The sequence below is a fragment of the Ruegeria sp. ANG-R genome, from assembly GCF_000813985.1.
In the GTDB taxonomy this organism is placed as follows: domain Bacteria; phylum Pseudomonadota; class Alphaproteobacteria; order Rhodobacterales; family Rhodobacteraceae; genus Ruegeria.
In genome coordinates this window covers 472,590-927,323 of sequence record NZ_JWLJ01000001.1, presented here as the reverse complement: position 1 = coordinate 927,323, position 454,734 = coordinate 472,590, and the positions used below count along the sequence as shown (strand labels likewise).

Below are 454,734 nucleotides of genomic sequence, written 5' to 3'. Positions count from 1 at the left end.
AACAGGCGGGCCAGATTGCCTTTGCGACCTGTGCGGCTCCAGAGGTCGACGATGGCTCCGAAGGTAATCCACGCGCCAAGAAAAAGTCCCACCGGCCCCAAAGCGCTGCGCCCGGTCTGCATAACCCAGACCAGAATCGCCAGCGCAACAGCCAGCACAAATGCATAGCGCAGCGACCACGCCGCGCGTCCCAACCTGCCCCGCTTCCAAGGCAGCATAGCGCCAACAGGCAGCACGATCCCCAAGGCAATCATGAATGGCGTGAAAGCAGCATTAAAGAATGGCGCTCCGACCGAGAGTTTCCGGTCAAATGCCATCTCGGCCACCATGGGCCACAGCGTGCCAAAAAACACGACGAAACAACTGACGGCCAGCAGGATATTGTTCAGAATCAGCGCGCTTTCCCGGCTGACCATTCCAAATACACCCTTTGCCTCCATCGCCTGAGCACGCGCAGCAAACAGCGTCAGCGCACCACCGATGAAGATCACCAGAATGAACAGGATAAACACCCCCCGCTCTGGATCATTTGCGAAGGCATGAACCGAGGTCAGCAGCCCCGAGCGCACAATAAACGTGCCAATCAGCGAGAAGCCAAAGGCGATGATCGCCAGCAGAATGGTCCAGCTTTTCAAAGCTTCGCGCTTTTCCACCACAATGGCCGAATGCAGCAGGGCTGCTGCCAATAGCCACGGCATGAACGAAGCGTTTTCAACCGGGTCCCAGAACCAGAAGCCTCCCCAGCCCAGTTCGTAATAGGCCCACCACGACCCCAGTGCGATACCGATGGTCAGGAATATCCACGCCGCAAGCGTCCAGGGACGCACCCAACGGCCCCATGCCGCATCCACCCGGCCTTCGATCAGGGCCGCCACGGCAAAGCTGAAAGCCATGCTCAGGCCGACATAGCCCAGATACAGAAACGGCGGGTGAAACGCCAAACCCGGGTCCTGCAACAAAGGGTTCAGGTCCCGACCGTCAAATGGCGGCACCGGCAGGCGGTCGAACGGGTTCGATGTGAACAGAATGAACGCAAAGAACGCCACAGCGATGGCCGCCTGCACCGACAGAACCCGTGCCTTCAACGTCGGGGGCAATCCGCCACCGAAAACTGCGGCCATAGCCCCGAAAATGGTGACGATGAGCACCCATAGCAGCATCGAGCCTTCGTGGTTGCCCCAAGTTCCGCTGATCTTGTAGAGCATCGGCTTGGCAGAGTGACTGTTTTCAACCACGATCCGCAACGAGAAGTCCGAAGCCATAAAAGCCCACACCAGCGCTCCGAAGGAAAATGCCGTCAGAATGAACTGAGTGATGGCTGCCGGTTCGGCAAAAACCATCCATCCGTTCCATCTGTTTGCAGCCCCAATCAGTGGCACCACGGTTTGTACGATGGCGACCAGGAAGGCTAGGATCAGTGCGAAATGGCCGAGCTCTGTAATCATGGCCCGCTTATACTGCGGCGGCACAGCATGTTCCATTGACATTCGTCAAACCGCGCGGACCATAGTGTCGCGCCTCAGGTTGCGCGCAGGCGCCGCCAGTCTTCGAGCGCGGGATTGGCATCAGCCTGAAAAGCGGACTCGCTCAGGGTCGCATCCGACCCGGTATCAGCGATGCCCGGGCGGTCATCCTGCAGGTCACGGATTGTCTCAAGATTGGCCAAAACTTCCGGTGCCCGCAGCACCGTTGCACTGATCTCGCGCTGAAAATCCTGCGCTTTGATCTGATGCCGCGCGCCAAAGTAAAATGACACGATCACACCAAGCAGCCACCACAGCGGCTCGGGTACAAGCGCGATGCCCTGCATCCGGGCAGCGAACCAAAGCGGATCAATCATCGCGGCAAGAAACAAGCCCAACGTGCCAAGCGCAAGCGCCGGACGCGGCAAACGATTCAGCCCGTCCATAAAGCGATCGAAACCTCCTTTGGCGGGGGTCTGAAACTCTGCCCCGAACTGCGCCATGGCTGCGCCGCGCAGGGTCAGGGCGCGCTCGGCCCCCTTCTCGGCATTCTCACGAAAGACCTCCGTGGTTTCACGAACCACATTACGACCGTTGCCAAACAGCAAGCTCAAGAACCCTGATATCAACCCCATGCCGAGATCCTTTTCTGAAAGTCTGCATCCGACAGGTGGTAGATCGGTGAAAGAAACTCCTCAGCGCGCTTGATCCACCCTCCCTTTCCGCCCACGCGCGTCCTTGCATACTTACGCAACGGCGCCCTGCTGTCCGCCAGGCGGAAATAATAGTTGCGCCTGGCGACGCCATACGCATCCCTCAGGGCCAACGGTTTGGGCTCGGCAGCAAGCTTGCTCGCACGCGCAGTCTGAGGGCCGATCACGCCATCTACATCAACCTCAAACCCCATCTGGCGCAGCAGGTTCTGCAAAATCTTCGCGGCTTGCGCCCCTGCATTCACGTACATATCGAAAACCGACGCCTGTAGAGCATCCGGCAACTGCCCGATACCCGGCTTTTCGAAATAATGCTCAAGAAAAATTTCGGCAGCTTGCACTTTGCTCAACGCTCGCACGTCGCGCCGCGTCACCAGGCCATCACGATCCAGATCGAGGCCCAACCGGCGCATCGTATGGATCGTCACCCCGTATTTGGTCGCCCCGCCCGGATCGTCCGGGTCATCCACAAAACCGCCTTCCCGGCCTATGATATCTTCTGCAATCTGCCGCACCGTCTGCATGTTCGCCACCTTCGCCTTGCTCAGGCAAACGGTCGGGGAATGGCGTTAATACCCAGACAAAACAAAGAGCGCTGCCCGCCTCTTGCGCGCAACGCCCCCTTCTTCTGTTCAAAATACCTCCGCCGGAGGCATGCAGCAAAGCTGCATTCAGCTATCGCTGCCGTCCTTGTAGACGCCTTGCTCTTTCAGCGCATCCACAACCTCTTTCGGCATATAGGTCTCGTCATGTTTCGCAAGGATTTCAGTGGCTTCAAAGACGCCATTCACATAACTTCCGGTGCCAACCATGCCTTGGTTCTCCGAGAACAGATCAGGCAGAACACCGGTAAAAGCGACCTTCACGCTCTCACCGCCATCAGTGACGACAAAATACACCGTCTCACCCTGACCGCGAATGATCGAGCCTTCTTCTACCAACCCTCCGATGCGGAACACCTCAGCCGGTTTCGGCGGTTCGGCAATCACCTGACTGGGTGAGCGAAAGTAGTTGATGCCATCTTTCAATGCCACACCGATAAATGCCGTCGACAACGCAAGGGCCACCGCAGCAAGCACGATGACCTGAACTCGACGACGTTTCTTGAGCGTTTTCATACCGTCCTCACGGGAACAGAGGGGCCATCATCAGCCCCTGGGTTTCATCCTCACCTAACATCAGGTTGGCGTTCTGCAAGGCTTGCCCACTGCTACCTTTTGTCAGATTATCCAGTGCTGCCACAACAATTGCGCGGCGTTCGATCCGGTCGCCCGCCACGCCGATATGGCAGAAATTCGATCCCCGCACATGGTGGGTGGAAGGCGTTTCTCCGAAGGGCAGCATCTCGATGAAGGGCTCTGCTTCATAGGCGGATTGCAGGGTCTCATAGACACTCTGCGGGTCTCCCTTCACGTAGGTGGTCGCCAGAATACCCCGGTTCGCGGGGATCAGATGTGGCGTGAACTGCACATGCACGGTCCGCCCGGCCAGTGCCGAGAATTCCTGATCGAACTCGCCCAGATGCCGGTGTGCCCCGCCGACGGCATATGCGTTCGACCCTTCGCTGAGTTCTGCATGCAGCAGGTTCTCTTTAAGCGCCCGACCTGCGCCCGAAACCGCGCATTTCAGATCGAGAATGATGTCATCCAGATCAATGACACCAGCAGTGATAAGCGGCCGCAGTACATACTGCCCGGTCGCTGCATTGCACCCGGTCCCGGCGACCAACCGAGCCGAGCGGATCTCATCACGGTAAAACTCCGACAGGCCATAAACGGCCTCTTCCTGATGCCCAAGAGCGGCATGTGGGTTACCGTACCATTTCTCGTATTCATCGCCGTCACGCAGCCGGAAATCCGCCGACAGGTCGACGATTTTCAGGGTATTTGGCAGATCGCGTATGACTTCCTGGCTGGTCTTGTGCGGCAAGGCGCAGAAGCACAGATCGATCTGCGAAAAGTCAATCTCGGATATCTTGCAGAGAACGGGCAAATCCAGATGACGCAGATGCGGGAACACCTGCGCCATGGTCTGCCCGGCCTTGCGCTCGGCGGCCAGAGCTTTGACTTCCATATTCGGATGCCCGGCGATCAGCCGTACGAGTTCGGCACCGGTATAGCCGGACGCACCCAGAATTGCGATTTTATGGGTCATGTCAGACCTCTTTCATTCATGTGTCACATGGGGTGACCGCCGATGCGACGGTCAACGAATTACGAAATCGGAAAAGCGCCGTCCTTGACCTAGGTCAGGCGGCTTCAAAGGTGATTTGTCGTCGGAGGAATTGTGTCGCGCGATCCGTCACCACACCCGGTTTGCCAGTCGTCAGGTGCCCGCCCGAGCCTTCGCCCAGCATAGTCGGGTGGCGTCGCAGATAATCTGCCAAGCTCTCCGCAACCAGATCGCCCTGACTATAGACTTTGACGTCCGGGCCAAGCGCCTGCTGGAACGTGTCGGCCATCAGCGGATAGTGCGTACAGCCCAATATGGCCGCCTGTGGCTCTGGCATCTTGCGAGTCAGGGCCTCCACATGGCTGCGCACCAGAGCCTCGGCCAGAATCATGTCGCCCTCTTCGATGGCGTCTACAACGCCGCCACAGGCCTGCGCCTCGACATCGACACCGATGGCACGAAACGCCAGTTCCCGTTGAAAGGCCCGGCTGGACACGGTCGCAGGTGTCGCGAACAACGCAACATGCTGCACCTCAACCTCACGCGGTGGAGAATTGTCGCCCCACTGCCGCTCGGTCAGCGCCTCAATCAACGGGACAAAGACGCCCAGAACCCGCTTGCCCTCGGGCACGCCGGCTTCCTGCATCCGGCGCAGGGCCGCAGCACTGGCGGTGTTGCAAGCCAGAATCACCAGATTGCACCCCCGCGCCCACAAATCCTGCACGGCGGCGCGGGTCAGATTATAAATATCCTCGGCATCACGGACGCCATAAGGCGCGTGTGCGCTGTCCGCATAGTACAGAAAATCCACGTCGGGCAGACGTTTCTGCGCGGCGTTCAGGACGGTCAGACCGCCCAATCCGGAATCAAAGATACCTACTGCCATTTGCCCCTTCAGGCGCGATGCCGTTCCTCGAATTCATAGCCATAGTCATAAGACTTCAGCGGAGTCGGAGACAGCTCATACGTGGCTTTGCGCAGGAAATCCATCATCTTGCGCGTATCCTTGCCAAGTGGGTCCAGAATGTCGCGCCCGATCGGTTCACCGACGACGACTCCGACAGACGTATCAACCCGTTTCCTGAACTCTTTGATCAGCAGTCCCATACGCAACGTGTTGTGCAGGTGGCTGGCGATCTGGAACAAGCGAGAGGTATGTCCATCGAAGAACACCGGCACCACGGTCGCATTCGATTTCGCAACCATCCGAGCGGTAAACCCGCGCCAACCGGGGTCCATCGGGTACGAGAATGGTTTCGCTGCCGTGCTTACTGTCCCACCCGGAAATATCCCGATCGCGCCGCCGTCGCTCAGATAGTTCAGAGCGGTCTTGCGGGTCTCAAGATTCAGCCTCATCGCCTCTTTGGTGGCATCGAACGAGATTGGCAGGACGATACGGTTAAGGTCGTCGGATTTGCGGAAGACATGATTGGCGAGAATACGAAAATCGCCGCGCGTCTGAGACAGGATATGACCCATCATCAGCCCATCCAGAATGCCGTAGGGGTGGTTCGCGATCAGAATCAGCGGTCCATCTTTCGGGATGTTCGACAGTGCACCACCAACCACGTCCAACGACAGGCCATAGCGATCCACCATCACGGACCAGAAATCACGACCCTGCGCCACTTCCTGCTCATACCCGTCCGCGCGGCGGATCAGACGCAGGCGACCAGTCGTATTTTCCATCAGCTTGATCACCATCCGCCCACTCCGCGTTTCGGCGGAATGGGCGTAGGAAATGTCACGGGCGACGTGATGGCGCGACGGCATTGGCTACTCCGGTTTGCTGCCTTCTAAATAAGGCCGGGTAACCATTTTGCATAGATTTCGTGACAGGCTTGTAAAGCTTCACTCTGCCGCAGCCTTCATCTCGGGCCCGCCATCGCGGATGACAGCCAGCAATTCCTCACGCCGTTTCGCGGCCTTGGCTTCATTGGCGACCAGAACCGGTCCAAATCCACGAATGCCCAAAGGCAAGGCCGCAAGAGCCGCGATCGCTTGGCTGGTTTCTGACGTCAGCTTGGGCAGGACCTCTTTCATGTCCTTTTCGTACTGGCGGATCAGGGCGCGTTCCATCTTGCGTTCCGCAGTATAGCCGAACACATCCAAAGGTGTGCCGCGCAGGACCTTCAGTTTCGCGAGCAATTTCAGCGGCCCCAGGAACCATTCACCAAAGGCCTTCTTGGTCGGGCGGCCATTCACGCCTTTCGAGCCCAGAGCCGGAGGCGCAAGGTGGAAGGTCATCCTGAAGTCACCGTCAAACTCGGCCGCAGCCTTCTGACGGCTGTCGAGCAACAGCCGGGCGACTTCGTATTCGTCCTTGTAAGACAAAAGCTTATGATAGCCTTTGGCAACCGCCTCGCGAACCTTGTTGTCTTCAACACCATCGACCAGCTTGCGATAGCGCTTCGCCAGGCGCTTGCCTTGGTAATCGGTTAGATGCGCGGCACGGAAGTCGATCACCTGATCAAGAGTCTTCGGTAATTCCGCGACGTTGAGGTGCAGAATCTTTGCAACTTCTTCGGGATGTGTCACCGCCCAGCGACCTACCTCAAAAGCGCGTTTGTTGCGTTCAACAGCCGCGCCGTTCAGTTCGATGGCCTCCATAATCGCCTGATGTCGAATTGGTAACAACCCACGTTGCCAGGTGGCACCGAAGACCATCATGTTGGAGTAGATCGAATCCCCCATCACCGCGCGTGCCAGATCGGTGGCGTCAAACAGATCAACCGCATCCTTCAGACGCGCCCGCAGCGCCAGTTCAAGGCGGTCGCTTGGAATCTGAAAATCGGTATCGCGGGTGAAATCGCCGGTGACGATCTCATGACTGTTCACAACGGCTCCGGTCTGACCCGCCCGTGTCAGACCCAGGGTCTTTGCCCCAGCCGACACAACCAGATCGCCCCCGATCAACGCATGTGCTTCCCCGGTGGCCACGCGAATGGCGCTTATATCCTCGGGTTTATTCGCGATGCGACAATTGATATGCACCGCGCCCCCCTTTTGCGCCAAACCCGCCATCTCCATCATTCCGGCACCCTTGCCGTCGATCTGAGCGGCCTGTGCAAGGACGGCTCCGATCGTGACAACACCGGTACCGCCGACACCCGTGATGACCACATTATGGGTGCCATCGATTTGTGGCAGATCCGGCTCGGGCAGGTCCGGCAGGTCGATATCGGTGGTCGCCTCTTTGCGAACCTGTGCACCTTCGACGGTAATGAACGACGGGCAAAACCCGTTCAGGCACGAGAAATCCTTGTTGCAGCTCGACTGATCAATCGCCCGTTTCCGTCCCAGTTCCGTTTCCTTCGGAACGATTGAGACACAGTTCGACTGGACACCGCAATCGCCGCACCCTTCGCAGATATCGGTATTGATAAACACACGTTTGTCCGGGTCCGGGAACGAGCCCCGCTTGCGCCGCCTGCGCTTTTCCGCTGCACAGGTCTGGATATAAACAATGACCGATACCCCCTCGATATCACGGAACTTTTCCTGAACGCGCATCAGGTCTGCCCGCTCAAAGGTCTCGATATCGGCGGGCATGGCACCGAAATTCACATCTTCTTTTTCGTCATAAACAACCGCGACATCCCTGACGCCCATCGCCTTGACTTCAGCCACGATCCGTTCGGCACTCAACCCGCCCTCATTCTCCTGTCCGCCAGTCATGGCGACCGCATCATTGAACAGAATCTTGAATGTGATGTTGGTACCCGCCGCCAGTGCGGCGCGGATGGCCTGAACGCCCGAGTGGTTATAGGTTCCGTCCCCGAGGTTCTGAAACACGTGCTTGGTGGTCGAGAATGGAGCCTCACCAACCCAGTTCGCACCCTCACCGCCCATCTGCGTGAATCCGGTGGTCTCGCGATCCATCCATTGCACCATGTAGTGACAGCCGATTCCGGCATAAGCACGGCTGCCATCTGGCAGTTTCGTCGAGCTGTTATGCGGGCAGCCCGAACAGAAATACGGCAATCGAGCCGCGATTTCCTGCGCGTTGTCGGCCCGTCGCGCCTCATCAAGTCTGGCAAGGCCCGCACGCACACCGTCCGTGTCATGGCCCTCCTCTATCAGGATCTGCCCCAGCTTCTCGGCGATCATGATCGGGTCGAGCGCCCCCCGGGTCGGGAACAATTCTTCGCGGTGCAGCGTCCCTGCCCCGCCCTTGTACCAGCCGTACACGCGACGCCCGCGCCGATCGTCAAAGATCGCCTCTTTGACCTGAACCTCGATCAGCTTTCGCTTTTCCTCGACAATCACGATCAGGTCCAGCCCTTCGGCCCAGTCGTGAAAGCCTTTCATATCCAAAGGAAATGTCTGGCCGATCTTATAGGTGGTAATTCCAAGCCGCTCGGCCTCGCCCGCATCGATGTTCAACAGCGACATCGCGTGCGCCAGATCAAGCCAGTTCTTACCCGCTGCAACAAACCCGATCTTTGCACCTGGCTTGCCCCAAATTCGCTTGTCCAGTTTGTTGGCGTGAGAAAAAGTTTCGGCCGCAAAGCGTTTATAATCAATCACACGCGCCTCTTGCAGATGCGGCGTGTCGCCTAGCCGAATATTCAAACCGCCCTTGGGCATGTCAAACATGGGGATCTTAACTGGCATTCGGTCCGGCCGGCCATCCACAACCGAGGTCACCTCGATTGTGTCTTTCATCGTCTTCAGGCCGACCCAGACCCCCGCAAAGCGGCTGAGCGCGAAACCATATATGCCGTAGTCCAAAATCTCCTGCACACCGGCAGGACTGACGACTGGCATGTACATATCGACCAGTGACCATTCTGATTGGTGCAGCACCGTCGAACTTTCGCCGGTGTGGTCATCGCCCATGGCCATCAGCACCCCGCCATGTTGCGCGGTGCCCGCCATATTGGCATGGCGCATGACATCTCCCGACCGGTCAACGCCAGGACCTTTCCCATACCAAAGACCAAACACGCCATCGAATTTGCCGTCGCCGCGCAATCCAGCTTGCTGGCTGCCCCAAAGCGCGGTGGCTGCAAGGTCTTCGTTCAGACCATACTGAAAGGTCACGTCGCTTGCAGCCAGTTGCTTTTCGGCGCGCGACATCTGAAGGTCTACGGCCCCAAGGGGTGAGCCGCGATACCCCGTGACCAGCCCCGCCGTATTCAGCCCGGCTGCACGATCGCGCTCTTTCTGCATCAGCATCAAGCGCACCAACGCCTGCGTCCCATTCAAAAGGACCGGGCTTTTGGAAAGATCGAACCGATCATTCAAAGTGATTTTCGGCTGACTCATCTGACGTCTCCCCTCGTCGGATTAGTGTGCTGCATTTGTGTTCATTTTAGGTCATAATTGCTGACCTGTATAGCAATTTTCTCCTTTATCGTAACGATTTCCCCGTTTGATTGTGGAATTTGTTACGTGTTTCATATAGGGCTGCCCAAGGATAACGAAAGTTGCGGCGATGGATTGGGATAAGCTCAGAATATTTCACGCGGTTGCGGATGCGGGCAGCCTCACACATGCAGGAGACAAGCTGAATCTGTCTCAATCCGCCGTGAGCCGCCAAATCCGCGCGCTCGAAGAATCATTGGATGCGACCCTGTTCCACCGTCACGCACGTGGTCTGATTCTGACCGAACAGGGTGAATTGCTGTTCGATGCCACCTCGGCCATGTCGAAACGTCTGGATGCGGCCGCCGCGCGCATCCGTGACAGTGAGGATGAGGTTTTCGGCGTTCTGCGCGTCACCACAACCTTCGGATTTGGTACATTGTGGCTGGCCCCGCGCCTGCCCAAACTGTACGAGCAATATCCCGACCTCAATATCGACCTGATGCTTGAGGAGCGGGTTCTTGACCTGCCCATGCGCGAAGCGGATGTCGCCATCCGCATGAAAGAGCCCAGCCAGGCCGATCTGGTGCGCAAACGCCTGATGACCGTGCAGATGTTGCTCTATGCGACGCGAAGCTATCTCGATACCAACGGCGGGGCGCCGGAAACACTGGAAGATATCGCAAAGCACAGGTTGATCTGCCAGACGCCCTCTGCCCCTCAGGTTGGGGCAAGTGCGTCAATGGTTCGGCATCTGATGACCTACAATCCCGGCTCATTGCTGACCGTAAACAACTATTTCGGAGTTCTTCAGGGCGTCCTTCACGATCTTGGGATCGGGGTTCTGCCAGACTATGTGACCGAGGACTTTCCCGATCTGGTTCCCATCATGTCCGATATCGAAAGCGCAGATGTTCCTGTGTACCTGGCCTATCCCGAAGAGTTGCGTCATTCCAAACGGATAGCGGCGTTCCGTGACTTTGTGCAGGATGAGATCATCGCCCATCGAAAGCAGCTAAGACAGTTGGGCAAACTATAGCCATGCGCCCAGAGCATAACGGGCATGACAACGGTATCTGCTGATAAACCTTGATCGTTAAGAAACTGCCCCCTAAATGAGCACTCGAAGGCGGTGATGCTGCAACGCTCATCATCTTCATACCTCCCTGTTGGACTACGGCCGAGCTTAGTGCTCGGCCTTTTTTTTGCGCTAAGCTGATGCAATTCAGTGGAAAGCACTGGGAAAATCGAACACCCGGGCCTATGATCCCGGAAAAACAATCAAATTTCGTGTTCGAGGGCAAATCCATGTTCCACTCATTCCGCCTGTTGTTGGCGATGGTCGCTGTCGTGTTCATGGCGGTACCGCTGTATGCGCAACACACAAGCGCAACTTCCACCGTCACGATCCCCGAAGATCTGACCCCTGAACAGGTCGATGGTCTGGTCGCGCGCATGTCCGATGATCAGGTTCGCTCGATCCTGCTGGAGCGACTTGATGCGGTTGCAAAAAAACAAGCCGCGCAAAAGGAAGGACATGAGGACCCGCTGACAGAAATCAACGAGATCTGGACGGAAATGGTAGCGTCCTGGACTGAGGTTCTAACGACGGTTCCCAATATCATCAGCGCACAGGTTACCGCCTTCGGCAATTTCGCGGATAAGTTTGCAGAACCAGGTGTTCTCACGCTGTTTGGGTTGGTGCTTTCGGTGCTGATCGTCGGCTACGTGGCGGAAAAACTGTTTGGCATTCTGACCCGCCGCTGGGTCAAGACCACCGAAGTCGGAGAAGAGGCCGACCTTTGGGGCGCCGTACAATTCCTGTTCCGACGCTTCTGCCGTGAGATTGCGGGACTTATCGTGTTCTACGTTGTCATAAGGGCGGTTGGCCGTGGACTACTGACACCGGAACAGATCACCTATGCAGCCCCGTTTGTATTCTACCTGATCTGGATTCCTCGTTTGGGCGCGGCTGCGTCACGCTTTGTTCTCGCGCCGCAAAAACCGCAATTCCGTCTGGTGAATATTGACGACCACTGGGCCAAATATCTCCATCGTAACTTGATTGGACTGCTGATCCTGATCGGTTTCACACTGTTCGTTATCCGCTTCAACAACCTGAATGGGGTTACCGGCAGCGAAACGCGCATCGGCTTTTGGTTAAACGCCGCAATCCATGTCTATATCGGTGTTATCGCGTGGACGGCGCGCGAAGGGCTTTCGCAGATGATGCTGGGCACCGACCCGGATCACACCAAATTCGATGAAGAAGTCGCACGTCTTTACCCCTATTTTGCCATTGGCGTGTCGGTCGTTATCTGGTTTTTGGTCGAGTTCCTGGTCGCACAGCGCAACCCGGCAATCCTACGCGTACTTGGAAGCGGGGCACATTTCACCACCATGTTCTGGCTGTTGATCGCGCCTGCGCTCGACACGTTAATTCGCGGTCTGGTGCGGCACCTGCAACCGCCGATGTCGGGTGAAGGGCCCCTGGCTGAACGCGCCTACCGATCAGCCAAGCGCAGCTATATTCGGATCGGCCGGGTGGTGGCAGGCGTCGTCGTCGTATTCATGATCTCCCGTGCCTGGCATCTCGACCTGCGCAATGTGGCATCTGCCGGAATAGGCACGGATGTGGGTGGCGCGGTTATCGAGTTCCTGCTGATCATCGCCGTCGGCTACATTCTGAATGAGATCGTCTCGCTTTGGATCAACCGCCGCCTCGCGAAAGAGCAAACCGCAGCCGAGGAACTGGATGAAGAGGCCGGGGGTGAAGGCGGCGGTGCCGGCGGTTCGCGCCTGGCGACCGTTCTGCCCCTGCTGCGGATCACCGCACAGATCACCATCTCGGTGATATTCGGACTGCTGGCGTTGAGCGCGCTCGGCATCAATATCACCCCGCTTCTGGCCGGCGCCGGTGTTCTGGGTCTGGCCATCGGCTTTGGCGCCCAGAAACTGGTGGCCGATATCGTCGGCGGCATCTTCTTCCTGATCGACGATGCCTTCCGCGTCGGCGAGTATGTCGATGTCGGCGGGACGATGGGTACGGTCGAGAAAATCTCGATCCGCTCAATGCAACTGCGCCACCACCGCGGTCCGGTGCACACAATTCCTTACGGCGAAATTCAAAAACTGACCAATTTCAGCCGCGACTGGGTGATCATGAAGCTGAAATTCACCGTGCCTTTCGATACCGATCCGAACAAGGTCAAGAAGATCTTCAAAAAGATCGGTGCCGAGATGATGCAGGACGAGACCCACAAGGATGGCTTCCTGCAGCCCTTCAAATCTCAGGGCGTGTTCGACTTTGATGACGTCGGCATGATCATCCGAGGCAAGTTTATGGCCAAGCCCGGCAAGCAATTCACGCTTCGCAAGGAAATCTTCAATCGCGTGAAGGCCGAGTTCAACGCCAACGGCATCGACTTTGCCCGCCGCGAGGTTCGTGTCGCCATCCCCGGACTGGAAGAAGCCGAGAACCTGACAGAAGAACAAAAAGCAGCTGTCGGAGCGGCCGCGGCAGACTCGATCAACAAGGGGGAAGCCCCGGCCTGACCTTTTGGTCAGCAACATGATTAACGGGTCCGGCACTCTCGCCGGGCCCGTTTTTTCTTTGGCAGTTTAAGCCTGCGCTGACTTGACCCTTCCCACGGGCGCGCCCTTGCCCTAAAAGGCGCGCAATCTCGGCCACCCTTGGACAAGGACAGACGATGCAAGAGCCCGCTATCACACCCGATCTGATCGCCGCACATGGGCTCAAGCCCGAAGAATACGACATGATCCTCGAGATCATCGGGCGCGAGCCGACTTTTACTGAACTTGGCATCTTCTCAGCGATGTGGAACGAGCATTGTTCCTATAAGTCGTCCAAGAAATGGCTGCGTACGCTGCCGACCTCCGGCCCTCAGGTCATTTGCGGCCCCGGCGAGAATGCGGGCGTGGTGGATATCGGCGACGGTCAGGCGGTCGTCTTCAAGATGGAAAGCCACAACCACCCCTCGTACATCGAACCCTACCAAGGCGCGGCGACGGGTGTTGGCGGCATTCTGCGCGACGTTTTCACAATGGGCGCGCGTCCAATTGCCTCGATGAATGCGCTGTCCTTCGGCGAACCCGGCCACCACAAGACGCGACAACTGGTGAATGGCGTCGTCGAAGGCATCGGTGGCTACGGCAACTGCTTCGGCGTACCCTGCGTAGGTGGCGAGGTTCGTTTTCACCCCGCCTACAATGGCAACTGCCTTGTGAACGCGTTTGCCGCGGGTCTGGCTGACAGTGACAAGATTTTCTACTCGGCCGCCTCTGGCGTTGGAATGCCCGTCGTTTATCTGGGCGCAAAAACTGGTCGTGACGGTGTGGGTGGCGCGACTATGGCATCGGCCGAATTCGATGACACCATCGAAGAAAAGCGCCCCACCGTTCAGGTTGGCGACCCCTTCACCGAAAAACGCCTGATGGAGGCGACGCTGGAGCTGATGCAGACCGGCGCGGTTATCTCCATTCAGGATATGGGCGCTGCGGGCCTGACTTGCTCGGCCGTTGAAATGGGCGACAAAGGTGGGCTTGGTGTTCGTCTCGATCTTGAAAACGTCCCCCAGCGCGAAGAGAACATGACCGCGTATGAGATGATGCTGTCAGAGTCCCAGGAGCGGATGCTGATGGTCCTCAAGCCCGAGCTTGAGGCTGAAGCCCGCGCGGTATTCGAGAAATGGGATCTGGATTTTGCCATCGTTGGCGAAACGATTGCCGAAGACCGCTTCCTGATCATGCACAATGGCGAAGTCAAAGCGGACCTCGTCCTCTCCAAACTGTCGTCGACGGCGCCGGAATACGACCGCCCATGGGAACCAACCCCGGACGCGGGAGAGTTGGCCGACATACCCCAGATCGACCCGATCGACGGTTTGCGCGCCCTGCTCTCATCCCCCAACTACGCGGGCAAGCAGTGGGTGTATGAACAATACGACACGATGGTGATGGCGGATTCGGCGCGCACTCCGGGACTGGGCGCAGGAATGGTCCGCGTTCACGATACCGACAAGGTGCTGGCCTTCACCAGCGACGTAACCCCTCGTTATGTCCGTGCCAATCCGGTCGAGGGCGGTAAACAGGCAGTCGCCGAAGCCTACCGCAACCTGACCGCTGTTGGGGCCAAGCCACTCGCCACAACCGACAACCTGAATTTCGGCAATCCCGAAAAGCCCGAGATCATGGGACAGTTCGTCGGCGCGATCCAGGGCATCGGCGCAGCAGTGGGGGCGTTGGATATGCCGATCGTTTCGGGCAACGTCTCGCTTTATAATGAGACGGATGGTCAGGCGATCCTGCCAACCCCGACCATCGGCGCGGTTGGTCTTCTCTCCCACAGCGACGAGATCATCGGAAACGAGGTTCGGGATGGCCATGTGGCGCTGGTCATCGGCGAAACCAAGGGTCATCTGGGACAGTCCGCCCTGCTGGTCGAAGTGTTCAATCGCGAAGACGGTGACGCGCCACATGTCGATCTGGACGCCGAGGCGCGCAATGGCGAATTCATCCGCGCCAATCGCGAGATGATCAAGGCCTGTACCGATCTCAGCGATGGTGGTCTCGCACTGGCGGCGTTTGAACTTGCCGAGGCGGCAGGCGTAGGCGTTTGTCTGGACGACGCCTCGACCGAGTTCCTGTTCGGCGAAGATCAGGCTCGCTATCTCGTGGCCTGCAATTTCGATCAGGCCGAGGCGCTGATGATCGCCGCAGGCCAGGCCGGTGTTCCATTGGTCTCGGTCGGTCGGTTCACCGGCGACACCGTCAAGATTGGAAACTCCGAAGCCCCGCTGGAAGAATTGACCGAAACCTACCGAGGCAGCTTTGCCGAAGCGGTCGCCTGATCACACAGCGTCTGGCATGTTCCAAGCCTGCGTCCCAACCGGGCGCAGGTTTCGTCGTTGTGGCGCCCCCTTGTGCCCTTGCACGCTTTGGTCAGGCGATCTACATCTTGGGAAAGACCTTTAGGAGTAACCTACATGCCGATGAGCGCCCACGAAATCGAACACCTGCTGCGCGAAGCCTTTCCCGACGCGGAAATTCAGGTCGGCGGTCAGGACGGCGTACATATGTCAGCCATGATCGTAGACGAGAGCTTTCGCGGCAAAAACCGGGTACAGCAGCAGCGCGCAGTCTATGCAGCCCTGAAAGGCAAGATGGACGGCCCGGATGGGGAGCTACACGCGCTGGCGTTGACGACGAAAGTGCCAGAGTAAATGTCGGCACTGATGGATATTCTGTCTGCGTTTGCTTGGTGCGATGATATCGTGGGGTTCGTCAAGCATGGTCCTCGATATTGGAGAGTCACAAGGCAGAAACGCCGCCGCGACTATCAATTTTATCGCTAAGAGGATTGGCATTGAACCTGACCTTCTGGATCATATGCGTGATCGCAGCTTTGATAGTTGCCGCAGCACTGATCGAAGCCTATGTCAAACGCCACAGAAAACGAAAACTGTCGGATATGCGCCCCGACCCTGATAAGCTGAGCAAGGTTGGGGGGATTGAACGCTACGGACTTGACCCGGTGACCTTGGCACAAGCAGAACACCGACGGCTTGAAAAAGAAGGATGGGCACCTGATCTGCCCAACGATAAAACGACCGCCACAGAGGCGGATGAAAAGGACAAGCAAGATGAGCGACGTTAAAACCCAGATCGACGAAACCGTCAAAGCCAACGATGTGGTGCTGTATATGAAGGGCACCAAAGAGATGCCCCAGTGCGGGTTTTCATCCCGCGTGGCCGGCGTTCTGAACTATATGGGTGTCGAATATACCGACGTGAACGTTCTGGCGGATGAAGCGGTTCGTCAGGGTATCAAGGACTATTCCGACTGGCCGACAGTTCCTCAGCTTTATGTCAAAGGTGAATTCGTCGGCGGCTGCGATATCATCACCGAGATGACTCTGTCGGGCGAGCTGGACACATTGTTTGATGAGAACGATGTCGGTTACAACAAAGACGCAGCCGATAAAATCCGCGAAGCGAACGCATAAGCTACTTGCCGACACAGTCCCTGAACAATACGCGTTCCGGGGCTGTGCTACCGTCGGCCTGATGGCTGATCGTGGCTTCCCATCCCTTGGAGCGCAGCATATACGTCCCTGCCCCGCCGACAGATTCATAGCGAATGCCCGAGCCGCTCTGGACCTGCTTCATGGCGATTAACTGATCCTCAAGCAGCATGGCCGCGGCCCCGGAACCATCGGAGGCGTTGAAATACGATACTGGTACCCGAGTGTTGTTCTCACAGCTGAACGTCACGGACAGGATATCGATTTCAGCCAGCGCCGCCGTGCCGCACATGGAAACGACGATCGCGTAAACAGCGGTGCGGGCGATTTGCATCAGCCTGTCCTCTCTTCGATCACCGCAGCCAGCGCTTCAGCCCGGGCCGCCATTTCTGCCAGCGTATCCGTGACCGAGGGCGGCACCACTGCAACCTCGATCCGTTCAGGCTCTGGCTGAGGTTGATTGCGCAACCGTTTCAACTCGGCCTCGGTTTCAATCAGTTTGGCTTCCGCCAGTTTCACGCGATCTTCGTGGGCTGCAGCTTTGTCCGCCAGCATCAGCCCCGCCATCAACAGCATCCGCGCTTCCGGCATCCGCCCGATCTGGTCGGACAAAACCTGTGCCTCGTCATCCAGTAATTTGGCAGCAGCCTGCAGAAACGGCTCTTCACCCTCCTGGCACGAGACATCAAAACCCCGTCCGCCGATATGAATGGTTACTTCGGGCATTATTCCACCTCTCCTTCAGCCAGGTTGGCATGGGTCAGCAAAGGCTCCAGCCGAGCCAGCACCGCATGTGCTTCGGCAGCGTCCGAGGCCCGCGCGGCGCGTGTCGCCTCCAATTCGGCAGCCGTTGCCCGGTTCAGCAAATCTGCGTCAGCAACACCGTCTTCCGCAGCTGCCCGCAATTCATCGACAGCGCTCCGAAGCTGCTCATTCGCATTGCGCAACCGCTGCAGATCATCATCCAGACGTGACATGGCAGCACCATGACTGGCGCGCTCGGCGCGCAACATCTCAAGCTCAGCACTGAGTTCAGTCAGCCGCTCACTGTCGGCCAGTTCCCCGCGCAGGCGAGAGAGTTCCGCCTCCATCTCTCCAACACGACCGGCAATCGGTGTCAGCTGCTCTACCTCAGCGCGCAACGCCTCGGCTTCACCCGCGGCATTTCGATAGGATTGCAGAGTTTCAATTTCGGCTTTGAGCGCAGCAACTTCGTCACTGTTTTCAAGCGCCGCCTTGGCATCCGCCAGTTCCGCGCGTGCGGCTTCAACCGTTGCCAGTTGCGAGGTCGCCTCTGCCAATTGCGCACGCAGCGTTTCCGCCTCACCATCCGGTGCCGATTGCGCCCGCAATGCGTCGATCTCTTGCGCGTGTCTCTCTTTGATCGTTTTCAGCCGTTCTTCCAGCTGGGCATTGGCCACCCGCTCTTCTTCAAGCGCCGAGCGTAACGCCGTATCACCGCCAGATGCAGGTCCAGAATCCCGCAGGGCGTCGACACCGCTGCCGATCCGCTCCATCGCTGTTATGATACGGCGTTGTAGTTCTTCGATCTGACTCATGCCTGTGTCACCTCTTTACCAAGGTTCATTCTGCTGTACGCCTGTCCGAATCAAAAGCGGCGGCTCTCGGCCCCAGTCTAACGGAATGTGACGGAAAATACCCACTGTTTGGTTTCAAACACTTGCACAACGCTGTTGAAGCAGCAAATCGGCGCAACACCCGGTTCTGCTTGCACTTTGGCAAGCGGATGGTATTCAGCGCCCATCTGCCCGTAACCCAAAGGAACTACGCCCGTGGACCTGACTGCGCTGCGCAATGCCAACCCCGAACACTGGGACAAGGCTGCGGCCATCCGCACCCTGACCCTCGACGCCGTCGCCGCTGCCAATTCCGGCCATTCCGGTATGCCGATGGGCATGGCCGATGTCGCGACCGTTTTGTTCGAGAAACACCTGAAATTTGATGCCACAGCCCCGAACTGGCCGGACCGCGATCGGTTCATCCTGTCGGCGGGCCATGGCTCGATGCTGGTGTATTCGCTGCTGTATCTCACCGGACACGCCGACGTGACTTTGGAGGAGATCAAGAATTTCCGCCAACTCGGCGCCAAAACCGCCGGCCATCCCGAGAACTTTCTGGTTGATGGTGTCGAAACGACCACCGGCCCTCTGGGTCAGGGCATTTCAAACGCTGTCGGCTTTGCCATGGCCGAAGAAATCCAGCGCGCGCATTACGGCAAGAAGGTCGTTGATCACTATACCTATGTGATCGCGGGCGACGGTTGCCTTATGGAAGGCGTCAGCCAAGAGGCGATCACTCTGGCCGGTCGTCACGAACTGAGCAAGCTGATCGTGTTCTGGGACAACAACAACATCACCATCGACGGCACTGTCGATATTGCCGATCGCACCGATCAGGTGCGCCGTTTCGCGGCCTCAGGCTGGCATGTGATCGAAATCGACGGCCACGATCCCAAAGCCATCGACGCTGCCATCGTGCAGGCGAAGAAATCCAACAAGCCGACCATGATCGCCTGTGAAAGCCATATCGCTCTCGGTCATGCGGCGCAGGACACATCCAAAGGCCACGGTGCGCTGACCGATCAGGATCAGCTCAAGGCCGCCAAGGAAGGTTATGGCTGGCCGCATGATGCGTTCGAAATTCCGGCCAACGTGAAATCCGCATGGCAGGCCATCGGCGCCCGTGGTGCAGCCGAGCGGGCAGCCTGGGAGGAACGCTTCGCCCAGCTGTCCGAGCGCAAGCAGGCCGAATTCAACCGCGCCTACGCGTTTGAAGCCCCCAAGAAACTGGCCGGAGCCATCCGGGCGTTCAAAAAACAGATATCGGAAGACCAACCCAAACTGGCCACCCGCGCCTCGTCCGAGAAGGTCCTGAATGTCGTGAACCCGATTATGACCGAGACCGTTGGCGGTTCCGCTGATCTGACGGGTTCGAATAATACGAAATCGGCTGATATGGGTGTGTTCCTTCCGGAGAACCGCAAGGGTCGTTACATCCACTACGGTATCCGCGAACACGGTATGGCCGCTGCCATGAATGGCATGGCGCTGCATGGTGGCATCCGCCCCTATGGCGGCACATTCATGGCCTTCACTGACTATGCTCGCCCCTCCATGCGTCTGGCGGCGCTGATGAAAGTGCCATCGGTCTTCGTGATGACACACGACTCGATCGGTTTGGGCGAAGACGGTCCGACCCACCAGCCGGTCGAGCATCTGGCGATTTCACGCGCGACACCTAACACGTATGTCTTCCGCCCCGCAGACTCGGTGGAAACGGCTGAAGCATGGGAACTGGCACTGACCTTCAAGCAAAGCCCATCTGTCTTGTCCCTGACTCGTCAGGGCGTTCCAACTGTGCGGACCCAGCACAAGGGTAAAAACCTGACCGCTCAGGGCGCCTATGTTCTGGCTGACGCCGAGGGGAAACGGCAGGCCATTCTGATCGCTACCGGCTCCGAAGTCTCGCTGGCGATGGAGGCCAAAGCAATGCTTGAGGCCGAAGGCATCGGCACCCGCGTCGTCTCCATGCCCTGCATGGAGTTGTTTGCGGAGCAAGATGAGGCCTATCGCAAGCGCGTGCTTCCTGCCGGTGCTGTTCGCGTCGGCATCGAAGCCGCCGTCCGCGCCGGAGGCTGGGACCGCTGGCTGCTGGGAGAGCGCGGCCGCGAAGCCAAAGCCGGCTTCATCGGCATGTCGAGCTTCGGGGCCTCGGCCCCGGCCGGTGAACTCTACAAGCACTTTGGTATTACTGCGGAAGCGACCGTCGCCAAGGTCAAGGAACTTCTGGGGCTGTAAACACTCGGCTCAACAATAAGAGATACAAAGGGCGGCTTTCTCGGCCGCCCTTTCCTATTTTGGCTGCTCCAATTTCGCCCTTAACGCCTTATATGCCAATTTCGCAAAGTCCAATCGCAGTTCGTACCGTTCCGCTGGCGCAATCCCTCCGGGTACCTTTTGCCCGGCCCAAGACAAAACTTGCCGCACATGCGTTCCATAAAGCGGAACGAAGTGCGCGGACTGCCCCGTGAGCAGATTGAACATTCGCCCGCCTGCCCATTTGGCACGTTCGGCAGCTTTGTCCGCCGTGTCGATCCGAAAATGCAGAACCCGATACAGTGCGTTCGGCTCAAACGGCATTTGTTCCGCGCCGATGTTCATAGCAGCCAATGCCGTTGCTTTGCGTTTGGCAGCGAGCCCCCTCAACTTAAACCGAGCTCGGAATTGAACCGGTCGAAAGGCCGGTAAATGACTTAGATCCGTCACTTCACACCTTCGATTCAGTGAGCTTTGGGTTTACTTGAAGACTTCCCGATCATCGGCGCAATCACTTTCGTCACCAACGGGATCAACACAAACCCCCAAGCCAAACCAAACACCCCATCCATCGTTGCTTTGGCGATCCACTCGGTAACTTTTTCCCATTGGGCAGGTACAGCATGTCCAACAGCGTAAGCCCAGTCATGAATATGATGACCCAGCCAGCCGAAGCCCAGAACCTCCAGCCCGTGGATGATGATCGATCCTCCGACCCAGAGCATTGCAGCGGTTCCGACAATCGAAAGAGTCTTCATCACGCCCGGCATGGCTTTGACCAGACCTCGCCCAAGTCCGCGTCCTATGGGAGTCGGGGCGTTCTGCGCCAGATACAAACCCACATCGTCCATCTTCACAATCAGCGCGACCGAGCCGTAAACGGCAAGAGTCACTCCAAGCCCGACCACGGCAAGCGTTGCCGCCTGCATCCAGAGGTTGGGGGCTTCGATCGCCGCCAACGCAATTGTCATGATCTCCGCGGACAGGATGAAATCGGTCTTGATCGCACCCCTGACCTTCTGTTCTTCCAGATGCCCCGGATCGCGGGTTTTCATATCCTCTTCGATGACATGGCTGCCATGCGGGAACAGGACATGAAAGATTTTCTCGGCCCCCTCAAAACAGAGATACGAGCCACCTATCATCAGCAAAGGCGTAATCAGCCACGGCGCAAAATTCGCCAATAGCAACGCCACCGGCAACAGCAGCACAATCTTGTTGAAAACCGACCCGCGCGCGATACGCCAGATGATCGGCAGTTCCCGCGCCGGAGCGAATCCCTGCACGTATTTGGGGGTCACTGCCGCGTCGTCGATGATTACTCCGGCAGTCTTGGCCCCGGCCTTACCAGCCGCCGCCACGACATCGTCCACCGATGACGCTGCAACCTTTGCAATGCCTGCCACATCATCCAACAGGGCCAACAGACCACTCATCGCGCAACCTCTTGTTTATCCGCTGTCGCCGACACTACCTGATCCAACCCTTAGCGCAAGCGTTAGCGCAACCGGCAAAGGTTTGCGCTAACACCTTAAAAATATGCTATTTTTGCCCTTTTGAGATTCAATATTCACGGCTATATGGCCTGCAACACAAGCGCAGTTTGGAGACGTCGGATGACCATCAAGGTCGGTATCAATGGTTTTGGCCGCATCGGCCGCTGTACTCTGTCGCACATCGCCGCATCGGCGCGCAACGACATCGAAGTGATCAAGGTCAATGCCACCGGCCCGCTGGAAACCTCGGCGCACCTGCTGAAATACGACAGCATACACGGTCGTTTCCCACGCGACGTATCCATCGAAGGCAACACCATGGATTTGGGTCGCGGCCCGATGGAGATGTTCTCGACCTACGACATGAACGAGCTGGACTGGGACGGCTGCGACGTCGTTCTGGAATGCACCGGAAAGTTCAATGACGGCCTGAAAGCCAAAACCCATCTTGAACGTGGCGCAGGCAAAGTACTGCTGTCGGCCCCTGGCAAGAATGTCGACAAAACCATCGTGTTCGGTGTGAACCACAACAGCCTGACCGCAAACGACAATATGGTGTCGAACGGCTCCTGCACCACCAACTGCCTTGCCCCGCTTGCCAAGGTGCTGGACGAAGGTATCGGTATCGAGCATGGCATCATGACTACGATCCACGCCTATACCGGCGACCAGCCGACGCTGGACCGTCGTCACAGCGATCTGTACCGCGCCCGTGCCGCAGCCATGTCGATGATCCCGACTTCGACCGGTGCAGCCGCGGCCTTGGGTGAGGTTCTACCGAACCTGAAGGGGCGCTTGGATGGTTCAGCTATCCGTGTGCCGACCCCGAACGTCTCGGCCGTTGACCTGTCGTTCCGTGCCTCGCGCGATGTCACGGTCGAAGAGGTGAACGCCATCGTGGAAGAGGCCGCCAAGGGCCCGATGCAGCGCGTTCTGGGCTATGAGCCTGCACCGCTGGTGTCGACCGATTTCAATCACACCGAAGAAAGCTCGATCTTCGCTCCGGATCAGACCCGTGTGGTCGATAGCCGTATGGTGCGCGTGCTGGCATGGTATGACAATGAGTGGGGTTTCTCGGTGCGTATGGCCGACGTGGCCGTTGCCATGGGCCGTCTTAACTGACCCTTCGGACATCGCTTGTACCTTAATGCCCGCTCAGGTTATCTGAGCGGGCATTTTCGTTCAGGGCGCAGCTAATGACAAATCAAATCGCCATCTGGCTTGGTATCCTGATCCTGGGCGGCTTGATGCTGGACGTTGCGCTGTTCGGTACCGAGGATCTGCTGTTCTTGGGAAAGAAACTCTACGAATTCCTGGATTGGCTCGCCTTCTGGCGCTGACTGAGGTTTTGCTTGACTTTCGCACCAATCTGGCTTTGTTAGCGCTAACCATCTAACGACCGAATTCTGACGGAGCGCATTATGACACTCAAGCTGGCAATCAACGGATTTGGACGGATCGGACGTGGCGTATTGCGGGCCGTCATGGAATCCGGACGCACCGATGTCGAAATCGTCGCGATCAACGATCTGGCAAAGCCGGAAATGAACGCGCACCTGTTCGAATTCGACAGCGTTCATGGCCGCTACCCCAACCCCGTTAAGCTGACCGATGCCGGTCTGGATGTGGGCGCTGGCCCCATCCGGTTAAGCAGCGAACGCGACCCCGAGGCGCTGAACTGGTCGGATGTGGATATCGTGCTCGAGTGCACCGGAGTCTTTCGCACGCGCGAAGCCGCCGAACGGCACCTTAAGAACGGATCAAAGAAAGTTCTGATCTCGGCCCCTGCCCGTGGCGATGGAGGTGTAAAGACCGTCGTGTTCGGCGTGAACGATCACGAGCTGACTGCCGATGACATCGTGGTCTCGAACGCGTCCTGCACCACCAACTGCCTGTCTCCTGTCGCTGCGGCTTTGGATGCTGGTCTGGGTATCAAACACGGCAACATGACAACCGTACACGCCTATACGGCCAGCCAACCGGTGCATGACACCGCTGGAAAGGACCCTTATCTGTCTCGCGCAGCGGCGCTGTCGATGATCCCGACGACAACCGGTGCGGCCTCAGCCGTCGGTCTGGTGTTGCCGCAACTGGCCGGAAAACTAACCGGCCAGGCCATCCGCGTGCCTACTCCGAACGTTTCGGTTGTCGATCTGGTCGCCGAGGTATCGCGCCCGACAACCGAGGATGAGGTGAATGCCCTTTTCGTCGAGGCAGCAGCAAAAATTCCCGGAGTATTGGCGGCAGAGAATCGTCCTCTGATTTCGATCGATTTCAACCACGACTCGCACAGCTCGACGGTCTCTCTGGCTGAAACCAAGGTAACCGACGGCACGCTGGTGCGTGTCCTTGCGTGGTACGACAACGAATGGGGTTTCTCGAACCGGATGCTGGATACGGCTGCTGCGATGGGCGCGCTATCCTAACCGCTCGCGCAGAGCTTCGTTGACGCGGGGCGTGACGAATTTCGACACGTCCCCGTTCAACCTGGCGATTTCTTTGACCAGTTTCGAGGCAATCGCCTGATGCCGGGCCTCTGCCATCAGGAAGACTGTCTCAATTGAGTCGTCCAGCGCGCGGTTCATCCCAACCATCTGGAATTCATACTCGAAATCCGCGACCGCACGCAGTCCGCGCACGATGATTTGCGCCCCAACATCGCGGGCGCAATCGATCAGCAGGTTTTCAAATGGGTGCGCTACGATTTCGGTTCCGGTCTGTTCGGTCAGATGAGCACACTCGGCCTCAATCATCGCGACACGCTCTTCCAAAGAAAACAGCGGGCCTTTGTCTCGGTTGATGGCAACACCAATTACCAGCTTATCCACCAGTGCGGCTGCACGGCGGATAATGTCGATATGACCCATCGTGATCGGGTCAAAGGTACCGGGATACAATCCAACCCGCATAGGGCTCTCCAGCGCAACAATATTTCTGCGCAAGCAAACATAACTTTGCCGCAGGTGCAAGAGGTTGAAACACCTCCCGCGTTCAGTGGCCCATGATCATGCCTTCTAGCGCGTCTTTTTCCATTGCAAGTTCAGCGAGTTGCGCCTTCACCGCATCGCCGAGCGTTACGATGCCGACCAGTTTGCCGTCTTCCAATACAGGCATGTGGCGAAACCGGCCTTCAGTCATTTGCGACAGGATAGATTCCACCGAATCCTGCTGGCTGGCTGTCACAAGCTGCTTGGTCATGTAGGTGCTGACCGGTTTGTCCAGACAGCCGCTGCCACTCGCAGCAAGCTCTCGCACAATATCTCGTTCGGACAGAATGCCCGAAGCCGTCTGCCCCCCGTCCTCGGAAATGACCACAGTACCAATCCGTTTCTCCGCCAGAATTGCAGCGGCCTGAGAGACAGACGCCGTTGGTTCGACCGTCACTACGCCGCTACCGGCTTTGGACTTGAGAATGGCCTGAACGAGCATATGCAAAAACCTCCGGAATAACGTACTGTTTTCCAAAGCGTTGCCGGAATGTGTGAATGTGTCAAGGTGAAGCTTCGGCTTCCAGCCGCGCTACTTCGTCTCGTATTCCGCGCGTCAACGCCTCGGCAAAGCGGTTCAACCGCTCATTGCGCTGATCGCCCTGATGGCGGACCAGATAGAACCCCCGGGTCAGACTGACCTGATCCGTCAGTATTTTCTGCAATCCTCGATGGAACGGCAGCGTGAAGTCATGCGCCACACAGACCCCTGTGCCCAGCGAAACTTGCCGCAGTTGAACGGAAACCGAGTTTGATGCAAGCGCGACACGCTCAACACCGATGTCGTTGAGATAGTCCAGCTCGCGGTCAAATATCATGTCCGGGATATAGCCGATCATCCGATGCCCTTTCAGGTCCTCGATGGATCGAATTTCGGCGTGACGATTCAAGTATTCTTTCGTGGCGACCATATGCAGCCGATAGTCGGATATCTTCTGCACCAGCAGTTTCCCTGCGGTGGGCGCACTGACTGTAACCGCCATGTCGGCCTCTCGCCGGGATAGGTTGATGATGCGCGGCAAAGCCAAGATCTGTATGTCGAGATCGGGATTCGCATCGCTGATCTTGGCGCAGACCTGTGGCAACAGGTAATTGGCACTTCCATCCGGGGCACCAATTCTGATCTGCCCACTCAGTGACTTGGCGGAACCCGACATGACACCTGTCGCCGCGCGCATAGCCTCTTCCGCCTGCAGCCCGTGCTCCATCAGGCGCTGTCCTGCAGTCGTCAACACATAGCCCTGCTGTGATTTCGTGAACAACACCGCGTCCAGAGCCGCTTCCAATCGCGCAATTCTGCGTCCGACAGTCGCCGGGTCAATCTTGAGAACCCGCCCAGCCCCCGAAAGGCTTTCGTCGCGCGCAACGGCCAGAAAAACCCGCAAATCATCCCAATTCGGCGTCATGATCTTTCCTTTGCATTTTTGCAAAACAGATTTGAAATATTGCCTCTGTTCAGGTAATTTTCGCAAGTCTATTCTGCGCGCAACCTAATCCGGAGGAATTTGCCATGCAGAACCTGACCCATTTCATCAACGGCGAACATGTCGCCGGTACATCTGGCCGCTTTGACGATGTATTCAACCCGGCAACGGGCGAAGTGCAGTATCAATGCCCGATGGCAAGTGTTGCCGAGACCACCGCAGCGATTGAGGACGCCGCAGCAGCTCAGGTCGCTTGGGGCGCAACCAACCCGCAGAAACGCGCGCGCGTCATGATGGCTATGGTTGGCCTGATGAACCGTGATATGGACAAACTTGCCGAAGCGCTCAGCCGCGAGCATGGCAAAACCATCCCCGATGCCAAAGGCGATCTGCAGCGCGGTCTGGAGGTGATCGAATACTGCATCGGCGCGCCCCAGATGCTGAAAGGTGAATTTACCGACAGCGCGGGCCCGGGCATCGATATGTATTCGATGCGTCAGCCGCTGGGTGTGGTCGCCTCGATCATGCCGTTCAACTTCCCGGCCATGATGCCGCTGTGGCATGTCGGCCCTGCTCTGGCGTGCGGCAACGCAGTTGTTCTGAAACCGTCCGAGCGTGACCCATCTGTTCCATTGATGCTGGCTGAACTGTTTGTCGAAGCTGGTCTGCCCAAAGGCGTGTTCCAGGTTGTAAACGGCGACAAAGAGGCCGTTGACACCCTGCTCGACAGTGAAATCATTCAGGGCGTGTCGTTCGTGGGCTCGACCCCGATCGCGCAGTACATCTATGCTCGTGCAACCGCCAACGGCAAACGCGCGCAGTGCTTCGGTGGCGCCAAGAACCACATGATCGTTATGCCTGACGCCGATCTGGATCAGGCCGCGGATGCGCTGGTCGGTGCAGGTTTCGGCGCAGCCGGCGAACGCTGTATGGCGATCTCGGTTGCTGTACCGGTTGGTGAAGAAACCGCAGACGCGCTGATCGAAAAACTGATCCCGCGTGTCGAAAAGCTGAAAGTCGGCCCCTACACAGCGGGCGACGATGTTGACATGGGGCCGGTGGTCACCGCCGCTGCAAAAGAACGTATCCTTGGCCTGATCAACTCGGGCGTTGAGCAAGGCGCGAAGCTGGTTGTCGACAACCGCGACTTCAGCCTGCAGGGTTATGAGGACGGTTTCTTTGTCGGCCCGCACCTGTTCGACAACGTCACGCCCGACATGGACATCTATAAGCAAGAGATCTTTGGCCCGGTCCTGTCGACCGTCCGCGCGGGTTCTTATGAAGAAGCGCTGAAACTGGCGATGGATCATGAATACGGCAACGGCACCGCGATCTTCACCCGCGACGGCGACACCGCACGTGATTTCGCCAGCCGGATCAATATCGGCATGGTCGGCATCAACGTGCCGATCCCGGTTCCGCTTGCGTATCACACCTTTGGCGGCTGGAAGAAATCCATGTTCGGCGACCTGAACCAGCACGGTCCGGACAGCTTCAAGTTCTACTCGCGCACCAAGACTGTCACATCGCGCTGGCCGTCGGGCATCAAGGAAGGCGGCGAGTTCAACTTCAAAGCGATGGACTGATCGCTCTGATCATGTCTCAGGAAACCCGGCCCCAGTAAGGCCGGGTTTTTTATGCGCCTAGGTCAGTTTCCGCCCGTTCACGCACCTCACAAGAAATTCAGACGCGACCCTCTGGAAAAATCAGGTCTTCACTAATATTTTATCGCCAAATCAAATAGACGAGCAGTTCACATCTTCCCGGAGGCAACCTTGTCCCAAAATCATTTGACCCGTCGCCATGCCCTGTTGGGCGCCGCATCGCTGATTGCAACGCCCGTAGTCGTACGCGCCCAAAGCACCGACGCTTTCCCGCAGGATGAAGAAGCGATCAGCACACAGTTGCCGGTACGCCGCAACGTTTCCTCGTTCTCGCAGCAGAACTGGCAGGATCACTTTGACGAGCTGGGTGTCGGCGCCCTGTTGGCAGATATTACCAGCCGTGCGGTGCACTACTGGGGGCCCGATGGGACCTATAAACTCTATCCCAGCTCGGTTCCGATGAGCGAAGAACTGACCAAGCGGGGCTATACCAAGGTTACACGCAAAGCCGAAAACCCAAGCTGGACGCCGACATCGTCCATGCGCGAACGCGATCCATCGCTGCCGGTTCGCATGGAGGGTGGCGACCCCGGTAACCCACTAGGCACCCGCGCAATGTATCTGGGCTGGCCCGCCTATCTGGTTCACGGCACGCATGATACACGCAAGATCGGTCGACAGAGTTCGTCCGGCTGTATTGGCCTGTACAATCAGCACGTGGAAGAGCTGTACCCGCTGGTTCAGGTGGGCACTCAGGTTCGCCTGCTGTAAACTGTCCGCATTGCGCATGGAAAAGCCCCGGCCATCAGGACCGAGGCTTTGCTGTTGGGGGGTCTGGAGTACTTATTCGGGCAGGATCACTTCATCCACAACGTGGATAACGCCGTTGCTGGCTTCGATATCAGCCTGAACGACGTTGGCACCGTTCACCTTGACGCCGTTCTTGGCGTTGACGCTCAGACGATCGCCCTGCACGGTCAGGACTTTGGCGCGTTTGCCAGCGATATCGCCAGACATCACCTTGGCGGGTACGACATGGTAGGTCAGGATCGACACCAGCTGATCCTTGTTTTCCGGCAGCAGCAGCGTTTCTACCGTCCCCTCGGGCAGCGCGGCAAACGCCTCATCGGTGGGCGCAAAAACCGTGAAAGTTCCGTCCCCTTTCAACGTATCGACTAACCCAGCAGCTTGAACCGCGGCGACCAGAGTATTGAACGACCCAGCGGATACCGCCGTGTCGACGATATCTGCGGCCTGCGCCTTGACAGGCAGTGCAAGAGCAAATGCGGCGGCGGCGCCCATGAATGTACGGCGGAACATGGCTGTTAACTCCTCTCCAGCTTGTTATGGAAAGGGGTACGGGCCGTTTGCCGCGCCGGATCACATAGAGATCATTTTTCTTTGAGTTGAACCCATATGCTCTGAGCACGCCCATCCCTGAGAAACGGCAGCGCCTCGACCGCATCGGGACGCTCCTGTTGCAGATAGTATCCCGGCCAAAGCATTGAATACGAACCGGATTGCAGCAACGCGTGTAACATATACTGCTCACCCCAGCCCGGGCAGTCATAGAAGAACCGTTTCGGATATTCGTAGGGCAGAAAAACATCGTGGACATGTATGACGACGCCCGGTTTCAGCGCCGGAATGATCCGGCAAAACAGGTGGGCCACGTCGTTGCTCATGCGGACAACATGACTGGAATCGATGAACAGGACGTCCCCGGATTCGAGTTGTTCGAACAGGGCCGGATCGACCTCTTCCAGTCGCTTCTGCTCGAACTGATCGACGACATGAGCGATATCGGCGCGCGGGTACGGATCAATTGCGGTAATGGTCGTATCCAGACCACCGTCGATGACCGCCTGCCGTGTTACTCGGGTCGAGTTGCCACACCCGACCTCGATCACGCGTTTCGGCTGAAAACGGCGGATCATCAGATATAACGCATCCGCATCGGGGCTGTCATAATAGCCGTTGTTGATATGATAACCGGTCTGATTGCGCGCAGGGTCTTTCAAAGCTTCCAACGCTTTTGCGTGTTGCCGGTACTCCTCGGACAACTGACTGATGTCGAACCCATCCATACCCGGAGACAGCGCATAGGCCGGACGGGTCAACCCCCCCGCCCGCTCGAACGCCTCAAGCCGCGTCCGCTCATCCTGTTCCGTGACTTTGTCGATCAACTTCACTCCCAACTCATCTAGGGCAGCGTTGATCTGCGGGAATTTTCTGGGTTTCACGAGTGCGGCTCCAATCTGCATTGCGCCTGTTCCTTACCTTTGCACGCGCGACTTCTGCAAGGACCGTTGCGTCAAACCCTTGGCAAAAGAGAAAATTCCGTATTCACTGACTGGAATTGAACGATGAGGACCGCCATGCAGCAGGAATTCACGTTAGGGATCGAGGAAGAGTACCTGCTGGTTGATCGCGACAGCCTGCAGCTTGCGCACGCCCCGGCCGCCTTGATCGAGGCGTGCCAGAACGATTTCGAAGGTCAGGTCAGCCCCGAATTCCTGCAATGCCAGATCGAGGTCGGCACCCGCCCGCACACTACGATCAAATCCGCGCGCGAAGACCTGAGGCGCCTGAGGTCCTGCGTGTCGGAACGCGCAGCCGAATACAATCTGGCACCAATCGCAGTGTCCTGCCATCCATTCGCCAACTGGAAAGACCAACATCACACCCGCAAGGAACGCTACGATGCCTTGCAGCACGCCCTGGGTGGCGTTGCGCGGCGCATGTTGATTTGCGGGATGCACGTTCATGTGGGGGTTGGGGACCAGGCCCTGCGCGCCGACCTGATGCCGCAGCTTTCGTACTTTCTGCCCCACCTGCTGGCGTTGTCGACCTCGTCCCCCTACTGGAACGGCGAGGATACCGGGCTGTCCTCTTACAGGCTGACCGTATTCGACAATCTGCCCCGCACCGGCCTGCCCCCGGTGTTTGGCAGTTGGGGCGAATACGAGCGCACGACTGGTGTATTGGTTGAACTCGGCGTGATCGAAGACACCTCGAAAATATGGTGGGATCTCCGTCCCTCTCACCGGTTTCCCACTCTGGAGACGCGCATCATGGATGTGCAGCCAAGGCTTGAACACACGCTGTCTCTGGCCGCTCTGGTACAGGCGCTGACGCGAATGCTGTGCCGCCTGAAGGACCGCAATCTTCGCTGGCGGCAATATGATAAGTTTCTGATCGGCGAAAACCGATGGCGTGCTCAGCGCTACGGCGTGGGCGAAGGTCTGATTGATTTCGGCGACCGCTCGATCAAGCCAATGGCCGAACTGATGGGAGAGCTTATGGGTATGCTCGCTGAAGACACCGAGGCGCTAGGCACCATGACCGAACTCGCGCGACTGCGGCAGATCGCAGAGACCGGAACGTCTGCCACCCGTCAACGTCGCATTCACGCCGAGGCGACAGCGCGCGGAGATGACCCCGGCCGGGCTGTTGTCACCCATCTGATCGAAGAGTTTCATGCGGACCTGTAAGCTCAGACCGCCGCCAGAATCTCCTTGATCCGGTCCGCCACGGGTTCATACAAATCACGGTCGGTCCAGTAACCGTTATGAGATAACGGATTCCACGAGGTAAAGATTTTTCCCGCATTTATCGGCTTGTCCCTAAGCGCCCCGCTTTGCGCCAGTTGTTCATAGCTCGGCGCGCTCTTGCCCAAAGGAAAACCCAAAACGTCGTGCTTGTCATAGTAGTTTCGCCACCAGGTCGAAAACTGCAACGCGGGCGGCAGTGCCCGGTTCGGGGCCATGATCGGGAATATCTCATTCTCGGGATATGCAAAAAGGAAGATCGGGATATTGCATCCGAACGTCACGATACCTGCAACCGTTTTCATGTTTTCGACATCTGTCGGATGCACGGGCGATCCGCCCTGCCTGAGATGTCTCTGCATGTCGTAGATGTAGTTCGACATGATGTGCCCGCCAAGCGAATGCGCCACGATCAGCACCGGGCCCTGATCCCCGACCTGATGTTTGACCACCCCCATCACATTTTCGACTTTCTGGTGGATCGCATCGTAGATCTTGTCACCATCATCGGGCGTTTGGCGATAGGATGCCGCATCTGACAAATTGCAAACAACAAACTCTCGCAGCTTGTCGTAGCCAAGGCTTCGGTTGACCTTCCGCAGATAGTCCTTTTGCCGTCCCTGCAGGATTTGTGCCCAGACGACCTCGTGCCAGATCACATCATCCATGTCTGCACCTACCCGGTTCGAGACACGCCGTTTCAGCCCTTTGGAAAATGTAGGTGTCGTGGACGCGGGCTGACCTTGCGGATTGTACTGGCTACCCATTCCGTGAATCGCGATAACGGCTAATTTGTGCGATGGCATCAGAAAGCTCCGTAACGATCAAAATCTAGAATTCCGGGAGTATACCCCACCCTCCCGATATCCCCCAAATCGCAGCGTTTGCCGTTGTTGAAAAATTTCTGTAAGGATTGAAGAATAAAACGCTCGTTCAATTCTACAGCCAACAGGAAATACACGTCATGGATTTCGCGCTGACCGAAGAACAAACGGCCATTTTCGATATGGCCTACGCCTTTGGCCAAGACCACATCGCCCCTTTTGCGCGTCAGTGGGAAGCGGACGGGACTATTCCAAAAGAGCTTTGGCCCAAAATCGGTGAACTCGGGTTTGGGGGTCTCTATGTCTCGGAAGAGGCAGGCGGGTCCGGCCTGACCCGGCTGGATGCAACCCTGGTGTTCGAAGCGCTGTCGATGGCCTGCCCCTCGGTCGCGGCGTTCCTTTCGATCCACAACATGTGCGCCAAAATGCTGGACAGTTTTGGCAGCGACGATCTGAAATCCCGCATCATGCCCGACATTCTGGGCCTCGAAACCGTCCTCAGCTACTGCCTGACAGAACCCGGCTCGGGCTCGGATGCGGCCGCACTGAAAACCCGAGCCGACCGTACCAATGAAGGCTACACGCTGAATGGAACAAAGGCTTTCATTTCGGGCGGAGGTTATTCGGATGCCTATGTCTGCATGGTCCGCACCGGCGCGGATGGCCCCAAAGGCATCTCAACGGTTTATGTCGAAGACGGCACTCCGGGCCTGAGCTTTGGCGCGTTGGAACAGAAAATGGGCTGGAAAAGCCAGCCCACCGCGCAGGTCCAGTTTGATGACTGCAAAATCCCGTCAGGCAATCTGGTCGGAACCGAGGGTAGCGGTTTCAAATACGCCATGATGGGGTTGGACGGCGGTCGCCTGAATATCGCGTCCTGCTCGCTGGGTGCGGCTCAGAACGGTCTCGACATGACATTGCAATACATGTCCGAACGCAAGGCTTTCGGGCAGTCGATCGATCAGTTTCAGGCGCTGCAATTCCGACTGGCAGACATGGAGATCGAGCTTCAGGCGGCACGCACTTTCCTGCGTCAAGCCGCGTGGAAACTGGATCAGGGTGCACCGGACGCCACCAAGTTCTGCGCAATGGCCAAGAAATTCGTGACAGAAACCGGATCGAAAGTCGTGGACCAATGCCTGCAACTGCATGGCGGGTATGGCTATCTCGCGGACTATGGAATCGAAAAGCTTGTGCGGGACTTGCGCGTGCATCAGATTCTCGAAGGCACGAACGAGATCATGCGCGTGATCGTTGCGCGTCAGATGCTCTCCAACCGCTGAGGTCATAGATGTCCGATATCGACATTCGCACAACGGGCCGTGCAGGGCGCATTACGCTGACCCGGCCAAATGCATTGAATGCACTCAGCTATGACATGTGCATGGCTATCGACACCGCCCTGCGCAATTGGCGTGAAGATGATGAGGTCGATCTGATCATCCTCGATGCAGAGGGTGAAAAAGCCTTCTGCGCGGGCGGGGACATCGCCGAACTTTACGCGAGCGGTACCACAGGCGACTATGCCTACGGCCAAAAATTCTGGCGCGACGAATACCGCCTGAACGCCCTGATATTCGAATATCCAAAGCCGGTGATCAGCTTCCTGCAGGGTTTCACCATGGGTGGTGGAGTTGGCGTCGGATGCCATGGCAGCCATCGCGTTGTGGGTGAAAGCTCAAAAATCGCAATGCCGGAATGCTCGATCGGCCTTGTCCCAGACGTGGGCGGATCACTGATGCTGGCGCTGGCGCCGGGCCGTTTAGGTGAGTATCTGGGCACGACCGGCTATCGCATGGGGCCTGGTGACGCAATCCATGCCGGATTTGCCGATCACTTCATTCCGCAAGACCGTTGGCCGGAACTGATCGACCTTCTGGAAGCATCCGGCCGGGCTGAGTTGGTAGAAGAACATGCACTGCCCGCCCCGGACAGCCCTCTGGCGAACATGCGGGAAGACATCGATAAGTTTTTCGGCGGCGAAAGCCTGAGTGATAATTTGAACAGTCTGCGCAGCGGTGATACCGAATTTTCGAAGAAAATTCTTGATACGCTGCACAACAACTCTCCGATCGCAATGGCCTCTGCAGTCGAGATGCTGCACCGTCTGCGGGGGGCCGGGCCGACGTTGCAAAAGGCACTGGATCTGGAGTACCGCTTCACCTATCGCGCGATGGAGCACGGGGATTTTCTGGAAGGTATTCGTGCCCTGATCATCGACAAGGACCGCAACCCAAGGTGGCAGTATGCCGATCTGGATGTACCCGCGGCCGCAGTTTCCGAAATGCTGCAACCGCTTGGTGCGGATGCATTGAGTTTGTCAGAGGAGTAACGGATGAAAATCGCATTCATAGGGCTGGGCAACATGGGGGCTCCGATGGCCGCCAATCTGGCGCGGGCAGGCCACGATGTAATCGGCTTCGATCAGGCAGACGTTGCGGTTGAAGGCGTAGAGATGGTCACCTCGGGTGCCGCCGCCGCCGCGAATGCTGAGGCTGTCATCACCATGCTGCCCAACGGTCAGATTCTTCGTGCCGTTGCCGGTGAAGTCATTCCCGCGATGCAAAACGGCGCTGTACTGATCGATTGCTCGACCGTGGATGTCGACAGTGCACGCGCTGTGGCACAGCAAGCTGCCGGCGCCGGTCTTCTGTCGGTTGACGCGCCTGTTTCAGGTGGAATTGGCGGCGCGGCCGCAGGCACGCTGACCTTCATGGCCGGCGGCTCTGACACTGCTTTTTCGAAAGCCGCGCCGCTGTTCGAAATCATGGGCCAGAAAGCTGTACACTGCGGAGAGGCTGGCGCGGGTCAGGCTGCCAAAATCTGCAACAACATGATCCTTGGCGTGACAATGATCGCGACATGCGAGGCGTTTGCGCTTGCGGACAAGCTGGGTTTGGATCGGCAAAAGATGTTCGATGTGGTCAGCACCTCGTCTGGCTACAGCTGGACGATGAATGCGTATTGCCCTGCCCCCGGCGTCGGACCGGAAAGCCCCTCTGATAATGACTACAATCCCGGATTTGCCGCCGAACTGATGCTGAAGGATTTGCGCCTGAGTCAACAGGCTGCTGAAAGTGCCGATGCCGATACGCCTATGGGACAGATCGCGGCAATACTCTACGAGCAGTTTGTCGAGCACGAAGACGGCTTGGGCCGCGACTTCAGCGCGATGCTACCTCGGTTCGAAAAACGCTCTCGCCCCTAGCCTCTTTTGGCGGAGAACCGCACAAGGCTAGAAAAGACCGGGGCGCGTCGCCGGCTGATTGGATATAGTGCAGCCAATGTTGCCACACCCACGCCGGAGCGCGCTTCCATGAAAACCTTGACCTGTATTTCGATGATTACGTTGCTCGCGCTACCTCCCGCTACGGCTTTAGCCGGAAACGGCAACAGCAAGGGTAAGAACAAATCCAAGCTGCAGGTCGAGCGTGTCACGCCGCAATCCGGCGCGGCATACGGGAACAAGGTCGGGCATTGCCCACCAGGTCTGGCGAAAAAGGCGATACCCTGTGTGCCGCCCGGTCAGGCCAAGAAACTCTATCGGGCTGGCGACCGGCTCGATGATTACATTTGGATCAACGATCCGTATCGCTATGGCCTGCGGCGCGGTGGCAACTATGTACGTGCAGGGGACTATGTTTATTCAATCGATCCCGAAACACACAAGGTGCTGAACCTTATCGGCGCGGTCGCTGATATCCTATATTGATCAGCGCTACTCCGCTGCTACGGCCCGACCGTCCAGCATCGGCTTCAGATATCGCCCGGTATGACTGCGCTCGCACTCTGCGACGTCCTCAGGCGTACCTTCTGCCACGACCTGACCACCGCCGTCACCACCTTCCGGCCCGATATCGATAATCCAGTCAGCGGTTTTGACCACGTCCAGATTGTGTTCGATCACGACGACGGTATTTCCCTGATCAACCAATTCGTGAAGCACCTCCAACAGCTTACGCACATCCTCGAAATGCAGGCCCGTAGTGGGCTCGTCCAGAATGTAAAGCGTTCGGCCCGTTGAACGCTTGCTCAGCTCCTTGGAAAGCTTCACCCGCTGCGCCTCACCACCGGACAGCGTGGTGGCCTGTTGACCGACCTTGATATAGCCAAGCCCGACACGCGCCAAAGCGTCCATCTTATCGCGGATCGACGGCACGGCTTTGAAAAACTCCTGCGCGTCTTCCACTGTCATATCAAGCACATCGGCGATCGATTTACCCTTGAACTTGATCTCCAGCGTCTCGCGGTTATAACGCGCGCCTTTGCAGGTTTCACAGGTGACATAGACATCGGGCAGAAAATGCATCTCGATCTTGATGACACCATCGCCCTGGCAGGCCTCGCACCGGCCGCCTTTGACGTTGAAGCTGAAACGCCCCGGTTTGTAGCCGCGCGCCTTGGCTTCCGGCAGGCCAGCAAACCAGTCGCGTATCGGCGTGAAGGCCCCGGTGTAAGTCGCTGGATTCGAACGCGGAGTCCGCCCGATCGGTCGCTGGTCAATGTCGATGACCTTATCCAGATGTTCGAGACCTTTGATTGTCTCGCAAGGCGCAGGAGTCTGGCGCGCCCCGTTCAGCCGCATCGAAGCCGTTTTAAACAATGTCTCGATGGTCAGAGTGGATTTCCCACCTCCGGACACACCGGTTACGCAGACGAACTTGCCCAAAGGAAAATCAGCCGTGACATTCTTGAGGTTGTTGCCTGTGGCCTTGACCACACTCACCTTCTGCTTCCTGCCCTTTCGCCGCTCGGCTGGCACAGCGATTTCGCGGGTTCCAGACAGATACTGCCCCGTGATCGACGCCGTGTCGCCCGCAATATGTTCCGGTGTGCCATGGCTGACCACCTGTCCCCCGTGCACCCCTGCACCAGGGCCGATATCGAAAACGTAGTCTGCTTCGCGGATGGCCTCCTCATCATGTTCGACGACGATGACCGTATTGCCCTGATCGCGCAGGTTCTTGAGTGTCCCCAGCAGCCGGTCGTTGTCGCGCTGATGCAAACCGATTGAGGGTTCGTCCAATACATACAGAACGCCCGTGAGCCCCGAGCCGATCTGGCTGGCCAGACGAATACGCTGGCTTTCGCCACCGGACAGGGTTCCACTTGAACGCGACAACGTAAGGTATTCCAAACCAACATTATTCAGGAATCCGAGCCGTTCACGGATTTCCTTGAGGATAGCACGCGCGATCTCGTTCTTCTGCGCGCTCAGATGGTTTGGCGCGTCTTCGACCCATGCCAGGGCCTCTCGGATCGACATCTCGACCACCTGTCCAACATGCAGACCGGCAATCTTGACCGCCAGAGCCTCAGGGCGCAGTCGGTACCCCTCACAGGTGCCGCAGGGTCGATTGTTCTGATAGCGCTCGAACTCTTCGCGAATCCACGCGCTGTCCGTCTCACGATACCGGCGCTCCATGTTGGGAATGACGCCTTCGAAGCTTCGGGTAACTTGGTAGACGCGACCGCCCTCGTCGTACCGAAACTGGATTTCTTCGTCACCTGAGCCGCGTAGAAAGACCTGTTGGACCTTTTTCGGTAGATCCTTCCAGGGCGTGTTCTTGTCGAATTCGTAGTGGCGCGCGATGGCTTCGATGGTTTGCAGGAAGTATGGCGATTTGCCCTTCCGCCACGGAGCCAGCGCCCCATCATATAGCTTCAATGTCTGGTCCGGCACGACCAGACGCTCATCAAAGAACAGCTCAACGCCCAACCCGTCACAATCCGGGCAGGCCCCGAATGGTGCGTTGAACGAGAACAAACGCGGTTCAATCTCAGGGATTGTGAAGCCACTGACCGGACAGGCAAAATTCTCGCTGAACGTAATCCGCTCGGCCTCGCCCTCTTTCGGTGCGGTTTCGAGAACTGCGATTCCATCTGCCAAATCAAGCGCCGTACGCAGGCTGTCGGCCAGTCGGGTTTCCATGCCTTCGCGTACCACCAGACGATCAACCACCACGTCGATATCATGTCGAAATTTCTTGTCCAGCGTCGGCGGTTCGTCCAGCTCGTAAAACTCGCCATCCACTTTGACGCGCTGAAAGCCCTGCTTGCGAAGTTCAAGGAATTCTTTCTTATATTCACCCTTCCGGTCCCGCACGATGGGGGCCAGCAGGTAGCCGCGCGTGCCCTCTTCCATCGTCATGATGCGGTCGACCATATCCTGCACCTGTTGCGCCTCGATCGGCAGGCCGGTGGCCGGACTGAAGGGCGTCCCTGCGCGGGCAAAGAGCAGGCGCAGGTAGTCGTAGATCTCGGTCACGGTGCCGACGGTCGAGCGCGGATTCTTCGAAGTCGTCTTTTGCTCAATCGAAATCGCCGGGGAAAGGCCGCTGATGTGATCCACATCGGGCTTTTCCATCATGTCGAGGAATTGGCGCGCATAAGCTGACAGGCTTTCGACATAGCGACGCTGCCCCTCGGCGTAAATCGTATCGAACGCCAGCGATGACTTGCCCGAGCCCGACAAGCCGGTGATCACCACCAGCTGGTCCCGCGGAATGTCGACATCAATGCTTTTGAGGTTATGCTCACGCGCGCCGCGCACCTCGATATTCTTCAGCTCAGCCATTCTGGCCCCCAACAACCAACGCCCCTCAGAGATAGGCGAGCAGCGCTGAGTCTCCAACCAAAAAATTAGAACAAAGTATGAACAAGCGGATTTTCGACACCTTCCGCCTAGTCGTCGGATTTCCGCGCCAGTGCCCATGCGCAGATCGGAAAATCGGGATCGTTGTCCAGATTATCCGTCTCCGGGTCATATTCAGGTGGCCACTCAGGTTCGAGATTGCGCAGGGCCGCTTGTCGGTTGCCCCATTGTTCGGCCCGGATGTGCGCAGGGTCGAATCCGCACTCGGTCAACAGATTTTTTAATCCGCGCGCAGACCAGCGAGAGCAATCAGTCGGGGCAGCGTGAAACGGAATAAAGAAAGGAACCGCCAGCCAGAAATACCCGCCGGGTCGCAGCATTTCCTGCACATTCAGCGTCGCCTCTACAGGGCGGTCCAGATGCTCCCACACTTGGTTAGCCAAAATCAGATCGAACTTTCGCACCTGCTGCTGCGCATCCAACAGAGGACCGGTGCAGATGTCATGCTGACGATGCCACGCCTGTTCGTAACTGCGAAACCCGAATTGCCTGCCCCACGAGCCAGATATCTCAAATGCGTCGAGCGTATCCGGCTTGAGGCCGCGTACCCATTGTCGGCTGCGCCGGGCCATGATGACTCGATTTAGACTGGTCACTGCTTGCCTCTGGTGTTTTGCGGGCAATAAACCACAGGACCGGCGCGTTGTCGGCATAAAAACGCCCCGAAAGGCGCCTGAATTTCGCATCTGAAGGAAAATGGCGCGGTTGACGGGGCTCGAACCCGCGACCCCCGGCGTGACAGGCCGGTACTCTAACCAACTGAGCTACAACCGCGCATTTAGGGTCTATGGCTGATCCATTAACCCGGATCAAAGGCTGACAGTGATGGCGCGGTTGACGGGGCTCGAACCCGCGACCCCCGGCGTGACAGGCCGGTACTCTAACCAACTGAGCTACAACCGCCCACTGCCCGTTCATCTCTGAACGTTGGGGTGTATTATGGCCACGGCTGAGCAGCGTCAAGCGGCGTTTTCAAGTTTTTTGCCTAATCGGGAATTTTTCCAACGCCACCAACTTTGCTCGGGCCAAAAGCGTCATGATAATCTCTCAACGGCCTCAACAGACAGCGATTTAAGCTTGCGAATAAATCTCGGGTTCTATATCTGAGCCGGCCATGGGTGATTAGCTCAGTGGTAGAGCGCTTCGTTCACATCGAAGATGTCAGGAGTTCAAATCTCTTATCACCCACCATATTTTCCAATCACTTACGCGCTTGTACTGAAGTATTCCAGAACCACTCGGGCTGGCTCCACCCGCGCGCTGCGTCCCTATCCACCGACATACACGCCAGTTTTAGGTCGATAGAAAATCTTTTGATCGTGAAGCCGCCCCAACAGATCATGTGCCTTTCGCACAAAGTCTTCGCGGGCCTCCCGAACCTCGCCGGTCTCATCGGCCTGCGCCTGTGATCTGGCGGCGATGACATGACGCATCGCCTCTTCAATCAAATCCATATCTTCGACCGAAAGCTCAAACAGATCGTTGTACTGAGGCATCCTGGGTTCTCCTACCTTGGCGCAGATATCCAGCGTGCCCGAAGTTCCGAGTCGTTTCCACCTCAATTGCTCAATGAACTCTGCCACGCCTCGCGGGCAGCGTTCAGGCGAGTCAGAAAATCGATCTAACCAGAGCGCAATAGCACTGAAATTTCATTATGTTTTGAGGACTTGCCACATTTCATTCTGACTGCGTATCCTGATCTCGGTTGCCGTCGATCAGGCGGAATTCCTTAGAGGGATACAGCATGGCGGATCTGAAGCGGGAAATTGGCCTGGTTGGACTAACCTTCATTTCGGTCGGAGGCATCATCGGGTCCGGCTGGCTGTTCGGACCTCTTCTTGCCGTGCAGCACGCTGGCCCCGCGGCAATCCTCTCCTGGATCATCGGCGCTGTGGCCATGTTCATTCTGGCCATTACATTCGCCGAAATCTCGGCCATGCTGCCAATCCCCGGTGGGATCGCACGGGTTCCGCAGTTTTCGCATGGCAATATCGTATCGATGGCGATGGGCTGGACCGCCTGGATTGGCTACAACACCACAGCGCCAATCGAGGTTGAGGCGATGCTGAAATACCTCGCCCCTTATGCATCATGGCTCCATGCGCAAGATACCGGCGATCTTACCGGGGCCGGGATCTCGGTGGCGTTGCTGTTCATGTTGCTGTTTGTTGCGGTGAACGCACTGGGGGTCAAATTCTTCGCTCAGGTGAACGCAACCCTGACCTGGGCCAAGATCGCTATCCCGATCGTGCTTTCTGTTCTTTTGATTACCACCCGCTTTGATGTGCAGAACTTCACGGCACCCGACGGGTTCGCACCTTATGGCCTCAAGGGAATCATGGCGGCCGTATCCACCGGCGGAGTTATCTTTTCCTTTATAGGATTCCGGCATGTGGTTGATATGGCTGGGGAAGTTCGCAATCCAAAATTCGCCATCCCCGCCGCTCTGGTTCTTTCAATTGTACTTTGCGCTTTGATCTACCTTGGATTGCAGGTCGCCTTTATCGGCGCGCTTGATCCGGCAATGATCAGCAAAGGCTGGGCAAGTCTGAGCTTCGGAGGACAAGGACCGCTGGATGGCGTCATCATGTCGGTCGGGCTGTTGTGGTTTATCAGCTTGCTTAACGTGGGCTCGGTGGTCGGCCCATTCGGCAATGGGCTGGTCGCGACCGGGTCGAATGCCCGAATTGCATTGGCTCTGTCGCAGAATGGCTTTCTTCCGAAGCGTTTGCAGATGCTGTCATCCTTCGGCGTACCTTTGTGGGCGCTCGCGCTGAATTTCCTTATCGGAACGATATTCCTTCTAACGGTCCCGTTCACCACAGTTATCGCACTGAATGGCGCCGCAATCGTACTGTCCTTCGCGGTCGGGCCCATCGCGGTTGTATGCCTGCGTGATTTGCTGCCAGATCGCCCTCGCTCAATCCGTATTCCTGCGGTCAAACTTGTTGGCCTCACAGCCTTCGCCATCTCAACACTGATCGTTTACTGGAGCGGTTGGGATACCGTCTGGAGGCTGGGAATCGCGCTGCTTGTCGGCATGGGGCTGCTCTTGATACGGTTCCACAATCGACTGGATGAGATGGACGCGACCGAGGCACTCTGGTTGATGCCCTATTTTTGCGGGTTGGGGTTGATTTCCTTCATGGGTCAGTTCGGGGAAGGCTCCCAGAAGCAAATCCCATTCGGCTGGGACATTCTGCTTTGCGTCGCATTTTCGGCTATAATTTTCGCACTCGCCGTGCGGTCAGCCTTGTCGGACAAAAAGTTTCAGGCCTACATTGCTGACGAAGAAGTGCTTGACCCTGCCAAACCTGTCATCGGCCTTTGAAAAAAGGCGGGGCAAACCCCGCCTTTCTGATTTATTTCAACAATTTCAATGTGCGGTTGCTGATTGCCCGGCACTTTCAGCTGCCTTGGCAGCTGCGGCGGCAGCCTCTTCGGCGGCCTCATCCCATTCGACAGACTCGGGCTTACGCACCAGAGCTTTCTCAAGGACTTCCGAGACGTGTTTGACCGGAATGATCTCCAGACCATCTTTCACGTTATCCGGGATATCTGCCAGATCCTTCTCGTTTTCTTCCGGGATCAGAACGGTCTTGATCCCACCGCGAAGGGCGGCCAGCAGCTTTTCCTTGAGCCCGCCAATCGGCATCGCGTTCCCACGCAACGAGACCTCGCCCGTCATGGCGATGTCCTTGCGCACGGGAATGCCGGTCAGAACCGAGACGATTGAGGTCACCATCGCCAAGCCCGCAGACGGTCCATCCTTGGGCGTCGCACCATCAGGCACGTGCACATGGATGTCGATCTTGTCGAACTTCGGTGGCTTCACCCCGATCTGAGGCGAAATGGAACGCACGTAAGACGACGCCGCATCGATGGATTCCTTCATCACATCGCCGAGTTTACCTGTGGTCTTCATCCGCCCCTTACCGGGCAGTTTCAGAGCTTCGATATGCAGCAGGTCGCCTCCGACCGAAGTCCAGGCCAGACCGGTGACAACACCAACCTGATCGCCCTGTTCAGCGAGGCCGTAGCGGAACTTGGGCACCCCAAGGAAATCATCCAGATTATCCGGCGTCACCGTTACGGTTTCAGCCTCTTTCTTGATGATCTTGGTCAGCGATTTCCGCGCCACCTTGGCGATTTCGCGTTCGAGGTTCCGAACCCCCGCCTCGCGGGTATAGGTGCGAATGATCGATTGCAGCGCCTCATCGGTCAGTTCGAACTCTTTGTCTTTCAGACCGTGGTTCTTGACCTGTTTGCTGATCAGGTGCTGCTTTGCGATCTCGCTTTTCTCGTCCTCGGTGTAGCCGGCCAGCGGAATGATTTCCATCCGATCCAGCAGAGGCCCGGGCATGTTGTAGCTGTTGGATGTCGTCAGGAACATCACGTTCGAAAGGTCATATTCGACCTCAAGGTAGTGATCCATGAACGTGCTGTTCTGTTCCGGGTCCAACACCTCCAGCATCGCCGAGGCCGGGTCGCCACGGAAGTCCTGCCCCATCTTGTCGATTTCATCGAGCAGGATGAGCGGGTTCGTGGTTTTCGCCTTTTTCAACGCCTGAATGATCTTACCGGGCATCGAGCCGATATAGGTCCGACGGTGGCCCCTGATCTCGGATTCGTCGCGCACGCCACCCAGCGAGATGCGAATGAACTCGCGCCCCGTGGCTTTGGCAACCGACTTACCCAGCGAGGTCTTACCAACACCCGGAGGGCCAACGAGGCACAGGATCGGGCCTTTCAGCTTTTTCGAACGCTGCTGGACAGCGAGGTATTCGACGATCCGCTCTTTGACCTTCTCAAGCCCATAGTGATCGGCATCCAGAATATCCTGCGCCCGGCCCAAATCCTTTTTGACGCGGGATTTGGTGCCCCAAGGCAGCGCCAGAATCCAATCCAGATAGTTGCGCACAACAGTGGCCTCGGCCGACATGGGCGACATGTTCTTGAGCTTTTTCAGCTCACCTTCGGCCTTCTCGCGCGCCTCTTTCGATAGCTTGGTCTCGTTGATCTTGGCTTCCAGCTCGGCAACTTCGTTGCTGCCATCCTCACCATCGCCAAGTTCCTTCTGAATGGCCTTCATCTGCTCATTCAGATAGTACTCGCGCTGGGTCTTCTCCATCTGGGATTTGACGCGGGTTTTGATCTTTTTCTCGACCTGCAAGACGGACATTTCGCCTTGCATCAGGCCATAGACCTTTTCAAGCCGCTCGCTAACGCTGAGGGTTTCCAGAAGTTCCTGCTTTTGTTCGACCTCAATGCCCAGATGACCCGATACCAGGTCAGCCAGCTTGGCGGGCTCGGTAGTCTCACCCACTGCGGCCAGCGCCTCTTCGGGGATGTTCTTGCGCACTTTGGCATAGCGCTCGAATTCATCCGCGACGGTGCGTTGCAACGCCTCGGTCGTGGTCACATCGCCCGGAATCTCAGTCAGATACTCGGCGCGGGCTTCGAAAAACTGATCGTTTTCAAGAAATTCTGTGATCTGTACGCGCGCCTGCCCCTCGACCAGCACCTTGACGGTGCCATCGGGAAGCTTCAGCAGTTGCAGTACGTTGGCCAGAACGCCCGAGCGGTAGATACCGTCGATTTCCGGATCGTCCTCACCAGGATCGATCTGGCTGGACAAAAGAATTTGCTTGTCATCCTGCATCACCTCTTCCAGAGCGCGGACCGATTTGTCTCGGCCCACGAACAGCGGCACGATCATATGCGGAAATACCACGATATCGCGCAGCGGCAGGACGGGGTATGAGGAATTCAGAGGCTCTTGCATGCTCTATCCTTATCATTGGCAAGACGGCGCAGGTCCCTGTGTCAGGCAACCATTGGCTGTCTCCTGTCTTGGACGATAAAGGTGGGGCACCTGTTCCCCCATTTCAACCTCATCGCCGTTTGTCGTGATGCAGCATGACCGGATGATTTGGGGACTTCAAGGCATCCGGCAGACATATCCACCGATTTTAGCAAAACCCAACATTGAGGCGGGTAATAAGTCACCCAGTGAGGATCAAAATATCCTTTGCTTGGCTCGGGACAAAAAGAAGCCATGACCCACTTCGTTTCTACACTCCAAGCCCTTTTTCGAGGAATGGCAAATGAACCCGCCAAACTCTCCGGTTATGCCATAGTCTGCACGGTCGAAACCGTCCCGATTATGGTTGACCGGTTGGCACAACATGCGCACGGCGCCAGTATTGGTCATGAAAAAATCATGCCCCCAATCCGACTGACAATCCGCTGGGCGCGGCAGTGCAGGCGCGCCGCTGCGTTCGATTATGGTGCATGACAGGTCCGAAACACTGGCCCCCTGCCCGACCACACACTGAATGTTCTCAGACGGGGTTTCGAAGGTCCAGACATCCGCGTGGGATGTCGATGCACAAAGAGCAAATACGATAGAGACAATAAAGCGAGGCATTTCATCCTCCTAAACAAAACAAATGAAATTCGTTAAAATAAACTGAGGACAATATATCAAATAATGCGGCATTTGTCACCGCATCAGACACAATCTAGAGCGGTTCAATATCGCCCTGTTCCCGTTGAGCGTGGAACTGCGATTGCCACTCTGCAAATGTGCCCTCGCCAATCGCATTCCGCATTCCCTGCATAATATCCTGAAAATAATGCAGGTTATGCCAGGTCAGCAACATGCCCGAGATCATCTCGTTCGAGCGAAACACATGATGCAGATAAGCACGCGAATAGTTTGAGCAGGCCGGACATGTGCAATGTTCATCCAGCGGCCGCGGGTCATCGGCGTGGCGGGCATTCTTGATGTTAACCACGCCATAACGCGTGAAAACCTGCCCCGTACGACCGGATCGCGACGGAAGCACGCAATCCATCATGTCGATGCCGCGCGCGACCGCGCCGACGATGTCATCGGGCTTACCAACGCCCATCAGATAGCGCGGCTTGTCCGCGGGCAGATAGTCGGGCGCGTAGTCGAGGCAATCGAACATGGCTTCCTGCCCCTCTCCTACGGCAAGACCACCGACCGCGTAGCCTTCAAACCCGATCTGTTTCAGTGCCTCTGCGCTTTCTTCACGCAGGTCCTGTTCCAAGCCACCCTGCATGATGCCGAACAATGCGTACCCCGGACGATCTCCGAACGCATCCCGCGACCGTTCGGCCCAACGCATCGACAAACGCATCGACTCGGCAATCCGGTCGCGATCCGCAGGCAGTGCCGGACATTCGTCGAAACACATCACGATATCCGATCCCAGCAAGCGCTGAATCTCCATCGATCGTTCAGGGGTCAGTTCATGCTTTGAGCCGTCGATATGTGATTTGAAGGTCACGCCCTTTTCGGTCAGCTTGCGCAACCCGGCAAGCGACATCACCTGAAACCCGCCCGAGTCGGTCAGAATCGGACGTTCCCAGTTCATGAACTTGTGCAGGCCACCCAAACGATCGATCCGTTCGGCGGTTGGGCGCAACATCAGGTGGTAGGTGTTACCCAGCAGTATATCTGCCCCGGTTGCCCGTACACTTTCGGGCATCATCGCCTTCACCGTCGCCGCTGTGCCAACCGGCATAAACGCGGGTGTCCGCACTTCGCCACGTGGCGTGTTGATCACGCCGGTGCGGGCCTTGCCATCTGTGGCTTTCAGGTCAAACGAGAAACGATCGGTCATTTTAGGGCCTCGGGTCGCGGAACCGGGCAGGCTTTGCCCGATCTGCAGGTGCAATGCAACCCATCAGGGCAGCGCGCTTACCCGCTCGGTAAACAGACGTACGACCCCTGCCCCGTCCACATCCCGGCACACGCGCACCGAAGGGCGCGTTGGATCACTTCGCGTGGCACCTGTTTCAGGTCCATCGAGCACCACATGCAAACCCATTTCAACCATCTCGAACATCGGTTCATTCGTGCAGGCAATGACGGCGGTCGAATCGTGCAGGCCGCATCCTTCCAGCCCGCCGACCTCTTGGTAGAACTTCAGGTAGAACCGGGAAATGTCCCGTAAGAAACCACCCATGTCAGGAGAACGCTGCGCCAGACCCTCGAAATCTGCGACTTCGTAGAGGGTTTTCAAGGTAACATCCAAACCGACCAGAACCGTTTGTGGCGGCGCTGCGAAAACCTCATCCGCTGCCTTGGCATCATGATAGATATTCGCCTCGGCATGTCGGGTGATATTACCAGGGCAGAATACCGCACCTCCCATGATAACCAGTTTCGCCAGATTGCCCGCGAATTGCGGGTCCAGCCGCATCGCATCTGCGATATTGGTCAGTGGTCCGACGGCGCAGACAACAAGCTCACCGCGATGTTTGCGCGCCATTTCGACAAGAAACTCAGCGGCTGGCAGCCTGTGGTTTTCACCAATCTGAGGGATTTCGGTAACATCTCCAAACCCTTCCGGTCCGTGCACATGCTCGGACGGCGCGTGGCTGTCTTCGTCGCGCGCAAAGGGCGCGCCCTCGGCGACGGGAATACTCAACCCCAACTTATCGACCAGAAATCGCGCATTGCGGCTGGATTGATGGACATGGGTGTTGCCGAAGACAGTCGTCAGGCCAATGAGCTCAATATCGGGTGCGGCGGCGGCATAGGCGATGGCCATCGCATCATCAATGCCGGGGTCAGTATCAACTATAAGTTTCATCCCCGCCCGATACCCTAAACAACACTGGATGCAAAGCAGCCACAGCGCGGAAGTTCCGCACTTCACCAGGTGTTTCAGAGATTTGCATTCCGGCCCGCTCAATCCATACCAGAGTTGAAATCGGGCGACTCAATCCCCAAATGTATACTATAGTACACAAAAATGAGGACAGATATGACAGAAGACCAGATTATCGGACTGCTTACATCGAACATCATCTATTTATTGGCGGCGGCCTTTATCGTCATCGTCATCCTGAAAGGCATTAAAATCGTACCACAATCTGAGAAATACGTTGTGGAACGATTTGGCCGCCTGCACTCGGTTCTCGGGCCGGGCATCAATTTTATCGTTCCCTTTCTGGATGTTGCGCGCCACAAGATATCCATTCTCGAACGTCAGTTGCCTAATGCGACTCAGGATGCGATCACGAAAGACAATGTTCTGGTGCAGATCGATACCTCGGTTTTCTATCGCATTCTTGAACCTGAAAAGACGGTATACCGCATCCGCGACGTAGACGGCGCGATTGCCACAACCGTCGCAGGTATCGTCCGGGCCGAGATTGGTAAGATGGACCTCGACGAGGTCCAGTCAAACCGAGCGCAGCTCATCGAACGCATCCAGGAAAGCGTCGAAACGGCCGTGGACGACTGGGGCATAGAAGTGACCCGCGCCGAGATTCTGGACGTAAATCTGGATCAGGCCACCCGTGATGCGATGCTGCAGCAATTGAACGCCGAACGTGCACGCCGTGCACAGGTGACCGAAGCAGAAGGCCAGAAGCGCGCCGTCGAACTTCAGGCTGACGCTGAACTGTACGCCGCCGAGCAGACCGCCAAAGCCCGCCGCATTCAGGCCGAAGCCGAAGCCTATGCGACCGAAGTTGTCGCCAAAGCCATTCAGGATAATGGCATCGAAGCGGCGCAATATCAGGTGGCTCTGAAACAGGTTGAGGCCCTGAACGCGCTGGGCAACGGAAGCGGCTCGCAAACGATTGTGGTACCCGCCAACGCACTTGAGGCGTTCGGTAACGCCTTCAACATGCTGAAAGGAGGCAAATAATGGCCGATCCGTTCTGGCTGACCTGGTGGATTTGGCTGGCCGGAGCCCTCGTGCTGGCCATCCTCGAGGTTATTCTACCCGGGTTCATCTTTCTTGGCTTTGCAATCGGGGCCGGTATTACCGGATTGCTACTTCTGGTCCCCGGTCTGACCCCGGGCTTGCCCATTCTGTTGCTGATCTTCGCAGTTCTGTCGCTGATCTCCTGGCTGATACTGCGGCGGATGTTTGCACTGCCTCATGGGCAGGTGAAAACCTTCAACCACGACATCAATGACTGATCTTCGTTGGCGCCCGCCATGGGCGCCACGGTACCTCTGGACGCTGCACGACGGTTTCCCTATATAATTTCTCAGGTAACAGACCCGAGGCATCAATGACTCACCCCAGCGAACAGTTTGAAGGCAGCCCGCTGATTGCACCTTCAACCATCGAGCACCCGTTGTACGAACCCGTGGTGGACGCGTGCCGGACGGTTTTTGACCCTGAGATTCCAGTCAATATCTATGATCTGGGCCTGATCTATACCGTCGACATCAACAGCGAAAATGCTGTCAAAATCATCATGACCCTGACGGCGCCCGGCTGCCCGGTCGCGGGTGAGATGCCAGGTTGGATCGTGGAAGCGATCGAACCCGTCGCGGGGGTCAAAGAAGTAGATGTCGAACTGACTTGGGAACCCCCTTGGGGCATGGAAATGATGTCGGACGAAGCCCGCCTTGAGCTCGGGTTTATGTAAGACGCACCTGTTCGCCGGCTCTTACCGTTTGTCATGAAACGGTCATGTGCCTGTTACCATTCCGTATATTTTTCGACACAAAGTGCTGGCATGTTTGCCGCGCAGGCACCGGCTGTCCCGCTGCGCTTGCTCCCGGGCCACGATACCAGCCTGAGTCCCCTTAAAGACCTGTCCCGGTCCCTGACCGCCCTTGCCCGAGGGCGGTCTTTTCCCGTCGACTGGCTCTAGCTGATTCCGCAAGTCGATTTGATTTCAGCCGCTCTTGCATCCAACTGCTTGATGTAGTCGCCCGAAAGCATCTTCAGATGCTTGTCTTCCGTCCCGGTAACCAACCCCAACAAGGCACCCGCCGGCAGAATCGATACAACACTTTCGACCTGCTGATCCTCGGCGTGCTTCTTTTCTGCAGCGATTGCTCGCAAGTCTCCCGGAGCGGTGGCGCAGTTCACCGGATGCCGTTTGTCGCTGTCTGCGGCGTTTGCCGGGTAGCTCAACGCAACACAAACCAACCCAATCGATATGCTTCGACCAAACATCTGCTTTGCCTTTATTGCCATGTCTCTAAGCCTCTTTCAGAACTATTGCCAAGCACTCCGACCATGTCCTGCACGCTAATGCCATCCCACCTCGCCGATCAACCCGTCACATCCGCTGGATTTGTATCGCCCCTCCCTTGAGCACGGCACGCGTCGGCCTTAGATTAGGCATAACGCGCGAAAACGGAGCCCACTATGTTTGGCATTCCCGGCAAACAAGCCGTAACCATGACACCAAAAGCTGCCGAACAGATTGTTCGGCTTATGAAATCCGGCGGTCATGCCGGACTGCGTATAGGCGTCAAAAAAGGCGGCTGTGCAGGTATGGAATATACCATGGACTATGTCGATGACGCCGACCCGAACGATGAGGTTGTCGAACAGGACGGTGCACGGGTGATGATCGCCCCTATGGCGCAGATGTTCCTGTTCGGGACCGAGATCGACTATGAGATCTCGCTGCTGGAATCCGGCTTCAAGTTCCGCAACCCCAATGTAGTCGATGCCTGCGGCTGCGGTGAATCGATCAAGTTTGACGAAACCTTGGCGACCGAACGCTAAGACGCAGCCTGCAAGTGCACGTAAGTCTCGTTGAACCGCCGCGTCAGATGTTCTCCGGCGCGGATCGTCGTGCCTGACTCCGGAGGTGCGACATTGGTATCGTACGAGGGATTGAAGAACAGCGGCACCGAAATCCGCTCTGATGAGCTGCCCTTGACCCTGTGCTCTGTCGCCTTGACTTCTCCGGCGGTCCAGAATTCCAGCATCTCGCCGAAATTGATGATGAACTGCCCCGGCGCGGCCTCTACCGCCTCCCAATCACCGCCGGGCATACGGACCTCAAGGCCCGGCGTGCCATCGGTGGCCAGCAAGGTCAGACACCCATAGTCGGTGTGCGCGCCGATGCCGAAATCGTTTTCCCCTGCCCAATCAGGGCGTTGTGGATAGAAGTTTCCACGCAGCAACGCCATGGGCGTGTCGAAGGCGGCATCAAAACTGTTCGCCTCCCGACCTATCGCAACGGCAATGGCGCGCAAAACCCGCATCGCAACACCACATGCATCCGAATAGTAGCTTTGGATGGTTGTCCGAAACGCAACATCGTTGTCCGGCCAGAGATTTGGCGCGTACACACTCAGCCCGCGATTGGCATAGGGATTATCGGGCCGCAGTTCGAAACCGCAATCAAAGACTTCCTTGTAATCCGGGTTCGCCTTGGGATCGACTTGCTCTGAACGCGAAGCGCCCCAGCCCCGATTGGCTCCGGTCGCGGCCATGTCGACACTCTGTTTGATCTCGTCGGGCTGGCGAAAAAACGAGCGATAAGAAGCGATCACCCGTCGCACGCGATCAGCACCGAGCCCAGTATTGGAAACCGTCAGAAACCCGACCTGGCCAACGGCGTTTCTCAGCTTTTCCATCTCTGCCGGATCGCGTTGATCCAGCTTGGCGAGGTCTAGATTTTCTATCATGCCGTCCTCAGAATTTTCGTGCGCAATGTGTCTGCACATTTCGTTGTCTGCAACCGGAATTGTCAGCCCTGCCTGCGGGTGATATCCGGGATGCACAACGCACAAAACCGGAGGGATGGCAATGCGGCGCAAGTTAGCGGCAGGCAACTGGAAAATGAACGGAACCGGCGCCGCGCTGAGCGAGCTTGAAGCGCTGAGCGCGTCATACCCGACATCCCCCGTTGAAATTCTCATCTGCCCCCCGGCAACACTGCTGCATCGCGCATCCGCCACGGTCAAAGATTCGGGCCTCACGGTTGGCGGGCAGGATTGCCATGCGGCGGTTTCAGGCGCCCATACCGGAGACCTGAGCGCCCAGATGCTTCTGGACGCAGGTGCGAACGCGGTGATCCTGGGACATTCGGAGCGCCGGGAAGACCACGGCGAACAGAACGATGACATTCGCGCCAAAGCCCGCACCGCCATGGATGCAGGCCTGAAGGCGATCATCTGCGTTGGCGAAAGCCTTGAACAGCGTGAGGCCGCCAACACCCTGGACATCATTGGCGGCCAGATGTCGGGTTCTATCCCGGATCAGGCGACCGGCGAAAACCTGATTGTAGCCTATGAACCGATCTGGGCGATCGGGACTGGCAAAGTTCCCACGCTGGAGGAAATTGGCGAGGTCCACGATTTCATCCGCGCCCGGCTTGAGCGGCGGTTTGGTGAAGGCGTCGGGCGCTCGGTCCGTCTGCTTTACGGCGGGTCGGTGAAGCCCGGAAATGCGGCCGAGATTTTCGCCGTTTCAAATGTTGATGGCGCACTCGTGGGTGGCGCCAGCCTGAAAGCCGAAGATTTCTCGGGCATTATCCGCGCGCTTGAGAACGCCTGAGGGGAATAAAGCTACTCGGCAATATCCTCTGCCCAAAGCGCGGGCTTTTCCTCGATAAAACGTTTCATAAGCGCGATGCAGTCGGCGTCATTGGCGATCACGACGTCGACCCCACGCTTGCGCAGAAACTCTTCGTTGCCGCCAAAGTTCTGCACATCCCCGATCACGACTCGGGGAATTCCGAACTGAACGATCGTGCCCGCGCACATCATACAAGGTGACAAAGAGGTGTAGAGCACCGTGTCGCGATAGGTTTTCTGCCGCCCTGCTTTGCGCAGCGCATCCATTTCGCCATGCGCAATCGGATCGCCGCGCTGCACGCGTTGGTTGCGCCCCTGCGCAACGATCTCACCATGTCTTGCGAGAACCGAACCGATCGGGCAGCCGCCTTCATCAAACCCCGCCTTCGCCTCATCATAGGCAACGCGCAACAGGCGAGTATCAGTGTCAGAAAGCATGAGCAGGTATCCTCTGATCAGTCATATTTCGCCAAGCTGCCCGATGCCGATTGGTGCGTCAACGATCAGGCCAACTTCATCACAACAAGACCGGATACGATCAGAATTGCTGCGAAGATCCGCATCGGCGTCAGCGCTTCACCCAGAAACAGGATGCCCACGGTAAACGCTCCGACGGCGCCGATCCCGGTCCAGATGGTATAGGCCGTGCCAAGCGGCAGGTCCCGCATGGCCATTGCAAGCAAGCCGAAGGACCCGATCATCGCAACGCCCATGATCGCAGTGGGCCACAACCGCGTGAAGCCTGCGGTTTGCTTCATCGCAACGGCCCATACAATTTCAAGCAGGCCAGCCGACAACAGTAATATCCAGGGCATAAGAACACCTCACGATCTGAGTTCGGGTCGTCCCGAACGTTCATCCATGATGGTGAGGTCGTCCTCTGTAAGGCAGATATGCACTCAAACCCCGGTTTCAAGTCACAAAAAACCGGGCGGATTTCGCCGCCCGGTTCGACCGCTCGGTATATTCGGTCTAATTGGTAATGATTTCCGGTCCCATGAACGTATTTGGCAGGAACGTCGATATCCAGGGGATATACGTCACCATGATCAGAAACACGAAGAGCACTGCAAGAAACGGCAGCGCCGCCCGTACAACACCCATCATCGGCATCCCCGCCACGCCCGAGGTCACGAACAGGTTCAGACCAACCGGAGGTGTAATCATGCCGATCTCCATATTCACCACCATGATGATGCCCAGATGAATCGGGTCAATGCCCAGCTCAATCGCGATTGGAAACACCAGAGGCGCGACGATGACCAGCAGGCCTGAGGGCTCCATGAACTGGCCGCCAATCAGTAGGATCACGTTCACGACGATCAGGAATGTCACCGGACCCAGACCTGCCGACAACATCGCGCTCGCGATATGCTGCGGAACTTGCTCATCCGTCAAAACATGCTTCAAAATCAACGCATTAGCGATGACAAACAGCAGAGTTACGGTGAGCTTTCCAGCCTCGAACAAAGTGTGCTTGGTATCGGGGTGAACAAATGCCGTGATCAGTGCATAGGGCTTTTTCAGCAAAGAGATGTTCTTCGCTTCCCCTTCCGTGCTGAGCGGTCCCATATCCTTGTAAACAAAGCTGGCGATGAAGAACGCATAGACAGCTGCAACGGCTGCGGCTTCGGTCGGGGTAAAGATACCGCCGTAGATACCGCCCAGAATGATGACAATCAGGAACAGGCCCCAGCCGGCTTCTCGCGCCGAGGTGAATACCTCACCCCAGCCTTTCCAGTCTCCTTTGGGCAGGTTCTTGACCTTGGCCATGACGTAGATCGTGACCATAAGCATAAGCCCCGCCAGCAGACCTGGAATGACGCCTGCAAGGAACATGCGTCCGACCGAAACCTCAACGGCTGCCGCATAGACGACCATCACGATAGACGGCGGAATCAGGATGCCCAGAGTACCCGCGTTACAGATCACACCGGCGGCGAATTCCTTGGAATACCCGACCTGACGCATCCCTGCGATGACGATAGATCCGATGGCCACCACCGTCGCCGGAGACGATCCCGACAACGCGGCGAACAGCATACACGCAAACACGCCAGCAATTGCCAGACCACCGGGCAAATGCCCTACGCAGGCAATCGAGAACCGGATGATGCGCCGCGCCACCCCGCCCGTCGTCATGAAGGACGAAGCCAGGATGAAGAACGGGATCGCAAGCAGAGTAAAATGCCCTTCAAACGCCTCGAACAAGGTACCCGCAACCGAAGCCAGCGAGCTGTCAGAATAGATTAGCAGGAACAAGGTCGAGCTGAGGCCCAGAGCCACGGCAATCGGTACGCCGATCAGCAGAAGACCAACCACCATCGAAAAGAGAAGTACAACATCCATCAGTCATGCTCTCCCTGCTGCGCGCGGACTTCTTCGATTTCGTCCTCAACTTCGTGGCTGGCTACGATGCGGTCGGCCTCGCCGCGCCATATCTGAAGCCCGGCCTGCACGAACCGGATCACCAACAGCAGCATTGAAACGGGCAAAACCAGATAAGGCACAACTTTGGGCAGCTTTTCATACCCCTCGCCATAATTGATCAGGTCTTCCAGAAACCGCAGCGGCGCGATCATGGGGATGTCGTCGACTTCATAGAAGCTCTGGCTGCGGGCGCCGGTATCGAAGCCGGTCGGGAACCACCGGCCCGAGGTCGGCGGCAAGTCGGCAAACACCGCCCAATAGTCATATGACCCCTTGAGCAACAGCAACGAGAACACCAGACAACAGGCCACCGCCACCAATGCCAGTATCCGGCGCGGCGCTGGGGCCAGCATGTTCAGGATCGCATCAACACCCAGATGCGCGTGCTTCTTTACGGCATAAGATGCACCCAGAAGTACCAACCAACCAAAGGTGAATACCGTCAGTTCCAGCGCCCAAAGAATGTTGGAGTTAAACACGAACCGCGCAATCACATTGGCGAAGGTGACAATCGTCATCAGACCCAAAAGGCACGCAATCATGGTTTCTTCGATATGGTCGACCAGCCCGCCTTGGCCGGGTTTCGCACCAGACATCTCTCTGTCCCCGCATTTTTGTGATGAGAGTGGAGGGAGTGTGGCGGGCCATCAAGGCCCGCCCAGCCTGCGCGTCCATAACTCCCCAGTCCCCGGACGCGCGGCCTGAACCGGGATCAGAACCCGGCGTTGATCGCCTGTGCGGCGTCGATCTTGTCCTGACCGACGTCACCGGCGAACTTGTCCCAAACGGGCTTCATCGCATCGACCCAGGCCTGGCGCTGCTCGGGGTTCAGTTCCCGAATGATACCGCCTGCATCTGTAATCGATGCTTTCGCGGCTTCATTCACGGTGAAGGCTTCCTTGTTACGGGTCTCGGTCACTTCGGCGAGAATCGTCAGGAACTGATCGCGCACTTCGGGATCAAGGCTGTCGAGCCAGTCAACCGAGGTCACGACCAGATAATCGATGATGCCGTGGTTGGTCTCTGTGATCCCGTCCTGTACCTCGAAGAACTTCTTGCCGTAAATGTTCGACCAGGTGTTTTCCTGCCCGTCCACAACGCCCTGTTGCAGCGCGCCGTACACTTCCGAGAACGCCATTTTCTGTGGGCTGCCACCGATGGCTTCCATCTGAGCGACCAGAACGTCCGACGACTGAACGCGGAACTTCAGGCCATTCGCATCCGAAGGATCTTCCAACGGCTTATTCGCGGACATCTGCTTCATGCCGTTATGCCAAAACGCCAGCCCCTGCAGGCCACGGCGCTGCATACTGTCCTTCATCGCCTGACCGTCCGCCGAAGCCTGGAACGCATCCACTGCATCGATGTTCTTGAACATGAAGGGCAAGTCGAACAGACGGAACTGCTTGGTGAACTTTTCGAACTTCGACAGCGACGGCGCGGCCAGCTGCACGTCGCCCTGCAGCATCGCCTCCAGCACTTTGTCATCATTATAGAGGGTCGAGTTCGGATAAACCTCCATGCACATCACACCGTTCATCTCATCGTTGACGCGCTGCTCCAACAGCGAGGCGGCGATGCCTTTGGGGTGCTTGTCAGTGTTCGTCACATGCGCGAACTTGACGACAATCTCGCCATCATCACAGGCGGCCATGCCGGCCGTGGCGGTGACAGTAAGCGCAAGCGCAGTCGCGGCTGTTGCCAGGAATTTCATCAGTCATTTCCTCCCAGACTTCACTAAAACTTCCATCGGGCGCGGGATCAGCGCCGTATGATGCGGAGTGAACCGAATCGGCACTTCACTCTCAACATTTTGTTCACTCGCTGAGTGAAATTGAAATTTCCTATTTTTTTCAAAATATTAAATGATTCAAGGCGCAAGCCGCCACGCAGGCTGACGATCTGTTGTGCGAATATCCGCACAGACAAACATCGCCATGTGCGGGTTTCCGCACAAAATTCGAATCGCCTCGGACGAATCGCTCCTGTCAGACAACACATAACCGCAGCCTGCCTGGGCAGGCTGCCCAGCCCAACGGTTCTGACGGTATGCAAATACCGGCAAAACGGGCGGGAGCAATTCGTTAGCGCCGATAGTCTTCGGGTCGAATGTGATAGCGGGCCAGCTTATCGTAGAACGTCTTGCGCGGCAGCTTCAACGCCTTTGCCGCCTCAGCGGCTTTGCCATTGTGGCGTCCCAGCGCTGCGATCAGAAGAGACCGCTCAACCCGCGCCAGTTGTTCGCTCAGGCCCTGATCCGATGCCTGCGCCACCTCTTCCGGCATTCCCAGTACGAACCTCATGGCTGCAGACATCAAAGATCGGGCATTTCCGGGCCAATCCTGAGCCATCAGCGCGGCGAGGTGATCCGGTGTAACCTCAGGCTCGGCGATACCGGCTTGTTCCGCCGCTTGCGCCACGTAGCGTCGGAAAATGACGGGAATGTCTTCGGGGCGTTCTGAAAGCGCAGGAATGCGCACCCGCATGACATCCAGACGATAGAAAAGATCCGCATTGAACTGCCCCTGCGCGGAAAGCGCCGACAGATCGGCGGTAGTTCCCGCGATAATGCGTGCCTCTGTCCCCTGTTCGATCAGTTCCAGCGCGGCGTACTGCGTGGTGTCCGCCATCGCCGAAACCTCATCCAGAAACAAAGATCCGCCCGCCGCATCCTCACAAACGCGCAGCAAATCCTCTGGCTGGAGGCTGGATGCCGGACGTTTGACAAACGGCCCCTGCCCGACCGGAGACATCAGATGAACAACTTCGGCCACTTTGGAAATCCCGCTGCCGGCCGGTCCGGTCACCAAAACTTCTGCGCGCGTTGGCGCCACATTACGGACACGCTCCCGCAGGGTTTCTGCCTGCTCTGACAGTCCGAACAGCATCCGTGCCGCCGGATCACCCCGTTCAAGCTCGCGTCTTTGCTCCCGATCATGCAGAACCTCTACCCGTGCGGCAAAGGCGCGTTCCAGAACCGCCAGAAGATCAGCCGCAGCACAGGGTTTTTCGAGAAAATCAAAAGCCCCTTGCCCCATGGCCTGTACGGCCATCGGTATGTCTCCTTCACCGGTCAGCAAGATGACTGGCAACTCGGGATCGATCTCGCGCGCATAGGCCAACAGATGAAACCCGTCCCGCCCCGGCATCCGGATATCCGAGATGATCACTCCGTCAAACTCACGCCGGATATGATCCTTCGCCGCAACAAATGATCCAGCCGACACAGGTTCATATTCAGCCAGTTCGAGGGTCTGTGCCAACGCCTCGCGCACAGCGGCATCGTCATCGACCAAAAGCACTTTTCGGATCATGCCGCCTCGCCCTCCCGATATGGTTCCAGTTCAACCGTGAATTCTGCCCCGTCATCCGTATTCGCGCCGCGAATATCACCCCCAAAGCTCTGAACCAGACCGTAGGATATCGACAGCCCCAAGCCCATTCCTTCAGACGAACCAACCGTTTTCGTAGTGTAGAAAGGTTCAAACACACGATCAGGATCTTCGATGCCTGGGCCAGTGTCCCGGACCGAAACACGGATACGCTGCCCCTCTGTAAGGCTGATCGCGATCTTACGCATTGGCCGGTTGGTCATGGCATCCGCGGCATTGTTGATCAGGTTGACGAAAACCTGCACCAGTCGCACCTCTCCACCCCATGCATAAACCGCCTCCTGCGGCGGCCTCCACTCCAATTCGATACTCTCATCCCGCAGCCGCGCCTCGGCAAGCTCAGTGGCGGTATTCAAAACCTGCGCCAGATCGACCCGCCCCATCGGTTCGCTTTCATTTCTGGCAAATGCGCGCAGGTTCTTGATAATCCGCGCCATACGGGCGGCCATGTCCGAAATGCGCCCCAGGTTTTCCCCGGCCCTTTCATCTTTGCCGCGCTCCAGAAATGCAGCGCCATTATCGGCGAACTGCCGAATTGCCATCAGCGGTTGGTTCAACTCATGGCTGATACCCGCCGACATCTTGCCCAACGCGCTCAGCTTACCGGCCTGAACCAGATCGGCCTGAGCCTGCTTGAGCGCTGCCTCGGCCTCCTGCCGCTCGGCTACCTCGCGGCGCAACGCAGTGTTTGCCGCCGTCAGTGCGCGGGTTCGTTGCGCTACCCGGCTTTCGAGCACGGTGTTGGCGTCGGCCAGCGTCCGCCGCCGTTCCGAGGCCAGAAACAGTAATGCGCCGAACGCGAAGCAAATGGCCGCCACCGCCGCCGCCTGCAACCACGCCAAACGCCGTGCAGGGGCCACATCAACCAGCATTTCTGCCGTCATCGCAATCACCGGAAGATCGAGCGTCAGATGCAAGGCCCGGCGGGGGAGATAGCGACCCCAGTTAAGCTCCCAAACCTCAAACCCCGCAACCCGCGTCGCGGCGAAATCGACATTCTCACCTTCCGGCGACATCAGCCCCTGCTGCCCGCTTGCGCGGCGCCAGAGTAGCAGATCCGAACGGTTCGAAATAAAGACGACCCCATCTGCATCAATGAAAAACACCGTGTCTGTGCTGCCACGCCAAGTTTGCTCCACATCCTGCACGTCGGCGATGACCATCAAAGCACCCTGAATCTGCCCCGATTCACCAAAGGCCGGAGCGGCATAAGAATAGATGCGATCATTACCCGCATCCCGGACACCATGCGCGCTCCCCAAGGCGCCTTGCATGGCGCGCTCAAAGGCGGGATGCCCGGACATGTTATGCTGCGCGACCGGTTGTGCCGCAGCCAGAACCTGACCGTCCACATCCAGATACATCACGTTAACCGCCGCCGTCTTGTCGGTCACGTCCAGCAGCACCCTCCGGGCCGCCTGCCGCTGCGCCCGCGTCTCAAGCGCCCGCAGCGCGGGATGGTCCGCCATCAGAGCAGCCACTTCCTGATAGACCTGCATCTGAGTGCTCAGACGGTCGGCTGCAAGTTCCAGATCCGCCTCAGCCTTTTCGCTCAGCTGCGACAAGGCCTGACGATAGCCATAAGTCCAGACAGCCGCCGACAGCAGACCGACTGCACACAGGAAACCGATAATGATCCAAACCCGTTGCATCCCCTAGGGTCTTGCATTCAGCGCCGCCCATGGCAAGTCTGCACAGCATGAAGACGCTGTCCCAATCTCCGACCGAACCGTCATTTGTGCAGAACCCTTACCCGTTTTACGACGGCGCTCGCCAAGATGGCGATCTGTTTTACTGGCAAGATTACGGGCTGGTTGCAGCCGTTTCATACAATGCGGTGCACGCGATGCTCCGCGATCGGCGCTTCGGGCGCGAAATGCCAGCGGAACTCGCCGAACCCGGCCCCCGTCATCTTGCACCCTGGCTTGCGGTCGAGGCACATTCGATGCTGGAACTTGAACCACCCCGACACACGCGGCTGCGGTCTCTGGTCCTGCGGGCGTTCACATCCCGCGCCATCGCCGCTCTGGCCTCGTCTACCGAACAACTCTGCAACGAGTTGATCGATAAATTCCCCAATCGCCCGTTCGATCTGCTGCAGGCATATTGCACGCAGGTTCCTGTTGTCACGATCTGCCGCCTGCTGGGTGTCCCTGAACAAATGGCGCCGCAGCTGCTGCACTGGTCGCACGCGATGGTGGCAATGTATCAGGCAAACCGGACCCGACAGATCGAAGACGCCGCCGTCCGCGCCACGCAAGACTTCACGACCTATCTCGAAGACTACATCGCGATACGCCGAAGGGACCCGCGCGACGATCTGATAACCCGATTGATCGCTGCCGAAGAAGACGGCGAGAAACTCTCGCGGGATGAATTGATCACAACCTGCATCCTGTTGCTCAACGCCGGGCACGAAGCGACGGTGCACGCCATCGGCAACGGCGTGAAGACAGTGCTCGCCACGGGAATGAAACAGCAATTACTGAACCCCGGGAGTGTCGACAAGGTTGTCGAAGAAATCCTGCGTTTTGATCCGCCACTACACATGTTCAGGCGTTACGCCTATGAGGAGGTCGAAATCTGCGGGCACCGCTTCGCGCGCGGCGACGAAGTCGCGCTGCTTCTGGGGGCCGCCAACCGTGACCCCGCTGTCTGGCGCCACCCCAATATCTTCGAGCCGATGCGGGACATGCAGGCCAACACCAGCTTCGGTGGTGGCCTGCATTTCTGCGTCGGTGCCCCGCTGGCGCGCCTCGAAATGCGGATTGCGCTTCCAACCCTGTTCAAGCGATGCCCAAACCTGATACTTACCGAAGAACCGCAGTATTCGGACAGCTATCACTTTCATGGCCTGAGCAAACTCATGATTGAAACCTGACCCCGCTCTTCATCTGGCCTCAAATATCCCGGGGGAGTCGCCCTTGGGCGGCGGGGGCAGAGCCCCCGAACCTGCGTCACCCAACTTCGGCTGATCTTAAAGGCAGCATCGTGGTCGATTTGATCTCTTCCATCGAGAGTAATGCGGTTACGTTGTGCACCCGCACCTCCGAGATCAACGCCTGATAAAATGCATCATAGGCACGCGCGTTCTTAACCCTGACTTTCAGAATGTAATCAATGTCACCGGCAAGCCGATGGGCTTCCTGCACCTCTGGTCGATCCCGCAAGGCTTTCAGGAATTTCTGCTGCCACTCCGCCTCGTGTTCGGACGTGCGGATCAGAACAAAGAACGTGGCCTCGAACCCCAGCGCCTCGGCGTCCAGCAATACGGTCTGCTGACCGATGACCCCCGCCCCTTTCAGCTTGCGGATGCGATTCCAAACCGGGGTCTTCGAGCTCCCGACACGGGCTGCAATCTCGTCAAGCGACTGGCTCGCATCCCGTTGCAGCTCGGCTAGAATTTTCCGATCCGTGTCATCTATCCGCACCGACATTCCAATTTTCCTTCCAATTCAGGACGCAGGTTCCACCAGCCGCCATCCTTAGAACATATATCCTTATTTGCTGGCGCATATGGCGATTTGGCGGGAATATTTCCTATATTGGCATTCAAGTCAATTCAGCCACGAGATGATCCGATGCAGGTCAAACAATCAAGAACACGCACTTATCAGGCCCGGCTTCGCCCAGGCTGTGCACTGCCTGCACGAGCCTCGGTTTTCAATAAGGAGTTTGCCTGATGGCCCGCGCTTTTACCCCCAAAGTCGTCACCGCCAACGACCTGCTTGAAGGCGACGTGATTTACCAAACCGAAGATGACCGCTGGTCGCGCGAACTGTCTGAGGCCGAGCTGATCACGGACGAGGCCCACGCACAGGTGCGCCTGCTGGATGCCGCGCGTCAGGCGAACAAGATCGTCGGTGCCTATCTGGCCGATGCCGTAGCCGGAGATAACGGCCCCGAACCCACCCACTTCCGGGAGGATTTCCGCCGGACTGGTCCGTCCAACTATGCCCACGGCAAACAGGAATCCTCCCCGCAGCCCCGGGCCTGATCTCTGGCCCATCTCTCTCCCCTTTCAAGGCCCCGGGTCCGGGGCTGCAACTAAGGACAGCTAGATATGTATCGCTACTCCGAGTTCGACACAGCATTTTTGGCAGAGCGCAACGCACAGTTCCGCGCACAGGTTGAGCGCCGCATCGACGGTTCGCTGACCGAGGATGAATTCAAACCCCTGCGCCTGATGAACGGCCTGTATCTGCAATTGCACGCCTACATGCTGCGCGTCGCCATTCCTTACGGCACGCTGAACAGCGCGCAGATGCGCCAACTGGCTCTGCTGGCCGAGAAGTGGGACAAGGGCTATGGCCATTTCACCACCCGTCAGAACATCCAGTACAACTGGCCCAAACTGAACGACGTGCCGGATATGCTAGACGCGCTGGCTGAGGTTGGAATGCACGCCATTCAGACCTCTGGCAACACCATCCGCAACGTGACCGCCGACCACTTTGCCGGTGCCGCCGCGGATGAGGTCGCTGATCCCCGCCCCTATGCCGAACTGCTGCGCCAGTGGTCGACCGACCACCCGGAATTCCAGTTCATGCCGCGCAAGTTCAAGATTGCCATCACCGGCAGCGAGAATGACCGCGCCGTGATCAAGGCGCATGACATCGGCCTGCAATTGGTCGAGCGCGACGGCGTTCTGGGTGCCCGCGTTATCGTGGGTGGCGGTCTGGGCCGTACGCCGATGATCGGCAAAGAGCTGTCCGAGTTCGTCGCCTTTGACGATCTGCTCGCCTATCTTGAGGCCACCGTTTCCGTGTGGAACCAGATCGGTCGCCGCGACAACAAGTACAAAGCCCGCATCAAGATCACCGTGCATGAACATGGCATCGACGCCATCCGCGCCAAGGTGAACGAGCGCTTCCTGCAGGTCCGCCCGCAGTTCAAAGGCGCGGATATGAACCTGCTGGAAGAGATCAAGGGCCACTTTGCGGCGCCCGATTTCCGTCAGGGTTCGGTCGCGTCGTTCGAAAGCGCATACACCAACGATCCGGTCTTCCGGTCGTGGGTCGACACCAACATCGCGCCGCACAAGAACGCAGACCACGCGATCGTCACAATCTCGATCAAAAAGCATGGGGCAACGCCGGGCGATGCGACCGCCGAGCAGATGCGCGTGATGGCCGATCTGGCCGAAGAGTTCGCCTATGACGAGTTGCGCATCAGCCATGAGCAGAACGTGATCCTGCCGCATGTCCACAAGTCGGACCTACCCGCGATCCACGCGAAACTGAAGGAATACGAACTGGCGACCGCCAATATCGGCCTGATCAGCGACATCATCGCCTGCCCCGGCATGGATTACTGCGCGCTGGCCACGGCGCGTTCGATCCCGGTTGCGCAGGAAATCGCGACCCGGTTTGAAGATCTTAAGCTCGAGCATGATATCGGCCACCTGAAGATCAAGATCTCAGGCTGCATCAACGCCTGCGGCCACCACCATGTGGGCCATATCGGCATTCTGGGGTTGGATCGCGCAGGTGTTGAAAACTACCAGATCACGCTGGGTGGTGACGCGACCGAAACGGCGGCTATTGGCGACCGCACCGGGCCGGGTTTTGCCTATGACGAGATCGTTCCAGCGGTCGAGCGTATTGTTGAAACCTATCTGGAACAGCGCGACAGCGCCGAAGAAACGTTCCTGGAAACCTATCGCCGCGTAGGCATGGCACCGTTCAAGGCGGCGCTCTACCCCGAGGCACGGGCCAATGCCGCTTGACCTGATCCAGACGGAACTGGGTGTTGACCGCGCTGAATTGACCGAAAAGGTCAACGCGCTGAACGACCAGTTCCGCCACCACAGCGCCCATGATGTGATGCATGGCGCGCTGGAAGAGATCGAAAGGCTGGCGCTGGTCTCCAGTTTCGGGGCCGAATCCGTGGTGCTGCTGCACATGGCAGCGGTGGTCGACAAGATGACGCCGGTGCTGTTTGTGGATACGCAGATGCTGTTTGCTGAGACGCTGGAATACCAGCATGAGGTCAGCGAGCGGCTCGGCCTGAAGAACGTCCAGATCATCCGTGCGGATGACGAGGATATTCAGCGTGGCGATCCATACGGGTCCTTGCGCCTGCGCGACACCGATGCGTGCTGTAACTTGCGCAAGACATTCCCGCTGCAAAAGGCCCTGTCGGGCTATTGCGGCTGGATCACCGGGCGCAAACGGTTTCAGTCGGGCACGCGCGCGGCGTTGGAGTTCTTTGAGGTCGAAGACGGCACAGGCCGGATCAAGGTCAACCCGCTGGCCCATTGGGCACCCGAGGACGTGCGCGCCTATATGGAAGAAAACAACCTGCCCCGGCATCCGCTGGTGGCCAAAGGATACCCTTCGATCGGCTGTGCGCCCTGCACATCCCCGGTCAAAGAGGGCGAAGACCCCCGCGCCGGACGCTGGCGTAACAAAGATAAGGAAGAATGCGGCATTCATTTTGTCGATGGCAAGATGGTGCGCGTTGGAGAACAGACATGAATGTAATCGTTACCGATCAGGGTTTTGCCCCCGACGACTGGACCGATGGCTTTGTCACATTGGAAGATGCCGCAAATGACGTGGTGGCCTTGGATGTGGCTTCGGACACCGATCCGGATGAACTAATCGACAGATTGGGCAGTGCCCAGATGGTCCGGGTGGATTTCCCCTCCTCCGCGGATGGGCGCGGATTTACCATTGCCCGGACGCTACGCCTGAAGGGATACACCGGCAGACTTCGCGCCAAGGGTCATGTGTTGGCAGATCAGTACGCAATGGCGCGGCGATGCGGCTTTGACGAGGTTGAGATCGACGATGCGCTGGCCAATCGCCAGTCTGAGGATCAGTGGCTGGCCCGTGCCAACTGGCAAGAGAACAATTACCAGGCCCGCCTGCGCGGCTAAGACCGACATCGCCAGCTTGTGACATCAAAGGGGCACTAAGCCCCTTTTCCTGACTTGGATCAAAGATTAAACGGAGATGTCGGTTTAGCAGACCGACAGAGAAAACGATGACAGAGATGAAACCCGTGAGTGAAGCCACCGCCGTAAAGGCCCCCGTTCTGCCGGATGCCCAGACCGTAACTGATGTGAAGCATTGGACCGACAGCCTGTTTTCTTTCAAAGTGTCGCGCCCCGCCTCACTGCGTTTTCGTTCGGGCGAGTTCGTGATGATCGGCCTGCTGGGAGACAACGGCAAGCCGCTGCTGCGCGCCTATTCGATTGCCTCGCCTTCGTGGGACGAGGAACTGGAGTTCTACTCGATCAAGGTGCAGGACGGCCCGCTGACCTCGAAACTGCAGCACATCAAACCCGGCGATCAGATTATCCTGCGGCCCAAACCTGTTGGCACTCTGGTTCACGACGCCCTGCTGCCCGGCAAGCGTCTGTGGTTCTTCGCCACCGGCACGGGCTTTGCGCCCTTCGCCTCGCTGCTGCGTGAACCGCAGACCTACGAGGATTATGACGAGGTCATCATCACTCATACCTGCCGCGAAGTCGCCGAGCTGGAATATGGCCGTCAGCTGATCGAAAGCATCCGTCAGGACGAAATGCTGGCCGAACTGATGGGCGAAGGGTTTGCTGACAAGATCCGCTATTACCCGACCACCACTCGGGAAGAGAGTCCCAAGATGGGTCGTATTACCGATCTGCTGAAAGACGGCACCGTTTTCGCCGATCTGGGTATCGAAGGTGGCATCAAGCCAGACACCGACCGCGCCATGGTCTGTGGTTCGCTGGCCTTTAACCTGGATATCAAAGAGATTCTTGAAGAATTCGGCCTGCGCGAGGGTGCAAACTCGGACCCCAAAGAATTCGTGATCGAAAAAGCCTTTGTCGGCTGATCTTTCCGGCCGGTCAGGTTTTCGTCGGCCTGACCGGCCAGTTCACACCGTAAAAGACGGGTTTTTCGCGATTTTCGCCCCTTATGCCGCTTGAAACGCCGTTCGCACCGGTCTAAATTCCGGGCTCGAAATTCTGCAATCATCAAAGGAATGAACCCATAGCTCGCAGACCTCACAACGCGCCGCCACAACGTGATACCGGCCCGCGCGTCAATGATAAGATCCGTGCTCCCGAAATTCGCCTGATTGGCGCCGAAGGTGAAAATGTCGGGGTGGTTCATCCCGCGAAAGCCATGCAGATGGCTGCCGATGCCGGCCTCGACCTGGTTGAGATTTCACCCAACGCGAACCCGCCGGTCTGCAAAATCATGGATTTCGGCAAGTTCAAGTACGAACAGCAGAAACGCGAAAGCGAAGCCCGCAAGAAGCAAAAGATCATCGAGGTGAAAGAGGTCAAGTTCCGGCCCAACACCGATACGCATGACTATGACGTCAAGATGCGCAACGTGTTCAAGTTTCTTGAAAACGGCGACAAGGTCAAAGTCACCCTGCGTTTCCGCGGCCGCGAAATGGCACACCAGAATCTGGGGCGTGAGCTGCTGGAGCGTGTGGCCGAAGACGTCAAGGATCTGGGCAAGATTGAGAACATGCCCAAGATGGAAGGCCGTCAAATGATCATGATGATCGGCCCGCTTCCACAGAAGTAAGCGCTCTTGTGATAGAATGACAAAAGCCCCTCCGTCATCGAAGGGGCTTTTTTGTTGCCTGGCTCTCGGGCAGGATCAGATGACAGCGGCAATCGCCCGATCCAGTTTGTCGACAAGCTCGATCAGTTGCTCATCTTCAATGATAAAGGGCGGCGCGAGCAGGATATGATCGCCGTTGCGGCCATCGCGGGTGCCGGACATCGGATAGCAGACCAACCCCTCTGCCAGAGCCGCCTTTTTGATCTTGGGCGCCACGCCAAGCGATGGATCGAATGGTGTTTTCGTGTCGCGATCCGCGACAAGCTCAATCCCTCGGAACAGGCCGCGGCCGCGAATATCCCCGACATTCGGGTGCTGTCCAAATTTGCTTTCCAGCATGGTCTGCAATTTGCCCCCCATCACACCAGCCCGTGCTGGCAACTCACGGTAGGTCAGTTCCCGTACAACGGCCAGAGCAGCCGCTGTCGCGACCGGATGCCCGATGTAAGTATGCCCATGCTGGAAAAAGCCAGACCCATCCCGGATCGCATCGTAGATCTGGCCCGAACACAGCATTGCTCCGATCGGTTGATACCCTGCCCCAAGCCCTTTGGCGATACAGAGGATATCCGGCGCCACCCCGTCATGGTCGCAGGCAAACAAGTGCCCCGTGCGCCCCATGCCACACATCACCTCATCGAGGATCAGCAGAACACCGTATTGATCGCAAATCTCCCGGATGCGCTTGAAATACCCGTCGACCGCCGGTACGGCCCCTAGGGTCGCGCCGACTACAGGCTCTGCCATGAAGGCCATCACCGTCTCGGGACCAAGGCGCAGGATTTCCGTCTCCAACTCGTTCGCAACGCGCTGACCGTAGTCAAAGCTGCTCTCGCCCTCCGGTTTTTCCGCGTATTCATAACAGGGCGCGATATGAGTCATCTCGATCAGCATCGGGGCAAACTGCGCCCGCCGCCATTCGTTGCCGCCCGCAGACAGAGCCCCCAATGTGTTGCCGTGATAGCTTTGCCGGCGGGCAATGACATGGCGACGTTCAGGCTGACCCGTTTCCAGATAGTATTGCCGTGCCAGTTTGATCGCAGCCTCGGTCGCCTCTGACCCGCCCGAGACAAAATACACCCGATCCAGCTCACCGGGTGCATGTTCGATCAGCAGGTCAGCCAGTGCTTCAGCCGGTTCCGAGGTCATGAAACCAGTATGGGCAAACGCAATCTGCTGCACTTGCTCCTGCACTGCTTTGACAACGGCAGCATTGGAATGACCAAGGCACGAGACTGCGGCGTCCCCGCAATCCAGATAGCGACGACCCGTCGAATCGATCAGATAACAACCGTCTCCTCCGGCTGCGATCGGCAACTCGGATTTTGTGTGGCGCGGAAATACGTGACTCATTTCGCAGTCCTTTTCAGAAGATCAACCAGCGCCGCGACGGATGCGGCATTGTCAGCCCAGGTCTGGCCATCCGAACCTGCAAGGCTGTTTTCAAAACCAACGCGAACATCCCCGCCAAGCTGCGCGGCTTTTTGCAGGCACTTGTGTTCCAGCGCCCCAAAAGCGCAGATCATCCACGGGTCGGTACTTTCCGGAAATGCATCCAGATCTTCAGGTTTCGATTCCTGCGCAGTGGAATAGCGGCCGAGAACCAATAGACGTTCGGTCTGATCGGATTTCACCAGCCCATCTTTTCGCCAGCGGGTCAGCAACTCGGCATCATCGGCATCATAGAGGATATGCTGAACACGGGTCCCTTGGTCGGCACATAAGCTGTAGACCCTTGGCGCAAGCTCAGGTGAGCGCGCGATCTCTCGCACGGATATCGAAGCCCAGTCCGGACGAGCTTGTTTCAGACAATCGAATTGAGCTTGGACGTCAAAGATACCCGCAGCTTCGGTGGTAATCTGAATATCCACCTGCGGCGCTGCACGGTGTAGCTCGGTAATTGTCTCGCGATACAAGCCCGCATCCAAGGAATGCTGGCCAGACTGATCGCGAACATGCAGATGAAGGCCATTCGCACCCGCCATGCCACACGCTTTCGCGGTTTCGACCGTCTCAGCCATTGTTATCGGAAGGGCGGGATGATCCTTATGCCCCCTTCGCGCTCCATTTGGCGCCACCAATATATATGGCAGGGTTTCGCCCCCCGCTATCCCGGAACCAGCTTCTGACATCGTGCAACCTGTTTAGTCTGATCTCGAATTATACACTGCGATTGCGTTTTCAATTTGCATTCTTCATAACATTTGTTTTTCTTACCTCATGCAACACACACCAACCCAACTGACAGAGCAACTGCGCCAAAATATCGATGCCCTGCCCCGACAGATGCAGGTTGCCGCAAAATACATCATTGACCATCCCGGTGACTTTGGGCTCGACCCGGTTCGGGTTACGGCCCAAAAAACCGGCATAAGTTCCAATGTACTCGTGCGCCTCGCGTATCGTCTGGGTTTCGACAGTTTCGAGGCGTTCCGAAAGCCGTTTCGCCAGACCCTTGTCACCGACCGTGAGGACCGGCTTGGCCAGGACTGGCTCAGTCGCATGAGATCGGGTGACGATTTCAGCGCGACACAGGCCGGGCTTGCGCAAAATGAGTTGAACGTGGTGACCCGCTCCCTTCGCCTTGCAGACCCGGCACTGATACAACAGATCACGGATCACATGATTTCAGCAAAACGCTGTTTTATCACGGCGACCCGGGCCAGCTATGCATTGGCCTACTATTTTCACTATGCGGGCCGGATGGCGCATCCCGGGTTTCAGCTGATCCCTCGACATATGGGTTCAGCCGTTGACGACTTGCTCGAGGCCGACACAGCAGACTGCCTGTTTGCGATTACTGTTCATCCCTACTCTTCGGACACCATCCAATCCATGCGCTTTGCGCGCAAACGCGGTATGCGCATCGTGCTGTTGTCGGATAGCGAAATCATTGCCCCCGGCGTGGACCCGGACGTCGTGCTGCCCGTCAGCATCCGGACACAGCATCACTTCTCCAGCTTCTCCGGGGCTATGGCTGTACTCGAATGCCTGCTTGGCCACCTCTTTGTCGCAGGTGGCTCGGCTGCGCGCGACCGCGTAGACCGCTATCAGACTGCCCGAGAAGATACCGGGGCATATTGGCGGCCCGCAAAACCGCCCAGAGTAAGAAAACGTTAGAAGCCCCGGGCATCCGCCGGGGCTCCTAAAACGCCGGGAGACCAGCTTAGGCGCAGGATTCGACGGCGCGTTTCGTCATTACGCTGACCAGATGTGCACGGTACTCTTTGCTCCCATGCAAATCTCCGATCATGTTCATCGGATTAATCCGCAACCCCATCAGGGCATCAGTGCGAAAGTCCTTGTTCAGAGCTTCCTCGGCTTCAGACCACCGGAATACGCCGTCTTCGCTCGCACCGGTCACAGCAACCCGCACGCCGCCGGCGAACCGGGCAAGGTATACCCCAACCAGCGCGAAACGGGACGCCGGCTGCAAAAACTTCTGATAACTCGCGGCCTGCGGCACCGGGAAGCGGATCGAAGTGATAATCTCTCCTTCATCCAGAGCCGTGGTGAACATGCCCTGAAAGAAGTCATCCGCCGCCATCTGGCGCGTATTGGTCACGATCGTCGCCCCCGAGCCCAGGACGCCTGCCGGATAGCAGGCCGCCGGGTCATTATTGGCAACCGAACCGCCGATGGTGCCACGATTGCGCACTGCCGGATCACCGATCTGACCAGCCAACGCAGCCAACGCCGGATAGCTGCGCGCCGCGTCTGCTGCGACACGCGCGTGGGTCGTGGCCCCACCAACGGCCACCGAACCATCATCCTCAACGCAGACACCCTGCATCTCGGCAATCCCACTGACCGAAACCAGCTTTGAGGGTGCTGCCAACCGTTGCTTCAACGTGGGGATCAGAGTCTGCCCACCCCCCAACGCCTGCGCATCCTCACCCCCCAACGCGGCGACCGCGTCAGCGATGGTCGAGGGCTTTTCAAACTCGAAATTGTACATTTCGCTTTTCCTTTCCGAAGAACGCAAACCCGCTCTTCATCTGGCTATAAATATCCCGGGGAGCGCGAGGGGCTGACCCCTCGCACCCCAACCTCTCAACCGTGCATCGCCGTCCAGACACGCGATGGACTCATCGGCATATCGATATGATCGACCGCCCTGCCACCCGAATTCAGCGCATCCAGGACCGCGTTGACAACGGCAGGCGGCGAACCGATGGCTCCGGCCTCACCGCAGCCCTTCACACCCAGCGGGTTGTGCGTACAAGGCGTCTGACTGGAATGATCGACCGCATAGAACGGCAGATCATCAGCGCGCGGCATGGCGTAGTCCATGAAGGACGCGCTCAGCAGTTGGCCGTTCTCGTCATAGGCGCAGTTCTCCAGCAGCGCCTGACCGATACCCTGACCAATTCCGCCATGCACCTGACCGTCCACGATCATCGGATTGACGATGTTGCCAAAGTCATCCGCGGCGGTGAACTTCTCGATGCTGACCTGACCGGTCTCGGGGTCTACTTCGACCTCGCAGGCATAGGCACCAGCCGGAAAGGTAAAGTTGGCCGGGTCGTAGAACGCGGTTTCCTCCAGCCCCGGCTCAACCTCCAATGGGAAGTTGTGCGGTACATAGGCCGTCAGTGTCACATCACCCCAGGCCACAGACTTGTCGGTACCCGCGACGCTGAACTGACCATCCTTCAGTTCGATATCGGTCTCGGAAGCCTCGAGCAGATGAGCCGCGATCTTCTTGGCCTTGTCGATTACCTTTTCAGTCGCCTTGACCATGGCCGAACCACAAACCGCCAGCGAGCGTGAGCCATAGGTGCCCATGCCGAACGGGATCTTCGAGGTGTCGCCATGTACAATCTCGACCATCGACTCATCGATGCCGATCATGTCCGCCACAACCTGCGGAAAGGCGGTCTCATGCCCCTGCCCGTGGCTGTGAGCGCCAACCATGACGCTGATCGAACCGGTGGCGTTTACCCGCACCGTCGCCGCATCATAGAGACCCGCACGGGCCCCCAGCATACCAACGATGTTCGATGGCGCGATGCCGCAGGCCTCGATATAGCAATTGACGCCGAGACCGCGCAGCTTGCCATTGGCCTCACTCTGTGCACGTCGTGCGGCAAAGCCAGCCAGATCGGCTGCGGCCTCAAGCTTGTCCATCGTCCCGTTGTAATCCCCGGTGTCATAGGTCAGCGCGACCGGCGTGTCATAGGGGAATTGGGTGATGAAATTCTGGCGACGCAGAGCAATCGGATCAACGCCCAACTCACGAGCTGCTTTGTCGATGACGCGCTCCAACTGATAGGTCGCCTCTGGCCGACCCGCACCGCGATAGGCATCGACTGGCACCGTGTTGGTGAACATTGCCTTCACATTCACCTGAATGACCGGCGTCTTGTAGTTGCCCGCCATCAAAGTGCCATGCAGCCAGGTAGGAACCGAGCTCGAGAAGGTCGACAAATACGCTCCCAGATTCGCATAGGTATTGGTGCGCAGACCTGTGAAATTGTTATCCGCATCCAACGCGAGCTCAATTGTACTGACGTGATCACGACCTTGCGCATCCGACATAAACGCCTCGGACCGGCTGGCGGTCCATTTTACCGGGCGGTTGCAGGCCTTGGCGGCGAAGGTACAGAATGCCTCTTCCGCATAGTGGAAAATCTTGGTGCCAAAGCCACCGCCCACGTCCGGAGCGACCACCCGCACCTTGTGCTCAGGCAAGCCCAGAACAAAGGCGCACATCAGCAGCCGGATCACATGCGGGTTCTGCGAGGTGGTGTAGAGCGTGTACTCATCTGTACCCCGGCTGTACTCGGCCACGGCCACGCGCGGCTCCATCGGGTTTGCGACCAGGCGGTTGTTGATCAGATCCAGAGTGGTGACATGGGCCGCGTTGGCAAAGACCTCGTTGACCTTGTTGTTGTCTTCTTCGCCCAGATGCCAGTCATAGCAGATGTTGTTCTTCAGATCCTCATGGATAAGCGTCGCGCCCTCCTGCGCTGCGGCTTTCATATCCAGAACGGCCGACAGTTCTTCGATATCCACCTCAATCGCTTCGGCGGCATCGCGGGCTTGTTCAAGACTGTCTGCCACAACAGCGGCAATGGGATCGCCTACATGGCGGACCTTGCCTTGCGCCAGAATGGGATGCGGTGGTTCCTGCATTGGAGCACCGTGTCGGTCGGTGACTTCCCAGCCGCAGGGCATTCCGCCCACGCCCTCAAAGTCCTTGCCGGTGAACACCTTCACCACCCCCGGCATACCCTCGGCCGCGGAGGTGTCGATATTGGTGATCCGGCCATGTGCGATGTCGGACCGCAGAAAATGCACATAGGCCTGGCCATGTACGTTGATGTCGTCGGTGTAATTGCCTGCTCCGGTCAGAAAGCGTACGTCCTCGCGCCGCTTGGAACTGGCTCCGATGCCACTGTCTTTGGGCATTGCTTGTTCTCCTCCCTGGAAAAGAATTTTCGTCGAAAATTCTTACCCGCCTCACTCGGCGGCGATGCTGGAAACGTCCTGGCCAGATGCAGCCATGATCGCCTTGACGATGTTGTGATAGCCCGTGCACCGGCACAGATTGCCCTCAAGGTATTTGCGAATTTCGCCTTCGGTCGGGCGCGGATTTTCCTTGAGCAGTGCAGCAGCGCTCATCACCATGCCCGGCGTACAGAATCCGCATTGCAACCCGTGATGATCCTGGAAGGCCTGCTGAATGACATTCAGCGCGCCATCTTCTGCAGCCTGCCCCTCAATCGTGCCCACATCCGCACCGTCAGCTTCGAGCGCCAGCATGTTGCAGGATTTGATCGCCTCGCCATTCACATGCACCACGCAGGCGCCGCATTGCGCCGTATCGCATCCGACATGCGTCCCGGTCAGTGACAGATGATCACGCAAAAAGCTGGACAATAGCGTCCGGCCTTCAACGTCACCGCTAACGGCTTTACCGTTCACGGTCATCGAGACCTGTGTCATGAAATCCTCCCAATTTAGTGTTTTTCCCTTGGCCCCGAGTTAAACACGGGAAATTTTGTTTGAGAACAAAAATATTTGCCCGTTTTTTCCACAACTTCTCTACTCAGCCTTCTGATGATGGCATAAGCGAAGGGAAGGGCAAAAATGCCCTTACGTCACTTTTCTCTGGCGGCGCGTGGCTGTGGCCGGGTCGGAATTTCCTTCAACAGCCCGCCGACCCCCATCGCGGCTATGTCAGCGCCCGTCGTCTCGACCCCGCAAGCGACGCGAGACAACACCCAATCCGCCCCGTTCAACGCGGGTGAGCGGGCGCATCCGGGCAAACCGATAACCGGGCGGTCGCGCAAAAAACCCAGAAACAGAAGGTTCCCGGGATCTACGGGCATCCCGAACCGGTCAATGGCACCACCTGCGGCCCGTACAGAGGCTGGCGCCACATCGTTTTCATCCGATGTTGCCGACCCAGTTAAAATCATGACAATCTCGCCGCGGATGCAAGAAAGCGACGCTGCGAGATCGCCCATCCGATGCGGCACGACCTGAACGTCGGACAGGTCCATGCCCAATGCCTCAACCCGACCACGGATGGCGGCGATACCTTTTTCATTGGACGGCCCGCCAGCAATTTCTGTCACGATCAGGCCAGCACTCTTGTGCTTGGGAGTTTCTAGTCGGATAGTATCCTGCGCTTGTTGTACCGCGCTTTGCACGTCGGATTCAGGCACGGCATAGGAAATCACCTTGATCGTCGCCACCATGCCACCTGTTGTCATCTGCTGATATTGCGGCACCGTCGCGACTGTGATCATCGGATTGACCTGATTGAAACGTTGCAAGGCATCGGTATCCAGGACCGCCACGCCCGGCCCGTCGGCCAACAGGTTGACCCGTCCGGTAAACGCTTCGGTGACGCGTAGATTGGCCCCGACCGGATTCGGGACAAGGGCCGCCGCCAGCATTGCCGCCGCCTCATCCTCGTGGCAATCGCCGGGTTCCATCCGGGCGACAGTTACCTCTGCCAGACCGGCTTGCTGAAGATCGGCAATATGTCCGGGCGACAGCGTCACACCTTTTCGCAACTTGCGATCACCCACTTTGACCGAATGGGCCAGAATGGCGCCATAAGCGTCGGACAAAGGAACTGACCCAAACTTCACGCTTTGCCCCGCAGAACCGCAGTCATTTGCGCAAGAACGGCCACTGCGATCTCGGACGGGCTGGCCGCGCCGATACCCAGACCGACCGGCCCGTGAATCCGCGCAATCTGTTCGTCCGTGAAACCCGCCTGTTTCATCCGGTCGATACGTTTGGAATGTGTGCGTTTGGAGCCAAGAGCGCCGATATAAAACACGTTGGCCGACAAAGCGGCCTGAAGCGCGGGGTCGTCCAATTTGGGATCATGGGTTAACAGAACGAGCGCTGTTCGCGCGTCGAGACCCAGCTTGGACACAGCCTCATCCGGCCAATCCGTCAGGACGGTTTCTCCGGGGAAGCGTGTATCCGAGGCAAATGCCTCGCGCGGGTCGACAATCGCCGGGTCATATCCTGCGATCCGTGCCATCGGCACCAGCGCCTGCGCGATGTGCACAGCTCCGACCACGATCAACCGAAGCGGAGGATTGTGGACTGCGACAAAGGTTTGGCCATCCTCCTCGAACCCGGACCTGTCCATGCGCAAGCGCTCGGCATAGGCGTTGCGGCGAAGTGCGCGATGGCCGGTTTCAACATTGACTTCATAAGCCAGAGGGTCCCGCCGCGCCCGCGCCGCTACCAGTTCGGCCAACATCGGTTCGGGCATGACGCTGCCGATCGGCTCAACGAGGACGCGGATCGTCCCTCCGCAGGCCAATCCAACCGCAAATGCATCTTCATCGCTTACCCCAAATTCCAGCAGCCGCGCCTCACCTTCCTCGATGGCTTCCAATGCCTCGACAATCACAGCCCCCTCGACGCATCCGCCCGAGACCGATCCCTCAATCCGACCGTCACCGGCGATAACCAGCTGCGCGCCAACTCGACGCGGCGCGCTGCCCCAGGTTTCGACCACGGTGGCCAAAGCCGCCCCTTTGTCGGCGCGATACCATTTCAATGCGGTTTCCGGGCTGTTGTCGAATCGTTCCATTGAGACCTCCGACCGTGCTTCGGTTCAACATAGTTAGGTTTATCGCAATGAAAAGCGGTCATAGGGCGGGATTTCCGGCGCTAACAAGCCGATTTTGATTTCACATTCACAAAGCATTGATTGTTGTGGGGCCGCATCCTAGCCTTCGGACAATTCCGGGCCATGCTTGGAATCACCCCTACATATTTCAAAGCGGAGACAAACAGTTGAAACGCATTCTTACACTGGGAACGGCGATTGGCATGATGGCTGCCAGCGCCGGTTGGGCTGACACATTTCTGAAGTACGGTGAAGTTGAGGGCTGGAAGGTCTTCATCGATCAGGACAAGAAATCCTGCCTGATCGAAGCGGTCGATGACGCGGAAAACGTTGTACAGATGGGCCTGACTGAAGATCGCGGCGTTGGCTATGTGGGCGTTTTCACCAAAGCCAAAACCAACATCAAGAAAGGCGAGAAAGAGGCTGTCGCCATCCTTCTGGGTGACGACCTCTATGTCGGTGAGGCCACCGGCATGAAAGGAAACATCACCAAGGGCTATTCAGGCGGATACGTTCTGTCCGATGATCCGCAATTCGCCGAAGATCTGGCCAAGAAAGAGGTGATGATCGTATTCCCGGAAAAAGAGTTCGCCTTCACCGTCGATCTGACCGGCACCTACAAAGCCATGGAAATGGCCCGTAAATGCAATGAAGAACAGCTGTCGTAACGGCTAATCGGAGAGCGCGGCCATCAGCCGCGCTTTCTGCCCCTGATCATCGGGCTGCGAGATCACGGAGGCCAAATCTTCCAGCGACGCAATCGAATGCCCGGCGCGGAAGCTATCGACATGCGGGAGCATCGTCACCACCCCTTGCGCTTTCGGTGCGAACCCGTCCCAACGCAGCAGCGGGTTCAGCCAGATCAAACGCCGCGACGACAGATGCAGGCGTTCAATTTCTTTTTTCAGCAAATCCGGGTCGCCCCGCTCGAGCCCATCGGTGATCAGCAACACCACCGCCCCCTGTCCCATAACACGCCGCGACCAGTCGCGGTTAAACTGGTGCAGGCACTCTCCGATCCGGGTTCCGCCCTCCCAATCCTGTGCCTCGGCCCCGGCAGCGGCCAGCGCCGCGTCAACGTCGCGCTGGTGCAGGTGACGGGTGATGTTGGTGAGCCGGGTCCCGAATGTAAACGCGTGCACCTTGGCCCAGCCTGCGCCCTTTGCGTTCGAAACCGAGTGCAGGAAATGCAGGATGATGCGGCTGTACTGGCTCATCGAACCGGAGATATCGCACAGCGCCACCAAATTGGGCCAGCGCGGTTTGGGGTGCAGGCGCGCGATGTCGTGTAGTTCGCCGCCCTGCCGCATGGCGGATCTGAGGGTTCGGGCGCGGTCGATGCGGTTACCGAGATGATTGGCTTGCCCACGTCGCGACTCGATGGGTTTGACCGGCAAGGTCAGCCGCGAAAGGAGGCGTTTGGCCTGCGCAATCTCGGATGTACTCATCTGCTCGAAATCGAGGTTGCGCAAGCGTTCTTCGGATGACGCGGTCTGGGTCGCGTCAATTTCAATCTCGCTTTCCGCTTCCTGTTCGGTCGTTTCGGGCGAGTCGCGTTCGACGCCATCCAAGAGCGCCTCAGCCGCGCGTTTTTCCGCCGCATCCGCTTTGCGTTCCTCTTGCACGCCCCGAATGGCAGGCAGCATCATCGACATCATGTGTTCAAGATAGCGCGGGTCGCGCCAGTACAATCGAAAGACCTGTGCGAAGACGGTCCGGTGTTCTGGCCGGTTCACGAAACACGCGTGTAGCGTCCAGTAGAAATCTCGTTTCTCGGTGAACCCCGCAGCCTGCACCGCACGGATCGCATCGATCACCCGCCCGGTTCCGATCGGCAAGCCTGCTTTACGCAAGGCGCGAGCGAAATGCGTGATGTTTTGTGCCAGCTTGGGGTTGTCTGGAATATCAAGCGTGAGTTGTTCGGCCATCAAACCCTCGAAATATCTACAACCGGATGACGCATCAGGCCGGTTCGAGATCAGCTTTCGCCTGATCGAGAATACGCTTGGCTTCGGACCCTTGCAGCTTTTGGATGTCGTCCTGGTATTTCAGGATGGCCCCCAACGTGTCGCCGATGACTTCGGGGCTGAGGTTGATGACATCAAGCGCCAGCAGGCATTTGGCCCAGTCGATGGTTTCGGCGACGCCGGGTTTCTTGAACAGGTCCTCGGTGCGCAGACGCTGAACAAAGGCCACAACCTCGCGGCTCAGCGCTTCTGCCGCTTCGGGCGCGCGGGCGTGCAGGATTTCGATTTCGCGGGCAAAGTCCGGGTAGTCGACCCAGTGATAAAGGCAGCGGCGTTTCAACGCATCATGGACCTCGCGCGTGCGGTTCGAGGTGACGATCACGATGGGCGGTTCGGGCGCTTTAATGGTGCCAAGTTCGGGGATCGTGACCTGAAAGTCGCTGAGCGCTTCCAGCAGAAAAGCCTCAAAGGGCTCATCGGTTCGATCCAACTCATCTATCAGTAAAACGGGCGCACCACCCGACTCGGGGCGCATCGCCTGCAGCAAAGGGCGCTCAATCAGGTAGTCATCCGAGAACAGTTCGGACTGCAATACGCCCCGATCCGCGCCGCCCGAGGCTTCGGCGGTTCGAATGGCGACCATCTGCGCGGGAAAGTTCCACTCGTAAACTGCCGAGGACGCATCAAGCCCTTCGTAACACTGCAAACGGATCAAGCGGCGCCCAAGCCCCGCGGCCAGCGCCTTGGCAATTTCGGTCTTACCAACGCCCGCCTCGCCCTCCAGAAACAGCGGCCGACCAAGTTTCAGCGAAAGAAACACAACCGTCGCCAAAGCCCGGCCACAGACGTAACCCTCCGAGCCCAAAAGGTCCTGCACGGCATCGATGGAGTTTGGTTGTGTCATGAGGTTCCCTTTTTTCTCCGCCCCAACAGGTCATGACCACCACCAGAGGTCAAGACCGCCGTCCGTCAGTGACTTACGACGATCCGTCTCATCGGCAAGGGTCAGAGGGTCTTTCACCACCCAAGCGGCTGTGCTAGCCCGGGGCCATGACCCATTCCCTGACGATCCGCCGCCCCGATGACTGGCACCTGCATCTGCGCGATGGCGCGATGCTGAAAGCCGTCCTGCCTGAAACCGCTCGCCATTTTGGCCGTGCCATCATAATGCCGAATCTGGTTCCGCCTGTCGTGACGGGCGATCACGCCGCAGCTTATCGCGAGCGTATTCTGGCTGCCCTGCCGGAAGATATGGCGTTCGAGCCGCTGATGACGCTTTACCTGACCGAGGACACGGACCCCGGTGATGTGGCCGCAGCACATGCCAGCGGGTTGGTCAAAGCGGTTAAGCTGTACCCAGCCGGTGCAACGACCAATTCCTCTTCGGGTGTTCGCGATTTCGACAAGGTGCGCCCGGTGCTGGAGAAGATGGCCGAGATCGGTCTGCCGCTGTGCGTGCACGGCGAAGTCACGGATGCCGAGATCGATATCTTTGATCGTGAGGCCGTGTTCATCGACCGCGTTCTCGATCCGATCCGCAGGACAACGCCCGGGCTGCGCGTGGTGATGGAGCACATCACGACGTCAAACGGTGTGGACTACGTAAAGTCGAATGAGACGGATCTGGGCGCGACCATTACGACGCATCACCTGATCATCAACCGCAACCACATTCTTGTGGGTGGCATCAAGCCGCATTACTACTGCCTGCCGGTCGCGAAGCGCGAAGAGCATCGCCTTGCCTTGCTGACCGCAGCGACTTCGGGTGATGCGCGCTTCTTCCTTGGCACAGACAGCGCGCCGCACACGGACGCCAACAAGGAAATGGCCTGTGGCTGTGCAGGCTGCTTCACCGCGACGAACACGATGTCACTGCTTGCCGAAATGTTCGAGCGCGCGGAGGCGCTGGACAAACTCGAGGCGTTTGCTTCGCTCAACGGCCCCGCCTTCTATCGCCTGCCGGTGAACGACGACACCATAACGCTGACCAAAGGCGATGAGGTTGTCTATCCCGCCAAAATCGAAAGCGCAGACGGTCCAGTCACAGTGTTCGCCCCCGGCTTCCCGCTGCATTGGCGGGTGGATTAATCGGTCAGCCTGTTCGCCAGATCTGCTGCGCGCCCACCCGTGCGCAGCATCAACCAGATGGCGTCCGCCTCATCGCCGCCGATCAGCTTCGACGCTTTATCCCTGACCCGATCTTCGCGATCAGGCAGCGACATCGGGGCCAGCAGATCATGGCTGGCCTCACGACGCACGCCATCGCGGCGTAACAGGGACAGGTGGGCCTGAGTTTCCGACTGGCTTTCATCTGCCTCGACCGTGATCCGATCTCGCAGCGATTGCAGCCTTGGATCAGCGCAAATTTTGTCGGAATAGCTGCCCGGTAACGCCGTATCATAACCCATCGCTTGCATCGCGATCACTGTGCGGTACGAAAACTTTGCTCCCAAACCGCTGGTTGGCTGGGGCTGATTGCAAACGCTCATCCAGCGGGGATGAGTTCTCACCTTGATTTCAGCCACCTCGGGTTCGGCGATATCAAGATCACGTGCAGCCTCAAGCGCCGCGTGCAGACCGTGGCAACAGGCATGAAACTTGTGACTGACGCTTTCGAACAGCCACTCATCCCCAAGCCCATTAAGCGCGGCGGACGTATCGTCCGCCCCCAAATGAGTCGCCCCAAAACCGAACGGTCCCTCCAAAGCATGGGAACCGGGTTGGAATCCGTTGCGGATCAGCTGGGCCGCCTCGACACCGTTTGAAGCGGCCAGCCCCGCGTTGTAGGGCTTGCCCATGGTCCCGAACTGCGACTTCTGTCCGGATGCTCTTGTTGCGGTCAGCCCCAACAGATCACGCATCTGCTTGGCATCGAAGGACATAATGCGCCCAGCAGCTACGGCAGCCCCAAACGCGCCCGCCGTGGCGGTCTGGTGGAAGCCCCCCTGATAGTGATCGCGGCCTAGCCACAATCCGACGCGGATCGAAAGTTCCATCCCGACAAGCGCTGCTTCAAGCAAATCGACCAGCGGCCGATCCTCCCACGCGGCAAGCGCGAGGGCGGCAGGGAACACGGCAACCGATGGATGACCGATATGGGCAAAATGGGTATCGTCATAGTCAAGCGCGTGGGAAACGGTACCGTTTACCAAAGCCGCAGCGCGTAGCGGTGCATCACCACCTCCAAAAAGACGCGCCTGCGCTGCACCGCTCTCGGCCAGAATCATCTGGCGGATGATGCGGGAAACCGGCTCATCTGCCCCGGCACGCCCCACGGCGAGCCAATCCAGCGCGGAAAGAGAGGTCACGATACGGGCCTGCGACGTTGTCGACACAGGACCCGAGGCGAACGCGGCAAGGGCGGAGGTCAAATCGGTCATGGGGCGCAGTCTAGCGTGCGCCGCCCGGGCGTAAAGCCTCAGCCGTAAAGGGCCTCGGCGCGCTGTTCGAACGCGCGGACAATACGATGCATGGCTTCGTTGAACACCACACCAATGATTCCCTGCAGAACTGCATTCTTGAACTCGAAATCGACGTGAAACGAGACGTTGCAGCCATCATCCGTATCCTCGAACTCCCAATCCGAGCGCATGTATTTGAATGGTCCGTCCAGATATTCGGTATCGATCCGTTTATGCGCATCAAACAAGGTCACGCGACTGCCAAACCGTTCCCGAAAGACTTTGAACGAAATCACCAGATCAGCCTCCATCACCTGTCCTTCGCCTGCAGCATAGCTGCGGCGAATACGGGCAGCGGCACACCAGGGCAGAAATTCTGGGTATTTCGCCACATCCGCGACCAGATCATACATCTGCTGAGCGGTGTAAGGCAGCGGGCGGGTCTCGGAATGGGTTGGCATGATATCCGGGATTAACTGGTGACAATGGCGCGTGATTTCGTATGTTGCGCGCCAAAGATCAAGGGGGCAGCGATGAGCCAGCGCGCATATGTGATAGATGAGATGATCTCGGCCAAGGCAATTGCCGCACGGATCGAGGAACTTTGCCGCGAAATCACGACCGAGTTCGGCGGCACCGACAAGCTGGTCGTCGTCGGCCTGCTGCGGGGCAGCTTCGTCTTCATCGCCGATCTGGTGCGCGAGCTTGATCTACCTATCGAGGTCGATTTTCTTGAAGCCTCATCCTATGGCGACGCGATGGAAAGCAGCCGCGAAGTGCGTATTCTCAAAGACTTGCGCGGCGCAATTGAAGGGCGCGACGTGCTGGTGGTCGAAGATATCGTGGACACCGGTCATACCCTGAACCATGTCACCAAGCTGCTGCAGAGCCGCAAGCCACACCGGTTGAAATCCATCGCGCTTCTGGACAAGCCCAGCCGGCGCGAGGTCAACTTTCGCTCGGACTGGATCGGATTTGAAATTCCCGATGAATTTGTCGTGGGGTATGGCATCGACTATGCGCAACGCAACCGCAACCTGCCATTTATTGGCAATGTCCGATTTGTCGAAGAACAGGACGGATGAATCTGCGCCACTTTCTCCGCATGTCTCAATGGGGGCGAAACCCGCCCTCGGAACGGCGGGTGAAGCTGGTTTTCGGCGCAATCCTTATCTGTCTGGCGATAGCCGGAGTTGAATATATGGGTTGGTGGCCCGACTGGGCGCAAAGCCAGCCCAGAAAGCTCAGGCCGTAAGCGTCTGCTCGATGGCTGCCAGAAATATATCGGTCCCGATCGGGATCAGGGCATCGGGAAAATCATAGTCGGGGTTGTGCAGTTGCGGGTGATCACGCCCGGCGCCCAGCCAGAACATAGCGGTCTTTGCACCTTTGCCGAACTGCCCGAAATCTTCCGAGAACCTCTGTGGAGTTGGCACCAACCTGCACGGCACGTCGCGGGTACGACAGGCATCACTAAGAATCTGCACGGCTTCGTCGGAATTGCTGCAGGCCTCGAATATGTCGGCATAGGTGATTTCAGCAGTCAATCCCTGCGCTTGCGCACGTGCATTGACGAGATGCTCAGCCTCGCGGACCAAATCGGCCATGCGCGAATCCGAGACAGTGCGTAATGTCACCCAAAGCTCGGCCATGCCTGGCGCGACGCCGAACGTGGCCTCGCCCAGACGTGCGTGGGTTACAGTTGTCAGCGCGTAATCTGCGTCCAGCGCACCACCCTGCCCTAAACCGGCCAAAGCAGGCATCAGCTCTGCCAGCGCTCCGGCCGGTGACAGCCCATCCTGCGGGGCCGCCGCGTGCGAGGTTTTGCCCGTCAGTACGACGCGCATCCCGCGTGAGGCGCAGTTGGCCGGACCCGAGCATAGTTCAACCGCCCCCAGTTCCAGCCCTGGCAGGTTGTGCAGAGAAAACACATAGTCAGGCGCTATATCCGCGAATTTGGGATCAGCCCGATAGGCCGTCGCACCCTGCCCTGTTTCTTCTGCGGGCTGAAAGATCAAAACGACCCGCCCCTTTGTCGGGCGTTTATCTCCAAGCACGAAGGCCACGCCCAACACCATCGCCATATGCCCATCGTGCCCGCACAGATGCCCCCTACCAGGGTATTGCGAAGCATATCTGGCACTTGAGATTTCCTGAATCGGCAAACCGTCCAGCTCGCATCGGATTCCGATGGTTGGTCCGGGATGTCCGCTGTCGTAGATCGCGGCAACGCCATGGCCGCCGATACCGGTCAGAACGGCGTCGGGTCCACAGACTTGCAAAAGGTTGGATATGCTTGCTGCCGTGCCGCGTTCCTCGCCCGAGAGCTCAGGCACCTGATGCAACTCGTGGCGCTTTTCGGTCAGCCAGGATTGAAGCTCGGGTTTCACCCCTGACCCAATTTCTTCTGCCGGGCCTCGCGCAGGCGGGCAAAGTCATCACCTGCGTGATACGATGACCGGGTCAGAGGCGTCGCCGAGACCATGAGGAAGCCCTTGCCGAAAGCGGCTTTTTCATAGGCGGCGAACTCTTCAGGCGTGACGAAACGGTCGATGCCGTGATGCTTGGGCGTTGGCTGAAGATACTGGCCGATGGTCAGAAAATCGATATCAGCTGCGCGCATGTCGTCCATCACCTGGCGAACCTGCTGCTCGTCCTCTCCCAACCCGACCATGATGCCCGATTTGGTGAAGATGGACGGGTCCATCTCTTTCACCCGCTGCAGCAGACGCAACGAATGGAAATATCGCGCACCGGGACGAACCTGAGGGTAAAGGCCAGGCACCGTTTCCAGATTGTGATTGAACACATCCGGCTTGGCTTCGACGACGACTTCAAGCACCGACGGATCGCATTTCAGGAAATCCGGCGTCAGAATCTCGATCGTTGTCTTGGGCGACCGGTGCCGCACCGCGCGAATGGTCTGCGCGAAATGCTCGGCCCCACCGTCCAGCAAATCGTCCCGGTCAACCGATGTGATGACCACATGGTTCAACCCCAGCTTCTGTACCGCATGAGCCACGCGCCCCGGTTCAAACGTGTCCAACGTATCGGGTTTGCCTGTCGCGATGTTGCAGAAGGTACAGCCGCGCGTGCAGATTTCCCCCATGATCATCATGGTTGCGTGACCCTGGCTCCAGCACTCACCCACGTTCGGGCATCCGGCCTCTTCGCAGACAGTGACCAGATTGTTGTCGCGCATGATCTTGTGGGTCTCGGCATATCCCTCGCCACCGGGCGCTTTGACGCGAATCCACTTAGGCTTGCGCGGGGCAGCATTGTCAGGTCGATGCGCCTTTTCGGGGTGTCTTTGCTCGGGTATTTTCAGATCACGCACGGCTGGCTTTCCTGACTTTGGGTCAATTCGCTTTGGCCATAACATAAACCGACTTCATTGGTTACGCCAGCGGCGCATAGCCGCTATGCGATGCATCTGCGCACATGCAGAATAACTTTCCACGGAATTTATTTACATAATATTTTCAATATAGTTACCTCCCTTCTAGTTATTATGCGCCCGCAGCGTATATGATGTTGAAGCAGACTTAGAATCATTTTAACCCTCGCATCAAACACATGTGAATCACAGGAGTTTGATGATGAAAACCGGTGCAAAACTGCCTGACGTAACCTTCCACACCCGCGTCCGCGACGAAGCAATCGAAGGCCCCAACCCGTTCCGTTGGGAAGACAAGACAACCGCCGATTACTTTGCAGGCAAACGGGTCATTTTGTTCTCGCTGCCCGGTGCGTTCACCCCGACCTGTTCGACCTATCAATTGCCCGGTTTTGAGAACGGCCACGCCGATTTCGCCGCCAAGGGCATCGACGCAATTTACTGCATGTCCGTCAACGACAGCTTTGTCATGAACAAGTGGGCCGCAGATCAGGGGCTGGAAAACGTCAAGGTCATCCCCGACGGTTCAGGTGAGTTCACCCGCAAGATGGGAATGCTGGTCGACAAGGACAATCTGGGTTTCGGTATGCGGTCCTGGCGCTATGCGGCCATCGTCAAAGACGGCGTGGTTGAAGCGTGGTTCGAAGAACCCGGCCTGATGGATAATTGCCCGGATGATCCTTATGGCGTCTCGTCGCCGGAAAGCCTGATGAAGCATCTGGACGAGGCCCGCGAACCTGCGCTGGCTTAAGCCAATCCTCATAACCACTGCAGGGCTCGCCAGATCGGCGGGCCTTTTTCGTCAGGTGCGCGTTTTCGCCACTACTTCTTCCCCGACCTGCCGGATCACTTGCCCCAGCCGGTCAAACCATTCTTCGCCTACCGTCGAGGCACGGCGCACCAAACCAATGGTCCGCGCCGGTTGAGGAGCGCCGAAGCGCACCAATTGCAGCCCGGGCACCGCATCAATCTCGGCCTGCGCCGCCAATTCGGGCATTAAGGTCAAACCAAATCCTTCTGCGACCAAACGCGACAGCGTCGCCAAGGAAGATGCGCCCATGTTGATCTGCCCGCTGGTGCGATCCTGTCCGCATACCTCAAGCGCCTGATCTGTCAGGCAGTGCCCATCTTCCAGCAGCATCAGCTGCGCGGTCTTCAGGTCCACAGGCCGCAGTGCATCGGGGCTGATGGTCAGTCGGCTCAGGCGGCTCTGACTACCAGCCAGCAGAAAGCGGTCTTCGAATAACGGTTCTTCATGAAATGTACCGCCGCCGGAAGGCAGCGCCAGTACCGCGGCATCAATCTCGCCCGAGCGCAACATGGACAGCAGCCGCTCGGTCCGGGCTTCACGGATTTGAACCCGCAGCGAGACATCCGCTGCGCGCAGCCCGGCCAGCACCCCGGGCAGTAGGTAGGGTGCGACGGTTGGAATGATGCCGATCGACAGGGATCTGTGTCCGCCGGAATGATCGCGTGCAAATCTGTCCAACCGTTCCGCCGCATTCAGAACCTGATGAGCGTACTCCAGCACATCTCGTCCAAGCGGGGTCAGCAGGATGTCGCGGGCCTGCCGTTCGAACAGCGGCCCGCCGATGGAATCTTCCAGTGCCTTGATCTGAACTGAAAGCGCGGGCTGTGAGATATGACAAACCTGCGCCGCGCGGCCAAAGTTCCGCTGCTCGGCGACCGCCCGGAAATACTGCAATTGTCGGAAGGTGAAATTCATAGCCTCTGACTATCACCTGCCGCCAAATCCGCAAGACCAGCCTATGACGCCATCGGTTAGTCAGCCGATCATTCTATCCCGCTCAGTCTGATCATCGTAATGTCGTTTCAATCTTTGCAATGCGATCCGGAGAACGATCTTGCCTGATCGCGCGGACCACCCCATGCGCTTCTCGGCCAGTTCCAGCCCCTCGAGATAGCAACAACAGCGCAGTGCGACATCGCTCAACCCCGGCCCCAGATCAGACAATGCTCGTGCCACACGATCCCGTGCGCCAGATGACCCCTGCCCGGCATAGGCGTCCGAAACAAAGTCCCCACGGCCACCTCCGGTCAAAAAACGATCCCAGTTCTGTGCCACCTGAGGCCCGATCTGGGCCAGCTCAAAATCCTCGCGCAAGCGCTCCCCTGCGCCAACCAGCGTCTCGTCCAGAAACGGTTTACCGTCACGGTCGCGACGACGCGCCAACGCGACCAAAGGGCTTTCTACGGCGCTGTAGCGAACCCGAGGTTGGTTAGGTATGCCCGAGCCAACCGTCGCAGGCTTGAATGAAGCCTGAGATTCCGCCATGCCGAACTCATTGTGCGTGCGCGCCCGGTTTTCCGCTTCGGCAATCAAATGGCTCAGAGCCGTCCGGCCCGACGTCGAAATCCGATATCGGGAAATCCGCCCGGGATTGTCGCATGTGATCCAGTCATTAAGCGCCAGAGCCTGCGCGATCCCGCTTTCAACAACCGCCGTTTTGGTGGTACCGCCTTCTCCGTTGTCCCGGACGACCACCGCCTTGTCCATATCCTCGGCCACCGCAAGGACTGCCCCGGATTCGCACAACCGCCGCAGGACGCGCAGCGCCTCGGCCTCGAATTTATCAGCATGAGTTCCGGGCTGGTCTGTATTCGACGTGCCAGATGCAAAGCTCGGAGCCTGATGCGTCCCGGTCGCGAAATGTGACCGGGCAAGCGATTGCAGCGCCGCATCAACCAACGGATCATCGCGGCGCATCTCTACCCGGCGGATCTGCCGTAAAATTGTCGAAGCATGGCACCCGGCCGACCGTGCGATATCCCGTATGGACCGCCCCGACTCTGTGTGGTCCAGATATCGTTGGGCTCCTTCGGGAACCCATGTCGGAACTGTGTATGCCACGCTGTTTTCCATATTTCTTCGCCCTCGTCGACAAAACAAACTGACAGTTTTAGCCGTCGGATTCTTAGTTAACCAAATCTAACTAGAGTTGCTTTCGTTACTCGTTCGTTAACCACAGACAGCTCAGAGCAGAATTGATTCAAAAAGATAAACAGTGGTGAAACCATCGTTCGGGGTGAGCATCAACAAGGCAACACCCGCTTAAGTTGTGCAAGCTTCCTGACGTCGGAACTGAAACAGAAGGATAGCTGCCGTGCAGGACCTGATGACCATGATCACCACTCTCCGCCGTCCGCGACTGCTGGCCCGAGCCGCCAAGATCGGGGCACAGGATTATAACCGAGACCGCCACCTGCAACGCCTTCTGGGATATGGGGCAATCCCAGGGTCCGGCGCCGCGCTGGTCCGTTTGATGGAGCTGGAACGGGAAATTAACGCGCAACGCATAGAAGAGGACGCAGCCTATTCTCTGGTGCGCCATCTGGATCTGCTGATCGCGTTGAATGGCGAGGCGCAGCTGTATCAGGCCAGCCGCGCCGCGCACTATCAGTGATCAGGTAAAGGCATCCGGCATGGATGCTTTCTTGTCGGCGACATACGCGTCCAATGCCGCCTTCACATCCGGGTCAAGCTGCGGCTGCTGATAATTGGCCAACAGATGCTCGACCCGCGCCGAGGCCAGCGTCCGTGTATCGCGGGCGCCCTCTTCTTCCCAGGTTTCAAACGGCTTGTAATCCAGCAGTTCAGACTTCCAGAACGCATCCTTGAAGTTCGCCTGCGTATGGGCGCAGCCCAGATAGTGACCACCGGGGCCGACCTCGCGGATGGCGTCCATCGCCTGAGCGTTCTCGTCGTAGGCGACACCTTTCGCCAGACCGTGCAATACACCCAACTGGTCGGCATCCATGACGAATTTCTCGAAGTCCGCGACCAGACCACCTTCGAGCCAGCCGCACGAGTGCAGCATGAAGTTCACGCCCGACATAAGACCCATGTTCAGCGAGTTCGCGGTTTCGTAGGCCGCCTGCGCGTCGGGCAGCTTCGAGCCGCAGAAAGACCCGGCCGAGCGGAACGGCAGCCCCAGACGACGCGCCAACTGGCCCGCGCCATAGGTTACATTCGATGCCTCCGGGGTGCCAAAGGTAGGCGCACCAGAGTTCATGTCGATGGACGATACGAAAGCACCAAAGATCGCCGGAGCACCCGGGCGGATGATCTGGCTATACGCCACGCCCGCCATGACCTCGGCCAGAACCTGCGTCAGCGTACCGGCAACCGAAACCGGGGCCATCGCTCCGCCCACGATAAAGGGCGAAATGATGCAAGCCTGATTGTTGCGTGCATAAACCTCAAGCGCGCCCATCATTACGTCGTCGAATGTCATCGGCGAGTTGATGTTGGTCAGCGAGGTCATGACGGTATTGTTCTGAACGAACTCCTTGCCGAACAGAATCTCGCACATTTCAACCGAATCCTGCGCCCGGCTGGGGTCTGTCACCGATCCCATGAACGGCTTGTCCGACAATGTCATATGCGCCATCAGCATATCCAGGTGACGCTTGTTCACCGGGATATCCGTGGGCTCGCAAACTGTTCCCCCCGAGTGGTGCAACCACTTGGACATATAGGCCAGCTTCACGAATTTGTTGAAATCATCCATCGTGGCGTAGCGGCGGCCACCGTGTGCATCCCGCACGAACGGAGGCCCATAGACCGGAGCCAGAACCATGTTGCGTCCGCCGATCACCACCGATTTCTCGGGATTGCGGGCGTGCTGGGTAAATTCGCTTGGAGCGGTCTTGATCAGTTCTCGCGCAAGACCGCGCGGCAGACGCACACGTTCGCCATCGACATCAGCACCAGCATCGCGCCAGCGTTCCAGCGCGGCGGGGTTGTCAACGAAATTGACCCCCACTTCTGCCAGTACGGTTTCCGCGTTGGTTTCGATGATTTCCAACGCTTCGTCGTTGAGAACTTCGAAATTGGGAATGTTGCGTTCGATATATTTTGCGGTTTCGATCTTGACCGCCGTGCGCTCGGCCCGGCGGGCGGCGCCACCGCCACCTCGTGCTCTGCGCCGGGTGTTTGCCTCTGCCATGAGAAAATCCCGTTGATTGGTTGGTTCGACAAGTGTGTTACATCAACGACCAACGACGCCAGAGATAGTTTACGGCGCTATAGGGGTAAAAGCGACATGAACCCCGGATTGCGCCGCGATTGTCATATTCATGCGCAGGTCACCTGCTTCTCCATCACAACAGCATTGCCGCCAGTCTCGACTTCTTGCCAGCCCAAATGGCGGTACATCGCGCGGGTGCCCGACATCAACCGGTGAGTGCGCAGGCGCAGCGTATGCAGGCCGCCTGACTTTGCAAAAGTTTCAGCGGCATCCAAAAGCTGACGGGCAATACCACAACCCTGTGCGTCAGGCGATACGCCGAGGTTGAAGATCATCATCGCACCCGATTTTTCACCGAATATAATAACGCCCAATGCATGTCAGGCGTCTTCGGCAATGAGGACCTGCCGTTCTTTAATGTCATCAGAAATCCCACCAGCCACATCCGGCAAATCATCAATATCGCGTTTTGCATCTGCGTAGGCAGCGACGAGACACTCCTGTATTGCACCGACGTCATCGGATGTGGCCGACCTGAGGCTGATTCTCTCCATCCAATGCGTCCTTTCAGGGAAACCAACACTGAGGGCTCAATTGACGTCATTATGCTTGCACAAGCAAGGCTTGCGACCTAATAGCCAGTCATGACACAAGACACCCATGACCGCCTTCTGATCATCGACTTCGGCAGCCAGGTGACGCAGCTTATCGCCCGCCGCCTGCGTGAACTGAACGTCTATTGCGAAATTCACCCCTACCAGAATGTCACGATGGAATTCGTGCGCGATATGGCGCCCCGCGCCGTGATCTTCTCGGGCGGGCCAGACAGTGTCACGCGCGAAGGCTCGCCTCGCGTTCCTCAGGAAATCTTCAGCTGCGGCATTCCGATATTGGGCATCTGTTACGGCCAGCAGGTGATGATGCATCAACTGGGCGGCAAAGTCGAAAGCGGCCACGGCACCGCCGAGTTCGGACGTGCTTTCGTCACCCCCAAGGCCAAGCTCGACATTCTGGACGGCTGGTTTACGGATGGGGATGAGCAGGTCTGGATGAGCCACGGCGACCACGTCAGCCAGATTGCCCCCGGGTTCGAAGTCTTCGGCACGTCGCCCAACGCCCCGTTCGCGATTACAGCCGATCCTTCGCGCCATTTCTATGCCGTGCAGTTCCACCCCGAGGTGCATCACACGCCCAAAGGCGCAAAACTTTATGAGAATTTCGTCAAGCTGGCCGGTTTCTCGGGCGACTGGACCATGGGGGCCTATCGCGAACAAATGATCGCGAAGATCCGTGAACAGGTCGGGGACAAGAAGGTCATTTGCGGCCTGTCGGGCGGTGTCGACAGCTCGGTCGCGGCCATCCTGATCCACGAAGCGATCGGCGATCAATTGACCTGTGTATTCGTCGACCACGGCTTGTTGCGCAAAAACGAGGCGGCCGAAGTCGTCGGCATGTTCCGCGACAACTACAACATTCAACTGATCCACGCGGATGAGAGCGAACTGTTTCTGGGCGAGCTGGACGGGCAAAGCGACCCGGAAACCAAACGCAAGATCATCGGCAAACTGTTCATCGACGTGTTCCAGAAAAACGCGGATACCATCGACGGCGCCGAGTTTCTGGCACAGGGCACCCTGTATCCCGATGTGATCGAGTCCGTCTCGTTCTCGGGCGGTCCGTCGGTTACCATCAAGTCTCACCATAATGTGGGCGGTCTGCCCGAAAAGATGGGCCTCAAGCTGGTCGAACCCCTGCGCGAGTTGTTCAAGGACGAGGTTCGCGCCCTGGGCCGAGAACTTGGTCTGCCTGCCAACTTCATCGGCCGTCACCCCTTCCCCGGCCCTGGCCTTGCCATCCGCTGCCCCGGCGAAATCACCCGCGAGAAGCTGGAGATCCTGCGCGAAGCCGATGCGATCTACATCGATCAGATTCGCAAACATGGCCTTTACGACGATATCTGGCAGGCTTTCGTGGCCATTCTCCCCGTCCGTACGGTGGGCGTGATGGGTGATGGCCGGACGTATGACTATGCATGTGCATTGCGTGCCGTGACCTCCGTCGACGGAATGACCGCGGATTACTACCCGTTCAGTCATGAATTCCTGGGCGAAACCGCAACGCGCATCATCAACGAAGTCAAAGGCATCAACCGCTGCACCTATGACATCACCTCAAAACCGCCCGGAACGATTGAGTGGGAATAATCGCTCGTATTTTGGGCGTTGTGTTTGGCGGACGAAGGACAAATCGATGAGCAACTATTCGGTGCACGAAACCGCAATTATCGATAAAGGCGCACAGATCGGGGATGGCTGCAGAATATGGCACTGGGTGCATGTTTGCGGCGGCGCCAGAATAGGATCGAATGTCTCGCTTGGGCAGAATGTATTTGTCGGGAATAAGGTCGTTGTAGGTGACAACTGCAAGGTGCAGAACAACGTCTCGATCTATGACAACATCACGTTAGAGGAAGGCGTATTCTGTGGCCCGAGCATGGTGTTCACAAACGTTTACAACCCCCGCTCATTGATCGAAAGAAAGGCCGAATACCGCAACACTCTGGTCAGGAAAGGCGCAACTCTGGGGGCCAATTCAACCATCGTTTGCGGCGTCACTATCGGTGAATACGCGTTTATCGGAGCCGGAGCGGTAGTGAACGCAGACATAAAGCCATACGCGTTGATGGTGGGTGTCCCCGCGAAGCAGATTGGTTGGATGAGTGAATTTGGCGAACAGCTTGATCTCCCCCTCACAGGGAACTGTGAGGTAATCTGCCCTCATACAAGTGATCGGTACGTGCTTAGCGGAGATTCACTAAGTAAAGATCGGTCCGGCACCTAACCCTGTCATATCAAAAAGCCGCGCAATTCAAGTGTAATACGTACGATATCCAGTTGCGTTAACAACAAGTTAAGACGCGAATCACGTGTGGTGTTCTAGCCTGTCGGCCTTGGCATCAGGAGGCATGGCTGTTCACTTTTGATCTTGCCTCATCCGATAAAACACAATCTATTCAGTCCGTTGCCCCCTGCACATGTAAGAGATCTCATGGACAGCAGTAAAATGCAGATCGGCAAGGCCGCGCTTTGGATGACCGGGGCCATAGCCTCGTTCTCTTCGATGGCCGTTGCCGGGCGAGAGCTGAGCGTGACGCATGACACCTTCGAGATCATGTTCTATCGCAGCCTTGTTGGCATCTGCATCGTTGCCCTGATCCTGACAGCCTCGCGTAAATGGCATCAGGTCACCACGAGGCGATTGGACCTGCACGGTATCCGAAATGTGATGCACTTCACCGGGCAAAACCTGTGGTTCTATGCGGTGACCGTCATCCCGCTGGCTCAGGTTTTCGCCCTCGAGTTCACTCAACCCATCTGGGTAATCCTGCTGTCCCCGCTGCTCTTGCACGAGCGGTTGACCGCGTTGCGCCTGACCTCGGCCCTGATCGGGTTCGCTGGCATTCTCATCGTGGCACGTCCGGGCGCCGCCACGCTGGGCCCCGGAGTCGCCGCGGCCGCAGCCTCTGCGATTTTCTTTGCGTTAACAACAGTTTCAACAAAGTCTTTGACCCGTATCGCCAGTATCGGATGCATTATGTTCTGGCTGACTTTGATGCAGGCCGCGTTGGGGCTGGCTGCGTCGGGCGTGGATGGGCAGATCACCCTGCCCACAATAGACACCGCCCCGTTCCTGTTGCTTGTTGGAATGGCGGGCCTTCTGGCCCATTACTGCATCACCAACGCGCTGGCCATTGCGCCGGCCACGGTCGTCGTCCCCTTTGATTTCGCTCGCCTCCCGACCATCGCCATCGTAGGGATGATCCTTTATCACGAACCGCTGGATCACTGGACGCTGTTGGGCGCAGTCGTGATCTTTTCCGGGATTTTCCTGAACGTATGGTCCGAAAATCGTAACAATTCCGCAACACCCACACAAAGTGCTGGTACCGAGTAACGCTCCGTCACCAGTTGACCATATTTTAAAGTTTAAGAGAGTAACAACCGGTAACAAAGCCGGGTGCGTATGATGAGGATGCGTATTACAGGCAATTGGACAGTGTAGGGAGGAATGAATGAAACGAACGCTGTTTCACGCGTGCGCGTTGTGCATCGGGGCAACCACGGTGCACGCAGGCGGTCTCGACCGAAGTGGTCAGGGTGTCAACATCCTGTTCGAAGAAGGATCTGTCGTGCAGTTTCGGCTGGGGTATACCAAGCCGGATGTCAGCGGATCAATGGAGGACCAGATCCCGTTGAGCCCCACTTTCGGGGAGACGATTGAATCGGGCAATGTAACCAACAGTTTTTTCACGCCGCATCTGGCATATAAAACTTCGTTGACTGAGAAGCTTGATTTCGCCCTTGTCTATGACCAACCATTTGGCGCGGACATCGACTATTCTTCGGACTACCCGTTATCGCAGAATGTGTTAGGTTTTTCCCCGCCGTTTCCTGAAGGCGCAAATCAGGATGTCCTGAGGGCCAAAGCAGACACTGACGCAATTACGGCGCTGCTTCGTTACAAACTGGACAACGGTTTTAGCGTAATTGGCGGCGTCCGGGCGCAACGGTTGAAAGCAAGCGTATCGGTTCCAATCGCTGGTGGCAGCTTAACTCCATTTCCGTCAGGTGGATACCGCGTTGAAACAGACGCTGAGATCGACTTTGGCTATGTTGTTGGCGTCGCATGGGAGCGGCCTGATATCGCGGCTCGCGTCGCGTTGACATATAACTCGAAGATCAAACACGAGTTGTCGCAAACAGAGGCGAATGACTCGTTGGCCTTCACACCATTCCCGGAGATAGCACGGTCCAGCGCGGACTCAACGACCGAGGTTGTAACACCGCAATCCGTGAACCTCGATTTCCAAACGGGCGTGGCGCCGAAGACGCTTTTGTTCGGATCGGTCCGCTGGGTTGACTGGCCGCAAACCGTATACGCTCCGCCAGTTTACACCGGTCTGACCGGCATCAATCTCGTCGACTATGAGAAGGCTACGTGGACCTACTCTCTTGGTCTGGGGTACCAGTTCTCAGAGGAATTCTCGGGTGCTGTAACATTGGGCTATGAAAGCTCTCAGGGCAATTCCGTTTCGAACCTCGGCCCAACGGACGGGTTCTGGAGCATCGGCCTGGGCGGTACATATTCGCTGGAAAAAGCGAAGATTTCCGGCGGTGTGCGCTATACCGATATCGGTGATGCCACCGCAAACGGGACCGGCCCGGACAACCGCGCCACCTTTACCGGAAACAGCGCGTGGAGCGTTGGCATCCAGATTACCTACGCGCTGGATTGATCCAGGCATCATTACTTATGCGAAGCCCCGCCATTTCGGCGGGGCTTTTTCGCATGTTCCGGGTCGATCTGCCTTGGCTGAGATGCCAGAACAAGCCATGACCTCTCAAAAAAATCTCACCCCGCGCACCTGGTCCGAGTTGATACTGCTTGGTGTCATCTGGGGCATGTCATTCCTGGCTATCCGCATCGCACTTGATACAGTGCCCGTGATAACATCGGTGTTTCACAGAGTTTTCTGGGCTGCGCTTGCGTTGTGGCTAGTCATCGGCTTTCAACGCCTGCCGATCCCGCGCGATCTGCACATCTGGGGCGTTTTTCTGGTTATGGGACTTTTGAACAATGTCCTGCCCTTCTCGCTTATGGCCTGGGGGCAGCTTTATGTCGAAACGGGACTGACATCGATCCTGAATGCGGCCACCGCAATTTTCGGCGTTCTTCTGGCGGCTCTGTTTTTTCGGGACGAGAGGCTGACCAAAACGCGCGCCCTGGGTGTCGGGTTGGGCTTTCTCGGTGTCTCCATCACCATTGGCCTCAAACAGTTCGGCAGTCTCAATCCAAGTAATCTGGGTCAGGTCGCGATTCTGACTGGCACGCTATCCTATGCATTTGCCGCAATCTGGGCTCGGGCTTACATGAGCGCCCTGCCCCCGCAAATCGCTGCGGCGGGGATGTTGACAGGATCGGCAATACTGATGGCACCGATCATGTTGGTCGTGGACGGGGTGCCAACCTTCGCCCTGCCTTTGGAGACATGGTCGGCCATCGCCTATTACGCTCTGCTGGCAACCGCCGGAGCCTATCTGCTGTATTACCGCGTGCTTCAACGGGCTGGCAGCGGCAATGTTCTTCTCGTCACGCTGATCATCCCACCAATCGCGATCCTTCTGGGCGCCGTCGTACGTGATGAAGCGTTGCCGCCACGGGCTTTTGTTGGCTTTGCCGTACTTGCATTGGGGTTGCTCATCCTCAGCCGGTCCCGCAACCGCGATTGACGCCGCCAACCGCCCGTTTTAGCTAGGGCAAAACAAGGAATGGCGGAACATGATCTACAACTCGGCAACGGACTGGCGTGAGGCTGCGCGAAAGAAGGTGTTGTTCTTCGGCATGTCCGGACTGGGTAAATCCTATGTCTCGAACACGCTGCGAGATGCCGGAGATTGGTTCCACTACTCAATCGATTACCGGATCGGGACCCGCTACATGGGAGAGTACATCACCGACAATGCCAAGGCCGAGGCTATGAAAGTACCCTTTCTGCGCGAGCTTCTGCTGTCGGATTCGATCTACATCGGGTCGAACATCACGTTCGAAAACCTGACCCCGGTCTCGGCGTATCTCGGCAAGCCCGGCAACCCCGAACTGGGCGGTCTCGAAATCTCGGAATATCAGCAGCGGCAGGAACAGTTCCGGCTCGCTGAAATACATGCTCTGCTGGATACCAAGTATTTCATAGATCGCGCCAAGCGCCTCTACAGCTATCCGCATTTTATCTGCGATACGGGCGGCTCGATCTGCGAATGGCTCGAGCCGGAAGACCGAAACGACCAAATTCTGACCGAGCTGTCCCGCCAGACACTGATGATCTGGATCAAGGGCGACGAGGCGCATACCGAAGAACTGATCAAGCGCTTTGACAAGGCGCCAAAGCCGATGTCCTATCAGGCTGACTTTCTGCAACGGGTCTGGGCCGAATACCTTACCCTCAACGACTGTTCCGGGGCCGAGGTTGACCCGGATGCCTTCATCCGCTGGACATATGCGCAAGCGCTGGCGCACCGCCAGCCAAGGTACGAGGCGATGGCCAGAAACTGGGGTGTTACAATCGCGGCTGATGATATCGCCAAAGTGCGGGATAGTGGCGATTTCGATGAGTTGATCGAACGCACCCTTGAGACCCGCCCCAACCCCGCCTAAGTTCCAGACTTCTTCCGCAGTTTCAACAGCGTGACCAAATGCCGATCAAAATCCCCTCCGACCTGCCCGCCTTTGACGTTCTGACCAATGAGGGCGTCATGGTCATGGCCGAAGATCAGGCCGCGCGGCAGGATATCCGACCCCTCCGGATCGGATTGTTGAATCTGATGCCCAAGAAGATTCAGACCGAAAACCAATTCGCACGTCTGATCGGCGCAACGCCCTTGCAGATCGAACTGTCGCTGATCCGCATGACCGAACACCAGACCAAGAATACTGCCGCCGAGCATATGGCCGAGTTCTACCATCCTTTTCAGGAGGTGAAGGACCAGAAATTCGACGGGCTGATCATTACCGGTGCACCAATCGAACATCTGGAATTCACCGATGTCACCTATTGGGACGAGATCCGTGAGGTGTTCGAATGGACCCAGACCAATGTGCATTCCACCTTTGGCGTCTGCTGGGGTGGAATGGCGATGATCAACCATTTCCACGATGTCAAAAAGCACATGCTCGAGGCTAAAGCATTCGGTTGCTTCCGACACAGAAACCTTGCGCCTGCGTCGCCATTTTTACGTGGTTTTTCAGACGATTGCGTTATCCCGGTCAGCCGCTGGACGGAGATGCGGCAATACGAGATCGACTCGGTTCCCGATCTGATTACGCTGCTTGGCAGCGATGATGTGGGTCCCTGCCTGATCGAAGACCCGGCGCATCGGGCGCTCTATATCTTTAATCACTTCGAGTATGACAGCGACACGCTCAAGCAGGAATACGACCGGGATGTCGCGAACGACACGCCGATTAATGTACCGATAAACTACTACCCGGACGATGATCCAAGCCAGATTCCCCAGAATCGCTGGCGCAGTCACGCTCATCTTCTCTATGGCAACTGGATCAACGCCATTTATCAGACAACCCCGTTCGATATGAGCAAAATTGGCCAGTAAACTCTTGATATCACTCGCTATAGCATTTGCGGTCATCGCCATCGCCGCCGCATGGCGAAGCGCACAGCGCGAAAGCCGTGCCGAGGCTTCCTTTCCCCCGGAGGGGCAGATTGTGGACGTCGACGGTATTGCGGTACATGCTGTTGTTATGGGAGAAGGCCCGGATGTGGTGCTGATCCACGGATCAAGCGGGAATACGCGCGACATGACCTTTGCGCTGGCGCCGATCCTGGCAGAGAATTTTCGCGTCATCGTATTCGACCGCCCGGGCCTTGGCTATTCAGATAGCTTTAACCCCGACGGCGAAACTATTGTAGAACAGGCAGAAATCCTGCAATCGGCAGCATCAAAGCTTGGCGCCGACAAACCCATCGTTGCCGGGCAAAGCTATGGCGGATCGGTTTCGCTGGCATGGGCGGTGACGCGGCCCGAGAATATCTCGGCCCTCGTTCTTATCGCTCCTGCAGCAATACCGTGGGAGACACCTCTGGACGCGTTCAACACGATTGGCGCGACAACCGCCGGCAACGCGCTTGCCTTGCCACTGGTCAGCGCTTTTGTTCCGGACTGGTATGTCTCACAGGCACTGGATCAGGTATTTGCTCCTCAGAAAGCGCCGGAAGGATATGCCGAGCATTTCGGGCCGGGGCTGACCATGCGTCGGTCTTCGATGCACGCAAATGCCAAACAGCGCGCAAATCTGCTGGATGAAGTGATCCAGCTTCAGCCCCGTTATGGTGAGATTTCCGTGCCGACCGAGATCGTTCACGGTACAGCAGATACCACTGTCGGGCTGGGCTGGCATTCCGAACGACTGATTGAGCAGATACCCGGCGCCGAGCTGATCGAGCTTGATGGAATCGGGCACATGCCACAGGTTGTTGCAGCACCGGAAGTTGCCGCCGCTATCGACCGCGCAGCCGTGCGCGCGGGTTTGCGTTAAACCCATCCGTAATCCATAGTAAGATATGGATTTTATGGCGAGGCCGCACATGACCCGACCGGAACAGGACACTATCGAGAGCTATTTTCGCAATCACGCGCCAACACCGGTTCGAACAGCGATTGAAGAGGCCAAGAAGGGCGAAATCCTTAACCCGTCATATCCTTATACCGAGAAGATGAAGGGCAAGGACTATGATCGGCAGATGGACGCGCTGCAGATCGAATTGGTCAAGATGCAGTCGTGGGTCAAAAAAACAGGTCAACGTGTCGCCATTCTGTTCGAAGGCCGCGATGCAGCTGGCAAAGGCGGGACAATCAAACGATTCCGCGAGAATCTGAACCCTCGGGGGGCGCGCAACGTGGCGCTCAGCAAACCATCGGACGCGGAACGCAGCCAATGGTATTTTCAACGCTATATCGCTCATCTGCCCTCGGCTGGCGAGATCGTGTTTTTTGATCGCAGCTGGTACAATCGCGGCGTCGTCGAAAATGTCTTTGGCTTCTGCACTACCGAAGAACGTGAGCGGTTTTTCAGGCAGGTTCTCCCATTGGAAACCGGCTTTCAGAATGATGGCATTCACATTGTGAAGTTTTGGCTGAATGTCGGACGCGCCGAGCAGTTGAACCGCTTTCTCGCCCGGGAAACCGACCCGCTGAAACATTGGAAGCTGAGCTCGATCGACATCGCGGGGCTGCGCAAATGGGATGAGTACAGCCAGTCAATCACCGAGACGCTGACACGAGCCCATTCCGCGACTTGCCCGTGGACGATCATCCGTTCAGACGATAAGAAACGCGCTCGGTTGGCGGCTATTCGTACCGTCTTAAGTCAACTGGACTATGAAGGAAAAAATGCCGACGTGGTCGGAACGCCAGATAAAAAGATCAGTGGCGGACCGGAAATCTGGGATGCTTGAGTTCATTGCAGGGCAACGCCCCGCCCGCGCTGGATTGGGCCCCGGCGGTTGCATATATACAATCAAACACGCTTGAGGCCGGGATGACGAAACGCGGATATCACCACGGAAACCTGAAGCAAGCGCTGATGGACGCTGCCCTGTCCCTGATTGAAGCGAAGGGACCGACTGGTTTTACCTTGTCCGAAGCTGCGAAAACAGCCGGCGTCACTCCGGCCGCCGTCTATCGCCATTTCGAAGGGCGAGAAGACCTGATTGCCGAGGCCGCACGGCAGGGTTTCGAGATGTTCGCCGACCTGATGCAGTTCGCCTACGACAAAGGGCAGCCATCTGCGCTCGCGGCATTTGAGGCCACAGGCCGTGCCTATCTCGCGTTTGCGCGCAAACACCCCGGATACTATATTGCGATGTTCGAAAGCGGGATCTCGATCAACCGTACGCCCGAGCTTGCACTGGCGGCAAACCGTGCGAAGAACGTGCTTGAAAAGGCTGCCAGCGATCTTTCGCAGCATATTCCGCCGGAGAAACGCCCACCCGCGTCGATGTTCAGTGCCCACATCTGGGCGATGAGTCACGGGGTTGTCGAACTTTACGCACGAAATACCGGTGCAAGCTCCCCCTTCCCGCCCGAAGACCTTCTGGAGAGCGGTATAGGTATCTATCTGCGCGGCCTGGGTCTGGTCGCTCAGGACGAGTAGTACAAAGTCACCCCCCGGATATCTTGAGCCGCCGAGTTGCGCGGACCGACTTGGATCAATCGGTCGCTTCAGCAGCGACACGCCCAGTTCGATAAGTTCAGGCATGGACACATCATTCACCACTCAATATCTCAGTGGTTCTGTCGGTTATCGGGTGTACGAGAACCAAACTGCGTATGTGGATTTAATTGGCGGGTTCAGTTGGCACTGCACAGAAACCGAATTCAAGCGACAACCCGGCATTGCCCCAGTACGCAAACAACCGTCGACGAAAACCGGACCGATCCGATCATAGGTAACTGAACGCGCGTCGCTTACTGGGATAAATGGTCAGGAACTGAATTCTCTGATTGCGGCAGCTTCCGCAGCGGTAGTGAGACGTAACACCTATTGCCGACTATGCAGTCAACGAACTCGGGCTGATCCATGGCGGCTACCACTACATCTCATTTGACCAAGTTACCGACAGCAACGATTTCAAATTCGGTCGATCCGGTTCACTTTTAGGGGCAACTTAACGGTCTTGGGTGGCACTCAGTGACCGCCAAAGTAGGCCTCAAGCAATCGTTTATCATTCCTCAATTCATCGGCGGTTCCCGATGTTTGCATTCGGCCGGACTCGAGTACATAAATCCGGCTCGCGAGCGACAAGGCGAAATTAGCGTTCTGTTCGGTGATCACAACGGTCAGGCCATAGTCCTTGTTGAGTTTCCGTACGACCTCGGCGATTTCGTGGCAGATTTTTGGGGCCAGACCAATCGTGGGTTCGTCGACCAGCAGCAATTCGGGGCTGGTCATCAGTGCGCGACCGAAAGACACCATCTGCCTCTCGCCTCCCGACTGGGTCGAGGTCTCCTGCCCTTCCCGCTCTTCGAGGCGCGGGAACAGTTTGTGCACCATTTCCAGATTACTTTGGATATCCTCGCGGGCCGTGAACGCGCCGACCATGAGGTTGTCGCGTACCGACATGTAGGGGAACAGGTTGAAGCGCTCGGGTGCGTAACCCACACCATGGCGTACAATTTCCGACGGCGCCCGACCGGCAAGGCTGTGGCCCCGTAGCTTGATGTCGCCCTCGATTTTGACAAGGCCCATGATGCTGTCCAACAAGGTGGATTTACCGGCCCCGTTGGGTCCGACCACAGCAACAATCTCACCGGGCTGGACCGTGATGGAGATATCGGTCAGCGCTTGCGCCTTGCCATAAAATGCGGACAGGTTTTCGATTTCCAGATACGACATCACGCGCCCCCCAGGTACGAGGCCTGAACAGCCTTGTCGTTCATCACGTCGCTGAACGAACCCTCGGCAATCATGGTGCCCCGTTCAATGGCGATCGCACGGTCAATCAGCGGCTCAAGTGCCGGCAAGTCGTGGCTGACGATCAGGAAGGTCATTCCGTCCTTGCGCATCGACTGAATGAGATCGGAAATTTGGGCGATCTCCCCGGTGGTGAGCCCGGCAAACACCTCGTCTAGCAACATCACCTTCGGCGCAGTCGCCATCGTGCGCGCCATCTCAAGCTTGCGCAGATCGCCCATGGCCAGTTCAGTCGGCGTGCGGTCAAGGTCCTCTTCTGAGAACCCGACGCTTAGTGCAAGTTCTCTCTCGCGTTCTGTGTCCGGGGGCGAGAAGATCATGCGCCGGATATCGTCAGGCATCAGACCCACCCGGATGTTCTCGGCGACACTCATGTCACCGAATGGTCGCGGAATTTGATAGGTTCGGCTGACGCCCGCCCGGATGCGTTGAGGCGTGGACAGGGCCGAGATTTCCTTTCCAAACAACTCAATTGTCCCGCTATTCTGCCGCAGCTCGCCCATGATCTGGCTGAATACGGTTGTCTTGCCCGCGCCGTTGGGACCGATCAAACCCAACGACTCGCCCTCGTTAAGCGAAAAAGACAGATCATTCGTTGCGACCAAACCGCCGAAACGTTTGACCAGACCCGAAACCTGCAACGCTGCGCTCATGCCGTCCGCCCCTTGCTCAGGTTTTTGAAACCGCGCTTCACAAGCTCAACAATGCCTTTGGGCTGATACATGTAGAGAAGCAACGCAATGGCACCATAGACAAAGTAGCGTTCAGCCCCGGGAAGGACCGGCCGCAGATACTCCAACAGGAAGGTCATGAAGAAAGCGCCGATCATGGGCCCGATGATGGTCGAGGTTCCGCCCAGAAGCGCGGCGACAATGATCGTGAACAGGAAATTGATATCAAACAGGGCACGGGGTGCGAGCGATCCCAGATAGTGAACGTAAAACGCACCACCCAATCCGGCGATCATCGCGCTTGTCAGGAAGGCAAATGCCTTGAGGCGCGTGGTGCTGAGGCCCGAACCGCGAACACTCTCCTCGTTCATGCCGATGGCCGACAAGGCAGTGCCCAGGCGTGTCTTCATCAGCAACCACATGCTGACAGCGATGGCCAGCATCAGTGCCGTGGACAGGTAGTAGCCGTTCGCGGCACCGCGTGTCAGCGTTTGAATACCAGACATCCCGCGCGTTCCTCCGGTCAGATCCGGGCGGATGACCTGAACCAGCTGATACAGCAACTCCATGAAGGCCAGCGTGACCAGAGCGAAATAGCTACCCCGGATGCGTAGGGCCGGCAGCAAGACCAGCAGACCGGCAATCATGGTGAAAACAACGGCCACCGGTATCGAGATTTCGACCGGGATATCAAAGCGCTTAGTCAGGATCGCGGTGGTGTAGGCCCCGATACCGATCAGGAACGGGTGGCCAAAGCTGACATATCCGGTTCGGCCCGACAGCACATCCCAACTGATGGCAAAGATTGCCAGATAGTTGGCGAAGATCATCGTTCGCAATGTTCCGTTCGAGACGACTTGCGGCAACAGGAACATTCCGGCGATCAAGCCACCCCAGAGTGCAAAGTGAAACCAACGCAGGCCCATCGTCAAAGCTCCTCACGGCCGAACAGCCCCTGTGGCCGCGTAATCAGCACACCAATGATCAACAGCATCGTGAAGACGCCACGCAGTTCCGGAGCAAGCGTTGCCACCACGATAACTTCGAGGAACCCGACGATATGGGCTACCACCAACGTGCCGAGGATCGAACCGATTCCACCCACGATGACCACAGCGACCGAGATGATAAGAGGAGCGACCCACATGGATGGCGACAATTGAGTATAGCTGGCGAAGAAGACACCGCCGATTGCGCCCAACGCGCCGGAGATACCCCATGTGATCAGATTGATGCGATCGGGGTCTATGCCGGAAATCGCAGCGCCTTTGGCATCCATCGAAACCGCCTGCATCGCCCGCCCGGTATGCGTCAGCCGCACAAAGGCGTAGAGCCCCAACAGAATAGCCCAACTGATGAGGGTCGCGATCAGAATGTTAAAGGTGACGGACGCCCCGGCCACGTTGATCACGCCGGGAACAATCGGCAACAGAATCTTGCTGCTGTCGCCAAAGACCAACACGATCCCCGCCTGTATGACCACCGCCAGGATCAGCGTCGAGATCTCAACCGCCACATGATCCCCTTTGAGCGTCTTGACGATCAGGCGGTATTTCAGGACCCCCATCAGCACACCTAACGCTGCGGCCACGGCGACCCCGATCAGCTTGGGCATTCCTAGCGATTGGGATACCCAGAAGTAGATGTAGCCGCCGACCATCAGGTAGGCGCCGTAGGCGAGATTCAGAACGCGGCCAATACTGAAGATCAGCGTGAAACCCATCGCGATGAGCGCGTAAAGACCACTGAGCAAAAGCCCCTGAATCAGTATCTGCAACATGTATGGATCCTTGGCTGCAGGCGCGCGCCACCGCGCGCCCGTTTCAAGCTACGTTTAAGGCCAGGTTACTCGCTGACCCAGCTTGGCAAGGTGAATTCACCGGTCGCGTATTTGTCGGGGTAAACCACCGCTGCGGTGCCATCTTCATACCATTGCACCACAACCATAGAGGGCTGGGCATCATCGAACGGTTCCGAGAGATCAAAGCGGGCATTGTGCGGATAGGTTCGGTCGGTCACCGGCTCTACCTCGTCATCACCCCAGAATGCGTAGCGCAGCCATAGCTCGCCATCCATGTCCAGCACAAGGTCTTGCTTTTTCATCGCCTCGGCCCAGGCTTCTACATTGTCAAATCCCCCCGCCTCTTCCGCGGCGGCCATCGCCTGTTTCAGACCGTGATAGGCATTGAACCCGTTAAAGTGAGGCAGCAGCGGGCGGCTGTCATACTTGGCCTGATAGGTGTCGACAAACTCCTGGCTGGCCGGGTCCAGCTTGAACCCCACAGATGGGACAGGCGACAGGGTCGAGATGCCGCCACCGGCACCGCCTGTGTCCTCCCAATATTCCATTCCCAGAGCCGAGACATTCACGCCCGTCATCGCCATCGGGACCTGAAGTTTCACATATTGCGACGAAACAACCTGCGAGTTCACGGATGACACCTGATAGATAAAGTCCGCCCCGGTGTCCTGCGCCCGGCTGAAGATTGGCGCGAAGTCGACCGTAGCCACATCATAGGTGATGATGTCCTTGACCTCGATCCCGGCAACCGGAGCAAGCGCTTCGGTTACCAGGCCGGTGATGGCTTCTCCGAATGCTGTGTCCTCGGCCAGGATGACGACGGATTCCCAGCCCATCTTATCCTTCAGAACGTCCGCGCCGAAATTGATGTAGAGCGTCGCCAGTGCCTCGTCCGAGGCGATATTCATGAAATACGGCGTCATACTCTCGGGGTCTTCGACCACCATGTCGATGATCCCGATATAGGACGTCCAGGTGTCCAGTGTTGGTATCCGGTATTCCTGCATTCGCGGCAGCCAGCCCAAAGACACATCGTCAATCGAGCCCGAAATGATGAAATCGACCTCTTCGGTTTCCGCCAGATACTCATAGGCCCGCACGCCTTCGGTCGGGTCCTGCCCGGTATCGGCGGAAACCAGGGTGATCTGTTCCCCCATCACCCCGCCCTTCGCATTGAGTTCCTCAATCGCGATCTCGGCACCGCGCAGCGTCGACAGACCGGTGTCCGACGAAAGAGATCCGATAAACCCTACCTTGATTTCCGCTCCGGCCGCCGAGGCCATGAGCGCGATGCATGTTCCGCTGAGTAGCGCTGTTTTGATCATCACATTAGCTCCCTGTGTCTCATTATGCCTTTCTTGTATTCTGTATACAGTACACAAGACGGTTGTTCGATCAAATCCTTTCTTATTGAGTCATGTTCAGATTCCGACGATTTGGCCGTTTTCGTCGTGAATTACCGCGTCAACATCGATTTCCACCATCAAACCGGGCTGGGTCAGCCCAGCCTGTACGGCGGTCAGAACCGGATCGACCCGATGAAAAAACTTGCCGTGAACCCGTGCAAACTCACCGGCCTGTGACAGATCGGTCAGATATGCGCGAACGCGGCCAACATGGTGCAGCTCGGCCCCGACCGCTTTGAGTGCCTCTTCGATGCGCGACAGAATATAGCTTGTCTGCGCGCCGACATCGCCGGGCGCGTGAATGCGCCCGCTGGGTTCGATGGCGGTTGTCCCCGCAACCCAGACAAAAGGCCCGATGCGCTTGGCCCGTGAATAAGACGCGATCTCTTCGAAACGTCCGCCTGATTTCCAGGTGCGGAGGGTCACAGACCCAACCTCGAACGAATGGCGTCCGCTGCCTTTTGCAACGCCGTTTGTTCTTGCCCGGTCAGCCTCAGTTCCTCGACCTCAACCAAACCGCCCGCGCCAAGATGGGCAGGAACGCCAAGCACCACGCCATCAATGCTATATTCCCCCTGCAACATAACGGACACCGGAACCGGCCCGGTGCGTGCACCCCGAATATGGTCAATCAATTCGATCGACGCATGTGCCGGCGCGATGGTTGCCGAGCCGGATTTTTTGAGGGCAACGACCTGCCCTCCGCCGGTCACTGCGTCCTGCACACAGGCCGCAATCTGATCAGGCGACAGAAATGTATCCAATGCCCTGCCTTTGATCCTCGCACGGCTGGGGATGGGCGCCATTTCGTCTCCGTGACTTCCAAGCGTGAACGCCTCGACATCGGCGGGTGTGACGCCAGCCGCCATGGCAAGCGCATTTCGAAACCGGCTGCTGTCCAGCGTTCCCGCCATTCCCAGAACCCTCTCGCGGGGGAACCCGGAGGCCCGCAACATTTCAACCGTCATTTCGTCCAGCGGATTGGTCACGACAATCACGATGGCATCCGGCGCGGCAGACCGGATCGCCTCGGCGGCCTGACGGATCACGCGCGCGTTCACGTCGATCAGGTCTGCGCGGCTCATGCCGGGACGACGGGCGCGGCCTGCGGTTACCACGACCACCTCGGCCCCTGCCACGAGATCCAGAGACTCGCCGCCGACACATCGCACCTTGGCTCCGGTGATGCCGGATGTGTGGTTCAGATCCAACGCAGTTGCAGCGGCCATTCCCGGAGCAATATCGATCAGAGCGATCTCATCCGCGATATCCTGCATCGCCGCCAGATGTGCCACGTTGCCTCCGACCCCCCCGGCTCCGATCAAGGCGAGCTTGCCCAGCCTGCGGGCTTTGCGTTTCAGCCGCACGGGCGCGACCCATTTGGGCGAACGGCGATATAGCACCCGCTGCATCGAGACCGCCGCATCCGTGCGTGGCGGCTGCGGTTTTTCCAGCGGTCCGTCGACAAGCTTAATGCCAACGCGCTCAGCCGTTTCGCGGGCCAGTGCTGTCACGATATCGCCGGGCAGAACCTCAAACACGATCCGGCCCCGGCGGCGAGCATCTTCGACCGCATCCGAACCTATGACACGCGGTGCTGCCATCAACCGGCTTGCCCGTCCACCGCCTCGATGGCGCGGGTTGCGGCGTCGACGGCGGTCTTGACCGAGTTTTCCGATCCCGAAATGAACAGGCGACCGAACCGCCCCACGGCACGCACTTCGACAATGTCTATTTCAGCGGCTTTCTCCGCCTCATTCGCGGCGATTGATATATAGGCGGCCGGGGCACATTCCACGATCCCCAGGGTTTGGCCCGGAACGATCAAGGCGCCCTTGCGCCATTTGTTCAGCAATTGCGCCTGATAGGGTTCGACACTGGTGATGATCTGCGTGGAACTGATCGCAGGCTTCAACCGGTCGGACATCGTGGCGCCCAGTTCGGCCAGCATCGCATCGCGCGCGGCTGACACTTCGGCATTTGATGGGGATCGCAGGATGAAGAACCCAAACTCGCGTTCCACCATCTGTGTCGTCGCCTCGACCGAGGACGCCTTGAGCGCCCGGTCGATCAGCGAAAACACCCCGTTGCCCGGTGCAAATTCACCGATCAGTACTGTGTCGCCGGACAAAGGTACCGAACCCTGCACCGTCGCGCCGTTATAGGCGGCGAATTTCGGCTGAAGGTTGTCGATCTGCATCAGCGCCCGGATCGTAATCTCGCTCATGCGCCATACTCCTCGTAAATGTCGCGCCAGGGTCTGCTTTCATAGGCGACCCGTTTGATGTTGATGAGATGCAGGGCCGTCACATTGTCCGATGTAATCGAACCCGACCAGGTGCCGGTGCCCAGCATGAAGGATGGTTCAAGATCGGTCGAATATCCCATGCCCCCCATGATGCCCGGCGTATTCACCAGAACCCGCCCTGTGGGCACGGTCGCGAACCGGGCGACAACCTCGGGGTCGTCCGAATGAATAACCGAGGAATGGCCCCAGCCCTCGAATTTTGCGATGGACTGCGCCAGCTGAATCCCATGGTCGGTGGACTTCGCCTCATAAAACGCCAGAACGGGGTTCAGTTTTTCGGCAGACAGCGGACGTTGCCACCCGACTTCGGTCTCTTCTGACACAAGACACCGGGTGCGGGGTGGAATCGAAAACCCGGCAGCATCTGCCAGCGCCTGAGGGCTTTGCCCCACCCTTTCGGGGTCCATTGCCTGAACGCCTTTGAAGATCACTCTGGCCAGACGGTCCGCCTCGGCCGGAGTGCAGAAATAAGCGCCTTTCAGCTTCAGTTCGTGACGCAGGTCGCGCGCGATCTCGGGGTCAGCGACGACCGCCTGCTCACTGACGCACGCCGTTCCATAATCGAAGCTTTTCGAGGTCACGATCATCTCGGCGACTTCCGCCAGATCGCGCGCTTTCGATTTATGCACATAACACGGCACGTTACCGGCACCGACCGCGAGCGTGGGTTTGCCGCTGGAATACGCCGCTTTGACCATGGCCGGACCACCGGTTGCCATCACAACCGAGGTACGGCGGTGTTTCATCAACTCGGCCGTTCCTTGAATCGTCACTGAATCCAAGCACTGGATAAGACCCTTGGGCGCTCCCATCTGCTCGGCCACACGGGCCATGATGCGAACTGTTTCGATCCCGCACACCACACCGCGGGGGTGCGGCGCACAAACGATGGCATTGCCTGCTTTCACCGCTGAAAGCACCTTGTAGATGATGGTCGAGGTCGGGTTCGTCACCGGGATCAGAGCCGCCACGACGCCCATCGGTTCCCCAAAAGCGGCGATCTTTGTCGCGTCGTCACGCCAAAGCAGGCCCAGTGTCGTCACATCCCTTAGGTAGTCGGCGACTGAAAGGGCATTGAACAGGTTCTTGACCCGCTTGTCCGGAACATTTCCATAGCCGGTTTCCTCAACCGCCATCTGCCCCAGCCGCTCGGCTTCCGGTTCAATTGCACGGGCCATGGCATCGACGATCGCATCCACCTGCGCCGGGTCTGTACCCAGAAAGGAACGATAGGCCTCGAAAGCGCTGTCTGCAGCGCGTCTGGCGGCGGCAATCGATTTCAGATCTGCGTCCATCACGAAGCTCCGGTGGCGATGGTGTCAAAGATACGGCGCGCCTGATCGACATCGCCGGCCGAAACTCCAATGGTTTCCAGTCGTCGTCCGGCAGCAGCTACGTCCGCGCCCAGAATTCGATCGGACATCGCAATCAGGCTGGTCGTCAGCGGGCTGGGAATCCCCGCGAGCTCAGCGGCTGACACCAGAGGCACAAGCGAGCCCAACACCCCGTCACGCATCAACCCGCGCGACGATTGCTGATCCGGGATCGGACGCGCGCCCGATCCGCGTTCAGCGCCCGCGAAAGTGCTTATCCATTCTTCGGCCTCAGGCAGGTTGCGAACACCAAAGGCAGCAGCAACGCGCCGTCGCTCATCTGCCAGCCCGTGGATCACTTCGTTCTGGTCGGCTCCGATCAGAGATGCAAAGGTCTGGTTGGCCTCCAACGGAACTCCGCCCATCGGTACATCAGGTCCGCCCGCGCCCATTGCGGCGCCGCCGAGGATCAAGGCCGGTATCTCGACCGCAGCCGAAAGATCGTTGAACCCGGAGGCCAGCACAGACTCAACCGGCTGCACATTCGGCAGGTAGGCAGACAGTGCTCCGAGAACCTCGTCCCGACCGCGCGGCAACGTCGCCGCGGCCATCGGAGCGGCCTGCGAAAGGGATAAACCTGCGCCCTCGGCCCGGAACCAATAGGGAAGGCCCTGAACCTCGACCAACGTGACGTCTGCGGTACAGCCCCCGATCCGCAAGAGCCATGCCGTTTCGACGGCCCCCATCGACCGGCCCGGCGCGAGAACCAAAATCTGCCCGTCGCGAAGGTGTTCAGCCAGAACCATGGCATATGTGCGTTGCTTGTGAATCGGACCGGTCAGAAAAATCACCTGGGCATCGCGCACCGCCGCATCCAGCTCTGCGGTGGTACGTACCGATGGCCCATCCCGATCGACCTGATAGGTGCCCACCGGACCATCACCCTGCAGCGAGATGCCCGAGGATTGGGTCAGCAGCGAAAGCTCGACCCCATAGGCCGAAAACAGGGTGACCTCTGCCCCCTCGGCAAGACCAAGCGCGGCCAACAGGCGTGCATCCGGTCCGCCACCAAGAACAGATATTCGGTCGAGCCTGGGTCGTTCAGGCACTCCCCCGGTTGAACCGCGTGTCGCGGCACGCGTGAATTCCTCGAATCCGGCTGACATGGTTTCTCCTCAGAACAGGCGGATCACGCCGTTGAGCCGGCACCAAGCCCGTCGATGATGGCCTCAAGCTCATCATGCGGGCGGGCGATCACGTGTACGGACACGACTTCGCCCACCTTATTTGCAGCCGTTGCGCCCGCGTCGGTCGCAGCTTTCACAGCACCGACTTCACCGCGCACAAGCGTGGTGACCAGACCGCCGCCCGCCTTGGTCTGGCCCACAATCGAAACGCTGGCCGCCTTGACCATCGCATCTGCTGCTTCGATCGCGCCGACAAGCCCGCGTGTTTCAATCATGCCAAGGGCCATCTGCCCCGCCACTGGTTTCGCCATTTTCCATTCCTCCAAATAAAGTAGATGTTTGCTGTTCGTGGTTCAGGCCGTGGACACGCGGTCGACCACTGCGATGATCGCAAGGTCAACCGGTACGGTGGACAGTCCCCCCGCCATACGCGCCGCAGAGCCGCCGACCACCAGAACCGTGTCCCCGACCCCGGCACCGCAGGTGTCGACAGCAACCCGTGCCGGATCGATCACTTTGCCTTTGCTGTCGACCAGATCCGTCACCAGCAGCTTTGCACCGACCAGCTTGGCGTCCTTGGCGGTTGCGGTGACGGTTCCGGCGACCTTGCCCAGATGCATCAGAACGTCCTCAGGTAACGGTCCAGCTCAACCTGAGTGACCTGCTGGTTGAAGAACTCGAGCTCGCGCTCGGCCTGTTGCAACACCAGTTCCCACAGCATTTCGCCCAGAACATCGCGCAACCACTCTGATCCCCGCGCCAGTTCGATAGCCGTTGGCAAATCGGTAGGAATGGGGTCGCCGATCCCGTCTTCGTAAGCGTTGCCGGTTGTCGGCTCTGACGGGGACAAACCCTGTTCGATCCCGTCGAGCCCCGCCGCAATCTCGGCAGCAAGCAGGAGGTAGGGATTCGCATCTGCACCGGCATCGCGTTTTTCAACACGAACTGCACTGTCGGACCCTTCGATGACCCGAATACCGACGGTGCGATTGTCATAGCCCCAGCTCGCGTTGATCGGGCAGAACGTATAGGGCTGGCGCCGCCGGTAGCCATTGACCGTGCCGCTGCCGCAGATCGCCGTTTCACACATGCGTTGCTGCAACCCGGCGATGAAGGACTTTCCGGTCTCGTTGATCTTGCCGTTGTCGGCGAAGACATTCCTGCCGTCTTTCCAGAGTGAATAATGTGTGTGGAACCCGTTGCCCGACTGATCGAAGAAGGGCTTTGGCATAAAGGTCGCCAGATATCCGTGTGCAATCCCCAGCTGGCGGATAAGAGATTTGAACAGGACGACACGGTCAGCCGCAGCCAGCGCCTCGCCGTAGCGGATGTTCACCTCGATCTGGCCTGCGGCGTATTCCGGGTTCGATTGTTCGATGGGGATGCCACATTCGTTGATCTGTTGACGGATCGGACCAACAATGTGCTCCATCCGTGCGGCACGCCCCAAACCATAGACCTGAATGCCGTTGTCGCGCGGCTGGCCTGTTTCCGGGTCCAGAAGATAGAATTCCAGCTCGGTGCCGACATTGACCTCGAACCCCATCTCACGGGCACGCTCAACCTGACGCAGCAGCGCCTGACGCGGATCGATCGGGACTGGCTTGTGATCCATCCCCTCTGCGCGGCCAAAACATACGGCCACACCCGGCTCCCACGGTACAGAGACGGGTTTGGTCATCGGAAAAACGTGCATATCCGGGTAGCCGTTGTCGAAATTGACATAAGGCGTGTCCCAGACATCGCATGTCATGTCGATGGCCATCAACGCAATCGACAGCGCATTGCCGCTTTTGCAGACGTGGTCCCAGTGGCTGGCCGGAATGCGCTTGCCGCGCATGATGCCATTCAGGTCACCCACCCCCAGTATGACGGTGTGCGTGCCTTCGGGCAGATCAAATCCCGAACTCATTGGTGCGCTCTCCCTGTTTTTTGGCTTTATAAATGCTGTATTCTGTATACAGTATTCACAAAGCCAATCGATAAACAAGGAAAATCTGCACCATGTCCAAGAGCTCGGTCATCGTTGTCGGAGGTGGCATCGTCGGCGTCATGACGGCGCTTACACTGCAAAGGCGTGGCGAATCCGTGACCCTGATTGATCGCTGGGAACCGGGACATTCTCGTGCATCTTCAACGGATTACAACCGGGTTATCCGCGCCATTTCCGGGCGCGACGAGTTCTATACACGTTGGGCGCGGGAGAGCCGCCTGCGCTGGCTGGAACTTCAGGCGGAAAGTGGTCAGAACCTGATGTACGAATGCGGCGCACTGATTCTGGCAACGGGCGGTCATTGTGATTGGGAGAACGCCACAGCAGAAACTTTCGACCGTGTTGGCGTGCCCTACTACAAGTTCGGGCGGCAGGACATCGAATCACGGTTTCCCCAGTTCCGTGTCCCTGACATCGAATACGCTCTGTTCGAACCCGAAGCCGGAATGCTGATGGCGCATCGTTGTGTCCTGACCGGGCTGGACCTGTTTCGTCGCGCGGGCGGCACGGTAGAACGCGGTCGCGTGACCACCGATGGATCAGAGCGCCCAATGCTAGATGGCAAACCGCTCGAGGCGGATTTGATCGTTGTATCGACCGGCCCATGGATGGCGGACATGTTCCCCAGAACAATCAAACCTATATCAACGGTGGTTGGCGTTAACGTCCTTTATACATCGACGCCTGACGGGTCCGAGGAGTTCGACATGAGCCGGATGCCCTGCTGGATCGATCACGGTCAGGGCTCTTTTGGCTTGCCTTCATCCGAAGGTTCTGGCGTCAAAGCTGCGGTCGTCATTCCGGACAAGATCGATCTGGACAATGACGAAAGGCTGATCCGGCAGGAAACGCTGGGCCGAACGCGCAGCTACATCCGGCATCGCTTGCCAGGCCTTGAGGGCGAGAGGGTCGTGGATTCCAAATTCAATCAAATCATCCTGACACCCGACACGCACTTTATTGTCGACTGGCACCCCGAGCACGAAAACGTGCTGTTCGCCGGAGGTTGCTCGGGACATCTGTTCAAACACGCGCCGGTTTTCGCAGAGTTTGCCGCAGGTGTTGGGATGAAGGATTTCGGAACGGCTGATCGTTTCAAGATTACCGGCCGCAGAAAACTAAGCCCGAAGGAAAGCCCCAGCGGGCGTTAACCCTCGGACAGAGCCTGATACAATCCGGAGTTCGGGCATTTCTCTTGCGGCAGGCGATCCCCTGACCGAATGGCATCGCGGCATGTTTTTGCCTGACGGCAATGCCCGCATTTTTCCGCCAACTCCAGACTAAGCTCAGGATGCGCGTTCAGATCGTTTTCGCTCAGACCAAACTGACTGGCCATCGAGAGGATGCGCGCTCGGGCGTCGGGCGCACCGGATCGCAACATGGCCAGATCCGCCCGGGAAAGTCCGAGATCAGACAATTCAAGATCGCTGATGCTTTCATCGCGCGGAGCATTGACGATCCGCGCTATTCGCTGAAAAAAATCCTTGTATCCTGACATTCCGAAACCCTTTATATCGCCATGTATACAGTATACACTGCGGAACCTGACCAAACTTGATCAGGATCAAGAACTTCAGCTCTTACGGATTTGTCATCGCGGACTGTAAGTGCCCCGAAACAGTTCCACGGCCTGCAAGGCAGCAAGATCATCCGGAACCTCTGCGGCGTTCACCGAGGTCATGCCCGTATCCGCTTCACCCGGTGACAGAAGAACTTCGCGCCCTCTTGTGAACAGTTCCTGCAGGTGATGCGCCTTGTATTCGGGATGAAATTGCACGGACCGCGCGGGGAAGTCGTAGTCCAGCGCCCCAACCGGACAGTGACGTGCCGATCCCGTCACCCGTGCGGAATCCGGAACCTGCGTCACCTGATCCTGATGCCAGACAAAAGCGTCAACCTCGTCATCGTCATAGTTAAAACTACGCGCACCAACGACGTTACCAACCTCGGCTTTCTCGGCGCGTCCGCCATAGACGTCAGCCATGATCTGGTGCCCGAAACAGATTCCAAAGACCGGTGTGCGAAACTCACGACAGCGGTCGAGGAACGCGCGCAGCGGCTGCATCCATTCCGTATCATCGTAAACACCGAATTCCGATCCGCCGACGATGACCCCATCGAGGTCTCTGTGTTCGGGAAGCGGCGCGCCGTCGACCACCCCTGCCACCACAAACTCGGCCTCAGGCAGGTGCGGCGCGATCCACTCCTGAATCTGTTGCGCGGTTCGCGGCATCCCCTCCAATAGTGGCAAGGGGTGGGTTGTCAGCTCGAGAACCGCGATCCTCACCAATCGTAAGCCCTGTCAATTCCAGCCATTTTTACCCCTGTAAAGGCTGATGCTTCGAAGCTGAGGGCGCGCAGGTCTTCGGTTTCCAGATTGTGGACCGAGGATTTTCCACACGCCTTTGCCAATGCAGTGATCTCCATGGTCATCGCGGTCAGATAGCGCGCAATGCGTTCAGCGCCAGCGTTGGGGTTCATGCGCGCCTCCAGCTTTTCATCCTGTGTCGCAATGCCGACGGGGCAACGGCCCGTATGGCAATGATGGCAAGCACCGGGGGACGTTCCCAAAGCTGCGTAATCGTCCAGATATCTTGGGCTGTTGCATCCCAGCGCGACCATAGCCGCGTTACCGATCATCACCGCATCAGCGCCCAGTGCCAGACATTTGGCGGCATCCACACCAGACCGGATACCACCTGCCGCAACGAGTGACACTTTGCCGGTCATTCCGCATTCGTCCAGCGCCTCTCGTGCAGCGCGAATAGCGCTCATGGTTGGAATGCCGGTATGGTTCAGCAACAGTTCCGGCGAGGCTCCGGTGCCGCCCTCGGCGCCATCAACAACCACAACATCCGCGCCCGCCTTGGCGGCAACTGCCACGTCAAACCGAGGGCGCGTCGCGCCCATCTTGATGAAGATCGGCACCTGATAGTTGGTGGCAATGCGCAGCTCTTCGATCTTCACTGACAGATCGTCTGCCCCCAAGAAATCGGGGTGACGGATGGTCGATCGTTGGTCCACTCCCTCGGGCAACGTTCGCATCTGGCTGACGCGCGGGCTAACTTTCATACCCAGCAGCAGACCGCCTGTTCCCGGTTTCGCCCCTTGCCCGACGACAAGTTCCAGAGCATCGGCGCGGCGCAAATGATCCAGATCCACACCATACCGGGCGGGTGACATCTGATAGAGCAGGCGCTGGGAGGCTTCGCGCTCCTCTTCCAACATGCCACCCTCGCCCGTGCAGGTCATGGTTCCCACTTTAGAGGCCCCATACCCCAGCGATGCCTTCGCCGATGCCGACAAGGCACCAAAGGACATTGAGGCGATGTAAATCGGAATCTTCAATTCAAGCGGACGCTCTACAAGACCACGACCTGCGCCCAGAACAGTCGTCGTATCGCAACTCTCGCGATAGCCTTCGAGCGGCAGGCGGGTCATCGTCGCAGGAACGAATGTCAGATCGTCGAATGTCGGCAATTGCTTGTTGAACGTGTTGTACCCACGCACCTGATACCGCCCAAGCTGCGCCAGCGCGTGAACCTCTGAGATCGCCTCGGGCGTCCAGCGTGTCGATCCGCCCTCATCGTAAGAGGAGGGAACACCGGCCGGGCGGCCTTCGATGGCGCCGGCGTCGCGAAATCTGATTTCCTCTTCCGAGGCGACGTCGAACGGATATTCGTAAGGTTTACTCAGATCATGAGCCATGCGCTTGCGTCCCTGCTTTCAAAATACCAAAGACGCTGGCCCGAAACCATTTTGCGCCAATTTCGCGAACTGTCGACAAGCCCGAGCGGGTCGAGGATTGCGTCGACCTCGGCCACTTCTTCGGCTGTCGGTTCGATCACGTCGACATCGACGCCCAAGCTGTCAACCTCGCCAGCCACCCAGACCTCGCCTTCCCAAAGCGCATCGGCACAGGATTCCCCTGCCCCGCCAAGCGCGATGATCCGCCCGGAATGTGCCATGAAACCAGATTGATACCCGATCTTGCCCTCGACAACGATGTTTCCACCTTTCATCGCAACACCAACCCGAGGTCCGGCATCGCCTTTGACATGGATCGTTCCGCCAATCATTGCGGCGCCACAGGACATACCGGCATACCCACCCACGGTGATGTGCCCTTTGGCCATGCCTTCACCCACGGCCCAGCCGCAATTACGTTCAATCGAGATGTTCGCACCGATATTGAGGCCACCGCAGTAGTACCCAACCGATCCCTCGAAAGTGATGTCCACATTGTCCGGCAGACCCACACCCAGATTATGGCGAGACAGAGTATCGACCACACGGATCGGCCGACCTGTCGCGCAGGCCTCCATGATCTCGCGGTTCACTTCTCGGATATGCCGCTTGCCGACTTCAATGACGATCTCATCCATTGTTGCTGCCACCTCGCTCATGCCGCCAGGCTCCGGTTTCCGACGCCCCAGATGCCGGTAAGCGACGGGCCATCATAGTTGATCACATCGCATTCCTCGGTCATCACGCGGCGAACCGCTTGTTCCTCGGTCGCGGCTGCAAGATCACCATTGCGGTTGACGACGACCAGCGGCTTCATCGCAAAGCGATCTTTGGCAAAACCGATCCCTCCGGGTGTGGCGATCATGTAGGTGAACACGCCGTCGATCGAGGTGATCGACTTTTTCAAAGCCTGTTCCATCGTCAGGCCGGCCTTCATCTGATCGCTGACCCAAACTGCGATCAGCTCGCTGTCATTTTCGGTCAGGAACCGATAGCCAATCCGGGTCAGCTTATCGCGCCATGTAAAATAGTCGGTGATCTGCCCGTTATGAACAATAGCGACGTCCGAAAACGGGCGCGCCCAGAACGGATGCGATGCATTGGGCAGAACCGAGCTTTCCGTGGCCAACCGCGCGTGTCCCAGCCCATGCGTTCCGACCATATCGCGCACACCGTGCTTTTCAGCCACGGCCTCGGCACCACCGATGTCCTTGATGATCTCAAGGCTGCGACCACAGGACTGCACCTCAATGCGATCCGTCAGCTCGTCGGCATCCGCGACCCAGGCCTGCAAATTGGAAGGGTCCGAGATTTCCATCCGAAAGCAGTAGTGGCGGCTGTGGTCGGTGACTATTTTGGGGTCGGACAGCAAACTGCTTCCGTGTTCACGCAAAATGGCCTCGAATTCAGACAGATCGGCGTCCTGCCGGGCCTTGTCAAACCCCATCCCGCGCAAGACGTATCCCGTTCCCCGCGGCAAGCCGTAAACGGCAAATCCGGTACTGTCTGCCCCCCGATGTTCCTGCGCGTCCATCAGGTCGACCAGATCCGCCCCAACCTTCCCGGGCGCGGCCAGAATTCTACCAGCAATTCCACACATGAAGCGCTCCCTGTTCATTTACTGCTGTATACTGTATACAGTACACGGATAATAGCAACCCCATTCGCCTTGGCACCCGCTGCATTTTTGAATACAGAATTCAGAAAGAACAGAAAGAGAGGCTCCGAGTGGCTCTGAAACAGATCAAAACACAACGTAGGCGTCTGGCGGACGAGGTCTATGACCAACTGGTCGAAGCCATCATGAGTCGCGATATCACCGACGAGGATCGGCTAGTGCAGGAAAAGCTGGCCGCCGAGTTGAACATAAGCCGGACCCCTGTGCGCGAAGCGCTCATGCGGCTGGAAACCGAGGGCGTGCTGGAAGTTGCCGCCAGCGGCGGGTTTCGGCTGGCCCGTATGGATCAAAGTGAGGTACGGCAATTATACCAGGCCCGCGCTGCGATCGAAGGTCAAGCCGCACGAATACTCGCGGTCCACGCGGAACAAGAAGTGCTTGATCGTTTGCGCGAGTTAATTCGCCGCGAAGAAGACCTGACCCAACCTACGACCCGAGACTATTTCATTGCTAATCGACGCATTCACCGGGCATTCATGATCGAAGCGGGTAACAAATTCCTTCTGGACATGTTCGATATGATCTGGGGAAAAGCGATGGCGTTCCACTTGTTTTCCGCAATCGAAAATGTCGATATCTCCAAATCTCTGGGGAACCATCTTTCTCTCGTGGACGCCATTGCAACCGGCGACGTAACCGTAGCGCTGGAAACCTTCACCAGCCATATCCAAGAGGGGTTTGACCTGCAAATCGAGGGATTGAAGGAAGTAGGCAGTGGATGAAGCGCCAGGAAAGATTATCAGATCAGCTGAAGTAGGATGTTTTTTCTCGCCATCTTCTCAGCACAAATGTCGCTAAAATTCTCCGGGGCTGATGTGCGACTTCAAACCAGCCCCGATTAACCCAATGATACTGCGCCGGCTTTTGCAGGTAGAACAGTCAACAAGTATCTATGGCCCAACTGGACACTTTATGTTCAATTCACGTAATGCAGCCCGTTGAACTCACCGCGCCACGCAGAGACTTCTGATAGAACAGGTTCGTCATCCAGGCCACGCTTTATCAGATCGGCCAAACGCTCGGCGTCGTCAGAAGTCATCCCCCAGCGAACCAACTCTGGTGTACCGATCCGAAGGCCATTCAAGTCACCCACGACCAGTTCGATGGGCAAACCGATCCCACAGGCGAGGAACCCGCATTTACGTAGCTGTTTGGATGCTGTCTGTCCGCCGCCATACGGCGCTGCCAGAATTGCGAATTGGTGGGATTCAGTGAAACCAGCCGAGCCGGCAAAGACGGGAATTCCTTTCGCATCCAATGCGTTGGCCAGAGCTTTCGACATTGCGATCATCTCGGTCGCGTAGGCCGAGCCAAAATCTTTCCAATCCAGCATTGTAACCGCGAGCGCCGCAGTCTTGGCGGCATCGAAGTTGGCTGTCATGCCCGGAAAGGCAATAGCATCCAGAGCTTTCGCAATCTCGTCATCATTCGATACGATCAGACCTCCGGCCGGGCCACCGAGGCTTTTGTATGTGCTCATTGTCATGAAATGCGCACCCTCTTTCAAAGGGTTGGACCACGCACGTCCAGCGATGATACCGCATTGGTGGGCGGCGTCGAACATGACCTTCGCACCGACCTCATCCGCAATGGCCCGCACCTCTGCCACGGGATGCTCAAACAGGTTCAGACTACCGCCAATGGTGATCAGCTTGGGCTGTTCGATCTTTGCCAGCTGCCTCAACTGATCCAGATCAACGGTGTAACCGTCAACATCTACGGGCGCTTCTATAGTGCGCAGCCCAAATAATCCCGCACACCCCGCCAAATGGTGTGTCACATGCCCGCCAATCGACGCAGGCGGCGCGATGATTGTGTCGCCTGGCTTGCAGGTCGCCATGAAACCGTAGAGGTTGGCAATTGCGCCGGATGGTACCCGAACCTCGGCAAAGCGGGCATCAAAAACCTCGGCACAAAGTTCTGCGGCCATGATTTCGATCTCTTCAATCGCCTCCAGCCCCATTTCATATTTATCGCCGGGATAACCCAGCGAGGGACGGGACCCGATGCCGGAAGACAAAAGCGCCTCGGCCTTCGGGTTCATAACGTTGGTTGCCGGATTGAGGTTGAAGCACTCATTCTCGTGAATCCGGCGGTTCTCCTCTGCCAGACGCGCAAGCCGAGCCAGGAGATCGCCCGACGATGCTGATGCAGTCTTGGTTGCAATATCCTGAACCAAGGTTTCGCTGGCAGCGGGTACCCAATCTCTTTGAGCAAGTGTCATCTGACGTCCTCCTGTTTTTTTTACACTCTGACCGCACCCGCGTGACATCGCAAAGCAGAATTGCTATTTCTTGGGGTAGAAAAACTAAGGCTAAGATAATGAGCGTCGCGCCCAAACGTCCCAAGGGTCCCCCCCTAAATGCCATGCGGGCATTTGAGGCGGCGGCCCGACACATCAGCTTTGTTGCCGCCGCTGAAGAATTGAACGTCTCGCCGGGGGCGATCTCACAGCATATAAAGACACTGGAGGGTTGGGCGGGCACACCGCTTTTTCGTCGCAACGCACAAGGGGTTGAGCTTACGCCTGAGGGGCAGACACTTGTTGCAGACTTCACCACAGCTTTTGATTACATGGCCGATGCGGCCCGTGCGCTGCGCAACATCAAACCCAACGCCGATTTTCACATCGCCGCCCTACCCGCCGTCGCCCAGCTCTGGCTGCCCAAACGGTTGCGTCGGATCAGAGAGCAGCTTCCGGAGATCAGTTTCTCCGTCACTGCGATGGAAACGGCACCGTCTCTCTCACGTGAGATGTTCGACCTTTCAATTTTCTTTGCCAAACCCGACAGTTCGCCAAACCAAATTTCCGTTTGCCGCGATGTAATCGTACCGGTGTGTGCGCCCACTCTTCTGGATCAGACGCAGAGAGCCGGCGGGTTCCAGGGCATTCCAACGCTGCACGATCAGATTTGGAAGGACGATTGGGCAACCTGGTCCCGGAACGCTAGTTATGACCTGCGCAATAACAAGAGCGGCCCGCAGTTCTCGCTTTATAGCCTTGCCGTTGAAGAGGCCAAAGCTGGCGCTGGCGTGCTGATGGGGCACCTGTGTCTGATCGAAGAGGCCCTGAAATCCGGGGCACTAGCGACTGCGCATCCGCAAAGCTGTTCAACAGGTCTTTCTCTTGTGATCCAATTGCCTGCGCAATCAAGACGAAGATCCGAGACGGATCAGGTTGTCGCGTTGCTTTCCGCATGAGTGAAAGCGCGAAACCGTTTCTCGTTGCCAATGTCAGAAAACCGAGTAATCAAACCGGTTCTTCAATTCAGAGATTGAGGGCAACGGTAGCATCATCCAGAATACTGCGGAAACGCGTGCTTGAAGCCGGCACAAGTGCCAAAACGTGCGCTTTGCTGAGCTCTGGATTTCTGCGTCGCGCTTCAGTGATCCACCAGTCTGCTTTTTTGTTGTCACCCTTCAACCAGTTGCTCATCGCAGCAAAAAAGGCCATTCCCGCATGAGACCAGGGCGTTCGCGCCGCCGTTTCGGCCCAATAGACGGCGGAATTCAGGTCACCATGTGCAATGTGAACCCACATCTTGTTTCCGGTCATGCCTGGTTTGAAGGGGTCGATCGGACTTAGGTCAATTGCACGGTTCGCCTGATCAAGAGCCGTTTCAAAATCATCCGTGAATACATTTGCCCAACTGGAGCCGTAGTACCCCCATGTATAATTAGGGCACGACGCAACGGATTGCGCAAACCACTGCTTGCTGCCTTCAGGGTCATGGTCCAGCCAATGACAACGCCCCATGATAAAGCTTGCAAACGGATCTCTGGGTTGCAATGTCAGACTTTGTTCAGCGTATCTGCGAGCTGTTTCAGCTTCGGCCGCGAAATCCGAACGGTAGCGCATAAACGCATTCTGGAAGTGAACGAACGCCATCCCTGCACAGGCGCGGGCTAGTCGAGGGTCAAGCGAAAGCGCCCGGCTCAGCATCTTCTCCGCAATCGCGTTTCCGCTTTGGCTGAATTGGCTCATGTAGTGAAACCCCAGATGCATCGAGGACCAGGCGTCCAGATTCTCAGCCGAGACGGGACCAATAGATAATGTCTCGTGTTGAGGGATCTCCAGTTCAGCAACCATAATCACATTGGCCGCTATTTCGGCGCGTAAGGCGTGTATATCGTCCATACTGGCACTTTTGCGGAGCGCCCAAATGACTTCTGAACTGCGCGTATCGGAAAGCTCTGTATCAATCGTGATCCGGTTGCCATTCATATCGATCACACCGGTCAGACAGTACCGAGCCCCGAGGATGCGATTGACTTCGGTCAGGTCAATCTGCCTGCCACGAAACCTGAAGGCCGAACCGTGCGAAACCACTTTGATCCACCGCAGGCTTGCGAGGGTCATGATCAATTCACGCGGGATCGCCTCCTCTATAGCTTCAAATCTGTCCATGTCGCCGTTTCGCTGAAACGGCAGCACAGCGATTGACGGCGGCGGCTCCTTAACGGGTAGATCGAACGGAGCTTGCTCAACACCAGATTTTTTCTCCTGCTCGACGCGCTCTGACTGAGCCGACGCGCGCAACCTGACCTCTCCCATGAACCGGAAGCCATGACCGCGTATTGTACGAATGAGGTTCGGATCTTGACTGGTATCCACCAGCACACGTCGGAGGTCTCGGATTCGGCTGGAAATAGCATCTTCGGAAACGATGCGCCCTCTCCAGACTTTCTCGACGATTTCGTCCCGACTGACCACACGGTGGGCATTTTCCACCAGCAGACACAGAAGATCGAAGACCTGCGGCTGCAGGTGAACCGGCCGCCCGTCACACAGCAGTTCTCGGCGCGCACCATCCAGAAGAAAGGGTTCGAACGCATATTTCACAACGGCAAACCACGTTTCAAAATTGGTCCCTCAAGCATACCGTGATTGAGAATCCCTGCAATATCCCGGAAATCTCCACCTTGTCTCCCAGCGACGCGCCACAATCCGGCCTAATGCTGACGGATCAGAAACTGACCCAGGGAGGCACAATTGTCCGATTTTGCGACGAACCCAAACCTGCCATTGGCCGGAGATGAATATTTCCTGTCAGACGGCGGCATTGAAACAACGCTGATATTTCAGGACGGAATCGACCTGCCCTTGTTCGCGGCTTTCGTTTTGCTTGAAACCGAGCATGGGCGGCGTGCGCTGACCAGCTACTACGAGCGCCACATCGCCGTCGCCCGCGCGCATCGGCTTGGCTTCATTCTGGAAAGCCCAACTTGGCGATCAAGTCGGGACTGGGGGCAAAAGCTCGGTTACAGCCCCGGCGATCTCGACCGGATCAATGCCGAAGCAATTTATCTCATGCGCACGCTACGCAATCTCCACGCAGATACGGTTGCGCCGCTTGTCATAAGCGGCTGCGTCGGACCTCGGGGCGATGGATATGTACCGGGAGAATTGATGACCGCAACCGAAGCCCGCGACTATCACGCGCCCCAGATCGGCGCCATGTGCAAGGCCGGGGCAGATATGGTCACTGCAATCACGATGAATAATACATCAGAAGCTACAGGGATTGCGCTGGCCGCGAAAGCACAGGCTGCGCCTGTAGTGATAGCCTTTACGGTCGAGACGGACGGTGCTTTACCGACAGGGCAGACTCTGGCCGATGCAATTCACGAAGTCGATGGAGCTACCGGAGCGTCCCCGATCTACTACATGGTCAATTGTGCCCATCCGGACCACTTCGACCACGTACTGCGCGCAGGAGGGGATTGGATGTATCGTATCGGTGGCGTGAGAGCCAATGCATCGCGCATGTCTCATGCCGAACTGGACGAAAGCGAAGTGCTGGATGACGGCAACCCCGCAGAGTTGGGCGAAGACTACCGCAGACTGATGGGGCTTTTGCCCAACCTGCGCGTCATGGGCGGTTGTTGCGGCACCGATCATCGGCATGTGGATGCGATGGGCCGGGCCTGCAAACATGCTCATCCCGTTGCCGCACAGTAAATGCGCCGGCAAAGCGGCGAACCGGGCGCGCCCGGTTCGCATTGAATATTGGGAAACTATAAAATGGAAATCACAATTCGCCCCGCCTCTTCCAAGGACACAAAGGCTGCGGGTACATTGTCCCATCCGGCAGTGATGCTGGGAACGATGCAGCTGACCTGCGTACACGACGCTTTTGTCGCCCAATGGACCGCTGCGCAGCCTGATTGTACCGTTTGGTCGCTGAATACAAAGACGAGATTTCGCCTACGGCCAGATGGGTAGCTACCGTAACATACCGCCTAATAATCATGTTCGGGAAATCGACCTGATCGCGGTCCGCAGTAGGTTTCAAGAGCAAGACACGGGTAAGGCTTCGATCAACGCTTTGTTGAATTTGACCAACAATGGCTGCAATTGGAACGGACGAGGTTGCTTGCTTGGTCCGACAAAACACGCACCATTTCCCTTTTTTCAGGCTTATAGGTTCGAGGTTGAAGGAGCGCTCCGTCGTTATTCAAGGCTCCCTCGTAGGTTTACCGACGCGCATACGATGAGGCGCCAAGTTAATCAAAGTCAGCGTCCGATAACAAAGTCGTTTGTGAAGCGGGAATGCGCCCTTTAGCGCCGCAACAATCCTGAGCAACGTCATTTGAACAAAGGTCCACTTGAAATTGGACCCATCTTCTTCTCAAACGAAACACAGGGACCGATGAGATGATAATTCCCGCAAGGTTTCTTCGCCAAAGCTAGGCAATTTGCCACCGGGATGAATCACTATCGAAGCAACAAGGCACGAGTTCATTCTTTGAGCCGTATGAATTCACGGTTCGAAAGAATAAGTGAGGGATAAATTAAAAGATGTGTAGGGTTTATCGGGGCAACTCTACTATTCAAAAGGAGTAGTGGCGGAGAGACAGGGATTCGAACCCTGGAGACGGTTTCCCGCCTACACACTTTCCAGGCGTGCGCCTTCGACCACTCGGCCACCTCTCCGTGCCGGCGTTATTTGGACCATAGCATCCGGATTTGCAAGGCCCGATTACAGCGGAATTACAACTCATCTCCGTCGCCCGAATCCAGATCTGCTTCGGTCAGGTCAACAGGGCCCGAGCGTTGCTCGGAAGCGGTATCCGGTACTGACGGTTTTGCCGCTGGGGCGGGTACGGCTGCGCTTTCGTCGCGCAGAACCTCGGCATTCCGAAGCCAGACGTCGCGTTGAGCGAAAGGTATTTCGATTCCCTCATCGACAAAACGACGGTTGATCTCGTGGTTCATGTCGGATTTGACCGACAGGACCCAGTTGACATCCCGCAGGATCGCGCGGATTTCAAAATCCAGCGAATCCGCACCGAACCCCTGGAACACAACACTGGGCGCCGGGTTGGCCAGAACCATCGGATGTCCGTTTGCGATCTCGCCCAAAATGGTTTCGACCTTGCGAGTGTCCGTTCCGTACGCCACGCCCACGGGTACGATTACCCGGCCAATCGTATTGCCACGCGTGTAGTTTGTAACCACGCCGCTTATCAGGTCCGAGTTCGGAACGATTACATCTGTCCTGTCGAAGGTTTCGATCCGCGTGGAGCGGACCGAGATATCCCGGACATATCCCATCATTCCGTTCACATCGATCCAATCACCCTTGGAAATCGGGCGCTCTACCAAAAGGATGATCCCCGAAACAAAGTTCGACACGATGGTTTGCAGTCCGAATCCGATACCGACCGACAAGGCACCTGCCACAATCGCCAGCGACGACAGATCAAACCCGGCAACCATGATGGCAACCAGTGCTGCCAGAAAAATACCAACGTACCCGGTGCCCGATACGATGGCATTCTGGCCGCCGGGATCAATGCTTGTCTTTGGCAGCAGCGAGTTGCGTAGCCCGCTTTGCAGAAGACGGGTCAGCGTATAGCCGATGGCAAAGACAGCTACGAACGTCAGGAAATTGCTGGGCGAAATCGTGACGCCGCCAATATCGAACCCCAACAGCAGCCGCGACCATGCCTCAAGCAAGTCCGTTTCGCGCGCGCCCCAGTAAAGCGCCAGAACTGGCAGCGCCAGAATCGCAAGCGCGAATCCGACCAGAACCGAGAACAATGAGTCGCGCGCCGCCTCGCCCTGCCCGGACAGCCAGCCATAAACCGTGCTGATAAAGCGCTGCACGATTACGAGGGCGGCGATGAGGACCAGAGTTTTCACGGCTGGGAAAACGATTGCCTCGGCGGCATTTATATAACCAAAGGCCGCCAGAATCGGCGTCGCTATCCCGAGCATGAACAAAGCCCGTCTCAGGAACTCTACCAGCTGGCTAAACCCTGCAGCGCGCCGATTGGCTTCCTGACTTGCCTGCTCCTGCTGCGGTTCTGTTTGCCGAACCTGACGCACACGCAGCAGCAAAAGCGCTGTTACCAGAACGATCGGAAAGCCAACGACTGCGCGTGTCGCGTCCGAGATGTTCTCGATCTGCTCAAACAAAATCGCCAGTTCATGCAGGATAAGCATGACGGCGAGCAGATCGATATAGACCCGCAGCTCTCTGATTTTGCCGCGCGACAATCTCGTGAAATTCTGGGCTGCGCCGATCAGGTAAATCTGCCGACCAATCCAATCAAAGTAGAATATGATCGCAGCCCAATAGGGGATGTGCTGGAACAACAAAGTGCCGCGCAGGCCCAGCACACCAGTCAGCATAACGGCTGAGACCAGGGCCAAAACGCCCAACCACGGAAGTAAAATTCGTAGCAGTGAGATTACAAAGGTCCAGACGCCACTGCCCTGCCCCCCAAAAGACCGCAGATACGCACCGCCCTTCTCAGACCACCTGCGCCCGTACAGCAACAGCACCGCCGCGATTGTCAGCAGGGCGAATATGCCGAGGCCACGCGCGCGAATCTGTTCGCGCACCACATCGGTTTGCAGATTCTCGATCGTCTCATTTATCAGGCTTCGCGTCGCTTCTTTGACATCTACCCACGCCGGGGCCCAATAGGTGGGATTGAACGGCGAAGGCCCGCGTTCCAGCATCTCTTTTGTTTGCCGATCGCGGATTATCCGGTCAATTTCGCTGATCAGCCCATTCGCGCGGCTGAATGCTTCTTCCGAGATGATACGCGGAACGCGCAAACTGTTAAGCTGATTTTCCAGATGCGCACGCAGCTTTGCGATGTCCTCAGGCTCTGTTTCGCCTTCCGCCGGCTTTGCCCCCAACGCCTTGAGCTGACTTTCCAACGTCTGAATACGATCCGTATTGGCGCCACGTGCCTTGTTAAAGTCCTCGCGGTAGGTATTGATTTCCGAGCGTAAATTCTCCAACGCGGCATTCGAAGCACGGTTGGTCCGGATCACGCTTTCCGCCCGATCAGCCGTGCTGACCCAGCCCTGATAGTATTCACTCTGACGGTCGGTAAGCTGGGCAGACGCGATCCCAGCCAGCCCGATCAGGCAGCATACCGTCAGAACCAGAAACAGGCGGACCTGTCGCAGCATCACACGTCCTCAAATACACCGGGTATGCTGCGCGGTGCCTCGGTCATCCAGTCCGGAACGGGCAGCTCTTTTTCCCTCAGGAAATCGGGATTGAACAGCTTGGATTGGTAGCGGGTGCCATAGTCGCACAAAATGGTTACGATCGTGTGCCCCGGCCCCATCTCTTTTGCCAGGCGAACCGCACCGGCAATGTTGATCGCGGTCGATCCGCCCATCACCAAACCCTCTTCGCGCAGCAGGTCGAAGATATAGGGCAACGCCTCGTTGTCGGTGATCTGCCACGAATGATCTGGCGTGAACCCTTCAAGGTTCTTCGTAATCCTCACCTGCCCGATACCTTCTGCGATCGAGCCACCCTCCATCGCGATCTCACCCGTGGTATAGTAGGAATACAATCCGGCTCCCATCGGATCAGCCAGACCGATCTTGACGCCCTTGGGCTGCAAGGCCTCTGCCACCCCAGCCAAAGTTCCACCAGAGCCAACGGCACAGATGAAGCCGTCGACCTTGCCGCCGGTTTGCGTCCAGATTTCCGGGCCGGTGGTTTCCACGTGGGCCTGACGGTTTGCGACATTGTCGAACTGGTTCGCCCAGATCGCACCATTCGGCTCGGTTTGAGCCAACTGTTCGGCCAAACGGCGGGAATAATGGACAAAGTTATTTGGGTTGCGGTAGGGCGCTGCGGGCACCTGCACCAGTTGCGCCCCGGCAAGGCGCAACATGTCCTTCTTTTCTTCGGATTGCGTTTCGGGAATGACGATTACCGTCTTGAACCCCATGGACGCCCCGACCAGTGCCAGACCGATCCCGGTGTTACCGGCCGTGCCTTCAACGATCGTGCCACCGGGCTTCAGATCACCGCGGGCAATCGCGTCGCGGATGATAAACAGCGCGGCACGGTCCTTGACGGATTGACCCGGGTTCATGAATTCGGCCTTGCCGAGAATTTCACAGCCTGTTTCTTCGCTGACGCGACGCAGCCGGATCAAAGGTGTTTTACCGACCGCGTCGGCAAGGTCTCGAGCAATGCGCATGGCGTCCTCTTGTCATATGGTATCGCAGAAGATTTACAGGTGCCCCGTCTTGATCACAAGGCGCGATAGCTAGGCGCGCAGGCGCTCACGGTTGCGTGCCAGCCAATGGGCTAACGACAACAGCGGCAGATCCTTGAAAACATGAGCGTCTACCTTGGCCATAAAGTCGTCAAACGGCAGAATTTTACTACGGATATCTTCGCCTTCCGAATCCAGGCCGCCACTTTCGACGGTATCGGTCAAATCACCCAGCCCGACATAAAGGTAGATGTATTCGGTTGACGATCCGCTGGACGAATACGCACCACCGGCATACTCAAGACTGGTGAGCGATAGCTGCGCCTCTTCCATGGCTTCGCGGTGGGCTGCCTGCTCGGGCTTTTCGCCGGGGTCGATCATGCCTGCCACCGGTTCCCACATCCACGGCTCGGGATCGTCGATCAAAAACACAGGCGCCCGGAATTGCTCCACCAGCAGAACGGTGTCGCGCACCGGATCATAAGGCAGGACGATCACGGCGGCCCCCTGCATCAACCCGCTGCGATGTAAAACCGGGCCCATCGAGCCATCGTGCTGACGATGCTGCAATTCGATCTCATCCATCCCGAAATAGTTGACATAGGCACGTGTTCGATGATGCACGACCACGTCTTCCTCAGTGCTCCGGATATCTCCGGTCGTGCGCTGTCTTGCCGCCAACCTTGCCCACGCGCGCGTTCGTATGGCCGGAAAACTGCGGGAAATTGCAGTAGCGTCGACCCTTCCATAGTGGGCCATCACCTCTTCTGCGGCGAGCATTGAAACCGCACCCCAATCGTTGTTCCACGCCTTAAGATCCCACCGGGCATCGGTCTTCCACGCGTTTGAAACAGGAAAGAACACCAGCGCTTGATGCTTCTTGCCGTCATCTGTTGTGACGGTTTGCAAGCGCAGGTCATATTCGAACCCGCCTTCGTAAAAGGCCAACCGGGCGCGCTCTGGATCACCCAGACCCTGTACCAGTACGCCCTCTGCACTTGCGCCCTGTTCGGCGACAATCATCGGAAACGGTTGATCCTGAACCGAATATACAGCGTGATCGGGCAACACCGCCTGCGTTGCCGACAAATCGTCCGCATTGCGACCCATGACAAGTTCCAGCAAAGGCAAATGGCGCAAAGTGCCATAGAAAAACAGATCAGACAAATTAGGAGCCCCGAATTGGCAGGTCAGATTTAGCGCCAGCGGCGAAAGGCAATCTCGGTCAGTATGCCGCTGAGGACCGCACCGATACCCAGTGTGAACAGGATTTCTGATGCCAGTAGTTGCTCGCCATACTCAACCCCGATCTCGAAAATGGCGAGCAACGCCTCGAACGGGCCGCCAAATCTGTGACGCATCGCCTGGCTGAACATCTCGTAGGTGCCCTGCACGAACAGCCCCCAGAAGACCAATGCCGCCACGCCGGTCAGGCCGTTGTTAATCGCAGCCGTCCAGCCACGCCCGGCGCGTTTACCCATGATGACCCATCCGCAGACCCACCCCAGTATCATATTCACATAGGTGAAGTAGCCATAGTTCTTACCCTCTTCCCCGTTGTCGATGATCATGCCCGAAACAAGGAACGCTATCACCAACAGACACAACGCGGCGACAAGACGTGAGGCTGTAGGCATCAGATTTTTCCGTTCTTCAACTGGGTTTAGCTATTGTGATCTGTGTCACATCACAATTACCGGTGTCAAAGGCTGCGCCACATGCGGTCAAATAATAATTCCACATGCGGCGAAAACGCTCATCGAAACCCAGTTCGGATATCTGATCCCACTTGGCATTGAAGGTCTCGTACCAGCGGCGCAATGTCAGATCGTAGCTTTTGCCGAACTCCTTTGATCGCACGACTGTCAATCCCGCCTGAGCAATCTGATCTTTCAGGATTGTCGGAGCGGGCAGCATACCGCCGGGAAATATATATTTCTGAATGAAATCAACGCCGTTCTTATAAATATCCCAACGATGATCCGCCACCGTTATGATCTGCAACGTCGCATGAGCGCCAGGCTTCAACCGATCACGTACGGTATTGAAATACGCGGGCCAGTATTTCTGACCCACCGCCTCGAACATCTCGATCGAGGCAATTCCATCATATTGCCCCCGCTCGTCGCGGTAGTCCTGCAGCTTGAACTCTACAAGATCAGAAAGTCCTGCTTTTTCAATACGCTCTTTGGCAAAATTCAACTGCTCCTGACTGATCGTCAAACCTGTCACGCGCAGCCCGCGCTCTTTGGCGGCATATTCGGCAAACCCGCCCCAGCCACACCCGATCTCAAGGATATGGTCCCCCGGTTTGGCCCCCATTTCATCCACCAGACTGGCATATTTTGCCGTCTGCGCATTCTCGAGGCTTTCCTGACCGGTTTCGAAAATGGCGCTGGAGTAAGTCATCGTGTCATCCAGCCACAGACCATAGAAATCATTACCAAGATCATAGTGATACGAGATGTTCTTCTTGGCTTGAGTGCGATTGTTGCGGTGCAGCCAGAACCTCAGCCTTTCATAGGCGCGGACAAGAAACTGTCCCGTGAAATCATCGTAGACCGTTTCAGTCCCCAAATGCACGAGGTCCATGAAACTGCGCAAATCGGGGGTACTCCAATCACCCTCCAGATACCCGTCCGAAAATCCAAGCTCGCCTTCCCGCACCAGCCGGGAAAAGACGTCGGGGTCATGGATGTCCACATGCGCCACTGGTCCCGGCTTGGGCGCGTCGGCGCGGAAAACGCGGCCATCCGGCAGCGCGATGTCAAGTCGGCCGCGCTCCATCCGATTCAACATCTTGAAGACTTGTGCAAAATATCTCGGCAGGTTTTCCTGCCCATCGGTGCTCGTCAGGAACATCCGCTCTCCCCTCTGCGGTTGCGCGATAAAGCTAGGCCGGGATTCGGTTTATGGCAAGTTTTCAGTTCCTTACCGGCTCTTTTCTGCTTTCATAAAGGTGCAGTGCGCGTGCGCGACCTTCTTTCAATCCCACCACGGGCTGGGGGTACGCGTCTTTATGGGACAGCGTCCATGATCGCGGAACGGCATCAAAATAGCTTAGTGCAGTGGCCGAAGGGGCAGCCTGACCTTCGGCAACCCAGCGGTGGAGATAGTCCGAATTCGGATCAAACCGCTCACGTTGGGTCTGTGGATTGAAGATGCGGAAATAAGGGGCGGCGTCAGGTCCCGATCCCGCCACCCATTGCCAGCCCATGGCATTTGCGGCCGGGTCCCAATCGATGAGGCACTCGGCAAACCAGTCAGCGCCGACTTTCCAATGCGTCATCAGGTGTTTCGTCAGGTAGCTCGCGACAATCATCCGTGCCCGGTTGTGCATTCGTCCGGTCACGTACATTTGCCTCAATCCGGCATCAACGACCGGAATACCGGTTCTCGCTTGCCGCCAGGCCCGTGCGTCTGGCGCGTCGGGATCGGTGTTCCAGGGGAACGTATCCCATTCGGGCTTCCAGTTATCCGTCAGAAGATGCGGCCAGTGGTACATCAGGTGATAGGCGAACTCGCGCCATACAAGCTGACGCAAAAAAGCCTCTCCGCCGGACACGCCCGTCCGATCCGCGTTTTGCACCCTGTGCCAGATCGCCCGCGGTCCGATCTCGCCCAGCGACAGGTATTCCGAAAGATCCGAGGTTCCGGCATCGTCAAGCCTGTCCCGTTGCGCGGGATATCGGTCGATGCGCTGCAGAAATGTGTCCAGCTGATCCAGCGCTGCGGCTTCTCCGGGGCGAACAAACGGGCGAACCACGCAGGCCCCGCACCCCATCCCCCGATCCAGGCCCCAGTCGGTCAGACGATCGGATACGGGCCAGGTTTCCGGCGGTACAAGACGCGTATGGGCTGGCTCGGGCGGCGGAACCTCGCGCCCTTGTACCGATCGCCACATCGGAGTGAACACACGAAACGGTTGCCCCGCTTTGGTGGCGATCATCCATGGCTCGAACAGAAGGTGACCTGCAAATGACCGGGCATTGATACCCTGGCCCTGTAATGTCGCCTTGATCTTCTTGTCCCTGCCGATCGCTTCGGGATCGTAAGCCCGCGACCAGAACACGGCAACGGCGCCGGTTTCCTTCACCAAGTCACCAAGCACGTCCAGTGCTGCGCCCTTACGCAGGATCAACCTGCTGCCAATCTGTTCAAGCCTTTGAGCGAACGCCTCAAGACCCAAGCCAAGGCGCCATTTCGGCGCCGCGCCCAGTGCCTGAACCTGATCATCCAGTATGAACACGGGCACTATGGGACGGCCCGTCCGCGAAGCCGCGCCGAGAGCCGGGTGATCGCTCAGCCGCAAATCGCGCCTGAACCACAAAATGATCGGAGATCGATTGGGTTCCATATCCGCCTCTTGTTTTCTTCGAACTACGAAGCGACGCGGAAACCGGATCACAAAACGCGGTCAAGCGCCTCCAAAAGCTGATCAATTTCCTGTCGGCTTGTGTAGTGCGTAAAGCTGAGACGCAGAACGCCCTGATCTGGATCGACCCCCATCGCCTGCAACGGGCGATGCGCGTAGAAATCGCCCCCTCCGGCCATGATACCGTATTTGGAGAGCTCAGCCGCAACGGGCTCGGCCTTTGCGTTCAGGGCCAGTGCAACAGTCGGAGCACGCCGGCTGGCGTCAGACGGACCGATCAGACGCAGCGCGTTCCGGTCTTTGACCGCGTCCAGCAGGGGTTGCAGCAACGCAATCTCGTGTTTGCGCATCAGATCATGGACAAATGCGCCACGCTCGGGAGCGCCTGTTTCAGGCCCGTCATGATGGTCGCAAAGCAGTTCCAAATAATCTGCCATACCCGCACTGGCTGCGATCTGCGCATGATCAGGTCCGGCGGGAGTGAACCGCTTGTAAAGCGTTCCCCCGTTGAAATAGTGGGCCTGGTTGGGAAGCAACTCACCCAATGCGCGCCTGATGACCATACACCCCTGGTGTGGACCATAGGTCTTGTAGGCCGAAAACAGATAGATGTCCGGCCCCAGATCGCCGACATTGGGAAGCCCGTGCGGCGCGTATGATACCCCGTCGACACAGACAAAAGCGCCCGCGGCGTGCGCGATTGCGGTGATTTCAGTGACCGGGTTGATTTCGCCGACGACATTTGAGCAATGCGGGAAGCAGACCAGCCGCACATTCTCGTCCAGCAGGTTTTCCAGATCCTGCGGGTTCAGGGACCCGCTCTCCGGATCAATCTGCCATTCCCGAATTTCGATCCCGTCATCGGCCAATCGCCGCCATGGCCCGGAATTGGCCTCGTGATCCTGATTGGTGACGATGATTGCATCACCCGGCTGCATCCACTGACGGAAGGCCTGCGCGAGAACATAGGTATTCTGCGTCGTCGAGGGGCCAAAGCTCAGTTCATCCGTATCAACCCCCATAAGCGCGGCCAGACGCGCGCGGGCCTCATCCATTTCTTCGCCACCCAAACGACTGGCGTCGTAAGGCGCATAGGGCTGAACCTTCCGCTGCGTATAAAACCGGTTCAACCGATCGAGCACAGGCTTGCAGGTATAGGACCCGCCTGCGTTCTCGAAAAAGGCCCGCCCCTGAAGGCTGGGTTCAGCAAAAGCCGGGAACTGCGCCCGAACGAAATCGATATCAAGGGTGCTCATCGCACGTCTCTCCCTATTCATGCGCCACGCTCCGGAGGTTTCCCCTCGCATGATCCGGACAACACCAAAAACAAGGCAGGTCTTCCAGCCCAGCCGCAGGTCCCTGAATCGGATATGGGTCGACGGCAGTCCCTCGGAAGGCGCTCTGCCACCGACGGACAGGGTCAGATAGCCAGATGAAGATCGCTGGGTCAAGTCACTGCGTTGATGGCGCTTTTTGAAACCCGGCCAAGAAAAAAGCCGGGCTGTTACACCCGGCCTCGCATCACAAATTCAGGTCCTACCCCTGCACCTTGGTATAGGTGCCTTCACCTGCCAGAATACCCCGGAACCCGCCCGGCTCATCCAGACCGAATACGATCAGCGGCAGATTGTTGTCGCGCGCCAACGCAATGGCGGACGCGTCCATCACCCGCAGACGTTTGGTCAGCACATCGTCATACGAGACGTTGTCATAGCGAACTGCGTCAGCGTGCGCTTTGGGATCTTTGTCGTAAATGCCATCCACCCCGTTCTTGCCCATGAAGATAGCCTGACACGCCATTTCATTCGCCCGCAGCGTGGCAGCGGTGTCGGTGGTAAAATAAGGGTTTCCGGTTCCGGCCGCAAAAATGCAGACCCGCTTTTTCTCGAGGTGACGCACGGCGCGGCGGCGGATGTATGGCTCGCACACCTCATCCATCCGAATAGCCGAGATCACACGCGTGAAGACCCCGACCGCTTCGAGCGCAGATTGCATCGCCAGCGCATTCATGACGGTCGCAAGCATACCCATGTAGTCGGCTGTCGTCCGCTCCATCCCCTGAGCAGAACCTGACAGCCCGCGGAAGATATTGCCGCCACCGATGACCATACAAATCTCGACACCCAGATCATGGACCGATTTCACCTCTTGCGCGATGCGCTGAACGGTGGGCGGATGCAGGCCGAATCCCTGATCCCCCATCAGCGCCTCGCCCGAAATCTTCAGCATGACACGGTTATACGTTGTTTTTGGGGTTTCTGTGGTCTCGTCGGATGGGGAAAGGCTCATATTGCGCTCCGGGCTGGCACGGGGTTATTTTCCGGCGCAAAATGAAGCAAAACCTCCGCAGGTTCAATGCGGATAGTCAGGAATAAGGCAACCAGCGATGGCCGATAACTCAGCGAACCGGCTTTGGGAGCAACTGCCGCCGATTCCAGACGACAAACCTGTCCTCATCGCGGGGCCGACGGCCTCGGGAAAATCGGCGCTTGCGCTTTTGATTGCCGAGCGCTGCGGAGGCGTGATCGTCAACGCTGACGCAAGTCAGGTTTATGACTGCTGGCGCATCATCTCGGCCCGCCCGTCGCGCGAAGAGGAAGCCCGCACGCCGCACCGCCTGTATGGCCACATAGCATATGATCAGACCTATTCGACCGGTCACTGGCTGCGCGATATCACGCCCCTTCTGTCGCAAAACCAGCGCCCCATTATCGTAGGGGGAACGGGGCTATATTTCACCTCGTTGACCGAAGGGATGGCGGATATTCCGCCGACACCTCCGGACATCCGGGCGAAAGCGGACATGCTGCCGTTGCAGGAATTGATCGAGGGTTTAGACGCCCAGACCCTGCACAGGATCGACACCCAGAATCGTGCCCGGGTACAGCGCGCCTGGGAGGTTCTGAGCGCGACCGGGCGCACGCTGGCGGATTGGCAGGCCGAAACACCCGCCCCTATTCTGGATATTCGGAACACGGTTCCGATTGTATTCGACGCCGGAAAAGACTGGCTGCTGGATCGTATCAATCGCAGGTTCGATCAGATGCTGCGCCAGGGGGCAATGGACGAGGTTGCAGCCATGCGCGACCTATACGACCCGTCTTTGCCGGCCTTTAAGGCAATCGGAGTGCCAGAACTGATGACATGCCTTGAAGGTCGAATGACACTGGATGAGGCGCGCGAACGGGCGACAATAGCGACACGTCAGTTTGCCAAGCGCCAGCGGACATGGTTTCGCGCTCGCATGAAGTCCTGGCACCATATAGACGCTGCATCCTGAGCGCCGCAGACAGATGACCCACTAAAACATTTAAAAAAACAAACTGTTATATAAAACCACGAAGAGGAAACACTGTTCTCGGGGCATTGCCCATTGCTGCGGTCCATATTGTTTCAGAATGAAACCCGACGACACTCACTTTCCTGCAGGATGTCGTTTTTGTGCTATCTATGACGATTTCCAACATTGACGCAGGGAAAAAACTGGTGCGGAATGCGACCATGGGGATGTTCATAAGCTCTAACACCAAGCCCTCGGCCCTACCGACCGACATGAAACGGTCGCTGTAGTGCCCCGTCTTATCAACCAGAAACACGAACTCTAAAAATTTAGTGTCACAGGGAGACATCTATGGAAAACCAGACAATCAATGGAAAGTCGATGCATTGGGCGGCAGAGATGCATGCTCAGGAATATCGCGAAGGCAATCTGAACCGCCGCGAATTTCTGGCACGCGTTACTGCGCTCGGCGTCGCCGTTCCTGCGGCCTACGGCATGATCGGGCTGCAATCACCGGCGGCCGCGCAAGAACCACAGCAAGGCGGCACCATTCGTTATCAGATGGAAGTGCGTGCCCTGAAAGATCCGCGTACCTATGACTGGACGCAGATCGCCACCTTCACCGCAGGCTGGCTGGAATATCTCGTCGAGTACAACAACGACGGGTCATTCAACCCGATGCTGTTGGAAAGCTGGGAAACCAACGACGACGCGACCGAATACACTCTGAACGTCCGCAAGGGCGTCAAGTGGAACAATGGTGACGACTTCACCGCCGATGATGTTGCACGCAATATCGCGGGCTGGTGCGATTCGACGCTCGAGGGCAACTCGATGGCATCGCGCATGGCATCGCTGATCGACGCAGACACGCAACAGGCTGCGGACGGCGCGATCACGGTCGTCGACAGCCATACCGTCAAGCTGAAATGTAACGCACCGGACATCACCATCATTCCGGGCATGGCGGACTATCCCGCCGCGATCGTACACAGCAGCTTTGATGCAAATGATATGCTCTCGAACCCGGTTGGCACCGGCTTTATGATCCCGGAGAGCCACGAAGTCGGCGTAAAAGGCGTTCTTGTGCGCAATGACGGCTTCGACTGGTGGGGATACGATGCCGGCAAAGGCGGCTACATCGACCGCATCGAGTTCATCGACTATGGCACCGACCCCGCCGCCGTTCTGGCCGCCTATGAGGCCGAAGAGATCGACATGAACTGGGAATCGGTTGGCGAATTTATCGACATTTTCGACAGCATTGGCCTGATCCGGTCCGAGCTGCCATCGGGTTTCACCATCGTCATCCGCCCCAATCAGCTGGCCGAAGACGCCAACGGCAACAAGATCTATGGCGACAAGCGGGTCCGTCAGGCTCTGGCCATGGCGGTCGACAACGAGGTTTGCCTGGAATTGGGCATGTCCGGTTACGGCACCCCTGCCGAAAACTGCCACGTTGGACCTATGCATCCGGCCTACGATCCGAATGTGAAGCGTATTCCATATGATCCGGCCAAAGCCAAAGCACTTATGGAAGAAGCGGGCATGGCCGACTTCGAGCATGAAGTGCAGTCGATCGACGACGACTGGCGCCGCAATACCACGGCCGCCGTGGTCGCGCAGCTCAATGACGCTGGCATCAAGGCAAAGCATACCGTCCTTCCCGGCTCGACCTTCTGGAATGACTGGACCAAGTATCCCTATTCCTCGACCAACTGGAACCACCGCCCGCTTGGCACACAGGTTCTGGCGCTGGCCTATAAATCGGGCGTTCCGTGGAACGAATCCGGCTTTGCGAATGAAGAGTTCGACACGCTTCTTGCTCAGGCAAACTCGATTGCCGATGTCGACAAGCGTCGCGAAGTTATGGCGAAGCTTCAGGCGATCATGATCGACGAAGGTGTTATCATCCAACCTTACTGGCGGACAGCGATGCGCCATCACCGCGACAATCTGGTTGGTGTTGGAAAGCATATCGCGGACCTGCCGCAGCTTTATAAATTTGGCATCATCTCCTGAGCCAAAGATACCAGGGCCGCGCCGCTACGGCGCGGCCTTTTCGTCCTGAATGCGGCGACCATAATAACAGCGAAGCGTGAAGCCATAATAAATTCGCGCTGGCCGACCAACAGGGGCTAATATGGGACTTTTCATTTTAAAGCGCGTTGGCATCATGCTTTTGACTGCATTATGTCTGACCTTTCTGGTTTTCTTTCTGACCAACCTCTACCCGAACCTCGAGAAGCTTGCGAAAACGCAGGGCAATTTCCGGATGTCGGATGAGCAGGTCGAGAGCTATCTGGAGAAAAACGGCTATCTCCAATCCACGCCCATAAAATATGGTGAATGGCTGGGTGTTCTGCCGTCTTACCGACATACGAATGAGGATGGAACCGTTCAGGGCAGATGTATTCTACCCGGCGCAACCGCCGAAGAATCTCCCAGGTTCTGCGGCATCCTGCAAGGCTATTGGGGATATTCGACCGTCTTCAAAGAAGAAGTGTCCACCGTCGTAGGAACCCGCCTGCACCTGACCGGTCGGCTGATGCTGTGGGTCATGCTGCTTATGATCCCGTCGGCACTGATCCTCGGCGTTCTGGCTGGCATGAAAGAAGGCTCGGCCACCGACCGGACACTGTCGACCTTTGCGATCACCACAACCGCAACACCCGAATATGTCTCGGGCGTTATCTTCATCGCGATCTTCACATCGTCCGCTGTCGGTTTGAAGTGGTTCAAAGGGACCGCTACGCAAGCGATGGAGAACCCGACCTTCGAGAATTTCTTCTTACCGGTCCTGACGATCGCTTTGTATGGCATGGGGTATATCGCCCGGATGACCCGTGCCTCGATGACCGAGGTGATGACGGCACAATACATCCGCACCGCGCGCCTTAAAGGCGTGTCCTTTCCGAACATTGTCATGAAACACGCGCTACGCAACGCGTTGATCGCGCCGTTCACCGTCATCATGCTGCAGTTTCCGTGGCTGCTGAATGGCGTCGTGATCGTTGAGACCCTGTTCAATTACAAAGGCTTTGGCTGGGCGCTGGTTCAGGCGGCAGGCAACAATGACATCCAGCTGTTGCTGGCGATTTCGGTCGTGTCGGTCTTTGTGGTGCTGGTGACGCAGCTGATATCGGATATCGGCTATGTTTACCTCAACCCGCGCATTCGCATTTCATAAGGGAGGGTTAGCTCATGGAACCACTTACCTGGACCGGCTCTATCGCCTTCCTGAATCCACTGCTCGCACTGGCGCTTGGGCTGGTGGTCTTGTCCATCATTGTCTGGATGCTGGCCAGTGTCGTGCTGCCCGAGGATCAGATGACAGTGAATCCGGACGGCACGCTCACCTCAAGCTCGGGCCTGCGAAACCTGATACAAGCCGCGTTGCGCTACAGCTTTCTGGCAAGCGTGGCCATCTCAGTTGCCTACATCGTCCTCGGCGTCCTGATGGGCACCAGTGCCGGCATCGTCGGGGCCATTTCCCAGCAGTTCCTGCCGGTATGGCTTTCGCTGATCATCCTCTATGCGATGTCGATCGCGTTCAAACGCAAGCTTGGCCTGTATGGCAAGCTGTTCGACAGCCCCATCGGCATGATCGGCTTTGGCCTTGTCATGTTCTGGGTGTTCACGGGGATCTTCGGTGCGATGGACCTGATCGTCACTCAGGACCCGCTCGCACAGATCTCAGGGATGAAGAACAAGGTGCCGGGCACGCCCGTTGCCAACCTCGAAGAGGGTCAATACGCATGGTATCTTCTGGGGGGTGACAACCTGGCGCGCGACGTCTTTAGCCGCATGGTCAAAGGCGCCTGGATCGTGGTGCAAATTGCTCCGCTGGCCACGATGTTCGCCTTCATGGTCGGCATCACACTGGGTCTGCCCGCCGGATACTATGGCGGTCGTCTGGATACGCTCCTGTCGTTCCTGGCAAACCTGATCCTGGCCTTCCCCGTTATCCTGCTGTTCTACCTGCTGGTGACGCCCGAGATCGTTGCAACCGGTGTTCCGAACTACATGGCGGCGATCCTGTTCGTGTTCCCGATCATCTTCCTCGGCGTTTTGCTGAACTCGCGGTACTATACGCGGCCGAATTTCCGCACACCGCTGCTGATCGGGGTTCTGGGCGTGGCGCTGTGGCTCTATCTGTCGCTGATTTCGACCGGAGGCTACATCATCAACACCGACAGTTACAGAATCTGGGGGCTGCCAACCTATCTCGACCTGTTCGATATCCCGGGCGGAATACTGGTGGTCTTCGTATCGGTGGTCTTCGTGAACTCGCCCACGGTGTTCCGCATCGTTCGCGGGTTGGCATTGGACATCAAAACCCGCGACTACGTGGCTGCAGCACAGACCCGTGGCGAGGGCCCCTGGTATATCATGCTGTGGGAAATTCTGCCCAACGCGCGTGGCCCGCTGATCGTCGATTTCTGTCTGCGCATCGGATACACCACCATCCTGCTGGGGACCTTGGGTTTCTTCGGGCTGGGTCTGCCGCCGGAGAGCCCGGACTGGGGTTCGACGATCAACGAAGGGCGCAAGCTGCTGTCGATCTATCTGCACCCCGCCCTGCCGCCCGCGCTGGCCCTGTTGTCGCTGGTTCTAGGGTTGAACCTGCTGGCGGACGGTCTGCGCGAAGAAAGTCTGAAGGACTGATTGTGATCGAGGCCGGGGGCTTTGCCCCCGGACCCCCAGAGTATTTTTAGCCAGATGAAGGGGATACCCCGGACTCTCGCGAGGAGTAAACAAGATGAATAAACTGGCGGATTATGACGGGCCCATTCTGGAGATCGACAAGCTTTCGATTTCGTTTTTTACCCGGCTGCGGGAGATTCCGGCCGTCATGGATTTCTCGGTCAGCGTTCAGCCGGGAGAGGCTGTAGGGCTGGTAGGTGAATCCGGTTGCGGCAAATCGACCGTGGCTTTGGGTGTGATGCAGGACCTTGGCAAGAACGGGCGCATTGTCGGCGGTTCGATCAAGTTCAAAGGTCGTGATCTGGGCGAGATGACCACCGAAGAACTGCGCGATATTCGTGGCAACGAGATCGCGATGATTTATCAGGAGCCGATGGCGTCTCTGAACCCGGCAATGAAGATCGGCAAACAGTTGATGGAAGTGCCGATGATCCATGAGGGCGTTGGTGCTGAAGAAGCCTATGCCCGAGCTTTGGAAGTGGTCACGGATGTGCGCCTGCCTGACCCCGAGCGGATGCTGAATTCGTTCCCGCATCAGCTGTCCGGTGGTCAGCAGCAGCGGATCGTGATCGCGATGGCGCTGATGTCGAAGCCCGCCCTGCTGATTTTGGATGAGCCGACGACCGCTCTGGACGTGACCGTTGAGGCGGCCGTTGTGGAACTGGTCAAGGATCTGGGCAAGAAATACGGCACCTCAATGCTGTTCATCTCGCATAACCTTGGTCTGGTATTGGAAACCTGCGACCGACTTTGCGTGATGTATTCGGGCGAAGCGGTCGAGCGCGGCTCGATTCATGACGTGTTCGACGAAATGCAGCACCCGTATACCCAGGCGCTGTTTCGTTCGATCCCGTTGCCGGGGGCCGATAAGAACTCGCGCCCGCTGGTGGCCATTCCGGGAAACTTTCCACTGCCTCATGAACGCCCGCCGGGATGCAACTTTGGCCCGCGTTGCGACTATTTCGAGGAAGGTCGCTGCGACGCCAAGGAAATCCTGATGGAGGCGGTGCCGGGAAATGACCGGCATCATACACGCTGTCTGAAATTCCAGGAGATCGACTGGAACGTACCGATCACGGTCGGTGAACAGAAAGAGAAGGCCGAGATTGGCCGGACCGTCCTGAAGATGGACAACCTCAAGAAGTACTATGAGGTTGCGGCGAATGCCCTCTTCGGCGGCGGCGAGACGAAGGTTGTGAAAGCTAACGAAACACTGAGTTTTGAGGCTCATGAATCAGAAACCCTTGCCATTGTGGGTGAATCCGGCTGCGGCAAATCAACCTTCGCCAAAGTGCTGATGGGCCTGGAAACTGCAACCGACGGGCAAATTTTGCTGGACAATCGCAACATCGAACAGGTGCCTATCGAAGAGCGGGATGCGAAGACCGTGGGTGAGGTTCAGATGGTGTTCCAGAATCCATTCGACACGCTGAATCCGTCGATGACCGTCGGTCGGCAGATCATTCGGGCGCTGGAAATCTTTGGTGTCGGCAATTCGGAAGCCGAGCGTAAGAAACGTATGCTGGAACTGCTGGATCTGGTGAAACTGCCCCGCGCATTCGCTGATCGAATGCCGCGGCAACTGTCGGGTGGCCAGAAACAGCGTGTCGGGATCGCGCGTGCCTTTGCCGGGGATGCGCGGATCGTGGTCGCGGATGAGCCTGTCTCGGCGCTGGACGTCTCGGTTCAGGCTGCGGTGACCGACCTGCTGATGGAAATCCAGCGCGAGCAGAAAACCACGCTGCTGTTCATCAGTCACGATTTGTCCATTGTGCGCTATCTCAGCGACCGGGTCATGGTGATGTACTTGGGTCATGTGGTCGAATTGGGCACCACCGATCAAGTCTTTGCGCCACCGTATCACCCTTATACAGAAGCGCTGTTGAGTGCGGTTCCGATCGCAGACACCTCAATCGAAAAGCAGCACATCGTACTTGAAGGCGATATCCCCTCGGCCATGAACCCGCCGCCCGGCTGCCCGTTCCAGACGCGATGCCGTTGGAAATCCGAAGTGCCGGATGGCAGATGCGAATCTCATGTACCTCCGGTGCAGACACTTGCGGACGGCCATCAGGTCAAATGCCACCTCGCCGAAGATATTCTGGCCCGGATGGAGCCCGTTATCAAAATCGCAGCCGAGTGAACGTATGGTTCATTCATAGAAAAGAAAGGGCCGGTCCATGACCGGCCCTTCGCTATTTGCGCCGCAGTGCTGGGGGGAGGGCTAGAGTTGCGGCGCTTGCCAAAGGTGAGTGGCAATCTTGTGCGTTCGTCGATTAGCCGGTCATAACGTTGTTGCCAAAGTGCATGAACTCCTGATTCATACCGGCAACGTCTCCGGCCTCCAGCTTTAGGCTAGCGCTGTCGAGCATCTTGTAACTTTTCTGACCTTTGACCCAATCGTCTGCGGCCTGCAACGTCGTCAAAGTGTATGAAGTCACTTCATTGAGGTAATGTGTCGGAATGACGATCTTGGGCTTCAGCTTGGCGACAATATCATTGGCCTGATCGAAGCTCAGGATGTGTTCCGACCCATCGACGGGCAGAGTCAGCACGTCCACCTGCCCGATGGCATCCCAGAACTCCTGAGGCGGGTTGTGGCGGTTGTCGCCCCAGATCAATGTACGAATACCCCCTGTTTCCACGAGGTAAACCACCATATCCATGTGTCCGACATTGTTCGGCGGGCAGGCTTCTACGCCGAACTCAGCCAGCGCATTGGTCCAATCGTACCATCCCGGCGCGACACAGGCGTGTTTATCCGCAAAGCCTGTAATCCGGAGATCAGCAAACTCGAAATTGCCCGCCATTCTGTCCAGAACCATTGTTGAACTGGGGCGCTCGATAGCATCATGATCGAAATGCGCATGGGTGGACATCGTGATGTCAACCGGGATCTGGGGGAACTCGTTGCGGAACCACAATCCCCAGGCCCCCGAGGGATCATCCCTCCACGGGTCGAACAGGACCGTCGCGCCGCTGGGTGAGGTGATCTTGATGGCGCAATGTCCGTAGTAGTCGATCCCGACCGGTCCCGTACTGGCCTGGCCGGTCGTACCCTGCAAATCGATCACGTGGTTGTTGTTACCGGGCTGCAGCCACGCTTGCGATTGCGCTGCGGCGGGTTTGCTACCCAATAACGAGGCCCCTGCCCCAACACCCGCGGCGCCGGCTGCCATAAAGAACGACCGGCGCGATAGACCTTTTGCCAATGCGTCACGTTCCCCGTTCAAAATTGTCGGCTTCAGATCTTTGCGATCCATTCTAATCCTCCCGATTGGACGGGCGTCGGTTGATCCGCGCCCTTCCGTACAGCTTAGCAAGGCCGATACAGGCCGCTGAGATCAGAAAAATCGGGGGAAAATATGGGGGAAAACCCCATATTCAATAGTCACGAAATTGATAAAAGATGACTGCGCAGGTTCTGATCCCGGCCTTCGAGGCCAAGTTTCCGGCGAATATTGTTGCGATGAAAATCGATTGTAGAGGTTTCACGTGACATAGCCCGGGCGATATCTTTGGTGGTCTTTCCCGACATGACCAACTGCGCGATTTCGATTTCCGTCGGCGTCATGACCGAGAACGCATCCGACAATTTATCGGAAATCATCGAGGTAATGTCTCGCAGATTGCTCTCTGCCAGATCCAGATAAACTTGCGAGGCCTCACCTTCGGTCAACTGGCTGCGCAATTTATCCAGATACGGCAAAACCATCGTGCGGACCCGTTCGACGATGTCCTGATCGCGATCCTTTCGGTCATCGTCCAGACTGGTCAGCAACACGCGTAGCGCTGTATTCGTTTCCCGCAACTCGCGCGTCCGCGCCTCGACTCGGTGTTCCAGTTGAGCCAGCGTTTCGTTCAGTTTCTCTTCCAGCGCGCGGCGCAGGTAAACCTCTTGTATCAAAGCCAAATCCGACTCGACCATACGCGCAAACTGCGCCAGCCCTTCACGGAACAAAAGGGCGCGGCGATTGCGGTGGCGATCCAGAACGCAGATTGTTCCGAATATGGAGCCATCGGGCCATTTCAGCGGAAACCCGATGTAAAAAGACATGCCATGTTCCATGTCCTCATTATCGTTCCAGACCGGATCGCAGGTTGCATCCTCGACCACGAATTCGCCATCACGTTCCAGGACACCCTGACAATAGAGCTTGGGATTCAGCCGAAAGTTCATCCCGACAGGATAAGGATTTTCCGGATGGTCCGAGGTGATCAGCACTGCATGGTCGGGCGCTTCGGTTTTCATGATCAACGTAGCAGGCACGTCAGCGAGTTGAGAAACGAGATCCACCAGACGTTGCCAGTTGGCCATTGTGTCAGGTGGGATAACCGGTCGATCCTTAATCATCGCAAAGCTTGCCTGTCTGGAGATTACCTTCCCAGACTAAGGCAGTGTTCGACACTTGATCAAGAAACAGCCTCTCTGCGACGCAGCACACGATATGCTAACCGCCCCAGATCACCTTCACATAGTTTTGGGTTTCCTTGTAGGGCGGGATGCCGCCGTGTTTCTCAACCGCTTTGGGACCTGCATTGTAAGCCGCCAGGGCAAGACGCCAGGATTTGAACTTACGATATTGCCACGACAGGTAGCGTGCGCCACCTTCCAGATTCTGGATGGGATCATGCGGATTGACGCCCAGCAATCTGGCCGTCTGCGGCATCAACTGTGCCAGCCCCAATGCCCCTTTGTGCGATTTGGCATGTGGATTCCAGCCGCTTTCCTGCTGTACGAGACGCAGAAACAGCTCTTCCGGCACGTTGTGTTTTCGAGCGGCTTGTCTGGCGTGATCAAGATACTGACCCCGATAATTCCCGGTATAGCGTTTTACGAACTTACCGCGCTCGGTCTTGGGCTTAAGCCGCTCTGAATCCCGATACTGCTTGGCAGCGCGGTTATCCAGCACCTTGGATTGTTTTAGAAAAATCGCCTTGCGGTTCTTGGTGGACAGCGTTTCGGCCTGCGTCGCAAACGACGACAGGCAAAGCCCCAATACGGAAATACTACCGACCAGAAAACGCATTGAAGCCAATCCTGCACCCTCAACAACCAGACGGATTATAGTTCAACCAGCCGCAAATGAAAGCTTGGTAAAAGCAATCTTAAAATTTTCTGCGCAAGCGTTGCCCCATCAATCATGTTTTAACCAAGTCGCAGCCCGTATAGGGTCGGCAACAGAACACAGCGTCAGATTCGGGCGCAATCCAGTCAGAGAAGAACGAGGAAATATATGGCGGGTTCAGTCAACAAGGTCATTCTGGTCGGCAATCTGGGCCGCGATCCTGAGGTGCGGACTTTTCAGAACGGGGGCAAGGTGTGCAACCTGCGCATTGCCACCTCGGAAACCTGGAAAGACCGCAATACAGGCGAGCGCCGCGAACGGACGGAATGGCACTCGGTCGCCATCTTCAACGAAGGTCTCGTACGCGTAGCCGAGCAATACCTGCGCAAAGGATCGAAAATCTACGTCGAGGGGCAACTGCAGACCCGCAAATGGCAGGATCAGTCGGGTCAGGATCGCTATTCGACCGAGGTGGTCCTGCAGGGATTCGGCTCGACTCTGGTGATGCTCGATGCCCGCGGCGAAGGCGGCGGTGGTGGAGGTGGTGGCTATGGTGGCGGTCAGGCCGGGGGCGGCTACGGCGACCCGTATGGCGGACCGTCCAGCGCACCTGCACCGGCTTCGGGCGGAATCGATGACGACGAGATTCCTTTCTGACGTTGACCATGTCGATAATGTAAACTCTTATCGTTTTTGCAAATCAAAACAGAGGGCTGGCGCTTGCCAGCCCTTTTTATTGCCCTAAGCTTGCCAAATTATGACTGACCATTTGAAAACGTAAATTATGAGGCTGAGAATCCAGACCATCAAGCTCGGATCCGGCTTGCCTTTACCAATGCTCCTGGACTCCAACGGCGTGCCTCTCGTCGCACCGTTGGTTTACAATTTGACGATGGTTCGTGGAGCTGGCCGTAGGTTCAACACTCAACAGAACATTCTCAGAACCATTCGCAAGGTCGAAAAATGGTCAATGAGCGAATTTGGCAGACGAATTGAATTTGCGTTCAGAGCCACGAAGACTTCGATCACATCCGCATTACCAGCCTCCGTCGCTATCTGGAGATTCCAGAAAATACCCGAACAACCAAAGAAACGAACGTCACGGGTTTTCGGAACTCGGAGTTGCTGAGGAAAAGCTCTCTGCCGCCCAAGTGTGTGAACGCCGGGCAAACGACAAGACAGTATCTCCTGGATGCATTTGGTTACATCCAATGGCTGATGAATGAGCACAAGCACCTCAAGGCGGGAGAAATCACAGGGTTAATCAAGGCACAGGTTTCGGAAATCGACGATGATCAGTCACCCCCACGGCTCGGCCCGATTGAAGCGAACCGTTCACGGCTCCTTGGGGTGATCGATCCAAAGCATCCGGAGAATCCGTATCGAGACCGAGCGGCGCGACTTCACAACTTCATCGTAATCCGCATCGCCTACGATGGCGGATATGGTATCGGAGAAATCCTCGCAGCCTAGACCGGAGATATTTCCTGGAGCGCACGGAATCTTCACATCACACCCAGGAATCCTGCCCCAAGCGATCGCCGCAAGCGCCCACCAAGCGCCAAGACGAACGGGCGCGCATTGCCGGTAAGGCCGGACGTTCTTGATGCGTAGTACTCGCGTCAAATTCGGCCCAAAGGGGACATCCTTCAATCGAGTTTCCGCTGCGATGCAGCGTCCAGAAAGTTGCCGTTCGCTGCAATCGCAAAGCTGGAAAGTAGACGATGATCAGGAGCACGGCCCTGAGCAGAAATGTAACAGTAACGATCGTTGTTGTAGCTCAACTCACTAAAACAGCCATAGCGGGATTGTGGATTCGTTAGGACCCAAGAGCGGCTGGTGATTTGAATGGCTTCACTGTAATTCGAAAGTCTCGCGTTCAGACCATCACTAAAGCTCGAACACTTGATCAATCGGATTTTGTGATCTCCTGTGCTCGTGCTCTCAACCAATTGACCGCTGGATTGAAGCGGCTACGCTCGTGGCGAACCAAGTAATAAGGGAAACCGCAACTCGGCTGAAACGGAGCTGAACAAAGAGAGGTCAATTTCCGGACTTGCTTTGCCAGCCGCTTGGGGACAGCTGCAACCGCATCTGTCTGCCCTACCAGGATTGGCAGTGTGGTGAAGTAGGGCTGCTGGAATACGGCATTCGAACCGTCTCCGTCTTGCCGCATGATCGTATCCGGTTTCAAACCCGTGGTGCCCGGAAAATTGAACTCGATTGACCGGTACGGCGACACGTCCTGCGGAGTAAGGGCCCGATTTGATGCTGCGTGTTCCTCAAGCGGATGGCCTTGTCGGAAAAGGACTTCGTAGGTTTCATCAAATAGCTTCTGAATGAGCAAATCGTCCTTGGTGTCCAAATCCGCGTATAGCAACAGATCAATTGCTCCCTTTTCCAGTTCGCTAAAGCTTTGGGGTACCAGTGGCGAGACATCGAACCGTAAGGCTGGTGCGGTAACGGCGAAGACTTCCATCATGGGTCCCAGGACAGCCGCGACGCCGTAGTCTGTCGAGGCGATGCGATAGCAATGGCTGGACTGTAACGGATCGAAGGTGGATGGCCTGAAGACGTCAGCTATCGCCAACAGCGCGGCATCGACCGGTTCCTTCAGGCCCAGAGCATGATCCGTTAACTTGTATCCCGACTGCGTTCGGATCAGCACCGGGTCTCCAATAAGGTCGCGTATCCGGGCGAGGATGCGACTGGCGGCGGGCTGGCTGATCCCCAGATGTAGCGCCGAGCGTGTCACGCTGCTTGTTCGAAGCAGGAACTGCAGGAACCGTAGGGTCCGCATATCCAGCGAAGCTAGACCATCATTCATTTTCTGCATGTCCACCATACTATTTTCGTTATCCCAATTATGCTGAATGCGAGCTAACTGACAAGCGAAGCCCAACCGGGCGCCCCCGATCAGGCGTTCTGTCCATGATCTTTTGGGTGCGGAGCCCATCAAACTGAATACAAAAGGACGGTAGCAATGATTTCACGACGCCAATTCAACTCAATCGCGATTGTTTCATCCATGAGCGGAGTTTTTGCTGCCCGGCCCAGCGTCGCAGCGTCATCCGCAGACGCAAATCAATCGGCACTTGGCTCCTACGTTGTCCAGACGGTGTCATTTGACAGCTCTGGGGAAACTCTTGTCGGAAGGCTGTTGAGACCTGCTTCGGAAGGACCTCACCCGGCAGTTGTGATCATAGGGCCTGTCGCGTTCGTCAAGGAACAATCGCCGGTGCAATATGCAACCCGCCTGGCATCGCGCGGGCTGGCCGTTCTGATATTCGACCCGCGCTATCACGGAGAAAGCTCAGGCACCCCCCGACGCTACGAGTCTGGCGAAGCCAAGGTTGAGGACTGCCAAGCCGCCCTCGGATTTCTCGCCGCTCAGGAAGGCATCGATGCAAATCGGCTTCATCTTCTCGGGATTTGCCAGGGCGTCAACTGGGCGATTGAAACAGCAGTGACAGATGATCGCGTGGCGTCTCTTGGGGTTGTCGCGGGTCATTATCTGACCGCGGAAACCGCCAGAATGTATCTCGGCAGTGACGCCGAGGTTGAAGCGCGCACGGAGCGCGCGACGGCAGCAGCCGCCGATTTCAAAAAAACGGGGGAAGCAAGCTATATCCCAATCGTCGGCTCTGAGGATGCCCTTCTGACAGCAACGGCCATCGCAGACTGGTACCTGCCCTGGGACAACAGGGCCCCTTGGCTAACTTTCAAAGGCGGGTGGGAAAACCGCATTACCGCCATGAGCGAAGCTGGCATTTGGGGCTGGCGGATCGACGAAACGGCCCCACAACTGAGCCTGCCTGTATTGATGATCCATGGCGATAAAGCTGCAAGCGGTCAGGACATTCCCCGCCGCATTTTTGAAGCAATCGCGTCAGAGCAGAAGACATTGCATTGGATCGACGGCGCCAACCAGCTTCAGTTTTATGAAGACCCGCTGATCATTGACGCCGCCGTCAACGCGCTGGCTCCACATTTTCTGGCCTTCGGTCGAAGCATCTGATGCAGACCGATTGGTTCGTTGCGGCTGCCCCGGCGCTATCATCGCCGGAAAAATGGGCGGCATCATCAATGCGTAATAAAACAGGAGAGTTATTTGAGATGAAAGTTCTTTCGTTATTGGTCGCTTGCACCGCGGCCTTCCCTGCTGTCGCCGAACAGGAGCTGCCGCCCTTTACCGAAGCGGTTTTGCCGATGGGAAACGATGTTTATGCCGTATCGATTGGACCGGGTGGGCCAGATGAAGAGTTCGGCTCGGACGCCACTAATGGCGGGCTATACAAGCTCACTCCTGACGGCGCGACCGAAGAAATCAAACTCTCGGATGAGCAAGGCCTGCGTAACCCGACAGGAATAGTGCGTTCTGGCAACCAGATTGTGATTGTGGACGGCAATGAGATCATCTCTACCGCATCGGATGGCACAGTAAACTGGCGGCAGGCTCTCGATGAGGACGGCGTTTTTCTCTACGATATCGAAGCTCTCGACGAGAACACCCTTCTCGTGAGTGATTTTGGGCGAGGCGCATTCCTCTCGATCGCACCCCAAACAGGACAAATCCAACATTACCTTGACGATTTGCGTATCAGTGGGCTCGCCCGCTTTGCAATTGCAGAGACAGGAATTTACGCGGTGTCGTGGGGCAGTGACGACGCCTGGGATAGCGCTTTGTATTGGGTTCCGCATTCTCACAGCGGGGATACTGCAGTGATTGTCTCAAACGGTTTCGGCAACTTGGAATCCGTTGAAATCATCAACGGTACGGTTGTTGTCGGAGGTTATCGGGGTCACGAAGAGTATCCGAATGCGAGGCTTTTGCGCGTTGAAACTGATGGGGCCATTCATCCGCTGAGCGCCGGGTCTCATTCGCAGGGGGTTTCCGATATACTCTTCGATGGATCGTCAATATGGCTGACTTATTTCTATGACGCATCTTATGCGGAATTGCCCTCTCAGGCAGCACAGAATCTCAACTGAAAGGCGCACGTACTCTGGTTTCCATGGCACAAGGCTTTCGCCTGTAGCACACGGAACGTATTGACCTCGCTCGCCGAGTTCTCCTCAGAAGATCTCGCCCTCGATCCGCAAAGGTTCGAGGACTACAAGAGGAAATACCTCGACATCCATGATCGTGTGAAAGCCAATGATGGTATCGACCAGAAGGCGTCAATCATTGACGAAGTCGATTTCGAGTTCGAATCGATCCGGCGCGACAACATTAATGTTGCGTACAACCACCATTTCACGAAGCATGGGATCGGGCAGAAGGCCATTGTTGCTGTCGCCCGCAAGCTCGCGATCAAACTCTGGCGCATGTCGGTGGAAACACCACCATCGTCAGCCTAAGGTATCGCGCAGGTCTTGGCCGGGATAACCGACAGCACAAAAGGCTAAACCCTCACCACCGGCGCGTACCGAAACGGCTCTTGGCGATCCTGCATCCAGACAGGCGCGGACAAGAAAAGGCTTGCGCGAGGTCGGTAAACAGCATTGGTATGGCCCACACCTGGCGACTTAACACGCACGGGGATGGGTTGCTCTGACACCAATTTAAGACCGGCTGGATGCAACAAGCAAAGCTTCACGCCTTTCAAACTGCAAACGATTTGAGAGCGTTTGGTCTCTGTAGGGCAGGCATTAAAGACTACCACAGAATTTCTGTAGATCAGCGCTGTACAGCGAATTTAGAGGCCTAAAATGAAGTCATTATCCGCGCTGGGGCAACGCATTGTCATCGTTGGCCCATCGAATTCCGGCAAATCGACGCTTGCCGTTTCGATTGCCAAAAAGCTTTCGCTACGAGCGGTGCATCTGGACCAATTGCGACATATGCCAAACACCAATTGGCTTGAGCGTCCTGACGAGGAATTCGCAAGGCTGCATAATACTGCAATCATGAACGAAGGCTGGGTTATGGAGGGAAATTACTCTGGTCTTTTGCCTCAACGCCTTGATCGCGCATCCGGTATCATCCTGCTCAACTCGAACGTGTGGCTGCGTTACGTTAGATATCTGAAACGTACTTTGAAAAACAACGGCGTGCGCGCCGGTCATCTCGAAGGTAGCCAAGACAAACTCTCTTGGAAGATGACCAATTGGATAATCAAGACTCGCAACAAAGCCGCCAGGTACGAGAAGATCGTCCGCAAAACGGGCAAACCCATGGTGATGTGTTATACCTCAAAGGACTTGCATCATCTCTACCGAGAATGGGATTTGTCGCTGCGGTGACGTTTGCGTTCGGATCAGTTGCTGTGTCAACAGAGCGCCCACTTCAAGCAACTGAAGCCATCGCGGCAAACCTTTTGTTGACAGTCGCCCACATAAGAAACTGATCCGCGCTTTGGCGGACCAATTGACGACAAATCCGTCTTTGTTGACTACGGCTCCGCCTGCCCGGCCCTCGCGACCGCATTGTCGTTACGATGGTGCAAACATCGTCACGGAAGACGAGTTGATGTCTTATTGGATGTGATCGGAGCCTGGTTTGTCGACCGATAATTCGATTTTGCGACGTGTTTTCGCAATGGATAGGCTCAGGCGACATTCCTGAACGTCGCGAGCGGTGCGATATCGATAAACGCAGTTTGGTTCAGGAAGACATGTATAACAATCACCAGCCGCTGATAATCTTCGAACTCGACAGCGGACCCAAAATGACCGCGAAAGATGTCGATTGTTATACTTTCGGCCTGCGCATCGTCAGAGATTACTCGCAACGGTCTCGCCAGTGATGCAATATCACACGAAACCCAAGCCAACTCCTGGTCTGACAAAGATAAATCACCTCGATTCTTTCCCTGACGGGTGGGCGTGCTACATTGATAGTATGCAGCGTTCGTGAGATGCTGAGCTTGAACCAACAGGGCCGCGCATGAGCCGAACTTTATAATGTAAATCAGCATTTTGACTGAAACGTGCTGACTTAGGACGACAAGAAAACACAGCACTCCCTCATATTCAAAAGCAGCCCGACATTCGCTCACACGGTTGTGGAAACATTTCGTTAACCTAACCCCGTCAAATCAAACGGAGGCGCAACATGGCATGGTCCTTCTCACTTGGCCGATTACTCGGCTCGGAACTGAGGGTTCATGTCACCTTCTTTTTGCTGTTGGCATGGGTCGGGTTCGCGGCATATTCCAATGGTGGCTGGCCTGTTGCCATCGACAATATCATGTTCGTGCTGGCGCTGTTTGCTTGCGTCGTGGCGCATGAGTTCGGCCACGCGCTGATGGCCAGGCGATATGGCATCCGCACCCCTGATATCACCTTGTTGCCGATTGGCGGGCTGGCGCGCCTTGAGCGAATGCCCGAAAAACCGATGCAAGAGGTTTGGGTGGCGTTGGCTGGCCCTGCCGTTAACCTAGCCATCTGGGCAATCCTTGTGGTTCTCGGGGCCGGGATGCAGCTTGGATCGATAGCCCAGATTGACTCGGCGGGGACAGGCCTGCTCAACCGGCTGGCCTATGTGAATCTGCTGCTGGCGGCTTTCAACATGATCCCCGCTTTTCCGATGGACGGTGGCCGCGTGTTCCGCGCTTTGCTGTGCCTGAGAATGGATCGTGCCAAGGCCACACGGATCGCTGCCGTCAGTGGCCAGGTTGTTGCCGTCGGTCTTGGCTTTCTGGGGCTCACCTCGGGCAACCCGATACTGGTGCTGATCGCTGTTTTTGTATTCATTGCCGCCAATGCCGAGAACCAGGACGTTGCGCTGAAATCGGTGACGCGACGGGTCAAGGCACGGGATGCAATGATCACGGAATTCACCGCTTTGTCGCCGGAAGACACGCTTGCGACTGCAGCGCAGGCCGTCATTCACACGACCCAACACGAGTTTCCGGTATTGGAGCGGGATGGCAACCTGATGGGATTTGTCACCCGCGACCGCCTCTTTGCAGCCTTGGCGAGCGATCATCCCCGATCAGAATCTGCTGCATCGGTCATGGAACCGGACATTCCGCAAGTCGCACTCGCCAGCGGCTTGGACGAGGTCCTTGATGGCCTGCACAAAGGCGCGCCTGCGATTGCCGTCTGCACGAAATCTGGCCATCTGGCCGGGTATATCACCCGTGAAAACATCGGTGAACTGATGGTTATTCAGGGGCGTTGAGCCCCTGCCTCAACACACAGCCAGCGCATCCTCAAGTACCGAGACAACCGTGTCGCGCGGTACATCCGATGTGACAAAGGCCCGCCCGATACCGCGCGCCAGTACAAACCGCAATTGACCGTCCACGACCTTTTTGTCCTGCGCCATCAAGGCGACCAGTGTCTCCGCATCCGGTAATTCTCCGGGGATATCTGCGAGATCGGTCTTCATACCCATCGCACGCAGATGCGCCCTGACGCGGCTTGGGTCTTCCTGAGAACAAAGGCCCAAGCGCGATGACGTTTCAAACGCCAGAGCGCACCCGATGGCGACACCTTCACCATGCAACAGGCGATCAGAGTATCCTGTCGCAGCCTCGAGCGCGTGACAGAAGGTATGGCCAAGATTCAGCAGCGCGCGGTCGCCCTGTTCAGTTTCGTCGCGTGCGACGATATCCGCCTTCATCTGCACCGAACGTGTGACGGCCTGTACCCGTGCCGCCATATCACCGGATGACAACAGCGGACCGTTGGTCTCAAGCCATTCAAAGAACGCGGCGTCCCCCAACAGACCGTATTTTACCACCTCCCCATATCCGGCCAGAAAGTCCCGCGCTGTCAGCGTTCCCAGCACCTCAGTATCGGCCAGCACCAGAGACGGCTGGTGAAACGCACCGATGAGATTCTTGCCCTGCGGCGCGTTGATTCCGGTCTTGCCGCCGACCGAACTGTCCACCTGCGCCAGCAGCGAGGTCGGTATCTGCACAAAGCGCACTCCGCGCCGCATCACGGCGGCGGCGAAACCCGCGAGATCACCAATCACGCCGCCACCGAGCGCGACCACGATGTCGTTTCGCTCGACCTGTTCGGCCAGCAACCATTCCACCGCACGCTCAAAGTGAGGCCAGCTTTTGGTCGCCTCACCTGCCGGCAAAGCCAGAGCGTTCATCTCGATACCGGACGAGGCCAGACCATCGCGCAGGGCGTCCAGATGCATGTCCGCAACCGTTTCATCGGTCAGAACCGCGACGCGGGGACGCTGCAGTAACGGGGCGATCCGCGCGCCTGCCTGCGCCAAAAGGCCCGGGCCGATCTCGACATCGTAAGAACGCTCGGCCAGGTCAACATGTACAGTCTGATGCATTAAATCCGTTCCAAAATATCCGGGCGTGTCACCAATGCGGTGATGACCCGATCCACCATATCTTCAATTGCGGTTTCACCGTCCGAATTGGCCACCAGATCGGCCTGCTCATAGATCGGCACCCGGGCCTCGTACAAACCGCTCAATGTCGCATAGGGGTCCGCTGTGCGCAGCAGCGGTCGCGTGTCCTTGTGCTTCACGCGATTCCATAACACGCCCAGATCGGCCCGCAACCAAACGGAAGCCCCCCGATCCGAGATCATTCTGCGATTATCTTCCGCCAGAAACGCGCCGCCTCCGGTCGAGAGGATTCCTTTTTCCTCGTCCAGAAGCCGCCCGATGATCTGACTTTCCTTGCTGCGAAAGAAAGCCTCTCCATCGCGGGCGAAGATCTCGGGGATGGTCATATTGGCTGCCGATTCGATCTCGGCATCGCTGTCGAGAAAAGGAACACCAAGCCGCGCCGCCAGCGCGCGGCCAACGGCAGTCTTGCCAGCCCCCATCATTCCGACCAAAACGACGGTTTTGTGCAGTTGAAACCGCTCTGCCTGACCCGAATGTGCCGTGTTATGCTTAAATTCGCTCATTTCGTCGTGAATGACGTGATCTTAAGAAAAATGCTAGGTATAACTTGGCCAAAAGCAAAATTTGAGGCAGCGTTCACCCATGGGTCGTTTGATCAAGTTCCTGATTTACCTCATCTGCCTGTGTTTCATCGGGCTGGTCGGGTATGCCTATATCGGGCCATATTTCGGCGCGGATTTTTCCGCCCCGCAAAGTGAAGTCCGTGAACCGGTCATCCTGAATGCCGACTAGAAGCACCCTGCTGGCGCTTCTTCTGGCCGGAACCGCACAGGCGCAAACCCAAGAGCCATTGTCGGCCATCGACTGGCTGACTGACCCGCCAGAGAATCTGCCGGGCACAGTGTTAATGGAGCCTCCTGTCACCCAGACGGGGATGCAGCCGGATGTACAGGTCACCCCGCTTGAAGCGTTGTCGCCCCCACTGGGGTTGGTGGCGTCTTCGGTCACAGGGCTGCCCGTGGATTTGTGGCAAAGCAGCGATGCCGATCGGCTGGCAGATCTGATTTCACAGGTGAGGGTCAAATCCAACCCCGCAATGCAACGGCTGTTGTTTACGCTGCTGCTCTCCGAAGCCCGCCCTCCGGCGGGGGGGCAATCGCCAGACACGCTGCTGATGGCGCGGCTTGATCGTCTGATGCAGTTGGGTGCCTCCGATCCGGTACAGTCTTTGGTTCAGCTGGCTGGTCCGACCGATACCCAGGACCGTTTCAGGCGCTGGTTCGATGCCACTTTGCTGACCGGTGATGAGGATCGAAGCTGCACTGCTCTGATCGCGCAGCCGAATTTATCGCGAGACTACGCCGCACAGATTTTCTGCAAGGCGCGCCGGGGGGATTGGACATCCGCCGCCCTGACCCTCGAGGCCGTCCATGCGCTGCAACTTCTGCCCGAAGACGAACTCGCCCTGCTCGACCGCTTTCTCAGCCCGGAACTGTTCGAAGGGGCCGAGTACCTGCCGCAACCCGAAGATCCCGATCCGCTTACGTTCCGCCTGTTCGAAGCGATCGGCGAGCGCTTGCCGACGGCCTCTCTACCGCGGGCCTTCGCCAATGCCGATCTGCGGGATGTGGCGGGATGGAAAGCTCAGATCGAAGCCGCCGAACGCCTGACGCGTATCGGTGCTTTGACCCCCAATCAACTGCTCGGCCTTTATACGGAACGCGCACCCGCAGCTTCCGGCGCGGTGTGGGATCGCGTGGCCGCTGTTCAACGATTCGAATCCGCGTTGGAAACGGATGACCCCAACACAATTTCGAAAGCGCTGACAACTGTTTGGAAACAGATGAAGATCGCAGGGCTGGAAGTACCGTTCGCCGAACTGTTCGCCCCGCGTCTGGCGGCCTTGACGCTACCCGATCAGGCAGCCGAAAATCTGCGCTGGCGTATTTTGCTGTTGTCCGAGCTTTACGAAGATGCAGCGCGAACCACGCCCGACGGATCAGAGGCCAACATGTTTCTGGCCGCTCTGGCGCAGGGCGATCCGGTGCGTGCGCCCTCGCCTACTCCTTTAGCAGATGCCATTTCTCAGGGCTTTGCCTGGTCCGCACCCATCCCTTCGGACATCGACGCGCTTCTGAACAACGACCAATTGGGCGAAGCGATTCTTGAAACGATGCAACTGTTCGCCCATGGCTCACGGGGCAATCTGGTGGATCTGACAGCCTCGGTTGCGGCCTTTCGCCGTGTCGGGCTTGAGGATACCGCCCGCCGCGCCGCGTTGCAGTTGATGATCCTGAACGGGGCCTGAGGATGGCAGCACCCGCGACCCAGGAATTGTGGATCTCCACCTTCCTTGAAGCACAGGCCGCCGAGTTGGGCGCGGCGACCAACACTCTTCTTGCATATGGGCGCGACCTCAAGGACTTCTCCGATTGGCTGACGCGCCATAAATCGGGTTTTACCCAGGCCGACCGTGACCGGATCGAAAGCTACCTGATTGACTGTGATGCGCAGGGACTTTCGCGCGCAACCCGTGCGCGGCGGCTTTCAGCGATCAAGCAGCTCTATCGCTTTGCCTTCGAGGAAGGCTGGCGCGAGAGCAATCCGGCGATCCAGATCAAAGGACCGGGACGTCCGAAGCAGTTGCCAAAAACGCTGGACGTGCCCGAGGTCGACCGCTTGCTTGAAGCAGCGCGCCGAACAGGGCGGTCCAAAGCCGACAAGATACGCAACACGTGCCTGATGGAATTGCTCTACGCGACCGGTATGCGCGTGACAGAGCTGGTTTCACTGCCGGTCAGTTCGGCCCGGGGTGACCCACGTATGTTGCTGGTTCTCGGCAAGGGCGGTAAAGAGCGGATGGTTCCGCTCTCCCCGCCCGCCCGCGTGGCATTAGGCGAATGGCTAAAAGCCCGCGATGCGGCTGAGGACAAAGCGGCATCCAAAGGCGGGCAAGAGTCGCGTTTCCTGTTCCCGTCGCGCGGGAAATCCGGACACCTGACGCGGCATCGCTTCTTTCTGCTGGTCAAGGAACTGGCAGTGGAAGGCGGCGTTTCGCCCGGAAAAGTCACGCCGCACACGTTACGCCATGCGTTTGCGACGCACCTGCTCGCCAACGGTGCCGACCTGCGCGCAATCCAGACCCTGCTGGGCCATGCAGACGTGGCCACAACAGAGATCTACACGCATGTTCTGGATGAAAGACTTTCGGAACTGGTGCTGGAACATCACCCGCTGGCCAAAGATGACAGCTCGGATCAGGGCTAACCCCTTGATCGGTCGGGGCCGCAGCCCCATAACGGATGCAGAAACAAGAATAATCTAGGACCAATGGAACCCACCTCGACCCTGCTTGACAGCGCTTTCTGGATCACGTCAGGAGCCATTCTTCTTCTGCTCGTGCTATCGGGCTTTTTCTCGGGCTCTGAAACAGCGCTGACGGCGTCATCGCGCGGCAAGCTGAGGGCGCAGGCCGACAAAGGCTCGCGCGGGGCGCAAAAAGCGCTGGATATCACCGACGACAACGAACGTCTGATCGGCTCGGTCCTGTTGGGCAACAATCTGGTGAACATCCTTGCGGCATCGTTGGCGACGGCCTTGTTTACGCGGCTGTTCGGTGAAAGCGGCGTGGCGCTGGCGACGCTGGTGATGACTCTGCTGGTGCTGATCTTTGCCGAGGTGCTGCCAAAAACCTACGCCATCACCAATGCTGAAAAAGCCGCCGCCCTGGTTGCCCCGGTTATCAGCGTCGTCGTAACCGTATTCTCGCCGGTTGTGGCCGCCGTCCGGCTTCTTGTACGCGGAGTGCTGCGTCTGTTTGGCGTACAGATTGACCCTGACAGTAACATTCTTGCAGTTCGCGAAGAAATCGCAGGCGCGTTGCAGCTGGGCCATTCCGAAGGCGTGGTCGAGAAGGAGGACCGCGACCGTATTTTGGGCGCGCTTGATCTGGGTGATCGCGCAGTGGAAGAAATTATGCTGCACCGGTCCAACATTGAGATGATCGATGCCGATGACGAGCCGGAAGCGATCCTGAAACAATGTCTGGAAAGTCCTCATACCCGCCTGCCAGTCTTTCGCGACGAACAAGAGAACATTGTGGGTGTCGTTCACGCAAAAGACCTGTTCCGCGCCATGTACGCTCAGGCTGGCGGCGCTGATGGTGATTCCGAACGGCTCAAGGATTTTGACATCTCTAAGGTCGCGAATGATCCCTATTTCGTGCCCGAAACCACCACACTGGATGACCAGATGCGTGAATTTCTTCGGATGCACAGCCATTTTGCGCTTGTCGTAGACGAATACGGATCATTGCGCGGGCTGATCACGCTGGAAGATATTCTAGAAGAAATCGTGGGTGAGATCGCCGACGAGTTCGATATCGACGAAGAGGTGCCTGTCACCCGCACCGACGATGGCCAGTACCTTGTCGAAGGCGCCATGACCATCCGTGACGCCAACCGCGCGCTTGACTGGTCGCTGCCGGATGAAGAGGCCAACACATTGGCCGGTCTTGTCATTCACGAGGCTCAGATGATCCCTATCGTCGGCCAGGTGTTCTCGTTCCACGGCTTCCGGTTCGAGGTCACCGCGCGCGAAGGCAACAGGATCACGGCCCTCAAGGTGCGCCCTCTTTAAGCCAGACAACGCACGCAATCGACAAGCGACGCGCGGTGTCGCGAACGGAACAGTATTGCGCCGGAGCCCTCGGCAGGCTCTGCCAAAAGCCGAGGGAGAGACATCGTGAAAACCACCACCCGTGTAGCAGTGATCGGCGGCGGCGTCGTCGGATGTTCCGTTCTTTACCATCTGACCAAATTGGGCTGGTCAGATGTAATGCTACTGGAACGCTCGGAGCTGACCAGTGGATCAACGTGGCACGCGGCCGGAGGGTTTCACACCCTGAACGGCGACACCAACATGGCCGCCCTGCAGGGCTATACCATCCGGCTTTATAAAGAGCTGGAAGAAATCACGGGCATGTCCTGCGGCCTGCACCATGTCGGCGGCGTGACGCTGGCCGACAATCAGGATCGGTTCGACATGCTGCTGGCCGAACGCGCCAAGCATCGGTTCATGGGCCTTGAAACCGAGATTGTCGGGCCGGAAGAGATCAAAAAGATCGCTCCGATTACCAACACCGATGGCATCCTTGGCGCGCTTTACGATCCGCTGGACGGTCACCTCGATCCGTCGGGCACAACTCATGCCTACGCCAAAGCCGCGCGCATGGGCGGCGCCACGATCGAGACACACTGCATGGTGCGCGAAACCAACCAACGCCCTGACGGCACATGGGATGTGGTGACCGACAAAGGTACCATCCATGCCGAACATATCGTCAATGCAGGCGGCCTGTGGGCGCGCGAGGTCGGCGCGATGGCAGGTATCTACTTCCCGCTTCATCCGATGGAGCACCAATATCTGGTCACCGACACAATCCCCGAGATCGAAGCGATCATCGATGCAGGTGGCGAGCATCCGCATGTGATGGACCCCGCCGGAGAAAGCTACCTGCGGCAGGAAGGTCGCGGACTGTGCATCGGTTTCTACGAACAACCGTGTAAGCCTTGGGCGGTTGATGGCACCCCATGGGAGTTTGGCCACGAACTGCTGCCCGACGATTTCGACAAGATCACCGATAGTATCGAATTCGCCTATGAACGCTTCCCCGTGCTGGCCGAGGCGGGAGTCAAATCTGTCATCCATGGGCCGTTTACCTTTGCCCCGGACGGCAACCCTCTGGTCGGGCCGGTGCCGGGCGTACGCAACTATTGGTCGGCCTGCGGGGTCATGGCGGGATTCAGCCAGGGCGGCGGGGTCGGTCTGACCCTCGCACAATGGATGATAGAAGGCGAACCTGAACGCGATGTGTTCGCCATGGATGTGGCACGCTTCGGAGACTGGATCAGCCCCGGCTATACGCGCCCAAAGGTGATCGAGAACTATCAGAAACGGTTCAGCGTCGCCTATCCGAACGAGGAACTGCCAGCCGCCCGCCCCAATCGAACCACTCCGATGTACGATATCTTCAGCGATCTCGGTGCGGTCTGGGGGCAGCAATATGGCCTCGAAGTCCCGAACTATTTTGCTAAGGGTGATGAACCGGACTACGAGATCCCCTCGTTCCGCCGCTCCAACGCTTTTGACGCCACCGGGCGCGAGGTTCGCGCGGTGCGCGAAAGCGTCGGAATCAACGAGGTTCACAATTTCGGTAAATACCGCATAACCGGCCCTGGCGCCCGCGCGTGGCTTGATCGCATCATGGCAGGCCGCATCCCGAAACCGGGTCGCGTCTCGCTGACGCCCATGCTGTCGCCCAAGGGCAAGTTGATCGGTGATTTCACGGTATCCTGCCTGACCGAAGGGCTTTTCCATCTCACCGCCTCATACGGCAGTCAGGCGTTTCACATGCGCTGGTTCCTGCAAAACCGGGACGAAGGCGTGGGCATCGAAAACATCAGCGACCGGCTGAACGGGTTTCAGATTGCCGGACCAAAAGCGACCGAGGTCCTTTCGGCCTGCACCCGTGAGGACGCCAGCGCGCTGAAGTTTCTGGACGTGCGCGAGATGACCATCGGTATGACCGACTGCATCGTTCAGCGCGTCAGCTATACCGGCGATCTGGGCTATGAGATCTATTGCGATCCGATGGCGCAACGGCAGCTTTGGTGGACCATATGGGAGGCCGGTCAACCCCATGGGATCACTCCATTTGGAATGCGCGCAATGATGAGCTTGCGCCTCGACAAGTTCTTCGGCTCGTGGATGCGTGAGTTCTCACCCGATTATACAGCGTGCGAAACCGGGTTGGATCGCTTCATTTCTTTCTCGAAGAACAGCGATTTCGTGGGCCGGGCTGCGGCCGAGGCCGAGCGCGCAACAAGCGCTGGTCGCCGTCTGGTCGCATTCGAGGTCAACGCGAAAGACGCAGATGTGAACGCGTATGAGCCGATCTGGCTTGATGGTGCTGTTGTGGGCTTCTGTACTTCGGGCGGGTATTCCCACTATGCGTGCAAGTCCATTGCAATGGGTTTCCTGCCAACCGAATACGCCTGTGAAGGCCGCGAGGTCGAGATCGAGATACTTGGCGAGATGTGCAAGGCACGCGTGATCACGACCCCGCTCTTCGATGCGGACGGTGCGAGGATGCGGGGATGACTTAACCGTCCCTTAGCGGCATTCTGCCCAGATGACCGAGATTCCCATCATCCTGCTGGCCGCCGGCCAATCCAGCCGCATGGGCGGCACAGACAAGCTGATGCAGCCTGTGGACGGAATGCCGCTGCTACGTCGGATGGCGCAGCGGGCGCTTGCCGTCGGTCCCGTAATCGTTGCCCTGCCCCCGGCGCCTCATCCGCGCTATGGCGCGCTGGAGGGTCTGGAGGTGCAGCCCGTCGAAATCCCTGATGCACGGGAAGGCATGAATGCCAGCTTACGGGGAGCGATGGCCTCGGTCCCGGCCAGCGCGCCTGCAGCAATGATCCTGTTGTCGGACCTGCCGGACCTCACATCTGACGATTTGCGCAGCGTTCTTGGAGCAGTCAAGACGTATCCCGATAATCTGGTTTGGCGCGGTGCGACCGATAACGGAACTCCCGGTCATCCTGTTGTCTTTGACCAATCTCTTTTTGCAGAGCTTTCAGAATTAACCGGAGACAGCGGTGCGCAATCCATCGTGCGACATTGTGTGGGCAAGGTCCATCTACATCGCCTGCCCGCCCGGAATGCACTGTTGGATTTGGATACACCTGCCGATTGGGCGGCTTGGAAAGCAAACCGATCCCGTAGCCGGTCTCCAATCTGACCGGTCCCCAAAATGAACGCGGCCCGGTCGTTGACGACCGGGCCGGTTGCCCAAAAACAGGACTACCACTTTCACCAATCTCTTAAGCGCGGTCAGATCACCAAACTGGTTATCTGACGATGTGCTGCTGAACCTAAACAAGACCCCCTCGTTAACATGCCGCTCAGCGCTTTGGAGACTGAGATGTGCCTTCGACACCCCCTAGTGCCTCAGGCCCCCCTCACTTGGGCAACTCCAATGTCGCTGATCAGATGCGTTCAAACAACGTAAAATTGGATGAATTGGTAAATTTCCGCGAAACCGGACTGACTTTTGCGCAACAATGCAACACCCTCAAAACTACCACTGGTTGCATTCGCTTGGGCATCCACGGAGCGACCACTACATCTATGCGGTTATGAATTGCCTTTTATACCTATTTCGCAGGCACCTAAAGCTGCATTCAAAATTCTAGATTAGCGATCTCTACAACCTTAAGGAGAAGTTTTTTGATAGCCGCCTTCGTGCGGTTTCTTTGTTAACAAAAATGAATCAATTCAATGCTTTTTCGAAATTATTGACTTTTTCGGCAACAATCCACCGATTCGCCCTGCGCTACCCAAGCTGATTCTTGCTGCCTGACCACGCCAGATGGCGATATCTAAACGGCGAAACATGGCGAAATTAAGGTTTCTTAATGTTTCTCTCAGGATATCCCAAGGTTGCTGTGGCATCTCCTGTCTCAATGCGCGGGATCAACCGCCGGACACAGACAGGAGTCAAAATGAGCATCCGTAAATCCTCACTGCTTTTTCCACGCACGTCCAACTGGATGGGAGCGACCGCATTGGGCGCGGCCTTGCTGGCCACGACCGCCCTGCCCGCAATGGCAGACGAGGCCCTAGCCGATCTGGTCGAAACTGTCTCGCCCTCGGTTGTAACGATCATCGCCAAGCAGGATGCCCCGCCAAATCCGGCGCAAGGCCAAGAGTTCAATTTCGAAGGCCATCCCTTTGGTGAGTTTTTCAAGCGTTTCGGCGGCCCTGAAGGTTTCGAAATGCCGCAACGCGGACCCAGCCAGGGTCTGGGATCGGGTTTCGTACTGGATGAGGCGGGATATATCGTCACCAATCACCACGTTGTCGACAACGCCAATGAGGTAACCGTACGTCTGAGCGATGACCGTACATTCGAAGCTGAAATCGTCGGCACCGATCCGCTGACGGACATCGCCGTGCTTAAGATCGATGCCGGGGACGACCTGCAAGCCGTTCAAATGGGTGACAGCGATATCATTCGCGTGGGCGAAGACGTGGTCGCCATCGGCAACCCGTTTGGCCTGAACTCGACCGTCACGACCGGTATTGTGTCCGCGAAAGGGCGTAACATATCGGAAGGCCCCTATGCGGAATTCATCCAGACCGATGCTGCGATCAACAAGGGCAACTCAGGTGGGCCACTGTTCAACATGAATGGCGAGGTAATCGGTGTGAACTCGGCGATCTATTCGCCCAGTGGCGGCTCTGTCGGGCTGGGTTTTGCGGTCACGTCGAATATCGTCGATCACATCACCGCCGATCTGCTTGATGATGGTGAGGTCAGCCGCGGCTGGTTGGGTGTGTCGATCCAGAATGTCAGCCCTGAGCTGGCGGCCGCTATGGGCATCGATACGGCAACGGGCGCGTTGGTCTCGGACGTTGTGCCTGATAGTCCGGCCGACGGTGTACTGCAGCAAGGTGACGTGATCCTGAGCTTCAACGACGAAGCCGTTGAGTCCAGCAGCGATCTTCCGATCCTCGTTGGGACCACAAAAGTGGGCACAGACAGCACTCTGACGGTTCTGCGCAATGGCAAGGAAGAGCAGATCGACCTGACCATCGGGCAGCATCAAGCGGCATCGGCGGCGGCCGACAGCGTGGCTGAGGACAAGTTCGAAGGCAGTTCGCTGGGCGTGACCGTGGCACCGCTGACCGAGACCGCGCGCGCCGAGATTGGAGTGGCCGAGAATGTCGACGGGGTTGTTGTCACCGATCTGAAACCCGAGAGCCCTGCGGCCAAAGCCGGTTTGCAGCGCGGAGATGTGATCGTACGACTGGGCAATCTGGATACCGCGACGCCGGATGCGCTGAAAGAAGCGCTGAAAAGCGAAAAGACGGACCCGGCTCTGGTTCTGATCAATCGCGGCGGCAACCAGATCTTTGTCGCGGTCGAGATCGCCTGACCACACACCTAAGCGCGCCACATGATGGGGAAATCTGGCGCGCTTATTCTGGCAGGTGCGACATGTCCACGTACCGCCGGAACGGCCGGGTGCACCTTCGCACCCGGCATGTTTTTTTCAAACAGTATCTGTGTTTATATCCCAATGGGAAGGAGCCCTGACATGAGCAGACGCTTGTTGATCGTTGAAGATGACCAAGACACGCGGGACTTCATTGCCAAAGGGTTTGGCGAAGAAGGATACGTTGTCGAAGTTGCCTCAGACGGCCGCGAAGGCCTGTACCACGCGACAGACGGTGGGTTCGATGCCGTCGTGCTGGACCGGATGCTGCCCGGATTGGACGGGTTGTCACTGATCAAATCGATGCGTGCGGCTGGGGTAAAAACGCCCGTTCTGATGCTCACCGCCATGAGCGCGGTAGACGAGCGGGTTAAGGGTCTTCGTGCAGGCGCGGATGACTATCTGGTCAAGCCCTTCTCGTTCCAGGAACTTCATGCCCGGATCGAGGCATTGCTGCGTCGTCCACAAGAGGCAGAAGAGACGCCGACCCTCGCCTGCCGCGATCTCGAAATGGATCTGCTGACCCGCAAGGTCACCCGCAATGGCCGTGAAATCACACTTACGCCGCGTGAATTTCAGATTCTGGAGTTCTTTCTGCGCCGCAAAAACCGCGTCGTCTCACGTACCATGTTGCTTGAAGGGGTGTGGGATTACCACTTTGACCCAAACACCAATGTGGTCGACGTCCATATATCGAAACTGCGCCGGCAGCTTGACGAAGACGGGGCCGACCCGGTGATTGAAACAGTCCGGGGCGCCGGATACATGGTTTCGGATGGATAACCTGCGCCTGTCGCTGAAAAACTCCCGTACACGGCTGGTCCTTGCCAGCATGGTGCTCAGCACGTTGCTGACAGCTGCGGTGCTGGCAATGGTCTACGTCACCGCCAATCGTACGATTTCAGAGGAGACACGCTCGGTCGTATCGGCGGAACTGACCGGACTGGCAGATGAATACGAACGGCGGGGCATGATCGGACTGATCACCGCGATCGAGAGGCGGTTGCCGACGGCGGCCGAGCGCGATGCCTTATATCTTCTGACCGGCCGCCAGGGTGGCAAGCTGGCGGGCAATCTGGCGCGCTGGCCCGAGGGGATCACACCGGGCAGTGGCTGGGTCGACCTGCAATTGCGCAAGGGGAACACGGACCAATACGTTCCGATATCTGCCGCATCTGTGAGATTACCGGGTGGCGAGCGGTTGCTTGTCGGACGCGATTCACTCGCTCGGCAACAATTCGATCGTATCCTGCTCCGCTCGGTCGCGTTGGCGCTGGCAACGGCGCTGGCACTGAGTTTACTGACCGGGTGGCTACTGACCCGGCTGGTATTCTCGCGTCTGAGGGATATCGCCGATACAGCCGACAATATCGTATCGGGCGATCTGGCGCTTCGAATGCCGTTGCGTGGCTCGGGCGACGAATTCGATCAGGTCGCGGGCACATTGAACAACATGCTGGATCGCATTGAAGAGTTGATCAGCAATCTGCGCACAACCTCCAACTCGATCGCGCATGACCTGCGTTCGCCCCTCTCACGGCTGCGCCAGCGGGTCGAATCATTGGCGGAACCCGGGAAAAGCGATCAGGATCGCGAAATTGACATGGCACGCGCGACCGGTGAGATCGACCATCTGTTGCGCGTTCTCAGCCAGTTGACTGAAATATCGCGGGCCGAGGCGGGTTTGGGGCGTGAGCAGTTTGAGCCGGTAAATCTGCCGCAGCTTGTCGGTGATGTGGTTGAGTTATACGACCCCGTCGCTGCCGATCAGAACATCCGGCTTGAAGTTGTCGGCAATGCCAAGCCAATTCAGGGCCACCGCCCGCTTCTTTCTCAGGCGCTGTCGAACCTGCTTGAAAACGCCATGCGCTATGCTCCCTCGGGCACCGCGATTACCATCGAAATTCGGGAGGATGGCGACTATGCGTTGCTGAGCGTCCGCGATCGCGGTCCCGGCGTTCCCGAAAGCGATCTGCCCCGATTGCAGATGCCCTTCATCACGCTTGATCCCGCCCGGACGGAACGCAACGCGGGACTTGGGCTCGCGCTTGTCGCTGCCATTTCACATATGCACGGTGGCACGTTTCTGGCACGCAATCGAAAACCGGGACTGGAAATAACTCTGAAGCTGTCGCGCAAGTCCTGAAAGAATTAAGATCAGCGCGCAAAGCATTGAATATAAATCAGAGAGCGGCAGGTAGCGCAGCATACCCATGAAAGCGGATACGACCGCCCTGTACTCTCGGCCCGAGAATTCGGTAGTCGGGGAAACGGTCAAGTAACCGACCTATTGCAACACGACCTTCGAGGCGCGCCAATGTCAAACCAACGCAGACATGCGGCCCGCCCGCAAAGGCCAGATGCCTGTTCGGTTTGCGCGTGATATCAAAGCAGGTTGGATCGGCAAACATCTCTGGATCGCGGTTTGCCGCTCCGATACACAGATGCAGGTTCGTTCCCTTGGCGATCTGCAGCCCTCCGATTTCCACCTGTGCCGTGGTTTCCCGGTTGCCAAATTGGTTGGGGGAACGAAAGCGCAAGACCTCTTCGACTGCCGGAGCGATCAGCTCCCTATCGTCCAAAAGGCGCTGGCGCTGCTCAGGATGGTCGTGAAGCAGCGCCAGCCCGTTGCCGATCAGATTTGTGGTCGTTTCGTGGCCGGCGTTCAGAATGAAGATGCAGTTCTGCAAAAGCTCTGTTTCACTCAACATCTCATCCGCGCCCTCGCCGCGGATCAGCCGTGTCAGAACATCTGTTTCCGGATCGCCCGGCTCGGCGCGACGACGGGCGACGAGGTCCTGAAGGTAGACTTTAAATTCGCGAACCGCTCTGTGGCCCTTCTCTAGCTGCGTTTCCGTCAACGCGGGTTCCAGAGCACCCAGAATGGCCAGAGACCAATCGCGCAGCGGCCCGCGCTCGTCCATCGGCACGTCCAGCAGGTTGCCAATGATCTGGATCGGAATGGTCGAAGCAAAATCCGCAATCAGATCGACCTTCCCCCTACCCGCCATACCGTCAAGCAGCGCATCGACGGTTTCGATCAGACCCGGCTCCATCCGGGCGATTGCGCGTGGCGTCAGGGCCGAGGTCATGATCTTGCGTACCCGCGTGTGCAAGGGAGGATCGGAAAACACCAGCGAGGTCGTATGATGTTCAAATAACGGCGAACCAACACCGAACTTAGGACCAAACGCAGCCTCTTTATCCGACGAGTAGAGTGCCGTGTCGCGGTATATGGCATCCAAGTCACCGTGGCGCGACAACAGCACCGATCCATCTGGCTGTCGCAAAACCGGCGCATACTCAAGCAAGGCATCGTAGAAGGGGAACGGGTCGTCAACAAACCCCTCTGGCGGGTGCATCAGGTCCAGATTTTGCGCAATATTCTTATGGCTTACAACATTCATGCTTGCCTCCCCTGGAGTTTGGGTAGCGTAATGGGCATCAGCAAACAACCTTGGGCTGGTGACAGGCCGGATTGCGCGGGATAAGACAGGGCATGTCCGATCCGATCTCTTCAATCCGCAACCTTGGCCCTGCGTTCGAGCAAGCCTGCGCCAAGGCTGGTATCATGACCGCTCAGGAGTTGCGCAATCTAGGCGCTGATGAGGCTTACGCGCGCCTTTTGCAGGCTGGAACACGACCGCATTTCATCGGCTACTATGTTCTGGTCATGGGCTTGCAGGGACGACCATGGAACGACTGCAAGGGCGAGGAAAAGAAAGCCTTGCGCGCACGGTTTGACGCGATCAAGGCAAGCGCAAGCATTGCGCCAAAGCATCAGATGATCGCGGATCTTGATGCTTTGGGTGTGCGTATATCGGCCAAGGATCTGGCAGCAGACTAGGCTTCGAGCGCCCCGATCATGTCGACCCGCGTTGCGTGGCGACCGCCTTCGAATTCGGATGTCAGGAAAGCAGCCACAATTTCCAGCGCCAGTTTTTCATCAATGACACGTGCACCTAGCGAAAGCATGTTTGCGTCATTGTGCTGACGGATCATCTGGGCCGAAAAGACATCACTGCAAACACCACATCTGACGCCGTTGATTTTGTTCGCCGCCATCATAATGCCCTGCCCGGTGCCACACAGGATAATACCAAAGCGACAATCGCCCGACGCCACCAGGCGTGCAGCAGCGGCCCCGTGTTCGGGGTAATGCGTGCTTTCCGAAGTCATCGGGCCGATATCTACTGGCTCCCAGCCTTGGGCCTCAACGTAAGCGGCAATGGCCTGCCTGAGGTCGATTGCAGCGTGATCGCTGGAAAGAACAATGCGTTTGTTTGTGCTCATGACGGCACTTCGCTCCTGTCAACTAAAGCAATTCGGACAAACACTCTTGAGCCCTGCCCTCATAAGAAAGGCCGCACCCGATATGGGGTACGGCCCAAAGCTAGGATCTGCCGACCGATTAGCCGACCAGTTCGATGCCCGAGAAGAAATAGGCAATCTCAACCGCGGCAGTCTCCGGTGCGTCCGAACCGTGGACCGAGTTTTCACCAACCGACTCAGCGAACTCAGCGCGGATGGTGCCGGGGGCTGCGTCTGCGGGGTTGGTCGCACCCATGACTTCGCGGTTTTTGGCAATGGCGCCTTCGCCTTCCAGAACCTGGACAACAACCGGTGCCGACGACATGAATTCGCACAGTTCGTCATAGAACGGACGCTCGGCGTGCACGTCATAGAACTTGCCAGCTTGGGCTTTGGTCATGTGGATGCGCTTTTGCGCAACGATGCGCAGGCCAGCTTCTTCAAACTTGGCATTGATCTTGCCAGTCAGGTTGCGGCGGGTTGCATCGGGTTTAATGATCGAGAATGTGCGTTCCAGTGCCATATTGGCCTCTCCTTGACTTAAGGGCGCAAAACCTGCGCCGAAATCCATCGCGCGCCGCCTAACATGGTATTTGCCTCATGAAAAGCGTTATGATCGTTTATCGCTCAGATCGCCTCAGGCAGCGGGTCGATACGATCCAACCGGCGGACATAGAGCACTGCCAAAAGACCTGCAAAGCTGCTGCCGCACATCATGCTCAGCACCAGATAAGGCCCGTTTTCGGGGCTTACGAACGTCCCGGTCATCATGGTCAAGACTGCACCCAGTGCCACGATCAGTGCGCCTGACAGGCCGGCAGCACTGCCTGCCAGTTTCGGACGCACCGACATCACCCCGGCCGAGGCATTTGCGTTGGTCAGTCCGTTCCCGAAACCAACGCAGATGGCGGAGCCGAAAAACACCCAGACCGAGCCCATGTTGCCGATGAACAGCAACAGCCCGCAGAACGGTCCGACCGACGCCACGATCCGACCGAATAGGATCATTGTGGTGAGTTGAGTGCGCTTTGCGATGCGCCCGGTGACAAAGTTGCCGACCATAAAACCGCCCGTGATGATCCCGATCCCAAGGCCCAGCATGGCGGGGCTGAGATCAAACCAGGCCGCAGCGACCAGCGGTGCGCCGGTGATGAAACTGAAAAAACCGCCGATAGAGAACGCAGCGCATAAGGCGTAGCCCCAGAACCTGCGTGCGCGAAACAGATGAGGGTATTCGCGCAGTTGCGCGGCGAAGGTTGAGGATCGGTTGGTGTTGGTTTCACCCATGTCGCCCCACAACAGCAGCAATACCCCTGCCCCAAGCAACGAATACATTACGAACCCGGCGCGCCAACCGAACAGCATGTCCAGCGCACCGCCCAGCATCGGTCCAAGCATCGGTGCCAGCGCCATCGCCATCGCGACATAGCCCAGTTTGCTGGCTGCTTCATTTGGGGGATATCGGTCGCGGATCGAAGCGCTCGACAGAACCGGCCCGGCCACCACCGCTGCCTGAATCATCCGAAACGCAAGGAAGGCCCAGATCGACTCGGCTGAAACGCATCCAATTGATGCGACAACGAAAATACCCATCGCGATCAGCAGAACCGGCCTGCGCCCGTAACGATCGGACAGCGGCCCGACGATCAACTGCAAGACTGCCGAGACACATAGATACCCCGCCACAGATACGTTCATCAGGCCATAATCCACGCCGAAATCTTCGCTCATATGCGCCAGCGACGGCAAGAACATGTTCAATGTCAAAACCGAGAGTGCCGTTGCAAAGATCAGCGTTATCAGGGTCGGAGGTGATTGAGCCGGACGCATATCGAAACCGTTTGGAAGACGAACCGGAACAGCGCTAACACATTGCTTCTGGCTTGAACATGGTGACCTCTGGCGGCGTCTTGGATGCTCTGATAAGAGCGCGTCATGCTACGGATCGAGAACATAAATTATGCCGTTGAGGGCCGTCCCCTGTTTGATGGGGCCAGCGCAACCATTCCGGATGGTCACAAGGTGGGTCTGGTTGGACGCAATGGCACCGGAAAAACGACGCTCTTCCGATTGATCCGGAGCGAGTTGTCGCTGGAATCAGGGAATATCTCACTTCCGAAACGCGCTCGGATTGGGGGCGTGGCGCAGGAAGTGCCATCCTCGGATGTCTCGCTGATCAACACCGTTCTGGCCGCGGATGTAGAACGCAGCACATTGATGGCCGAAGCAGACAGCGCGACAGATCCGGACCGGATTGCTGAAATCCAGACCCGGCTGGCTGATATCGATGCTTGGTCGGCTGAAGCGCGCGCGGCCTCGATCCTCAAAGGATTGGGCTTTGACGACGAGGATCAGCTGAAGCCCTGTTCTGATTTCTCGGGCGGCTGGCGGATGCGCGTGGCGCTGGCGGCAGTGCTGTTTTCGCAGCCCGATCTGCTGCTGCTGGACGAACCGACCAACTATCTGGACCTTGAAGGTGCCCTGTGGCTGGAAAGCTATCTGGCGAAATACCCGCATACGGTCATCATCATCAGCCACGACCGTGGGCTACTAAATCGTGCGGTGGGATCAATTCTGCATCTCGAAGACCGCAAGCTGACCTATTACGCGGTTCCCTACGACAAGTTTGCCGAACGGCGCGCAGAACGTCTGGCACAAGCGGAGTCGGAAAACGCCAAGGCCAAGGCCCGCATCGCGCATTTGCAAAGTTTCGTGGATCGGTTCCGATATAAGGCGTCCAAAGCCGTGCAGGCCCAGTCTCGCCTCAAGATGATCGAGCGCATCCAACTGGTCTCAACCCCGCAAGAGGCGGCCCTGCGCGCCTTTTCTTTCCCCGAGCCAGAAGAGCTGTCGCCCCCGATCATCCAGCTTGAAGGCGGTGTGACTGGCTATGGCGAGACCGAGGTTCTGCGCCGCTTGAACTTGCGCATTGATCAGGATGATCGCATCGCTCTGCTTGGCAAGAACGGTCAGGGTAAATCAACACTTTCGAAACTGCTGTCCGATCGCCTGCCCCTGATGGCGGGTAAGATGACCCGCAGCTCGAAACTGCGCATCGGCTATTTTGCACAACATCAAGTGGATGAGCTGCATGTGGACGAAACGCCCTTGGATCATCTGCGCCGCCTGCGCCCTGACGAGGCTCCCGGAAAATGGCGCTCGCGCCTGGCTGGGTTCGGGCTGAATTCGGATCAGGCCGAAACACTGGTGGGTCGCCTGTCGGGCGGGCAGAAAGCGCGGCTTTCTCTATTGATCGCCACCATCGACGCGCCGCACATGTTGATCCTCGACGAACCGACGAACCACCTGGACATTGAAAGCCGCGAAGCGCTGGTCGAAGCGCTGACCGCTTATTCAGGCGCTGTGGTTCTGGTCAGCCATGACATGCACCTGCTGTCACTGGTTGCAGACCGGCTCTGGTTGGTGGCAGACAAGACTGTCAAGCCGTTCGAAGGTGATCTTGAAGCCTATCGGACCATGCTCTTGGCCCGGGACAAACCCGTCAGGGAAAAATCGCCGACCGCTAAACCCAAACGCCCTTCTCGCGATACCATGCTGGCCTTGCGCGCCGATCTGCGCAAATGTGAGGATCGGGTCGAAAAACTGACGGATATGCACGACAAGCTCTCGGCCAAACTGGCCGATCCTGCCCTGTACGAAGATGACCGGATAAACGATCTGGAAACCTGGAATCGCAAATTTGCCGAGCTGGTCGAAGCCATGCAAAAAGCCGAGGCATTGTGGGTTGCCGCCGCCGAGCGACTGGAACAGGCGGAGGACGTCGCATGATTGACATGGCCTTTTTCATAACGGCGTTCACCACAATGTTCGTGGTGATCGACCCGTTCGGCACCACGCCGGTCTTTGTTGCGTTGACACAGGACATAGATGCCGCCACACGCCGTAAGATCGCCATTCGCAGTTGCCTGACCGCTGTTTTCATCCTGATCGCCTTCGCCGCTTTTGGCGAGGCTGTTCTGGGCTTTGTCGGCATCTCGATGCCAGCGTTCAAAGTGGCCGGGGGCGCTTTGCTGTTCCTGACCGCGCTCGATATGCTGTTCGAGCGGCGCAACAAGCGGCGTGAGAACCGTGCGGAAGAAGAAGAGCATCCAGACCCTTCAGTATTCCCCCTGGCGATTCCTCTGATCGCAGGCCCCGGCTCAATCGCAACTATCATTCTATTGGCCGGACAGAACCCCGGCATTCAAGGGATCGCGGCTGCCTGCGCCGTCATGCTGGCCGTCATGCTGGTCGTTTTTGTGTTCTTTCTGGCCGGCGGGCTGATCGCCCGTATCCTGGGCAAAACCGGGCTGAACGTGCTGACACGGCTGCTGGGTATGCTGCTGGCCGCACTATCGGTTCAGTTCATTCTAGATGGCCTCAAAGCCTTTGGTTTCGCCTCGTGAGGCACCATATTGGTACGGCACAACGGATTTCGGGTGATTAAATGGACGGCGAAGATTTTGGGCGATTGACCTATCTGGTTCTGCTGGGGGCCGCCCTGCTGATGTGGTTTATCACTCAGAACCGTCAGTCTTTGGGCAAAACCATGCAGCAGGTCGCGGCCTGGGTGTTTATCTTTATCGGGGTAATCGCCGTCGTCGGCCTGTGGGATGATATCCGCTCGACCGTCAGCCCTACCCCACAACTCACCGTGACCGATCAGAGGATCGAGGTACCGCGCGCATTTGACGGACATTATTATTTGCCGATGCTGGTGAATGGCAAAGCGGTGACCTTTCTGGTCGATACCGGAGCCAGCAACATCGTCATCAGCCCGAAAGATGCTGAAAGAATCGGGATCGACACGGAGCAGTTGAACTATCTGGGGCGGGCCTCGACAGCCAATGGCGTGGTGCGCACCGCTCCGGTTCGGCTGGAGAGCCTCTCGCTGGGCCCTATCACCGATCGCGATATCCCGGCCTCGGTCAATGGGGGCGATCTGGACCAATCCCTGCTGGGGATGGAGTATCTGCATCGGTTTTCAAATATCCAGTTTGCAGATGGACGCCTGATCCTGTCGCGGTGACGGCAATCCTCGATTGAGAACAAAATAAGAACATGCTAGTTTGAGCAGCATGTCGACCCATCTTCTTGGCCGAAAACCCGCGCGCACCTCGCCCGGGGTCGCCCTGCACCCACAGATCAGCCTGCAACTGGCTCGTGTACACGAGGCCTGCGGCCCAGCCCGGCGCAGCTTTGCCCTGTGGGTGGCGGGGCAGATGCAGGACCCGGTGATGTGGATTGCCCCGGCGTGGGAGGTGGCCCAGCTGAATCCCGAGGGCATGTTGCCTTTCGCCGACCCGTCCCGGTTTCTGCTGGTTCGCCCCGATAAGCCCGAAGACCTGTTGTGGTGCATGGAAGAAGCCTTGCGCAGCGGAGCCGCCCCGCTGGTTATCGGCGATCTGCCCGGCCCGCCGGGTCTGACCCCGGTCCGGCGGATGCATCTGGCCGCCGAACAGGGTGGCACATCGGGGCGAGCCCCGCTGGGACTGCTGTTGACACCTGACGATGGCGGCGCACAGGGGATCGAGACGCGCTGGCATATGGCGCCGGCCTATCGGGATGCGGCCTGCAGTTGGCGCCTGACCCGACGCCGTGCCCGCGCCCTGCCCCCGGCCAGTTGGCACGTGACGCGGACCGCCCACCAGCCCGGCCTGCAGTTGCAGCAGATCAAAACCGAAGACATACCCACGGTCACATAACTTGTGACTGGTCAAAACCGAACTTGCCCCCTAGCGTGCCGGCATGACACATCCGATCCATGACAGCAGATACTCGTGGCTTCGCTTGCTGATCACACTGGCCATCGCAACCGTGGTCAATGTCGGCATGTGGGCCGTGATCGTGGTGATGCCCGCCATCGAGACCGAGTTCGGCGCCGGAAGGGCTGCGGCGTCGATGCCCTATACGCTCACCATGATCGGGTTTGCCTTTGGCAACATGTGGCTTGGCAAGCTGGTGGATCGTCTGGGCGTGACAAAAGCGTTAATCGGGGCTGCCCTGTTAAGCGCGTTAAGCTATTTGCTGGCGACCCTTGCTCCGAACATCGGCCTCCTCTCGGTTGCACATCTGTTACTGGGCTTGGGCACGTCGATCGGGTTTGGCCCACTGATTGCCGACATCTCGCATTGGTTCATGCGCAGGCGCGGGATCGCCGTGGCGCTGGTCGCCAGTGGTAACTACCTGTCAGGCGCTATCTGGCCCACCCTGTTATCGGGGATTTTACAGCGTGAAGGATGGCAGCAGGTCTATCTGAGCCTCGCCGTCATAACGCTGATCACCGTCATTCCCCTGTCCCTGCTCCTGCGTCGTCAGCTTCCGGACGAGGCACATGGTACCGCCGCCGCTGCGGCACAGATCAAGGCGCAAAGCGTGGGGTTTTCGCCCCGCGCCCTGCAATACATCCTCGGGCTGGCAGGCATTGGATGTTGCGTGGCCATGTCGATGCCGCAGGTCCATATCGTGTCCTATTGCGTCGGTCTTGGCTACGGGCCGGCCGTCGGGGCCGAAATGCTGTCACTGATGCTGCTCGGGGGCGTGGTCAGCCGCGTGATTTCGGGGCTGGTCGCGGACCAGCTGGGAGGGCTGTCGACCCTGCTGATCGGTTCGGTCCTGCAATGTATCGCGCTGTTTCTGTTTCTGCCTTACGACGGCATGGTTTCCCTATACGTTGTCAGTATGCTGTTTGGTCTGGCGCAAGGGGGTATTGTACCCAGCTATGCCCTGGTCGTGCGCGAATACATGCCCCCGCAAGAGGCCGGAGCGCGCGTGGGCTTCGTCATGATGATGACCATTCTGGGCATGGCCTTGGGGGGATGGATGTCAGGTTGGATCTACGACGTGACCGGTAGCTATCAATTGGCCTTCATCAACGGCATAGTCTGGAACGGGCTGAACATCGCTATCCTGCTGATGCTCATGAAACGTTCGAGGTCGCGCGGCAACGCGGCCCTGGCATGACTTACCTGACACGACGCGCGCTGATTACCGGCCTTTCAGTTTTACCGCTGGCCCATACCGCACAGGCTGCGCTAACTCCATATGTTCTCGCACCCGCGCGCAGTACCGTAGGTTTTACATTTAATTTGTCCGGCACAGCCCAGACAGGTACAATGCCGATCAAATCGGCCAATATTCTGATCGACACCAAACGCCTGCAAAACAGCCGGGTCGATGTGGTGCTGGATGTGACCGGGGCACGTACAAAACTGCCCTTTGCACGCGGTCCGATGCTAAGCAAAAGTGTACTGAATGCCGCCCAATATCCCACCATCCGGTTCATGACGACCAAAATACAGCTGGGGTCCGCTGGCCGCATCTCGGAAGGCGCAACCGTGACCGGAGACTTGTCCGTGCGAGGCGTCACCCGCCCGGTTACCCTGACGGCCAATCTCTATCGGAAAAGGGGAAGCACCGCAGATGACTTGGACGCGCTTTCAGTCAGACTCACCGGCGCACTGAATCGGCACGAATTCGGAGCGTCGGGATACTCTGATCTCGTGCAGCAAATGGTCGGCCTGAACATCCGTGCTGAGATCATCCGCCAAGTTTAATTGCAGAAAGACAAAAAACGACGTAAGGGCGTCGAATAGGCACGCGCAATCTGCACCGACAAAGCCAAGCTGAAAACATCATGCGTACGATCATTTCATTTGCCGCCCTATTTCTTTCCGTCATTCTGCTGCAACTCTCGACGGGAGGCGTAGGCCCGCTGGATGCGATCTCGGGCCTGACGCTCGAGTTTTCAACGGAACAAATCGGCCTGCTTGGGTCGTCGCATTTCCTTGGATTCTTCATTGGTTGCTGGTGGGCACCGCGTCTGATGGGCAGCGTCGGTCACTCTCGTGCCTTTGCGGTTTGTACCGCTCTGGGGGCAATGGGTTTGCTGGGGCATACGCTGACCGAGAACCCTTATATCTGGGCGGCCCTTCGGATCGCTTCGGGCACGTGCGTCGCCGGGTGTTACACGGTGATCGAGGCGTGGCTGAACGCCAAAGTCACCAACGAAACCCGCGGGCGCGCCATGGGCACGTATCGCATCGCGGATATGGGCGCATCGCTCTGCGCCCAACTGATCATCGCCGTTCTGCCGCCTGCCTCCTATGTTTCATACAACCTGCTCGCGATCCTGTGCTGTGCGTCGATTTTGCCGCTGGCGCTGACACGAGCCAGCCAGCCAAAGACACCAGACGCGCCGCGCTTGCGTCCCAAACTGGCCTGGCAGAGCTCGCCGTTGGCCGTGGCGGGCGTCATCGTGGCAGCGCTCAGTTCGGCATCGTTTCGAATGGTGGGCCCGGTTTACGGGCAAGAGGTCGGATTGGGCGTGGATCAGATCGCGTTCTTTCTGGCCTCGTTCGTACTGGGTGGTGCACTGGCGCAATATCCATTGGGATGGCTCGCAGACAAATACGACCGCCGATGGGTGCTGATCTGGCTGTCGGCGGCGGCGATTCTGAGTTGTGGCATCACCATGGTGGCAAGCGGTGCCGGAACGCTGGGCGTTATGCTGGCCGCCGGGTTCTTCGGCCTGACCACCTTCCCGATCTTCTCGGTCTCTTCAGCGCACGCCAATGACTTTGCCACCACCGAGCAGCGAGTCGAGCTTTCAGCTGCACTGATGTTCTGGTACGCGCTCGGGGCCATCGCCTCGCCCTATATCTCATCGACGCTGATTCAACAGTTCGGACCAGGCGCCCTGTTTGCCTTTGTGGCAGTCGGTCATTTGGGGCTGATGGTGTTCGGCCTCGCCCGGATGCGGTCTCGACCGGTTCCCCAGGAACGCACAAGCTACGTTTACGCCCCCCGTACATCCTTCACAATCGGACGCCTGTTGAAGCGGTCGCGGGAAGAGTAGAACCGTTATTCCAGAGGAGGAGAGGACCGGATCATTTCGTCCAGGACAGAGCCCGCTTCGTATCCAAGCAGATCGACCTCCATCCGCCGGGGATCGCCGAAGGCCCATACGCCAACATGCCGCTGCATGAGCTCATATCCGACGTAATCGGCCATCGCTTTGTTCCCATGCGCGTTTTCAGCAAACATAACCTGACCTGCTACAACTTTCTGCGGCATCACCCGCTCAAGATACAGCTCGACAACATTAACCCCGGTCACGTTCGAGCCACCATGATGAACGACATACATCTTGTCCCAATCATCTTTGCTCATTGCAGCACGGGCATCTGAAACCGCCTTGTGCAATGCGGCAAGCTCCGCACGCGCGGCATCTCGCATATTTGCGGCCCAAACCGGTCGCATATCGTTTATCGCCTTCGATACCTCCTCTGGCGTGAGGGTCCCGCGACTGATCGCATCGCGGATGAAAGAGCGCGCCGTATCAAGCATCTGCCTTTGTCTGGCAATTGCGTCTTCCGGCAGATTCAGGTGATCGACGGATGCCAGCAACGTATCTATCGCCGTTGAGATGGCCTCAAAATCCTCCTTCCAGCGCGCGTTTTCTGCAGCATCTTCCGGCCACGGAGTAACCGCACCTATAATACCCAAGAGAACGTGCGAGGTGGATTTGAAGATCAGGTAACTTGGCGCGTCTCTCGGATAGGACGCATCTCCGGTCTTGGTCATGACGGTCACATCACGGGCGATCACCATTACGGGGCGGGTCTGCGCAGTCAACGCATCTTGACCCTGCCGGAAAATCGACAGCATCGCCTTGTCAAATTCAGTGATCGCACTCAAAGCATCGTTCTGATCGGCCTGCGCGTCACAGGGCGACAGAAATATGGTCATGGAAACGAGGGCGCATACCTGACCTAGACGCCTGAAATACGAATGCTCCATGTATTCCCCCCTGAAATTGCTTACAGGATCATAATACACGGCGCAGGGGTCCCGCGCAGGTGGCCTGCGTCTGCATTTATGCGACCTCGAAAAAGAAACCGGGGTTTTGCTGGTCGTCTACATCATGTAGACGGGCGCGCAGTTAGATACGTGGAAACGCAAAATGGCTCGGATTCTCATTACCTCGGCGATCCCTTATATCAACGGGATCAAACACCTCGGCAACCTGATCGGCTCACAACTGCCCGCCGATCTTTACGCACGCTATCTGCGGGGCCGTGGCAACGAGGTCATGTTTCTCTGCGCGACCGACGAACATGGCACGCCAGCGGAACTGGCAGCGGCCAAAGCCGGAAAACCCGTCGCGGAATACTGCGCAGATATGTATGCGGTTCAGGCCGATATCGCCAAACGCTTCGGTTTGAGCTTCGATCACTTCGGTCGTTCGTCCAGCGCGCAGAACCGCAAGCTGACCCAGCATTTCGCGGGCAAGCTGGATGAGGCCGGCCTGATCCGCGAGGTCAGCGAGAAACAAGTCTATTCCAACGCCGATGGTCGCTTCCTGCCCGACCGCTATATCGAAGGCACCTGCCCCAATTGCGGCTATGACCGCGCGCGTGGCGATCAGTGCGAGAACTGCACCAAGCAGCTGGACCCGACCGACCTGATCGAGCCGCGCTCAGCCATTTCCGGCTCAACCGATCTGGAGGTGCGCGAGACCAAGCACCTGTATCTGCGCCAGTCTGCGATGAAGGATCAGCTGGATGCGTGGATCGACAGCAAAACCGACTGGCCGATCCTGACCACGTCGATTGCCAAGAAGTGGTTGCATGACGGCGACGGCTTGCAGGATCGCGGCATCACCCGCGATCTGGATTGGGGTGTCCCGGTCAAGAAAGGCGATCAGGATTGGTCGGGCATGGAAGGCAAAGTCTTCTATGTCTGGTTCGATGCCCCCATTGAATATATTGCCTGCGCCAAGGAATGGGCCGATGCCAACGGCAAACCCGATGCTGAGTGGGAGCGTTGGTGGCGCACCGACAAAGGTGCCGATGACGTGCGATACGTTCAGTTCATGGGCAAGGACAACGTGCCTTTCCATACGCTCAGCTTCCCGGCGACCATTCTGGGATCGGGCGAGCCGTGGAAGATGGTCGACCACCTCAAGTCGTTCAACTATCTGAACTATGACGGCGGTCAGTTCTCGACCAGCCAAGGCCGAGGCGTCTTCATGGATCAGGCGCTGGACATCCTGCCCGCCGATTACTGGCGCTGGTGGCTGCTCAGCCATGCGCCCGAAAGCAGCGACAGCGAGTTCACGTGGGAGAACTTCCAGCAATCGGTGAACAAAGATCTGGCAGATGTGCTAGGCAACTTTGTCAGCCGCATCACCAAATTCTGCCGCTCCAAGTTCGGCGAGGCCGTGCCTGGTGACGGAGAATATGGTGATCGGGAACAGGCGCTGATCGCGGAACTGACCCGCCGCATCCGCGCCTACGAAGGCTTTATGGAGACGATGGAGGTGCGCAAATCCGCGCAGGAGTTGCGTGCAATCTGGGTTGCCGGCAACGAATATCTGCAGGCCGCTGCACCGTGGTCGACCTTCAAGGAAGACCCGGCTCAGGCTGCTGCACAGGTGCGGCTTGGTCTGAACCTGATCCGTCTCTACGCGGTCCTGAGCGCGCCGTTCATTCCCGACACCTCGGCGAAGATGCTAAGCGCAATGAACACTCTGGACACCAGCTGGCCCGATGATGTTGAGGCCGCGCTGCAGGCCTTGCCTGCTGGCCAGGACTTTGCCGTTCCCGACGTATTGTTCGCCAAGGTCACGGATGAACAGCGCGAAGACTGGCAGAATCGGTTTGCCGGAACGCGCGAATAACAACAAATCTCCATCTTTGAATGCCGCAGCGGAGACCGCTCAGGTCGCCGCTGCTCATTTTTTTTGACGGGCGTGTTGCGCCGAACTGAAAACCTGCAGACGGTCAAAAGCCCATGGTTGCAGGCTAAGTCTGCCGTCCCGAAAGAAATTCCTGAAGGCCCTATCCGAGTTTGAGGCCGCAACACGCTTGAGAAAAAGCGTCAAACCCGCCATCCTGTTTCAAAAATCAATCGACTCGTCCGGGCATGTCCGTTGCCCCGATGTGCAATCTTTACTTTGAACGAGGCGCCATCATGTCCCTTGCATTTAAGAATCCAACGAACCGCCACAGCGGCTATTTCAGGACAGCAGGCATATATCTCGCTCTATTTGCATGTACCGGCCTGCCTCAGGCAACGATGGCGCAGGATCAGGCAGACGCACCCGCGCCCAAAGTCTCAATCGCGGCGGCTTATTCCGAAGAGATCACGGATGAGGCCAGCTTCATCGGACGCGCCGAGGCCATCGACAAGGTCGACATTGTTGCCCGGGTCAGTGGGTTTTTGGACAGTCAGAACGTGGAAGACGGCGCGCCCGTCCAGAAAGATGACCTGCTGTTCACGATCGAACCGGACCTCTATGAAGCCACGCTTGAAGCCCGCAAAGCCGATCTGGACCGGGCTGAGGCGAACCTTGAGCTCGCCAAGGTCGATCTGGCCCGGAAGGAAGAGTTGTACAAACGTGACGCCACGCCGGAATCCGAACGCGACATAGCCCGCGCAAACGAACTGGTCGCCGAGGCCGAGGTGAAAGCGGCCAACGCCGCGATCCAACAGGCGGAACTGGATCTTAGCTACACTCAGATCCAGGCTCCGTTTTCGGGGCGGATCGGCCGCGTGGCCATCAGCGTTGGCGATGTTGTCGGCCCCACTAATCCTCCGCTCGTCACATTGGTCAGCGAAGCACCTATTTACGTGAATTTCTCGTTGAATGAGAAACAGTTCACCTCGGTTCTTGAACAATTCGGTGAAGATCCGGCCTCTCTGGCTGAAAGCAACAAAAGCCCGAATGTTCATGTGACCTTGCCGAACGGTACCGAGCTTGATGAGACCGGTGAGATCATCTTTGTCGACAACCGCATCGATCCGCTGACCGGCGCGATCACGATCACGGCTCAATTCGAAAACACCAGACGGCTGCTTGTCGATGGCGCCTTTGTGAACGTTCAGATCGAAGCGCTTGAACCGACGCTGCAGGTGTTGATCCCTCAGGCCGCATTGCAACGTGACCAGCGTGGAGAGTTCGTTCTGGTCGTCAATGACCAGCAGATGGTGGAACAGCGCTATATCACAACCGGCGATACCGTGGATTCGGCCATTATCGTGACCGATGGCCTGCGTGAAGGCGAAAGCGTCATCGTCGAAGGTCTGCAACGTGTTCGCCCCGGCGTCGCTGTTGACGCAGTCGTTGCCTCAGAGCAGCCGGAGAATAACTGATGTTCTCAGCCCTGTTCATCAGCCGGCCCAAGCTGGCGCTTGTCATTTCGCTGGTCCTGACCATTCTGGGCGGGATCGGATATCTCGTTCTGCCGGTCGCGCAGTTCCCCGATATCACGCCGCCTGTCGTCAGCGTCACGGCCACTTATACCGGCGCGAATGCCGAAACCGTCGAGAACACCGTCGCCGCCCCTATCGAGGCACAGGTCAACGGTGTGGACGACATGATCTACATGACGTCAACCTCATCGGATAACGGTTCGTACTCGCTGAACGTGACGTTCGAGGTGGGCACCGATCCCGATATCGCCTCGGTCAACGTTCAGAATCGCGTCGCGCAGGCCATGGCTTCACTGCCGGCCGAGGTGACCGCGTCGGGTGTGGTCACCCAAAAGGCATCGACCAACATGCTGTTGCTGGTCACGCTGACATCTCCCAACGGCACCTATGACAGCGTGTTTCTTTCGAACTACGCCTCGATCAACCTGAAAGACGCGCTGGCGCGTGTTCAAGGCGTGGGTAAGGCGGATGTTCTGACCAATCTGGAATACGCAATGCGTATCTGGATGGACCCGGACAAGATGGCCGCATTGTCGATCTCACCGGGTGATGTGATCGATGCGATCCGCGAGCAGAATATCGAAGTGTCCGCAGGCTCAATCGGGTCGCCCCCCGTACCGGAAGGGCAAACCTTTCAGTATACGATCAAGACCAAGGGCCGCCTGACATCCGCCAAAGAGTTCGGGGACATCGTGATCCGCACAGGCGACGCTGGCGCCATTGTGCGCGTGAAAGACATCGCACGAGTCGAACTGGGTGCTGAATTCTATTCGGCATCGGGATATTTCCAGAGCGTTCCCGCGACGGTTATCGGCATCTACCAGGCCCCCGGCGCGAACGCTCTTGCGGTCTCGGAACGTGTTGAGGCCGAGCTTGAACGTCTGTCCCGGGCTTTTCCGACAGATGTCGAATATGCGGTCCCTTTCAACACGACGGACTTCGTCGAACAATCGCTCAACGACGTGGTATCGACGCTCATCCTGACATTCATACTGGTGATCACGGTTGTATTCGTCTTCCTTGGAAGCTGGCGGGCCACAATCATTCCGGCGGTGGCAATTCCGGTCTCATTGATCGGGACCTTTGCTTTCCTGCTGGCTTTCGGCATGTCGCTGAACACGATCTCGCTGTTTGCGCTGGTGCTGGCCATCGGTATCGTTGTGGATGACGCCATCGTTGTGGTGGAAAACGTCGAGCGTATCATTGCGGATGAGGGCCTGCCCCCCGCCGAAGCAACCCGCAAGGCGATGGGCCAGATCACCGGCCCCGTGATCGCGACAACCTTGGTGCTGTTGGCCGTGTTCGTACCTGTCACCTTCATGCCCGGTATTTCCGGGCGATTGTATTCGCAGTTCGCGGTGACCATCTCAACCGCTGTTGTGATCTCGTCGATCAACGCGCTGACCTTGTCTCCGGCCTTGTGCGGGCTGGTGTTGCAGGCGCGCTCGGGGCCGCCCAAAGGGCTACTGGCCGTGTTCGAGAGGTTTATCGGTGGCGTGCGTAGTGGCTACGTTGCCATCGTACGAAAACTGCTGATCCTGCCAGTCGTTTCGCTTGGGGTTATCGCTGCTTTCGCCGTCGGCACCAGCACCATTATGGGCAACACGTCCAAAGGCTTTATCCCGCTTGAGGATAACGGGTACCTGTTTGTCGACGTCCAGCTTCCTGACGCCGCAACGCTCGAGCGCACGGAATCCGTGACCGCGCGGATCGATGAACAGATTCAGCAGATACCCGGTGTCGCCAGTACCGTTCTGGTGAACGGTTACTCGCTTCTGAACGGGACCACCACAAATGGCGCGGCGATCTTCGTAAACCTCGACAACTGGGACGAGCGGCAGGAACCTGACCTGAGCGCGGACGCCATCCTGAACAAAGTTCTGGCAATTGCCTATGGTGAATCTGCCGCGTCAATCGTCGCGTTCAACCCGCCCCCCATCCAGGGCCTCGGCATGTCGGCCGGTGTTGAGATGGAGGTGCAGCAGACCGGTGGTGGCTCGCCACAGGATCTGGCTTCTGCGGTGGGGTCCTATGTCTATGCTGCGAACCAGCGGCCCGAGATTGCGCAAGCCTACACTACCTTCCGCGCAAACGTACCGCAGTTGTTTGTCGATCTGGACCGGGAAAAGGCCAAGACGTTGCAGGTCTCGGTTGCCGAGATTTTCCAGACCATGCAGGCGCAGCTTGGCTCGTATTACGTGAATGACTTCAACCTGTTCGGGCGTGTCTATCGTGTGATGATTCAGGCCGAAGGCTCGTACCGGAACAAGGTCGAGGATATCTCGGACCTCTATGTGCGCTCCACCAAAGGCGAGATGGTGCCCCTGGGTACGCTGATCGACGTCGAGAACGTGTTGGGTCCGGTCCTGTTGAAACGACACAACCTGTTCCGCTCGGCCACCGTGACAGCGGTTCCCGCGCCAGGGCTCTCAACCGGTGACGCCATCACTGCCATGACCGAAGAGTCGGCCACCGCCCTGCCCCCCGGCTATGCCTTTGAATGGACGGGCACGGCACAGCAGCAATTGGCCTCGGGTGGGCTTGTGATCGTGATCCTCGGGCTGGCGATTTTGTTTGGGTACCTATTCCTTGTCGGGCAATACGAAAGCTGGACGATGCCCGTTTCAATCCTGATGTCCGTGACTGTAGCGCTGTTCGGTGCCGTTGCGGCCGTAGCGATCGTGGGCAGCGACATCAACCTCTACACGCAGATCGGGATGATCATGCTGGTCGGGCTTGCGTCAAAGAACGGGATTCTGATTGTCGAGTTCGCGATGGAACAACGGGCCAAGGGGCTTTCAATCAAAGAGGCCGCAGCCGAAGCCGCATATCAGCGTTTCCGTGCCGTTATGATGACCGCGCTGTCCTTCCTGCTCGGCGTGGTTCCGTTGCTGGCGGCGAATGGCGCCGGGGCGGCCAGCCAGAAAGCGATCGGTGTGGCAGTCTTTGGCGGTATGCTTGCCGCCACCTTGTTCGGGGTTATTCTGGTTCCGGTCCTCTACGCTGTCATGCAGGGCCTGCGTGAGTGGGTGAAGGGCAGCAAAAACGATCCCGGCCCATCAGAAGAAACCGCGTAGGGCCTGTGCTGAAACAAAAAAACGCCCCGCAAGTTTTGCGGGGCGTTTCGTTTTGTCAGGCCGTCCGACGCGCGCCGTTGTCGCTCAACCGTTTGGACATCCAGTCATCGATACGGGTAATTTGCTCGGAGCTTAATCGTAAACCCAGCTTATTGCGCCGCCACACGACGTCCTGAGCCGTGCGCGCAAATTCCTTGTCCATCAGCCAGACCAGTTCGGCCTCAGTCAATGTCGCGCCAAAATCCTCACCCAAATCGGTCTGATCTTTTGCCGACCCCAGCAGGTCCCACACTTCGGTACCGTATGCACGGACCAGCCGCCGCGCCCAAAACTGCGTAAGAAACGGATAATCCGACGACAATTGAGCGATTAAACCCGGCGTGCCCTCCACAGGGAAATCTCCACCGGGCAGCGGCACACCGGCGGTCCACGGTCCGCCAAGATCTGGAAAATGCTCACCGACCTTCTCCAGCGCGCTTTCTGCGAGACGCCTGTAGGTCGTGATTTTGCCGCCAAAGACATTCAGGACCGGCGCGCCACCTGCCGCATCGACTTTCAGCGTATAATCCCGCGTGGCCGCCGTGGCGCTGCTTGCGCCATCGTCATACAGCGGGCGGACCCCGGAATAGGTCCAGACGATATCGGCGCGGGTCACCGGTTTTGCGAAATATTTCGAGGCGAAGGTGCACAGATAATCCTGCTCGGCCTCAGTGCAAACCGGCAGTTCGGAGGCATCCGGATGATCCTGATCCGTGGTTCCGATCAGGGTGAAATCCTGCTCGTACGGGATCGCGAAGATGATGCGCCCATCTTCCCCCTGAAAGAAATAGCACTTGTCATGATCATAGAGCTTGGGTGTCACGATATGACTGCCCCGCACCAACCGAACCCCTTCGCGCGAGTTTACACGAATCTTGGTCTGAATGATGTCACCGACCCAGGGACCACCCGCATTGATAAGCATCTTTGCCCGGATGGTCTCGGTTTTGCCACTCTCCCGGTCCCGGATCGTCACCTGCCACAGATCGTCGACCCGTTCGGCTGAAAGAACTTCGCTCCGGACCATGATCTTCGCACCCCGCGCCTCGGCATCGCGGGCGTTCAAAACCACCAGCCGGGAATCCTCGACCCAGCAATCGGAGTACTCATAGGCCGTTTCAAACTTGTCCTGCAGCGGGGCACCCTCGGGCGCCGAGCGCAGATCCAGCGAACTGGTTCCGGGCAGTATTTTGCGGCCGCCAAGATTGTCATACAGAAACAAACCCAGCCGGATCAGCCACGCCGGGCGGCGCCCGCGCATCCACGGCATCACTGTGCGTAACAAGCGCGAGGTCGGCGTTTCAGAATCAAAACGCATATCGGTGTGATAAGGCAGCACGAAGCGCATCGGCCAACTGATATGCGGCATGGCCCGCAGCAACGTCTCTCGTTCAATCAAAGCTTCGCGCACAAGTCGGAATTCGAAGAACTCCAGATATCTTAGCCCACCGTGGAACAGTTTTGTCGATGCCGAAGACGTGGCCGAAGCCAGATCGTTCATTTCCGCCAACGTGACCGACAGGCCCCGCCCTGCGGCATCCCGCGCGATACCGCATCCATTGATGCCCCCACCGATCACAAAAAGATCGGTTACCCGACTGCTGTCCGACGACATATCCAAATGATTCCCCAATGCGGCTAGTTTCGATCGCATTAGCCGCACGCTCCTTCGCATCGTCAACACTATTTTTCTATTTTGTTCGCTTTTTGCTAAATCGGCAGAAATAATGTGAAGCAATCCGTAAATACACTTGCTCATCCACCCGAAAAGAACAAAATCGAACCATCGAACCATCGAACCATCGAAGCACGGAGCCCATCAATGTCCCTGTCATTTCGCCAATCGGATATTCTTGAAGTGGCCAAGGAGGAAGGTCGCGTCACTGTCGAGGGGCTGGCCGACCGGTTTCAGGTGACGGTCCAGACCATACGCCGCGACCTGACCGAGCTTTCCGACGCCGGCAAGCTGGATCGGGTTCATGGGGGGGCAGTCCTGCGTTCAGGCGTATCCAATATCGGCTATGAAGACCGGCGCGCCCTGAACCATGACGCCAAAACCCGCATAGCGGAACGATGTGCAACAGACATACCCGAAGGCAGTTCGGTATTCATGAACATCGGCACCTCGACCGAGGCGGTTGCGCGACAGATGCTCCATCATAAGAACCTCATGGTCGTGACCAACAATATGAACGTGGCCCATATTCTGGCCGAAAACCCGGACTGTCAGATCGTCGTCGCGGGCGGAGTTCTGCGCCGGTCGGATAGCGGGCTGGTCGGTAACCTGACGGTCTCGACCATCCAGCACTTCAAATTCGATCACGCGATTATCGGTTGCTCCGCATTGGATGAAGACGGCGACCTGATGGATTTCGATCTGCAGGAAGTATTGGTCAGTCAGACCATCATCGCGCAGGCCCGGCAGATCAGCCTTGTCGCCGACAGCTCGAAATTTCAGCGAACCGCCCCGGCCCGCATCGCCTCACTGGCGGATATCGACAGGATCTATACCGATACATCACTGCCGGGCGATTTGCCTTTGAAATGCGTCGAGTGGCAAACGCGCATCGTCGAATGCCCGTAGGCTCCACCTCGGATCACCACGCGTTATAGTTGTCGCCGCTTGCCAGAATCCGATCCACCTGACACAGTTGTGATCATACGTATCCGGCCTGGAAGAGAGGCAACTTCGGACCATGATCGCGCTTTTGTTCTCGTTACTTACCATCACTATGGGATTGAATTATTTCGGCCGCACCCGCGCCGGAACCACCTTGTTCCTGATCACGCTGGCGTTGAGCGTCTATTGGCTGAAGTTTCATGCCACCAGCGTTCTTACCATTCAGCTATGAGGGCTTGCTGTAATGACACCTGATCTGTCCCGCACCCTGAACGCCCTCGGCGCATTCGCCGTCAGCCTCGTGCTCGTACTGGCTTATGCCTACCAGTTCTCGCTTGATGAACTGCCCTGCCCGCTTTGCCTGCTGCAGCGCGTCGGATTTGTCGCCGTTGGCGTCGGGCTTGGGCTGAATCTGCTATACGGCGCCCGCGCACAGCACTACGCCCTGATGCTGCTTGCCGCGCTGTACGGAGGCAGCGTTTCGATACGCCAGATTCTGCTGCATATTGTTCCGGGTACAGGTCACTATGGCTCACCCGTTATGGGCCTGCACTATTACACATGGGCGGCGATTTGCTTTTTTCTGGTACTACTGGGCACGGCAATCATGCTGATGTTCGACCGGCAATATGCCGAAGACACAAACACACAGCATCGTTTCGGGGGCAGCCACTTGGCCAAGGTCGCATTCTTCGTGCTGTTGGCACTGGCCGCACTGAATGCAGTCTCGACGCTGATCGAATGCGGCCCCGGGATTTGCGCTGACCCTCCGACCAGCTACAAATTGATTGACGAACTGGGCAACAACGACTGAGGATGGATCAACCTTCCCAACAGGAGGCACGGGCATGGGACTTTTGGGGCAGCCACTTGGCTACTATGATTATCTGACATTTGTCGCGCTGATCCTGCTGCTGGCAGCTGTGATGGCATTGTTTCTGTTTATCATGGGCTTGCCCGGTCGAATTGCGATCAAGCGCAACCATCCACATGCCGAGGCCGTCAAAATCATGGGTTGGATGGGGTTTCTCGCTATCGTCCCCTGGGTTCATGCCTTCATCTGGGCCTTCCACGATGGCGTGACCGTCGATATGCGCCGAGGTCCCGACGACGAACGCAAAGCCATCCGGGATGAGATCAAGCGTTTGGGCGGTACCGTCAAACCGGAATATCAGGACCCGTTGGATACTGACGAGACAAAGCAAAGTTAAGGTCGAAGGAATTCAGCACTCATGTTCGTCGCCCTTGGCATCACACTCTTCTACATCATTTTTGTCTGGTTCATCTTCTTCAAGGTGCAATGGCTGAAATTCAACATCATGTGGGGGATCGTCTCCTTCTGGGTCGGCGCGCATCTGCTGCTGATCTTTTTAGTCGCCTTGCGGTTTTTTCAGCCCTTCTCGGTCGACAGCCACGTCGTGCGGTCCACCATCCAGATCGTCCCACGCCTGACACAGCCCACAATCCTGTCCGAGGTTCTGGTCGAGCCGAACACCTGGGTCACGAAGGGGGAACCGCTGTACCAGTTCGACGACACGGTATTTTCGCTGGCCGTGGACAAGGCGAATGCTCAGCTGGTGGCGGCGCAACAAAACGCGAAGATTCTTGAACAGGACGTCATCGCCGCTGGCGAAGCAGTCGAACGCGCAAACGCGCAACTGGCTTATGCGCTGACCGAGCAAGCGCGATACGAGAACCTTGTTCCTGCCGGGGGTGCCCGTCAGGATGAGCTTGACCGCTGGAACGAACAGGTCGCGGAAGATCAGGCGAAGATCAAAGAAGCTCAGGCCAATCTGGAAAAGGCCAACCTTGCGCTGGATTCGCAGATCGACGGCGTGAACACCGGCGTTATCGAGGCTGAGGCGCAGCTGGCCGAGGCCGAGTATTTTCTGGACAACACAACGATCTATGCCCCTGAAAATGGCATGATCGTCTCGCAACAGGCCCGCCCAGGGATGGTCGTGGGGGAAATTCGTCTGGGTGCCATTGCCAGTTTTGTTACCGAGGAAAGCCCCTATATTCTGGCCACATTCCGCCAGCAGAACCTGAAATTTGTCGAAGTCGGCCAACCGGTTGAAGTTGCGCTGGACCTCTATCCCGGAGAAATTCTGACCGGCAAGGTCGAAGCCGTCTGGTGGGCCACACGTCAGGGCCAATACCTGCCCTCAGGCCGCCTGCCCGGATTTGAACTGCCAAAGCTGCCGGGTCGCATCGCGGTTCAAATCTCGGTCGAAGTGCCCGAGGGGCACACCTTCCCCGCGGGCGGCCATGCTGCGGTGGCGATCTACACGGGCATGGGCAAAAGCTTTGAGTTTCTGAGGCGCATCAATATCCGCCTCTATTCCTTCGCCAACTTCATCCGGCCACTGGATATCTGAGGATGCGCAAAATGACACTCCGCCGGTTGTTGGGCTCTGCCCTTTGCGCCGCCACCCTCGCCGCCTGTACGCCGGTGGGACCGGATTTCGTGCGCCCGAACTCTCCGGTCGTGAAGCAATGGATCGAGGTCAACAGCCCCAGCGTGGGCCAAAGCGGCCTGACCTCGCGAAGTGCCCCCGTTGTGCGCTGGTGGGAGACATTCAACGATCCGACGCTGAACAAACTAATCGCCGAGGCCTATGCGCAAAACCTGACCTTGCAGGTCGCAGGCGCACGCGTGCTGCAGGCCCGTGCGCAACTTGGCATCGCATTTGGAGAGCTCTACCCGCAATCGCAGGCCGTGGGCGGGTCACTGCAACGCCGACAGATCAGCGACAACCTCGGGCCGATTTCGGATATCCGGCGGATCATTCCTTTGGATACCGAATTCTCGACCTCTCAAGTGGGATTTGATGCGCAATGGGAACTGGACATTTGGGGCCAGCAACGGCGCGGCGTGCAGGCCGCGCGGTCGAACCTTGCACTACAGGTTGCCAATTATGACGACGCTCTGGTCACGCTGACCGGCGACGTCGCGGCGCTGTATATCAACATCCGTTCGTTGCAAGAGGCTCTGCGCATTGCGCGGGAAAACATTACGATCCAACAGGAGTCGGCAGACCTGACTCAGTTGCGCTTCAACAACGGTGTGACGACCGAGCTGGATGTGCAGGAATCGACCGCTCTGCTCAACAACACCAAGGCGCTGGTGCCAGAGCTTGAAAGCGATATCCAACAGGCCAAGAACGCGCTGGCGGTTCTATTGGGGAAAACCCCGTCTCAGATGGCGGGCTTGATCGGCAATTCGGGCCGTATTCCATCGGCGCGCTCCAATGTGGCTGTAGGGGTTCCGGCCGAATTGCTGCGGCGGCGGCCGGACGTGCGGGCCGCCGAACTGGCGGCGGCCACGCAATCTGCCCAAGTGGGAATCGCTTTGGCCGATCTCTATCCGCAGTTCATCCTATCCGGGTCAATCGGCTTGCAGGCTTCGGGCGGGCGCGACCTGTTCAGCACCAACAGCGCGACGGGACTGGCGAATGCAGGTGTCGTCTGGAACGTCCTGAACTATGGCCGCATCAAGAACAATGTGCGCGCACAGGACGCCGCCTATCAGGCGCTGATCGCCAATTACCAGAACACCGTGCTGACCGCGTATTCCGAAGTCGAAAGCGCGATGGTGGCCTATGCGCAGGCACGCAAACAGGTCACTTTCTACCAACGCAGCGTCGAGGCATCGCGCAAGGCGGCTGAAATCGCGGTCGACCAATACCGCGACGGCATTGCCAGCTATTCCCGAATTCTGAACACGCAGACGGCGCTGCTGCGATCGCAGGCCAATCTGATCGAAGCGCGGCAGGAGGTCTCGTCCAATCTGGTCGCAATCTACAAGGGCCTCGGTGGCGGCTGGCAAATCCGGCAGAATCAGGAATTCCTGCCCGAAACGGTTCTGGCCGAAATGGCCTATCGCACCGACTGGGGTGACCTGCTTGAGAAAACACCAACGCATGCCAGCTTGAACTGATCGCTATTTGGTCAGCCCGCGCAGGCCTCCTGAAATCAGAATATTCACCTCGTAGAGAATACGGGGCGCAGCCAACCCGCCGGGACTTGCCAGATAGTTTGGGCTCCATTCCGGATCGAATTTCTGCTTGAAGGCGCGCAAGCCTTCGAAATGATAAAACTGCTCGCCATGTTCATAAACGAACCCACCAATCCGGTTCCAGAGCGAGGCCAATTGCCGGTTTTCGATCCCCGAGAACGGAGCCGCCCCCAACGAGAACCAGCGGAACCCCTGCTCGGACCCCCACACCATCATTTCAGCGAACAACGCATCCATGACAAAACTGGGGCAGTCGGGTTCATATCGCATCAAATCCAACGAAAGCTCGGATTTGTTGCCCCCCTGAAACAGGTTGGCGAAGGCCACGATCTTGCCTGTCTCGTCCCGCAGAACGGCGTGGTCGAAATAGGACAGATAGCCCTCATCGAAGCCACCCAAGGCAAAGCCCTTCTCCTCACCCGCCTTCTGCGCCAACCAGCGGTCAGAGATTTTACGAAGCTCCGGCAGCACTGGCGCGAGCTTTTCCTTGGGGATGATTTCGAACCTGTACCCTTCGCGCTCGGCCCTGTTTTTGGCTTGCCGAAAGCGTTTGCGCGACTTTCCGTCCAGCGAGAAATCCTTCAACGCAACGCGCGCGACCTCACCGATTTTCAGGATCGACAGGCCGAGGTCAAGAAATGTCGGCAGATACCTGGTCGACACGCTGTAGAAGGCACAGAGTTTGCCCTCCCGATCTGCCATTTCACGTAATTGCCAGATCAGCTGCTGACCCGCTTTTTCGTCTCCGACCGGCTCTCCTTTCGTGATCAGCGCATTGCCGGTATCGGCATAGGCAAGAAAGGCGGTTTCATCGGGTGAGATCAGGAATTGTTTGTCTCCGGTCAGCGATATCTGAGACTCGGTGTCCTCGCTCTCCATCACAAGCCGTTCGACGACCTCGGGAATCTCTGTACGTACGGGTACCGGAATTTCCCGCCCGAACAGCGAATTCACGGCAACGATGCCAAGGATCACCGCAACCACGAGGCTGGATCGCAGGAATCGCGAGGCGTCACCGCTCCACGCGAAATTCCACCACAGCGCGTTCTCGTATTGGACATGAGAATAGGCGAACAATCCTATCCAAAAGATAACAGCCAACAGCGCAACGACACTGACCAGCCAGGGGATGTTCAGCCGAAAGATCGAAGCGCCGCTAACCCGGTAAAACGCGCCCCGAAACATCGCCAGAAGGCCGATCGTAACCAACAGGGACAGCGCTTCGTGCGTATCCAGACCCTTCGCGAGCGAGGCGAAGAACCCCGCCACCATCAAAAAGATCGCAACGACCCACGCACGGTAGAGCTTGCGGAACAGGCCGCGGGATACCAGCAACAGCAAAACGCCCACTGCGCTGCCCGCAAGATGGGACGCCTCGACAAACGACAGGGGCAGTACTTCGCGCAACATCCCCAGGTTCTGAGAGCTGGAGGGCAAAGCACCCGAGACCAACAGGATCACTCCGGCCACAGCGGCGACACCCGCAGCGACCATCGGGACAATGGGACGGATTGCGCGATAGACCCAGGTGACCGCCCCCCCGATGCGCTGGCGCTGGGTCAGAGCTGACGCAACCGCGATCGACAGGCTGGCAATGGCAAACGGCAAGAAAGTGTAGACAACCCGGTACAGCAGCAACGAGGCAATCACATCAGACCTGCCCGAAGCCCCGAGGCCCGCAATCAGGGTTGCCTCGAACACGCCAATACCGCCTGGTGCATGGCTTAGGATACCGACGGCGATTGCTGCCATATAGATCGTGAAAAAGTAGGGGTAGCCAACCCCCAGATCGTCCGGCATCAGCACATACAGCGCCATCGAGGCACCGAACAGATCGCCGACCGCAGCAATCGTCAGCAGACCGGCGAGTTTGCCGCCGGGAAGATTAAACCCGATCCCGCCATACGCCAATCGCCGACCGCCGCTTGAAAGCCAGATAAACAGGGCCACAAGCGCCCCCAAAAGGCACAGGCCAATTACGGTTTCTGTCGTTTCCCCAATCGGCAGAGCTGCGGAAATTCCATCCGGGTGCAAGGTCAGCAACAGGCCGAGAAGCAGAACGAACCCCATCCAGAACGCCACCCAGGAGGTCGCGATCACCCCGGCGACACGGCCCAGATCCAGCCCGAGCGACGCATAGATACGATACCGGACCGCAGTGCCGGTGATATAGGAAAACCCAAGGCAGTTCGAGACCGCGTATCCACTCGCCCCGGCCATACCTGCAACGGGCAGAGGAACCTTGCCGTTAGCGACGCTCCGAACAGCAAGGACATCGTAAAATGAGAGAGACAGAAAACTGAACCCCGTCCAGCACAGCGCAAAGAACATGAGTTTCCATGAGACCGCTGCAATATCTGTCTGAATATCCGCCCACTTCACATGCGCAGAAAGGTCGTGCAGTACAGCGAGCGCAATCGCGGTTATCAACAGCGGAACGGTTACCCGGACCAGCGGCTTCTCCAACAGCCCCGTTACACGCTCGGCCAGACGCTCAACACGCGTTTCTTCGCTGGTCGGCTGTGTGCTCATACCGTTTGCCCCTGCCCCGTGATCCTCAGATCAGTGTCAATTCAGAGCTTTGCACGAATTTCACATCCGTCAAAGTGCGTTGGGCAACCTGTCACGACCGACCCTTGCGCGTTGAAAGCAAAAGGTTGGTTTCGGACCGCGTGATGCCCTCCATCCGCCTGATCTGGAACAGAACCTCGTCGAGCTCGTCAAGCGTATCGGTCCCGATCTCAGCGATAAGATCCCAACTGCCATTGGTCGAGTGTACGGCCCGAACCTGCCGCATCGCCGCGATACGTGACCTGATCCGCTCGGCGCCCCGGCCTTCGATCTCCAGCATCATCAATCCACGGACAGCGCTTTCCGATACACCTTGCCGGGTCACGACCGTGAAACCCACAATTTCGCCGGATTGCTTGAGCCGCTGCAGTCGGCTGCGCACGGTCGTTCGGGTCACACCAAGCAGTTCTGCCAGCTCCGACAAGGATGCGCGGGCATCTCTGTGCAAAGCGTTCAGCAAGCGATTATCCAGTTCGTCCATACGAGATCACCAAATCGGAAGTAGCTGATCCAGTTTGACCAAATTGCCCTCTTCTCTCAACTCATATCGTATCGGTAGACAGACTTATGAGCAAAAAGAACATCATTCTTGTCGGAGCCCCGATGGATACCGGCAAACGGCGTCAGGGCTGCCGTATGGGCCCCGACGCCTACAGAGTCGCGGGTCTGGCGCAAGCGCTGTCAGACCTTGCTTGTACCATGACCGATATCGGCGATACGCAACCGGATCAGGTGGATATTCCCGAGGATTCGCATCTGTTCGCCCTGCCGGAATGCGTGGGCTGGACACAGGCGCTGAGCAGAACGGCGCAAGAGGCTGCCCGGCAGGGCCTGCCGATCTTCATGGGAGGCGACCACGCGCTGTCGATGGGAACGGTGACCGGAATGGCAGCACATGCAGACAGCATCGGGCGCCCTCTGTTCGTTCTCTGGCTGGACGCCCACAGCGATTTTCACACCCCCAACAGCACTGGCAGCGGCAACCTGCATGGAACACCCGTAGCCTATTTCACGGGTCAGTCCGGCTTTGAGGCCTTCCCGCCGCTGGTTGCCCCGATCCCCACCGATCGCGTTGGAATGATCGGGCTACGGTCCGTTGATCCTGCCGAACGTGCGGCGCTGGAAAAAGATCATGCAATGCTGGCCGATATGCGCAGCATCGACGAACACGGCATAAAAGCTCCGCTTCTGGCGTTCCTCGACAAAGTGCGCGCAGCAAACGGAATCCTGCATGTCTCACTGGATGTGGATTTCCTTGATCCCTCGATTGCGCCTGCCGTCGGCACCACCGTCCCAGGAGGCGCGACCGAACGCGAGGCGCATCTGGTCATGGAACTACTGCATGAAAGCGGGCTTGTCTGCTCACTGGATCTGGTCGAACTGAACCCGTTTCTGGACGAGAGGGGCCGCACCGCCAAACTGATGGTCGACCTGGCTGCATCGCTGATGGGGCGCCGGATCTTTGATCGTCCGACCCGGAGCTTCTGATGATTTCCCTTCAATCACCTTCGGCCGTTGTAATGGTCCGCCCCCACGCTTTCGCGTCGAACCCCGAGACCCGTGACGACAACGCGTTCCAGACGCTGGCGAACAGCTCAGATGTTGCAACATCTGCCGCTGCCCGGGACGAACATGATAAGGCGGTAGAGCAGCTGCGTGCTGCGGGTGTCACCGTGCATGTGTTTGATGACGAGGGCGAGCGTGACACTCCCGACAGTGTTTTTCCGAACAACTGGTTCTCGACACATCCCGGCGGCCATGTCGCCATCTATCCGATGTTCGTTCCCTCACGCCGGCGCGAACGACGCTCGGATGTGATTGAAATGCTGAAACAGGAATATCGGGTCCAGGACGTCATCGATTATTCCGGCCTTGAACAAGACGACCTCGCACTTGAAGGGACCGGGGCAATGGTTCTGGATCACGTCGGCCGCATCGCCTACACGGTACGATCCAACCGCGCCGACCCGGTTTTGCTCGAACGGTTCTGCACCCATTTCAACTATGAACCAATCGCCTTCGATGCGAAGGATGCGGAAGGGCGCGACGTCTATCACACCAATGTCCTGATGGGGATCGGTACGCATTATGCGTTGATCTGCCTTGATATGATTTCCGACCTCGAGCGCCGCGCAACGGTCCGGGGACGGCTGGAAGAATCCGGCCGTATTGTCATTGACCTTTCTCACGAGCAGATCGCAGATTTTGCCGGAAACGCCATCGAACTCAGTGGCACGGATGGCCTTGTGCTGGCGTTGTCCAGCCGCGCGCTGAAAGCGCTTTCGCCCGCACAAGTCTCGGTCATCGAAGCCAGCGCCACGCCGCTGCCGCTTTCGGTTCCAACAATTGAAACAGCCGGTGGATCGGTGCGCTGCATGATCGCTGGCATCCATCTATCCCGCCGATAGGAGATACTGATGCAACCCTCTGACAAGGCCCTCGTGCCTTTTGTATCCGTCGACAACATGATGCGTCTGATCCACCACATCGGGGTCGAACAGATGATTACGCAGATTGCAGCCCAGATCGAGACCGATTTCAAACGCTGGGAAAGCTTCGATAAGACACCCCGTATTCCGGCCCATTCACCACATGGTGTCATTGAACTCATGCCGACTTCGGATGGCGAGGCGTATGGGTTCAAATATGTCAACGGACATCCCAAGAACACGTCCGAAGGTCTGCAAACCGTCACCGCTTTCGGGCTTCTGGCCGACGTCTATACCGGCTATCCCACGCTTTTGACTGAGATGACAATACTGACCGCCTTGCGCACCGCTGCGACGTCGGCATTGGTGGGCAGCTACCTCGCCCCAAAATCAGCGACAACAATGGCAATGATCGGGAATGGGGCCCAGTCCGAATTCCAATGTCTGGCGTTCAAAGCCATGTGCGGCATCGACACCGTACGCCTGTATGACACCGACGCAAATGCGACCGCAAAATGCGCAGCCAATCTGCAAGGTAAGGGACTGAAAGTTGTTCCCTGCAAAACCCCTGAAGACGCGATTGAGGGTGCGCAGATCATCACAACCTGTACTGCCGACAAAAAGTACGCGACGATTCTGACCGACAACATGGTCGGACCCGGCGTGCATATCAACGCCATCGGCGGCGACTGCCCCGGCAAGACCGAATTGCACCGTGATATTCTTCTGCGTTCGGAGATATTCGTCGAGTACCCCGAGCAAACCCGAATTGAAGGCGAAATCCAGGCATTGGACGCGGATCATCCCGTCACCGAAATGTGGGAGGTTATGACCGGACAGGCCACGGGACGTACCGACGATCGACAGATCACCCTGTTCGATAGTGTCGGCTTTGCAATTGAGGATTTCTCGGCATTGCGTTACATCAAACGCGCAATAGAAGACACTGATTTCTTTGAACCTCTGGATATGCTCGCAGACCCGGATGATCCCCGGGACCTGTTTGGCATGTTGATGCGGGCCGAATAACTCCGCGCGGTGACCCAACCTTTGCTGACAAACATCTAGGCTAGAGGGGGCGCTGCCCCCGTCGCCTTAGGCGACTCCCCCGGAGTATTTTTTGGCCAGATGAAGCAGGAATCCGCTCTTCGGCACGGTACCGGAGAACTTCACCTGGCGCGGTCATCGGCACTCCTGCCTGTACCGCGTGATCAATTTCGCGCGCTTTGGTTAAGAATCCGTTACTTCATCTGGCCGAAAATACTCCGGAGCGCGAGGCAGAGCCTCGCAAAAACCCTCTATCCCGCAAGCGATGGCAGATAGAGAACTATCCCCGGAAAGGCGACGAGCAATGCTATGGTCAGAGCATCCGCGATAAAGAACGGTGTGACACCCTTGAAGACATCCTGAACACTCAGATCGGGCCGCACCCCGGCGACAACGAAACAATTCAGGCCGATAGGCGGCGTGATCAGACAAAACTCGGCCATCTTCACAACCAGAATGCCAAACCAGATCGCACACATTGGCCCGGACATGCCAAATGCGCTGTCTGCTGCGCTGACGGCCTCGCCACCGTTCAGGGCCATCACGGCGGGATAGACGACGGGAAGTGTCAGAAGCAGCATACCGATGGCGTCCATGAACATACCCAGCACCGCATAGGCCAACAGGATGCAGATCAGGATCAACATGGGCGACATCTCGAGCGAGGTGATCCAGTCCGAGAAAGCCCCCGGAAGATCGGCAAACCCTAAAAACCGCACATAGATCAGAACGCCCCAGATGATCGCGAATATCATGGCTGTAAGCTTGGCCGTTTCAAGCAAGGCCGATTTGAACTCGGGCCAGCGCATACCGTGGACCAGGGCAAAACAGAACACAATGAAGGCGCCTATCGCACCACCTTCGGTCGGGGTACCCCAGGCTTTGTCGCCGAACGGGTTGTAGACGAAGCATATGATGATGAGGATCACGGCCACGATTGGCAACGCGCCGGGCAGCGCTGCAAAACGTTGTTTCCAGCTAAAACCTGTCACCGGAGGCCCGACGGATTTGAACACGACCGCGATCCCGACGATCAGCAGACCATAGATCACTGCCGAGAACGCGCCGGGTATAAATCCCGCGAGCAGCAGTTTGCCCACGTCCTGTTCCACAATGATGGCATAGATCACAAGGATCGCCGAAGGCGGGATGAGCGAGGCCAACGTTCCGCCAGCAGCAACCACACCAGCCGCGAAACGTTTGTTGTATCCGACCGCAAGCATCTCGGGGATTGCAATGCGGGCAAAGACAGCCGATGTCGCGACCGACGCACCTGAGACCGCAGCAAATCCCGCAGTCGCAAAGATCGTCGAGACGGCCAGCCCACCGGGAACCCAGGCAATCCAGCGTTTTGCGGCTTCGAACAAGGCGCGGGTCAGACCGGCGTAATAGGCCAGATAGCCGATCAAAATGAACGTCGGGATCAGGCTGAGCGTATGGGACGCCACCTTGGAATGCGGCACCTGCCCGGCCGTTTTCACCGCGATCGTCAGCGCCTTGCCGAACCGGTCGGGATCGTAGCCAAACTTGGCCCAGAATATCCAGATCAGCCCGACCAACCCAGCCAGCCCGGCTGCGAAAGCCACGCGCATTCCCGTGACCACAAGCAGCAGCAGCCCGGCTGTGACCCAAAGGCCGATTTCTATCGTATCCATGGATCAGGTACGCCTTTCGAACTGGTCGGCCTCGGCCGCCGCCTGGGCCGCGGCATCCTGGATCAGCGGAACCGCTACCGGGTGATCAAGCCCCAAAACGACAGCGCGCCCGTACCCCCAGACCTGCAGGACAAGCCGCGCGCAAAGCACCGAAAAAGCAACGGGCGCCAACAGTTTCGCGGGCCAGATCGGGATGCCGATATCGATCGAGCTATCACGGCTCCAAAGCGGCGCGCCAAAGTCGAAAGATCGATCGAAGTGGGACCAACTGCCCCAGACAAGTGCCACCATCAGCAGCAGGATCAACAGGACCGAGATCAACTCAAACAGCCACAACGCCCGCCCTTTCAGACGTGAGATGACGATGTCCATTCGTATATGCCCACCATCGCGCTGGACATATGAAATGCCCAAAAACGCGATCAGGGGCATCGCCTGCTCGATCCAATCCACATAACCGGGCAAAGGCGCGTTCAAGGCATTGCGACCGCTGACAGACACAACCGCCAGCACCATCAGCCCGAACACCGCCAGACCGCTGATCAGCGCCATAAAACGCTCTAACCGCAGCAAACGATGATCCAGTCGGCTTAGAAGACTGCTATCCTCTAGCACCGTGGCATGTCCTGCCATCTCAGCATTCCTTTGTTTTCAGGAAAAGCCGGGCGCCTCGCGGCACCCGGCTGTGGCGATCAGTTACCGCCGCGCTGCTGCTGAAGCGTCGATTGCACCAGATCATAGAGATCCTGTGCCGGCAGGCCCTGAGCCGTCATATCCTCGATCCATTGTGCGCGGATCGGATCGGCAGCCTTGGCGCGGAACTCTTCAAGCACGGCGTCGTCGATCTCGACCTTTTCGACGCCCTTCTCTTCCAGAACGCCATCCCACTTTTCAAGCAGACCACCGTAATTGGCCAGATAATGTGCAATGGCCTCATCAATCGAGCTGTCAAGTGCTTCGCGGTGTTCCGCTGGCAGAGCCTCGTAAGCGTCGATATTCACCACCACAGGGCAGTTCACGGTTCCCGGATTCAGGTTGGCCGTCCACCAGTCGGCTTCGTTGATGGTTCCAAATGACAGGTGCGCGTGCTGTGCGAAGGCCACGGTGTCGACCACGCCGGATTCCATCGCGTTATAAGCTTCGGTCGCGGGCACGGATGTCGGTACGCCTCCAACCGCCTCGAAAGCCTGCCCCAGACCGCCAGTGGCGCGAACGCGCATCCCGTCGAATTCCGCAAGCTCGTCACGAGGGTCACCTGTGCCCACAAGGTTATACTGGGGCATCGGCGAAGTCATGATGATGCGTGCATTCCATTGCGCCATCTCATCCTTGACCGCCGGGTGATCATATACCGCGTGGCTGACCGCCACTTCTTCATCCAATGTGTTCACGCCCAGGAAGGGCAGTTCCAGCACGGTGATCGCCCGGTTCTTGTCACGGTGGTAGCCCGCGCAGAACTGCGCCATCTCGAACGCGCCGATCTCGATCCCGTCCAGATTTTCCTTGGGCTTCGACAAGCCGCCGTAGCTGACATTGATGGTGAACTCGCCATCGGTTTTCTCGCTGACCAGTTCGGCCAGTTTCTCGACATGCTCGGTAAAGGCCCGGCGCTTGCCCCAGACAGAGGCATTCCATTCCGTCGCGGCCGCCTCGGTCACAAACGCCACGCTCAGGGCGGCAAAGGCCGCACCGCTCAACATCTTGTTCATAGTGATCTCTCCCATTGATGCGCCCCCTATCGAAGCGCTTGAATGTGAAGCTAGCGCCAAGTCCGGAACCTGCCAACCCCCGCGAAGGAGAGCGATCCGACCTCAACCAATGGCGGTTCGGGATATGTGGCACGAGAATGCGGAACGGGACACGTCTTGAAAGGCCCCAGAGCAGTTACATCTACCAATTTGATTACATGTAATATTTCCCACTCATATGAAATTTTTTTACAAAAACCGCAACCGATCAGAAATTTATTTACAAACAAATCCAAGGATTATGGCAATTTATTTATTTCTTTTCTGAACCCCGTATTATCCAAGTTGGGGAGGAACCGGATCGACATTGGCTGACCGGCGGGCAATATCGTTCCCATGCAATCCAGTCCAGAGGGAGGAGCCTCAAAAATGACCACCGCTGCCCAGGCAGATGCCAAGACCTATCCGCCATCCGCAGAAACCGTTGCCCGTGCTCATGTCGATGCCGGCAAGTACGCGGACATGTACGCCGCCTCAGTCGACAACCCCGAGGCGTTTTGGGGCGAACAGGGCAAGCGAGTCGACTGGATCAAGCCCTATACTCAGGTCAAAGACGTCAACTACGATTTTGGTTCGGTTGGCATCAACTGGTACGCCGATGGCACGCTGAACGTCTCGGCCAATTGCCTGGACCGTCATCTCGCCACTCGCGGCGATCAGACTGCCATCATCTGGGAGCCGGACGATCCAAACGACGCAGCGCAGCATATTACCTATGCGGAACTGCACCGCCGCACCTGCCGGATGGCCAATATTCTTGAATCGATGGGCGTACGCAAAGGCGACCGCGTTGTCATTTACCTGCCCATGATCCCCGAGGCCGCCTATGCGATGCTGGCCTGTGCACGTATCGGTGCGATACATTCGATCGTTTTCGCCGGGTTTTCACCTGATGCACTGGCGGCGCGCGTCAATGGCTGCGATGCCAAAGTTCTCATTACCGCCGATGAAGCCCCGCGCGGTGGTCGCAAAACGCCGCTAAAATCCAATGCCGACGCTGCCCTGCTGCACTGTAAAGACACGGTCAAGTGCCTGGTGGTCAAGCGCACCGGTGGTCAGACCACATGGATTGACGGTCGCGACTTTGACTACAACGAAATGGCGCTGGAGGCGGATGATTATTGCGCCCCCGCCGAAATGAGCGCCGAAGACCCGTTGTTCATCCTCTACACCTCGGGTTCGACCGGACAACCCAAAGGCGTTGTCCACACGACCGGCGGTTATCTGGTCTACGCCTCGCTGACCCATGAGATCACGTTCGATTATCACGACGGTGACATCTATTGGTGTACCGCAGATGTGGGCTGGGTCACCGGCCACAGCTATATCGTCTATGGCCCGCTGGCCAACGGGGCGACCACGCTGATGTTCGAAGGCGTTCCGACCTTCCCCGACGCAGGCCGCTTCTGGGAGGTTTGCGCCAAGCACAAGGTCAACCAGTTCTATACTGCTCCGACAGCCATCCGGGCCCTGATGGGTCAGGGCAACGACTGGGTTGAAAAGCATGACCTGAGCGACCTCAAGGTTCTCGGAACCGTAGGTGAGCCCATCAACCCCGAGGCATGGAACTGGTATAACGAGGTCGTCGGTAAAGGGAACTGCCCGATTGTCGACACCTGGTGGCAGACCGAAACCGGCGGCCACATGATGACTCCCCTGCCCGGCGCACATGCGATGAAACCCGGATCGGCCATGAAGCCATTCTTTGGCGTGGAACCGGTGGTTCTGGACCCTCAGTCCGGCGTTGAAATTTCGGGCAATGGCGTCGAAGGCGTTCTATGCATCAAGGACAGCTGGCCCGGTCAGATGCGCACTGTCTGGGGCGATCATGAGCGGTTCGAGAAAACCTATTTTTCGGATTACAAAGGCTATTATTTCACCGGAGACGGGTGCCGCCGGGATGAAGATGGCGACTATTGGATCACAGGTCGTGTCGATGACGTGATCAACGTCTCGGGCCACCGTATGGGCACGGCCGAAGTGGAAAGCGCGCTGGTTGCTCACGCCGCCGTGGCCGAGGCTGCTGTTGTTGGCTACCCCCATGAAATCAAAGGGCAAGGCATCTATTGCTACGTCACGTTGATGAATGACCGGGAACCCTCGGATGACCTGCTGAAAGAGCTGCGTTCCTGGGTCCGGACCGAGATTGGTCCGATTGCCAGCCCGGACGTGATCCAGTGGGCCCCCGGCCTGCCAAAGACCCGTTCGGGCAAGATCATGCGTCGTATTCTGCGCAAGATTGCCGAGAACGACTTTGGATCACTGGGCGACACCTCGACCCTTGCCGATCCGTCGGTGGTCGAGGACCTGATCGAAAACCGTGCGAACAAGTGAGGATGTGATGGACGCTGCCACGATCACCGCACCCACTGTTCTGATCCTTCTCGGCCCTCCGGGCGCCGGGAAGGGCACGCAGGCGCGTATGCTTGAGGATAAATTCGGGCTGGTCCAGCTCAGCACCGGCGATCTGCTGCGCGAAGCGGTTGCCGCAGGGACCGAGGCCGGCAAAGCGGCGAAAGCCGTCATGGAAGCAGGCGATCTTGTCAGCGACGGGATTGTCATCGCCATCCTGCGCGACCGCATGGCCGAAACCGACTGTGCGAGGGGCGTCATTCTGGACGGGTTCCCGCGCACCACCGTGCAGGCGGAGGCGCTTGATGGCCTGTTGGCCGCGACCAACCAGAAGATCGACGCAGCGATCAGCCTCGAGGTGGAAGATGCCGAGATGGTGACGCGGATTTCGGGCCGTTACACCTGTGCCGGTTGCGGTGAGGGGTTTCACGACACGTTCAAGCAACCTGCGGAAGACGGCAAATGCGACAATTGCGGGCACACCGAATTTAAACGCCGCGCCGACGATAACGCGGAAACCGTGGCCTCGCGCCTGACCGCGTATCACGCGCAGACTGCACCGCTGATTGACTATTATCAGGCCCAGGGCGTGCTGAAAGGAATCGATGCCATGGGACAGATCGACGACATCGCACAAGACCTTCACGGGCTTGTAAGCGGCGTGATGAACTAAGGGGGAGGAGAGAGGCCCAGGGGCCTACCCCTACAACCGAATACTTCAATGGACCCGCCCTGGCGGACCAGAGGAGTTATGCCTGACACCACCCGGCGTCCGGCACAACCGAGAAGCGGCCCACCGCACTGGAGGAATTGAGCAACGGGCCGCCAATGAGGGAAGCGAAGGAGGAACCCGCGATGGCGGATCAATCAACAAACTCCGCGCAGACTGCCGAAGCCGACAAGGGCTATTGGCAGGCCAATCTGCGCCTCATCTACATCAGTCTCGCCATCTGGGCGCTGGTGTCTTTTGGATTCGGCATTCTGCTGCGCCCGTTGTTGGACAGCATTGAGGTGGGCGGCACTGATCTGGGCTTTTGGTTTGCACAGCAGGGATCGATCCTGGTCTTTCTAGTGCTGATCTTCAATTACGCCTGGCGCATGAACAAGCTGGACGCCGAATACGGTGTTGAGGAGTAGACAACATGGATCAGTTTACCATCAACCTGCTGTTTGTTGGCGCGAGTTTTGCGCTGTACATCGGCATCGCGATCTGGGCCCGCGCGGGAACCACGTCTGAATTCTACGCCGCCGGTCGCGGTATTCACCCCGTCACCAACGGTATGGCCACAGCGGCGGACTGGATGTCGGCGGCCTCGTTCATCTCGATGGCGGGTCTGATCGCCTTTACCGGCTATGACAACTCGACCTTCCTGATGGGTTGGACCGGTGGCTATGTGCTGCTGGCGCTGCTGCTTGCCCCCTACCTGCGCAAGTTCGGCAAGTTCACGGTGTCCGAGTTCATCGGCGACCGTTTCTACAGCCAGACCGCACGGATCGTTGCGGTGATCTGCCTGATCGTTGCCTCGGTGACATACGTGATCGGTCAGATGACCGGCGTGGGTGTGGCCTTTGGCCGGTTCCTTGAGGTCAGCAACACCGCAGGTCTGCTGATCGGCGCGGGCGTTGTGTTTGCCTATGCGGTGTTTGGCGGGATGAAGGGCGTGACCTACACACAGGTCGCTCAGTACTGCGTGCTGATCACCGCCTACACCATCCCGGCGATCTTCATCTCGCTGCAGCTGACCGGTACGCCGATCCCTGCGCTGGGTCTGTTCGGTGATACCGCCAGCGGTGAGCCCCTGCTGACCAAGCTGGATTCGATCGTGACCGAACTGGGCTTCAACGCCTATACGACACACCACGCGGATACGCTGAACATGGTTCTGTTCACCCTGTCGCTGATGATCGGCACCGCCGGTCTGCCGCACGTGATCATGCGCTTCTTCACCGTTCCCAAAGTGTCTGACGCACGCTGGTCAGCGGGCTGGGCGCTGGTGTTCATCGCGCTGCTGTATCTGACCGCTCCGGCTGTTGGTGCCATGGCACGCCTGAACATCACCGAGATGATGTGGCCCAACGGGGGCATCGAAGGGGGTGCTGTCACCACCGAGCAGATCGAGAACGATCCGAAATATGACTGGATGGCCACGTGGCAGAAAACCGGTCTGCTGGATTGGGAAGACAAGAACGGCGACGGCAAGATCCAGTACTATAACGACAAGAACGAGACCATGCTGGCGATGGCCGAACAAAACGGCTGGGAAGGCAACGAGTTGACCAACTTCAACCGGGACATCCTGGTTCTGGCCAACCCGGAAATCGCCAACCTGCCGGGCTGGGTCATCGGTCTGGTGGCGGCGGGCGGCCTTGCTGCGGCTCTGTCCACTGCGGCGGGTCTGCTGCTGGCGATTTCGACAGCGGTTAGCCACGACCTGATCAAGGGTGCAATCAACCCGTCGATCTCCGAAAAGAGCGAGTTGTTGTCGGCCCGGATCGCCATGGCTGTTGCCATTGTTGTGGCGGCCTATCTTGGGCTTAACCCGCCCGGATTTGCGGCACAGACAGTGGCTTTGGCCTTTGGTCTGGCGGCGGCCTCGATCTTCCCGGCGCTGATGATGGGGATCTTCTCGACCCGCATCAACAACACCGGTGCGGTCGCAGGTATGCTGGCCGGTCTGACTGTCACGCTTGTCTACATCTTCCTGCACAAGGGCTGGCTGTTCATTCCGGGCACCAACTCGTTCACCGACGCGGACCCGTTCATCGGTACGATCAAATCGACCTCGTTCGGTGCGATCGGTGCTGCGGTCAACTTTACGGTGGCCTACGTCGTCGCGGGGATGACCAAGGAACCCCCGCAGGAGATCAAGGATATGGTCGAAAGCATTCGCATTCCCCGTGGTGCGGGCGCAGCTCAGGATCACTGAGTGTGATGTGGCCGGTGCCTTCCGTATCCGGCCCCATCTTTCGATCCACTGTTCCCGCCCGGCATTCCACCGGGCGGGACTTTTCATTCAGACACCCAAGGCTTACCGATGCCCCTGTCCCATGATCAGATCACCCGGTTTCTGAAATCCGTACACCCCTATGATGCCCTGCCAGCAGACATATTGGACGAATTGGCAACGTCTATCGAAGTCTGGGAGGTCGATGCGGACCATCCGGTCTACGAACTGGATCACGCCATGCCCGGCGTGTTTGTGATCTATGAAGGACAGGTAGAAATTACGGATGAGAACGGTGCTGTCGTCTCGCATCTCGGGCTGCGCAACTCGTTTGGTGAGCGGGGCTTGCTCAAGGACGGCAAGGCAGCCACTTCCGCGCGCACCCATACCCCTTCGGTTCTGATCGTCCTACCGCCGGCTCTGGTGCGGGAACTGATCGAGACACACGACGTCGTATCGAGGTTCTTCAACCGCGTTCGTGCTCCGCGCGCAGCTCAGCCGTCGCTGGCGACCAGTCGCATCGATACGCTGATGACGCGCAACCCGACCACCTGCGCCCCGGACACGACGGTGCAGCAAGCTGCCCAACTGATGCGGGATCGTGGAATATCCTCAATTTGCATTACCGAAGGGGACAGCCTGCGCGGTATCGCAACGGTACGTGACCTGTCGGGCAAGGTGGTTGCCGACGCCCTGCCCCCAACCACCGAAATCAATCGGATCATGACGCGCGACCCGATCACGCTGTCACCTGCGGATATCGGCTCGGATGTTCTGCACGCGATGATGGAACGGAATATCGGCCATATCCCCATTGTCGAAGGTGGGCGGCTGGTCGGAATGGTCACCCAGACCGACCTGACCCATTATCAGGCCGTCAGTTCAGCCGAACTGGTCCGCCGGATCGCACGCGCGAATACCGCCGACGATATGGCGCTTGTCACCGCAGAGATTCCACAGCTTCTGGTTCAACTCGTCGCAGGCGGCAACCGGCACGAGATCGTGACCCGGCTGATCACGGATATTGCAGACACGGCCACACGCCGCCTTTTGACACTGGGCGAAGCCAAGCTCGGCCCGCCCCCGGCGCCTTACCTGTGGCTGGCCTGCGGTTCGCAGGGGCGACAGGAACAGACAGGGGTATCCGATCAGGATAACTGCTTGATGCTGGATGACAGTGTGACCGATCCGGATATGGCCTATTTTGCCGAGTTGGCAACATTTGTATCGGACGGGCTGGACGCCTGCGGCTATTTCTATTGCCCCGGCGATATGATGGCGACAAACCCGCGCTGGTGTCAGCCGCTCCGGGTCTGGCGTGACTACTTCGACGGTTGGATCGCCAAGCCCAATCCCGAAGCCCAGATGCTGGCCTCGGTCATGTTCGATCTGCGCCCTATCGGAGGCAGTTTCGATCTCTTCGCTGATTTGCAGTCCGAGACCCTGGCCAAGGCCAGCACCAACTCGATCTTCGTGGCCCACATGATTTCGAATTCATTGAAACACACGCCGCCATTGGGCTTGTTGCGTGGCTTTGCCACAATCCGGTCGGGCGAACATCGCGATACGCTGGACCTCAAGCATAACGGGGTTGTACCGGTGGTTGACCTTGCCCGCATCTACAGCCTTCAGGGTGAGCTGCCCGAGGCCAACACCCGCGCCCGGCTAAGCGCTGCCGAGGCCGCAGGGGTGCTCAGCGCCTCTGGTGCGCGTGATCTGCTGGACGCCTATGATCTGATTGCCGAAACGCGGCTGGAACATCAGGTCAGGATGGTAAAATCGGGCGGCATACCGGACAATTACATGCCCCCGACCGCCCTTTCGGATTTTGAGCGCAGTCACCTCCGCGATGCCTTTGTCGTGGTAAAAACGATGCAATCGGCAGTTGGACATGGCAAAGGAATGCTGGGCTAAGATGAAAAGAATGAACGGAGAGACCGAATGTTTCTGGAACTGATCGGAACGATATTTGCGGGCTTCGCGTTTGCGGGTGTCGTGATGGTCGTCAACAAACTGACCGGAGGCCGACTGCCCAAATGGGCCGCGCCGATCGCGGCAGGTGTCGGGATGATCGCAATGACAATTACCAGTGAATACTCGTGGTACGACCGTACCCGAGACCAACTGCCCGACAGCCTGACGGTAGTGCAAGAGGTTGAAAGCCGCGCCTTCTATCGTCCCTGGACCTACGCGGTGCCGTTTGTTGACCGATTTGCGGCCATCGACGCCGCATCTGTACGCACCAATGCGAGTGTGCCGGACGAGCGACTGGTTGATCTCTATTTCTTCGGTCGTTGGGCTCCGGTCTCGAAGATGCCCGTCGCCGTCAACTGCGCCGAGTACAGCCGGGCCAATCTGGCGGACGGTGCTGAATTCGCAGATGACGGGCGTGTGCTGAACGCCAGCTGGATCAAGATCAACGCTGATGATCCTGTGATCAAGGCGACCTGCGGGGTCTGACAATGCTGAACCATCTGAGCCTGCGTCTGCGAGTCTTCCTTTTCTTTCTGTTGCTTGCGGCAGGTGGGCTGGCCATCAGCACTCTGGCTTTGTGGATCAGCTATAGGCGGGCCGGTGATCCCGCCCTGATCGATGCCTTCATCTTTGCCGAAATAATAATAGCCTTTGGGCTGCTTGCCCTGATCGCCGGAATCTGGCTGTTGTTCGATGACAACGTGGCCAAACCGATCGAACGGCTTTCGTCGCAACTCCGGGCACGGGCCCACGCCGGGGTCAGCACGGATATGGACCTTCAGGCCGCCCGATATCTAGGCGATCTGGCCCCCGCTGCCGCCGGATTGGCGGAACAACTGGCGGAAAACGCCATGACCACCGCCGAAGCGGTCGCCGCCGAGACCGCTCATCTCGCCGCCGAGAAACAGCGGCTTACCGCCTTGTTGACCGAGATACCCGTCGCCATGCTGCTGGCTGGCCCAAAACACCAGATCGTTCTTTATGATGCGCAGGCGGCAGGGGTTCTGGCTCAGATCGCCCATCCTCGGCTGAATGCCTCACTGTTCGATTACCTCGAAAGCACCGGCCTGACCGATGCCTATAAAGAGATGATTGCGACTGGCATGGATGTCTATTGCACCTTATCCAGCGTCGATGGACGGCAAACCTATTCCGCGCGGATGAAACCGCTGGGCGATGCGCCGGGATACATGCTGGTGTTCGAAGGCAGCGTGGCGCGCATTCCCCCCGAAGACGCCCGTCCGCTGGTCTATGATTTCGATCTGCTCGAAACATCCGGGGATGAGGCCTTTGAGGACCGCCCCCTGTCGGATCTGTGTTTCGTGGTCTTCGACACTGAAACAACGGGCCTTTTGCCTCACAAGGATGAGATCGTACAGATCGGTGCTGTTCGGGTGGTGAAAGGCAAGATTGTCGAAGGCGAACAGTTCGATACGCTCGTCAATCCGGGTATACCGATCCCTCCCGCCTCGACCAAGGTTCACAAGGTCAGTGACATGATGGTTCAGGGTGCACCGGATATCGCTCAGGCCGGCAGGAGCTTTCATCAATTCGCCCAAGATGCGGTTATTGTTGCCCACAACGCTCCATTCGACATGGCGTTTCTACGACGCAATGCCCAACGGATGGAGGTGGAATGGACCCATCCCATTCTCGATACCGTATTGCTGTCGGCCGTTCTGTTTGGAGCAAGCGAAACCCACACACTGGACGCTGTCTGTGAACGGCTCGGCGTTACCATCCCGGACACCCTGCGCCATACGGCTTTGGGCGATGCAGTCGCCACTGCCGAGGCATTGGTCCGGATGCTGCCGATGCTGACCGCACGCGGCATGGTGACCTTTGGCGATGTCATCGCGGAAACCCGCAAACACGGGCGCCTGCTGGAAGATCTAAACTGATCAAAAATTGCAGATTTCACGTAAGCTTTTCGTGGACAATCCCCGCGCCACATGGCACCTGAGACAGGCCCATTGAACGAGCGCGCGATGACCGAAAAGACTTTCATCCCCGGCCCTGAGCAGCGCCTTGCCTTTCGCGAGGCATTGGGGTGTTTTGGAACCGGCGTCACTGTCGTGACCACAAATACCGCAAACGGCCCTGCCGCGATCACGGTCAATTCGTTTGCTTCGGTATCGCTGGACCCGCCGCTTGTCTTGTGGTGTCTGGATCGGGACTCAAACAGGTATGATGCGTTCCATGACTGCGAGCACTACGCCATTCACGTGATGGCGCAGGAGCAGCACGATCAGGCGCTGCGCTTTGCGCGTAACGGTTTCGATTTTTCACATGCCGACTGGCAACCGGATCAGAGCGGAAGACCCCGCTTGACGGAATGTCTCGCCCGTTTCGATTGCCGTTTGGCGGCCCGCCACGAGGCCGGAGATCATCTGATTCTGGTAGGCCAGGTCGAAAAGGTGATGCACCGCCCAGGTCAGGGATTGATCTTCAAACGCGGTCAGTTCGGCGGCTTCGCCGATCTGATCTAATCATCCAGCGAGCCATGGACGGCCAGCGCTTCAAGCTGCGTTTCCTGCGGAGTGATGACACGAAATGCCTCGTGTACGCCTGCGCCGGTTAATTCCCGTGCGACAGTTAGCAGGGTGTTGGGGGCATGTTCGTCGCAAAGCTCGGACATATGCGCAATCTCCGTCTGTGCCACGTCCAGCGCCGCATCAACCGAGGGGGCGCCGTACAAACGAACGAAATGTTCGGCGAGATTCTGCGCGATCTGGTCCATCTCGGACTGTTCCACTTGGGTGACTGCCACAAAAGTCACGCGACCAAAGGTCTCGAGCCCCAGCCAACCGTTGGCAAAGGCCTGACGTGCCTTCCCTTCAAGATCCGCCTCACCCCAGTTCGAAAACTCAAACCCGCCCGAGATGCACCATTCACCGGTTCTCGCAGGTGAATGAAACACGTTCATATCACTTTCATCGAAATGGATAGCACGAGCCAGCTTCATCTTGCGGTCTCCAACAAATCGGTGAGTGGGCGCAGATGTGTCTCGGCACCATCGCGGATCAACATACCGAACCGTTCATCGGTACCAAGGAAAACTCCTTCCTCCCCGATTGGCTCGCCTACGCCGCGCAGCAATCCCATCCACTCACTATGCAGCGGTGCATTGCTATCCTCTTCCCATCGATTGAGCCATGTCAGCATGTGGCGCGACCAGCTTTCTACCAACTGTGTCGCCGAAACATCAGCACAGCCTTCGTCGTAAAGCGCGGTCACGTCCGGTGTCTCACCGGGTGCATCGCTGGTTTGTAGCAACGCCAATTCCCATCCGATGATCAACCAATCCGGAAGCTCGGCTGGATCAGTCGTGGAAGCAGCCGTATGGAAGGCACCACAGCGGGCGCCGTTTACGCAAATCAATCCGTCCCAGCCAAGATGCACCGCAACCTCGGGCGGGGCCAGAGCACCCAGCGCGTTCTGGAACCCCACGGCGCAGAGCGGCAGCATTGCCATTGCATCCCGCAAAGGCACCTCAGGCGCAAAGACGATGGCTACCCGCAGATGATCCGCTTGAATGTTGTAGACTACCGTACCTGAGTCGCAGCCCAGCGCCGCCATGGCCTGAGCCCGGTCGAACGGGTCTTCCCCACCCTGAACCGGATGGCCTGTCAGCAGAGGGGGAAAAACCGGCTCGCTCATGCATCGCCCTTGGCGATCATATCTCGTGCAATCTTGCGGAAAGATTCGGCCTGCGGGCTGTCCGGCTTGCTGACCACAATCGGCGCACCTCCGTCGGCAGCGACCCGAATATCCAGATGCAACGGAATCTCTCCCAACAGTGGGACGCCCAGCGCCTCAGCCTCGGACGCAACGCCGCCATGTCCAAAAACATGTTCCTCATGTCCGCAATTCGAGCAGATATGGGTCGACATGTTTTCGATCATCCCAACGATCGGTGTCTTGAGCTGATTGAACATGTCGATCCCCTTACGGGCGTCGATCAATGCCACGTCCTGTGGGGTCGAGACCACAATGGCCCCGTCCACTTTGAACTTCTGGCTCAAGGTCAACTGCACGTCACCGGTACCGGGCGGCAAATCGACGATCAGCACATCCAGCGCGCCCCACTGCACCTGGCTCATCATCTGCTGCAACGCACCCATAAGCATCGGACCACGCCAGACAACCGCCTGGCCCTCATTGGTCATCAGCCCCATCGACATCATCGTGACGCCGTGGTTGCGTAACGGCAGGATTGTCTTGCCATCCGGGCTGGCCGGACGACCTGAAACACCCAGCATTCGCGGCTGCGACGGGCCATATACATCGGCATCCAGCAGCCCCACCCGGCGCCCTTCCGCAGCCAATGCGCAAGCAAGGTTCGCTGAGACAGTCGACTTGCCAACCCCACCTTTACCCGAGGCCACCGCTATGATCCGGTCGACACCGGGAACGGCTTGAGGACCTGTCTGCGAGGGTTTTGGCTTAGGTTTCAGATCGGGTGGCGCTTTGTCGGAATGTGCGGTCAGCATGGCCGAGACCTTGGTAACGCCATCTACCATTTGCGCAGCTTTCTCTGCGGTCTCACGCACAGGCTCCATCTTCTCAGCCTGTTTGGGGTCGATCTCAAGCACAAAACGAACAGTATCACCCTCAACATTTAACGCGCGGACAATACCTGCGCTGACGATATCCTGCCCCGATACCGGATCGGTGATCTTCTTAAGGTTCGCCAGAACTGCATCACGGATGCTCATGCGATTGCCCCCTTTGTCCGCCCTGCATTTGGGGCCTTGCGTATCGACAATTTTTGGTCGCCGCTCATTGCATGATACTCCGTCTATTTTCGTTCATTTGACGCAGTTGGCCCGTCGCCGTTAGGTTTGGCCATGCGCTTTGCCCTGTTGTGCCTGAGCTTGACGCTCTCTGCCACCCCCTCTTGGTCACAAGAGGCGATTGGCCTTGCGGCACCCGATGCAGTCTCAGACACGGGTCTTTTGCAACATATTCTTCCGCGCTTCTCACTCAAGACCGGGATACGCGTTGTCGCAGATGAAAACGGCGTCATGTCACTGGCCATCGCGCCTCCGGGTGATCCGGTTTTTGCGCGTGATGGTGTCATTTATCATCTTCGCACGATGGACGCTCCTCAACAGACGCGTTTCCGCGATTGGCTGCTGTCCGATATTGGCAAGCGAACGGTCGAAAGCTTTGCTCCCACCGAGGGAGCACCCTTCAGCGCGAGTTTCGATGTTGCAGTCGTTGACGAGGAACAGGAAATCGAAGGCGATGCGGCGTTGGGGCAAGATCTGTCGTTTACGCATTGCGGCCGTTGCCACGTCATTGGACCGCAGAACCGCATGAATGGGCTTGGCTCTACGCCGTCTTTCGCCGTCCTGCGCGCGATGCCCGACTGGTCCGAGCGTTTTCAGGCATTCTTTGCCCTGAACCCGCATCCCTCGTTCACCCAAATCGAGGGCGTGACCGAACCATTCTCGCCCGAGCGCCCATCGCCCATCCATCCGGTTGAAATGAGCCTGGATGATCTTGAAGCGATTCTCGCCTTCGTCGCCGCCATCAGCGCCGCCGATCTGGGCGCACCGCTGCAACTTCAGTGATCCTTGCGTTTCGAGAGATAGTCATCCGTCGTTACAACGCGAGGGCGCGGCGCCGATTGAAAGGGATTGTCGGCGCTGTGGAACTGGGCATTCACCCTGCAATCATCGCACATCTGGATCAGTCTTGCCTGATCCGAGGTCGCAAACATCGGATGCGTGCCTGAAAGCTTTTCCATGATCCGCTCGACTGTTGATCTGACGCCAAAGAGCGCACCGCATTCGACGCATTCGAACGGCTCTTCTTCATTCAGCACCTGCTGCGACAATGCCTTGTCGCTCAGATCAAGCTGAGGCACCAGCGCGATCGCCTGTTCGGGACAGATCGTACGGCAGAGTCCACACTGCAGGCAGGCGTCCTGCTGGAAATTCAGTTGCGGTTTGTCCGGGTTGTCGATCAGCGCACCAGAGGGACACAGTGATACACAGCTTAGACACAAGGTGCAGGAATCCGCGTTCACCGCGACGGCTCCGTATGGTGCGCCCTCCGGTAGCGGCAAAGGTGCTTCGGCTTTGGGATTCAAAGCCTGCGCAGCCAATCGCGCAATCTGCCGTCGATTGCCGAGCGGCAACACGGGATCGATCAAGGACCGCGGGACTTGCTGTGTATAGAGCAGATCTGACAGGGCATCCGGATCGGTTTCATCGATCACGCCAATTCCGGCATCACCGGCAATAGCCTGCGCCAGAGCCAGTTCCAGGTGCAGTGCGTCCCGCTCGGTTCTTGGGGCCAGAAGGACATCGACACGCGCAAATCCGTGCGCCAGCGCAGCCAGCATCTCGGCATGACCAAAGCCTGAGATCACACTCAGTTCCAACGGGATGACATCCGCAGGAAGGCCCCGGCCAAACCGGGCAGAAAGACGGATCATTTCAGCCCCGTGCTCATCATGGATCAACAAGCGCGGCGCCGTCCCACCGGCGCGTCGGTAGGTACGCGCCAGGATGTGCATACGCGCCAGAAGTGCCGAAACCGGCGGGGCCTCGTAAGTGATCGCGGTCGAGGGACACAAAGCAGAGCACGCCCCGCATCCCGCACAGATCATGGGATCGATCGCAACATGATCTCCTGCAGGCGCGATCGCACCGGTTGGGCAGATATCCAGACAGTTCGAACACCCAATTTGCTCTGCCCGCGAATGGGCGCAAAGTGACTCGTCGAGGCGCACGTAAAGCGGCTTCTCGAACGTCCCCACAAGCTGCACAGCTTCGAAGGCAACACGGGCAGCGGCGACGGCATCGCGAGGATCGGCGCGCAAATAGCCTTCGCGTTTCTCGTCCGCAGGAACCAATGGCGTTCCGCCGGTCAGATCAACAACGATATCACAGCGTGAAGTCGCCCCATCCCGAGGTGCGCCCCATGTAAAGCGACCGCGCCCGCCAAGCTTTAGCTGCTGTACTTGATCCAACTGCCACGTAAAACCACCCAGGGCACCGCTCAGGCTGCGCACCTTTGCGCGGACCACATCGAAAGCACGGCTCAGCGGCTCGACATCATCGGTGACCAGCACCGTCACCGCCAGAGCGTCTGACAGTTGCGCCGCGAGCTCATAGGCGATGTTCCCAGGGCCGATGATACAGCAGGTACCTTCACTAATAACATCTACGCTGGACGCAATTGGTTGAGGCAGAAGTGCTTCGGCTGTCAGCGCAGCCATCTTCGGGGTCTCGTCGTTACCCTGTGCGGACCATCCGGCGCGGTCTCTCAGATCAACAAAACCAGGCTGATCCGCTCCGAGATCATCCGCGAGATCGGAAAACACCTCCTTCTCTTGCCCACAAGCAATGACCACCTGATCGTCTGTCTTGAGCAGTTCGACCGCCAAGCCAAGTTCACGCGTGCACAAAGCTGTGTGTACCTTGGAGCAACTCACCTCGCAGGTCGACGATATGCGATCTGCATCCAGTGACTGCGTCCTCTCGCAGTCACATAACAAAAGCTTGCTGGCCATATCCTCCCCCGGACTGCTTGCTGCCCCCAAGCACCTTAGACCTAATCCGGGCGGGGGCAATGCAACGTCGGGACGAAAACCCGATTTATGCATTATTTTTCATCACACCACAGGCCATCACCATAATCAGAGACTGTTAACGAATAAATTAATGGTGAATACGACCAAATCGCGTGATGTGGACTTGGCACAACGTCAAATTATGTATCATAGTACATCTTAGCGAAGGCAGGGGAGAGCCTTCCGGGGAGGAGCCAGTGGCCAAGGCCGCAAGCCAGATTGAAATGTCGGTTGGCGTCGTCGTGCGCAAAACACCCGGAGTGACCCGCTGGGCGCGATGGAACTGGCGCGCTGTCGCGGTACTGCCCGGTGCAGGCCCCGCCAATTGGCACGAGCTGCGCCGGGAAGGCGACGCCGTCGAGTATCATGCTGCCACCCTGCCCCTGACATTATGGCGCGACGAAACCGAAGCTTATATGGTAAACCTCGCCGACGGCCAGCCGTCGATCTATCTGGTGCTGCGGGATGAACTGAGGGGCGATCAGCCGCTGAATGCCGTCTTGGTCACGGCCTCTCCGTTCGAAGGTCAGGACTACGCGGATACCGGGGAAGAGATCGTCGAGAAAATTCCGATGACCGAAGGGCTGATTGCCTGGGTGCGGGATTTCACGCTCCTGCATCACAAGGATGAGGTCTTCGTCAAACGCCGCCGTGACAAGAAACGCATCGATCTGGTCGAAGACGGCCGCGGTGACGGTCGCATCCGTCAGGACTCCGATGTTTACCGCGCGCCGCGCAGGGTTCTGCAATGAGCGAAGCGCGCGATTTCTGGTCCCGCCGCAAGGCCGCCGTTCAGGCCGAAGCCGAGGCCGAGCGCGCGACGGTCGAAGAGAAGGCGCTGGCTGCGCAGCACGCCGAGTTGGATGAAAAGACCGATGCCGAGCTTCTGGCCGAGTTCAACCTGCCCGACCCCGACCAACTGCAGGAGGGTGACGATATCTCGGGCTTTATGGCCAAGGCCGTACCCGACCGCCTGCGCCGTCGGGCGCTTCGGCGTTTGTGGCGGCTGAACCCGGTTCTGGCGAACGTCGACGGTCTGGTCGACTATGGCGAAGACTACACAGACGCCGCCTGCGTGATCGAGAACATCCAGACGGCCTATCAGGTTGGCAAGGGTATGCTGGCTCATGTCGAAGCTCTTGCCGCCCCAGAGGAAGTTGCGGAAACCGAGCCAGAGATCGATGCCTCCGAGCTTGCCGAAGCAGAAGCTGATGAGTCCTACGCCGCCGAACCTTCACCAGAACCCATGTTGATGGCAGCCGAGGAAGACTCAGAGGACGCTGAGCTTACCCCTGCCCCACGCCGTATGAAATTTGAATTCGAAGGATAGCTGAATGACCGCAAATAACGCGCAACCCCTGGACGTCTCGGCCGAGGATCGCCTGCGCGCTGATTTCTACAATTTCCTGGGCCTGCTTCTTGCCGGTCCGCCCGATCATGTGCTGCTGGACCAGATGGCTGGCCTGAGCGGAGATGACTCGGATCTAGGTCAGGCCATTCAGGCCATGGCGCGGGTGGCAAAGGTCACCAAACCCGCCGCTGCCGAACGGGAATTTAACGCGCTGTTCATCGGATTGGGGCGGGGCGAACTGCTGCCTTATGCCTCTTTCTATCTGACAGGGTTCCTGAACGAGAAACCTCTGGCCCAATTGCGCAATGACATGGCAGCGCGGGGCATCACCCGAGCGCAGAATGTTTATGAGCCTGAAGACAACATCGCGTCGCTGATGGAAATGATGGCGGGCATGATCGTCGGTCGGTTTGGCACCCCTGCCTCGGTCGAAGATCAAAAAGCGTTCTGGAGTAAACATATCGGCCCCTGGGCCGCGCATTTCTATTCGGATTTGGAAGGCGCTGAGAACTCGGTGCTCTATGCCTCGGTCGGTACCGCCGGTCGGGTGTTCATGGAGATTGAACGCGAAGCCTTCCGAATGACGGCGGCCTAACCCGCCATTCGCCGGTGCCGCACGGCACCAAACTGCAATTGGGACAGGAGGAACCCATGAGCAAGACCAAGGAAGAAGGCGCAACCCGCCGCGACTTCCTGAAACTGGCCGGAACCGCAGCGCCCGCTGCCGTCGCCGCTGCCAGCCTGACCGGGAAAGCCGAAGCAGCCGAGCTGCCGACGGACGAAACCCGGATGCAGGACACCGCGCACACGCGCGCATACATCGAAAGCACCCGGTTCTAAGACCGGACGTTTTCACACCTGACAGACGGTTGCGATTGGCCCTGACGTCGGGAGCAGCAGTACCAAGCCAGCCGTGGCTTACACGGCGCGCAAGGGAGGAAAGAAATGCTTAGGAAAAAGACCAACGGGGTTGCGAGACGCCCCCAGCGGACAAGTATCCTGTCCCAAGTCGGCGAGAAAACCGTCGATCGCCGCGCATTCCTGCGTGGCTCGGGCCTGACGATCGGCGGCCTTGCCGCGATCAGCGCCACGGGTGGAACCGTGACGCCTGCCAGTGCCCAGACAGCGGCAAACACCGCCGTTGAGAATATCAAATCCGTATGCACTCACTGCTCGGTGGGCTGCACGGTCGTAGCCGAGGTACAGAACGGCGTCTGGATCGGGCAGGAACCCGGCTGGGACAGTCCGTTCAATTTGGGTGCACACTGCGCCAAGGGGGCCTCGGTCCGCGAGCACGCCCATGGCGAGCGCCGCCTCAAGTATCCGATGAAAAAGGAAGGCGGCGAGTGGAAGCGCATCAGCTGGGAAGAGGCGATCAACGAGATCGGCGACGGCATGATGAGCATCCGCGAGGAATCCGGGCCAGACAGCGTGTATTGGCTGGGTTCTGCCAAGCATAATAACGAACAGGCTTATCTGTTCCGCAAGTTCGCCGCCTACTGGGGCACGAACAATGTAGATCACCAGGCTCGTATCTGCCACTCAACCACTGTTGCGGGTGTTGCGAATACATGGGGCTACGGCGCCATGACCAATTCGTACAATGACATGCACAATAGCAAGGCTATCTTCATCATCGGTGGCAACCCGGCCGAGGCGCACCCCGTCTCGCTGCTGCATATTCTGCGCGCGAAAGAGCAGAACAACGCACCGCTGATCGTCTGTGATCCGCGCTTTACGCGCACTGCGGCTCATGCAGATGAATATGTCCGCTTCCGCCCTGGTACAGACGTGGCGCTGATCTGGGGTATCCTGTGGCACATCTTCGACAACGGCTGGGAGGACAAAGAGTTCATCCGCACCCGTGTCTGGGGTATGGATCAGATCCGCGAAGAGGTTGCTAAGTGGAACCCGGATGAGGTCGAACGTGTAACCGGAACTCCGGGATCACAGTTGAAGCGCGTTGCCCGCACGATGGCGAACAACCGTCCCGGTACGGTCGTCTGGTGCATGGGTGGTACGCAGCACACCAACGGCAATAACAACACCCGCGCCTATTGCGTGCTCCAGTTAGCTCTAGGCAACATGGGCACTTCGGGTGGCGGCACCAATATCTTCCGTGGCCATGACAACGTGCAGGGCGCAACCGACCTTGGTGTTCTGTCCCACACTCTGCCGGGCTACTATGGCCTGTCGAAAGGCGCATGGGGTCACTGGGCTCGTGTCTGGGGTGAAGAGCCCGAATGGCTCGCAGGCCAATTCGCCACGATCAAGGACAAGGAAGGCAAGGACAAACCGCTGCAGAACGAGCGCGGAATCCCGGTCTCTCGCTGGATCGACGGTGTTCTGGAAGACCCGGCCAACATGGACCAAGACAACAATGTTCGCGCCATGGTTCTGTGGGGCCACGCGCCCAACTCGCAGACCCGAATGACGGAAATGAAAACGGCGATGGAAAAGCTGGACATGCTAGTCGTGATCGACCCGTATCCCACCGTTTCCGCCGTACTGCATGACCGCACCGATGGCGTCTACCTGTTGCCCGCCTGTACGCAGTTTGAAACCCGTGGCTCGGTCACGGCCTCGAACCGGTCGCTGCAGTGGCGGGACAAGATCGTCGAACCCCTGTTCGAAAGCCTGCCCGACGAGGTCATCATGGCCAAGTTCGCCAACAAGTTCGGCTGGGCGGATCGGTTCTTCCGCAATATCGAGATGGAAGATCCCGAAACCCCGAATGTTGAAAGCATCACGCGTGAGTTCAACTCGGGCCTCTGGACAATCGGGTATACCGGACAATCGCCAGAACGTCTGAAAAGCCACATGGCCAACCAGCACACGTTCGACAGAACTACGCTGCAGGCTGTGGGCGGTCCGAATGATGGCGAGTACTACGGTCTGCCCTGGCCCTGCTGGGGAACACCGGAAATGGGTCATACGGGGACACCAAACCTCTATGACATGTCCAAACCGGTGGCCGAAGGCGGCCTGACCTTCCGCGCTCGCTTTGGCGTGGAACGCGATGGCGACAACCTGCTGGCCGAAGGGGTCTATAGCGTTGGGTCGGAAATTCAGGATGGCTATCCCGAATTCACGATGCAGATGCTGATGGATCTAGGCTGGGACGGCGATCTGACCGCAGAAGAACGCGCGGCCATTGATGCCGTTGCAGCCGAGAAGACCAACTGGAAGACTGACCTTTCGGGCGGCATCCAGCGGGTTGCGATCGAGCACGGCTGTGCGCCCTTCGGGAACGCCAAAGCCCGTGCGGTCGTCTGGACCTTCCCGGACCCCGTCCCGCTGCATCGCGAGCCGCTCTATACGAACCGACGCGATCTGGTGGCGGATTATCCGACCTACGAGGACCGTCAGGCCTATCGCCTACCTACCCTTTATGCCTCGATCCAAAAGAACGACTTTTCAAAGGATTACCCGATAATCCTGACGTCAGGTCGTCTGGTCGAATATGAGGGCGGTGGCGAGGAAACCCGGTCGAACCCGTGGCTGGCCGAGCTTCAGCAAGACATGTTCGTCGAGATCAATCCACGCGATGCCAACAACCTTGGTATTCGCGATGGATCGCAGGTCTGGGTCGAAGGTCCTGAGGGTGGAAAGGTCAAAGTGATGGCGATGCTGACCAACAGGGTCGGTGCCGGTGTCGCCTTTATGCCGTTCCACTTTGGCGGCCATTTCCAGGGACAGGATTTGCGGGACAAATATCCCGCAGGCGCTGATCCCTATGTCTTGGGTGAAAGCTCCAACACCGCCCAAACCTATGGCTACGATTCAGTGACCCAGATGCAGGAGACCAAAGCGACTCTCTGCAAGATCTCGGCAGCGTAAGGAGGACGACGAATGGCTAGAGCAAAGTTTCTCTGCGACGCTGAACGCTGCATCGAGTGCAACGCCTGCGTAACCGCGTGTAAAAACGAACACGAGGTGCCGTGGGGCATCAACCGCCGCAGGGTGGTGACAATCAATGACGGCAACCCGGGCGAACGCTCGATCTCGGTGGCTTGTATGCATTGTTCGGATGCGCCTTGCATGGCGGTGTGCCCGGTCGACTGCTTCTATCAGAACGAAGAAGGCGTCGTCCTGCACTCAAAGGACCTGTGCATTGGCTGCGGCTATTGCTTCTATGCGTGCCCCTTCGGTGCGCCGCAATACCCGCAGGCGGGCAACTTCGGATCGCGCGGCAAGATGGACAAATGTACCTTCTGCGCCGGTGGCCCCGAGGAAACGCACTCGACCGCAGAGTTCGCCAAATACGGTCGCAACCGGATCGCCGAGGGCAAATTGCCGATCTGCGCCGAGATGTGCTCCACCAAAGCCCTGCTTGCCGGTGACGGCGACGTGGTGTCTGCCGTTTACCGCGAACGCGTCGTGGCGCGCGGCTTCGGCTCGGGCGCTTGGGGTTGGGGCACGGCCTACGACCAGAAAGACGGATAACTCCGCCAACGGATGTACCGGCGCGCGCAGGTCGCGCCGGGGCACCATAAGATTTTTCGACGAAAAATCTCTGCCGCGTTTTGTGGCGGAGGTCCGATTGCAACACCGCGACAGAGGCTGACATGGCATTTCTGCGACTTATCTTCTGCATTTTTGTCTTCACGGTGCCCGCTCTGGCACAGGAAGCTCCTGATCGCTCGACCACTGGAGGCGCCTCGACACTTGAAGACATTCTTGCACGCCAGCGCGGAGAACAGGTCGACAATTCTTATCGGTCCGAGAATACCGGGCAAGGAAATGCAGAGGGGCTGCTGGGTCAGCTAGGAACACGCGGAGTCGCGTCAGACAGCGACGTATATCGCGCTTTGCGATACGGATCAGCCGATGTCACAGTTTCATCCCGAGGACCGGCCGCCAGCGTCTTGATCCAGGATGGTGGGATGTGGTGGCTGAACTTTCGCACCGGCCCGCTTCGCGAATACGGCACCTATATTCTGGTTGGAATGGTGGCGATCATTCTTTTGTTCTTCCTGCTGCGTGGCAAAATCCGCATCGACGGAGAGAAAACAGGCCGCACCGTGACGCGGTTTTCCGGTTTCGAACGATTCGGCCACTGGCTTTTTGCCGGATCATTCCTGATCCTTGGCCTCACCGGTCTGCTGACGCTCTATGGTCGGGATTTCCTGATCCCGATTTTCGGGAAAGAGGGTTTTGCCGCCATCGCTCAGGGGTGCAAGTGGCTGCATAATAACCTCGCATGGGCCTTTATGCTGGGGCTGATCATCGTGACCTTGAACTGGATCGCGCATAACATCCCCAACCGGACCGACCTGAAATGGCTGGCCGCCGGAGGGGGGCTGTTCACCAAAGGCAGTCACCCGCCTGCCAAGAAGTTCAACGCTGGGCAAAAGATCATCTTCTGGGCGTGCATTCTTTTGGGCGTTTCTATCAGCCTATCGGGCCTGTCCCTGCTGTTCCCGTTCGAGATGCCTTTGTTTGCCAAAACCTTCTCGATTGCGAATTCAACCGGTATTCCTCAGATGCTTGGGCTGAACCTGCCTTTACAGATGTCTCCGCAGGAAGAGATGCAATACGCGCAAGTCTGGCACGTCATGGTGGCTTATGTGTTCATCGCCATCATCATTGCTCATATCTATCTGGGTTCCGTCGGAATGGAGGGCGCGTTTGACGCCATGGGCACTGGCGAGGTTGAGGAACAGTGGGCGCGCGAGCACCACTCGCTGTGGCTGGACGAGGTGCAGGAAAAAGAGGCGAGCAAAGGTGTGGCCTCGCCTGCGGAATAGATGCGCTGGCTATTTTTAGCACTGGCCTTGGCCCCTGTGTCCGCGTCAGCTGAGTTCTTCACACTCAAGGGCCACGGCGGGCCGATCATGGGCATCGCAACCGCACCGGATGGTCGTATCGCTACTGCTAGTTTCGACAACTCGGTTGGTATCTGGACCGGACAGAACCCGGAATGGCTGGAAGGGCACGAAGCTGCCGTCAACACTGTCGCGTTCAACGGTACCGCAATCTACTCCGCCGGGGATGACTTCACTCTACGCCGCTGGCCCGGTGGAGACGTCGTTGGCCAACACAAAGGAAAAATTGTCGGTCTGGCCGCATCAAAAACCCATGTTGCAACGGCAAGCTGGGACGGAACGATCGGTCTTTGGCCAGTTGATGGATCAGAACCCAAGCTGCTCGGGCCAACGGGAAGCGGGGTAAACGCGGTGGTGTTCACAGCTGACGGATCACAGCTTTGGTCGGCCGGCGTCGATGGTTCGATCCGTGTCTGGGACGTCGCAAGCGGTCACGAGGTGGATCGTCTTGTCGAACATGGGTTTGGCATAAACGAGTTGGTCCTGAATTCTGCAGACAACTGGATCGCCTACGGTGCCGTCGATGGCGTGACCCGCATCCTCGACCTGAAGACCGGTCAGGAACACGACTTTACACTCGATCGCCGCCCGATCCTGGCGCTTGCCCTCAGCCCTGATCGAAGTCTTCTCGCAGTCGGCGATGGTGAGGGTTACATCATGGTCATCGACACCCTGAACTGGCGCATCGCACAGGATTTCAGGGCCACGCTGCGCGGGCCCGTTTGGGCGCTGGCCTTTTCGACCGATGGACAGAACATCCACGCTGGCGGCATCGATGAAGCGATGTACAGCTGGCCGATCTCTGCCCCGGAAGATCGCGAACAAATGGCGGCAACCGAACCCAGCTTTCTAAAAAACCCGGACGAAATGGGAAACGGGGAACGCCAGTTCGCCCGCAAATGCTCAATCTGCCACAGCCTGACACCGGATGGCCGACGGCGTGCGGGGCCGACCCTGTATGGCGTGTTTGGGCGCTCAGCAGGTACTTTACCCGAGTATCTCTACTCAGACACACTGCAAAACTCTGATATCATTTGGGATGAAGACACGATAAACGCTCTTTTCGACGAGGGCCCGGACCACTACATTCCGGGATCAAAGATGCCGATGCAGCGGATCACCGGATCGCAAGACCGTATTGATCTGATCGCCTTCCTGCGACGCGCGACGGCACCTGAAAACTGAGCCGGAGGAGACCATGAAAGCCTTCCTGTCCGCCGTCGTTGTGATGGTTGTCATAACCGCGACCGCGCCAACCGTGCTGGACCAGATCGGTTTCAGCGCCGCTGATGCGGGTTCCGGCTCCTCGGTACGTCTCGACTGAATGCCGCAATACCTGACCACCCGAGAACTGGCGGATCTGCTGCGCATCGGCGAGCGGAAAGCCTACGATCTGGCCTCGTCCGGCGAAATCCCCTGCGTGCGCGCCATGGGCAAGCTACTGTTTCCCAAGGCCGAGATCATCGCATGGCTCAATGCCTCGCGCTCAGGCCCGCAAGTGGCCGAGCCGCCCCTGCCCCCCATTGTTGCCGGTAGCCACGATCCCTTGTTGGACTGGGCGCTGCGGGAAAGCGGATCGGGACTGGCCACCTACTATGACGGATCATTCGATGGCCTGAACCGGCTTTCGGATCGCACCGCGCAGGCGGCAGCGATGCACATACACGAACCGGGTGGCTTCAACACCCAATCACTGCAGGACGCCGTGGGTAACGCACCGGTCATCCTGTACCAGATCGCCCACCGCCAGCGCGGCCTGCTGCTTGCGCCTGGCACCTCCGGCATTTCCGGATTTCAGGACCTGAGGGACCGTCGCGTCATTTTGCGTCAGAACAGCGCCGCAAGTCAGCACCTGTTCGACGCAGAGCTCGACAAACACGGGCTCAGCCGTGATGATCTGAATGCCCTGCCAATCTGCGCCCGCACCGAAGAAGAACTGGCGATCGCCCTGCGCGACGGCAAGGCCGAAGCCGGGTTCGGGTTGGGTGCTCTGGCCGGGTTCTACGACCTGAGATTCGTGCCCACCCATTCCGAACGCCTGGATCTCGCAATATGGCGCCGCGCCTTTTTCGATGCTCCGATGCAAAACCTGACGGACTTTCTGCATTCCGACCGGTTCACCGAACGCGCCGCCCAGCTTGGCGGCTACGACCTGTCGGCCCTGGGCCATATCCATTACAACGGCGCAAGCGGCTAGCTCTTCATCTTTTCCGCAATACTCTCGCCGAAGGCGAAATCTACTTCGCGTTTGAGAAAAACAACTGCTGACCATCCAGCATATATGAATCGATCGCAGCTTGACCATCCGGTCCGATCAGCCAGTCAATGAACCTTTGACCTGCAGTTGCGCGCACTCCGGGGTGCTTTTCCGGGTTCACGAGGGTCACGCCATATTGGTTGAACAACCGCGGGTCGCCCTCGACCAAAACCTCAAGATCGCCCCGATTGCCGAAGGACAGCCATGTCGCACGGTCCGTCAGAACATAGGCTCCCATTCCGCTGGCCACGTTCAACGTTGCCCCCATGCCCGCACCGGCTTCGCGATACCAGGTTCCCGACGCTCCTGTCGGGTCGATGCCTGCCGCACCCCAATGGCGCATCTCGGCCTTATGCGTCCCGCTGTCGTCCCCGCGCGAAACGAAAGGGGCTTCTCCACCAGCCACGGTTGCCAGCGCCTCGACAATATCCGAGCCGCCTTTCACATTTGCCGGGTCAGACTTTGGGCCGACAAGCACAAAGTCGTTGTACATGACGTCGAACCGTTCCACGCCCCAGCCATCAGCCACGAACTGTTCTTCGGCGGGTTTGGCGTGAACCAGCAGAACATCGCCATCGCCGTTGACCGCATTCCGGATCGCCTGCCCGGTTCCAACAGCAACGACACGAACGTCGATACCGGTTTCCGCCTCAAATCCCGGCAGGATGTAATCCAGCAAGCCCGAGTTCTGCGTCGATGTCGTGGATTGCACGATGATGAAGGGCTCGTCTGCCCAACCAATGCCCGTCGTCAGGCCAAGCGCCACTACCGATACACGAATGAAATCTGGAATCACTCGTTTTCTCCATCTATTCATCAGGTTACCAATCCGCCAGCCAGATACCGGCGCGAGTCGTCGCTTTCCGGGGTTTCCAGAACGCGCCGCGCCGCCCCGTGTTCAACCACATATCCCGCCTGCATCATCACGATGTCCGATGCCAGACGTCGCGCCTGCCCGATGTCATGCGTCACCATCACGATGCGCACACCACGGGTCGAGGCGCGCAGCACCATCCGCTCGATCATCTGCGTGGCGCTGGGGTCTAATGCGCTGGTGGGCTCGTCCAGAAACAACGTCTCGGGGTCCAACGCCAGCGCCCGTAAAATCGCCAGCCGCTGCGCCTCGCCGCCGGAGAGCGAGCGCGCGGGTTGACGTGCCTTACCATCCAGCCCACCTTCGGCCAGCAGGGCCTCGATACGTCTCTTGCGCAGCGCGCGTGGCATGGATTGCCGCTTCAACACAAAGTCCAGATTGGCCGCAACCGAGCGGCGCAACAATACAGGGCTTTGAAACACCATCGCCTGCCGCGCTTTGTGACCCGCATTCAAAACAACCCCGTTCTGGCAGACTCGTCCCCGGTCCGGCTGAATCAAACCGTGCAGGCAGCGCAGCAACAGGCTTTTGCCCGCCCCGTTGGGACCAAGAATCAGTGTTGGGCCGGGGCCATCGAGACACAGATGCGGGACATCCAGCAGCACCTTGCCATCGCGGGCAATGGACAACCCGCTTACCTCCAATACACCCGGCGTCCCGGTCACGACATCACGCATGGCGCAGCCCTTCCCGCTCGGCGCGCAGGGTCAGCGTACTGACCATCGCATTTACCACCACGGCGAGGCCGATAAGGATGACCCCCAAGGCCAACGCCAACGCCAGATTTCCTTTCGACGTTTCAAGGGCAATCGTGGTGGTCATCACCCGGGTGACGTGATTGATATTGCCGCCCACAATAATCACCGCGCCAACCTCGGCGATCGCCCGGCCAAACCCGGCCAGCAAAGCGGTGACCAGCGCCAAGCGCGCGTCCCACAGCAGCACCGGAACCGAGGCCAGACGGGATACGCCAAGCGAGCGGAGCTGTTCGGAATACTCCTCGGCCAGCATTTCGACCACCTGCCGGGTGAGTGCTGCCATGATCGGCGTCACCAGCACCACCTGAGCAATGATCATGGCGGTCGGGGTATAGAGCAGTTCCAACACCCCCAAAGGGCCCGATCGGGACAGCATCAGATAAACCAGCAAACCGACCACAACCGGCGGAAACCCCATCAGAGCATTCACCAGGATAATCATCACGCGGCGCCCGGGAAATCGCGCAACGGCTAACGCCGCTCCGATAGGCATTCCGATGACCGCCGAAATCAGAACAGCAAAGATCGAGACCCGCAGAGACAAAAGCACAATCGCCCACAGCTCTGCATCCCCATTGAGGATAAGTGAGAGCGCTTGATTGAATTCTGCTGCAAATCCCTGCACTATATACCACCATATCAGCATTTCCTAATGAAATGCATATAATTACATAAGATCATTAAACCTTTCAGCCCGCAAGTACAGACACAAAACCGGCATTCAAAACAAGAAACGCGGCCCCGTTGGGGGCCGCGTTCGATTGGTTCGTTATAGGTTGTGTTTAGTTCAGTGCAGCGTCCGTGATCTGGTGTGTCCAGGCGCCCTCTGGCTGCTTGGTGATAACCGGATCAGATCCGCCCGCCAGCAGGGTTCCAACCGTACGCTCGAAATCTGCCGGGTCCAGAGCACCGTTCGACCCTGCGGTCAACTTGGCAATCTCACCCATCATGCGCTTCTGATGTTCTTCGGTCTGGGCGCCGGTCGCATCGTTCTCCAGCACGATCTCGGCTGCTTCATCCGGGTGCTCCTCAGCGTATTTCCAGCCTTTCATCGAGGCACGGACGAACCGCTCCATCTTGTCGGCGAAAGCCGCATCGCTCAGGTTTTCCTCAAGCACATACAGACCATCCTCAAGCGTGGCGACGCCCTGATCCTCGTATTTGAAGGTCACGAGTTCCTCGGGCGCGACGCCCGAGTCGATCACCTGCCAATACTCATTGTAGGTCATGGTGCTGATGCAATCTGCCTGACGTTGCAGCAAAGGATCGACGTTAAAGCCCTGTTTGAGAACCTCGACACCGCTCTCGCTTTTACCATCGGTGCTGATGCCCAACTGGCTCATCCAGCTCATGAATGGAAACTCGTTGCCGAAAAACCAGACACCCAGCGTGCGGTTCTTCAAATCCTCGGGTGAAGCGATCCCCGCATCCTTCCAGCAGGTCAGCATCATGCCCGAGCTTTTGAAGGGCTGCGCGATGTTCACCAAAGGCAGTCCTTTTTCACGCGCAGCCAGAGCTGCCGGCATCCATTCGACGGTGACATCTGCACCGCCACCCGCGATCACCTGCGTCGGCGCAATGTCGGGGCCTCCGGGCAGGATGGTGACGTCCAGCCCCTCTTCCTCATAGAATCCCTTGTCTTTCGCCACATAGTAGCCCGCAAACTGCGCCTGAGTGACCCACTTCAATTGCAGCGTCACCTCGTCCGCAGCAAGTGCCGCGCCGGCTGCCAGGCTAAAGGCGGCAACCGCCCCGCTGAGTAGCTTCTTCATCATCATATCTCCTAGTTGCTTATGTTTGCCCCGTTTTTGGGGTCTGTTGAATTATTCCTTCTATCCTCGCTGCGACGGATGCCAGAAGGTCACCGCCTTTTCGATCATCGCTACAAGGCCATAAAAGGCCGTCCCCGCCAGCGCGGCCACCACGATTTCAGCCCAGACCATATCCAGCGACAACTGACCGACGCTGGTTGAAATCCGAAAGCCCATACCCAGGGTGGGTGAGCCAAAGAACTCGGCCACGATAGCGCCGATCAGGGCCAGGGTGGTAGAAATCTTTAACCCGTTGAAAATGAATGGCATCGCCGCTGGCAAACGCAGTTTCAGAAAACTTTGCCAATATGTGGCCGCGTAAGTCTCCATTAGGTCCCGCTGCATCGCAGTGGCTTCGCGTAGACCGGCCACGGTATTCACCAGCATGGGGAAGAACACCATCACAACGACAACGGCCGCTTTGGAGTGCCAGTCGAAGCCGAACCACATCACCAGAATTGGCGCTGTGCCCACGATCGGCAGCGCTGCGACGAAGTTTCCGACAGGCAGCAGCCCGAGGCGCAGGAAATCCCAACGATCCACAGCAATCGCCATCAGGAAGGCCGAGCCACATCCGATGAGATATCCACTCAAAGCACCCTTGATGATCGTTTGTACAAAGTCCGCCCAAAGCGTCGGCAGGCTATCCCAGAAGCGATCCCAGATGACAGATGGTGCCGGCAGGATGACCAATGGCACCTCAAGGCCGTGCACGACCAGCTCCCAGATGCCAATGACGGTCAGACCGAAGATCATGGGCGCAAGAAACCGCACCATCCGTGAGTCGGAGTAGGGTCCGCTGGCCAGACGGCTGTTCAACCACCAGCCCAATAACCAGACAGCGATTGCACCAAGAATAGGTATCATTGTGCCATCCCCATTCGTTTCAGTACCGCCCGTTCAATCAGCCCCAGCAACCCTACCAGACAGGCTGCAAGAATGGCCGCCGCGAACAGCGCTGACCATATTTGCACGGTCTGGCCGTAATAGCTGCCAGCCAGCAATCGCGCGCCCAGCCCCGCTACGGCACCGGTAGGCAGTTCACCGACGATGGCCCCCACTAGAGACGCGGCGACGCCAATTTTCAGCGATGTGAACAGATAGGGCATCGAGGCCGGCAGGCGCAGCTTCCAGAACCCCTGCGAGCGGCTAGCATTATAGGTCCTCAGCAGATCAAGCTGCATGGCATCCGGGCTGCGCAGTCCTTTCACCATGCCAACGACCACAGGGAAGAAACTCAGATACGCCGAAATGATCGCCTTGGGAATGATCCCCTGAATGCCGACCGAATACAGGACAACAATGATCATCGGCGCCAGCGCGATGATCGGAATGGTCTGGCTGACAATCGCCCAGGGCATCACCGACAAATCCATCACCCGACTGTGCACGATCCCGACGGCCAGCAGGATACCCAAACCGGTACCGATCGCAAAACCCAGCATCGTCGCGCTCAGCGTCACCCAACCATGATAGATCAGTGAGCGCTTTGAAGTGATTTTCTTCTGAACCGTGGTCTCCCACAATTCGATTGCAACCTGATGAGGCGCCGGCAAGCGCGGACGATCCTGTTCCCACGTGGCAGGTATGGCGAAACTGTTGTTCAACGCCAGCCCGATCTCACTCAGGTCGCGTCGATCCTTGGCCGAGGGGGGCTGAACTTCGGCGCCCGCGCGCTCCTGTTCAGTCAGAACCCCTTTGATATTCATCGGGATACAGGCCGCGTACCAGACCACAACAAGTGCGGCGATGACGGTCAGCACAGCAATGATCTGCTTCATGCGCGCCACTCCATCCGAATAACCGGAACGGTATCGGGCGGTGTCGGCGGTTCGGTTCCCGTCTCGACAAACCCTTCACGACGGTAAAACCGCTGCGCCCGCACGTTGGGCACATGCGTCGTCAGCCGTAGATAATCGCGCCCGTCTTTGGCCTTATCCAACAGTTGCTTGCCGACACCCTGCCCCGTTCGCAGACAGTAAAGGGCACCCACCTTGCAGCCGACCGGATCGACCGACATGTAGCAATCAACCGGCTCGCCAGCGATCCAGATGTCGCGATCCGGGAAAGCTTCTCGGATGAGATCTGCCAGCTTCTCCTCTGGCAGTTCCTCGGGCATCCAATCGGTCTGCTTAGCCCAAGTCGCGATGATGCGTGCGCAGTCCGACACATCGTCAAGAGAGGCCCGCCTGATGTCCTTCCCCATCATCACACGTCATCCCCGTGACCGGCCCTCAGCCCCTCACGCACACGGTGAGCAACCTCGATAAACTCGGGCGTATCGCGTATATCCAGGGGTCGTTCCTTCGGCAGAGGGCTGTCAATCACATCCGTAATCCGACCGGGCCGCGGGCTCATCACAACGATCTTGGTACTCAGATATACCGCTTCGGGGATCGAGTGCGTCACGAACCCTATGGTCTTCTCGGTCCGTGCCCACAATGCCAACAGCTGCTCGTTCAAATGGTCGCGCACGATTTCATCGAGCGCGCCAAACGGTTCGTCCATCAGCAGGATGTCTGCATCAAACGCCAAGGCCCGCGCGATGCTGGCCCGCTGCTGCATCCCACCCGAAAGCTGCCACGGAAACTTGCCGCCAAATCCTGCAAGATCAACAAGTTCCAAGACCTTATTAACCCGCTCATCCTGCTCAGCAGAGGAATAGCCCATGATCTCAAGCGGCAGCTTGATGTTCTTGGCAATCGTTCGCCATGGATACAGCCCCGCCGCCTGAAACACATATCCGTAAGCCCGGCTTCTCCGCGCCTCATCCGGGGTCATTCCATTCACGGTCAGAGCGCCACCCGTCGGCGTTTCAAGCGCCGCAATACAGCGCAGAAACGTGGTCTTGCCGCAGCCTGAGGGACCGATGAAACTGACGAAATCACCCTTGTTGATGGCCAGGTTCACGTCTTTCAGAGCATGTATTGGCCCGTCATTGGTTTGGAAGGTGAGGTCCAAGTTTCTGGCTTCGATAACAGTTGTGCCCGCTTCGTTCATGTCTCTTTATCCGTTGTCTTCCAGCGGGCAACCATTTGCTCGGTTGCAGCGAAAAGGTTTCCATTTTTTGCCCTCAGGCGCTCGCCACTGACGAAGTTCTCCAGCCTGTCCCAATCGCGATAGAGTGCCGTACGCCAGTAATCACGCAGAATTTCTTCATCAATTGCACCGTGTCTGATCATCCGCGCCATCAACCCATAAACGCTGAGTATATAACGCGCTAACCCGCGCTCCTCGCTTTCCAGGTTACTGTAGTCACTCAGATGCGGGCCAGCAAAGAAACGCTGCCTTGCCTCACGGAACTGAATGGCTTGCAGCGTTTCGTGAATCACATGGATCGATTCACGCAAAAACCGCCGCTCATCCTTGTCCTGACCGCGCGCCTGCAGGCGCATCTGCCTCCAAACAAACGCAGTTGTTACGATCACAGCCAGCGCAGCAAGGATCGCCGCCACATCCGCCGAGATATCCAGCCAGAATTCCAAACCCATTTTGCCGTGATCAAACCCCAGTTGCCGGAATACCTGTCCGCTCGACCGGTCGCGGTGCTGTCAGTTCCTTCCAGGTGCTCAGCGCCTTATTCACATGGGTATTGGCCTCACGCGCCACGAATTTCCCGTGTCCTTCCTGCGTCCTGATCTCGCCGTCATGAACAGCCACTGCACCACGGGTCAGCGTGAACCGAGGCAGCCCGCGCACCTCTTTGCCCTCGAAAACGTTGTAGTCGATGGACGATTGCTGAGTCTCAGCCGAGATCACCTTGGCCTTGTCCGGGTCCCAAACAACCAGATCCGCATCCGCGCCCACAAGAACTGCACCTTTTTTCGGATAACAATTCAATATCTTGGCGATGTTCGTTGAAGTGACAGCCACGAACTCGTTCGGCGTCAGGCGCCCGGTATTCACCCCATGAGTCCAAAGCATCGGCATCCGATCCTCCAGCCCTCCGGTCCCGTTCGGGATCTTGGTGAAATCCCCCACGCCATAGCGTTTCTGCTCGGTCGTAAAGGCACAGTGATCCGTGGCCACAACGCTCAGTGTCCCGGACTGCAGACCGTTCCATAAGCTGTCCTGATGCTGCTTGTTCCGGAACGGAGGGCTCATGACCCGACGCGCCGCGTGCTCCCAATCGTGGTGGAAGTATTCGCTTTCATCCAATGTCAGGTGTTGGATCAATGGCTCGCCCCACACCCGCTTGCCCTGCATCTTCGCGCGTCGGATGGCCTCATGCGCCTCCTCACAGGACGTATGCACCACGTAAAGCGGCACACCGGCCATATCGGCAATCATGATTGCGCGGTTGGTTGCCTCACCTTCAACCTGCGGTGGGCGGGAATAAGCATGTGCCTCCGGCCCGGTATTGCCCTCGGCGAGCAATTTCGCACTCAGCTCAGCAACCACATCGCCATTCTCTGCATGAACCATCGCGGTGCCGCCCAGCTCGGCCAGACGTTTGAACGAGGCAAACAGCTCATCGTCGTTCACCATCAGAGCGCCTTTGTAGGCCATGAAATGCTTGAACGTGTTGATGCCGCGTGTCTCGATCACTGTCTTGATGTCATCAAACACCTGCTCACCCCACCAGGTCACCGCCATATGGAACGAGTAGTCACAATTCGCCCGCGTTGACTTGTTGTCCCAGCGTTTCAGCGCATCCAACAGGCTTTCACCCGGATTGGGCAGCGCAAAATCCACCACCATCGTGGTCCCGCCAGCCAGCGCCGCCCGCGTCCCGCTTTCAAAATCATCACTGGAATAGGTGCCCATAAACGGCATTTCCAGATGCGTATGCGGATCGATCCCGCCCGGCATGACATAACAGCCCGACGCATCCAATTCCTTGTCACCACGCAGGTCCGGCCCAATTTCGGTAATCACGCCACCCTCAACCTTCACATCTGCCTTATAGGTCAGATCAGCGGTCACAACGGTTCCGTTCTTGATCACAGTGCTCATCTTAAACTCCCTGATGCGGTCTGCGCCGCTTGCTTCATCTGGCTAAAAATATCCCGGGGGAGTCGCCCATCGGGCGACGGGGGCAGAGCCCCCTATTCCACGATCTCAGCCGTCTCAACGACTGCATGAAACAGAACATCGGCCCCGGCTGCCGCCCAATCCTTGCTGATCTCCTCAGCCTCATTATGGCTCAACCCGTCCACGCAAGGGCACATCACCATTGCCGTCGGTGCCACCCGGTTGATCCAGCAGGCATCATGTCCGGCCCCCGAGATGATGTCCGTATGCGAATATCCCAGACGTTCCGCAGCATTCCGCACTGCAGCCACGCAGTCGTCATCGAACTTCACCGGGTCAAATCCACCAACCTTCTCGAATTCGATCTGCAAACCCATCTCTTCGACGATATCCTCGGCTGCCACACGCAACCGGTTTTCCATATCGGCAATTACGTCCAAGTCCGGCGATCGAAAATCAACAGTAAACACAACCTTGCCCGGAATCACATTGCGAGAGTTCGGATACACATCGATATGACCCGCCGCACCAACCGCGTGCGGGGCATGAGACCAGGCGATTTCGTCCACCTTCTCCAATATCCGCGCCATCGCCAGTCCGGCATTCTTGCGCATCGGCATCGGGGTCGATCCGGTATGTGCGTCCTTGCCGGTCACCGTCACTTGCGTCCAACTCAGCCCCTGACCGTGGGTGACAACACCGATATCCTTCTCTTCGGCTTCCAGTATCGGTCCTTGTTCAATGTGCAGTTCAAAAAAGGCGTGCATCTTGCGCGCACCAACCTCTTCATCTCCACGCCAGCCGATGCGGTTCAGCTCATCCCCAAATTTCTTACCTTCGGCGTCCTCGCGATCGTAAGCCCAATCCTGGGTGTGCATTCCCGCGAATACGCCCGATGACAGCATTGCAGGCGCATATCGCGTCCCCTCTTCATTGGTCCAGTTGGTCGCCACGATGGGATGTTTGGTCTTGATGCCAAGATCGTTCAGGGTTCGGATGATCTCCAACCCGCCAAGCACGCCTAAAACACCATCATATTTGCCGCCCGTGGGCTGTGTATCCAGATGTGAGCCCACGTAGACCGGCAGGGCCTCCGGGTCCGTTCCCTCGCGATGGGCGAACATGTTACCCATTTGGTCCAGACCCATCGCGCAACCCGCATCCTCACACCATTTCTGGAATAATGCGCGCCCCTCAGCGTCTTCGTCGGTCAACGTCTGGCGATTGTTCCCGCCCGCAACACCAGGACCGATCTTAGCCATCTCCATCAGGCTGTCCCACAACCTGTCGCCATTGATCCTTAGGTTCTGCGCCGGAGCTGCCATCTGTCTTCCCCTGTTGCTTGCGATTTGGCTCGCTTTTGGTGTCTTGATTTGACCATCTGGTCAAACTCACGCTATCACGGGTTCAACATCAGTCAAGAAATTGCATGACATCGACGGAACTTTCGACATGTCTGCCAAACAACCGATCAAAAAAGAGCTCGGATAAGCATGCCCAAAGACCGCGCCGCGACACGGATTCAGCAAAAAAACCGGGCAGCGATTCTTGAAGCCGCTCTGAATGTCTTTTCAGCCCACGGGTTTCGCGGAGCCACCGTGGACCAAATCGCCACCGAAGCGGGGCTGAGCAAACCGAACCTGCTGTATTATTTCCCATCGAAAGAGGCGATTCACACAGCGCTTCTATCCGGTCTGCTTGAGGTTTGGCTGGCCCCTCTACATGCGCTGGACGAAAACGGCGATCCGCTGGAAGAAATACTCTCCTACATTCAACGCAAACTTGAGATGAGCCGCGATCTGCCGCGCGAAAGCCGCTTGTTCGCCAATGAACTTGTTCAGGGCGCGCCGCGTATTCACGAGGCTTTATCCAGCGATCTTAAAAAGCTGGTTGATGACAAAACCGCGATCCTCACCCGTTGGATGGAGCACGGTAAAATTGCGCGGGTCCATCCCTATCATTTGATTTTCTCAATCTGGGCGCTGACGCAGCACTATGCGGATTTTGATGTTCAGGTCCGGGCGATCCTGGGGGATGAGGACCCTTTCGAAGGCGCCGGTCAGTTTGTGGAAACGCTCTACCGAAAACTGCTGACACCTTAAGGGACGATTAACCCTATTGAGAAAAGCTCCAGGCATGATGACATATCAGCCAAATCCCGAGCCATGGATCACTCAGCTTTTCTCGTCCCGGTCTGCACGAACGGGCGCCGTCGTGCGTCGCTCAGTCGCCTGGGTTGAACGCGAGGTTGGCCACGCGGCTTTCCAGGCAGAAATAAAACGGCGCGGATACCATCTGATCCGCACCGCCAATCAATATGTCATCATCTGTCACAACGGACCGATTGATATCCTGTTCTGAGAAAATTCGTCGAATTTTCTCCACCAAGATTTTTCGACGAAAAATCTCAGCCTACTCCGCCGCTTTTGCCATCGGGTTGTTCGGATGCGTGGTCCAGTTGGCGTATTCCGGCTCAACGACCTTACCGGTACGTGGGTCAACCTCACCGGCAGCCATCGGCACCATCGAGACACAGCCTTCAACCGGGCAAACATCCACGCAGAGGTTACAGGCGACGCATTCTTCATCGACCACCTCAAACACCCGATCTGCCGACATCGAAATCGCTTGATGGCTCGTATCTTCGCAGGCGGCATAGCACCGGCCACATTTGATACACTGGTCCTGATCGATCTTGGCCTTGGCGATGTAGTTCAGGTTGAGGTACTGCCAGTCTGTCACATTGGGCACCGCGCGGCCAATGACCTCATCGATGCTGGTATAACCTTTCTGATCCATCCACTCCGACAAGCCAGCCGTCAATTCATCAATGATCTTGAATCCATAGGTCATCGCGGCAGTGCAGACCTGAACTGTGCCACAGCCCAACGAGATAAACTCGGCTGCATCACGCCATGTGCTCACTCCGCCAATGCCCGAGATTGGCATACCATGCGTGGCCTCAGCCCGCGCGATTTCAGAGACCATCGACAGCGCAATCGGCTTGACTGCCGGGCCGCAATAGCCGCCGTGGCTGCCTTTGCCGTCGATGGATGGCTCGGGGCTGAACGTATCCAGGTTGACGCTGGTGATCGAGTTGATCGTGTTGATCAGAGACACGGCGTCCGCCCCGCCATTTCTGGCGGCCGCAGCGGGTTTACGGATATCGGTGATGTTCGGCGTCAACTTTACGATCACTGGACGGTCGTAATACTGTTTGCACCACCGGGTCACCATCTCGATGTACTCCGGCACCTGCCCCACAGCGGACCCCATACCACGCTCGCTCATCCCATGCGGGCAGCCAAAGTTCAGTTCAATACCGTCGGCCCCAGTCTCCGCCACACGGGGCAGGATGGCTTTCCATGCCTCCTCTTCGCACGGCACCATGATCGAAGCGATTAGCGCACGGTCAGGATAGTCGGCTTTGACCCGTGCCATCTCCTCAAGGTTCACCTCAAGCGGACGGTCGGTGATCAATTCGATATTGTTCAACCCCAACAAGCGCCGATCCGCGCCGTAAATCGCCCCATATCTCGGCCCGTTCACATTCACGACCGGAGGTCCTTCGGACCCCAGCGTTTTCCAGACGACGCCGCCCCAGCCAGCCTCAAACGCCCGGCGCACGTTGTATTCCTTATCCGTTGGCGGCGCCGAAGCCAGCCAATAGGGGTTCGGACTTGAAATTCCCAGAAAGTTTGTCGTCAAATCAGCCATTTATCCGGCCTCCCTGATGCAGATCCGCATCTTCATCTTTTCATAAATACTCAGTGCCCACGCTGTTCGGTCACGAAGACAGAGCCGCGTGGATATCCATCGCCGCATCGCGCCCCTCGGCTACAGCCGTCACGGTCAGATCATCGCCACCCGTGGCACAATCCCCGCCTGCCCAGACACCGTCCATCGACGTACGTCCTGCGTCGCTTACTGCGATCTTGTTGCCATCCAGCGATAGCCCTTCGGGCGCGCCCTCCAGCGTCTGGCCAATGGCTTTCAACACCTGATCAGCAGGGACGCGAACGGTGTCACCCGTACCGGTCAGTCGGCCCTCTTGGCTGGTAGTATACTCCAGTTCGATCTCTGCCGCCGCCCCATTTCCGTGAACGGCGACCGGCTGGACGTTGCACATGATCCGAACCCCGTGCGAGGCGGCCAGATCCTGCTCATATCGGCTGGCACCCATCGCATCGCGGGCCCGGCGATAGGCGATGGTGACATGTTCGGCACCCAGCAGTCTGGATTTCACAGCCGCATCCACGGCGGTCATACCGCCGCCAATCACCACGACGTTGCGCCCGACCGGCAGATGCGCAAGGTCATCCGCCTGCCGCACATCCGATATGAAATCGACTGCGTGACGCACACCGTCCTTGTCGGCCCCTTGCGCCCGCAGCGCGTTCACACCAGCCAGACCGATCGAAAGAAACACCGCATCATAATTGCCCAGCAATCCATCCAGCGAGATTGTCTCACCCAGAACCGACCCTGTTTCTATGGTGATGCCGCCGATCTTGAGCAGCCAGTCAACCTCAGCCTGCGCAAAGTCATTGGTCGATTTGTAGGCGGCGATTCCGTACTCGTTGAGGCCACCCGGCTTGGGCCTGGATTCATGTATGACCACATCATGACCCAACACCGCCAACCGGTGCGCACAAGCCAGCCCTGCTGGCCCTGCCCCGACAACAGCAATTGTCCTGCCCGTCGGCGCCGCGCGTTCGAACGGTTGCGCGCCGGTCGCCATCACATCGTCGGTGGCAAAACGCTGCAACCTGCCGATCTCAACGGGTTTACCCTCGGCAGTCTCACGCACGCAGGCTTCCTCGCACAGCGTCTCGGTCGGGCACACGCGGGCGCACATGCCTCCAAGGATATTCTGTTCAAGTATGGTTTGCCCCGCCGCCCGAGGCTGCCCAGCCTGAATCTGACGGATGAACAACGGAATATCGATATCCGTCGGACAGGCCGTCACACACGGCGCGTCATAGCAGAAATAGCAGCGATCTGCGGCCACGGCAGCCTCGTGCGGGGCCAGAGGCGGATGCAGATCGGTGAAATTCGAGGTCAGCTCATCGCTGGAAAGCCGCCCGGAGACGATCCCGGGTGCCATCTGGCCCTGTGCCATCACTCTACTCCCTGTAGATATGTTTGTTATGGGCTACAGCTTGCCACATTCTGATTTTTTATCAAATGGTAAAATTTGCCAAATGGTCAAAAAATGAAAAATCCGGGCGGAATGGCCCGGATTTCGTTGGAAACTGCCTATTTTGTCGGCAGAGGCGATCTCAAACCATGTCGCTGAGGTGCCCGGATTTGATCCAAACACGGGCTCCGCCCTCTCCTGCAATGGCAGCCGAGCGCGATCCGGGCGGTAAGCGCAACCAGTCCCAAGTGCCAAAGTCTTCACCTGCCTCGACAAAGCCGCCTTCGATTACAAAGACCTCAAACCCCTTGTCGGCGTCCAATTCGATATGTTCACCTGCGGCCCAAGTTTGCACCTGAACATCCTCATGTGCATCCCGAAACAACTCGATATCCCCGCCCCCGTTGATCGAGCGGCGCACCTCGGTGCGATCATCAGGATCGAATTGATGCAGCTTGACCAGAATGGTCGCGCCTTCGCTGGCCGAAGGCGTGTGGGAGGACGTCGGAGGGTTGCGCACATAACTACCCACGGGGAAATCTCCGGTTTCATCCTGAAACACCCCATCGAGCACTAGGTACTCCTCGCCTCCGTCATGGGTATGCGCCGAAAAGGCGCTGCCGGGTGCAAAGCGCACAATCGTGGTTGCCCGCGCCACTTCTTCACCGATGCGGTCGAGCATCTTGCGTTCGACCCCGGCGGCGGGCGACGCAACCCAATCGGTCTTGTCAAAGTGAACGGCGACCCGTTGACTGAAATCCGCGTTGATCCGCATCTGTTTTCTCCTGAGTTGCTGCTATAACAGATGGAGCTTGGGTGCTGAAATTCAAACCGCTCGCGTTTGGGGTTTTGACGCCCTTCACAGCTTGTTGTACTTCCGGTTGAGGCAGATGCCGAATTCCGGCCCGATCAGAAAGCGCGACAAGATGCAGGCAAGCCCGGCGACATTCAACATCCTCATCATCGGGCAAAACAATCGTCTGCAATATGAGGCCCTTTTGTTCGCCGCCTCGCTGCGCCACAGCGCTCCGGGGTTCGGCGGACGCCTGTTTGTTGGCGTGCCGCAAAAAGGCCCGCTGTGGCCGCAAGACCCAAGCATTCAGGACGCTGATGTATTGCAGGCGCTGAATCAGCTGGGTGCCGAAATACTGCCGTTTGACTGTCACGCCTTTGGCGCAAGCTACCCGATCGGCAACAAAATCGAGGCCCTGCTGGCGATGCCCGAGGGTGAGCCCTTTGTGTTCTTCGATACCGACACGCTGATCACCGGCGAACTGGGCGATGTGCCGTTCGATTTTGAACGGCCCGGGGCCTCACTCAGGGTCGAAGGCACTTGGCCCAAACCCACGCTCTACGGCCCCGGATATGACGGCATCTGGCGTGCGCTGTACGACCGTTTCGGGCTGGATTTCGAAAGCTCGCTCGATCCCGGTCAACCTCCGGGTTACTGGCGGCGCTACCTTTATTTCAATGCCGGTTACTTCTTCTACAAATGCCCTCGCCTGTTTGGTCAGCGGTATCTCGACTACGCCCGTACAATCCGGGACGAGGGAATCCCCGAACTGACGGGGCAGGTTCTGGACCCCTGGCTGGATCAGGTGGCCCTGCCACTGGTCATCCACTCTTTCGGCGGAGGACGCGATGCCTTGCCGCCGGGCCTGTTGGACGGGTCGGTCAGCTGTCACTATCACCTGTTCCCGATGCTCTATGCCCGCGAAAGCGACCATGTGATTGAGGTGCTGGAAACCGTCGTTGCACCAAACAAGCTCAAGAAGGTTCTAAAGGGATACGATCCGCTGAAGAAGCTGGTGATCCAGCGCAAGGGTGCGAAAATCCGGGCCCTGTTTGATCAGGATAACCTGCCTGCGCGTGAACAGGTCATTCGAAAGACCATCAAGTCCAAAGGGCTGTGGTTACGGTGACGCGGACGTTGTGCGCGGCGGGGCAATGCCCTAGAGATTCTAGCAACGCCAATACCAACAGGAGATTTCAAAGATGTCTGACGGCCCGACCTACGGTTTCGACACGCTGCAAATTCACGCCGGAGCCCGCCCCGACCCTGCCACCGGTGCGCGCCAGACGCCGATTTACCAGACCACCGCCTATGTGTTTCGCGATGCCGACCACGCTGCTGCGCTGTTCAATCTGCAGGAAGTGGGCTTCATCTACTCACGCCTGACCAACCCGACCGTTGCGGTGCTGCAGGAACGCGTGGCGACCCTTGAGGGTGGCGTTGGAGCCGTCTGCTGTTCCTCGGGTCACGCGGCGCAAATCATGGCGCTGTTCCCATTGATGGGGCCTGGCTGCAATGTGGTGGCATCGACGCGCCTTTACGGCGGCACAGTCACGCAGTTCAGCCAGACGATCAAACGTTTTGGCTGGTCGGCCAAATTCGTGGACACCGACGATCTGGACGCCGTGAAGGCTGCCGTCGACGAAAACACCCGCGCCGTGTTCTGCGAATCCATCGCCAACCCAGGTGGGTATGTCACCGACATCCGCGCGCTGGCGGATATCGCGGACGCGGCGGGCATTCCGCTGATCGTCGACAACACCTCGGCCACCCCCTACCTGTGCCGCCCGATCGAACACGGCGCCACCCTGGTCGTGCATTCGACCACCAAATATCTCACCGGCAACGGCACCGTCACCGGCGGCTGCATCGTGGATTCGGGCAAGTTCGACTGGTCGGCGAATGACAAGTTCCCCTCGCTCAGCGAACCCGAAACTGCGTATCACGGCCTGAAATTCCACGAAACTTTCGGCCCGCTGGCCTTCACCTTCCACGGCATTGCCATCGGTCTACGCGATCTGGGCATGACGATGAACCCGCAGGCGGCGCATTACACGCTGATGGGGATCGAGACACTCTCACTGCGGATGGAACGCCATGTCGAAAACGCGCAGAAGATCGCCGCATGGCTGGAGGCCGATGATCGCGTTGACTACGTCACCTATGCCGGGCTGCCTTCGTCACCCTATAGCGACAGGGTGAAAAAGCACTACCCGCGCGGTGCGGGTGCGCTGTTCACATTTGCGGTCAAGGGCGGCTATGACGCCTGCATCAAGCTGGTCAACGCGTTGGAAATCTTCAGCCATGTGGCCAATCTGGGCGATGCGCGCTCGCTGATCATCCACTCGGCCTCGACGACGCACCGCCAATTGACGCCTGAGCAGCAGGAAGCCGCAGGTGCAGGCCCCGGCGTCGTTCGCGTGTCCATCGGGATCGAGGATGCAGACGATCTGATCGCGGATCTCGATCAGGCGCTCGCCAAAGCCAGTGCCTGATCCGATGGCAGGGCACGATACAAATGAACTGGGTCAGCCTATTGGTCTTCCGGTAGAGGGCGAGTTTCCTCGCCCCACCCCGCCTTACACACCGATGCAAGGCCGGTTCTGCTCTGTTGTGCCGTTGGATGTAAACCGACATGCGCCCGGCTTGTTCCGGGCGTTTGCAAGTGACACGGATGGCCATAACTGGACATACCTGCCGTATGGGCCTTTCAGCTCCGAGGCTGATTTCACCGCATGGGCACAGAATAACTGCATGGATGCCGACCCGATGTTCCATACGGTGCTCGACGCGGATGAGGTGCCCGTGGGGATGGCCTCGTACCTGCGGGTCGAACCAGCGGCGGGTGCAATTGAAGTGGGCCACATCCATTTCTCACCCCTGCTGCAGCGTAAACCGCAATCAACCGAAGTGATGTATCTGATGATGCGCCGGGTGTTCGATGAGCTTGGATATCGCCGCTACGAATGGAAATGCGACGCCCTGAACGCGCCATCGCGTCAGGCAGCAGAACGGCTGGGGTTCACGTTCGAGGGCATATTCCGGCAAGCGACTCATTACAAAGGGCGCAACCGGGATACCGCTTGGTTCTCAATTATCGACAGCGAATGGCCGCGCATTCGGGCTGCTTTCGAGAACTGGCTTGCTCCGGGAAATTTCGATGCGGCGGGCCGGCAGCGCCAATCGCTGCAAGCCCGCGCGGAATCATAGATCAGTCCGAAATTTCGAACTCCATCGCGATATTGACCGAGACGGAGATCTCTCCGCCCGCGACCGGAACACCACCGGCATCCGACATCGCCATTTCGCGCATCTGAGCCATCGGACGGACGCCGCCACCGTGATCATTGATCGATATCACAGGGCCCAGAGTAATCCCGGCCGCCTGCGCCAGTTGCTGCGCCTTCTCCGTTGCATCGGCCACGGCCTTTGCACGCGCTTCAGCCTCTAGCGGTTTGGGCTCTTGCACACCAAAGCTCAGGCCGCCGAAATCATTGGCCCCGTCCCTGATGACCGCATCCATGATCTGGCCCAGTTTATCCAGATCCCGAACCCGCACCGAAACACGGTTGGACGCTGTAAAACCGGTGATCTTCGGCGCCTCGTTGCTGGAGTTGCTGCGCCCCGACCAGACCGGAGAAAGAGACAGATCGCGTGTCTGCACATCCCGCGATTCCAGCCCCATCTCATCCAACCGTGCAAGAATCTGCGTTACCGCATCAGAGGTGGCCTGCATCGCGACGGATGCCTGCACGTCCTGATTGGTCACACCAAGCGTTATCGTCGCCATATCGGGTGCTGCCAGGGCCGTTCCGGTCCCGCTGACGGTGATGCGACGTTCTTCCGCATGGGCGGGCAGCGCCGCGACTGCTGCGGTCATCGCAGCCAGAAAAGCAAGTGTCTTCAAGGTGATCCCTCCTGTTTGCTTGCGTTCAAGATGGGTTTTCACATCGGCACACGGCAAGGGGGAAACGTGCCTTTTTCTTTCCCTCGGCGAGTTCCTGCTATAAATTCGGTAGGCAGGCGTCAGAGCGTTTGCATCAAAGCTGACAATTATGGTTCATCCGGATTATGAAACCCGCCTTTGCGCTGTCATTTTCTGAAAACGGCATTTCCTTGCATCACCAGTCGGATGGAGACTGGTACTGCATTGGCACTGTCCCGCTGGATGCGCCGGACTTCGCGGACCAGATGCAGGCGCTGCGGGATCAGGGATTCGCACTGGAAAATGATCTGAGTTGCAAGCTTGTCATCCCATCAGATCAAGCGCGCCTTTTAACGGTCGATACCGATGGGCTGGATTCGGATGCGGCGGAACAGGAAGTTCGATCCGTACTGGAAACGGCCACACCTTACGACCTGTCCGAACTGGCCTATGTCGCCATTCCCGATGGTGCGAACACTCGTGTCGCCGCCGTGGCACAGCAGACATTGGATGAGGCCCGCTCGTTCGCCATCGAACATGGCTTCATTCCCGAGGCGTTTTGGGTCAGCGCGACAGGCCAAGACGCCTTGACGGGTCCGGTCCACGAATTGCCCGTAAGCGAGCCGGTCATCGCCAGCCCTGCAGTGGTGACCGAACCCTCCGAAACTGCGTCCGACGACACGCCGGATATGCCGGTCCACGCCATTGCGGATGCGGCAGATCCATCAACCTTCCGTCCAGCTCAGAGCGCGCTGCCATCGACGTCTTCGCCGCCTGCGGGCGTGAAAAGATATGTCATTCCGGCCGTTGCCGCATCTGTTCTGCTGGGCATAGTGCTGGGCCTCTGGTCCCTGGGCCCGGACGAGCCAACGGTCGAAACGCCGGAACCACAAGTGGCTGAGACGCCCGCATCTGAACCACAGACCGAGGTCGCGACGACACTTGAGCCCGGCGAACCAGATGTTGCGGAGATACCGACAGAAGCGGAAGCTGCCCCGGCTGTCTCTGAGGGCGAAACAGAGCTGTCGGCGACGGATGCTGCCATTCTCGAAGCCTTGAAGATCGCGCCGGAACCCGTAGAAGAGATTGCCAAACTGCCCGATACTACGGCAGAATTTCGGGACTTCACCGGGACTGCACCAGTTGAGCCAGCCGCTTTGGCCGAACCGTCGCGGGACCAGAGCACCGATACCTATCTGACCTCGGTCGATCGCGCTGATCTTGCAACCGACACGATCGCGCTGCCCTCGGCCGGCAGCCTCGACACCGATGAACCTTTCGAACCGACCGCGCTGCCGGGTGCGGCTGGTCAACGGTTCGAACTGGATGCGCGCGGGTTGGTGACCCCCACCCCCGAGGGCACACTGAACCCGGCTGGCGTCACGGTTTATCTGGGACGCCCGGCATCGGTACCTCCTGAACCGCCAACACGGTTCGAAACCGAACCCGTAATCGAAGAGGTCGATGACCGGCTTGCCGGCCTCCGGCCCCGTCCGCGCCCGGAAAATCTTGTCGATCAGTTCGAGCGGCAGCAGCTCGGCGGCCGGTCTCGCGAGGAGCTGGCGGCCGTGCGGCCCAAATTGCGGCCTGAAAGCCTGCAATCCAGACCGCAGGTTGACGAGACGCCCACCGCCCTGGCCGTTGTTCGTGTTCCCCGGCCCAAAACACGCCCTGCGAATATCGCCGCATTGGTCGCGAAGAAACCGGGCGCGGGCAGCGCTCCGCTTGGGTCAACTGCGAACGTGGCGGCCACGGATGACGAGGCCGGGTCCTTCCAGCCGAGGTCGGTGAAGCCGAAGATACCGACAACCGCCTCGGTCGCGCGACAGGCGACCATCGACAACGCGATCAACCTGCGCAAACTCAACCTGATCGGTGTCTACGGCACTCCGGCCAATCGCCGAGCATTGGTGCGCCTGCCGAGCGGGCGGTACAAGAAATTGAAAGTGGGTGACCGCATCGACGGCGGCAACGTCGTCGCCATCGGTGACAGCGAACTGCGCTATCAGAAACGCGGGAAGAACATCACGCTAAAAATGCCACGCGGATAGCGGCAATACGAGACGGAGCGCCGATATCATGAAGACACGGCGCTCCGACGTTCGGTTTTGCAGGTCTGCGATCAGGCGGCCGAGATTTCACCCGATTCAATCTGTTCGCGTTCGATAGATTCAAACAGGGCTTTGAAGTTGCCCTCACCGAATCCGTCATCCCCCTTGCGCTGTATGAACTCAAAGAAGATCGGGCCGATCACAGTCTTCGAGAAAATCTGCAGCAGAATCCTGGTCTCGCCCCCATCCACGACACCTTCGCCGTCGATCAGGATTCCATGTTGCATCATCCGGTGCTTGGGTTCGTCATGACCGGTCACGCGGTCATAGGACATGTCATAGTAGGCCTCGTTCGGACCAGGCATGAACTTCAAGCCCTTCTCGGCAATCGCATCGGTCGAGCTGTAGATATCGTCGCTGCCAACGGCGATGTGCTGAATGCCTTCACCTTTGTACTTCTTCAGATATGAAACAATCTGCCCGGTTTCACCCCGGTCTTCGTTGATCGGAATTCGAATTCGACCGCAGGGAGACGTCAGCGCCCGGCTGTAAAGACCGGTGAACTTTCCCTGGATATCAAAGAATCGGATTTCGCGGAAATTGAACAGGTCGCCGTAGAACCTGAACCACTTGTCCATGTTGCCCTTGAACACATTATGGGTCAGGTGATCGAGATAGTAGAACCCGTCACCACCCGGCTTGGACTGTTTCAGCCACTCGAATTCCTCGTTATAGGGCGATGTGTCGTAATATTGGTCGATAAAATAGATCAGTGAGCCACCAATGCCTTTGATGGCCGGGACATTCATCGTCTTGTCGGCCTCATCGTAAGGCTCGGCGCCTTTGGCAATTGCATGTTCATAGGCTTTTTGCGCATCCACCACGCGCCAGCCCATCGACGGGGCGCAGGGGCCGTGCTCGGCCGCGAATTTGGCTGCAAAACTGTCGGCGTCCGCATTCAGAATATAGGTGACATCGCCCTGCTGCCACAGCTCGACCTTGGGCGTGTCCCGGTGATAACCGACATATTCAAACCCCATCCGCGCAAACAGATCGCGCAGTTCCTGCGGCTCGGGGTGGGCGAACTCCACGAATTCGAACCCGTCGGTGCCGGCAGGGTTTTCATCGCTGATGACAGATTTCGGGGCGTTATGCGGGAAAGGACCCATGGCGCGTCTCCTTGGAAAACAGGAATTTCTTTGCTGATTCAAAAATACGCCTTAATCAGCGCTGTTTCTGCGCGTTGTTTTCGTGTAAACTAAGTCTAAGCGCGTAAATTCCGCATGTATCGAATAAAAAATGGAGAATATCCGCACGTGCTCGATGCAACAGATACACGGCTATTGTCCGCTTTACAGAAAAACGCGCACCTGACGGCGCATCAGCTGGGCGAGATGTTGAACCTGTCCGCCAGCCAGGCGGGCCGCCGCCGCCAGCGACTGGAAGCCGAAGGCTATATCACCGGATACACCGCCCGGCTGGACCCGCTGAAGCTGGGGCTGCAGGTACAGGGGTTCATTCAGGTGCATTTGGGGACGCACGGCCCGGAGCAATCCGCCAGTTTCGCCCGTATGGTCAACACCCGCCCCGAAATCAGCAGCGCCTGGACGATGACCGGAGAGGCTGATTACCTGCTTCATGTCTATTGTGACGATCTGCCAGCGCTCAACAGCTTGCTTCACGAGGTGATCCTGCCCCATCCTGCAGTGGCACGGGTCCAAAGCCAGATCGTGATGGACCAATTGAAACGCGACGCTCCGCTCCCGACCTGAGCGCACAGGAAAGAACGATAATGAATGAGTTCCTTTATCAGGCATCAATCTATCTGGCAGCGGCGGTGATTGCCGTACCTTTATCGGCGCGCCTGGGGTTGGGGTCAGTTCTGGGGTATCTGGCGGCGGGCATTGCCATCGGACCCATTCTGGGTCTTGTCGGGGCCGAAACCGAAAGCCTGCAACATGTCGCCGAATTCGGCGTTGTCATGATGCTGTTCCTTATCGGGCTCGAGTTGGAGCCGCGCGCCCTCTGGGATATGCGAGACAAGCTGCTGGGCCTCGGAGGGCTGCAGGTCGCCCTGTCGACCGCCGCCATCGCCGCAGTGGCATTTTATGCCGGGCACGCATGGTCGGTGGCGCTGGCGGTAGGGCTTACCCTATCTCTGTCCTCGACGGCGATCGTGCTGCAGACCCTGTCCGAAAAGGGGCTGATGCAAACAAACGGCGGGAGGGCAACCTTCTCGGTCCTGCTGACGCAAGACATTGCCGTGATCCCGATTCTTGCCTTCCTGCCGCTCCTGGCACTACCTGCAAGCATCCAAATTGAAGACGATGGCTCGATCAATCGGGGCGTTGGTGCGGCCCACGGTGCGGATCATCACGCCACGCTGTCATTGGTCGAAGGGTTGCCCGGCTGGGCGGTCACGCTTGTAACCATCGGAGCGGTCGCCTTCGTCGTACTGGCGGGCATTTACCTGACCCGTCCCCTGTTCCGGTTCATCCACGCCACACGCCTGCGCGAGATGTACACGGCGCTGGCGCTGATGATCGTGGTCGGCATCTCGTTCCTGATGACGCTGGTGGGCCTTTCCCCTGCCCTGGGCGCGTTTCTGGCGGGCGTCGTTCTGGCCAGCTCGGAATTCCGGCATGAGATGGAGAGCGACCTTGAGCCCTTCAAGGGGCTTTTGCTGGGTTTGTTCTTCATCACTGTCGGCGCCGGAATTGATGTGGGGTATTTCTTCGCTGATCCGTTTGATCTGATCGGTCTGGCCCTGCTGGTCATTCTGGCCAAAGGCATCATCCTGTTCATCGTCGGGCGTGCCTTCAAGCTGCGCGGCCGCGATCACTGGCTTTTCACGCTGGGGCTGGCCCAAGCCGGTGAGTTCGGTTTTGTCCTGCTGGCGTTCTCAACGCAGCAGAACGTGATTCCGCCGGGCCTGTCCCAAAAACTTCTGATGATTATCGCCCTGACGATGCTGATCACACCACTTCTGTTCATCCTCTACGACTTGCTTACCCGCTACGCCAGAGACAGCAAACCGCAGGTCGAACCGGACGAGATCGACGAAAGAGGTCCGGTCATCATCGCGGGAATTGGACGCTTTGGTCAGATCGTCAACCGCCTGGTGCAGGCCAGCGGCTTCAAGACCGTGGTTCTGGATCATGACATTGAAACCATCCAGCTTATGCGGCGGTTCGGCGTGAAAGGTTTCCTGGGCGATCCGACACGCCCCGAGCTGCTGCGCGCCGCCGGGATCGAAAAAGCTGCCGTTCTGGTCGCGGCTATGGATGATTATAAGCAAGTCACCCGTCTGGTCGGATATGCCCGCCGCCAGCGGCCCGACCTGCACATCATCGCCCGCGCCCGAGACCGCAACCACGTGTACGAGCTCTATCAGGCGGGTGCGAATGACATCGTGCGAGAGATGTTCGACGGATCGCTGCGCGCCGGACGTTATGTTCTGGAGAATATCGGCCTCAGCGAATATGAGGCCGCGCAGGCCGAACAGACCTTTTACCATCATGACCGGGGGTCGGTACGCGAACTGGCCGAGCTTTGGATACCCGGAATGCCGACGGCCGAGAACAAGAAATACATCGAGCGGGCGCGGCAACTGGAAAAAGATCTGGAAACCGCGCTACTGGAGCTGGCAGAGGAACACGCCAAGAAGTCGGCGTGACCCTCCTGACACCCGGCTTAGCCGTCCGAGACACCGGCTTCGGCAAAGGTCGCCATGCCTGAATGGCAGGCCACCGCGCTTTTCAGGATGTTGATCGCCAGCGCCCCGCCAGAACCCTCGCCCAATCGCAAGCCGAGGCTGAGCAACGGTTCCTTGCCCAGCTTGCTCAGCATCGCCGCATGAGCGCCCTCAGCGCTTTGGTGGCCCGCAATGGTATGATCGAGTGCGGCGCCTGATAGTTGCGCCAGACAAGCTGCCGCAGCGGTGCAAATGAAACCGTCTAGGATGACCGGAATGCGCAATACGCGGGCCGCAGCAATGGCCCCCGCCATGGCCGCAATCTCGCGCCCGCCCAGACAGCGCAGGATATGAAGGCCATCGCCCTGACCGTGCAGGGCAACACCTTCCGCAACGACACGGGTTTTATTGGCTAATCCGGCATCATCCACTCCGGTTCCGCGCCCGGTCCAGTCGGCGGCTTCGCCACCGAACAGTGCGCAAGCGATGGCCGCGGCCGGGGTTGTGTTGCCGATCCCCATCTCTCCGACAACCAGCAGATCAGCGCTCGGATCAACCGCCTGCCAGCCGGTGCGAAGGGCCTGTAGCAACTCGTCCTCGCTCATCGCCGGGCCTTGTGTGAAATCCGCTGTCGGGCGCTCCAGATCAAGCGCGTGTACGTCCATCTTCGCGCCTGCGGCTTTGGCAAGCTGGTTGATCGCGGCGCCGCCATGTTCGAAATTCATGACCATCTGCACCGTTACCTCTGGCGGGAAAGCTGAAACGCCCTGAGCCGTCACCCCGTGATTACCAGCGAACACGATGACCTGAGGTGCAGTGATCTGAGGCCGCGCATCCCCGCGCCAGCCAGCGTACCAGATCGCCAGATCTTCAAGCCGCCCCAGCGCTCCGGGCGGTTTGGTCAACTGGCCATTTCGCTCTTCAGCACCATTTACCGCTGACGGGTCTGGTCCGGGCGCATCGGCCAGCGCATTGCGGAAACTGTTCAGGTCGGTGAGTTCGGGCAGCATTGAAAGCCTCGTTGCATCAGAGTGGTCCTGTGTGTTTAACCAATGCTGGCACATCAACAAGACCCGGAAAGGCCTGGGAGTGAACAAAAACGACACCGCCCTGTTTTCCCGCTGGGATATCCCCGTGGCTTTGGTCCTGCTGACCCGTCTGCCGCTGCCAAAACTGCCCGAAGCCAGTTTCGCCCGGCAAGCACGCGCCGCTTGGGCCTTTCCCCTCGCCGGTCTTATCGTTGGCGCTCTTGCGTGTGGAGTCGCATGGATTGCGATCTGGGTGCAGTTACCCACCTTTGCGGCTGCAAGCCTGCTGGTTGCAACGCTGATCATTGTCACGGGCGCCATGCATGAAGACGGACTGGCCGACACCGTCGATGGGTTATGGGGTGGTTTCTCGGCTGAGCGGCGACTGGAGATCATGAAAGACAGCCATATTGGCACCTACGGCGTGCTGGCACTGCTGCTGTCGCAACTCCTGCGCATCGCCGCCATTGCCACCCTTCTTGGTGCGGGGATGCTGACGGGTGTGTTGGCAGCTTGTGTGTTCTCACGCGCTCTGATGCCCGCCCTCATGACGTTACTTCCGAATGCCCGGCAAACCGGGCTGAGCCATTCGGTCGGTGCTCCACCTTTGCCTACAGTTCTGGCCGGTCTTGTGCTGGCGGCACTGCTTTCTCTGGTTTTGCTCGGTAGCCTCGCTTTCGCCCCTATGCTTTTTGCGATGATTGCCGGCGGGATCGTAGCCCGGATCGCCAAAGCCAAGATTGGCGGCCAGACCGGAGACATTCTGGGAGCAACGCAACAGGTGGGTGAAATCACCTTTCTCCTGGCGCTTGCGGCCCTGATCTAACCAGCCCCTCCGGTCTCGATCCTCAGTGTCGCACCACAATGTTTGCAATGCACGGCGTCAGGGTCGTGACGGAACAGCCCGCAACTTGGGCATTTGTAACGCACTTTCTGAGGCATGAAAATCGCCTGTGCCAGTCGCACGAACAGCGCCACGCCCACCACCATGATGAATACCGAGAACAGCTTTCCCGCCGGTGTCGTCAAAGTGATATCGCCAAACCCCGTGGTCGTCAGAGTGGCCATCGTGAAATACAGCGCATCTATATAGGGCGTCTGTGAATCCTCAGGCACAAAAAAGACCAGCACTGCAGTCGAGGTCGCGAAGACAAAGACCAGCAGATTGATCGCCGCAATCACCGCGTCCTCATGGGTGCGGAAAAACCTGCTGTCTCGTCGCAAGTCCCGCAGCAGATGATAGGAGTGAATAAGGCGCAGGGCGCGCAATATTCGCAGAAACGCCAGATTTCCGGTCAGGAACGGATCTAGAAAAAGCGAAGCAATAACAACGATATCAGCCAGTGTGTATATCTTGCATAGCAGCTTCCAACGATCCTTCGCGATCCACAACCGGGCCGAAAAATCCATCAGAATTAGCACGCCAACGCCGATACTCGCCACCGTGAGGCCGGGACCATGCGGGATATGCGCAGTGGCGACAAAGAACACGATGGTCGCGATATCGAACAGGATCAGACCATACCGAAACCAGACGGAAATCGGGTCGTGGCTGATGTATAGGAACTTTACAGCCTGCTTCATCCTGGTCCCGCATCCTCTTATTTATGAATAAGAAATACCCTCAAGCCATCACGGTACCAAACGTTGGCTCACGAAAAAAGCCGCCCCGATGACGGAGCGGCTTTGAACCTGGTTGTGCCCGTGATCAGGCAGCGGCGGCGCGTGAGGTCAGTACCTCGTCAACCTGCTTGGCTGCCGAGATTTCATCCGCACCGGATACGGCAGCGACCTCGCGGGTCAGACGCTCAAGCGCGGCCTCATAGAGCTGACGTTCCGAATAGCTCTGCTCGCGCTGGTCATCTGTGCGGTGCAGGTCGCGGACCACTTCGGCGATCGAGATCAGATCACCCGAGTTGATCTTTTGCTCATATTCCTGCGCCCGGCGCGACCACATGGCGCGTTTAACCTTGGCCTTGCCCTTCAGCGTTTTCATCGCCTGGCTGATCACATCAGGTGAGCTGAGCGAACGCAGGCCGGATTCGGTGACCTTGTTGGTCGGCACGCGCAGGGTCATCTTGTCTTTTTCAAAAGAGATCACGAACAGCTCAAGCGAGAAGCCTGCGACTTCCTGCTCTTCGATCGATACGATCTGACCTACGCCATGAGCCGGGTAGACGACATAATCGTTCGGGCGGAACTCAAGCTTTTTCGACTTCGACATTCAGATTCATCCTTGGTTGCGAGACCGGGATACGAGACGACAAAACGCCCCATCCGTGGCCTTGGTCGGCCCCGTCAGGCGGCTGCGTTGTCATAAAATTAGAACTCCAAAGCGAGCATACTTACGGAGCGTATCCCAATCTCAGTCATCATTCAGGGGTTAGTATATCACAAAAATGCGACACTCAAAAGAGCGCTCGTCACAAACTGCCCGAAAGCACTTTGTTATCTGACACTTGTAGTCGATCTTCACCCTTTGCGGGGAAGACTGACCAAGCGAATCGCTTAGCCACCTTCACCGGGTGCTTCAGAGAAATACTTCTCCATCTTGCCTTCTTCACCGTCCCGCTCTTCGGCCTCGGGCAGCGGATCTTTCTTGGTGACGATCACTGGCCATTGCTCCGAGAATTTACGGTTGAACTCCACCCATTGCTCCATTCCCGGCTCAGTATCAGGGCGGATCGCGTCAGCGGGGCATTCAGGCTCGCACACACCGCAATCGATGCATTCGTCGGGGTGGATGACCAGCGTGTTCTCACCTTCGTAGAAACAGTCCACCGGGCATACCTCAACACAGTCGGTATATTTGCAGGCAATGCAGTTTTCGGTGACAACATAGGTCATGGCTGGACTTTCCGTTTGCGTTTGAGCGTCTAGCTAATTCAGACTGCCCGCCTCTTCAAGAGAAGATCACCCCTTCGGAGTGCGAGAAAGATCAAGCGCGCGGCGATCCTTCTTGGTTGGACGACCCTTTCCCTCGAAACCCGGATTTCTGGGCGGTGCGTCCTTCTTTTCGGTCATATCGAAGTACAATGTTTGCGCCTCGGGTGCCGGACCGCGGCGCTCACCCAGTTTTTCGATACGAACAACCCGGATGATCCGCCCCTGTGGAAAGGTCAGAACATCTCCGGGTGCCACGGCCTGCGCTGGTTTCAGCACCCGGTTTCCGTTTAGTCTGACATGGCCGCCGCTGACCTGTTTGGCGGCCAGGCTGCGGGTCTTGAAGAACCGCGCCTGCCACAACCATTTGTCAATCCGCAGCTTGGCCTGATCCATGACGGATCAGTTGCCGTCCTTCAAACCCATCAGCGCGGCGGCGAAGGGGTTGTCGGGATCGATGGCCTTTTCCTTTTTCGGAGGCCGTGACGAGAATGACTTGGCGCCCTGAGGCTTACCGCCCTTCTTGCCTTGCGGCTTGCGACCGTCCTGAGGTTTCCCTCGCGGCTTGCCTTTGCCCTGCCCCTGCTCGCGGCGCGGGCCACGGTTTTGCTGGCGCTGGCGACCCCAAGTGAAGGTATAGAACACCTCAACCTCTGGCTCATCCGCAGCGGGTGCCTCGTCTGCCGCCTCGGTGCTTTCGGTGGCCTCGGCTGGCGCCTCGGCGGGTGTCGCGACGTCTTCGGTCGGTGCCTCTGGCGCAGGAGTATCTTCGGCGACAGGTTGCTCAGGCGCGTCTGTCGTAGTTTCGGGTACGGTTTCGACCGGTGCTGGCTTCACCTTCTCACGCTCGCCACGTTCGGCCTTGTAGCCCAGCCCCTGCATCAGGTCAGCGAACTGATCCAACGTCATACCGGTGATCGACAACATATCAGGCTTGGCTTCGAATCCGCCCCGGCTGTCCTCGGACCGCAACATGTCGGCCAGACGTTCCAGCATGTCGATCCGGATCGAACGTTCACCCGCGTCGCGGTAGCCGCACATGGTGTCATAACCCTGCGGCGCGTCCTTGGCGACGGGCACGGTAACCAGGCCCGGAGGTGGCGCTTCGGGAAACTCCTGCAAGCCGCTTGACAGTGCCCAGAGAACCAGACGCAGGCGCGTTGGTGCAGGTTTCAACAGCAGTGGCATGAAGATGGTGAATTGACCAAAGCGAATGCCGTGCTTGCGCAACGCGCCACGGGCGTCCTGATCCAGATCCTTGACCTCTTGCGCGACAGCTGCGCGAGGCAGCACGCCCAGCGCCTCGACCATGCGGAAGGCAAAGCCTTTGGCCAGACCGCTCAGCTCTTCATCCCGCGACAGGTTCAGCAGCGGCTCGAACAGAGCAGCCACCTTGCGGTCGATGAAATGCTGCAGGCGGCGCTGAACCTTTTGCTCCACGTCCGGCCCGGCGGCCTCATCAACAAAAACCTCGACCACGGGCTTGAGAGGTTCGGCCCCGGCAACCAGTTTGCCGACAGCGTACTCGCCCCACATCAGGCCACCCTGATCGGTGAAATCAATTTCGGTATCGGGCGCGTTGTAGAAGCGATCGGCACGCAGATGGAATTGCGGCGCGAGTGCTTGCAGAGACGCCGATTTCAAAGCTTTCGCCTCGGTTCCCTGCGCGCTTTTGTCCGGAGTAAACCGGAACCCTTCCAGACGACCGACGAATTCGCCTTCGACGGTCACTTCACCCTTGTCATTTACTTCGGCCAAAAGGGCCTCCTTCTGTTTGAGCCGGCGCAGCAATACAGATGTACGCCGGTCCACAAATCGTTGGGTCAAACGATCGTGAAGAGCGTCTGACAGCCTGTCTTCTACAGTGCGCGTTTCCTCACGCCAATGGGATTCGTCACGTACCCATCCGTTTCGTTGCGCAACATATGTCCAGGTGCGAATATATGCCAACCTTTTGGACAGTGCATCAATATCCCCATCCGTCCGGTCGATCCGGCGGATTTGCCGCGCCATGAAATCGTCGGGGATTGACCCCTTCTCGTGAAGGTGGCCGTAAATCACTTCAAGAAGGCTGGCGTGTTCGGCGTGGCTGATGCCCCGAAAATCAGGGATTCGGCAGACATCCCACAGCAATCGGACCGACGGGCCATCGCTGGCGCGCGCTATGACCTCGGTGACCTGCGACAGAGATTTCAGCGCGTGCAGATCGTCTGCTGGTCGCGCCTTTATGAGGTGCTCGTTGTTAGGGCCGACCTCAAGCGAGTCGATGAGCGCCTCGATCGAGCCAAACCTGAGGGCAGCATTCCGCCAGTTCAGCTTTTTCATCGGCGTGAACCGGCTGTCCATGATCGCTTGCGCCACGCCTTCGTCCAGCGGCGGTGCTTCTCCGGTCACGCCAAACGTGCCATCCGACATGCCACGCCCTGCCCGACCTGCGATCTGGGCCAGTTCGTTGGGCGCCAAAGGACGCATACGGCGACCGTCGAATTTGGTAAGGGATGAGAACGCCACATGGTTCACATCCAGATTCAGACCCATGCCGATGGCATCGGTAGCCACGAGATAATCGACCTCACCATTCTGGTAGAGATCGACCTGCGCATTCCTTGTGCGCGGGCTAAGGGCACCCATGACGACTGCCGCTCCGCCCTTCTGCCGACGAAGCAATTCGGCAATGGCATAAACATTCTCGACCGAAAACCCGACGATGGCGCTGCGGGCAGGCATCCGGCTAATCTTCTTCGACCCGGAATAGACCAGTTGAGACATCCGCTCGCGCCGGACAAACTGCGCCTCGGGGACAAGCGCGGCAATTGCACCCCGCATGGTATCAGAGCCCAGAAACAGCGTTTCGTTCGTTCCGCGTGCGCGCAGAAGACGGTCGGTAAATACATGGCCACGTTCGGGATCGGCACAAAGCTGGATTTCGTCGATGGCAACGAAATCCGCGCCCATATCTTCGGGCATCGCCTCGACGGTGCAGACCCAATACTGCGTTCGAGGTGGTACGATCCGCTCTTCGCCCGTAACCAAAGCCACAACCGAGGCACCTCGGATGGCCACGATCTTGTCATAGACCTCACGCGCAAGCAGACGAAGCGGCAAGCCGATCACGCCGGTGCGATAGCCCAGCATACGTTCGATTGCGTAATGGGTTTTGCCTGTATTCGTCGGGCCAAGTACGGCCACGATTCGGGATGACCCGCTCACCTTCGCCCCCTGTGCGTTAAAACCTACAGCGCCTTGCCTTCAACCTGAGGCGTCAGCCGATTCACGGCATTGGTTACGTCTTCGTGATGGGGATGTATAGCCAGCGCGCGGGAATACGCCTGCAGCGCCTGTTCGGGCTTGCCCACGATCTCGAAGATCAGACCGAGGCCATAGATAGCCTCATAGTTGTTCGGGTTCAGGGTCAGGGCATGTTCCAGATCGGCCGCCGCCATCCCGAACCGGTCAATCCCAAAGAAGGCCGAGGCGCGTACATGCCAGCCTTCGGCAAACTCGGGCGCGTGGTCGATCAGTGCGGTCAGGTGATCCAGCGCGGCTTCGATATCCCCGTCGTCCAATGCCTCTCGGCCCCGCTCCAGCAGCAGATCGGCCGACGCCGACCCCGATTGCGACCACAACGCCTGCAATTGCCGATCCAATCCGATGGCCTGCTCAGGCGTCGACTGCGCCAGCTGTTGCAACAGCACGGCCTCGTCACGCGAATCCGCCTGTTGCGCGGCGCAACTGGTGGAAAACGTGACTATCGCGGCAAATGCCGCAACGGTACCTTTGAGATTGGTGATTGCAATGCCCATAACAATGGTCAGTGTAGCGTTGCGACCGGGGATGTCCATTCACGGCGCACTAACAAAATGAGGAAGACCATGAGCGATACTTTGGAAAAAGCCGCAGCGGCATTGAATGAGAAACTGTCGGGTGGCGATTTCGACGCATCGGCCAAATTTGCCATCGCCGATCTGGGCGCTATCGTTCTGGATGCAAGCGGTGCGCGCGTCAGCGACGAAGATGCCGACGTGACCCTCAGCGCCGATGCGGACACGTTCGAGCAGATTCTCAGCGGTGACCTGAACCCGACCGGCGCATTCATGTCCGGCAAGCTGAGCGTCGACGGAGATATGGGTGTCGCCATGAAACTCGCCTCGGTGCTGGCCTGATGGAGTTCTCGCCGGCCCCCTTTTTCGAAGACGTGGCCGGCGGCCCTGCCGGTGGTGCAGCGCATTGGCTGACCACCGAAGACGGCAAGCGCATCCGCGTTGGGTTTTGGCGCCCCGAAGGCGAAGCGCGCGGCACCGTGATGCTTTTCCCCGGCCGCACGGAATACATTGAGAAATACGGCAACGCGGCGAAAGAGTTCGCAGACCGTGGCTTTGCCAGCCTCTCGGTTGACTGGCGCGGACAGGGTCTTGCGGATCGCCTGTTGCCGAACCCGCGCATCGGTCATGTCGAACAGTTCACTGACTACCAGCGCGATGTACGCGCCGTGCTTGAGCTGGCCCGACAGCAGGACCTGCCGAAACCATGGCACGTCATCGGTCATTCAATGGGCGGAGCCATCGGGCTGCGTGCTGTGTTGGAGGGGGCCGATTTTGCATCCTGCGCCTTTACCGGCCCGATGTGGGGCATCTTCTTTACCCCGATAATGAAACCGCTCAGCCAGTTGACCGCCTATTGGGGGCCGCGTCTTGGGCTGGGAGAGAAAATTCCACCGACTACATCTCTGGAAAGCTATGTCGCCTCGCAACCCTTCGAAGGGAACGTCCTGACCCGCGACCCCGATATGTACAGGATGATGCAAGACCAGCTGGTCGCGCATCCGGAACTGGCCTTGGGCGCGCCGTCCACGATTTGGCTGCGCGAGGCACTGGATGAATGTATCTGGCTGATGGAGCAGACAGCGCCTGACATTCCTGCCCTGACCTTCCTCGGCAGCCACGAACAGATCGTGGATCGCAAGGCAATACGCACGCGCATGGCGAACTGGCCCAGTGGCACTCTGGTCGAGATACCCGACGGCGAGCACGAAGTGCTGATGGAGGCGCCCGAGGTGCGCGGACCGGTCTTTGACCAGTTGGCTGATCATTTCCTCGGCGCTCGGCCCAAAGCGGTGAGGGAACCCGCCCTGTCTCAGTGATTGCCACAGCTTGCTTGTGATCCGGACACGTCGCGCCTAAATGTTTGCCAACGCAGTTTATTCGAGGTGACCCATGCGCGACCTTCCCTTTCCCGTCCATGATGCAAATGCTGGTGGCGGCACCGATGATCTGGGCAATCTGCCGGAATGGGATCTGACGGACCTCTATGCATCGGAAGAAGCGCCGGAACTGGCCCGCGATCTGGACTGGCTGGAGGGCGAATGCGCTGCCTTCGCCGCCGATTATGAAGGCAAGCTGGCCGGGTTGGACGCCGCCGGTCTGCTGGCCTGCGTGCAGCGCAACGAAAAGATCAACGCCATCGCAGGGCGCATCATGTCCTTCGCCGGTCTGCGCTACTATCAACTGACCACCGATGCGGACCGCGCCAAGTTCCTGTCGGACATGCAGGAAAAGATCACTGTTTTCACGACGCCGCTGGTCTTTTTCACGCTCGAAATCAACCGCATTGACGATGACGTGCTGAAGGCGCATTTCAACGACAACACCGATCTGGCGCGGTACGAGCCCGTGTTCCGCCGCATTCGCGCGATGAAACCCTATCAGCTGTCCGACGAGTTGGAGAAGTTTCTGCACGATCTGGGTGTCGTCGGTGACGCCTGGGAGCGTCTGTTCGACGAGACCATCGCGGGTTTGACCTTCACCGTTGACGGCGAAGAACTGAATATCGAAGGCGCTCTGAACCTGCTGACCGAGCAGGACCGCAGCAAGCGCGAAGCCGCTGCGCGTGAGCTGGCGACCGTTTTCCAAAGCAACATCAAAACCTTCGCCCGCGTTCATAACACGCAAGCAAAGGAAAAAGAGATCGTTGATCGCTGGCGCAACATGCCGACCGCCCAGACAGGTCGTCATCTGTCAAACGACGTTGAGCCCGAAGTGGTCGAAGCCCTGCGCGAGGCCGTTGTGGCCGCCTACCCCAAGCTGAGCCATCGCTACTACGAACTGAAACGCAAATGGCTGGGTCTGGACGTCATGCAGGTCTGGGACCGCAATGCCCCCCTGCCGATGGAGGACACCCGCATCGTTGATTGGGCCGAGGCCGAGAAGACGGTGATGGACGCCTATAACGCTTTCGATCCCCGCATGGGAGAGATCGCATCGCCTTTCTTCTCGAAAGGGTGGATCGATGCGGCGGTGAAGCCCGGTAAAGCGCCCGGCGCCTTCGCGCATCCCACGGTAACCGAAGTGCATCCTTACGTGATGCTCAACTATTTGGGCAAACCGCGCGACGTGATGACGCTGGCGCATGAGCTTGGCCACGGTGTGCATCAGGTATTGGCCGCCGATCAGGGTGAGATGCTTTCGTCCACCCCCCTGACGCTGGCTGAAACCGCCAGCGTGTTTGGCGAAATGCTCACCTTCCGCAAAATGCTGGACAAAGCCGAAACGCCCGAGCAGCGCAAAGTTCTGCTGGCTGGCAAGGTCGAGGACATGATCAACACGGTCGTCCGCCAGATTGCGTTCTATGACTTTGAATGCAAGCTCCACGCCGCCCGCCGCGAGGGCGAATTGACCCCGGACGACATCAACGCCCTGTGGATGAGCGTTCAGGCCGAAAGCCTTGGCCCCGCGTTCGAATTCATGGACGGGTATGAGACCTTCTGGGCCTATATCCCTCATTTCGTCCACTCTCCGTTCTACGTCTACGCCTATGCGTTCGGCGACGGTCTCGTGAACGCGCTATACTCGGTTTACGAAAGCGGTGCGGACGGATTCGAGGACAAGTACTTTGAATTGCTGCGCGCCGGTGGCTCCAAGCACCACAAGGAACTGCTGGAACCGTTCGGACTGGACGCCAGCGACCCGGAGTTCTGGGACAAAGGCCTATCGATGATCTCCAGCTTTATTGACGAGTTGGAAGCTATGGAAAGCTAACAAAATAAGGGCAGCCTTTAGCGGGCTGTCCTTATTTGTTTTCAGCCTTCTTCATAGTGGTCATGAAAATCGCCGCCACAATCAAAACCGCTCCGACAACTGCAAGCGGCGTTATGGTCGCGCCCAGAAAAAGCGCTGAGTTGATGAACGTAAAAACCACCGATGCGGCGAACATCAGCGTCGCCGTCAACGTCGAGACCCGCGCCGCAGCCTCATACCAGAGGTAGTAGGCCATTGCGGTTGGCAGCACACCCAGCAGGATCAGGAAGGCCACGTCATTTGCGGTAGGGACCTGCAGCGAGAACGCTGCCAAAGGCACCAAAAGAATGCCGGAACAAAGAAAGATACCGAACAGGAAATTCAACCGTTCGGCGGTTGTTTCCGACGACTGCATGGCCCGACTGCTCGAAATCAGAAACACGGCCCAACTTAGCCCCGCCCCAATCTCCATGAGATCGCCGAACAAGGGTTCCCCGCCGCCCTGAAAATCCTGATAGACGGTCAGGAATACGCCGAAAATGGCTAGCGTCGTCGCAAGCACTTCGGTGCGCCCAACCGCCGCGTCTGCGAAGAAGTACAAAAATATCAGCACAAAGAACGGCGCCGTGTTCTCCAGCACCATTGCGTTGGCGGCGCCGGTATGTTCAAGCCCGACATGGAATAGGATATAGTTCACAACCGTCGACAAGACCGCCAGGCAGAAGTTCCAATCCCGATACCGGACAGAGACCCGCGCGCCCATCAGACGCAACATGCAGAAGATCGCAAGCGCCGCGATGAACAAGCGGGATACCGCAATCTGCAACCCACCCGGATCGCTGGTCAGATAGCGCACGATGACACTGTGTGTCCCCCACAGAAACGCGGCAAGAAAGCCAAGGACCAGGCCGTTATGCAGCAATGACGATTTCTGCGGCTGGTCCTGCACCGGATGCCCCACGCGTTATTTCAACTGACTGTCTTTCGATCCGCGCCTATTGATCCCGCCGCGGGCCTTGAAGCTGCCGTCGCGATCTTGCTGGCAGTCAAGGCACAGCTTCACCCCAGGCAGAGCGCGGCGGCGCTTTTCCGGGATCGGTTCTTCGCATTCGGCGCAATGGGTCAGGCTTTCACCCACTGGTCGCTTTTGCGCCTGCATCCGCGCCAATTCATCCGAAATCGACGCTTCGATCTGTTCACTCACCGCGCCGTCGCGCGCCCAGCCGCCCGCCATTGTGTCCTCCTGATCCGGTCGGACCAGAGTAATCGAGGCACCCTGCTCGTGGCAAGTTACAGCGAAACGGCGGTATCAAAGACCTGATCGATAACCTCTTGCGTGCCGCGTGCGAACTCGAGTGGACAAGGATACGCGACCCCCTCCCGAACGGACCGGCCAAACGCCTCAACCTGCAGCCTGTAGTGATCATCCCCCGGGAACCGCGTCACCTGAACCTCAAGCCCCGGGCGATGCAGTTCAACCCGCGCCTCGCCGAAGACACGCGCGTTAAAAGGAGCGGTCAGACGGATAACACCACCTTCACCATGAAACACCATTTCCTGATGCGGATGCATTCGGGTCGAGACATAAGCGGAATAGGTAAAGCCCGGAAACCGCGCGCGAATTTCCGTGAAAACGTCCACGTCATTCTCCCATCGAATCGCGCCGCTGACTGAAACCGGCTCCTGCGCCGTTGCGAAACGCGCACCTCCGATCACGTATACACCGATGTCACGCAGCCCACCCCCGCCGGTCTCGGCGCGGTTGCGAATGTTGCCGGTATCCGCGCGGTTGTCATAGCTGAACGCTCCGGACACGTGGACTAGCTCACCAATCGCCCCATCGGCGATCAGCCTGCGGGTCAGATGCCACTGCGGATGATGCACGATCATATAAGCCTCGGCCGCCAGCAAGCCGGTCTGGTCACGTTTGGTAATCAGAGTATCAAACTCCCCGGCCCGCATGGCCATCGGCTTTTCGCAAAGTACATGCTTGCCTGCGTCCAGTGCCTTCAGGCTCCATTCGACATGCAGGTGGTTGGGTAACGGGATATAGACCGCCTCGATATCCGGGTCGGCCAGCAGCGCATCATAGCTGTAATAGACCTTCAGATCCGGGCAAAACCCGGTAAACGCCTCGGCCTTGGTGGGGTCTGACGTCGCCAGCCCCGCCAGACGGGCACTTTCAGCGGCATGGATCGCGGGTCCCATGTATTGTCGGGCGAATTTAGCTGCGCCCAGAACGCCCCAATTAACCGGTTTCTGCATACTCTTTCCTCAAGACAATTGTCCTAACCGCCAGCGGCGAGACGTTCGGGTTTTCGTTACCAAATGTCTATCAACCACAGTCAACTAAGTCAGGTCTTTCTCGATCAGCGATATATTCACGCCTTTCTTGTGATTTTCGACAAGATTAGAAAAACTGAATAACCCACCAAAATTAAAGCAGAACAAGTTTCCGATCTGTCATCAATACTTTTTCCACGGCGAATTTGTTGATCCATTCTGATGTTGTCGCCGTAGCCAAAACATCAACGGACAAACGTGGCCGAGACGTGCTCGGGCTGTCCGAAACTTGAGCATACAGGGTGGGAGGCTTTCTGAAATGCCAGGAACACACACGATTACCGGGACCGTTCTCAAAAGCGGTGATCCCGGAACCTTTGACGGCGACAATCAGGATTTTGACATATTGCGAGAAGCCGTAATTGCAGCTGGGCTGGCAGGGACGCTGGATGATCCAAATGCCGGGCTGACTGTCTTTGCGCCGAACGACGCCGCGTTTATCACTTTGGCACAGACACTGGGCTATCAGGAGTCCGACGAAGCCGGTGCACTTGGCCATATCGTCAAAGCCCTTACCCTTCTGGGCGGAGGCGACCCGATCCCATTGTTAACCAACATCCTGAAATACCATGTTGTCGACGGTGAATTCGATAGCACCGCCGTAATCGGGTTGGGCAACGGTACCGAAATCCCAACGCTGCTTGGCCCTTCGGTGAAGCTGGACCTTGAAAGCGACCCCAAAAGTCTGGGCGACGCTGATCCTGGGATAGACGATCCCGGCCTGATCGCGTTCGACGTGGACGCATCCAACGGGATCATTCATGTGCTGGATGGTGTTTTGTTACCGGTTTCGGTGACGGGTATTCTGGGCCAGAAGAATACCGACTTCATCCTGGGCGATGACAGTGACGAGTTCATCTTTACCGGGCGCGGAAAGGATTTCGTTCACGGCGGCGGGGGTAACGATGTCATCAATACCGGCTCGGGCAGTGACATCGCGCTTGGTGGCGCCGGGAATGACATCATCTTTGGAGGACGCGGCAAAGACATTCTGCGTGGCGACGAAGGTCATGACAAAATCTTCGGCGGGCGCGGACAGGATATCATCGACGGCGGTGCGGGTAACGACAAGCTGGTTGGCGGCCGTGGGAGTGACATTTTTGAGTTTGAAAAAGGAGACGGCGACGATTGGATTGTCGATTTCCGCGTCGGCAAGGACAAGATAGACTTGTCGGGGTACGACGGGATTACCGGCTTTGACGATATCGAAGACGATATCAGTGGTGGTTTCTTCGGCACGACAATCGACCTGGAAGACGGCGACAGCGTCTTCTTGTCAGCTGTCTGGGCAAGCCACCTGACCGAATCCGACTTCATATTTGCCTAAAAGACATCAGCCCGCTCATCTGGCGGGCTGATCTCAATCTGGGGTCAGTTCGATCCCAGCATTCCTTTTTCGCGCGCAAGCTCACGCATCTTCTTTTGCAGCTTCTCAAACGCGCGCACTTCGATCTGGCGAATGCGTTCGCGGCTGACATTGTACTGCGTACTCAGTTCCTCGAGCGTGACAGCCTGATCCATCAAACGGCGCTGCGTCAGGATATCTTTCTCTCGGTCGTTCAGAACATCCAATGCGGCGGCAAGCAACTCGCGCCGGGCTTCCAGCTCGTCACGCGCTTCGTAGTCGCCCGCCTGATCGGCGTCTTCGTCTTCAAGCCAGTCCTGCCATTGCATGGTGCCTTCGCCTTCGGACCCTACGGTCGCGTTCAGCGAGGCGTCCCCACCGGACATCCGGCGGTTCATGCTGATGACTTCTTCTTCGGTCACGCCCAGGTCTTCGGCGATCTGCTTGACATTTTCAGGGCGCAGGTCGCCCTCTTCCAGAGCGCCGATCCGGGCCTTGGCCTTGCGCAGGTTGAAGAACAGCTTCTTCTGCGCCGAAGTTGTTCCCAACTTTACCATCGACCACGACCGCAGCACATATTCCTGGATCGATGCACGAATCCACCACATGGCATAGGTCGCCAGCCGGAAGCCTTTCTCGGGGTCGAATTTCTTGACCGCCTGCATCAGGCCCACATTGGCCTCGGAAATCACCTCGGCCTGCGGCAGGCCATAGCCGCGATATCCCATCGCGATCTTGGCGGCCAATCGCAGGTGGGACGTCACCATCTTATGGGCGGCCTCGGTATCCTGTTCTTCGACCCAGCGTTTTGCCAGCATATATTCTTCTTCCGGCTCCAGCAGGGGAAACTTGCGAATCTCCTGCATATAGCGGTTCAACCCACCTTCTGGTGTGGGCGCTGGAAGATTTGAGTAATTTGCCATTTATTTCTGCCCCTTGGACAAATGTTTAAGCCCTTAACATGGGATATGGGTGCCAGACCCGGTATATTCAAGAGGATCTGTTATCAGTCTGAAATTAACCCTATGTAAAGGAAAGCTGAAATTGCCTTTTTCACAAGCCTTTGCAGATTATTTCAGTGGTTTTCTGAGATTTTCCAACAGCGCTGCCATGTCCTGCGGAAGCGGAGCCTCAAATCGCAGCGTCTCGCCGGAAACCGGGTGCACGAACCCGAGCACCGCCGCGTGCAAAGCCTGACGCGGGAAGGCACGCACGGCCTCTGCAGCTTCGGGTGTAAAGGCACGCGCAGAAAGTTTGCGCTTGCCGCCATAGACCGGATCTCCGACAAGCCCGTGGCCGGCATGAGCCATGTGAACACGAATCTGATGGGTTCGGCCCGTCTCAAGCCAGCATTCGATCAATGAGAGACCGCCGGGTGAGCCAAAGACCTCAACAATTCGCGCACGCGTCACCGCATGGCGGCCACCGTGAAACAGAACAGCCTGCTTTTGCCGATCCGTCTTGTGCCGCGCCAACTGAGTCGTCAGACGCATGATGTTGCCGGGCTCAAAACTAACACCTTTGATCCCACGCAACCGGGGCTCATTTGCATCGGGCACGCCATAGCAAACAGCGCGATAGTATCGTTCGACACTATGCGCCTCGAACTGGGCCGCCAGCCCGTGATGCGCCGCATCCGACTTGGCCACCACCAGCAGGCCGCTGGTTTCCTTGTCGATCCGATGCACGATGCCCGGACGTTTGACGCCCCCCACCCCCGAGAGATCATCGCCACAGTGATGCAGCAGCGCATTGACCAGCGTCCCGTTCGGAGAACCCGGCGCCGGATGCACCACCATCCCTGCGGGTTTGTTGATCACGATCAGATCGTCATCCTCAAAGACAACCTCCAGCGGGATGTCTTCGGGGCCGATATGGCTGTCTTCGGCTTCGGCCACCGTGATCCCGACTTGCGCACCCTCGACAATCCGCGCCTTTGGGTCGTCGACGACCGCGCCATCGACCTTCACTGCCCCTTCGCCGATCAAACGCGCCAACCGGGTGCGCGACAGGTTCTCTTCCGCTGGCACATCCCGCGCAAGCGCCTTATCAAGACGGGGCGGCGGCGTGGCCGCGATATGAAACTCTATCAGGCGGGTGCCCATGACTGTCCCTTCCGAACCTCAGGAACCGCAGGAAACACCGCAGCTTCGGCTGCTGCGGCGCATGGTCATGCTGTTGACCGCGGTTATGATTGGCGGGGTTCTAGTGACATTCGCCCTGATTGTCATCCGCCTATCGGACCGCACTCCGACGTTGCCGGATCAGATCGAGCTGCCTGATGGTGCGCACGCGCAGGCGCTGACCATCGGCAACAACTGGTATGCTGTCGTGACCGACGACAATCGCATTCTGATATTCGACAAGACAACAGGAAAACTGCGGCAAGAGATTGCGCTGGACTAGAGATCACGTCTGCCCCGAAAGCCTGTTCAACTGATTGGTAAACCGCTTATAGGGCGGATAAAGGTCGCGCGCCTTCTCAAGATAGGGGCGCGCCTTGTTCTTTTTCCCGCGTCGCATTTGAATCTGACCCGCCATGCCCTGAATGGCGACGGTGATGTCATCCTGATCAGCGGCTTGCAGGATCAGGTCCTCGCCGCGCTCGGCCTCGCCCGTCCGCTCGAGCAAGCGGCCCAATGCGAACAGAAGAAACGGGCTTTCCGGATCGCAGGCTAGCGCCTCGGCCATAGTTCGGTGTGCGGCCTCGATATCCCCTTCCGCCTCATAAAGCTCGGCGAGGCGTTTCTGGTACAGTGTGCTCTCCGGTACCTCGGTTACGATCCGGCGGGTTTTGTCGATGGCCTTCGCGCTCGATATCTGCCCAAGATGCCTTTGCAGAACCACCCTAGCACTCACCAAGCGCGGATCGTCTGCCGATATATCAGGCAGATCCGCCAATGCCGCATTCAGTGCGTCCAGCCGTTTGCGCTGATCAAACAGACGTCTCGCGCGTTGATCCAGCGCAAGCTCAGCCCAGTCCAGCAGGACAAAATCGAAATTGCAGGGACGCCACGCAACCACCTTGTGCTGAACCAGATACAGGTTGTTGAAGGGCGGAAAGCGGCGTTGCCGGACAATGCGCTGTAACGACCAGTCAACTGGGGGCAGCAGTCTGTTAGCCAGATGCGACCGATACAGCATTCTTGACCCCAGAACCACAACATCCGGCCGTAACGGCTTGGCCCAGAACGCTTTTGCAAAATGACGCGTCGCCGCCCAGCGCTTGCCCTGCACACCCAGAATGGCCCCACGCAAGGCACACATGACGGCGTAATCTTCGGGCCAAAGATGCGGGTTCTCCAACCCTTCCTTGGCAAGCGCTTCGCTTTCCTGCCACTTGTCCAGATAGAAACAGTTCAGGGATTGAAGCAGCGGCATAAAGGCGTTGTCGGCTCCGGCATCCAGAATGGGTTTCGCACTCTCATAGGCCTCTTCACAGCGATCCTGAGCCGACAGATATTGCGCCGCCTTCGAGTAGATATGTGCGGCCTCCGAAGGATTCAGAAACGCGGACGGCCCCTGAGCAACCCGTTCGACGACCCGGGTATTGGCATCCTGCAGTTCCGCCTCGGACAGGACATCACGAAACACCTTGCGCTGCTGTCCCGATATCCGGGCCGCAGCCATCGAAAAGGCAGAAATGTAAGGTGCAATCACCTGATCCGCCCGAGACATCGCGTAAAGCTCCAGGAAATCCCTTTGCGCTCGGGTCAAGCCCGACAGGTCCGCAATATCCGACATTTGCATGAGTTGCGGAAACCGAGTTTTGAAGCGGGCAATCAGTTCAGGCTGATCCGAGAACATGATCGCCGTCTGAGCCCTGGATTTCTCCAGGTGGGCCTCGTAAAACTCCTCCGGCTCGATCTTGGCGGGCCAGGTCGAGTGTTTCCACGGCAAACCGTTCAGAATATCGCCACGGCGGATGTGATAGGCCGAAACGCCCTGCCCCGAAAGCTTCTCATCCGCCCGATCCATGATGTGACGTACGTCGTCGATAAACCCGACACTGCGAATGAACTCGCGGTAACGCGGGCGGATGGCTTCAATATCCTCCCATGGAAAGGCGAGAACCTCGAACCCTTCTTCGACCAGAACCGAGCGGCCAGACGCCAAATGGGCAACAAGCCGATCGGGCGAAGGGTCGTTTTGGAAGGCCCAAATCGGCAGCGCGGATTGATTCAGCTTGTCGAACTCTTTCTGGTCGAGAAAATGCGCATCCATCCAGTCAGAAGTGAATAGTTCCTGCGGCTGATCCAATTCCGGCGCATCCGCACCTTGCGGGAACCAGTTTACCCGGTAGTCGGTCTCAAAATCCTCAGCCAGACGGATACAGGTCAGGATCATCAGCAAGCGCGCACCCATCCGATCCTTGCGCTGACCGATGAAGACGCCACGCGTCCCGGTCATAGCAAAATCCGGGCGGTCGCCCTCAAACCGACTATGCCAATCATCTGAAACATTAGGGTATTCCCAAAAACGCGTTTGTCTAACGTCTTACACAACCGTACCACCGGCGGCGAGACACGAAATACGCGGCGTATCGCGTTTCGTCACAAACCGAGGTCAGGTCTTCACCACCGGGCGGGCCTGCGACAAGTCCGGCGATATTCGAATGGCCTGCGAGACCGTGTTCAGCCGCGAGATCGTGTTTTGCGCAATAAGATCAGCGGGAATGCGCGTGGCTGCTGCCAACGCCTCAGGCAATGAAACACCCACTTTCGTCGTCAGCACGCGCAATGCCGTGGCCAGGTCGAGATCAGCCCCGGCCAGCGTTCCATCCTGCAAGGTCAGCCTGCCGTTTTCACGTTGGATGATCCGCCCTTCCAACTGGAATTCGGTCAGTTCCGTTCCGGCGACGGCCATCGCGTCACTGACCAGAAACAGCCGCCCCGGCCCCTGTTTGGCAGCAAGGGCCGCGCGCATTGTTTCGGGGTGAACATGGATCGCATCGGCGATCAACCCGGCAGACATCGCGCCGCTGGCAAGCACCGCGCCGACAAGGCCCGGCTCTCGATTGCCAAGCTGGCTCATCGCGTTGAACAAATGGGTGGCACAATGCGCGCCCGCCTGCATATAGGCCATGCAGGTCTCAAACGAAGCATCGCTGTGCCCCAGCGAAACGATCACCCCTGCTTTTGCGAGCGTTTCAACCTGAGCAGGCGTGACGCTCTCGGGTGCAAGCGTGACCATCAACGCAGGCAGAGCCTTTGCCGCAGCCAACAGTTGCTTTAGATCGGCATCTTCCATCGGCCGGATCAACGCACCGTCATGGGCCCCCTTGCGCCGCCCGGACAGATGCGGCCCCTCAAGGTGCAGGCCGGCAATCCCCTGCACTCCGTTCTGAATGGCTTGCGTTGCGGCTGAGATGGCAGCGGTCGTCTTTTCCGGCGTGTCCGTAATCAAGGTCGGAAGTATGGACGTTGCCCCAAGCTGGCGATGCGCCATGGCGATACACCGCAACGTCTCGACCGAAGGATCGTCATTGAACATGACGCCCCCACCGCCATTGACCTGCAGATCCACGTAGCCGGGGCTGAGGATATCGCCCGACAGATCCTCAACCGCTTCACCCGAGGACAGCTCGGTCTCGGCCACGATAGCGATCAGCCCCCCGTCAACGAACCGGGCGGCGTGGCCGTCCCGCAGCGTCTCACCGTCAAAGATCGGTCCGCCTGCGAAGGTGATGGTCGGATTGGTCATACCGTTTCCGTCACTTTCCGCAGGTGGCGCGGCGCATCCGGGTTGATGCCGCGACGCGTGGCGACGGATTCGACCATGCCGTAAAATGACGCAATCGAGGCCACCGGATCGGTCATCCAGTGCGAGGTGCGGACATGAGGAAGCGGCACGGCGCTTGCCACCCGGTCGGTCGTGGCAAAGACCCTTGCTCCTTTTTCGGCGAGCGTATCGGCAACCTCGGCTATGTTTGCCTCAGCCGCATCGCCGGAGGAGAAGGCGATCACCGGAAACCCCTGATCGATGATTGAAACCGGGCCATGCAACACCTCGGCCGAGGAATAGCTTTCAGCATGGATCTGGCAGGTCTCTTTGAATTTCAATGCCGCCTCGTTTGAGATCGCCCAGGATGTCCCCCGCCCCAGCGTGAACAGAGACTGGCCATCGACAGCTTCAACCACAGCCCCCCAATCGCAGGTGATTGCCTGCGACAGGGCCTCGGGTAGGTTTCGGATTGCCGTCAGCAACGCGTGATCCCCCTTGACCTCTGCCAACAACCAAAGCCCAGCAACAAGCGAGGTCACAAAGGTCTTGGTCGCCGCCACGCTCAATTCGGGTCCGGCATGGATAGGTAGCGCCGATGAGGCAACCCCGGCCAAAGCTGAACCGGTGTCGTTCGTGACAGCAACCGAATAGGCGCCCCCTTCCGTCAGGGATTGGGTCAATCGAACGATGTCGGGGCTCTGGCCTGATTGCGAAACCGAGATACACAGCGCCCCGGGGCACCGCATATCTACCCCGTAAATGGACTTCACGCTCGGCCCCACCGAGGCCATCGGCAAGCCCAGCAACAACTCGGATGCGTATTTCAGATAGCTGCAGGCATGATCTGAAGAACCGCGCGCCACCGATATCAAGAAATCCGGATCATGTTCGCGGATCGCGGATGCGGTCTTTGCAATGGCATCGCCGCCAGCGGTCAAAAGTCGGTCAACTGCAAAGGGTATCTCGTTGATTTCCCGGCGCATTTTAGTAACTTCGATGGACATGAGCCCGGCCTTTCAGGTTGACAGACGCAGCTCTGCCACGAAATCGTAGGCATCGCCGTGATAGATGGATCGGGTCAGTTCAGCGACACGCCCACTTTCGAGATACGAGGTGCGCTGAATACGCAACCCCGCCGTGCCTTCGGCAACATCCAGCAAACCGGCTTCGGTCGCCTCAAGATTGATGGCCGAGATCTTCTGGATCGCACGCACCGGGCGGTTCCCGGATCGTTCGAGGAACGCGTACAAAGACCCGGTGACTTCCGTTGGGTTGGGCAGGATATCCAGCGGCAATGCTGCGCGTTCCAGCGCCATCGGCCGCCCTCCGGCGGCACGCAGACGGTGAATGCGCGCAACCTGATCATTGGCCGAAAGGCCCAACGCCAGCATCTCATCGGGCGACGGCAGAAAAACGCCGCGTTCCAACCACGTCGAGGTCGTTTCAAACCCGCGCCGCTCCATATCCTCGGTGAACGAGGTCAGATGCGACAGCGACTGCTCGACCCGGGCAACGGGCTGACGCACGAAAGACCCCGAGCCCTGCCGCTGTTCGATCGTGCCCTTGCGCACCAGTTCTTGAATAGCCTTGCGGACCGTGACCCGCGACAAATCAGTGAGTTCTGCAATCTCACGCTCGGGCGGAAGTGAACTGTTGGGGGGCAGAATGCCCTCTTCGATCCCCTTTTCAAGCCGTTGACGCAATTGCACGTAACGCGGCCCGGCGGTCTGACCCAGCCACCCCTCGGGGCGCAGGAAATCAGCAACGCTCATGTTCGATCTCCTCTTGAAACGCGCGGGCCAGCGCGATTGCACCGGTCAACGGATCACCCAATGGCTTGGTCAGTTCCTGTTGCATGGCTTCTGGCAGATATGGCGCATATTGCGGACCGATGCCCCCGGTCAGGCAAACTGAAAGGCCCGGCACCCAGCCCATCGCTTTCATCTGATCCACCAGATACCGCGCACCGGCCTCCATGATCGAAACTGCAAGCGCATCGCCCCGCCCCGCATAGCGCGTCACGACAGGAGCCAGCGCGCCGAACTCGGTCGGCGACATCCCGGATGCAGCCTTAACGACACCGGCAGCGCCATCGAAACGTGACAGCAGACTGTCCGCCAGTTCTGACGCTGGCTGCACTCCGTCGACACAATCGAGCGTGCGGGTCAAAGCGCACCGCCCGACCCATTGCGCCGAAGCCTGATCGCCAAGAACCGGACCCCAGCCTCCTGCAAATGAACGCTGCCCCCCCGTCTGCACAGCCAGAAAGGACCCAGTACCGCAATGGGCCACAAAACCGTCTTTTACCCCCAATGCACCGCGCAAGGCGGCCGGTCTGTCATCTTCGATGCGAACACGATCAAACGGCAGCACTGCTGCCAGCCGCTTGGACATCGCTTTGCCGGTGATCCCTGCCAGCCCCAGATAGGCTGAGGCCCGGTCAATCTGACCCGCATCCAAACCAGTATGCCCTGCCAACATGGCAAATCCACGCTTCAGTTCGGCACATGCCGCATCAAAATCGGTCGACACATTTGCCGCCCCGACCTCAACCTGCTGAACAAGAGAACCGCAAACGACAGCAATACGGCAACGTGTACCGCCGCCATCAACGGCCAGAGCGATGTTATCAAAAGGACGACTCATACAAATACCTTTATAATACCTATTTCCACTTTTAAAGACCCAATTATGACCAAATATGATATATTAGGACGATTAGAGTGAAGTATGCTGTCATAAAAATATAATGGTAGACTAATGGTATCTAAAAGGTATGATACGCAGAACTCAAGGGGGAGAATCACGTGGCCACGCCAGTAACAGAACAGCTGCATCAGGATGCGATCGGGCTTGACGCCCGCCCGCTGAACGAAGTCGCCGAACTTCTGGCCCGATCGCAATCCGATGCTGCCGCCGCCCCTCTCGCCTCACTCACCCCAATATGCACCGGAGCGAAGGCGATGGCGCAAACAATTCGCTCCGACGGTATTCTGCGCTATCTCGCGGCGGGCTCATCCGGCCTGATGGCTGCCTCGGACGCATTGGAACTGGGTGGCACCTATTCGATACCTGCCAGCCAGATTCGTATTCATATGGCGGGCGGATTGCCGTCCGGAGTCGAAATGCCCGGAGACGTTGAGGATGCCACCGACAATCTCGGTCACGAACTTGCCGACCTGTCGACCAAAGATACGCTGATCACGGTCTCGGCCAGCGGAACCACACCCTACACCGTCGCGGCAGCGCGGATTGCCCGAGCCAAAGGCGTCACGGTTATCGGTATAGCAAACAATGGCGGCACCGAACTTTTGCAACTGGCCGACCACCCCATTCTGCTATCCACGCCGCCCGAACTGATCTCGGGCTCGACCCGTATGGGTGCGGGCACGGCGCAAAAAATTGCATTGAATATGCTGTCCACGCTCATGGCGATAGATCTGGGGCATATTCAGGACGGTATGATGATCAACCTGCGCGCCGACAACTATAAATTGCGCACCCGGGCAAAGGGAATCGTTTGCCAGCTGACGGGTGTCACACCCGAACTGGCCGCATCAGCGCTGAATGCGGCGGATGGCAACCTCAAATGCGCAGCCCTTATGGCTGCAGGTGCCAGGACGCAGAACGATGCGCTGGCATTGCTGCGCGCAACCAATGATCATCTCCGCCCCGCGCTGGAAAAGATCAGGAATAAAGAAACCACCAACCTGGGAGACACGAAATGAAACGCAAAATACTTAGCATGGCCTTGATGAGCACCGCGCTTGTCGCAAGCAGTGCCTATGCCCAAGACGCCACACTGACCATCGAAAGCTGGCGCAACGACGATCTGTCTCTCTGGCAGGATAAAATCATCCCCGCCTTCGAAGCCGAGCATCCGGGCATCAAGGTTGTCTTTTCTCCGTCCGCGCCGGCTGAATATAACGCTGTCCTGAATTCCAAGCTGGAAGCGGGTTCTGCGGGCGATCTGATCACGTGCCGTCCGTTTGATGCGTCGCTGGCACTATATGAAGGCGGGCACCTGACCGACCTTTCCGATCTGGATGCGATGGGCAATTTCTCGGACGTGGCGAAATCTGCATGGCAGACCGATGACGGGTCGGCCAGCTTCTGCGTTCCGATGGCCTCGGTGATCCACGGCTTCATCTACAACAAGGATGCGTTCAACGAGTTGGGCATCGAAGTTCCAACCACCGAAGCTGAGTTCTTTGCGGCCCTCGACAAGATCAAGGAAGACGGCACCTATATCCCAATGGCGATGGGCACCAACGATCAGTGGGAAGCCGCCACAATGGGCTATAACAATATTGGCCCGAACTACTGGAAGGGTGAAGAGGGTCGTCAGGCGCTGATCAAGGGCGAGCAGAAGCTGACCGATCCTCAATGGGTTGCCCCTTATGCGACGCTGGCCAAATGGGCGGATTATCTGGGCGACGGATATGAGGCACAGACCTATCCCGATAGCCAGAACCTGTTCACACTGGGCCGCGCTGCGATCTACCCCGCAGGCAGCTGGGAAATCGCAGGGTTCAACACGCAAGCCGATTTTGAAATGGGCGCTTTCAAGCCGCCGGTCCAGAACGCAGGCGATACCTGCTATATTTCGGATCACACCGATATTGGCATCGGTCTGAATGCAGCCAGCGAAAATCAGGAAGCCGCGCGCACTTTCCTTGCCTGGGTCGCAAGCCCAGAATTCGCCAGCATCTTTGGCAACGCGGTTCCCGGGTTCTTCCCGCTTTCAAATACTCCGGTTGAGTTGGAAGACCCGCTGGCCAAGGAAATCGTCGGTTGGCGGGATGAGTGCGAAAGCACGATCCGCTCGACCTACCAAATCCTGTCGCGCGGCACGCCGAACCTCGAAAACGAGACTTGGGGGGCATCCGTTGCAGCCATCAAGGGTGCAGAGACACCCGAAGCGCTGGGTCAGCAGCTGCAAGACGGTCTGGCCAGCTGGTACGCACCGCATCAGTAACACCTAGGCCACTCACACCGGACGCGGCCACCGCGTCGCGTCCGGGCACTATTTTCCCCGGAGATTCCCATGCAGACCCGCCGCATACGCTGGCACATTGCCGTTTTCCTCGCCCCTGCGGTGCTGGTCTACACGGCGGTGATGATCTTCCCCTTGTTCAACACACTGCGCCTCGCACTGTTCACCGAGGTCGATCAGACACGTATCTACGTGGGCCTGCAGAATTTCCGCACCCTGTTCTTCGATCCGATCTGGTCCGAGCAGTTCTGGAACGCTTTGGGCAACAACTTCTGGTTCTTCCTGATCCACATGCTGGTGCAGAACCCAATCGGTATCGCTCTGGCGGCACTACTTTCGCATCCCCGCCTGCGGTTTGCGGCGCTCTACCGGTCCGCGATTTTCATTCCGACCATTCTGAGCTTTGTCATTGTCGGATTCGCGTGGAAATTAATCTTGTCCCCGCTTTGGGGCATTGCACCTTCGATGCTGGACGCCGTTGGTCTTAAGTCTCTGTTTGCACCATGGCTGGGCAAGGAAGAGTACGCGCTGACGACACTGGCACTTGTCTCGGTCTGGCAATTCGTCGGCATCCCGATGATGCTGATCTATGCCGCACTGCTGTCGATCCCCGAAGAAATCCTTGAGGCCGGAGAAATAGACGGCATCACCGGAGCCTCGGCTTTCTGGAAGATCAAACTGCCGTTGATCATTCCTTCAATCGGGATCATCTCAATCCTGACTTTTGTAGGCAATTTCAACGCATTCGACCTGATCTATGTCTCGCAAGGCGCGCTGGCTGGGCCGGATTTCTCGACCGATATCCTGGGCACCTTCATGTACCGCACCTTCTTTGGCTTCCAGCTGCAACTGGGCGACCCGCATATGGGCTCCGCCATCGCTGGCGCGATGTTCGCGATCATCCTCGTGGGTGTCTGTATCTACCTCTTCGGCATCCAGACCCGGATGCGCCGGTATCAACTGTGAGGGTGAACGCATGAACAAAGCACGCCAAAACCCGCTGAACACAGCCGCCATGCACGGGGCCCTGATCCTCTACACGTTGATCGCCCTCTTCCCGGTCTTTGTGATCATCATCAACAGCTTCAAAACCCGACGCTCGATTTTCCGCGAGCCACTCGCCCTGCCTGATGCCGAGAGCTTTTCGCTTATCGGTTACCAGACGGTGATGAAACAAGGGGATTTCTTCCTTTATTTTCAGAACTCGCTGATCGTGACCGTGGTATCGCTGGCTTTTGTTCTGTTGTTCGGCGCAATGGCTGCTTTTGCGCTGAGCGAGTACAAGTTCAAGGGCAACACCCTGATGGGCCTCTATCTGGCACTTGGGATCATGATCCCGATCCGCATCGGCACCGTAGCGATACTTGAGATGATGGTGGCAACCGGTTTGGTGAACACCCTTTGGGCCCTGATCCTTGTCTATACCGCGCAAGGTCTGCCGCTGGCGGTGTTCATCCTGTCTGAATTCATGCGGCAAGTCTCGGACGATCTGAAGAACGCAGGCCGCGTCGATGGGCTGTCCGAATACACCATATTCTTCCGATTGGTCCTACCGCTGGTCCGCCCCGCCATGGCGACCGTGGCCGTGTTCAACATGATCCCCATCTGGAACGACCTCTGGTTCCCGCTGATCCTTGCCCCGGCCGAGGAAACCAAAACACTGACGCTGGGCAGCCAGGTCTTTATCGGCCAGTTCGTCACCGACTGGAACGCGGTTCTGTCGGCGCTCAGCATGGCGATCCTGCCGGTGCTGGTGCTCTACGTCATCTTCTCACGCCAACTGATCCGCGGCATCACTTCAGGAGCTGTCAAATGACCAAAGTTCTGATCGCTGGCCTCGGCAATATGGGGTTGAGCCACGCTTTGGCCCACCACACCCATCCGGACGCGCAGATTGTTGGGTTGGTGAACCGATCCGGTCGCGTCGACCATCCTGACCTGTCAGGCTATCCGGCTTATTCAGATTTTCAGGCAGCTCTGACTGAGACCAACCCTGATCTGGTGGTCGTCGCCACCTATTCTGACAGCCATGCTGATTACGCCTGCACTGCGATGGAGGCCGGAGCGCATGTCTTCGTTGAAAAACCACTAGCGACCACTGTGGCTGATGCCAAGCGCGTCGTCGCGAAAGCAATTGAGACCAACCGCAAACTGGTGATCGGTTACATCCTACGCCACCACCCCTCATGGATGCGCCTGATTTCCGAGGCGCGCGACCTGGGCGGGCCATACGTGTTCCGGCTGAACCTCAACCAGCAAAGCAGCGGGGCCGAGTGGGAGACGCACAAGGCCCTGATGCAGACCACCTCACCCATCGTCGATTGCGGTGTGCATTATGTCGACGTGATGTGCCAGATCACGGACTCAGCCCCCGTGCGCGTCCACGGCATGGGCCTGCGGCTGAGCGATGAAATCGCCGAAGATATGTACAACTACGGTCAGTTTCAGGTGGTCTTCGAGGATGGCTCCGTCGGCTGGTACGAGGCCGGTTGGGGCCCGATGATGTCTGAAACCGCGTTCTTCGTGAAAGACATCGTCTCGCCCAACGGCTCGGTCTCAATTACCGACGGCTACAAGGGTGCTTCAGCCGATATCGACGGCCACACAAAAGTCGGCGGGCTTTTGATCCATCGTCCTGACGGCGACAAGACAATCGACATGCCCGATGAGCCAGGCCATCAGGAACTCTGCAACGCCGAGCAGGCATACATGCTGCAAGCGATCGCCGAGGACATCGACTTGACCCGCCACATGAACGATGCCGTGCAATCTCTGGCCATCTGTCTAGCCGCGGACGAAAGCATTCGTACCGGCCAACCCATTTCGCTGAACGAGGCACCCAAATGACCGCCCTGACGCTAACGAACGTGAACAAGTCCTTCGGTACAGTCGAAGTCCTCAAAGATATCAGCATCGAAGTGGAAGATGGTGAGTTCGTCGTCTTTGTCGGCCCCTCGGGCTGCGGCAAGTCCACCCTACTGCGCGTGATTGCGGGGCTAGAGGATGTGACCTCGGGTGAAGTGCGTATCGGGGGAGAACTTATGAACCTTACCCCACCCTCCAAACGCGGTATCGCCATGGTGTTCCAGAGCTACGCGCTCTATCCCCACCTGAATGTGCGCAAGAACATGTCGTTGGCACTGAAACAGGAAGGTCAGAGCAAGCAGGTCATCGAAGAGCGCGTCGCCAAGGCCAGCAAGATGCTGAATCTTGAGCCATATATCGACCGCTACCCCTCTGAATTGTCCGGTGGCCAACGCCAACGGGTCGCCATCGGTCGCGCCATCGTGCGTGAACCCAAACTGTTTTTATTCGACGAGCCGCTTTCCAATCTGGACGCCGCCCTGCGCATGAACACGCGGCTTGAGATCGCCAACCTGCATCAGCAGCTCGATGCGTCGATGATCTACGTCACCCATGACCAGACCGAGGCGATGACGCTCGCCGACAAGATCGTCGTCCTGCGCGACGGGCGCGTTGAACAGGTGGGCAGCCCGATGGAGCTATATAACAATCCCGCCAACCAGTTCGTCGCAGGCTTCCTCGGCGCTCCGTCGATGAATTTCTTCCCCGCCAGCGTAATCGGCGACAGCGCGGACACAACGTTGGGCATCCGCCCCGAGGACCTGTACCTGACCGACGACGGCCCCCTGACTGCGAACGTGACCCATGTCGAGCATCTGGGCGGAGACACCAACGTAATCGCGATGATGCAGGGCCATCAGATCACCGCGCGCCTGTTCGGTCAACATGATGTAAATACCGGCGAAGCGGTTCGTCTGGCTTACGTACAAGACCGAACCTATAGCTTCGACCGGAAAGGCACTCGCCTAAGCTGATCACCCTCAGGATGATAGTGCGGTCGTACGGCACGGAGAACTTAACAAGCGCGATCCACGTGGCATATTCCGTAAGCAGTGTGCCAATCGTAACGACGGTCAGAACCGGGTGAGCGAGGCGTTGGCATCGACATCGTTCAATTGTCAGGTTTCGGTGATCGACGCGAGTATGGCCTGGCTCTGATCACAGACCTCATGTCCTGAAACGAGGATGTCCTCGTGGTCAAACCTCAGGGCGATCACCGAGATCAGGTAAGGAATAGGGAAGGCAGATCAACCTCGTCCTGAGCAGTTTTCATGCCAGTATAGCAAGGCCGATCCCCTTTCTTATCCCCCAACGATCACGACGACATTTCGCGCCTGCGTGTCACCAAAACCAATTCGAAGCCCTGACGGACACCCTGAAATTGAGACTAAAACCCAGCCCGCAAATGTCATCCAAAGAGACTCTTCACGCAGCACGCGAAGAACTTCTAGAACAGTTGCAAATCCTTCTCTCCGCTTTGGATTTCGGCAAGGTTCGGCATGTTCTGAACCGCCACTGGCGCCGGCGCCCCGCCTGGCAGAGCCACCGTCGGTTTCATGGCCGCCGCCATACCAAAGGCTGGTTGCTCAAGTTCGCCTCGGATATCGCGCAGCAGCGTTTTGTGATCCGGCATCGATTTGATTATCCGCGCAAGATCCGCCTTTGCGGTCTTCATACCCTGAAACCAGATCGGTTTTTTCAACGGCCGCAGACGGTCGCGGATACCAGTCCCGTAACCCGTATCGTAAACCTGCTTACCCAGAAGAACCGTCTGATAAACACGATGGTCGAATAGCGTAGTAAACTCGGTATCGTGGTTCAATGGCAGACGATGCTGCCACAATTCCAGATTCTCGGCCAACCGATCCGGCAACTTCATCTCGGTTCGTGCGTCGATCCAATACTGATCATCCGTACGGTTGCCCAATCGATAGTGCAGACAGATGAACTCCAGAACCTCGTTATAGAGCTTGTCCATCTGCCGATTGTATCTGGCTCGGAGCGGTGGCTCGATGTCTCGCGTAGGCAAATGCTCGGCAAACCAGCGTACCGCATGATCAATCATATGGATCGCTGTACTCTCTAACGGCTCAATAAATCCACCCGACAGACCGATCGCCACACAGTTCTTGACCCAGGCATTGCGCACACGCCCGACGCGCATCGGAATTATGCGCGGCGTCGCACCCTTGCCACTGTCACCAAGCCATTCGAGGTATTCATCTGCCGCCTGATCATCCGTACGGTGCGCGGATGAGAACACATAGCCCGTGCCCACACGATTGTAGAGCGGCACTCGCCATGTCCAACCCGCGCCAAGTGCGGTCGACCGCGTGAGGCTTTCGATCTTGTCTGGATTGGGATGCTCGATCTGCAACGCCATGGCGCGGTCATTGGGCAGATAGTCCGAGTAGTCCATGAACGGCTCGCCAAGCGCCTGGTTGATGATCAACCCGCGGAAGCCGGTGCAATCCACGACCATTTCGATGTCGTGGCGACCTTTGCGTTCCAGCATCAGATGGCTGACGTTGCCCTGCTCGTCCAGCTCAACCGATTGTACCTCGTCCTGAATATGCTCGACGCCGCGCTTGGTGCAGACCTTGGTGAGCATCCCTGCAAACTTCACAGCATCCAGATGATAGGCATAGCCAAACCGCTGTTCAAATTCGGGCTGACCCAATTGCCGTGCGCCTTTGCACAGGCGACCCAGGTGATCGTGCGGAGAAATGGACTGTGTGAAATCCCGATCCCCATTCCCAAAGCGCAGGAAATACTCGGCCGCGTCCAACCCCTGCAACATCTGGCCATGCGCAAAAGGGTTCACATAGTCGATGCGATTACCCTTGGCGTCTTTGTTCCAATTGCAGAACTTCACACCCAGTTTGAACGATGCGTTGGTTTCGCGAAAAAAATCCCGCTCTGAAATACCCGCCTGACGGATCGTGACCGGCATACGCGGTACAGTGGCCTCGCCCACACCCACGGTGGCGATATTCGGGCTCTCGATCAGGCAGATCTGCGGGCGATCTTTGGTTGCCGAAGTGCGTGAGAACACCATGTCCAAGATCAGCGCGGTCATCCAACCGGCTGTACCACCACCCACAATGGTGATTTTACGCAAACGATTGCTCATATTTTTCTGTCCCTGTTGGCTTTGGGAATTATGTGGCTGCCGCCCCTTTTCTATTTTGGGGTTTTTGTAGCAACCTTCCCTTTGGCATGAGGGAAACTATAGCAGCTTTCCGGTGCCTAGCCAGACTCTGGCCCCACTAATTATGAGTATGGCGGCATTTTCTACTCTAGACTGTTTCAAGCCTTGAACATCGTGTGATGTGATGCGCAACTTGTTTCTGGTTGTCGAACATATGCAGGCCTCGGTTGCCGAGCGGCAGCGTGCCAAAAATGCGGAGCAAACCTCCAACCGCATGAAGAGCCGTTTCACGGAAGCCCAGATCGTTGGGATGATCAAAGAACACGACGCCGGGATGCCTGCTGCGGAGGTGTGCCGCAAGCATGACCTGAGGCAGGGCACATTCTACAAATACAAATCGAGGTATGGCGGCATGGAGGTGTCCGATGTCGCGAAGCTGAGAGCGATGGAAGACGAGAATGCCAAGCTCAAGCGGCTGCTGGCTGACGCCATGCTGGACAATGTCGTCCTGAAGGATTTTCTGGGAAAGAACTGACGACGCCAAGCGAACGGCGGGATGTAGCGTTCAGCGAGATGCGGGATCACGACGTCTCGCAACGCCGGGTCTGCAAGCTCGTTGGTGTCGAACCCAAAACTGTCCGGCACGAACGCCCGCCCGACAATCCTGCTGATCCGGTGTGGCCCACATCAACATGACCCTGCACCGCATGAACACTCGCGTTCTGGTGCAACGGTTCATGAATGACGCCAATGGCAAACGTGGCATCAGTTGCGAAGCAAGAAGCAACTTATTGAACGTTTCATCTCGCAGAACTTCCCTGGTCTCCTCGTTACCGCACACGTAGGAGCAGAATTCAATTCCCACTGGAACGAGCAGAGGTGAATGGTTATTCACGATAAAGTTGCATTTATATCAGTATTTACGACATAATATTCAGATGCACATTTTGAATACTGATTTCTTACCGGATGGAGCTTGAACTCCCAGACATGTAAAAAACGCATTTGGCTTAGACGAGGCGATCAGGCTTCCCGGCACACACTGGAAACACTTTGATTAGCTGGCTTCGAATGGCACCGACATGGACCCGTTCACCATGGAATGTGATATTAATCGGCATATTGGCCAACCCTACCAGATCAGCCTCTCCGGATTTGTTTGCAAGAAACTGGTCAAGGATGAGGTACGTCGTCACCGATCTGATGAAGATGTGCCTTTATTCATCAATTCATACCGTGTCGTCGAATAGTCGGTGCTGTTGTTAGGAGCGTCTCGAAAATGCCGAGCAAATTTATTCCTTCTACACGCCGGACTAATAACTACCACTTCACCAGAGAGCGATACAGAATCGATTATGCAAGCAACGTTTATTGCCATGTCTATTTAGAAGCAGAGGTAGAGCAAAAGAGATCCAGATTACTCTGTGTGACTACCTCGACAAGAAGTTGAGCATCAAAATCAACCTGGACCTCTGACGAAATAATCTGCGTGCAAACTCCCAATAGTTCTGGTGCAGCGCGGGCTACGGGCCGCACACTTCCAGCAGGAGTGCATAGAGCCTTCCTTAACTGAGCTTCCACTGCTCGCAGGAACAAAATAGCTTTCAGCTTCAGTCGTTCGACCCGGCTTTCTTCTCTCCCGTCGTTCAGCAAATCCAACATGCCACCTTCGGGTTGCCATTTAACGTCCTCAAGGGCTTGACCCAAAGCAACTAAAGAGCTTTCTATTTCCAAGGTCTTCTCCAATCGAATATCACAGAAATTACAACAAAAATGCCAACATTGTCAGTGTTTTCAAGTGGAAATTTAAAACTAAAAGCTCATGTTGAATGCTACAAAAACAACAAAAAACTGCGTTTTCTGACAACTGAGAACAACGGACAAGCAGAATTAAAACCGGATGTAGACACGATTGTTGTCCATCCTCTTGGAAGCTGTTGGTCTATGCTGAAACCAGTAAATGACAAAGATTTAGACTGCATCTGTCCGGAGATACGTCCGGAACACATGAATTGGTGGCATCAAACCATGGGTGTAAGTTCTCCAAGTATCTGTGAGAACATTGCAATTGGCGTGATCGACACTGGCTTTCTAGGTCACAAAAACATCCCCAGTTTAGTGTATCACTCGAAGCATTCTGACACTCCGTTAAAAGAAGATAGTCATGGCTCACAAATCGTCAGACTGATCACCAATGGAGCCAACGGTTTTGAGAACGGCCTTTTATCAGACGTTAAGATTCATTTCTTCGACGCAAAATTAAACGCATCTAGTTCCTTGGCTCGTGGCGTTACATTTCCAACGGAGAAGTTAGACGAAAATCTTGTGATCGAAGGCATCGACTATCTGTCTGGCGTAGTCGGTGTAGACCTGATCAACCTATCTGCAGGCTGCAAAGAGGCGGTAGAACCAGAGGTTTTGACCGAGGCAATCAAAACCGCCGAGCTAAGAGGATGCTTGGTCATTGCTGCTACCGGCAACGAAGGGCACTACGAAGCCTCACTTCCCGCCAGACTTCCAGAAGTGGTTGGTGTGGGTGGCGTTGGTGTTAGCAACATCGCACCACGTGGGACTTATGTTGACTTGATGCAAGGCAATGCAGAAGCAGACAACCAAGTCGGCAGTGTTTCCGGAGTTGGGGAATTTTTCGTTCACGCGCGGTCTTGCAGATCCAAAGGTCTTGATGTCATAGCCCCAAGCATCGGAGTTACATTGACCATGAGCACTGGTTATGTTACTGATATTGAAGGAACATCGTTTGGATGCCCAATGGTTACAAGTGTCCTAGCAAAAAAACTGGACCAAGACCAAGTATACCTTGAAGCCAGCGCTGAAAGGCGGGCACAAAGAGCGCGTGCTGTTTTGCAGGGCATGTGCCGCGATGTTGGATTTAACAAAAATGATCAAGGCATGGGCATACCCATGCTAGAAGGCAGAGCAAAATGATACAGGCGACAGTAGCTTACACGGCAGACTTCATAGTTAGAAAGCGAGACAGTAAACTCAGTCCAGCTATTGAATTCGAGCTTAAAAAGAAACCATTTGTAACAGTAGAAGAGACGTTTCCTTCAGGGAATCGTGCATATGTAACAGCGGACGTAAAAAACATAGGTGAACTGAGAAAACGGCTTGGCGAAAACTATGTTGCGAGCAGTCTTCCCAAAATGGAACCTTACTGACAAGTTTGCCACCAACAGAAACGAACGGTCATAGCCTCATTCATGATCACAGTTCTTTGCGCACGGAATAAACCAAAATTGAAGTTAGCGGCTTGGCCGTCCCACGTGCCCCCCTCTTTGGCAGCTTTCATGCCTGCCTTGGTGCATTCGCTAATTAGGCTGCGTTCATATTCGGCGAAAACGGCCAATTGACCAAAGATCATCCGCCCCACGGCTGTTGATGTGTCGATCCCTTGCGTGATGGCGTGGAAATGGATGTCTTGGTTTTGCAGGTCTTCTCAGAATAGAAAGCAAATGGATAGTAGACTGTCCCAACCTGTCGAGCTTCCAAACGGTGAGCGTGTCACCTTAGCCAATGCTGCGCTTTACATGAATGGCGGCTTAACAAGCAAATTGACCCTCACAGAATATGCTCATGCCATGCAGGGTTCTTCCCGATGCGATCGAGAAGAAAGTCGATAAACACCCGCACCTTTACTGAGAGAACGTTCGTTTGCGGATAGATCAGCCAAAGTGCGGTGTCGGCAACGCAGGTGTAGTCAGGGAGGACGCGGACGAGACAACCCGATGCAAGTTCTTGATGAACGCTCCAGAGGGAATGTGGTGCGATGCCAGCACCGGCGAGCGTTGCCACCTTGTGGCTGTATCCATCGTCAATGATCAAATTACAGCGGCCTCGGTTTGGGTCAAAGTCTGTATGCGTACCGTCATCTTTGATCATGCGATGTGGCAGATCATTTCCGAATGCCACCAGGTGATGGTCCTGCAGGTCATCAGGCGTCTCTGGCCGCCCGTTCTTTTGGAGGTATTCCGGTGAAGCACACAGGATGCGGGTATCATCGGCGAGTTTGCGACCACGTAGGCTTGAATCCTCAAGAACGGCATTCCTGAGCGCCAAATCGAAACTGCCATCGATCAGGTCGAACTGTTTGTCCGACAGCCGCATATCCAAACGCAAGTCTGGGTGATCCCTCATGAAGTCTGGCAGAATGGGCGCGATGTAGAGTTGGGCAAAGGTGCTTGGCGCGGTGAAGCGCAACGTGCCCGATACCCGCGCCTTGCCCTGGCCTAACGCGGCTCTGGCGGCGTCCTCGCGCGCCACGATGTCTCTGGCATAGGGCAAAAACTCTAGCCCTTCCGTCGAGAGTGCGACCTTCCGGGTGGACCGGTGAAGTAGGTCGGCCCCCACACTTTTCTCCAGTTTGCTCATCCATGCACTTGCGACCGACGGGGCAATCCCGAGTTCCCTCCCTGCTGCGCTGATGTTCAACTTGTCGGCGGCCAGCACGAAGAGGCGCAGAGTATCCGTTTCCATCATTATATCCAAAATCAGAATTATTATTTCCGATCTGACCCAGTTTATTCCGATTTTGCAATGGCACATATCAGTCGCGAACAAACGACCCAACCGGAGACACCCTATGGCCTACTATTCCGTTCTCGCCGTCACGCCATCCAGCGAAGATTGGATTCCCGCCTATCTGCCAGCAGCGAACAAGCTGGTTGCAAAGCACGGCGGCAAGTATTTGGCCCGCACCGCATCGCACGAACAGGTGGAGGGCAGCGAACAAGCTGCTGCACTCCGCATCATTCTTGAATGGCCATCGAAAGAGGCTGCGATGAACTTCATGAATGATCCGGAATACAAGCCGCATCTCGATTCCCGGACCGCAGGATCGGACAGCTACCACTTCGTGATCGAAGGCAAAGACGATCTCGCCTGACTTCCTAACGTCGGCCCGGTGTGACGCATCGGGCCAATTGCAACGAGGACATTCAAGATGCCACGCACTGCTAAGGTGAACTACCACGTTCACGCATCTGAGCGGCAAGCCTACCATATTGATGCCGGTGGCGTTGTAGGGCAGATCATCTCGCCTGAGCACGCCGTGACCGAAGTCCAACTCACGGATGTCCGCACAAATGGCAGCGTGAGTTTTGACAACGATAGTGTTGGGTTTCTGACCGTCCCCTCGACTGTAAGCACATTCGATCAAGTTCACGCTTGGCAGGACACTTATGATCAGGAGCTAACGACCCTGCTCAGACGTGAAGTGGGTGCAACTGAGGCCATCATCTTTGACCACACCGTGCGTATTGACGACCCTAACGCGACCCGCAAACCCGCCCGCAACGTTCACAGCGACTATAGCCCCGAAGGCGCACATCAAAGGCTGATCGACATATTAGGTGCGGCCAAGGCCGCTGAATGGTCAGAAGGTCACTACGGCTTCATCAATGTGTGGCGTCCGATCGAAGACCCGATCAACTCGGCACCTTTGGGCTTTGTTCGGCCTTCCAGCGTAGCCGATGAAGACTGGCTCTTGCTGGACCTGATTTACCCCGACCGGAAGGGGCATATTATGGGGCTGGTTGCGAACCCAAACCACGAATGGGTGTATCAATCTCGTATGACTCCGGACGAAGTGGCAATATTCAATATCTATGACAATCGAGGCAAGCCTTCGGTTGCTCATTCGGCGCTGGACATGGTCGAGGACCCGGCGATCAACACAGTCCGGCAAAGCATCGAGAGCCGCACACTGGTGCGCTTTGGTGAGTGAGATGTTAGATAGGCAGATGACGCCGGACACAGCGGCACCTATGACGTTCCCCTCCTTAAACCGGGCCTACAATACCGTGTTCCGACCGGGCGAACTGACCATTGGCCTGGTCATCCCACTGGACGCCCATCACGGTAGCCCGGTGCCAGATATGACCCGTCACGTAGAACGGGTGCGGATGGCTGACGAGCTGGGGTTTGCCGCTTTGTGGCTACGTGACGTGCCGCTTAACGTGCCCAGTTTCGGAGATGCCGGGCAGATATTTGACCCGTTTGTCTATCTTGGTCTGTTGTCCGGTGTGACAAACGATATCGCACTGGGCGTCGCCAGCATCATCTTGCCCCTGCGCCATCCCGCCCATGTAGCCAAGGCAGCGGCCTCTGCTGACCAGCTATCAGGTGGTCGTCTGTTACTAGGTGTTGCATCAGGTGACCGCCCCGAAGAATATCCAGCGCTGGGCATGAGCTTTCCCGACAGAGGGGCTAGGTTCCGCGAAAGCCTGGACTACATCCGGGCCATGGCCGCCGAGTACCCGTCATATACCGGCGATCATGGAACCCTGAATGGTTCGATAGATATGCTGCCCAAACCTACAAGTGGGCGGGTACCAATCCTCATCACAGGCGGCTCACAGCAAAACCCGGACTGGGTCGCGACTCATGGTGATGGTTGGATGACGTACCCGCGGGATATCGCGTCACAGGCTCAAGTGGTGAAAGACTATCGTTCGCGTGGTGCAAATGCCGGTGCAGATACAAAGCCTGTCATGCAGTCCCTCTACGTCGATCTCGTCGCAGAAGTTGATGCTGAGCCGACACCAATCCATCTCGGGTTCCGCTCAGGTGTCGCGTTCCTCAAGACCTATCTCTGGTCTCTGCGTGACCACGGGATCAACCACGTCGCGCTGAACCTGCGGTTCAATCATGCCGATATCGAAGAGACAATGAAGTGCCTGGCCGATGAGGTGCTTCCCGAATTTCCAACAGAAAAGAGTATGCGATGACCAAAACCATTCTTATCACCGGATCCACTGACGGCATCGGCCTGCTGACGGCCAAGACCCTCGCAGACAAAGGTCATACCGTCATTCTGCATGGCCGGAGTGCTGACAAGCTGGCTTTGGCAGCACAACAGCTTGGGGGTGGTGTTGCTACCTATCAGGCGGACCTGTCGTCACTGGAAGAGACCGCCAAACTCGCTGAGGCGGTCACAACCAACCACGACCGCATTGATGTTCTGATTAACAATGCTGGTGTGTACAAGACACCTAATCCTATCCTGCCGGACGGTCAGGATGTGCGGTTCGTGGTGAACACACTGGCGCCTCATGTTTTGACTACAGCTCTATTGCCAATAATGCCCAGCGATGGTCGCATCATCAACCTGTCATCTGCTGCCCAGGCCCCGGTCGATCTGGCTGCACTGGCCGGAGACAAGCACCTGGACGACATGGGGGCCTATGCACAAAGCAAACGCGGCATCACTTTATGGTCTGCGCAGATGGCGGCGGCACATCCTGAAGGCCCGGCCTTCATCGCCGCCAATCCGGGCTCTCTGCTGGCGTCAAAAATGGTCAAGGAGGGCTTCGGGGTCGCTGGAAACGACCTGCAGATCGGGGCAGGCATCCTTTGCCGGCTGTCGCTGGATGCCGACTTTGCCGATGCATCTGGCCGGTATTGGGACAATGATGCAGGTGGCTTTGGTCATATCGACTTGGGTCAAGCCAAGAGCGTGATGGAAGCTATCGCGTCACTGGCACATTGAGTGTCTTGTTTGCGGGCCGAACTCGCCTAGTGCAGGGCAGCTCAAAGGTGGGCAAAAAGATGGGCGCAACGAAAAACCGTCATCACTTTGTTTTTAAATTACTTTTTTAAATCTTATGATGCGGTCGAGAAGACTCGAACTTCCACGGGTGTTACCCCACTGCGACCTCAAGTAAACCGCGTGTAAACATTCCGTCTAACGCACTGTAAACTTGGTGTCTTTGACCGCGTGACCTTCTTTGGTTCTTCGCACAGTAGGTACTGCGAGTACGACTGTTACTGTAGGTTCAGGCGTTGAGCCCTCACCAATCGAAGCCAGAATCTCTGGCAAGACCTCTTTTCGCCTGACCAAAGCCTTAGCTAAGTCCTGCGTTCCGAGACCCCGCACGATCTCTTTCTTACCGATGATAGCTTGGTATTCGTTGGGTACTGCGACTCTTACCGCGTATCCCTTGCCTCTCTTAAAGAGGCCCTTTGGCACCCGTACATCCATCTCAAAAGGCTCCATTTACCGTTACATTCGGCGAAGAAACCTGTTGAAAATCAATCACTTGGTGCGGTCGAGAAGACTCGAACTTCCACGGGTGTTACCCCACAGCGACCTCAACGCTGCGCGTCTACCAATTCCGCCACGACCGCACTGCCAGTGACTTGGTAGAGGGGCGTATAGACGCTGAACTGCGCGATGTGAAGAGGCAAAAACACGTCGGTTTGATTTTGAGTCGCGCGCCCATATTTACAAAACGATGCAACGTTTCAGGAAAAACATATGACAACCTCCGATCCTCGTCCGGTTCTGCAGATCGATATCGTCTCAGATGTTGTGTGCCCTTGGTGTATTGTTGGTTTCCTCCAACTCGATGACGCGTTGAAACGCGAGAACATTCTCGCACGCCTGAGATGGCACCCGTTCGAACTGAACCCCGCCATGAGACCCGAAGGGCAGAACCTTCGTGAACATATCGTTGAGAAATACGGCTCGACGCCGGAGCAAAGCGAACAGGCGCGGGAAAGACTGATAGCCCTGGGGGCCGAGCTTGGGTTTACCTTCAATTTCGACGATGACAGTCGAATCGTGAACACTTTTACCGCGCATCAACTGCTGGATTGGGCGGAAACACAGGGGCGCCAACATCCACTCAAGCTCGCGCTGTTTGATGCATATTTTACGCAGCAGCGTGATGTCTCGAATATCGAGGTGCTGATGGCCTCTGTCGAAGCAGCGGGTTTGGACACCGTCAAAGCGCATGAGGCGCTTGAGTCGGGTGCACATACCGACAAAGTGCGTGAGAAACAGAACTTCTGGACCAGCCGCGGAATTTCGGGCGTACCCTCGATGGTATTCGGAGGCAAATACCTGCTGACCGGTGCTCAGGGGACGGAAACCTACACTCAGGTGCTGCGGCGCTGTCTGGCCGAGGCAGCATGACCCCTTTCCCCTATCGGACAGACGGTCTAAGGGAATGACATGGAATGGAAGACAACCGACGGGCTGACGGATTACGAAGAGGCCACCGCGTTTATGGAGGCGCGCGTTGCTGCGATTGCGGCAGGACAGGCGGATGAATGCATCTGGCTGCTTGAACACCCTCCCCTGTACACCGCCGGCACATCGGCAAAACGCGAGGATTTGACCGATCCCGACCGCTTTCCGGTGCATGAAAGCAAACGCGGTGGTCAGTATACCTATCATGGGCCGGGGCAGCGGGTGGTCTATGTCATGCTGGACGTGGGCAAGCGCGGGCATGACGTGCGCCGTTTCGTTCAGCAGCTAGAGGCGTGGGTGATCGCAGCACTCGCCGAATTCAACATCACCGGCGAGATTCGCGAGGGCCGCGTCGGCGTCTGGGTGCAGCGCAATGACAAGCCTTTGACGGCTACCGGGCAAATCGCCGAGGACAAGATTGCGGCCATTGGAATTCGGCTGCGAAAATGGGTCAGCTTCCATGGCATCTCGATCAATGTCGAACCTGATCTGTCTCATTTCACCGGCATTGTGCCCTGCGGAATTCAGGATCACGGGGTGACGTCTCTGGTCGATCTCGGCCTGCCGGTGACAATGGCTGATGTGGATGTTGCGTTGAAAAAAACTTTTGATGACGTCTTTGCCGGCCAGCTCACAAACCCGCTTGTTTAGGGCGATCCTCCGAATCGGTTAGCGCCTCAAGCGACACAACAATCCTCGAATCTGATGCGTTCTGTTTCGCGAACAGCCCCCGCGTTTCCGAAAAACCGCGCAAATTCTCGGCAAATTCAGGGAATCTTCACCTCCACCCGATACAAACGCCCTGCAACCACGTAGTATGTAATTACCGTTCAAGAGTGAGTGGTATGTTAACCGGTGATCGCAGGGCTGCCCCGCGAAATCCGAGAAAGTGTTTGGTTACGAGTCTGCCGTTCCGACCCCATATCGGAACGGCAATTCACGTCTAAGGCACCCTTATAAGACCTCCCTAGTCCTGCTGATGCCCAAAACGGGCGGCTTCGGCGCAAACACGCCCGCTGCCTTCGACTTCCAGCGTGACGTGACCAAGACCAAACCGCCCCTGCAGCGCCTGCTTGACCGAAACGCGGATATCTTCGGCCTGGTTCCACGCATCTGCCGAAATGACCAGATGCGCCGTAAGCGCGGGCTCACGCTCCTGCATACTCCACAAATGTATGTGGTGCACCTCGACGACGCCCGTGACACCCTCGATGGCCGAGGCAACCTCTTCCGGGTCCAACTCCGGCGGCGCGCCCAGCATCAACACGCGAATGGTTTCTCCAATCTCGGATTTGACATGCCAGAGGATGTAAAACGAGATCATAATGGTGACTGCCGGGTCTACCCAGGTCCAGTTGAACAAGATGACCGCCGTCCCTGCGACAATCACCGCGACCGAACCCATCGCATCGGCCACGTTGTGCAGAAACGCAGCCCGGATATTCATGCTGTCCTTGGCCATGGAATAGGTCAGCGCGGCGGTAATCAGATCGACCACAAGCGCGATCGCGGCAATCCAGACAACGATCCAGCCATTGACGGGCTCCGGCTCGAAGAACCGCATTATGCCTTCATACATCAGATAAACCGACAGCAGGACCAACGTGGTGTAGTTGATCAGCGCTGCGACGACTTCGGCCCGGCCATAACCGAAACTCATGCGTGGATCAGCGGGCCGTCGAGCGATCTTGCGGGCAAAGAAAGCAATAACAAGCGCAACCGCATCAGAAAGGTTGTGCAGCGCGTCCGCAATCAGGGCGAGCGACCCAGAAAAGATGCCGCCCACAATCTGCGCCAGTGTCAGGAACATGTTAACCGCGATGGCCCATGCTACGCGGACATCTCCGGCCTCAGGGTCAATATGTCCGTGGTGGTGGTCGTGCCCTGAATGTGAATGCTGATGTGCCATGTAAAATGCATCCCTTGGTTTGGTTCAGCATGTTATGTAATTCCTCTAGTCACTAGAGGTTCAAGAGGAAGCTGCGGAAAATGTACTCGATCGGAGAACTCTCCCGCCAAACCGGGGTTAAAATACCCACCATCCGGTTCTACGAGGACAAAGGGTTGCTGCCTGAACCCGAACGTACCGCCGGAAACCAGCGCCGCTATGACGATGCTTCATTGCGATGCCTGCGGTTCATTCGCCATACGCGCGATCTGGGTTTGCCCCTCGCAGATATCGAAGCGCTGCTCACTCTGGAAGGTGCGCACGGGGACGATCTGAACAGGGCCCACGACATTGCAGAACGGCAGTTATCGGATCTGAGAGATCGGATCGCGCGGCTCCGGAGGTTGGAAAAGGAACTGGTTCGCATCACCAGAGCCTGCGACGGGCAGCACGATCACGTTTGCGCCGTGCTGCACGCATTTGGGGATCATGGCATTTGCGAGAGTTCACATTAGCGTCACGCCAGAGCAGCCCGGATTTTCTCTCCATGCTCAGCAATCAGATCGAAATCTCCCATCTTGCCCGGCGGCCGCATCGAAGCGCCCTCGTGGCGCGGCAGGACGTGGACATGCAGGTGGAATACTTCCTGCCCGCCTGCGGCTTCGTTGAACTGCTGAACCGTTACCCCATCCGCGTCAAAGGCGACCTTCACGGCCCGCGCCATTTTCTGCACTGTCGCCATCACCGCCGCCAGCTGTTCCGGCGACGCGTCCAGCATGTTGCGGCACGGCGTCTTCGGGATGACCAACAGATGCCCATCCGACCGAGGCATGATATCCATCAGGGCGACGGTATCTTCATCTTCGTAGACGCGGTTCGACGGAATCTCTCCGCGCAGAATCTTGGCGAAGATGTTTTCGGGATCATAGGCGGTCATCTCGGGCCTCCGGGTTTGGAACGTCCCTTCTGTTCTGATCCGGCCCCCAGGGCGGGTCAAGCGGGTTTCCCCCGTCCCCCTTGAAATCACGGGTGCAGTCCCCAGATACGCCGCATCCAAGGTCAAATTCCCGCGCGCAGCCCCCTGCCCGCGACAATTATTCTTGATCCAGATCAAACTCGGCCATTGAAGGTCGCCCCCTCGCATTCTAAAACCAGCAGGAATCCCGCGCGTTGGAGAGGTCCGGCTGCGCGGTGCAGTTGCAACAGGAGGCACCTAATGGCAGACGCAGCCATTCATGGTCACGATCATGAAGACCAGCGCGGGTTCTTTACCCGCTGGTTCATGTCGACCAACCACAAGGATATCGGGATTCTCTACCTGATCTTCTCGGCACTGGCCGGGTTTATTTCGGTACTGATGACCATCTATATGCGGCTCGAGCTGATGCACCCCGGTGTTCAGTACATGTGCCTCGAAGGCTTCATGGCCGACCCGTGTACACCGAATGGACACCTGTGGAACGTGATGATCACCTATCACGGTGTTCTGATGATGTTCTTCGTGGTCATTCCTGCCCTGTTCGGTGGATTTGGCAACTATTTCATGCCGTTACAGATCGGCGCGCCGGATATGGCGTTCCCGCGGATGAACAACCTGTCCTTCTGGCTGTACGTCGCAGGCACGTCTCTGGGTGTGGCCTCGCTGCTCAGCCCCGGTGGTAACGACCAGCTCGGCTCGGGCGTTGGTTGGGTGCTCTATCCGCCGCTGTCCACGACCGAGGGCGGCATGTCCATGGACCTCGCAATCTTTGCCGTGCACGTATCGGGCGCCTCCTCGATCCTCGGCGCGATCAACATGATCACCACCTTCCTGAACATGCGTGCCCCGGGCATGACCCTGTTCAAGGTGCCGCTGTTCAGCTGGTCGATCTTCGTCACCTCGTGGCTGATTCTGCTGTCGCTGCCTGTTCTGGCGGGCGCAATCACCATGTTGCTGATGGATCGCAACTTTGGCTTCACCTTCTTTGATCCGGCCGGTGGCGGCGATCCGATCCTGTATCAGCACATCCTGTGGTTCTTCGGCCACCCGGAAGTGTACATCGTGATCCTGCCCGGCTTTGGCATCATCAGCCACGTGATTGCGACCTTCGCACGCAAACCGATCTTCGGTTACCTGCCGATGGTTTGGGCGATCATCGCGATTGGCGTTCTGGGCTTCGTCGTTTGGGCGCACCACATGTACACCGTTGGCATGTCACTGCGTCAGCAGGCCTACTTCATGCTGGCCACCATGGTCATCGCGGTTCCGACGGGCGTTAAGGTCTTCTCGTGGATCGCAACCATGTGGGGCGGTTCCATCGAGTTCAAGACGCCGATGCTGTTTGCCTTCGGCTTCCTGTTCCTGTTCACCGTTGGTGGTGTGACCGGCGTTGTGTTGAGCCAGGCGGGTATCGACCGCGCCTATCACGACACATACTACGTGGTGGCGCACTTCCACTATGTGATGAGCTTGGGTGCCGTCTTTGCAATCTTTGCCGGTGTCTACTTCTACTTTGGCAAGATGACCGGTCGTCAGTACTCGGAATTCTGGGGCAAGGTTCACTTCTGGCTGTTCTTCATCGGCGCCAACCTGACCTTCTTCCCGCAGCACTTCCTGGGCCGTCAGGGTATGCCACGTCGCTACATCGACTACCCCGAGGCATTTGCGCAGTGGAACTTTGTCTCGTCGATCGGTGCGTTCATTTCCTTCGCCTCGTTCCTGCTGTTCTTCGGAATCGTGATCTACGCCCTGCTGCGTGGCGCGCGTATCACCCAGAACAACTACTGGAACGAATACGCGGACACGCTGGAATGGACCCTGCCCTCGCCGCCGCCCGAACACACGTTCGAGCAACTGCCTAAGCAGGAGGACTGGGATAAGGGCCACGCCCACTGATCCTGCAAGTAAATCAAAGAAAACCCCGCCTCTGACGGCGGGGTTTTTTCTTTGTCGAGACGCTCCTTTGGTAAAGCAAAACACTGACTAAGTCGCCAGAACGACAAAAATAGGCTATTCTGCTTCGAGCAACTCATCCGGCAAACCGGAGGTTCCAGATGCCCGAAATCGATTTTTGGTTCTCTATTGGCAGCACATACAGCTTTCTGACGATCATGCGTCTGGAAGAGTGGTGCGATAAAAACGATGCGACGGTGACATGGCGCCCGTTCAATGTGCGCACGGTGATGTCAGAACAGCAGAACATCCCCTTTGCGGGCAAACCGGTAAAGTCGGCCTATATGTGGCGTGACATCGAACGGCGCGCCGCCAAGTACCATATCCACGCCAAACTGCCGGCACCCTATCCAATCTCGGATCTTGCGCTCGCCAATCAGGTGGCGCTGCTGGGGATGCAGGATGGCTGGGGTAAGTCATTCACGGAAAACCTCTACCGGATCTGGTTCGAAGACGGCATCGAGGCCGGTAGCGAGAACGCCGTGTCCGAAGCCTTGCACCGATGCCAGCAGGACCCGCGCCTGACCCTGTCCCGCGCCCGTAGCCCGGACATCACCGCAGCGCTTGAGGCCGAGACCGACGTCGCAATCCAGCTGGGCGTTTTCGGCGCACCAAGCTTTGTTGTCCGGGGTGAGGTATTTTGGGGGGATGACAGGTTGGATGATGCCCTGTCCTGGGTCCGTGTGGGCCATGTGGTCTGAGATTTAGCGCTTCGATTTCAGCAGCCGCTGCGCTAGTTTTCAGCTATGCCCTATCGTTGGAAGCAAACCTCGGAGTCCGAACAGGAGTTGCGCCTTTGGCCGCATAATTCGCTGCCGCCTCGCGGCGCGATGGGCGTTATTCTGGCCTTGTTCCTGTTTGGCCTCATGCCCCTGATCGCAGTCCTTGGGTCCGCTTTGCTGTGGGCTTTGTTGCCGTTCCTGCTGATCACCGTCCTGGGCCTGTGGCTGGCGTTCGAAATGAACTATCGCGCCCGCAGCGTTTCCGAAGTGCTGACCCTGAACAAAACACAGGCCCGCCTCGTGCATCACGATCCGCGCAACGGTGATCGGGAATGGTCCTGCAATCGATATTGGGCCCGCCCCGAAATGCGCACGCGCGGCGGCCCGGTGCCGCATTACGTCACCCTGATCGGCGACGGGCGAGAAGTCGAGATCGGATCGTTTCTCTCTGAGGAAGAGCGGATCACTCTTTTTGACGATCTGACCCGCAAACTGCGCGAGTCCTGATAATCAGCCGCCGTTCGAAGCCCCGCAGAGGTGGTCTTTTACCATCGGGCCAACCTTGCCGAAATCCATCTGGCCGGTATAGCGGGTCTTCAGTTCACCCATCACCTTGCCCATATCGCGGATCGACCCCGCGCCCGTGGCAGTAATGGCGGTCTGAATGGCCTTGCTGACCTCATCGTCATCCAGCTGCTTGGGCAGGAATTCCTCAATCACCGCGACCTCGCGCAGTTCGCGCTCGGCCAGATCCAGCCGTCCGCCCTCTTCATAGGCACGCGCGCTTTCCTTACGCTGTTTGGTCATTTTTCCAAGAATTTCAAGAACCTCAGCATCGCCGCACCCTTTGGCCTCTTCGTTGCCAGAGCCGCGCGTCGCGATATCCCGGTCTTTGATCGCTGCATTGATCAGGCGCAATGTCGACAGGCGCTCGGCCTCTTTGTCTTTCATTGCTTGCTTCAGGGCAGAGTTCACCCGTGATCGCATATCCATATGGTCTGTCCATCCCCATGGCAAAGGAACCCTGACCATATCGAAACAAAAAGGCAGGCACAACAGGCAGTGAATACAGCTAACGCATTGATTTATAACAATAGCCCAAAATTTGAACAGGCTTGACCACAGCGTTCAACCCCCTTAGGTATGCGCCGGTTTACCTTGCAGGAGAGTCGCGCCATGGCCCCGAACGCCCCGTCCAAGCCCACCGCATGTCTGGCATTGGCCGATGGAACGCTGTTCTACGGCAACGGCTTTGGCGCAACCGGTCAGACGGTTGCGGAACTCTGCTTCAACACCGCCATGACCGGCTATCAGGAGATCATGACCGACCCCTCTTATGCGGGCCAGATTGTGACCTTCACCTTCCCGCATGTGGGCAATGTCGGCGTGAACCCGGAAGATGATGAAACCAGTGATCCGGTGGCGGCTGGCATGGTCGTCAAATGGGACCCGACCGAGCCCTCGAACTGGCGGTCCGCCGAAGAGTTGAAAATCTGGCTGGCGCGGCGCGGGCGTATTGCGATCGGTGGTATCGATACCCGCCGTCTGACCCGCGCAATCCGCCAGCAGGGCGCACCGCATGTTGCGCTCGCCCACGATCCCGAGGGCAACTTTGACATTGAAGCCCTGATTGCCGCCGCGCGCGGTTTTGCAGGGCTTGAAGGTATGGACCTCGCCAAGGACGTGACCTGCGCCCAAAGCTATCGCTGGGACGAAATGCGCTGGGCCTGGCCTGACGGTTACCAGCGGCAGGAAGCCCCGGTGCACAAGGTCGTCGCGCTGGACTTCGGCGCCAAGCGTAACATTCTCCGCTGTCTCGCCTCGGCCGGCTGCGATGTGACCGTACTGCCCGCAACAGCAACCGCTGCTGAGGTGCTGGCACATGAACCGGATGGCGTGTTCCTGTCGAACGGACCCGGTGATCCGGCGGCAACCGGTGAATACGCGGTGCCAATGATCAAAGAAGTGCTTGAAACCACCGATCTGCCCGTCTTTGGCATTTGCCTTGGGCACCAGATGCTGGCGCTGGCACTTGGCGGGAAAACGGTCAAGATGAACCACGGTCACCACGGCGCCAACCACCCGGTCAAGGATCTGGACACTGGTAAGGTCGAGATCACTTCGATGAACCACGGCTTCGCGGTCGACGCGCAATCACTGCCCGAAGGCGTGATCGAAACGCACCGGTCGCTATTTGACGGATCAAATTGCGGCATCCGCATGACAGATCGGCCGGTCTATTCTGTGCAATACCACCCCGAAGCCTCGCCCGGCCCGCAAGACAGTTTCTACCTGTTCGAACGCTTTGCGACCGCTATGGCTGAGCAAAAAGCACAGGCCTAAGTGCGATTTGACTGAGTTAACCGCGCGTTAACCCTGTTTGAGCAACCCTGCCGTTTGTGACTTGCGGCAGGGTTTTTTCATGGTTGAATTGAATCTCCAGCGTCAGATACCGGCGAAACCGGTGCCTGGGCCCCACTCTCGCAAACCTCTAGGTGCCTGCCTGCGGGATCGGGGGGTGATCTCCGAACCACAATTGCAACGCGCCCTGCGAATGCAGGCGCGCCAGAATGCTCCTCTGGGTGAAATACTGATCGGTGAAGGTTGGGCCAGCCGAGGCGACGTTCTATCGGCACTATCCGATCAGACGGGCCTGCAAATTGCCGATCTGGAGCAAACCCCGCCAACTGCCGAGCTCTGCGCCCTCAAACCGGTGGAGTTCTGGCTGAAACATAACGTTCTGCCGTGGATGCGGGTTGGGCCGATCCTGCTGATCGCAACGGCGAGACCGGACAGGTTTGATACGGTCTCGGACGCGCTGAGCGACACAGGCTATACCATCCTGCCGGTTCTGGCCGGAACCGAACAGATTGATGCCGCCATTGCCAGCCACTTTGCCGCTGAACTGGCGCAGGCAGCCGAAACGCGGGTCGAGGCACAGCAGAGCTGCCGCAACTGGACGGCAATCGCGCGGGTCAGGCCCATCGCAGCGGCCCTGCTGCTGATGACCCTGTTCGCGAGCTTTCCGATGCAGGGACTGACCGTCTTGCTGTGGACAACACTTGCAACGCTTGCACTGTTCCTGCTTCTCCGCCTCTCGGGCCTTGTTGCTTATCTGGCCCCGCGCAAGTCCCGCTCTGTTGCGGCAGAACCAATCCGCCTGCCCTGCGTGTCTGTTCTGGTGCCGCTTTATAAAGAAAAAGAGATCGCCGAAGTTCTGATCGCGCGTCTGCAGCGGCTGACCTACCCAAAGGCACTCCTGGATGTCATTCTGGTGCTAGAGGAACAGGATGATGTTACCAAAGCGGCTTTGCGTGACGTCGAACTTCCCAGTTGGATACGCGCGCTTGAGGTGCCGAAACTCGGCAAGTTGACCACCAAGCCCCGCGCCATGAACTATGCGCTGGATTTCTGCCGGGGCGAGATTCTGGGTGTCTGGGATGCCGAAGACGCCCCCCTGCCCGACCAGATCGAAACCGTAGCCCGTCACTTTGCGGCCGCCCCCGAGGATGTCGTTTGTCTGCAAGGCGTTCTGGACTACTACAACCCGCGAACCAACTGGCGCTCACGCTGTTTCACCATCGAATACAGTGGCTGGTTCCGGGTCATCCTCAAGGGTATCGCCCGGCTGGGCCTCGTGGTGCCGTTGGGTGGCACAACGTTTTTCTTCCGCCGCGATAAACTGGTCGAGCTGGGCGGATGGGATGCCCATAACGTCACCGAGGACGCCGATCTGGGCGTGCGCCTTTGCCGGGCCGGGTACCGGACCGAAATCGTGAACACCGCCACCTATGAAGAAGCCAATTTTCGTGCGTGGCCCTGGGTCAAGCAACGCTCGCGCTGGCTGAAGGGGTTCATGGTCACTTATCTGGTGCATATGCGCGCCCCGCTGCGGCTGCTGCATGATCTTGGGCCGCTCCGATTTCTCGGACTTCAGGCTTTTTTTCTCGGGACGCTCGGGCAGTTCCTTTTCGCCCCGGTGCTATGGGTCTTCTGGCTGATCTTTCTGGACCTGCCACACCCGTTTCAACACATTATGACGCCAGAGTTTCTTAGGGGTTGTGTCTATCTGTTTCTCACCGCAGAAGTCGCCAATCTTCTGGTCGGCCTGCTTGGGGTCATAGCGGGCAACAGACGGTTCCTGATGCCGTGGGTGCCGACGATGTTACTTTATTATCCACTGGGCGTTCTCGCAGCCTATAAAGGGCTGTGGGAACTGGCGGTAAAGCCCTTCTTCTGGGACAAAACCCAGCACGGCCATGCGGCCGAGGAGGTTTAAGCCCGGTTATTTCTCGCGCCGTATCGCATCCTGCTTCAATCGGGTCATGAACGCGACCGAGATATGGTCCTGCAAGGCCCGCGCCGCGCCCTCCTCGTCGCGCGCGGCGATGGCTTCGACAATGCCCTTGTGTTCACCCTGCGCAATCTCACCCCGGCCCTCGGCCGCAAGAGATGTGGTCGCCATCAACGCCATGGTTCGATGCACCAGATCCAGTTGCTGCACCAGATAACGGTTGTGCGAGGCCAGATGAATCTGCTCGTGAAACCGCCGGTTGGCGCGTGACAAAGCCGGAGGATCACCCACCAGCGCGTCATCGGCGGCAACCATTTCCTGCAGCACACGGACTTCCTCTTCCGTCGCGTGCCTGGCCGCCAGCCGCGCCGCCAGCCCCTCCAGTTCGCGCCGCACAACATAAAGCTCTGCCATCTGGTTATGGTCCAGCGACGCCACAATCAACGACCGCCCGTCGCGTTCCAGCAGAGATTGAGTTTCAAGCCGCTGCAACGCCTCGCGGATCGGGGTGCGCGAGACTCCAAACCGCTCGGCCAGTTCGCTTTCCACCAGCCGGTCGCCGGGCTTGTAAACGCCGACGTCGATCGCTTCGAGTATCAGGCTATAGGCATCCGTATTGGATTGTTTGGATTGGGGCATCGGCTGTCAGGTCTCCTCGTTCGGACATGTCTAGCCGTCTCACGCCCCCGCGATCAAGAGCGGCATTGAAAACACGGAACTATCGCCCTAAACCCAAGGCATGGTGAAACCTGCCTTCTCGCACGTCACCCAATGGGTGTTCGACCTCGACAACACGCTCTACCCGCCGCAGATGCGCCTATTCGATCAGATCGAGGTGCTGATGACAGATTACGTGGTGCAAGCCATTGGCGTGGATCGGACCGAGGCGGACCGGCTGCGCTCGCATTACTGGCGGGAATACGGCACCACGCTTGCGGGCCTGATGGCCGAACACGATCTGGACCCCGATCCGTATCTGCACGCAGTGCATCAGGTTGACATGAGCCATATGGAACCGGATGCAGAGCTTGCCGACTATATCCGGGCCCTGCCCGGCCGGCGCATCGTCTATACCAATGGCAGCGCGCCTTATGCCGAGCGGGTTCTGGCCGCGCGCGGGCTCTCCGGTCTGTTCGATGCGATTTATGGCGTTGAACATGCGGGCTATCGCCCCAAGCCCGAAAAAGCCGCGTTCGAGGCGATCTTCGCCCAAGACGGTATCCGGACACGACAGGCCGCCATGTTCGAGGATGATCCCCGCAATCTGGCCGCCCCGCATGAGATGGGAATGCGCACCGTTCACGTTGCGCCGGACCCGCACGAGGCCGATCACATTCACCACCACACCGACGATCTGACCGCCTTTCTTTCGCGCCTGGTCTGAATGTCGCACTGCGACGATCTGCATCTGCCAGCGCTGCAACGACTCACCTATATGCGCCGCAGTGACGAACGGAACGGAGACCCCCATGAGCGCGATCGAGATGCCCCGCCGCCTGCCCATCTGGCAGCGCCTGTTGTTTGCAGTACCCTTGTTTGGCTGGATGGCCCGAGACGCGGCCAATGGTACGGCCGACGACTGGTATTATACCGCAGCCGCCATTGCCAGCATGTGGGGCTGTTCAGTAATGCTGTTCGGCCTTCCGGGGCTCTATATTCCCGCTGTCATGATGGTCCCGGTGATGTTCCTGATCCTCATCCTGATCTCTCGCGGTTAAGAAACGAGACAGGATGTCACTTGGCGCTTGCCATGCATCGGCACTAGGTTCTGCGCAAGATTGGAAAGGCGCGTACCATGGCTGACAAGTGTGACATCCTGATTTCCGGCGGCGGCATCGCCGGACTGACCGCCGCCGCAGCCTTCGGAGCCGCCGGGTTCGACGTGATCTGCGTAGACCCCACCCCACCGATAACCGAACGGGATGCGGCCGGATCAGACCTTCGCACCACGGCGTTTCTGCAGCCAGCGCACAGCTTGCTGGAACAATGCGGTCTGTGGCACCGGCTGGATGCCCATGCCGCCCCCCTGCAGGTCATGCGCATCGTGGATGCGGGCGGCGATGTGCCCGAGCCGCGTGTGGTGCGCGATTTCAACGCCGCCGATATTTCGGACCGCCCCTTTGGCTGGAACCTGCCCAACTGGCTGCTACGGCGTGAAATGGTGGCTCGGCTGGCCGAATTGCCCAATGTCGATTTTCGCCCCGGCACCGGCACCGTCAGCCTTTTCACCCGAACGGCCGAGGCGCGCGTCGGCCTGAGCGATGGCAGCCGCGTCCACTGTAAACTGGTGGTTGCCGCCGACGGGCGTAGCTCTCCGATGCGCGAGGCTGCCAGGATCAACATCCATACCACACGCTATGGCCAGAAAGCGTTGGCTTTTGCGGTCACGCATCCGATTCCGCATGACAATGTATCGACCGAAATCCACCGTTCGGGCGGGCCTTTCACTCTGGTTCCCCTGCCGGATTGGCAGGGTCAGCCCTCTTCAGCCATCGTCTGGATGGAGCGTGGCCCGCGTGCGGTTGAGTTGCTCACCCTTGAGGATGAAGCTTTCGAGGCCGCAATGACCGAACGTTCGTGCGGGTTGTTTGGACCGTTGAAACTGGCCTCGCGCCGGACGATCTGGCCGATCATCAGCCAATCGGCGGAACGCCTTTCGGGCGAGCGCATCGCGCTGATGGCCGAGGCCGCGCATGTCGTGCCGCCAATCGGGGCGCAAGGGCTAAACATGTCGCTGGGCGACCTGCGCACCCTGTTGGAACTGGCACAAGCGCGTCCTGACGGGCTGGGCGATGCACAGATGCTCGACGCTTATCACAGGGCCCGTCATACCGAAATCGAACTACGCGTCAAAGGCATCGACCTGCTGAACCGCGCCTCGATGATCGAGGCGCGACCCTTGCGCGATGCCCGCGCGATGGGGCTGAACGCGCTCTATTCTCTGCCGCCGGTGCGCAAGACGCTGATGCAGATGGGCCTCGGCGTTCGATAAACGCAGGGCGGGCTTCGTCCCGCCACCCGGTCAAAGCACCTGATCCAGAACCCGCTTCAAACGCGCGATGGTGCCATCAACATCATACAGCTTATCGAGGCCGAACAGGCCCAGGCGGAAGGTGCTGAACCCTTCGGGCTCATCACATTGCAAGGGCACACCCGCTGCAATCTGCATTCCAAGCGCCGCGAACTTCTTACCGTTCTGAATCTCGGGGTCTGCTGTGTAGCTGACCACGACGCCCGGCGCGCCGAAACCATCTGCCGCAACGGACATGACGCCCTTATCCTTCAAGTATGCCCGCACACCATCGCCCAAAGCCCACTGTGCCGCGCGCAGCTTTTCGAAACCATAATCCCGGGTTTCGGCCATCGTATCGCGGAAAGCACGCAGGGAATCCGTAGGCATGGTGGCGTGGTAGGCATGGCCCCCATTCTCATAGGCCTGCATGATCTGACGCCACTTCTTGAGATCGATGGCGAAACTGTCCGATGTGGTCTCGGCCAGCCGCGCCTCGGCCCGTTCGGACAGCATCACAAGACCAGCGCAGGGTGTCGCGCTCCAGCCCTTTTGCGGGGCCGAAATCAGCACGTCGACGCCGGTCGCCTTCATATCGACCCACGCACAGCCTGAGGCGATACAATCCAGCACCATCAACGCACCCACCTCATGCGCCGCGGCGGCCATCGCCGTCACGTACTCCTCCGGCAGAATCACTCCGGCCGCAGTCTCAACATGCGGTGCAAAGACAATATCCGGGCGGTTCTCTTTGATTGTCGCCACAACCTCATCAATTGGTGCAGGCGCGAACGGCGAGGGGCTGGCATTTCCTGTCTCACGCGCTTTGAGTACCGTGGTCGAGGATGTCAGAGCACCAGATTCGATAATCTGGCTCCACCGGTAAGAAAACCAGCCGTTGCGCACCACCAGAACATCGGCACCGCGCGCAAATTGCCGGGCTACGGCCTCCATCCCATAGGTGCCGCCACCGGGAATAACCGCAACGCCATCAGCGTTGTATACCTCACGCAGCATCCCTGAAATGTCTCGCATTACCTGTTGAAAGCTCGCAGACATGTGATTCAGCGACCGGTCTGTGAAGACAACCGAGAATTCTTCCAGACCGTCTGGATCGATGGTTTCTAGCAATGCGGGCATCTTTGATCCTTTCCTGTGACTCCACCGTTTCTGCACCTTCGTCAGGATCGGGTAAAGTATCAAACCGATCTCATCAATTGACCCGAGGTAAACCGCAACCGCCGGTTTTGTTTTGAATTTCCCCATGCAACAAATGGATGAAATGACGCCAAACAGTGTCACCTAATCTTTACACTCTGACGTGTTTCTGACCAGATACGCTCACTTAGAACATGAATGGATATTTCAACTCGTGACAACGCAAAAGCGGATTAACTTTCAAATCGTCCGGGACGAAGTTAAACGGCGGATTGAAGCCCGCATCTGGCCGCAGGGCTCGCTTCTGCCGACCGAAACCCAACTGGCGGAAGAGTTCAATTGCGCCCGCGCCACCGTCAATCGGGCGTTGCGTGAACTGGCCGAGCAAGGCTTTGTCGAGCGCAAGCGTAAAAGCGGAACGCGGGTCAAGAAAGAGCCGCGCAAACAAGCCAAGCTTGAAATCTCGCTGGCGCGTCAGGCGGTCGAAAACCAGAACTCGGCTTATCGCTATGCTCTGGTCGAACGGAAAGTGGTCCACAGCCCCGGCTGGTTGACCTCGCAACTGGATGTCGAACCCGATGCCCGCGTGCTGCACGTGATATGTATGCATTACGCAGATAACCGCCCCTTCCAACTTGAAGAACGCTGGATCAACATCGACACCGTTCCCGAAGTCGAACATGCCGATCTCAACAAAAGCGGCCCGCATGAGTGGTTGCTGAACGCCGCACCGTTTACCGAGGCAGAAATCGCGTTTTGCGCCATTTCCGCCGATAGCCGTCTGGCCGAGTTCATGGGTACCACAACCGGCACGTCAATGATTCAACTTGAACGAACCACGTGGAAAAACGGCCAACCGATGACCTTTGCCCGCATGACGCATCACCCCGGATTCCGCATTCGCACCAGATACTGACACGGATCAGCCGATCGGTCCCGGCAGACGTTCCTCGCTCAGCAGCACGTTGGCTTCGACATCACCTGCGCCTGGTAAGGTCATGATACGGCGTCGTAAAACCCGTTCGAAATCGGACAGATCGCGCGCGACGACGCGCAGGCGATAATCGTATAGGCCCAGAACATGCTCGACTGTTTGCACCTCGGGGATGGCACTCACCGCGCGTTCGAAATCCTCTAGACTGACCTGCCCTTTGCGCGCCAGCTTCACCCCCAGAAAAACGGTTACTCCAAAGCCAAGAGCCTCGGCATTCAGCCGCAACCGCCGCCCCTTGATCACTCCTGCATCTTCCATCCGCCGGATACGGCGCCATGTGGCCGGCTGAGACAATCCGAATTTGCGGCCCAAAGCCCCGGCACTTTGGGTCGCGTCCTGTGTCAGAGCACGTAGAATTTTCCGGTCGATCTCATCCAGTTCGATCATATCGGCAACACCTCATCCCTCTTGACCCGCGCTATATGCATCAGAGCCTCAATGTCCGCGATATGAGGCAGTGTCAGAATGCGGTCACGATACACCTGCTGGTAGTGCCCCATATCTCGCGCCAGAACGGAAAGACGCACGTCCACGCGACCCAGAAAGGTCTGGATCTCGATCACCTCGGCGACTTCACGGGCGGCGGCGGTAAAGTCGTCAAAGGCCCGCGCCTGCGTCTTGTCCAGCGTCACCCGCAGCGATACCTCGACCGCATAACCAAGCGCCGCCCAATCGACCACGGCCTCCTGCCCTTCGATAATCCCTGCGGCCTGCATCTTCTCGATCCGGCGCCAGCACACGCCTTGACCGATCCTGCAGCGCTCGGCCAATTCCGCCGTTGTCAGGCTTGGTTCGGCCTGGAAATGGCGCAGAATACGTCGATCGATGTCATCAAGCATGATTTTTTCGTCTTTTATTGTTTTGAAGAATTATTCTTCACCATTTTTTCAAATACTCAATCCCAACCCTATCGCCAATAGCGAAAGCTCGAGATAGAACCACCGCAATCGAAACAGAAAGGACCGGCGAAATGCGCGTCTATTATGATCGCGATTGCGACATCAACCTGATCAAAGACAAAAAAGTTGCCATTCTGGGCTACGGCTCGCAGGGCCACGCCCACGCGCTGAACCTACGCGATTCGGGTGCCAAGAACCTTGTTATCGCTCTGCGCGAAGGCTCGCCTTCGGCGAAGAAAGCCGAAGCGGAAGGTTTGGAAGTGATGGGCATCGCTGAAGCCGCCGCTTGGTGCGACGTCATCATGTTCACCATGCCCGACGAGCTGCAGGCCGAGACCTACAAGAAATACGTCCACGACAACATCAAGCCCGGCGCGGCCATCGCATTTGCCCACGGCCTGAACGTGCATTTCGGCCTGATCGAGCCGAAAGAAGGCGTCGACGTCATCATGATGGCCCCCAAAGGCCCCGGCCACACCGTGCGCGGCGAATACACCAAAGGCGGCGGCGTGCCCTGCCTTGTTGCTGTCGACAATGACGCAACCGGCAAAGCGCTGGAAATCGGCCTGTCCTACTGCTCGGCCATCGGTGGCGGCCGCTCGGGCATCATTGAAACCAACTTCCGCGAAGAATGCGAAACCGACCTGTTCGGTGAGCAGGCCGTGCTGTGCGGCGGTCTGGTCGAGCTGATCCGTTGCGGCTTTGAAACTCTGGTCGAAGCTGGCTACGCGCCCGAAATGGCTTACTTCGAGTGTCTGCACGAAGTTAAGCTGATCGTTGACCTGATCTATGAAGGCGGCATCGCCAACATGGATTACTCGATCTCGAACACCGCCGAGTACGGCCAGTACGTCACCGGCCCGCGTATCCTGAAATACGACGAGACCAAAGCGCGTATGAAAGAGGTTCTGAACGACATCCAGCAGGGTAAATTCGTTCGCGACTTCATGCTGGAAAATGCCGTCGGCCAACCGACAATCAAAGCGTCGCGCCGTGCCAATGACGAGCATATGATCGAGGAAACCGGTGCGAAACTGCGTGGCATGATGCCTTGGATTTCGGCCGGCAAAATGGTCGACAAAGAAAAGAACTAAACCTGATTTCTGTCAGCGAAAGGGCGGCCCTCGTGGTCGCCCTTTTCAGTAGGCAACAGCCCTCCGGTAGCATTCGGCCAGAACGTGGTCCCAGCCGCTATCGTATCCGGTGCGCTTATCTGTCGCCTCAGCCGCCCAGATCTCCCAGCCTCTATGAGTCAGTGTCACTTTGGTTTGATCGGCGCCAAGGGCCTGGAACTCCACCTCGACCCGGGTAGAACGGTCCTTGTTCGCACCGGGGTGCCAGCTGAATGCCAGAGACCTGCCCTCTTCGAAGGCCAACACCTCACCCCAATCCGTGCGTGCGCCATCAAACATTGTCTCATACACTGCGCCGCCAACCCGGGGTTCGATCACGACCGCCAGCGCGGGCTGACCTTGCGAGGCAGAAACGGCGTGCCCATCCAAAGGCCACCAATCGGCGATCCGATGGACGAAAACGTCAAAAGCCCGGTCCGGTCGGGCATTCACGACAACTGACTTGATGATTGGATCGCTCATAGGCTTTATCCTTCGGCCACCTCAACGGCGAAGCTCTCCAGAATATTCGACCAATAACGCTCGACCCATGCGCGCATCTCGATCAATCCTTCGGGTCGGGCGGCATAGATCCGGCGCGTGCCCTCGGACCGGCAAACCACGAGCCCGGCATCGGACAGAACTTTCAGATGTTGCGAGACCGCCGGTCGGCTCACGGGCAGGCTGGCAGCCAGATCACCAACGGCCCTGGGGCGATCGGCCAAGGCTTCAAAGACCTGTCGGCGGGTGGAATCACCCAAGGCGGAAAACACATCTTGGTAAGTCATTACTTACGGTAAGTGACAACTAACAATAAGTCAAGATCAGCGCGTGACACTTCCGGATTCGCGGGATAAGGGGATGGAATGGTTCAACAACCCGATTACCGCGACTGGAGCGGCGTCATTGCTCTTGGCCTGATCTGGGGCGCTACGTTTATGGTCGTTGCCATAGCGCTTGAAGGCTATGGCCCGGTGACAGTCGCAACCGCACGCACGACGCTTGGCGCGGTTACACTGCTGCTGTTGATGCGCGCCACGGGCCGAAAACTGCCCGGCGGAAATATCGCTCTTTGGATTGCGATCATCATTATCGGCGTTCTTTCGACCGCGCTGCCTTTCGTTCTGCTCAGTTGGGGTCAGCAATATGTGCCCTCAGCTTTTGCGGGGCTGTCGATGGCGTCGATTCCGCTGATGGTGCTGCCTCTGGCGCATTTCTTCTCGGACGAACCGATGAATCTGCGCCGTCTGGTCGGTGTGTCGTTGGGCTTTTCGGGTGCGCTCGTACTGATCGGACCTGGTCTTGCGCAATTGGGTCAGGGGGCCGAACCGCTGGCGCAGTTGGCCTGTATCGGGGCTGCATTCTGCTATTCCAGCGCCTCGATTTTTACCCGCCGCTGCCCGCCAATCGACCCGGTCACGCTATCGGCGCTGACTCTTGTCGTCGGAGCCGTCATCCTGTTGCCCATCATGCTGATGACCGAAGGAGTACCCGTCTGGGAAGGCACCCGCCCCGGCCTCGCGATCATCACATTGGGCCTGATCCCGACCGCGTTCGCCACGTTGCTGCGGGTTTCCATCATCCGCAGCGCCGGGTCGGTGTTCATGACGCTGGTGAACTATCAGGTGCCCATCTGGTCAATGGTCTTCGGAGCCTGGATTCTGTCCGAGGCCCTGCCAGTGCGCTTTTACATTGCGCTGGTAATGATCCTGGCCGGTCTGGCGATCAGCCAGTGGTTCAGCCTGCGCAAGATGCTGATCGGGCGTTAACCGGTTACCGCCTCGACCTCAGCCACGATCCCGTCGACCACCTGATTCAGCAGCGCGGCGTCCTCGCATTCGGCCATGACACGGATCAGTGGCTCGGTTCCCGACTTACGGATCAACAACCGCCCCTGCCCGTTCAACCGCGCCTCAGCCTCGGAAATAGCGGACTTGACGGAGGCGGCCTCCAGCGGAACCTGCCCGGCTGTGAACCTCACATTTTTCAGCAATTGCGGTACGGTGTCGAACTGGCGCGATAGCTCAGAGGCTTTCCTTTCGGATTGCACCATCTCGGCCAGGAAATGCAGACCGGCCATCAAACCGTCACCTGTGGTGGCATAATCGCTCATCACGATATGACCCGACTGCTCGCCACCCAGATTAAAACCGCCTTCGCGCATCCGTTCGACGACATAGCGGTCGCCAACGGCGGTGCGCTCCAACCGCAGCCCTTGCCCGGTCAGATGCCGTTCCAGCCCCAGATTCGACATCACAGTCGCCACCAGCGCGCCGCCTTTGAGCCGATCCGCCTTGGACCACGCACTCGCCAGCAAGGCCATCAGCTGATCCCCATCAGCAACCTTTCCGGTTTCGTCAATCACCACCACACGGTCCGCGTCGCCATCCAGACAAATTCCCACATCCGCGCCATGCGCCACAACCGTTTCCGCAGCAACCATGGGCTGCGTGGAGCCGCAGCCAAGGTTGATATTCTTGCCGTCAGGTGCGATCCCGATTGGGATCACATCTGCGCCCAACTCCCAAAGAACCTCGGGCGCGGTCCGGTGTGCCGCACCATTGGCGCAATCGACCACAACCTTCAGTCCGTCCAGCCGCAGATTGCGCGGCAGCGAGGATTTCACCCGCTCGCCATAACGAAACCGCGCATCGTCCACCCGGCGCGCACGGCCGATATTCTGCGCCTGCGCGGGGCTCACACCCTCTTCGATCAGCTGTTCGATTTCTATTTCGGCCTGATCGGACAGCTTGAATCCATCCGGCCCAAAGAACTTGATCCCGTTGTCGATCGCAGGATTGTGGCTGGCTGAAATCATCACGCCCAGATCCGCCCGCATCGACCGGGTCATCAACCCGACCGCAGGGGTCGGCACCGGCCCCAGAAGCAGCACGTTCATACCGGTCGAGGTCAACCCCGCCGTCAGCGCATTTTCCAGCATATAACCCGAGAGCCTCGTATCCTTGCCAATCACAACCCGGTGCACGCCGGACGCATCGCGGCGGAAATACCGGCCGACCGCCGCTCCGATCCGCAAAGCCATTTCCGCCGTCATCGGGTGCGTGTTGGCGGTGCCCCGCACCCCGTCGGTTCCAAACAGCTTGCGCATAAGTCATTCTCCTGAAAATTTCTTGTGCCCGGATTAACGGACGGCGGCCCACAGACGCAAGGCCTGAGCCGTCTCGGCCACGTCATGTACCCGTACAATCTGCGCGCCCTGTGATATTCCCGCCAGAGCGACAGCGATCGAACCCGGCGCACGGGCATCTTTGCGCGGCTCTTTGCCGATCTGTCCGATAAACCCCTTACGCGAGACACCCAACAGGATCGGGCAACCCAGACCATGAAACAGGCTGAGATTGCGCAGCAAGATCAGGTTGTGATCCAGATTCTTGCCAAACCCGATGCCCGGATCGACGATGATCAGATCGCGGCTCAACCCCAGCGCCTCGAGATGCGCAATTTGCCCGTCGAGAAAATCATAAACGTCCAGCAGGACATGATCGTAGTACGGATCATCCTGCATCGTAGCCGGGTCGCCCTGCATATGCATCACACAGATCGGAGCCCCAATCTGCGCGCAAAACGGTGCAAGCTGCGGATCGAACGTGAAGCCCGAGACATCATTGATCAGCCCCGCCCCTGCCTGATGCGCCGCTTTGGCAACGCTGGCCTTGCGGGTGTCGATCGAGATCAGCGCTTCCGTCTCGGCACGGATCGCTTCGATCAGTGGACGCGTGCGGGCAATCTCTTCGTCTTCCGGCACGAAATCAGCGCCGGGGCGCGTGGATTCTCCGCCAATGTCCAGAATGCTTGCGCCATGCGCCACCATATCGGCGGCGGCAGCCCGCGCAGCCGCGACCGAGTTGTGCAGCCCGCCATCCGAAAAACTGTCCGGCGTTGCATTCAGAATGCCCATGATCTGCGGCTGCGCCGTATCCAGCCCTGCGATTGCAGCCCGTGGGAGGGTCAGCCGGTCCAGTTGTTCTTCGGGGATTTCAACCGCATCGACGATCTGTGTGCTCCGACCGCGCTCGATCTTCTCGGCTTGCGTAAACCACAAACTCTGACCCGCCAGAGACATTGCGCCTTCAGGTCGAAAGCTACCGTGCTGCACCAATGGGCGGTAATAGACGGTCACAGTTGCGCCTGCTCCACGGGAACCGCACGCAATGGCGTTTTCGGGGCCTCGGGCAAATCTCCACCGATCACCAGCATCTCGCTGGCCTCAAAGGTTGCCGCGAACCACGCCGCCAGTGCCACCGCATCCGAAGGCGCCGCCGACGGACCATCCACCGCATCCAGCACGATCTTGGACGGGGCCCAGACGCAAATCTGGCCGTTCTTCATCGCCCAATCCAGCTCGGTCCGCGTCGAAACAACCACACAACGATGGTCTCTTGCGGCCAGAACCCAAGCGTTTTGTTCTATTGCCAGCAGATCGATCCGACGCTGCGTCATCGCGTGACCGGTCTGCGGGACCACCATATCCGAGGCACCGACACACAGGATTAACGGACGCTGGCGGTTCTCAAGCTGATCAATCCAGCCGGTCAGATTGTCCGAAGCAATCGCATTGTTCGACAGGAACACAAGCCGTGGATGAGGCCGCTCTTCTTCGGCCACATCATGATGTGCGCCATCCTTTCCGCGAACGATTTCAACGCCCAACGCACCCGGACCACGATCCAATTTTTCTATTCTTACAAAGGCTCTTACAGCCTGAGGCTCAAGCAAAATCCGCTCTGCCACGCGATCTGCCAATGTCTCCAGCAGGTTCAGACGTTCAGCGGCCAATTCAAACGCGATGGCCTCGGTCACCCGGTCATAAGACAGGATGCGATCCACATCATCGTCGATGGGGTCGCTCAGCGGGCGCACCTCGACCACGATGTTGAAACAGATCCGTTGCGTCGTGCCGCGCTCGGCCTGAAACGCGCCGATCTCGACCTCAACGATGTGATCCCGCAACGAGATGCGATCCAGCGGACCGCAAGGCGCAGTGGCCTCGGACCGTTCGGACGGATGCGCAAAGGCGAGGCGAATTTCAGAGCTCATGCGTCGGACCTTCTCGGACTCGGTGGACTGATCGGCCCACTTTAGGCGTTTCGCGGGCGTATAGCACCGTAACAAACGCCTTTCCAGCTATCGAATGCGGCGTTAAGTGACCCGAAACCAGCTCATCATACCCGATGCCGCATGACCCAGCATGTGACAATGCAACAGCCAGTCACCCGGATTGTCGGCGACAAGCGCCACCTGCCGAACCTGCCCCCGCTCGACCAGCACGGTATCGCGCCACGGCCCCAGCGTACCGTCCTGAAGGATCAGTCGGAAATGGTGACCGTGCAGATGCATCGCGTGCGCGAACGCGGTTTCATTGGCGAATTCAATCCGATGAACCGATCCCAATCGCGCATCCAAAAACGGGTCCTCTGGTCGTTCCGCATATCCGTTCAATGCCCAGAAACGCCCAAGCTGCGCCAACTCGCGGCCCGAAAGCTCGGCACCCCCCAAGCTGGCGCTTTCCAGCCAGCGCATGGCCCCGCCCTGCATGATCATCCGATGCAGCGGCGTGTTCTGTGCTGCAACTTCGGGCATCAGATTTGCCGGTAACGGATCAATCCCAGCCCCGGCAACCCGAGCCGATATCCCGGACACGTCAAACTTGACCAGCCCGTAGGCTCCATCCCGTTCCACGCTGACGATGCTTGCCGTCTGGCCAGACCCCGCCAAAACATCAACGATCACGTCGGCCCGCTGCGCAGGTGCCAATGGGAAACTGTTCTCAACCCGCAAGGGTGCGTCAAGCGGCATACCGTCAAGCGCCACGATCCAGCCTGCAAGCCCATCGAGCGCGACGTCGAATATCCGGGCATTCGCCGCGTTGATCAACCGCAGTCGCAGCCGTTCCGATGCCTGAACCGGATAAGAAGGGTCGAACTTTCCGTTCGCCGTAACAAGGTTGCCCAGTCGGCCCGCATGGCTGAGATCATGACCATTGTCGAAGTCGCCTGATATCTCTGCGCTTTCGGGGTCAAGGCGCCAATCGTCCAGCATCAAGGTCAGGTCCTGATCGACATCCGGACCGCTGGCTTCTTCGACGATCAAAGGGCCATAAAGCCCGCGTGCGACCTGTTCTACCGACTGGTTGTGCGCGTGATACCAATAGGTTCCCGCATCCGGCACCACGAAATCATAGTCAAAGCTGGCGTTTGGCTGCACGACCTCCTGTGTCAGCCCGGGCACTCCATCCATCGCATTGTCGATGCGGATGCCATGCCAGTGAACAGTCGTTGGTTGGGGCAGCATGTTAACAAGCTTGCGACGCAACCGGGCGCCCTGTGGAACACGGATTTCGCTACCCGGAACACCGCCGCTGTAACTCCAGACCGGAGTTTCCGGATACCCTTGGGGCGCGATCTGCTGGATGGAAGTCTGTGCCACAAGTTCGGCGGCAGATGCCATCGCCACGCGTGGAATCATCGACAAGGCCAGGGTCGATTGCAGAAATTGTCGGCGTGATATGGTCATTGCGAGCCTCCTGGCTCGCAACATAGATGGTAAAACGCTTGGTGCCAGCACCCTTCCAGCGCTGGTGCGTCAATCAGTTGCTGGCAGTGCGATAGTTGTGCTTGTAGAAAATATGCACACCAATCCGCGCAGTTTCCTTGTAAACCCGCGACCATGACGGGCGGACCGCCTTGGTATGATAATGCGTGGCACCCGCCGTCATCTCTTCGGCTACACCGTCTATCGCCGCACGGGCGACCTTGGCGACACGCTCGTACGCGCGCTTCTCATTGATGACCTCTTTGTGACCGTCGCAGGTATAGGTGAACTGACACTGGTACCGCTTGCCGGTCCCTTGCTTGATCACACCACACAGCGAATCCGGGAAGCGGTCGCTTTCAACGCGGTTCTTGATGACCTCGGCTACGGCAAACTGTCCACGCACGCTTTCACCGCGCGCTTCGAAATACAGCGCTTCCGCCAGGCAGCGGAAATCTTCATCTCCGGTCGCCTTTGGCTGCTGATCCAGCCACCCCTTGGTATAAGAAACTTCGAGTTTCTCCGGCGTTTTACGTGGCTTGAACAGCTTCAGGTAATCGCGGAAATTCTGTGTTGGCAACTCGTTACGTGTAACCAACTCAACAGATCTGTCTTCGCCCCGCCTTTCGGCATAGGACAAACTCGGCAGCACGGTTGCTGCCAAAATGGCAACAGCCACTATGTAGCGTCTCATCAGATAACCTCGCACAGGCACATACGCGCCAAACCCTCCCCCGGCGGGCGCGACGAGGCTAATACCCCAGACGAAGCGAAACGTCCAGTTCTGAAAAAAATGCAAGTGGAATCTTGCCTGTTCGGCCAAATTTTTTCAGCCGCAAGCCCATCCCTGACCCACTATTCTTAGGGCTTTGGGGGCAAGTCAACCCCCAAGTTTGGACGAAATCGCCAATTGAGCGGCAGACAGCCGAGCGACCGGAACCCGGAAGGGGGAACAGGACACATAGTCGAACCCAAGGGCCCTGCAGATGGCGATTGATTCGGGGTTACCACCGTGTTCACCACAAACAGAAAGTGTAACGTCTGGTTGCGCTTTACGTCCGCGTTCAGCCCCCAGTTTCAACAACTCACCCACCCCGTCGCCATCCAACACGTGGAACGGGTCTTCGTTGAAGACCCCCAAATGCACGTACGCCGACATGAACCGCCCCGCGTCGTCGCGCGACAAGCCATAGGTCATCTGGGTCAGGTCGTTGGTCCCAAAACTCAGAAAGGCGGAATGCGGAGCGATCTCATCGGCGCGCAAACAGGCCCGGGGTGTTTCCACCATCACGCCCAATCGATAATCGAACTCCTGCCCCTGCTCCGAGGCGACCTCGGCCGCGACCGTATCGATACGGGTTTTGACCAGCTCGACCTCGCGCTTGGCCGACACCAGCGGGATCATCACCTCGGGCACCACAGGCGCGCCTTCCTTGCTGGCCTCCAGCGTCGCTTCAAAAATTGCACGCGCCTGCATGTCGTAGATTTCCGGAACGGTCACGCCCAGACGCACCCCGCGCAGACCCAGCATCGGGTTGTATTCACTCATTGCCTCGACCCGGCGCTCCACATCCGACACAGGCAAATCCAGCGCTTCGGCCAGTTCGCGCTGTCCGGTGCGGGTGGTGGGCAGGAACTCGTGCAGGGGAGGATCGAACAGGCGAATGCAGACCGGCTGCCCCTCCATGATCCGGAACAGTTGTACGAAATCCTGCCGCTGCATCGGCAGAAGGCGTTCCAGCACCGCAGCTCGGCCCGAGGGCGTCTGCGCAAAGATCATCTCGCGCATCACGGTCAGGCGACCGGGGTCAAAGAACATGTGTTCTGTCCGGCACAGGCCAATACCCTGCGCCTGAAAGTTCCGCGCAGTCTGCGCATCTGCGGGGGTATCGGCATTGGCGCGGATGGCGATGTCCCGCTCGGCATCCGCCCATCCCATCAGGGTCTGGAAACAATCGTCCAGCGCTGCCTCAAGCATCTCGGGTTGCCCAGCCAGAACCTGGCCGGACGTCCCGTCGATGGTCAGAATATCGCCCGTTTTGAACACGCGCCCATCCGGCGCGTTCAGCAGTTTTTTCTTGGTCTGGAACCGCATCTCGGACGCGCCGACGATACAAGGCAGACCCAACCCCCGTCCAATCACCGCCGCATGGCTGGTGATGCCGCCCTTTTCCGTCAGAACTGCCACAGCGGCGTGCATCCCGCGCACATCCTCGGGCGAGGTTTCGCGGCGTACCAGAATACAGGGCTCGCCCCGTGCAGCGCTAGCTTGCGCCTCGGCCGCGGTAAACACGATCCGCCCGGTGGCGGCGCCGGGGCTGGCGGCGATGGCCGTGGTCAGCACATCTCGCTCAGCCTCGGGGTGGACTTGCCGGTGCAGCAATTCGTTCAGCGAATGCGGGTCGATCCGCATAACGGCCTCTTGCGGCGGGATGATCCCGTCTTCGGCCAAGCGCACAGCGATCCGCATCCCGGCCCGCGATCCACGCGGAACCCGCACGCCGTCCAGGATGTGCACTTGGCCGTTCTGCACCACGAACTCGACCTGCATCTCTTCGCGCAGCTTCTCACGCATCAGCGCGGCGTGGGCCTTGAGATCGGCGAACGCCTCGGGCGCCACGTCCTCCAGCGATTGGCCCCGTTCATCCTTCTCCAGATACAGCGCGGCCACGCCCTCACCCAGCGCATCGCGCCCCTGACTCTGGCTCAGATACCGCCCCGTGATCTGAGGCATCCCCGTCGCCGGATCGATCAGTTGCAACACGCCCGAGCCGCATTCGCCCTGCCCGACACCGGGAATCATCTCCTGAATCACCAACCCTAAACCGGCATCCGCAGGCGCGCCCTTGGCCTGCCGCAAAAGCCGGGCCGAGGTGCCGTCCCACGCCCGCGCCATCGAGCGCAGCACACCGATCAGCTGCTCTCCCCGATCCTGCGGAAACGCCTCGTCGGTTTCATCTTCATAAGCACGCAGCGACAGGCTGAGCCCTTCGCGCCCATCCGTCTCGATATCGTCGAACACATCCGGGTCCAAACGCGCCACATGCAACGCATAGCTCTGCACGAACCGCAGATACAACGCCGCCGCCGCTTCTGCGCCCATATCCGCCGACAGGTCCAGATAGCGCGCATCATTCATGCCGATATTCAGCACCGCACCTGGCCCGCCCCAATCCGGGTCTTCCGAACTTGGCCGCACACATAGCAACGCCTCAGCATCAAACTGATCCAGAATGGCGGCGATGTCAGGCACCTGCCCTTCGGCAATTTGCTGCACCGCGTCAAAGGACAGAGCCACCGTACGTGGCACCGGCATCTCCAGCCGGACCAGACGTTGCAGGCATTTCGCCCGGCCGCCATGGGTATTGGCGTTCACGGGCGCTATGGGGGTGATAAGCGTGGTATGCGGATTATTCTGCACTGCGGCACCTTTTGGTTTCACCGCAGCATAAGCCCCTGCGCCCTTGGCGCAAGGGCGTTATCCCTCGATACGGGTCAGATCGGCCACGCTTGAGCAGACCTTGCGGATCTGGCTGAGCAGGTTCAGGCGGTTGCGGCGCAGGATGTCATTGTCGGTGTTGACCTGCACGTCCTCAAAGAACGCATCCACCGGCCCGCGCAGTTCGGCCATTGCCGCCATGGCTGTCGGAAAATCCTCGGCCTTCAGCGCCGGATCGATCTTGGCATCTGCCGCGTCAAGCGCTGCAAACAGCGCCTTTTCGCTGTCGGTCTCGGCAAATTTCACATCCGCGCCATAGGAGTATTCAACCCCATCCTTCTCTTCCGCCTGAGACAGAATGTTGTTGGCTCGCTTGAACCCCTGCACGAGGTTTTCCCCATCCTCGGTCGCAATAACCGCGTTTAGAGCACGGGCGCGCTTGACCAACAGGTTGAGGTCGTCATTCCCCTCCATCGCGATACAGGCGTCGATGATGTCGTGGCGGATGCCCTCTTCACGGAGGAAGACCTTGAGGCGGTCGTGGAAGAAGGACATAAGATTTTCAATCAACCCTGCTTCGTCTGCTTGCGCGCCAGCTCCGAGGCGCAAACGGTTTCCAATCTCCGTCGCCTCAATTGCAAGTTCTGTGAAACGCCTTGAATTAACTTCGTTTTCGCTAACGCTGCCGCTCGCGTTCAAATGTCGTTGCTCCGCCATATTGGCGTGTACGCGAGCAAATCGAAGAGGATTCAGCAACCGTTCCCCTAACCTGAGCACGACTCCATTTTCGAGAGTCAGCCGAATAACCCCCAACGCCGCACGGCGCAGCGCAAAGGGGTCTTTCGACCCGGTGGGCTTCTCATCAATCGCCCAGAACCCGGTCAATGTATCCAGCTTGTCGGCCAGCGCCACGGTAACGGACAGCGGCGCGGTCGGCACGTCATCCGACGGCCCAAGCGGCGAGTAATGCTCTTGTGCCACGGCGGCCACGGCAGCGTCTTCGCCTGCCGCTTCAATGTAATAACGCCCCATAAGCCCCTGAAGTTCGGGGAATTCATAGACCATCTCGGAACTCAGATCAGCCTTGGCCAGACGCGCGGCTTTCTCGGCCTGATCTGCATCCGCACCGACCACCGGGGCCAGTTCGCGGGCCAGTGCGGCGATGCGGTCGATGCGCTCGGCCTGCGTGCCCAGCTTGTTGTGGAAGGTCACATTCTCCAACGCGCGGGTCCATTGGGCGATGTCCGATTTGGCGACGCGCAGGTCATTCTCCCAGAAGAATTTCGCATCGGCCAGACGCGCCGACAGAACTTTCTGGTTCCCCGCCAGTATGGTCGCGCCATTGTCGGCGGTTTCGCGGTTGGCGACTGTGATGAAGCGTTCGATCCGGCCGGTTCTGGGGTTCCTCACGGAAAAGAACTTCTGGTGTTCTTTCATCGACGTTTGCAGAACCTCGGGCGGCAGTTCGAGGAATTCTTCGTCGATCTGCCCCATCAGCACAACGGGCCATTCGACCAGACCGGCAACCTCAGCCAGCAGACTCTTGTCGTCGACAACTTCCAGACCTGCGGCAAAAGCCATGTTCTGGGCATCGTTCCAGATATGCTCGGCACGCTCTTCGGGCGAGAGCACCACAAAGGCGCGTTTCAGCTTGGCGGCGTAATCCTCGAACGAGGTCACGGCAAACCGGTCTGGAGCCATGAAACGATGGCCCGCAGTCGTATCACCGGATGTGATCCCCTCGACCTCAAGCGGCACCACCTGCGCGCCCGCCTCATCGCTCAGGATGCACAGGATCGAATGCAGCGGGCGGACCCAGCGCATCTGGCCCGCGCCCCAACGCATCGACTTGGGCCACGGGAAGTTGCGGATCGTCGCCTCAAGCACTTCGGCCACGATCTTGGCTGCCGGACGACCGGGTTTTTCGATGGTGGCGAAATAGACCGCGCCTTTGGGCGTGTCGCGCTCTTCCAACTGATCTCGGGTTAGGCCCGCGCCGCGTAAAAAACCTTCGATGGCTTTGTCCGGCGCGCCGACCTTGGGGCCCTTGCGTTCTTCGCGGATGGTGGGGCTTTCGGCCAACAGCCCCTCAACCGCCAGCGTCAGACGGCGGGGCGTGGTGAGCGCAGCGGCCCCGGCATAGGTCAGACCGGCCTCGACCAGACCATCGGTGATCCGCTTTTTCAGATCCTCACCGGCGCGGGCTTGCATCCGCGCGGGGATCTCTTCGGAGAACAGTTCGATCAGCAGGTCGGGCATGGTCGGTCCTTAGAAATTCACAATCGTCTGAATGACGATGGCGTTGGCGATATCCACAAAGAAGGCGGATACAAGGGGGAGCACGATAAAGGCAATAGGCGACGGGCCATATCGCTTGGTCACAGCGGTCATATTTGCGATGGCGGTCGGGGTCGCGCCCAGCGCAAAGCCCCCGAACCCGGCGGACAGAACGGCGGCGCGATAGTTCGAGCCCATCATCGGGAACAGAACCCAGAGAACGAAGGCGACCGCAAACAGGGTTTGCGCTGTCATGATCACCGCGATTGCGAGGCCCAGTTCGGCGATTGTCCAAAGTTGAAGGCTCATCAGTGACATCGCCAGAAAGGCGCCAAGAGCGAATTCCGAGATCAGCGCCAGCGAGGGCGTGCGCGACACGGGTGGCGCATTCGGGGCAATCATTGCGCGCAGGTTGGCGATCACGATCCCCATGATCAGGCAGGGTACAAACAGCGGCAGCTTGAGCCCGGCGGCACTGATCGCCTCACTCAACACGTAGCCCGAGATGATCGCCAGATTCAGATGCAAAAGCACGCGCATGACCGTCAGATGATCGATACCGGATTTCTGGTCGGCCTCATTGGGCAAGCCCACCGTGTGTTCTTCTTCAGGCCGGTCGGGGCCAAGCTTGCGCCCCTCGATCAGCAGCCGCGCGATGGGTCCCCCGACCAGAGCGGCCAGCACAAGGCCCAATGTGGCCACAGCAACGCCAAGTTCGGTCGCACCACCCAGCCCCGTGGCCTGCGCAACCTCGGGTGCCCAGGCAATCGCGGTCCCGTGCCCGCCGATCAGCGCAGCCGAGCCGAACAGGACCCCGGCCTGAGCGGGATAACCGAACAGCGTCGCCCCGGCAGCTCCGATGACATTCTGCGCGACAATGGTCAGGAGCGTTAAAATCAAAAGCAACAGCAATGGCTTGCCGCCCGCAATTAAATCAGACAGGCGGGCGTTCAGACCGATACCCGCAAAGAACAGCACCAACAGGAAATCGCGCGCGGTCAGGCCAAAAGACAACTCAACCCCGAACACCAGATACAGAGCCAGTACCACCAGCGACGCCAGAAGCCCTCCGGTTACCGGCTCGGGGATGTTAAAGCTGCGCAGGGGCGCGACACGGGCGTTGATCTCGGCCCCCAGCAGATAGACCGCAAAGCCCAGCGTCGCAGTCAGGAAATCCGGGATCTCGACAACCGTGCCCATTTGCGTCAGTTCTCGGGTCGGGGCGGGCATTCCTCGCCCACGACCGTCCCGTCATAGGCCTTTTCGCCGCAATTGTTCAGCGCGTGCCAGACATAGCCCTTGCCGTCCTGAGTCACCGCCACAATACGGTCGACGCCATAGTGGATGTTCTTGGCGCCCATGAACGCCTGCGCCTGCCCCGATTTCAGCGCTCCGGCCAGAGCGACCGCATCGTAACAGTCGAACCACCCCGGCGCGGTCAGCGGCTCCGGGTTTTCGACCGCGACGAACCCGGTCATCTGATCGGGCGTCAGATCGGTTTCGAAACAGGCCCTGTAGCGGATCGGAGAGCTGTCGGCGTCAATCGCCTGAAACGCCGTATAGGCGATGGGTTCGGGGGTCGCACCCCCCTGCCTCAGCAGGGCCACATCCCGATCAGGGATTGGCTCGACCTCATAGTAAAACCCATAAATCTGCAGGTAATACATGCCGACACCCGCCGCGACGGCGCAGACAACCAGCAGAATAGCCAGCAATTTTCCGGTCATGCGTCACGCCTCCGTCTCATAACAGCGCTTACGGCGATCACGCGACGTGGCCCGCCGCCTCGGTCAGCACGAACGCGTCGGCGCATTGCTTGGCCAGCGCCCGAACCCGTCCGATATAGGCCTGCCGTTCGGTCACCGAGATCACCCCCCGCGCATCCAACAGGTTGAAGATATGCGATGCCTTGATGCACTGATCATAAGCCGGGTGCGCCATGATAATGCGTTTGCCGGTTTTTGGATCGTCATGTTCCTGCGCCAGAATGGCGGCGCATTCAGCCTCGGCCTCTTGGAAGTGGCGCAGCAGAACCTCGGTATTGGCTACGTCAAAGTTCCAGCGGGCGTATTCCTCTTCGGTTTGCTTGAAGATATCGCCATAGGTTAGCGGGCTGGGTGACTGAGGGTCATTGAACGGCATGTCCATCACGTGATCGACGCCCAGCACATACATCGCCAACCGCTCCAGACCATAGGTCAACTCGCCCGAGACAGGCGCGCAGTCATGCCCGCCGACCTGCTGGAAGTAGGTGAACTGGCTGACTTCCATACCGTCACACCAGACCTCCCAGCCCAGCCCCCAGGCACCAAGCGTCGGGCTCTCCCAGTCATCCTCGACAAAGCGGATGTCGTGCAGCTCCATATCGATGCCGATGGCCTGCAACGAACCCAGATAAAGCTCCTGCAGATCCGGCGGGCTGGGTTTGATCAGCACCTGATACTGATAGTAATGCTGCAACCGGTTCGGGTTTTCACCATAGCGCCCGTCGGTCGGACGGCGCGACGGCTGCACATAGGCCGCTGCCCAAGCCTTGGACCCCAAAGCGCGCAGAGTGGTCGCGGGGTGGAAAGTCCCAGCCCCAACTTCCATGTCGTAGGGCTGCAATATCGCGCAACCCTTTGAGGCCCAATAGGTCTGAAGCCGCAGGATGATCTCCTGAAACGAACGTGGTGCGCTGGACGGTTCGGTCATGACATTCCCTCTGGGCGCCCATGCGCCCGGTTCCGGTGGGTTCGGTCCTTCCTATGCAAGGGGCCGTTGGGCGTCAACGGGCCATTGGGCCACTCTGTCACTGCGCAGCCACACCCAGAATTCCCCGTATTCCGGGCATGGCAATCACAGGTCGATTCCGCGTAATCTGCGCCAAAGTGAAAACACTGCATAACACGGGCAGACAATGACACGCGTATTTACGGTTACTCTATTCTTTTTCCTCTTCGGCCTGCGCGCCGCCTTCGCCCAGCAAGACCTTGGCGTCTGGGTTCAGATCGAGGCACAGCCCTCACTGCGCGAGGCGCAGGAACGGGCACAAGCCTACGCGAACGCTTTGCCGGACGTGAACGGATTTCGTCTGGACAGTGGCTGGTATGCCATTGTTATCGGGCCATATTTGCGTGACGATGCCGAACAGGTTTTGCGCGTCTACCGCGCCGAACGTCAGATACCAACGGACAGTTTTATCGCCTTCTCCAGCGCTCTGGGGCAGCAGTTCTGGCCGGTCGGCGTCAATATCCTCGACCGGGGTCTGATCAACGCGCCTGTCCAACCGGAACCGCAACCACAACAACCACAGGCCGGATTGACCCCGCAAGCCTCCGACGAAACCCGCTCGCAGGCGCTGCAGGGTGAACGCCTGCTGACGGCGCAGGAACGCAAGGACTTGCAAACCGCACTGCAGGCCGCAGGCTTCTACAACTCGACCATTGACGGTGCGTTCGGTCAGGGCACCCGCCGGTCGATGAGCGACTGGCAGAGGTTCAACGGGTTCGAAGCAACTGGCGTATTGACGACGTTACAGCGGAAAGCCCTGCTGGATGACTACAACGCACCGCTGATCAGCGTCGGGATGGAGCGGTACTCTGACCCGCAAGCCGGGATCGAACTGGACATGCCGCAGGGCGTCCTGGGTTTTGACCGCTACGAGGCGCCTTTCGCCCATTTCAAACCGACATCCGATCTGGGTGCCAAAGCGCTGCTGATCTCACAGGAAGGTTCACCCGCCACGCTGCGCGCGTTGTATCAGGTGATGCAATCGCTTGAGATCATCCCGCTCGAAGGCGAGCGCGCACTGCGCGGCAACAGCTTCACCATCGAAGGGCGCGGTGACGGGATTGTTTCGTTCACGCAGGCTGCGCTGAAGGAAGGCAAGATCAAAGGCTTCACGCTGGTCTGGCCCCAGGGCGACGAGGCGCGCCGCGCCCGGGTTCTCGCGGCGATGCGCGCCAGTTTCACCACCACCGACGCCGTGCTGGATGCCGGTGCCGGGGCGGATGCGGAACAGCGCATCGATCTGATCTCGGGCCTGCAAATCCGCAAACCGCGCCTGTCGCGATCCGGCTTCTTCGCTGATGCCAGCGGGGCGGTCCTGACCGTAGCCGAGGCTGCAGACGGCTGTACCCGCATCACGCTGGATGGCGATCAGGAGGTACAGGTTGCGTGGCAGGATGCCGATCTCGGCGTCGCTGTCCTGCGCCCCAGCCAAACGCTGGCGCCAATCAGCGTCGCCGAATTCCGTGCGGACCAGCCGCGCATCCAGTCTCAGGTCGCCGTGTCGGGCTTTTCCTACCAAGGCGCGCTGGGTGCCCCAACCCTGACCTTCGGCGAGATTGCCGACATTCGCGGCCTGAACGGTGAGGATGGCGTCAAACGCCTTGCCCTTGCGGCCCAGCCGGGTGATGCGGGCGGGCCCGTGTTTGATGACAGCGGCAGCGTCGTTGGCATGTTGCTGCCTACGCCTTCGGACGGGCGCACCCTGCCCGACGCAGTCAGTCTGGCAGCCAATGTCGGGCGCCTGACCGAGGTGCTGAGCAAAGCGGGCATCTCGGGCCAACCTGCGCAGGCGTCGGCCCGGATTTCACCGAATGAACTGAGCCGCCGCGCCAACGGAATGACCGTTCTGGTGCACTGCTGGGACTGAGTCACCAGATAGAAAGGCGCCGCATTCAGCTGTGGCGCCTTTTTCATGGGTTCACAGGATATCCGGCGTGACGCGGATCAGCGTTGGCCCTGCGGCCCTGAACGCGGAACGCACGGCCGCCTGCATCTCATCCAGAGTTTCCGGTGCCGCCGACCGCGCCCCGAAAGCCTCGGCCAGTCTGCAGAAATCCGGATTGCGTGCGATCACAGCATTGGGTGCAATCTGACCCCGTACCATGCTGTCCTCGATCTCTTTCAGCTTGCCGTTGTCCCACAGGATGATGGGCAGCGACAGGCCAAGCTCTACCGCAACCCCAAGCTCTTGCATCGTGTAGTGGAACCCGTAGTCGCCCGCGATCACCGCTGTCGGCTTACCCCCTCGCGCCACCGCGCCTCCGATCCCGGCAGGCAGGGCATAGCCCAGCGTGCCAAACCCGGTCGGGTGATGCCAGTGATAGGGGAAGGCCATGTCCCAGACCTCTTTCGAGGCATATGCAAACTGGGTCATATCCGAATAGATCATCGTGTCCACCGGCATCGCGGCCCGCAACGCATCGATCACCGGAACAATCCCCGGGCGCTCAGCATCCACCTCGGCCCGCCAGCGCACGCGGGCGTTGCGCACTTCTTCCGCGGACCAGCCGGTGGCCGGTTTCACCCCTTCGGTTGCAGTCCACAACGCACGGGCAAAGCCCTCGCCATCTGCCTGCAATTTGACTGCGGCGCGGTGGTGATCCGACAGGACCTGCGGGTCCAGATCGACGCGTACCATCGTCGCGGTATGGCCCAGATCACGCCGCCACAGATCAACCTCGCCCAGTTCGGCCCCGACGACCACGACCAGATCCGCCGAGGCGATCACCTCGGCACTGCCCGGTCGCGGCAGCGTCGACCCGAAATCAAGCGGATAGTCAGCCCCGGGCAGACCCCGCCCTGCATAGGTCGTGAAACATGCCGCCCCCAGCTGCATCAATATCTGCCGCCACAGGTTCGACCGGCACCCGCCCCCCAGAATGAACAAGGGTCGTTGCGCGATATTGAGAAGTGACAGGACTGGCGCCACATCCGGCGGCAATGTCTTGTTGCGCAGCGCAGGCTGGTTCGGGAAGGGCGCGGGCACCGCCTCGGCCTCCAACTGCGCGATAGGGACCTGAATGTGCTTGGGGCGCGGGCGCGAAAGCTCAAACTCTTCGAAAGCGCGCTCAATCAATCCGTAAGCCGCCTGCGCATCGTTTGCCTGACAGGACCAGTCGGTTACCGTCTCAGCCGCTGCGCGCTGATCCTTCATCTGGTGCAGCTGCCCGCGTTGGGCCTGCACATCGTCCAGACAGGAGGATAGCACCAGCAGCGGCACGGAATCCGAATAGGCCTGCCCCATCGGCGTCATGATGTTACACAGGCCCGGGCCGGTGATCACATAGGCGACCCCCGGCTTGCCCGAGGCACGGGCATAGCCATCCGCCATGAACCCCGCCCCCTGCTCATGGCGGGCCAGAATATGAGTGATCCCGGCCTCTTCGATGCCGCGATACATTTCCTGATTATGAACACCGGGAATACCAAAGATCACATCGACGCCACGATCCCTCAGCATGTGCGAGATTTGCGCCCCCAGGGGTCGTTTCATCAGCCTCTCCAGAATTGAACGGTAAAGATCGCGTAGACGGCCAGCAGTTCAAGTCTGCCGACCAGCATCCCGATGATCAGCAGCCACTTGGCGCCGTCATTCAGGCCCGCGAAGTTGCCTGCCGGTCCGATCTGATCGCCCAGCCCCGGCCCCACATTGGCCAGCGCCGTCGCGGCCCCGGACACGGATGTGATAAAATCCAGCCCGGTCAAGGCCAGCGCCCATGACAAGACGCCCAGCGACAGCGCGAAGAACATGAAATAGCTCATGACCGAGGTCAAAACGTCCCGCCCGATCGCCCGCCCGTCATAGCGCGGCATAAACACCCCATGGGGCGAGCGGATGCGTCGGATTTGCGTCTTGATCGAAGCAAAAAGCAGCTGGTACCGGAATATCTTGATCGAACATGCGGTCGAGCCCGCGCAGCCTCCGATCAGGCCGATCAAAAAGAACAGCATGATCGGGAAGCTGCCCCAGCCCATATAGTCGACACTGGCATAGCCCGTGCCCGAAATGATCGAGGTGATATTGAACAGCGATTCGCGAAACGCCTGTTCCCAATGATGCGGGAAGACCGAGGTCAGAAACACCGACATGATCACCACCAACACCGCAATGGTTCCCAGAAAGGCGCGTATCTGGCTGTCTTTCCAAAGCGAATTGGTCGTGCCGTTGGCGAACTGCACGTAGCGCACAAAGGGCAGCGCGGCCAAGATCATGAAGACCGAGGCCGCATACTCGGCCGGTCCTGAGAAGGTTCCGAACGAGGCGTCGTAGTTGGAGAACCCGCCCGTGGACAATGTGGTCAACGCATGTACGACCGCATCGAAAAAACCCATTCCAAGCCCGGCATAGACTAGGGCGCAAACGACGGTCAGAAACACGTAGATCAGCGAAATCTGCCCTGCGATCTCCTGCGCGCGGGGCAGGATTTTTCCCATCGTCTCGAACCCTTCCGAGCGGAAGATCTGCATCCCGCCGACGCGCAGTTCGGGCAGGAACACCATGGCGACGACGATGATGCCGATGCCACCCAGCCACTGCAGCACACCGCGCCACAGCAGCAAGCCCTGAGGCAGCTCGTCGAGCCCGGAAATCACCGTCGAGCCCGTTGTTGTCAGGCCTGACATGGCCTCGAAATAGGCGTCGACAAAGCGCAGTTCGGTCGCCCCGAACAGGAACGGGATGGCGCCGAATACCGGCAGCGCCAGCCAGACACCCGAGGTCAGCAAAAAGGTCTGACGGATGGTCAGACCTTCCCCGACCCCGTTCGAGCAGCTCATCGCCAGGACACTGCCGGTCAGAAGCGTGATGACCGCACTTTCAAAGAAAACGTGCCACTCGCCCCGCCCTTCGATCAGGTCGGCAAGCATCGGCAGCAGCATGGTCGCCCCTAGAATGGCGACCAGCAGGCCAATCACATATCCGACAGGGCGAAGATCCATCATGACGGGCAGCGTTGGCGCGCCTGCCCGACGGTGTCAAGCCGATGATCCGTGTTACGTGTCGGATTTTGTCTTTGTTGCAGGCATCGCTGGCGGTTTGGACGGCGCCCGTGCGCGGCGTGGTTCGGGTTTGGCCTGCCCGGTGGATGCGGTGGCGGTCGCCTTCTGTGGCTCAGCTTTTGCTGGTGCAGGCTTGGACGAGGCCGCTTTGGCAGTGACCGGTTTCGGCGCTGCGGCCTTGACCGGAGCGGCTTTGGGCGCCGCGGGTTTGGCCGGGGCCGGCTGTACGGCTTTTGCGGCCGGCTTGGGTGCCGTCACCGGCTTTGGCGCGCCCGAAGAGGTTTTCGCCTTGGTCGCGGGCTCTGGTTTCACCGCCGCAACAGCTTTAGGCCCGGTCGCGATGGGTTTGACCGGGACCTTTGCCGGAGTCGCCTTGGGCGTAGGCTTGATCGCAGGCGCGGCTGTGCCAACAGCAGGTTTCGCCTTCGCCGCTGTTTTGGGTTTCGGGGCCGCTTTGGGTCGCGCAGCAACCGCCTTTGGTCTGGAGGCAGGTTTGGCACGGTTCGCTACCGCCGGTTTCGACGGAGCGGCCTTGCGGGCTGCGGGCGCATCGGTCGTGGTCAGCCCCTGCAGCGGTGCCATCGGCAATTCAAACGCCGCACGGGTCATGATCTGCATGATCTCCAGTTGGCTGACCACCGCGTAGCCCGCCATACGGATCGCCGCTGCCTGAAACTCAAGCGGTTGAGAAATCGGATTCATTGCATGTCTCTCCTGATAAAACGGATGCAGCAAAGAAAGACCCCCCGCCCGCCCCAATCGTCCGGACGGGTTTGCAGGCTCGCGGTCCAAAGCGTCGCACGTTCCGGCTTCCTTTCGGGCTGCACCCCCGCATGTCGGGCGCGCAGCAGCTGCACACTGGCACAGTCTAGCCCAAATCATGACGCAGATGCAGCATTAGCTGCTGCATTGCGGCAATAAAGCGCCAATTCGAAAAATTTGATCGTATTTCCAGCAGTTTCCGTTGGGTCAATCAGCCAATATGGAACAGAGTCGTAAACAAACGCGGGTCCAAACTGGCAGATTCGAAGGTGGGTCCTTCGGTCAGAATCGATACGGCATCATGGCTGTGCAGGCTTTCCTGATGGCTTGCGATCACGCGGAAGTCCCCGACGTGATGATCGGCGTGAAGCTCGGCACAGAACAGACGCGCGGCATCCTCGACAAAAATCGGGTTGGCGGCGTTCAATTCGGCAAAAGCCTGTTCATCCTCGCGCTTGACCATCACCTGCGTCTCGGTCGGCACCGCTCGACGACACAGCGCGATCAGATCCTCAAACCACAGACAATCCGCATTGCAGTCCACAACCACCGAAATCCGCGCCACCGAGCGCTGAGAGTGCGGAGTCGCCAACTGCCCGCGCGTAGCACGCGCATGTTCGCTAAGTTCCAGCGAACAGGGGCAGGTGGAAGAATAGACGTAATCCAGATGCATGATCTTAAGGCGCTCACCGCCCTGCTCGACCAGTTCCAGCGCGATATCGTAGTACTGATACCCTGACAGGCCCGAGCGCAGGCTCTCGATCCGGTCGGGGTACGAGAACCGCATCTGGATACGAGCATCCAGACTGTCCAGATCGGACATATAGTCGTCCAGCGCTGCCTCCATCACCTCAAAGCTGAAGGTCCGCTCGGAATGTTTGTAGAACGACCGCATGATCCGGGACATGTTGATGCCCTTTTTCCCGGCCTCAAGACTGACCGAACCGGTCACCGAGGTCTCGAGCGTCAGGTCCACACCGTCCTTGCGGTGGAACCGGATCGGCAGGCGGAAATTCGAGATGCCCACATGCTGAATCTGCCGCTGCGCCCCCCGGATCAGGCTGGACGGGCCATTTTGGAGATCAGGCAAGGTCGCCTTATAGGCCGCATCGGCCTCGAACCCTTCGGGGTATTCACGCGACAGGGCCGGATAGTTCGTCGGCATCAGGCCCGGCACAAGCTGCACGATGGCCGGATCAAGCTGACTGATTTCCGCAGCCGAGGCGGTTTTCGCCCACGCCCGCAGAACCTTAAGCGCGGCAGCAGCCTGATCGTGATCGGGTGTGTCGTCAATATCGCGCGGATGAATGTTCATTGGCACGGGTCCCTTGCTAGGCCGACGGACTATATACGACCGGGGTTGAATTACCAGTCCGCAGAGATACGCGCGGGATACCATCCCGGATTAAAATTAAATGCGGAAAACCGTCACTTTTCAACCGAAAGCGCCCGATCAGGCGGATCAGGGCCGCCTGACCATGGGTCATCCCGGCGACGTTACCCCTGCGACGCCGCCAGCGCCTGTTTGATGTCGGCCAGCAGATCATCCGCATCTTCAAGCCCCAGCGACAGCCGGATCAGGCCGGGAGTGATGCCCAGTTCATCCCGCTGATCCTCGCTCAGGCGCTGATGCGTCGTTGTGGCCGGGTGCGTCGCAATCGACTTGGCGTCGCCCAGATTGTTCGAGATCACCGGGATCGTCAGCGCGTTCAGGAACGCAAACGCCCCCGCCTTGCCGCCCTTGATATCCAGCGACAGCACGGTGCCGCCCTTGCCGCCCAGTTGATCCTGCACCAGCGCGTTCTGTGGGTGGGTTTTAAGGCCGGGATAGAGCGTCCGCTCCAACGCCGGATGACCCTCCAGCGCTTCAGCGATCTTCTGCGCGCTGTCGGCCTGCGCATTCACGCGCAACGCCATGGTCTCAAGACCTTTGACCATGATCCATGCGCTGAACGGGCTGAGCGCCCCGCCGGTATGTTTCATGTAGGGTTCAACCGTGCCCCGGATAAAATCCTTGGTGCCGATAATCACACCGCCCAGTGCACGCCCCTGCCCGTCGATATGCTTGGTTGCCGAATAAACAACCACATCCGCACCCTGCTCGATCGCGCGCGAGAAAACAGGCGTTGAAAAAACGTTATCCACGACCACAACGGCGCCAACCGCGTGAGCCAGCTTCGAAACAGATGTGATATCAATCACTTCCAGCGTCGGGTTCGACATGGATTCGAAAAACACCGCCTTGGTGTCGGGCCGGATCGCAGCCTCCCACGCGTCCAGATCAGTGCCGTCCACAAACGTCACCTCAACACCATACCGTGTCAGGATATTTTCGAGGATATACAGGCACGATCCGAACAACGCCTTGGCCGAAACCACATGATCCCCCGCCTGCAGCATCGAGGTCAGCGCACCGTTCACAGCCGCCATGCCCGAGGCGGCCGCAAAGGCGTCCTCGCCCCCTTCCAGCGCCGCAATACGCTGTTCGAACATTGACACGGTCGGGTTGCCGTAGCGGGCATAGATGAACTCATCCGGGCCACTCTCGATAAATCGGGCCTCGGCCTGTTCGGCATTCTCGTAAACAAAGCCTTGCGTCAGAAAGATCGCCTCGGAGACCTCGTTGTATTGGCTGCGACGGATGCCGCCATGGACGGCTTGGGTGCGCTTGTTCCAGCTTTCGCTCATGTCATTCCTTTCAGCCCCGCATTGGAGGCAAACAAAAAACCCCAGACGCGGCCAAGCGAAAGGGGTCTTTCATCCTGACCTTTTAGCGGTGTTGTTTAACGTGGCCCGCAATCCGGTAACAAATCGCCACTTACCGAGGATGCCTTTACGCCCCGTCCCGGAACACGTCAAGCCCGGCCCATCGCAGGTCACGCTTTCGTCACACGCCTGCGCGCCCTCTTGCCGAACGCGCCGAAACGATCATGATCCATTGCAAACGAAGGAGGTAACATGATTGATCTGTATTTCTGGCCCACACCCAACGGCTGGAAAGCCTCCATCGCCTTGGAAGAGATGGCGCTGCCCTACACCACCCATCTGATCAACATCGGCAAGGGCGACCAGTTCGATCCCGAGTTTCTAAAGATCTCTCCCAACAACCGTATGCCCGCCATTGTCGACCCGGATGGCCCGGATGGCGCACCGGTGTCGGTTTTCGAAAGCGGCGCAATCCTGATGTACCTCGCCCGCAAGACCGGGCGCTTTTATGGCAAGACCGAGCGTGACCGGATCGCGGTCGAGGAATGGCTGATGTGGCAGATGGGCGGCGTCGGCCCGATGGCCGGTCAGGCGCATCATTTCCTGAAATACGCGCCTCGGCTGAACCCGCCGCAGGACCTGCCCTACCCGAAAGACCGCTATCGCGCGGAAGTCGGTCGTCTGTATGGCGTTCTGGATCGCCGGCTGGCAGAAAACGAGTATGTCGCGGGCGATTTCTATTCCATCGCCGACATATCGATCTGGGGGTGGGCCAGTCTGTGGGAAGGGCAGCAACAGGTGTTGGAAGACAAACCCCATTTCACCCGCTGGCTGGACATGATGGGCGCCCGTCCCGGAGTGCGGGCCGGGCGCGCATTACATGCAGAACTAAGGGGGGATCATCAGGACAAGCAGTCTCAGGGGTTTTTGTTCAAGAGGTGAGTGCTGCGTTGTGAGCAACGCGTCTCTGCGCCTGTCCTTGCTATCCGGGATTGTGACTGCCGCTGTCACCCTTTCTATTCTCGAAATAGCGCGCAAGATCATACATTGGACTGCGATAGGGCATATCTCTGATGCAGGCAGAGTTCTCACCTTGCGCTGTCATCAGATGGGACAACAGGTGATCCGAACCGAAATCCTGTATCCAAAAACCAATACTCTCAAATAGGTTGGATTCGTTTTTCTGCGTCACTGTCGTGCACACCGAACGGCCTTTCTTTTGCTCGACATTCAGTTCCTGAAGCTCGTACCTGATATCACCATCGATCTCACATCCGGACATGATGAGTTGAAAACACTCACCCTCCTCTACAATGCGGGTACGCACCGTCATGACCTCGGTAGCGGGCAAATAGGTCCCTGGGTCGAAGGTGTTTATTTCGAACGAAGTTGTAAAAAAACCATCCGCATCGGCAAGCCCCGTTGCACTAAAACCATCATCGGAATCCGGTTTCATTCGCAAGATTTCAAATGTCTCATCAGCTGACAACGGCACAGAGACACGGGATTTGTCGCGCATAAACTGCGAAGGGATCGCAAACAGAACGAACATGGTCAGGTAAAGACCCAACCAGAGAAAAATAGCGCCGAATATGACGATGAAGAGCGTCCACAGCATCGCCATAACACCATCATCACTGGACATGTATTCTGGCAGAGTTTCCAAAGGTGACAGGAACATGAGAAGCAGCCCGAGCACCAGTGCCGCGCAAACTGTCTCCCACCACACCCGTGGATAAACAACAACGAGGCCTGTCGTTATTGCCAAACAGGCTGCCGCAACACCCGTCCGTGCGATGATGTTGCTCAACAAATCTGCACGGCCAAAGAGAAGCTCACCAGCGAGCCATCCGGAAAACATGATGACCAGACATGTTACCAAAAGCCTTCTCAATCGAAAAACACGGTATAAATACTTATTCTGCATTCACTTACCCATTTTTGATGGCACACTCCTACACAATCAGGGCGAGAAAATGACGCGAACAACAATCCTGGCGTTCTGCTCAGTGTGCCTGCCCGACGGATGCAGCACCCAACGACGGGTCAGATCGCTGCAACGCAGGTCGCTCCTGGATATGCCGTTCGGGCAGACGAGAATCGTCTGGTTCGATAGGCCTTGGCGGCAATTCTCCGGGCCAACCGGTGCGGAGGGAATAGGCAGGCAAACCGCGCGATGGCTCACAGGCGGCATAATAAGTCGCAATTCCTACTGGAAACGCCTAACTCCCTTGACTAAGGAAGAATCCGACAATCGCAAAAGGAAGACGCACGCAATGGCAAAGATCACCTATGTCGAGCATGGCGGTACCGAACACACAGTCGAGGTCGCCAACGGACTGACAGTCATGGAAGGAGCCCGTGACAACAACATTCCCGGCATCGAGGCCGATTGCGGCGGGGCCTGCGCCTGCTCGACCTGCCATGTTTACATCCACCCCGACTGGGTCGAAAAAATCCCGGCCAAGGATGATATGGAAGAAGACATGCTTGACTTCGCCTACGAGCCTGACCCCGCCCGCTCGCGACTGACCTGCCAGATCAAGGTCACCGATGCGCTGGATGGTCTGGTTGTTCAGATGCCGGAAAAACAAATCTGATGCCCCCCAAGGCGCCGCGTCGGCCCGTTCGCCTGTGGCGAAGTCCGGGACGCGGCGCGGCTCTGATGTTGTGCGCGTGGCTGGCGGGCACCTCGCCTGCGGCCAGCGCCGATACTATAGTCTCTGCCCGGTTCACCGAACCCACTGCGCGATACGCCCACGGCGTTCTGGGGGATGCCATCGAATACGGCGCACTGGAACTCAGCGTCGAGCATACACCCTCAGATCAAACATCGCCTGCTGCCGGCACGATTCTTCGCTCGGTTGTAACGATCCGCTTGCCCGATGACCGCGTCTTCGAGGACCTTTCCCCTCGCGTGGCGGACGTGGATCAGGATGGGCTGCCCGAGGTCATAGTTGTGGAAACGCACCAGCAAACCGGTGCGCAATTGGCGATCTATGACGCCATCGGCCATAAAATCGCCGCCACGCCCCATATCGGTACACGCTTTCGCTGGCTCGCTCCGGTCGGCGCTGCCGACCTGGATGGAGATGGTCATGTCGAAATAGCCTATGTCGACCGTCCCCACCTCGCAAAAACCCTGCGCATCTGGCGCTTCCGAAACGGTGCCCTGACTGAAATAGCCACCCTGCCCGGCCTGACCAACCACCGGATCGGAGAGGATTTCATCTCCGGCGGCCTGCGGAATTGCGATTCGGGCCCGGAACTCATCCTCGCCAGCGCGGACTGGTCGCGGATCATCAGCGTCTCATACGACAAGCGCTGGACGCTGAATGACCTCGGCCCCGTAATCGGCCCTCAGCACCTGACTATGGCACTAAAATGCTGATCCGCCCTTCATCTGGCAGAAAATATCCTGGGGGTGAGGCCGCAGGCCGAGGGGGCAAAGCTCCCTGCACCCCAACAATCGAGACGGGCTCGGCCCGGCCATCAGGTTACAGCGCACGCCATCCGATGTCGCGGCGGTAAAAACCACCCGGCCAATCGACCGCTTCGACTGCCGCATAGGCCCGATCCCGCGCGTCCTGTAACGTGTCTCCGCGCGCGGTCACGTTAAGCACACGACCGCCGGTGGCCTGAATTTTGCCGTCAGCCGCCTTGGTTCCCGCATGAAACACCATGTTGCGGCTATCCTCGGCCAATCCCTCCAGCCCTTCGATCACGCTGCCTTTTTCATAGGGCCCGGGGTACCCCTTCGCCGCCATCACGACCGTAAGTGCATGGTCGTCGGCCCAGTTCACGCGCGTTTCACCCAGCCGACCCTCGGCAGCGGCATGCATCAGATCCATTGCCTGAGCGCCCAGCCGCATCATCAGCACCTGACATTCCGGATCGCCGAAACGCACGTTGTACTCTACCAGCCTGGGTTGACCATCCCTGATCATCAGCCCTGCATACAGCACACCTTGAAACGGCGTTCCGCGCCGCTTCATCTCAGCCACTGTCGGGCGCACGATCTGATCCATCGCAAGGGCTTCAATCTCGGCGCTCAACACCGGGGCCGGAGAATAGGCCCCCATTCCGCCCGTGTTCAGCCCGGTATCGCCCTCGCCCACACGCTTATGGTCCTGCGCGGTGCCAATCGACAGAATGTCCTCACCATCGCAGAGCACGAACAGCGACGCCTCCTCGCCCTCCATGAATTCCTCGATCACAACTTCAGCACCAGCGCCACCAAAGGCACCCCCGAACATGTCATCAATCGCGTCCAGCGCGGTTTGCGCATCCATCGCCACGATCACACCTTTGCCAGCGGCCAGACCATCGGCCTTGACCACGATCGGAGCGCCCTGCGCGCGGATATAATCCTTGGCTGGCTCGGCCTCGGTGAACCGGGCATAAGCGGCTGTCGGTGCCCCCGATGCGTCACAGATTTCCTTGGTAAAACTTTTCGAGGCCTCCAGCCGCGCTGCTGCTGCAGACGGACCAAAGACCAGCACTCCAGCTTCGCGCAAACGATCAGCAACCCCTGCCGCCAAAGGCGCCTCAGGGCCGACGATTACGAAATCAATCGCGTTTTCCTCGGCAAAACTGACCACCGCGCCGCCATTCTCGATGTCGAGGGCGGCACACTCTGCGATCTGCGCAATCCCGGCGTTTCCCGGCGCCACGATCAGCCGGTCACATTTCGGGTTCTGCATCACCGCCCAGGCCAGGCTATGCTCGCGTCCACCGCTGCCGAGAATGAGGATATTCATGAAACGCTCCGATCTGCTTGGCCTTGCCTGCGCGGCGTTCTAAGCTGCGCAGGCATTTGACACAAGGCGCTGAAATGTCCGACCTGCTTGATGACCCGATCCCGGGCCAAAATACCCCCGAATATACCGTCTCGGACATTTCGGGTGAGGTGAAACGCACGCTTGAAGGCACCTTTGGCCGAATCCGTGTACGCGGCGAGGTTGGGCGCGTGTTCAAGGCGCGTTCGGGGCATCTCTACTACGACATCAAGGACGACCGAAACGTGCTGGCCTGCACCACGTGGAAAGGGCAGATTTCGGGTTTGTCGGTTGTTCCCGAAGAGGGCCTCGAGGTCGTCGTCACCGGACGTCTCACCGCTTTTGGCGCACAGTCGAAATACAATCTGAACGTCGATGAGGTCGCAGTCGCCGGCCAGGGCGCGCTGATGGCGCTGCTGGAAAAGCGCAAAAAGCAGCTCGAATCCGAAGGTCTGTTTGCGCCTGAACGCAAGAAACCCCTGCCTTATCTGCCGCAAATCATCGGTGTGGTCACCTCGCCCTCCGGTGCGGTGATCCGCGACATCCTGCATCGCTTGCGTGACCGTTTCCCGCGCAAGGTGCTGATCTGGCCGGTCGCTGTGCAAGGCGCAAACTGCGCGCCCGAGGTCAGCCGCGCCATCGAAGGCTTCAACAAACTGACCCCGGGCGGAGCCCTGCCGCGCCCCGACCTGATCATCGTCGCCCGCGGAGGCGGTTCGATCGAAGACCTGTGGGGTTTCAACGAAGAAAGCGTCGCGCGTGCCGTAGCGGCCTCTGATATCCCGCTGATCTCGGCCGTGGGGCACGAGACCGACACCACCCTGATCGACTATGTCTCGGACCGCCGCGCGCCCACACCAACCGCTGCTGCTGAACTCGCCGTTCCGGTTCGCATGGAATTGCTGGCATGGACCAACGAGCAAGGTGCCCGCCTGTCCCGCGCCGCAACCGATGCCGTGCAACGACGCAGCCAGCGCCTGCGCGACCTGTCCCGCGCCCTACCGCGCCCCGACACGTTGCTGGAAAGCCCGCGCCAAAGGCTCGATCAAATCTCAGAGCGTTTGCCCAATGCGCTGATCCGGGGTGTTCAGAACCGCCGCGTCAAGCTGCTGGACAGTGCGGCCCGCCTGCGCCCCTCGACCCTTCGCAGCTTTGTCGCTACCCGGCGTGACCGCTGGCGCAACCTGTCCTCACGCCTGTCCCTGCGCCCGATCCAGCGAGAACTGCAAACCCGGCATGAGACACTGAACCGCCTGACGGAGCGCCTGAACGCCGCCCAGGCCGCAAGGCTGGATCGCCTGCGCCAGCAGATGGACGCCACCGACCGCCTTCGCGAAACCCTCAGCTACAAGGCAACGCTCGGGCGCGGTTATGCCGTCATACGTGCCGAAGGAGAGGTCATCACAACCAAATCTCAGGCCGCCAGCCACACCGTCCTTGAAATCGAATTCGCCGATGGCTCGCTGAAAACCGGAGCGCCCGGAAAGGCGCCGACAAAAAAAACCAAACAGAACCCACCCGATCAGGGATCGCTGTTCTGACCGATGCTTACGATCTGGGGGCGTAAGACATCATCCAACGTCCAGGCGCTGATGTGGTGCGTGGGTGAGTTGGATCTTGACTACCAGCGTCACGATCTGGGCCATCGGTTCGGCGGGCTGGACAGCGCCGGGTTTAAGGCTCTGAACCCGAACCGAACCATCCCCGTCCTTCAGGATGGCGACAACGCCCCGCTTTGGGAAACCGGGGCAATCCTGCGCTATCTCGCCGCCCAATACGGCGACAGGGCCTTCTGGCCATCGGATGCCGTTCAGCGCGCCGAGGTCGACAAATGGGCCGAGTGGGCGAAACTCAACATCGCCATGGCGTTTACTGTACCGGTTTTCTGGCAACTGGTTCGAACACCGTCCACGCAGCGCGATGAAACATCGATCCGGCAGGCCGTCGCCGAGGTCGAAGACAAGCTGACACTTGCAGACGCACAACTTGGCCAGACGGCTTACCTCTCGGGTAACGACTTCACCCTGGCGGACATACAATTCGGCCATGTCCTGTACCGCTACTACGACATCGATATTGAACGCGCGCCGTTGCCCAATGTCCGCCGTTACTACGAATCACTGACCGACAGGCCGGCATTTCAACGCCATGTCATGATCGGCTATGAAGAGTTGCGGCCAACTGAAACCTGCCCTCAGACCCCGACATCCGGCCCGTAACAGAGCATCTCTTCCCCGATATCCTCGGCCTCATACAGCTCCGTTGCCGTCGGATCGCCCTCAAACTGAGCTATCAATCCACCACCGGACTGTGTGAACACCCAGCATTGCGGGTCCAGCCGGTCCTCGTACAGGAAGCAAATCTGCTCTTCGTACTCGTACCAGACCCCTTCCATGCAGTCGCCATCCAGAAACGACCAGATCACGCGGCGGTTGGGAAGATACCGCTCGACCCCATAGACCTGCCCGTCAGAGCCATAGAACAAGGTCTTTCCACGCGTATAGACATCGAATTCAGCGCCGGACAGAGGCGACTGCGCCGCAGCGGGTTGTACGGCAAACATCAGCAGAATCATCATGGCCCTGAACATGTCCATATTCTGTCAGATGCAGCCCTCATGCGCCATTCAACCTTTCCGCATCCCGCGCCTCGACAGTTTAACTCTACGTCACGGCTTGATGCACAGCCGCGATCTTGGCGATGATCGAAAGACACAGCAGGAACATCAGGAACGAAGCATGACGACACTCCTCTTCTGGGCCGCAGCGGCCTGCGCGCTGGCCTACCTGCCGCTGACAGCGCACCAGGCCAGCACGCCGCGCAGCGTATTGAAAACCGCTTCGGTCGCCCTGCTTGCAGTCATTGCGATGCTGGCAAGCGGCCCTTGGCTGCTGCTCCTCGCCCTCATCCTCTGCGCGACCGGCGACGCCCTGCTGTCGCGCGAAACCGATGCTACCTTCATGGCCGGCATAGGTGCATTTGCCGCCGGGCATCTAGCCTATATCGCGCTGTTCCTGACCCACCCCGGCAGTGACCCGGCCCTGATCTTCGATCAGCCCGTAATCTTCTGGTCCCTCATCGTGCTGGGCATCGTCATGGCAACCCTCCTCGCCCCCCGCGCCGGAGACCTGAAGGGGCCTGTGCTCGCCTATATCCCGATCATTCTGGGTATGGGCATTTCCGTTCTTGCGCTGCCAGACATCGGAGCGCTGCGCTGGGCCCTGCCCGCCGCGATGGCCTTCATCGCCTCGGACCTGATCCTCGCGACCGAAAAGTTCCTGCTCGCCGCCGATCACCGGGCCCTGAAGTTCACCCCATACATGGTCTGGCCGCTCTACTGGGGTGCGCAGGCCGGATTCCTGATCGCCTTCACCTGACCCTTTGCAACTGCCGCCAATCCGCATTAGGTGAGGGAAACACCTGCGGAGACCGAAAATGGCGTTTTTTTCCAAGCTGAAGGACAAGCTGTTCAAATCCTCATCGCGCCTCGAAGAGGGGCTGGATGCGATTGTCGAGGATGGCGGCGAGGAAACCCCAACCCCTGATCCGGTCATCCCTGAACCCGAGCCCGAACCGCAACCGGTTCCCGAAATACCAGAGCCCACGCCAGCGCCCCAACCGGCCGAGCCCCCCGCACCGATCCCGGCTGATCCCACACCGGCTCCTCCGCCCCCAGAGGTTCCCGATTCCAAAGGGTTGCTGGGCCGCCTGTTCAGCCGTAACGAGTCCAAAGCCGTTGTCCGCCGCACGCTGGACGACGACATGCTGGAACAGCTCGAAGAACTTCTGATCGCCTCGGACATGGGCGTCGACACCGCCTTGCGCGTCACTGCCAATATGGCCGAGGGTCGCTTTGGCCGTAAACTTTCGACGCAAGAGATCAAGCAACTGCTGGCGCAGGAAGTCGCGCGCGTGATGGAACCCGTGGCCAAACCGATGCCAATCTATCCCAAACGTCCGCAAGTGGTGCTGGTCGTTGGCGTGAACGGCTCGGGCAAAACCACGACGATCGGCAAGCTGGCCAGCCAGTTCAAGGCCGCAGGCAAAAAGGTCGTCATCGCCGCCGGAGATACCTTCCGCGCCGCCGCCGTCGAACAGCTCCAGGTGTGGGGCGACCGCGCGGGCGTGCCCGTGCTCACCGCCCCCGAAGGGTCCGACCCCGCCAGCCTCGCCTTTGACGCGCTGACCAAGGCCCAAAACGACGGCGCAGACCTCTTGATGATCGACACCGCAGGCCGACTGCAAAACCGCGCCGACCTGATGGAGGAACTGGCCAAGATCGTCCGCGTCATCCGCAAGGTCGACGAAACCGCCCCACACAACACGCTTCTGGTGCTCGACGCCACCACCGGCCAGAACGCCCTCAGCCAGGTCGAAACCTTCCGCAACCTCGCGGATGTCTCCGGCCTTGTGATGACCAAGCTCGACGGCACCGCCAAGGGCGGCGTACTGGTCGCACTGGCCGACAAGTTTGGCCTGCCGATCCATGCCATCGGTGTCGGGGAACAAATCGACGACCTCGCCCCCTTCGATCCCGAAGAATTCGCCGCCGCCCTCACCGGTCTGCAGAACTGATCCGCCTCTTCATCTGGCCAAAAATATCCTCGGGGGTGTGGGGGCAGACAGCCCCCCACGTTCTCCACCCAAGCGAAAGCCCTGATTTGAGCGACTGGCTGATCTCCCTCGAAGGCACCGAATCCGGCCACCACCTCGCCCTCGCCCTCGCGCTGATGGCCGCTTTCCTGCACGCCGTGTTTGGAGCTTTGCAAAAAGGCCGCCACGACCCGTGGATGTCACGCGGAGCGATCGACGGCTGCTATTGCCTGATGGCCGCCCCTTTCGCCTTCTTCGTCGTGCCATGGCCGGAACCCTATATGTGGCCCATCTTCGCGATCGTCTGGCTGATCCATATCGGTTACAAGGTCCTGCAGGCGATGGCCTACACCAAAGGCTCGTACACCGTGGTCTATCCGGTCGTGCGCGGCACCGGCCCGCTTTTCACGGTCATCGGCGCCTACCTCCTGTTCGGCGAAACCTTCTCGGGCGTCCAGTGGCTGGGCGTGGCAACACTGATGGCAGGCATTTTCGGGCTCGCCGCCTATAACCTGCGATACCTCGAAACCGACCGCGAAACTCTGCATATCGCGCTCGTACTGGCGCTGATAACCGGCCTTTTCGTTGCGCTCTACACCACTTACGACGCCTACGGTATCCGCGCCACCGCCGATCCGTTCACCTTCCTGGCCTGGTTCTTCATGATCGACGGGGCAGCTATGCCGATCTACGCCGCACTCAGATATCGTGCCATGATCCACCGCCCGGCGCTCGGTCCGTTGATGCTGCGCGGTCTCGCCGGCGGCATCATCGCACCGATGTCCTTCGGTGCCGTGATGCTGGCCACCCGGCTCGACAAAGTCGGCGAGGCAGCGGTTCTGCGTGAAACCTCCACGGTCTTTGCTGCGCTCATCGGCTGGCTCGTATTGAAAGAAACCGTCGGTCCAAGGCGTATTGCATTGATGGCATTGATTGCACTCGGCGCTGTAATAGTTGAAATGGGCGGGTAAGAAGCAGGTCGGACCCATGACAGACAAAAAAGAGATCAACCCATTCCTCAAACAGGCGCTGGAACTCGGCCCGCCGCTGGCCTTTTTCTTAATCTACATGCGCCTGCGTGATGACAATTTCGTGATCGGCGGCACCGAATACTCGGGCTTCATTGTCGCCACGATCCTGTTTGTGCCGCTGATGCTCGCTGCGATGGGTATCCTGTGGTACCTGACTGGCAAACTCAGCCGGATGCAGATTTTCACCGCTTTCATGGTTATCTTCTTCGGCGGCCTGACCGCCTGGTTCAATGACGAGCGGTTCTTCAAGATGAAAACGACGCTGGTCTATAGCTTCTTCGCGGCGATCCTCGGCATCGGTCTGCTGCAGGGCAAATCCTATCTGTCCTACGTTTTGGGTGACATGCTGCCCATGCGCGACGAAGGGTGGATGATCCTCACCCGGCGTCTGTGCGCCTGCTTCGCGGTTCTGGCCGTGGCCAATGAACTTGTCTGGCGAACCCTTTCAACGGACCTTTGGGTCAAGATCGAAACCTTCGGCTTTCCCATCGCTCTGATGGCCTTCCTGATGATGCAATTCAACGTGCTGCAAAGCTATATGGATGACCCCGACCAGCAATAGAACCGGCGTCATCACCGTTGAGTGCGTAATAAAATTTCTTGGCTTGGGCCCCAAGCTGTGAAAAGTTGGGGCACCACCCGCACCACTCAACCCGGAGACCGACGCCCGCATGATGGCATTCCCCAATAGTGGATTCCTGTCCGAAGCTTCCGAAGAGCTGCGCGCCATGCTGGCCGCCCAGGCAGCCGATGTCACGCTCGACCGGGGTGATGTGCTGTTCGAACAGGGTGATGAGGGGGACGCGCTTTATGCGATCCTTGAGGGCGCGCTGGAAGTTTCCTTTCTCGCGATGAGCGGTCGAAAACTGTCCCTCAGCCTGATGCGCCCGGGTGAGGTTTTCGGAGAAATCGCGCTGTTCGACAATGGCCCCCGCACCGCTACAGTAATGGCGGCTGAGCCCTCCAGGGTCTTGCGGGTCCGGCAGAAAGACATGATGGCGCAAATCCGGAAACATCCCGATCTTGCAGTTGACCTGATCCGGCTGGCCGGGCTGCGTATGCGCTACATGGGCGCGCAACTGAACGAGCAGGTGTTCCTGCCGATGCCGATCCGGCTGGCGCGCAAGCTATTGCATCTGGCGGGTCAACAGGACAGCCCGACTGCGCGTATCACCCTGTCGCAAAGTGAACTGGCCGAATTCGTCGGCGCGACTCGCGAGGCGGTATCGAAAACCATCTCGACCTGGAAACGGGACAATGTGGTCGAAGCCTCGCGCGGCGGATTGCAAATCCACGATTTCGACGCGCTGCGTCAACTCGCCGAATCCGATTTAATCTAGATTTTCGGCACAGATGTGATCCGCTTCACATACGGGGGCTTTCTGCTGCCGTAAGGTCAACACTGTTACCGTAGGAGGTTGGTTTTATCATCCCCGATATCTGTCCACCAGCCTCTCCCTGTACAAGAGCCATATGCCTTTCCCGGCATATGGCTTCTTCATTTACACAGTTGGAGAGACCGAAACGCACTTCTGGTGCCCATACGGCAACGTTGTGGAGGGTCGCTAACCCTGCCCGAGCGGCATTAAACTATGCCCCGTACAGGCACCGAACACGTGCCATCAGAAAAGCTGCCAGTGCGGTGATTTTGGAAACCGTGATAACGTCAGGTAGAAGACGTTGTTTGCCCAGCTTAACCGACACTAACTGACAGGAGGCGCATGTGTCAGAAGTATTGCTCACCGTCCTTTACCCGTGGCCGAAAGACACCGCACAATTCGAAAGCGACTACGACGCTCACCTGAAGCTGCTACATGCAAAATCCGGCATACCATCCGAAGCGCGCCCGTATACCATTACCAAGTTTCATTCGGGTCCAGACGGCGACCCTCCATTCTATCAGATGTTCTCCATGCCCTTCGCCTCGGGTCAGGCCCTACAGGATACAATGAGCTCAGAAGGTATGCAGCAGGTCGCTGCAGATGCTGCGCGTATCTCTTCGGGCGGGGCTCCCACCATCATGATCGGGGAACCGCGATAACGGCACAACGCGAAATCCGCTGTTTGTTTGATCGAGAATACCGCCCGGTCGAATCCACGAGCGTCTTCACGCGAAGGACATCTTGACGAACCAAGATAAACGCTGCCGATATAAAATGCAGGCGTGGCTTATCATGTAGCCGGCGCGGAAACTGTCCTGCACCGTGGTTTATTCATTGCAAAGGGCCGGGGTCATATAACCCCGGCCCTCTATCTTTCATCGCGTAGATTCTATTCTTCCAGGCTCAGCGCCACGAACCGAGGCTCGCCGCCGCGCCGCACCAGCAGCAGCAGGGATTTGCGCCCTGCCTCGCGGGCCTCATCCATCCGCGCTTCGAGATCGGCGATCGAGGTCACCTTTTGCTGCCCTGCTTCCGTGATCAGATCACCCGCACGCAGACCCTTTTCGAACGCCTCCGATGCTTCGTCGACATTCGTCACCAGCAGCCCTTCGGTTTCGGCATCAAGGCCCAATTCTTCGCGCTGCGAGTCGCCGAGCGGTGATATCGTAAGGCCGAGGATATCCTTGTTCTCTTCGACCTGCGCATCCGGCGTTTCGTCCTCGTCGTTTTCGGCACGCTCGGCATCCTCACGGCGACCCAAGGTGACCAGCACGGTCTGCGTGCCGCCATCGCGATGCACGACAACACGCACGGATTTGCCCACAGTGGTCTCACCCACCTGCCGTACAAGGCCGCGCGTGTCCTCGACCTCGACACCATCGAAACTGATGATCACATCTCCGGCCAGCAATCCGGCTTCCTTGGCCGGTCCTTCCGGTACATCGCTGATCAGTGCGCCGCCGGGCTTATCCAGCCCCATCGCCTCGGCCATGTCCTCGGTCACGTCCTGGATGCGCACGCCCAGCCAGCCGCGTCGGGTTTCACCGAACTCGCGCAACTGATCCACGACCTTCACAACCACGTTCGACGCCATCGAAAACCCGATCCCGATCGAGCCGCCATTGGGCGACAGAATCGCGGTGTTCACGCCGATCACTTCACCATCCATGTTGAACAGCGGTCCGCCCGAGTTCCCCCGGTTAATCGCCGCATCGGTCTGAATGTAGTCGTCATAGGACCCGCTCAGGGCGCGGTTCCGGGCCGAGACGATCCCGGCCGACACCGAGAACCCCTGCCCCAACGGGTTGCCCATCGCAATCACCCAATCGCCGACGCGGGCGGTGTCGCTGTTGCCGAACTGCACGTATTTCAGCGGCCCTTCGGCTTCGACTTTCAGCAGCGCGATGTCAGTTTTCTCATCCTTGCCGATGACCTTGGCGACCAGCTCTTTCGCGGGCTGCCCGTCACCGGGGAAGAACTCGACCAGAATTTCATCGGCCTCGGCGATGACGTGGTTGTTGGTGACGATATAGCCATCCTCTGAGATCACGAACCCCGAGCCCAGCGCATTGCTGCGTCGCGGTCGGTTTTCATCGTCCCCGCCGTTCCGGTCCTGAAATTCGCGGAAAAAATCCTCGAACGGAGAGCCCTCGGGCACGATCCCTTGCGGGCCGGTCTGGTTTTCGATCAGGGTAGAAGTGGTGATATTGACCACCGCCGGGCTGATCTGTTCCGCCAATGGGGCCAGGCTTTCATTGCGCGCCTGCGCAGCCACCGACTGTGCCAAAACCAGCAGCATTCCCACAAACGCCAGCCACATCAGCCGCATCAAAACCAAAACATCGTCCCGCCGGACGGATACACTGCGCGCTTTCGCCTGCACTTGGGGTCTCCTTGTCGACACTTCTTCCGCGGGCACCAATCGGTTACCCCTCTTCGCAACCAATGTAGTCAGTTTGCCCCCGCCCGCAACTCGGGATCGCGGGGAAATCACCGGCAAGTGAAACCGCCGCATCAAAAACCGGCCTGATACGCGCCCCACACCAGGATAAGCCCGCTGATAACGCAAAGCAGCCCGACCAGCCGCCGCGCCTGTTCCGGCAGCGCCCGCAGCGCCTCGAGCATACGCTCAATAAGCGAAGGGGCCAGCGCATAGGCCAGCCCCTCGACAATCAGCACCAGCCCGAAGGCCAGAAGGATCATTCCCATTACTGAGAGGCCTTCCCGGTGGGCGACTTCAGGTAGTTGAAGAATTCGGAATCCGGGCTCAGCACCAGCGAGCTGTTCCCTCCCTGCAGCGCGTTCTCATACGCGGACAGCGAGCGGTAGAACTCAAAGAATTCCTGATCGGCGCCGTAAGCCTCGGCGAAGATCGCGTTGCGTTCGGCATCCGCCTCACCGCGAATGATTTCGGCCTCACGGTTGGCGTCGGAAACCAGTTCAACCACGGTCCGGTCGGCTTGCGCGCGCACACGCTGCGCAGCTTCGTTACCGCGGGCGCGCTCGTCCGTCGCTTCACGTTCCCGTTCTGCCTTCATCCGGTCAAACGTCGCCTCAAGGTTGGCTTGCGGCAGATCGGTCGCCTTCAGGCGCACGTCGATCACATTGACGCCCAGCGCCTGCGCTTCGGCAATGGCGCTGTTGCGGATGCGCAGCATCAGCGCAGCACGGTCCGAGCTGAGGATGTCACGGGACGATACCGAACCCAGCACCTCACGCGTTTCAGCGCGCAGGATACGGTCAAGGCGATCCTCGGCCACCGGGATACCGCCGACACCAACGGCCTGACGGAACCGGTTCAGATCGGCGATCCGATAGCGCGCAAAGGCGTCAACCACAAGACGGCGATCATCCAGCGGCGTGACTTCCAATGGCTGGACGTCGATCGACAGGATACGGTCGTCGTAGCGCACAACCTCGTCGAAGATCGGCGCCTTGAAGGCCAGACCCGGCTCTTCCTTGATGTTCACAACGCGACCGAACCGCAGAACCAGAGCGCGTTCGCGTTCGTCCACGATAAAGATCGAGGACAGTCCCAGCAGCACAAGCCCGATAACGACGATCAGAATAATGGGTGATTTACGCATCAGTTGCTCTCCCCTGCAGGGTTGCGGCGCAGTTCATTGAGCGGCAGATACGGCACGACCCCCTGCCCCGATCCTGACGTGCTCTCATCCAGAATGATCTTGTCGACGTCCCCCAGAACCTGCTCCATCCGTTCCAGATACAGACGCTTGCGCGTCACGTCCGGTGCTTTGGAGTACTCCTCCAGAACCGCGCTGAAACGGCTGGCTTCACCCATCGCGCTGTTGATTTGCTGGGCACGATAGGCCTCGGCCTCTTCCAGAACCTGCGCGGCTTCACCGCGCGCCTCGGCGAGAACACGGTTGGCATAGGCATCGGCGACGTTCTGCAGACGGTCACGTTCCTGCGCCGCGGCCTGAACGTCGCGGAAGGCGGCGATCACCTCTTGCGGCGGGTCGGCTTTGTCAAAGTTCACGCGGATGATGTTCACACCCGAATCGTAGCTGTCCATCGTCGCCTGGATCAGTTCCTGCAGACGTTCCGCGATGATACCACGATCCCGGTTCAGGATCGGCGCCAGCTCGCTTTGCGCGATGATCTCGCGCATCGCCGATTCCGAAACCGCACGGATTGTCTGGCGCGGATCACGCAGATTGAACAGGAACTTGGCCGGATCGCTGATATTCCAGACAACCTGGTAATCAATGTCGACCACGTTTTCGTCGCCAGTCAGCATCAGACCGTCGTCACTGCCACGCGCACCGCCCATATCTTCGGTTTGTTCGCGGGTCACCGGGATGACTTCTGCAGTCACAAACGGCCACGGGGCCACGTTCAGACCCGGATTTCCGACCTTGTAGAACTCACCCAGAAACAGCTCAACCGACTGTTCTTCGGGCTTGACCGTATACACGCTCGCAGCCAGCCAGAGACCAACGGCAACCAATGCGCCAATCGCCACGGTCCCCTTGGTGAAGATGGGACCACCACCGCCACTGCCTGAACCGTTCGTTCCACGGCCACCGCCGCCACGACCGCCCATCAGGACGCGCAGCTGCTCCTGGCCCTTTTTCATCAGCTCATCGATCTCGGGGATCTGCGGGCCATCGCCTTCGGGGGGCTTGCGCCCATCCCCGTTGTTACCCCGATTTCCTCCGCCGCCGGATGAGCCTCCGCCCCCCCAGGGGCCGCCGCTGTTGCCCGCCATATGTGTGTTTTCCCTTGTGTTGGACCGTGTGATCACGGCTTCCCTTGTAACGTGTGTGCGCGCGGTTGCAAATCAAGCCGTGCGTACAGGTTGCCGCATTGTCACCAGTTCTTCGGCCATCACCGGATGAACCGCAACCGTGCGGTCGAAATCTTCCTTGGTGGCGCCCATCTTGACGGCAATCCCGGCCAGCTGAATCATCTCACCCGCGCCGGGCGCAACGATGTGACAGCCTAGCACCTTCCGCGTGGCCTGAGATACAATCAGCTTCATCAGAACGCGTTGCGTACCACCGGCAAACGCCTTCTGCATGGGCTTGAATGAGGTCGCATAAACCTCGATCGGTTCCTGTTCCGCCGCTGCTTCCTCGCTGAGGCCAACCGTGCCCATTTCCGGCTGAGTGAAGATCGCGGTCGGGATCAGGTCGTGATCCACCGGTGTCGGGTTGCCCTTGAAAACGGTTTCCACAAAGGCCATGCCCTCGCGGATCGCAACCGGGGTCAGGTTCACCCGGTCCGTCACGTCGCCAATGGCATAGATCGAGGGCACGCCGGTCTGGCTGTACTCATCCACCACGATCTCACCCTTGCGGCCGCGTTCGACGCCCAAAGCCTCCAGCCCCAGATCATCCGCATTCGGCGCGCGACCCGTGGCATACATCACCACGTCGAACAGCTGTTCCGAGCCATTCGTGGCTTTCACCCAGATTTTATCGCCCTGTTTTTTCATCTCCAGCACGTTGGTGCCCAGATGCAGGTCGATGCCATTCTGGCACATCTCTTCGCTGATCAGCCCGCGCGCCTCATCGTCAAAGCCCCGCAGAATCTGTGCCCCGCGATAGAATTGAGTCGTTTTGACCCCCAACCCATTCATGATCCCGGCAAACTCGCAGGCGATATAGCCACCGCCAACGATCAGCATGGTCTCGGGCAGTTTCTCCAGATGGAAAATCTCGTTCGATGTGATGGCCAGTTCCGAGCCCGGAAACTCGGGCACAACCGGGCGACCACCGGTCGCCACCAGTATATGCTTGGCGGTCTTGCGGGTGCCATCGGCCAGCTCGACCGTATGCGGATCAACCACGCGGGCGCGCTGGTCAAAGCTTTCGACGCCGTTGTTTTTCAGGATATTGCGGTAGATGCCTTCCAGACGGTCCAGTTCCGCAACCAGCTTGCCGTGGAATGTATCCCAGTTGAACCCACCGGGCTGAATGTCCCAGCCATATTCCTGCGCATCGCTAACCATGCCTGAGAACTCGCTGGCAAAGACCATCAGTTTCTTGGGCACGCACCCTCGGATCACACAGGTTCCGCCGTAACGATCCTCTTCCGCCAGCGCCACCTTGGCCCCGTTTTCACCCGCCGCCACACGCGCTGCACGGACCCCGCCCGAGCCGCCTCCGATGACGAACAGATCATAGTCAAAGCTCATTGGTGCGTTCCTTTTATTCCGCGTGGCCAAAATTCACTGGATATCTGGGCGCAAATTCCAAACTGCCAACCCCTGGCTGGGGAAATAGCGATTTTTCTTCTGCGGTTTATCGCGATGCCTGCTTGGTCTTTAGTCCGCCAGATCCGAAAACAGATTGTCCCCGCCGTCGCCCAGCATATCGGTCAGGACGGTTCCCTCGTTGAGATCGCGCAACTCCACCCGGCCATCGCCGTAACCGACAACAACCTTGTCGCAGATATCGATGAACAGCCCGTTCTCGACCACACCGGGGATCTGGTTCATTACCAGGGCCAGTTGACGCGCATTGCCGATGCGTTTGAGGTGCAGATCAAGAATGTGGTTGCCCTCATCCGTAACCTTGGGTGCCTCTCCGTTCATGCGCAGTGTGACCGACGTACCCAGTACATCCATCGTGTCCAGAGCCTCTTCGATCAGGGTGCGGGTGGTCTGCCAGCCAAACGGGATGACCTCGACCGGCAGAGGGAACGCGCCCAGCGTTTCGACCTCTTTGCCCGCATCGGCAATCACAACCATCTGATCGCTGGCTGTGGCCACGATCTTTTCCTGCAGCAGCGCCGCACCGCCGCCCTTGATCAGGTTGAACTCACCATCGAACTCATCCGCGCCATCAATGGTCAGGTCCAGCCACCCGGCCTGATCCAGCGAGACGACCTCGATCCCCACCTCACGCGCCAGCTGCGCCGTATCGGTCGAGGTCGGAACGCCCTTGATTGCCAGCCCTTCGTCGCGCACCCGCTCACCCAGGCGACGCACCAGCCACGCGGCGGTCGAGCCTGTCCCCAGACCCACACGCATTCCGCCCTGAACAAGTTCGGCAGCGCGACAGGCAGCAACATATTTTGCTTTGTCGATGGGCGACAAATCTTTGATCATGGCGGCGTCCCCTCAGATTACTGCCAGACTTATACGGAATGCCCCGCACAACTGCGAGAGGCAAAACACTCCGTCCTTGTGTTAACATGTCGCTGAAATGCGCGTTTCCGATAGGAAACGTCGCAATCAGCCTCTAATCTGATCGCCAGACACCCTAGATAGATGCCATGGAATCGCCGTACCGCCTGCACTATGCCCCCGACAACGCCTCGCTGGTGATCCGGCTGGCGCTGGAAGAGATGGGCCTGCCCTATGAGACCGCGCTGGTCGATCGTGGCCGTAACGCGCAGGATGGCGCAGCCTACCGGGCGCTGAATCCGAACGGGCTGATACCTGTTCTGGAGACACCTCAGGGACCGATCTTCGAGACCGCCGCAATCCTGCTGTGGCTGTCCGACACCCATGGACAGATGGCCCCTGCCCCGGCCAATCCCGATCGCGCCGCGTTTCTGAAATGGCTGTTCTTTGCCTCCAACACCCTGCATTCCGACCTGCGCATCCTGTTCTACGCCGAGAAATACATCGCCGCCCAGCAAGCTGAGACGCTGCGCGCGGGCATCCGGCCCCGGCTGCGCCAGCATCTGAAATTGCTGGACGATCTGGCTCGCACCGTGCCGGGTTGGTTCAGCCCCGATCACCCTTCGGTGCTGACCTTTTATGTCGCCTGCATGATGCGCTGGATGGCGCTCTATCCGGCAGGGATTGATCGCAGCTGGTATCAGCTGGCCGACACACCCTACCTGCAGAAGATCCTGATGCAGCACGAAACACGCCCCTCAACCCGCGCCGCAATTGCCGCCGAGGGGCTGGGGGTCACCCCCTTCACCTCTCCGACTTACGCCAACCCTCCAGAAGGCTCAGCTACCTGACATGTTCCTCTCTGTCTTCGATATGTTCAAAGTGGGCATCGGCCCGTCTTCTTCCCACACCATGGGCCCCATGGTTGCTGCCGCGCGGTTCCTCGACCTGATGCGCGCCTCACCGTTCGAGTTCGCGGGCCTGCGCGGCTCGCTGCACGGTTCGCTGGCCTTTACCGGCGTCGGTCACGCCACAGATCGCGCCACGATCCTGGGCCTCGCCGGGTTTGTGCCCGACACTTATGACAACGACAAGGCCGAGACCGCGCTGGCCGCGATTACCGAGACCCACACGGTCACGCCCGAGGGCCTGCCGACGCTGAGCTTCGATCCCAAGGCCGATCTGATCTTCGATTATGACCACGCCTTACCCGGCCACGCCAATGGCATGATCCTGATGGCCACCGACGCGCAGGGCGATGTCATCCTGCGACAGGTCTACTACTCCATCGGTGGTGGGTTTGTCCTGACCGAAGAGGAACTGGCCGAAGGCAAGGCAACCGACGAAGGTGCCCCGGTGCCCTTCCCGTTCAAATCCGCTGCTGAAATGCTGCAGATGGCCAAGGACAGCGGCAAAAGCATCGCCCAGATGAAGCGCGAGAATGAAATCGCGCGCGGCTGTGCGGACAGTTTTGCCAAAGGTTCAGCCCGTCTTTGGCAGGTCATGAACGACTGTATCGAACGTGGGCTGAAAACCGACGGTATCCTGCCCGGCGGCCTCAGCGTCCGCCGCCGCGCCAAAGGCATCCACGATGCCCTGCTGGCGGAACGCGGCATGAACCTGAACGCGCCGCATACAATCAACGACTGGATGAGCGTCTACGCCATGGCCGTGAACGAGGAAAACGCCGCCGGTGGGCAGGTTGTCACCGCCCCCACCAACGGTGCGGCAGGCGTGCTGCCATCGGTTCTGCGCTATTACCTCGATCACGTTCCCGGCGCATCCGAGAGCCATGTCGAGGATTTCCTGCTCACCGCGGCCGCCATCGGCGGTCTGGTCAAGTTCAACGCTTCGATCTCGGGTGCCGAGGCGGGCTGTCAGGCTGAGGTTGGCAGTGCCTCGGCCATGGCTGCGGCCGGGATGTGCGCCGTCATGGGCGGTACGCCCGAGCAGGTCGAAAACGCAGCCGAGATCGCATTGGAACATCACCTTGGCATGACCTGCGATCCAGTCGCGGGCCTCGTGCAGGTGCCCTGTATCGAACGCAACGGATTGGGCGCGATCAAGGCCGTCTCTGCCGCATCATTGGCCCTGCGTGGCGACGGCAAGCACTTTATGCCTCTGGATGCGGCCATTGAAACGATGCGCCAGACCGGCGAGGATATGCACGAGAAGTACAAGGAAACATCTTTGGGCGGGTTGGCCGTCAACGTGCCGAACTGCTGATCTGACAGCAAGAACAAGTGGGGTGATATGCGCGGACATTGCCTATGCGGCAAGATTGGATATCAGGTCGATCCTCCGGTCTTGTCCTGCGTCACCTGCCATTGCGACAGCTGCCGTCGCCAGTGTGCGGCCCCGATGACCACCTATTTCGGGGTGCGCGATGGCAACTGGCGCTGGACCGGAGAACAACCGAAACGGTTCAATTCCTCACCCGGAGTCGAGCGCAGTTTCTGCCCCGATTGCGGCACGCCGATATCCTTCCGGTCGACGGTGATGTCGGACGTGATGCACCTCTATGTAGCGACGCTGGACAACCCCGAGGCGCTCAGCCCGACCCTGCATGTCGCGCATGAGGAAAAACTAAGCTGGCTGCAGCTTGGTGATGACCTGCCCACCTGCATCGGCCCGGACTATACCAAAGTCCAACCCCTGCCCGACGCCTGAGATCAGAGCTTCCCCCTGTGCCGCGAAACCGTTAGCGTCGCGTGCATGACCCAGGATCGTCCCGTTTTCGGCATCATACTGATGCTCGGCTTCTGCGTGCTCGCGCCATTGGGTGACGGGATGGCGAAGCTGTTGGGTGAGACCACCGCTCTGGGTCTGCTGGTACTGGTGCGGTTTGGTATACAGGCGGCGATCCTCATTCCGCTGATCGCCGTGACAGGCAAGCCTTGGCGGATGACACCAAGGGTCCTGCGCCTGACGATGATCCGCACCCTCCTGCACATCATTGGGATCGCCGCAATGTTCACGGCGCTGCAATACATGCCGCTGGCTGACACCGTCGCCATCGCCTTTGTGATGCCGTTTATCATGCTGCTGCTCGGCAAAAATGTGCTGGGTGAACAGGTCGGTCCACGCCGCCTGATCGCCTGTGTCGTGGGGTTTATCGGCACCTTGCTGGTGATCCAGCCCAGCTTTGCGCAGGTCGGCGCCCCCGCTTTGTTGCCATTAATCGTAGCGGTGGTTTTTGCCCTGTTCATGCTGGTCACGCGGCGGATCGCCAAGGAAACAGACCCGGTTGCGCTGCAGGCGGTATCGGGGGCCATGGCAACCGTCTTTTTGCTGCCGATTGTTCTGCTGGGTTCCCAGACCGGCCTGCCCGCAATGTCCCTGACGATGCCGACAGGCGAAACGCTCTGGCTGCTACTTGGGATAGGCGTCCTTGGCACCGTGGCGCATCTGCTGATGACATGGTCGCTGCGCTATGCGCCGTCGGCCACCCTGGCCCCGATGCAGTATCTAGAGATCCCGGTCGCCACCCTGATCGGCTGGCTGATCTTTCAAGACCTGCCCAACGGGCTGGCCGCACTTGGCATCGGCATTACCATCGCAGCGGGGCTTTACGTCATCCTGCACGAGCGGGCCAACGCCCGGTCTGGCCCGACAGAAACGCCTGCGTGACCTGATCCAGCGCCGTGCGCGGCAGGATTGTCAGCAATCCCGGCCCGTCCACCTCAAGCGTGAATGCACCCAGCGCCCGGTTTGATGTGCCAACCCGCCCGTCCGGCTCCAGCACCAGATCGTCAATCGGCCACTCCAGCCCGTCGCTCCGCCCGGTCACCCGCCGCAGCGGGAACAAGGACACCGTCTCTCCGGCTGCCAGTTCCAAATTGATGCGGGGCGGCGTGTGGAACACGATCTCACATGCCCCCAACAGAATGCACGGCCTGTCCTGCAACCGGGTGAGCGTGTTGAACGCCACCAACTGATGATCGACACGCGCCCCCAGAAAACCCGCCGCCAACACCACTGGCGCACTGATGCTGCGAAGCGCCTTGTCGAAATCCGTGCTGTCCTGCTCATGTATGGGGAACAGCCGATCATCCGGGATTTGCGCCCGATACTCTGCCGCAAGCGAGTCGAAATCGCCAATCACCACGTCCGGAATCTGACCCGAATCAATCAGCGCAGCCGCGCCACTATCCGCCGCCACGGCGGAAGTGACGCGACTCAGCACCAGATTCACATCCTCGGAACTGATTTCCCCGCCGCCAAATAGCCCTATTGGCCTGCCAGAGCGAACAATTGCCCCATTTTCCACAAGATTGACCATATTTTCCAGTTTTGGACATAATGAAACCACAAAATGATAGCTTCATGGCTAGAGTTTCGAGTCGGTTGCCTGTGCTGTGTCTGGTAATCGACCTGGTAGTTTGTAAAGGACATGCGTCTGATGGTACAGAACAACAAGGTGTTAACCGTTTCTTACGGAACCTTCTCGTGCACCCTCGAAGGCTTCGACGACTCGTTTGAAACGATGAAAGCCATTGCCGAATATTTCCGGGACCTCGCCGCGGACGACCGTTATTTCGGATCGGAACCTCCCCAGCCTGACGCCGAAATGCTGACCCGCATCGCCCAGCGCGATGCCACGCAAAAGGTCGAAGCCAGTCAGAGCGAGGCGGGCCTTCTTCTGCGTGCCACCGACTCCGGCGCCGCTGCAGCACCGACCCCCGCTGCGATCGCGCCTGCTCCTGCAACTGAACCTGTTCAACCCACCAATGACGTTGTTCCCCCTGCACCGGCCATCCCCCAGGCCGAAGCCGTCCCGGCGGCCGACAGCATCGCGGCCAAGCTGCAGCGCATCCGGGCCGTTGTCTCGCATTCCGACGCATCGTCCACCGCTTTTTCGGAAGACGAAGACGTCAGCTATCTCCGGCCCGTGAAACCGCAGGCCGACGCGATCTCGGCCGCGTTCGAGGCAGGCGCGCTGAACCCCGACGATCTGGAAGAGACCGCCGGCGACACCACCCCTGCCACAACGCCCGAGGTCGAACTGTCCGCAGCACCCGAGCAGATGGAAGACAGTGTCGAACCGGCTGTTCAGGAACAGGAGCCGGCCACAACCGCCCCTGCCGAGCAGGATGCGGTCGACGTGACCGCGATGATCTCTGCGGTAGAAACTGCACACAACCGCGACGAAGACGAAGCTCTGGAACAGACCCCCGAGGTCACGGACAGCGACGTACTCTTTTCGGACCTCGACGACACGTCCGAGCCCGAAGACGAAAGCCCGTCCAATATTCTTAGCGAAGAAGATGAAGACACGTCGGAACTGTCCAGCCTTGCCGCAGGTGTCATCTCGGCTGAGGACGAGGCGCTGCTGCTGGATGAAATCGCTCTGGTCGAATCCGAACTGGAGGCGAATACAGCCGCTGAACTGCCCGATATGTCCGGCCTCGATCAGGACGTCTCGCGCCTGATGGACAAGGCTGGTGCCCATTTGGAGGACCCTGCCACCAGCGATCAGCGCGAAACGTATTCGCACCTGCGCACCGCCGTTGCCGCGACCGAAGCGGACCGTGAGGACGGTAAGGACAAGTCCCAGAATGCCGAGGACGACTATCGCGGTGATCTGGCTTCGGTCGTCAACCCGCGCCGCCCCGAGATTGAGGTCACCAGCGAACGCCCGTCTATGGATGCTGCCGCCCCTTTGAAACTCGTGGCCGAACAGCGGATTGACACCGATACGGCGGACACCGGCCCGGTTACGCCGCGCCGTGTTACGTCTGCCGAGGACGACACCGACGACGAAGAAGGTGGTTTCGCCACCTTCGCGCAGGAACAGGGTGCCCAGTCGCTGCTCGATCTGCTGGAAGCTGCAGCGGCCTATCTGTCCTTCATCGAAGGTCAGGAGCAGTTCTCGCGTCCGCAACTGATGAACAAGGTTCGTTCGCTCAAACAAGATTCGTTCAATCGCGAAGAAAGCCTGCGGTCGTTTGGTCAGTTGCTGCGCGACGGCAAGATCGAAAAGGCCGGAGGTGGCCGTTTCGCCGCCTCAACCCAGATCGGGTTTCGCCCGAACGATGACGAACGCGCTGCGGGCTAAACCCGGCGCAACTTAATTACCCCCCTCGAAACTCGACAGGGCCGGAGGAGACTCCGGCCCTTTCCTTACGCCTGTATCTGGCCCCCTCGACGACAAATCCGCCAAAGCGCTCCGCGGCCCGTGTTTCCCACCCGGGCGGCGTTCTGCTGGCCGGATCAGAAGGTGAAGGCCAACGCGATGTAGGGGCCGGTCAGGATCAGGTCGATAACCTCGCGCCCTTCTTCGAACTCGACATCCAAATGGCGGTATCCGCCTGCAACGCTGATCCTGTCGGTCCATTTCCAACTCGCTTGAACCAACGCTTCCCATTGGAATTTCGACCCGTAGCCAAAACCGCCGACGTTACCCAATGCGCTGACCCGCCAACGGTCATTCAGCACGTGGCTAAAGCGCGCACCGATCAACGGGTCAGTCCAGCTCTGATCCGTGCTGACGGTACGGTTGAGCACGGTCGTCGAGACATTCAGGTCCCAATGACGCAACCCGGCCATGGCCTCCAGACGCGTCCCATCGCCCTCATAAACCGCATAGCTGGCGCCCAGCGACATCATCGTCCCGTCCAGATTCCAACTGGCCGCGTCATTGAAACGCCCGATCGAGACGTCATCCCCGAGATCGAGGTAGTTGAACTCACCGCCAATCGACCAGCGCCCGTTCCGGGCCTCTCCCGCAATCAGGAAGGCTCCGTTGAGAATGTCGAAAATCGAGGCATCGCCGTCGACCGGTGGATTTGGCCCCACGTCCAGCGAGGTTCTGAATTCCGGGGCCCAGAAATACGACGCGATTGTATAAGACCAACCGTCTGCCTGCGCGGGTCCGGCCAGAAACCCTGTCGCTACCGCCGCCAAAATCCGCTTTTTCATGTGCCACCTGCCCTGAAACCCGATCCGTCGTGTTTCAGAAAACCTGCCACGCACACACGGTTGGGGCAACCGTGGCGATTATTCCTGACCCTGATCCGGGTCTTCCTTGCCCACTCCGCGGAAAACAAACTTGAACGGCAAAGCCCAAAGGATACCCACCGCGATATAAACCAGCAGCTCCAACCAGATCGGTGGACGATCCAGCCAGTTCAACACCGTCACCACCGCGACGATGTAAACCGGCAATCCCACCAGCAACAGCACCAAAGACCAGCGCCGCCGCGCCTTGTAGCTGAGGCCGGGCTTCTCATCACCGCTCATCAGTCGGCAAACGGATCGGTCACCAGAATGGTGTCCTCCCGCTCCGGGCTGGTCGACAACAGGGCGACGGGGCATTCGATCAGTTCTTCGACGCGACGCACATATTTGATCGCATTTGCAGGCAATTCTGCCCAGCTGCGTGCGCCTTCGGTGGATTCGCTCCACCCCGGCATCTCTTCATAAATCGGTTTGCAGCGTCCCTGCTGATCGGCTGCAGTGGGCAGATAGTCCAGGCGTTCGCCGTCCAGATCATAGCCTACGCAGATTTTCAGTGTCTCGAAACCGTCCAGTACATCCAGCTTGGTCAACGAAATCCCGTTCACACCGCTGGTTGCGCAGGTCTGCCGCACCAGACAGGCATCGAACCAGCCGCAACGGCGCTTTCGGCCCGTAACCGTGCCGAATTCGTGCCCGCGTGTACCAAGGCGCAACCCATCGTCGTCATCCAGTTCGGTTGGGAAAGGTCCTTCTCCGACCCTCGTGGTATAAGCCTTGACGATGCCCAGCACGAAATCGACTGAACCCGGACCGATACCCACACCCGTAGCCGCCTGCCCGGCGATCACGTTGGACGACGTGACAAACGGATACGTGCCAAAGTCGATATCCAGCAATGCGCCTTGCGCGCCCTCAAACAGGATACGCTTACCCGCCTTGCGCTTTTCATTCAGCACCTTCCAGACCGGCGCAGCGAAGGGCAGAATCTGCGAGGCTATCTCATTCAACCGGGCGATCAGCACATCCCGGTCAACCGGTTCGATCCCCAGCCCTTTGCGCAGAGGATCATGATGCTGCAGGGCGCGATCAACACGCGCTTCAAGCGTTGCTGCATCAGCGAGATCCGCTACCCGAACCGAACGGCGCCCGACCTTGTCTTCATAGGCCGGCCCGATGCCGCGACCCGTTGTTCCGATCTTGGTCCCTTTGCTGGCGGCCTCTTCCCGTGCGCGATCCAACTCGCCATGGATCGGCAGGATCAAAGGCGTATTCTCGGCGATCATCAGGGTTTCCGGCGTGATCTCCACACCCTGCTCGCGGATCGAGGCGATCTCGGCCACAAGATGCCACGGGTCCAGTACGACGCCATTGCCGATCACGCTCAGCTTGCCGCCTCGAACAACGCCCGAAGGCAGCGCATTCAGCTTGTAAACTTCGCCGTCGATGACCAGCGTGTGCCCGGCATTATGCCCGCCCTGAAAACGCGCGATCACGTCTGCACGCTCGCTGAGCCAGTCGACGATCTTGCCTTTTCCTTCGTCGCCCCACTGGGCGCCGACAACAACCACATTGGCCATATCCGGTCCTTTTGCGCTGAGTTATCAAACCCGGCTCATATAGCGGGGTGCAAGCGGCAGGGAAACCGGTAATTCGACGCATCGGGAAATCGCGCGAAGCGCGATGCCTCCGGCGGGGATATTTTCTGGCCAGATGAAGATCGGAGCCCCTGCTTCATCTGGCTACAAATATCCCGGGGGGCCGACCGGAACGGGCGGCGGGGGCAGCGCCCCCTCTACCTTTGTTGCAGATCGACGGGCTGTCCGTGTGGCGTGGTCAAATAAGCCTCTTCCCAAGCATTGCGCAGGGCCTGCAGGTCATCGCAGGACGCTTCACCCTGATCCGTCAGCAAAACCTCCAGTGTCTCCAACCAGGCTTTGAAATAATCATCCCCGCCGTCCAGTTCCTTTTTGAGACCGTGCCGTTTCAGGGTGCTCGAAAATCGCGCTGCCCAATCTGACCAGTCGAACCGGCCCGCTTCGTTCAACGCGACGGTGACCGCAAAGACCTGTGCGTGCCACGGTTCGGCAAAAACCGGTTCGGGAGCGGTATGTGTGACGCAATCGTTCATGCAGGCTCCAGATAGGATTGCCAGAGGTCCAGCACGACCTCATCCGCCGGATGTTCCGAATCTGCCCATAGCTCCGAGGCCGGAAACACGACCGCGTAAAGCGGCTCGGGGGCTTCACCCAGTCCATGGGCGTTGGAATCCGGCAGCACATGGGTGCCATGCAGTCTGAGGATGCGACCCTTTGCACCAGCGGCATAGATCGGCAGCCGGGTGTGGCCGCCATTGACCAGCCGATTGGCGCCTGGACGCAAGGTTCGGACCGCCTGCCCTGTTTCAAACCGAACCGCGACATTCGATGGTCGATCCGCAGGCCCTCCCCTTGCCAATGCATCTTGGACCGCCTCGGCCCTCAAAACACGCGCGGCCAGACGGTGCGCGGCCTCGCGGTCCACACCGCGCAGATCATCCCGCGTCAGAACACCCTTTTCGACCAGAAGATCAGCCAGACCGGACATCCACTTTTCATAGTAGGAAAACCGCGCATAATCCCTGGGGGACAACCGTTCCCGCGCATGGCGTGACACATCGATGTTCCATTGCCCCAGAAAGCCCGCAGCCAAAGTCACAGCCAGCGCCCGCGCGTGCCAGTCCTCGGCGAAGACCGGCGCATCTTCGGGCTCCGGGTTTATTGGGCCATCGCCAAAGCGCCCTCCCATATCATGGACCCGCGTCATGACGCCTCCTTCGGCAAGCCGGTGCCGATCATGCTGTCGCGCGTGACCAGAGCGGCCAGTTCATCCTCGCTCAGACTTTCGGTACCTTCGGGGCGCATCGGCAGCACAAGATAACGAACTTCGGCTGTCGAATCCCAGACGCGAACCGATGTGCCTTCGGGCAAGGCTACGCCAAACTCGGCAAGAACCTTGCGCGGCTCCCGCACCGCGCGGGCGCGATAGGCATCCGATTTGTACCAGCCGGGCGGGATACCCAGCAGCGGCCACGGGTAACAACTGCACAAGGTACAGACGACCATGTTGTGCTGCTCGGGCGTGTTTTCGACAACCACCATATGCTCGCCCTGACGCCCGTAGTAGCCCAGATCGGCCACGACCGAGGTGGCGTCCTCCAGCAGCGCGGCTTTGAAAGCCGGGTCGCTCCAGGCCCTGGCAACGACATTGGCGCCGTTCTGCGGTCCTATCCTGTTCTGGTAGGTGTCGATGATTTCATCCAGCGCCGCCGGATCGATCAGCCCTTTACGGGTCAGAATCGTCTCAAGCGCCTTTACACGAAGCGCGGGTTCGGATGGCAACAGGGCGTGCGGGTGGTCGTGATCATCATGTGGCATGAGGCGCAGCCTGCGCGACAGAACCGCACCCTGTCCAGTCTCTTTGACGTGATATGAAACATCACCGCCCGTGATGCCAACTCCTCCCTTGCCCCCGCTGGCAAACTTGCATAAGTACCACGCGATACACGCCACGCTGTACAGGACCACCATGGAAAACGTTGTTCTCATCATCCACCTTCTTCTGGCTTTGGGCCTGATTGCCGTTGTGCTGATGCAGCGGTCCGAAGGCGGCGGCCTTGGAATGGGTGGCGGTGGCGGCGGGGCCATGACCGGCCGCGCGGCGGCGACCGCTCTGGGCAAGCTGACGTGGATCTTGGCTGCGTGCTTTATCGTCACCTCAATCACGCTGACGATTCTGGCGGCTCAGAAGTCTTCGGGCAGCTCGGTGATCGATCGTCTGGGCGTATCTGCACCGGCCCCGGCCGAGGAAAGCGCCCCGGCAGTTCCGGCGGCGGATGACCTGCTGCCGCCAACGCAGGGCGACAACGCTCCGCTGATCCCGCAGGCTGCCGACTAAGCCACAAAACCTAGAAATCCGGAGGAGAACTGCAACAGCATCTTGCGGTTCTCTTGCGCTATTGGCGCGAATCCTTTATATGTGAAGTCCCGTGGTGCAGCGGTTTTTCGAGACCGCCGGGCAGCTGATAATGACGTCTCACGGGAGCAGCCGAAAAACATGGCGCGTTTTATTTTCATCACTGGTGGTGTGGTTTCATCCTTGGGCAAAGGACTGGCTTCGGCGGCTCTTGGCGCCTTGTTGCAGGCCCGGGGATACTCGGTGCGTTTGCGCAAGCTGGACCCCTATCTGAACGTCGATCCGGGCACCATGTCGCCCTTTGAACATGGCGAGGTGTTCGTCACCGATGACGGGGCCGAGACCGATCTGGACCTTGGCCACTATGAACGGTTCACCGGTGTCGCCGCACGCAAGACCGACTCGGTCAGCTCGGGGCGGATTTATTCGAACGTGCTCGAGAAAGAACGCCGTGGCGACTACCTCGGCAAAACCATTCAGGTGATCCCGCACGTCACCAACGAGATCAAGGATTTCATCGCCATTGGCGAGGATGAGGTTGATTTCATGCTCTGCGAAATTGGCGGCACCGTGGGCGATATCGAAGGCCTGCCCTTCTTTGAAGCGATCCGCCAGTTCAGTCAGGACAAACCGCGCGGTCAGTGCCTGTTCATGCATCTGACGCTGTTGCCCTACATCAAGGCCAGCGGAGAGCTAAAAACCAAACCGACCCAGCACTCGGTGAAAGAGCTGCGCTCGATCGGTCTGGCCCCGGATATTCTGGTTTGCCGGTCAGAAGGACCGATTCCAAAGAAAGAGCGAGAAAAGCTGGCGCTGTTCTGCAACGTGCGCCCCGACAGCGTGATCGCGGCGCAGGATCTCAGCACCATCTACGACGCTCCGCTGGCCTATCACCGCGAAGGTCTGGATCAGGCGGTTCTGGATGCATTCCAGATCAGCCCTGCGCCCAAACCCGATCTGGCCAAATGGGAAGACGTCAGCGACCGCATTCACAATGCCGAAGGCGAAGTGAAGGTTGCCATTGTTGGCAAATACACCCAGCTGGAAGACGCCTATAAGTCAATCGCCGAGGCGCTGACCCATGGCGGCATGGCCAACCGGGTCAAGGTCAAGGTCGAATGGGTCGATGCCGAGGTCTTCGACAATGAGGATGTCGCCCCTCACCTTGAAGGCTTCCACGCCATCCTCGTCCCCGGCGGCTTTGGCGAACGCGGGACAGAAGGCAAGATCAAGGCAGCGCAGTACGCCCGCGAACATAAAGTGCCCTATCTGGGTATTTGTCTGGGTATGCAGATGGCGGTGATCGAAGCGGCGCGCAATGCGGCGGGCATTACCGAGGCCGGCTCGGAGGAGTTCGACCACGAGGCCGGGAAAAAGCGTTTTGAACCGGTGGTTTACCACCTCAAGGAATGGGTGCAGGGAAACCACAAGGTCGAACGCAAAGTGGGTGACGACAAAGGCGGCACCATGCGTCTGGGCGCTTATGATGCGGTTCTGGCCGAAGGCTCGAAAGTGGCGGAGGTCTATGGCGGCACCAATATCGAGGAACGCCATCGTCACCGCTATGAGGTCGACATCAAATACCGCGACAAGCTGGAAAAAGCCGGGCTGAACTTCTCGGGCATGTCGCCGGATGGCCGCCTGCCGGAAATCGTCGAATGGTCGGATCACCCTTGGTTCATCGGCGTTCAGTACCATCCGGAACTGAAATCCAAACCCTTCGACCCGCACCCTCTGTTCCGCGATTTTGTGCGCGCGGCGAAAGACACCTCGCGTCTGGTCTGATCACGGACCGATAACAGTATTGTACCCCTTGGCGCGAAACATCTTTACGCGCCGAGGGTTTGCACGGTTAACTGCCGCCATGACAGCGACAGGAGACCGGCCATGACCGACCAGATTACCCAGGCAGAAACCTTTGCCGCCCTGCATAAGAAGGGCGATCCGGTCATCCTCTATAACATCTGGGACGCAGGCAGCGCAGCTGCAGTGCGCGATGCCGGGGCCAAGGCGCTGGCCACCGGCAGCGCGCCCGTAGCGATGGCTCAGGGTTTTACGGATGGGCAGAACATCCCCTTTGAAACGGCGCTGGACAACGCCCGCCGCATTGTCGAAGCCGTTGAAATTCCGGTCACGATGGATCTTGAAGGCGCCTATGCCGAAGATACCTTCGGCATTTCGGCCAACGTCAAACGCGCGCTGGAAACCGGCGTCATCGGCTTCAACTTTGAAGACCAGATCGTTGGAACCAAAGACCTTTATGACATCGAAACTCAAACTGCGCGCGTCGCCGCCATGCGCGAAAGCTGTGATGCCACCGGTATCCCCGCCTTCATCAACGCCCGCACCGATATCTTCCTCAAGGCCCACCCGGACACCCATGATGAGGCGATGCTGGACGATGCCATGGCCCGTGCCGAAGCTTATGCCGATGCCGGGGCCAGCGGTTTCTTTGCCCCCGGCTTGAAGGATGAAACCATGATCAAGCGCCTTTGCGATGCGACTGACCTGCCGGTCAACATCATCGCCCTTCCCGGCACGCCTGATACGCAGACGCTGACGAAACTCGGCGTCGCCCGCATCAGCTATGGCCCGGTGCCCTACCGGCAGATGATCGCCTGGCTACAGGACAAGGCGCGCGAGGCCCTGCAATCCGGCGGATGATCCACTTTTAGGGGATTGCAATTCGGCATTTTCCTCCGCACCTTGCACGGGACACCAGCGGAGGATGTGCCGTGGCCAAAGGATACTGGGTTGCCCATGTCGATGTAGACGACATCGAGGCCTATAAATCGTATATCGCTGCCAATGCGGCGCCGTTTGCCGAATACGGAGCCCGATTTCTGGTGCGTGGTGGTGAACGAACCCAAGCCGAAGGCCAGGCCCGCGCCCGCACCGTGGTAATTGAGTTCCCCAGCTACGAACAGGCGCTGGCCTGTTACGAAAGCGAGGGGTATCAGGCGGCCAAAGCGCTACGCGATCCGGTCTCGACCGGCGATCTTGTGATCATTCAGGGCTATGAGAGCTAGCACCGCTTGGCGCGCTTCGAAATACGGAATATCCTGCCCCCATGTTGAAAAAGTTCCTTCAAGCCTTCCGGCCGCCGCAACATGACAAGTTGCCCGACCCCGATGCCGAACTGGCCCTCGGTGCGTTAATGGTGCGCGTGGCGCAGGCCGACCGCGACTATAAGCTGGAAGAGATCAGCCTGATCGACCGCATTCTGGCGCGGCTCTATCAGCACAACGCCATCGAGGCCGCCAAGGTCCGCGCCACCTGTGAAAAACTGCACGCAGCCGCCCCCGAAACCGATACGTTCGGCAAGCTGATCCGCGAAACCACTGACCTCAAGGAACGTCTGGCCGCACTGGACGCACTGTGGGAGGTGGTTCTGGCCGATGGCGATACGGATGAAGGCGAGGTCAAGATCGTCGAAGAAGCCCGCATCGCCATGGGCCTCAGCTTCAATGACAGCAAGGCCGCACGCGAGCGGATACAAAGCCGCTTGGAAGCGACCTGAGCAACCTCTATATAACTGACCATGTTCAACGATTTCCTGTCCCGGCTCACACAGCCGCAGCCCGACCCGCTTGTCGAAGACGATGCCCGTCTGGCCCTCACCGCCCTGTTGGTGCGCATCGCGCGGTCCGACAATGACTATGCCGACACCGAAATGGCCCGGATCGACCGTATCTCGTCCGAACGCTACGGCCTGTCCCGGTTCGAAGCCGCCGCTCTGCGCGCCCGCGCCGAAGACCTTGAGGCACAGGCGCCCGACACCGTCCGCTTCACCCGCGCGATCAAAGAGGCCATCGCCTATGACCACCGCCTCGCCGTGGTTCAGGCCATGTGGTCCGTCGCGCTGGCCGACGGTCATCGGAGCGGTGAAGAGGACTCCCTCCTGCGCCTTGTGGTCAGCCTGCTAGGGGTCAGTGACGTGGATTCCGCGCTGGCCCGGCAAAAGGCGGCCAAGGCCTGAACAGATCAAGGTTCATTCTGCGCGGACGGAACCATAGCTGTTCCTCAAAGTTGGACGCTTAATACAAACGGTTAAGACCTGTGTCCTGGCACAGGTCTTTCCAGTCTCAGTGTCACCCTGTTGGTAGAGCTTCTGGGGTATATTGATCGACAAACTCTCCCACCGGCGGGATCGGCTTGATAACATCGATCAGAACGCCGTTCGGATCACAGGTGATAAAGTGCCTTTGGCCAAAGCTTTCGTCGGTCAACGTCTTTAGGATTGGCAAACCTGCACCTTCTGCCTGCCGAAACTCCGCATCTACATCCTCGACTTCGAAGTTTAGGTCAAACCACCGACAGTGCCCCTCCCAGCCTTGGGGATTGTTTCGTGGTCACCTTTGAGAATTGCGATATTGACTTTGGGGTCCTCGCTGGACTGCAGATGGCAGTACCAATCGGCGTCGAAGGCGACATTGAACCGAAAGTTGTCAACATAGAACGCTTTTGTGGCTGCCACGTCGTTTGTCTGAATGACGGGGTAGTACTGTGTGCATTTCATCTTGTCTTCCTCTCGCTGGATACATACAGTCTGTATGTATATATCCAATAAACATACAGGCTGTATGTATGCAACAAAAAAATCAGACACGATCCAATAAATCACGTACGGATGCGACGCGATCCGCATTGATAAAAGCCGCAAGGGTTCTGTTTAGCGAAAAGGGGTATGCCGAAACATCCACGCCAGAGGTCGTGAAAGCCGCCGGGGTGACGCGCGGGGCACTGTATCATCACTTCGAAGATAAGGTTGATCTGTTTCGCGCAGTCGTCATGCAGGAATATCTTGATGTGGCGGCAGCGATCACCGAGTCGGCGACCGACAATCCCAAATCAGCGATTGATGCTTTGCAGCAAGGCAGCCGAGGATACCTGAAAGCGATGCAGGACCGCGGCCGGGTTCGTATAATGCTGCTGGATGGCCCCGCCGTGCTGGGACATCGGGAGCTTGGAAAGATTGATCGTGAAACCTCGGCAGATGCTTTGCGCTTGGGACTAGAACAGGCGATGCAAGCGGGTCAGATCAGGACGCTACCTGTTGAGGCCCTGACAATACAACTCTCAGCTCTTTTTGACCGTGCTGCTCTGGCGATTTCAGAAGGCGATGATCCTGAAGCACATTTGCAGGTTCTCGACGCGATTCTGGAAACTCTTGGTTAGACGGGACATGGACCATCACCCTTTCCCAAAAGCACTGTTCACTCTGCCCCCAACCGGATCAGAATTGCGCGGCGACTGGACCCGGCCCGCGCAATCGCGACGACAAACTGACAATTCTGACAGCATCACTGGTCATTTTGACAGTTTCGCCGCGTGAACCTGTCATTTGCGCATTGCATTAGCCCGATTTTTCGGCCCTATTACCTCACCAACACCAATCATATCTGGACTGCCCGTGACAGACACCGCTCCCGTCATCGAGATCAAGAACCTTCACAAAAGCTTTGGCCATCTCGAGGTGCTCAAGGGTGTGGACATCACCGCGCATCGCGGCGACGTCGTTTCGCTGATCGGGTCTTCCGGTTCGGGGAAATCCACCCTGCTGCGCTGCTGCAACCTGCTGGAAGACAGTCAGGAAGGTGAGATTCTGTTCAAGGGCGAACCGGTGAACTGGACCGGCAGTCACAATCATCGCCGCCCGGCCGACCCCAAACAGGTGCTGCGCATCCGCACCAACCTGTCGATGGTGTTCCAGCAATTCAATCTGTGGGCGCATATGACCATCCTGCAAAACGTGATGGAGGCGCCGGTCACCGTTCTCGGCCGCGACAGGGCCGAGGTCGAAGACAGCGCACGCAAGTACCTTGAAAAGGTCGGCATCGGTGACAAATGCGACGTCTATCCGGCGCAGCTTTCGGGGGGGCAGCAACAGCGCGCGGCCATCGCGCGCGGGCTGTGCATGGAACCGCAGGCGCTGTTGTTTGACGAACCTACCTCGGCACTGGACCCCGAACTGGAACAGGAAGTGATCAAGGTGATCAAGGATCTGGCCGCCGAGGGGCGCACCATGATCATCGTCACCCACGACATGAAGATGGCGGCAGATATCTCCAGCCACGTCGTCTTTCTGCATCAGGGCCTGATCGAAGAAGAAGGCACACCCGAAGACATTTTCACTGCTCCTGAATCCGAACGGCTTCAGGGGTTTCTCTCCGCCACTCAGGCGGCTTAATCAACGGACAGAACCAATAAGGGGAGTAACAATGAAAAACCTGATTCTGACCACTGCAGCACTGGCGCTAACCGCCGGGATCGCCATGGCCGATACCGTGCGCATGGGCACCGAGGGCGCTTATGCACCCTGGAACTTCATCAACGACGCGGGTGAAATCGACGGTTTCGAACGCGAACTGGGCGACGAGCTGTGCAAACGCGCCAATCTGGACTGCGAATGGGTCAAGAACGACTGGGATTCGATCATTCCCAACCTGGTGTCGGGCAACTATGACGTGATCATCGCCGGTATGTCGATCACCGACGAGCGGGACGAGGTCATCGACTTCACCCAGAACTACACGCCGCCCGATCCTTCGGCCTATGTGGCCCTGTCGGATGATGCCGACGTCGCAGGCGGTGTGGTCGCAGCGCAGACCGGCACCATTCAGGCGGGCTATATCGCTGAATCCGGCGCCACTCTGGTCGAATTCGCCAGCCCCGAAGAAACCATCGCAGCGGTCCGTAACGGCGAAGCCGACGCTGTGCTGGCCGACAAATCCTTCCTCGCACCGATCGTCGAAGAAGACGGCGAGCTGCGCTTCGTCGCCGATGACGTGCCGCTGGGCGGTGGCGTTGGCATGGGCATCCGTGAATCGGACGGCGAACTGAAGGAAAAGTTCAACACGGCGATCCAGTCCATGAAGGACGATGGCAGCCTGAACGAGCTGATCACCAAGTGGGAAGTGTCCTCGACCTTCTGATCTTATGATCTGAGTGGCGCGCCCAAAACCTTGGGCGCGCCACTTTTCAGCCTAAGAGGCCCGCCATTTTCTCGTACTGCTCCGATCCCGATACGCTGGGCACATTCCGTTGGTTCTCGTGCTACCTGACCAACGGTGTCCACTGGTCGTTCTACGCCTCATTTCTCAAGGTTCTGGCCTTGCTCGCGGTCACAGCGCCGGTAGCATTGGGTTTTGGCTTTGTCGGAGCCATGGCGGCGCGCTCGCATATCCCGCCGGTCAGCTGGTTGGGCAAAGGGTATATCGCGATTGTACGTGGTGTCCCCGATATCGCTTTTTTCATGTTCTTCGTGATCGCTCTGGATCAGGGTTTCGAATGGATCAGGCACAAGATTCTCTGCCCCGACTGGACCGATCCGATTCGTCAGGGCAACGATTTCCTCGTCTGCCAGGCTGCCAAACTGCCATTGGGCAGCGCCCCTGAATGGGTGCATGAAACCTACGGCTTTTTCCTCGCGGTGATCACATTTTCCATCGTGTTCGGCGCTTTCGCCGCCAACGTCCTGTTTGGTGGTATGCGCGCCGTGCCGCACGCGCAGCTGGAAACGGCAGAAGCCTACGGCATGACCCGGCGCCAGACCTTCTGGAAAATCCTCGTGCCGCAGATGTGGGTCTACGCCCTGCCCGGCCTCAGCAACCTGTGGATGGTGTTGATCAAGGCGACCCCCCTGCTGTTTCTGCTGGGGGTCGAAGATATCGTCTATTGGGCCCGCGAACTGGGCGGCACCAAAACCTCGAAATTCACGCAATACCCCCATGGCGATTGGCGCATGTGGTACTTCCTCGGCCTGTTGATCTTTTACCTCGGCATGACGCGTTTCTCGGAGATTGGGCTTGAAAAACTGATGCGCCGTCTGTCTCACGGTCAGGCCACATCCGGCGGAGAGCTTCTGCGCAAGGAGACCACGGCATGAGCTGCATCCAGACCATACAGGATTATGGCCTCCGATCGCTTGGCTTTGGGGAACGCCTGCTGCCCAAGACCGATTTTACCCTGTGCGAGCAGTTCACCCTGATCGGCTCAGGCATGATCTGGAACATCTATTTCGGTGCGATGGCGCTGGCGACCGGGTTCTTTCTGGCCACGGCTCTGGCCGTTGGAAAAGCGTCGACCAACAAATGGCTGCGCAAACCGTCCGAGTGGTTCATCTTCCTGTTCCGGGGATCACCGCTCTTTATCCAGTTCTTCTTTGCGTATTTCTTCTTCCTGTCGCTGAAGAAAACCTACCCGATGTTCGACGCTCTGACCTCGGCCTGGCTGGGAGCGCTGATTGTGCTGTTCCTGAACACGGCCGCCTATTCGGGCGAGATCTTCTATGGCGCCCTGCGCTCGATCCCCAAAGGCGATATCGAAGCGGCGGATGCCTATGGCATGTCGGGCTGGTCCCGGTTCCGTCGCATCGTCTGGCCCACCATGCTGCGGCTGGCATGGCCCGCATACACAAACGAGGCGATCTTTCTGTTCCACGCCACTACGCTGGTCTTCTTCTCGGCCTTCCCGGCCTGGCAACAACGCGGAGACGCGCTGTACTACGCCAGCTATTTCGCGGACAAGACGTTCAACCCGTTCATCCCCTACCCGATTCTGGCGTTCTATTTCATCCTGCTGACGCTGGTGATCGTCTGGGGGTTTGGTCTGGTCAACAAACGCCTGAACCGCCACCTTCCCGCCGAGCGGAAGGCCAAGATGCGGTTCCGTCTGAATCTGGCGCGCTAAGACCACTCCACCGGGTTGAGCCGGAACAGTTTCGAAAGCTGCTCGTAAACCTCGGGCACTTCATGCTGCAGCGCGCGGGGGCGTTCAAAGAACACCTCGACCGAGACAGCAAAGAACTCTTCATGGCCGGTCGCACCATAAGGGTCGATGACCGTATGTCGCCCACTTTCAACCGCGTGGACATGCGCGTCATAGGCGGTCAGGAAAACCTTTTCCCATTCGGCAAATGTCTGCCCTTCGCTCAGGATCGGTACACCGTTGGTGCTGCCTGACAGGTCATCGATCTGATGCGCGAACTCATGCAGCACCACATTCTGCCCGTCCCGATCATCCAGCGCACCCCGCTGGCTGTGCGCCCATGACAGAATCACCGGCCCGCGATCCCAGCTTTCACCGGTTCGCACGATCTCTTTTTCCGAGACGACATAGCCCGAGCGCCGCTGCTGCTTCGACTTGAACGCATTGGGATAGATCAGAATGGTCGTCAGGTTGTCATACCAAAGGTCGCTGTTGATCACGAGCAGACAGGCCTGCGCCGCGATCGACAGTTCCATTTCTTCGGTCACCTCCAGCCCATCGCAACCGTGGAAATCCACCTGATCCAGAAACAGGTTCACCTTGCCGTCCAGATGGCTGCGCAACCCGGCGGGTAGTCTGCGAATGATCGGCACCTGCCGCTCGATGATATTGCGTTGATGGGTGCTCAGAGGCGTCGCCAACAGCGCGGCGCGGGCCTGTTTCCTGGACCAGAAGTAATAGGCGCAACCGCCTGCGGTCATTAACAGAATGATAACGAAGATGAACATGGTTAGACACTATAGGCATCGTTGAGCCGGGCACAATTGGCCGTCGTGTCTTGTACAACTCGGAAGAAACCGGCGTCAGGTCCTGTACAAATTGAACATTTTCGATTTTTGCACCCAACCGCAAAACAGCACTGATCAAAATTTGATCAAATTTCGTGACAAGGCGACAAACCTCATTTAAACCTCTCGAAACAAGATCACGGAGCCCCCAATGGACCTGAGCGCCCTGCACACATTCCGCGTCGCCGCCTGTGACCTGAACGGACAGATGCGCGGCAAACGCGTGCCGCCCTCCTATGCCACCAAGCTGGATAAGGGGGCCGTACGGATGCCGTTCTCAGCGCTTAATGTCGATCTCTGGGGGGCCGATATAGATGGCAGTCCGCTGGTTTTCGAAAGTGGTGATGCCGATGGCGTCCTGCGTCCGACAGGGCGTGGCCCAGTGCCCATGCCCTGGCTCGACACGGCCACTGCTCTGGTGCCCATGTGCCTCTATCACGATGGTGGAACACCCTTTGCGGGCGATCCCCGCCACGCACTGTCTGCGGTTCTGGATCGCTATGCAGAACGAAGCTGGTCGGTTGTTGCCGCCACCGAGTTAGAGTTCACATTGCTCGACGCTTCCGGCGACCAGCCGCAGGCCCCTATCAACCCGGTCACCGGACGCAGGCTGCGAGACGAGGCCGTTCTGTCGATGGCCGAGATGGATGCCTTTGATGCGTTCTTTACCGACCTCTACGATGGTTGCACCGCAATGGGCATCCCGGCCCAAACCGCCATATCGGAGAGCGGAATCGGCCAGTTCGAGATCAATCTGAACCATCAGGAGGCCCTGCGTTGCGCCGATGATACGTGGCTTTTCAAAGGCTTGACGCGTGGCCTTGCACGCAAGCACGGATTTACCGCGACGTTTATGGCCAAGCCTTACCCCGAGGATGCGGGCAACGGGATGCATGTGCACTTCTCGGTTATCGACGCTGATGGCCAGAATATCTTTGATGACGGGGGCCCCGAAGGCACCGAATTGCTGCGCTCAGCGGTTGCGGGATGTCTGGCAGCCATGCCCGGCTCTACGCTGGTCTTTGCACCGCACGGGAACTCTTACACGCGGCTCATTCCCGGTGCACACGCCCCCACCGGCGCAAGCTGGGCCTATGAGAATCGCACTGCCGCACTGCGCATTCCGGGCGGAGCCCCCGCAGCGCGGCGGATCGAACATCGCGTCGCTGGCGGTGACATCAACCCCTATCTCATGCTGACCGCGGTCTTGGGTGCGGCACTGATCGGGATCGAGGACAGGCTGCAGCCACCTGCCCCGATCTCGGGGAATGCCTACGAGATCTTGGACCTGCCGCAACTCGCCCCGGACTGGCATTCAGCGATATCCGCGTTCGAGACTGACCCGCTCGTCGCGCGCATCTTCCCGGCCGACCTGATCCGCAACATGGCGATGACCAAGCGGCAGGAAATCGCTCGATTCGCGTCCCGTGCGCCTGAAGAACACTGGCTCAGTTATCTCGAAAGCGTATGAGCCCCTTGCCCGCCTCGCTACGGTCCGCTAGAATAAATTTGATCAAATTTGGTGAACTATGAAAATCGGCATACTTGTAACCGGCCACCCACCTGACGAATTGCATGACCAGTTCGGGGAATATGACCGCATGTTTCGCGGTTTATTGGAGGGGAACGGCTTCGAATATCAGACATATGCAGTCGTCGACGGTGAGTTCCCGAAAGACGCGCATCAGGCGGACGGCTGGATCATCACAGGTTCGCGCCACGGTGCCTACGAGGACCATGCGTGGATTCCCCCGCTCGAACACCTGATCCGGGATATTCAGAAAACCGGAAACCCCCTGATCGGCGTTTGCTTTGGCCACCAGATCATCGCGCAAGCCCTTGGTGGAAAAGTGGAAAAGTTCAAAGGCGGCTGGGCCGTCGGGCGCACGGATTACCGGTTTGGCGATCAGACCGTCACCTTGAATGCGTGGCATCAGGATCAGGTCACACAGCTGCCCGAAAACGCTGTGGTCACCGGCACAAATGAATTTTGTCGGAACGCCATGGTTACCTACGGCGATACAATCTGGACCGTGCAGGCCCATCCTGAATACGGTAATGACTTCATTCGGGGTCTGATGGAGACCCGAGGTAAAGGCGTCGTTCCCGACGCGCTGATGCAGGCCGCCGCGAACAGGCAGGATAGCGCAGACGACAATGCCAAAATCGGCCGCCATATGGCGGATTTTCTTAAGAAAGCGAGGGCCTGATGGCCGACTGGACAGACCAACTGCCCGAGGCGGCGCGTACTTATTTTGACGGCAAGCGGCTGGATGAGGTCGAATGCATCATATCGGACCTGCCCGGCATCGCGCGCGGCAAAGCGGTCCCCGCGTCGAAATTCGCCAAGCAATCTTATTTCCACCTGCCCGACAGTATTTTCTACCAAACCATAACCGGGGATTGGGGTGAAGCTGCGGGCGAGGACGGGTTCATCGAACGGGACATGATCCTGAAGCCCGACTTCTCGACCGCGTCAGCCGCTCCCTGGACGGGCGACTGGACGCTCCAGGTTATCCACGACGCATTCGACCGGGACGGCGAGCCCATTCCCTTTAGCCCGCGCAACGTGCTGAAACGTGTTGTGCAGCTATATCACGACAAAGGCTGGGACCCGATCGTCGCACCCGAGATGGAGTTCTTCCTGGTCGCACCAAACGTCGATCCGGCACATGGAATCAAGCCGATGATGGGCCGTTCAGGACGTCCCGCAGCAGCGCGTCAGGCCTATTCGATGACGGCGGTGGATGAATTCGGCCCGGTAATCGACGACATCTACGATTTTGCCGAGTATCAGGGCTTTGAGATCGACGGCATTACGCAGGAAGGCGGAGCGGGTCAGCTGGAGATCAACCTGCGCCACGGCGATCCTGTCAAGCTGGCCGACGAAGTGTTCTATTTCAAACGCCTGATCCGAGAGGCCGCGTTGCGGCACAACTGCTTTGCCACGTTCATGGCAAAACCGATTGAGGACGAGCCGGGATCGGCGATGCACATCCATCACTCGATCATCGATATGGAAACGGGACAGAACATCTTTTCGGGCCCACAGGGCGGGGAAACGGACGCGTTCTACAATTTCATCGCCGGCCTGCAGAACCACCTGCCCGCCGGTCTGGCGGTGATGGCGCCCTACGTGAACTCCTACCGACGTTATGTGAAAGACCACGCCGCGCCGATCAATCTGGAATGGGCGCGCGACAACCGCACCACCGGTATTCGCGTGCCCTTGTCTGGCCCCGAAGCGCGGCGCGTTGAAAACCGCATCGCCGGAATGGACTGCAACCCCTATCTGGGCATCGCTCTGTCACTGGCCTGCGGCTATCTGGGCTTGATCCAGCAGGAACGCCCGCGCCGTCAATTCTATGGCGATGCCTACGAAGGTGACGGGGATATTCCGCAGGTCATGGGCGAAGCGCTGGATCTGTTTGATGAAGCCACCGCCCTACACGAGGTTCTGGGCCCGGAATTCGCCCGCGTATACGGCATCGTCAAACGCGCCGAGTATGAAGAATTTCTGCAGGTCATTTCCCCGTGGGAGCGTGAGCATCTGCTGATGAACGTCTAAGGCAAAGCTGCGATGAACCTGCTGTATTCCAATGATCGCAAGGCGGAGTATCCGCCCAGCTGGTACGCCGCAACGGCGCATCCATTCGACCGCTACCCGGCGCTTGAAGGCGAGCATACGGCAGACGTCTGCATCGTCGGAGGCGGCTATACGGGCCTTTCGGCGGCTTTGCATTTGGCTCAGGCCGGGTTCGATGTTGTTCTGCTTGAGGCGCATCGCGTGGGCTTTGGCGCATCGGGGCGAAATGGCGGACAGCTGGGCAGTGCACAGCGGATGGACCAAGAGGATCTTGAACGCCTTGTCGGAGATGAGGACGCATCCAAGCTTTGGGATTTGGCTGAAGACGCCAAGGATCTGGTCAAATCTCTGATCTCGCGCCATCAGATTGACTGCGATCTCAAGCCCGGCATTGCCGTTCTGGGGTTCAGTGATTCGGAACGCGCCGAACTTCACGATCATGCGTCGCATCTGTCGGACCGGTACGGCTACGATCAGATCGAAGGTTTGGATGCCGAAGCGGGGCGTGGCCTCTGCCCCTCTCCCGCTTATGCAGGCGGGTATCTGGACAAGGGTGCAGCGCACCTGCATCCCCTGAACTATGCACTTGGCCTTGCGCGTGCGGCGGTCGGAGCCGGGCTGCGTCTGCATGAAGGCACCGAGGTTCTTGGTATCGATCCGGGCTCTCGCGTGACGGTGCGCACGGACAAAGGCAAAGTTGCCGCTGATCACGTCATTCTGGCCTGCAACGGGTATCTTGGCGATCTGAACCGGCAAGTTGCGTCCCGTGTGATGCCCATCAACAATTTCATTGCCGCAACTGAACCCTTGGGCACCGAGGCGCAAAAGGTCCTGACCCGGGACATCGCCGTCGCGGATACGAAGTTTGTGGTGAATTATTTCCGGCTGAGCGCGGATGGCAGGCTGCTGTTCGGCGGCGGCGAGAGCTATGGCTATCGCTTCCCTGCAGACATCGCCGCCAAAGTGCGCAAACCCATGACCGAGATTTTCCCGCATTTGCAAGATGTCGGAATTGACTATGCATGGGGTGGAACGCTCGGCATCACGATGCGGCGTATGCCATATCTTGCGCGGCTGGCCCCGAACATCCTGTCCGCCTCGGGCTATTCCGGTCATGGGGTTGGCACCGCGACCCATGCCGGGCAGCTAATGGCGCTGGCAATTCAGGGTCAGGCCGAGGGGTTCGACACCATGGCCCGCGTCCCCGCACTATCGTTTCCGGGCGGGCCTGCATTGCGGACGCCACTGCTGGTGCTGGCCATGACCTGGTACGCACTGCGCGACCGGCTAGGCATCTGAAAGCATCCTTTTCGACAATTTGGTGAAATGTCGCTGACCTGGCGAAAGGGGCTTGGCTTGTCTGCATGTTGAATTTATATTTCCCAAAGATAAAATTCGGGAAATCCAAATATGACGCTTGTACCCAACGTTCATGAAGCCGAACCTATCCCCTCAGCCGCACGCGATGCCATTGACGCCCTGATGCAATCCGGCGACCTGTTTCGCTATACCGCGCCGCAGGATGCACCTGTCGCCCTGCTCGAGACCGAGTTCGCTGATCTGCTCGGGGCGAAATATGCACTGGCGGTTTCCTCCTGTTCAGCCGCATTGTTCCTGTCGCTCAAGGCGCTGGGGCTACCCCGGGACGCACGAGTATTGATTCCCGGCTTTACCTTTGCTGCTGTGCCTTCATCGATCGTTCACGCGGATTGCATTCCGGTTCTGTGCGAAGTGGGTGACAACTATCGCGTCGATATGGATGATTTCGCGGCCAAGCTGGACAGCGTTCAAGCAGTGATCATCAGCCACATGCGCGGCCACACCTCGGACATGGACGCGATCATGGAGCTGTGTGACGCGCGCGATATCCCGGTGATCGAGGACGCGGCGCATTCGCTCGGCACCACGTGGCACGGGCGCAATATCGGGACCATCGGCAAAGTAGGTTGCTTCTCGTTCCAATCCTACAAGATGATCAACGCAGGTGAAGGTGGCATTCTGGTCAGCGACGACGCTGATCTGGTCGCACGCACCGTCATCATGTCGGGCGCATACGAGTATAACTGGAAAAAGCACGCCGGCTCGCCCGAATTGGAGCAGGCTTTTGCCCGCTGGCAGAACCAGTTGCCGCTTTATAACCTGCGGATGAGCAATCTGAGCGCCGCAGTCATTCGTCCGCAAATCCCCGAACTGGCACGCCGAGTGCGCGACGGTCTGGCAAACCACGACTATGTGGCCGAGCGTCTGAATACGTCACCCTATATCGACGTCCCTGCCCCTCTGGCCCCCGAACAGCGCGCACCGGATTCGATCCAGTTCAATCTGGTGGACCTCAGCGACGAGGAAATCCGCGCCTTTGCCGCCGCAGCCGAAGCGCGTGGTGTCAAGGTACAGGTCTTTGGCATGAGCCAGGACAATGCCCGCGCCTTCTGGAACTGGCAGTTTCTGCCCGAACAGTTTGACCTGCCACAGACCCGCGCGATGCTGATGAGGGCCTGCGACGTGCGCCTGCCCGTTCGTCTGACACGCGAAGAACTGGACGTGATCTCGGACATCCTGTTGGCATCTGTTGGTGAGGTTGTTGGCCCGGTGCCGGTTTACGGTACCTGATTGTCAGTTCAAACCCGGATCGAATACCTGAGTTGACAGGAATAGCGCGTCAATCCCTTCCGGGGTTGGCGCGATACGTGACAATATCCCCGCGACGGCCAGCCCTGCATCGCTCTGCACCAAAAGCGGCGCGCCGGAATCCCCCATCATGACGGGGCAGACCGCGTGTATCAGCCCGTCGCCAGCCAGATCTGGGATACATGCCCCGGTTCGGCTCAGCACATGGGGCCGCAGACCGGGGTAACCTGCAACCGAGCCCATCTGCGCGACGGCCCGGGAAACAGCCAGAAAACCCACCTGTTCCCCGATCGGATCAGTCAACTCCAGCACGGCCCAATCCAGATCGGGGCGGTTGTCGAAGGCACCTCCAACGCCCTGTTTGGTATCAAGACGGTACGCCGTAACGGACGAAACAGCAGCGGCCGCGCCACGCTGGTAGCCCGCTGCAAAACGGATACTTTCCGGAGGAATCCAGCTGTTGCGGGCGCCGTTGTAAAGGCAATGCGCGGCAGTCAGAACCAGCCGTTCGGACACCAGTACTCCGGTACAGTGCGACCGCTGGTTACGACTGGCAAAGTTGACCCGGCCAATGGCGCTCCAGGGATCGGCCGCGGCGTCGAGGATTTCGCGCGCCCGAATATCTTCACACCCTGCGGCACTGTCCTGCCCCAGTGTGCAGACAGGTTCCCAGACCGAAGTGAACTGGCCCTGCGCAAGCGCTGTCTGAGCCCAGAGCATCACGCCCAGCGCAAACAGCCAGCGCATCGGCCTGATCAACTCAGCTTGGACAGCTTTTGTTGCAACTCGGCCAGTTGTTTCTTGATGTCGTCCAGATCCTCTTTCGGCTCTGACGGAGTCTCGGCCTCCTGATCGGGGCCCGACCAGTTACCTGACAGACCGCCAGTCATGGCCTTCAGAAACGCTTTTTGCTGCGCCTGCATCGCCTCGAACCCCGGTATCTGAGACATCGGGTTCATCGCATTCATGTTTTCCATCATTTTGGACTGGCTTTCGCGCAGCATCTCGAACGAGCTTTGCAGGAACTGCGGCATCATGCCCCCGCCCGGAACCATGTAGCTGCGGACCAGATCGTTCAGCACATTGATCGGCAGCACGTTCTCGCCGCGGCTCTCGTGTTCGGCAATGATTTGAAGCAGATACTGACGGGTCAGGTCGTCGCCCGTTTTCAGGTCGATGATCTGAACCTCGCGGCCGTCACGAATAAATCCGGCAATATCTTCGAGCGTCACGTAATCGCTGGTCTCGGTGTTATACAGCCGGCGGCTTGCATAGCGCTTGATCAGCAGCGGTTTTTCTTGTTCCGACACCCTGTACCCTCCCCAAGGATGATGCGTTGCAGCGCAGGTTATGCGACTGCAGAACAAAAAGAAAGGGCAGGTCGAAAGACCTGCCCGCAGCGATTGCACCATTTGGGAGGAATGGGTGCGATATCGCAGTCTTACTTACTTGGTGGTTGCTGCTTTCTTTGCTGCAGCGGTCACCTCGTTGGTGGCTTTTTTAACAGCTGCGGTTGCATCTTCTGCAGCGTCTTTGCCAGCCGCCATCAGCAGCTCAACAGTTTCGGTCTGAACTTTTTTCGCGATTTCTGCGAAAGCAGCCATGTTTTCAGCAGCAACTTCAGCCGACGCGCTTGCGAAGTCGGTTGCGGCTTTTGCGTAATCCGCAGGCTCGGTTTTTGCTTTCGACATCTCGGTCAGTTTGGCCAGAGTTTCCTTGGTCCACTTGTTCGAGATTTCAGCCGATTTCTCAGCTGCGTCCAGAGCAACACCCGACAGCTTTTCGTTCAGAGAAGCGGTCGATTTGAATGCATCTTCCAGAGCGGTTGTGTCAACCGGGAACGCGCCCATCATGTCTTTCAGGGTCGCGGTAAAGTCTTGGGTCTTTGCCATTGTCCTAAATCCTTCTAGCCGTTCCGGGCCCACCCCGGTTTTCATCAGCTTGAAGGCAATATGATTGCTGCATCGCAGCATTGCAAGTTTTTTCTTGCTGCAATGCAGAAAAATTTGAGTTTCAAAATGATATCAGCGGTTTGCTTTGACCAAAACATAGGTCCCCGGAGCCGGGCAAAGTCGCGGATGATCCGAATCGCCGGTGTCCCGAGCCGGAACCTGCTTACCTGACCGCTTCTTCAACCACGCCTCCCACATTGGCCACCAAGATCCTTCGTGGAAGTCGGCCTCTTTCAACCAAGTCTCGGCGTCTGCCTTCAGGTCCGGGTTCGTATAATGGCCATATTTCTTCTTGCTTGGCGGGTTCACGATGCCAGCGATATGTCCCGATTCAGAAACCACAAAGGTCTTTGACTTCGAGCCCATCTGCTGCACACCGCGATAGCAGTCTTTCCAGGCGGCGATATGGTCTGTTTCACAGGTAATCGCCATCAGCGGTACATCCACATCTTTGATATGCAGTTTATGCCCCAGCAATTCGAACCCATCCGTCACGAAACCATTGCCCTGACACAAACCGCGCAAATACTGAATCGCCATCTTACCGGGCAGGTTGGCCCCATCCCCGTTCCAGTAAAGCAGATCGAAGGCGGGCGGCGTCTCACCCATCATGTAGCTGCGGATCGCCGGGGTGTAGATCAGATCCCGTGAACGCAGGAAGGACATCGTCCGGCCAATGATCCAGGCCTTCAGCACGCCGTCTTTTGAAACCTGATCTTCGATCCCATCTACGAAATCATTTTGCAGAAACGGCGTGAATTCACCCTGCTCTCCAAAATCCGTCAAGGTCGTGAAGAAAGTAGCCGATTTGACCGACTTGTCGCCGCGTTGCTTCATCAGCGAAAGCGTCAGGCTGAGTGTCGTTCCAGCAATGCAGTAGCCTACCGCGTTGACCTGCTTGACCTTGCAGATTTTCTTGGCCTCTTCGATGGCAGTCAGGAACCCTTCCTGAATATAGTCTTCCATTCCGATATCAGCATGAGAGCTGTCGGCATTGACCCAGCTGACCACAAACAGAGTATAGCCCTGCTCGGTCACCCACTTGATCAAGCTGTTCTGGGCTTTCAGGTCGAGGATATAGAATTTGTTGATCCAGGGCGGGAACAGAACGATCGGGGTTTCATGCACCGTCTCGGTCACCGGTTTATATTGGATCAGTTCCATCATCCGGTTGCGGTAAACGACGTCTCCAGGCGTTGTCGCGATATTGCCACCAATCTCAAAGGCGCTTTCGTCGGCGAGTCGGACAACCATCTCGCCGTCATTGGCCTCAAGATCGGATACGAGGTTTTCAAGCCCTTGTATTAATGATTGACCTTCAGTCTCGACGGCTTTCTCCAGCGCATCGGGGTTGGTGGCCAGAAAATTCGTCGGCGCCATCATATCGATGATCTGTTGCGAGAAATAACGCAGGCGCTGTTTGTCTTTGGTATCTAGGTCATCAACAGATGCGACAGCCTGAGCGATCGCATCAGCATTGGTCTGGTATTGCTGGCGGATCAGCCGGAAATAGGGATTGGTGTCCCACATCAGGTTGGAAAACCGTTTATCTTTGGCCGGGGCCTCTGGCTCTTCGCTTTCGCCGGAAGTCATCGCTTTCTGCGCTTCGGCAAAGTTGAGCACAGACTTTCCCCAATACTCGATCTGTTGTTCCAGCAGCTTTGAGGGGTTTTGCATGACATCGGCCCAATATGCCGTTGCTGCCTTTGCAAAAAGCTCTTGATTCGGGCCGTCTAACGCAGGGGTATGTGGTGTTTTCCCCGCCATGACTTCAACGAGGCGTTTGGACAATTCTTCGACTTTGCCCATATTTTCTTTAAGTCGTTCAATATGTTCTTCGGTCAATTTTGGCGTCTGGTCGTCGGTAGTTGTCATTTTAACAATTCCCCCCTAGTCTCGCTGCTGTGCAGAATAACGTCGTTGGCGTCGGGGGGCAAAGCGGCGAATGGTCCGAATTCTCAGGCTGATACTCAGGAGGCACATTCGATGCGCTACATGATGACCTATGACCTGATGGAAACCATGCGTAACACCAACCAGTGGCTTGGTGCAACCGCAAGCGCGATGGCGTCCTATCCCCTGTTTTCGATGACACCCAATCCGGCGTTCAACTGGATGGCCGCTTGGGGTGAAGTAACCGAACGCACATTCCAACGTATGGTCGTCAAGCCCGACTGGGGCATCCGGACCTTCACCTGCGAAGACGGCAAAGACCATCTGGTCGATATCACAACCGTGCTTGAGCGCCCGTTCGGCGACCTGATCCATTTCCGCGTCAATGGACGCGAAGAACAGCCGCGCAAGGTGCTGTTGGTTGCACCGATGTCCGGACACTACGCGACCCTGCTGCGCTCGACCGTCAAAAGCCTGCTGGTCAATTGTGAAGTCTACATCACCGATTGGCATAACGCGCGCGACATTCCCGTGTCCGAAGGCAAGTTCGATGTCGAGGATTACACGCTCTACCTTGTCGATTTTATGAAAGAGCTGGGTCCGGATACGCATGTCATAGCCGTGTGTCAGCCCGCACCGCTCACGCTGGCCGCGACCGCCTATCTGGCCGAGGTCGAGCCCAAGGCGCAGCCCAGCACGCTGACTTTGATCGGAGGTCCCGTCGACCCCGATGCCACCCCGACCGAAGTGACCGATTTCGGCCGCCGCGTCACGATGGGACAGCTGGAAGAAACCATGATCCAGCGTGTTGGCTTCAAATACAAAGGGGTTGGCCGCATGGTCTATCCCGGCCTGCTGCAGCTTGCCTCGTTCATGTCGATGAATGCCGAGCGTCACAGCAAAGCCTTCTCGGACCAGATCCAGCGGGTTATCCGGGATGAGGCATCCGAGCACGATGCCCATAACCGCTTTTACGATGAGTATCTGGCCGTGATGGATATGACGGCCGAATTCTACCTTTCAACCGTCGAACGTGTGTTCAAAAACCGCGAAATCGCACGCAATGAATTTGTTGTCGCGGGCCACAAGGTGGATATCGGAAAGATCACCGATGTCGCCGTCAAATCGGTTGAAGGCGCGAATGACGATATCTCGGCACCCGGTCAATGCATCGCGGCGCTCGACCTGTGCACCGGCCTGCCAGACAGCAAGAAAGCCAGCCATGTTGAACCCGGTGCGGGTCACTATGGCATCTTCGCGGGCCGCAGCTGGCGCGACAACATCCGTCCGCTTGTGATTGATTTCATGAACGAAAACAGCCGCAAACCACGCCGCCGCGCTGCCAACAACAACAAAGTGGCATGACCCGAAAGGCGGCAGAAGACCTCTCCTTCTGCTGCGACTGTGGCACGCTATCGGGACACATCACCAGAAACGGAGTCCGATCCGGGACACATGTCGTGTGCTTCTGCCACGACTGCCGCGCCGCTCAGCTCTATTTCGAACAGCCGGACCCTGCGCCCGGCCCGGTCGAGATTTTCCAGATGGCACCCGAAGACATCAGGATTGAAACAGGTGCCGCGCATCTGGCCGTGATGCAACTAAGCCCCAAAGGCATGTTGCGCTGGTATGCGAAATGCTGCAACGCGCCGCTTGCGACAACTCCGACGACACCAAAGTTTCCGTTCGCGGGTTTCATCGTCAAGCGCATCCCCGACCGCAGCGATCTTGGCCCCATCACGACACGTGGATTTATACCAAAGGCTGACGGCAGACAGTCTCATGAGAAAATCCGCTATGCCGCAATGGGTTTGCTGATACGCGTTTTGAAATCGCGCCTATCCGGCAGTTGGAAGGATACACCGTTTTTCAGGTCTGATACGGGCGAGCCGGTCGCGCATCCAACCGTTCTGACAAAGGATCAGCGTGCAGCTTTCTACGACTAGGTCAGCCGCGGCGGTATCTGCATCCAATCCCGTAGCATCGCATTCACTGTTTCAGGGGTTTCCAGAGTTGGAAAATGCCCGGCGGCGTCGATCACGCGCAGTTCCGCACCGGGGATCAAATCGGCCATAAAAGCGTGCTTTCGTACCGGGCTTTCAGCATCATGCGCCCCGCAAACGACCAGAGTCGGCATCCGGATACGGCGCAGCGTGCCCTGCTGATCCGGGCGGCGCTGCAGTGTCCGCATCTGGCTCACGAAAACACCCGGACCCAGTGCATCCGCCATCTGCAAGACATCGTTCAGGATCGGGATACGCTGTGGGCCAGGGGCCATCATGTCCGAGCCGATCACCTTGCGCATCATCTCGTCCAACCGACCGGCCTGCGCGCCCACGATCAGATCTTCGCGGCTCGCCGCGATATGAGGTGTATCGGCCTGCGCATCGGTTGCCAACAGGCACAGACGCGTCACCCTGTCGGCTGCACGCCGCACGATCTCAAGCGCGACGCTTCCACCCAGACCAAAGCCGGACAATGCAAACCGATGCGGCAGTTGGTCCAGCAGGCCCGACGCGATCTCCTCGACCCGCTCACCGCCGAAGATTGGGGCGACCATGACGGCGCGCTCATGCGACAATGCGGTTAACTGCGCCTGAAACAACCGTGCATCGCACATCAGTCCGGGCAGTAAAACCAACGGCTCGATCACCTCGGCGTCCTCCGCTCGTTGCTTTTGTTTTATGACAGGATGAGAGGTTTGCCGACGCCGGGCAAGCAAAACTTCAAGGATATTCGATTGCTCTGAACGGCGGGAAATCTGCATAGCGCGCCTGCCTTCTGGCCAGCGTTTCGCCGGGATCAGCTCCGGGACGCAACAGGCAGCCGCGCGGCGCGATATAGCTGTCGATCCGCCTGACGGGCTTGGGCCGCCAAACCAGATTGAAAGCGCACAATTTAGGAAAGAACCAGATCTCGGAATAATCCAGATGGTCATGCAGCCACCACGCCAGATCCCGCCAGTCACGCCCTTGCGCGTAGCGATCCGCAAACCATGGTATGACGACCGAGGCCCCGGCGACCCGAAGGTCACCCTCGGCCCAATCCCAGATATGGCACTCCAACGGGTTGTCATTGCGGGCGCAGTTCAGCCTGTTTTCATTTCCGAACCGATTCAGGGACCGCGAGCGATAGCCCGAGCGCACCGCGACACGCCCAAAGGTTTCTTCCAGCGGGTCCAGCAGGGTTTCGCAAAAGGCACGCCCGGTTTCGATCGCAAGATCGGGATTGTCGGGAATGTTCTGCAATGCGTGAAAGTTCCCAATCTCGGAATATAGAAAATCACGCATGTAAAAATGCCGGGACAGGCGCACGCGGCCCAATGTCTCGAGGCTCCACATGCTACCTGGCCGACGCACGCTCAGTACCCGTTCCAGCGGAAAGACCCGTCCGCGGCGAGGTTCGAGAACGGATTGAACGCGATTTCCCAGATCGTCTTGTCGGGCGCGCGAAAATACCCGTGATGCCCGCCCCAAAACACATCTGATGCAGGTTTCAGCACAATGGCACCCGCTTGTTCGGCTTGCCCAAGCACCTCGGCCACTTCTTCTTTTGAGCGGCAATTGTAGCTGACCGTCATCGCCCCATGGCCGAGTGTCGCTGCATCCACGCCGATCTCATCTGCAAGCGCAGATACAGGATAGAGGCCGAGCGTCTGGCCGATCAGATCAAACGCAATCACCCCGTCCGGGGTATCGACGCGCCGCCACCCCAGTGTCTCGTAAAACGCAGCCGCTGTTGCAGGCTCTTCGACACCGATTGTTATTAGGCTTACCCGCTGTTCCATTATTCGATTCCCTGCTCAGACAACCAATTCAATATGCCTGAAATCGCCGCATCGGTCTGGCCCGGCGACATCAGGCGTCCCGCCACCACGTGCGAGGCCGGATCGTCTTCGGCCCCCATCCTGACCAGTGAAACCGAAACGGGGCCACCCCAGGCCCGAGCCGCCTCATGCATCCTGTCCGGCCGCACCACCTTGTCGTCTTCCGAAAACCAGAACAGTGCCGGGACCCGCGCGCCCGAGAAATCCAGGGCATAGACAGCATCCACAAGGGCAAACATAGGCACAACCGCTTCCCAGGGATACGCGGATGTCCAATATCTGTTCTTCTCAGGATCGGCGCTGGATACATCCCGCTCTGCCCCCAGCAGCAGCGGCAACCACTCACGGGCCCAAGGCAAGGATGGCACCCACGCGGCAACCGTGTTCACGCCGAAATTGGGTGAAAAGAACACCATTGCTGCCACATCTGCACTCAGTTCCGTATCCAGCGCGGCTGCAGCGGCCAAAGTACCGCCTGTCGAGGTCGAGATCACAATCACCTGCTCTCCGACCGCCCGGGCGGCGGCCAGACCCTCGGCCGCGTCCTGCATCCAACCCGAGGCCGTGCCCTCGGCCATCGCGTCACCATCCCGCCCGTGCCCCTGAAGCCGGGTGTAAACGAGGTTGGCCCCCAATGCGTCCGCAATCCGGTCAGGCACGGGTCTGATCTCTTCGGACGAGGCCGAAAACCCATGGATGTACAGCACCGAGTAAGGTGTCCGCTGCTCGTAAAAACCATCCTGCCAGACCACCCGCTTTTCGACGCCCGGCACGATGTCGTCATAGACCGATTCCGTGCTTTCGAAATAAACCTGAACACCTTCGCCAAATTTGCGCGGATCGAAACGCGGATGCAGGTTCACCGGCTCACGTGGGCCAAACAGGTAAATCCCCCCACAGACAAGCACGAGGCCCAGCAACAGTCGCCCGAGGACCCGGCCCAAGCGCTGCATCAGGCGCTTCCCATCACGTCCCGCACCGCCTGCTCAATCAAGCCGAGGCACGGCCCATCCGAGAACCTGTGATCCGCGTCTTTGACCAGCAGCAACTGCATGTCCGGGCCAGTGACATGATCCAGCAGACGCACCGCCGTTTCGGTCGAGACCGCCGTATCCGCCGTCCCCTGCAGAAACCGCACCGGGAATTGCAGATCAAGCGGGGTGCGCAAGACAAGGCGCTGCCGCCCGTCCTCGATCATCCGCCTGGTGATAATGTAGGGCTCCATATAGTCCGAGGGCAGTTCCACATGCCCAATGGTTTCCAGATCAGATTTCTGCTGATCCGAAAATGACGCCCAATACCCGTCCTCGGTAAAGTCCGGCGCCGCCGCGATTGTCACAAGTCCGGCAATTCGCTCGGGCATGACACGCGCCAGCAACAACGCCTGCCACCCGCCCATGGACGATCCTACAACAATCAGCGGACCGTCGGTTAACCGAGAGACGGCTGCCAGCGTATCCTCGTGCCAGTCCCCGATACATCCGTCGGTAAAAGCGCCCGAGCTTTCGCCGTGCCCGGAATAATCAAACCGCAGAAAGGCCTGCCCACGCGCCTGCGCCCAGGCCTCAAGATGCACCGCCTTGGTGCCCTCCATATCCGATTTCAAGCCGCCCAGAAAAACGATGGTCGGCCCGTGCCCCTCACTCTTGTGATACGCCAGCCGTCGCCCCTGCGCGGTCTCCAGAAATTCTGCCTCTGCCATGCTATCCTCTTTGATTGTCAGCCCATCATGCATGTCACACAACTGTCTGCAATTCCCCGATCCTTCTTCATCTGGCTAAAAACACTCCGGGGTGCGCGAGGGGCTGGCCCCTCGCTCCTACCCTTGACACCCGCGCGCCCACCTGCCACATGAGCCCGACACACATAACCCGCAACCGGGCGTTCAGTGGGCGCCAAACCGACGAGGAGAGCCGATATGGCCCTGGACTCACAGTCAGTCTCCCTTACTTTTCCCGATGGCAATTCCCGATCCTTCGACGCTGGCGTTACGCCCGCGCAGGTCGCTGCCGATATATCCACATCACTGGCGAAAAAGGCCATCTCGGCCACGGTGAACGGCCAGCACTGGGACCTCCAATGGCCCATCGAGGCAGATGCGCAGATCGCCATCCACACCATGAAAGATGAAGTTCAGGCCAATGAGCTGATCCGTCACGATCTGGCCCACATCATGGCCCGCGCGGTGCAGGAGATCTGGCCCGACACCAAGGTCACCATTGGCCCTGTTATTGAAAACGGCTGGTACTACGACTTTGACCGGGCTGAGCCATTCACGCCCGAAGACCTCGGCCTGATCGAAAAAAAGATGAAGGAAATCATCAACAAACGCGACCCCGTGACCACCGAGGTCTGGGACCGTCAGCGCGCGATCGATTTCTATACCACCAACGACGAGCCCTATAAGGTCGAACTGATCGAGGCGATCCCCGGCGATGAGCCGCTTCGCATGTACTGGCACGGCGACTGGCAGGATTTGTGCCGCGGCCCGCATCTGCAGCACACCGGACAGGTTCCGGGCGACGCGTTCAAGCTGATGTCCATCGCAGGGGCCTATTGGCGCGGCGATAGCGACCGCGCCATGTTGCAACGCATCTACGGTGTGGCTTTCACCGGCAAGGAAAAGCTCAAAGCGCACCTGCATATGCTCGAGGAAGCCGCCAAACGCGACCATCGCAAGCTGGGCCGCGAGATGGACCTGTTCCACATGCAGGAAGAGGCTCCGGGTCAGATCTTCTGGCATCCCAATGGCTGGACCATCTACACCCAGCTACAGGATTATATGCGCCGTCAGCAACGCAAGGGTGGTTATGTCGAGGTCAACACACCTCAGGTCGTCGACCGCAAGCTATGGGAGGCTTCGGGTCACTGGGACAAATATCAGGAGAATATGTTCATCGTCGAAGTGGACGAGGAACATGCGCGGGAAAAGGCGATCAACGCGCTGAAGCCCATGAACTGCCCCTGTCACGTGCAGATTTTCAACCAGGGCCTGAAATCCTATCGCGACCTGCCGCTTCGCATGGCCGAGTTCGGCTCGTGCAACCGCTACGAGCCGTCGGGCGCACTGCACGGCATCATGCGTGTGCGCGGCTTTACCCAGGATGACGGGCACATCTTCTGCACCGAAGACCAGATCGAATCTGAAACCGCCGAGTTCATTCGATTCCTGTCCGTGGTCTACAAGGACCTCGGGTTCGAAAACTTCTCGGTCAAGTTCTCGGATCGCCCTGAAAAGCGGTCCGGCTCGGACGAGGTATGGGACAAAGCTGAGGCCGCCCTGCTCAGTGCGACCCGCGCCGCAGGAATCGAACCGGAACTCAACCCCGGCGAAGGCGCGTTTTACGGCCCGAAACTGGAATTTGTTCTGACTGATGCAATTGGCCGGGACTGGCAGTGCGGCACCCATCAGGTGGACTTTGTTCTGCCCGAACGTCTGGACGCCACATATATCGGCGCAGACGGCGGCAAACACCGTCCGGTCATGCTGCACCGCGCGACGCTGGGTTCGTTCGAGCGGTTTATTGGCATCCTGATTGAGGAACACGCAGGCAAGCTGCCCTTCTGGCTGGCGCCACGTCAGGTCGTCGTCGCGTCGATCACGTCCGAGGCCGATGAGTATGTGGCCGAAGTCGTTGATACCCTGCGCGCCGCTGGTGTCCGCGCCGAGGCGGATACCCGTAACGAAAAGATCAACTACAAGGTCCGCGAACATTCGGTGGGCAAAGTACCGGTGATTCTGGCCGTTGGTCACCGCGAGGTTGATGAACGCTCGGTCAGTGTCCGCCGTCTGGGTGAAAAACAAACGCAAGTTCAGTCGCTTGAGTCTGTAACAAAAGAACTGGGTCAGGCCGCAACGCCACCCGATCTGCTGTAACATTCGGCGCCAAACTGCCGGAAATCCGGCCCAGACTTTTGGGCCGGATTGAAACAAATACCATTTTTCATTTCAAAAACAATTTGTTAACCTTCAAGGGTGCATGACGATCTTTGACGGGGTTGTGAGACACGGGCTCGTGAATTCAACTGCTGCCGCTGAACCGTTACCTTCGTCGTTGTCACAAGCAGACATACGCAGTCATTAACAAGGATTTCCAAGATGTCGAACACCGCAAAAACACTGGTTATCGCAAGCGCTGTCGCTGCAGCCGTTTCCGGCGCTGCCACAACTGCTACGGCACAGGCCAAAGAGAAGTGCTATGGTGTTTCTCTGGCTGGTCAGAACGACTGTGCAGCTGGCCCCGGCACTACATGCGCGGGCACCTCGACCGTCGACTATCAGGGCAACGCATGGACCCTGGTCGATGCTGGCACCTGCGCCGACATCGAATTGCCAGCAACAGCAGATGGTCAGGCCCGCCACGGCTCGCTTGAGCCGCTCGAGCGTGACCTGCCCGCATAAGGCTGTCCGAATGAACCAGAAAGGGCGGGCATGATCGCCCGCCCTTTTTGTCGTGATCAGGGGATTTGCAAATGTTGGATAACGCTCTCAGATCGAACCGACTTCCCGCGGCGCCGGGGGTCGGATACAAGCCACAGCATTTCTCGCAGATCCTTGAGCACGCCAAGCCCGTGGCGTGGCTGGAAATCCATGCCGAAAACTACATGGGTGATGGTGGCAGACCGCTGGCCCAGCTTCGCCATCTATCTGAACAATTTCCTATTTCCGTCCATGGCGTCGGCCTATCTATCGGCGGCGAAAGCCCGCTGGATGCCGATCATCTGGCCCGCCTGAAACATCTGGTTGAATGGCTGAACCCGGCCAGTTTCTCGGAACATCTGGCATGGTCGACCCATGACAGCCACTTTCTGAACGATCTGCTGCCCCTGCCCTATACCGATGCAACGCTTACGCGTGTGTGCGACCATATCGATCAGGTGCAGGAGGTTGTCGGGCGGCAAATGCTGTTGGAGAATCCGTCGAGCTATCTGGCCTTCAAGGAAAGCACCTGGTCCGAGCCCGATTTCCTGCGCGAGATCGCCCGGCGCACCGGGTGCGGGTTGTTGCTGGACGTCAATAACGTGTTTGTTTCGGCGACCAATCTTAATTTCTCTCCGCAGGGCTACATCGATGCCTATCCGCTGGACCAGGTCGGTGAGATTCATCTGGGCGGTCACGACGAAGACGAGGACGATCACGGTCAGCCACTGCTGATCGACAGCCATGGGCGCGAGGTCGTGGACCCGGTCTGGACCCTGCTGGACTATGTTCTGGATAAATCCGGCCCCAAACCGGTGTTGATCGAATGGGACACCGATGTGCCGGACTGGCCGGTGTTACGTGCCGAAGCTGAACGGGCACAATCTGCATTGGACAAGGTTCCGGCATGAGCGTGTCTCAGACCACATTCCACAAAGCCCTGCTGGACGCCGGCAAACCGGTGCCGGATGGTCTGCTGGATTCAAAAGCCCGGCCTGCCGGGCGTCGTTTCAGCGTGTATCGCAACAACGTGGCCGTCTCGCTGACAGAGGCGATGCATCAGGCATTTCCGGTCATTGCAAAGCTGCTCGGATCACAGAACATGGATGGCCTGGCCGGGATGTTCCTGCGCCAACATCCACCTTCATCGCCCCTGATGATGCTCTACGGTGAAGAGTTTCCCGCGTTTCTGGAAGGGATAGAGCAACTGTCGCATCTGGGGTACCTACCGGATATTGCCCGCCTGGAACTGGCTTTGCGGCAAGCCTATCACGCCGCCGATAGTCGGCCCATCGACGCCGATGCCCTGAGCATCCCGCCAGATGACCTGATGCAGGCCAAGCTGGCACTCGCCCCGGCGGCACAGGTCCTGCGGTCAGACTGGCCCGTTCATGCGATCTGGTTGTTCAACACAGAAGACGACGCCCCCAAACCCGAGGCGGGCGCCCAGGATATCCTGATTACACGCCCCGAATACGACCCTGCCCCACATACGTTACCCCCAGGTGGTGCGACCTGGATCAACCGCATTCGGGCTGGGGAAACGATCGGCAATGCATTTGAAACCACCGTGGCGGAAACGCCCGAATTTGATCTTGGAACCACTCTGGCACTGCTTTTGCAGGGCGGTGCAATAACCTCTGTGACTATCGAAAGGCTGGACACATGACTGCCCTGATCTCAACCTACAACAACGCGATGGAAAAAGCGGATCACGCGTCCGGTTGGCTGACGCCAACCCTGGCCCGGGTGGTCTTTGTGGCCGTCCTGTTTGTCTACTACTGGAACTCGGCTACGCTGAAGATCGACGGCTCGATCTTCTCGCCATCAGCCGGGGCGTTTGGGCAAATCTTCCCCAAAGCCGCCGAAGCTGTGCTGTACGACGTCAGCCAGATGACCTTTTTCCAGCGGGTCGTCATCTTCTTTGGTACGGTAGCCGAGTTTGCCCTGCCGGTATTGTTGCTGGTCGGCCTGCTGACCCGTCTTGCTGCGCTGGGCATGATCGGATTCGTTTGGGTCCAAACGCTGACTGATGTGACCGGCCACGGCGTCAAACTAGGTGGTTTGTTCGATAACGCCATCACGTTGATGGATCAGCGTGTGATGTGGACATTCCTGTTGCTGGTGATTGTGATCAACGGAGCCGGTCCGATATCACTGGACCGGCTGCTACGCCTGAAATGACCTAGAAATGCGCCTTGGGCTCGTCCGGCTTTCCCGCCGCGAGCCCAAGCAAACCCGCCACGCCTGCAAAAGCAATCGGGAACATGGTGAAAACACCGAAGCCAAAGGCGTAATACATTCCAGCCGCAGAGATCAGCAGCAATACGCCCGCGATCAAAGCGCGCGAATGGGCCATTGCACCCCCTACAATTGCCAATAACGGCGCCACGATCGAAGCGGTCTGGATCAACTCGGGGTTATCTACCTGCTCGGCAATGCCCTCGATCTCACCAAATTGATCGATCAACTCCACAAAGCCATAACCGAAAAAACCGACGATCATTCCGATTAGTCCGGCAATGACGCCCAGTATCATGGCAGCGTTTCGCATTCACAGGTCTCCGATTGTTGCCCATGTCACATAGGCAATGTTTCAGGCAACACCAAGAGCCTGACGGGTTTCGGGCGTCCAGCCCAGATAGAGCTGACCATCAGCTTCAATCAATGGGCGTTTCATCAGGGTCGGATGATCAACCAGCAACTCAAGCACAGGCCGATTGCGCGTGGCATCGTCCAGCCCGCGCCAGGTTGTTGACCGGGTATTGAGCAAGGCTTTGCCGAAGTTTTCAAACGCCGATGACAGGAGATTTTCGGGAACGCCCTGCGCGCGGACGTCGATAAATTCCGTACTTGGAAGCGATTTCAAGGCTTTACGGCAAGTATCGCAAGTCTTTAATCCATAGAGGCGCATTATCTGATCGATCCTGTAACTGCTGCAAATCTGGGCAAACCCATCAGGCCGTCCCGGTTATTCTTGATTTTTTACTTCACCATGCAATGTTGAAAAAGGCGAAACACGCAACTCGGGCTGTATCGTTTGGGCGAACAGTGATGTGTTGCGGTCTTGCCAGCCACTGCCCCCACCGATTTGTGGGACAACGTGTAAGTAGAAGGAGACACGGGAAATGCCAACTGGCACCGTGAAATGGTTTAATACAACCAAAGGCTATGGTTTTATTGCGCCCGATGAGGGTGGCAAAGATGTGTTTGTTCATATCTCGGCCGTAGAACGATCCGGTCTGACCGGACTCGCTGACAATCAGAAAGTCTCGTACGAGTTGCAGGACGGACGCGATGGCCGCCAGATGGCTGCTGATTTGAAGCCGCTATAAAGCAGGGCCCGCTTGCTGCGGGAAAGACAAAGAAGGTTGACGGCCAATTTCAGGCCGTTAACCGAATTCAGGGACTAACCCCGTCCGCGTGCCGAATGAACTTCGATGCGCATTTGTGGGTATTTCCAACACACCGACGAAGGGCTCGATAACCCGTGCTTTAGCCTTCGCGAATAACGGTTTCGAACTCACGCCATTCCCGAGCTGTCATGCCCGAATTCTCCTGCGTGACATTCTCGCCGCTCAACATCCGACGCAGGCAAGTTACCATCTGTGCCGACAGGTTGACCGCCCCAAGGCGATAATCTTCGAACGCGCGATAGGCGAACGGCACCCAATCGGCAACGATCTTGCACATGGTTTCGGCGTAAACGCGGATTTCGTACTGCGCGTGCGGGTCAGCGCGCAAACGCAGGAAGTGGAACAGATTATGCAGATCCACTTTCCAGTACCATTGCGTGTAGACATTCGCGGGAAGATTCATCCGCGCCAGCTCACGCGCAAGCCCCTGCTGGCCATCCTGACCAATCATCGCTTCATAGTTGTCATAACAGCGCGCACTGTCGGCTTTCAGAATCTCCAACACGCGTGCCGCTTCTTCACCCTGCAAGGTGTCACCCCGGCCCTGATTGTTGACCTCGGACTGCGCGGCCACATGCTCGGGGGCAGGAATATAGAACTCCCTGTCCAGAATCGAATAACGCGCCGAGTATTCGTTTACGTTCGCCGTCCGATGCCGAATCCACTGGCGCGCAACGAACACCGGAAGCTTGACGTGCAGTTTGATCTCACACATCTCGAACGGGGTCGAATGCCAGTGCCGCATCAGATAGCGGATCAGACCTTCGTCGTTCTGAACCGATTTGGTGCCCTTTCCATAGGAAACGCGCGCTGCCTGGCAGATCGCGGCGTCATCGCCCATATAGTCGATGACGCGCACAAACCCGTGGTCCAGCACCTGGTGCGCCGTATAGAGGCGATCTTCCATACCTTCGGCAACGACGCGTCGTGTCGGGTTCGACTGTGCGCGTTGCGCTTCGATCTCGGCAAGTTGGTCGTCAGACAGCGGCATGAAATTGTCCTTTCCAGCAATGAGTCGCCAACCACTATATATCGGCTCATCAACCATCGAAACCGCGATATGTGCGGCGTAATGCGCAAACTCTGGAATCTACCCGACCTGCCCCCTCGACATGAGACCGCGGCGCGCTAAGCTGCTGATCATCACAACCAATGTAAGGAAAGTCGCGATGGGGCTGACATATCTTCACACCATGGTCCGCGTGAAGGATCTTGAGAAATCCATAGCGTTCTATGAGCTTCTGGGCCTGAAAGAGACCCGTCGTTACGAAAGCGAGGCGGGACGGTTCACGCTGGTTTTTCTGGCCCCGCCGGGGCAGGAGGACGCCCCCATCGAGCTGACCTATAACTGGGACGGCGATGATGAGCTGCCGAGCGACAGCCGCCATTTCGGCCACCTCGCCTATGGCGTCGACGATATTTATGAAACCTGCCAGCACCTTCAGGACAACGGTGTTGTCATAAACCGCCCGCCGCGAGACGGTCGCATGGCGTTTGTGCGTTCACCCGATAATATCTCGGTCGAATTGCTGCAAAATGGAGAGGCGCTGGAACCGGCAGAGCCGTGGGCAAGCATGGACAGCACCGGCCACTGGTGATCCGCTGGACGACATCTCTGGGGCTGATCCTTTCGGGCAGCCCCGTTCTGGCCGAGCAATGCCGCCTGGCGCTGGCCCTCGCGATGGACATCTCAACCTCAGTCGATGCGTCCGAGGATGCATTGCAACGTAAAGGGTTGGCCGCCGCTCTGATCGCCCCTGAGGTGCAAGAGGCGTTCTTCATCTCTCCGCAACCCGTCGCACTGGCGGTTTATGAATGGTCTGGCGGCTTCAACCAGAAACTCCTGCTGGATTGGCACGTGATCGAGACAACGGCAGATCTGGTATCGGCGGCGCACCGTATCGGCCAATCCAAGCGGTCAACCAGTGATTCTCCTACCGCTATGGGTCATGCGCTGGCATATGGCGCGACACTCATGGGACGCGCCCCACGGTGCCTGTTCCAGACCATCGATATTTCAGGCGATGGCAAGAACAATGATGGCTACGGGCCACAAATCGCTTACAAGCATTTTCCGTTCGAAAACACGACCGTGAATGGGCTGGTGATCAACGCCGCCGACTTCGAGGGTGAAATCGACCTGATCCCGTTCTTTCAGAACAACGTTCTTCATGGCCCCGGGGCGTTCCTTGAGATCGCCGCAGGGTTTGACGATTTCGAACGCGCGATGCGACGCAAGCTTGAACGGGAACTGAAAGGTGTGGAACTCAGCGCGCTGCAATCGGACGTGGTCGAATGATCCGCCTGTGCGCCACTCTCTTATGTTTGTTGTCCAGCCCGCTTACCGCTCAATGCAGGCAGGCGCTAGCACTTGGCCTTGACGTGTCAGGTTCGGTCGACAGTCGGGAGTATCAGCTGCAGCTCAACGGCCTTGCCGCCGCCCTGCGCCACCCCGACGTTGTCAATCTGATCCTGTCGAACCCGACCACATTTGTGCGGGTCGCCATATTCGAATGGAGCGAAACCGGCCACCAACGCCTTTTGCTGGACTGGACCGATATCCGCGCATCTGCCGATCTGCATCGGATCGAACAGCGCTTGCAAAACATCTGCATCGGATCGAACAGCGCTTGCGAAACACAAAACGCTCTACTGCTCCGCAAGGTATAGCCGTCGGATCGGCCATGCGGTATGGCGCTGAACTGCTGGCGGCACACAGCGAGTGTTGGCGGCGCACGCTGGATCTGTCGGGCGACGGCAAACACAATGTCGGGCCAAACCCCCGGGACATCAGGACATCCCTGCAAGGCTCTGATATCACGATCAATGGCCTTGTGATCGGCGCCGACAACCCCAGCCAGGGCGACACGCGCCATGTCGAGGTCGGAGAGCTATCGGCCTATTACAGGGCTTGGGTCATTCTGGGACCAGACGCCTTTGTCGAAGTTGCACTTGGTTTCGAAGCCTACGAAGAGGCAATGACCCGCAAGCTGATCCGTGAACTCGACGGATTGGTCCTGTCCTGGACACCGACCGCTCCTCGGTCAGTAGATATAGCGGATCTGATCGGTCCAGTATCGCTCGACCCGGCGCAATGACCCAGTGATGTCTTCGATCCCGTCGGTTCCGATCACACCACGGCTTTGCAAGCCTTCGGCGTGGCGGGCAAATAGGTCCGACACGATATCGCGAATTTCACGCCCGCGCGGGGTCAGGCGGACGCGGACCGAGCGGCGGTCGATCTCGCATCTCTGATGGTGCATATAGCCCATCTCGACCAGTTTCTTGAGGTTATAGCTGACGTTGCTGCCCTGATAATAGCCACGGCTTTTCAACTCACCCGCGGTCACCTCATGATCGCCGATATTGAACAGAAGCAGGGCCTGTACGGCGTTGATTTCCAATACGCCGACACGTTCGAATTCATCTTTTATGACATCCAGAAGCAAGCGATGCAGACGCTCGACCAGCGCCAGTGCCTCAAGATAGCTCGTCATGAACCCCTTGGTCCCGGGCGCGGCGACCTGTAACTCCATACTCATCCGATCCTCCGATTCCTCGCGCTGTTTCTGAAAACATGACGCGAATTCCCGAAAAATCGGTTAAGCTTGGTTTCCCTTATTTCTGAAAGGTTTGCGCGATATCCGCGATCATATCCGCCAACCGTTCTGGTGGGCTGGCCTGACCGGTCACCCATTGATACAGATCCTGATCGTTTTCGTGCAACAGCGCATCATAGGTATTCAGCCCGTCCTCATCCATCGACGACAGGTTGCGGTCGGCGTAGGCCGTCAGGATTAAATCCATCTCTTTGATCCCACGCCGCATCGAGCGCATCTTCATGCGCTTGATGCGGGTTTCGTGCGGTTCGGTCACTGATTGCGTTCCAGTTTCAGGCGCAGAGATTTTTCCACGCGGGCCAAACGTTCGGAACTGGCGCGCATCTCGCCCCGAATTGTGCGCAATTCTGCCACCAGATCACGCAGTTCCGAGTCTACATCCCCGTTCAGGCTGGTCTCGTCCATGCCGTCACCTTCGCCCGTCAGAAGCCACATGATCGAGACATTTAGCAGCCCTGCCATCATTGACAGTTTGTTGGCACGGGGCTCGGACAGGTCATCCTCCCACGAGATGATCGTGGCCTTTTTTACCCCAAGACGACGGGCCAATTGAGTCTGGGTCATCCCTGCAACTTCTCGCGCGCCTGCAACGCGATCACCGAAGGTTGCTGTATCCGGTCCGAACCAGTCGGTTTCGTCGTTCATCGGGGCCTCCAATAGGTGGGGTTCAATTGGCTTGATCGATATTCCGGCGCACCCTATGACAGTCAGGCTGAACATACAAACCGAGGCCACCCATGAGTTTCCTGTCTGCGACATTGTCACGCGTAAAACCCTCGCCCACGATCGCGATGACAGCCAAAGCGGCGGAACTGAAGGCCGCCGGGCGCGACGTCATCGGGCTCAGCGCTGGTGAGCCGGACTTTGACACGCCGCAGAATATCAAGGACGCCGCCATTGCCGCCATTGCCGCAGGCAAGACGAAATACACCGCACCGGACGGCATCCCGGAACTGAAACAGGCAGTCTGTGCCAAGATGAAACGGGACCACGGGCTGGACTATACGCCCGCTCAGGTCTCGGTCGGGACAGGTGGCAAACAGACGCTTTATAACGCGCTGACGGCCACGTTGAATGAAGGGGACGAGGTGATTATTCCCGCCCCCTACTGGGTCAGCTATCCGGATATGGTTTTGCTAGCGGGTGGAACGCCCGTGGTGGTGGAAACCAGCCTGCAGAGCAGTTTCAAGCTGACGCCCGAACAACTTGAAGCAGCGATTACGCCAAATACCAAATGGTTCATCTTCAACTCCCCCTCGAACCCCACAGGGGCGGGTTATAGCTGGGATGAGCTGAAGGCGCTGACTGACGTGCTCGTGCGCCATCCGCAGGTCTGGATCATGACCGACGATATGTATGAGCATCTGGCCTATGACGGTTTCGCGTTTTGCACCCCTGCGCAAGTGGAACCGCAACTGTATGACCGGACGCTCACCTGCAATGGTGTATCCAAAGCCTATGCCATGACCGGCTGGCGCATTGGCTATGCGGCAGGTCCGACCGAACTTGTAGCTGCGATGCGCAAGGTACAGTCGCAATCCACCTCGAACCCCTGTTCGGTCAGCCAGTGGGCTGCAGTCGAAGCGCTGAATGGCACGCAGGCGTTTCTTGCCCCGAACAACGAGGTATTCAAACGGCGCCGCGATCTGGTCGTCGATATGCTGAGCCAGATCGACGGCATCACATGCCCAACGCCCGAAGGCGCATTCTACGTCTATCCGTCAATCGCGGGCCTGATCGGAAAAACCACGCCCGCCGGCACGGTAATCGATTCCGACGAAGCGTTTGCCACCGCTTTGCTGGAAGAGGCTGACGTGGCCGTCGTATTTGGCGCGGCGTTCGGACTGTCGCCGAATTTCCGCGTCAGCTACGCGACGTCGGATCAAGCCCTGACCGAGGCCTGCACGCGCATCCAGCGCTTCTGTGCCGCGCTGACCTGACCGCGGAGGTTCATATGTCCTCAGCCCTGCCCGAATACTACTTCCGCGTACGCGAAAACGGCGCAGCGGTGTTCAGGATTGATACGGAAAACCGCCAGCGCCGGATCGAGATGGACCAGATAGCTGTGATCAATATCCGCAATGGCGAAGTCAAACCGCAGGGGCAGCGCGTTCTGACCGATGCCGACAAAACGGAAATCGCGCGTTGGATGGATGAGCGCAAAATCCTGCTCGCTCGGCGCGACATGGATGATATTCACCGCGCGGTTGATCATCTGAACCTGACTACGCAATGGGCGCAATCCAAAGCCACGGACGAGCAGTTGGAAGAGGTTACGGATCGGCTTTTGATGGCGATGCACGATCTTCGTTCGGTGCTTGTCCGCAAGAAATCAGACCGGGTCAGCAAGGGCTGACGCGTCAGGCGGGCACTTCACCCACATTGCGTACCGACCGGAACCAGAAGCGTGCCATCAGCAAAACGGCGGCACATGCCAGCCCCAGTACAAGGCCCAGCCAGACGCCGATCCCGTCCATCCCCTGAATGAACCCGAAGTAATACGAGGCCGGCATTCCAACCACCCAGTAGCTGAGCGCCGCCATGACCATCGGCACCTTTGCATCCTGCAACCCGCGCAACAGACCCAGCGCGATAACCTGCGCTCCATCAACCAACTGGAACAGGGCAGCCATGGCAAGCAATCCGGTTCCGATCAGCAGAATCTGAGGGCGCTGCGGGTCGTCGGCTTCCATGAACAACGAGATCAACGGCTCCGCGCAGGTCAGAAACAGGATGATCGTCAGCGCAGACATCACCAGGGACATCCCCGTCACTGCGATGGCGCCTTTCTCGAGATGTGCCCGATCGCGGTGACCCAACGCGTTGCCCGCCCGGATCGTCGCCACGTTGGACAGGCCCAGATGAACCATGAATGTAGCGGACGCCAGGTTTAGCGCAATCCCGTGGGCTGCAAGCGGCACCTGACCCAACCAGCCCATCATGACCGCCGATGTCGCAAACAGGGACACCTCAGCCAGAGTCGTCAGGCCGATTGGCACACCCAGTCGCAGAACGCTAAGAAACATCTCCCAATCCGGGCGCCAAAACCGCTGAAACAGGCTGTGTTCCGGCAGTACCCGCACCGCATAGATGACAACCGCCACCAGCGACACGATCTGCGTCGCCACCGAGGCGATGGCTGCACCGATTACCCCCAGCTCGGGGGCGCCCCAGTTCCCGAAGATCAGTGCATAGTTTGTCAGGCCGTTGACCAATGCGGCAACGATGGTGATCCACAACACAATCTGGGTCCGCTCGAGCGCGGCAAGATAAGACTTCAACACCATCACCAGCAAAGCCGGGAACAGCCCCCAGCCCGCAACGCGGAGATATTTCGCTGCAGTTTCAGCCACTTCCGGCTCTTGCTTGAGTGCAATCAGAACGGGGTAGGACCACCACAATAGGGGCATCGTTACCGCTGCATAGATCAGCGAGAGCCACAGCCCCATGCGGGTGGACCTGCGTATGCTGGTTTCATTCTCCTCCGCTGCGGCAGTGGCCACCATGGGCATGACGGCCCAGCCGAAGCCTGCTCCGAACAGAAACAAAACAAAGAAATAGCTGCTGGCGAGCGTCACCGCAGCCAGGGCCTCGATCCCATACCATCCCAGCATGATGGTATCGGTCAGACCAATCGCATACTGCGCCAGATGCCCGCCGATCAACGGCAGCCCCAGCACCGCAATGGCTCGGAAATGGCCGGGATATGTCATGACCTTGCTCATTCCGCCAGCCTTAGGCTTGCCCAGACCCGGAGACAAGAGGTCATCTCAAAAAATCAAAGTGAGACTCAAATCAGAGGATCAGCGAAATGCCACTGCCCTGCTGGGCAATGGCATCACTTCCCCGTTGTTCCCGCGATCAGCCGATTTTGGAATCAGGATGCAGAGCCGTGCCAAGGATGTGATCCGAGCGATGGATTACATGATGCGCCTGCCCCACGATCAGCGGATCAGGCTCACCCACGATCCGATCGTCCTTGTCGGGATAATCCAGCGTAGACAGGAAGTGACGCATACAGTTCAGCCGCGCGCGTTTCTTGTCGTTGGACTTGACGATCGTCCAAGGCGCGTCAGCGGTGTCTGTGTAAAAGAACATCGCCTCTTTCGCCTCAGTATAGTCATCCCACTTGCTCAGGCTGGCCTTGTCGATTGGCGACAGTTTCCACTGCTTCAGAGGATCGGTCTCGCGGCTTCTGAAGCGGCGCTGCTGTTCTTCCTGCGTGACCGAGAACCAGTATTTGTAAAGCTGAATACCCGAACGAACCAGCATCCGCTCCAACTCGGGCGTCTGCCGCATGAATTCCAGATACTCGTTAGGAGTACAGAAGCCCATAACCCGCTCGACACCTGCGCGGTTGTACCAAGACCGGTCGTAGAACACCATCTCGCCAACGGTCGGCAGCTGTTGCACGTAGCGCTGGTAATACCACTGCCCCTTCTCCTCTCCGGTCGGCTTGTTCAAAGCAACGACGCGCGCCTGACGCGGATTCAGATGCTCCATGAACCTTTTGATGGTCCCACCTTTCCCAGCCGCATCACGGCCTTCAAACAGCAGCACAAACCGCTGACCGGTCTCCTGCGCCCACAGCTGAACCTTCAGCAACTCGGCCTGAATCTCGGCCTTCTGCGTCTCATATTCCTTGCGCGCCATCTTGCGGCCATAAGGATATTCCCCACTTTCAAACGCCTGTCGGATTTTCTCGGGACTGGGCGACGAGGCCTCGGGGCGCGGTGCAGTTGCAGCTTTGATCTGAGATGATTTCCGGGTGATCTGGGGCGTTGCGTCCATGCATGTTCTCCTCGGTTTCACTGTTCTGGACAACGCCTAGCAGATAGCCTCATTCTGCGCTTTGATTGGTGTCAAATTGACTAATGTTTACCAATAGTCATCAAAGGAACGACGCTAAGAAATCCAAATTCATCTCGCCGCAGAGTAGTTAGTTTTGCTGCGCTATCTGGAGATTGAGAGCACAGTGCAGTCTTCTACCAGATGAGATTCGCTCTCCAGCCCTCGCCGCGACGTCCGGATTTCGACTATCTTGCGTTAGCAACCGTTTGCAAAGAGGTACCAAGGAGCCACTCTCTATCCGCTTCCTAAAGTCATAAGCGATGGCAGATTGCACCCTCAGGAACTCGAGCCACAATCGCTGTCCCGAGATTACCTAGAACCAATTTGCCCCCGGCGAGAAGATTAGCAGCAAGCATCCAAACAGAAGAGCGGGCTCAAAACTACAATGATCTATAATCTGAAAGCGTTGGGCCGGTCCGCTACCCCTTCAGCTCCCCGGAATACTGTTTTCCAGATCACACGCAAATCTCAGACGGGGATCAGCGCAAGCGCGACGCGTCGACCTTCGGACAGCAGCACGTTGTAGGTGCGGCAGGCTGCAGGAGAATTCATGATCTCCACGCCCAAACCAGCCTCTTCCAATGTTGTGCGCAGGTCCGAAGGGATGTGGGTCAGATCTTTTCCCGTGCCAATGAACAAAACATCAATGTGTTCGGATAAGGTCAACAGCGTGTCCGTGTCGGAATAGCCCGACCAGGCACCGGTCCCAGTGGGGCCGGTCAGGATCGCGCCATCGTGAACCTGACCGCCGATCCGAAAGAAGCCGGGGCCATAGCCGTCAACCGGCTGGGCGTTGGTATATGTGATCTCGTTCAGGCGCATGTGGAGGGTTCTAGCCCCAAAGCGGCAGGCCGGACAAGGCTGCTGTTGCGATCACCAGATATGCCGCACCGCGATAGAGACCTCCGTGTTCCGGCCGGAACATCCAGCCGCCCAACCAATTCCCGGCCATATTGGGAACAGCGAGAGCCAGTCCCAATCCCACATTGGCGATCGAGAGACGGCTCATGCCTGCCAGATATCCGAGGATCAGGAGGTCGAAAGCGAACAGGAACAGGAGGATTGTTGCGCGGATGATCTCTACCGGCAACGGCCGGGACATGTAGAACAGGATCACCGCAGGCCCCGGTATACCGGCGACACCACCCAGCAACCCCGCCGCCCCACCGATGGCGGTAACCATGCTGCGCGATACCGCTCCACGGTAGCGCAAACCAAGAATGAGAATGACCAGCATCGACAATGAAATCAGGCTAACCAGATAGCGAAACACGTTAGGTTCCGAGCGGGTCAGCAGCCACAGCCCGACTGGCAGGAGAAGCGCGCATCCCAACAAAAGACGCGCAAGATCAGCCTTTTCGACAACCTTCCAGGCGCGGCGCAGGTTGGGGATCGGGCCGAAGATGTCCATGACCGTCAGTGCGATAATGGCACCGAACGGTCCCAGATAAGGGCTGGCTACGGGAAGGAAAATCAACGCGGTTCCAAAGCCGGAGAAGCCGCGCACGATCCCTCCGATCAAAGAGGCGAAGAAGATGACGGCCAGACCGGTTGGGGTCTGGCCGAACAGATCAGGCATCGATATTGGCGAACTGGTTGCCGGCCGTGTTCGACGGTTTCGACCAGTCCCGCTTGACCCCCAGCCACAGCAGGATGGTCGAGGCGACGAAGACCGAGGAATAGGTCCCCACGATCACACCCCAGATCATCGCAAAGACGAAGCCCCGGATCACGTCCCCGCCCAGTACATAAAGCGAGATCAGTGCCAGAAGCGTGGTGACCGAGGTCATAACCGTCCGGCTGAGCGTTTCGTTGATCGAGATGTTCAGGACCTCTTTGAGGTCCTTCTTCTTGTACTTGCGCAGGTTTTCCCGCACCCGGTCAAAGACGACCACGGTGTCGTTCAGCGAATAGCCGACGATGGTCAGAAGTGCGGCGATGATCGCCAGGTCAAAACGGATTTGCAGTTCCGAGAAGATACCGATGGTCAGGATCACGTCATGCACCAATGCGGCCACGGCCCCGAGTGCAAACTGCCATTCAAACCGCAGCCAGATGTAGACAAGCACCGCACCGATCGCCAAGGCGACCGCGATCACCGCGGTCTGGATCAACTCGCCCGAAACCTTTGGACCAACGGATTCGACCGAGACGAACTGGATATTGTCGTAGTCGAAACTGATACTGGCCACGGGGTTGCCGACCGTGGCTGCATCGACCGCTGCTATTCTCAGCTGCTCAAGAAGTTCAACCGAACTCCCCGGCTCGAATACCAATATACCGCCAACGTCCTCGCCTCCAAGTGCGATAAGAGCATCAACAACCTGCTCCGATGGGCCATTTTGCATAGTGATGTTAACGTTCATGCTGCTCAGGGTCGCATTACCCAAAACATGTTCAACCGCTTCAATCACATCGGCAGACACAGCCTCGGCATCGTCCTGTGCCTGGATTCGGATCATCGCCACGTTTTCGTCTTCGCCAAAGGTTGGATCGAAAATCTCGGTGATGGTCACATCGCCCAGTTCCAGCGGTGCGATGGCATCGCGATAGGCGCCCACATCGATCTCTTGCGCGCTTTGGGTCCGGATCGTTGTGCCCCCGCGGAAGTCGATGCCAAAGTTCAGGCCCTGCAGCATAAAAGAGGTGAAGGCCACCACCATCATCAGACCTGAAATACCCAGCCAGATCTTCCAGCGGCTGAAGAAATCGAACGAGGTGTTCTGGGGTACGAGTTTCAGTCTCATGTCAAACCTCGATCGTTTTCGGGCGGCGGCGTTCGAACCACATGACGATCATCAGGCGAGTCACGAAGATCGCTGTGAAGACCGAGGTCAGAATGCCCAGACCAAGTGTAATGGAGAAGCCGCGCACCGGGCCGCTGCCCATGGCGAACAGGATTACGGCGGTGATGAAGGTGGTCACGTTCGCATCCAGAATGGCGGACAAAGCCCTCTCGTAACCCAGTTCGATGGCACGCGCCGGGCCTTTGGCGGATTTCAATTCTTCGCGGATGCGTTCGAAGATCAGCACGTTGGCGTCGACCGCCATACCGACTGTCAGCACAATGCCTGCGATCCCTGGCAAGGTTAGCGTCGCTCCGATGAGCGAGAGCAAACCGAACAGAAGCCCCACATTCAGGATCAGCGCGATATTGGCGAAGATACCGAACAGCCCGTAACTCAGCGCCATGAAGACGAGCACGGCAACAAAGGCCACGATAGTGGCGACCTTGCCCGCGTCGATACTGTCCTGGCCCAGCTCGGGTCCGATGGTGCGTTCTTCCAGGAACTCCAAGCCCGCAGGCAGGGCACCCGCGCGCAGCAGGACCGCCAGATTGGTGCTTTCCTCGACGGTAAAATCACCGGTAATGATACCCGAACCGCCCGGGATGTGGCTTTGGATCACTGGGGCCGAGATCACCTCGTCATCCAAGACAATCGCGAAGGGCGCGCCGATGTTTTCCAGCGTGTAATCGCCGAACTTACGCGCACCGGAGGTGTTGAACCGGAAGCTGACCGCCGGGCGACCATTCTGGTCGAAGGATGGCTGGGCGTCGACGAGTTCCTCGCCGGTTACCACAGGGGCGGATTCCAGAGTGTAGTACACGCCGTCCTCATCGATTGACGGCACGACTTTTTCACCAACACCCGGGCTCGCGTCCGGGTTGGAACCGCGTCCAACAACGGGGTTGAAGGTCAGTTGCGCGGTTGTTCCGATGATCTCTTTCAACTCACCCGCACTGCCAATGCCGGGCACCTGAATCAGGATACGGTCTGCGCCCTGGCGCTGAATGGTCGGCTCACGCGTGCCGACCTCATCGATCCGGCGACGGATGATTTCCAGAGCCTGACGCACGGTACGGTCGTCAGACGCGAGTTTCTCGGCCTCCGACAGTTGCACAACGATCGTATCGCCGTCCGCTGCCCGCGCCTCGATGTCCGTTGCGCCAACCCCGGTCAGGGTTTGCACCTGGCGGGCCAGCCCTCGCACCACCTCCAGCGCACGGGGCATACCTTCGGGCTGACTGATCTTCACGCGAATCTCATCCGGTGCCGACGGTTGCTTGCGGATCGTTCCGATTGTGGCGCGTTCATCGCGTAGCGCATCTCGGATTTCAGGCCACATGGCCTCCATCCGGGATTCGTAAACCTCCTCAACCTGAACTTCTGCCAGCAGGTGCGCCCCGCCGCGCAAATCGAGGCCCAGATTGACCAGAGACGAAGGCAGCCAGTTCGGCCACGCAGCCGCCTCGGCCTGCATCTCAGGAGTGTCAATGCCAAGCTCGATCGCCGCCTTGGCATCGTTCGATTGCTCGACGCGCGTATAAAACGCATTCGGCAGGGCCATGAGCAGACCGATCACGCAGACCGCCCAGATCAGAACCCTCTTCCAGGAATCAATTTGCAGCATTACCCTGCCTTTTCAAGGAATTGTCGCGCGAAGTTACTTCGCTGGTTCGGTTTTGTTCAGAACCTGAGCAATGGTCGATTTGACCACTCGAACCTTAACGCCTTCGGCGATCTCGACCTCGATCTCGTTGTCGCCTTCCTTGACCTTTGACACTTTGCCGATCAGCCCGCCCTGGGTGACAACCTGATCACCCCGACGCACGGCCTCGACCATGGCCTGATGCTCTTTTACCTTTTTCTGCTGCGGACGGATCAGCAGGAAATACATGATCGCGAAGATCAGGATCAGCGGGAGAAATTGGGCGAATGCGCCACCATCCATGGGATATTCCTTTGTTTTGATGATGCAGAGGGCTCTCTGCAAAGTTGGCGGGAACCTATGCTTTGAACCAGGGGTTTGCAAGCAATGGCGCTGCCAATTGACAGATCTGGCCAGCAGGTTTCCACTGCGGCGTTGCAGATATGTTCTAGGCAGGCAAATCTGGTCGGATATAGTCGCCTTGTAGGAGGCCCAATGACTCAATCAATCCAGACCCTTGGCTTGCTTGCCCGCCTGGCGATCTTAACGGTCTGGTTGTGCCTGCCAGCGCTTCCGATGTGGGCTCAGAATGCTCCGGCTGAAGGACCCGCGACGGAAGAGGTCGAGCCCGAAACCTTCAAAGCCCCGGTCATTGTCGACGGCGATACCCTGTTTTTCCTGCGCGGTTCCAGCGCCCTGCCCGCACCGGAGCGCGCAGAAGATGTTCAGAACAAGATCATCGAAGTAGCCGAAGCATCCGATGCGGAGCGGGTCACCGTCACTTTTGAAGAGTCGGAGTTCGGGATTCGGATTTTTGCGGATGGCGTACAGGTGTCCATCGTGACGGATGCCGATGCCGATCTCGATCAGATGGATCTGAGCGTTCTAAGCGTATTGCACGGTGAGGCGATAAAACAGGCCATCGAAAGCTATCGCGCAAACCGCACCGAGCAGGCACGGGTGTCAGGCGCGATTGAGGCCGTGGGGTGGACCCTGGGGTTCGCTCTGTTCATCGTTGTTATCCTGTGGCTGCACCGACGCATCAGGCGGCGGACGCTGATGGTGGTCCGGCGGTATCTGAAGGACGTCGAGACTGCGACAGCCAAAAGCGTTCAGGCGGAAGCTATTGCTGCACTGATCCGATACGGTCTGAACTTCATCTTGCTGGTCACCTTCTTTCTTGGGTTTTATTACTACCTGTCCTTTGTGCTGCTGGCCTTTGCCGAAACCCGGTATTTCGCGCAACTGCTTCTGACATACCTGACACAGCCCGTCCTTCTGATCTTCAAGGGCGTGCTCAGTTACATTCCGAATCTGATCATGCTGGCGCTTATCACATGGATAACGCTGTATATTATCCGTGGTATGCGCGTGTTCTTCGACGCCGTCGAGGCGGGCTCGTTCGATATGGGCGATTTCGAGAAACACTGGGTAAACCCCACCTTCAACATTGCCCGGGTCGTCGTGATACTTATCGCTCTGGTCTTTGCGGTGCCGTATATTCCGGGTTCGGATTCGGCAGCGTTTCAGGGGCTGACCATCCTGGTCGGTGCCATGCTGTCGCTGGGTGCGAACTCGGTCGTTTCAAACATGCTGGCAGGGCTATTCGTGATTTATCGCCGCTCCACCTCGATCGGGGATCGTATTCAGATCGGAGATCATGTTGGCGATGTGGTGCGGATCAAACTGATGGAGACCCATCTGAAGTCCATCAAGAACGAGTTGATTTCGATCCCCAACGCGCAGCTGATGAACTCGGATGTGGTGAATTTCTCGAAAAAGACCGATGGCAGCGGGCTGTTGCTGCACACCACGGTCGGCATCGGCTATGAGGAGCCACCCGAGAAGGTCGAGGCGATGCTGATCGAGGCGGCGCATCGCACCAAGGCAATCAAGGCCAAGCCCGAACCTTTCGTACTTTGGACCGCGCTCGCGGATTATGCGATCAACTATCAGATCAATGGCTACACCACGCGGGGCAGCATCATTCCCAAGATTCGCTCGGACCTGCACCGCAACATCGTTGCCGTCTTCAACGAGAACAACGTGCAGATCATGACCCCTTCGTACATGGCTGATCCGCCCGAACCGAAAATCCCGGCAGAGGAATGGGATGGCCATCTGGCGCATGAAACCCACGCGGATACGGATTCGTCGTAACCGGCGCTACACCCCGCCTCTCAGATGGTGCATAAGCGGCTGTAGTGATTCACGCATTCAAGGATCTGAGACATGCACGACATCCGCGCCATTCGCGAAAACCCTGCCGCCTTCGACGCCGCCCTTGCGCGCCGTGGGGACGCGCCGGTGTCGTCAGACCTGCTGCGGCTGGACGAAAGCCGCCGGGCCAAGATTCTGGCAGCCGAGACGGCTCAGGCCGAGCAGAACAAGGCCAGCAAAGAGGTTGGTGCCGCCAAAGGGCGCGGAGATGAGGCTGAATTCGAACGCCTGCGCGCTCTGGTCGCCGAGAAAAAGGCCGAAGTGGCCCGGATGCAGACCGAAGCCAAGGATCTGGACGCCCTGCTGACCGACCAACTGATCCGCATCGCCAACCTGCCCGCCGAAGACGTGCCCGAGGGCGCGGATGAGAATGACAATGTCGAGATCAACCGCTGGGGCACGCCGCCCGCACTGGATTTCGCGCCGAAAGAGCATTTCGAAATCGAAGCCGTTCAGAACGGTATGGATTTTGAGACGGCCGCGAAACTCTCCGGCTCGCGCTTTGTGCTGCTGTCCGGCGGCGTCGCGCGCATCCACCGCGCTTTGGCGCAGTTCATGCTGGACACGCACATCAACGAGAACGAACTGACCGAGGTCAACGGCCCGGTTCTGGTTCTTTCCGAGATGATGCAAGGCACGGGGCAACTGCCGAAGTTCGGCGAAGACAGCTATCAGACCCGCGAAGGCTGGTGGCTGATCCCGACATCTGAGGTGTCGCTGACCAATATCGTCAACGACACGATGATCGAGGAGAACTACCTGCCCCGCCGCTACACCGCGCATTCGCTGTGCTTCCGGTCCGAGGCCGGTTCGGCAGGCAAGGACACGCGCGGGATGCTGCGTCAGCACCAGTTCGAAAAGGTCGAGATGGTCTCGGTCACGCATCCGGATAAGTCGGATGAGGAGCAAAAGCGTATGCTGCGCTGTGCCGAAGCGATTCTGGAAAAGCTGGGCATCCCCTATCGCACTGTCATCCTGTGCACGGGCGACATGGGTTTTGGCGCGCGTCGCACCTATGACATCGAGGCATGGCTTCCGGGTCAGGATACCTATCGCGAGATTAGTTCGGTTTCGACTTGCGGTGATTTCCAGGCCCGTCGCATGAACGCACGCTTCCGCCCGGAAGGTGGTGGCAAACCCGAATACGTCCACACTCTGAACGGGTCCGGCCTGGCCGTTGGGCGCTGCCTGATTGCCGTGCTTGAAAATGGTCAGAACGCGGATGGCACAGTAACTTTGCCTGATGTCCTGGCACCCTACCTTGGTGGCAAACTGACCCTGCGGACCGACGGCACGCTGGCATAACAGAACCGACGCACATCAGCGCCGGTTTTGATCGGATAAGGCGGAGGAGAACTACTTCTTCGCCTTTTTCTTATCTTTCTTCTTTCCGGGTTTCTTTTCGGATTTCTTGCCGGACTTGTTCTTTGCGCCCTTCTTTTTATCGTCCTTCTTGTCCTTCTTATCTTTCTTACCCTTCTTGGACTTTTCCTTGACCTTTTCCTTTGCCTTGGAAAACGCCGCCTCCATCTCGGATTTCTTCTTGGCCGCTTTTTCGGCTTTGGCCTTGGCTTTGGCCTTTTTCTTTGCCTTGGCCTCGGCAGCGGCCCGTTCTGCGGCCGCGCGTTCTTCTGCAGCCTTGCGCTCAGCCTCGGCCTTGTTCGCGGCGGCATTGCTTTTTGCGGTAGCACGCTGCACGGCCGTTTTCCGTGCTGCCGGTTTTCGGGTAGCTGCACGACGCGCTGGTGCTCGGGCCGCCGGTTTTGGTTTGGCACCGGAAAGCTCTTTGGCTGCGGCGATCAGATTTGCTGCACGGGCCGAACCGATGCGGGGAATACCGGCCAGATCTTCCGGCTTGGCCTTGGCCAGGGCTTCGGCTGTTTTAAAACCCTTCGCGTCAAGCGCCTGTGCCAGCATCTGTCCTACGCCACGCACGTCAGTAACTGCAGTCATTTCGGTTCCTTTCATTGTCGCACCCCAAGCTCGGATGTACGTCGCATATACATTCAGGCAAGGGTCTTCGGTCATCCATCTGTGCGGGTCTTAACCGCTTTCGGCCAACCGATGCTCGGCGGATTTTTTGGGGAATGGGACAAGTCGCTTTGAATTCTCATCCCAGAGTTTCAGGTTCAGCGCCGCCACGGCTTCGGGGAATTTGATCCGTCGCGGTGTGTATTCAGGCGGCAGATTATAATGGCAGGCGCGCAGCCTGTATGACGGGATACGCGCATTGAAGTGGTGGATGTCATGCAAAGTGATGCACGCCACCGCATTGTCAAACCACCAGCCGAAATCCAGCGCCGACGACCCTTCCAATGCGGCCAGTTTTGGGTCCAGTTCGGGGCGGCGATCCCAATAGGTGTCTTCAAAATTATGCTGCAGATACACCAGAAACACCCCAAGCATCCCCCCCAGCAGCGAAAACACCAGCCAGACCAGTATGCCCGTGGCCCCCGCGATCAGATAAAGTAGCCCCAGAAACACAACAATCGAAAGATTGTGCAGCAGCACGCCTGTCACACCGAACCGAACGGTGTTCTTAGGCCAACGATAGCGGATGAAATAGGTGAATAACGCCCCTACCGGCACCAGAATGAAGGGATTGCGATAAAGCCTGTAGAACAAGCGCGTTTTCCAGTCGGCCTCGTTCCATTCGCGCACCGTCATGGTGTGGATTTCCCCGGTTTCGCGATGCTCGAGATTCCCGATACCGGAGTGATGCAGGTTATGGTTCTGCTTCATCACCTCGAAAGGCGCAAAGGTGAAAGGCGATAGCCCGTGTCCGGCCCATTCGTTTTGCTGACGGGTTTCGAACAGCGAATGGTGGCCGCAATCGTGTTGCAGTACGTAGAGACGTACAGCAGAGAAGGCAAAAACGACCCCCGCCGGGATCATGATATACCAGCGATCCACATACATGATCGCCAGTGTCAGCGATGTGAAATACACCGCGAATGTTCCAAAATAGTTCAACGCGGCAAGCTTGTTGTCCTGCACCGCGTATTGTCTTGTATATTCTCTCAGATCCATCACGCCCGCTCCCCAGGGTGGTCCGATTGATAGCAGTCCCAAAGTTATGTGCGGAAACCCCGCAAACAAGCAGCGCGTGCAAAACAAATGCACGCGCTTGAATGCTAGCGTGACGGAAAGAAGCTGTCACGCCTTCTGTCCGAAAATGCTGAAAATTAGCGCGGTTACGCGCGTCCCTTGAGATGTTTTGCCAAGGCGCCAGCGTTTTTCTTGCGCCGCCCTTTGTATGGGTTCTTGTCACCCTGTCCGCGCAACGTCAGGCGGATCGGGGTGCCGGGCATGTCGAAATCCTCGCGCAGGCCATTGACCAGATAGCGCGAATAGCTGTCGGGCATCTTGTCCGGGTGTGAACACATGACCACGAATCCTGGTGGACGGGTCTTGGCTTGCGTCATATAGCGCAGCTTGATCCGACGACCCTGAGGCGCCGGCGGTGGGTGCTGCTCTAGCATCGCGGTCAGCCAGCGGTTCAGCGCCGCGGTCGGGACGCGCCGGTTCCAGACGTCATGGGCACGCAGAATGGCGGCGCGAAGACGCTCCAACCCCCGGCCGGTCTTGGCTGAGACCGTGATCAGCGGCGCGCCGCGAAGCTGAGGCAACAGACGCTCAAACGACTCTTTCAGATCGCGCAGCTTTTCCTGCTTGTTGTCCTCGACATCCCATTTGTTGACGGCAACGACCACAGCGCGCCCCTCACGTTCCGCCAGATCGGCAATACGCAGGTCCTGCTGTTCAAACGGAATGGCCGCGTCGAGCAATACCACCACCACCTCGGCAAACTTGACCGCCCGCAAACCGTCAGAGACCGAGAGCTTCTCAAGCTTTTCCTGTACCTTGGCCTTCTTCCGCATCCCTGCCGTATCGAAGATGCGCATCGGAGTGTACCCGCCATCAGGATCAGCCCAGTCGATCCGCAGGCTGATGGCATCACGCGTGATTCCGGCCTCGGGGCCGGTCAGCAGACGATCTTCACCCATGATCTTGTTGATCAAGGTGGACTTGCCCGCGTTCGGGCGTCCGACCACCGCAACCTGCAAGGGTTTCGCGTCGGAGATCAGGGGCGTTTCACCCTCGCCGTCCTCATCCAATTCGATATCGGTTTTCGGGGTCTCGTCGGCCTGCGCTTCTGCGGCGGCATCAGCCAGCGGCATCAGTTGCGCGTATAGATCGGTCATCCCCTCACCATGCTCGCCCGAAAGACGCACAGGTTCCCCCAACCCGAGATTATACGCTTCGAGCACACCCGCATCAGCGGCGCTGCCCTCGGCCTTGTTGGCGGCTAGGATCACGTGTTTGGAGCGTTTGCGCAGGATCTCGGCAAACATCTCATCCGTGGGCGTCAGCCCTACCCTCGCGTCGATCATAAACAGGCAGACATCGGCCATGTCCACAGCACGCTCGGTCAGGCGCCGCATCCGGCCCTGCAGGCTGTCGTCGGTCGCATCCTCAAGACCCGCCGTATCGATCACCGTAAAGCGCAGGTCACCCAGACGCCCCTCGCCTTCGCGCAGGTCGCGTGTCACGCCGGGCTGATCATCGACCAGAGCCAGACGTTTGCCCACAAGGCGGTTGAACAGGGTGGATTTGCCCACGTTCGGGCGGCCCACGATAGCGAGGGTCAGCGACATGATACTCAACTTTCAAGACTCAAGATGCGCCCTTTAACGCATCTTGTCGTCAACGGAAAGCGTGCAGTTCGCCCTTGGTCGACACGACATAGAGCGTCTGGCCCGCCACAGCCGGTGCGGTGGTCGCTCCGCCGGGCACCTCGACCTGATGCACCAACGCACCGTCAACAGGATTGAAAAACCGCAGATAACCGTCATTCGAGGCCACGACAAGCCGCCCACCAGCCATGATCGGGCCATAATGAGCAAAGATCGGACCACGGCGGCCGGGCTTGTTCTTGACGAAACCGGGCAGATCTATTGCCCAGACAATCGACCCGTCGGTTGCATCCAACCGCACCAGCTGGCTGCGGTCGCTGATCAGAAAGACACTGTTCCCGGCAGGCCATACCGTATCAACGGCACCTTCCGGGGCGGTCCAGTTCCGCTCACCCGAACCGGAATCAAAAGAAACCGTACGGCCCGAGTGGTTGCCGATGAGAATCGAATTACCCGATACCATCGGACCGGCGGTCACATCAACGATCTGAGCCGCGGCACGGCCCCGGCGCCCGCCCGCCACGGATGCGTTCCAGCGCAGGATGCCACCCCTGCGGAACGTCGCCGCGATATCACCCGATCCAAAGGCAAAGACGGACAACTCGGAAGCAATTACCGGCGCAGGCGCGCCCAGTACGTTTCCGACGCTCGGCGTGCCTTCGATCTGCCAGAGAATCCGGCCATCTTTGGTATTCACGGCCCAACCGGTTTCATCACCTGCCACCAGATAGAGGATTCCGCCGCTGACCAGAGGCGCGCCGCTGCCGGTCGCGTTCAAGCGCTTTTGCCATTTCTGGGCCCCCGTCTTGGCATCAAGTGCCGTCAGGCGACCGAAGCCGGACGAGACATAAAGCACACCGTCGGCATAGGCGAGCCCCCCGCCGGTGGCATCGTCGTCCTTTTCGTTAGGCGGGATCAGGTTGGTGCTCCAGGCGACCTGCCCCTGCGGCGTGACACCTGAAACAGTTGCACCGGAATCGAGCGTATAGATAAGGCCGCCAGCAACAACCGGATCTGCGGTGATCCGCTGTTTGCGACTGTCACCCGCACCGATATTTGCAGACCATATACGCTGTGGGGTGGCACTTAGCGCCGCGTTGGTTGTACGAAAATCCGGCGTACCCGGGCTTTGCGACCAGTTTGCGTTCCGGCTTTGGGCTGGAAGGCTGATCGGTTTGGCGCCGAGTGTTTCGACGGTCTCGTTATCGATGGCGGCGCGAATGTCCTCACGCTCACCGGGTAGAATGACCTCGGGCTCCCGACAGGCGCCCAGTGCGGTCAGGGCTATCGCCGCAGCGGGCAATCCAAAGCGTGAGAAGTAACGTGCTACCATATTCCACAAACTCGCCTGTGATGTTCCGTTTCGCTGCCGGGTCAACCCTGCTGAGCCGCGACAGGCTCGGGTTCACCCCCAAGCGCCACGATAAGTTGTGCTGCGCGCTGTTGCAGATCGACGCTGGCTTCGGCGTCCTGACGCAAAGCCTGCAGCCGATCCAGAGCGGCTTGCGTGTTTCCTTCGGCCACATCAATAAGGGCCAGTTGTTCTTCGGCGAGCAGACGCAAAGGCGCCCCGGGTATGGCCAGGGCTTCGAACTGCTGACGACGGTCCGCCACCGGCATCGTGTCGGTCTGCAGCAGCAACGCCTTGAAACTTGCAATCGCGCGGTAGATTTCAGGCAAATCCCCCTGCGTGGCGATGGCGTTCAGGCTGTTCACGGCATCCTGCTCGGACCCGGCCTCGGCCTGTGAGGCGGCCAGCAGCATGTTCAGAACCGCGTCACCCCCGGCCGACGATGTATCGACCGCCTGCAGGCGCGCTGCGCGCTCGTCCGATCCGTTTTCAGCAAGCGCCGACAGAATCGCATCGCCCAGCGCCTGTGCCTGATTGGTCTCGCGCGCCTTGCGGTATTCGTTGAACGCAGCACCTCCGACTATCGCGACGACGGCAACGACTCCGACCCAGCCCCACCGACGCAAAAGAAGGTACATGCGATCGCGGCGCACCTCTTCGGTGACCTCATCAATAAAACTGTCGGCGTCGCTCATCCCTGCCCCCAGGCTCGTTTGTCCGCTTTTCTAGCGCCATGTCATACCCCGGCGTTCAAGCCAAGCCAAGTGCCCGAATTCACACAATTGCCGGGACAGGTGTAGCCCTTGCGTAAAAAACTGAACCGAACTATTCAGTTCAGTATGGAAAACCCATGGCCACGGCCCCATTTCAAGGCATATGCGCCCAAGCCCATTGCGCGTTCAGATTTGGAGACAATACCGCATGCGATTGATTTCATTCGTTAACGCCGTTTTGGTTATTATTGCGTTGTATTTCCTTGTGTTCGAGCGGGACGCGCTGTTTGCGTTTGCCGGGCGCAGCGACGATCCGGTCGAAACCACAGCCGAAGAATCGGCATCGCCTTCGGATTCGATTGGTGTCGTGGTGCTGCGCTCGACCGCGCGCGAAATCGGCAGCGCCGTGCAGTTGAGGGGTCAAACCAAAGCAAACCGTCAGGTCGAGGTTCTTGCCGAGACAATTTCGACCGTTGTGTCAGAGCCCAAACGCAAAGGCGCTTTTGTAGAAGCGGATGATCTGCTGTGCGAACTTGACCCCGGAACCCGCCCGGCAAGCCTGACCGAGGCGATGGCGGCAAAGCTTGAGGCGGAAAGCCGTGTTCCCGAAGCCGAAGCCCGCCTGCTCGAGGCACATGCCCGTGTGGCTGAGGCCGAGATCAACCTGAAGGCTGCCCGCAAGCTCTCGGAAACCGGGTTTGGGTCCGAGACACGCCGGATCTCGAGCGAAGCGGAAATGAGCAGTGCAGAGGCCGGCGTCAAAACCGCCGAGGCCGGTCTGGAAGCAACGCAAGCCGGGATCGAGGCCGCCACGGCAGCAGTCGCGGCAGCGCAACGCGAGATCGACCGTCTGACCATCGAGGCTCCGTTCAGGGGGTTGCTGGAAAGCGATACCGCCGAATTGGGAAGCCTGATGCAGCCGGGCTCATTGTGCGCAACCGTCATCCAACTTGACCCGATCAAGCTTGTGGGTTTTGTACCGGAAACCGAGGTGAACCGGATCATTGTCGGTTCAATGGCCTCAGCCCAGCTGGTCACCGGCTTGCAGGTCGAAGGGCGCGTGACCTTTCTCAGCCGCTCTGCGGATGAAACCACTCGGACCTTCGAAGTAGAGATCACGGTTCCCAACCCGGAACTGCTGATCCGCGACGGCCAGACCGCCAACATTCAGATCGCAGCCGAAGGTGTCAAAGCGCACCTGCTACCGCAATCCGCGCTGACGCTGAACAATGAGGGTGAATTGGGCGTGCGCACCGTCATCACTGACAATGTGGTTGATTTCGTCCCGATCCGCCTGCTGCGCGACAGCGCCGAAGGCGTTTGGGTCGGCGGCTTGCCGGAAACGGCTGATATCATCGTGATTGGTCAGGAGTTCGTGACGCGCGGTGTGACGGTGACGCCTACCTACAGGGAAGCATCGCAATGACGGGTATCGTCAGTTGGGCCGCAAGCCGTGCCAGAATGGTTCTGGCCTTCATCGCGATCTCGCTGGTTATCGGCGGGTATGCTTATGTCGGGCTCCCGAAAGAGGGTGAGCCGGATATCGACATCCCGATGCTGTTCGTGTCGGTGCAGTTTCCCGGCATCTCGGCAGAGGATAGCGAGAGCCTGCTGATCAAGCCGATGGAAACCGAGATGGCCGATCTCGACGGTTTGGACAAGATGACCGCCACCGCCGCCGAGGGCTACGCAGGCGTTTTGCTGGAGTTCGAGTTCGGTTGGGACAAATCCGCCACCATCGCAGATGTGCGCGATGCGATGAACAGCGCGCAAGCCGATTTCCCCGACGGGGCCGAGCAATACACGATAACCGAAGTCAACTTCTCGGAGTTCCCGATCGTCATCGTCAACCTGACCGGCCCGGTGCCCGAGCGCACTATGGCGCGCGTTGCCAAAGACCTGCAGGACGAGCTTGAGGCGCTGGATGCCGTGCTTGAGGCCGGTATCGCCGGTAACCGCGATGAGATGCTTGAGGTCGTCATCGACCCGCTGCGGCTGGAGGCATACAACGTAACCGCTGCCGAGTTGATCAGCGTGGTGCAGAACAACAACCAACTGATCGCAGCGGGTGAGGTTGAAACCGAACAAGGCACGTTCTCAGTTAAAATCCCCTCGTCGTTCAAAACCGCGCAGGATGTCTATGGCCTGCCGGTCAAAGTTAATGGCGACCGCGTGGTCACTCTGGGCGAGTTGGCCGAGATCAACTATACCTTTGAGGACCGCGCGGGCACGGCGCGGTTCAACGGTGAGTCCACGGTCGCGCTGCAGGTGGTTAAGCGCAAGGGTTTCAATCTCATTGACACCGTCGCGTTGATCAAAGCCACCGTCGCTGAGGAACAGGCCAAGTGGCCGGCCGAGCTGCAAGCCGCAGTGGATGTGGGCACCTCAAACGACCAAAGTCGCATCGTCGATTCAATGGTGCGTCAGCTTGAAGGATCGGTTCTGACCGCAGTCGCACTTGTGATGATCGTGGTTCTGGCTTCTCTGGGGACACGTGCCGCGCTGCTGGTCGGCTTTGCGATCCCGACCTCGTTCCTGTTGTGCTTCGCCTTTCTGGCGATGATCGGGGTCACAATCTCGAATATGGTGATGTTCGGTCTGATCCTTGCCGTGGGCATGTTGGTGGATGGCGCAATCGTCGTGGTGGAATATGCCGACAAGCGCATCAAGGAAGGCGTTGGCCCCATGCACGCCTATGTCGAAGCCGCGCAACGGATGTTCTGGCCGATTGTCTCTTCGACCGCCACGACCTTATGCGCCTTCCTGCCGATGCTGTTCTGGCCCGGTATTCCCGGCGAATTCATGAAGATGCTGCCCATCACGCTGATCTTCGTTCTGTCGGCCTCGCTGATTGTGGCACTGATTTACCTGCCCGTCGTCGGCGGTGTCTCGGGCCGGATGAGCCGCAATTTCGATCGGAGTTCAAACTGGCTACGGGCACGCACGCCATGGTGGGTGCGTGCGCTTCTGGTGCCTCCATCACTTTACTTGATCTTCCTTGGCGCGATGCAGGTCCTGAACCCCAACTACCTGCTGCCCGGCGGCTCACTTGCGGGCGTTCTGCTGTTCCTGTTCGGCGCCTTCGCCGGGTCGGTCACGCTGAGCGCAGCCAAGATTGAACGCGCCCCTGATGAGCATGTTCACACGACCAAAGAGCACACTTCGTTCGGGTATGTCATCAAGTTCCTTGTCGGCAATCCGGTTATGCCCGTGGTATCAATCGCCGTAGTCTTTGCAGCGGTGTTCTGGGTCGCATTCATCGTGTTCCCCCAAAACTCTCGCGGTGTCGAATTCTTCGTCGAAAGCGAACCGGAACAGGCCACGGCCTATGTTCGGGCGCGTGGGAACCTGTCGCTGGCCGAGAAAGACGAAATGGTGCTTGAGGCCGAACGCGTGATCAGCGCCCACCCGGCGGTAATCAACGTATTTGCCTTTGCGGGCGAAGGCGGTCTCAATCAGAACAATGGTGGCGCAGAAGCCCCCGCCGACACCATCGGCCGCGTCCAGTTCGAGCTCATTCCATGGGAAGATCGCCCAATCAGTTCTGAACAGATTACCGGTTGGTTCTGGGGACCGATTGCGGGGCTGCTCGGCTTTGCAAAGGAAGAAGTCGCAGCGGAATATGACGGCAATTTTGTTCTGGACGAACTGACCGCAGAGCTGGCATCCCTTCCTGGTTTCATCGTTGATATTCAGGCACTGGAACAAGGTCCCGCTTCGGCCAAGCCCGTTCATCTGCGGATCAAGGGCGACAGCTGGGAGGATCTGACGGCTGCGACACTTACGGCGCGCGAGGCCTTCGACAACACCCCCGGCCTGATCAAGATCGAGGACACTCTGCCCCTGCCCGGCATCGACTGGCAGATCGACGTGGACGTGGCCAAGGCGGGCCGGTTCGGCGCTGACGTCGCAACCGTAGGCGCAATGGTACAGCTTGTGACGCGCGGTATCCTGCTGGGTGAAATGCGCCCGGATTCCACCGACGAAGAGGTTGAAATCCGCGTTCGCCTGCCCGATCAGGATCGTGTATTGTCGACGCTGGATACGCTGAAAGTACGCACGCCGGACGGGTTGGTGCCGCTCTCAAACTTTGTCACCCGCAAACCGGTGGCCAAGCTCGCCGAGATCAATCGCGTAGACCAGCAACGGTACTATGACGTCAAGGCGGATGTCGAACCGGGACTGAGCAAGATCGTAACCACCGATCCGGACGGCGCTGAGCAGCGTCTGGCAACTGTACGAGCGATCAACGAAGGCGCGGCGCCATCGGGCACGACGATCGCCAGTGCGGATGGGACAGAGTTTGAGCTCGTACAATTGACAGGTGCTGAGAGTGTAGGCGAAGTGCGGTCAGCAATCGAAAGCGGCGATGCACGTTTTGCACTGATCAACCCGAACGAACGGATCGCGGTGCTGAGCGAATGGCTGCAAACCGATCCCTTCGGTCGCACCATCACTTGGGAATGGACCGGCGATCAGGAAGATCAGGCGGAAAGCCAGGCCTTCCTGTCCAGCGCGTTCCTCGCCGCGCTGGGCCTGATGTTCGTGATCCTGCTGGCGCAGTTCAATTCGTTCTACAACTCGGTTCTCGTGCTGCTTGCGGTGGTCCTGTCCACGACAGGTGTGCTCCTGGGCATGATGGTGATGCAGCAGCCATTCTCGATCATCATGACCGGAACCGGGATTGTCGCGCTGGCGGGGATCGTCGTGAACAACAACATCGTTCTGATCGACACCTATCAGGAATACAGCGGCTACATGTCGCGCATCGATGCCATCGTCCGCACCGCCGAGGCGCGTATTCGTCCGGTTCTGCTGACCACGCTGACCACGATGGCGGGTCTGACCCCGATGATGTTCGGCCTGTCGCTGGATTTCATCGGCGGCGGTTACTCGATCGACAGCCCCACAGCGCTTTGGTGGAAACAACTGGCGACGGCTGTGGTCTTTGGCCTTGGCACCGCGACGGTTCTAACGCTGATCGTGACGCCATCGCTTCTGGCGCTGCGCGTTTGGGTCACGACCTACGCCGTGTGGCTGGGCAAAGCGTTGGCACGCGCCACTGCGGGCCAGTCCAGCCAGATCGCTCAGGATATGGCAATAGATCAAAGCGCGAAGGACATGCAGGCAACCGAGATCGTGTGGAACGAAGGCGGCGACTCTGACACCAGGTCGGACGTAGGCCCGGAGCGCCCGCCGGGATCACCTCTGAAAGCCGCAGAATAGAAAATGGCGAGCCACAGGGCTCGCCATTTTACGTTTCAGTGTTGGTCTTGTCCGGGCTCACTTATCGGACAGGCGCGTCCAGGTCTGGTGACCGCACACAATGTGTTCGCATCCTTTGACCGTAAGGGAATTCCCCGAGAGCGTCATTTGCGGATCGACATCCACATCGATCAACGGAACCCAAAACTCTCCACCACCGTATTTTCCATCGCCCTTGCTTGCCACGTCCCAGAAAAGCTGCTTGCCGATGTTGGGAGTTTGCACCTCTTTGCCGGAGCTGTCATAGGCCGAGAGGACCTTGCCGCAGAACTTGCCTTTGCACTCGGATATCTGGATGTGCGAAATCAGATTCTTTCGATCCGGCTGTGTTTTCCACACACCTTCGATCGGGTCCGCGTAAGCGCTTGAGGCGAACGCCAGTCCGGCGACGAAGGCCGGCACCATGACCATGCGCAAGTTTTTCAGTTTCATTCTCGATAGCTCCATTCCCAGGATTTCAACAATAGACGGATACGGAACACCTAACCCTAGTCGCATGACCTGCGAAGAGGCGAAACATCACAGTGACGTCAGTATCAGAAGATCAGGCAGCATCATCCTCCGACTGCTGGCGGCTCCACAATCGGGCATACCGCCCGTCGCGCTGCAAAAGGTCATCATGCGTGCCCTGCTCCAGTATCTCGCCCTTTTCCAGCACCACGATCCGGTCGGATTCCGCGATAGTGCTGAGACGGTGCGCGATCGTCAGAACTGTCCGCCCCTCGCCCGCCCGGGCCAGCGCGTCTTTGATGTCTTGCTCGGTATCCGTATCCAACGCGGATGTCGCTTCGTCCAGCAACAGGATCGGCGGGTTCTTGAGCAGCGTTCGGGCGATACCGACACGCTGCTTCTCGCCACCTGAAAGCTTCAGGCCGCGTTCACCGACCTTGGTGTCGTACCCTTCCGGCAGACTGACGATGAAGTCGTGAATCTGCGCAGCCCTGGCGGCTTCTTCCACATCCGCCTGTGTAGAACCTTCGCGCCCGTAGGCGATGTTGTACCGGATCGTGTCATTGAACAGGACCGTATCCTGCGGAACGACACCGATTGAGGCGTGCAGACTGGTCTGGCTGACATCACGCACATCCTGTCCATCGATTTTCAGCGACCCACCGGTGACGTCGTAGAACCGGAACAACAGCCGCCCGATGGTGGATTTGCCCGAGCCCGTTGCCCCGACAATTGCCACAGTCTGACCTGCAGGCACGGTCAGGGAAACGCCTTTCAGGATTTCCCGATCCGCCTCGTATCCGAAATGCACATTCTCAAGTGTTACCTCGCCGCCGTTTACCTTCAGGTTCGGTGCGCAGGGTTTATCCATCACTTCCGCAGGTTGTTCCAACAGATCGAACATCTGCCCCATATCCACCAGCGACTGACGAATCTCGCGATATACCGTTCCAAGGAAGTTCAACGGTACGGTAATTTGAATCATATAGGCGTTGACCATGACAAAATCGCCCACGGTCAGAGAGCCCTTCTGCACGCCGATTGCGGCCAGAACCATCACTCCGATCAGACCGCAGGTTATCAGAAATGACTGGCCAAAGTTCAGGAATGCCAGTGAATATGCCGTCTTCAACGCAGCCGTGGCATACCCCTTCATCGAGGCGTCATAGCGTTCGGCTTCACGTGTTTCGGCATTGAAATACTTGACTGTTTCGAAATTCAGAAGGCTGTCGATCGCCCGCTGATTGGCTTCGGTGTCCTGGTCGTTCATCTCACGCCGCAACTTCACACGCCATTCGGTAACCGCGAATGTGAACCAGATATAAAGCGCAATCGTCACAGCAACGACCACCAGATACCAGACATCAAACAGCCACAGAAGGATTATGGAAACCAGCAGAAGTTCCAGGATCAAAGGCCCGATCGAAAACAGCAGGAAGCGCAGCAGGAACTCTACCCCCTTCACGCCCCGCTCGATGATCCGACTGAGCCCCCCCGTGCGCCGCGTCACGTGATAGCGCATCGAAAGCTGGTGAATATGCTGGAACGTCTCAAGCGCCAGCGCCCGCAACGCGCGTTGCCCAACCGGGGCGAAAAGCGCATCGCGCAGTTGCTGGAACCCAACCGTCATCATGCGGGCGACGCCATAGGCCACCGTCAATCCAACCGCGCCCAGCGCCAAAGGTGGAACGCCCTCGCCTGCCAAACCGTCCACGGCACCTTTGTAAAGGATCGGGGTATACACCGCGATCAGCTTGGCCAGCACCAACATCGCCATCGCCCAGACAACACGGCGTTTGACCCATGGCTCATCCTCGGGCCAAAGATAGGGTGCCACCTTGCGGATGGTACGCCAGCCTGAACGGTGCTCGTCCGGGTCGGCCTGGATCGTGGATGGTTGTCTCATCACGTACCTTAACTGCGGTCAGAGATAGGCCATGGCCCAGAAAGGGCCAGTGGCAATATTCATTCGGGGATGGTGAAGATCTGCCCCGGATAGATCAGGTCAGGATCGCGAATGGCGTCCTTGTTGGCCTCGAACAATTTGACGTATAGCACGCCGTCGCCGAACCGGTCCCGCGAAATCGCCCAGAGCGTATCGCCCTTTTGAACCGTGACCGACCGGATCGCCGGAGTGTCCGCCGAGGCTCCTGCAGGTTCGGTGGCCTCCACCGCACGCAACACTTCAACGGGCTCACGTTTGAACGGAGTCTCAAGTCTGCTGACTACGGTGCCATCCGGCGCAACCTCATCCACGCGCAAGGTGTAGACGCCGGGGTCGATGCCCTCGACCTCGCCGCGCCACTGACCGTCGGTAGCCGGAGCAAGGTCCGCCACAAGCCGATTGTCCAGATACAGGCGCACCGCCGATCCGTCCTGCGCCCGCCCGGTCAGTTCAACATCACCAGTGTCCGAATATCCGATCGTATCCAGGGCGATCTGTTTTGGCGGAGTATCCTGCACAGTCGGGGGTTGCACGAGCTCGACCCCTTCTTCGCCTGAACGCAAGACCGCGACCTGCTGACCAGAGGCGCCAGCCGCTTCAGGTTCGGTTTCGGTCTCTGGCTGCGCCGCGTCAGTTGCAGGAGTTGCGGCCCTCGCCACTTCTGTTTCTTCTTCAGTTGCTTCGGTTTCTGTGACCGGTGCCGCAACAGTATCAGCAGTGGGTTCGTCGGCGGTGGATGCGGGCGCTTCAGGAGTTACCGGCGCGGGTAGTGCGGCGATCAGGTAATCATCTGAACGGCTCGCGTCATCCCCGTTCCGGGTTTCCAGAACAAGCCCACGGGCGTCATCGGCAAATGGGATCGAAACGAACTCGGCGAACTGACCGCTCTCGTCGACAGTAAAGCTGTGAACCGTCTCGCCATCCAGCAAGACGCTCACCTCGGACCCTGGCTCGGCATTCCCGGACAGCACGGCGTTTCCATCGGGTTCCACGAAAATCTGGTCCAGAACCGGTGCCGGCGCGACCCGGGCTTCCGTTTCCTCGCTGACAGGGATGCTGTCTCCGGTCGCCTGCTCGGCGGTTTCCGTGGTCTGCCCTTCGGTTGGTTGCGTATCTTCTTGAACAACCTCGGAAATCGGTTCCGCTGTTTCATCCGCATTCGGCACGGCCTGCTGGTGAGGCTTGCCCAACATACCGGTCAGATACAACCCGCCCGCCACGAGGACGACAACGATCCCGGCAACCAGCCCCCATAAAAAGGTACCAGAGCCTCCGCTTCCCGATTTGGCGTTCATTCTTTTCCTTTCACTCCGCCCGGTAAATGCCCGGTCTGGCGCGCATTCCATGGAGCGGTTGAGCCAACCTATCAATCCCGCTATCAGGGGTCAAAACCCCTAACACAAGAGCAGAGAGCCAAACCTATGTCCCAGAAATCCGTCTGTGTGTATTGCGGGTCACGCAATGGTGTGAATCCTGCCTATTCCGCCGCCGCCTACAGATTCGGGGAATTGCTTGCCGAAGAAGGCTGGCGGCTGGTCTACGGGGCCGGAGATGTAGGGCTGATGGGCGAGGTTGCCCGCGCGGCGCAGTCTTCCGGGGGTGATACGTTCGGGGTGATCCCGGTGCATCTGCTGCAGCGGGAGGTGGGCAAAACCGACCTGACCCGTTTCATCGTCACCGAGACAATGCACGAGCGCAAGAAAGTCATGATCATGAATGCGGACGCCGTGGTCGTCCTACCCGGCGGGCCCGGGTCACTGGACGAACTGTTCGAAGCGCTCACATGGCGTCAGTTGGGCCTGCATGACAAACCCATTCTGGTGATGAATGTGGACGGATATTGGGACACGCTGCACACGCTGCTGGACCAGTTGATTGGTCAGGGATTTGCCGATGCATCGCTGGCAGATTTTATCACCTGGATCGATACGCCGGATTCGGCGATGTCTGAACTTCGCAGGTTGCTGAACTGACACATCCAACAATCGGGCGGCTTGAGCCGCCCGAGTATCGGCATCGCTTTAGGCAGGTTTAGCGAGCCGGGATTGAAGTATCCGCTCGACCTTGTGCAACGGATGGTTTGTCAGCGTCTTATCGACCTCGGCCACCACCTTTGCCAGCACCTCACTGTGCAATCTGCGGCGCAGCAGGCCCAGAACATGGGGGCTGGCGACCAATACCAGTCTCTTATAGGCCCCTTTCAGGCCCTTCCGGTTCAGAAGGTTCGCAACATCCTGAACGAACAGGGATTTGGCGTGAGTTCTCCAGGTCTCCTCTTCCACCGCTGATTTCTGGTTCGGGCCCGTATCGGGCCGTCGCCCTGCCCGATCGGTCGGTTTCATCGGCACCGCGCCTTGTTCTTCGACGGACACGACAACCAGATTGGGGTCCTGCGCGTCGGTGATATTCTCCATCACCAGTGCTTTCTCCCCGTCGGCAATAATAACCCATGTTCCCTGTTCAAGTGCAGCCATTCGTGATCTCCTGTATCGCTTTGGTTGGCTTTCGCCTGTCCCATAGACACACCTGCCCAACGATGCGGCGTTGGTGTTTCGCGCGCAGTCTGGTCGGTATTTGGTTGATTGGCGGTTCTCTCCCTCCGCCTACTTTACGTAGGTGCTAGAAGGCGGCGCACAATGGGTGCGATCACGAAAGTTGACGTACCGGCAGGTTTTCACCGACCACTCATCAATTCCTAAGAAAAAGGCCCGCCAGCATCACTGCCAGCGGGCCTTTCGATGATCTCATTCAGAGAAGATTACATCCGCGATGCGACGTTTTCCCAGTTCACCAGATTGTCGAGGAAGTTCGACAGGTAAGCCGGACGCTTGTTGCGGAAATCGATGTAGTATGAGTGCTCCCACACGTCACACCCCAGCAGTGCGGTCTGACCAAAGCACAGCGGGTTCACGCCGTTCTCGGTTTTGGTAACAGCCAGCGAACCGTCCGCGTTCTTGACCAACCACGCCCAGCCCGAACCGAACTGACCAGCACCGGCAGCGCTGAACTGCGATTTGAATTCGTCAACCGAGCCAAAGCTCTCGGTCAGAGCCTTCTCCAACTCACCGGGCATCGCGTTGCCACCGGGGCCCATCATCTCCCAGAACTGGTTGTGGTTCCACAGCTGGCTGATGTTGTTGAAGATACCGTTTTGTGCCACGGCGTTTGCGTCGTAAGTGCCAACGATGATTTCTTCCAGCGACTTGCCGTCCCATTCGGTCTCGGCGATCAGCTTGTTGCCATTGTCGACATAGGCCTTGTGGTGCAGGTCGTGGTGATATTCCAGCGTTTCCGCCGACATGCCCTTGGCTGCCAGCGCGTCGTGTGCATAAGGAAGATCAGGAAGTTCAAAAGCCATTTCGGCCCCCTGTTGAAAATGAATGTTGCGGTTCCACAGGTTAAATGCTTTGACAGCCGCCGCAGGTCAAGGCCCGCGACACAAAAACCCGGAGGTCCGCGATGCTGACACAGGCGCGCAAAATGTTCTACCGCGCCCGCGGATATTATGCAGGGAACCTCAACGGCGAACCGTTCCGACTGGACCCCTACCATTCGAAGTTCTGGCGCAAGGCTTCGGTCGGCGACTGGGAGCCAGAGACGTTTGCGATGCTGGACAAGTTCTTGTCCCCCGAAAGCGATTATCTGGATATCGGAGCGTGGATCGGCCCCACTGTCCTGTACGGAGCTCGCAAGGCCCGCCACGTTTGGTGTTTTGAACCTGATCCGACCGCATACCGGCATCTGGCGTGGAACCTGGATCTGAACGAGGTTCAGAATGTCTCGGCCTTTGGTGTCGCCCTTTCAGACAAATTTGGTGTGGCGCGCATGGCCTCGGTTCGCGGCGAACCTGGAGACTCGACCAGCTCGCTCTTGCATGACGGCGCACATGGATCGGATGCCCTGACCATCGCTTGGGATCAATTCGAAGCGGCAAACGATCTGTCGCGCGTCTCTTTGGTCAAAATGGATATCGAGGGGGCTGAGTTCTTTGTAGCGCCCACTCTGGCCGCATGGCTGAAGAAACAACGCCCTTCCCTTTACCTGTCGCTTCACGCCCCGCTGTTGCCCGTTCACGAGCGGCACGAGCGTGTTCAAGCGTTGTTGGAAGAACTAAGCTTTTACACCAAATTGTCGGACGAAAAGATGCATCCGTTAACGGTGTCCGACCTTCTGACCGAAGACAGCCTGAACCAGTACCGGACAATCCTATTGCAGGAATAAAACCGCTCAGGTTTTTCTCGCTTAGCGCGAAATCCTGATTGCATCTTCAAGATGTCTCAGCATTATCTGACACATCAGAAGCCACAACGATTTGGATGAAATGAAAAGACCTTTTCTGACCATTGCTGCCGTACTGTTCGCACAAACAGCCACGGCAGAGAATGTCACCTATCTCTGCAAGATGACGAAGCAGGACAGCCACGGATGGATTGCCCCGGAATATGCGTTTCAGGTGGACCCCGAAAGCGGTAAAGCTAAAGCGGCAGACAGCCCCGAATGGATGGACGCGAGTTTCAAGAACCGTGGCTCAAAGGGGTATCGACTGGTCTGGCGCAGAAATGCCCGCTTATCAGCCGGTGGAAATGCCCGTGTTCGGTACCAAGCGAATTTGAATCCGGCTGACAACGCTGTGAGAATCAGCATGGCATTCGCCAACATGAACGCAGCAAACAAACCATACGGTGTAGGCACCTGCCAGGTTCAGAAATAACAAAAAAGCCCCGGATTAACCGGGGCTTTCTCATTTGAACGCTCAGTAAACGCCAACCTCGCTGCCTGGCTGTGCGGCAACCTTCAGCAGTTTGAACGCATAATCCGCTGCCGAGCGGAAGCAGACAATGCGGAAGGTCTCGGCGTCGTCCATCCAGAAGGCACCGGCCACCTGCGCCAGACGCGAGCGGCGAATCTGGCCGGGCTGGAATGCCTCGGCCGACAGCTCGACCGGTGCCAGTTTACCAAGAACCTCGCGCGCGTTCGCGCCTGAGACACGGAACACGGCCCGGGCATCTGAAACGTTGACCGCCAGCGCGTGCGTACCGCTCAGCGCGTTGGTCATCGCGGCCAGTTTGGCCTCGACCTCGGCATAAGGCACCAGCACCAGCAACTCGTCGGTGGACATCCAGCAAACACCGGTGTCGCCATCAACAAATGCTTCACGTTGGCCAGGCACCTTCTGCCCGGTCGCATCCTTGACGGCCTTGGCCAGCACCTTGTCGGACAAGTCACCGCGCAGTGTGATCATGCCCTGCAGACCGCATTCCTCAACCTTGGCGATGCCCTCATACGAGGCGTGATTCAGTGCACTGATGGGTTCAGACATTCTGCTTCTCCCCGTCCTTGTCATAAAAGATCGGGTCCACGATCTTGGCTTTGTAGGTTTTGCCATCGGTGCCCGGGAACTCGACCACTTCGCCCATCCGGTCAGGGCCGTGTTTGATCAGGCCCATGGCAATCCCTTTACCCAGATTGGCCGAGTAATAGGTCGAAGTTACACGACCGATCATATTGCGCTGACCGTTGGCATTCACACCCTCGCCCACCGCATAGGCACCATCCGGCAGAACCGATCCATCCACAGTCTCCAGACCGACCAGTTTCCAGCGTTCAGGATCAGCCATATGGGTCCGCGAATGGGCGCGTTTTCCGAGGTAATCCTCCTTCTTCTTCGACAGCGCCCAGTGCAGCCCCAGATCCTGCGGAATCACGGTGCCGTCGGTCTCGTCGCCGATCATGATAAAGCCCTTCTCGGCCCTCAGAATGTGCAGACATTCGGTGCCGTAAGGCATCACGCCGAACTCCTGCCCAGCCTCGATCAGTGCATCCCAGAACGCCTGACCCTGAGAAGCGGGAACCGCGATCTCATAGGACAGCTCGCCCGAGAACGAGATGCGGTAGGCCCGCGCGTCGAACTCTCCGATCTTGCCATCGCGCCATTCCATGAACGGCAGCGCCTCTTTCGACAGATCCATGCCACCCAGCTTTTCCAGCACCTTGCGGGCGTTCGGGCCCACAACGGCAACCTGAGCATATTGCTCTGTGACGTTGGCGACATAGACTTTCCAGTCCCACCACTCGGTCTGCAGCCACTCTTCCATGTGACCATGGATACGCTCTGCTCCACCTGTGGTGGTGTGGCACAGCCATGTATCCTCGTCGATACGAGCGACCACGCCGTCGTCGATCAGGAATCCATTTTCCGAACACATCAGGCCATAGCGGCATTTGCCGACCTTCAGCGTGGACATCATGTTGGTGTACATCATGTCCAGAAACTTGCCTGCGTCGGGGCCTTTGACGATCAGCTTGCCGAGCGTCGAAGCATCCAGCAAGCCGAGGTTTTCGCGGGTGTTCTTGACCTCGCGATTCACCGCGTCATGAACGGATTCACCGGGACGCACATAGGCGTATGTCCGGCGCCAATGACCGACCGGCTCCCAATCAGCGCCGTTCTTATCGTGCCAGTTATGCATCGGCGTTTGACGGATCGGCTGGAACACCTCACCGCGCGCTTCGCCACCAATCGCACCCATCGAAATGGGCGTATATGGCGGGCGGAAAGTAGTGGTTCCCACTTTCGGGATCTCGGACTCAAGCGCATCAGCCAAGATCGCCAAGCCATTGATGTTACTCAGCTTACCCTGATCCGTCGCCATACCCAGAGTGGTATACCGCTTGGTGTGTTCAACACTCTCGTAGCCTTCGCGGGCTGCCAGCTGCACATCAGAGACTTTGACGTCATTCTGAAAGTCCAGCCATGACTTCATGCGCAGTTGAATCTCTGCATTGGCCGGCATGAGCCAGACGGCTTCCATCGCAGCTTCTTCGGTGGTTTCACCAACAGGAGCCTTGGTGTTTTTGGGTTTGAAACCCGCTGCTTTGGCGGCTGCTTTACCTGCCGCATGTGCATCAGTCAGAACCTCGGCCAATGCCAGCGGTCCGTTCGACGCCCCAGCTGCAACGACGAACCCTTCGCCATCGGCACCCAGAGGCGGGCGCGCCGGGTCGGGACGGAAATGGGCCTGGGCCTCATCCCAGATCAGCTTGCCACCACAATGCGACCACATGTGAACGACCGGAGACCAGCCGCCCGACATCGCAACCGCATCACACTCAACCTCTTCGCGCGCGCCGCCGATGCCGTTCTGGTTGCAAAGCTCGACCTTTTTGACGCGCTTGCCGCCTTTGACCTTGGCAATCGCCTTGCCCGGATCAACACGGATACCCAGCTGTCGCGCCTCTTCTGCCAGAGGTCCGGCTGTGTCCCGCGCATCGACCACGCGCAAAACATCCACACCCGCCTGCTTCAGGGTGATCGCGGTGCGATAAGCATCGTCGTTATTCGTGGCGACGATGACCCGATCGCCCGGGGTCACCCCCCAGTTGACCACATAGTCGCGCATGGCCGAGGCCAGCATCACACCCGGCACATCGTTCCCAGCAAAAGAAAGCGGACGTTCTATTGCACCAGTGGCAGTTACGACCTGTTTTGCCCGGATGCGCCACAAGCGATGACGCGGGCCCTGCGTACCAGGTTTGTGGTCGGTCAGACGCTCGTAACCCAGCACATAACCGTGGTCATAGACCCCCGCCCCCATGCAACGATTGCGCATGGTAACGTTGTCCATTGTTTCGAGTTCGGAAACCAATTGTTCCACGAACTTATCCACAGGCTCACCATTGACCGATCCGCCGTCAACCGGAGCGCGACCACCCCAATGGGCGGTCTGCTCGATCAGCAACACCTTCGCACCCGACTGGGCAGCCGTTTTGGCGGCTTGCAGACCTGCGATACCACCACCAATCACCAGAACATCGGTGAAAGCATAGAAGTGCTCATAGGTATCCGCGTCCTTGGTTTCCTTATCCGGCGCTTTACCCAGACCCGCCGACTGACGGATGAACGGTTCATACACATGCTTCCAGAACGGCTTTGGGTGGATGAACATCTTGTAGTAGAAACCCGCCGGCAAAAACCGCGACAGGTGGGTGTTCACGGCGCCGATGTCGAACTCGAGGTTCGGCCAGTGGTTCTGAGACACCGAGGTCAGGCCGTTGAACAGCTCGGTCGTGGTGGCGCGCTGGTTCGGTTCGAACCGGCTGCCCTGCCCCAACCCGACCAGAGCGTTGGGCTCCTCCGCCCCACTGGCGACGACACCGCGCGGGCGGTGATACTTGAACGACCGGCCCATCATCATCTGGTCATTGGCCAGCAGAGCCGAGGCAAGCGTGTCGCCTTCATAGCCCTGCATCGAGGTGCCGTTGAAGGAAAAGGTGACCTGTTTCGACCGGTCAATCAGCCGGCCTTGTTTTGCGAGACGGGTGCTCATAGTGCGGACCTTTCGCGGGTAGAGGCGTCGGGGCCTCCGGCGGGAGTATTTTTGAAAAGATGAAGCATCAGGAGAACTCTCTCCAAGACCATCCTGGGCGTTTTGCGGTGATGGCGTCTTTGATTTCTTGCGGCGGCTCGGTGGTTTGGGCGGAATAGGTTCCAAACACCTCGAGCGTCTGGGTGCAACGCGCGGCGTGGAACCACTTGCCACAACCGTTGGCGTGGCGCCAGCGTTCGAAATGCACGCCCTTGGGGTTTTCACGCATGAACAGGTAGTCATGGAATTCGTCATCAGACGAACCGGGGCCAAAGCGCTTCAGATGCGCCTCGCCACCTGCAGCCAGTTCAGTTTCTTCGGCGTCGACGCCGCAATAGGGGCAATTTAGGATCAGCATATGTTCATCCTTTTGGCGGTTGGTCGACAACGTGGCCGACCCGAATTCTAATCAGTGGCGCGTTTGGGTCGTCCCCCTAGTGCGCCACCCCGGCAGCGACGCTTTCGTCGATAAAGCGGCCCTCTTTGAAACGATCCAGCGAGAAGGCTTCAGTCAGCGATGAGTGTCCGGTGGCCATCAGTTGTGCCATGCCCCAGCCCGAGCCGGGGATCGCTTTGAAGCCACCAGTGCCCCAACCGCCGTTGATGAAACAGCCCTGCAGCGGTGTTTTCGACAGAATGGGCGAACGATCACCGGTCATGTCCACAATGCCACCCCACTGGCGCAGCATCTTGAGGCGCGAGATCATCGGGAAGGTCTCGACCAGCGCGCGGACGGTTTCTTCGATGTGGTGGAACGAACCGCGTTGGGTGAAGTTGTTGTAGGCGTCTGTTCCGCCACCAATCACCATCTCGCCCTTGTCGGACTGAGACATATAACCATGCACCGTGTTGGCCATCACGACAACATCCATGCAGGGTTTGATTGGCTCGGACACCAGCGCTTGTAGGGCGACGGCCTCCAGCGGCAGACGGAAGCCCGCCATCTCGGCCAACTGACCAGAATGGCCCGCAACCACGATGCCAAGTTTGTCGCAATCGATGGCACCTTTGGTGGTGTCGACGCCGACAACGCGGCCATTTTCCTGACGCACTCCGGTGACTTCGCACTGCTGGATGATGTCCATGCCCATGGCCGAACAGGCACGTGCATAACCCCAGGCCACGGCATCGTGCCGTGCGGTACCGCCCCGTTCCTGCCAGAGCCCCCCCAGAACCGGATAACGCGGACCGTCCAGATTGATGATCGGAACCAGCTCTTTCACGCGCTCAGGACCGATCCACTCGGTCTGCACACCTTGAAGGGCGTTCGCATGAGCGGTGCGCTGATAGCCACGGATTTCGTGCTGAGTCTGTGCCAGCATGATCACGCCGCGCGGGCTGAACATGATGTTGTAGTTCAGATCCTGGCTCAGATCCTCATACAGGCTGCGCGCCTTTTCATAGATCGCCGCCGAGGGGTCTTGCAGATAGTTCGACCGGATGATGGTCGTATTCCGACCGGTATTGCCGCCGCCCAGCCAGCCCTTCTCAATCACGGCAACGTTCTGAATGCCGTAATTCTTGCCCAGGTAATATGCGGTCGCCAGGCCATGGCCACCCGCTCCGACGATAATGGCGTCATAGCGTTTCTTGGGCTCGGGCGAACGCCAGGCGCGTTCCCATCCGGTGTGATAGCGCAGCGCTTCACGCGCAACAGCAAAGGCTGAGTAATGTTTCATGAGCGAATCCATCCGGTCTTCGATGATTGGGGGCAGATATGCCGTGCCCTGACATTTTAACCCTGCCGCACAACGCCGCAATAATGCACTATTGCGACATGACCGCCCCTCGCGGCCATTTGTCCCTTTTTTCCATGCGCTGACAGGTCTAAGTCAGGACAACCATTTTGGAGGGACCATGTCGTTCTGGGTTCTCATCTTCCTGATTGCGCTGCTGATCGCTGTTTTTCTGGGCTATACCGTGCTGCGAGGTCGTCGAGACGACACTCCAACGGCGTCATATGACCTGAATGTGTATCGCGAACAGCTGGCTGGCGTTGACCGAGATCTGGCACGCGGCGTCATTGCCAAGGCCGATGCCGAGCGTGTACGCACGGAAATCTCGCGCCGTATCCTCGCCGCTGATACGCAAATGCGACGCGAAGCCGAAAGCAAAGGGCCATCACGAACGGTGAGGGTCATTGCATTCGTTCTGATGGCGGCAGTTCTGATTGGTGGCGGACTGGCGATGTACCGTCAGTTGGGGGCTGCCGGTTTCCCCGACATGCCGCTTTCGGTGCGACTGGAAATGGCGGAAGACCTGCGAGAAAACCGCCCCAGTCAGGCCGAAGCCGAAGGTATGACCACTCCGGTTCAGACACCAGCGCTGGAAGAAAGCTATGAAACGCTACTGAACCGGCTGCGCGAGACTGTGGCCGAACGCCCCGATGATCTGCAGGGGCACTCTCTGCTGGCGCAACACGAAACCAATGCAGGTAATTTCAAAGCAGGTTACGAGGCCCAGACACGCGTGATCGCCCTGTCCGGCGAGAACGCCCCGGCCCGAGCCTATGCGGATCAGGCCGAAATGATGATTTTGGCGGCGGGTGGATATGTTTCGCCGGAAGCGGAAGAAGCACTGCGGCACGCGCTGGAGCGAGACCCGAATCTGGGTCCTGCACGATACTATTGGGGTCAGATGCTGGCACAGACGGGTCGGCCTGACATGGCTTATCGGGTCTGGGTGGATACATTGCGCGATGCGCCGGCAGGTGCCCCATGGGCCAGCGCCATTCGCGCTCAGATCGATGACCTGGCGTTTCGGGCAGGCGTGTTCAATGCGCCAGACCTTTCCGCGGCACCAGCGGCACCGGGACCAAGTCAGGAGGATATGAACGCCGCCGCCGAATTGTCTCCGGAGGAACGGCAGGAAATGATCCGGGGCATGGTTGACCGGCTTTCGGAACGGCTGGCGAGCGAAGGTGGATCGCCCGAGGAATGGGCACGCCTGATCGCGGCACTGGGCGTTCTGGGAGAAGCCGAACGGGCGATCAGCATCCGCGACGAAGCACGCGCTGTATTTGCCGAAAACGATGAGGCGCTGCAGATGATCGAGGCCGCATCAGCTCAGGCCGGTATTGCGCAATGATCCACGAGACATTTGAAGATTTTTCAGCCGCCCTTTCGCCGATGTCTGCCCTGATGGGGCTGGACCTGGGGGAAAAAACCATCGGGGTCGCGGTATCGGACCGAATGCGCGGTGTCGCATCACCGCTGGAGACCGTTCGACGCAAGAAGTTCACGCTGGATTCCGCACGGCTGATCGAAATCGTGACCGAGCGTGAGATTGGCGGCATTGTTCTGGGCCTGCCCCGTAACATGGACGGCAGCGAGGGGCCACGATGCCAGTCGACCCGTGCCTTTGCGCGGAATCTGACACGTCTGACCGATTTGCCGATCGGCTTCTGGGACGAACGGCTAAGCACTGTTGCGGCGGAAAAGGCCCTGCTTGAGGCGGATACGACACGAAAGCGTCGCGGACAGGTTATAGATCATGTCGCAGCTGGCTATATCCTGCAGGGAGCGCTGGATAGGTTGCGCTTTATCTAACGGATCGGAAAACGCTGATGACGAACATGGTTTGGCAACGGGACGAGGTGGAAAGCCCTTGTGTCCAGATCTGCGTCGTCCACCCGACCGAGCGTATCTGCACCGGCTGTTATCGCACGATTGACGAGATCACCCGCTGGTCCAAGATGGACAGTACCGAGCGGGCCGAGATCATGCAGGACCTTCCGGATCGCAAACCCCGTCTGGCAAAACGCCGTGGTGGACGCGCGGCGCGCCTCAATGGGTCCTGATCAGCAGGTCAGGATTTGTGCGACTGAGTGCGTCTGGAATCGCTCAGCAATTCATGATCCTGCAGTTCTGCGCTGAACAGTTCGACCAACTCGGTTTGCGATGTAGACCGCGCTGGCGGTTGTCTGTTCTCTTCGACAACCGCGCCACTTTCCGGCCGGTTCGGACTTTCTCTGGAAAGTAAGCGTTTTAATACAGAGCCGAATGTCATAGCCCATCCAAAAAAATTTTGCGCCGCTGTGGATCAGCTCCGAACTTGAGGGGGTAGAGAGCCCGGAAACTGAAAACTGAGTGAGTGGTACCCACAGCGGCGCAGAACAGTCATTTACCTACCCGTCAATGCGGGAGGGGTGAGGACTTTTTAAGTTATTTGACCAGCCAGTCAATAATATCATTAACAAGAGCGCAAGTTCCGTTGCGTCATCTCAAAAAAAGACAATACGCGTTATTTCAATTCATTGTTTATAAACGATTTATTCTAGATCAACTACCCGGCCGCGAGCCAGGCTTTCGCATTGTCGAACTCATCTGCGGGGAAGTACTGTGTACGGGTTCCCAAAACATGACTGGCCATGCGCTGAGCCATCTTTTGCCAGCTCTTGTCACCCACAATCGCTGCGCGGTCCAACATGCCGATGTGCCCCGCTGCAAGCCGGAAATGCGCCGCCATTGCCGTAAGTCCTTGCCAGCCATCGAATTCACGCAGGTCAATCAGCAGCCGGAACCCATCGCGCTCACGCAACAATGCGTCCAGATCGGATTGTGCCTGACTGTATTCCTCTGAATCCAGCTTCCCCATCAGGCTGATCTGCACACATGGACCACCCAGGTCGGTCACGTGAATGGTCCCCAGAGATTCGCGTATCCAGCGCCGGGCAGCTTCCAGATCCTCCATTCCGAACACCTGTACCGGGCAAGGCAGGATCGGGGCCGCCAGCCGGATACTGGTCTGTACCCATCCCTGATCGGCAACGACTCCGATCCGATCGAACCCGCGCCAGTGACTGAGGCCCAGCTTTGTGTCGGACCACGCAGCGCCAAGATCATATCCTTTGAACTCCGGCGTCGCGATTGCCAGCAAACGAACTGAATCGTGGTCCTCAAGCGCGGCTTCAATCGCCGGCACCAGCGTGGCAACGTAATCCGCGCTGGTCACCTCGCCCGAAAGCTCCACCTCAATCAGCGCACCGTCAGAGTTTGTGTGGACCGTAATCATCTAACTCATCCTCCAAATCCAAATAATGGCAGGAGGTTACGGGGATTCGATCCATTGCGCCACACCGCCTGGCAACTCGGGGCGGAAATAGGCGATCATCCGTCCATCCGGCCCCGCGCTCGCGTCAGGAACCCATGGCGCAACACCGTGCAGGCAGTGGCGATGCAGCAGATAGGCCTCGCCCGGCCGCGCCGGCAATTCGATGCGCTGGCAGGTCTGAAACACCTCTCGCCGCGCTGCCTGGTAGATATCGGTAATATCTGTTTGACCCAGCGCATTGGCGGATACGCCATCCAGCGCCCGTCGGAACGCTGCACCTAGAATCTTGTGGCTACCGTCCCAAACCACCATCGGCGACGCGTCGGCAGAGGCGTCGGTCAGCGGGATACCCAATATCCAGGCATGAGGCTCATCCACATGGCGACGTCGGTTCGGCCCCATTGGCCTAAGGCCATCCACATGCGCGGCATCCCGGTTGGCGCGATAACGGCTGGCAGCTTCGTTTTCGCCACGCCGGGGCCGCGGATAGCCCGGATAAATTACCGACACCTGTGCCCTATGCAGATCAATCGGCCCGAATTCCTGGTAGGCAAACTCAATCGCTTTGCCGGACAATACAGGCGATCCACCCACCCTGCCCCGCTCATCATTCGCCAACGCATCGACCCCGATGAACCAGGTTCCTTCGCAATCGTGCCAATGCGCATGTTCCGGATCGCCGACCGAGTTCCGGGCAGCGGGTAATACCTCCGCCACCCAATGGGCCAGCGATGCGTCATGCGAAAACTTGATCCAGCCCCTGTCGTGAAAGGTCTCTACCATCCCAAAGCCTTGCGTAGCATGTTCAACGCCACCAGCATCAGGAAAACGGCGAAGACGCGTTTAAGCGGTTTCGGGTCCATCGCATGGGCCAGCTTCACCCCCCATGGCGCGGTGATCACGGTCATGGCCACCACGACACCGAAGGCCACCAGATTGACCGCCCCAATTGTCATCGGCGGGCGGTGCTCAGGGGCGATGTCGAGGAACAGGAAGCCCAGCACCGACGGCACTGCGATGATCACACCAAACCCCGCTGCGGTTGCAACGGCACGGTGGATCGGGGTGTTATAAAGGCTCATGAGCGGGACACCAAAGCTGCCCCCGCCAATCCCCATCAGAACCGAAAGAAAACCGACCGAGGGCGAGAGTACGGCGCGGCGCAGCCCTCTCGGCATCGCATCACCCAAGCGCCACTCGGATTTACCCAACCCGAGATAGATGCCGATACCCATACCGAGAACGCCAAACAGCGCCTGTAGAAACTCGGTCCTTAGCGCCGAAGCCGCCAGGACACCAAGCACGGCGCCAATCGCAATGCCGGGCCCCCAGCCGCGCAGAATTTCCCAATCGACCGCACCTTTTTTGTTGTGGCTCAGCACCGAACGGATCGAGGTCACGATTATGGTTGCCAAAGATGTCGCCAGACACAGTTGCATCAACTGGGGTCCACCATAACCAAGCGTCTGAAACGCATAGAAAAACGCGGGAACCAAGACGATACCGCCACCGACACCCAGCAGCCCGGCCAGAACTCCGGCCAAAGCTCCGATCACAAGCAAAAGGCCCAGCATCTGGGCCAGCAACATCATCTCGGGCATTATCCCCCCATACCGGCCATTGACCGTATCAAACCACCTGTTCCAGTTGTGACGAGCCCGATGCGATCGGCTCAAGCGCCTGCAGGATCACCTCGGGCCCGGCACGATCTCGCACCGCACCCTCAGATAGTATCCGGCGCCAGTTTCGTGCGCCGGGACGCCCGGCAAACAGGCCCAGCATATGTCGGGTGATCTGGTGCAAACGCCCGCCATCGGCAAGGTGTGCCTCAACATAAGGCAGCATCTTTTGCACCACTTGAATCGGGTCGGCAACCTGACCAACCCCGAACAGCTGCGGATCGGCGGCGGCCAGAATATCGGTCGGTTGATGATATGCCGCACGCCCGATCATGACGCCGTCGAGACCAGAATCCAGATGCGCCTGCGCCTGGGCCAGAGTCGTAATCCCGCCATTGATCGAGATGTGAAGGTCCGGAAACTCTGCCTTCATCCGATGTACCAGATCGTAATCGAGTGGAGGGATGTCCCTGTTCTCCTTCGGGCTCAATCCTTGCAGCCATGCCTTGCGCGCATGGATGGTGACGCGCTGGCAACCTGCCGCTTTGATCTGCTCCAGAAAAACGGGCAGCACCTGTGCGGGCTCTTGCTCATCTACGCCGATCCGGCACTTCACCGTGACCTCGACATCCACCGCCTCTTGCATCGCCGCAACGCATTCGGCGACGCGCGCTGGGTCGCGCATCAGCACAGCGCCAAACGTACCCGACTGCACACGATCAGACGGGCACCCACAATTCAGGTTGATCTCATCATAACCCGCCCCTGCCCCCATCACCGCAGCCTGTGCCAACTCATGCGGGTCCGAGCCACCGAGCTGCAGCGCGACGGGGTGCTCCTGCGGATTGTGGTCAAGCAGATGCAACGCCCTTCCCCGCACCAGCGCGGGTGCAGTCACCATTTCGGTATAAAGCAAAGTTTGAGAGCTGAGCAGGCGATGCAGAAACCGACAGTGGCGATCCGTCCAATCCATCATCGGTGCAACGGATAGACGAGATGCATTGTAAGCTGTTGTTTTTATTATAACTTCACCAGTATTTATCATTTTTCTACTTGCCTAATTCCGGCCCATTATTGCCTATTTTTGCCCATTCTGGTCTATTGGTACGATAAAAGTCGTACCCACAATCAAAAGTCGTACCATGGCAACCATACTCGAACGCGAACGCAAAGACGGATCAACAGCCTATGTGGCACAGATCGTTATCAAAAAGAAGGGGCACAAACCGCACAGGGAAGCACGCACTTTCGACAAGCTATCGACGGCAAAAGCATGGGCCAAGAAACGCACCAAAGAACTGAAAGCACCGAATGTCGATTTCTCTAAGATCGGCAACCGCAACCGCCCAAAGCTACGCGACGCAATTACCAGCTACACGTCCGAGAATATGAATGAGATGGGCCGCACGAAAACCCAGTGCCTCAATACCATTCTGGAATACGACATCGCCAACAAGGCATGCGACGACATACGCAGCCACCACCTTGTAGAATTCGCGCGCGAACTCGGGGCCACGAGGACTGCAGCCACCGTATCAAACTATATGTCACATCTAAGCGCAGTCTTCACACTTGCCCGGCCCGCTTGGGATATCCCGTTAGACCCACAGGCAATGAAGGACGCCTTTATCGTCTGCAACCGCCTCGGGATCACCGGAAAGTCCTATCGTCGGGACCGCAGACCCACGATTGATGAACTCAACCAACTGATGGCCTATTTCGAAGAGCGGTGTGAACGATATCCAGACTCGATTCCCATGCATCGCATTACCGGGTTCGCGATGTTCTCAACCCGTCGGCAGGAAGAGATCGCGCGGATTGAGTGGGACGGCCTAAAGGAATCCACCAAGCGTGTTCTGGTCAAAGACCTCAAACACCCCGGAAAGAAAAAAGGCAACGACGTGTACTGCGATCTGCCAGACCCCGCATTTGCAATCGCTGACGCAATGCCAAGCACCGAAGATCGGATTTTCCCCTACAACCACCGCACAATCAGTTCGCATTTCACCCGCGCGTGCAAGTTTCTTGAGATCGAAAACCTGCGGTTTCACGACCTGCGGCACGACGGCATTTCGCGCCTGTTTGAAATGGGCCTGACGATCCCGCAGGTGGCCGCTGTGTCAGGACACAGATCATGGCAATCCTTGCAGAGATATACGCACATTGAAGAAAGCGGGGACAAATACGAAGGCTGGGAATGGAAAGAAAAACTGTCCCTGCCCGCAAAGCAGGAACAGTGCGTTTGAACAAAGGCTAAGCGGCAACAGACCGTAGGTGTTCAACCAGCTGGGCGATACTGCTTTCGGCAGATGTATGAGTGATCCATACGCCCCCTGCCCCTTCCCATTTGGAGCGGTGCTGCGGTCGATCATCTATCAATGTGTCACCCGGTTGGCAGTATTTTCGCTTGTCGCCTGACATACAAACTACCATTGGGACACCGGGGAAATGCTCATTAGCCCAAGCAAGCTTTTGCGGCTCTGCCCACCCGCCGCGCGGGCAACCGGTCAGAATAATTGGCCTCATGTGCGAAACAGCATCGAACAATTCACGCGCGTCCGGCATCAAGGGCAGGTCACGATAGAAAGTAGGCTGCTCGGATTTAATGTCTCGCCAAAATATGCTGGCCCCGCTCTTGTCCTGATAGTCGCGCGGGGGAGACCCAAAACAGGTTTCGAAATGACGGTCGAAATCAGCCAGAACACCGTCACAATCCAAGAATAGTCGCATCATGCTCACCTAAGCCTCACCCCGCTCCGATCCGCGCTTATAGCCGATCTGATCCAAGATTAGCTTTCGACCAAAATCATTACGATCCGCGAACCCCTGCTCTTCGATATGGCGATCCAACGCTGCCTGCTCATCATCAGTGAACAGCAGAACAACCCGGTTCTTGCGCTTTAGCGCCTCTGGCTTCGGCTTCCGTCCCAAGCGTGCCTCTTTTGATGTCTCGGCGACATTCATAAACAGCCCTCCTTTTCGATTGCAATAAAAATACACATCACGGCTTGACGGTTAGGATATGTATTTCTATATCTATTGCAATAGTTATTGAAACACATAGAGGGAAAACCGATGCTGAACCCCACCCTGAAAATCGTTTGCCATTCTTTGTACGCCGCAGAGAAATACCTGATTACATTCACGGATGGGAAAGCGCGCTGCCACATCTGGTCCAAAGGACCCGGCGAGTTTAGCGAAAAATTGCACCGCAACACCCCGACGGGAAAGACCTACCCCAGCGGCATTGAAGAAACGCACCACACATCAGTTCGGTATGCTCAATTTAAGAAGTATGATCGCATCCGCGAACGGCTGAACACCCTATCACCCGCAGCATTCAAACTAGCCCGCGAAGAGTTTGAGCTCGAGGAAGCCGCAAAGGCAGAAGCCAAGGCAAAGGCACAGCACGAAGAAGACTTGTCCAAGCTGAGAGAACTGGCCGACCGCCTTGGATACGATCTGGTGCAGAAACCGGCAGCTGCTTAGTCCCCTCCAACCGCAGAAAGGGAACACTGTCATGCCGAGATCAGAAGTCTGCAAAAACTGCTGCCCCGATGGCGGCGCTTTGTTCGATCTAGACTATGGGTGCTGGCCGCACATTACGACCAAAGTAATGATGGAAGAGCCTGCATGGGTGAAGGTTTGCCGCAACTGCGGTCACTACAAACCACAACGCAAACGCCGCCCCCGGCTGACGTTTGACGAAATCCTCAAACTGAAAGACGACAATCGTCTGCGCAGCAAGAGAGATCGCGCAATATTCCATGCGTTTGCCGATGCCGGGGTTTGGGCCGAGTATAAGGAAGTTTGCGAAGAGTATGCCGAAATCTGCCGGGAACGTGGCATCGCAAAATATGCGATCCTGCTGCACTGGGCGTTAAACACTTACCACCGCGACAAGCTGGCCGAGGTAAGAAAGGGCATGAAACTCTGGGAAGTAAACCACCACATCAACAGCATCAAAGGCGATTTAAAAAGGGCCGCTGAGATGCTGGACGCCCTAAAGGCAAAAGAGGTAGCACAATGAAACAACAGACCGTAGTCACACCGGAAGATCGCGAAGAAGCGAAGCAGTGGGGGATGCGCGCTGGAAACTCCGGCCTGTCGCCCGCTGTTTGCCCCTACTCGAAGTCCGAACCACTCCGGGCTGACTGGATGCGGGCATACACACTGGCAACCCGCCAGAGAATTAGCCATGGCGGCGCGTCACCCATCTAGCAAAACATGGAAGATGAACATGCAGTATAAACCACCAAAAGGCATCCTGTCGCACCCCGGCGTGGAAGCATGCGACAGTGGCGAAGCTGGCGGATCAGACTACAAACACGACGTGCTGCTTAAGGTCGGCTGGGCCTTCACAAACGGACGAATGGCAGGATGTCGAACTGGGCTCTTTCACACCGTCAGCGACTTCAAACACGCCGAGTCAGTTGAAGGTAAGTGAACCATGGAAGAACGCCACGAACAAAGGATTTCCAGCGCCGCCGAGGCGCTTGGAGACTTGCCGCCCCATCTGGCAGATGAATACGGCCACTACCTAAGTGTTGAAGATCGTGAGTATGAGCCGTCCTTGGGTGACTTTCTGGCACAATGGATTGCCCGCCACGAAGACGATCCGAAAGCCGGATGGCTTGATCGCCAGTCGCTGCGCTTCATCAGGAAAGCTCTGATCAGCGCGCGGATCGCGATCCCGACCAGCGAACTTGATGCCGCGTACATTGAGAGATGGCGAAGCGATGGAAAGTCTAACGTCTGGTTCCGGCAGGACGGCACAGCCTACGAATTCGAACCCGATTTTGACGAAGAGCAAAAGCATAGATCGCAACGCCAAAAACAATGAAGGGCTGGCCGAGGGGGAATTGGCCAGCCCTTCTTTGGGGGATGTCAATCTATACGGACAGACCGACGACACCCCCATATTCCCCGTCGCGAGTGAGCGAAATTAGGGAATTCCCGTAGAGCGCAAAATAGTACGATAACCAGACCTAGATTAAGCTGGTTTTGACTTCGCGATTTGAGATGATCAATTCCTTCGCCTCGGTCGCCCCACCTTTTGATACCGAGTATTTCAGCTTGACCGGCTCCAAGTGGAACGCAGCGAAGCACTCACGGATTTCAGGCACATCGTTGATCGACAGAATGAAGGCACCCTTGATTGACGACAAGGCGTCCGCCATGCGCTCATATTCAGCGCGCTCAAACATATTTTTCCCATAGTCGCTTTCACCGCCCCAGTAAGGCGGATCTAGGTAGAACAGAGTACCCGCACTATCCCAGCGCGACACAACATCTTCCCACGACAGGTTCTCGAACACGACGCCATCTAGGCGTTCGTGCGCGGCGTCCAGAATGGGTTCCAGCTTGGCAAGGCTGAACCGAGGCGCGGTGCCCGGCGAAACCCCAAACACCCCCCGAACCTGCCCACCAAAGGCGAGTCGCTGCAAATACAGGAAACGCGCTGCCCGTTCGAGATCGGTCAACGTCAGAGGGTCGCTGGCGCGCAAGCGCTCGAACTCACGACGGGATGCGACTTGAAACCGCATCACTTCCAGAAACTGCGGGTAGTGGCGCTGCAGGATGCGAAACAGATTGGTGATCTCGCCATTCAGATCGTTGGCGACTTCGCAGGCCGGTTTCCATGTTCTACGAAGAAAAACACCGCCCATCCCTACAAATGGCTCGACGTAGGTGTCGTGCTTGATCCGGTCGATACGATCAATAATCGTCTTGTGCAGCACCTTCTTTCCGCCCAGCCAAGGTGCAACTGGGGCGGCGGGTGAAACTTTTTGCATTGTCGTCATGGTTGTTTCCAGAATAAGAAACGCCCGCTCTCGCGCGAGAGAGTCGGGCGACGTTTCTGGACAGATTGCGTCGGCGCAGCCGGTGTGAACAAGTGGCTGCGTGGTTGCGGTGTTAGCGCACCGCGACCCCCGCCAATTCGGGGAAAGAAGATATGGACCATGTTATGAAAATTATCGCCGTCACGCTGGCGATCATATGCGTCAGCGCGACGGCTTATACGGGCTATCTATGGTTCAAATCAGATACGATTGAATTCGCGTTCGCCGATGTCCCGAAAGACATCGCCGTGTCGGCACTTATTGCCATATGGAGCGGCATTTTCAGCGCCGTGTTTTGGCATTTCAGCGACAATTGAACTTCGCGGTCAATCGTCCCAGTCATCCGACCGGGGCGTGATCCCCGTGAACATGCCGATGCTGCCACGGGTGCGGCCTCTGGACATCGCCTTGACCTTCCAGCCGATACGCAGATACAGCCGGAACTCTTTTGACGTCCAGCGCCAAACACGAATAACCCCGAAGCTATAGCCGGGCTGGAACTCGAAAAACCGCAACCCGTTGGCTTCGACCTCAACGTAGCTAAAGGACCAGCCCCGGCGCGGGGCCTCATAGCTTCCCGTCGTGCGCAGAACGGACCAATCTACATCTTTGTGATGCAGTGGAATGCCCATCATGTAGCGCAAGCGGTACGCCCGGTTTCGCCAAAGCCATCGGCACAACCCGGCCCGCTGCCCCCATCTTTCGACCACTGCAGCTGTAGCCGGTTCTGACAGCGGGCCAGACCACCCCACATTGTCGTGGGTTTCAAGCCACCGGACTATGTAAGGAAGTCGCCCTTCACGATCCGCGAAGATAACGGCGACCGGCACAAGCGGCCACGCCAGCAGTTTCCCAATGATGTGCAAAGGCAGAAAGCACACAAAACGAATGATCATCCAGACCATTGAAAAGACCTCATTGTGTTGGGATTCAGGAAGAGACAGGCGCGGCCCGCAAAGGCCACGTCACGATGTCGAAGAGCATCTGCGGAGAAACCCTGTGGGGATCGGGCAGACCCAGCGCGGCGGCGCATAGCTCGGAACAGAACCAACGCGCCTTGTCGTGCCCGCCAAATGCAAAGAAGTGCGACAGGATCAGTCCGGGGTAGTCATAGGGCGCCCCTATCCGCTCACGAATATACGCCTCGGGATCGGCAGACGGGATTGCCAGTTCCACCAAATCCCAATGCTCAGGGCTGAGATGGATCATCTTTTCCCGCACGCCACCGTCGCGACCAGATGATGACAAGCAAACGTACTCAGACCCAAGTTCGACCGGGCCGGGTATGAACTCTACATGAGAGTAGCGACCACGGGTTGCAGCACGGATCACAGCATCAGTAGCGCGCGACCAAAAATCGGCCGAGCGCCCCTTGTAGAAGGCCAGAGTGATCATCAGCTGCGACTGGCCCTCAAACCGTCATACCAATCAGCACAGCGCTGTATGCGGTCATTCTGCCCCGACAGCGCCGCATCAGCTTTCAGCAGCGCGACATCCAGACGATCACCGATAGCTACGCCGCTGCGGACCAGCTGGCGGCAATCATCGGGATATTCCGGCAGGGCATTCTGGGCGCGCAGTTCCCCTGCCCGCCGCCCTGCGTCCCGCGCTTGTTCAAACTCAGTTTGACTGCAGGCGGCGCAGAAGATCAGCACCGACAACGCCGTCAGGATTGATTTCGGTTTCACGCTCATAAGCCTCCAATTCCACAGCCAGTCGCATCGCTTCGCCGCGCGCGACCTGAATTTTCTCTTGCAAGTGATGCTTTGCGGCGTTTTCGACCGCGATCTGCGCCCGCAGGGCATCAAGTTCAGCGCGCGTGGCCGATATGTCGTATTCCTGCTCGCACTGAGAAATGGCCAGTTCCCGCGCCCGTTTTGCGACCATCGAACGATCCAAGACAAACGCAGCCCCCAACGCGGCCACAACGACCACGCCAATCACGATCCGATTAACCATTGATGCGCCCCCTCCCTTTCCATTGGACGGTTGCCCAGTCCATGCCGTGCGCCGCTGCCAGCCACGTAAAGACCGCAGGAGCGGCATAACGAACCATCTCTTTTGCAAAGAGCGCCTTGACGCCCATGGCGTCCAATACGGACACCACGACCGCCGCTGACAGCCAGATCAGGAATAGGAACCAAGCGCTTTCGCGCTTGCCGGTGTCGCCACCAATCACCTTGTTTTTGAACCATTCAAACACGGCGCACCCCTCACAACCGGGCGAATTGGAAGTGCATCCAATCCGCGCCCCACGCATAGCCTGCGGGCGTGCCGCCGTGCGCCATGACGATGTTCCAGAACGGCTCATAGTCGGAATGGGCGAATTGCGCCCTGTCGGCCCCCCAGCGCAGCTGGTTTTTCGCCGGGTTCAGATCGAGTGCCGCGCCATAAGCGTGAGTAGACAGCGTGTCGCCGCCGCGCTTCTTTCTGTAGTTGAAGCACCCGCCGTAAATATTGAGGTTCAAACGCTCAATATCCGCCTGACCGTAATGCTTTACGGCATGCCGAAAAATGTCCGTAAACGGGCGCGCAAGCTTTTCATGGCAGAAGAAACGACGAATGACCTGCTGCTTGTTCCAAGCCAGCAACATCGGGAATGGCAGCACGACTTCGCCAGCCGTGCACTGAGGTCCGCCTGCCGCCCCATAGAACGTGTGCATATCCGATTGACGCGGGAATAGCGCCTGATTTGCGTGTGTTCGCGCACCCTTGACGGGCACAATCGGAACGGACCACGAAACGCCAGCCTTTTTGCTACGCCACGCGATCAGGGCTTCGGACGTGTTGTGACCGACGTAACCGTCGATATGGCCCGGCTCGAACCCGCCCGCATGTAGGACCGCTTGCGCGGCCCCGATCAAACGGCGACGGCGCGACCACCTGTCGGGTGGCTTCCGGTAAGAACGGGCGTGCAGCTTTTCGACTGCGGCTACAGCTGAATAGGTCTTTGGCCCCGCCGTGCCATCAATTGCACCTTTATAGTAGCCAGCATCGGCCAGCACCAATTGGATGTCCGACACATTCATGTCACACCTCAAGAGTTTGAATTTTCGTTTGGTTTGCAGCCCGACCCTGATCACTCGTCAGTCGTCGCGGCTATACTCGCGCAGCAGTGGCTATCCCAAAAAGCGAACAAGAATGAAGGTGATCAATATCGCCAACCAAAGAGCCACCGACGTAGACCACCTGATCGACTTGTATACTGGCGACCGCACAATACGCTTGAAGAAGTGATACGCCTGAAAGAAGTGGATCATTTGTTGGCCCTCCGCATCCAGCGCAAGAACCAATCCATAACCACTTCGCGTGACTCCGTGATGATGGAATGCGCAGCCCAGCCCAACAGAAAGGACACGATCAACAGACCGCCCGGCCCGGCTTCGAACTTGATCAGGGCCAACAGAAACGGACCACCAAAAGTGCCCGCAACGGTATTGAACACCACGATCATACTGGCCTTCTTAGGCTGCCAGCCGTCCAATTCCAGCACAGCCACTACCGCGCCAAGCAGAGCGATTATCAGGAATTCCCACGCCGAACCCCGTGCGGCCAACCATGAACCAGCCACGGCAAAGAGGCCCGCTGACGCAGACCCGATCACTTCCATTTTCATTTTTGGTTTTCTCTCTAGATTTCAGTCACAGCCCGATGGCGCAACAACCGCGCCAGCACTTGTTATTCCGCCCGCAGTTTTCCTGAGACGGACGTGCGAAACCCACTGGCCTTGGTATATTGATGGGTCACGCGATCCAGAATGAACTCAATACCATCTACAAACGGGTGAACCCCCGCAAAAACCAAAGGCTGACCAGCCAGCAGATCAGGCCGACCACTCACCCAGCATGACATCGATGTGGCACCGCGCAGCATCTCGCGGGCCGCTGACTTAGCCGCGGCCTCGGCCTCTTCCTTGGAGGCGTAGGGCCACTTCAAGACGTGTTCACCAGTAGCGCTGTCATCCCCCGGAACCACGACCGGGCGGCGCTGCGCCCCATTTCTGTCATGCCAATACGCCTTGACGGTTTTGAACCGGTCCACGTCCGTCTCTGAAACCTTGCAGCTTCCGGTAATCAGCGTTTCCGGGCTGATAACAGCCGGTCCAATCGTTGCACCGCCTGCCGTTTTGCCAGCCCCACGCTCCAACCACAAAAGCAGGCCGTTCTTGATACTGAACAATGCACCGTGCCGCAGGGCCAGCCGATCCAGAAAGGACAAATCGGATTCATCCTGCTGGCCAATCCACGGGTAAACATAGCTCGACACAGCGTCGGCGATCTTAGTTTCCAGCCCGTACTCGCCCGCGATCCCGCTGACGATGCTCTTGATGCTGGAATTGTCCCAATGCCTTGATTTTCCCGCCTTCATTTCTGAACGCAGGTCTGCCGAATGACCTTTGACCGTGATCGTGTTCGGCAGACAGGACCGCGATACGCTGTTGATGACGAAGTTTCCAAGGAACGTGACAATGACACCTATCGTCACCACAACCGATACCGCAGCGCCCCGTCGTGGCGGGGCAACATGCGGCTGGCCATCGCTCAACGTCATCGTCAAGGAATCTGACTGGATGCCTTCATTATCCGTGATACTCAAACTGATCAGCCTGGAATCAAAGATTGAGCCAACCGGCTTGCCATCAACCGTGATTACAACAATCGGGCGTATCATTAGTCCCAGAGCCTCACGGATTGCGTGGTAAGGGATTGCAGGTTCAGATCAGGCAAGATGATTGACGCCCCACGCGGAAGCCGGTGCGCCACATCCTTGAGCGTTGGGTTGGCCTCCAATACACGTTCAACCGCCCCGGCTTGACGCCCATATTCCCGCTGGCAGATCAGGTCCAACGCTTCACCTTCGCCGGTTGTGTAGGTTCTCGCCATCTACAGCGCCCCCAGTATTGACAGCAGCGACAGACCGCTGCCCTTTCGTTTCAGTTCGATGGAATAGGCATTGCGACCGGGCGTACCGAAACGGTCATGAAACGCCCGATCTTCGTCAATTTTCTGGATGGCATGGCTTCCAAAAACCGAACCACCCAGTGACACCAGCATCAGCGGAATGCCATTTTTTGCCGCCAACCGAAGCCCTTCCAACGTGCCAAGCCCGCCAAATTCCCTCGGGAACAAGACACCGTTGATCGTGACGGTTTCTGACCGTGGGCCAGTCCATTGCAGTTCATTGAACCCGCCCACGGTTTCCAGTTCAGCCCAAGTCACATCGGTTGAGCGCCCAAGATTGGTGTAACCGAAGCCATGCGACTCAAAGAGGAACGGCCCCAGCGCCAGCGTTACAGGTCCAGCCATTCAAATAGCCTCCTAACCATCAGAGAAACTTGCCGAAAGCGTTGCCGACAACCTTTCGCCAAGCCTGTCCTCCATCACATCCACCAAACCGTCGGGATCAGAGACGCCAGACGGTGCCGTAACCTCAAAACGCTCAATGTGAATACTCACTCCGCCGCCCAAACCGGGCGCACCCCGACCACCAAGCGAACCCGCAGCTGACGAAGCCGCGCTCTTCGCACCCCGCGCCAGACTATTCATCTGGACTAGCTGCGAATGCGTGGCGACGTAGGAGTCCCGGCTGGCAAAGATCGGTTCAGGGCCACGCTCACCCGCCATGTACGAGTGAAAGGCCCGCATCCGGCCACCAAGCGAACGTGCGCCAGTAACCGGCGTGACTTCCCGACCGTAGCCCAGAGATTGACCGCGCCGAACAACTGCGGCCCGCTCAGCGGGATCGGATGACGATCCACTTGCCGAACCGCCAAACAATCCGAAACCGGAAAGGTCGAACTTAGGAACGATCGCAGACCAATCCCAAACCGGCAGAAGATCGGCCCATTCAAAACCGAACCAGTTTTCCCAACCGATACCCGGTATGAAGATCGACCATGGTAGCAGCGCCAGTCCGATTGCCTTCCATGTGAACAGTCCAACCTTGGACGCCAGACCCTTCCAATCAATGTCCGGTATCCATTCCCGCCACGGCAGTTCGCTAAGGCCAAGATACTTCCATGCGAACATGCCGATCTCTGCCGCCATCACAGCCCAACCAATCACCGGGATCAGGCGCAACGCCCCGCGCGCAAACCACTTGAGCGGCGTGATCAGACGCCCCCAGCCGCGCGCGTTCATGCCGAACTTACCCGACCGGGAAGCAAGCCCACCCCACGATACTGCAGGCAGAAGGCTTGCGCCCCAGCGAACCGGCGAGATCAGTGAGGCAAGCCGAAAGCGCGGCATCCGACCGAGCATTCGGAAACGCCCGCCCAACCGCGTCAGACTGCCTCCCGCGAAGATCGCCCGAGCGCCCAGACCAACCAAGCCAAACCTAAGAACAGCCAGAGACCCAATCAGACCCGCAGCTGCTGTCAGCATTACGCCACCGGCAACCGCCATGGCACCAAGGGCGAGACCGCCAACCAGCAACCACTTTGTCAGCTTCGGATGCTCTTTGATCCAATCGGTTGTCGCACCGATCAGTTCCCGCGTCAGAACAAGCAACTCATTGTAGAGCGGCAGTATGGTTTCACCGGCCACCGTTTTGAGCCGCTTCCACTCATTCCCAGCCAGTTGCTCATTGTTCTCGGTTGTTTTGGCGCGCTCCTGATATTCCCGCTCCACGCTACCCAAGAACTCGCGCTCATCGGCCACAAGCCCCAGAGCTTCGCGCAACAGGTCCAAATTGGTCAGCAACGGCGCAATTGCACGCGCCTCATCGCCAAAGATGTCCGATGACGCAGACGCCCTCAGATGTTCGGGCAGCTGCGCAATGCGCTCGAATACATCAATGGTCGTGCCTACAGCGTCCTGCTGCAGCCGCTTCGCTACATCCTCGGGGTTCAAACCGATGCTCTTGAACGCGGCGCTCTGGCGCTTGGTAGCCCCTGCCCCGCGCGCCAAGGCCCGCCCGGTGTTCCTGAATGAAGTCGCCGCCACATCAGGCTGCGCACCCGCCGCAATCATGGCCGAACCAAAGGCCAGCGTCTCAGACGGGGCAAACCCATACTGAGTGCCAGACGCACCCGTGCGCGAAATGAAATCCAGCACATCCGGTGCGGTCGAAGCCATGTTGTTCGACAGATGGTTGATACCATCGAACAGCACGCCCGTTTCATCCAGCGTCAGGCTCAAAGCGGTCCTGATCTTGGCCATAGCCGTGCCGGACTTTTCGGCGGCTATGTCGAAGGCAACGCCCACTTTGGATGCCCGCTCAGCAAACGGAAGCAATTCATCGTTCGCGAAATCCGACTGTCCGCCCGCCGCAACGATGTCGGCGATGTTCTCAGCAAGCATCGGAATGTCCGTGGACAAATCCAGAATACTTGACTTCATCCGCGCTTCATCAGCCGGGCTGCTAAAATCCACAACTTTGCGGATCTCGGACATCGCCGTTTCAATCGTCTTGGCCTCATCCAGAGGATCGGACAGCGCCGTTACGATCCGACGCCCGGTCTGCTGAGATGCGCCGCCCACAAAGCTAAGGTTTGCGGCGCGCGCCAAGTCGCGATCCATACGCTCACGACCAGCAGCGATACGTTGCTGCATCTGGTCCAGACGGCGCATCTTTTCCATACGACGGTCAAACGCAGAAGTCCCGCGATCCAGCGCCGTCGCCAGACGACGCTCATCAGACGCCAGATCGTTGGTGTCTACACCCGCGCCGCGCAGCTGGTTACGCAATCCGCCCAGTTGCTCACGATTGCGATTGTGCGACTTTGCCAAACGGTCGGCAGTTTTGCGGGCCGCATCAAACTCACGACGCAGCTTTTCTGTCGGATTCTTTGTGGCCCGAATTTCAGCCTTCAGCTGGCGGACTCGCTCCTGCGCGCGCGACAGGGCGTTAGCCGATTTCTCAACCGCGTCCCGCTTTTTCTTGAAATCCTCAATAAGCTTGAGTGGGCCACGAATACCTTGTAGCCGTCCAAGCTCAGTCCGAACGCCATCCGCAAAACGCCCAGTAACCGTCTGCATTTTCCGAACGTCGGCAGAATACTTGTCCACCGCACGGATGGTCAGCTGCGTTTCTATGCGTTTGGTCGCCATTTCCCGCCGTTCACCTTGAAAATGTTGAGGAAAACACCCATCTTAGGTGCATGGATATCTTTGCGATTATCTTCGCCGTTCTGATGATCGCCGCCGCTATCGCGGCGACGGTCTTTCTCGCTGTGTTTGCCGTTGGCATTTGGGGTGCACTGGCCTTTGCGGCGCTGCTGATCCTGATGTACCGTGCGTTCACGCATCAGAGCGGCCCCGACCGCCCAATGAGGCGCGAGACCTTGAACGCTTTCCAGCGCCCGCTGTCCGAAGACTGAAATCACTCGAATTTCAAACGGGTCGCATCCCAGACCTTGTGCGCTGCCCGATGCCACTTGTCGAACTCGGTTTGCTTCATCGCCAATACCTGCGGCAGCGGCGTAGAGAAGACCTTGGCGACAAAGCCAGCGGCGAAACGAAGTTCGGCTACGACTTCGCCTTGGCTCCGTTTCCCGACGACTTCCCGGCCCGAGATTTCATCTGGGCTTTCATATGCGCCTGATAGGGTCCAAGCACCCTTTCTTCGATCTGCAGGTAATCCTGATTTTTGATTTTCAGGATCACCGCACGATCAACACCAGCCATCCCTGCCAGTAAAAGAACGGATTGCTCAGACGGCTTTTCCGCCTCTTCGACAGCGATGTTGGTGCCGAAGTCGGGTTCGTCAAACACCAGCTTGGTGTGGGTTTCTTCATCGACTGTGATCGGTCGTTTCAGTGTGATATCGACAGGAAAGTCCATGGTTATGCTCCTTAGTTCAGCAGCAGTGCGGCGTTGATGTCATCGGTTTGGCTGACGCCGCCGACCGAGAAATTGAAGTCGTCAAACTCGAACATCTCTTGATTGTCGATTTCCAGTTTGCCGTAGTTCTGAGTGACCATGCATTTCAGTTCAGCAGGATCACCCGGCTTCCAGCTGCCCGCATCCGGTGAGATCAGGCGACCGCGCACGGTGTAAACCGCGCTGTGAGTGGTGCCGTCTTCATCGACCAGCGCGCCTGTCACCATGAACGGATGTTCGGTTCCCGGCTTACCGGTCATCAGCTTGATGGTGGCGGGATCGAACGCTTTCATGGTGAATTCGAGATCGTCAACCTCGTACCCCATCGCAGCCTTGCGTTCTTTGATCATACCGCCGTTGCGGAAGGATTCTGTTTTCTCTTTCGGCATCGAAATACCGACCTCGGAAAACTGGCCCAGCTTCTGGTCATTGTTAGCCCAAAGCATGCAGTTCCGCAGGATAAATGCGGGTGTGCTTTTCATGTGTGTCTCCAATCTCGAACACGTTGAAAGACGGATGCACCGCCGGTGCATCCGCTAAGTGGGTTTGTCGCTACTGTGGAGCTTACGAGGCCGCGCTCAGCGCGTCCTTGGTGACTTCCAGATAGTAGTTGATATTCCGGTGCGCCAAGAACCGGATATCTTCCATCGGCGCGGGCGGCTCAAAATCCACGCTCAGCGTGATCTTGCCCCCGGCCAACTGCGTCGGATCGTTCAGCGCCTGATCAATCCAAACTCGGCCACCCAGAATTGCACCAAACGCTTTGAAGTTGCGCATAGCGGCATTACCACTTTCGACCATCAATTTGACGTTGGCCGCAGAGAATGGCTTGTCCACGAATTCCAGATAGGCTTCCAGCAGAGCTTCATTGATGAAGTCAGCAGTACGGCGAACAGGCGTGAAAACCCACAGGTCATCGTCGGTCGCCGACCGGTTGCCCCAAGTGACAAAACCCGATCCATGATTGACGATAGCACTCACATGGTTTTCGTTCAGATAATCCGACTGTAGCCCATAAGATACCGCCCGAGATACGCCCCCGATACCGTTGATCGGCTTGTTCGACAGCGAATGCCAGAACCCCAGTTCGGTATCCACTCGCGCCTGCACGCCAGCGAACCGCGCCGAAGCGGGTCGCGAAACATAGTCGCTGGTATCGGTATCCCAGACCAGAACTTTCTGGTCTACAATATGGACGCGCTGAGAATTGATCAGCTGGCGATAAGCCACCGCTGTGACGTCCGTCGTATCAGGGCCATCCACAAAGGCTACAGCCTTCAACTTATCAAGCACGCCGATCAGTTCAGCCACCACCGGGTTCGCGGTTACGCCGTCACCGCTGGTGAAACCGGGGATCGCGATCAGTCGCGGCTTGATGCCCAGCATCGCCTCGGCCTTCAACAGCGCATGAACGCCGGTCTGAGCCGTTACATCGCCCACCAGATTGCTCATAGTCGCAGCGGCGTCCGCCCCCTCTTCGACGCGGATAACGATTGTGCGGGGGTTGATCTGATCGAACACGTCATCGACCGCATCTTTCAACGTCCCAGTGTCGCCCAGATCAGCGAAATCAGCGGGGTTGCCGTTACTCAGAACCGGCGTGTTTAGCGGGAACTTGGCTGCGTCAGCAGCCGGTGCCGTACCCAGCAAGGCAACAACCGCCGTTGGAGCGATGTTGACCAAAACGGGTGTTTCGTTTGATTCCGCCAGACGCGTGCCATGGTGGAAATTCAGAAAGCTCATTGCATTCTCCTAACCAGAAAAGAAAACCCGGCACGCATCTGCCGGGTGGAACCCGGTATCCACCGGGCAAATTCGACGCTCAGATGCGCCTATCACTGACTGTCGCTAGACAGCCTCCATGATACCTTCAAGCTGCTCCATGGCCTGCTCCTGCAAGCCCTGCAGCTGTAAAATCGCCGCCTCAAGCTGTTCGACATCGACAGCGGCAGGAATGACCGTCTCGGCCAGCCCCTCCATACCTTCGACCAACTGGGTCGCCCGAAAGAACCGAGAATTCTTCGCGATTGTGCTGTCGCGAAGCGCCTCGGCAGTGGTTTCCTTGACAGCGGCTTCGATCTCGAAACCCGCACGCGCCTCAGCTGCAATTTCACGCAGCGGCCCGTCTGGATCACCACCGTTTTCGTGCGCTTTCCAGATCAGTGCGTAGGGCGTCTTCCCGATCCATGCGATAGCGCGCGACGGCGGGACGTTCTTTGCAATAGTATGCCGGACCTCCGTGGCGATACCACGGGCCTCCTGAATTGCAGCGTCTTTGCGCTCATCCAGTGTAGGCGCAGGCTTTTCCGTCAGCGCATCGACAGGCAGAGGACCAAGCACCTCAACTTTGTGCTCGGATTTATCCGCAAGCCAATAGGTCTCACCTCGGCGATCTTCGATTTGCACCCATGCCCCGTCCTTGTAGACCCTCGCTTTTCCGCTCTCCTTATTCGGAGGCGCAATCAACGTGGCGTTGCCCGGCACCATCGGCGTGCCGTCAACGGGGTCCATCCGGGCTTCGGTTTTCCCCAAGAGTTCATTGGTGGTCGAGTGGTAGTGATAGAGTTTCGCCATTGCTACTTCCTCAATATGCCCGAATACAAATCATGCGGGCGTTACTATGCATTCGGGCCTCATCAACATTCTGGTAGACCCCGCTGGCCGAACCAGTCACGCCGTCTGATCCCACCGCACCCTGAGACGCATCAAAGTTGAAACGAACCTGACCGTCTTGACTTCCGTTGTTGAAGTCCACGTTGATGCGACCGAAATCGGACGGCACAAACACACCTTCAAAATCATCGGTATTACGATCAGTTGACGCAAGTCGCGACGATTGGCCAACAATGTTGGGCAGCGCTGTCGGCTGGTAGGAACCAAACACGCGCCCAACATCCAGACCACGACCATGATCCCAACCCCGATTCACCACAGCCCGACCATCTGGCAGTTGGAAACTGGTGACCCCGTCACCGGGGCCGAACATGCCAACATCCGCGCCCGTCGCATCCAGCATTCCCGATACCTGAACATGCGCCCAGAGAACCGGATATGATGCACGCAATATGGTTGAGCGATCTTCTTCCAACCAACCGGATGGCGGAGCGTTACCCGTCCAATACATCTCCATCCCAATCGGGCAAGCTTGACCGAGCTGGCTTGTTATTGTCGCTGCGAAATTCGGATCATCGCCAAGGGCTGCGGATAGCTCATTCAAGGTATCCAATGCACCCGGTGCGCCGTTCAGAAGGTCATCAATCAGAGCCTTCAAAGTGGCAGGCGAGATTGACTTGTTTGAGATTGCGCCCGCCCGCGCTTCTGCAACAGATGCAAAATCCACCGCCAACGACCGATCATCCCCCATGTCACCACCACCCAGCAGACCTGAGCCAGCCGAAATAAGCCGCTCAACTGGGACATAGGCATCGGTTCCAACA

General features: G+C 58.1%; 455 protein-coding genes, 5 tRNA genes, 1 pseudogene and 1 riboswitch (2 of these 462 running past the window's edge). Of the genes and pseudogenes, 217 read left to right on the top strand and 244 right to left on the bottom strand.

The annotated features are described in order from the left end of the window. The 8 genes from RA27_RS04610 to RA27_RS04575 form a co-directional block, all read right to left on the bottom strand. A protein-coding gene (locus RA27_RS04610; RefSeq protein ID WP_039536978.1) for a heme lyase CcmF/NrfE family subunit crosses the window boundary here: on the bottom strand, positions 1 to 1,445 show its 5' portion. It extends 520 nt beyond the left edge of the window; only the first 1,445 of its 1,965 coding nucleotides appear in the window; it begins with the start codon at positions 1,443 to 1,445; its stop codon lies beyond the left edge, outside the window. A 74-nt stretch (positions 1,446 to 1,519) separates the two neighbouring features. After that, positions 1,520 to 2,098 carry a holin family protein gene (locus RA27_RS04605; RefSeq protein ID WP_039535373.1) on the bottom strand — a complete coding sequence of 193 codons (579 nt, stop codon included), beginning with the start codon at positions 2,096 to 2,098 and terminating at the stop codon, positions 1,520 to 1,522. Further along, complete coding sequence (locus RA27_RS04600; protein WP_039535371.1) at positions 2,089 to 2,700, bottom strand: holin-associated N-acetylmuramidase; 612 nt, start codon at positions 2,698 to 2,700, stop codon at positions 2,089 to 2,091. Before RA27_RS04600 ends, RA27_RS04605 begins: the two co-directional genes overlap by 10 nt. A gap of 147 nt (positions 2,701 to 2,847) precedes the next feature. Beyond that, a complete protein-coding gene (gene ccmE, locus RA27_RS04595; RefSeq protein WP_039535369.1) occupies positions 2,848 to 3,294 on the bottom strand; it encodes a cytochrome c maturation protein CcmE in 447 nt (148 codons plus the stop codon). Positions 3,295 to 3,301: 7 nt separating this feature from the next. Then, the gene (gene argC, locus RA27_RS04590; RefSeq protein ID WP_039535368.1) at positions 3,302 to 4,330 is read right to left on the bottom strand and encodes an N-acetyl-gamma-glutamyl-phosphate reductase; all 1,029 of its coding nucleotides are present in this window, start codon (positions 4,328 to 4,330) and stop codon (positions 3,302 to 3,304) included. A gap of 94 nt (positions 4,331 to 4,424) precedes the next feature. Continuing rightward, positions 4,425 to 5,234, bottom strand: coding sequence for an aspartate/glutamate racemase family protein (locus RA27_RS04585; RefSeq protein ID WP_039535366.1), 810 nt, complete (start codon positions 5,232 to 5,234; stop codon positions 4,425 to 4,427). 8 nt (positions 5,235 to 5,242) lie between these two features. Then, a complete protein-coding gene (locus RA27_RS04580; protein ID WP_039535364.1) occupies positions 5,243 to 6,121 on the bottom strand; it encodes a lysophospholipid acyltransferase family protein in 879 nt (292 codons plus the stop codon). 78 nt (positions 6,122 to 6,199) lie between these two features. After that, on the bottom strand, positions 6,200 to 9,619 hold the full coding sequence (locus tag RA27_RS04575; protein WP_039535362.1) for an indolepyruvate ferredoxin oxidoreductase family protein: 3,420 nt from the start codon (positions 9,617 to 9,619) through the stop codon (positions 6,200 to 6,202). Positions 9,620 to 9,788: 169 nt separating this feature from the next. On the opposite strand from RA27_RS04575, the gene RA27_RS04570 reads away from it, so the two are divergent. The 6 genes from RA27_RS04570 (at position 9,789) to grxD (ending at position 16,683) form a co-directional block, all read left to right on the top strand. Then, positions 9,789 to 10,697: a LysR family transcriptional regulator gene (locus RA27_RS04570; RefSeq protein ID WP_039535360.1), complete on the top strand. Its 909-nt coding sequence runs from the start codon at positions 9,789 to 9,791 to the stop codon at positions 10,695 to 10,697. Between the two features lie 269 nt (positions 10,698 to 10,966). Beyond that, positions 10,967 to 13,213 carry a mechanosensitive ion channel domain-containing protein gene (locus RA27_RS04565; protein WP_039536976.1) on the top strand — a complete coding sequence of 749 codons (2,247 nt, stop codon included), beginning with the start codon at positions 10,967 to 10,969 and terminating at the stop codon, positions 13,211 to 13,213. Between the two features lie 155 nt (positions 13,214 to 13,368). Further along, positions 13,369 to 15,528 (top strand): phosphoribosylformylglycinamidine synthase subunit PurL, encoded by a 2,160-nt coding sequence (purL, locus tag RA27_RS04560; protein ID WP_039535358.1) that lies wholly within the window; start codon positions 13,369 to 13,371, stop codon positions 15,526 to 15,528. A 135-nt stretch (positions 15,529 to 15,663) separates the two neighbouring features. Then, positions 15,664 to 15,900, top strand: coding sequence for a BolA/IbaG family iron-sulfur metabolism protein (locus RA27_RS04555; protein ID WP_039535357.1), 237 nt, complete (start codon positions 15,664 to 15,666; stop codon positions 15,898 to 15,900). 143 nt (positions 15,901 to 16,043) lie between these two features. Beyond that, positions 16,044 to 16,334, top strand: coding sequence for a hypothetical protein (locus RA27_RS04550; protein ID WP_039535354.1), 291 nt, complete (start codon positions 16,044 to 16,046; stop codon positions 16,332 to 16,334). Next, positions 16,321 to 16,683: a Grx4 family monothiol glutaredoxin gene (gene grxD, locus RA27_RS04545; RefSeq protein WP_039535352.1), complete on the top strand. Its 363-nt coding sequence runs from the start codon at positions 16,321 to 16,323 to the stop codon at positions 16,681 to 16,683. Before RA27_RS04550 ends, grxD begins: the two co-directional genes overlap by 14 nt. A gap of 1 nt (position 16,684) precedes the next feature. Here the strand turns inward: grxD and RA27_RS04540 are convergent, their stop codons facing one another. From RA27_RS04540 to RA27_RS04530, 3 genes are read right to left on the bottom strand one after another with little or no spacing between them, the layout of a single operon-like run. Further along, positions 16,685 to 17,035: an MliC family protein gene (locus RA27_RS04540; RefSeq protein ID WP_039535350.1), complete on the bottom strand. Its 351-nt coding sequence runs from the start codon at positions 17,033 to 17,035 to the stop codon at positions 16,685 to 16,687. Further along, the gene (locus RA27_RS04535) at positions 17,035 to 17,427 is read right to left on the bottom strand and encodes a cell division protein ZapA (RefSeq protein WP_039535349.1); all 393 of its coding nucleotides are present in this window, start codon (positions 17,425 to 17,427) and stop codon (positions 17,035 to 17,037) included. Before RA27_RS04535 ends, RA27_RS04540 begins: the two co-directional genes overlap by 1 nt. After that, a complete protein-coding gene (locus tag RA27_RS04530) occupies positions 17,427 to 18,260 on the bottom strand; it encodes a hypothetical protein (protein WP_039535348.1) in 834 nt (277 codons plus the stop codon). The genes RA27_RS04535 and RA27_RS04530 overlap by 1 nt, the downstream gene beginning before the upstream one ends. 234 nt (positions 18,261 to 18,494) lie before the next feature. On the opposite strand from RA27_RS04530, the gene tkt reads away from it, so the two are divergent. After that, positions 18,495 to 20,519 carry a transketolase gene (gene tkt, locus RA27_RS04525; RefSeq protein ID WP_039535347.1) on the top strand — a complete coding sequence of 675 codons (2,025 nt, stop codon included), beginning with the start codon at positions 18,495 to 18,497 and terminating at the stop codon, positions 20,517 to 20,519. A 482-nt stretch (positions 20,520 to 21,001) separates the two neighbouring features. Here the strand turns inward: tkt and RA27_RS04515 are convergent, their stop codons facing one another. Then, entirely contained in the window at positions 21,002 to 21,973 is a 972-nt protein-coding gene (locus RA27_RS04515) for a DUF808 domain-containing protein (protein WP_039535345.1), read from the bottom strand. A gap of 180 nt (positions 21,974 to 22,153) precedes the next feature. Between RA27_RS04515 and gap (RA27_RS04510) the strand changes: the two genes are divergently transcribed. The 3 genes from gap (RA27_RS04510) to gap (RA27_RS04500) all read left to right on the top strand — a co-directional run bounded on the left by gap (RA27_RS04510) (position 22,154) and on the right by gap (RA27_RS04500) (position 24,459). Continuing rightward, complete coding sequence (gene gap, locus RA27_RS04510; protein WP_039535343.1) at positions 22,154 to 23,155, top strand: type I glyceraldehyde-3-phosphate dehydrogenase; 1,002 nt, start codon at positions 22,154 to 22,156, stop codon at positions 23,153 to 23,155. 74 nt (positions 23,156 to 23,229) lie between these two features. Then, positions 23,230 to 23,373: a hypothetical protein gene (locus RA27_RS24340; protein WP_039535341.1), complete on the top strand. Its 144-nt coding sequence runs from the start codon at positions 23,230 to 23,232 to the stop codon at positions 23,371 to 23,373. A gap of 81 nt (positions 23,374 to 23,454) precedes the next feature. Continuing rightward, positions 23,455 to 24,459, top strand: coding sequence for a type I glyceraldehyde-3-phosphate dehydrogenase (gene gap, locus RA27_RS04500; RefSeq protein ID WP_039535338.1), 1,005 nt, complete (start codon positions 23,455 to 23,457; stop codon positions 24,457 to 24,459). Here gap (RA27_RS04500) and coaD read toward each other — a convergent pair. From coaD to RA27_RS04485, 3 genes are all read right to left on the bottom strand, one after another. Then, positions 24,451 to 24,942 carry a pantetheine-phosphate adenylyltransferase gene (coaD, locus tag RA27_RS04495; RefSeq protein ID WP_039535337.1) on the bottom strand — a complete coding sequence of 164 codons (492 nt, stop codon included), beginning with the start codon at positions 24,940 to 24,942 and terminating at the stop codon, positions 24,451 to 24,453. The genes gap (RA27_RS04500) and coaD overlap by 9 nt on opposite strands. A gap of 82 nt (positions 24,943 to 25,024) precedes the next feature. Then, the gene (locus tag RA27_RS04490; protein ID WP_039535336.1) at positions 25,025 to 25,462 is read right to left on the bottom strand and encodes a CBS domain-containing protein; all 438 of its coding nucleotides are present in this window, start codon (positions 25,460 to 25,462) and stop codon (positions 25,025 to 25,027) included. A gap of 61 nt (positions 25,463 to 25,523) precedes the next feature. After that, positions 25,524 to 26,426, bottom strand: a complete 903-nt coding sequence (locus RA27_RS04485) for a LysR family transcriptional regulator (RefSeq protein ID WP_039535335.1) — start codon at positions 26,424 to 26,426, stop codon at positions 25,524 to 25,526. A gap of 104 nt (positions 26,427 to 26,530) precedes the next feature. Here RA27_RS04485 and RA27_RS04480 point away from each other — a divergent pair, with 104 nt between their 5' ends. Next, positions 26,531 to 28,030 carry a CoA-acylating methylmalonate-semialdehyde dehydrogenase gene (locus RA27_RS04480; RefSeq protein WP_039535334.1) on the top strand — a complete coding sequence of 500 codons (1,500 nt, stop codon included), beginning with the start codon at positions 26,531 to 26,533 and terminating at the stop codon, positions 28,028 to 28,030. Between the two features lie 189 nt (positions 28,031 to 28,219). After that, a complete protein-coding gene (locus RA27_RS04475; RefSeq protein ID WP_039535333.1) occupies positions 28,220 to 28,819 on the top strand; it encodes a L,D-transpeptidase in 600 nt (199 codons plus the stop codon). A 72-nt stretch (positions 28,820 to 28,891) separates the two neighbouring features. Here the strand turns inward: RA27_RS04475 and RA27_RS04470 are convergent, their stop codons facing one another. Together RA27_RS04470 and RA27_RS04465 are read right to left on the bottom strand one after the other, a co-directional pair. Further along, entirely contained in the window at positions 28,892 to 29,368 is a 477-nt protein-coding gene (locus RA27_RS04470; RefSeq protein ID WP_039535331.1) for a fasciclin domain-containing protein, read from the bottom strand. 71 nt (positions 29,369 to 29,439) lie between these two features. Next, a complete protein-coding gene (locus RA27_RS04465) occupies positions 29,440 to 30,291 on the bottom strand; it encodes a class I SAM-dependent methyltransferase (RefSeq protein ID WP_039536973.1) in 852 nt (283 codons plus the stop codon). A 135-nt stretch (positions 30,292 to 30,426) separates the two neighbouring features. Here RA27_RS04465 and RA27_RS04460 point away from each other — a divergent pair, with 135 nt between their 5' ends. Next, the gene (locus RA27_RS04460; RefSeq protein ID WP_039535329.1) at positions 30,427 to 31,542 is read left to right on the top strand and encodes a carboxylate-amine ligase; all 1,116 of its coding nucleotides are present in this window, start codon (positions 30,427 to 30,429) and stop codon (positions 31,540 to 31,542) included. Positions 31,543 to 31,544: 2 nt separating this feature from the next. Here RA27_RS04460 and RA27_RS04455 read toward each other — a convergent pair whose 3' ends face one another. Then, positions 31,545 to 32,405: a hypothetical protein gene (locus RA27_RS04455; protein ID WP_039535327.1), complete on the bottom strand. Its 861-nt coding sequence runs from the start codon at positions 32,403 to 32,405 to the stop codon at positions 31,545 to 31,547. Positions 32,406 to 32,563: 158 nt separating this feature from the next. Between RA27_RS04455 and RA27_RS04450 the strand changes: the two genes are divergently transcribed. The 4 genes from RA27_RS04450 (at position 32,564) to RA27_RS04435 (ending at position 36,135) form a co-directional block, all read left to right on the top strand. Then, positions 32,564 to 33,706, top strand: coding sequence for an acyl-CoA dehydrogenase family protein (locus RA27_RS04450; protein ID WP_039535325.1), 1,143 nt, complete (start codon positions 32,564 to 32,566; stop codon positions 33,704 to 33,706). Positions 33,707 to 33,714: 8 nt separating this feature from the next. Further along, positions 33,715 to 34,755, top strand: a complete 1,041-nt coding sequence (locus tag RA27_RS04445; protein ID WP_039535323.1) for an enoyl-CoA hydratase/isomerase family protein — start codon at positions 33,715 to 33,717, stop codon at positions 34,753 to 34,755. Positions 34,756 to 34,758: 3 nt separating this feature from the next. After that, positions 34,759 to 35,631, top strand: a complete 873-nt coding sequence (gene mmsB / locus RA27_RS04440) for a 3-hydroxyisobutyrate dehydrogenase (RefSeq protein WP_039535321.1) — start codon at positions 34,759 to 34,761, stop codon at positions 35,629 to 35,631. Between the two features lie 108 nt (positions 35,632 to 35,739). Continuing rightward, positions 35,740 to 36,135 carry a hypothetical protein gene (locus tag RA27_RS04435; RefSeq protein ID WP_039535319.1) on the top strand — a complete coding sequence of 132 codons (396 nt, stop codon included), beginning with the start codon at positions 35,740 to 35,742 and terminating at the stop codon, positions 36,133 to 36,135. A gap of 6 nt (positions 36,136 to 36,141) precedes the next feature. On the opposite strand, the gene uvrA is transcribed toward RA27_RS04435, so the two are convergent. The 4 genes from uvrA to RA27_RS04415 form a co-directional block, all read right to left on the bottom strand. Beyond that, positions 36,142 to 39,000, bottom strand: a complete 2,859-nt coding sequence (uvrA, locus tag RA27_RS04430; protein ID WP_039535317.1) for an excinuclease ABC subunit UvrA — start codon at positions 38,998 to 39,000, stop codon at positions 36,142 to 36,144. Between the two features lie 107 nt (positions 39,001 to 39,107). After that, complete coding sequence (locus RA27_RS04425; RefSeq protein ID WP_039535315.1) at positions 39,108 to 39,674, bottom strand: methyltransferase domain-containing protein; 567 nt, start codon at positions 39,672 to 39,674, stop codon at positions 39,108 to 39,110. Positions 39,675 to 39,775: 101 nt separating this feature from the next. Continuing rightward, positions 39,776 to 39,852 (bottom strand) — tRNA-Asp (locus RA27_RS04420). Positions 39,853 to 39,904: 52 nt separating this feature from the next. Next, positions 39,905 to 39,981 (bottom strand) — tRNA-Asp (locus RA27_RS04415). Positions 39,982 to 40,194: 213 nt separating this feature from the next. Between RA27_RS04415 and RA27_RS04410 the strand changes: the two genes are divergently transcribed. Beyond that, positions 40,195 to 40,269: transfer RNA gene (locus tag RA27_RS04410), tRNA-Val, on the top strand. A gap of 77 nt (positions 40,270 to 40,346) precedes the next feature. On the opposite strand, the gene RA27_RS04405 is transcribed toward RA27_RS04410, so the two are convergent. After that, a complete protein-coding gene (locus RA27_RS04405) occupies positions 40,347 to 40,574 on the bottom strand; it encodes a hypothetical protein (RefSeq protein WP_039535313.1) in 228 nt (75 codons plus the stop codon). A 248-nt stretch (positions 40,575 to 40,822) separates the two neighbouring features. Between RA27_RS04405 and RA27_RS04400 the strand changes: the two genes are divergently transcribed. Further along, positions 40,823 to 42,409 carry an APC family permease gene (locus RA27_RS04400; RefSeq protein ID WP_052265168.1) on the top strand — a complete coding sequence of 529 codons (1,587 nt, stop codon included), beginning with the start codon at positions 40,823 to 40,825 and terminating at the stop codon, positions 42,407 to 42,409. Positions 42,410 to 42,454: 45 nt separating this feature from the next. On the opposite strand, the gene lon is transcribed toward RA27_RS04400, so the two are convergent. From lon to RA27_RS04380, 4 genes are all read right to left on the bottom strand, one after another. After that, on the bottom strand, positions 42,455 to 44,863 hold the full coding sequence (gene lon / locus RA27_RS04395; protein WP_039535310.1) for an endopeptidase La: 2,409 nt from the start codon (positions 44,861 to 44,863) through the stop codon (positions 42,455 to 42,457). A gap of 234 nt (positions 44,864 to 45,097) precedes the next feature. Further along, positions 45,098 to 45,508, bottom strand: a complete 411-nt coding sequence (locus RA27_RS23500; RefSeq protein WP_082025025.1) for a DUF6636 domain-containing protein — start codon at positions 45,506 to 45,508, stop codon at positions 45,098 to 45,100. A 94-nt stretch (positions 45,509 to 45,602) separates the two neighbouring features. Then, positions 45,603 to 46,733 (bottom strand): tRNA guanosine(34) transglycosylase Tgt, encoded by a 1,131-nt coding sequence (gene tgt, locus RA27_RS04385; protein WP_039535307.1) that lies wholly within the window; start codon positions 46,731 to 46,733, stop codon positions 45,603 to 45,605. Between the two features lie 63 nt (positions 46,734 to 46,796). After that, positions 46,797 to 47,708, bottom strand: a complete 912-nt coding sequence (locus tag RA27_RS04380; RefSeq protein ID WP_039535305.1) for a nucleoside hydrolase — start codon at positions 47,706 to 47,708, stop codon at positions 46,797 to 46,799. Between the two features lie 174 nt (positions 47,709 to 47,882). Here RA27_RS04380 and RA27_RS04375 point away from each other — a divergent pair, with 174 nt between their 5' ends. The 3 genes from RA27_RS04375 (at position 47,883) to RA27_RS04365 (ending at position 49,509) form a co-directional block, all read left to right on the top strand. After that, a complete protein-coding gene (locus tag RA27_RS04375; RefSeq protein ID WP_039535304.1) occupies positions 47,883 to 48,773 on the top strand; it encodes an SPFH domain-containing protein in 891 nt (296 codons plus the stop codon). Continuing rightward, on the top strand, positions 48,773 to 49,051 hold the full coding sequence (locus RA27_RS04370; protein ID WP_039535301.1) for a hypothetical protein: 279 nt from the start codon (positions 48,773 to 48,775) through the stop codon (positions 49,049 to 49,051). Before RA27_RS04375 ends, RA27_RS04370 begins: the two co-directional genes overlap by 1 nt. Before the next feature lie 95 nt (positions 49,052 to 49,146). Further along, positions 49,147 to 49,509, top strand: a complete 363-nt coding sequence (locus RA27_RS04365) for an SUF system Fe-S cluster assembly protein (RefSeq protein ID WP_039535299.1) — start codon at positions 49,147 to 49,149, stop codon at positions 49,507 to 49,509. Between the two features lie 224 nt (positions 49,510 to 49,733). On the opposite strand, the gene RA27_RS04360 is transcribed toward RA27_RS04365, so the two are convergent. Next, on the bottom strand, positions 49,734 to 50,066 hold the full coding sequence (locus RA27_RS04360; protein ID WP_039535297.1) for a hypothetical protein: 333 nt from the start codon (positions 50,064 to 50,066) through the stop codon (positions 49,734 to 49,736). Between the two features lie 174 nt (positions 50,067 to 50,240). On the opposite strand from RA27_RS04360, the gene RA27_RS04355 reads away from it, so the two are divergent. Then, on the top strand, positions 50,241 to 50,606 hold the full coding sequence (locus RA27_RS04355) for an iron-sulfur cluster assembly accessory protein (RefSeq protein ID WP_039535295.1): 366 nt from the start codon (positions 50,241 to 50,243) through the stop codon (positions 50,604 to 50,606). Here RA27_RS04355 and RA27_RS04350 read toward each other — a convergent pair. Further along, entirely contained in the window at positions 50,603 to 51,517 is a 915-nt protein-coding gene (locus RA27_RS04350) for a 2-oxoglutarate and iron-dependent oxygenase domain-containing protein (protein ID WP_039535293.1), read from the bottom strand. The genes RA27_RS04355 and RA27_RS04350 overlap by 4 nt on opposite strands. A gap of 121 nt (positions 51,518 to 51,638) precedes the next feature. Here RA27_RS04350 and tpiA point away from each other — a divergent pair, with 121 nt between their 5' ends. Next, positions 51,639 to 52,388 (top strand): triose-phosphate isomerase, encoded by a 750-nt coding sequence (gene tpiA / locus RA27_RS04345; protein WP_039535291.1) that lies wholly within the window; start codon positions 51,639 to 51,641, stop codon positions 52,386 to 52,388. Positions 52,389 to 52,399: 11 nt separating this feature from the next. Here the strand turns inward: tpiA and RA27_RS04340 are convergent, their stop codons facing one another. The 7 genes from RA27_RS04340 to RA27_RS04310 form a co-directional block, all read right to left on the bottom strand. Further along, on the bottom strand, positions 52,400 to 52,846 hold the full coding sequence (locus RA27_RS04340) for a nucleoside deaminase (protein WP_039535290.1): 447 nt from the start codon (positions 52,844 to 52,846) through the stop codon (positions 52,400 to 52,402). 65 nt (positions 52,847 to 52,911) lie between these two features. After that, positions 52,912 to 53,223 (bottom strand): multidrug efflux SMR transporter, encoded by a 312-nt coding sequence (locus tag RA27_RS04335; RefSeq protein WP_039535287.1) that lies wholly within the window; start codon positions 53,221 to 53,223, stop codon positions 52,912 to 52,914. A gap of 157 nt (positions 53,224 to 53,380) precedes the next feature. Then, positions 53,381 to 54,757 (bottom strand): TRAP transporter large permease, encoded by a 1,377-nt coding sequence (locus RA27_RS04330; protein WP_039535285.1) that lies wholly within the window; start codon positions 54,755 to 54,757, stop codon positions 53,381 to 53,383. Then, on the bottom strand, positions 54,757 to 55,434 hold the full coding sequence (locus RA27_RS04325; RefSeq protein WP_039535284.1) for a TRAP transporter small permease: 678 nt from the start codon (positions 55,432 to 55,434) through the stop codon (positions 54,757 to 54,759). The genes RA27_RS04330 and RA27_RS04325 overlap by 1 nt, the downstream gene beginning before the upstream one ends. 116 nt (positions 55,435 to 55,550) lie before the next feature. Then, entirely contained in the window at positions 55,551 to 56,552 is a 1,002-nt protein-coding gene (locus RA27_RS04320; RefSeq protein ID WP_039535282.1) for a DctP family TRAP transporter solute-binding subunit, read from the bottom strand. Positions 56,553 to 56,922: 370 nt separating this feature from the next. Continuing rightward, positions 56,923 to 58,152: a sigma-54 dependent transcriptional regulator gene (locus RA27_RS04315; protein ID WP_039535280.1), complete on the bottom strand. Its 1,230-nt coding sequence runs from the start codon at positions 58,150 to 58,152 to the stop codon at positions 56,923 to 56,925. Beyond that, complete coding sequence (locus RA27_RS04310) at positions 58,149 to 59,882, bottom strand: ATP-binding protein (RefSeq protein WP_039535278.1); 1,734 nt, start codon at positions 59,880 to 59,882, stop codon at positions 58,149 to 58,151. Before RA27_RS04310 ends, RA27_RS04315 begins: the two co-directional genes overlap by 4 nt. 47 nt (positions 59,883 to 59,929) lie before the next feature. Between RA27_RS04310 and RA27_RS04305 the strand changes: the two genes are divergently transcribed. After that, the gene (locus RA27_RS04305; RefSeq protein ID WP_039536968.1) at positions 59,930 to 61,111 is read left to right on the top strand and encodes a cytochrome P450; all 1,182 of its coding nucleotides are present in this window, start codon (positions 59,930 to 59,932) and stop codon (positions 61,109 to 61,111) included. 76 nt (positions 61,112 to 61,187) lie between these two features. On the opposite strand, the gene RA27_RS04300 is transcribed toward RA27_RS04305, so the two are convergent. After that, entirely contained in the window at positions 61,188 to 61,667 is a 480-nt protein-coding gene (locus tag RA27_RS04300; protein WP_039535276.1) for an Lrp/AsnC family transcriptional regulator, read from the bottom strand. A gap of 245 nt (positions 61,668 to 61,912) precedes the next feature. On the opposite strand from RA27_RS04300, the gene RA27_RS04295 reads away from it, so the two are divergent. The 6 genes from RA27_RS04295 (at position 61,913) to infC (ending at position 66,761) form a co-directional block, all read left to right on the top strand. Next, on the top strand, positions 61,913 to 62,227 hold the full coding sequence (locus RA27_RS04295; protein ID WP_039535274.1) for a DUF2849 domain-containing protein: 315 nt from the start codon (positions 61,913 to 61,915) through the stop codon (positions 62,225 to 62,227). A gap of 66 nt (positions 62,228 to 62,293) precedes the next feature. Next, a complete protein-coding gene (locus tag RA27_RS04290) occupies positions 62,294 to 63,958 on the top strand; it encodes a nitrite/sulfite reductase (RefSeq protein WP_039535272.1) in 1,665 nt (554 codons plus the stop codon). Continuing rightward, entirely contained in the window at positions 63,948 to 64,709 is a 762-nt protein-coding gene (locus RA27_RS04285) for a phosphoadenylyl-sulfate reductase (RefSeq protein ID WP_039535270.1), read from the top strand. The genes RA27_RS04290 and RA27_RS04285 overlap by 11 nt, the downstream gene beginning before the upstream one ends. Then, positions 64,706 to 65,113, top strand: coding sequence for a DUF934 domain-containing protein (locus tag RA27_RS04280; protein WP_039535268.1), 408 nt, complete (start codon positions 64,706 to 64,708; stop codon positions 65,111 to 65,113). Before RA27_RS04285 ends, RA27_RS04280 begins: the two co-directional genes overlap by 4 nt. Positions 65,114 to 65,220: 107 nt before the next feature. Continuing rightward, the gene (locus RA27_RS04275) at positions 65,221 to 66,054 is read left to right on the top strand and encodes a ferredoxin--NADP reductase (RefSeq protein WP_039535267.1); all 834 of its coding nucleotides are present in this window, start codon (positions 65,221 to 65,223) and stop codon (positions 66,052 to 66,054) included. Between the two features lie 158 nt (positions 66,055 to 66,212). Continuing rightward, entirely contained in the window at positions 66,213 to 66,761 is a 549-nt protein-coding gene (gene infC, locus RA27_RS04270; RefSeq protein ID WP_082025024.1) for a translation initiation factor IF-3, read from the top strand. A 75-nt stretch (positions 66,762 to 66,836) separates the two neighbouring features. On the opposite strand, the gene RA27_RS04265 is transcribed toward infC, so the two are convergent. Both RA27_RS04265 and RA27_RS04260 read right to left on the bottom strand, forming a co-directional pair. Continuing rightward, positions 66,837 to 68,153, bottom strand: a complete 1,317-nt coding sequence (locus RA27_RS04265) for an aspartate aminotransferase family protein (RefSeq protein ID WP_039535266.1) — start codon at positions 68,151 to 68,153, stop codon at positions 66,837 to 66,839. Then, positions 68,150 to 68,932: a 3-keto-5-aminohexanoate cleavage protein gene (locus tag RA27_RS04260; RefSeq protein ID WP_052265167.1), complete on the bottom strand. Its 783-nt coding sequence runs from the start codon at positions 68,930 to 68,932 to the stop codon at positions 68,150 to 68,152. Before RA27_RS04260 ends, RA27_RS04265 begins: the two co-directional genes overlap by 4 nt. Before the next feature lie 88 nt (positions 68,933 to 69,020). Between RA27_RS04260 and RA27_RS04255 the strand changes: the two genes are divergently transcribed. After that, positions 69,021 to 69,920: a MurR/RpiR family transcriptional regulator gene (locus RA27_RS04255; protein ID WP_039535265.1), complete on the top strand. Its 900-nt coding sequence runs from the start codon at positions 69,021 to 69,023 to the stop codon at positions 69,918 to 69,920. A 46-nt stretch (positions 69,921 to 69,966) separates the two neighbouring features. Here RA27_RS04255 and RA27_RS04250 read toward each other — a convergent pair whose 3' ends face one another. From RA27_RS04250 to RA27_RS04230, 5 genes are all read right to left on the bottom strand, one after another. Then, positions 69,967 to 70,758 (bottom strand): xanthine dehydrogenase family protein subunit M, encoded by a 792-nt coding sequence (locus RA27_RS04250; RefSeq protein ID WP_039535264.1) that lies wholly within the window; start codon positions 70,756 to 70,758, stop codon positions 69,967 to 69,969. A 95-nt stretch (positions 70,759 to 70,853) separates the two neighbouring features. Then, on the bottom strand, positions 70,854 to 73,214 hold the full coding sequence (locus RA27_RS04245; RefSeq protein WP_039535260.1) for a xanthine dehydrogenase family protein molybdopterin-binding subunit: 2,361 nt from the start codon (positions 73,212 to 73,214) through the stop codon (positions 70,854 to 70,856). Positions 73,215 to 73,265: 51 nt separating this feature from the next. After that, a complete protein-coding gene (locus RA27_RS04240; protein WP_039535259.1) occupies positions 73,266 to 73,751 on the bottom strand; it encodes a (2Fe-2S)-binding protein in 486 nt (161 codons plus the stop codon). A gap of 155 nt (positions 73,752 to 73,906) precedes the next feature. After that, positions 73,907 to 74,908, bottom strand: a complete 1,002-nt coding sequence (locus RA27_RS04235) for a molybdopterin-binding protein (protein ID WP_039535258.1) — start codon at positions 74,906 to 74,908, stop codon at positions 73,907 to 73,909. Further along, positions 74,905 to 75,873 (bottom strand): XdhC family protein, encoded by a 969-nt coding sequence (locus RA27_RS04230; RefSeq protein WP_039535257.1) that lies wholly within the window; start codon positions 75,871 to 75,873, stop codon positions 74,905 to 74,907. The genes RA27_RS04235 and RA27_RS04230 overlap by 4 nt, the downstream gene beginning before the upstream one ends. Before the next feature lie 206 nt (positions 75,874 to 76,079). Between RA27_RS04230 and RA27_RS04225 the strand changes: the two genes are divergently transcribed. Further along, positions 76,080 to 76,580, top strand: coding sequence for a hypothetical protein (locus RA27_RS04225; protein ID WP_039535256.1), 501 nt, complete (start codon positions 76,080 to 76,082; stop codon positions 76,578 to 76,580). Between the two features lie 3 nt (positions 76,581 to 76,583). Here RA27_RS04225 and RA27_RS04220 read toward each other — a convergent pair whose 3' ends face one another. Together RA27_RS04220 and RA27_RS04215 are read right to left on the bottom strand one after the other, a co-directional pair. Next, a complete protein-coding gene (locus RA27_RS04220) occupies positions 76,584 to 77,840 on the bottom strand; it encodes a VWA domain-containing protein (RefSeq protein WP_039535255.1) in 1,257 nt (418 codons plus the stop codon). Positions 77,841 to 77,874: 34 nt separating this feature from the next. Then, entirely contained in the window at positions 77,875 to 78,783 is a 909-nt protein-coding gene (locus RA27_RS04215) for a MoxR family ATPase (RefSeq protein WP_039535254.1), read from the bottom strand. A 146-nt stretch (positions 78,784 to 78,929) separates the two neighbouring features. On the opposite strand from RA27_RS04215, the gene pyrC reads away from it, so the two are divergent. Continuing rightward, positions 78,930 to 79,967 carry a dihydroorotase gene (pyrC, locus tag RA27_RS04210; protein ID WP_039535253.1) on the top strand — a complete coding sequence of 346 codons (1,038 nt, stop codon included), beginning with the start codon at positions 78,930 to 78,932 and terminating at the stop codon, positions 79,965 to 79,967. Here pyrC and RA27_RS04205 read toward each other — a convergent pair. Further along, on the bottom strand, positions 79,964 to 81,259 hold the full coding sequence (locus tag RA27_RS04205) for an MmgE/PrpD family protein (protein WP_039535251.1): 1,296 nt from the start codon (positions 81,257 to 81,259) through the stop codon (positions 79,964 to 79,966). The genes pyrC and RA27_RS04205 overlap by 4 nt on opposite strands. Positions 81,260 to 81,297: 38 nt before the next feature. After that, positions 81,298 to 81,741 carry a type II toxin-antitoxin system RatA family toxin gene (locus RA27_RS04200; protein WP_039535249.1) on the bottom strand — a complete coding sequence of 148 codons (444 nt, stop codon included), beginning with the start codon at positions 81,739 to 81,741 and terminating at the stop codon, positions 81,298 to 81,300. A 72-nt stretch (positions 81,742 to 81,813) separates the two neighbouring features. Here RA27_RS04200 and hpt point away from each other — a divergent pair, with 72 nt between their 5' ends. After that, positions 81,814 to 82,365, top strand: a complete 552-nt coding sequence (gene hpt, locus RA27_RS04195; RefSeq protein WP_039535247.1) for a hypoxanthine phosphoribosyltransferase — start codon at positions 81,814 to 81,816, stop codon at positions 82,363 to 82,365. 159 nt (positions 82,366 to 82,524) lie between these two features. Here hpt and RA27_RS04190 read toward each other — a convergent pair whose 3' ends face one another. Together RA27_RS04190 and lipA are read right to left on the bottom strand one after the other, a co-directional pair. After that, on the bottom strand, positions 82,525 to 83,670 hold the full coding sequence (locus tag RA27_RS04190) for an amidohydrolase (RefSeq protein ID WP_039535245.1): 1,146 nt from the start codon (positions 83,668 to 83,670) through the stop codon (positions 82,525 to 82,527). Further along, positions 83,667 to 84,617, bottom strand: coding sequence for a lipoyl synthase (gene lipA, locus RA27_RS04185; RefSeq protein ID WP_039535243.1), 951 nt, complete (start codon positions 84,615 to 84,617; stop codon positions 83,667 to 83,669). Before lipA ends, RA27_RS04190 begins: the two co-directional genes overlap by 4 nt. 262 nt (positions 84,618 to 84,879) lie before the next feature. Between lipA and RA27_RS04180 the strand changes: the two genes are divergently transcribed. Next, positions 84,880 to 85,428, top strand: a complete 549-nt coding sequence (locus RA27_RS04180) for a peroxiredoxin (protein ID WP_039536959.1) — start codon at positions 84,880 to 84,882, stop codon at positions 85,426 to 85,428. 51 nt (positions 85,429 to 85,479) lie between these two features. On the opposite strand, the gene RA27_RS04175 is transcribed toward RA27_RS04180, so the two are convergent. Together RA27_RS04175 and RA27_RS04170 are read right to left on the bottom strand one after the other, a co-directional pair. Beyond that, on the bottom strand, positions 85,480 to 86,403 hold the full coding sequence (locus RA27_RS04175; RefSeq protein WP_039535241.1) for a hydrogen peroxide-inducible genes activator: 924 nt from the start codon (positions 86,401 to 86,403) through the stop codon (positions 85,480 to 85,482). A gap of 60 nt (positions 86,404 to 86,463) precedes the next feature. Continuing rightward, the gene (locus tag RA27_RS04170) at positions 86,464 to 87,561 is read right to left on the bottom strand and encodes a DUF6456 domain-containing protein (RefSeq protein ID WP_039535239.1); all 1,098 of its coding nucleotides are present in this window, start codon (positions 87,559 to 87,561) and stop codon (positions 86,464 to 86,466) included. A gap of 241 nt (positions 87,562 to 87,802) precedes the next feature. On the opposite strand from RA27_RS04170, the gene RA27_RS04165 reads away from it, so the two are divergent. After that, complete coding sequence (locus RA27_RS04165; RefSeq protein ID WP_039535237.1) at positions 87,803 to 88,102, top strand: DUF6477 family protein; 300 nt, start codon at positions 87,803 to 87,805, stop codon at positions 88,100 to 88,102. On the opposite strand, the gene RA27_RS04160 is transcribed toward RA27_RS04165, so the two are convergent. From RA27_RS04160 to RA27_RS24660, 3 genes are all read right to left on the bottom strand, one after another. Continuing rightward, positions 88,103 to 89,647, bottom strand: coding sequence for a trimethylamine methyltransferase family protein (locus RA27_RS04160; RefSeq protein WP_039535234.1), 1,545 nt, complete (start codon positions 89,645 to 89,647; stop codon positions 88,103 to 88,105). A gap of 128 nt (positions 89,648 to 89,775) precedes the next feature. Next, the gene (locus RA27_RS24665; protein WP_255353507.1) at positions 89,776 to 90,042 is read right to left on the bottom strand and encodes a GNAT family N-acetyltransferase; all 267 of its coding nucleotides are present in this window, start codon (positions 90,040 to 90,042) and stop codon (positions 89,776 to 89,778) included. Between the two features lie 6 nt (positions 90,043 to 90,048). Beyond that, positions 90,049 to 90,222 carry a hypothetical protein gene (locus RA27_RS24660; protein ID WP_241484002.1) on the bottom strand — a complete coding sequence of 58 codons (174 nt, stop codon included), beginning with the start codon at positions 90,220 to 90,222 and terminating at the stop codon, positions 90,049 to 90,051. Between the two features lie 90 nt (positions 90,223 to 90,312). On the opposite strand from RA27_RS24660, the gene guaA reads away from it, so the two are divergent. From guaA to RA27_RS04105, 10 genes are all read left to right on the top strand, one after another. Next, positions 90,313 to 91,872 carry a glutamine-hydrolyzing GMP synthase gene (guaA, locus tag RA27_RS04150; protein ID WP_039535232.1) on the top strand — a complete coding sequence of 520 codons (1,560 nt, stop codon included), beginning with the start codon at positions 90,313 to 90,315 and terminating at the stop codon, positions 91,870 to 91,872. A 46-nt stretch (positions 91,873 to 91,918) separates the two neighbouring features. After that, a complete protein-coding gene (locus RA27_RS04145) occupies positions 91,919 to 92,509 on the top strand; it encodes an acyltransferase (protein WP_039535230.1) in 591 nt (196 codons plus the stop codon). A gap of 207 nt (positions 92,510 to 92,716) precedes the next feature. Beyond that, a complete protein-coding gene (locus RA27_RS04140; protein WP_039535228.1) occupies positions 92,717 to 93,622 on the top strand; it encodes a DMT family transporter in 906 nt (301 codons plus the stop codon). A 118-nt stretch (positions 93,623 to 93,740) separates the two neighbouring features. After that, a complete protein-coding gene (locus tag RA27_RS04135; protein WP_039535227.1) occupies positions 93,741 to 94,964 on the top strand; it encodes an outer membrane protein transport protein in 1,224 nt (407 codons plus the stop codon). 97 nt (positions 94,965 to 95,061) lie between these two features. After that, positions 95,062 to 95,958, top strand: coding sequence for a DMT family transporter (locus RA27_RS04130; RefSeq protein WP_039535224.1), 897 nt, complete (start codon positions 95,062 to 95,064; stop codon positions 95,956 to 95,958). A gap of 49 nt (positions 95,959 to 96,007) precedes the next feature. Then, positions 96,008 to 96,880 (top strand): hypothetical protein, encoded by an 873-nt coding sequence (locus RA27_RS04125; protein ID WP_039535223.1) that lies wholly within the window; start codon positions 96,008 to 96,010, stop codon positions 96,878 to 96,880. Between the two features lie 38 nt (positions 96,881 to 96,918). Next, entirely contained in the window at positions 96,919 to 97,836 is a 918-nt protein-coding gene (metA, locus tag RA27_RS04120; protein ID WP_039535221.1) for a homoserine O-succinyltransferase, read from the top strand. After that, positions 97,826 to 98,779 (top strand): alpha/beta hydrolase, encoded by a 954-nt coding sequence (locus tag RA27_RS04115; protein WP_039535219.1) that lies wholly within the window; start codon positions 97,826 to 97,828, stop codon positions 98,777 to 98,779. Before metA ends, RA27_RS04115 begins: the two co-directional genes overlap by 11 nt. 49 nt (positions 98,780 to 98,828) lie before the next feature. Then, a complete protein-coding gene (ppk2, locus tag RA27_RS04110) occupies positions 98,829 to 99,698 on the top strand; it encodes a polyphosphate kinase 2 (RefSeq protein WP_039535217.1) in 870 nt (289 codons plus the stop codon). Positions 99,699 to 99,781: 83 nt separating this feature from the next. Then, positions 99,782 to 100,396 carry a TetR/AcrR family transcriptional regulator gene (locus RA27_RS04105; protein WP_039536956.1) on the top strand — a complete coding sequence of 205 codons (615 nt, stop codon included), beginning with the start codon at positions 99,782 to 99,784 and terminating at the stop codon, positions 100,394 to 100,396. A 534-nt stretch (positions 100,397 to 100,930) separates the two neighbouring features. On the opposite strand, the gene RA27_RS04100 is transcribed toward RA27_RS04105, so the two are convergent. The 13 genes from RA27_RS04100 to RA27_RS04040 form a co-directional block, all read right to left on the bottom strand. Further along, positions 100,931 to 101,638 carry an ABC transporter ATP-binding protein gene (locus tag RA27_RS04100; protein WP_039535215.1) on the bottom strand — a complete coding sequence of 236 codons (708 nt, stop codon included), beginning with the start codon at positions 101,636 to 101,638 and terminating at the stop codon, positions 100,931 to 100,933. Then, a complete protein-coding gene (locus RA27_RS04095) occupies positions 101,638 to 102,369 on the bottom strand; it encodes an ATP-binding cassette domain-containing protein (protein ID WP_052265166.1) in 732 nt (243 codons plus the stop codon). The genes RA27_RS04100 and RA27_RS04095 overlap by 1 nt, the downstream gene beginning before the upstream one ends. After that, positions 102,366 to 103,313, bottom strand: a complete 948-nt coding sequence (locus tag RA27_RS04090) for a branched-chain amino acid ABC transporter permease (protein WP_052265165.1) — start codon at positions 103,311 to 103,313, stop codon at positions 102,366 to 102,368. Before RA27_RS04090 ends, RA27_RS04095 begins: the two co-directional genes overlap by 4 nt. Positions 103,314 to 103,315: 2 nt before the next feature. Further along, positions 103,316 to 104,167 carry a branched-chain amino acid ABC transporter permease gene (locus tag RA27_RS04085; protein ID WP_039535213.1) on the bottom strand — a complete coding sequence of 284 codons (852 nt, stop codon included), beginning with the start codon at positions 104,165 to 104,167 and terminating at the stop codon, positions 103,316 to 103,318. 65 nt (positions 104,168 to 104,232) lie between these two features. Then, positions 104,233 to 105,513 (bottom strand): ABC transporter substrate-binding protein, encoded by a 1,281-nt coding sequence (locus tag RA27_RS04080; protein ID WP_039535212.1) that lies wholly within the window; start codon positions 105,511 to 105,513, stop codon positions 104,233 to 104,235. A gap of 96 nt (positions 105,514 to 105,609) precedes the next feature. Further along, positions 105,610 to 106,020: a Rid family hydrolase gene (locus tag RA27_RS04075; protein ID WP_039535210.1), complete on the bottom strand. Its 411-nt coding sequence runs from the start codon at positions 106,018 to 106,020 to the stop codon at positions 105,610 to 105,612. Further along, the gene (locus tag RA27_RS04070) at positions 106,017 to 107,198 is read right to left on the bottom strand and encodes a malate dehydrogenase (RefSeq protein WP_052265164.1); all 1,182 of its coding nucleotides are present in this window, start codon (positions 107,196 to 107,198) and stop codon (positions 106,017 to 106,019) included. Before RA27_RS04070 ends, RA27_RS04075 begins: the two co-directional genes overlap by 4 nt. Continuing rightward, positions 107,198 to 107,821: a BMC domain-containing protein gene (locus RA27_RS04065; RefSeq protein WP_039535208.1), complete on the bottom strand. Its 624-nt coding sequence runs from the start codon at positions 107,819 to 107,821 to the stop codon at positions 107,198 to 107,200. Before RA27_RS04065 ends, RA27_RS04070 begins: the two co-directional genes overlap by 1 nt. Beyond that, entirely contained in the window at positions 107,818 to 109,197 is a 1,380-nt protein-coding gene (locus tag RA27_RS04060) for an aldehyde dehydrogenase family protein (RefSeq protein WP_039535206.1), read from the bottom strand. The genes RA27_RS04065 and RA27_RS04060 overlap by 4 nt, the downstream gene beginning before the upstream one ends. Beyond that, positions 109,197 to 110,381 carry a hypothetical protein gene (locus RA27_RS04055; protein WP_039535204.1) on the bottom strand — a complete coding sequence of 395 codons (1,185 nt, stop codon included), beginning with the start codon at positions 110,379 to 110,381 and terminating at the stop codon, positions 109,197 to 109,199. The genes RA27_RS04060 and RA27_RS04055 overlap by 1 nt, the downstream gene beginning before the upstream one ends. Before the next feature lie 23 nt (positions 110,382 to 110,404). After that, the gene (locus RA27_RS04050; RefSeq protein ID WP_039535201.1) at positions 110,405 to 110,713 is read right to left on the bottom strand and encodes a BMC domain-containing protein; all 309 of its coding nucleotides are present in this window, start codon (positions 110,711 to 110,713) and stop codon (positions 110,405 to 110,407) included. Between the two features lie 42 nt (positions 110,714 to 110,755). Beyond that, entirely contained in the window at positions 110,756 to 111,022 is a 267-nt protein-coding gene (locus RA27_RS04045; protein ID WP_039535199.1) for a EutN/CcmL family microcompartment protein, read from the bottom strand. Beyond that, positions 111,022 to 112,314: a glutamine synthetase family protein gene (locus tag RA27_RS04040; RefSeq protein ID WP_039535197.1), complete on the bottom strand. Its 1,293-nt coding sequence runs from the start codon at positions 112,312 to 112,314 to the stop codon at positions 111,022 to 111,024. The genes RA27_RS04045 and RA27_RS04040 overlap by 1 nt, the downstream gene beginning before the upstream one ends. A 92-nt stretch (positions 112,315 to 112,406) precedes the next feature. Between RA27_RS04040 and RA27_RS04035 the strand changes: the two genes are divergently transcribed. Next, the gene (locus tag RA27_RS04035; protein WP_039535195.1) at positions 112,407 to 113,546 is read left to right on the top strand and encodes an FAD-dependent oxidoreductase; all 1,140 of its coding nucleotides are present in this window, start codon (positions 112,407 to 112,409) and stop codon (positions 113,544 to 113,546) included. On the opposite strand, the gene RA27_RS04030 is transcribed toward RA27_RS04035, so the two are convergent. The 5 genes from RA27_RS04030 to RA27_RS04010 form a co-directional block, all read right to left on the bottom strand. After that, positions 113,543 to 113,893, bottom strand: a complete 351-nt coding sequence (locus RA27_RS04030) for a hypothetical protein (protein WP_039535193.1) — start codon at positions 113,891 to 113,893, stop codon at positions 113,543 to 113,545. The two genes, RA27_RS04035 and RA27_RS04030, sit on opposite strands and share 4 nt — an antisense overlap. Positions 113,894 to 113,986: 93 nt before the next feature. Continuing rightward, a complete protein-coding gene (locus RA27_RS04025) occupies positions 113,987 to 114,628 on the bottom strand; it encodes a type 1 glutamine amidotransferase (RefSeq protein WP_052265163.1) in 642 nt (213 codons plus the stop codon). A 50-nt stretch (positions 114,629 to 114,678) separates the two neighbouring features. Further along, positions 114,679 to 116,103 carry an FMN-binding glutamate synthase family protein gene (locus RA27_RS04020; RefSeq protein WP_082025023.1) on the bottom strand — a complete coding sequence of 475 codons (1,425 nt, stop codon included), beginning with the start codon at positions 116,101 to 116,103 and terminating at the stop codon, positions 114,679 to 114,681. Then, positions 116,088 to 116,801, bottom strand: a complete 714-nt coding sequence (locus tag RA27_RS23495) for a hypothetical protein (protein WP_082025056.1) — start codon at positions 116,799 to 116,801, stop codon at positions 116,088 to 116,090. The genes RA27_RS04020 and RA27_RS23495 overlap by 16 nt, the downstream gene beginning before the upstream one ends. Further along, a complete protein-coding gene (locus RA27_RS04010) occupies positions 116,798 to 117,742 on the bottom strand; it encodes a hypothetical protein (protein WP_052265162.1) in 945 nt (314 codons plus the stop codon). The genes RA27_RS23495 and RA27_RS04010 overlap by 4 nt, the downstream gene beginning before the upstream one ends. Before the next feature lie 128 nt (positions 117,743 to 117,870). On the opposite strand from RA27_RS04010, the gene RA27_RS04005 reads away from it, so the two are divergent. Continuing rightward, positions 117,871 to 118,542: a GntR family transcriptional regulator gene (locus RA27_RS04005; RefSeq protein ID WP_039535191.1), complete on the top strand. Its 672-nt coding sequence runs from the start codon at positions 117,871 to 117,873 to the stop codon at positions 118,540 to 118,542. 194 nt (positions 118,543 to 118,736) lie between these two features. Here RA27_RS04005 and RA27_RS04000 read toward each other — a convergent pair whose 3' ends face one another. Then, entirely contained in the window at positions 118,737 to 120,044 is a 1,308-nt protein-coding gene (locus tag RA27_RS04000; RefSeq protein ID WP_039535189.1) for an aminotransferase class I/II-fold pyridoxal phosphate-dependent enzyme, read from the bottom strand. Positions 120,045 to 120,142: 98 nt separating this feature from the next. Between RA27_RS04000 and RA27_RS03995 the strand changes: the two genes are divergently transcribed. Then, positions 120,143 to 121,021, top strand: coding sequence for a LysR family transcriptional regulator (locus RA27_RS03995; RefSeq protein WP_039535188.1), 879 nt, complete (start codon positions 120,143 to 120,145; stop codon positions 121,019 to 121,021). Between the two features lie 67 nt (positions 121,022 to 121,088). On the opposite strand, the gene RA27_RS03990 is transcribed toward RA27_RS03995, so the two are convergent. After that, a complete protein-coding gene (locus tag RA27_RS03990) occupies positions 121,089 to 122,663 on the bottom strand; it encodes a winged helix-turn-helix domain-containing protein (protein ID WP_052265161.1) in 1,575 nt (524 codons plus the stop codon). 150 nt (positions 122,664 to 122,813) lie between these two features. Here RA27_RS03990 and RA27_RS03985 point away from each other — a divergent pair, with 150 nt between their 5' ends. Further along, on the top strand, positions 122,814 to 123,782 hold the full coding sequence (locus tag RA27_RS03985) for a homocysteine S-methyltransferase family protein (protein WP_039535186.1): 969 nt from the start codon (positions 122,814 to 122,816) through the stop codon (positions 123,780 to 123,782). A gap of 885 nt (positions 123,783 to 124,667) precedes the next feature. On the opposite strand, the gene RA27_RS03980 is transcribed toward RA27_RS03985, so the two are convergent. The 9 genes from RA27_RS03980 to pyrH form a co-directional block, all read right to left on the bottom strand. Continuing rightward, positions 124,668 to 124,757 (bottom strand) — tRNA-Ser (locus RA27_RS03980). Positions 124,758 to 124,814: 57 nt separating this feature from the next. Beyond that, positions 124,815 to 127,256, bottom strand: coding sequence for a DUF3772 domain-containing protein (locus RA27_RS03975; RefSeq protein ID WP_039535184.1), 2,442 nt, complete (start codon positions 127,254 to 127,256; stop codon positions 124,815 to 124,817). Then, complete coding sequence (locus RA27_RS03970; RefSeq protein ID WP_039535182.1) at positions 127,256 to 128,290, bottom strand: cysteine synthase A; 1,035 nt, start codon at positions 128,288 to 128,290, stop codon at positions 127,256 to 127,258. Before RA27_RS03970 ends, RA27_RS03975 begins: the two co-directional genes overlap by 1 nt. 69 nt (positions 128,291 to 128,359) lie before the next feature. Continuing rightward, positions 128,360 to 129,475 (bottom strand): NUDIX domain-containing protein, encoded by a 1,116-nt coding sequence (locus tag RA27_RS03965; RefSeq protein WP_039535180.1) that lies wholly within the window; start codon positions 129,473 to 129,475, stop codon positions 128,360 to 128,362. A 29-nt stretch (positions 129,476 to 129,504) separates the two neighbouring features. Next, a complete protein-coding gene (locus tag RA27_RS03960; protein WP_039535178.1) occupies positions 129,505 to 129,945 on the bottom strand; it encodes a TrgA family protein in 441 nt (146 codons plus the stop codon). A gap of 16 nt (positions 129,946 to 129,961) precedes the next feature. Next, on the bottom strand, positions 129,962 to 131,170 hold the full coding sequence (locus RA27_RS03955; RefSeq protein WP_039535176.1) for a cyclopropane-fatty-acyl-phospholipid synthase family protein: 1,209 nt from the start codon (positions 131,168 to 131,170) through the stop codon (positions 129,962 to 129,964). 61 nt (positions 131,171 to 131,231) lie between these two features. Next, a complete protein-coding gene (locus RA27_RS03950; RefSeq protein ID WP_039535174.1) occupies positions 131,232 to 132,665 on the bottom strand; it encodes a deoxyribodipyrimidine photo-lyase in 1,434 nt (477 codons plus the stop codon). A gap of 47 nt (positions 132,666 to 132,712) precedes the next feature. After that, a complete protein-coding gene (locus RA27_RS03945) occupies positions 132,713 to 133,939 on the bottom strand; it encodes an aminotransferase class V-fold PLP-dependent enzyme (protein WP_039535172.1) in 1,227 nt (408 codons plus the stop codon). A gap of 280 nt (positions 133,940 to 134,219) precedes the next feature. Then, positions 134,220 to 134,972, bottom strand: a complete 753-nt coding sequence (gene pyrH, locus RA27_RS03940) for a UMP kinase (protein ID WP_039535170.1) — start codon at positions 134,970 to 134,972, stop codon at positions 134,220 to 134,222. Between the two features lie 97 nt (positions 134,973 to 135,069). Between pyrH and miaA the strand changes: the two genes are divergently transcribed. From miaA to RA27_RS03915, 5 genes are all read left to right on the top strand, one after another. Then, complete coding sequence (gene miaA, locus RA27_RS03935) at positions 135,070 to 135,963, top strand: tRNA (adenosine(37)-N6)-dimethylallyltransferase MiaA (protein WP_039535168.1); 894 nt, start codon at positions 135,070 to 135,072, stop codon at positions 135,961 to 135,963. 351 nt (positions 135,964 to 136,314) lie between these two features. Continuing rightward, positions 136,315 to 137,985, top strand: coding sequence for an ABC transporter substrate-binding protein (locus RA27_RS03930; RefSeq protein WP_039535165.1), 1,671 nt, complete (start codon positions 136,315 to 136,317; stop codon positions 137,983 to 137,985). A gap of 121 nt (positions 137,986 to 138,106) precedes the next feature. Continuing rightward, entirely contained in the window at positions 138,107 to 139,153 is a 1,047-nt protein-coding gene (locus tag RA27_RS03925; RefSeq protein WP_039535163.1) for an ABC transporter permease, read from the top strand. A gap of 14 nt (positions 139,154 to 139,167) precedes the next feature. Beyond that, positions 139,168 to 140,631 (top strand): ABC transporter permease, encoded by a 1,464-nt coding sequence (locus RA27_RS03920; RefSeq protein ID WP_039535161.1) that lies wholly within the window; start codon positions 139,168 to 139,170, stop codon positions 140,629 to 140,631. Positions 140,632 to 140,725: 94 nt separating this feature from the next. Next, the gene (locus RA27_RS03915; RefSeq protein ID WP_039535159.1) at positions 140,726 to 142,813 is read left to right on the top strand and encodes an ABC transporter ATP-binding protein; all 2,088 of its coding nucleotides are present in this window, start codon (positions 140,726 to 140,728) and stop codon (positions 142,811 to 142,813) included. Positions 142,814 to 142,946: 133 nt separating this feature from the next. Here RA27_RS03915 and RA27_RS03910 read toward each other — a convergent pair whose 3' ends face one another. The 3 genes from RA27_RS03910 to RA27_RS03900 all read right to left on the bottom strand — a co-directional run bounded on the left by RA27_RS03910 (position 142,947) and on the right by RA27_RS03900 (position 145,700). After that, entirely contained in the window at positions 142,947 to 143,933 is a 987-nt protein-coding gene (locus tag RA27_RS03910; RefSeq protein WP_039535157.1) for an MBL fold metallo-hydrolase, read from the bottom strand. A gap of 128 nt (positions 143,934 to 144,061) precedes the next feature. Further along, a complete protein-coding gene (locus RA27_RS03905; protein ID WP_039535155.1) occupies positions 144,062 to 145,024 on the bottom strand; it encodes a LuxR C-terminal-related transcriptional regulator in 963 nt (320 codons plus the stop codon). Positions 145,025 to 145,121: 97 nt separating this feature from the next. After that, positions 145,122 to 145,700, bottom strand: coding sequence for a lytic transglycosylase domain-containing protein (locus tag RA27_RS03900; RefSeq protein ID WP_039535153.1), 579 nt, complete (start codon positions 145,698 to 145,700; stop codon positions 145,122 to 145,124). A 207-nt stretch (positions 145,701 to 145,907) separates the two neighbouring features. Here RA27_RS03900 and ssb point away from each other — a divergent pair, with 207 nt between their 5' ends. Beyond that, on the top strand, positions 145,908 to 146,396 hold the full coding sequence (ssb, locus tag RA27_RS03895; RefSeq protein WP_039535151.1) for a single-stranded DNA-binding protein: 489 nt from the start codon (positions 145,908 to 145,910) through the stop codon (positions 146,394 to 146,396). Between the two features lie 465 nt (positions 146,397 to 146,861). After that, positions 146,862 to 147,212 (top strand): hypothetical protein, encoded by a 351-nt coding sequence (locus RA27_RS03885; protein WP_152610641.1) that lies wholly within the window; start codon positions 146,862 to 146,864, stop codon positions 147,210 to 147,212. A 436-nt stretch (positions 147,213 to 147,648) separates the two neighbouring features. Here the strand turns inward: RA27_RS03885 and RA27_RS03880 are convergent, their stop codons facing one another. Beyond that, positions 147,649 to 148,566, bottom strand: coding sequence for a LysR family transcriptional regulator (locus RA27_RS03880; protein ID WP_206539981.1), 918 nt, complete (start codon positions 148,564 to 148,566; stop codon positions 147,649 to 147,651). Between the two features lie 411 nt (positions 148,567 to 148,977). Here RA27_RS03880 and RA27_RS03875 point away from each other — a divergent pair, with 411 nt between their 5' ends. The 5 genes from RA27_RS03875 (at position 148,978) to RA27_RS03850 (ending at position 153,867) form a co-directional block, all read left to right on the top strand. Continuing rightward, a complete protein-coding gene (locus RA27_RS03875) occupies positions 148,978 to 149,757 on the top strand; it encodes an alpha/beta hydrolase (protein WP_193746464.1) in 780 nt (259 codons plus the stop codon). Then, positions 149,757 to 150,731 (top strand): hypothetical protein, encoded by a 975-nt coding sequence (locus RA27_RS03870; RefSeq protein WP_039535142.1) that lies wholly within the window; start codon positions 149,757 to 149,759, stop codon positions 150,729 to 150,731. Before RA27_RS03875 ends, RA27_RS03870 begins: the two co-directional genes overlap by 1 nt. Positions 150,732 to 150,791: 60 nt before the next feature. Next, complete coding sequence (locus RA27_RS03865; RefSeq protein WP_039535141.1) at positions 150,792 to 151,100, top strand: hypothetical protein; 309 nt, start codon at positions 150,792 to 150,794, stop codon at positions 151,098 to 151,100. A 351-nt stretch (positions 151,101 to 151,451) separates the two neighbouring features. Further along, positions 151,452 to 151,985 (top strand): ATPase AAA, encoded by a 534-nt coding sequence (locus RA27_RS03860; RefSeq protein WP_039535140.1) that lies wholly within the window; start codon positions 151,452 to 151,454, stop codon positions 151,983 to 151,985. An 811-nt stretch (positions 151,986 to 152,796) separates the two neighbouring features. Then, entirely contained in the window at positions 152,797 to 153,867 is a 1,071-nt protein-coding gene (locus tag RA27_RS03850; protein ID WP_039535138.1) for a site-2 protease family protein, read from the top strand. A gap of 9 nt (positions 153,868 to 153,876) precedes the next feature. On the opposite strand, the gene aroB is transcribed toward RA27_RS03850, so the two are convergent. Continuing rightward, the gene (gene aroB, locus RA27_RS03845) at positions 153,877 to 154,989 is read right to left on the bottom strand and encodes a 3-dehydroquinate synthase (RefSeq protein WP_039535137.1); all 1,113 of its coding nucleotides are present in this window, start codon (positions 154,987 to 154,989) and stop codon (positions 153,877 to 153,879) included. Beyond that, positions 154,989 to 155,576, bottom strand: coding sequence for a shikimate kinase (locus RA27_RS03840; protein WP_039535136.1), 588 nt, complete (start codon positions 155,574 to 155,576; stop codon positions 154,989 to 154,991). The genes aroB and RA27_RS03840 overlap by 1 nt, the downstream gene beginning before the upstream one ends. Positions 155,577 to 155,655: 79 nt before the next feature. On the opposite strand from RA27_RS03840, the gene RA27_RS24335 reads away from it, so the two are divergent. The 6 genes from RA27_RS24335 to RA27_RS03815 all read left to right on the top strand — a co-directional run bounded on the left by RA27_RS24335 (position 155,656) and on the right by RA27_RS03815 (position 162,820). Then, complete coding sequence (locus RA27_RS24335) at positions 155,656 to 155,805, top strand: hypothetical protein (RefSeq protein ID WP_193746463.1); 150 nt, start codon at positions 155,656 to 155,658, stop codon at positions 155,803 to 155,805. Next, the gene (locus RA27_RS03835; protein WP_039535135.1) at positions 155,795 to 157,321 is read left to right on the top strand and encodes a hypothetical protein; all 1,527 of its coding nucleotides are present in this window, start codon (positions 155,795 to 155,797) and stop codon (positions 157,319 to 157,321) included. The genes RA27_RS24335 and RA27_RS03835 overlap by 11 nt, the downstream gene beginning before the upstream one ends. Before the next feature lie 2 nt (positions 157,322 to 157,323). After that, the gene (locus RA27_RS03830) at positions 157,324 to 158,280 is read left to right on the top strand and encodes a site-specific tyrosine recombinase XerD (protein ID WP_039535133.1); all 957 of its coding nucleotides are present in this window, start codon (positions 157,324 to 157,326) and stop codon (positions 158,278 to 158,280) included. Between the two features lie 63 nt (positions 158,281 to 158,343). After that, on the top strand, positions 158,344 to 159,651 hold the full coding sequence (locus RA27_RS03825) for an HlyC/CorC family transporter (RefSeq protein WP_039535132.1): 1,308 nt from the start codon (positions 158,344 to 158,346) through the stop codon (positions 159,649 to 159,651). Positions 159,652 to 159,756: 105 nt separating this feature from the next. Then, on the top strand, positions 159,757 to 162,174 hold the full coding sequence (locus RA27_RS03820; protein WP_039535130.1) for an FAD-dependent oxidoreductase: 2,418 nt from the start codon (positions 159,757 to 159,759) through the stop codon (positions 162,172 to 162,174). Between the two features lie 31 nt (positions 162,175 to 162,205). Further along, positions 162,206 to 162,820 (top strand): nucleotidyltransferase family protein, encoded by a 615-nt coding sequence (locus RA27_RS03815; RefSeq protein ID WP_039535128.1) that lies wholly within the window; start codon positions 162,206 to 162,208, stop codon positions 162,818 to 162,820. Positions 162,821 to 163,356: 536 nt separating this feature from the next. On the opposite strand, the gene RA27_RS24330 is transcribed toward RA27_RS03815, so the two are convergent. Then, positions 163,357 to 163,533 carry a hypothetical protein gene (locus RA27_RS24330; protein WP_193746462.1) on the bottom strand — a complete coding sequence of 59 codons (177 nt, stop codon included), beginning with the start codon at positions 163,531 to 163,533 and terminating at the stop codon, positions 163,357 to 163,359. Positions 163,534 to 163,583: 50 nt separating this feature from the next. Between RA27_RS24330 and RA27_RS03810 the strand changes: the two genes are divergently transcribed. The 3 genes from RA27_RS03810 (at position 163,584) to RA27_RS03800 (ending at position 167,226) form a co-directional block, all read left to right on the top strand. Then, positions 163,584 to 165,020: a Do family serine endopeptidase gene (locus RA27_RS03810; RefSeq protein ID WP_039536930.1), complete on the top strand. Its 1,437-nt coding sequence runs from the start codon at positions 163,584 to 163,586 to the stop codon at positions 165,018 to 165,020. 162 nt (positions 165,021 to 165,182) lie between these two features. Then, a complete protein-coding gene (locus RA27_RS03805; protein WP_039535126.1) occupies positions 165,183 to 165,863 on the top strand; it encodes a response regulator transcription factor in 681 nt (226 codons plus the stop codon). Then, positions 165,856 to 167,226 carry an ATP-binding protein gene (locus RA27_RS03800; RefSeq protein ID WP_039535124.1) on the top strand — a complete coding sequence of 457 codons (1,371 nt, stop codon included), beginning with the start codon at positions 165,856 to 165,858 and terminating at the stop codon, positions 167,224 to 167,226. Before RA27_RS03805 ends, RA27_RS03800 begins: the two co-directional genes overlap by 8 nt. Before the next feature lie 37 nt (positions 167,227 to 167,263). On the opposite strand, the gene RA27_RS03795 is transcribed toward RA27_RS03800, so the two are convergent. Then, positions 167,264 to 168,487, bottom strand: coding sequence for a cytochrome P450 (locus RA27_RS03795; protein ID WP_039535122.1), 1,224 nt, complete (start codon positions 168,485 to 168,487; stop codon positions 167,264 to 167,266). A gap of 92 nt (positions 168,488 to 168,579) precedes the next feature. Between RA27_RS03795 and RA27_RS03790 the strand changes: the two genes are divergently transcribed. Further along, positions 168,580 to 168,927, top strand: a complete 348-nt coding sequence (locus RA27_RS03790; protein WP_039535120.1) for a TfoX/Sxy family protein — start codon at positions 168,580 to 168,582, stop codon at positions 168,925 to 168,927. Here RA27_RS03790 and rpiB read toward each other — a convergent pair. The 3 genes from rpiB to RA27_RS03775 form a co-directional block, all read right to left on the bottom strand. Further along, complete coding sequence (rpiB, locus tag RA27_RS03785; protein ID WP_039535118.1) at positions 168,924 to 169,373, bottom strand: ribose 5-phosphate isomerase B; 450 nt, start codon at positions 169,371 to 169,373, stop codon at positions 168,924 to 168,926. The two genes, RA27_RS03790 and rpiB, sit on opposite strands and share 4 nt — an antisense overlap. 118 nt (positions 169,374 to 169,491) lie before the next feature. Next, positions 169,492 to 169,914 (bottom strand): nucleoside-diphosphate kinase, encoded by a 423-nt coding sequence (gene ndk / locus RA27_RS03780; protein WP_008757405.1) that lies wholly within the window; start codon positions 169,912 to 169,914, stop codon positions 169,492 to 169,494. Positions 169,915 to 170,018: 104 nt separating this feature from the next. Continuing rightward, the gene (locus RA27_RS03775; RefSeq protein WP_039535116.1) at positions 170,019 to 171,221 is read right to left on the bottom strand and encodes a multidrug effflux MFS transporter; all 1,203 of its coding nucleotides are present in this window, start codon (positions 171,219 to 171,221) and stop codon (positions 170,019 to 170,021) included. Positions 171,222 to 171,326: 105 nt separating this feature from the next. Between RA27_RS03775 and RA27_RS03770 the strand changes: the two genes are divergently transcribed. From RA27_RS03770 to RA27_RS03740, 7 genes are all read left to right on the top strand, one after another. Then, positions 171,327 to 173,180, top strand: a complete 1,854-nt coding sequence (locus RA27_RS03770; RefSeq protein ID WP_039535114.1) for an ABC-F family ATP-binding cassette domain-containing protein — start codon at positions 171,327 to 171,329, stop codon at positions 173,178 to 173,180. Beyond that, positions 173,177 to 173,797: a MarC family protein gene (locus RA27_RS03765; RefSeq protein WP_039535112.1), complete on the top strand. Its 621-nt coding sequence runs from the start codon at positions 173,177 to 173,179 to the stop codon at positions 173,795 to 173,797. Before RA27_RS03770 ends, RA27_RS03765 begins: the two co-directional genes overlap by 4 nt. 41 nt (positions 173,798 to 173,838) lie before the next feature. Next, positions 173,839 to 174,420, top strand: coding sequence for a TIGR02281 family clan AA aspartic protease (locus tag RA27_RS03760; protein WP_039535110.1), 582 nt, complete (start codon positions 173,839 to 173,841; stop codon positions 174,418 to 174,420). A gap of 49 nt (positions 174,421 to 174,469) precedes the next feature. Next, complete coding sequence (locus RA27_RS03755) at positions 174,470 to 175,096, top strand: hypothetical protein (RefSeq protein ID WP_039535108.1); 627 nt, start codon at positions 174,470 to 174,472, stop codon at positions 175,094 to 175,096. A 43-nt stretch (positions 175,097 to 175,139) separates the two neighbouring features. Continuing rightward, a complete protein-coding gene (locus RA27_RS03750; protein WP_039535106.1) occupies positions 175,140 to 176,354 on the top strand; it encodes an MFS transporter in 1,215 nt (404 codons plus the stop codon). Then, complete coding sequence (locus tag RA27_RS03745; protein WP_039535104.1) at positions 176,351 to 176,947, top strand: YceI family protein; 597 nt, start codon at positions 176,351 to 176,353, stop codon at positions 176,945 to 176,947. Before RA27_RS03750 ends, RA27_RS03745 begins: the two co-directional genes overlap by 4 nt. Positions 176,948 to 177,027: 80 nt before the next feature. After that, on the top strand, positions 177,028 to 178,248 hold the full coding sequence (locus RA27_RS03740; protein WP_039535102.1) for an MFS transporter: 1,221 nt from the start codon (positions 177,028 to 177,030) through the stop codon (positions 178,246 to 178,248). Positions 178,249 to 178,253: 5 nt separating this feature from the next. On the opposite strand, the gene RA27_RS03735 is transcribed toward RA27_RS03740, so the two are convergent. Further along, the gene (locus RA27_RS03735; RefSeq protein ID WP_039535100.1) at positions 178,254 to 179,141 is read right to left on the bottom strand and encodes a hypothetical protein; all 888 of its coding nucleotides are present in this window, start codon (positions 179,139 to 179,141) and stop codon (positions 178,254 to 178,256) included. Positions 179,142 to 179,355: 214 nt separating this feature from the next. Between RA27_RS03735 and metG the strand changes: the two genes are divergently transcribed. The 3 genes from metG (at position 179,356) to RA27_RS03720 (ending at position 185,686) form a co-directional block, all read left to right on the top strand. Further along, on the top strand, positions 179,356 to 181,074 hold the full coding sequence (gene metG, locus RA27_RS03730; protein WP_039535098.1) for a methionine--tRNA ligase: 1,719 nt from the start codon (positions 179,356 to 179,358) through the stop codon (positions 181,072 to 181,074). 293 nt (positions 181,075 to 181,367) lie between these two features. Further along, a complete protein-coding gene (locus RA27_RS03725; RefSeq protein ID WP_039536927.1) occupies positions 181,368 to 182,549 on the top strand; it encodes an efflux RND transporter periplasmic adaptor subunit in 1,182 nt (393 codons plus the stop codon). Then, positions 182,549 to 185,686 (top strand): multidrug efflux RND transporter permease subunit, encoded by a 3,138-nt coding sequence (locus RA27_RS03720; RefSeq protein ID WP_039535096.1) that lies wholly within the window; start codon positions 182,549 to 182,551, stop codon positions 185,684 to 185,686. Before RA27_RS03725 ends, RA27_RS03720 begins: the two co-directional genes overlap by 1 nt. Positions 185,687 to 185,741: 55 nt before the next feature. Here the strand turns inward: RA27_RS03720 and glpD are convergent, their stop codons facing one another. After that, entirely contained in the window at positions 185,742 to 187,340 is a 1,599-nt protein-coding gene (glpD, locus tag RA27_RS03715) for a glycerol-3-phosphate dehydrogenase (protein WP_039536924.1), read from the bottom strand. A gap of 207 nt (positions 187,341 to 187,547) precedes the next feature. Here glpD and RA27_RS03710 point away from each other — a divergent pair, with 207 nt between their 5' ends. The 6 genes from RA27_RS03710 to RA27_RS03690 all read left to right on the top strand — a co-directional run bounded on the left by RA27_RS03710 (position 187,548) and on the right by RA27_RS03690 (position 192,285). Further along, positions 187,548 to 188,309, top strand: coding sequence for a DeoR/GlpR family DNA-binding transcription regulator (locus RA27_RS03710; RefSeq protein WP_039535094.1), 762 nt, complete (start codon positions 187,548 to 187,550; stop codon positions 188,307 to 188,309). Positions 188,310 to 188,421: 112 nt separating this feature from the next. Continuing rightward, a complete protein-coding gene (locus RA27_RS24325; protein ID WP_193746461.1) occupies positions 188,422 to 188,577 on the top strand; it encodes a DUF5993 family protein in 156 nt (51 codons plus the stop codon). A gap of 12 nt (positions 188,578 to 188,589) precedes the next feature. Next, positions 188,590 to 189,159: a disulfide bond formation protein B gene (locus tag RA27_RS03705; RefSeq protein WP_039535092.1), complete on the top strand. Its 570-nt coding sequence runs from the start codon at positions 188,590 to 188,592 to the stop codon at positions 189,157 to 189,159. A gap of 34 nt (positions 189,160 to 189,193) precedes the next feature. Next, entirely contained in the window at positions 189,194 to 189,556 is a 363-nt protein-coding gene (locus RA27_RS03700) for a DUF3302 domain-containing protein (protein ID WP_039535090.1), read from the top strand. A 21-nt stretch (positions 189,557 to 189,577) separates the two neighbouring features. Beyond that, positions 189,578 to 190,723, top strand: a complete 1,146-nt coding sequence (locus RA27_RS03695; protein ID WP_039535088.1) for an efflux RND transporter periplasmic adaptor subunit — start codon at positions 189,578 to 189,580, stop codon at positions 190,721 to 190,723. Positions 190,724 to 190,734: 11 nt separating this feature from the next. Then, positions 190,735 to 192,285 (top strand): efflux transporter outer membrane subunit, encoded by a 1,551-nt coding sequence (locus tag RA27_RS03690; protein ID WP_241484001.1) that lies wholly within the window; start codon positions 190,735 to 190,737, stop codon positions 192,283 to 192,285. A gap of 3 nt (positions 192,286 to 192,288) precedes the next feature. Here the strand turns inward: RA27_RS03690 and mprF are convergent, their stop codons facing one another. Together mprF and RA27_RS03680 are read right to left on the bottom strand one after the other, a co-directional pair. Beyond that, on the bottom strand, positions 192,289 to 194,895 hold the full coding sequence (gene mprF / locus RA27_RS03685; protein WP_039535084.1) for a bifunctional lysylphosphatidylglycerol flippase/synthetase MprF: 2,607 nt from the start codon (positions 194,893 to 194,895) through the stop codon (positions 192,289 to 192,291). A 91-nt stretch (positions 194,896 to 194,986) separates the two neighbouring features. Then, complete coding sequence (locus RA27_RS03680) at positions 194,987 to 195,415, bottom strand: Lrp/AsnC family transcriptional regulator (RefSeq protein ID WP_039535082.1); 429 nt, start codon at positions 195,413 to 195,415, stop codon at positions 194,987 to 194,989. 86 nt (positions 195,416 to 195,501) lie between these two features. Between RA27_RS03680 and rocF the strand changes: the two genes are divergently transcribed. The 3 genes from rocF to RA27_RS03665 are packed head-to-tail and all read left to right on the top strand — an operon-like array spanning position 195,502 to position 198,392. Next, positions 195,502 to 196,422, top strand: coding sequence for an arginase (rocF, locus tag RA27_RS03675; protein WP_039535080.1), 921 nt, complete (start codon positions 195,502 to 195,504; stop codon positions 196,420 to 196,422). Beyond that, complete coding sequence (locus RA27_RS03670) at positions 196,422 to 197,342, top strand: arginine deiminase-related protein (protein ID WP_039535078.1); 921 nt, start codon at positions 196,422 to 196,424, stop codon at positions 197,340 to 197,342. Before rocF ends, RA27_RS03670 begins: the two co-directional genes overlap by 1 nt. 6 nt (positions 197,343 to 197,348) lie before the next feature. Beyond that, positions 197,349 to 198,392 carry an ornithine cyclodeaminase gene (locus RA27_RS03665; RefSeq protein ID WP_039535077.1) on the top strand — a complete coding sequence of 348 codons (1,044 nt, stop codon included), beginning with the start codon at positions 197,349 to 197,351 and terminating at the stop codon, positions 198,390 to 198,392. A 269-nt stretch (positions 198,393 to 198,661) separates the two neighbouring features. On the opposite strand, the gene RA27_RS03660 is transcribed toward RA27_RS03665, so the two are convergent. From RA27_RS03660 to RA27_RS03650, 3 genes are read right to left on the bottom strand one after another with little or no spacing between them, the layout of a single operon-like run. Then, entirely contained in the window at positions 198,662 to 200,065 is a 1,404-nt protein-coding gene (locus tag RA27_RS03660) for a TRAP transporter large permease (protein ID WP_039535075.1), read from the bottom strand. Between the two features lie 3 nt (positions 200,066 to 200,068). Next, the gene (locus tag RA27_RS03655) at positions 200,069 to 200,698 is read right to left on the bottom strand and encodes a TRAP transporter small permease (RefSeq protein WP_039535073.1); all 630 of its coding nucleotides are present in this window, start codon (positions 200,696 to 200,698) and stop codon (positions 200,069 to 200,071) included. Positions 200,699 to 200,757: 59 nt separating this feature from the next. After that, positions 200,758 to 201,774, bottom strand: a complete 1,017-nt coding sequence (locus tag RA27_RS03650) for a C4-dicarboxylate TRAP transporter substrate-binding protein (RefSeq protein ID WP_039535070.1) — start codon at positions 201,772 to 201,774, stop codon at positions 200,758 to 200,760. A gap of 408 nt (positions 201,775 to 202,182) precedes the next feature. Here RA27_RS03650 and acs point away from each other — a divergent pair, with 408 nt between their 5' ends. From acs to RA27_RS03610, 8 genes are all read left to right on the top strand, one after another. Next, a complete protein-coding gene (gene acs / locus RA27_RS03645; RefSeq protein ID WP_039535068.1) occupies positions 202,183 to 204,147 on the top strand; it encodes an acetate--CoA ligase in 1,965 nt (654 codons plus the stop codon). A gap of 7 nt (positions 204,148 to 204,154) precedes the next feature. Beyond that, positions 204,155 to 204,838, top strand: coding sequence for an adenylate kinase (locus RA27_RS03640; RefSeq protein WP_039535066.1), 684 nt, complete (start codon positions 204,155 to 204,157; stop codon positions 204,836 to 204,838). A 182-nt stretch (positions 204,839 to 205,020) separates the two neighbouring features. Further along, positions 205,021 to 205,302 carry a DUF4212 domain-containing protein gene (locus RA27_RS03635; RefSeq protein WP_039536921.1) on the top strand — a complete coding sequence of 94 codons (282 nt, stop codon included), beginning with the start codon at positions 205,021 to 205,023 and terminating at the stop codon, positions 205,300 to 205,302. 5 nt (positions 205,303 to 205,307) lie between these two features. Then, positions 205,308 to 207,092 carry a sodium:solute symporter family protein gene (locus tag RA27_RS03630; RefSeq protein WP_039535065.1) on the top strand — a complete coding sequence of 595 codons (1,785 nt, stop codon included), beginning with the start codon at positions 205,308 to 205,310 and terminating at the stop codon, positions 207,090 to 207,092. Between the two features lie 108 nt (positions 207,093 to 207,200). Continuing rightward, complete coding sequence (locus tag RA27_RS03625; protein ID WP_039535063.1) at positions 207,201 to 209,024, top strand: DUF294 nucleotidyltransferase-like domain-containing protein; 1,824 nt, start codon at positions 207,201 to 207,203, stop codon at positions 209,022 to 209,024. A 27-nt stretch (positions 209,025 to 209,051) separates the two neighbouring features. After that, the gene (locus RA27_RS03620; protein ID WP_039535061.1) at positions 209,052 to 209,570 is read left to right on the top strand and encodes a hypothetical protein; all 519 of its coding nucleotides are present in this window, start codon (positions 209,052 to 209,054) and stop codon (positions 209,568 to 209,570) included. A gap of 2 nt (positions 209,571 to 209,572) precedes the next feature. Then, positions 209,573 to 210,985: a 3'-5' exonuclease gene (locus RA27_RS03615; RefSeq protein WP_039535058.1), complete on the top strand. Its 1,413-nt coding sequence runs from the start codon at positions 209,573 to 209,575 to the stop codon at positions 210,983 to 210,985. An 87-nt stretch (positions 210,986 to 211,072) separates the two neighbouring features. Beyond that, positions 211,073 to 211,573 (top strand): flavin reductase family protein, encoded by a 501-nt coding sequence (locus tag RA27_RS03610; protein WP_039536918.1) that lies wholly within the window; start codon positions 211,073 to 211,075, stop codon positions 211,571 to 211,573. On the opposite strand, the gene RA27_RS03605 is transcribed toward RA27_RS03610, so the two are convergent. From RA27_RS03605 to RA27_RS03595, 3 genes are read right to left on the bottom strand one after another with little or no spacing between them, the layout of a single operon-like run. Next, a complete protein-coding gene (locus RA27_RS03605) occupies positions 211,570 to 212,049 on the bottom strand; it encodes a DUF6505 family protein (protein ID WP_039535056.1) in 480 nt (159 codons plus the stop codon). The genes RA27_RS03610 and RA27_RS03605 overlap by 4 nt on opposite strands. Then, the gene (locus RA27_RS03600; protein WP_039535054.1) at positions 212,046 to 212,744 is read right to left on the bottom strand and encodes a biotin/lipoate--protein ligase family protein; all 699 of its coding nucleotides are present in this window, start codon (positions 212,742 to 212,744) and stop codon (positions 212,046 to 212,048) included. The genes RA27_RS03605 and RA27_RS03600 overlap by 4 nt, the downstream gene beginning before the upstream one ends. Beyond that, positions 212,741 to 213,802: an Mrp/NBP35 family ATP-binding protein gene (locus tag RA27_RS03595; protein ID WP_039535052.1), complete on the bottom strand. Its 1,062-nt coding sequence runs from the start codon at positions 213,800 to 213,802 to the stop codon at positions 212,741 to 212,743. The genes RA27_RS03600 and RA27_RS03595 overlap by 4 nt, the downstream gene beginning before the upstream one ends. Before the next feature lie 132 nt (positions 213,803 to 213,934). Between RA27_RS03595 and RA27_RS03590 the strand changes: the two genes are divergently transcribed. Continuing rightward, positions 213,935 to 214,663: a hypothetical protein gene (locus RA27_RS03590; RefSeq protein ID WP_039535050.1), complete on the top strand. Its 729-nt coding sequence runs from the start codon at positions 213,935 to 213,937 to the stop codon at positions 214,661 to 214,663. Here RA27_RS03590 and RA27_RS03585 read toward each other — a convergent pair. After that, entirely contained in the window at positions 214,657 to 216,612 is a 1,956-nt protein-coding gene (locus RA27_RS03585; protein WP_039535048.1) for a 4Fe-4S dicluster domain-containing protein, read from the bottom strand. The two genes, RA27_RS03590 and RA27_RS03585, sit on opposite strands and share 7 nt — an antisense overlap. A 257-nt stretch (positions 216,613 to 216,869) precedes the next feature. On the opposite strand from RA27_RS03585, the gene RA27_RS03580 reads away from it, so the two are divergent. From RA27_RS03580 to RA27_RS03540, 10 genes are all read left to right on the top strand, one after another. Next, complete coding sequence (locus RA27_RS03580) at positions 216,870 to 217,424, top strand: DUF3305 domain-containing protein (protein WP_039535045.1); 555 nt, start codon at positions 216,870 to 216,872, stop codon at positions 217,422 to 217,424. After that, the gene (locus tag RA27_RS03575; protein ID WP_039535043.1) at positions 217,421 to 218,002 is read left to right on the top strand and encodes a DUF3306 domain-containing protein; all 582 of its coding nucleotides are present in this window, start codon (positions 217,421 to 217,423) and stop codon (positions 218,000 to 218,002) included. Before RA27_RS03580 ends, RA27_RS03575 begins: the two co-directional genes overlap by 4 nt. Positions 218,003 to 218,006: 4 nt before the next feature. Then, positions 218,007 to 218,618 carry a molecular chaperone TorD family protein gene (locus RA27_RS03570; protein WP_039535041.1) on the top strand — a complete coding sequence of 204 codons (612 nt, stop codon included), beginning with the start codon at positions 218,007 to 218,009 and terminating at the stop codon, positions 218,616 to 218,618. A 56-nt stretch (positions 218,619 to 218,674) separates the two neighbouring features. Next, positions 218,675 to 218,863 carry a ubiquinol-cytochrome c reductase iron-sulfur subunit N-terminal domain-containing protein gene (locus RA27_RS03565; RefSeq protein WP_039535039.1) on the top strand — a complete coding sequence of 63 codons (189 nt, stop codon included), beginning with the start codon at positions 218,675 to 218,677 and terminating at the stop codon, positions 218,861 to 218,863. A gap of 105 nt (positions 218,864 to 218,968) precedes the next feature. Then, positions 218,969 to 221,863 (top strand): formate dehydrogenase subunit alpha, encoded by a 2,895-nt coding sequence (locus RA27_RS03560; protein WP_039535037.1) that lies wholly within the window; start codon positions 218,969 to 218,971, stop codon positions 221,861 to 221,863. A gap of 12 nt (positions 221,864 to 221,875) precedes the next feature. After that, positions 221,876 to 222,469, top strand: a complete 594-nt coding sequence (gene fdh3B, locus RA27_RS03555) for a formate dehydrogenase FDH3 subunit beta (RefSeq protein WP_010439472.1) — start codon at positions 221,876 to 221,878, stop codon at positions 222,467 to 222,469. A gap of 122 nt (positions 222,470 to 222,591) precedes the next feature. After that, positions 222,592 to 223,773: a formate dehydrogenase subunit gamma gene (locus tag RA27_RS03550; protein ID WP_039535035.1), complete on the top strand. Its 1,182-nt coding sequence runs from the start codon at positions 222,592 to 222,594 to the stop codon at positions 223,771 to 223,773. Then, a complete protein-coding gene (locus RA27_RS03545; RefSeq protein WP_039535033.1) occupies positions 223,774 to 225,036 on the top strand; it encodes a c-type cytochrome in 1,263 nt (420 codons plus the stop codon). A gap of 13 nt (positions 225,037 to 225,049) precedes the next feature. Next, positions 225,050 to 225,175: a hypothetical protein gene (locus tag RA27_RS24875; RefSeq protein ID WP_255353506.1), complete on the top strand. Its 126-nt coding sequence runs from the start codon at positions 225,050 to 225,052 to the stop codon at positions 225,173 to 225,175. After that, positions 225,176 to 226,048, top strand: a complete 873-nt coding sequence (locus RA27_RS03540) for a helix-turn-helix transcriptional regulator (RefSeq protein WP_039535031.1) — start codon at positions 225,176 to 225,178, stop codon at positions 226,046 to 226,048. A gap of 40 nt (positions 226,049 to 226,088) precedes the next feature. Here the strand turns inward: RA27_RS03540 and RA27_RS03535 are convergent, their stop codons facing one another. From RA27_RS03535 to RA27_RS03485, 11 genes are all read right to left on the bottom strand, one after another. Further along, entirely contained in the window at positions 226,089 to 226,904 is an 816-nt protein-coding gene (locus tag RA27_RS03535) for a substrate-binding domain-containing protein (RefSeq protein WP_039535029.1), read from the bottom strand. A 20-nt stretch (positions 226,905 to 226,924) separates the two neighbouring features. Further along, entirely contained in the window at positions 226,925 to 227,659 is a 735-nt protein-coding gene (locus RA27_RS03530) for an ATP-binding cassette domain-containing protein (RefSeq protein WP_039535027.1), read from the bottom strand. Beyond that, positions 227,652 to 228,365: an ABC transporter permease gene (locus tag RA27_RS03525; RefSeq protein ID WP_039535025.1), complete on the bottom strand. Its 714-nt coding sequence runs from the start codon at positions 228,363 to 228,365 to the stop codon at positions 227,652 to 227,654. The genes RA27_RS03530 and RA27_RS03525 overlap by 8 nt, the downstream gene beginning before the upstream one ends. Before the next feature lie 157 nt (positions 228,366 to 228,522). Further along, the gene (locus RA27_RS03520; RefSeq protein WP_039536916.1) at positions 228,523 to 229,512 is read right to left on the bottom strand and encodes an ABC transporter substrate-binding protein; all 990 of its coding nucleotides are present in this window, start codon (positions 229,510 to 229,512) and stop codon (positions 228,523 to 228,525) included. Between the two features lie 60 nt (positions 229,513 to 229,572). Beyond that, positions 229,573 to 230,418 carry an ABC transporter permease gene (locus tag RA27_RS03515; RefSeq protein ID WP_039535023.1) on the bottom strand — a complete coding sequence of 282 codons (846 nt, stop codon included), beginning with the start codon at positions 230,416 to 230,418 and terminating at the stop codon, positions 229,573 to 229,575. Continuing rightward, on the bottom strand, positions 230,415 to 231,332 hold the full coding sequence (locus RA27_RS03510; protein WP_039535021.1) for an ABC transporter permease: 918 nt from the start codon (positions 231,330 to 231,332) through the stop codon (positions 230,415 to 230,417). The genes RA27_RS03515 and RA27_RS03510 overlap by 4 nt, the downstream gene beginning before the upstream one ends. Continuing rightward, positions 231,329 to 231,760 (bottom strand): GNAT family N-acetyltransferase, encoded by a 432-nt coding sequence (locus RA27_RS03505; protein WP_039535019.1) that lies wholly within the window; start codon positions 231,758 to 231,760, stop codon positions 231,329 to 231,331. The genes RA27_RS03510 and RA27_RS03505 overlap by 4 nt, the downstream gene beginning before the upstream one ends. Further along, positions 231,760 to 232,551, bottom strand: a complete 792-nt coding sequence (locus RA27_RS03500; protein ID WP_039535017.1) for an ABC transporter ATP-binding protein — start codon at positions 232,549 to 232,551, stop codon at positions 231,760 to 231,762. The genes RA27_RS03505 and RA27_RS03500 overlap by 1 nt, the downstream gene beginning before the upstream one ends. Further along, entirely contained in the window at positions 232,548 to 233,006 is a 459-nt protein-coding gene (locus RA27_RS03495; RefSeq protein ID WP_193746460.1) for a DUF4760 domain-containing protein, read from the bottom strand. Before RA27_RS03495 ends, RA27_RS03500 begins: the two co-directional genes overlap by 4 nt. A 46-nt stretch (positions 233,007 to 233,052) precedes the next feature. Further along, on the bottom strand, positions 233,053 to 234,507 hold the full coding sequence (gene hydA, locus RA27_RS03490) for a dihydropyrimidinase (RefSeq protein WP_039535012.1): 1,455 nt from the start codon (positions 234,505 to 234,507) through the stop codon (positions 233,053 to 233,055). Between the two features lie 92 nt (positions 234,508 to 234,599). Next, positions 234,600 to 235,850: a Zn-dependent hydrolase gene (locus RA27_RS03485; RefSeq protein ID WP_039535010.1), complete on the bottom strand. Its 1,251-nt coding sequence runs from the start codon at positions 235,848 to 235,850 to the stop codon at positions 234,600 to 234,602. Positions 235,851 to 236,018: 168 nt separating this feature from the next. Between RA27_RS03485 and RA27_RS03480 the strand changes: the two genes are divergently transcribed. Further along, entirely contained in the window at positions 236,019 to 236,627 is a 609-nt protein-coding gene (locus tag RA27_RS03480) for a TetR family transcriptional regulator C-terminal domain-containing protein (RefSeq protein WP_039535008.1), read from the top strand. A 34-nt stretch (positions 236,628 to 236,661) separates the two neighbouring features. After that, positions 236,662 to 236,886 carry a hypothetical protein gene (locus tag RA27_RS03475; RefSeq protein WP_039535005.1) on the top strand — a complete coding sequence of 75 codons (225 nt, stop codon included), beginning with the start codon at positions 236,662 to 236,664 and terminating at the stop codon, positions 236,884 to 236,886. 51 nt (positions 236,887 to 236,937) lie between these two features. Here the strand turns inward: RA27_RS03475 and preA are convergent, their stop codons facing one another. From preA to RA27_RS03460, 3 genes are all read right to left on the bottom strand, one after another. Beyond that, the gene (gene preA, locus RA27_RS03470; protein ID WP_039535003.1) at positions 236,938 to 238,242 is read right to left on the bottom strand and encodes an NAD-dependent dihydropyrimidine dehydrogenase subunit PreA; all 1,305 of its coding nucleotides are present in this window, start codon (positions 238,240 to 238,242) and stop codon (positions 236,938 to 236,940) included. A gap of 70 nt (positions 238,243 to 238,312) precedes the next feature. Then, a complete protein-coding gene (locus RA27_RS03465) occupies positions 238,313 to 239,647 on the bottom strand; it encodes an NAD(P)-dependent oxidoreductase (protein ID WP_039535001.1) in 1,335 nt (444 codons plus the stop codon). A 160-nt stretch (positions 239,648 to 239,807) separates the two neighbouring features. Further along, positions 239,808 to 240,440 (bottom strand): cupin domain-containing protein, encoded by a 633-nt coding sequence (locus RA27_RS03460; protein ID WP_039534999.1) that lies wholly within the window; start codon positions 240,438 to 240,440, stop codon positions 239,808 to 239,810. A 151-nt stretch (positions 240,441 to 240,591) separates the two neighbouring features. On the opposite strand from RA27_RS03460, the gene RA27_RS03455 reads away from it, so the two are divergent. The 3 genes from RA27_RS03455 to RA27_RS03445 all read left to right on the top strand — a co-directional run bounded on the left by RA27_RS03455 (position 240,592) and on the right by RA27_RS03445 (position 243,668). Further along, on the top strand, positions 240,592 to 241,587 hold the full coding sequence (locus RA27_RS03455) for a hypothetical protein (RefSeq protein ID WP_039536912.1): 996 nt from the start codon (positions 240,592 to 240,594) through the stop codon (positions 241,585 to 241,587). A gap of 73 nt (positions 241,588 to 241,660) precedes the next feature. Then, a complete protein-coding gene (locus RA27_RS03450) occupies positions 241,661 to 242,953 on the top strand; it encodes an O-acetylhomoserine aminocarboxypropyltransferase/cysteine synthase family protein (protein ID WP_039534997.1) in 1,293 nt (430 codons plus the stop codon). Between the two features lie 4 nt (positions 242,954 to 242,957). Then, entirely contained in the window at positions 242,958 to 243,668 is a 711-nt protein-coding gene (locus RA27_RS03445; protein ID WP_039534995.1) for a GNAT family protein, read from the top strand. Position 243,669: 1 nt separating this feature from the next. Here the strand turns inward: RA27_RS03445 and RA27_RS03440 are convergent, their stop codons facing one another. Continuing rightward, positions 243,670 to 244,365 (bottom strand): SIMPL domain-containing protein, encoded by a 696-nt coding sequence (locus RA27_RS03440; protein ID WP_052265210.1) that lies wholly within the window; start codon positions 244,363 to 244,365, stop codon positions 243,670 to 243,672. Positions 244,366 to 244,529: 164 nt separating this feature from the next. On the opposite strand from RA27_RS03440, the gene RA27_RS03435 reads away from it, so the two are divergent. Beyond that, entirely contained in the window at positions 244,530 to 246,434 is a 1,905-nt protein-coding gene (locus RA27_RS03435; protein ID WP_039534993.1) for a hypothetical protein, read from the top strand. A gap of 71 nt (positions 246,435 to 246,505) precedes the next feature. Here RA27_RS03435 and hppD read toward each other — a convergent pair whose 3' ends face one another. Then, the gene (gene hppD, locus RA27_RS03430) at positions 246,506 to 247,603 is read right to left on the bottom strand and encodes a 4-hydroxyphenylpyruvate dioxygenase (RefSeq protein ID WP_039534991.1); all 1,098 of its coding nucleotides are present in this window, start codon (positions 247,601 to 247,603) and stop codon (positions 246,506 to 246,508) included. 147 nt (positions 247,604 to 247,750) lie between these two features. Here hppD and RA27_RS03425 point away from each other — a divergent pair, with 147 nt between their 5' ends. Together RA27_RS03425 and RA27_RS03420 are read left to right on the top strand one after the other, a co-directional pair. Beyond that, positions 247,751 to 248,206, top strand: a complete 456-nt coding sequence (locus RA27_RS03425; RefSeq protein ID WP_039534990.1) for an Lrp/AsnC family transcriptional regulator — start codon at positions 247,751 to 247,753, stop codon at positions 248,204 to 248,206. 20 nt (positions 248,207 to 248,226) lie between these two features. Further along, a complete protein-coding gene (locus RA27_RS03420; RefSeq protein ID WP_039534988.1) occupies positions 248,227 to 250,110 on the top strand; it encodes a monovalent cation:proton antiporter-2 (CPA2) family protein in 1,884 nt (627 codons plus the stop codon). A gap of 17 nt (positions 250,111 to 250,127) precedes the next feature. Here the strand turns inward: RA27_RS03420 and cobT are convergent, their stop codons facing one another. Continuing rightward, positions 250,128 to 251,138, bottom strand: a complete 1,011-nt coding sequence (gene cobT / locus RA27_RS03415; RefSeq protein WP_039534987.1) for a nicotinate-nucleotide--dimethylbenzimidazole phosphoribosyltransferase — start codon at positions 251,136 to 251,138, stop codon at positions 250,128 to 250,130. 79 nt (positions 251,139 to 251,217) lie between these two features. Here cobT and cobS point away from each other — a divergent pair, with 79 nt between their 5' ends. After that, complete coding sequence (gene cobS, locus RA27_RS03410; RefSeq protein ID WP_039536905.1) at positions 251,218 to 251,982, top strand: adenosylcobinamide-GDP ribazoletransferase; 765 nt, start codon at positions 251,218 to 251,220, stop codon at positions 251,980 to 251,982. On the opposite strand, the gene RA27_RS03405 is transcribed toward cobS, so the two are convergent. The 6 genes from RA27_RS03405 to RA27_RS03380 all read right to left on the bottom strand — a co-directional run bounded on the left by RA27_RS03405 (position 251,979) and on the right by RA27_RS03380 (position 257,881). After that, entirely contained in the window at positions 251,979 to 252,740 is a 762-nt protein-coding gene (locus tag RA27_RS03405; RefSeq protein ID WP_039534985.1) for an ion channel, read from the bottom strand. The genes cobS and RA27_RS03405 overlap by 4 nt on opposite strands. Positions 252,741 to 252,864: 124 nt before the next feature. After that, a complete protein-coding gene (locus tag RA27_RS03400; protein ID WP_039534983.1) occupies positions 252,865 to 253,380 on the bottom strand; it encodes a CarD family transcriptional regulator in 516 nt (171 codons plus the stop codon). A 284-nt stretch (positions 253,381 to 253,664) separates the two neighbouring features. Further along, complete coding sequence (gene fdxA / locus RA27_RS03395; RefSeq protein WP_039534981.1) at positions 253,665 to 254,003, bottom strand: ferredoxin FdxA; 339 nt, start codon at positions 254,001 to 254,003, stop codon at positions 253,665 to 253,667. 66 nt (positions 254,004 to 254,069) lie between these two features. Further along, on the bottom strand, positions 254,070 to 254,435 hold the full coding sequence (locus RA27_RS03390) for an RNA-binding S4 domain-containing protein (protein WP_039534979.1): 366 nt from the start codon (positions 254,433 to 254,435) through the stop codon (positions 254,070 to 254,072). A 6-nt stretch (positions 254,436 to 254,441) separates the two neighbouring features. Further along, entirely contained in the window at positions 254,442 to 257,249 is a 2,808-nt protein-coding gene (locus tag RA27_RS03385; RefSeq protein WP_039534978.1) for a helicase-related protein, read from the bottom strand. Between the two features lie 23 nt (positions 257,250 to 257,272). Next, on the bottom strand, positions 257,273 to 257,881 hold the full coding sequence (locus RA27_RS03380; RefSeq protein WP_039534976.1) for a tetratricopeptide repeat protein: 609 nt from the start codon (positions 257,879 to 257,881) through the stop codon (positions 257,273 to 257,275). Positions 257,882 to 257,911: 30 nt separating this feature from the next. Between RA27_RS03380 and RA27_RS03375 the strand changes: the two genes are divergently transcribed. The 3 genes from RA27_RS03375 (at position 257,912) to RA27_RS03365 (ending at position 261,073) form a co-directional block, all read left to right on the top strand. Beyond that, entirely contained in the window at positions 257,912 to 258,202 is a 291-nt protein-coding gene (locus RA27_RS03375) for an SCP2 sterol-binding domain-containing protein (RefSeq protein ID WP_039534974.1), read from the top strand. Beyond that, entirely contained in the window at positions 258,202 to 259,179 is a 978-nt protein-coding gene (locus RA27_RS03370; protein WP_039534972.1) for an alpha/beta hydrolase, read from the top strand. The genes RA27_RS03375 and RA27_RS03370 overlap by 1 nt, the downstream gene beginning before the upstream one ends. A gap of 73 nt (positions 259,180 to 259,252) precedes the next feature. Continuing rightward, positions 259,253 to 261,073 (top strand): M3 family oligoendopeptidase, encoded by a 1,821-nt coding sequence (locus tag RA27_RS03365; RefSeq protein WP_039534969.1) that lies wholly within the window; start codon positions 259,253 to 259,255, stop codon positions 261,071 to 261,073. Between the two features lie 31 nt (positions 261,074 to 261,104). Here RA27_RS03365 and RA27_RS03360 read toward each other — a convergent pair whose 3' ends face one another. The 3 genes from RA27_RS03360 to RA27_RS03350 are packed head-to-tail and all read right to left on the bottom strand — an operon-like array spanning position 261,105 to position 263,317. Further along, the gene (locus tag RA27_RS03360; RefSeq protein ID WP_193746459.1) at positions 261,105 to 262,001 is read right to left on the bottom strand and encodes a DMT family transporter; all 897 of its coding nucleotides are present in this window, start codon (positions 261,999 to 262,001) and stop codon (positions 261,105 to 261,107) included. A 15-nt stretch (positions 262,002 to 262,016) separates the two neighbouring features. Then, entirely contained in the window at positions 262,017 to 262,286 is a 270-nt protein-coding gene (locus RA27_RS03355; RefSeq protein ID WP_039534965.1) for a DksA/TraR family C4-type zinc finger protein, read from the bottom strand. A gap of 56 nt (positions 262,287 to 262,342) precedes the next feature. Continuing rightward, positions 262,343 to 263,317, bottom strand: coding sequence for a Gfo/Idh/MocA family oxidoreductase (locus RA27_RS03350; protein ID WP_039534963.1), 975 nt, complete (start codon positions 263,315 to 263,317; stop codon positions 262,343 to 262,345). Between the two features lie 337 nt (positions 263,318 to 263,654). Between RA27_RS03350 and RA27_RS23070 the strand changes: the two genes are divergently transcribed. Continuing rightward, on the top strand, positions 263,655 to 264,722 hold the full coding sequence (locus RA27_RS23070) for a fasciclin domain-containing protein (RefSeq protein WP_052265159.1): 1,068 nt from the start codon (positions 263,655 to 263,657) through the stop codon (positions 264,720 to 264,722). 44 nt (positions 264,723 to 264,766) lie between these two features. Here RA27_RS23070 and rpoH read toward each other — a convergent pair whose 3' ends face one another. Together rpoH and RA27_RS03335 are read right to left on the bottom strand one after the other, a co-directional pair. Then, positions 264,767 to 265,663 carry an RNA polymerase sigma factor RpoH gene (rpoH, locus tag RA27_RS03340; protein WP_039534961.1) on the bottom strand — a complete coding sequence of 299 codons (897 nt, stop codon included), beginning with the start codon at positions 265,661 to 265,663 and terminating at the stop codon, positions 264,767 to 264,769. 147 nt (positions 265,664 to 265,810) lie between these two features. Next, positions 265,811 to 266,845 (bottom strand): RluA family pseudouridine synthase, encoded by a 1,035-nt coding sequence (locus RA27_RS03335; protein ID WP_039534959.1) that lies wholly within the window; start codon positions 266,843 to 266,845, stop codon positions 265,811 to 265,813. On the opposite strand from RA27_RS03335, the gene RA27_RS03330 reads away from it, so the two are divergent. Then, complete coding sequence (locus RA27_RS03330) at positions 266,844 to 267,146, top strand: DUF6476 family protein (protein WP_039534956.1); 303 nt, start codon at positions 266,844 to 266,846, stop codon at positions 267,144 to 267,146. The two genes, RA27_RS03335 and RA27_RS03330, sit on opposite strands and share 2 nt — an antisense overlap. A gap of 3 nt (positions 267,147 to 267,149) precedes the next feature. Here the strand turns inward: RA27_RS03330 and RA27_RS03325 are convergent, their stop codons facing one another. From RA27_RS03325 to RA27_RS03305, 5 genes are all read right to left on the bottom strand, one after another. Beyond that, positions 267,150 to 269,150, bottom strand: a complete 2,001-nt coding sequence (locus tag RA27_RS03325; protein ID WP_039534954.1) for a hypothetical protein — start codon at positions 269,148 to 269,150, stop codon at positions 267,150 to 267,152. Positions 269,151 to 269,306: 156 nt separating this feature from the next. Continuing rightward, the gene (gene nagA / locus RA27_RS03320) at positions 269,307 to 270,443 is read right to left on the bottom strand and encodes an N-acetylglucosamine-6-phosphate deacetylase (protein ID WP_039534953.1); all 1,137 of its coding nucleotides are present in this window, start codon (positions 270,441 to 270,443) and stop codon (positions 269,307 to 269,309) included. Next, on the bottom strand, positions 270,440 to 271,468 hold the full coding sequence (locus RA27_RS03315; RefSeq protein WP_039534951.1) for an SIS domain-containing protein: 1,029 nt from the start codon (positions 271,466 to 271,468) through the stop codon (positions 270,440 to 270,442). Before RA27_RS03315 ends, nagA begins: the two co-directional genes overlap by 4 nt. 12 nt (positions 271,469 to 271,480) lie before the next feature. Next, positions 271,481 to 272,236: a GntR family transcriptional regulator gene (locus RA27_RS03310; protein WP_039534949.1), complete on the bottom strand. Its 756-nt coding sequence runs from the start codon at positions 272,234 to 272,236 to the stop codon at positions 271,481 to 271,483. Continuing rightward, positions 272,223 to 273,110, bottom strand: coding sequence for a BadF/BadG/BcrA/BcrD ATPase family protein (locus RA27_RS03305; RefSeq protein ID WP_039534947.1), 888 nt, complete (start codon positions 273,108 to 273,110; stop codon positions 272,223 to 272,225). Before RA27_RS03305 ends, RA27_RS03310 begins: the two co-directional genes overlap by 14 nt. A 161-nt stretch (positions 273,111 to 273,271) precedes the next feature. Here RA27_RS03305 and RA27_RS03300 point away from each other — a divergent pair, with 161 nt between their 5' ends. The 6 genes from RA27_RS03300 to RA27_RS03275 all read left to right on the top strand — a co-directional run bounded on the left by RA27_RS03300 (position 273,272) and on the right by RA27_RS03275 (position 279,299). Next, positions 273,272 to 274,192 carry an N-acetylmuramic acid 6-phosphate etherase gene (locus RA27_RS03300; RefSeq protein WP_039534945.1) on the top strand — a complete coding sequence of 307 codons (921 nt, stop codon included), beginning with the start codon at positions 273,272 to 273,274 and terminating at the stop codon, positions 274,190 to 274,192. Next, positions 274,189 to 275,442: an ABC transporter substrate-binding protein gene (locus RA27_RS03295; protein WP_039534943.1), complete on the top strand. Its 1,254-nt coding sequence runs from the start codon at positions 274,189 to 274,191 to the stop codon at positions 275,440 to 275,442. Before RA27_RS03300 ends, RA27_RS03295 begins: the two co-directional genes overlap by 4 nt. Positions 275,443 to 275,511: 69 nt before the next feature. Beyond that, complete coding sequence (locus RA27_RS03290) at positions 275,512 to 276,426, top strand: sugar ABC transporter permease (RefSeq protein WP_039534942.1); 915 nt, start codon at positions 275,512 to 275,514, stop codon at positions 276,424 to 276,426. A 10-nt stretch (positions 276,427 to 276,436) separates the two neighbouring features. After that, a complete protein-coding gene (locus RA27_RS03285) occupies positions 276,437 to 277,276 on the top strand; it encodes a carbohydrate ABC transporter permease (RefSeq protein ID WP_010439354.1) in 840 nt (279 codons plus the stop codon). Then, positions 277,273 to 278,307, top strand: a complete 1,035-nt coding sequence (locus RA27_RS03280) for a Gfo/Idh/MocA family oxidoreductase (protein WP_039534937.1) — start codon at positions 277,273 to 277,275, stop codon at positions 278,305 to 278,307. Before RA27_RS03285 ends, RA27_RS03280 begins: the two co-directional genes overlap by 4 nt. Next, positions 278,304 to 279,299, top strand: a complete 996-nt coding sequence (locus tag RA27_RS03275) for an ABC transporter ATP-binding protein (protein WP_039534934.1) — start codon at positions 278,304 to 278,306, stop codon at positions 279,297 to 279,299. The genes RA27_RS03280 and RA27_RS03275 overlap by 4 nt, the downstream gene beginning before the upstream one ends. A 473-nt stretch (positions 279,300 to 279,772) precedes the next feature. Here the strand turns inward: RA27_RS03275 and RA27_RS03270 are convergent, their stop codons facing one another. Further along, positions 279,773 to 281,458, bottom strand: a complete 1,686-nt coding sequence (locus tag RA27_RS03270; protein ID WP_039534932.1) for a tryptophan halogenase family protein — start codon at positions 281,456 to 281,458, stop codon at positions 279,773 to 279,775. 292 nt (positions 281,459 to 281,750) lie between these two features. On the opposite strand from RA27_RS03270, the pseudogene RA27_RS03265 reads away from it, so the two are divergent. Next, positions 281,751 to 282,139: pseudogene (locus tag RA27_RS03265) on the top strand (transposase); the annotation flags it as partial. 717 nt (positions 282,140 to 282,856) lie between these two features. On the opposite strand, the gene RA27_RS03260 reads toward RA27_RS03265, so the two are convergent. Beyond that, positions 282,857 to 283,210 carry a hypothetical protein gene (locus RA27_RS03260; protein WP_039534930.1) on the bottom strand — a complete coding sequence of 118 codons (354 nt, stop codon included), beginning with the start codon at positions 283,208 to 283,210 and terminating at the stop codon, positions 282,857 to 282,859. A 39-nt stretch (positions 283,211 to 283,249) separates the two neighbouring features. Between RA27_RS03260 and RA27_RS03255 the strand changes: the two genes are divergently transcribed. After that, complete coding sequence (locus tag RA27_RS03255; RefSeq protein ID WP_082025020.1) at positions 283,250 to 284,422, top strand: S8/S53 family peptidase; 1,173 nt, start codon at positions 283,250 to 283,252, stop codon at positions 284,420 to 284,422. A gap of 633 nt (positions 284,423 to 285,055) precedes the next feature. Here the strand turns inward: RA27_RS03255 and RA27_RS03240 are convergent. Next, positions 285,056 to 285,970, bottom strand: coding sequence for a LysR family transcriptional regulator (locus RA27_RS03240; RefSeq protein ID WP_039536899.1), 915 nt, complete (start codon positions 285,968 to 285,970; stop codon positions 285,056 to 285,058). Between the two features lie 106 nt (positions 285,971 to 286,076). Here RA27_RS03240 and RA27_RS03235 point away from each other — a divergent pair, with 106 nt between their 5' ends. The 4 genes from RA27_RS03235 to RA27_RS03220 are packed head-to-tail and all read left to right on the top strand — an operon-like array spanning position 286,077 to position 288,983. After that, entirely contained in the window at positions 286,077 to 286,379 is a 303-nt protein-coding gene (locus tag RA27_RS03235) for a DUF1330 domain-containing protein (RefSeq protein WP_039534924.1), read from the top strand. Positions 286,380 to 286,436: 57 nt separating this feature from the next. Next, positions 286,437 to 287,219 carry a CmcJ/NvfI family oxidoreductase gene (locus tag RA27_RS03230; RefSeq protein ID WP_039534922.1) on the top strand — a complete coding sequence of 261 codons (783 nt, stop codon included), beginning with the start codon at positions 286,437 to 286,439 and terminating at the stop codon, positions 287,217 to 287,219. A gap of 40 nt (positions 287,220 to 287,259) precedes the next feature. Then, entirely contained in the window at positions 287,260 to 288,222 is a 963-nt protein-coding gene (locus RA27_RS03225; protein WP_039536896.1) for an LLM class oxidoreductase, read from the top strand. Further along, positions 288,219 to 288,983 carry an SDR family NAD(P)-dependent oxidoreductase gene (locus tag RA27_RS03220; RefSeq protein ID WP_039534920.1) on the top strand — a complete coding sequence of 255 codons (765 nt, stop codon included), beginning with the start codon at positions 288,219 to 288,221 and terminating at the stop codon, positions 288,981 to 288,983. The genes RA27_RS03225 and RA27_RS03220 overlap by 4 nt, the downstream gene beginning before the upstream one ends. Before the next feature lie 551 nt (positions 288,984 to 289,534). Here RA27_RS03220 and RA27_RS03210 read toward each other — a convergent pair. Further along, a tRNA-Leu gene (locus tag RA27_RS03210) sits at positions 289,535 to 289,621 on the bottom strand. A gap of 130 nt (positions 289,622 to 289,751) precedes the next feature. Between RA27_RS03210 and RA27_RS03205 the strand changes: the two genes are divergently transcribed. Then, positions 289,752 to 290,411, top strand: coding sequence for a DsbA family oxidoreductase (locus RA27_RS03205; RefSeq protein ID WP_039534916.1), 660 nt, complete (start codon positions 289,752 to 289,754; stop codon positions 290,409 to 290,411). 39 nt (positions 290,412 to 290,450) lie between these two features. Further along, complete coding sequence (gene lipB, locus RA27_RS03200) at positions 290,451 to 291,119, top strand: lipoyl(octanoyl) transferase LipB (protein WP_039534914.1); 669 nt, start codon at positions 290,451 to 290,453, stop codon at positions 291,117 to 291,119. A 316-nt stretch (positions 291,120 to 291,435) separates the two neighbouring features. On the opposite strand, the gene RA27_RS03195 is transcribed toward lipB, so the two are convergent. After that, complete coding sequence (locus RA27_RS03195) at positions 291,436 to 292,377, bottom strand: cation diffusion facilitator family transporter (RefSeq protein WP_039534912.1); 942 nt, start codon at positions 292,375 to 292,377, stop codon at positions 291,436 to 291,438. An 80-nt stretch (positions 292,378 to 292,457) separates the two neighbouring features. Between RA27_RS03195 and RA27_RS03190 the strand changes: the two genes are divergently transcribed. After that, positions 292,458 to 292,871 carry a helix-turn-helix domain-containing protein gene (locus tag RA27_RS03190; protein ID WP_039534910.1) on the top strand — a complete coding sequence of 138 codons (414 nt, stop codon included), beginning with the start codon at positions 292,458 to 292,460 and terminating at the stop codon, positions 292,869 to 292,871. Positions 292,872 to 292,873: 2 nt separating this feature from the next. On the opposite strand, the gene RA27_RS03185 is transcribed toward RA27_RS03190, so the two are convergent. Next, positions 292,874 to 293,293, bottom strand: a complete 420-nt coding sequence (locus tag RA27_RS03185; protein ID WP_039534909.1) for an HIT family protein — start codon at positions 293,291 to 293,293, stop codon at positions 292,874 to 292,876. A gap of 279 nt (positions 293,294 to 293,572) precedes the next feature. On the opposite strand from RA27_RS03185, the gene ctaD reads away from it, so the two are divergent. The 3 genes from ctaD (at position 293,573) to RA27_RS03170 (ending at position 296,517) form a co-directional block, all read left to right on the top strand. Further along, positions 293,573 to 295,231, top strand: a complete 1,659-nt coding sequence (ctaD, locus tag RA27_RS03180; RefSeq protein ID WP_039534907.1) for a cytochrome c oxidase subunit I — start codon at positions 293,573 to 293,575, stop codon at positions 295,229 to 295,231. Positions 295,232 to 295,389: 158 nt separating this feature from the next. Next, on the top strand, positions 295,390 to 295,989 hold the full coding sequence (locus tag RA27_RS03175; RefSeq protein WP_039534904.1) for a 2-hydroxychromene-2-carboxylate isomerase: 600 nt from the start codon (positions 295,390 to 295,392) through the stop codon (positions 295,987 to 295,989). A gap of 45 nt (positions 295,990 to 296,034) precedes the next feature. Then, positions 296,035 to 296,517, top strand: coding sequence for a DUF2244 domain-containing protein (locus RA27_RS03170; protein WP_039534902.1), 483 nt, complete (start codon positions 296,035 to 296,037; stop codon positions 296,515 to 296,517). 3 nt (positions 296,518 to 296,520) lie between these two features. Here RA27_RS03170 and RA27_RS03165 read toward each other — a convergent pair whose 3' ends face one another. Continuing rightward, the gene (locus RA27_RS03165) at positions 296,521 to 297,003 is read right to left on the bottom strand and encodes a GatB/YqeY domain-containing protein (RefSeq protein WP_039534901.1); all 483 of its coding nucleotides are present in this window, start codon (positions 297,001 to 297,003) and stop codon (positions 296,521 to 296,523) included. Positions 297,004 to 297,186: 183 nt separating this feature from the next. Here RA27_RS03165 and carA point away from each other — a divergent pair, with 183 nt between their 5' ends. Further along, the gene (gene carA / locus RA27_RS03160) at positions 297,187 to 298,353 is read left to right on the top strand and encodes a glutamine-hydrolyzing carbamoyl-phosphate synthase small subunit (RefSeq protein WP_039534899.1); all 1,167 of its coding nucleotides are present in this window, start codon (positions 297,187 to 297,189) and stop codon (positions 298,351 to 298,353) included. Positions 298,354 to 298,528: 175 nt separating this feature from the next. Continuing rightward, entirely contained in the window at positions 298,529 to 300,289 is a 1,761-nt protein-coding gene (locus tag RA27_RS03155; protein ID WP_343294146.1) for a glycosyltransferase family 2 protein, read from the top strand. 6 nt (positions 300,290 to 300,295) lie between these two features. On the opposite strand, the gene RA27_RS03150 is transcribed toward RA27_RS03155, so the two are convergent. Then, the gene (locus tag RA27_RS03150) at positions 300,296 to 300,943 is read right to left on the bottom strand and encodes a GntR family transcriptional regulator (protein WP_039534896.1); all 648 of its coding nucleotides are present in this window, start codon (positions 300,941 to 300,943) and stop codon (positions 300,296 to 300,298) included. A gap of 100 nt (positions 300,944 to 301,043) precedes the next feature. Between RA27_RS03150 and RA27_RS03145 the strand changes: the two genes are divergently transcribed. The 3 genes from RA27_RS03145 to RA27_RS03135 all read left to right on the top strand — a co-directional run bounded on the left by RA27_RS03145 (position 301,044) and on the right by RA27_RS03135 (position 303,296). After that, positions 301,044 to 301,688, top strand: coding sequence for a pyrimidine 5'-nucleotidase (locus RA27_RS03145; protein ID WP_039534895.1), 645 nt, complete (start codon positions 301,044 to 301,046; stop codon positions 301,686 to 301,688). An 85-nt stretch (positions 301,689 to 301,773) separates the two neighbouring features. Then, on the top strand, positions 301,774 to 302,022 hold the full coding sequence (locus RA27_RS03140) for a hypothetical protein (RefSeq protein ID WP_039534894.1): 249 nt from the start codon (positions 301,774 to 301,776) through the stop codon (positions 302,020 to 302,022). A 77-nt stretch (positions 302,023 to 302,099) separates the two neighbouring features. Next, on the top strand, positions 302,100 to 303,296 hold the full coding sequence (locus tag RA27_RS03135) for a UbiH/UbiF family hydroxylase (RefSeq protein WP_039534893.1): 1,197 nt from the start codon (positions 302,100 to 302,102) through the stop codon (positions 303,294 to 303,296). A gap of 30 nt (positions 303,297 to 303,326) precedes the next feature. Here RA27_RS03135 and RA27_RS03130 read toward each other — a convergent pair whose 3' ends face one another. After that, complete coding sequence (locus RA27_RS03130) at positions 303,327 to 304,454, bottom strand: aminotransferase class V-fold PLP-dependent enzyme (protein ID WP_039536893.1); 1,128 nt, start codon at positions 304,452 to 304,454, stop codon at positions 303,327 to 303,329. A gap of 232 nt (positions 304,455 to 304,686) precedes the next feature. On the opposite strand from RA27_RS03130, the gene RA27_RS03125 reads away from it, so the two are divergent. Further along, entirely contained in the window at positions 304,687 to 305,388 is a 702-nt protein-coding gene (locus RA27_RS03125; protein ID WP_152610640.1) for a GntR family transcriptional regulator, read from the top strand. 6 nt (positions 305,389 to 305,394) lie between these two features. Here RA27_RS03125 and RA27_RS03120 read toward each other — a convergent pair whose 3' ends face one another. Beyond that, positions 305,395 to 305,853: an Lrp/AsnC family transcriptional regulator gene (locus tag RA27_RS03120; RefSeq protein WP_039534890.1), complete on the bottom strand. Its 459-nt coding sequence runs from the start codon at positions 305,851 to 305,853 to the stop codon at positions 305,395 to 305,397. Beyond that, positions 305,850 to 306,305, bottom strand: a complete 456-nt coding sequence (locus RA27_RS03115; protein ID WP_039534888.1) for an Lrp/AsnC family transcriptional regulator — start codon at positions 306,303 to 306,305, stop codon at positions 305,850 to 305,852. Before RA27_RS03115 ends, RA27_RS03120 begins: the two co-directional genes overlap by 4 nt. A gap of 107 nt (positions 306,306 to 306,412) precedes the next feature. On the opposite strand from RA27_RS03115, the gene ilvC reads away from it, so the two are divergent. Further along, positions 306,413 to 307,459: a ketol-acid reductoisomerase gene (gene ilvC, locus RA27_RS03110; protein WP_343294154.1), complete on the top strand. Its 1,047-nt coding sequence runs from the start codon at positions 306,413 to 306,415 to the stop codon at positions 307,457 to 307,459. Positions 307,460 to 307,504: 45 nt separating this feature from the next. On the opposite strand, the gene RA27_RS03105 is transcribed toward ilvC, so the two are convergent. Both RA27_RS03105 and RA27_RS03100 read right to left on the bottom strand, forming a co-directional pair. Next, the gene (locus RA27_RS03105; RefSeq protein WP_039534884.1) at positions 307,505 to 307,960 is read right to left on the bottom strand and encodes an SRPBCC family protein; all 456 of its coding nucleotides are present in this window, start codon (positions 307,958 to 307,960) and stop codon (positions 307,505 to 307,507) included. 5 nt (positions 307,961 to 307,965) lie between these two features. After that, a complete protein-coding gene (locus RA27_RS03100; RefSeq protein ID WP_039534882.1) occupies positions 307,966 to 308,265 on the bottom strand; it encodes a metalloregulator ArsR/SmtB family transcription factor in 300 nt (99 codons plus the stop codon). Between the two features lie 78 nt (positions 308,266 to 308,343). On the opposite strand from RA27_RS03100, the gene RA27_RS03095 reads away from it, so the two are divergent. Then, complete coding sequence (locus RA27_RS03095; RefSeq protein WP_039534880.1) at positions 308,344 to 309,246, top strand: DMT family transporter; 903 nt, start codon at positions 308,344 to 308,346, stop codon at positions 309,244 to 309,246. Here RA27_RS03095 and glmM read toward each other — a convergent pair. The 10 genes from glmM to RA27_RS03045 all read right to left on the bottom strand — a co-directional run bounded on the left by glmM (position 309,243) and on the right by RA27_RS03045 (position 322,439). After that, complete coding sequence (gene glmM / locus RA27_RS03090) at positions 309,243 to 310,586, bottom strand: phosphoglucosamine mutase (protein ID WP_039534878.1); 1,344 nt, start codon at positions 310,584 to 310,586, stop codon at positions 309,243 to 309,245. The genes RA27_RS03095 and glmM overlap by 4 nt on opposite strands. A gap of 33 nt (positions 310,587 to 310,619) precedes the next feature. Further along, on the bottom strand, positions 310,620 to 311,561 hold the full coding sequence (gene folP / locus RA27_RS03085) for a dihydropteroate synthase (protein WP_052265155.1): 942 nt from the start codon (positions 311,559 to 311,561) through the stop codon (positions 310,620 to 310,622). A gap of 53 nt (positions 311,562 to 311,614) precedes the next feature. Further along, positions 311,615 to 312,535, bottom strand: coding sequence for a dihydroneopterin aldolase (locus RA27_RS03080; RefSeq protein WP_039534874.1), 921 nt, complete (start codon positions 312,533 to 312,535; stop codon positions 311,615 to 311,617). Between the two features lie 102 nt (positions 312,536 to 312,637). Beyond that, positions 312,638 to 314,011 (bottom strand): multicopper oxidase family protein, encoded by a 1,374-nt coding sequence (locus tag RA27_RS03075; protein WP_039534872.1) that lies wholly within the window; start codon positions 314,009 to 314,011, stop codon positions 312,638 to 312,640. 73 nt (positions 314,012 to 314,084) lie between these two features. Further along, positions 314,085 to 314,723: a cell wall hydrolase gene (locus RA27_RS03070; protein WP_039536890.1), complete on the bottom strand. Its 639-nt coding sequence runs from the start codon at positions 314,721 to 314,723 to the stop codon at positions 314,085 to 314,087. Between the two features lie 186 nt (positions 314,724 to 314,909). After that, entirely contained in the window at positions 314,910 to 317,471 is a 2,562-nt protein-coding gene (locus tag RA27_RS03065; RefSeq protein WP_082025018.1) for a putative PEP-binding protein, read from the bottom strand. 36 nt (positions 317,472 to 317,507) lie between these two features. Continuing rightward, positions 317,508 to 319,727, bottom strand: a complete 2,220-nt coding sequence (gene glyS / locus RA27_RS03060; RefSeq protein WP_039534867.1) for a glycine--tRNA ligase subunit beta — start codon at positions 319,725 to 319,727, stop codon at positions 317,508 to 317,510. A 9-nt stretch (positions 319,728 to 319,736) separates the two neighbouring features. Then, positions 319,737 to 320,945 carry a sodium/glutamate symporter gene (gltS, locus tag RA27_RS03055; protein WP_039536887.1) on the bottom strand — a complete coding sequence of 403 codons (1,209 nt, stop codon included), beginning with the start codon at positions 320,943 to 320,945 and terminating at the stop codon, positions 319,737 to 319,739. Positions 320,946 to 320,950: 5 nt separating this feature from the next. Then, positions 320,951 to 321,472 carry a DUF6446 family protein gene (locus RA27_RS03050; RefSeq protein ID WP_039534865.1) on the bottom strand — a complete coding sequence of 174 codons (522 nt, stop codon included), beginning with the start codon at positions 321,470 to 321,472 and terminating at the stop codon, positions 320,951 to 320,953. A gap of 37 nt (positions 321,473 to 321,509) precedes the next feature. After that, complete coding sequence (locus RA27_RS03045) at positions 321,510 to 322,439, bottom strand: glycine--tRNA ligase subunit alpha (protein WP_039534863.1); 930 nt, start codon at positions 322,437 to 322,439, stop codon at positions 321,510 to 321,512. Positions 322,440 to 322,644: 205 nt separating this feature from the next. Here RA27_RS03045 and RA27_RS03040 point away from each other — a divergent pair, with 205 nt between their 5' ends. Then, on the top strand, positions 322,645 to 324,384 hold the full coding sequence (locus tag RA27_RS03040; RefSeq protein WP_039534861.1) for a serine protease: 1,740 nt from the start codon (positions 322,645 to 322,647) through the stop codon (positions 324,382 to 324,384). A 51-nt stretch (positions 324,385 to 324,435) separates the two neighbouring features. On the opposite strand, the gene RA27_RS03035 is transcribed toward RA27_RS03040, so the two are convergent. Both RA27_RS03035 and RA27_RS03030 read right to left on the bottom strand, forming a co-directional pair. Next, positions 324,436 to 326,010 (bottom strand): thiamine pyrophosphate-binding protein, encoded by a 1,575-nt coding sequence (locus tag RA27_RS03035; protein WP_039534859.1) that lies wholly within the window; start codon positions 326,008 to 326,010, stop codon positions 324,436 to 324,438. After that, positions 326,010 to 327,458, bottom strand: a complete 1,449-nt coding sequence (locus RA27_RS03030) for a TrkH family potassium uptake protein (protein WP_039534857.1) — start codon at positions 327,456 to 327,458, stop codon at positions 326,010 to 326,012. Before RA27_RS03030 ends, RA27_RS03035 begins: the two co-directional genes overlap by 1 nt. Here RA27_RS03030 and RA27_RS23060 point away from each other — a divergent pair. After that, complete coding sequence (locus RA27_RS23060) at positions 327,457 to 328,161, top strand: hypothetical protein (RefSeq protein ID WP_052265154.1); 705 nt, start codon at positions 327,457 to 327,459, stop codon at positions 328,159 to 328,161. The genes RA27_RS03030 and RA27_RS23060 overlap by 2 nt on opposite strands. A gap of 327 nt (positions 328,162 to 328,488) precedes the next feature. On the opposite strand, the gene folE2 is transcribed toward RA27_RS23060, so the two are convergent. Next, complete coding sequence (gene folE2 / locus RA27_RS03020) at positions 328,489 to 329,592, bottom strand: GTP cyclohydrolase FolE2 (protein ID WP_039534854.1); 1,104 nt, start codon at positions 329,590 to 329,592, stop codon at positions 328,489 to 328,491. A 182-nt stretch (positions 329,593 to 329,774) separates the two neighbouring features. Beyond that, positions 329,775 to 330,965, bottom strand: coding sequence for an O-succinylhomoserine sulfhydrylase (gene metZ / locus RA27_RS03015; RefSeq protein ID WP_039534852.1), 1,191 nt, complete (start codon positions 330,963 to 330,965; stop codon positions 329,775 to 329,777). A gap of 62 nt (positions 330,966 to 331,027) precedes the next feature. Beyond that, a riboswitch (SAM riboswitch) is annotated at positions 331,028 to 331,105 on the bottom strand. Between the two features lie 130 nt (positions 331,106 to 331,235). Between metZ and RA27_RS03010 the strand changes: the two genes are divergently transcribed. Continuing rightward, positions 331,236 to 331,925 (top strand): glutathione S-transferase N-terminal domain-containing protein, encoded by a 690-nt coding sequence (locus RA27_RS03010; protein WP_039534850.1) that lies wholly within the window; start codon positions 331,236 to 331,238, stop codon positions 331,923 to 331,925. 40 nt (positions 331,926 to 331,965) lie between these two features. On the opposite strand, the gene RA27_RS03005 is transcribed toward RA27_RS03010, so the two are convergent. Then, the gene (locus tag RA27_RS03005; RefSeq protein ID WP_152610639.1) at positions 331,966 to 332,910 is read right to left on the bottom strand and encodes a hypothetical protein; all 945 of its coding nucleotides are present in this window, start codon (positions 332,908 to 332,910) and stop codon (positions 331,966 to 331,968) included. A gap of 349 nt (positions 332,911 to 333,259) precedes the next feature. Between RA27_RS03005 and RA27_RS03000 the strand changes: the two genes are divergently transcribed. Together RA27_RS03000 and RA27_RS02995 are read left to right on the top strand one after the other, a co-directional pair. Continuing rightward, positions 333,260 to 333,583 carry a 2Fe-2S iron-sulfur cluster-binding protein gene (locus RA27_RS03000; protein ID WP_039534845.1) on the top strand — a complete coding sequence of 108 codons (324 nt, stop codon included), beginning with the start codon at positions 333,260 to 333,262 and terminating at the stop codon, positions 333,581 to 333,583. Then, on the top strand, positions 333,583 to 334,374 hold the full coding sequence (locus tag RA27_RS02995; protein WP_152610638.1) for a VCBS repeat-containing protein: 792 nt from the start codon (positions 333,583 to 333,585) through the stop codon (positions 334,372 to 334,374). Before RA27_RS03000 ends, RA27_RS02995 begins: the two co-directional genes overlap by 1 nt. Before the next feature lie 106 nt (positions 334,375 to 334,480). Here RA27_RS02995 and purD read toward each other — a convergent pair whose 3' ends face one another. Next, positions 334,481 to 335,743: a phosphoribosylamine--glycine ligase gene (purD, locus tag RA27_RS02990; protein ID WP_039534843.1), complete on the bottom strand. Its 1,263-nt coding sequence runs from the start codon at positions 335,741 to 335,743 to the stop codon at positions 334,481 to 334,483. Positions 335,744 to 335,817: 74 nt separating this feature from the next. Between purD and xseA the strand changes: the two genes are divergently transcribed. Together xseA and RA27_RS02980 are read left to right on the top strand one after the other, a co-directional pair. Next, complete coding sequence (gene xseA, locus RA27_RS02985) at positions 335,818 to 337,302, top strand: exodeoxyribonuclease VII large subunit (RefSeq protein WP_039534841.1); 1,485 nt, start codon at positions 335,818 to 335,820, stop codon at positions 337,300 to 337,302. A gap of 3 nt (positions 337,303 to 337,305) precedes the next feature. Continuing rightward, positions 337,306 to 337,980 carry a glutathione S-transferase family protein gene (locus tag RA27_RS02980; RefSeq protein ID WP_039534839.1) on the top strand — a complete coding sequence of 225 codons (675 nt, stop codon included), beginning with the start codon at positions 337,306 to 337,308 and terminating at the stop codon, positions 337,978 to 337,980. Here the strand turns inward: RA27_RS02980 and RA27_RS02975 are convergent. After that, positions 337,956 to 338,339 (bottom strand): hypothetical protein, encoded by a 384-nt coding sequence (locus RA27_RS02975; RefSeq protein ID WP_241483999.1) that lies wholly within the window; start codon positions 338,337 to 338,339, stop codon positions 337,956 to 337,958. The two genes, RA27_RS02980 and RA27_RS02975, sit on opposite strands and share 25 nt — an antisense overlap. Between RA27_RS02975 and RA27_RS02970 the strand changes: the two genes are divergently transcribed. The 6 genes from RA27_RS02970 to RA27_RS02945 all read left to right on the top strand — a co-directional run bounded on the left by RA27_RS02970 (position 338,338) and on the right by RA27_RS02945 (position 343,426). Then, positions 338,338 to 339,138 (top strand): lysoplasmalogenase, encoded by an 801-nt coding sequence (locus RA27_RS02970; protein WP_343294144.1) that lies wholly within the window; start codon positions 338,338 to 338,340, stop codon positions 339,136 to 339,138. The two genes, RA27_RS02975 and RA27_RS02970, sit on opposite strands and share 2 nt — an antisense overlap. A gap of 58 nt (positions 339,139 to 339,196) precedes the next feature. After that, positions 339,197 to 340,336 carry a signal recognition particle-docking protein FtsY gene (gene ftsY, locus RA27_RS02965; protein ID WP_039534837.1) on the top strand — a complete coding sequence of 380 codons (1,140 nt, stop codon included), beginning with the start codon at positions 339,197 to 339,199 and terminating at the stop codon, positions 340,334 to 340,336. 86 nt (positions 340,337 to 340,422) lie between these two features. Continuing rightward, positions 340,423 to 341,325 carry an EamA family transporter gene (locus tag RA27_RS02960; RefSeq protein WP_039534834.1) on the top strand — a complete coding sequence of 301 codons (903 nt, stop codon included), beginning with the start codon at positions 340,423 to 340,425 and terminating at the stop codon, positions 341,323 to 341,325. A 16-nt stretch (positions 341,326 to 341,341) separates the two neighbouring features. Then, complete coding sequence (locus RA27_RS02955) at positions 341,342 to 341,947, top strand: inner membrane-spanning protein YciB (RefSeq protein ID WP_039534832.1); 606 nt, start codon at positions 341,342 to 341,344, stop codon at positions 341,945 to 341,947. A 109-nt stretch (positions 341,948 to 342,056) separates the two neighbouring features. Beyond that, positions 342,057 to 342,725 (top strand): Crp/Fnr family transcriptional regulator, encoded by a 669-nt coding sequence (locus RA27_RS02950; RefSeq protein WP_039534829.1) that lies wholly within the window; start codon positions 342,057 to 342,059, stop codon positions 342,723 to 342,725. 383 nt (positions 342,726 to 343,108) lie between these two features. Further along, entirely contained in the window at positions 343,109 to 343,426 is a 318-nt protein-coding gene (locus RA27_RS02945; RefSeq protein ID WP_039534827.1) for an EthD family reductase, read from the top strand. A gap of 230 nt (positions 343,427 to 343,656) precedes the next feature. On the opposite strand, the gene RA27_RS02940 is transcribed toward RA27_RS02945, so the two are convergent. The 6 genes from RA27_RS02940 to rpiA all read right to left on the bottom strand — a co-directional run bounded on the left by RA27_RS02940 (position 343,657) and on the right by rpiA (position 349,845). Then, positions 343,657 to 345,096 (bottom strand): Do family serine endopeptidase, encoded by a 1,440-nt coding sequence (locus RA27_RS02940; protein WP_241484029.1) that lies wholly within the window; start codon positions 345,094 to 345,096, stop codon positions 343,657 to 343,659. 185 nt (positions 345,097 to 345,281) lie between these two features. Further along, complete coding sequence (locus RA27_RS02935) at positions 345,282 to 345,476, bottom strand: DUF2065 domain-containing protein (RefSeq protein ID WP_039534825.1); 195 nt, start codon at positions 345,474 to 345,476, stop codon at positions 345,282 to 345,284. After that, a complete protein-coding gene (locus RA27_RS02930; protein WP_039534822.1) occupies positions 345,476 to 346,354 on the bottom strand; it encodes a protease modulator HflC in 879 nt (292 codons plus the stop codon). Before RA27_RS02930 ends, RA27_RS02935 begins: the two co-directional genes overlap by 1 nt. Then, entirely contained in the window at positions 346,354 to 347,499 is a 1,146-nt protein-coding gene (hflK, locus tag RA27_RS02925; protein WP_039534819.1) for an FtsH protease activity modulator HflK, read from the bottom strand. The genes RA27_RS02930 and hflK overlap by 1 nt, the downstream gene beginning before the upstream one ends. Positions 347,500 to 347,571: 72 nt before the next feature. Further along, positions 347,572 to 348,930 carry a glutathione-disulfide reductase gene (gene gor, locus RA27_RS02920; RefSeq protein WP_039534817.1) on the bottom strand — a complete coding sequence of 453 codons (1,359 nt, stop codon included), beginning with the start codon at positions 348,928 to 348,930 and terminating at the stop codon, positions 347,572 to 347,574. A gap of 129 nt (positions 348,931 to 349,059) precedes the next feature. Next, positions 349,060 to 349,845, bottom strand: a complete 786-nt coding sequence (gene rpiA, locus RA27_RS02915) for a ribose-5-phosphate isomerase RpiA (protein WP_039534813.1) — start codon at positions 349,843 to 349,845, stop codon at positions 349,060 to 349,062. Between the two features lie 167 nt (positions 349,846 to 350,012). On the opposite strand from rpiA, the gene RA27_RS02910 reads away from it, so the two are divergent. The 4 genes from RA27_RS02910 to RA27_RS02895 are packed head-to-tail and all read left to right on the top strand — an operon-like array spanning position 350,013 to position 353,493. After that, complete coding sequence (locus RA27_RS02910) at positions 350,013 to 350,714, top strand: glutathione S-transferase family protein (protein WP_039534812.1); 702 nt, start codon at positions 350,013 to 350,015, stop codon at positions 350,712 to 350,714. 1 nt (position 350,715) lies between these two features. Beyond that, positions 350,716 to 352,089 (top strand): L-serine ammonia-lyase, encoded by a 1,374-nt coding sequence (locus RA27_RS02905; protein WP_039534810.1) that lies wholly within the window; start codon positions 350,716 to 350,718, stop codon positions 352,087 to 352,089. A 27-nt stretch (positions 352,090 to 352,116) separates the two neighbouring features. Next, positions 352,117 to 352,533: a GFA family protein gene (locus tag RA27_RS02900; RefSeq protein ID WP_039534809.1), complete on the top strand. Its 417-nt coding sequence runs from the start codon at positions 352,117 to 352,119 to the stop codon at positions 352,531 to 352,533. 45 nt (positions 352,534 to 352,578) lie between these two features. Continuing rightward, positions 352,579 to 353,493, top strand: a complete 915-nt coding sequence (locus RA27_RS02895) for a DMT family transporter (RefSeq protein ID WP_039534806.1) — start codon at positions 352,579 to 352,581, stop codon at positions 353,491 to 353,493. Here RA27_RS02895 and RA27_RS02890 read toward each other — a convergent pair. Continuing rightward, entirely contained in the window at positions 353,438 to 354,145 is a 708-nt protein-coding gene (locus RA27_RS02890; protein WP_039534804.1) for a thiamine diphosphokinase, read from the bottom strand. The two genes, RA27_RS02895 and RA27_RS02890, sit on opposite strands and share 56 nt — an antisense overlap. A gap of 120 nt (positions 354,146 to 354,265) precedes the next feature. Between RA27_RS02890 and RA27_RS02885 the strand changes: the two genes are divergently transcribed. Then, positions 354,266 to 355,921: a hypothetical protein gene (locus RA27_RS02885; RefSeq protein WP_039536864.1), complete on the top strand. Its 1,656-nt coding sequence runs from the start codon at positions 354,266 to 354,268 to the stop codon at positions 355,919 to 355,921. Between the two features lie 155 nt (positions 355,922 to 356,076). Here RA27_RS02885 and RA27_RS02880 read toward each other — a convergent pair whose 3' ends face one another. From RA27_RS02880 to nthA, 6 genes are all read right to left on the bottom strand, one after another. Further along, positions 356,077 to 356,784 carry a hypothetical protein gene (locus tag RA27_RS02880; protein WP_052265151.1) on the bottom strand — a complete coding sequence of 236 codons (708 nt, stop codon included), beginning with the start codon at positions 356,782 to 356,784 and terminating at the stop codon, positions 356,077 to 356,079. A gap of 78 nt (positions 356,785 to 356,862) precedes the next feature. Continuing rightward, positions 356,863 to 357,105, bottom strand: a complete 243-nt coding sequence (locus tag RA27_RS02875) for a DUF2842 domain-containing protein (RefSeq protein ID WP_039534798.1) — start codon at positions 357,103 to 357,105, stop codon at positions 356,863 to 356,865. Further along, the gene (locus tag RA27_RS02870; RefSeq protein WP_039534796.1) at positions 357,105 to 358,400 is read right to left on the bottom strand and encodes an adenylosuccinate synthase; all 1,296 of its coding nucleotides are present in this window, start codon (positions 358,398 to 358,400) and stop codon (positions 357,105 to 357,107) included. The genes RA27_RS02875 and RA27_RS02870 overlap by 1 nt, the downstream gene beginning before the upstream one ends. A gap of 215 nt (positions 358,401 to 358,615) precedes the next feature. After that, on the bottom strand, positions 358,616 to 358,951 hold the full coding sequence (locus tag RA27_RS02865; RefSeq protein ID WP_039534794.1) for a nitrile hydratase accessory protein: 336 nt from the start codon (positions 358,949 to 358,951) through the stop codon (positions 358,616 to 358,618). Then, a complete protein-coding gene (gene nthB, locus RA27_RS02860) occupies positions 358,948 to 359,625 on the bottom strand; it encodes a nitrile hydratase subunit beta (RefSeq protein ID WP_039534792.1) in 678 nt (225 codons plus the stop codon). The genes RA27_RS02865 and nthB overlap by 4 nt, the downstream gene beginning before the upstream one ends. Continuing rightward, on the bottom strand, positions 359,622 to 360,236 hold the full coding sequence (gene nthA / locus RA27_RS02855) for a nitrile hydratase subunit alpha (RefSeq protein WP_039536861.1): 615 nt from the start codon (positions 360,234 to 360,236) through the stop codon (positions 359,622 to 359,624). Before nthA ends, nthB begins: the two co-directional genes overlap by 4 nt. A gap of 151 nt (positions 360,237 to 360,387) precedes the next feature. On the opposite strand from nthA, the gene secG reads away from it, so the two are divergent. The 6 genes from secG (at position 360,388) to RA27_RS02825 (ending at position 364,753) form a co-directional block, all read left to right on the top strand. Further along, a complete protein-coding gene (gene secG / locus RA27_RS02850; protein ID WP_039534789.1) occupies positions 360,388 to 360,756 on the top strand; it encodes a preprotein translocase subunit SecG in 369 nt (122 codons plus the stop codon). Positions 360,757 to 360,915: 159 nt separating this feature from the next. Continuing rightward, positions 360,916 to 362,559: a CTP synthase gene (locus tag RA27_RS02845; protein WP_039534787.1), complete on the top strand. Its 1,644-nt coding sequence runs from the start codon at positions 360,916 to 360,918 to the stop codon at positions 362,557 to 362,559. Positions 362,560 to 362,661: 102 nt separating this feature from the next. After that, positions 362,662 to 363,438 carry an isocitrate lyase/phosphoenolpyruvate mutase family protein gene (locus RA27_RS02840; RefSeq protein ID WP_039534785.1) on the top strand — a complete coding sequence of 259 codons (777 nt, stop codon included), beginning with the start codon at positions 362,662 to 362,664 and terminating at the stop codon, positions 363,436 to 363,438. A gap of 71 nt (positions 363,439 to 363,509) precedes the next feature. Then, on the top strand, positions 363,510 to 363,803 hold the full coding sequence (locus RA27_RS02835; RefSeq protein WP_039534783.1) for a DUF1330 domain-containing protein: 294 nt from the start codon (positions 363,510 to 363,512) through the stop codon (positions 363,801 to 363,803). Positions 363,804 to 363,844: 41 nt separating this feature from the next. Further along, on the top strand, positions 363,845 to 364,294 hold the full coding sequence (locus RA27_RS02830; RefSeq protein ID WP_039534780.1) for a TerB family tellurite resistance protein: 450 nt from the start codon (positions 363,845 to 363,847) through the stop codon (positions 364,292 to 364,294). A 21-nt stretch (positions 364,295 to 364,315) separates the two neighbouring features. After that, entirely contained in the window at positions 364,316 to 364,753 is a 438-nt protein-coding gene (locus RA27_RS02825) for a TerB family tellurite resistance protein (protein ID WP_039534779.1), read from the top strand. Positions 364,754 to 364,865: 112 nt separating this feature from the next. Here the strand turns inward: RA27_RS02825 and RA27_RS24960 are convergent, their stop codons facing one another. Both RA27_RS24960 and RA27_RS24655 read right to left on the bottom strand, forming a co-directional pair. Next, positions 364,866 to 365,021 carry a hypothetical protein gene (locus tag RA27_RS24960; protein ID WP_343294143.1) on the bottom strand — a complete coding sequence of 52 codons (156 nt, stop codon included), beginning with the start codon at positions 365,019 to 365,021 and terminating at the stop codon, positions 364,866 to 364,868. Positions 365,022 to 365,074: 53 nt separating this feature from the next. Continuing rightward, a complete protein-coding gene (locus RA27_RS24655) occupies positions 365,075 to 365,293 on the bottom strand; it encodes a hypothetical protein (protein ID WP_241483998.1) in 219 nt (72 codons plus the stop codon). Between the two features lie 68 nt (positions 365,294 to 365,361). Here RA27_RS24655 and RA27_RS02815 point away from each other — a divergent pair, with 68 nt between their 5' ends. The 5 genes from RA27_RS02815 to RA27_RS02795 all read left to right on the top strand — a co-directional run bounded on the left by RA27_RS02815 (position 365,362) and on the right by RA27_RS02795 (position 369,465). Further along, positions 365,362 to 365,952, top strand: a complete 591-nt coding sequence (locus RA27_RS02815) for a TetR/AcrR family transcriptional regulator (RefSeq protein WP_039534777.1) — start codon at positions 365,362 to 365,364, stop codon at positions 365,950 to 365,952. Positions 365,953 to 366,187: 235 nt separating this feature from the next. After that, complete coding sequence (locus RA27_RS02810) at positions 366,188 to 366,964, top strand: ATP-binding cassette domain-containing protein (RefSeq protein ID WP_039534775.1); 777 nt, start codon at positions 366,188 to 366,190, stop codon at positions 366,962 to 366,964. Positions 366,965 to 366,995: 31 nt separating this feature from the next. Continuing rightward, entirely contained in the window at positions 366,996 to 367,709 is a 714-nt protein-coding gene (locus tag RA27_RS02805) for a transporter substrate-binding domain-containing protein (RefSeq protein ID WP_039534772.1), read from the top strand. Between the two features lie 65 nt (positions 367,710 to 367,774). Continuing rightward, on the top strand, positions 367,775 to 368,662 hold the full coding sequence (locus RA27_RS02800; RefSeq protein WP_039534771.1) for an ABC transporter permease subunit: 888 nt from the start codon (positions 367,775 to 367,777) through the stop codon (positions 368,660 to 368,662). Continuing rightward, the gene (locus RA27_RS02795; RefSeq protein WP_039534769.1) at positions 368,659 to 369,465 is read left to right on the top strand and encodes an ABC transporter permease subunit; all 807 of its coding nucleotides are present in this window, start codon (positions 368,659 to 368,661) and stop codon (positions 369,463 to 369,465) included. The genes RA27_RS02800 and RA27_RS02795 overlap by 4 nt, the downstream gene beginning before the upstream one ends. On the opposite strand, the gene RA27_RS02790 is transcribed toward RA27_RS02795, so the two are convergent. Further along, entirely contained in the window at positions 369,462 to 370,271 is an 810-nt protein-coding gene (locus RA27_RS02790; protein ID WP_039534768.1) for a M90 family metallopeptidase, read from the bottom strand. The genes RA27_RS02795 and RA27_RS02790 overlap by 4 nt on opposite strands. Before the next feature lie 211 nt (positions 370,272 to 370,482). Between RA27_RS02790 and RA27_RS02785 the strand changes: the two genes are divergently transcribed. The 5 genes from RA27_RS02785 to RA27_RS02765 all read left to right on the top strand — a co-directional run bounded on the left by RA27_RS02785 (position 370,483) and on the right by RA27_RS02765 (position 376,527). Next, entirely contained in the window at positions 370,483 to 371,802 is a 1,320-nt protein-coding gene (locus tag RA27_RS02785; RefSeq protein ID WP_039534765.1) for a glutamine synthetase family protein, read from the top strand. 58 nt (positions 371,803 to 371,860) lie between these two features. Next, entirely contained in the window at positions 371,861 to 372,541 is a 681-nt protein-coding gene (locus RA27_RS02780) for a type 1 glutamine amidotransferase (protein WP_039534763.1), read from the top strand. Further along, positions 372,541 to 373,899 (top strand): glutamine synthetase family protein, encoded by a 1,359-nt coding sequence (locus RA27_RS02775; protein ID WP_039534762.1) that lies wholly within the window; start codon positions 372,541 to 372,543, stop codon positions 373,897 to 373,899. Before RA27_RS02780 ends, RA27_RS02775 begins: the two co-directional genes overlap by 1 nt. A gap of 12 nt (positions 373,900 to 373,911) precedes the next feature. Then, positions 373,912 to 375,216 carry an FAD-binding oxidoreductase gene (locus RA27_RS02770; RefSeq protein WP_039534759.1) on the top strand — a complete coding sequence of 435 codons (1,305 nt, stop codon included), beginning with the start codon at positions 373,912 to 373,914 and terminating at the stop codon, positions 375,214 to 375,216. Between the two features lie 111 nt (positions 375,217 to 375,327). Continuing rightward, positions 375,328 to 376,527 carry an aminotransferase class I/II-fold pyridoxal phosphate-dependent enzyme gene (locus RA27_RS02765; RefSeq protein ID WP_039534758.1) on the top strand — a complete coding sequence of 400 codons (1,200 nt, stop codon included), beginning with the start codon at positions 375,328 to 375,330 and terminating at the stop codon, positions 376,525 to 376,527. 3 nt (positions 376,528 to 376,530) lie between these two features. Here the strand turns inward: RA27_RS02765 and RA27_RS02760 are convergent, their stop codons facing one another. The 4 genes from RA27_RS02760 to phaC form a co-directional block, all read right to left on the bottom strand. Then, complete coding sequence (locus RA27_RS02760; protein WP_039534756.1) at positions 376,531 to 377,292, bottom strand: trypsin-like serine protease; 762 nt, start codon at positions 377,290 to 377,292, stop codon at positions 376,531 to 376,533. Between the two features lie 8 nt (positions 377,293 to 377,300). Beyond that, on the bottom strand, positions 377,301 to 377,855 hold the full coding sequence (gene phaR, locus RA27_RS02755) for a polyhydroxyalkanoate synthesis repressor PhaR (protein WP_039534754.1): 555 nt from the start codon (positions 377,853 to 377,855) through the stop codon (positions 377,301 to 377,303). A gap of 135 nt (positions 377,856 to 377,990) precedes the next feature. Then, on the bottom strand, positions 377,991 to 378,437 hold the full coding sequence (locus tag RA27_RS02750) for a phasin family protein (protein WP_039536858.1): 447 nt from the start codon (positions 378,435 to 378,437) through the stop codon (positions 377,991 to 377,993). Between the two features lie 132 nt (positions 378,438 to 378,569). Continuing rightward, positions 378,570 to 380,372, bottom strand: coding sequence for a class I poly(R)-hydroxyalkanoic acid synthase (gene phaC / locus RA27_RS02745; protein WP_039534751.1), 1,803 nt, complete (start codon positions 380,370 to 380,372; stop codon positions 378,570 to 378,572). 111 nt (positions 380,373 to 380,483) lie between these two features. On the opposite strand from phaC, the gene phaZ reads away from it, so the two are divergent. Beyond that, positions 380,484 to 381,755 (top strand): polyhydroxyalkanoate depolymerase, encoded by a 1,272-nt coding sequence (gene phaZ / locus RA27_RS02740; RefSeq protein ID WP_039536855.1) that lies wholly within the window; start codon positions 380,484 to 380,486, stop codon positions 381,753 to 381,755. Further along, positions 381,752 to 382,336, top strand: a complete 585-nt coding sequence (locus tag RA27_RS02735) for a DUF6151 family protein (protein ID WP_039534749.1) — start codon at positions 381,752 to 381,754, stop codon at positions 382,334 to 382,336. The genes phaZ and RA27_RS02735 overlap by 4 nt, the downstream gene beginning before the upstream one ends. Here RA27_RS02735 and RA27_RS02730 read toward each other — a convergent pair. The 5 genes from RA27_RS02730 to RA27_RS02710 all read right to left on the bottom strand — a co-directional run bounded on the left by RA27_RS02730 (position 382,333) and on the right by RA27_RS02710 (position 385,918). Further along, positions 382,333 to 383,043 carry an alpha/beta fold hydrolase gene (locus RA27_RS02730; protein WP_039534747.1) on the bottom strand — a complete coding sequence of 237 codons (711 nt, stop codon included), beginning with the start codon at positions 383,041 to 383,043 and terminating at the stop codon, positions 382,333 to 382,335. The genes RA27_RS02735 and RA27_RS02730 overlap by 4 nt on opposite strands. 73 nt (positions 383,044 to 383,116) lie before the next feature. Then, entirely contained in the window at positions 383,117 to 383,731 is a 615-nt protein-coding gene (locus tag RA27_RS02725; protein WP_039534746.1) for a hypothetical protein, read from the bottom strand. 20 nt (positions 383,732 to 383,751) lie between these two features. Continuing rightward, a complete protein-coding gene (locus RA27_RS02720) occupies positions 383,752 to 384,177 on the bottom strand; it encodes a VOC family protein (RefSeq protein ID WP_039534743.1) in 426 nt (141 codons plus the stop codon). Beyond that, positions 384,177 to 385,169 carry an alpha/beta fold hydrolase gene (locus RA27_RS02715; protein WP_052265150.1) on the bottom strand — a complete coding sequence of 331 codons (993 nt, stop codon included), beginning with the start codon at positions 385,167 to 385,169 and terminating at the stop codon, positions 384,177 to 384,179. Before RA27_RS02715 ends, RA27_RS02720 begins: the two co-directional genes overlap by 1 nt. Continuing rightward, positions 385,169 to 385,918 (bottom strand): alpha/beta hydrolase, encoded by a 750-nt coding sequence (locus RA27_RS02710; protein ID WP_039536851.1) that lies wholly within the window; start codon positions 385,916 to 385,918, stop codon positions 385,169 to 385,171. Before RA27_RS02710 ends, RA27_RS02715 begins: the two co-directional genes overlap by 1 nt. Positions 385,919 to 386,134: 216 nt before the next feature. On the opposite strand from RA27_RS02710, the gene thrS reads away from it, so the two are divergent. From thrS to RA27_RS02685, 5 genes are all read left to right on the top strand, one after another. Further along, positions 386,135 to 388,093 carry a threonine--tRNA ligase gene (gene thrS / locus RA27_RS02705; RefSeq protein WP_039534741.1) on the top strand — a complete coding sequence of 653 codons (1,959 nt, stop codon included), beginning with the start codon at positions 386,135 to 386,137 and terminating at the stop codon, positions 388,091 to 388,093. A gap of 222 nt (positions 388,094 to 388,315) precedes the next feature. After that, entirely contained in the window at positions 388,316 to 388,618 is a 303-nt protein-coding gene (locus tag RA27_RS02700) for a DUF2282 domain-containing protein (protein WP_039534738.1), read from the top strand. 71 nt (positions 388,619 to 388,689) lie between these two features. Continuing rightward, on the top strand, positions 388,690 to 389,547 hold the full coding sequence (locus tag RA27_RS02695; RefSeq protein ID WP_039534735.1) for a DUF692 domain-containing protein: 858 nt from the start codon (positions 388,690 to 388,692) through the stop codon (positions 389,545 to 389,547). Then, the gene (locus RA27_RS02690) at positions 389,544 to 390,305 is read left to right on the top strand and encodes a DNA-binding domain-containing protein (protein WP_039534733.1); all 762 of its coding nucleotides are present in this window, start codon (positions 389,544 to 389,546) and stop codon (positions 390,303 to 390,305) included. The genes RA27_RS02695 and RA27_RS02690 overlap by 4 nt, the downstream gene beginning before the upstream one ends. Continuing rightward, positions 390,302 to 390,820, top strand: a complete 519-nt coding sequence (locus RA27_RS02685; RefSeq protein ID WP_039534731.1) for a DoxX family membrane protein — start codon at positions 390,302 to 390,304, stop codon at positions 390,818 to 390,820. Before RA27_RS02690 ends, RA27_RS02685 begins: the two co-directional genes overlap by 4 nt. A gap of 1 nt (position 390,821) precedes the next feature. Here RA27_RS02685 and RA27_RS02680 read toward each other — a convergent pair whose 3' ends face one another. Continuing rightward, positions 390,822 to 391,190, bottom strand: a complete 369-nt coding sequence (locus tag RA27_RS02680) for a hypothetical protein (RefSeq protein ID WP_039534730.1) — start codon at positions 391,188 to 391,190, stop codon at positions 390,822 to 390,824. Positions 391,191 to 391,232: 42 nt separating this feature from the next. Beyond that, complete coding sequence (locus RA27_RS02675) at positions 391,233 to 391,550, bottom strand: ArsC/Spx/MgsR family protein (RefSeq protein WP_039534729.1); 318 nt, start codon at positions 391,548 to 391,550, stop codon at positions 391,233 to 391,235. A gap of 214 nt (positions 391,551 to 391,764) precedes the next feature. Between RA27_RS02675 and RA27_RS02670 the strand changes: the two genes are divergently transcribed. Continuing rightward, on the top strand, positions 391,765 to 391,971 hold the full coding sequence (locus tag RA27_RS02670; RefSeq protein WP_008758035.1) for a cold-shock protein: 207 nt from the start codon (positions 391,765 to 391,767) through the stop codon (positions 391,969 to 391,971). A gap of 160 nt (positions 391,972 to 392,131) precedes the next feature. Here the strand turns inward: RA27_RS02670 and thyX are convergent, their stop codons facing one another. Continuing rightward, positions 392,132 to 393,043, bottom strand: coding sequence for an FAD-dependent thymidylate synthase (thyX, locus tag RA27_RS02665; protein WP_039534728.1), 912 nt, complete (start codon positions 393,041 to 393,043; stop codon positions 392,132 to 392,134). Positions 393,044 to 393,221: 178 nt separating this feature from the next. Between thyX and RA27_RS02660 the strand changes: the two genes are divergently transcribed. From RA27_RS02660 to RA27_RS24950, 4 genes are read left to right on the top strand one after another with little or no spacing between them, the layout of a single operon-like run. After that, entirely contained in the window at positions 393,222 to 393,650 is a 429-nt protein-coding gene (locus RA27_RS02660; protein WP_039536849.1) for a VOC family protein, read from the top strand. Beyond that, on the top strand, positions 393,647 to 394,351 hold the full coding sequence (locus RA27_RS02655) for a DUF1194 domain-containing protein (protein WP_039534727.1): 705 nt from the start codon (positions 393,647 to 393,649) through the stop codon (positions 394,349 to 394,351). Before RA27_RS02660 ends, RA27_RS02655 begins: the two co-directional genes overlap by 4 nt. After that, entirely contained in the window at positions 394,348 to 394,722 is a 375-nt protein-coding gene (locus tag RA27_RS24955; protein ID WP_343294142.1) for a DUF1194 domain-containing protein, read from the top strand. The genes RA27_RS02655 and RA27_RS24955 overlap by 4 nt, the downstream gene beginning before the upstream one ends. After that, a complete protein-coding gene (locus tag RA27_RS24950; protein WP_343294141.1) occupies positions 394,683 to 395,150 on the top strand; it encodes a DUF1194 domain-containing protein in 468 nt (155 codons plus the stop codon). Before RA27_RS24955 ends, RA27_RS24950 begins: the two co-directional genes overlap by 40 nt. Here RA27_RS24950 and RA27_RS02645 read toward each other — a convergent pair. From RA27_RS02645 to RA27_RS02635, 3 genes are all read right to left on the bottom strand, one after another. Next, entirely contained in the window at positions 395,097 to 395,594 is a 498-nt protein-coding gene (locus tag RA27_RS02645) for a winged helix DNA-binding protein (RefSeq protein WP_193746457.1), read from the bottom strand. The two genes, RA27_RS24950 and RA27_RS02645, sit on opposite strands and share 54 nt — an antisense overlap. A gap of 76 nt (positions 395,595 to 395,670) precedes the next feature. After that, positions 395,671 to 395,928, bottom strand: coding sequence for a succinate dehydrogenase assembly factor 2 (locus RA27_RS02640; RefSeq protein ID WP_039534725.1), 258 nt, complete (start codon positions 395,926 to 395,928; stop codon positions 395,671 to 395,673). Continuing rightward, complete coding sequence (locus RA27_RS02635) at positions 395,925 to 396,317, bottom strand: helix-turn-helix transcriptional regulator (RefSeq protein ID WP_039534723.1); 393 nt, start codon at positions 396,315 to 396,317, stop codon at positions 395,925 to 395,927. The genes RA27_RS02640 and RA27_RS02635 overlap by 4 nt, the downstream gene beginning before the upstream one ends. A 92-nt stretch (positions 396,318 to 396,409) precedes the next feature. Here RA27_RS02635 and RA27_RS02630 point away from each other — a divergent pair, with 92 nt between their 5' ends. Both RA27_RS02630 and RA27_RS02625 read left to right on the top strand, forming a co-directional pair. Continuing rightward, positions 396,410 to 397,612 (top strand): pyridoxal phosphate-dependent aminotransferase, encoded by a 1,203-nt coding sequence (locus RA27_RS02630; protein ID WP_039534722.1) that lies wholly within the window; start codon positions 396,410 to 396,412, stop codon positions 397,610 to 397,612. Positions 397,613 to 397,626: 14 nt separating this feature from the next. Further along, entirely contained in the window at positions 397,627 to 398,028 is a 402-nt protein-coding gene (locus RA27_RS02625) for a hypothetical protein (RefSeq protein WP_039534718.1), read from the top strand. 4 nt (positions 398,029 to 398,032) lie between these two features. On the opposite strand, the gene RA27_RS02620 is transcribed toward RA27_RS02625, so the two are convergent. From RA27_RS02620 to yajC, 7 genes are all read right to left on the bottom strand, one after another. After that, the gene (locus tag RA27_RS02620) at positions 398,033 to 399,397 is read right to left on the bottom strand and encodes an MATE family efflux transporter (RefSeq protein WP_039534716.1); all 1,365 of its coding nucleotides are present in this window, start codon (positions 399,395 to 399,397) and stop codon (positions 398,033 to 398,035) included. Between the two features lie 136 nt (positions 399,398 to 399,533). After that, positions 399,534 to 400,463 carry a polyphosphate kinase 2 gene (gene ppk2 / locus RA27_RS02615; protein WP_039534714.1) on the bottom strand — a complete coding sequence of 310 codons (930 nt, stop codon included), beginning with the start codon at positions 400,461 to 400,463 and terminating at the stop codon, positions 399,534 to 399,536. 528 nt (positions 400,464 to 400,991) lie between these two features. After that, complete coding sequence (locus tag RA27_RS02610; RefSeq protein WP_039534712.1) at positions 400,992 to 401,345, bottom strand: Mth938-like domain-containing protein; 354 nt, start codon at positions 401,343 to 401,345, stop codon at positions 400,992 to 400,994. Positions 401,346 to 401,355: 10 nt separating this feature from the next. Then, positions 401,356 to 402,102, bottom strand: coding sequence for a TSUP family transporter (locus RA27_RS02605; RefSeq protein ID WP_039534708.1), 747 nt, complete (start codon positions 402,100 to 402,102; stop codon positions 401,356 to 401,358). Then, positions 402,095 to 403,270 carry a protein translocase subunit SecF gene (secF, locus tag RA27_RS02600; RefSeq protein ID WP_039534706.1) on the bottom strand — a complete coding sequence of 392 codons (1,176 nt, stop codon included), beginning with the start codon at positions 403,268 to 403,270 and terminating at the stop codon, positions 402,095 to 402,097. The genes RA27_RS02605 and secF overlap by 8 nt, the downstream gene beginning before the upstream one ends. Before the next feature lies 1 nt (position 403,271). Continuing rightward, positions 403,272 to 404,936: a protein translocase subunit SecD gene (gene secD / locus RA27_RS02595; protein ID WP_039534704.1), complete on the bottom strand. Its 1,665-nt coding sequence runs from the start codon at positions 404,934 to 404,936 to the stop codon at positions 403,272 to 403,274. A 33-nt stretch (positions 404,937 to 404,969) separates the two neighbouring features. Further along, positions 404,970 to 405,257, bottom strand: coding sequence for a preprotein translocase subunit YajC (gene yajC, locus RA27_RS02590; protein ID WP_039534702.1), 288 nt, complete (start codon positions 405,255 to 405,257; stop codon positions 404,970 to 404,972). 192 nt (positions 405,258 to 405,449) lie between these two features. On the opposite strand from yajC, the gene RA27_RS02585 reads away from it, so the two are divergent. Together RA27_RS02585 and serS are read left to right on the top strand one after the other, a co-directional pair. Continuing rightward, on the top strand, positions 405,450 to 407,114 hold the full coding sequence (locus RA27_RS02585) for a mechanosensitive ion channel domain-containing protein (RefSeq protein WP_039534699.1): 1,665 nt from the start codon (positions 405,450 to 405,452) through the stop codon (positions 407,112 to 407,114). A 72-nt stretch (positions 407,115 to 407,186) separates the two neighbouring features. Further along, complete coding sequence (gene serS / locus RA27_RS02580; protein ID WP_039534697.1) at positions 407,187 to 408,479, top strand: serine--tRNA ligase; 1,293 nt, start codon at positions 407,187 to 407,189, stop codon at positions 408,477 to 408,479. 51 nt (positions 408,480 to 408,530) lie between these two features. Here the strand turns inward: serS and RA27_RS02575 are convergent, their stop codons facing one another. From RA27_RS02575 to RA27_RS02555, 5 genes are all read right to left on the bottom strand, one after another. Further along, positions 408,531 to 409,127, bottom strand: coding sequence for a helix-hairpin-helix domain-containing protein (locus RA27_RS02575; protein ID WP_241483997.1), 597 nt, complete (start codon positions 409,125 to 409,127; stop codon positions 408,531 to 408,533). Positions 409,128 to 409,217: 90 nt separating this feature from the next. Then, the gene (locus RA27_RS02570) at positions 409,218 to 410,204 is read right to left on the bottom strand and encodes a fatty acid desaturase (RefSeq protein ID WP_039534695.1); all 987 of its coding nucleotides are present in this window, start codon (positions 410,202 to 410,204) and stop codon (positions 409,218 to 409,220) included. 164 nt (positions 410,205 to 410,368) lie between these two features. Then, complete coding sequence (der, locus tag RA27_RS02565; RefSeq protein WP_039534692.1) at positions 410,369 to 411,832, bottom strand: ribosome biogenesis GTPase Der; 1,464 nt, start codon at positions 411,830 to 411,832, stop codon at positions 410,369 to 410,371. Between the two features lie 49 nt (positions 411,833 to 411,881). After that, on the bottom strand, positions 411,882 to 413,204 hold the full coding sequence (locus RA27_RS02560; protein ID WP_039534690.1) for a PQQ-like beta-propeller repeat protein: 1,323 nt from the start codon (positions 413,202 to 413,204) through the stop codon (positions 411,882 to 411,884). Between the two features lie 41 nt (positions 413,205 to 413,245). After that, positions 413,246 to 413,917 carry a hypothetical protein gene (locus RA27_RS02555; RefSeq protein WP_039534688.1) on the bottom strand — a complete coding sequence of 224 codons (672 nt, stop codon included), beginning with the start codon at positions 413,915 to 413,917 and terminating at the stop codon, positions 413,246 to 413,248. A 226-nt stretch (positions 413,918 to 414,143) separates the two neighbouring features. Here RA27_RS02555 and RA27_RS02550 point away from each other — a divergent pair, with 226 nt between their 5' ends. Then, a complete protein-coding gene (locus RA27_RS02550; RefSeq protein WP_039534684.1) occupies positions 414,144 to 415,361 on the top strand; it encodes an efflux RND transporter periplasmic adaptor subunit in 1,218 nt (405 codons plus the stop codon). Then, positions 415,358 to 419,161 carry an efflux RND transporter permease subunit gene (locus RA27_RS02545; RefSeq protein WP_039534682.1) on the top strand — a complete coding sequence of 1,268 codons (3,804 nt, stop codon included), beginning with the start codon at positions 415,358 to 415,360 and terminating at the stop codon, positions 419,159 to 419,161. Before RA27_RS02550 ends, RA27_RS02545 begins: the two co-directional genes overlap by 4 nt. Before the next feature lie 57 nt (positions 419,162 to 419,218). On the opposite strand, the gene RA27_RS02540 is transcribed toward RA27_RS02545, so the two are convergent. From RA27_RS02540 to RA27_RS02530, 3 genes are all read right to left on the bottom strand, one after another. Beyond that, the gene (locus RA27_RS02540; RefSeq protein ID WP_052265149.1) at positions 419,219 to 419,632 is read right to left on the bottom strand and encodes a DUF2147 domain-containing protein; all 414 of its coding nucleotides are present in this window, start codon (positions 419,630 to 419,632) and stop codon (positions 419,219 to 419,221) included. Between the two features lie 112 nt (positions 419,633 to 419,744). After that, entirely contained in the window at positions 419,745 to 421,556 is a 1,812-nt protein-coding gene (locus RA27_RS02535) for an ABC transporter ATP-binding protein/permease (RefSeq protein ID WP_039534680.1), read from the bottom strand. 59 nt (positions 421,557 to 421,615) lie between these two features. Next, positions 421,616 to 422,890, bottom strand: coding sequence for a LysM peptidoglycan-binding domain-containing protein (locus tag RA27_RS02530; RefSeq protein WP_039534677.1), 1,275 nt, complete (start codon positions 422,888 to 422,890; stop codon positions 421,616 to 421,618). Between the two features lie 126 nt (positions 422,891 to 423,016). Here RA27_RS02530 and RA27_RS02525 point away from each other — a divergent pair, with 126 nt between their 5' ends. Further along, positions 423,017 to 423,568, top strand: coding sequence for a TIGR00730 family Rossman fold protein (locus tag RA27_RS02525; protein ID WP_039534675.1), 552 nt, complete (start codon positions 423,017 to 423,019; stop codon positions 423,566 to 423,568). A 48-nt stretch (positions 423,569 to 423,616) separates the two neighbouring features. Here RA27_RS02525 and RA27_RS02520 read toward each other — a convergent pair whose 3' ends face one another. Next, entirely contained in the window at positions 423,617 to 424,069 is a 453-nt protein-coding gene (locus RA27_RS02520) for a host attachment family protein (RefSeq protein WP_039534673.1), read from the bottom strand. A 284-nt stretch (positions 424,070 to 424,353) separates the two neighbouring features. After that, on the bottom strand, positions 424,354 to 424,953 hold the full coding sequence (locus tag RA27_RS02515) for a superoxide dismutase (RefSeq protein WP_039534670.1): 600 nt from the start codon (positions 424,951 to 424,953) through the stop codon (positions 424,354 to 424,356). A gap of 101 nt (positions 424,954 to 425,054) precedes the next feature. On the opposite strand from RA27_RS02515, the gene RA27_RS02510 reads away from it, so the two are divergent. Both RA27_RS02510 and RA27_RS02505 read left to right on the top strand, forming a co-directional pair. Next, positions 425,055 to 425,816, top strand: a complete 762-nt coding sequence (locus RA27_RS02510) for an FkbM family methyltransferase (protein ID WP_039534668.1) — start codon at positions 425,055 to 425,057, stop codon at positions 425,814 to 425,816. A gap of 91 nt (positions 425,817 to 425,907) precedes the next feature. Further along, positions 425,908 to 426,306, top strand: coding sequence for a hypothetical protein (locus RA27_RS02505; RefSeq protein ID WP_152610637.1), 399 nt, complete (start codon positions 425,908 to 425,910; stop codon positions 426,304 to 426,306). A 42-nt stretch (positions 426,307 to 426,348) separates the two neighbouring features. Here the strand turns inward: RA27_RS02505 and RA27_RS02500 are convergent, their stop codons facing one another. The 4 genes from RA27_RS02500 to RA27_RS02485 all read right to left on the bottom strand — a co-directional run bounded on the left by RA27_RS02500 (position 426,349) and on the right by RA27_RS02485 (position 431,640). Continuing rightward, positions 426,349 to 426,915 (bottom strand): sarcosine oxidase subunit gamma family protein, encoded by a 567-nt coding sequence (locus tag RA27_RS02500; protein ID WP_039534663.1) that lies wholly within the window; start codon positions 426,913 to 426,915, stop codon positions 426,349 to 426,351. Next, on the bottom strand, positions 426,908 to 429,922 hold the full coding sequence (locus RA27_RS02495) for a sarcosine oxidase subunit alpha family protein (RefSeq protein WP_039534661.1): 3,015 nt from the start codon (positions 429,920 to 429,922) through the stop codon (positions 426,908 to 426,910). Before RA27_RS02495 ends, RA27_RS02500 begins: the two co-directional genes overlap by 8 nt. A 67-nt stretch (positions 429,923 to 429,989) precedes the next feature. Further along, a complete protein-coding gene (locus RA27_RS02490) occupies positions 429,990 to 430,319 on the bottom strand; it encodes a sarcosine oxidase subunit delta (protein WP_039534659.1) in 330 nt (109 codons plus the stop codon). A 76-nt stretch (positions 430,320 to 430,395) separates the two neighbouring features. Beyond that, positions 430,396 to 431,640, bottom strand: coding sequence for a sarcosine oxidase subunit beta family protein (locus RA27_RS02485; protein WP_039536843.1), 1,245 nt, complete (start codon positions 431,638 to 431,640; stop codon positions 430,396 to 430,398). Positions 431,641 to 431,818: 178 nt separating this feature from the next. Here RA27_RS02485 and ccmI point away from each other — a divergent pair, with 178 nt between their 5' ends. From ccmI to RA27_RS02470, 3 genes are read left to right on the top strand one after another with little or no spacing between them, the layout of a single operon-like run. After that, positions 431,819 to 433,048 (top strand): c-type cytochrome biogenesis protein CcmI, encoded by a 1,230-nt coding sequence (gene ccmI, locus RA27_RS02480; protein ID WP_039534657.1) that lies wholly within the window; start codon positions 431,819 to 431,821, stop codon positions 433,046 to 433,048. Beyond that, positions 433,045 to 433,509, top strand: coding sequence for a Holliday junction resolvase RuvX (gene ruvX / locus RA27_RS02475; RefSeq protein WP_039534654.1), 465 nt, complete (start codon positions 433,045 to 433,047; stop codon positions 433,507 to 433,509). Before ccmI ends, ruvX begins: the two co-directional genes overlap by 4 nt. 17 nt (positions 433,510 to 433,526) lie before the next feature. Beyond that, on the top strand, positions 433,527 to 433,760 hold the full coding sequence (locus RA27_RS02470; protein ID WP_039534652.1) for a DUF1289 domain-containing protein: 234 nt from the start codon (positions 433,527 to 433,529) through the stop codon (positions 433,758 to 433,760). A 485-nt stretch (positions 433,761 to 434,245) separates the two neighbouring features. Here RA27_RS02470 and RA27_RS02460 read toward each other — a convergent pair whose 3' ends face one another. From RA27_RS02460 to dusA, 4 genes are read right to left on the bottom strand one after another with little or no spacing between them, the layout of a single operon-like run. After that, positions 434,246 to 434,974 (bottom strand): STAS/SEC14 domain-containing protein, encoded by a 729-nt coding sequence (locus tag RA27_RS02460; RefSeq protein WP_039534648.1) that lies wholly within the window; start codon positions 434,972 to 434,974, stop codon positions 434,246 to 434,248. A gap of 36 nt (positions 434,975 to 435,010) precedes the next feature. Beyond that, complete coding sequence (locus RA27_RS02455) at positions 435,011 to 435,796, bottom strand: hypothetical protein (protein WP_039534645.1); 786 nt, start codon at positions 435,794 to 435,796, stop codon at positions 435,011 to 435,013. Beyond that, a complete protein-coding gene (locus RA27_RS02450; RefSeq protein WP_039534643.1) occupies positions 435,790 to 436,614 on the bottom strand; it encodes a sulfite exporter TauE/SafE family protein in 825 nt (274 codons plus the stop codon). The genes RA27_RS02455 and RA27_RS02450 overlap by 7 nt, the downstream gene beginning before the upstream one ends. A gap of 28 nt (positions 436,615 to 436,642) precedes the next feature. Further along, entirely contained in the window at positions 436,643 to 437,677 is a 1,035-nt protein-coding gene (dusA, locus tag RA27_RS02445; RefSeq protein WP_082025017.1) for a tRNA dihydrouridine(20/20a) synthase DusA, read from the bottom strand. 97 nt (positions 437,678 to 437,774) lie between these two features. On the opposite strand from dusA, the gene RA27_RS02440 reads away from it, so the two are divergent. Next, entirely contained in the window at positions 437,775 to 438,878 is a 1,104-nt protein-coding gene (locus RA27_RS02440) for a site-specific integrase (RefSeq protein ID WP_039534639.1), read from the top strand. Between the two features lie 7 nt (positions 438,879 to 438,885). Here RA27_RS02440 and RA27_RS02435 read toward each other — a convergent pair whose 3' ends face one another. Both RA27_RS02435 and RA27_RS02430 read right to left on the bottom strand, forming a co-directional pair. Continuing rightward, the gene (locus RA27_RS02435; RefSeq protein WP_206539980.1) at positions 438,886 to 439,362 is read right to left on the bottom strand and encodes a hypothetical protein; all 477 of its coding nucleotides are present in this window, start codon (positions 439,360 to 439,362) and stop codon (positions 438,886 to 438,888) included. A gap of 9 nt (positions 439,363 to 439,371) precedes the next feature. Beyond that, on the bottom strand, positions 439,372 to 439,596 hold the full coding sequence (locus RA27_RS02430; RefSeq protein ID WP_039534634.1) for a hypothetical protein: 225 nt from the start codon (positions 439,594 to 439,596) through the stop codon (positions 439,372 to 439,374). A 111-nt stretch (positions 439,597 to 439,707) separates the two neighbouring features. Here RA27_RS02430 and RA27_RS02425 point away from each other — a divergent pair, with 111 nt between their 5' ends. The 5 genes from RA27_RS02425 (at position 439,708) to RA27_RS02410 (ending at position 441,475) form a co-directional block, all read left to right on the top strand. Next, positions 439,708 to 440,121, top strand: a complete 414-nt coding sequence (locus tag RA27_RS02425; protein WP_039534632.1) for a hypothetical protein — start codon at positions 439,708 to 439,710, stop codon at positions 440,119 to 440,121. A gap of 127 nt (positions 440,122 to 440,248) precedes the next feature. Next, entirely contained in the window at positions 440,249 to 440,662 is a 414-nt protein-coding gene (locus RA27_RS02420) for a hypothetical protein (protein WP_152610636.1), read from the top strand. Then, the gene (locus RA27_RS24020; RefSeq protein ID WP_152610635.1) at positions 440,659 to 440,853 is read left to right on the top strand and encodes an Rmf/CrpP family protein; all 195 of its coding nucleotides are present in this window, start codon (positions 440,659 to 440,661) and stop codon (positions 440,851 to 440,853) included. Before RA27_RS02420 ends, RA27_RS24020 begins: the two co-directional genes overlap by 4 nt. 19 nt (positions 440,854 to 440,872) lie before the next feature. Then, positions 440,873 to 441,079: a hypothetical protein gene (locus RA27_RS02415; RefSeq protein WP_152610634.1), complete on the top strand. Its 207-nt coding sequence runs from the start codon at positions 440,873 to 440,875 to the stop codon at positions 441,077 to 441,079. 3 nt (positions 441,080 to 441,082) lie between these two features. Further along, entirely contained in the window at positions 441,083 to 441,475 is a 393-nt protein-coding gene (locus RA27_RS02410) for a hypothetical protein (RefSeq protein WP_039534627.1), read from the top strand. A 145-nt stretch (positions 441,476 to 441,620) separates the two neighbouring features. Here RA27_RS02410 and RA27_RS02405 read toward each other — a convergent pair whose 3' ends face one another. Beyond that, positions 441,621 to 442,427, bottom strand: a complete 807-nt coding sequence (locus tag RA27_RS02405; protein ID WP_039536842.1) for a DNA adenine methylase — start codon at positions 442,425 to 442,427, stop codon at positions 441,621 to 441,623. 173 nt (positions 442,428 to 442,600) lie between these two features. Between RA27_RS02405 and RA27_RS02400 the strand changes: the two genes are divergently transcribed. Further along, positions 442,601 to 442,792, top strand: a complete 192-nt coding sequence (locus RA27_RS02400; protein ID WP_152610633.1) for a hypothetical protein — start codon at positions 442,601 to 442,603, stop codon at positions 442,790 to 442,792. 9 nt (positions 442,793 to 442,801) lie between these two features. On the opposite strand, the gene RA27_RS02395 is transcribed toward RA27_RS02400, so the two are convergent. From RA27_RS02395 to RA27_RS23055, 11 genes are all read right to left on the bottom strand, one after another. Then, complete coding sequence (locus RA27_RS02395; RefSeq protein WP_039534621.1) at positions 442,802 to 443,380, bottom strand: hypothetical protein; 579 nt, start codon at positions 443,378 to 443,380, stop codon at positions 442,802 to 442,804. Between the two features lie 25 nt (positions 443,381 to 443,405). Next, positions 443,406 to 443,870: a hypothetical protein gene (locus tag RA27_RS02390; RefSeq protein WP_052265148.1), complete on the bottom strand. Its 465-nt coding sequence runs from the start codon at positions 443,868 to 443,870 to the stop codon at positions 443,406 to 443,408. Beyond that, entirely contained in the window at positions 443,870 to 444,130 is a 261-nt protein-coding gene (locus tag RA27_RS02385; RefSeq protein ID WP_039534619.1) for a hypothetical protein, read from the bottom strand. Before RA27_RS02385 ends, RA27_RS02390 begins: the two co-directional genes overlap by 1 nt. Further along, a complete protein-coding gene (locus RA27_RS02380) occupies positions 444,096 to 444,434 on the bottom strand; it encodes a hypothetical protein (RefSeq protein WP_039534615.1) in 339 nt (112 codons plus the stop codon). Before RA27_RS02380 ends, RA27_RS02385 begins: the two co-directional genes overlap by 35 nt. Continuing rightward, positions 444,427 to 444,678: a hypothetical protein gene (locus tag RA27_RS02375; RefSeq protein WP_039534613.1), complete on the bottom strand. Its 252-nt coding sequence runs from the start codon at positions 444,676 to 444,678 to the stop codon at positions 444,427 to 444,429. The genes RA27_RS02380 and RA27_RS02375 overlap by 8 nt, the downstream gene beginning before the upstream one ends. Before the next feature lie 10 nt (positions 444,679 to 444,688). Beyond that, entirely contained in the window at positions 444,689 to 445,504 is an 816-nt protein-coding gene (locus RA27_RS02370) for a peptidoglycan-binding protein (RefSeq protein WP_039534611.1), read from the bottom strand. Between the two features lie 227 nt (positions 445,505 to 445,731). Then, positions 445,732 to 446,091 carry a hypothetical protein gene (locus RA27_RS02365; RefSeq protein ID WP_052265147.1) on the bottom strand — a complete coding sequence of 120 codons (360 nt, stop codon included), beginning with the start codon at positions 446,089 to 446,091 and terminating at the stop codon, positions 445,732 to 445,734. A gap of 62 nt (positions 446,092 to 446,153) precedes the next feature. Further along, positions 446,154 to 447,071 (bottom strand): contractile injection system protein, VgrG/Pvc8 family, encoded by a 918-nt coding sequence (locus RA27_RS02360; protein WP_241483996.1) that lies wholly within the window; start codon positions 447,069 to 447,071, stop codon positions 446,154 to 446,156. A gap of 74 nt (positions 447,072 to 447,145) precedes the next feature. Beyond that, positions 447,146 to 447,358, bottom strand: coding sequence for a tail protein X (locus RA27_RS02355; RefSeq protein WP_039534607.1), 213 nt, complete (start codon positions 447,356 to 447,358; stop codon positions 447,146 to 447,148). Further along, the gene (locus tag RA27_RS02350) at positions 447,359 to 447,781 is read right to left on the bottom strand and encodes a phage tail protein (RefSeq protein ID WP_039534604.1); all 423 of its coding nucleotides are present in this window, start codon (positions 447,779 to 447,781) and stop codon (positions 447,359 to 447,361) included. 12 nt (positions 447,782 to 447,793) lie between these two features. Next, positions 447,794 to 450,526, bottom strand: coding sequence for a phage tail tape measure protein (locus tag RA27_RS23055; RefSeq protein WP_052265145.1), 2,733 nt, complete (start codon positions 450,524 to 450,526; stop codon positions 447,794 to 447,796). 50 nt (positions 450,527 to 450,576) lie between these two features. Here RA27_RS23055 and RA27_RS02340 point away from each other — a divergent pair, with 50 nt between their 5' ends. Further along, positions 450,577 to 450,795, top strand: coding sequence for a hypothetical protein (locus tag RA27_RS02340; protein WP_039534602.1), 219 nt, complete (start codon positions 450,577 to 450,579; stop codon positions 450,793 to 450,795). A 148-nt stretch (positions 450,796 to 450,943) separates the two neighbouring features. On the opposite strand, the gene RA27_RS02335 is transcribed toward RA27_RS02340, so the two are convergent. From RA27_RS02335 to RA27_RS02315, 5 genes are all read right to left on the bottom strand, one after another. Next, positions 450,944 to 451,258, bottom strand: a complete 315-nt coding sequence (locus RA27_RS02335; RefSeq protein WP_039534600.1) for a phage tail assembly protein — start codon at positions 451,256 to 451,258, stop codon at positions 450,944 to 450,946. 11 nt (positions 451,259 to 451,269) lie between these two features. Then, positions 451,270 to 451,779, bottom strand: coding sequence for a phage major tail tube protein (locus tag RA27_RS02330; protein ID WP_039534599.1), 510 nt, complete (start codon positions 451,777 to 451,779; stop codon positions 451,270 to 451,272). Between the two features lie 82 nt (positions 451,780 to 451,861). Then, on the bottom strand, positions 451,862 to 453,040 hold the full coding sequence (locus RA27_RS02325; protein ID WP_039534597.1) for a phage tail sheath subtilisin-like domain-containing protein: 1,179 nt from the start codon (positions 453,038 to 453,040) through the stop codon (positions 451,862 to 451,864). Positions 453,041 to 453,145: 105 nt separating this feature from the next. Further along, complete coding sequence (locus RA27_RS23050) at positions 453,146 to 453,871, bottom strand: hypothetical protein (RefSeq protein WP_052265144.1); 726 nt, start codon at positions 453,869 to 453,871, stop codon at positions 453,146 to 453,148. Positions 453,872 to 453,881: 10 nt separating this feature from the next. Next, on the bottom strand, positions 453,882 to 454,734 hold the 3' portion of the coding sequence (locus RA27_RS02315; protein ID WP_082025016.1) for a phage tail protein. 395 nt of this gene lie beyond the right edge of the window; the window shows 853 of its 1,248 coding nt (coding positions 396-1,248); its start codon lies beyond the right edge, outside the window; the stop codon is at positions 453,882 to 453,884.

Coding starts and splice junctions, on each gene's coding strand:
- RA27_RS04605 (WP_039535373.1), bottom strand. CDS start 2,098: ATGGGGTTGATATCAGGGTTCTTGAGCTTGCTGTTTGGCAACGGTCGT.
- RA27_RS04600 (WP_039535371.1), bottom strand. CDS start 2,700: ATGCAGACGGTGCGGCAGATTGCAGAAGATATCATAGGCCGGGAAGGC.
- ccmE (WP_039535369.1), bottom strand. CDS start 3,294: ATGAAAACGCTCAAGAAACGTCGTCGAGTTCAGGTCATCGTGCTTGCT.
- argC (WP_039535368.1), bottom strand. CDS start 4,330: ATGACCCATAAAATCGCAATTCTGGGTGCGTCCGGCTATACCGGTGCC.
- RA27_RS04585 (WP_039535366.1), bottom strand. CDS start 5,234: ATGGCAGTAGGTATCTTTGATTCCGGATTGGGCGGTCTGACCGTCCTG.
- RA27_RS04580 (WP_039535364.1), bottom strand. CDS start 6,121: ATGCCGTCGCGCCATCACGTCGCCCGTGACATTTCCTACGCCCATTCC.
- RA27_RS04575 (WP_039535362.1), bottom strand. CDS start 9,619: ATGAGTCAGCCGAAAATCACTTTGAATGATCGGTTCGATCTTTCCAAA.
- RA27_RS04570 (WP_039535360.1), top strand. CDS start 9,789: ATGGATTGGGATAAGCTCAGAATATTTCACGCGGTTGCGGATGCGGGC.
- RA27_RS04565 (WP_039536976.1), top strand. CDS start 10,967: ATGTTCCACTCATTCCGCCTGTTGTTGGCGATGGTCGCTGTCGTGTTC.
- purL (WP_039535358.1), top strand. CDS start 13,369: ATGCAAGAGCCCGCTATCACACCCGATCTGATCGCCGCACATGGGCTC.
- RA27_RS04555 (WP_039535357.1), top strand. CDS start 15,664: ATGCCGATGAGCGCCCACGAAATCGAACACCTGCTGCGCGAAGCCTTT.
- grxD (WP_039535352.1), top strand. CDS start 16,321: ATGAGCGACGTTAAAACCCAGATCGACGAAACCGTCAAAGCCAACGAT.
- RA27_RS04540 (WP_039535350.1), bottom strand. CDS start 17,035: ATGCAAATCGCCCGCACCGCTGTTTACGCGATCGTCGTTTCCATGTGC.
- RA27_RS04535 (WP_039535349.1), bottom strand. CDS start 17,427: ATGCCCGAAGTAACCATTCATATCGGCGGACGGGGTTTTGATGTCTCG.
- RA27_RS04530 (WP_039535348.1), bottom strand. CDS start 18,260: ATGAGTCAGATCGAAGAACTACAACGCCGTATCATAACAGCGATGGAG.
- RA27_RS04515 (WP_039535345.1), bottom strand. CDS start 21,973: ATGAGTGGTCTGTTGGCCCTGTTGGATGATGTGGCAGGCATTGCAAAG.
- gap (WP_039535343.1), top strand. CDS start 22,154: ATGACCATCAAGGTCGGTATCAATGGTTTTGGCCGCATCGGCCGCTGT.
- RA27_RS24340 (WP_039535341.1), top strand. CDS start 23,230: ATGACAAATCAAATCGCCATCTGGCTTGGTATCCTGATCCTGGGCGGC.
- gap (WP_039535338.1), top strand. CDS start 23,455: ATGACACTCAAGCTGGCAATCAACGGATTTGGACGGATCGGACGTGGC.
- coaD (WP_039535337.1), bottom strand. CDS start 24,942: ATGCGGGTTGGATTGTATCCCGGTACCTTTGACCCGATCACGATGGGT.
- RA27_RS04490 (WP_039535336.1), bottom strand. CDS start 25,462: ATGCTCGTTCAGGCCATTCTCAAGTCCAAAGCCGGTAGCGGCGTAGTG.
- RA27_RS04485 (WP_039535335.1), bottom strand. CDS start 26,426: ATGACGCCGAATTGGGATGATTTGCGGGTTTTTCTGGCCGTTGCGCGC.
- RA27_RS04480 (WP_039535334.1), top strand. CDS start 26,531: ATGCAGAACCTGACCCATTTCATCAACGGCGAACATGTCGCCGGTACA.
- RA27_RS04470 (WP_039535331.1), bottom strand. CDS start 29,368: ATGTTCCGCCGTACATTCATGGGCGCCGCCGCCGCATTTGCTCTTGCA.
- RA27_RS04460 (WP_039535329.1), top strand. CDS start 30,427: ATGCAGCAGGAATTCACGTTAGGGATCGAGGAAGAGTACCTGCTGGTT.
- RA27_RS04455 (WP_039535327.1), bottom strand. CDS start 32,405: ATGCCATCGCACAAATTAGCCGTTATCGCGATTCACGGAATGGGTAGC.
- RA27_RS04450 (WP_039535325.1), top strand. CDS start 32,564: ATGGATTTCGCGCTGACCGAAGAACAAACGGCCATTTTCGATATGGCC.
- RA27_RS04445 (WP_039535323.1), top strand. CDS start 33,715: ATGTCCGATATCGACATTCGCACAACGGGCCGTGCAGGGCGCATTACG.
- mmsB (WP_039535321.1), top strand. CDS start 34,759: ATGAAAATCGCATTCATAGGGCTGGGCAACATGGGGGCTCCGATGGCC.
- RA27_RS04435 (WP_039535319.1), top strand. CDS start 35,740: ATGAAAACCTTGACCTGTATTTCGATGATTACGTTGCTCGCGCTACCT.
- uvrA (WP_039535317.1), bottom strand. CDS start 39,000: ATGGCTGAGCTGAAGAATATCGAGGTGCGCGGCGCGCGTGAGCATAAC.
- RA27_RS04405 (WP_039535313.1), bottom strand. CDS start 40,574: ATGCCTCAGTACAACGATCTGTTTGAGCTTTCGGTCGAAGATATGGAT.
- RA27_RS04400 (WP_052265168.1), top strand. CDS start 40,823: ATGGCGGATCTGAAGCGGGAAATTGGCCTGGTTGGACTAACCTTCATT.
- lon (WP_039535310.1), bottom strand. CDS start 44,863: ATGCAAGAGCCTCTGAATTCCTCATACCCCGTCCTGCCGCTGCGCGAT.
- RA27_RS23500 (WP_082025025.1), bottom strand. CDS start 45,508: ATGCCTCGCTTTATTGTCTCTATCGTATTTGCTCTTTGTGCATCGACA.
- tgt (WP_039535307.1), bottom strand. CDS start 46,733: ATGACCGATCGTTTCTCGTTTGACCTGAAAGCCACAGATGGCAAGGCC.
- RA27_RS04380 (WP_039535305.1), bottom strand. CDS start 47,708: ATGAAACTTATAGTTGATACTGACCCCGGCATTGATGATGCGATGGCC.
- RA27_RS04375 (WP_039535304.1), top strand. CDS start 47,883: ATGACAGAAGACCAGATTATCGGACTGCTTACATCGAACATCATCTAT.
- RA27_RS04370 (WP_039535301.1), top strand. CDS start 48,773: ATGGCCGATCCGTTCTGGCTGACCTGGTGGATTTGGCTGGCCGGAGCC.
- RA27_RS04365 (WP_039535299.1), top strand. CDS start 49,147: ATGACTCACCCCAGCGAACAGTTTGAAGGCAGCCCGCTGATTGCACCT.
- RA27_RS04360 (WP_039535297.1), bottom strand. CDS start 50,066: ATGGCAATAAAGGCAAAGCAGATGTTTGGTCGAAGCATATCGATTGGG.
- RA27_RS04355 (WP_039535295.1), top strand. CDS start 50,241: ATGTTTGGCATTCCCGGCAAACAAGCCGTAACCATGACACCAAAAGCT.
- RA27_RS04350 (WP_039535293.1), bottom strand. CDS start 51,517: ATGATAGAAAATCTAGACCTCGCCAAGCTGGATCAACGCGATCCGGCA.
- tpiA (WP_039535291.1), top strand. CDS start 51,639: ATGCGGCGCAAGTTAGCGGCAGGCAACTGGAAAATGAACGGAACCGGC.
- RA27_RS04340 (WP_039535290.1), bottom strand. CDS start 52,846: ATGCTTTCTGACACTGATACTCGCCTGTTGCGCGTTGCCTATGATGAG.
- RA27_RS04335 (WP_039535287.1), bottom strand. CDS start 53,223: ATGCCCTGGATATTACTGTTGTCGGCTGGCCTGCTTGAAATTGTATGG.
- RA27_RS04330 (WP_039535285.1), bottom strand. CDS start 54,757: ATGGATGTTGTACTTCTCTTTTCGATGGTGGTTGGTCTTCTGCTGATC.
- RA27_RS04325 (WP_039535284.1), bottom strand. CDS start 55,434: ATGTCTGGTGCGAAACCCGGCCAAGGCGGGCTGGTCGACCATATCGAA.
- RA27_RS04320 (WP_039535282.1), bottom strand. CDS start 56,552: ATGAAATTCCTGGCAACAGCCGCGACTGCGCTTGCGCTTACTGTCACC.
- RA27_RS04315 (WP_039535280.1), bottom strand. CDS start 58,152: ATGATCCGAAAAGTGCTTTTGGTCGATGACGATGCCGCTGTGCGCGAG.
- RA27_RS04310 (WP_039535278.1), bottom strand. CDS start 59,882: ATGCAACGGGTTTGGATCATTATCGGTTTCCTGTGTGCAGTCGGTCTG.
- RA27_RS04305 (WP_039536968.1), top strand. CDS start 59,930: ATGAAGACGCTGTCCCAATCTCCGACCGAACCGTCATTTGTGCAGAAC.
- RA27_RS04300 (WP_039535276.1), bottom strand. CDS start 61,667: ATGTCGGTGCGGATAGATGACACGGATCGGAAAATTCTAGCCGAGCTG.
- RA27_RS04295 (WP_039535274.1), top strand. CDS start 61,913: ATGGCCCGCGCTTTTACCCCCAAAGTCGTCACCGCCAACGACCTGCTT.
- RA27_RS04290 (WP_039535272.1), top strand. CDS start 62,294: ATGTATCGCTACTCCGAGTTCGACACAGCATTTTTGGCAGAGCGCAAC.
- RA27_RS04285 (WP_039535270.1), top strand. CDS start 63,948: ATGCCGCTTGACCTGATCCAGACGGAACTGGGTGTTGACCGCGCTGAA.
- RA27_RS04280 (WP_039535268.1), top strand. CDS start 64,706: ATGAATGTAATCGTTACCGATCAGGGTTTTGCCCCCGACGACTGGACC.
- RA27_RS04275 (WP_039535267.1), top strand. CDS start 65,221: ATGACAGAGATGAAACCCGTGAGTGAAGCCACCGCCGTAAAGGCCCCC.
- RA27_RS04265 (WP_039535266.1), bottom strand. CDS start 68,153: ATGAGTCACGTATTTCCGCGCCACACAAAATCCGAGTTGCCGATCGCA.
- RA27_RS04260 (WP_052265167.1), bottom strand. CDS start 68,932: ATGTCAGAAGCTGGTTCCGGGATAGCGGGGGGCGAAACCCTGCCATAT.
- RA27_RS04255 (WP_039535265.1), top strand. CDS start 69,021: ATGCAACACACACCAACCCAACTGACAGAGCAACTGCGCCAAAATATC.
- RA27_RS04250 (WP_039535264.1), bottom strand. CDS start 70,758: ATGTACAATTTCGAGTTTGAAAAGCCCTCGACCATCGCTGACGCGGTC.
- RA27_RS04245 (WP_039535260.1), bottom strand. CDS start 73,214: ATGCCCAAAGACAGTGGCATCGGAGCCAGTTCCAAGCGGCGCGAGGAC.
- RA27_RS04240 (WP_039535259.1), bottom strand. CDS start 73,751: ATGACACAGGTCTCGATGACCGTGAACGGTAAAGCCGTTAGCGGTGAC.
- RA27_RS04230 (WP_039535257.1), bottom strand. CDS start 75,873: ATGGAACGATTCGACAACAGCCCGGAAACCGCATTGAAATGGTATCGC.
- RA27_RS04220 (WP_039535255.1), bottom strand. CDS start 77,840: ATGGCCGAACAACTCACGCTTGATATTCCAGACAACCCCAAGCTGGCA.
- RA27_RS04215 (WP_039535254.1), bottom strand. CDS start 78,783: ATGACACAACCAAACTCCATCGATGCCGTGCAGGACCTTTTGGGCTCG.
- pyrC (WP_039535253.1), top strand. CDS start 78,930: ATGACCCATTCCCTGACGATCCGCCGCCCCGATGACTGGCACCTGCAT.
- RA27_RS04205 (WP_039535251.1), bottom strand. CDS start 81,259: ATGACCGATTTGACCTCCGCCCTTGCCGCGTTCGCCTCGGGTCCTGTG.
- RA27_RS04200 (WP_039535249.1), bottom strand. CDS start 81,741: ATGCCAACCCATTCCGAGACCCGCCCGCTGCCTTACACCGCTCAGCAG.
- hpt (WP_039535247.1), top strand. CDS start 81,814: ATGAGCCAGCGCGCATATGTGATAGATGAGATGATCTCGGCCAAGGCA.
- RA27_RS04180 (WP_039536959.1), top strand. CDS start 84,880: ATGAAAACCGGTGCAAAACTGCCTGACGTAACCTTCCACACCCGCGTC.
- RA27_RS04175 (WP_039535241.1), bottom strand. CDS start 86,403: ATGAATTTCACCTTCCGACAATTGCAGTATTTCCGGGCGGTCGCCGAG.
- RA27_RS04170 (WP_039535239.1), bottom strand. CDS start 87,561: ATGGAAAACAGCGTGGCATACACAGTTCCGACATGGGTTCCCGAAGGA.
- RA27_RS04160 (WP_039535234.1), bottom strand. CDS start 89,647: ATGGCAGAGGCAAACACCCGGCGCAGAGCACGAGGTGGCGGTGGCGCC.
- RA27_RS24660 (WP_241484002.1), bottom strand. CDS start 90,222: ATGGAGAGAATCAGCCTCAGGTCGGCCACATCCGATGACGTCGGTGCA.
- guaA (WP_039535232.1), top strand. CDS start 90,313: ATGACACAAGACACCCATGACCGCCTTCTGATCATCGACTTCGGCAGC.
- RA27_RS04145 (WP_039535230.1), top strand. CDS start 91,919: ATGAGCAACTATTCGGTGCACGAAACCGCAATTATCGATAAAGGCGCA.
- RA27_RS04140 (WP_039535228.1), top strand. CDS start 92,717: ATGGACAGCAGTAAAATGCAGATCGGCAAGGCCGCGCTTTGGATGACC.
- RA27_RS04135 (WP_039535227.1), top strand. CDS start 93,741: ATGAAACGAACGCTGTTTCACGCGTGCGCGTTGTGCATCGGGGCAACC.
- RA27_RS04130 (WP_039535224.1), top strand. CDS start 95,062: ATGACCTCTCAAAAAAATCTCACCCCGCGCACCTGGTCCGAGTTGATA.
- RA27_RS04125 (WP_039535223.1), top strand. CDS start 96,008: ATGATCTACAACTCGGCAACGGACTGGCGTGAGGCTGCGCGAAAGAAG.
- metA (WP_039535221.1), top strand. CDS start 96,919: ATGCCGATCAAAATCCCCTCCGACCTGCCCGCCTTTGACGTTCTGACC.
- ppk2 (WP_039535217.1), top strand. CDS start 98,829: ATGACCCGACCGGAACAGGACACTATCGAGAGCTATTTTCGCAATCAC.
- RA27_RS04105 (WP_039536956.1), top strand. CDS start 99,782: ATGACGAAACGCGGATATCACCACGGAAACCTGAAGCAAGCGCTGATG.
- RA27_RS04100 (WP_039535215.1), bottom strand. CDS start 101,638: ATGTCGTATCTGGAAATCGAAAACCTGTCCGCATTTTATGGCAAGGCG.
- RA27_RS04095 (WP_052265166.1), bottom strand. CDS start 102,369: ATGAGCGCAGCGTTGCAGGTTTCGGGTCTGGTCAAACGTTTCGGCGGT.
- RA27_RS04090 (WP_052265165.1), bottom strand. CDS start 103,313: ATGGGCCTGCGTTGGTTTCACTTTGCACTCTGGGGTGGCTTGATCGCC.
- RA27_RS04085 (WP_039535213.1), bottom strand. CDS start 104,167: ATGTTGCAGATACTGATTCAGGGGCTTTTGCTCAGTGGTCTTTACGCG.
- RA27_RS04080 (WP_039535212.1), bottom strand. CDS start 105,513: ATGATCAAAACAGCGCTACTCAGCGGAACATGCATCGCGCTCATGGCC.
- RA27_RS04070 (WP_052265164.1), bottom strand. CDS start 107,198: ATGGCAGCACCGCGTGTCATAGGTTCGGATGCGGTCGAAGATGCTCGC.
- RA27_RS04065 (WP_039535208.1), bottom strand. CDS start 107,821: ATGAGCGAGATTACGATCCGGGCGCTGATGCAGATCGACAACCTTCAG.
- RA27_RS04060 (WP_039535206.1), bottom strand. CDS start 109,197: ATGGACGCAGATCTGAAATCGATTGCCGCCGCCAGACGCGCTGCAGAC.
- RA27_RS04055 (WP_039535204.1), bottom strand. CDS start 110,381: ATGTCAGCCGGATTCGAGGAATTCACGCGTGCCGCGACACGCGGTTCA.
- RA27_RS04050 (WP_039535201.1), bottom strand. CDS start 110,713: ATGGCGAAACCAGTGGCGGGGCAGATGGCCCTTGGCATGATTGAAACA.
- RA27_RS04045 (WP_039535199.1), bottom strand. CDS start 111,022: ATGCATCTGGGCAAGGTCGCCGGAACCGTCACCGCAACCGCCAAGGAC.
- RA27_RS04040 (WP_039535197.1), bottom strand. CDS start 112,314: ATGAGTTCGGGATTTGATCTGCCCGAAGGCACGCACACCGTCATACTG.
- RA27_RS04035 (WP_039535195.1), top strand. CDS start 112,407: ATGTCCAAGAGCTCGGTCATCGTTGTCGGAGGTGGCATCGTCGGCGTC.
- RA27_RS04030 (WP_039535193.1), bottom strand. CDS start 113,893: ATGTCAGGATACAAGGATTTTTTTCAGCGAATAGCGCGGATCGTCAAT.
- RA27_RS04025 (WP_052265163.1), bottom strand. CDS start 114,628: ATGCCGCGAACCGCGCAACAGATTCAGGAGTGGATCGCGCCGCACCTG.
- RA27_RS04020 (WP_082025023.1), bottom strand. CDS start 116,103: ATGGCTCATGATCTGAGTAAACCTTACGAATATCCGTTCGACGTCGCC.
- RA27_RS23495 (WP_082025056.1), bottom strand. CDS start 116,801: ATGAGCGAGGTGGCAGCAACAATGGATGAGATCGTCATTGAAGTCGGC.
- RA27_RS04010 (WP_052265162.1), bottom strand. CDS start 117,742: ATGTGTGGAATTGCTGGTAGAATTCTGGCCGCGCCCGGGAAGGTTGGG.
- RA27_RS04000 (WP_039535189.1), bottom strand. CDS start 120,044: ATGACACTTGCTCAAAGAGATTGGGTACCCGCTGCCAGCGAAACCTTG.
- RA27_RS03995 (WP_039535188.1), top strand. CDS start 120,143: ATGAGCGTCGCGCCCAAACGTCCCAAGGGTCCCCCCCTAAATGCCATG.
- RA27_RS03975 (WP_039535184.1), bottom strand. CDS start 127,256: ATGCTGCGACAGGTCCGCCTGTTTCTGGTTCTGACGGTATGCTGCCTG.
- RA27_RS03970 (WP_039535182.1), bottom strand. CDS start 128,290: ATGCGCATTGCTCGAGACCTTGCCGACGCGGTCGGTAAAACACCTTTG.
- RA27_RS03960 (WP_039535178.1), bottom strand. CDS start 129,945: ATGCCTACAGCCTCACGTCTTGTCGCCGCGTTGTGTCTGTTGGTGATA.
- RA27_RS03955 (WP_039535176.1), bottom strand. CDS start 131,170: ATGTTCCTGACGAGCACCGATGGGCAGGAAAACCTGCCGAGATATTTT.
- RA27_RS03950 (WP_039535174.1), bottom strand. CDS start 132,665: ATGGAACCCAATCGATCTCCGATCATTTTGTGGTTCAGGCGCGATTTG.
- RA27_RS03945 (WP_039535172.1), bottom strand. CDS start 133,939: ATGAGCACCCTTGATATCGATTTCGTTCGGGCGCAGTTCCCGGCTTTT.
- pyrH (WP_039535170.1), bottom strand. CDS start 134,972: ATGAGCCTTTCCCCATCCGACGAGACCACAGAAACCCCAAAAACAACG.
- miaA (WP_039535168.1), top strand. CDS start 135,070: ATGGCCGATAACTCAGCGAACCGGCTTTGGGAGCAACTGCCGCCGATT.
- RA27_RS03930 (WP_039535165.1), top strand. CDS start 136,315: ATGGAAAACCAGACAATCAATGGAAAGTCGATGCATTGGGCGGCAGAG.
- RA27_RS03925 (WP_039535163.1), top strand. CDS start 138,107: ATGGGACTTTTCATTTTAAAGCGCGTTGGCATCATGCTTTTGACTGCA.
- RA27_RS03920 (WP_039535161.1), top strand. CDS start 139,168: ATGGAACCACTTACCTGGACCGGCTCTATCGCCTTCCTGAATCCACTG.
- RA27_RS03915 (WP_039535159.1), top strand. CDS start 140,726: ATGAATAAACTGGCGGATTATGACGGGCCCATTCTGGAGATCGACAAG.
- RA27_RS03910 (WP_039535157.1), bottom strand. CDS start 143,933: ATGGATCGCAAAGATCTGAAGCCGACAATTTTGAACGGGGAACGTGAC.
- RA27_RS03905 (WP_039535155.1), bottom strand. CDS start 145,024: ATGATTAAGGATCGACCGGTTATCCCACCTGACACAATGGCCAACTGG.
- RA27_RS03900 (WP_039535153.1), bottom strand. CDS start 145,700: ATGCGTTTTCTGGTCGGTAGTATTTCCGTATTGGGGCTTTGCCTGTCG.
- ssb (WP_039535151.1), top strand. CDS start 145,908: ATGGCGGGTTCAGTCAACAAGGTCATTCTGGTCGGCAATCTGGGCCGC.
- RA27_RS03880 (WP_206539981.1), bottom strand. CDS start 148,566: ATGAATGATGGTCTAGCTTCGCTGGATATGCGGACCCTACGGTTCCTG.
- RA27_RS03870 (WP_039535142.1), top strand. CDS start 149,757: ATGCAGACCGATTGGTTCGTTGCGGCTGCCCCGGCGCTATCATCGCCG.
- RA27_RS03860 (WP_039535140.1), top strand. CDS start 151,452: ATGAAGTCATTATCCGCGCTGGGGCAACGCATTGTCATCGTTGGCCCA.
- RA27_RS03850 (WP_039535138.1), top strand. CDS start 152,797: ATGGCATGGTCCTTCTCACTTGGCCGATTACTCGGCTCGGAACTGAGG.
- aroB (WP_039535137.1), bottom strand. CDS start 154,989: ATGCATCAGACTGTACATGTTGACCTGGCCGAGCGTTCTTACGATGTC.
- RA27_RS03840 (WP_039535136.1), bottom strand. CDS start 155,576: ATGAGCGAATTTAAGCATAACACGGCACATTCGGGTCAGGCAGAGCGG.
- RA27_RS24335 (WP_193746463.1), top strand. CDS start 155,656: ATGGGTCGTTTGATCAAGTTCCTGATTTACCTCATCTGCCTGTGTTTC.
- RA27_RS03835 (WP_039535135.1), top strand. CDS start 155,795: ATGCCGACTAGAAGCACCCTGCTGGCGCTTCTTCTGGCCGGAACCGCA.
- RA27_RS03830 (WP_039535133.1), top strand. CDS start 157,324: ATGGCAGCACCCGCGACCCAGGAATTGTGGATCTCCACCTTCCTTGAA.
- RA27_RS03825 (WP_039535132.1), top strand. CDS start 158,344: ATGGAACCCACCTCGACCCTGCTTGACAGCGCTTTCTGGATCACGTCA.
- RA27_RS03815 (WP_039535128.1), top strand. CDS start 162,206: ATGACCGAGATTCCCATCATCCTGCTGGCCGCCGGCCAATCCAGCCGC.
- RA27_RS24330 (WP_193746462.1), bottom strand. CDS start 163,533: ATGCCACAGCAACCTTGGGATATCCTGAGAGAAACATTAAGAAACCTT.
- RA27_RS03810 (WP_039536930.1), top strand. CDS start 163,584: ATGAGCATCCGTAAATCCTCACTGCTTTTTCCACGCACGTCCAACTGG.
- RA27_RS03805 (WP_039535126.1), top strand. CDS start 165,183: ATGAGCAGACGCTTGTTGATCGTTGAAGATGACCAAGACACGCGGGAC.
- RA27_RS03800 (WP_039535124.1), top strand. CDS start 165,856: ATGGATAACCTGCGCCTGTCGCTGAAAAACTCCCGTACACGGCTGGTC.
- RA27_RS03795 (WP_039535122.1), bottom strand. CDS start 168,487: ATGAATGTTGTAAGCCATAAGAATATTGCGCAAAATCTGGACCTGATG.
- RA27_RS03790 (WP_039535120.1), top strand. CDS start 168,580: ATGTCCGATCCGATCTCTTCAATCCGCAACCTTGGCCCTGCGTTCGAG.
- rpiB (WP_039535118.1), bottom strand. CDS start 169,373: ATGAGCACAAACAAACGCATTGTTCTTTCCAGCGATCACGCTGCAATC.
- ndk (WP_008757405.1), bottom strand. CDS start 169,914: ATGGCACTGGAACGCACATTCTCGATCATTAAACCCGATGCAACCCGC.
- RA27_RS03775 (WP_039535116.1), bottom strand. CDS start 171,221: ATGCGTCCGGCTCAATCACCTCCGACCCTGATAACGCTGATCTTTGCA.
- RA27_RS03770 (WP_039535114.1), top strand. CDS start 171,327: ATGCTACGGATCGAGAACATAAATTATGCCGTTGAGGGCCGTCCCCTG.
- RA27_RS03765 (WP_039535112.1), top strand. CDS start 173,177: ATGATTGACATGGCCTTTTTCATAACGGCGTTCACCACAATGTTCGTG.
- RA27_RS03760 (WP_039535110.1), top strand. CDS start 173,839: ATGGACGGCGAAGATTTTGGGCGATTGACCTATCTGGTTCTGCTGGGG.
- RA27_RS03755 (WP_039535108.1), top strand. CDS start 174,470: ATGTCGACCCATCTTCTTGGCCGAAAACCCGCGCGCACCTCGCCCGGG.
- RA27_RS03750 (WP_039535106.1), top strand. CDS start 175,140: ATGACACATCCGATCCATGACAGCAGATACTCGTGGCTTCGCTTGCTG.
- RA27_RS03745 (WP_039535104.1), top strand. CDS start 176,351: ATGACTTACCTGACACGACGCGCGCTGATTACCGGCCTTTCAGTTTTA.
- RA27_RS03740 (WP_039535102.1), top strand. CDS start 177,028: ATGCGTACGATCATTTCATTTGCCGCCCTATTTCTTTCCGTCATTCTG.
- RA27_RS03735 (WP_039535100.1), bottom strand. CDS start 179,141: ATGACCATATTTCTGTCGCCCTGTGACGCGCAGGCCGATCAGAACGAT.
- metG (WP_039535098.1), top strand. CDS start 179,356: ATGGCTCGGATTCTCATTACCTCGGCGATCCCTTATATCAACGGGATC.
- RA27_RS03725 (WP_039536927.1), top strand. CDS start 181,368: ATGTCCCTTGCATTTAAGAATCCAACGAACCGCCACAGCGGCTATTTC.
- RA27_RS03720 (WP_039535096.1), top strand. CDS start 182,549: ATGTTCTCAGCCCTGTTCATCAGCCGGCCCAAGCTGGCGCTTGTCATT.
- glpD (WP_039536924.1), bottom strand. CDS start 187,340: ATGTCGTCGGACAGCAGTCGGGTAACCGATCTTTTTGTGATCGGTGGG.
- RA27_RS03710 (WP_039535094.1), top strand. CDS start 187,548: ATGTCCCTGTCATTTCGCCAATCGGATATTCTTGAAGTGGCCAAGGAG.
- RA27_RS24325 (WP_193746461.1), top strand. CDS start 188,422: ATGATCGCGCTTTTGTTCTCGTTACTTACCATCACTATGGGATTGAAT.
- RA27_RS03705 (WP_039535092.1), top strand. CDS start 188,590: ATGACACCTGATCTGTCCCGCACCCTGAACGCCCTCGGCGCATTCGCC.
- RA27_RS03700 (WP_039535090.1), top strand. CDS start 189,194: ATGGGACTTTTGGGGCAGCCACTTGGCTACTATGATTATCTGACATTT.
- RA27_RS03695 (WP_039535088.1), top strand. CDS start 189,578: ATGTTCGTCGCCCTTGGCATCACACTCTTCTACATCATTTTTGTCTGG.
- RA27_RS03690 (WP_241484001.1), top strand. CDS start 190,735: ATGACACTCCGCCGGTTGTTGGGCTCTGCCCTTTGCGCCGCCACCCTC.
- mprF (WP_039535084.1), bottom strand. CDS start 194,895: ATGAGCACACAGCCGACCAGCGAAGAAACGCGTGTTGAGCGTCTGGCC.
- RA27_RS03680 (WP_039535082.1), bottom strand. CDS start 195,415: ATGGACGAACTGGATAATCGCTTGCTGAACGCTTTGCACAGAGATGCC.
- rocF (WP_039535080.1), top strand. CDS start 195,502: ATGAGCAAAAAGAACATCATTCTTGTCGGAGCCCCGATGGATACCGGC.
- RA27_RS03670 (WP_039535078.1), top strand. CDS start 196,422: ATGATTTCCCTTCAATCACCTTCGGCCGTTGTAATGGTCCGCCCCCAC.
- RA27_RS03660 (WP_039535075.1), bottom strand. CDS start 200,065: ATGGATACGATAGAAATCGGCCTTTGGGTCACAGCCGGGCTGCTGCTG.
- RA27_RS03655 (WP_039535073.1), bottom strand. CDS start 200,698: ATGGCAGGACATGCCACGGTGCTAGAGGATAGCAGTCTTCTAAGCCGA.
- RA27_RS03650 (WP_039535070.1), bottom strand. CDS start 201,774: ATGAACAAGATGTTGAGCGGTGCGGCCTTTGCCGCCCTGAGCGTGGCG.
- acs (WP_039535068.1), top strand. CDS start 202,183: ATGACCACCGCTGCCCAGGCAGATGCCAAGACCTATCCGCCATCCGCA.
- RA27_RS03640 (WP_039535066.1), top strand. CDS start 204,155: ATGGACGCTGCCACGATCACCGCACCCACTGTTCTGATCCTTCTCGGC.
- RA27_RS03635 (WP_039536921.1), top strand. CDS start 205,021: ATGGCGGATCAATCAACAAACTCCGCGCAGACTGCCGAAGCCGACAAG.
- RA27_RS03630 (WP_039535065.1), top strand. CDS start 205,308: ATGGATCAGTTTACCATCAACCTGCTGTTTGTTGGCGCGAGTTTTGCG.
- RA27_RS03625 (WP_039535063.1), top strand. CDS start 207,201: ATGCCCCTGTCCCATGATCAGATCACCCGGTTTCTGAAATCCGTACAC.
- RA27_RS03620 (WP_039535061.1), top strand. CDS start 209,052: ATGTTTCTGGAACTGATCGGAACGATATTTGCGGGCTTCGCGTTTGCG.
- RA27_RS03615 (WP_039535058.1), top strand. CDS start 209,573: ATGCTGAACCATCTGAGCCTGCGTCTGCGAGTCTTCCTTTTCTTTCTG.
- RA27_RS03610 (WP_039536918.1), top strand. CDS start 211,073: ATGACCGAAAAGACTTTCATCCCCGGCCCTGAGCAGCGCCTTGCCTTT.
- RA27_RS03605 (WP_039535056.1), bottom strand. CDS start 212,049: ATGAAGCTGGCTCGTGCTATCCATTTCGATGAAAGTGATATGAACGTG.
- RA27_RS03600 (WP_039535054.1), bottom strand. CDS start 212,744: ATGAGCGAGCCGGTTTTTCCCCCTCTGCTGACAGGCCATCCGGTTCAG.
- RA27_RS03595 (WP_039535052.1), bottom strand. CDS start 213,802: ATGAGCATCCGTGATGCAGTTCTGGCGAACCTTAAGAAGATCACCGAT.
- RA27_RS03590 (WP_039535050.1), top strand. CDS start 213,935: ATGCGCTTTGCCCTGTTGTGCCTGAGCTTGACGCTCTCTGCCACCCCC.
- RA27_RS03585 (WP_039535048.1), bottom strand. CDS start 216,612: ATGGCCAGCAAGCTTTTGTTATGTGACTGCGAGAGGACGCAGTCACTG.
- RA27_RS03575 (WP_039535043.1), top strand. CDS start 217,421: ATGAGCGAAGCGCGCGATTTCTGGTCCCGCCGCAAGGCCGCCGTTCAG.
- RA27_RS03570 (WP_039535041.1), top strand. CDS start 218,007: ATGACCGCAAATAACGCGCAACCCCTGGACGTCTCGGCCGAGGATCGC.
- RA27_RS03565 (WP_039535039.1), top strand. CDS start 218,675: ATGAGCAAGACCAAGGAAGAAGGCGCAACCCGCCGCGACTTCCTGAAA.
- RA27_RS03560 (WP_039535037.1), top strand. CDS start 218,969: ATGCTTAGGAAAAAGACCAACGGGGTTGCGAGACGCCCCCAGCGGACA.
- fdh3B (WP_010439472.1), top strand. CDS start 221,876: ATGGCTAGAGCAAAGTTTCTCTGCGACGCTGAACGCTGCATCGAGTGC.
- RA27_RS03550 (WP_039535035.1), top strand. CDS start 222,592: ATGGCATTTCTGCGACTTATCTTCTGCATTTTTGTCTTCACGGTGCCC.
- RA27_RS03545 (WP_039535033.1), top strand. CDS start 223,774: ATGCGCTGGCTATTTTTAGCACTGGCCTTGGCCCCTGTGTCCGCGTCA.
- RA27_RS24875 (WP_255353506.1), top strand. CDS start 225,050: ATGAAAGCCTTCCTGTCCGCCGTCGTTGTGATGGTTGTCATAACCGCG.
- RA27_RS03540 (WP_039535031.1), top strand. CDS start 225,176: ATGCCGCAATACCTGACCACCCGAGAACTGGCGGATCTGCTGCGCATC.
- RA27_RS03530 (WP_039535027.1), bottom strand. CDS start 227,659: ATGCGTGATGTCGTGACCGGGACGCCGGGTGTATTGGAGGTAAGCGGG.
- RA27_RS03520 (WP_039536916.1), bottom strand. CDS start 229,512: ATGAAGAAGCTACTCAGCGGGGCGGTTGCCGCCTTTAGCCTGGCAGCC.
- RA27_RS03515 (WP_039535023.1), bottom strand. CDS start 230,418: ATGATACCTATTCTTGGTGCAATCGCTGTCTGGTTATTGGGCTGGTGG.
- RA27_RS03510 (WP_039535021.1), bottom strand. CDS start 231,332: ATGAAGCAGATCATTGCTGTGCTGACCGTCATCGCCGCACTTGTTGTG.
- RA27_RS03505 (WP_039535019.1), bottom strand. CDS start 231,760: ATGATGGGGAAGGACATCAGGCGGGCCTCTCTTGACGATGTGTCGGAC.
- RA27_RS03500 (WP_039535017.1), bottom strand. CDS start 232,551: ATGAACGAAGCGGGCACAACTGTTATCGAAGCCAGAAACTTGGACCTC.
- hydA (WP_039535012.1), bottom strand. CDS start 234,507: ATGAGCACTGTGATCAAGAACGGAACCGTTGTGACCGCTGATCTGACC.
- RA27_RS03485 (WP_039535010.1), bottom strand. CDS start 235,850: ATGGCAGCTCCGGCGCAGAACCTAAGGATCAATGGCGACAGGTTGTGG.
- RA27_RS03480 (WP_039535008.1), top strand. CDS start 236,019: ATGCCCAAAGACCGCGCCGCGACACGGATTCAGCAAAAAAACCGGGCA.
- RA27_RS03475 (WP_039535005.1), top strand. CDS start 236,662: ATGATGACATATCAGCCAAATCCCGAGCCATGGATCACTCAGCTTTTC.
- preA (WP_039535003.1), bottom strand. CDS start 238,242: ATGGCTGATTTGACGACAAACTTTCTGGGAATTTCAAGTCCGAACCCC.
- RA27_RS03465 (WP_039535001.1), bottom strand. CDS start 239,647: ATGGCACAGGGCCAGATGGCACCCGGGATCGTCTCCGGGCGGCTTTCC.
- RA27_RS03460 (WP_039534999.1), bottom strand. CDS start 240,440: ATGCGGATCAACGCGGATTTCAGTCAACGGGTCGCCGTTCACTTTGAC.
- RA27_RS03455 (WP_039536912.1), top strand. CDS start 240,592: ATGCAGGCAAGCCCGGCGACATTCAACATCCTCATCATCGGGCAAAAC.
- RA27_RS03450 (WP_039534997.1), top strand. CDS start 241,661: ATGTCTGACGGCCCGACCTACGGTTTCGACACGCTGCAAATTCACGCC.
- RA27_RS03445 (WP_039534995.1), top strand. CDS start 242,958: ATGGCAGGGCACGATACAAATGAACTGGGTCAGCCTATTGGTCTTCCG.
- RA27_RS03435 (WP_039534993.1), top strand. CDS start 244,530: ATGAAACCCGCCTTTGCGCTGTCATTTTCTGAAAACGGCATTTCCTTG.
- hppD (WP_039534991.1), bottom strand. CDS start 247,603: ATGGGTCCTTTCCCGCATAACGCCCCGAAATCTGTCATCAGCGATGAA.
- RA27_RS03420 (WP_039534988.1), top strand. CDS start 248,227: ATGAATGAGTTCCTTTATCAGGCATCAATCTATCTGGCAGCGGCGGTG.
- cobT (WP_039534987.1), bottom strand. CDS start 251,138: ATGCTGCCCGAACTCACCGACCTGAACAGTTTCCGCAATGCGCTGGCC.
- RA27_RS03405 (WP_039534985.1), bottom strand. CDS start 252,740: ATGAAGCAGGCTGTAAAGTTCCTATACATCAGCCACGACCCGATTTCC.
- RA27_RS03400 (WP_039534983.1), bottom strand. CDS start 253,380: ATGTCGAAGTCGAAAAAGCTTGAGTTCCGCCCGAACGATTATGTCGTC.
- fdxA (WP_039534981.1), bottom strand. CDS start 254,003: ATGACCTATGTTGTCACCGAAAACTGCATTGCCTGCAAATATACCGAC.
- RA27_RS03390 (WP_039534979.1), bottom strand. CDS start 254,435: ATGGATCAGGCCAAGCTGCGGATTGACAAATGGTTGTGGCAGGCGCGG.
- RA27_RS03380 (WP_039534976.1), bottom strand. CDS start 257,881: ATGGACATCCCCGGTCGCAACGCTACACTGACCATTGTTATGGGCATT.
- RA27_RS03375 (WP_039534974.1), top strand. CDS start 257,912: ATGAGCGATACTTTGGAAAAAGCCGCAGCGGCATTGAATGAGAAACTG.
- RA27_RS03370 (WP_039534972.1), top strand. CDS start 258,202: ATGGAGTTCTCGCCGGCCCCCTTTTTCGAAGACGTGGCCGGCGGCCCT.
- RA27_RS03365 (WP_039534969.1), top strand. CDS start 259,253: ATGCGCGACCTTCCCTTTCCCGTCCATGATGCAAATGCTGGTGGCGGC.
- RA27_RS03355 (WP_039534965.1), bottom strand. CDS start 262,286: ATGGCGGGCGGCTGGGCGCGCGACGGCGCGGTGAGTGAACAGATCGAA.
- RA27_RS03350 (WP_039534963.1), bottom strand. CDS start 263,317: ATGCAGAAACCGGTTAATTGGGGCGTTCTGGGCGCAGCTAAATTCGCC.
- RA27_RS23070 (WP_052265159.1), top strand. CDS start 263,655: ATGCCAGGAACACACACGATTACCGGGACCGTTCTCAAAAGCGGTGAT.
- rpoH (WP_039534961.1), bottom strand. CDS start 265,663: ATGGCAAATTACTCAAATCTTCCAGCGCCCACACCAGAAGGTGGGTTG.
- RA27_RS03330 (WP_039534956.1), top strand. CDS start 266,844: ATGACTGTCCCTTCCGAACCTCAGGAACCGCAGGAAACACCGCAGCTT.
- RA27_RS03335 (WP_039534959.1), bottom strand. CDS start 266,845: ATGGGCACCCGCCTGATAGAGTTTCATATCGCGGCCACGCCGCCGCCC.
- RA27_RS03325 (WP_039534954.1), bottom strand. CDS start 269,150: ATGACCGGGACGCGTGGCGTCTTCATCGGTCAGCGCAAGGATCGGATG.
- nagA (WP_039534953.1), bottom strand. CDS start 270,443: ATGACCAATCCGACCATCACCTTCGCAGGCGGACCGATCTTTGACGGT.
- RA27_RS03315 (WP_039534951.1), bottom strand. CDS start 271,468: ATGTCCATCGAAGTTACTAAAATGCGCCGGGAAATCAACGAGATACCC.
- RA27_RS03310 (WP_039534949.1), bottom strand. CDS start 272,236: ATGAGCGTTGCTGATTTCCTGCGCCCCGAGGGGTGGCTGGGTCAGACC.
- RA27_RS03305 (WP_039534947.1), bottom strand. CDS start 273,110: ATGAGTCGTCCTTTTGATAACATCGCTCTGGCCGTTGATGGCGGCGGT.
- RA27_RS03295 (WP_039534943.1), top strand. CDS start 274,189: ATGAAACGCAAAATACTTAGCATGGCCTTGATGAGCACCGCGCTTGTC.
- RA27_RS03290 (WP_039534942.1), top strand. CDS start 275,512: ATGCAGACCCGCCGCATACGCTGGCACATTGCCGTTTTCCTCGCCCCT.
- RA27_RS03285 (WP_010439354.1), top strand. CDS start 276,437: ATGAACAAAGCACGCCAAAACCCGCTGAACACAGCCGCCATGCACGGG.
- RA27_RS03280 (WP_039534937.1), top strand. CDS start 277,273: ATGACCAAAGTTCTGATCGCTGGCCTCGGCAATATGGGGTTGAGCCAC.
- RA27_RS03275 (WP_039534934.1), top strand. CDS start 278,304: ATGACCGCCCTGACGCTAACGAACGTGAACAAGTCCTTCGGTACAGTC.
- RA27_RS03270 (WP_039534932.1), bottom strand. CDS start 281,458: ATGAGCAATCGTTTGCGTAAAATCACCATTGTGGGTGGTGGTACAGCC.
- RA27_RS03255 (WP_082025020.1), top strand. CDS start 283,250: ATGCCAACATTGTCAGTGTTTTCAAGTGGAAATTTAAAACTAAAAGCT.
- RA27_RS03240 (WP_039536899.1), bottom strand. CDS start 285,970: ATGGAAACGGATACTCTGCGCCTCTTCGTGCTGGCCGCCGACAAGTTG.
- RA27_RS03235 (WP_039534924.1), top strand. CDS start 286,077: ATGGCCTACTATTCCGTTCTCGCCGTCACGCCATCCAGCGAAGATTGG.
- RA27_RS03230 (WP_039534922.1), top strand. CDS start 286,437: ATGCCACGCACTGCTAAGGTGAACTACCACGTTCACGCATCTGAGCGG.
- RA27_RS03225 (WP_039536896.1), top strand. CDS start 287,260: ATGACGTTCCCCTCCTTAAACCGGGCCTACAATACCGTGTTCCGACCG.
- RA27_RS03220 (WP_039534920.1), top strand. CDS start 288,219: ATGACCAAAACCATTCTTATCACCGGATCCACTGACGGCATCGGCCTG.
- RA27_RS03205 (WP_039534916.1), top strand. CDS start 289,752: ATGACAACCTCCGATCCTCGTCCGGTTCTGCAGATCGATATCGTCTCA.
- lipB (WP_039534914.1), top strand. CDS start 290,451: ATGGAATGGAAGACAACCGACGGGCTGACGGATTACGAAGAGGCCACC.
- RA27_RS03195 (WP_039534912.1), bottom strand. CDS start 292,377: ATGGCACATCAGCATTCACATTCAGGGCACGACCACCACCACGGACAT.
- RA27_RS03190 (WP_039534910.1), top strand. CDS start 292,458: ATGTACTCGATCGGAGAACTCTCCCGCCAAACCGGGGTTAAAATACCC.
- RA27_RS03185 (WP_039534909.1), bottom strand. CDS start 293,293: ATGACCGCCTATGATCCCGAAAACATCTTCGCCAAGATTCTGCGCGGA.
- ctaD (WP_039534907.1), top strand. CDS start 293,573: ATGGCAGACGCAGCCATTCATGGTCACGATCATGAAGACCAGCGCGGG.
- RA27_RS03175 (WP_039534904.1), top strand. CDS start 295,390: ATGCCCGAAATCGATTTTTGGTTCTCTATTGGCAGCACATACAGCTTT.
- RA27_RS03170 (WP_039534902.1), top strand. CDS start 296,035: ATGCCCTATCGTTGGAAGCAAACCTCGGAGTCCGAACAGGAGTTGCGC.
- RA27_RS03165 (WP_039534901.1), bottom strand. CDS start 297,003: ATGGATATGCGATCACGGGTGAACTCTGCCCTGAAGCAAGCAATGAAA.
- carA (WP_039534899.1), top strand. CDS start 297,187: ATGGCCCCGAACGCCCCGTCCAAGCCCACCGCATGTCTGGCATTGGCC.
- RA27_RS03150 (WP_039534896.1), bottom strand. CDS start 300,943: ATGCCCCAATCCAAACAATCCAATACGGATGCCTATAGCCTGATACTC.
- RA27_RS03145 (WP_039534895.1), top strand. CDS start 301,044: ATGGTGAAACCTGCCTTCTCGCACGTCACCCAATGGGTGTTCGACCTC.
- RA27_RS03140 (WP_039534894.1), top strand. CDS start 301,774: ATGAGCGCGATCGAGATGCCCCGCCGCCTGCCCATCTGGCAGCGCCTG.
- RA27_RS03135 (WP_039534893.1), top strand. CDS start 302,100: ATGGCTGACAAGTGTGACATCCTGATTTCCGGCGGCGGCATCGCCGGA.
- RA27_RS03130 (WP_039536893.1), bottom strand. CDS start 304,454: ATGCCCGCATTGCTAGAAACCATCGATCCAGACGGTCTGGAAGAATTC.
- RA27_RS03120 (WP_039534890.1), bottom strand. CDS start 305,853: ATGATCGAACTGGATGAGATCGACCGGAAAATTCTACGTGCTCTGACA.
- RA27_RS03115 (WP_039534888.1), bottom strand. CDS start 306,305: ATGCTTGATGACATCGATCGACGTATTCTGCGCCATTTCCAGGCCGAA.
- RA27_RS03105 (WP_039534884.1), bottom strand. CDS start 307,960: ATGAGCGATCCAATCATCAAGTCAGTTGTCGTGAATGCCCGACCGGAC.
- RA27_RS03100 (WP_039534882.1), bottom strand. CDS start 308,265: ATGACTTACCAAGATGTGTTTTCCGCCTTGGGTGATTCCACCCGCCGA.
- RA27_RS03095 (WP_039534880.1), top strand. CDS start 308,344: ATGGTTCAACAACCCGATTACCGCGACTGGAGCGGCGTCATTGCTCTT.
- glmM (WP_039534878.1), bottom strand. CDS start 310,586: ATGCGCAAGCTGTTTGGAACCGACGGGGTGCGGGGCACCGCCAACACG.
- folP (WP_052265155.1), bottom strand. CDS start 311,561: ATGTCTCTGGCGGGTCAGAGTTTGTGGTTTACGCAAGCCGAGAAGATC.
- RA27_RS03080 (WP_039534874.1), bottom strand. CDS start 312,535: ATGAGCTCTGAAATTCGCCTCGCCTTTGCGCATCCGTCCGAACGGTCC.
- RA27_RS03075 (WP_039534872.1), bottom strand. CDS start 314,011: ATGACCATATCACGCCGACAATTTCTGCAATCGACCCTGGCCTTGTCG.
- RA27_RS03070 (WP_039536890.1), bottom strand. CDS start 314,723: ATGAGACGCTACATAGTGGCTGTTGCCATTTTGGCAGCAACCGTGCTG.
- glyS (WP_039534867.1), bottom strand. CDS start 319,727: ATGCCCGACCTGCTGATCGAACTGTTCTCCGAAGAGATCCCCGCGCGG.
- gltS (WP_039536887.1), bottom strand. CDS start 320,945: ATGGGCACGGTTGTCGAGATCCCGGATTTCCTGACTGCGACGCTGGGC.
- RA27_RS03050 (WP_039534865.1), bottom strand. CDS start 321,472: ATGACCGGAAAATTGCTGGCTATTCTGCTGGTTGTCTGCGCCGTCGCG.
- RA27_RS03045 (WP_039534863.1), bottom strand. CDS start 322,439: ATGACCGAACCGTCCAGCGCACCACGTTCGTTTCAGGAGATCATCCTG.
- RA27_RS03040 (WP_039534861.1), top strand. CDS start 322,645: ATGACACGCGTATTTACGGTTACTCTATTCTTTTTCCTCTTCGGCCTG.
- RA27_RS03035 (WP_039534859.1), bottom strand. CDS start 326,010: ATGAAACGACCCCTGGGGGCGCAAATCTCGCACATGCTGAGGGATCGT.
- RA27_RS23060 (WP_052265154.1), top strand. CDS start 327,457: ATGACGGGCAGCGTTGGCGCGCCTGCCCGACGGTGTCAAGCCGATGAT.
- RA27_RS03030 (WP_039534857.1), bottom strand. CDS start 327,458: ATGATGGATCTTCGCCCTGTCGGATATGTGATTGGCCTGCTGGTCGCC.
- folE2 (WP_039534854.1), bottom strand. CDS start 329,592: ATGAACATTCATCCGCGCGATATTGACGACACACCCGATCACGATCAG.
- metZ (WP_039534852.1), bottom strand. CDS start 330,965: ATGAGCGAAAGCTGGAACAAGCGCACCCAAGCCGTCCATGGCGGCATC.
- RA27_RS03010 (WP_039534850.1), top strand. CDS start 331,236: ATGATTGATCTGTATTTCTGGCCCACACCCAACGGCTGGAAAGCCTCC.
- RA27_RS03005 (WP_152610639.1), bottom strand. CDS start 332,910: ATGCAGAATAAGTATTTATACCGTGTTTTTCGATTGAGAAGGCTTTTG.
- RA27_RS03000 (WP_039534845.1), top strand. CDS start 333,260: ATGGCAAAGATCACCTATGTCGAGCATGGCGGTACCGAACACACAGTC.
- RA27_RS02995 (WP_152610638.1), top strand. CDS start 333,583: ATGCCCCCCAAGGCGCCGCGTCGGCCCGTTCGCCTGTGGCGAAGTCCG.
- purD (WP_039534843.1), bottom strand. CDS start 335,743: ATGAATATCCTCATTCTCGGCAGCGGTGGACGCGAGCATAGCCTGGCC.
- xseA (WP_039534841.1), top strand. CDS start 335,818: ATGTCCGACCTGCTTGATGACCCGATCCCGGGCCAAAATACCCCCGAA.
- RA27_RS02980 (WP_039534839.1), top strand. CDS start 337,306: ATGCTTACGATCTGGGGGCGTAAGACATCATCCAACGTCCAGGCGCTG.
- RA27_RS02970 (WP_343294144.1), top strand. CDS start 338,338: ATGGCCCTGAACATGTCCATATTCTGTCAGATGCAGCCCTCATGCGCC.
- RA27_RS02975 (WP_241483999.1), bottom strand. CDS start 338,339: ATGATGATTCTGCTGATGTTTGCCGTACAACCCGCTGCGGCGCAGTCG.
- ftsY (WP_039534837.1), top strand. CDS start 339,197: ATGGCGTTTTTTTCCAAGCTGAAGGACAAGCTGTTCAAATCCTCATCG.
- RA27_RS02955 (WP_039534832.1), top strand. CDS start 341,342: ATGACAGACAAAAAAGAGATCAACCCATTCCTCAAACAGGCGCTGGAA.
- RA27_RS02950 (WP_039534829.1), top strand. CDS start 342,057: ATGATGGCATTCCCCAATAGTGGATTCCTGTCCGAAGCTTCCGAAGAG.
- RA27_RS02940 (WP_241484029.1), bottom strand. CDS start 345,096: ATGCGGCTGATGTGGCTGGCGTTTGTGGGAATGCTGCTGGTTTTGGCA.
- RA27_RS02935 (WP_039534825.1), bottom strand. CDS start 345,476: ATGGGAATGATCCTTCTGGCCTTCGGGCTGGTGCTGATTGTCGAGGGG.
- RA27_RS02930 (WP_039534822.1), bottom strand. CDS start 346,354: ATGCGTAAATCACCCATTATTCTGATCGTCGTTATCGGGCTTGTGCTG.
- hflK (WP_039534819.1), bottom strand. CDS start 347,499: ATGGCGGGCAACAGCGGCGGCCCCTGGGGGGGCGGAGGCTCATCCGGC.
- gor (WP_039534817.1), bottom strand. CDS start 348,930: ATGAGCTTTGACTATGATCTGTTCGTCATCGGAGGCGGCTCGGGCGGG.
- rpiA (WP_039534813.1), bottom strand. CDS start 349,845: ATGATCAAAGATTTGTCGCCCATCGACAAAGCAAAATATGTTGCTGCC.
- RA27_RS02910 (WP_039534812.1), top strand. CDS start 350,013: ATGGAATCGCCGTACCGCCTGCACTATGCCCCCGACAACGCCTCGCTG.
- RA27_RS02905 (WP_039534810.1), top strand. CDS start 350,716: ATGTTCCTCTCTGTCTTCGATATGTTCAAAGTGGGCATCGGCCCGTCT.
- RA27_RS02900 (WP_039534809.1), top strand. CDS start 352,117: ATGCGCGGACATTGCCTATGCGGCAAGATTGGATATCAGGTCGATCCT.
- RA27_RS02895 (WP_039534806.1), top strand. CDS start 352,579: ATGACCCAGGATCGTCCCGTTTTCGGCATCATACTGATGCTCGGCTTC.
- RA27_RS02890 (WP_039534804.1), bottom strand. CDS start 354,145: ATGGTCAATCTTGTGGAAAATGGGGCAATTGTTCGCTCTGGCAGGCCA.
- RA27_RS02885 (WP_039536864.1), top strand. CDS start 354,266: ATGGTACAGAACAACAAGGTGTTAACCGTTTCTTACGGAACCTTCTCG.
- RA27_RS02880 (WP_052265151.1), bottom strand. CDS start 356,784: ATGAAAAAGCGGATTTTGGCGGCGGTAGCGACAGGGTTTCTGGCCGGA.
- RA27_RS02875 (WP_039534798.1), bottom strand. CDS start 357,105: ATGAGCGGTGATGAGAAGCCCGGCCTCAGCTACAAGGCGCGGCGGCGC.
- RA27_RS02870 (WP_039534796.1), bottom strand. CDS start 358,400: ATGGCCAATGTGGTTGTTGTCGGCGCCCAGTGGGGCGACGAAGGAAAA.
- RA27_RS02865 (WP_039534794.1), bottom strand. CDS start 358,951: ATGAACGATTGCGTCACACATACCGCTCCCGAACCGGTTTTTGCCGAA.
- nthB (WP_039534792.1), bottom strand. CDS start 359,625: ATGACGCGGGTCCATGATATGGGAGGGCGCTTTGGCGATGGCCCAATA.
- nthA (WP_039536861.1), bottom strand. CDS start 360,236: ATGCCACATGATGATCACGACCACCCGCACGCCCTGTTGCCATCCGAA.
- secG (WP_039534789.1), top strand. CDS start 360,388: ATGGAAAACGTTGTTCTCATCATCCACCTTCTTCTGGCTTTGGGCCTG.
- RA27_RS02845 (WP_039534787.1), top strand. CDS start 360,916: ATGGCGCGTTTTATTTTCATCACTGGTGGTGTGGTTTCATCCTTGGGC.
- RA27_RS02840 (WP_039534785.1), top strand. CDS start 362,662: ATGACCGACCAGATTACCCAGGCAGAAACCTTTGCCGCCCTGCATAAG.
- RA27_RS02830 (WP_039534780.1), top strand. CDS start 363,845: ATGTTGAAAAAGTTCCTTCAAGCCTTCCGGCCGCCGCAACATGACAAG.
- RA27_RS02825 (WP_039534779.1), top strand. CDS start 364,316: ATGTTCAACGATTTCCTGTCCCGGCTCACACAGCCGCAGCCCGACCCG.
- RA27_RS24655 (WP_241483998.1), bottom strand. CDS start 365,293: ATGAAATGCACACAGTACTACCCCGTCATTCAGACAAACGACGTGGCA.
- RA27_RS02815 (WP_039534777.1), top strand. CDS start 365,362: ATGCAACAAAAAAATCAGACACGATCCAATAAATCACGTACGGATGCG.
- RA27_RS02805 (WP_039534772.1), top strand. CDS start 366,996: ATGAAAAACCTGATTCTGACCACTGCAGCACTGGCGCTAACCGCCGGG.
- RA27_RS02795 (WP_039534769.1), top strand. CDS start 368,659: ATGAGCTGCATCCAGACCATACAGGATTATGGCCTCCGATCGCTTGGC.
- RA27_RS02790 (WP_039534768.1), bottom strand. CDS start 370,271: ATGTTCATCTTCGTTATCATTCTGTTAATGACCGCAGGCGGTTGCGCC.
- RA27_RS02785 (WP_039534765.1), top strand. CDS start 370,483: ATGGACCTGAGCGCCCTGCACACATTCCGCGTCGCCGCCTGTGACCTG.
- RA27_RS02780 (WP_039534763.1), top strand. CDS start 371,861: ATGAAAATCGGCATACTTGTAACCGGCCACCCACCTGACGAATTGCAT.
- RA27_RS02775 (WP_039534762.1), top strand. CDS start 372,541: ATGGCCGACTGGACAGACCAACTGCCCGAGGCGGCGCGTACTTATTTT.
- RA27_RS02770 (WP_039534759.1), top strand. CDS start 373,912: ATGAACCTGCTGTATTCCAATGATCGCAAGGCGGAGTATCCGCCCAGC.
- RA27_RS02765 (WP_039534758.1), top strand. CDS start 375,328: ATGACGCTTGTACCCAACGTTCATGAAGCCGAACCTATCCCCTCAGCC.
- RA27_RS02760 (WP_039534756.1), bottom strand. CDS start 377,292: ATGCGCTGGCTGTTTGCGCTGGGCGTGATGCTCTGGGCTCAGACAGCG.
- RA27_RS02750 (WP_039536858.1), bottom strand. CDS start 378,437: ATGGCAAAGACCCAAGACTTTACCGCGACCCTGAAAGACATGATGGGC.
- phaC (WP_039534751.1), bottom strand. CDS start 380,372: ATGACAACTACCGACGACCAGACGCCAAAATTGACCGAAGAACATATT.
- phaZ (WP_039536855.1), top strand. CDS start 380,484: ATGCGCTACATGATGACCTATGACCTGATGGAAACCATGCGTAACACC.
- RA27_RS02735 (WP_039534749.1), top strand. CDS start 381,752: ATGACCCGAAAGGCGGCAGAAGACCTCTCCTTCTGCTGCGACTGTGGC.
- RA27_RS02725 (WP_039534746.1), bottom strand. CDS start 383,731: ATGTGGAGCCTCGAGACATTGGGCCGCGTGCGCCTGTCCCGGCATTTT.
- RA27_RS02720 (WP_039534743.1), bottom strand. CDS start 384,177: ATGGAACAGCGGGTAAGCCTAATAACAATCGGTGTCGAAGAGCCTGCA.
- RA27_RS02715 (WP_052265150.1), bottom strand. CDS start 385,169: ATGCAGCGCTTGGGCCGGGTCCTCGGGCGACTGTTGCTGGGCCTCGTG.
- RA27_RS02710 (WP_039536851.1), bottom strand. CDS start 385,918: ATGGCAGAGGCAGAATTTCTGGAGACCGCGCAGGGGCGACGGCTGGCG.
- thrS (WP_039534741.1), top strand. CDS start 386,135: ATGGCCCTGGACTCACAGTCAGTCTCCCTTACTTTTCCCGATGGCAAT.
- RA27_RS02700 (WP_039534738.1), top strand. CDS start 388,316: ATGTCGAACACCGCAAAAACACTGGTTATCGCAAGCGCTGTCGCTGCA.
- RA27_RS02695 (WP_039534735.1), top strand. CDS start 388,690: ATGTTGGATAACGCTCTCAGATCGAACCGACTTCCCGCGGCGCCGGGG.
- RA27_RS02690 (WP_039534733.1), top strand. CDS start 389,544: ATGAGCGTGTCTCAGACCACATTCCACAAAGCCCTGCTGGACGCCGGC.
- RA27_RS02685 (WP_039534731.1), top strand. CDS start 390,302: ATGACTGCCCTGATCTCAACCTACAACAACGCGATGGAAAAAGCGGAT.
- RA27_RS02680 (WP_039534730.1), bottom strand. CDS start 391,190: ATGCGAAACGCTGCCATGATACTGGGCGTCATTGCCGGACTAATCGGA.
- RA27_RS02675 (WP_039534729.1), bottom strand. CDS start 391,550: ATGCGCCTCTATGGATTAAAGACTTGCGATACTTGCCGTAAAGCCTTG.
- RA27_RS02670 (WP_008758035.1), top strand. CDS start 391,765: ATGCCAACTGGCACCGTGAAATGGTTTAATACAACCAAAGGCTATGGT.
- thyX (WP_039534728.1), bottom strand. CDS start 393,043: ATGCCGCTGTCTGACGACCAACTTGCCGAGATCGAAGCGCAACGCGCA.
- RA27_RS02660 (WP_039536849.1), top strand. CDS start 393,222: ATGGGGCTGACATATCTTCACACCATGGTCCGCGTGAAGGATCTTGAG.
- RA27_RS24955 (WP_343294142.1), top strand. CDS start 394,348: ATGATCCGCCTGTGCGCCACTCTCTTATGTTTGTTGTCCAGCCCGCTT.
- RA27_RS02645 (WP_193746457.1), bottom strand. CDS start 395,594: ATGAGTATGGAGTTACAGGTCGCCGCGCCCGGGACCAAGGGGTTCATG.
- RA27_RS02635 (WP_039534723.1), bottom strand. CDS start 396,317: ATGAACGACGAAACCGACTGGTTCGGACCGGATACAGCAACCTTCGGT.
- RA27_RS02630 (WP_039534722.1), top strand. CDS start 396,410: ATGAGTTTCCTGTCTGCGACATTGTCACGCGTAAAACCCTCGCCCACG.
- RA27_RS02625 (WP_039534718.1), top strand. CDS start 397,627: ATGTCCTCAGCCCTGCCCGAATACTACTTCCGCGTACGCGAAAACGGC.
- RA27_RS02620 (WP_039534716.1), bottom strand. CDS start 399,397: ATGAGCAAGGTCATGACATATCCCGGCCATTTCCGAGCCATTGCGGTG.
- ppk2 (WP_039534714.1), bottom strand. CDS start 400,463: ATGGACGCAACGCCCCAGATCACCCGGAAATCATCTCAGATCAAAGCT.
- RA27_RS02610 (WP_039534712.1), bottom strand. CDS start 401,345: ATGCGCCTGAACGAGATCACATATACCAACGCCCAGCCGGTTGACGGC.
- RA27_RS02605 (WP_039534708.1), bottom strand. CDS start 402,102: ATGCCTGATCTGTTCGGCCAGACCCCAACCGGTCTGGCCGTCATCTTC.
- secF (WP_039534706.1), bottom strand. CDS start 403,270: ATGAGACTGAAACTCGTACCCCAGAACACCTCGTTCGATTTCTTCAGC.
- secD (WP_039534704.1), bottom strand. CDS start 404,936: ATGCTGCAAATTGATTCCTGGAAGAGGGTTCTGATCTGGGCGGTCTGC.
- yajC (WP_039534702.1), bottom strand. CDS start 405,257: ATGGATGGTGGCGCATTCGCCCAATTTCTCCCGCTGATCCTGATCTTC.
- RA27_RS02585 (WP_039534699.1), top strand. CDS start 405,450: ATGACTCAATCAATCCAGACCCTTGGCTTGCTTGCCCGCCTGGCGATC.
- serS (WP_039534697.1), top strand. CDS start 407,187: ATGCACGACATCCGCGCCATTCGCGAAAACCCTGCCGCCTTCGACGCC.
- RA27_RS02575 (WP_241483997.1), bottom strand. CDS start 409,127: ATGACTGCAGTTACTGACGTGCGTGGCGTAGGACAGATGCTGGCACAG.
- RA27_RS02570 (WP_039534695.1), bottom strand. CDS start 410,204: ATGGATCTGAGAGAATATACAAGACAATACGCGGTGCAGGACAACAAG.
- der (WP_039534692.1), bottom strand. CDS start 411,832: ATGTCGCTGACCCTCGCTATCGTGGGCCGCCCGAACGTGGGCAAATCC.
- RA27_RS02560 (WP_039534690.1), bottom strand. CDS start 413,204: ATGGTAGCACGTTACTTCTCACGCTTTGGATTGCCCGCTGCGGCGATA.
- RA27_RS02555 (WP_039534688.1), bottom strand. CDS start 413,917: ATGAGCGACGCCGACAGTTTTATTGATGAGGTCACCGAAGAGGTGCGC.
- RA27_RS02550 (WP_039534684.1), top strand. CDS start 414,144: ATGCGATTGATTTCATTCGTTAACGCCGTTTTGGTTATTATTGCGTTG.
- RA27_RS02545 (WP_039534682.1), top strand. CDS start 415,358: ATGACGGGTATCGTCAGTTGGGCCGCAAGCCGTGCCAGAATGGTTCTG.
- RA27_RS02540 (WP_052265149.1), bottom strand. CDS start 419,632: ATGAAACTGAAAAACTTGCGCATGGTCATGGTGCCGGCCTTCGTCGCC.
- RA27_RS02535 (WP_039534680.1), bottom strand. CDS start 421,556: ATGAGACAACCATCCACGATCCAGGCCGACCCGGACGAGCACCGTTCA.
- RA27_RS02530 (WP_039534677.1), bottom strand. CDS start 422,890: ATGAACGCCAAATCGGGAAGCGGAGGCTCTGGTACCTTTTTATGGGGG.
- RA27_RS02525 (WP_039534675.1), top strand. CDS start 423,017: ATGTCCCAGAAATCCGTCTGTGTGTATTGCGGGTCACGCAATGGTGTG.
- RA27_RS02520 (WP_039534673.1), bottom strand. CDS start 424,069: ATGGCTGCACTTGAACAGGGAACATGGGTTATTATTGCCGACGGGGAG.
- RA27_RS02515 (WP_039534670.1), bottom strand. CDS start 424,953: ATGGCTTTTGAACTTCCTGATCTTCCTTATGCACACGACGCGCTGGCA.
- RA27_RS02510 (WP_039534668.1), top strand. CDS start 425,055: ATGCTGACACAGGCGCGCAAAATGTTCTACCGCGCCCGCGGATATTAT.
- RA27_RS02500 (WP_039534663.1), bottom strand. CDS start 426,915: ATGTCTGAACCCATCAGTGCACTGAATCACGCCTCGTATGAGGGCATC.
- RA27_RS02495 (WP_039534661.1), bottom strand. CDS start 429,922: ATGAGCACCCGTCTCGCAAAACAAGGCCGGCTGATTGACCGGTCGAAA.
- RA27_RS02490 (WP_039534659.1), bottom strand. CDS start 430,319: ATGCTGATCCTAAATTGCCCCTATTGCGGCGTCGACGCCGAAGAAACT.
- RA27_RS02485 (WP_039536843.1), bottom strand. CDS start 431,640: ATGAAACATTACTCAGCCTTTGCTGTTGCGCGTGAAGCGCTGCGCTAT.
- ccmI (WP_039534657.1), top strand. CDS start 431,819: ATGTCGTTCTGGGTTCTCATCTTCCTGATTGCGCTGCTGATCGCTGTT.
- ruvX (WP_039534654.1), top strand. CDS start 433,045: ATGATCCACGAGACATTTGAAGATTTTTCAGCCGCCCTTTCGCCGATG.
- RA27_RS02470 (WP_039534652.1), top strand. CDS start 433,527: ATGACGAACATGGTTTGGCAACGGGACGAGGTGGAAAGCCCTTGTGTC.
- RA27_RS02460 (WP_039534648.1), bottom strand. CDS start 434,974: ATGATTACGGTCCACACAAACTCTGACGGTGCGCTGATTGAGGTGGAG.
- RA27_RS02455 (WP_039534645.1), bottom strand. CDS start 435,796: ATGGTAGAGACCTTTCACGACAGGGGCTGGATCAAGTTTTCGCATGAC.
- RA27_RS02450 (WP_039534643.1), bottom strand. CDS start 436,614: ATGCCCGAGATGATGTTGCTGGCCCAGATGCTGGGCCTTTTGCTTGTG.
- dusA (WP_082025017.1), bottom strand. CDS start 437,677: ATGATAAATACTGGTGAAGTTATAATAAAAACAACAGCTTACAATGCA.
- RA27_RS02440 (WP_039534639.1), top strand. CDS start 437,775: ATGGCAACCATACTCGAACGCGAACGCAAAGACGGATCAACAGCCTAT.
- RA27_RS02435 (WP_206539980.1), bottom strand. CDS start 439,362: ATGCGACTATTCTTGGATTGTGACGGTGTTCTGGCTGATTTCGACCGT.
- RA27_RS02430 (WP_039534634.1), bottom strand. CDS start 439,596: ATGAATGTCGCCGAGACATCAAAAGAGGCACGCTTGGGACGGAAGCCG.
- RA27_RS02425 (WP_039534632.1), top strand. CDS start 439,708: ATGCTGAACCCCACCCTGAAAATCGTTTGCCATTCTTTGTACGCCGCA.
- RA27_RS02420 (WP_152610636.1), top strand. CDS start 440,249: ATGATGGAAGAGCCTGCATGGGTGAAGGTTTGCCGCAACTGCGGTCAC.
- RA27_RS24020 (WP_152610635.1), top strand. CDS start 440,659: ATGAAACAACAGACCGTAGTCACACCGGAAGATCGCGAAGAAGCGAAG.
- RA27_RS02415 (WP_152610634.1), top strand. CDS start 440,873: ATGCAGTATAAACCACCAAAAGGCATCCTGTCGCACCCCGGCGTGGAA.
- RA27_RS02410 (WP_039534627.1), top strand. CDS start 441,083: ATGGAAGAACGCCACGAACAAAGGATTTCCAGCGCCGCCGAGGCGCTT.
- RA27_RS02405 (WP_039536842.1), bottom strand. CDS start 442,427: ATGCAAAAAGTTTCACCCGCCGCCCCAGTTGCACCTTGGCTGGGCGGA.
- RA27_RS02400 (WP_152610633.1), top strand. CDS start 442,601: ATGAAAATTATCGCCGTCACGCTGGCGATCATATGCGTCAGCGCGACG.
- RA27_RS02395 (WP_039534621.1), bottom strand. CDS start 443,380: ATGGTCTGGATGATCATTCGTTTTGTGTGCTTTCTGCCTTTGCACATC.
- RA27_RS02390 (WP_052265148.1), bottom strand. CDS start 443,870: ATGATCACTCTGGCCTTCTACAAGGGGCGCTCGGCCGATTTTTGGTCG.
- RA27_RS02380 (WP_039534615.1), bottom strand. CDS start 444,434: ATGGTTAATCGGATCGTGATTGGCGTGGTCGTTGTGGCCGCGTTGGGG.
- RA27_RS02370 (WP_039534611.1), bottom strand. CDS start 445,504: ATGAATGTGTCGGACATCCAATTGGTGCTGGCCGATGCTGGCTACTAT.
- RA27_RS02365 (WP_052265147.1), bottom strand. CDS start 446,091: ATGAAAATGGAAGTGATCGGGTCTGCGTCAGCGGGCCTCTTTGCCGTG.
- RA27_RS02355 (WP_039534607.1), bottom strand. CDS start 447,358: ATGGCGAGAACCTACACAACCGGCGAAGGTGAAGCGTTGGACCTGATC.
- RA27_RS02350 (WP_039534604.1), bottom strand. CDS start 447,781: ATGGCTGGACCTGTAACGCTGGCGCTGGGGCCGTTCCTCTTTGAGTCG.
- RA27_RS23055 (WP_052265145.1), bottom strand. CDS start 450,526: ATGGCGACCAAACGCATAGAAACGCAGCTGACCATCCGTGCGGTGGAC.
- RA27_RS02340 (WP_039534602.1), top strand. CDS start 450,577: ATGGATATCTTTGCGATTATCTTCGCCGTTCTGATGATCGCCGCCGCT.
- RA27_RS02335 (WP_039534600.1), bottom strand. CDS start 451,258: ATGGACTTTCCTGTCGATATCACACTGAAACGACCGATCACAGTCGAT.
- RA27_RS02330 (WP_039534599.1), bottom strand. CDS start 451,779: ATGAAAAGCACACCCGCATTTATCCTGCGGAACTGCATGCTTTGGGCT.
- RA27_RS02325 (WP_039534597.1), bottom strand. CDS start 453,040: ATGAGCTTTCTGAATTTCCACCATGGCACGCGTCTGGCGGAATCAAAC.
- RA27_RS23050 (WP_052265144.1), bottom strand. CDS start 453,871: ATGGCGAAACTCTATCACTACCACTCGACCACCAATGAACTCTTGGGG.